The sequence below is a fragment of the Thermoanaerobacterium thermosaccharolyticum DSM 571 genome (assembly GCF_000145615.1).
GTDB lineage: Bacteria > Bacillota > Thermoanaerobacteria > Thermoanaerobacterales > Thermoanaerobacteraceae > Thermoanaerobacterium > Thermoanaerobacterium thermosaccharolyticum.
Window position 1 is genome coordinate 1,652,843 of sequence record NC_014410.1, and the last position, 461,373, is coordinate 2,114,215.

The 461,373-nt window shown below is 33.6% G+C and carries 439 protein-coding genes, 22 tRNA genes, 2 other RNA genes, 17 pseudogenes, 6 riboswitches and 2 other annotated features (1 of these 488 running past the window's edge); of the genes and pseudogenes, 65 read left to right on the plus strand and 415 right to left on the minus strand.

Annotated elements, in window-relative coordinates; genetic code table 11:
• From TTHE_RS08235 to TTHE_RS08305, 16 genes and pseudogenes are all read right to left on the minus strand, one after another.
• Positions 1-30 carry the start of a 3-hydroxybutyryl-CoA dehydrogenase gene (locus TTHE_RS08235; RefSeq protein ID WP_013298133.1) on the minus strand. Its footprint begins 816 nt before the window's first position, so 30 of the gene's 846 nt are visible here — the first part of the coding sequence; it begins with the start codon at positions 28-30; its stop codon lies beyond the left edge, outside the window.
• A 57-nt stretch (positions 31-87) separates the two neighbouring features.
• Positions 88-1,080: an electron transfer flavoprotein subunit alpha/FixB family protein gene (locus tag TTHE_RS08240; protein ID WP_013298134.1), complete on the minus strand. Its 993-nt coding sequence runs from the start codon at positions 1,078-1,080 to the stop codon at positions 88-90.
• 12 nt (positions 1,081-1,092) lie between these two features.
• Complete coding sequence (locus TTHE_RS08245; protein WP_013298135.1) at positions 1,093-1,875, minus strand: electron transfer flavoprotein subunit beta/FixA family protein; 783 nt, start codon at positions 1,873-1,875, stop codon at positions 1,093-1,095.
• Between the two features lie 13 nt (positions 1,876-1,888).
• Positions 1,889-3,031 (minus strand): acyl-CoA dehydrogenase, encoded by a 1,143-nt coding sequence (locus TTHE_RS08250; RefSeq protein ID WP_013298136.1) that lies wholly within the window; start codon positions 3,029-3,031, stop codon positions 1,889-1,891.
• 42 nt (positions 3,032-3,073) lie between these two features.
• Positions 3,074-3,853, minus strand: a complete 780-nt coding sequence (locus TTHE_RS08255; RefSeq protein WP_013298137.1) for a short-chain-enoyl-CoA hydratase — start codon at positions 3,851-3,853, stop codon at positions 3,074-3,076.
• A 379-nt stretch (positions 3,854-4,232) separates the two neighbouring features.
• Positions 4,233-5,513 carry a nickel-dependent lactate racemase gene (gene larA / locus TTHE_RS08260; RefSeq protein WP_013298138.1) on the minus strand — a complete coding sequence of 427 codons (1,281 nt, stop codon included), beginning with the start codon at positions 5,511-5,513 and terminating at the stop codon, positions 4,233-4,235.
• 23 nt (positions 5,514-5,536) lie between these two features.
• Positions 5,537-6,949: an FAD-binding oxidoreductase gene (locus TTHE_RS08265; RefSeq protein ID WP_013298139.1), complete on the minus strand. Its 1,413-nt coding sequence runs from the start codon at positions 6,947-6,949 to the stop codon at positions 5,537-5,539.
• Positions 6,942-7,955 carry an electron transfer flavoprotein subunit alpha/FixB family protein gene (locus TTHE_RS08270; RefSeq protein WP_013298140.1) on the minus strand — a complete coding sequence of 338 codons (1,014 nt, stop codon included), beginning with the start codon at positions 7,953-7,955 and terminating at the stop codon, positions 6,942-6,944. Before TTHE_RS08270 ends, TTHE_RS08265 begins: the two co-directional genes overlap by 8 nt.
• Before the next feature lie 27 nt (positions 7,956-7,982).
• Positions 7,983-8,780 carry an electron transfer flavoprotein subunit beta/FixA family protein gene (locus tag TTHE_RS08275; protein WP_013298141.1) on the minus strand — a complete coding sequence of 266 codons (798 nt, stop codon included), beginning with the start codon at positions 8,778-8,780 and terminating at the stop codon, positions 7,983-7,985.
• 123 nt (positions 8,781-8,903) lie between these two features.
• Positions 8,904-10,496, minus strand: coding sequence for an L-lactate permease (locus tag TTHE_RS08280; protein WP_013298142.1), 1,593 nt, complete (start codon positions 10,494-10,496; stop codon positions 8,904-8,906).
• 196 nt (positions 10,497-10,692) lie between these two features.
• On the minus strand, positions 10,693-11,400 hold the full coding sequence (locus TTHE_RS08285; protein WP_013298143.1) for a FadR/GntR family transcriptional regulator: 708 nt from the start codon (positions 11,398-11,400) through the stop codon (positions 10,693-10,695).
• 717 nt (positions 11,401-12,117) lie between these two features.
• On the minus strand, positions 12,118-12,924 hold the full coding sequence (locus TTHE_RS08290) for a helix-turn-helix domain-containing protein (RefSeq protein WP_013298144.1): 807 nt from the start codon (positions 12,922-12,924) through the stop codon (positions 12,118-12,120).
• Positions 12,925-13,422: 498 nt separating this feature from the next.
• Positions 13,423-13,590: a sunset domain-containing protein gene (locus tag TTHE_RS15150; RefSeq protein ID WP_434579365.1), complete on the minus strand. Its 168-nt coding sequence runs from the start codon at positions 13,588-13,590 to the stop codon at positions 13,423-13,425.
• A gap of 57 nt (positions 13,591-13,647) precedes the next feature.
• A pseudogene (locus TTHE_RS14610) lies at positions 13,648-14,425 on the minus strand (ComEC/Rec2 family competence protein); the annotation flags it as partial.
• A gap of 144 nt (positions 14,426-14,569) precedes the next feature.
• Complete coding sequence (locus TTHE_RS14620) at positions 14,570-14,863, minus strand: hypothetical protein (RefSeq protein ID WP_013298146.1); 294 nt, start codon at positions 14,861-14,863, stop codon at positions 14,570-14,572.
• Positions 14,864-15,232: 369 nt separating this feature from the next.
• Positions 15,233-16,036, minus strand: coding sequence for a Cof-type HAD-IIB family hydrolase (locus tag TTHE_RS08305; protein ID WP_013298147.1), 804 nt, complete (start codon positions 16,034-16,036; stop codon positions 15,233-15,235).
• A gap of 687 nt (positions 16,037-16,723) precedes the next feature.
• On the opposite strand from TTHE_RS08305, the gene TTHE_RS08310 reads away from it, so the two are divergent.
• Positions 16,724-18,097: an IS4 family transposase gene (locus TTHE_RS08310; RefSeq protein WP_013298148.1), complete on the plus strand. Its 1,374-nt coding sequence runs from the start codon at positions 16,724-16,726 to the stop codon at positions 18,095-18,097.
• 454 nt (positions 18,098-18,551) lie between these two features.
• Here TTHE_RS08310 and dagF read toward each other — a convergent pair whose 3' ends face one another.
• The 20 genes and pseudogenes from dagF to yhfZ all read right to left on the minus strand — a co-directional run bounded on the left by dagF (position 18,552) and on the right by yhfZ (position 38,344).
• Entirely contained in the window at positions 18,552-19,307 is a 756-nt protein-coding gene (gene dagF, locus TTHE_RS08315; RefSeq protein ID WP_013298149.1) for a 2-dehydro-3-deoxy-phosphogluconate aldolase, read from the minus strand.
• A gap of 45 nt (positions 19,308-19,352) precedes the next feature.
• Complete coding sequence (locus tag TTHE_RS08320) at positions 19,353-20,465, minus strand: DgaE family pyridoxal phosphate-dependent ammonia lyase (protein ID WP_013298150.1); 1,113 nt, start codon at positions 20,463-20,465, stop codon at positions 19,353-19,355.
• A gap of 75 nt (positions 20,466-20,540) precedes the next feature.
• A complete protein-coding gene (locus TTHE_RS08325; RefSeq protein WP_013298151.1) occupies positions 20,541-21,197 on the minus strand; it encodes a DUF4310 family protein in 657 nt (218 codons plus the stop codon).
• A 3-nt stretch (positions 21,198-21,200) separates the two neighbouring features.
• Positions 21,201-21,983: a DUF4311 domain-containing protein gene (locus TTHE_RS08330; protein ID WP_013298152.1), complete on the minus strand. Its 783-nt coding sequence runs from the start codon at positions 21,981-21,983 to the stop codon at positions 21,201-21,203.
• A 126-nt stretch (positions 21,984-22,109) separates the two neighbouring features.
• Positions 22,110-22,442: a DUF4312 family protein gene (locus tag TTHE_RS08335; protein ID WP_013298153.1), complete on the minus strand. Its 333-nt coding sequence runs from the start codon at positions 22,440-22,442 to the stop codon at positions 22,110-22,112.
• Entirely contained in the window at positions 22,435-22,812 is a 378-nt protein-coding gene (locus TTHE_RS08340) for an SFCGS family glycine-rich protein (protein WP_013298154.1), read from the minus strand. Before TTHE_RS08340 ends, TTHE_RS08335 begins: the two co-directional genes overlap by 8 nt.
• A gap of 14 nt (positions 22,813-22,826) precedes the next feature.
• The gene (locus TTHE_RS08345) at positions 22,827-23,201 is read right to left on the minus strand and encodes a hypothetical protein (protein WP_013298155.1); all 375 of its coding nucleotides are present in this window, start codon (positions 23,199-23,201) and stop codon (positions 22,827-22,829) included.
• The gene (locus TTHE_RS08350) at positions 23,194-24,327 is read right to left on the minus strand and encodes an amidohydrolase/deacetylase family metallohydrolase (RefSeq protein ID WP_013298156.1); all 1,134 of its coding nucleotides are present in this window, start codon (positions 24,325-24,327) and stop codon (positions 23,194-23,196) included. Before TTHE_RS08350 ends, TTHE_RS08345 begins: the two co-directional genes overlap by 8 nt.
• 16 nt (positions 24,328-24,343) lie before the next feature.
• On the minus strand, positions 24,344-26,200 hold the full coding sequence (locus TTHE_RS08355) for a BglG family transcription antiterminator (protein ID WP_013298157.1): 1,857 nt from the start codon (positions 26,198-26,200) through the stop codon (positions 24,344-24,346).
• A 521-nt stretch (positions 26,201-26,721) separates the two neighbouring features.
• Positions 26,722-28,005: an IS110 family RNA-guided transposase gene (locus TTHE_RS08365; RefSeq protein ID WP_013296871.1), complete on the minus strand. Its 1,284-nt coding sequence runs from the start codon at positions 28,003-28,005 to the stop codon at positions 26,722-26,724.
• A gap of 244 nt (positions 28,006-28,249) precedes the next feature.
• Positions 28,250-29,355 (minus strand): annotated as a pseudogene (locus TTHE_RS13980) (IS3 family transposase).
• A 384-nt stretch (positions 29,356-29,739) separates the two neighbouring features.
• Complete coding sequence (locus TTHE_RS08380) at positions 29,740-30,957, minus strand: phosphopentomutase (protein WP_013298159.1); 1,218 nt, start codon at positions 30,955-30,957, stop codon at positions 29,740-29,742.
• Positions 30,958-30,971: 14 nt separating this feature from the next.
• Complete coding sequence (locus tag TTHE_RS08385) at positions 30,972-32,153, minus strand: YhfX family PLP-dependent enzyme (protein ID WP_013298160.1); 1,182 nt, start codon at positions 32,151-32,153, stop codon at positions 30,972-30,974.
• 11 nt (positions 32,154-32,164) lie between these two features.
• The gene (locus tag TTHE_RS08390; RefSeq protein ID WP_013298161.1) at positions 32,165-33,256 is read right to left on the minus strand and encodes an aminotransferase class V-fold PLP-dependent enzyme; all 1,092 of its coding nucleotides are present in this window, start codon (positions 33,254-33,256) and stop codon (positions 32,165-32,167) included.
• 3 nt (positions 33,257-33,259) lie between these two features.
• Positions 33,260-34,159 (minus strand): phosphotriesterase family protein, encoded by a 900-nt coding sequence (locus TTHE_RS08395; RefSeq protein ID WP_013298162.1) that lies wholly within the window; start codon positions 34,157-34,159, stop codon positions 33,260-33,262.
• Positions 34,160-35,248 carry an amidase gene (locus TTHE_RS08400; protein ID WP_231292630.1) on the minus strand — a complete coding sequence of 363 codons (1,089 nt, stop codon included), beginning with the start codon at positions 35,246-35,248 and terminating at the stop codon, positions 34,160-34,162. It abuts the gene before it with no gap.
• A 69-nt stretch (positions 35,249-35,317) separates the two neighbouring features.
• Positions 35,318-36,601 (minus strand): YhfT family protein, encoded by a 1,284-nt coding sequence (locus tag TTHE_RS08405; RefSeq protein WP_013298164.1) that lies wholly within the window; start codon positions 36,599-36,601, stop codon positions 35,318-35,320.
• Between the two features lie 12 nt (positions 36,602-36,613).
• Complete coding sequence (locus TTHE_RS08410) at positions 36,614-36,982, minus strand: DUF2620 domain-containing protein (RefSeq protein WP_013298165.1); 369 nt, start codon at positions 36,980-36,982, stop codon at positions 36,614-36,616.
• Positions 36,979-37,353: a PRD domain-containing protein gene (locus TTHE_RS08415; RefSeq protein WP_013298166.1), complete on the minus strand. Its 375-nt coding sequence runs from the start codon at positions 37,351-37,353 to the stop codon at positions 36,979-36,981. The genes TTHE_RS08410 and TTHE_RS08415 overlap by 4 nt, the downstream gene beginning before the upstream one ends.
• A 61-nt stretch (positions 37,354-37,414) precedes the next feature.
• Positions 37,415-38,344, minus strand: coding sequence for a GntR family transcriptional regulator YhfZ (gene yhfZ / locus TTHE_RS08420; RefSeq protein WP_013298167.1), 930 nt, complete (start codon positions 38,342-38,344; stop codon positions 37,415-37,417).
• Positions 38,345-38,506: 162 nt separating this feature from the next.
• Between yhfZ and TTHE_RS14190 the strand changes: the two genes are divergently transcribed.
• The gene (locus tag TTHE_RS14190) at positions 38,507-38,644 is read left to right on the plus strand and encodes a hypothetical protein (RefSeq protein ID WP_013298168.1); all 138 of its coding nucleotides are present in this window, start codon (positions 38,507-38,509) and stop codon (positions 38,642-38,644) included.
• Between the two features lie 405 nt (positions 38,645-39,049).
• Here the strand turns inward: TTHE_RS14190 and TTHE_RS08425 are convergent, their stop codons facing one another.
• The 6 genes from TTHE_RS08425 to TTHE_RS08450 all read right to left on the minus strand — a co-directional run bounded on the left by TTHE_RS08425 (position 39,050) and on the right by TTHE_RS08450 (position 44,444).
• Positions 39,050-39,964 (minus strand): pseudouridine-5'-phosphate glycosidase, encoded by a 915-nt coding sequence (locus tag TTHE_RS08425; protein ID WP_013298169.1) that lies wholly within the window; start codon positions 39,962-39,964, stop codon positions 39,050-39,052.
• Positions 39,957-41,063 (minus strand): carbohydrate kinase, encoded by a 1,107-nt coding sequence (locus TTHE_RS08430; protein WP_013298170.1) that lies wholly within the window; start codon positions 41,061-41,063, stop codon positions 39,957-39,959. Before TTHE_RS08430 ends, TTHE_RS08425 begins: the two co-directional genes overlap by 8 nt.
• A 230-nt stretch (positions 41,064-41,293) precedes the next feature.
• Positions 41,294-42,103: an energy-coupling factor ABC transporter ATP-binding protein gene (locus TTHE_RS08435; RefSeq protein WP_013298171.1), complete on the minus strand. Its 810-nt coding sequence runs from the start codon at positions 42,101-42,103 to the stop codon at positions 41,294-41,296.
• Positions 42,096-42,938 carry an energy-coupling factor ABC transporter ATP-binding protein gene (locus TTHE_RS08440; RefSeq protein WP_013298172.1) on the minus strand — a complete coding sequence of 281 codons (843 nt, stop codon included), beginning with the start codon at positions 42,936-42,938 and terminating at the stop codon, positions 42,096-42,098. Before TTHE_RS08440 ends, TTHE_RS08435 begins: the two co-directional genes overlap by 8 nt.
• Positions 42,935-43,702 (minus strand): energy-coupling factor transporter transmembrane component T family protein, encoded by a 768-nt coding sequence (locus TTHE_RS08445; protein WP_013298173.1) that lies wholly within the window; start codon positions 43,700-43,702, stop codon positions 42,935-42,937. The genes TTHE_RS08440 and TTHE_RS08445 overlap by 4 nt, the downstream gene beginning before the upstream one ends.
• 139 nt (positions 43,703-43,841) lie before the next feature.
• The gene (locus tag TTHE_RS08450; protein ID WP_013298174.1) at positions 43,842-44,444 is read right to left on the minus strand and encodes an ECF transporter S component; all 603 of its coding nucleotides are present in this window, start codon (positions 44,442-44,444) and stop codon (positions 43,842-43,844) included.
• A gap of 473 nt (positions 44,445-44,917) precedes the next feature.
• Here TTHE_RS08450 and TTHE_RS15020 point away from each other — a divergent pair.
• Positions 44,918-46,209: pseudogene (locus tag TTHE_RS15020) on the plus strand (IS110 family RNA-guided transposase).
• Between the two features lie 187 nt (positions 46,210-46,396).
• On the opposite strand, the gene TTHE_RS08460 reads toward TTHE_RS15020, so the two are convergent.
• The 5 genes from TTHE_RS08460 to TTHE_RS14910 all read right to left on the minus strand — a co-directional run bounded on the left by TTHE_RS08460 (position 46,397) and on the right by TTHE_RS14910 (position 51,622).
• Complete coding sequence (locus TTHE_RS08460) at positions 46,397-47,137, minus strand: nucleoside phosphorylase (RefSeq protein ID WP_013298175.1); 741 nt, start codon at positions 47,135-47,137, stop codon at positions 46,397-46,399.
• Positions 47,138-47,179: 42 nt separating this feature from the next.
• On the minus strand, positions 47,180-47,878 hold the full coding sequence (locus tag TTHE_RS08465; protein WP_013298176.1) for a Crp/Fnr family transcriptional regulator: 699 nt from the start codon (positions 47,876-47,878) through the stop codon (positions 47,180-47,182).
• Positions 47,879-48,167: 289 nt separating this feature from the next.
• On the minus strand, positions 48,168-48,938 hold the full coding sequence (gene istB, locus TTHE_RS08470; RefSeq protein WP_013298177.1) for an IS21-like element helper ATPase IstB: 771 nt from the start codon (positions 48,936-48,938) through the stop codon (positions 48,168-48,170).
• 1 nt (position 48,939) lies between these two features.
• Complete coding sequence (istA, locus tag TTHE_RS08475) at positions 48,940-50,538, minus strand: IS21 family transposase (RefSeq protein WP_013298178.1); 1,599 nt, start codon at positions 50,536-50,538, stop codon at positions 48,940-48,942.
• A gap of 847 nt (positions 50,539-51,385) precedes the next feature.
• Positions 51,386-51,622, minus strand: coding sequence for a hypothetical protein (locus tag TTHE_RS14910; protein WP_340371400.1), 237 nt, complete (start codon positions 51,620-51,622; stop codon positions 51,386-51,388).
• Between the two features lie 501 nt (positions 51,623-52,123).
• On the opposite strand from TTHE_RS14910, the gene TTHE_RS08485 reads away from it, so the two are divergent.
• Complete coding sequence (locus TTHE_RS08485) at positions 52,124-53,317, plus strand: IS110 family RNA-guided transposase (protein ID WP_013298179.1); 1,194 nt, start codon at positions 52,124-52,126, stop codon at positions 53,315-53,317.
• A gap of 361 nt (positions 53,318-53,678) precedes the next feature.
• Here TTHE_RS08485 and TTHE_RS14195 read toward each other — a convergent pair whose 3' ends face one another.
• Positions 53,679-53,831 (minus strand): hypothetical protein, encoded by a 153-nt coding sequence (locus TTHE_RS14195; protein WP_013298180.1) that lies wholly within the window; start codon positions 53,829-53,831, stop codon positions 53,679-53,681.
• Positions 53,832-53,887: 56 nt separating this feature from the next.
• Positions 53,888-54,088: a hypothetical protein gene (locus TTHE_RS08490; protein ID WP_196793613.1), complete on the minus strand. Its 201-nt coding sequence runs from the start codon at positions 54,086-54,088 to the stop codon at positions 53,888-53,890.
• Positions 54,089-54,183: 95 nt separating this feature from the next.
• Here TTHE_RS08490 and TTHE_RS13985 point away from each other — a divergent pair.
• Positions 54,184-54,339, plus strand: a pseudogene (locus tag TTHE_RS13985) (transposase); the annotation flags it as partial.
• A 130-nt stretch (positions 54,340-54,469) separates the two neighbouring features.
• On the opposite strand, the pseudogene TTHE_RS14635 reads toward TTHE_RS13985, so the two are convergent.
• From TTHE_RS14635 to TTHE_RS08815, 67 genes and pseudogenes are all read right to left on the minus strand, one after another.
• Positions 54,470-54,920: pseudogene (locus TTHE_RS14635) on the minus strand (RpnC/YadD family protein); the annotation flags it as partial.
• Positions 54,916-56,256 carry an FAD-dependent oxidoreductase gene (locus TTHE_RS08500; protein WP_013298181.1) on the minus strand — a complete coding sequence of 447 codons (1,341 nt, stop codon included), beginning with the start codon at positions 56,254-56,256 and terminating at the stop codon, positions 54,916-54,918. The pseudogene TTHE_RS14635 and the gene TTHE_RS08500, both read right to left, overlap by 5 nt.
• A 10-nt stretch (positions 56,257-56,266) precedes the next feature.
• Entirely contained in the window at positions 56,267-56,653 is a 387-nt protein-coding gene (locus TTHE_RS08505) for a hypothetical protein (RefSeq protein ID WP_231292633.1), read from the minus strand.
• Positions 56,608-56,817 carry a hypothetical protein gene (locus TTHE_RS14640; RefSeq protein WP_231292634.1) on the minus strand — a complete coding sequence of 70 codons (210 nt, stop codon included), beginning with the start codon at positions 56,815-56,817 and terminating at the stop codon, positions 56,608-56,610. Before TTHE_RS14640 ends, TTHE_RS08505 begins: the two co-directional genes overlap by 46 nt.
• Positions 56,801-58,942 (minus strand): hydantoinase/oxoprolinase family protein, encoded by a 2,142-nt coding sequence (locus tag TTHE_RS08510; RefSeq protein WP_013298182.1) that lies wholly within the window; start codon positions 58,940-58,942, stop codon positions 56,801-56,803. Before TTHE_RS08510 ends, TTHE_RS14640 begins: the two co-directional genes overlap by 17 nt.
• 53 nt (positions 58,943-58,995) lie before the next feature.
• Positions 58,996-60,279: a C4-dicarboxylate ABC transporter gene (locus TTHE_RS08515; RefSeq protein WP_013298183.1), complete on the minus strand. Its 1,284-nt coding sequence runs from the start codon at positions 60,277-60,279 to the stop codon at positions 58,996-58,998.
• Between the two features lie 11 nt (positions 60,280-60,290).
• Positions 60,291-60,968, minus strand: coding sequence for a hypothetical protein (locus tag TTHE_RS08520; protein ID WP_013298184.1), 678 nt, complete (start codon positions 60,966-60,968; stop codon positions 60,291-60,293).
• A 12-nt stretch (positions 60,969-60,980) separates the two neighbouring features.
• Complete coding sequence (locus TTHE_RS08525) at positions 60,981-62,069, minus strand: ROK family transcriptional regulator (protein ID WP_196793614.1); 1,089 nt, start codon at positions 62,067-62,069, stop codon at positions 60,981-60,983.
• A gap of 717 nt (positions 62,070-62,786) precedes the next feature.
• Entirely contained in the window at positions 62,787-63,713 is a 927-nt protein-coding gene (gene rbsB, locus TTHE_RS08530; RefSeq protein ID WP_013298186.1) for a ribose ABC transporter substrate-binding protein RbsB, read from the minus strand.
• Between the two features lie 109 nt (positions 63,714-63,822).
• On the minus strand, positions 63,823-64,770 hold the full coding sequence (locus tag TTHE_RS08535) for an ABC transporter permease (protein WP_013298187.1): 948 nt from the start codon (positions 64,768-64,770) through the stop codon (positions 63,823-63,825).
• 1 nt (position 64,771) lies between these two features.
• A complete protein-coding gene (locus TTHE_RS08540) occupies positions 64,772-66,265 on the minus strand; it encodes a sugar ABC transporter ATP-binding protein (protein WP_013298188.1) in 1,494 nt (497 codons plus the stop codon).
• An 18-nt stretch (positions 66,266-66,283) separates the two neighbouring features.
• Entirely contained in the window at positions 66,284-66,676 is a 393-nt protein-coding gene (rbsD, locus tag TTHE_RS08545; RefSeq protein WP_013298189.1) for a D-ribose pyranase, read from the minus strand.
• The gene (gene rbsK / locus TTHE_RS08550) at positions 66,654-67,601 is read right to left on the minus strand and encodes a ribokinase (protein ID WP_013298190.1); all 948 of its coding nucleotides are present in this window, start codon (positions 67,599-67,601) and stop codon (positions 66,654-66,656) included. Before rbsK ends, rbsD begins: the two co-directional genes overlap by 23 nt.
• Before the next feature lie 9 nt (positions 67,602-67,610).
• Positions 67,611-68,633 carry a LacI family DNA-binding transcriptional regulator gene (locus TTHE_RS08555; protein WP_041587458.1) on the minus strand — a complete coding sequence of 341 codons (1,023 nt, stop codon included), beginning with the start codon at positions 68,631-68,633 and terminating at the stop codon, positions 67,611-67,613.
• A gap of 387 nt (positions 68,634-69,020) precedes the next feature.
• The gene (locus TTHE_RS08560; protein WP_013298192.1) at positions 69,021-69,881 is read right to left on the minus strand and encodes a class II fructose-bisphosphate aldolase; all 861 of its coding nucleotides are present in this window, start codon (positions 69,879-69,881) and stop codon (positions 69,021-69,023) included.
• Positions 69,882-69,917: 36 nt separating this feature from the next.
• On the minus strand, positions 69,918-70,247 hold the full coding sequence (locus TTHE_RS13765; RefSeq protein WP_049774926.1) for an MDR/zinc-dependent alcohol dehydrogenase-like family protein: 330 nt from the start codon (positions 70,245-70,247) through the stop codon (positions 69,918-69,920).
• Between the two features lie 41 nt (positions 70,248-70,288).
• Entirely contained in the window at positions 70,289-70,972 is a 684-nt protein-coding gene (locus tag TTHE_RS13770; RefSeq protein WP_049774927.1) for an alcohol dehydrogenase catalytic domain-containing protein, read from the minus strand.
• Between the two features lie 41 nt (positions 70,973-71,013).
• Positions 71,014-71,574 carry a 6-phospho-3-hexuloisomerase gene (gene hxlB / locus TTHE_RS08570; RefSeq protein WP_013298193.1) on the minus strand — a complete coding sequence of 187 codons (561 nt, stop codon included), beginning with the start codon at positions 71,572-71,574 and terminating at the stop codon, positions 71,014-71,016.
• A gap of 18 nt (positions 71,575-71,592) precedes the next feature.
• Positions 71,593-72,258, minus strand: coding sequence for a D-allulose 6-phosphate 3-epimerase (alsE, locus tag TTHE_RS08575; RefSeq protein WP_013298194.1), 666 nt, complete (start codon positions 72,256-72,258; stop codon positions 71,593-71,595).
• A 32-nt stretch (positions 72,259-72,290) separates the two neighbouring features.
• Entirely contained in the window at positions 72,291-73,328 is a 1,038-nt protein-coding gene (locus TTHE_RS08580; RefSeq protein WP_013298195.1) for a galactitol-1-phosphate 5-dehydrogenase, read from the minus strand.
• 56 nt (positions 73,329-73,384) lie between these two features.
• The gene (locus TTHE_RS08585) at positions 73,385-74,221 is read right to left on the minus strand and encodes a PTS system mannose/fructose/sorbose family transporter subunit IID (RefSeq protein ID WP_013298196.1); all 837 of its coding nucleotides are present in this window, start codon (positions 74,219-74,221) and stop codon (positions 73,385-73,387) included.
• A complete protein-coding gene (locus TTHE_RS08590; protein ID WP_013298197.1) occupies positions 74,221-74,973 on the minus strand; it encodes a PTS mannose/fructose/sorbose/N-acetylgalactosamine transporter subunit IIC in 753 nt (250 codons plus the stop codon). The genes TTHE_RS08585 and TTHE_RS08590 overlap by 1 nt, the downstream gene beginning before the upstream one ends.
• A 52-nt stretch (positions 74,974-75,025) precedes the next feature.
• Positions 75,026-75,502: a PTS sugar transporter subunit IIB gene (locus TTHE_RS08595; protein WP_013298198.1), complete on the minus strand. Its 477-nt coding sequence runs from the start codon at positions 75,500-75,502 to the stop codon at positions 75,026-75,028.
• Positions 75,503-75,525: 23 nt separating this feature from the next.
• On the minus strand, positions 75,526-75,954 hold the full coding sequence (locus TTHE_RS08600) for a PTS sugar transporter subunit IIA (protein ID WP_013298199.1): 429 nt from the start codon (positions 75,952-75,954) through the stop codon (positions 75,526-75,528).
• 184 nt (positions 75,955-76,138) lie between these two features.
• On the minus strand, positions 76,139-78,718 hold the full coding sequence (locus tag TTHE_RS08605) for a sigma-54-dependent transcriptional regulator (protein WP_049774950.1): 2,580 nt from the start codon (positions 78,716-78,718) through the stop codon (positions 76,139-76,141).
• A 424-nt stretch (positions 78,719-79,142) separates the two neighbouring features.
• Complete coding sequence (locus tag TTHE_RS08610) at positions 79,143-80,195, minus strand: IS30 family transposase (protein WP_013298201.1); 1,053 nt, start codon at positions 80,193-80,195, stop codon at positions 79,143-79,145.
• Between the two features lie 591 nt (positions 80,196-80,786).
• A tRNA-Pro gene (locus TTHE_RS08615) sits at positions 80,787-80,862 on the minus strand.
• Between the two features lie 48 nt (positions 80,863-80,910).
• Positions 80,911-82,389, minus strand: a complete 1,479-nt coding sequence (gene spoIVA / locus TTHE_RS08620) for a stage IV sporulation protein A (RefSeq protein ID WP_013298202.1) — start codon at positions 82,387-82,389, stop codon at positions 80,911-80,913.
• Positions 82,390-82,492: 103 nt separating this feature from the next.
• Positions 82,493-83,485: an NAD(P)H-dependent glycerol-3-phosphate dehydrogenase gene (locus tag TTHE_RS08625; RefSeq protein ID WP_013298203.1), complete on the minus strand. Its 993-nt coding sequence runs from the start codon at positions 83,483-83,485 to the stop codon at positions 82,493-82,495.
• Positions 83,486-83,500: 15 nt separating this feature from the next.
• Positions 83,501-84,100 carry a glycerol-3-phosphate 1-O-acyltransferase PlsY gene (gene plsY, locus TTHE_RS08630; RefSeq protein ID WP_013298204.1) on the minus strand — a complete coding sequence of 200 codons (600 nt, stop codon included), beginning with the start codon at positions 84,098-84,100 and terminating at the stop codon, positions 83,501-83,503.
• 13 nt (positions 84,101-84,113) lie between these two features.
• Positions 84,114-85,433 carry a ribosome biogenesis GTPase Der gene (gene der, locus TTHE_RS08635; protein ID WP_013298205.1) on the minus strand — a complete coding sequence of 440 codons (1,320 nt, stop codon included), beginning with the start codon at positions 85,431-85,433 and terminating at the stop codon, positions 84,114-84,116.
• Positions 85,434-85,437: 4 nt separating this feature from the next.
• Complete coding sequence (locus TTHE_RS08640; protein WP_013298206.1) at positions 85,438-86,742, minus strand: DUF512 domain-containing protein; 1,305 nt, start codon at positions 86,740-86,742, stop codon at positions 85,438-85,440.
• A 51-nt stretch (positions 86,743-86,793) separates the two neighbouring features.
• Positions 86,794-87,258 (minus strand): DUF3189 family protein, encoded by a 465-nt coding sequence (locus TTHE_RS08645; RefSeq protein ID WP_013298207.1) that lies wholly within the window; start codon positions 87,256-87,258, stop codon positions 86,794-86,796.
• 8 nt (positions 87,259-87,266) lie between these two features.
• Complete coding sequence (locus TTHE_RS08650) at positions 87,267-87,716, minus strand: DUF3189 family protein (RefSeq protein ID WP_231292756.1); 450 nt, start codon at positions 87,714-87,716, stop codon at positions 87,267-87,269.
• Between the two features lie 47 nt (positions 87,717-87,763).
• The gene (spoIIP, locus tag TTHE_RS08655; protein ID WP_013298209.1) at positions 87,764-88,891 is read right to left on the minus strand and encodes a stage II sporulation protein P; all 1,128 of its coding nucleotides are present in this window, start codon (positions 88,889-88,891) and stop codon (positions 87,764-87,766) included.
• Complete coding sequence (locus TTHE_RS08660) at positions 88,875-89,588, minus strand: DUF1614 domain-containing protein (RefSeq protein WP_013298210.1); 714 nt, start codon at positions 89,586-89,588, stop codon at positions 88,875-88,877. Before TTHE_RS08660 ends, spoIIP begins: the two co-directional genes overlap by 17 nt.
• Positions 89,589-89,682: 94 nt before the next feature.
• A complete protein-coding gene (phoU, locus tag TTHE_RS08665; RefSeq protein WP_013298211.1) occupies positions 89,683-90,339 on the minus strand; it encodes a phosphate signaling complex protein PhoU in 657 nt (218 codons plus the stop codon).
• A 12-nt stretch (positions 90,340-90,351) separates the two neighbouring features.
• Positions 90,352-91,101 carry a phosphate ABC transporter ATP-binding protein PstB gene (gene pstB, locus TTHE_RS08670; RefSeq protein WP_013298212.1) on the minus strand — a complete coding sequence of 250 codons (750 nt, stop codon included), beginning with the start codon at positions 91,099-91,101 and terminating at the stop codon, positions 90,352-90,354.
• Between the two features lie 39 nt (positions 91,102-91,140).
• The gene (pstA, locus tag TTHE_RS08675) at positions 91,141-92,028 is read right to left on the minus strand and encodes a phosphate ABC transporter permease PstA (protein WP_013298213.1); all 888 of its coding nucleotides are present in this window, start codon (positions 92,026-92,028) and stop codon (positions 91,141-91,143) included.
• Positions 92,025-92,930 (minus strand): phosphate ABC transporter permease subunit PstC, encoded by a 906-nt coding sequence (gene pstC / locus TTHE_RS08680; RefSeq protein WP_013298214.1) that lies wholly within the window; start codon positions 92,928-92,930, stop codon positions 92,025-92,027. Before pstC ends, pstA begins: the two co-directional genes overlap by 4 nt.
• A 177-nt stretch (positions 92,931-93,107) precedes the next feature.
• Positions 93,108-94,007: a phosphate ABC transporter substrate-binding protein gene (locus TTHE_RS08685; protein ID WP_013298215.1), complete on the minus strand. Its 900-nt coding sequence runs from the start codon at positions 94,005-94,007 to the stop codon at positions 93,108-93,110.
• Positions 94,008-94,101: 94 nt separating this feature from the next.
• Positions 94,102-95,463, minus strand: a complete 1,362-nt coding sequence (gene pnpS / locus TTHE_RS08690) for a two-component system histidine kinase PnpS (protein WP_013298216.1) — start codon at positions 95,461-95,463, stop codon at positions 94,102-94,104.
• Complete coding sequence (locus tag TTHE_RS08695) at positions 95,456-96,163, minus strand: response regulator transcription factor (protein ID WP_013298217.1); 708 nt, start codon at positions 96,161-96,163, stop codon at positions 95,456-95,458. Before TTHE_RS08695 ends, pnpS begins: the two co-directional genes overlap by 8 nt.
• A 42-nt stretch (positions 96,164-96,205) precedes the next feature.
• Positions 96,206-96,673 carry a transcriptional regulator NrdR gene (nrdR, locus tag TTHE_RS08700; RefSeq protein WP_013298218.1) on the minus strand — a complete coding sequence of 156 codons (468 nt, stop codon included), beginning with the start codon at positions 96,671-96,673 and terminating at the stop codon, positions 96,206-96,208.
• Positions 96,674-96,761: 88 nt separating this feature from the next.
• The gene (locus TTHE_RS08705; RefSeq protein ID WP_013298219.1) at positions 96,762-97,013 is read right to left on the minus strand and encodes a YlmC/YmxH family sporulation protein; all 252 of its coding nucleotides are present in this window, start codon (positions 97,011-97,013) and stop codon (positions 96,762-96,764) included.
• Positions 97,014-97,105: 92 nt separating this feature from the next.
• On the minus strand, positions 97,106-97,876 hold the full coding sequence (sigG, locus tag TTHE_RS08710) for an RNA polymerase sporulation sigma factor SigG (protein WP_013298220.1): 771 nt from the start codon (positions 97,874-97,876) through the stop codon (positions 97,106-97,108).
• 65 nt (positions 97,877-97,941) lie between these two features.
• Complete coding sequence (sigE, locus tag TTHE_RS08715) at positions 97,942-98,667, minus strand: RNA polymerase sporulation sigma factor SigE (RefSeq protein WP_013298221.1); 726 nt, start codon at positions 98,665-98,667, stop codon at positions 97,942-97,944.
• 14 nt (positions 98,668-98,681) lie between these two features.
• Positions 98,682-99,524 (minus strand): sigma-E processing peptidase SpoIIGA, encoded by an 843-nt coding sequence (gene spoIIGA / locus TTHE_RS08720; protein WP_013298222.1) that lies wholly within the window; start codon positions 99,522-99,524, stop codon positions 98,682-98,684.
• 231 nt (positions 99,525-99,755) lie between these two features.
• Positions 99,756-100,844 carry a cell division protein FtsZ gene (gene ftsZ, locus TTHE_RS08725; protein WP_013298223.1) on the minus strand — a complete coding sequence of 363 codons (1,089 nt, stop codon included), beginning with the start codon at positions 100,842-100,844 and terminating at the stop codon, positions 99,756-99,758.
• Between the two features lie 12 nt (positions 100,845-100,856).
• On the minus strand, positions 100,857-102,086 hold the full coding sequence (ftsA, locus tag TTHE_RS08730; protein WP_013298224.1) for a cell division protein FtsA: 1,230 nt from the start codon (positions 102,084-102,086) through the stop codon (positions 100,857-100,859).
• Between the two features lie 22 nt (positions 102,087-102,108).
• Positions 102,109-102,456, minus strand: coding sequence for a small basic family protein (locus tag TTHE_RS08735; protein ID WP_013298225.1), 348 nt, complete (start codon positions 102,454-102,456; stop codon positions 102,109-102,111).
• The gene (locus TTHE_RS08740; protein WP_013298226.1) at positions 102,456-103,175 is read right to left on the minus strand and encodes a DUF881 domain-containing protein; all 720 of its coding nucleotides are present in this window, start codon (positions 103,173-103,175) and stop codon (positions 102,456-102,458) included. The genes TTHE_RS08735 and TTHE_RS08740 overlap by 1 nt, the downstream gene beginning before the upstream one ends.
• Before the next feature lie 17 nt (positions 103,176-103,192).
• Positions 103,193-103,912 (minus strand): cell division protein FtsQ/DivIB, encoded by a 720-nt coding sequence (locus TTHE_RS08745; protein ID WP_013298227.1) that lies wholly within the window; start codon positions 103,910-103,912, stop codon positions 103,193-103,195.
• Positions 103,913-103,976: 64 nt separating this feature from the next.
• Positions 103,977-105,227 (minus strand): UDP-N-acetylglucosamine 1-carboxyvinyltransferase, encoded by a 1,251-nt coding sequence (gene murA, locus TTHE_RS08750; protein WP_013298228.1) that lies wholly within the window; start codon positions 105,225-105,227, stop codon positions 103,977-103,979.
• A 71-nt stretch (positions 105,228-105,298) separates the two neighbouring features.
• A complete protein-coding gene (murG, locus tag TTHE_RS08755) occupies positions 105,299-106,393 on the minus strand; it encodes an undecaprenyldiphospho-muramoylpentapeptide beta-N-acetylglucosaminyltransferase (RefSeq protein ID WP_013298229.1) in 1,095 nt (364 codons plus the stop codon).
• A 4-nt stretch (positions 106,394-106,397) separates the two neighbouring features.
• Positions 106,398-107,504, minus strand: coding sequence for a stage V sporulation protein E (gene spoVE, locus TTHE_RS08760; RefSeq protein WP_013298230.1), 1,107 nt, complete (start codon positions 107,502-107,504; stop codon positions 106,398-106,400).
• 7 nt (positions 107,505-107,511) lie between these two features.
• Complete coding sequence (gene murD, locus TTHE_RS08765; RefSeq protein ID WP_013298231.1) at positions 107,512-108,876, minus strand: UDP-N-acetylmuramoyl-L-alanine--D-glutamate ligase; 1,365 nt, start codon at positions 108,874-108,876, stop codon at positions 107,512-107,514.
• Between the two features lie 53 nt (positions 108,877-108,929).
• Complete coding sequence (gene mraY / locus TTHE_RS08770; protein ID WP_013298232.1) at positions 108,930-109,880, minus strand: phospho-N-acetylmuramoyl-pentapeptide-transferase; 951 nt, start codon at positions 109,878-109,880, stop codon at positions 108,930-108,932.
• The gene (locus TTHE_RS08775) at positions 109,877-111,250 is read right to left on the minus strand and encodes a UDP-N-acetylmuramoyl-tripeptide--D-alanyl-D-alanine ligase (RefSeq protein WP_013298233.1); all 1,374 of its coding nucleotides are present in this window, start codon (positions 111,248-111,250) and stop codon (positions 109,877-109,879) included. Before TTHE_RS08775 ends, mraY begins: the two co-directional genes overlap by 4 nt.
• Complete coding sequence (locus tag TTHE_RS08780; protein WP_013298234.1) at positions 111,247-112,701, minus strand: UDP-N-acetylmuramoyl-L-alanyl-D-glutamate--2,6-diaminopimelate ligase; 1,455 nt, start codon at positions 112,699-112,701, stop codon at positions 111,247-111,249. Before TTHE_RS08780 ends, TTHE_RS08775 begins: the two co-directional genes overlap by 4 nt.
• A gap of 87 nt (positions 112,702-112,788) precedes the next feature.
• On the minus strand, positions 112,789-114,864 hold the full coding sequence (locus TTHE_RS08785) for a stage V sporulation protein D (RefSeq protein WP_434641236.1): 2,076 nt from the start codon (positions 114,862-114,864) through the stop codon (positions 112,789-112,791).
• 11 nt (positions 114,865-114,875) lie between these two features.
• Positions 114,876-115,307 carry a septum formation initiator family protein gene (locus tag TTHE_RS08790; RefSeq protein ID WP_013298236.1) on the minus strand — a complete coding sequence of 144 codons (432 nt, stop codon included), beginning with the start codon at positions 115,305-115,307 and terminating at the stop codon, positions 114,876-114,878.
• 21 nt (positions 115,308-115,328) lie between these two features.
• Positions 115,329-116,261, minus strand: coding sequence for a 16S rRNA (cytosine(1402)-N(4))-methyltransferase RsmH (gene rsmH, locus TTHE_RS08795; RefSeq protein WP_013298237.1), 933 nt, complete (start codon positions 116,259-116,261; stop codon positions 115,329-115,331).
• A 9-nt stretch (positions 116,262-116,270) separates the two neighbouring features.
• Positions 116,271-116,702: a division/cell wall cluster transcriptional repressor MraZ gene (gene mraZ, locus TTHE_RS08800; protein ID WP_041587459.1), complete on the minus strand. Its 432-nt coding sequence runs from the start codon at positions 116,700-116,702 to the stop codon at positions 116,271-116,273.
• Positions 116,703-116,861: 159 nt separating this feature from the next.
• A complete protein-coding gene (gene yfmH / locus TTHE_RS08805) occupies positions 116,862-118,130 on the minus strand; it encodes an EF-P 5-aminopentanol modification-associated protein YfmH (protein ID WP_013298239.1) in 1,269 nt (422 codons plus the stop codon).
• Between the two features lie 13 nt (positions 118,131-118,143).
• Positions 118,144-119,400: an EF-P 5-aminopentanol modification-associated protein YfmF gene (gene yfmF, locus TTHE_RS08810; RefSeq protein ID WP_013298240.1), complete on the minus strand. Its 1,257-nt coding sequence runs from the start codon at positions 119,398-119,400 to the stop codon at positions 118,144-118,146.
• Between the two features lie 100 nt (positions 119,401-119,500).
• Positions 119,501-120,058 (minus strand): YhcN/YlaJ family sporulation lipoprotein, encoded by a 558-nt coding sequence (locus tag TTHE_RS08815; RefSeq protein ID WP_013298241.1) that lies wholly within the window; start codon positions 120,056-120,058, stop codon positions 119,501-119,503.
• Positions 120,059-120,235: 177 nt separating this feature from the next.
• On the opposite strand from TTHE_RS08815, the gene ychF reads away from it, so the two are divergent.
• The gene (gene ychF, locus TTHE_RS08820) at positions 120,236-121,327 is read left to right on the plus strand and encodes a redox-regulated ATPase YchF (RefSeq protein ID WP_013298242.1); all 1,092 of its coding nucleotides are present in this window, start codon (positions 120,236-120,238) and stop codon (positions 121,325-121,327) included.
• Positions 121,328-121,362: 35 nt separating this feature from the next.
• Here the strand turns inward: ychF and thiI are convergent, their stop codons facing one another.
• The 10 genes from thiI to TTHE_RS08870 form a co-directional block, all read right to left on the minus strand.
• Entirely contained in the window at positions 121,363-122,514 is a 1,152-nt protein-coding gene (thiI, locus tag TTHE_RS08825) for a tRNA uracil 4-sulfurtransferase ThiI (RefSeq protein WP_013298243.1), read from the minus strand.
• 2 nt (positions 122,515-122,516) lie between these two features.
• Complete coding sequence (locus TTHE_RS08830) at positions 122,517-123,671, minus strand: cysteine desulfurase family protein (RefSeq protein WP_013298244.1); 1,155 nt, start codon at positions 123,669-123,671, stop codon at positions 122,517-122,519.
• Positions 123,672-123,788: 117 nt separating this feature from the next.
• Positions 123,789-125,303, minus strand: coding sequence for a 4Fe-4S dicluster domain-containing protein (locus TTHE_RS08835; protein WP_013298245.1), 1,515 nt, complete (start codon positions 125,301-125,303; stop codon positions 123,789-123,791).
• 15 nt (positions 125,304-125,318) lie between these two features.
• Entirely contained in the window at positions 125,319-126,479 is a 1,161-nt protein-coding gene (locus TTHE_RS08840; protein ID WP_013298246.1) for a SpoIIE family protein phosphatase, read from the minus strand.
• Entirely contained in the window at positions 126,476-128,194 is a 1,719-nt protein-coding gene (locus tag TTHE_RS08845; RefSeq protein ID WP_013298247.1) for a [Fe-Fe] hydrogenase large subunit C-terminal domain-containing protein, read from the minus strand. The genes TTHE_RS08840 and TTHE_RS08845 overlap by 4 nt, the downstream gene beginning before the upstream one ends.
• Entirely contained in the window at positions 128,191-128,436 is a 246-nt protein-coding gene (locus TTHE_RS08850; RefSeq protein WP_013298248.1) for a (2Fe-2S) ferredoxin domain-containing protein, read from the minus strand. Before TTHE_RS08850 ends, TTHE_RS08845 begins: the two co-directional genes overlap by 4 nt.
• Positions 128,437-128,528: 92 nt before the next feature.
• Positions 128,529-128,744 (minus strand): DUF3006 domain-containing protein, encoded by a 216-nt coding sequence (locus TTHE_RS08855; protein WP_013298249.1) that lies wholly within the window; start codon positions 128,742-128,744, stop codon positions 128,529-128,531.
• A 123-nt stretch (positions 128,745-128,867) separates the two neighbouring features.
• Entirely contained in the window at positions 128,868-129,134 is a 267-nt protein-coding gene (locus TTHE_RS08860) for a metal-sensitive transcriptional regulator (RefSeq protein WP_013298250.1), read from the minus strand.
• A 12-nt stretch (positions 129,135-129,146) separates the two neighbouring features.
• Positions 129,147-130,259, minus strand: coding sequence for a glycosyltransferase (locus TTHE_RS08865; protein ID WP_013298251.1), 1,113 nt, complete (start codon positions 130,257-130,259; stop codon positions 129,147-129,149).
• 57 nt (positions 130,260-130,316) lie between these two features.
• The gene (locus TTHE_RS08870; RefSeq protein ID WP_013298252.1) at positions 130,317-130,985 is read right to left on the minus strand and encodes a hypothetical protein; all 669 of its coding nucleotides are present in this window, start codon (positions 130,983-130,985) and stop codon (positions 130,317-130,319) included.
• Positions 130,986-131,114: 129 nt separating this feature from the next.
• Here TTHE_RS08870 and TTHE_RS08875 point away from each other — a divergent pair, with 129 nt between their 5' ends.
• Positions 131,115-132,485, plus strand: a complete 1,371-nt coding sequence (locus TTHE_RS08875) for a coiled-coil domain-containing protein (RefSeq protein WP_013298253.1) — start codon at positions 131,115-131,117, stop codon at positions 132,483-132,485.
• Here the strand turns inward: TTHE_RS08875 and TTHE_RS08880 are convergent.
• Positions 132,469-132,726: a putative Se/S carrier protein gene (locus TTHE_RS08880; protein WP_013298254.1), complete on the minus strand. Its 258-nt coding sequence runs from the start codon at positions 132,724-132,726 to the stop codon at positions 132,469-132,471. The genes TTHE_RS08875 and TTHE_RS08880 overlap by 17 nt on opposite strands.
• 128 nt (positions 132,727-132,854) lie before the next feature.
• On the opposite strand from TTHE_RS08880, the gene TTHE_RS08885 reads away from it, so the two are divergent.
• Positions 132,855-133,634 carry a CAP domain-containing protein gene (locus TTHE_RS08885; RefSeq protein ID WP_013298255.1) on the plus strand — a complete coding sequence of 260 codons (780 nt, stop codon included), beginning with the start codon at positions 132,855-132,857 and terminating at the stop codon, positions 133,632-133,634.
• Between the two features lie 113 nt (positions 133,635-133,747).
• Here TTHE_RS08885 and TTHE_RS08890 read toward each other — a convergent pair whose 3' ends face one another.
• The 35 genes and pseudogenes from TTHE_RS08890 to TTHE_RS09055 form a co-directional block, all read right to left on the minus strand.
• Complete coding sequence (locus TTHE_RS08890) at positions 133,748-135,151, minus strand: aminopeptidase (protein WP_013298256.1); 1,404 nt, start codon at positions 135,149-135,151, stop codon at positions 133,748-133,750.
• A gap of 68 nt (positions 135,152-135,219) precedes the next feature.
• Positions 135,220-135,852 (minus strand): response regulator, encoded by a 633-nt coding sequence (locus TTHE_RS08895; RefSeq protein ID WP_013298257.1) that lies wholly within the window; start codon positions 135,850-135,852, stop codon positions 135,220-135,222.
• A pseudogene (locus TTHE_RS08900) lies at positions 135,845-136,992 on the minus strand (sensor histidine kinase). Before TTHE_RS08900 ends, TTHE_RS08895 begins: the two are co-directional and overlap by 8 nt.
• A 106-nt stretch (positions 136,993-137,098) precedes the next feature.
• Positions 137,099-137,172: transfer RNA gene (locus TTHE_RS08905), tRNA-Ile, on the minus strand.
• Position 137,173: 1 nt separating this feature from the next.
• A tRNA-Ala gene (locus TTHE_RS08910) sits at positions 137,174-137,249 on the minus strand.
• Between the two features lie 38 nt (positions 137,250-137,287).
• Positions 137,288-137,998 (minus strand): sporulation protein YunB, encoded by a 711-nt coding sequence (gene yunB, locus TTHE_RS08915; RefSeq protein ID WP_013298258.1) that lies wholly within the window; start codon positions 137,996-137,998, stop codon positions 137,288-137,290.
• A gap of 51 nt (positions 137,999-138,049) precedes the next feature.
• A complete protein-coding gene (locus tag TTHE_RS08920; RefSeq protein ID WP_013298259.1) occupies positions 138,050-140,410 on the minus strand; it encodes an endonuclease MutS2 in 2,361 nt (786 codons plus the stop codon).
• Positions 140,410-142,755 carry a U32 family peptidase gene (locus TTHE_RS08925; protein WP_013298260.1) on the minus strand — a complete coding sequence of 782 codons (2,346 nt, stop codon included), beginning with the start codon at positions 142,753-142,755 and terminating at the stop codon, positions 140,410-140,412. Before TTHE_RS08925 ends, TTHE_RS08920 begins: the two co-directional genes overlap by 1 nt.
• 51 nt (positions 142,756-142,806) lie before the next feature.
• Entirely contained in the window at positions 142,807-143,181 is a 375-nt protein-coding gene (locus TTHE_RS08930; protein WP_013298261.1) for a cell division protein ZapA, read from the minus strand.
• Between the two features lie 97 nt (positions 143,182-143,278).
• Complete coding sequence (gene pheT, locus TTHE_RS08935; protein ID WP_013298262.1) at positions 143,279-145,660, minus strand: phenylalanine--tRNA ligase subunit beta; 2,382 nt, start codon at positions 145,658-145,660, stop codon at positions 143,279-143,281.
• Positions 145,661-145,672: 12 nt separating this feature from the next.
• The gene (gene pheS / locus TTHE_RS08940) at positions 145,673-146,692 is read right to left on the minus strand and encodes a phenylalanine--tRNA ligase subunit alpha (protein WP_013298263.1); all 1,020 of its coding nucleotides are present in this window, start codon (positions 146,690-146,692) and stop codon (positions 145,673-145,675) included.
• A gap of 57 nt (positions 146,693-146,749) precedes the next feature.
• Positions 146,750-146,964, minus strand: a binding site (T-box leader).
• 33 nt (positions 146,965-146,997) lie between these two features.
• Positions 146,998-147,768, minus strand: coding sequence for a TrmH family RNA methyltransferase (locus TTHE_RS08945; protein ID WP_013298264.1), 771 nt, complete (start codon positions 147,766-147,768; stop codon positions 146,998-147,000).
• Positions 147,769-147,825: 57 nt separating this feature from the next.
• Positions 147,826-148,185 (minus strand): 50S ribosomal protein L20, encoded by a 360-nt coding sequence (rplT, locus tag TTHE_RS08950; protein ID WP_013298265.1) that lies wholly within the window; start codon positions 148,183-148,185, stop codon positions 147,826-147,828.
• Positions 148,186-148,205: 20 nt separating this feature from the next.
• Positions 148,206-148,403, minus strand: coding sequence for a 50S ribosomal protein L35 (gene rpmI, locus TTHE_RS08955; RefSeq protein WP_013298266.1), 198 nt, complete (start codon positions 148,401-148,403; stop codon positions 148,206-148,208).
• A gap of 17 nt (positions 148,404-148,420) precedes the next feature.
• On the minus strand, positions 148,421-148,933 hold the full coding sequence (infC, locus tag TTHE_RS08960) for a translation initiation factor IF-3 (protein ID WP_013298267.1): 513 nt from the start codon (positions 148,931-148,933) through the stop codon (positions 148,421-148,423).
• A 21-nt stretch (positions 148,934-148,954) separates the two neighbouring features.
• Positions 148,955-149,067 (minus strand) — a sequence feature (ribosomal protein L20 leader region).
• A 53-nt stretch (positions 149,068-149,120) separates the two neighbouring features.
• A complete protein-coding gene (locus TTHE_RS08965; RefSeq protein WP_013298268.1) occupies positions 149,121-150,167 on the minus strand; it encodes a chorismate synthase in 1,047 nt (348 codons plus the stop codon).
• Complete coding sequence (locus TTHE_RS08970) at positions 150,168-151,409, minus strand: MFS transporter (RefSeq protein WP_013298269.1); 1,242 nt, start codon at positions 151,407-151,409, stop codon at positions 150,168-150,170.
• Between the two features lie 100 nt (positions 151,410-151,509).
• Complete coding sequence (gene thrS / locus TTHE_RS08975; protein ID WP_013298270.1) at positions 151,510-153,414, minus strand: threonine--tRNA ligase; 1,905 nt, start codon at positions 153,412-153,414, stop codon at positions 151,510-151,512.
• 281 nt (positions 153,415-153,695) lie between these two features.
• Entirely contained in the window at positions 153,696-154,295 is a 600-nt protein-coding gene (locus TTHE_RS08980) for a DUF445 domain-containing protein (RefSeq protein WP_013298271.1), read from the minus strand.
• Positions 154,296-154,372: 77 nt separating this feature from the next.
• Positions 154,373-155,251: a putative sporulation protein YtxC gene (ytxC, locus tag TTHE_RS08985; RefSeq protein ID WP_013298272.1), complete on the minus strand. Its 879-nt coding sequence runs from the start codon at positions 155,249-155,251 to the stop codon at positions 154,373-154,375.
• A 54-nt stretch (positions 155,252-155,305) separates the two neighbouring features.
• Positions 155,306-156,046 (minus strand): DUF6873 family GME fold protein, encoded by a 741-nt coding sequence (locus TTHE_RS08990; RefSeq protein WP_013298273.1) that lies wholly within the window; start codon positions 156,044-156,046, stop codon positions 155,306-155,308.
• 49 nt (positions 156,047-156,095) lie between these two features.
• On the minus strand, positions 156,096-157,058 hold the full coding sequence (locus tag TTHE_RS08995) for a GGDEF domain-containing response regulator (RefSeq protein WP_013298274.1): 963 nt from the start codon (positions 157,056-157,058) through the stop codon (positions 156,096-156,098).
• A 183-nt stretch (positions 157,059-157,241) separates the two neighbouring features.
• Positions 157,242-158,576, minus strand: coding sequence for a GH1 family beta-glucosidase (locus TTHE_RS09000; RefSeq protein WP_013298275.1), 1,335 nt, complete (start codon positions 158,574-158,576; stop codon positions 157,242-157,244).
• 151 nt (positions 158,577-158,727) lie between these two features.
• Entirely contained in the window at positions 158,728-158,931 is a 204-nt protein-coding gene (locus TTHE_RS09005; RefSeq protein WP_013298276.1) for a 4Fe-4S binding protein, read from the minus strand.
• Positions 158,932-159,088: 157 nt separating this feature from the next.
• Positions 159,089-160,930, minus strand: coding sequence for an asparagine synthase (glutamine-hydrolyzing) (asnB, locus tag TTHE_RS09010; protein ID WP_013298277.1), 1,842 nt, complete (start codon positions 160,928-160,930; stop codon positions 159,089-159,091).
• 151 nt (positions 160,931-161,081) lie between these two features.
• The gene (locus tag TTHE_RS09015) at positions 161,082-161,420 is read right to left on the minus strand and encodes a P-II family nitrogen regulator (RefSeq protein WP_013298278.1); all 339 of its coding nucleotides are present in this window, start codon (positions 161,418-161,420) and stop codon (positions 161,082-161,084) included.
• Complete coding sequence (locus TTHE_RS09020; protein WP_013298279.1) at positions 161,420-163,012, minus strand: ammonium transporter; 1,593 nt, start codon at positions 163,010-163,012, stop codon at positions 161,420-161,422. Before TTHE_RS09020 ends, TTHE_RS09015 begins: the two co-directional genes overlap by 1 nt.
• A gap of 25 nt (positions 163,013-163,037) precedes the next feature.
• The gene (locus TTHE_RS09025) at positions 163,038-163,283 is read right to left on the minus strand and encodes a hypothetical protein (RefSeq protein WP_013298280.1); all 246 of its coding nucleotides are present in this window, start codon (positions 163,281-163,283) and stop codon (positions 163,038-163,040) included.
• Positions 163,284-163,423: 140 nt separating this feature from the next.
• Entirely contained in the window at positions 163,424-164,743 is a 1,320-nt protein-coding gene (locus TTHE_RS09030; protein ID WP_013298281.1) for an ammonium transporter, read from the minus strand.
• A 348-nt stretch (positions 164,744-165,091) separates the two neighbouring features.
• Entirely contained in the window at positions 165,092-165,307 is a 216-nt protein-coding gene (locus TTHE_RS15155) for a zinc ribbon domain-containing protein (RefSeq protein WP_340371411.1), read from the minus strand.
• On the minus strand, positions 165,294-166,190 hold the full coding sequence (locus TTHE_RS09035; RefSeq protein WP_231292638.1) for an RNA-guided endonuclease InsQ/TnpB family protein: 897 nt from the start codon (positions 166,188-166,190) through the stop codon (positions 165,294-165,296). Before TTHE_RS09035 ends, TTHE_RS15155 begins: the two co-directional genes overlap by 14 nt.
• A 178-nt stretch (positions 166,191-166,368) precedes the next feature.
• Positions 166,369-167,475 (minus strand): glycerol dehydrogenase, encoded by a 1,107-nt coding sequence (locus TTHE_RS09040; protein WP_013298282.1) that lies wholly within the window; start codon positions 167,473-167,475, stop codon positions 166,369-166,371.
• Positions 167,476-168,006: 531 nt separating this feature from the next.
• Complete coding sequence (locus tag TTHE_RS09045; RefSeq protein ID WP_013298284.1) at positions 168,007-168,750, minus strand: ABC transporter permease; 744 nt, start codon at positions 168,748-168,750, stop codon at positions 168,007-168,009.
• Positions 168,747-169,475 (minus strand): ABC transporter ATP-binding protein, encoded by a 729-nt coding sequence (locus TTHE_RS09050; RefSeq protein WP_013298285.1) that lies wholly within the window; start codon positions 169,473-169,475, stop codon positions 168,747-168,749. The genes TTHE_RS09045 and TTHE_RS09050 overlap by 4 nt, the downstream gene beginning before the upstream one ends.
• A 163-nt stretch (positions 169,476-169,638) precedes the next feature.
• Positions 169,639-169,953, minus strand: coding sequence for a hypothetical protein (locus TTHE_RS09055; RefSeq protein ID WP_013298286.1), 315 nt, complete (start codon positions 169,951-169,953; stop codon positions 169,639-169,641).
• Positions 169,954-170,172: 219 nt separating this feature from the next.
• On the opposite strand from TTHE_RS09055, the pseudogene TTHE_RS09060 reads away from it, so the two are divergent.
• A pseudogene (locus TTHE_RS09060) lies at positions 170,173-171,137 on the plus strand (carbohydrate kinase family protein).
• A 312-nt stretch (positions 171,138-171,449) separates the two neighbouring features.
• Here the strand turns inward: TTHE_RS09060 and TTHE_RS09065 are convergent.
• The 22 genes from TTHE_RS09065 to TTHE_RS09170 form a co-directional block, all read right to left on the minus strand.
• Entirely contained in the window at positions 171,450-172,574 is a 1,125-nt protein-coding gene (locus tag TTHE_RS09065) for a Gfo/Idh/MocA family protein (RefSeq protein WP_013298287.1), read from the minus strand.
• 141 nt (positions 172,575-172,715) lie between these two features.
• Positions 172,716-173,552, minus strand: coding sequence for a PTS mannose transporter subunit IID (gene manZ, locus TTHE_RS09070; RefSeq protein ID WP_340371401.1), 837 nt, complete (start codon positions 173,550-173,552; stop codon positions 172,716-172,718).
• Positions 173,553-173,569: 17 nt separating this feature from the next.
• Positions 173,570-174,334, minus strand: a complete 765-nt coding sequence (locus TTHE_RS09075; protein ID WP_013298289.1) for a PTS mannose/fructose/sorbose transporter subunit IIC — start codon at positions 174,332-174,334, stop codon at positions 173,570-173,572.
• A 20-nt stretch (positions 174,335-174,354) separates the two neighbouring features.
• The gene (locus TTHE_RS09080; RefSeq protein WP_013298290.1) at positions 174,355-174,828 is read right to left on the minus strand and encodes a mannose/fructose/sorbose PTS transporter subunit IIB; all 474 of its coding nucleotides are present in this window, start codon (positions 174,826-174,828) and stop codon (positions 174,355-174,357) included.
• Entirely contained in the window at positions 174,828-175,244 is a 417-nt protein-coding gene (locus tag TTHE_RS09085; protein ID WP_013298291.1) for a PTS sugar transporter subunit IIA, read from the minus strand. The genes TTHE_RS09080 and TTHE_RS09085 overlap by 1 nt, the downstream gene beginning before the upstream one ends.
• 187 nt (positions 175,245-175,431) lie before the next feature.
• Positions 175,432-178,224: a sigma-54-dependent transcriptional regulator gene (locus TTHE_RS09090; protein ID WP_013298292.1), complete on the minus strand. Its 2,793-nt coding sequence runs from the start codon at positions 178,222-178,224 to the stop codon at positions 175,432-175,434.
• A gap of 398 nt (positions 178,225-178,622) precedes the next feature.
• Positions 178,623-179,453, minus strand: a complete 831-nt coding sequence (locus TTHE_RS09095; RefSeq protein ID WP_013298293.1) for an energy-coupling factor ABC transporter ATP-binding protein — start codon at positions 179,451-179,453, stop codon at positions 178,623-178,625.
• A gap of 3 nt (positions 179,454-179,456) precedes the next feature.
• Positions 179,457-180,224 carry a cobalt ECF transporter T component CbiQ gene (gene cbiQ / locus TTHE_RS09100; protein ID WP_013298294.1) on the minus strand — a complete coding sequence of 256 codons (768 nt, stop codon included), beginning with the start codon at positions 180,222-180,224 and terminating at the stop codon, positions 179,457-179,459.
• The gene (locus TTHE_RS09105) at positions 180,211-180,504 is read right to left on the minus strand and encodes an energy-coupling factor ABC transporter substrate-binding protein (protein ID WP_013298295.1); all 294 of its coding nucleotides are present in this window, start codon (positions 180,502-180,504) and stop codon (positions 180,211-180,213) included. Before TTHE_RS09105 ends, cbiQ begins: the two co-directional genes overlap by 14 nt.
• The gene (locus tag TTHE_RS09110; protein ID WP_013298296.1) at positions 180,501-181,244 is read right to left on the minus strand and encodes an energy-coupling factor ABC transporter permease; all 744 of its coding nucleotides are present in this window, start codon (positions 181,242-181,244) and stop codon (positions 180,501-180,503) included. Before TTHE_RS09110 ends, TTHE_RS09105 begins: the two co-directional genes overlap by 4 nt.
• Positions 181,245-181,368: 124 nt before the next feature.
• A riboswitch (cobalamin riboswitch) is annotated at positions 181,369-181,580 on the minus strand.
• A 121-nt stretch (positions 181,581-181,701) separates the two neighbouring features.
• On the minus strand, positions 181,702-182,460 hold the full coding sequence (cobK, locus tag TTHE_RS09115) for a precorrin-6A reductase (RefSeq protein WP_013298297.1): 759 nt from the start codon (positions 182,458-182,460) through the stop codon (positions 181,702-181,704).
• Positions 182,457-183,188: a precorrin-3B C(17)-methyltransferase gene (cobJ, locus tag TTHE_RS09120; protein WP_013298298.1), complete on the minus strand. Its 732-nt coding sequence runs from the start codon at positions 183,186-183,188 to the stop codon at positions 182,457-182,459. The genes cobK and cobJ overlap by 4 nt, the downstream gene beginning before the upstream one ends.
• On the minus strand, positions 183,175-184,215 hold the full coding sequence (cbiG, locus tag TTHE_RS09125) for a cobalt-precorrin 5A hydrolase (protein WP_013298299.1): 1,041 nt from the start codon (positions 184,213-184,215) through the stop codon (positions 183,175-183,177). Before cbiG ends, cobJ begins: the two co-directional genes overlap by 14 nt.
• Positions 184,212-184,967 carry a precorrin-4 C(11)-methyltransferase gene (gene cobM, locus TTHE_RS09130; protein ID WP_013298300.1) on the minus strand — a complete coding sequence of 252 codons (756 nt, stop codon included), beginning with the start codon at positions 184,965-184,967 and terminating at the stop codon, positions 184,212-184,214. The genes cbiG and cobM overlap by 4 nt, the downstream gene beginning before the upstream one ends.
• 2 nt (positions 184,968-184,969) lie before the next feature.
• Positions 184,970-185,644, minus strand: a complete 675-nt coding sequence (cobI, locus tag TTHE_RS09135; protein WP_013298301.1) for a precorrin-2 C(20)-methyltransferase — start codon at positions 185,642-185,644, stop codon at positions 184,970-184,972.
• 1 nt (position 185,645) lies between these two features.
• Positions 185,646-186,218, minus strand: a complete 573-nt coding sequence (gene cbiT / locus TTHE_RS09140; RefSeq protein ID WP_013298302.1) for a precorrin-6Y C5,15-methyltransferase (decarboxylating) subunit CbiT — start codon at positions 186,216-186,218, stop codon at positions 185,646-185,648.
• A complete protein-coding gene (gene cbiE / locus TTHE_RS09145) occupies positions 186,215-186,826 on the minus strand; it encodes a precorrin-6y C5,15-methyltransferase (decarboxylating) subunit CbiE (RefSeq protein WP_013298303.1) in 612 nt (203 codons plus the stop codon). The genes cbiT and cbiE overlap by 4 nt, the downstream gene beginning before the upstream one ends.
• Positions 186,820-187,920 carry a cobalt-precorrin-5B (C(1))-methyltransferase CbiD gene (cbiD, locus tag TTHE_RS09150; protein ID WP_013298304.1) on the minus strand — a complete coding sequence of 367 codons (1,101 nt, stop codon included), beginning with the start codon at positions 187,918-187,920 and terminating at the stop codon, positions 186,820-186,822. Before cbiD ends, cbiE begins: the two co-directional genes overlap by 7 nt.
• A 10-nt stretch (positions 187,921-187,930) precedes the next feature.
• On the minus strand, positions 187,931-188,554 hold the full coding sequence (locus TTHE_RS09155; RefSeq protein ID WP_013298305.1) for a precorrin-8X methylmutase: 624 nt from the start codon (positions 188,552-188,554) through the stop codon (positions 187,931-187,933).
• Positions 188,555-188,575: 21 nt separating this feature from the next.
• Positions 188,576-188,941 carry a sirohydrochlorin chelatase gene (locus TTHE_RS09160; protein ID WP_013298306.1) on the minus strand — a complete coding sequence of 122 codons (366 nt, stop codon included), beginning with the start codon at positions 188,939-188,941 and terminating at the stop codon, positions 188,576-188,578.
• 72 nt (positions 188,942-189,013) lie between these two features.
• Complete coding sequence (locus TTHE_RS09165) at positions 189,014-189,706, minus strand: arginase (protein ID WP_231292639.1); 693 nt, start codon at positions 189,704-189,706, stop codon at positions 189,014-189,016.
• An 84-nt stretch (positions 189,707-189,790) separates the two neighbouring features.
• Positions 189,791-190,321: a folate family ECF transporter S component gene (locus TTHE_RS09170; protein WP_013298308.1), complete on the minus strand. Its 531-nt coding sequence runs from the start codon at positions 190,319-190,321 to the stop codon at positions 189,791-189,793.
• A gap of 451 nt (positions 190,322-190,772) precedes the next feature.
• Between TTHE_RS09170 and TTHE_RS09175 the strand changes: the two genes are divergently transcribed.
• Together TTHE_RS09175 and TTHE_RS09180 are read left to right on the plus strand one after the other, a co-directional pair.
• Positions 190,773-191,219 (plus strand): MarR family winged helix-turn-helix transcriptional regulator, encoded by a 447-nt coding sequence (locus TTHE_RS09175; RefSeq protein ID WP_013298309.1) that lies wholly within the window; start codon positions 190,773-190,775, stop codon positions 191,217-191,219.
• Positions 191,220-191,274: 55 nt separating this feature from the next.
• Entirely contained in the window at positions 191,275-192,456 is a 1,182-nt protein-coding gene (locus TTHE_RS09180) for an MFS transporter (protein ID WP_013298310.1), read from the plus strand.
• A 225-nt stretch (positions 192,457-192,681) separates the two neighbouring features.
• Here the strand turns inward: TTHE_RS09180 and TTHE_RS14835 are convergent, their stop codons facing one another.
• Both TTHE_RS14835 and TTHE_RS14200 read right to left on the minus strand, forming a co-directional pair.
• On the minus strand, positions 192,682-192,807 hold the full coding sequence (locus TTHE_RS14835; protein WP_263398671.1) for a hypothetical protein: 126 nt from the start codon (positions 192,805-192,807) through the stop codon (positions 192,682-192,684).
• Positions 192,808-192,871: 64 nt separating this feature from the next.
• Positions 192,872-193,005, minus strand: a pseudogene (locus TTHE_RS14200) (ABC transporter permease subunit); the annotation flags it as partial.
• A 258-nt stretch (positions 193,006-193,263) separates the two neighbouring features.
• Between TTHE_RS14200 and TTHE_RS09185 the strand changes: the two are divergent.
• The 4 genes and pseudogenes from TTHE_RS09185 (at position 193,264) to TTHE_RS09200 (ending at position 198,042) form a co-directional block, all read left to right on the plus strand.
• Positions 193,264-193,845: pseudogene (locus TTHE_RS09185) on the plus strand (DUF6431 domain-containing protein).
• A gap of 135 nt (positions 193,846-193,980) precedes the next feature.
• Positions 193,981-195,307: pseudogene (locus TTHE_RS14920) on the plus strand (DDE-type integrase/transposase/recombinase).
• 16 nt (positions 195,308-195,323) lie between these two features.
• Entirely contained in the window at positions 195,324-196,124 is an 801-nt protein-coding gene (locus TTHE_RS09195) for an ExeA family protein (protein WP_013298311.1), read from the plus strand.
• Positions 196,125-196,329: 205 nt separating this feature from the next.
• Positions 196,330-198,042, plus strand: a complete 1,713-nt coding sequence (locus TTHE_RS09200; protein ID WP_013298312.1) for an IS1634 family transposase — start codon at positions 196,330-196,332, stop codon at positions 198,040-198,042.
• Between the two features lie 424 nt (positions 198,043-198,466).
• Here the strand turns inward: TTHE_RS09200 and TTHE_RS09210 are convergent, their stop codons facing one another.
• The 8 genes from TTHE_RS09210 to nifH are packed head-to-tail and all read right to left on the minus strand — an operon-like array spanning position 198,467 to position 206,105.
• On the minus strand, positions 198,467-199,819 hold the full coding sequence (locus TTHE_RS09210; protein ID WP_013298314.1) for a nitrogenase component 1: 1,353 nt from the start codon (positions 199,817-199,819) through the stop codon (positions 198,467-198,469).
• Positions 199,812-201,170 (minus strand): nitrogenase iron-molybdenum cofactor biosynthesis protein NifE, encoded by a 1,359-nt coding sequence (gene nifE, locus TTHE_RS09215; protein ID WP_013298315.1) that lies wholly within the window; start codon positions 201,168-201,170, stop codon positions 199,812-199,814. The genes TTHE_RS09210 and nifE overlap by 8 nt, the downstream gene beginning before the upstream one ends.
• A gap of 54 nt (positions 201,171-201,224) precedes the next feature.
• The gene (locus TTHE_RS09220; RefSeq protein ID WP_013298316.1) at positions 201,225-201,593 is read right to left on the minus strand and encodes a P-II family nitrogen regulator; all 369 of its coding nucleotides are present in this window, start codon (positions 201,591-201,593) and stop codon (positions 201,225-201,227) included.
• A 12-nt stretch (positions 201,594-201,605) separates the two neighbouring features.
• Positions 201,606-201,923, minus strand: a complete 318-nt coding sequence (locus tag TTHE_RS09225; protein WP_013298317.1) for a P-II family nitrogen regulator — start codon at positions 201,921-201,923, stop codon at positions 201,606-201,608.
• 14 nt (positions 201,924-201,937) lie between these two features.
• Positions 201,938-202,276 carry a HesB/IscA family protein gene (locus TTHE_RS09230; protein ID WP_013298318.1) on the minus strand — a complete coding sequence of 113 codons (339 nt, stop codon included), beginning with the start codon at positions 202,274-202,276 and terminating at the stop codon, positions 201,938-201,940.
• Positions 202,277-202,295: 19 nt separating this feature from the next.
• A complete protein-coding gene (gene nifN, locus TTHE_RS09235; protein ID WP_041587574.1) occupies positions 202,296-203,642 on the minus strand; it encodes a nitrogenase iron-molybdenum cofactor biosynthesis protein NifN in 1,347 nt (448 codons plus the stop codon).
• A gap of 17 nt (positions 203,643-203,659) precedes the next feature.
• Entirely contained in the window at positions 203,660-205,267 is a 1,608-nt protein-coding gene (gene nifD, locus TTHE_RS09240) for a nitrogenase molybdenum-iron protein alpha chain (protein ID WP_013298320.1), read from the minus strand.
• A 19-nt stretch (positions 205,268-205,286) separates the two neighbouring features.
• Positions 205,287-206,105, minus strand: a complete 819-nt coding sequence (gene nifH, locus TTHE_RS09245; protein ID WP_013298321.1) for a nitrogenase iron protein — start codon at positions 206,103-206,105, stop codon at positions 205,287-205,289.
• 557 nt (positions 206,106-206,662) lie between these two features.
• Here nifH and TTHE_RS09250 point away from each other — a divergent pair.
• From TTHE_RS09250 to TTHE_RS09265, 4 genes are read left to right on the plus strand one after another with little or no spacing between them, the layout of a single operon-like run.
• On the plus strand, positions 206,663-207,484 hold the full coding sequence (locus TTHE_RS09250; protein ID WP_041587575.1) for a radical SAM protein: 822 nt from the start codon (positions 206,663-206,665) through the stop codon (positions 207,482-207,484).
• Positions 207,481-207,819, plus strand: a complete 339-nt coding sequence (locus tag TTHE_RS09255) for a NifB/NifX family molybdenum-iron cluster-binding protein (protein ID WP_013298323.1) — start codon at positions 207,481-207,483, stop codon at positions 207,817-207,819. Before TTHE_RS09250 ends, TTHE_RS09255 begins: the two co-directional genes overlap by 4 nt.
• Positions 207,820-207,821: 2 nt before the next feature.
• Entirely contained in the window at positions 207,822-208,610 is a 789-nt protein-coding gene (gene modA, locus TTHE_RS09260) for a molybdate ABC transporter substrate-binding protein (RefSeq protein WP_013298324.1), read from the plus strand.
• Positions 208,611-208,630: 20 nt separating this feature from the next.
• Positions 208,631-209,404 carry an ABC transporter permease gene (locus tag TTHE_RS09265; RefSeq protein WP_013298325.1) on the plus strand — a complete coding sequence of 258 codons (774 nt, stop codon included), beginning with the start codon at positions 208,631-208,633 and terminating at the stop codon, positions 209,402-209,404.
• 60 nt (positions 209,405-209,464) lie between these two features.
• Here TTHE_RS09265 and TTHE_RS09270 read toward each other — a convergent pair whose 3' ends face one another.
• From TTHE_RS09270 to thiD, 6 genes are all read right to left on the minus strand, one after another.
• Positions 209,465-209,722 carry a type II toxin-antitoxin system RelE family toxin gene (locus tag TTHE_RS09270; protein ID WP_013298326.1) on the minus strand — a complete coding sequence of 86 codons (258 nt, stop codon included), beginning with the start codon at positions 209,720-209,722 and terminating at the stop codon, positions 209,465-209,467.
• A complete protein-coding gene (locus tag TTHE_RS09275) occupies positions 209,700-209,942 on the minus strand; it encodes a hypothetical protein (RefSeq protein ID WP_013298327.1) in 243 nt (80 codons plus the stop codon). The genes TTHE_RS09270 and TTHE_RS09275 overlap by 23 nt, the downstream gene beginning before the upstream one ends.
• Positions 209,943-210,056: 114 nt before the next feature.
• Positions 210,057-210,686 (minus strand): thiamine phosphate synthase, encoded by a 630-nt coding sequence (gene thiE, locus TTHE_RS09280; RefSeq protein ID WP_013298328.1) that lies wholly within the window; start codon positions 210,684-210,686, stop codon positions 210,057-210,059.
• Positions 210,687-210,688: 2 nt separating this feature from the next.
• Positions 210,689-211,489 (minus strand): hydroxyethylthiazole kinase, encoded by an 801-nt coding sequence (thiM, locus tag TTHE_RS09285; protein WP_013298329.1) that lies wholly within the window; start codon positions 211,487-211,489, stop codon positions 210,689-210,691.
• On the minus strand, positions 211,482-212,663 hold the full coding sequence (cytX, locus tag TTHE_RS09290; RefSeq protein WP_013298330.1) for a putative hydroxymethylpyrimidine transporter CytX: 1,182 nt from the start codon (positions 212,661-212,663) through the stop codon (positions 211,482-211,484). Before cytX ends, thiM begins: the two co-directional genes overlap by 8 nt.
• Positions 212,653-213,462 (minus strand): bifunctional hydroxymethylpyrimidine kinase/phosphomethylpyrimidine kinase, encoded by an 810-nt coding sequence (gene thiD, locus TTHE_RS09295; RefSeq protein ID WP_013298331.1) that lies wholly within the window; start codon positions 213,460-213,462, stop codon positions 212,653-212,655. The genes cytX and thiD overlap by 11 nt, the downstream gene beginning before the upstream one ends.
• A gap of 67 nt (positions 213,463-213,529) precedes the next feature.
• Positions 213,530-213,645: riboswitch (TPP riboswitch) on the minus strand.
• Positions 213,646-213,803: 158 nt separating this feature from the next.
• Here thiD and TTHE_RS09300 point away from each other — a divergent pair.
• Positions 213,804-214,043: a type II toxin-antitoxin system HicA family toxin gene (locus TTHE_RS09300; protein ID WP_013298332.1), complete on the plus strand. Its 240-nt coding sequence runs from the start codon at positions 213,804-213,806 to the stop codon at positions 214,041-214,043.
• 13 nt (positions 214,044-214,056) lie between these two features.
• Positions 214,057-214,440 (plus strand): type II toxin-antitoxin system HicB family antitoxin, encoded by a 384-nt coding sequence (locus TTHE_RS09305; protein ID WP_013298333.1) that lies wholly within the window; start codon positions 214,057-214,059, stop codon positions 214,438-214,440.
• Positions 214,441-214,509: 69 nt separating this feature from the next.
• Here the strand turns inward: TTHE_RS09305 and TTHE_RS09310 are convergent, their stop codons facing one another.
• On the minus strand, positions 214,510-216,243 hold the full coding sequence (locus tag TTHE_RS09310) for an ABC transporter ATP-binding protein (protein ID WP_013298334.1): 1,734 nt from the start codon (positions 216,241-216,243) through the stop codon (positions 214,510-214,512).
• A gap of 315 nt (positions 216,244-216,558) precedes the next feature.
• Between TTHE_RS09310 and TTHE_RS09315 the strand changes: the two genes are divergently transcribed.
• The gene (locus TTHE_RS09315; RefSeq protein ID WP_013298335.1) at positions 216,559-217,455 is read left to right on the plus strand and encodes an acetamidase/formamidase family protein; all 897 of its coding nucleotides are present in this window, start codon (positions 216,559-216,561) and stop codon (positions 217,453-217,455) included.
• 4 nt (positions 217,456-217,459) lie between these two features.
• Here the strand turns inward: TTHE_RS09315 and TTHE_RS09320 are convergent, their stop codons facing one another.
• The 6 genes from TTHE_RS09320 to TTHE_RS09345 all read right to left on the minus strand — a co-directional run bounded on the left by TTHE_RS09320 (position 217,460) and on the right by TTHE_RS09345 (position 222,807).
• Positions 217,460-218,371, minus strand: coding sequence for a DMT family transporter (locus TTHE_RS09320; protein ID WP_231292641.1), 912 nt, complete (start codon positions 218,369-218,371; stop codon positions 217,460-217,462).
• A gap of 77 nt (positions 218,372-218,448) precedes the next feature.
• Complete coding sequence (locus tag TTHE_RS09325; protein ID WP_013298337.1) at positions 218,449-219,900, minus strand: HAMP domain-containing sensor histidine kinase; 1,452 nt, start codon at positions 219,898-219,900, stop codon at positions 218,449-218,451.
• Positions 219,897-220,592, minus strand: a complete 696-nt coding sequence (locus tag TTHE_RS09330; RefSeq protein WP_013298338.1) for a response regulator transcription factor — start codon at positions 220,590-220,592, stop codon at positions 219,897-219,899. Before TTHE_RS09330 ends, TTHE_RS09325 begins: the two co-directional genes overlap by 4 nt.
• A complete protein-coding gene (locus tag TTHE_RS09335) occupies positions 220,585-221,358 on the minus strand; it encodes a lantibiotic immunity ABC transporter MutG family permease subunit (protein WP_013298339.1) in 774 nt (257 codons plus the stop codon). Before TTHE_RS09335 ends, TTHE_RS09330 begins: the two co-directional genes overlap by 8 nt.
• Positions 221,358-222,116, minus strand: coding sequence for a lantibiotic immunity ABC transporter MutE/EpiE family permease subunit (locus TTHE_RS09340; protein ID WP_013298340.1), 759 nt, complete (start codon positions 222,114-222,116; stop codon positions 221,358-221,360). Before TTHE_RS09340 ends, TTHE_RS09335 begins: the two co-directional genes overlap by 1 nt.
• A complete protein-coding gene (locus tag TTHE_RS09345; protein WP_013298341.1) occupies positions 222,109-222,807 on the minus strand; it encodes a lantibiotic protection ABC transporter ATP-binding protein in 699 nt (232 codons plus the stop codon). The genes TTHE_RS09340 and TTHE_RS09345 overlap by 8 nt, the downstream gene beginning before the upstream one ends.
• 166 nt (positions 222,808-222,973) lie before the next feature.
• Here TTHE_RS09345 and TTHE_RS09350 point away from each other — a divergent pair, with 166 nt between their 5' ends.
• Positions 222,974-223,462, plus strand: a complete 489-nt coding sequence (locus TTHE_RS09350; RefSeq protein WP_013298342.1) for a ferritin-like domain-containing protein — start codon at positions 222,974-222,976, stop codon at positions 223,460-223,462.
• A gap of 40 nt (positions 223,463-223,502) precedes the next feature.
• Here the strand turns inward: TTHE_RS09350 and TTHE_RS09355 are convergent, their stop codons facing one another.
• The 10 genes from TTHE_RS09355 to TTHE_RS09400 all read right to left on the minus strand — a co-directional run bounded on the left by TTHE_RS09355 (position 223,503) and on the right by TTHE_RS09400 (position 233,336).
• The gene (locus TTHE_RS09355) at positions 223,503-225,299 is read right to left on the minus strand and encodes a carbon starvation CstA family protein (RefSeq protein WP_013298343.1); all 1,797 of its coding nucleotides are present in this window, start codon (positions 225,297-225,299) and stop codon (positions 223,503-223,505) included.
• A 137-nt stretch (positions 225,300-225,436) separates the two neighbouring features.
• A complete protein-coding gene (locus TTHE_RS09360) occupies positions 225,437-226,204 on the minus strand; it encodes a LytR/AlgR family response regulator transcription factor (protein WP_013298344.1) in 768 nt (255 codons plus the stop codon).
• The gene (locus TTHE_RS09365) at positions 226,176-227,870 is read right to left on the minus strand and encodes a LytS/YhcK type 5TM receptor domain-containing protein (protein WP_013298345.1); all 1,695 of its coding nucleotides are present in this window, start codon (positions 227,868-227,870) and stop codon (positions 226,176-226,178) included. The genes TTHE_RS09360 and TTHE_RS09365 overlap by 29 nt, the downstream gene beginning before the upstream one ends.
• 31 nt (positions 227,871-227,901) lie before the next feature.
• On the minus strand, positions 227,902-228,462 hold the full coding sequence (locus TTHE_RS09370) for a Uma2 family endonuclease (RefSeq protein WP_041587461.1): 561 nt from the start codon (positions 228,460-228,462) through the stop codon (positions 227,902-227,904).
• Between the two features lie 67 nt (positions 228,463-228,529).
• Positions 228,530-229,330 carry a TRM11 family SAM-dependent methyltransferase gene (locus TTHE_RS09375; RefSeq protein WP_013298347.1) on the minus strand — a complete coding sequence of 267 codons (801 nt, stop codon included), beginning with the start codon at positions 229,328-229,330 and terminating at the stop codon, positions 228,530-228,532.
• Positions 229,318-229,635 (minus strand): DpnII family type II restriction endonuclease, encoded by a 318-nt coding sequence (locus TTHE_RS09380; RefSeq protein WP_049774928.1) that lies wholly within the window; start codon positions 229,633-229,635, stop codon positions 229,318-229,320. The genes TTHE_RS09375 and TTHE_RS09380 overlap by 13 nt, the downstream gene beginning before the upstream one ends.
• Positions 229,636-229,841: 206 nt before the next feature.
• The gene (locus tag TTHE_RS09385) at positions 229,842-230,501 is read right to left on the minus strand and encodes a DpnII family type II restriction endonuclease (protein WP_049774929.1); all 660 of its coding nucleotides are present in this window, start codon (positions 230,499-230,501) and stop codon (positions 229,842-229,844) included.
• A 19-nt stretch (positions 230,502-230,520) separates the two neighbouring features.
• Positions 230,521-231,432, minus strand: coding sequence for a DNA adenine methylase (locus tag TTHE_RS09390; protein ID WP_231292642.1), 912 nt, complete (start codon positions 231,430-231,432; stop codon positions 230,521-230,523).
• Positions 231,433-231,638: 206 nt separating this feature from the next.
• On the minus strand, positions 231,639-232,694 hold the full coding sequence (locus tag TTHE_RS09395; protein ID WP_013298349.1) for a hypothetical protein: 1,056 nt from the start codon (positions 232,692-232,694) through the stop codon (positions 231,639-231,641).
• A gap of 75 nt (positions 232,695-232,769) precedes the next feature.
• Positions 232,770-233,336, minus strand: a complete 567-nt coding sequence (locus TTHE_RS09400; RefSeq protein ID WP_013298350.1) for a GNAT family N-acetyltransferase — start codon at positions 233,334-233,336, stop codon at positions 232,770-232,772.
• Positions 233,337-233,604: 268 nt separating this feature from the next.
• Here TTHE_RS09400 and TTHE_RS09405 point away from each other — a divergent pair, with 268 nt between their 5' ends.
• The 4 genes from TTHE_RS09405 to TTHE_RS09420 all read left to right on the plus strand — a co-directional run bounded on the left by TTHE_RS09405 (position 233,605) and on the right by TTHE_RS09420 (position 235,962).
• Positions 233,605-234,585 carry a GerAB/ArcD/ProY family transporter gene (locus TTHE_RS09405; protein ID WP_013298351.1) on the plus strand — a complete coding sequence of 327 codons (981 nt, stop codon included), beginning with the start codon at positions 233,605-233,607 and terminating at the stop codon, positions 234,583-234,585.
• A gap of 114 nt (positions 234,586-234,699) precedes the next feature.
• Complete coding sequence (locus tag TTHE_RS09410) at positions 234,700-234,861, plus strand: aldo/keto reductase (protein ID WP_013298352.1); 162 nt, start codon at positions 234,700-234,702, stop codon at positions 234,859-234,861.
• A 308-nt stretch (positions 234,862-235,169) separates the two neighbouring features.
• The gene (locus TTHE_RS09415; protein WP_013298353.1) at positions 235,170-235,601 is read left to right on the plus strand and encodes a HEPN domain-containing protein; all 432 of its coding nucleotides are present in this window, start codon (positions 235,170-235,172) and stop codon (positions 235,599-235,601) included.
• On the plus strand, positions 235,561-235,962 hold the full coding sequence (locus TTHE_RS09420) for a nucleotidyltransferase domain-containing protein (protein WP_013298354.1): 402 nt from the start codon (positions 235,561-235,563) through the stop codon (positions 235,960-235,962). Before TTHE_RS09415 ends, TTHE_RS09420 begins: the two co-directional genes overlap by 41 nt.
• Before the next feature lie 35 nt (positions 235,963-235,997).
• Here TTHE_RS09420 and TTHE_RS09425 read toward each other — a convergent pair whose 3' ends face one another.
• The 15 genes and pseudogenes from TTHE_RS09425 to TTHE_RS09495 all read right to left on the minus strand — a co-directional run bounded on the left by TTHE_RS09425 (position 235,998) and on the right by TTHE_RS09495 (position 248,721).
• The gene (locus TTHE_RS09425; RefSeq protein ID WP_013298355.1) at positions 235,998-236,279 is read right to left on the minus strand and encodes a hypothetical protein; all 282 of its coding nucleotides are present in this window, start codon (positions 236,277-236,279) and stop codon (positions 235,998-236,000) included.
• Positions 236,280-236,290: 11 nt separating this feature from the next.
• On the minus strand, positions 236,291-236,950 hold the full coding sequence (gene rpe / locus TTHE_RS09430) for a ribulose-phosphate 3-epimerase (RefSeq protein ID WP_013298356.1): 660 nt from the start codon (positions 236,948-236,950) through the stop codon (positions 236,291-236,293).
• A 13-nt stretch (positions 236,951-236,963) separates the two neighbouring features.
• A complete protein-coding gene (locus TTHE_RS09435) occupies positions 236,964-237,629 on the minus strand; it encodes a transaldolase family protein (protein ID WP_013298357.1) in 666 nt (221 codons plus the stop codon).
• Between the two features lie 16 nt (positions 237,630-237,645).
• Entirely contained in the window at positions 237,646-238,095 is a 450-nt protein-coding gene (rpiB, locus tag TTHE_RS09440; protein WP_081441860.1) for a ribose 5-phosphate isomerase B, read from the minus strand.
• 8 nt (positions 238,096-238,103) lie between these two features.
• A complete protein-coding gene (rpe, locus tag TTHE_RS09445) occupies positions 238,104-238,769 on the minus strand; it encodes a ribulose-phosphate 3-epimerase (protein WP_013298359.1) in 666 nt (221 codons plus the stop codon).
• 12 nt (positions 238,770-238,781) lie between these two features.
• Positions 238,782-239,432: a fructose-6-phosphate aldolase gene (gene fsa / locus TTHE_RS09450; protein ID WP_013298360.1), complete on the minus strand. Its 651-nt coding sequence runs from the start codon at positions 239,430-239,432 to the stop codon at positions 238,782-238,784.
• Between the two features lie 17 nt (positions 239,433-239,449).
• Entirely contained in the window at positions 239,450-240,373 is a 924-nt protein-coding gene (locus tag TTHE_RS09455; RefSeq protein ID WP_013298361.1) for a transketolase family protein, read from the minus strand.
• Complete coding sequence (locus TTHE_RS09460; RefSeq protein WP_013298362.1) at positions 240,373-241,194, minus strand: transketolase; 822 nt, start codon at positions 241,192-241,194, stop codon at positions 240,373-240,375. The genes TTHE_RS09455 and TTHE_RS09460 overlap by 1 nt, the downstream gene beginning before the upstream one ends.
• 19 nt (positions 241,195-241,213) lie before the next feature.
• The gene (locus tag TTHE_RS09465; protein ID WP_013298363.1) at positions 241,214-242,245 is read right to left on the minus strand and encodes a zinc-binding dehydrogenase; all 1,032 of its coding nucleotides are present in this window, start codon (positions 242,243-242,245) and stop codon (positions 241,214-241,216) included.
• A 12-nt stretch (positions 242,246-242,257) separates the two neighbouring features.
• The gene (locus TTHE_RS09470; RefSeq protein WP_013298364.1) at positions 242,258-243,295 is read right to left on the minus strand and encodes a galactitol-1-phosphate 5-dehydrogenase; all 1,038 of its coding nucleotides are present in this window, start codon (positions 243,293-243,295) and stop codon (positions 242,258-242,260) included.
• Between the two features lie 106 nt (positions 243,296-243,401).
• On the minus strand, positions 243,402-244,667 hold the full coding sequence (locus TTHE_RS09475; protein WP_013298365.1) for a PTS galactitol transporter subunit IIC: 1,266 nt from the start codon (positions 244,665-244,667) through the stop codon (positions 243,402-243,404).
• A 24-nt stretch (positions 244,668-244,691) separates the two neighbouring features.
• Positions 244,692-244,982, minus strand: coding sequence for a PTS sugar transporter subunit IIB (locus TTHE_RS09480; protein WP_013298366.1), 291 nt, complete (start codon positions 244,980-244,982; stop codon positions 244,692-244,694).
• A gap of 15 nt (positions 244,983-244,997) precedes the next feature.
• On the minus strand, positions 244,998-245,480 hold the full coding sequence (locus TTHE_RS09485; RefSeq protein WP_013298367.1) for a PTS sugar transporter subunit IIA: 483 nt from the start codon (positions 245,478-245,480) through the stop codon (positions 244,998-245,000).
• A gap of 53 nt (positions 245,481-245,533) precedes the next feature.
• Positions 245,534-248,086: pseudogene (locus tag TTHE_RS09490) on the minus strand (sigma 54-interacting transcriptional regulator); the annotation flags it as partial.
• 221 nt (positions 248,087-248,307) lie between these two features.
• A complete protein-coding gene (locus TTHE_RS09495) occupies positions 248,308-248,721 on the minus strand; it encodes an RNA polymerase factor sigma-54 (protein WP_041587463.1) in 414 nt (137 codons plus the stop codon).
• A 194-nt stretch (positions 248,722-248,915) separates the two neighbouring features.
• On the opposite strand from TTHE_RS09495, the gene TTHE_RS09500 reads away from it, so the two are divergent.
• Positions 248,916-249,479 carry a Uma2 family endonuclease gene (locus tag TTHE_RS09500; RefSeq protein ID WP_013298368.1) on the plus strand — a complete coding sequence of 188 codons (564 nt, stop codon included), beginning with the start codon at positions 248,916-248,918 and terminating at the stop codon, positions 249,477-249,479.
• A gap of 82 nt (positions 249,480-249,561) precedes the next feature.
• Here the strand turns inward: TTHE_RS09500 and TTHE_RS09505 are convergent, their stop codons facing one another.
• The 3 genes from TTHE_RS09505 to TTHE_RS09515 all read right to left on the minus strand — a co-directional run bounded on the left by TTHE_RS09505 (position 249,562) and on the right by TTHE_RS09515 (position 251,415).
• On the minus strand, positions 249,562-249,771 hold the full coding sequence (locus TTHE_RS09505) for a hypothetical protein (RefSeq protein WP_041587464.1): 210 nt from the start codon (positions 249,769-249,771) through the stop codon (positions 249,562-249,564).
• Between the two features lie 204 nt (positions 249,772-249,975).
• Positions 249,976-250,389, minus strand: coding sequence for an EamA family transporter (locus TTHE_RS09510; protein ID WP_013298369.1), 414 nt, complete (start codon positions 250,387-250,389; stop codon positions 249,976-249,978).
• 48 nt (positions 250,390-250,437) lie between these two features.
• On the minus strand, positions 250,438-251,415 hold the full coding sequence (locus TTHE_RS09515) for a LacI family DNA-binding transcriptional regulator (protein WP_013298370.1): 978 nt from the start codon (positions 251,413-251,415) through the stop codon (positions 250,438-250,440).
• 132 nt (positions 251,416-251,547) lie between these two features.
• On the opposite strand from TTHE_RS09515, the gene TTHE_RS09520 reads away from it, so the two are divergent.
• Positions 251,548-251,979, plus strand: coding sequence for a nucleotidyltransferase domain-containing protein (locus tag TTHE_RS09520; RefSeq protein WP_013298371.1), 432 nt, complete (start codon positions 251,548-251,550; stop codon positions 251,977-251,979).
• Positions 251,980-251,998: 19 nt separating this feature from the next.
• Positions 251,999-252,418, plus strand: coding sequence for a type VII toxin-antitoxin system HepT family RNase toxin (gene hepT, locus TTHE_RS09525; protein ID WP_013298372.1), 420 nt, complete (start codon positions 251,999-252,001; stop codon positions 252,416-252,418).
• A gap of 111 nt (positions 252,419-252,529) precedes the next feature.
• Here the strand turns inward: hepT and gtfA are convergent, their stop codons facing one another.
• The 29 genes and pseudogenes from gtfA to TTHE_RS09665 all read right to left on the minus strand — a co-directional run bounded on the left by gtfA (position 252,530) and on the right by TTHE_RS09665 (position 287,543).
• On the minus strand, positions 252,530-253,996 hold the full coding sequence (gtfA, locus tag TTHE_RS09530) for a sucrose phosphorylase (RefSeq protein ID WP_013298373.1): 1,467 nt from the start codon (positions 253,994-253,996) through the stop codon (positions 252,530-252,532).
• A 6-nt stretch (positions 253,997-254,002) separates the two neighbouring features.
• Positions 254,003-254,971: a carbohydrate kinase family protein gene (locus TTHE_RS09535; RefSeq protein ID WP_013298374.1), complete on the minus strand. Its 969-nt coding sequence runs from the start codon at positions 254,969-254,971 to the stop codon at positions 254,003-254,005.
• Between the two features lie 66 nt (positions 254,972-255,037).
• The gene (locus TTHE_RS09540) at positions 255,038-256,720 is read right to left on the minus strand and encodes a glycoside hydrolase family 13 protein (RefSeq protein ID WP_013298375.1); all 1,683 of its coding nucleotides are present in this window, start codon (positions 256,718-256,720) and stop codon (positions 255,038-255,040) included.
• A 36-nt stretch (positions 256,721-256,756) separates the two neighbouring features.
• Positions 256,757-258,220: a glycoside hydrolase family 32 protein gene (locus TTHE_RS09545; protein WP_013298376.1), complete on the minus strand. Its 1,464-nt coding sequence runs from the start codon at positions 258,218-258,220 to the stop codon at positions 256,757-256,759.
• Positions 258,221-258,235: 15 nt separating this feature from the next.
• Positions 258,236-258,898 (minus strand): annotated as a pseudogene (locus tag TTHE_RS09550) (carbohydrate ABC transporter permease); the annotation flags it as partial.
• 228 nt (positions 258,899-259,126) lie between these two features.
• Complete coding sequence (locus tag TTHE_RS14205) at positions 259,127-259,267, minus strand: hypothetical protein (RefSeq protein WP_223814531.1); 141 nt, start codon at positions 259,265-259,267, stop codon at positions 259,127-259,129.
• Positions 259,267-260,151, minus strand: a complete 885-nt coding sequence (locus TTHE_RS09555) for a carbohydrate ABC transporter permease (RefSeq protein ID WP_013298377.1) — start codon at positions 260,149-260,151, stop codon at positions 259,267-259,269. The genes TTHE_RS14205 and TTHE_RS09555 overlap by 1 nt, the downstream gene beginning before the upstream one ends.
• A gap of 75 nt (positions 260,152-260,226) precedes the next feature.
• Positions 260,227-261,549 carry an ABC transporter substrate-binding protein gene (locus TTHE_RS09560; RefSeq protein ID WP_013298378.1) on the minus strand — a complete coding sequence of 441 codons (1,323 nt, stop codon included), beginning with the start codon at positions 261,547-261,549 and terminating at the stop codon, positions 260,227-260,229.
• A 200-nt stretch (positions 261,550-261,749) separates the two neighbouring features.
• Positions 261,750-262,643, minus strand: coding sequence for a beta-1,2-mannobiose phosphorylase (locus TTHE_RS09565; protein ID WP_013298379.1), 894 nt, complete (start codon positions 262,641-262,643; stop codon positions 261,750-261,752).
• 12 nt (positions 262,644-262,655) lie between these two features.
• Positions 262,656-263,564 carry a beta-1,2-mannobiose phosphorylase gene (locus TTHE_RS09570; RefSeq protein ID WP_013298380.1) on the minus strand — a complete coding sequence of 303 codons (909 nt, stop codon included), beginning with the start codon at positions 263,562-263,564 and terminating at the stop codon, positions 262,656-262,658.
• Between the two features lie 14 nt (positions 263,565-263,578).
• On the minus strand, positions 263,579-265,447 hold the full coding sequence (locus tag TTHE_RS09575) for a beta-galactosidase trimerization domain-containing protein (RefSeq protein WP_013298381.1): 1,869 nt from the start codon (positions 265,445-265,447) through the stop codon (positions 263,579-263,581).
• A 46-nt stretch (positions 265,448-265,493) separates the two neighbouring features.
• Complete coding sequence (locus TTHE_RS09580; RefSeq protein ID WP_013298382.1) at positions 265,494-266,366, minus strand: carbohydrate ABC transporter permease; 873 nt, start codon at positions 266,364-266,366, stop codon at positions 265,494-265,496.
• 18 nt (positions 266,367-266,384) lie between these two features.
• Entirely contained in the window at positions 266,385-267,374 is a 990-nt protein-coding gene (locus TTHE_RS09585) for a carbohydrate ABC transporter permease (protein ID WP_013298383.1), read from the minus strand.
• A 94-nt stretch (positions 267,375-267,468) separates the two neighbouring features.
• Positions 267,469-268,806 carry an ABC transporter substrate-binding protein gene (locus TTHE_RS09590; RefSeq protein WP_013298384.1) on the minus strand — a complete coding sequence of 446 codons (1,338 nt, stop codon included), beginning with the start codon at positions 268,804-268,806 and terminating at the stop codon, positions 267,469-267,471.
• Positions 268,807-268,873: 67 nt separating this feature from the next.
• Positions 268,874-269,920 carry a LacI family DNA-binding transcriptional regulator gene (locus TTHE_RS09595; RefSeq protein ID WP_013298385.1) on the minus strand — a complete coding sequence of 349 codons (1,047 nt, stop codon included), beginning with the start codon at positions 269,918-269,920 and terminating at the stop codon, positions 268,874-268,876.
• A gap of 256 nt (positions 269,921-270,176) precedes the next feature.
• Complete coding sequence (locus TTHE_RS09600) at positions 270,177-271,169, minus strand: glycoside hydrolase family 5 protein (protein WP_013298386.1); 993 nt, start codon at positions 271,167-271,169, stop codon at positions 270,177-270,179.
• A gap of 36 nt (positions 271,170-271,205) precedes the next feature.
• Positions 271,206-272,381, minus strand: a complete 1,176-nt coding sequence (locus TTHE_RS09605; protein WP_013298387.1) for a glycoside hydrolase family 130 protein — start codon at positions 272,379-272,381, stop codon at positions 271,206-271,208.
• Positions 272,371-273,549: an AGE family epimerase/isomerase gene (locus tag TTHE_RS09610; RefSeq protein WP_013298388.1), complete on the minus strand. Its 1,179-nt coding sequence runs from the start codon at positions 273,547-273,549 to the stop codon at positions 272,371-272,373. The genes TTHE_RS09605 and TTHE_RS09610 overlap by 11 nt, the downstream gene beginning before the upstream one ends.
• An 80-nt stretch (positions 273,550-273,629) precedes the next feature.
• A complete protein-coding gene (locus TTHE_RS09615) occupies positions 273,630-274,646 on the minus strand; it encodes a LacI family DNA-binding transcriptional regulator (protein WP_013298389.1) in 1,017 nt (338 codons plus the stop codon).
• 204 nt (positions 274,647-274,850) lie between these two features.
• Positions 274,851-275,498 carry a ThuA domain-containing protein gene (locus TTHE_RS09620; protein ID WP_013298390.1) on the minus strand — a complete coding sequence of 216 codons (648 nt, stop codon included), beginning with the start codon at positions 275,496-275,498 and terminating at the stop codon, positions 274,851-274,853.
• Positions 275,499-275,513: 15 nt separating this feature from the next.
• The gene (locus TTHE_RS09625) at positions 275,514-276,215 is read right to left on the minus strand and encodes an SDR family oxidoreductase (protein WP_013298391.1); all 702 of its coding nucleotides are present in this window, start codon (positions 276,213-276,215) and stop codon (positions 275,514-275,516) included.
• 25 nt (positions 276,216-276,240) lie between these two features.
• Positions 276,241-276,693: a VOC family protein gene (locus TTHE_RS09630; protein ID WP_013298392.1), complete on the minus strand. Its 453-nt coding sequence runs from the start codon at positions 276,691-276,693 to the stop codon at positions 276,241-276,243.
• A gap of 252 nt (positions 276,694-276,945) precedes the next feature.
• Entirely contained in the window at positions 276,946-277,629 is a 684-nt protein-coding gene (locus tag TTHE_RS09635; protein ID WP_013298393.1) for an anaerobic ribonucleoside-triphosphate reductase activating protein, read from the minus strand.
• Positions 277,626-279,704, minus strand: coding sequence for a ribonucleoside triphosphate reductase (locus TTHE_RS09640; protein ID WP_013298394.1), 2,079 nt, complete (start codon positions 279,702-279,704; stop codon positions 277,626-277,628). Before TTHE_RS09640 ends, TTHE_RS09635 begins: the two co-directional genes overlap by 4 nt.
• Positions 279,705-279,991: 287 nt before the next feature.
• Complete coding sequence (locus tag TTHE_RS09645; RefSeq protein ID WP_013298395.1) at positions 279,992-282,127, minus strand: sodium-translocating pyrophosphatase; 2,136 nt, start codon at positions 282,125-282,127, stop codon at positions 279,992-279,994.
• Positions 282,128-282,322: 195 nt separating this feature from the next.
• Entirely contained in the window at positions 282,323-282,982 is a 660-nt protein-coding gene (locus TTHE_RS09650; RefSeq protein ID WP_013298396.1) for a potassium channel family protein, read from the minus strand.
• A 70-nt stretch (positions 282,983-283,052) separates the two neighbouring features.
• Positions 283,053-283,700: a potassium channel family protein gene (locus TTHE_RS09655; RefSeq protein WP_013298397.1), complete on the minus strand. Its 648-nt coding sequence runs from the start codon at positions 283,698-283,700 to the stop codon at positions 283,053-283,055.
• 9 nt (positions 283,701-283,709) lie between these two features.
• Positions 283,710-286,487, minus strand: a complete 2,778-nt coding sequence (locus TTHE_RS09660) for a cation-translocating P-type ATPase (protein ID WP_013298398.1) — start codon at positions 286,485-286,487, stop codon at positions 283,710-283,712.
• A 357-nt stretch (positions 286,488-286,844) separates the two neighbouring features.
• Positions 286,845-287,543 carry a coenzyme F420-0:L-glutamate ligase gene (locus TTHE_RS09665; protein ID WP_013298399.1) on the minus strand — a complete coding sequence of 233 codons (699 nt, stop codon included), beginning with the start codon at positions 287,541-287,543 and terminating at the stop codon, positions 286,845-286,847.
• Positions 287,544-287,671: 128 nt separating this feature from the next.
• Here TTHE_RS09665 and TTHE_RS09670 point away from each other — a divergent pair, with 128 nt between their 5' ends.
• From TTHE_RS09670 to gcvPB, 5 genes are all read left to right on the plus strand, one after another.
• Positions 287,672-288,529, plus strand: coding sequence for an N-acetylmuramoyl-L-alanine amidase family protein (locus TTHE_RS09670; RefSeq protein ID WP_013298400.1), 858 nt, complete (start codon positions 287,672-287,674; stop codon positions 288,527-288,529).
• Positions 288,530-288,773: 244 nt separating this feature from the next.
• A riboswitch (glycine riboswitch) is annotated at positions 288,774-288,874 on the plus strand.
• Between the two features lie 3 nt (positions 288,875-288,877).
• A riboswitch (glycine riboswitch) is annotated at positions 288,878-288,946 on the plus strand.
• A gap of 64 nt (positions 288,947-289,010) precedes the next feature.
• Positions 289,011-290,123: a glycine cleavage system aminomethyltransferase GcvT gene (gene gcvT / locus TTHE_RS09675; protein WP_196793618.1), complete on the plus strand. Its 1,113-nt coding sequence runs from the start codon at positions 289,011-289,013 to the stop codon at positions 290,121-290,123.
• A gap of 12 nt (positions 290,124-290,135) precedes the next feature.
• Positions 290,136-290,510: a glycine cleavage system protein GcvH gene (gene gcvH / locus TTHE_RS09680; RefSeq protein WP_013298402.1), complete on the plus strand. Its 375-nt coding sequence runs from the start codon at positions 290,136-290,138 to the stop codon at positions 290,508-290,510.
• Between the two features lie 33 nt (positions 290,511-290,543).
• The gene (gcvPA, locus tag TTHE_RS09685; protein ID WP_013298403.1) at positions 290,544-291,899 is read left to right on the plus strand and encodes an aminomethyl-transferring glycine dehydrogenase subunit GcvPA; all 1,356 of its coding nucleotides are present in this window, start codon (positions 290,544-290,546) and stop codon (positions 291,897-291,899) included.
• Positions 291,889-293,340 (plus strand): aminomethyl-transferring glycine dehydrogenase subunit GcvPB, encoded by a 1,452-nt coding sequence (gene gcvPB, locus TTHE_RS09690; RefSeq protein WP_013298404.1) that lies wholly within the window; start codon positions 291,889-291,891, stop codon positions 293,338-293,340. The genes gcvPA and gcvPB overlap by 11 nt, the downstream gene beginning before the upstream one ends.
• Positions 293,341-293,357: 17 nt before the next feature.
• On the opposite strand, the pseudogene TTHE_RS14005 reads toward gcvPB, so the two are convergent.
• The 7 genes and pseudogenes from TTHE_RS14005 to TTHE_RS09720 form a co-directional block, all read right to left on the minus strand.
• Positions 293,358-293,537: pseudogene (locus tag TTHE_RS14005) on the minus strand (OsmC family protein); the annotation flags it as partial.
• Positions 293,538-293,597: 60 nt separating this feature from the next.
• Positions 293,598-295,052, minus strand: a complete 1,455-nt coding sequence (lpdA, locus tag TTHE_RS09695; protein ID WP_013298405.1) for a dihydrolipoyl dehydrogenase — start codon at positions 295,050-295,052, stop codon at positions 293,598-293,600.
• A gap of 33 nt (positions 295,053-295,085) precedes the next feature.
• The gene (locus tag TTHE_RS09700; protein WP_013298406.1) at positions 295,086-296,066 is read right to left on the minus strand and encodes a lipoate--protein ligase; all 981 of its coding nucleotides are present in this window, start codon (positions 296,064-296,066) and stop codon (positions 295,086-295,088) included.
• Between the two features lie 167 nt (positions 296,067-296,233).
• Complete coding sequence (locus TTHE_RS09705; protein WP_013298407.1) at positions 296,234-297,454, minus strand: S1C family serine protease; 1,221 nt, start codon at positions 297,452-297,454, stop codon at positions 296,234-296,236.
• Between the two features lie 177 nt (positions 297,455-297,631).
• The gene (locus TTHE_RS09710) at positions 297,632-298,225 is read right to left on the minus strand and encodes a DUF1847 domain-containing protein (RefSeq protein ID WP_013298408.1); all 594 of its coding nucleotides are present in this window, start codon (positions 298,223-298,225) and stop codon (positions 297,632-297,634) included.
• A 74-nt stretch (positions 298,226-298,299) separates the two neighbouring features.
• Entirely contained in the window at positions 298,300-299,649 is a 1,350-nt protein-coding gene (locus tag TTHE_RS09715; protein ID WP_013298409.1) for a sensor histidine kinase, read from the minus strand.
• A 1-nt stretch (position 299,650) separates the two neighbouring features.
• Positions 299,651-300,319, minus strand: a complete 669-nt coding sequence (locus TTHE_RS09720) for a response regulator transcription factor (RefSeq protein ID WP_013298410.1) — start codon at positions 300,317-300,319, stop codon at positions 299,651-299,653.
• Positions 300,320-300,478: 159 nt separating this feature from the next.
• Here TTHE_RS09720 and TTHE_RS09725 point away from each other — a divergent pair, with 159 nt between their 5' ends.
• Complete coding sequence (locus TTHE_RS09725) at positions 300,479-300,973, plus strand: hypothetical protein (RefSeq protein ID WP_013298411.1); 495 nt, start codon at positions 300,479-300,481, stop codon at positions 300,971-300,973.
• A gap of 128 nt (positions 300,974-301,101) precedes the next feature.
• Here TTHE_RS09725 and TTHE_RS09730 read toward each other — a convergent pair whose 3' ends face one another.
• The 5 genes from TTHE_RS09730 to TTHE_RS09750 all read right to left on the minus strand — a co-directional run bounded on the left by TTHE_RS09730 (position 301,102) and on the right by TTHE_RS09750 (position 306,245).
• Positions 301,102-302,298 carry an MFS transporter gene (locus TTHE_RS09730; RefSeq protein WP_013298412.1) on the minus strand — a complete coding sequence of 399 codons (1,197 nt, stop codon included), beginning with the start codon at positions 302,296-302,298 and terminating at the stop codon, positions 301,102-301,104.
• A gap of 392 nt (positions 302,299-302,690) precedes the next feature.
• Entirely contained in the window at positions 302,691-303,047 is a 357-nt protein-coding gene (locus tag TTHE_RS09735) for a NifB/NifX family molybdenum-iron cluster-binding protein (protein ID WP_013298413.1), read from the minus strand.
• 195 nt (positions 303,048-303,242) lie between these two features.
• Positions 303,243-304,643: a [FeFe] hydrogenase H-cluster radical SAM maturase HydG gene (gene hydG / locus TTHE_RS09740; RefSeq protein ID WP_013298414.1), complete on the minus strand. Its 1,401-nt coding sequence runs from the start codon at positions 304,641-304,643 to the stop codon at positions 303,243-303,245.
• A 104-nt stretch (positions 304,644-304,747) separates the two neighbouring features.
• Positions 304,748-305,620 (minus strand): YitT family protein, encoded by an 873-nt coding sequence (locus TTHE_RS09745; protein ID WP_013298415.1) that lies wholly within the window; start codon positions 305,618-305,620, stop codon positions 304,748-304,750.
• A gap of 322 nt (positions 305,621-305,942) precedes the next feature.
• On the minus strand, positions 305,943-306,245 hold the full coding sequence (locus tag TTHE_RS09750) for a DUF5320 domain-containing protein (RefSeq protein WP_013298416.1): 303 nt from the start codon (positions 306,243-306,245) through the stop codon (positions 305,943-305,945).
• 164 nt (positions 306,246-306,409) lie between these two features.
• On the opposite strand from TTHE_RS09750, the pseudogene TTHE_RS09755 reads away from it, so the two are divergent.
• A pseudogene (locus TTHE_RS09755) lies at positions 306,410-307,168 on the plus strand (MFS transporter); the annotation flags it as partial.
• A 505-nt stretch (positions 307,169-307,673) separates the two neighbouring features.
• On the opposite strand, the gene TTHE_RS09760 reads toward TTHE_RS09755, so the two are convergent.
• Together TTHE_RS09760 and TTHE_RS14210 are read right to left on the minus strand one after the other, a co-directional pair.
• Positions 307,674-308,333 (minus strand): hypothetical protein, encoded by a 660-nt coding sequence (locus TTHE_RS09760; RefSeq protein WP_013298419.1) that lies wholly within the window; start codon positions 308,331-308,333, stop codon positions 307,674-307,676.
• A gap of 89 nt (positions 308,334-308,422) precedes the next feature.
• Positions 308,423-308,702, minus strand: a pseudogene (locus TTHE_RS14210) (response regulator); the annotation flags it as partial.
• Positions 308,703-309,177: 475 nt separating this feature from the next.
• Here TTHE_RS14210 and TTHE_RS09770 point away from each other — a divergent pair.
• The gene (locus TTHE_RS09770) at positions 309,178-309,834 is read left to right on the plus strand and encodes a polysaccharide deacetylase family protein (protein ID WP_231292644.1); all 657 of its coding nucleotides are present in this window, start codon (positions 309,178-309,180) and stop codon (positions 309,832-309,834) included.
• 28 nt (positions 309,835-309,862) lie between these two features.
• Here the strand turns inward: TTHE_RS09770 and TTHE_RS09775 are convergent, their stop codons facing one another.
• A complete protein-coding gene (locus TTHE_RS09775; RefSeq protein ID WP_013298422.1) occupies positions 309,863-310,444 on the minus strand; it encodes a response regulator in 582 nt (193 codons plus the stop codon).
• A 14-nt stretch (positions 310,445-310,458) separates the two neighbouring features.
• Entirely contained in the window at positions 310,459-312,282 is a 1,824-nt protein-coding gene (locus tag TTHE_RS09780; protein ID WP_013298423.1) for a sensor histidine kinase, read from the minus strand.
• A gap of 462 nt (positions 312,283-312,744) precedes the next feature.
• On the opposite strand from TTHE_RS09780, the gene kdpA reads away from it, so the two are divergent.
• The 3 genes from kdpA to kdpC are packed head-to-tail and all read left to right on the plus strand — an operon-like array spanning position 312,745 to position 317,112.
• On the plus strand, positions 312,745-314,451 hold the full coding sequence (gene kdpA, locus TTHE_RS09785) for a potassium-transporting ATPase subunit KdpA (protein WP_013298424.1): 1,707 nt from the start codon (positions 312,745-312,747) through the stop codon (positions 314,449-314,451).
• 16 nt (positions 314,452-314,467) lie between these two features.
• Entirely contained in the window at positions 314,468-316,504 is a 2,037-nt protein-coding gene (kdpB, locus tag TTHE_RS09790; protein ID WP_013298425.1) for a potassium-transporting ATPase subunit KdpB, read from the plus strand.
• A gap of 29 nt (positions 316,505-316,533) precedes the next feature.
• Complete coding sequence (gene kdpC / locus TTHE_RS09795) at positions 316,534-317,112, plus strand: potassium-transporting ATPase subunit KdpC (protein WP_013298426.1); 579 nt, start codon at positions 316,534-316,536, stop codon at positions 317,110-317,112.
• A gap of 27 nt (positions 317,113-317,139) precedes the next feature.
• Here the strand turns inward: kdpC and TTHE_RS09800 are convergent, their stop codons facing one another.
• On the minus strand, positions 317,140-318,279 hold the full coding sequence (locus TTHE_RS09800) for a sensor protein KdpD (protein WP_013298427.1): 1,140 nt from the start codon (positions 318,277-318,279) through the stop codon (positions 317,140-317,142).
• Between the two features lie 343 nt (positions 318,280-318,622).
• On the opposite strand from TTHE_RS09800, the gene TTHE_RS09805 reads away from it, so the two are divergent.
• A complete protein-coding gene (locus tag TTHE_RS09805) occupies positions 318,623-319,819 on the plus strand; it encodes a mannosyltransferase family protein (RefSeq protein WP_013298428.1) in 1,197 nt (398 codons plus the stop codon).
• A gap of 82 nt (positions 319,820-319,901) precedes the next feature.
• On the opposite strand, the gene TTHE_RS09810 is transcribed toward TTHE_RS09805, so the two are convergent.
• Both TTHE_RS09810 and TTHE_RS09815 read right to left on the minus strand, forming a co-directional pair.
• Positions 319,902-321,290 carry a sensor histidine kinase gene (locus TTHE_RS09810; RefSeq protein ID WP_013298429.1) on the minus strand — a complete coding sequence of 463 codons (1,389 nt, stop codon included), beginning with the start codon at positions 321,288-321,290 and terminating at the stop codon, positions 319,902-319,904.
• A gap of 30 nt (positions 321,291-321,320) precedes the next feature.
• Positions 321,321-321,998, minus strand: coding sequence for a response regulator (locus TTHE_RS09815; RefSeq protein WP_013298430.1), 678 nt, complete (start codon positions 321,996-321,998; stop codon positions 321,321-321,323).
• A gap of 194 nt (positions 321,999-322,192) precedes the next feature.
• Here TTHE_RS09815 and TTHE_RS09820 point away from each other — a divergent pair, with 194 nt between their 5' ends.
• The 4 genes from TTHE_RS09820 to TTHE_RS09835 all read left to right on the plus strand — a co-directional run bounded on the left by TTHE_RS09820 (position 322,193) and on the right by TTHE_RS09835 (position 328,298).
• Complete coding sequence (locus tag TTHE_RS09820) at positions 322,193-322,741, plus strand: PepSY domain-containing protein (protein ID WP_013298431.1); 549 nt, start codon at positions 322,193-322,195, stop codon at positions 322,739-322,741.
• A gap of 118 nt (positions 322,742-322,859) precedes the next feature.
• Positions 322,860-324,779 carry an asparagine synthase (glutamine-hydrolyzing) gene (gene asnB, locus TTHE_RS09825; RefSeq protein ID WP_013298432.1) on the plus strand — a complete coding sequence of 640 codons (1,920 nt, stop codon included), beginning with the start codon at positions 322,860-322,862 and terminating at the stop codon, positions 324,777-324,779.
• A gap of 143 nt (positions 324,780-324,922) precedes the next feature.
• Positions 324,923-326,344 carry a PIG-L deacetylase family protein gene (locus TTHE_RS09830; RefSeq protein ID WP_013298433.1) on the plus strand — a complete coding sequence of 474 codons (1,422 nt, stop codon included), beginning with the start codon at positions 324,923-324,925 and terminating at the stop codon, positions 326,342-326,344.
• Between the two features lie 31 nt (positions 326,345-326,375).
• On the plus strand, positions 326,376-328,298 hold the full coding sequence (locus tag TTHE_RS09835) for an FAD-dependent oxidoreductase (protein ID WP_013298434.1): 1,923 nt from the start codon (positions 326,376-326,378) through the stop codon (positions 328,296-328,298).
• 140 nt (positions 328,299-328,438) lie between these two features.
• On the opposite strand, the gene murJ is transcribed toward TTHE_RS09835, so the two are convergent.
• The 3 genes from murJ to TTHE_RS09850 form a co-directional block, all read right to left on the minus strand.
• Positions 328,439-329,992, minus strand: coding sequence for a murein biosynthesis integral membrane protein MurJ (murJ, locus tag TTHE_RS09840; protein WP_013298435.1), 1,554 nt, complete (start codon positions 329,990-329,992; stop codon positions 328,439-328,441).
• Positions 329,993-330,381: 389 nt separating this feature from the next.
• Positions 330,382-330,708 carry a thioredoxin family protein gene (locus tag TTHE_RS09845; protein ID WP_013298436.1) on the minus strand — a complete coding sequence of 109 codons (327 nt, stop codon included), beginning with the start codon at positions 330,706-330,708 and terminating at the stop codon, positions 330,382-330,384.
• Positions 330,709-330,875: 167 nt separating this feature from the next.
• Complete coding sequence (locus TTHE_RS09850) at positions 330,876-331,940, minus strand: gluconokinase (protein WP_013298437.1); 1,065 nt, start codon at positions 331,938-331,940, stop codon at positions 330,876-330,878.
• 459 nt (positions 331,941-332,399) lie between these two features.
• Here TTHE_RS09850 and TTHE_RS09855 point away from each other — a divergent pair, with 459 nt between their 5' ends.
• Together TTHE_RS09855 and TTHE_RS14015 are read left to right on the plus strand one after the other, a co-directional pair.
• On the plus strand, positions 332,400-332,696 hold the full coding sequence (locus tag TTHE_RS09855) for a carboxymuconolactone decarboxylase family protein (RefSeq protein ID WP_013298438.1): 297 nt from the start codon (positions 332,400-332,402) through the stop codon (positions 332,694-332,696).
• 179 nt (positions 332,697-332,875) lie between these two features.
• Positions 332,876-333,040: pseudogene (locus TTHE_RS14015) on the plus strand (DUF1003 domain-containing protein); the annotation flags it as partial.
• Here TTHE_RS14015 and TTHE_RS09860 read toward each other — a convergent pair.
• From TTHE_RS09860 to TTHE_RS09915, 12 genes are all read right to left on the minus strand, one after another.
• Positions 333,037-333,780, minus strand: a complete 744-nt coding sequence (locus TTHE_RS09860; RefSeq protein ID WP_013298439.1) for an ABC transporter permease — start codon at positions 333,778-333,780, stop codon at positions 333,037-333,039. The pseudogene TTHE_RS14015 and the gene TTHE_RS09860 sit on opposite strands and share 4 nt — an antisense overlap.
• Positions 333,777-334,505: an ABC transporter ATP-binding protein gene (locus TTHE_RS09865; protein ID WP_013298440.1), complete on the minus strand. Its 729-nt coding sequence runs from the start codon at positions 334,503-334,505 to the stop codon at positions 333,777-333,779. The genes TTHE_RS09860 and TTHE_RS09865 overlap by 4 nt, the downstream gene beginning before the upstream one ends.
• A 361-nt stretch (positions 334,506-334,866) precedes the next feature.
• Positions 334,867-334,940, minus strand: a tRNA-Cys gene (locus tag TTHE_RS09870).
• A 6-nt stretch (positions 334,941-334,946) separates the two neighbouring features.
• Positions 334,947-335,022, minus strand: a tRNA-Gly gene (locus TTHE_RS09875).
• 9 nt (positions 335,023-335,031) lie between these two features.
• Positions 335,032-335,107 (minus strand) — tRNA-Phe (locus TTHE_RS09880).
• 15 nt (positions 335,108-335,122) lie between these two features.
• Positions 335,123-335,199 (minus strand) — tRNA-Asp (locus tag TTHE_RS09885).
• A 4-nt stretch (positions 335,200-335,203) separates the two neighbouring features.
• Positions 335,204-335,279: transfer RNA gene (locus TTHE_RS09890), tRNA-Val, on the minus strand.
• Between the two features lie 161 nt (positions 335,280-335,440).
• Entirely contained in the window at positions 335,441-335,644 is a 204-nt protein-coding gene (locus TTHE_RS09895) for a cold-shock protein (protein ID WP_013298441.1), read from the minus strand.
• 76 nt (positions 335,645-335,720) lie between these two features.
• Positions 335,721-336,476, minus strand: coding sequence for an SIR2 family NAD-dependent protein deacylase (locus tag TTHE_RS09900; RefSeq protein ID WP_013298442.1), 756 nt, complete (start codon positions 336,474-336,476; stop codon positions 335,721-335,723).
• A 56-nt stretch (positions 336,477-336,532) separates the two neighbouring features.
• Entirely contained in the window at positions 336,533-336,670 is a 138-nt protein-coding gene (locus tag TTHE_RS09905; RefSeq protein WP_041587466.1) for an alpha/beta-type small acid-soluble spore protein, read from the minus strand.
• A 4-nt stretch (positions 336,671-336,674) separates the two neighbouring features.
• On the minus strand, positions 336,675-338,189 hold the full coding sequence (locus TTHE_RS09910) for a hypothetical protein (protein WP_013298444.1): 1,515 nt from the start codon (positions 338,187-338,189) through the stop codon (positions 336,675-336,677).
• 112 nt (positions 338,190-338,301) lie between these two features.
• Positions 338,302-338,523, minus strand: a complete 222-nt coding sequence (locus tag TTHE_RS09915; RefSeq protein ID WP_013298445.1) for a NifU family protein — start codon at positions 338,521-338,523, stop codon at positions 338,302-338,304.
• Positions 338,524-338,689: 166 nt separating this feature from the next.
• Here TTHE_RS09915 and namA point away from each other — a divergent pair, with 166 nt between their 5' ends.
• Positions 338,690-339,712, plus strand: coding sequence for an NADPH dehydrogenase NamA (gene namA / locus TTHE_RS09920; protein WP_013298446.1), 1,023 nt, complete (start codon positions 338,690-338,692; stop codon positions 339,710-339,712).
• On the opposite strand, the gene TTHE_RS09925 is transcribed toward namA, so the two are convergent.
• From TTHE_RS09925 to TTHE_RS09960, 8 genes are all read right to left on the minus strand, one after another.
• Complete coding sequence (locus TTHE_RS09925; protein WP_013298447.1) at positions 339,709-340,518, minus strand: TPM domain-containing protein; 810 nt, start codon at positions 340,516-340,518, stop codon at positions 339,709-339,711. The two genes, namA and TTHE_RS09925, sit on opposite strands and share 4 nt — an antisense overlap.
• A 12-nt stretch (positions 340,519-340,530) precedes the next feature.
• Positions 340,531-341,100, minus strand: a complete 570-nt coding sequence (locus TTHE_RS09930) for a LemA family protein (protein ID WP_013298448.1) — start codon at positions 341,098-341,100, stop codon at positions 340,531-340,533.
• 84 nt (positions 341,101-341,184) lie between these two features.
• Positions 341,185-341,661, minus strand: coding sequence for a GAF domain-containing protein (locus TTHE_RS09935; protein ID WP_416318196.1), 477 nt, complete (start codon positions 341,659-341,661; stop codon positions 341,185-341,187).
• Between the two features lie 49 nt (positions 341,662-341,710).
• Positions 341,711-342,487, minus strand: a complete 777-nt coding sequence (locus TTHE_RS09940; RefSeq protein ID WP_013298450.1) for a prolipoprotein diacylglyceryl transferase — start codon at positions 342,485-342,487, stop codon at positions 341,711-341,713.
• A gap of 115 nt (positions 342,488-342,602) precedes the next feature.
• A complete protein-coding gene (locus TTHE_RS09945) occupies positions 342,603-343,673 on the minus strand; it encodes a glycosyl hydrolase family 18 protein (protein ID WP_013298451.1) in 1,071 nt (356 codons plus the stop codon).
• Positions 343,674-343,752: 79 nt separating this feature from the next.
• On the minus strand, positions 343,753-344,706 hold the full coding sequence (locus tag TTHE_RS09950; protein WP_013298452.1) for a ComEC/Rec2 family competence protein: 954 nt from the start codon (positions 344,704-344,706) through the stop codon (positions 343,753-343,755).
• Positions 344,707-344,718: 12 nt separating this feature from the next.
• Positions 344,719-344,928 (minus strand): DUF3006 domain-containing protein, encoded by a 210-nt coding sequence (locus TTHE_RS09955; RefSeq protein WP_013298453.1) that lies wholly within the window; start codon positions 344,926-344,928, stop codon positions 344,719-344,721.
• A gap of 142 nt (positions 344,929-345,070) precedes the next feature.
• Positions 345,071-345,142: transfer RNA gene (locus TTHE_RS09960), tRNA-Ala, on the minus strand.
• Between the two features lie 133 nt (positions 345,143-345,275).
• On the opposite strand from TTHE_RS09960, the gene TTHE_RS09965 reads away from it, so the two are divergent.
• A complete protein-coding gene (locus TTHE_RS09965) occupies positions 345,276-345,902 on the plus strand; it encodes an SGNH/GDSL hydrolase family protein (protein ID WP_013298454.1) in 627 nt (208 codons plus the stop codon).
• Positions 345,903-345,992: 90 nt separating this feature from the next.
• Here TTHE_RS09965 and TTHE_RS09970 read toward each other — a convergent pair.
• The 24 genes from TTHE_RS09970 to TTHE_RS10080 all read right to left on the minus strand — a co-directional run bounded on the left by TTHE_RS09970 (position 345,993) and on the right by TTHE_RS10080 (position 366,415).
• Positions 345,993-346,069, minus strand: a tRNA-Val gene (locus tag TTHE_RS09970).
• Positions 346,070-346,110: 41 nt separating this feature from the next.
• Positions 346,111-346,184, minus strand: a tRNA-Val gene (locus TTHE_RS09975).
• A 55-nt stretch (positions 346,185-346,239) separates the two neighbouring features.
• Complete coding sequence (gene manA / locus TTHE_RS09980) at positions 346,240-347,196, minus strand: mannose-6-phosphate isomerase, class I (protein ID WP_013298455.1); 957 nt, start codon at positions 347,194-347,196, stop codon at positions 346,240-346,242.
• 20 nt (positions 347,197-347,216) lie between these two features.
• Positions 347,217-347,918: a purine-nucleoside phosphorylase gene (gene deoD, locus TTHE_RS09985; RefSeq protein ID WP_013298456.1), complete on the minus strand. Its 702-nt coding sequence runs from the start codon at positions 347,916-347,918 to the stop codon at positions 347,217-347,219.
• 63 nt (positions 347,919-347,981) lie between these two features.
• Positions 347,982-349,100, minus strand: a complete 1,119-nt coding sequence (mnmA, locus tag TTHE_RS09990; protein WP_013298457.1) for a tRNA 2-thiouridine(34) synthase MnmA — start codon at positions 349,098-349,100, stop codon at positions 347,982-347,984.
• A 76-nt stretch (positions 349,101-349,176) separates the two neighbouring features.
• Positions 349,177-349,568, minus strand: an RNA gene (rnpB, locus tag TTHE_RS13825) — RNase P RNA component class A.
• A gap of 63 nt (positions 349,569-349,631) precedes the next feature.
• Entirely contained in the window at positions 349,632-350,747 is a 1,116-nt protein-coding gene (locus tag TTHE_RS09995) for a Nif3-like dinuclear metal center hexameric protein (protein WP_013298458.1), read from the minus strand.
• The gene (locus TTHE_RS10000) at positions 350,710-351,420 is read right to left on the minus strand and encodes a tRNA (adenine(22)-N(1))-methyltransferase (RefSeq protein ID WP_041587584.1); all 711 of its coding nucleotides are present in this window, start codon (positions 351,418-351,420) and stop codon (positions 350,710-350,712) included. The genes TTHE_RS09995 and TTHE_RS10000 overlap by 38 nt, the downstream gene beginning before the upstream one ends.
• Positions 351,421-351,472: 52 nt before the next feature.
• Positions 351,473-351,548 (minus strand) — tRNA-Ile (locus tag TTHE_RS10005).
• Positions 351,549-351,553: 5 nt separating this feature from the next.
• Positions 351,554-351,628: transfer RNA gene (locus tag TTHE_RS10010), tRNA-Asn, on the minus strand.
• A gap of 51 nt (positions 351,629-351,679) precedes the next feature.
• Positions 351,680-352,753 carry an RNA polymerase sigma factor RpoD gene (gene rpoD, locus TTHE_RS10015; RefSeq protein ID WP_013298460.1) on the minus strand — a complete coding sequence of 358 codons (1,074 nt, stop codon included), beginning with the start codon at positions 352,751-352,753 and terminating at the stop codon, positions 351,680-351,682.
• A 31-nt stretch (positions 352,754-352,784) separates the two neighbouring features.
• Positions 352,785-354,581, minus strand: a complete 1,797-nt coding sequence (gene dnaG / locus TTHE_RS10020; RefSeq protein ID WP_013298461.1) for a DNA primase — start codon at positions 354,579-354,581, stop codon at positions 352,785-352,787.
• Between the two features lie 128 nt (positions 354,582-354,709).
• Positions 354,710-355,720 (minus strand): deoxyguanosinetriphosphate triphosphohydrolase, encoded by a 1,011-nt coding sequence (locus TTHE_RS10025; protein WP_013298462.1) that lies wholly within the window; start codon positions 355,718-355,720, stop codon positions 354,710-354,712.
• 59 nt (positions 355,721-355,779) lie between these two features.
• Complete coding sequence (gene secG / locus TTHE_RS10030; RefSeq protein WP_013298463.1) at positions 355,780-356,019, minus strand: preprotein translocase subunit SecG; 240 nt, start codon at positions 356,017-356,019, stop codon at positions 355,780-355,782.
• 114 nt (positions 356,020-356,133) lie between these two features.
• Positions 356,134-356,490 (minus strand): DUF134 domain-containing protein, encoded by a 357-nt coding sequence (locus TTHE_RS10035; protein WP_013298464.1) that lies wholly within the window; start codon positions 356,488-356,490, stop codon positions 356,134-356,136.
• A gap of 146 nt (positions 356,491-356,636) precedes the next feature.
• Entirely contained in the window at positions 356,637-357,923 is a 1,287-nt protein-coding gene (eno, locus tag TTHE_RS10040; protein WP_013298465.1) for a phosphopyruvate hydratase, read from the minus strand.
• Between the two features lie 20 nt (positions 357,924-357,943).
• Positions 357,944-359,485 (minus strand): 2,3-bisphosphoglycerate-independent phosphoglycerate mutase, encoded by a 1,542-nt coding sequence (gene gpmI / locus TTHE_RS10045; RefSeq protein WP_013298466.1) that lies wholly within the window; start codon positions 359,483-359,485, stop codon positions 357,944-357,946.
• A gap of 12 nt (positions 359,486-359,497) precedes the next feature.
• A complete protein-coding gene (gene tpiA / locus TTHE_RS10050) occupies positions 359,498-360,244 on the minus strand; it encodes a triose-phosphate isomerase (RefSeq protein ID WP_013298467.1) in 747 nt (248 codons plus the stop codon).
• 13 nt (positions 360,245-360,257) lie between these two features.
• Positions 360,258-361,439: a phosphoglycerate kinase gene (locus tag TTHE_RS10055; RefSeq protein WP_013298468.1), complete on the minus strand. Its 1,182-nt coding sequence runs from the start codon at positions 361,437-361,439 to the stop codon at positions 360,258-360,260.
• A 62-nt stretch (positions 361,440-361,501) separates the two neighbouring features.
• Positions 361,502-362,509 (minus strand): type I glyceraldehyde-3-phosphate dehydrogenase, encoded by a 1,008-nt coding sequence (gene gap, locus TTHE_RS10060; protein WP_013298469.1) that lies wholly within the window; start codon positions 362,507-362,509, stop codon positions 361,502-361,504.
• Positions 362,510-362,559: 50 nt separating this feature from the next.
• Entirely contained in the window at positions 362,560-363,582 is a 1,023-nt protein-coding gene (locus TTHE_RS10065) for a sugar-binding transcriptional regulator (protein ID WP_013298470.1), read from the minus strand.
• A gap of 165 nt (positions 363,583-363,747) precedes the next feature.
• The gene (rpoN, locus tag TTHE_RS10070) at positions 363,748-365,097 is read right to left on the minus strand and encodes an RNA polymerase factor sigma-54 (RefSeq protein WP_013298471.1); all 1,350 of its coding nucleotides are present in this window, start codon (positions 365,095-365,097) and stop codon (positions 363,748-363,750) included.
• A gap of 121 nt (positions 365,098-365,218) precedes the next feature.
• Entirely contained in the window at positions 365,219-365,491 is a 273-nt protein-coding gene (locus TTHE_RS10075) for an acylphosphatase (protein ID WP_013298472.1), read from the minus strand.
• A gap of 99 nt (positions 365,492-365,590) precedes the next feature.
• The gene (locus TTHE_RS10080) at positions 365,591-366,415 is read right to left on the minus strand and encodes a Cof-type HAD-IIB family hydrolase (protein WP_013298473.1); all 825 of its coding nucleotides are present in this window, start codon (positions 366,413-366,415) and stop codon (positions 365,591-365,593) included.
• 202 nt (positions 366,416-366,617) lie between these two features.
• Between TTHE_RS10080 and perR the strand changes: the two genes are divergently transcribed.
• Positions 366,618-367,040 (plus strand): transcriptional regulator PerR, encoded by a 423-nt coding sequence (gene perR / locus TTHE_RS10085; RefSeq protein ID WP_013298474.1) that lies wholly within the window; start codon positions 366,618-366,620, stop codon positions 367,038-367,040.
• A gap of 24 nt (positions 367,041-367,064) precedes the next feature.
• Here the strand turns inward: perR and TTHE_RS10090 are convergent, their stop codons facing one another.
• The 13 genes from TTHE_RS10090 to TTHE_RS10140 form a co-directional block, all read right to left on the minus strand.
• Entirely contained in the window at positions 367,065-368,549 is a 1,485-nt protein-coding gene (locus TTHE_RS10090; protein WP_013298475.1) for a VanW family protein, read from the minus strand.
• A gap of 77 nt (positions 368,550-368,626) precedes the next feature.
• Complete coding sequence (gene nth / locus TTHE_RS10095; RefSeq protein WP_013298476.1) at positions 368,627-369,271, minus strand: endonuclease III; 645 nt, start codon at positions 369,269-369,271, stop codon at positions 368,627-368,629.
• The gene (queG, locus tag TTHE_RS10100) at positions 369,252-370,394 is read right to left on the minus strand and encodes a tRNA epoxyqueuosine(34) reductase QueG (RefSeq protein WP_041587585.1); all 1,143 of its coding nucleotides are present in this window, start codon (positions 370,392-370,394) and stop codon (positions 369,252-369,254) included. Before queG ends, nth begins: the two co-directional genes overlap by 20 nt.
• A gap of 1 nt (position 370,395) precedes the next feature.
• Positions 370,396-372,768 carry a Lon protease family protein gene (locus tag TTHE_RS10105; RefSeq protein ID WP_013298478.1) on the minus strand — a complete coding sequence of 791 codons (2,373 nt, stop codon included), beginning with the start codon at positions 372,766-372,768 and terminating at the stop codon, positions 370,396-370,398.
• 182 nt (positions 372,769-372,950) lie between these two features.
• Entirely contained in the window at positions 372,951-373,169 is a 219-nt protein-coding gene (locus TTHE_RS10110; protein WP_041587586.1) for an alpha/beta-type small acid-soluble spore protein, read from the minus strand.
• A gap of 73 nt (positions 373,170-373,242) precedes the next feature.
• Complete coding sequence (locus TTHE_RS10115) at positions 373,243-373,431, minus strand: ferredoxin (RefSeq protein ID WP_013298480.1); 189 nt, start codon at positions 373,429-373,431, stop codon at positions 373,243-373,245.
• A 62-nt stretch (positions 373,432-373,493) separates the two neighbouring features.
• On the minus strand, positions 373,494-373,694 hold the full coding sequence (locus TTHE_RS10120) for a hypothetical protein (protein ID WP_013298481.1): 201 nt from the start codon (positions 373,692-373,694) through the stop codon (positions 373,494-373,496).
• A 67-nt stretch (positions 373,695-373,761) separates the two neighbouring features.
• On the minus strand, positions 373,762-374,049 hold the full coding sequence (locus TTHE_RS14670) for a hypothetical protein (RefSeq protein ID WP_013298482.1): 288 nt from the start codon (positions 374,047-374,049) through the stop codon (positions 373,762-373,764).
• 22 nt (positions 374,050-374,071) lie between these two features.
• A complete protein-coding gene (locus TTHE_RS14675; protein WP_013298483.1) occupies positions 374,072-374,422 on the minus strand; it encodes a helix-turn-helix domain-containing protein in 351 nt (116 codons plus the stop codon).
• A 52-nt stretch (positions 374,423-374,474) separates the two neighbouring features.
• Entirely contained in the window at positions 374,475-375,815 is a 1,341-nt protein-coding gene (locus tag TTHE_RS10130) for a radical SAM/SPASM domain-containing protein (protein WP_013298484.1), read from the minus strand.
• Between the two features lie 113 nt (positions 375,816-375,928).
• On the minus strand, positions 375,929-377,572 hold the full coding sequence (locus TTHE_RS10135) for a nucleoside kinase (RefSeq protein ID WP_013298485.1): 1,644 nt from the start codon (positions 377,570-377,572) through the stop codon (positions 375,929-375,931).
• 98 nt (positions 377,573-377,670) lie between these two features.
• A non-coding RNA gene (gene ssrS / locus TTHE_RS14020) (6S RNA) lies at positions 377,671-377,847 on the minus strand.
• Between the two features lie 61 nt (positions 377,848-377,908).
• Positions 377,909-378,457, minus strand: coding sequence for a rubrerythrin family protein (locus tag TTHE_RS10140; RefSeq protein ID WP_013298486.1), 549 nt, complete (start codon positions 378,455-378,457; stop codon positions 377,909-377,911).
• A gap of 138 nt (positions 378,458-378,595) precedes the next feature.
• On the opposite strand from TTHE_RS10140, the gene TTHE_RS10145 reads away from it, so the two are divergent.
• Entirely contained in the window at positions 378,596-378,901 is a 306-nt protein-coding gene (locus tag TTHE_RS10145) for a hypothetical protein (protein WP_013298487.1), read from the plus strand.
• Here the strand turns inward: TTHE_RS10145 and TTHE_RS10150 are convergent.
• The 3 genes from TTHE_RS10150 to TTHE_RS10160 all read right to left on the minus strand — a co-directional run bounded on the left by TTHE_RS10150 (position 378,888) and on the right by TTHE_RS10160 (position 380,688).
• On the minus strand, positions 378,888-379,253 hold the full coding sequence (locus TTHE_RS10150; protein WP_013298488.1) for an ATP-binding protein: 366 nt from the start codon (positions 379,251-379,253) through the stop codon (positions 378,888-378,890). The genes TTHE_RS10145 and TTHE_RS10150 overlap by 14 nt on opposite strands.
• Before the next feature lie 85 nt (positions 379,254-379,338).
• On the minus strand, positions 379,339-379,917 hold the full coding sequence (locus tag TTHE_RS10155; RefSeq protein WP_013298489.1) for a hypothetical protein: 579 nt from the start codon (positions 379,915-379,917) through the stop codon (positions 379,339-379,341).
• 30 nt (positions 379,918-379,947) lie between these two features.
• Positions 379,948-380,688: a hypothetical protein gene (locus TTHE_RS10160; protein ID WP_013298490.1), complete on the minus strand. Its 741-nt coding sequence runs from the start codon at positions 380,686-380,688 to the stop codon at positions 379,948-379,950.
• A 206-nt stretch (positions 380,689-380,894) separates the two neighbouring features.
• Between TTHE_RS10160 and TTHE_RS10165 the strand changes: the two genes are divergently transcribed.
• Complete coding sequence (locus tag TTHE_RS10165; RefSeq protein WP_013298491.1) at positions 380,895-381,389, plus strand: L,D-transpeptidase family protein; 495 nt, start codon at positions 380,895-380,897, stop codon at positions 381,387-381,389.
• Between the two features lie 25 nt (positions 381,390-381,414).
• Here TTHE_RS10165 and TTHE_RS10170 read toward each other — a convergent pair whose 3' ends face one another.
• On the minus strand, positions 381,415-381,642 hold the full coding sequence (locus TTHE_RS10170; RefSeq protein WP_013298492.1) for a hypothetical protein: 228 nt from the start codon (positions 381,640-381,642) through the stop codon (positions 381,415-381,417).
• A gap of 38 nt (positions 381,643-381,680) precedes the next feature.
• A complete protein-coding gene (locus TTHE_RS10175; protein WP_013298493.1) occupies positions 381,681-382,628 on the minus strand; it encodes a beta propeller repeat protein in 948 nt (315 codons plus the stop codon).
• A gap of 290 nt (positions 382,629-382,918) precedes the next feature.
• On the opposite strand from TTHE_RS10175, the gene TTHE_RS10180 reads away from it, so the two are divergent.
• Positions 382,919-383,812 (plus strand): radical SAM protein, encoded by an 894-nt coding sequence (locus TTHE_RS10180; RefSeq protein ID WP_013298494.1) that lies wholly within the window; start codon positions 382,919-382,921, stop codon positions 383,810-383,812.
• Here the strand turns inward: TTHE_RS10180 and TTHE_RS10185 are convergent.
• Both TTHE_RS10185 and TTHE_RS10190 read right to left on the minus strand, forming a co-directional pair.
• Positions 383,795-384,655 (minus strand): RluA family pseudouridine synthase, encoded by an 861-nt coding sequence (locus tag TTHE_RS10185; protein WP_013298495.1) that lies wholly within the window; start codon positions 384,653-384,655, stop codon positions 383,795-383,797. The genes TTHE_RS10180 and TTHE_RS10185 overlap by 18 nt on opposite strands.
• A 22-nt stretch (positions 384,656-384,677) precedes the next feature.
• On the minus strand, positions 384,678-384,887 hold the full coding sequence (locus TTHE_RS10190) for a YgiT-type zinc finger protein (RefSeq protein ID WP_013298496.1): 210 nt from the start codon (positions 384,885-384,887) through the stop codon (positions 384,678-384,680).
• Positions 384,888-385,104: 217 nt separating this feature from the next.
• On the opposite strand from TTHE_RS10190, the gene TTHE_RS14840 reads away from it, so the two are divergent.
• Positions 385,105-385,236 carry a hypothetical protein gene (locus tag TTHE_RS14840; protein WP_013298497.1) on the plus strand — a complete coding sequence of 44 codons (132 nt, stop codon included), beginning with the start codon at positions 385,105-385,107 and terminating at the stop codon, positions 385,234-385,236.
• A gap of 44 nt (positions 385,237-385,280) precedes the next feature.
• Here the strand turns inward: TTHE_RS14840 and TTHE_RS10195 are convergent, their stop codons facing one another.
• The 5 genes from TTHE_RS10195 to TTHE_RS10215 form a co-directional block, all read right to left on the minus strand.
• Complete coding sequence (locus TTHE_RS10195) at positions 385,281-386,393, minus strand: aminopeptidase (RefSeq protein ID WP_013298498.1); 1,113 nt, start codon at positions 386,391-386,393, stop codon at positions 385,281-385,283.
• 66 nt (positions 386,394-386,459) lie between these two features.
• Positions 386,460-389,726 carry a UvrD-helicase domain-containing protein gene (locus TTHE_RS10200; RefSeq protein ID WP_013298499.1) on the minus strand — a complete coding sequence of 1,089 codons (3,267 nt, stop codon included), beginning with the start codon at positions 389,724-389,726 and terminating at the stop codon, positions 386,460-386,462.
• On the minus strand, positions 389,692-392,853 hold the full coding sequence (locus TTHE_RS10205) for a PD-(D/E)XK nuclease family protein (protein ID WP_013298500.1): 3,162 nt from the start codon (positions 392,851-392,853) through the stop codon (positions 389,692-389,694). The genes TTHE_RS10200 and TTHE_RS10205 overlap by 35 nt, the downstream gene beginning before the upstream one ends.
• A gap of 101 nt (positions 392,854-392,954) precedes the next feature.
• Entirely contained in the window at positions 392,955-394,514 is a 1,560-nt protein-coding gene (cimA, locus tag TTHE_RS10210; protein WP_013298501.1) for a citramalate synthase, read from the minus strand.
• A 160-nt stretch (positions 394,515-394,674) separates the two neighbouring features.
• Positions 394,675-395,691: an alpha-hydroxy-acid oxidizing protein gene (locus TTHE_RS10215; RefSeq protein WP_013298502.1), complete on the minus strand. Its 1,017-nt coding sequence runs from the start codon at positions 395,689-395,691 to the stop codon at positions 394,675-394,677.
• Between the two features lie 159 nt (positions 395,692-395,850).
• Here TTHE_RS10215 and TTHE_RS10220 point away from each other — a divergent pair, with 159 nt between their 5' ends.
• Positions 395,851-396,468, plus strand: a complete 618-nt coding sequence (locus tag TTHE_RS10220) for a nitroreductase family protein (protein WP_013298503.1) — start codon at positions 395,851-395,853, stop codon at positions 396,466-396,468.
• Between the two features lie 30 nt (positions 396,469-396,498).
• Here TTHE_RS10220 and yfcE read toward each other — a convergent pair whose 3' ends face one another.
• The 9 genes from yfcE to TTHE_RS10260 form a co-directional block, all read right to left on the minus strand.
• A complete protein-coding gene (gene yfcE / locus TTHE_RS10225; protein ID WP_013298504.1) occupies positions 396,499-397,050 on the minus strand; it encodes a phosphodiesterase in 552 nt (183 codons plus the stop codon).
• 58 nt (positions 397,051-397,108) lie between these two features.
• Entirely contained in the window at positions 397,109-397,606 is a 498-nt protein-coding gene (gene queF, locus TTHE_RS10230; protein WP_013298505.1) for a preQ(1) synthase, read from the minus strand.
• Positions 397,607-397,625: 19 nt separating this feature from the next.
• Positions 397,626-398,114, minus strand: a complete 489-nt coding sequence (locus tag TTHE_RS10235; protein WP_013298506.1) for a QueT transporter family protein — start codon at positions 398,112-398,114, stop codon at positions 397,626-397,628.
• A gap of 253 nt (positions 398,115-398,367) precedes the next feature.
• The gene (locus TTHE_RS10240) at positions 398,368-399,339 is read right to left on the minus strand and encodes a YveK family protein (RefSeq protein ID WP_013298507.1); all 972 of its coding nucleotides are present in this window, start codon (positions 399,337-399,339) and stop codon (positions 398,368-398,370) included.
• Positions 399,340-399,349: 10 nt separating this feature from the next.
• Positions 399,350-400,270: a UTP--glucose-1-phosphate uridylyltransferase GalU gene (gene galU / locus TTHE_RS10245; protein WP_013298508.1), complete on the minus strand. Its 921-nt coding sequence runs from the start codon at positions 400,268-400,270 to the stop codon at positions 399,350-399,352.
• A gap of 220 nt (positions 400,271-400,490) precedes the next feature.
• Positions 400,491-400,664 (minus strand): hypothetical protein, encoded by a 174-nt coding sequence (locus TTHE_RS14220; RefSeq protein ID WP_190317023.1) that lies wholly within the window; start codon positions 400,662-400,664, stop codon positions 400,491-400,493.
• Between the two features lie 54 nt (positions 400,665-400,718).
• Positions 400,719-401,594 carry a DNRLRE domain-containing protein gene (locus TTHE_RS10250; RefSeq protein ID WP_013298509.1) on the minus strand — a complete coding sequence of 292 codons (876 nt, stop codon included), beginning with the start codon at positions 401,592-401,594 and terminating at the stop codon, positions 400,719-400,721.
• Positions 401,595-401,651: 57 nt separating this feature from the next.
• Positions 401,652-403,430, minus strand: coding sequence for a TPR domain-containing glycosyltransferase (locus tag TTHE_RS10255; protein ID WP_013298510.1), 1,779 nt, complete (start codon positions 403,428-403,430; stop codon positions 401,652-401,654).
• A 45-nt stretch (positions 403,431-403,475) separates the two neighbouring features.
• Positions 403,476-404,129 (minus strand): DUF6385 domain-containing protein, encoded by a 654-nt coding sequence (locus TTHE_RS10260; protein WP_013298511.1) that lies wholly within the window; start codon positions 404,127-404,129, stop codon positions 403,476-403,478.
• A gap of 207 nt (positions 404,130-404,336) precedes the next feature.
• On the opposite strand from TTHE_RS10260, the gene TTHE_RS10265 reads away from it, so the two are divergent.
• From TTHE_RS10265 to istB (TTHE_RS10285), 5 genes are all read left to right on the plus strand, one after another.
• Entirely contained in the window at positions 404,337-404,792 is a 456-nt protein-coding gene (locus TTHE_RS10265) for a YbaK/EbsC family protein (protein WP_013298512.1), read from the plus strand.
• Positions 404,793-404,872: 80 nt separating this feature from the next.
• Positions 404,873-404,956 (plus strand) — tRNA-Leu (locus tag TTHE_RS10270).
• 141 nt (positions 404,957-405,097) lie between these two features.
• Complete coding sequence (locus TTHE_RS10275; protein ID WP_013298513.1) at positions 405,098-406,570, plus strand: methyl-accepting chemotaxis protein; 1,473 nt, start codon at positions 405,098-405,100, stop codon at positions 406,568-406,570.
• A 343-nt stretch (positions 406,571-406,913) separates the two neighbouring features.
• The gene (istA, locus tag TTHE_RS10280; protein WP_013298514.1) at positions 406,914-408,386 is read left to right on the plus strand and encodes an IS21 family transposase; all 1,473 of its coding nucleotides are present in this window, start codon (positions 406,914-406,916) and stop codon (positions 408,384-408,386) included.
• On the plus strand, positions 408,383-409,129 hold the full coding sequence (gene istB, locus TTHE_RS10285; protein WP_013297222.1) for an IS21-like element helper ATPase IstB: 747 nt from the start codon (positions 408,383-408,385) through the stop codon (positions 409,127-409,129). The genes istA (TTHE_RS10280) and istB (TTHE_RS10285) overlap by 4 nt, the downstream gene beginning before the upstream one ends.
• A gap of 361 nt (positions 409,130-409,490) precedes the next feature.
• On the opposite strand, the gene TTHE_RS10290 is transcribed toward istB (TTHE_RS10285), so the two are convergent.
• The 35 genes and pseudogenes from TTHE_RS10290 to TTHE_RS10460 form a co-directional block, all read right to left on the minus strand.
• On the minus strand, positions 409,491-410,306 hold the full coding sequence (locus TTHE_RS10290; protein WP_013298515.1) for an Rpn family recombination-promoting nuclease/putative transposase: 816 nt from the start codon (positions 410,304-410,306) through the stop codon (positions 409,491-409,493).
• Between the two features lie 326 nt (positions 410,307-410,632).
• Positions 410,633-410,947: pseudogene (locus TTHE_RS10295) on the minus strand (SPASM domain-containing protein); the annotation flags it as partial.
• Positions 410,948-411,337: 390 nt separating this feature from the next.
• Positions 411,338-412,249, minus strand: a complete 912-nt coding sequence (locus TTHE_RS10300) for a patatin-like phospholipase family protein (protein WP_013298517.1) — start codon at positions 412,247-412,249, stop codon at positions 411,338-411,340.
• Entirely contained in the window at positions 412,246-412,857 is a 612-nt protein-coding gene (locus tag TTHE_RS10305) for a lysophospholipid acyltransferase family protein (protein ID WP_013298518.1), read from the minus strand. The genes TTHE_RS10300 and TTHE_RS10305 overlap by 4 nt, the downstream gene beginning before the upstream one ends.
• A gap of 20 nt (positions 412,858-412,877) precedes the next feature.
• A complete protein-coding gene (locus TTHE_RS10310; protein WP_013298519.1) occupies positions 412,878-413,450 on the minus strand; it encodes a TetR/AcrR family transcriptional regulator in 573 nt (190 codons plus the stop codon).
• A gap of 383 nt (positions 413,451-413,833) precedes the next feature.
• Positions 413,834-413,909, minus strand: a tRNA-Lys gene (locus tag TTHE_RS10315).
• 8 nt (positions 413,910-413,917) lie between these two features.
• Positions 413,918-413,993, minus strand: a tRNA-Gly gene (locus TTHE_RS10320).
• Between the two features lie 8 nt (positions 413,994-414,001).
• Positions 414,002-414,087: transfer RNA gene (locus TTHE_RS10325), tRNA-Leu, on the minus strand.
• 55 nt (positions 414,088-414,142) lie between these two features.
• Positions 414,143-414,215 (minus strand) — tRNA-Lys (locus TTHE_RS10330).
• Positions 414,216-414,219: 4 nt separating this feature from the next.
• Positions 414,220-414,295 (minus strand) — tRNA-Gln (locus tag TTHE_RS10335).
• Between the two features lie 4 nt (positions 414,296-414,299).
• A tRNA-His gene (locus TTHE_RS10340) sits at positions 414,300-414,376 on the minus strand.
• A 33-nt stretch (positions 414,377-414,409) separates the two neighbouring features.
• A tRNA-Arg gene (locus TTHE_RS10345) sits at positions 414,410-414,486 on the minus strand.
• 4 nt (positions 414,487-414,490) lie between these two features.
• Positions 414,491-414,564 (minus strand) — tRNA-Gly (locus tag TTHE_RS10350).
• A gap of 87 nt (positions 414,565-414,651) precedes the next feature.
• Positions 414,652-415,173: a metallophosphoesterase gene (locus TTHE_RS10355; RefSeq protein ID WP_013298520.1), complete on the minus strand. Its 522-nt coding sequence runs from the start codon at positions 415,171-415,173 to the stop codon at positions 414,652-414,654.
• Complete coding sequence (locus TTHE_RS10360; RefSeq protein ID WP_013298521.1) at positions 415,170-415,766, minus strand: XTP/dITP diphosphatase; 597 nt, start codon at positions 415,764-415,766, stop codon at positions 415,170-415,172. Before TTHE_RS10360 ends, TTHE_RS10355 begins: the two co-directional genes overlap by 4 nt.
• Positions 415,732-416,511, minus strand: a complete 780-nt coding sequence (rph, locus tag TTHE_RS10365) for a ribonuclease PH (RefSeq protein WP_013298522.1) — start codon at positions 416,509-416,511, stop codon at positions 415,732-415,734. The genes TTHE_RS10360 and rph overlap by 35 nt, the downstream gene beginning before the upstream one ends.
• A 146-nt stretch (positions 416,512-416,657) precedes the next feature.
• Complete coding sequence (locus TTHE_RS10370; RefSeq protein WP_041587469.1) at positions 416,658-418,412, minus strand: N-acetylmuramoyl-L-alanine amidase; 1,755 nt, start codon at positions 418,410-418,412, stop codon at positions 416,658-416,660.
• Positions 418,413-418,799: 387 nt separating this feature from the next.
• Positions 418,800-420,377 carry a hypothetical protein gene (locus TTHE_RS10375; RefSeq protein ID WP_013298524.1) on the minus strand — a complete coding sequence of 526 codons (1,578 nt, stop codon included), beginning with the start codon at positions 420,375-420,377 and terminating at the stop codon, positions 418,800-418,802.
• A 62-nt stretch (positions 420,378-420,439) separates the two neighbouring features.
• On the minus strand, positions 420,440-421,399 hold the full coding sequence (locus TTHE_RS10380; protein ID WP_013298525.1) for an ABC transporter ATP-binding protein: 960 nt from the start codon (positions 421,397-421,399) through the stop codon (positions 420,440-420,442).
• Complete coding sequence (locus TTHE_RS10385; protein WP_013298526.1) at positions 421,389-422,423, minus strand: ABC transporter ATP-binding protein; 1,035 nt, start codon at positions 422,421-422,423, stop codon at positions 421,389-421,391. Before TTHE_RS10385 ends, TTHE_RS10380 begins: the two co-directional genes overlap by 11 nt.
• Positions 422,424-422,437: 14 nt before the next feature.
• Positions 422,438-423,355, minus strand: a complete 918-nt coding sequence (locus tag TTHE_RS10390; RefSeq protein WP_013298527.1) for an ABC transporter permease — start codon at positions 423,353-423,355, stop codon at positions 422,438-422,440.
• A 1-nt stretch (position 423,356) separates the two neighbouring features.
• Positions 423,357-424,286, minus strand: a complete 930-nt coding sequence (locus TTHE_RS10395) for an ABC transporter permease (RefSeq protein ID WP_013298528.1) — start codon at positions 424,284-424,286, stop codon at positions 423,357-423,359.
• A gap of 94 nt (positions 424,287-424,380) precedes the next feature.
• Positions 424,381-426,021, minus strand: a complete 1,641-nt coding sequence (locus TTHE_RS10400) for a peptide ABC transporter substrate-binding protein (RefSeq protein ID WP_013298529.1) — start codon at positions 426,019-426,021, stop codon at positions 424,381-424,383.
• Between the two features lie 476 nt (positions 426,022-426,497).
• Entirely contained in the window at positions 426,498-428,171 is a 1,674-nt protein-coding gene (locus TTHE_RS10405) for a peptide ABC transporter substrate-binding protein (protein WP_013298530.1), read from the minus strand.
• Positions 428,172-428,550: 379 nt separating this feature from the next.
• The gene (gatB, locus tag TTHE_RS10410) at positions 428,551-429,981 is read right to left on the minus strand and encodes an Asp-tRNA(Asn)/Glu-tRNA(Gln) amidotransferase subunit GatB (RefSeq protein ID WP_013298531.1); all 1,431 of its coding nucleotides are present in this window, start codon (positions 429,979-429,981) and stop codon (positions 428,551-428,553) included.
• Entirely contained in the window at positions 429,981-431,450 is a 1,470-nt protein-coding gene (gene gatA / locus TTHE_RS10415) for an Asp-tRNA(Asn)/Glu-tRNA(Gln) amidotransferase subunit GatA (protein WP_013298532.1), read from the minus strand. The genes gatB and gatA overlap by 1 nt, the downstream gene beginning before the upstream one ends.
• A 10-nt stretch (positions 431,451-431,460) precedes the next feature.
• Positions 431,461-431,748 (minus strand): Asp-tRNA(Asn)/Glu-tRNA(Gln) amidotransferase subunit GatC, encoded by a 288-nt coding sequence (gene gatC, locus TTHE_RS10420; RefSeq protein WP_013298533.1) that lies wholly within the window; start codon positions 431,746-431,748, stop codon positions 431,461-431,463.
• A 73-nt stretch (positions 431,749-431,821) separates the two neighbouring features.
• Positions 431,822-433,801, minus strand: a complete 1,980-nt coding sequence (ligA, locus tag TTHE_RS10425) for an NAD-dependent DNA ligase LigA (RefSeq protein WP_013298534.1) — start codon at positions 433,799-433,801, stop codon at positions 431,822-431,824.
• 13 nt (positions 433,802-433,814) lie between these two features.
• A complete protein-coding gene (gene pcrA, locus TTHE_RS10430; RefSeq protein ID WP_013298535.1) occupies positions 433,815-435,965 on the minus strand; it encodes a DNA helicase PcrA in 2,151 nt (716 codons plus the stop codon).
• Positions 435,966-436,085: 120 nt separating this feature from the next.
• Positions 436,086-436,385, minus strand: a complete 300-nt coding sequence (locus TTHE_RS10435) for a YerC/YecD family TrpR-related protein (protein ID WP_013298536.1) — start codon at positions 436,383-436,385, stop codon at positions 436,086-436,088.
• 184 nt (positions 436,386-436,569) lie between these two features.
• Entirely contained in the window at positions 436,570-436,887 is a 318-nt protein-coding gene (locus TTHE_RS10440) for a PTS sugar transporter subunit IIA (RefSeq protein WP_013298537.1), read from the minus strand.
• A 20-nt stretch (positions 436,888-436,907) separates the two neighbouring features.
• Positions 436,908-438,230, minus strand: coding sequence for a PTS sugar transporter subunit IIC (locus TTHE_RS10445; RefSeq protein ID WP_013298538.1), 1,323 nt, complete (start codon positions 438,228-438,230; stop codon positions 436,908-436,910).
• 12 nt (positions 438,231-438,242) lie between these two features.
• Positions 438,243-438,569: a PTS sugar transporter subunit IIB gene (locus TTHE_RS10450; RefSeq protein WP_013298539.1), complete on the minus strand. Its 327-nt coding sequence runs from the start codon at positions 438,567-438,569 to the stop codon at positions 438,243-438,245.
• A 5-nt stretch (positions 438,570-438,574) separates the two neighbouring features.
• Positions 438,575-438,835 (minus strand): hypothetical protein, encoded by a 261-nt coding sequence (locus tag TTHE_RS10455; RefSeq protein ID WP_013298540.1) that lies wholly within the window; start codon positions 438,833-438,835, stop codon positions 438,575-438,577.
• A gap of 1 nt (position 438,836) precedes the next feature.
• A complete protein-coding gene (locus tag TTHE_RS10460) occupies positions 438,837-440,921 on the minus strand; it encodes a BglG family transcription antiterminator (protein WP_013298541.1) in 2,085 nt (694 codons plus the stop codon).
• A gap of 216 nt (positions 440,922-441,137) precedes the next feature.
• Positions 441,138-441,240: riboswitch (SAM riboswitch) on the plus strand.
• A gap of 82 nt (positions 441,241-441,322) precedes the next feature.
• Between TTHE_RS10460 and TTHE_RS10465 the strand changes: the two genes are divergently transcribed.
• The 3 genes from TTHE_RS10465 to TTHE_RS10475 are packed head-to-tail and all read left to right on the plus strand — an operon-like array spanning position 441,323 to position 443,862.
• Entirely contained in the window at positions 441,323-442,345 is a 1,023-nt protein-coding gene (locus tag TTHE_RS10465; protein WP_013298542.1) for a methionine ABC transporter ATP-binding protein, read from the plus strand.
• Positions 442,332-443,012, plus strand: coding sequence for a methionine ABC transporter permease (locus TTHE_RS10470; protein ID WP_013298543.1), 681 nt, complete (start codon positions 442,332-442,334; stop codon positions 443,010-443,012). Before TTHE_RS10465 ends, TTHE_RS10470 begins: the two co-directional genes overlap by 14 nt.
• A 13-nt stretch (positions 443,013-443,025) precedes the next feature.
• The gene (locus tag TTHE_RS10475; protein WP_013298544.1) at positions 443,026-443,862 is read left to right on the plus strand and encodes a MetQ/NlpA family ABC transporter substrate-binding protein; all 837 of its coding nucleotides are present in this window, start codon (positions 443,026-443,028) and stop codon (positions 443,860-443,862) included.
• 61 nt (positions 443,863-443,923) lie between these two features.
• Here the strand turns inward: TTHE_RS10475 and spoVB are convergent, their stop codons facing one another.
• Complete coding sequence (gene spoVB, locus TTHE_RS10480; protein ID WP_013298545.1) at positions 443,924-445,483, minus strand: stage V sporulation protein B; 1,560 nt, start codon at positions 445,481-445,483, stop codon at positions 443,924-443,926.
• A gap of 50 nt (positions 445,484-445,533) precedes the next feature.
• On the minus strand, positions 445,534-445,974 hold the full coding sequence (locus tag TTHE_RS10485; protein WP_013298546.1) for an S-ribosylhomocysteine lyase: 441 nt from the start codon (positions 445,972-445,974) through the stop codon (positions 445,534-445,536).
• A 120-nt stretch (positions 445,975-446,094) separates the two neighbouring features.
• On the opposite strand from TTHE_RS10485, the gene TTHE_RS10490 reads away from it, so the two are divergent.
• Positions 446,095-446,379, plus strand: coding sequence for a hypothetical protein (locus TTHE_RS10490; protein ID WP_013298547.1), 285 nt, complete (start codon positions 446,095-446,097; stop codon positions 446,377-446,379).
• Positions 446,380-446,450: 71 nt separating this feature from the next.
• On the opposite strand, the gene TTHE_RS10495 is transcribed toward TTHE_RS10490, so the two are convergent.
• The 14 genes from TTHE_RS10495 to guaB all read right to left on the minus strand — a co-directional run bounded on the left by TTHE_RS10495 (position 446,451) and on the right by guaB (position 461,297).
• Complete coding sequence (locus TTHE_RS10495) at positions 446,451-446,630, minus strand: hypothetical protein (RefSeq protein WP_013298548.1); 180 nt, start codon at positions 446,628-446,630, stop codon at positions 446,451-446,453.
• 245 nt (positions 446,631-446,875) lie between these two features.
• The gene (locus TTHE_RS10500) at positions 446,876-448,111 is read right to left on the minus strand and encodes a M20 metallopeptidase family protein (protein ID WP_013298549.1); all 1,236 of its coding nucleotides are present in this window, start codon (positions 448,109-448,111) and stop codon (positions 446,876-446,878) included.
• 21 nt (positions 448,112-448,132) lie between these two features.
• Entirely contained in the window at positions 448,133-448,927 is a 795-nt protein-coding gene (gene murI, locus TTHE_RS10505; RefSeq protein ID WP_013298550.1) for a glutamate racemase, read from the minus strand.
• A 116-nt stretch (positions 448,928-449,043) separates the two neighbouring features.
• Positions 449,044-450,294, minus strand: a complete 1,251-nt coding sequence (gene purD / locus TTHE_RS10510; protein ID WP_013298551.1) for a phosphoribosylamine--glycine ligase — start codon at positions 450,292-450,294, stop codon at positions 449,044-449,046.
• Between the two features lie 35 nt (positions 450,295-450,329).
• Complete coding sequence (gene purH, locus TTHE_RS10515) at positions 450,330-451,856, minus strand: bifunctional phosphoribosylaminoimidazolecarboxamide formyltransferase/IMP cyclohydrolase (RefSeq protein ID WP_013298552.1); 1,527 nt, start codon at positions 451,854-451,856, stop codon at positions 450,330-450,332.
• A gap of 16 nt (positions 451,857-451,872) precedes the next feature.
• Complete coding sequence (gene purN, locus TTHE_RS10520; protein ID WP_013298553.1) at positions 451,873-452,481, minus strand: phosphoribosylglycinamide formyltransferase; 609 nt, start codon at positions 452,479-452,481, stop codon at positions 451,873-451,875.
• Positions 452,478-453,488 carry a phosphoribosylformylglycinamidine cyclo-ligase gene (gene purM, locus TTHE_RS10525; RefSeq protein ID WP_013298554.1) on the minus strand — a complete coding sequence of 337 codons (1,011 nt, stop codon included), beginning with the start codon at positions 453,486-453,488 and terminating at the stop codon, positions 452,478-452,480. The genes purN and purM overlap by 4 nt, the downstream gene beginning before the upstream one ends.
• A gap of 16 nt (positions 453,489-453,504) precedes the next feature.
• The gene (gene purF, locus TTHE_RS10530) at positions 453,505-454,902 is read right to left on the minus strand and encodes an amidophosphoribosyltransferase (protein WP_013298555.1); all 1,398 of its coding nucleotides are present in this window, start codon (positions 454,900-454,902) and stop codon (positions 453,505-453,507) included.
• 9 nt (positions 454,903-454,911) lie between these two features.
• Positions 454,912-455,619, minus strand: coding sequence for a phosphoribosylaminoimidazolesuccinocarboxamide synthase (gene purC, locus TTHE_RS10535; RefSeq protein WP_013298556.1), 708 nt, complete (start codon positions 455,617-455,619; stop codon positions 454,912-454,914).
• Positions 455,620-456,111, minus strand: a complete 492-nt coding sequence (gene purE, locus TTHE_RS10540; protein ID WP_013298557.1) for a 5-(carboxyamino)imidazole ribonucleotide mutase — start codon at positions 456,109-456,111, stop codon at positions 455,620-455,622.
• Positions 456,112-456,191: 80 nt separating this feature from the next.
• Positions 456,192-457,160, minus strand: a complete 969-nt coding sequence (locus tag TTHE_RS10545) for an NCS2 family permease (RefSeq protein ID WP_231292646.1) — start codon at positions 457,158-457,160, stop codon at positions 456,192-456,194.
• Between the two features lie 272 nt (positions 457,161-457,432).
• Positions 457,433-457,900 (minus strand): NCS2 family permease, encoded by a 468-nt coding sequence (locus TTHE_RS10550; protein WP_041587471.1) that lies wholly within the window; start codon positions 457,898-457,900, stop codon positions 457,433-457,435.
• A gap of 206 nt (positions 457,901-458,106) precedes the next feature.
• A riboswitch (purine riboswitch) is annotated at positions 458,107-458,208 on the minus strand.
• A gap of 82 nt (positions 458,209-458,290) precedes the next feature.
• Positions 458,291-459,829, minus strand: a complete 1,539-nt coding sequence (gene guaA / locus TTHE_RS10555) for a glutamine-hydrolyzing GMP synthase (RefSeq protein WP_013298558.1) — start codon at positions 459,827-459,829, stop codon at positions 458,291-458,293.
• Between the two features lie 13 nt (positions 459,830-459,842).
• A complete protein-coding gene (guaB, locus tag TTHE_RS10560; protein WP_013298559.1) occupies positions 459,843-461,297 on the minus strand; it encodes an IMP dehydrogenase in 1,455 nt (484 codons plus the stop codon).
• Positions 461,298-461,373 lie beyond the last annotated feature (76 nt).

Consider the following 461,373-nt stretch of genomic DNA (forward strand, 5'->3'; position numbering starts at 1 on the left):
TCCAGCACCTATTACACAAATCTTTTGCATAAAAACACACTCCTTTTTATTTTTATTAAGGTCAACTGTCAAACTGATCAGCTGCCTTTATTTTAACTTTTTGATTTCCTCTATTAATACTGGTATTACTTTGAATAAATCCCCGACTATGCCGTAATCAGCAAATTTGAAAATCGGCGCGTCAGGATTTTTATTTATTGCGACAATAGTACCTGAGTTGCTCATACCTGCTAAATGCTGTATTGCACCACTAATTCCGCAAGCAATGTACAGCTTTGGTCTAACTGTCTTACCTGTCTGGCCAACTTGATGGTCTGATGTTATCCACCCAGCATCAACTGTTGCACGAGATGCGCCAACCACGCCTCCCAGTACGTCTGCAAGTTCTTTTATGATGTTAAATCCATCAGGTCCTCCAATTCCACGTCCGCCTGAAACGATAATGTCAGCTTCTTCAAGGTTCACTACATTTTTTGCTTCTTTTGCTATGCTCAATATCTTAGTTCTTATATCACTTTCATTAATATCAGCATCAAATTTAATTACTTTTCCATCTCTTGTATCATCTCTAATAGCTCTTTTCATGACTCCAGGCCTTACTGTCGACATCTGTGGTCTTTTGTCTGGACATTTTATTGTTGCCATTAAGTTTCCTCCAAATGCCGGCCTTGTTTGCAGTAGCAGTCCATTTTCGTCAATATCTAGCCCTGTACAATCTGCAGTAAGCCCTGTCATAAGTCTAGATGCTATCCTCGGTGCAAGATCACGACCTATAAAAGTTGCTCCATAGAGTATGACTTCTGGTTTATACTCTTTTGCAAGCTCAGATATTGCCTTTGCATAGCCCTCGGTTGTGTAATTTGAAAGAAGAGGATTGTCTACAACATAAACTATGTCAGCGCCAAAACTTATAAGATCTTTTGAAAGATTTTCTACATTGTGCCCTATTAAAACAGCTCCAACATTAACGCCTTTCTTGTCTGCAAGCTTTCTTGCCTCACCTAATATCTCGATGGCAACATTCATAAGTTTTCCATTTCTTTGTTCTGCAAAAATCCATATATCTTTATAATCGTTCATCCATCGCGCCTCCTATATCACATGTCTGCTGTTTAATCTTTCAACTAGATTCTGAACAGCTTCTTTTATATTGCCAGTAAATATTTCTCCAGCTCTTTCAGTATTTGGAGTTGACGTTGCTACAACCTTAGTTGGTGAACCTTTTAGTCCAAGTTCATTTTTATCAACTTCTAAATCATCTGCAGTTAAGATTTTAACTTCTTTTTTATTGTAAGCATTGAATATTCCTTTTATTGAAGGATACCTAGGCACATTAAGTTCTTTAATAGCTGTCAATAAGACTGGCGTCTTAACTTCAATGATTTCATATCCATCTTCAAGAGCTCTTTCAACTATGAGTTTGTCTCCTTCTATTTCTACCTTCCTTACATATGTTACCTGAGGTATGTCTAATTGTTCTGCAATTTGTGGTCCAACTTGTGCAGTATCGCCATCTATCGCCTGTCTGCCGCAAAATACAATGTCGTACTGAAACTTTTCAATTGCTTTTGATAGTGCTTTTGCAGTAGCATAAGTGTCTGCGCCTGCAAATGCTCTATCTGTCAAAAGATATGCTTCATCAGCACCCATAGCAAGAGCCTCACGTAATGCTACTTCTGCTTGTGTTGGTCCCATCGATATTACAGTTACTTTTCCGCCGACTTTTTCTCTTATCCTGATAGCTTCTTCTAAGGCATTTTTGTCATCAGGATTAATAATGCTTGGAACACCTTCACGTATAAGTGTCTTTGTTACAGGATCAATTCTAACTTCGTTCGTATCCGGAACCTGCTTAATCAAAACAAGTATATTCATAAGTGTGCCCTCCTTACATTTTCAATAGGTTACCGGAAATAACCATTTTCTGGACTTCCGATGTGCCTTCATAAATTTCTGTTATTTTTGCATCTCTCATAAATCTTTCCACTGGATAATCTTTTGTAAAGCCATAGCCGCCAAATATCTGAACTGTTTTTGTCGTTACAAACATTGCTGTTTCGGAAGCATATAATTTTGCCATAGCTGCTTCCATTGTGTACGGAAGACCTACCTGCTTTCTCCAAGCGGCATTGTATACAAGCCATCTTGAAGCATTTATTCTCGTTGCCATATCAGCTATATACCATTGAATGCCTTGAAATTTTCCAATTGGTCTTCCAAACTGTTGTCTTTCCTTTGCATATTTTATCTCTTCATCTAAAGCAGCCTGAGCTATTCCAAGGGCTTGCGCTGCTATTCCTATTCTTCCACCATCTAGTGTAGCCATCGCAATTTTAAAACCTTCTCCTTCTTTACCAAGTAAATTTTCTTTTGGTACAATACAATCTTCAAACACAAGTTCGGCAGTTGATGAAGCTCTTATACCCATTTTTTCTTCAATTTTGCCAATGCTAAAACCCGGAAAATCTTTCTCAACTATAAATGCACTAATGCCTCTTGTGCCTTTTGATTTGTCTGTCATTGCAAAGATTATATATATGTCAGCTTTTCCTCCGTTTGTAATAAATATTTTTGAGCCGTTTAATACGTAGTGATCACCATCTAATACTGCAGTTGTCTGCTGTCCAGCTGCATCTGTACCTGCGTTAGGTTCTGTAAGGCCAAAAGCGCCCAATTTTTCACCTTTTGCAAGTGGCACTAGATATTTTCTTTTTTGTTCTTCTGTTCCCCATTGATATATTGGAAAACTTCCCAATGAAGTATGAGCAGATAAAATTACTCCAGTCGTAGCACAAGCTCTTGATATCTCTTCAACAGCTATGATATAACTCAAGTAATCTCCACCTGCTCCACCATACTCTTCTGGATAAGGAATACCCATCATATCGTTTTGAGCCATTTTTCTTACTGTATCCCATGGAAACTCTTCTGTGATATCTATTTCTTTTGCTTTAGGAGCAACTTCTTTTTCAGCGAATTCTCTCACAACACGCCTTACCATTTCTTGCTCCTTTGTTAATGAAAAGTCCATAAAATTGCCTCCTTATTGATAATTTTGTAACAAAAATTGATATTATTTGCCAAATTTAGGCGCCCTCTTTTCAGAAAACGCAATCATACCTTCTTTTTGATCATCTGTTGTAAAACATAAGGAAAATTTCTCAGCTTCTATAGTATTGCCTGTATCTAAGTCTGTTTCCATTCCCTTATTTATTGCTTCCTTTGCTAGAGAAATTGCTATTTGACTTTTTGACATCATTTTTTTCGCGAGTTTTTTTGCTTCTTCAATGAGATCAGATAGTTCAACAACTTTAGATATAAGGCCTATTTTATATGCTTCATCAGAATTTATCATGTCACCTGTGAAAATAAGCTCTTTAGCTTTAGAAGTGCCTATAAGACGTGGTAATCTTTGAGTTCCTGAAAAGCCAGGTATTATTCCAAGTCCTACTTCAGGTTGACCAAATTTTGCATTTTTACTTGCAATACGTATGTCACATGCCATAGAAAGCTCGCATCCACCACCAAGTGCAAAACCATTTACCGCTGCTATAACAGGCTTACTTAGCATTTCTATCTTCCTAAATACTTTCTGTCCATAAAGAGAGAACTTCTTCGCTTCAAGTGGTGTCATATTACTCATCTCAGCTATATCAGCACCTGCAACGAAGGCTTTTTCACCGCTGCCAGTTATAATTAAAACTTTTATCTCTTTATCATTTTCAACTATATCAAGCACACTATCTAACTCTTTTAGTGTCTCATAGTTTAATGCATTTAAAGCCTTTGGACGATTTATAATGATGAGAGCTATCCCATCATCCTTATTTAATAAAACATTATTAAAATCCATTGAAATCCTCCTTTACATAATTTTATAGCCATCAGCAAGCAAAAAAGCCAGATAACAAGCTAAAATGAATTGCTTTCAAGTCAGGTATTTGTTATGTTTTTATCAATTTCAAATTTATTATATACCTATTAACCGCAAGATGCAAGTAATTTTTGTTAATTTTTAATCAACTAATACTCAAAATTACACTATTAATGTGTAACTCAATGAAAAATAATATTTATATTAGTAAGCTAAGTGATTTGTAAAAGGCTTAATTTAAACCTCTTACAAACCACCAATGAATATAATAAGGGCAGAATTTTTAAAGAATTTGTGAAATAATGTTAGTACAAAAATTAACCTTAAAATTATCTGTCATTTTAAATTGACAGCGTATTTATTTTTCCCTTACAATAACTGATACTCCATCTGGTATTACATTTATCTTAGAATCATTGTTAACAATGCTTTCTGCAATTTTTAACGCTTCACCTAAATCCTTTGCTGGTGTCATAAACATGTCTTTTACATATTCATAGTTTTTGCTATCTGTCACCATTATGACCTTATGATTTATTAGAATTCTGGCTAATATCTGTGCTTCCCATTGATCCGGAAGCGTCTCGTCACGTCCTCTCGAAAGGATCTTATTCATCACATCTTGTGGGTCTTTGGATTCTTTAAACCATCTGTAAAATCCTTCTCCTCCATGACCATCAGCACATTCGGCGGCAATGATTATCACGCCGCCGTCTTTACAAGCAGCCTCACCTGCCGTCATACCTTTTACAGACTGGTAGATATTTTGATCAAGTGGATAACCGCCATTTGATGTTATTACAATGTCTGCAGGTTTTGCATTCACCGTTGCAATCTCGCTTACAAATTCACACCCCTTTAAGTGTGCCTTTTCACTATGTCCGGCAAAAGCATTTACTATCTTGTGACTTGAATCTATAACGACATTTAAGATAAATGCAAGGTTTGCTTTTTTAGCAGCATAGATCATGTCTCTGTGTATTGGATTATTTTCTAAAACACCTGTTCTGGCATATGGATTTTTGATAAACTCAGAGCAATGATTTGCCAAGATACATTGAACGCTGGCTATTCCTGGCAGGATACTTTTTCTTCCACCGGAGAACCCCGCAAAAAAGTGAGGTTCTATAAAACCTTCGGCAACTAACAAGTCTGCTTCCACTGCCAATTTATTTATTTCTAGTTTGCCGCCTGATGGCAATGTACCTATCAATTCCATATTTTCACTATTTCTCGAGTCATGAACTACAAATTGTTCATTTTCAACGAGATCTTCTCCAAATTTTGCTTTCATTTCCTGCAATGTCGTTCCCCTGTGAAATCCTGTTGCAATTAAAATCTTTACATTAGCACTTTTGTTCTTTTTTCTTATTTCATCGAGAAGCAATGGTAATGTAATCCTGCTCGGTACAGGCCTTGTGTGGTCGCTTGTTATGATTACAATGTTTTTCTTACCTTCCGCAAGGTCTTGAAGCCTTTTTGTTCCTATTGGATTCTCTAATGCCCTCTTAACTATATCTTCTTCTGACATATTTACCTTATAGCTTCCAGCCTTTGACCTTAGTATACCCTGGATTCTCTCATCTGGTAAATCAAAAGCTAATTTGCTTTTGCCATAAGGAATTTCTATATTTGCCATAGAACCATCTCCAAAATAGTATTCTATATAACTTTACCAGGGTTCAATATATAATTTGGATCAAGTGCTCTCTTAATAGCTCTCATAACTTCGATTTGTGCTGGCTCTAATGCCATAGACATAAACTCTCTTCTCTTGTGTCCAATACCGTGCTCACCGCTTATTGTGCCACCTAAGTTAATTACTTCTTTGTAGAGCTCCGGCAATAATTTGTGGTGCAAGATATCAAGCCATTCTTCCATTGTGAATTTAGGATTTTTTACAGGGGTTGCATGAATATTGCCATCACCAGCATGACCGTAACAAGGTATAGGTACATCATATTTTTCAGATATCTTCCTAACCTTTTCCATAAATTTTGGTATTTCTGATATTGGAACGACGACGTCTTCAAGGCTCTGGTCAGGGCTATACTGCTTCCAAGCTTCAGCAATATTTCTTCTAATCTTCCATATCCTCTCAGATGTCGTAGCATTATCTGCGATATATACTTCAATTGCTCCATTTTCCATGCAAAGATTTCCTATTACTTCATACTGTTCTTCCAGCTCTGCTTTGCTGTTCCCGTCAAGCTCAATGAGAAGCATAGCACCTGCTTCTTCAAATGGTATCTTTTCATTAAGGTATTTACAAGAAGTCTTAAATGAAAGGTCGTCCATGAATTCGATTGATGTCGGTATAATCCTTCCAAATGTCATTATTTTAGGTACTATCTTAATTGCCGTATCTATATCTTTAAAAAGAACCAATAAATCTACCTTTGACTGCGGAAGGGGCATTAATTTTATATATATCTTCGTAAATATTCCAAGTGTTCCTTCAGAACCTACCATAAGATGTATAAGGTCATATCCTGTAACATCCTTCATACGTTTTCCACCAAGGTGTAAAATCTCCCCTGTCGGCGTCACAACTTCAAGTCCATAAATATACCTTCCTGTAACGCCGTATTTAACAGCTCTTCCGCCGCCTGCATTTTCTGCAACATTGCCGCCTACATAGCATGTCTCAACACTCATCGGATATCCAGCGTAAAAAAGTCCATCATCTTTAATTACATTATTTATTTCATTAGTAACAACACCGGGTTCTACAACCGCCATTAAATTATCTTTGTCTATCTCAAGAATCTTGTTCATCTTTTCGACTGATAGAACAATGCCGCCTTCAACAGGTACTGCACCACCTGATAGACCACTGCCAGCACCTCTCGGCGTAACTGGAATCTTGTATTTATTCGCAAGTTTCATTATCTTTGAAATTTCTTCTGCCGACGATGGTTTTACGACAACATCCGGCATATGTGCATAGGATTTCTCCGCTACTTCGTCGTGTGAGTATGCCTCCATAGCATCGAAGTTATTGTAAATAACATTTTTATTGCCTACTATCTCAATCAGTTCATCTACGATTTCAGGTGTCACTTTATTATACATTTGCTGAAGCCTCCTTTGCCTTGTATTCCTTTATTCTCTCTATCAAAAGCGGTAATACTTCATTCAAGTCTCCAACTATTCCAAGGTTTGCAAGGTGGAATATCTGTGCATCGGGATCTTTATTTATTGCTATAATATTTTCTGATGTCTGCATGCCTGCAATATGCTGGACTGCTCCAGAAATGCCTGCTGCAATATACAAGGCTGGTGAAACCGTTTTGCCGCTTAAGCCAATCTGATGCGGATATGTCTTCCAACCTCTATCAACAACATCACGTGATGCACCAACAGCACCTCCAAGAAGTTCCGCAAGCTCATCAATTATTGCAAAATTTTCCTCCTTGCCTACACCTTTGCCGCCTGCAACAATTACCTTGGCATCCTGTACTGTTACTTGCTGTGATTCATCTTTAATAAATCTCAAGTATTTCGATTTTGTTTTAAATAGGCTTTCATCGTATTTTTTATAAATAACCTCGCCGTTGCGATTTTTGTCGGGTATTGCCGGCTTCATTGAGTGGGGTCTTACAGTTGCCATTTGCGGCCTCGTATTAGGTGTCTTTATTGTTGCTAAGATATTACCACCAATAGCCGGCCTTGTCTGAAGCAAATTTCCTGTTCCTTCCTCAATATCTAAAACCGTACAATCAGCTGTAAGACCTGTCTTCTTCCTTACTGCAACATATGGCATCAAGGTTCTTCCTGTTGTTGTCGCTGCTGCTATAAAAATGTCCGGCTTATATTCGTCAAGTAGTGCTATCAAAACATTTGCATATGATTCAACAAGAAAATTTTCAAGGTTTTTGTCATCTACCACGTAAACTTTATCTGCACCTCTTGCAATAAGTTCATCAATATCCTCTTTTTTGATGTCATAACCCAAAATAACTGATGCTAATGCCGTATCTAATTTCTGTGAAAGATTTTTGCCTCTATTTAAAAGCTCATATGATACACTGCTAAGTTCCCCGTGCCTAAATTCTGCTAATGTCCAAACTTCACCCATTTATTATTCACCCTTTCATCAAGTTTTCTAAATAAACTCTTTCTTAATAAGGTAGTCCATGATTTTGTCCACTGCTTCGTTTAACGTTTTCTCATCTTTTACAACTATTTTTTCGCCTTCCCTTGTAACCTTAGGTGTAAATATTTTTACAACCCTTGTAGGTGACCCTTTAAGGCCGAGGTTTTCTTCATCTGCATTAATATTTTGTGGCCCCCATACTGGTATCTGCATTTTCTTTGCCTTAAGTTTTCCTCTTAATGTAGGAAGTCTTGGATCGCTTATCTCTTTTACAACTGTAAGTGCTGCTGGAAGTTCTAATTCTATCTCTTCATAGCCACCTTCTACAAGACGTCTAACTTTGATTTTCCCATCATTTAGTGATAATATTTCACTTGTAAATGTTGATAATGGAAGGTCTAAGAAAGATGCAATTCCGGGACCTACCTGTGCAGTATCTCCATCTGTTGCCCTTTCACCGCAAATCACAAGGTCAAAATCGCCTATCTGCTTAATGCCGTTTGCAATAACATATGATGTTGCCCAAGTATCTGATCCTGCGAATTTTCTGTCTGATAGAAGTATACCATCGTCGCATCCCATTGCAATTGCTTCTTTAATTGCCTCAAGTGCTTTATCTGGCCCCATTGATATAACGATTACTTGCCCTCCAAACTTTTCTTTTAACCTTATAGCTGTCTCTATAGCGTACAAGTCAAGCGGATTTATAATGCTCTCAACGCCTTCTCTTACCATTGTCCCTGTCTCGGGATTCATTTTTACATTGCTTGTTTCAGGCACCTGTTTAATTGGTACAACTATTTTCATGTTTACACTCCTCTCCACATTTTAAATCATGCTCAACTGGTCTGACCAGTTTCTTTATTTATATTTTACATCAAGTACTATATTTTTGCAAGTCTTTATTTTATTAATATTGTTAAATTTCTGTTAAAGCATATTACCTACTGCAAATATCAAAACACCTAGCAAAATGGCATATCCCAAACAATACAGCAATGTCGAATTGAGAATACGCCCTTCTTTACCCACTAAACCTGTTGCAGATGCAGCAACAGCTATGCTCTGAGGTGATATCATCTTCCCTGCCGATGCACCAACAGTATTTGCAGCGGCAATCCATGCAGCATTAGCATGTATCTGCAATGCCGTTTGCTTTTGCAATGCGCCAAAAAGGATATTTGAAGATGTATCACTGCCTGTTATAAATGTCCCAAGTGCACCAATCAACGGTGATATGAATGGATATACTTTTCCTGTCGTGTCAGCTAAGGCTACTGCGATAACAGATATCATCCCACTATAGCCCATGACTTTTGCCATCGCAACAATTGATGAAACGACGACTATTGTAGGTAATAACTGTTTTATCGTTTTTCCAAATATCTTTAAAAGTCCCTTTATGCTGCTTCCTTGGACAAATCCGCCGATTATTGCGGATATAAACATAATAGTACCAGGTGTCGTTATCCACTGAAATGATGATGGTTTTCCATTTGGTCCAAAATATATTTGTACTTTTGTTGCTACATCTCCTAAGAATTTAAGATCGGGTATAAGATTTACTGCCATTATAAGGACAAACAAAACAATATATGGTGTCCAGGCGATAAGCTGCTTCTTACCGCTTATTCTTTTATCATGTTCATTTACTGCATTTGTCGAGGCTATTTCGCCACTTGCTTTTTCATCAGGGAAAAGCCAGATTTTTTTCACTGGTTTTATCTTAACATAGATGATAATAGACAAAAGTGATGCCAATGAACCAACAATTGCTGCAACTTCCGGTCCTACGAATACTGCAACGGCTGTTTGAAATAGTGCAAATGATATTCCACTGACTATGCAGGCACCTAAAACCTCTTTCAAATATTTAAAGGATTTCGTCATTATTATAACAAGAACTATGGGTAAAATAATTATAAACGGTATGAGCTGATATGCCGTATACGTTGTAAGCAGGCTCTCTTCAATACCTGTTACCTGTGAAAGCGTTATTATAGGTATTCCAATACCGCCAAAGGCAACGGGTACAGTATTTGCAATAAGACATATGACCGCAGCAAATAACGGATCAAAACCAATACCTGCCAATAAACTTGCTGGTATTGCAACAGCTGTACCAAAACCTGCTGCAGCCTCTAAAAAACCACCAAAGGAAAATGCGAGAATTAATGCCTGTATCCTTCTATCAGGAGATATTTTAGCCAATGTTTCATTGATGATATTCATACACCCTGTCTCAACTGTTACATTGTAAGTGTATATTGCTGCAATAATTACCCACACAATCGGCCATAAGCCCGTTGCAACACCTTCTAAAACCGATTGTGAAGCAAATTTTACAGGCATACCCCATGTAGTTATACTCAGCAAAATCGCCAATGCCAATGATATTAGTGCCGCAATATACGCCTTCATTTTAAACCAACCGAGGCTTATTAAAAGCCACAAAAGCGGTATAAATGCAACAATTGCTGAAAGCAGAACATTTGAAAACGGTCCTTGAATTCCTCCAGACATAACATCCCTCCATTCAATTGTTTGAGAAAAGATTATGGTATGTCATCGTTTACTTAAAGCATATCCTCACATTTCTTTTTCTATCAACCTCCCTTATCATCTGATTGTATGATGGCCTTACCAATATAGTTATTTAATAAAGAAAGCTTTCGCTTTCTAAAATTTTATTCAGTACTCAATAATTAATTATTAACAATCATTTCTCAAGTTTTAGCTTTCTAAGTTCTTCCTGCACAAAATTTATGTGCTCTATAACATATTCTCTTGCATCATCTGCTTTGCCATTTTCTATACTTTCTAATATATTTTTATGCTGTTGATAAAGAAGTTCTAAATTTTTAGGATTACTCATAAGTCTCTTTCGTGAATTTACTATATAATTATCTACTCCAATTGATAATGCTTCGACTATATCATAAAGTAGTTTGTTCTTGGTAGCCCTACATAATGCCCTATGAAAATTTTCATCTGCATATGTATTTTGATCTTCATCAAAATCTTTTCCCATCATTTCAAAATACTTTTTCATTTCTGATATTGATTCTTCATCATGCTTTTGTGCTGCAATATATGCGCTTTCGCTTTCAAGTATTTTTCTTAGCTCGATAAATTCTGTCTCATCATTTTCAAGCGCTAAAGCTAACGACATAGTCTCAATAATAGCATTTGATACATTATTTACAATATATGTACCTCCACCTGGTTTTGTTTCCAAAATTCCTAGTATTTCAAGTGCCGATAGTGCCTCTCTTATTGATGCTCTACTAACATTTAATATATCTGATAAATCTCTTTCGGATGGTAATTTGCTCCCTTTTGATAGATTGCCATTGTATATATTGACTTTTATCTGTTCTATAATATTTTCAAAAACTCTTTCCGATTTAACTGGCTTGAAATCCATTTTTATTCTCCTTTACTTTTATAATATCATGTGAATATGACTTTTACAATATTAGTTATATTTTTAACAAAACTTTCTAATTAATTAAAATTATTTATTTGCCTTTTTCTCTTACGTCGGACTGTAATATGAGCAAAGTTAAAATTTTATAATTTAATGGCATAACATAGATTTTGCTAAAAAAATAATTCATATAGAAAACAATATGCAAAAAGTTGATAAAAGTTGATAATGAACTTCTATTATTACCAGAAAAAAGAATTAAATTAAAGTCCTATAAAAATTCAAATCATCTCGTAAAATTTTGAGATTTATCAAAAGAAACAGTTTGTATTAAAGGATGAATTTAAAGATAAATATATAGATAATGTTTTTATTTAGCTATTTTTTATAAAAACAAAAAAACCGCAACTGCTTGCGGCAACTTACTTTTAAATGGTCTGAGTGACTGGATTTGAACCAGCGACCCCCAGAACCCCATTCTGAGTATATATTTTTTAAGTAATTTTAATTGGTTTTATTAAGCTTTAAAAATGCCTAAAATTAGGCTTTTTTTATTTTTAAAACTGGAAATTGTTAGACTTATTTCATGTCTAATTTTAAGTAGTTTTATTTATTTCGTTAGCAAAATGTTAGCAAAGTTCGTTAGCAGATTCATGTGAAGAAAACATTAGGAAATGTCCAATAAGCTATAAAAAATAAAATTTAGGAATTATATCACCTGCTGTCCCGATACGGTCTTGGTTCTTTTAGTATACCTGTTACAATACCAACAATCCGAAAATCATTAGTAAACGGTATTGGCTTATAATCTGGATTAGCAGGCATTAGAAAATATTGATTATCCTTCTGGATAAAATACTTTATTGTTACTTCACCATTCTCAGAAACGGCTATGATTATATCTCCATAATCCGCTGTTGTATTTATAGTCGCAAACACAATATCACCATCATCTATACCTGCATTAATCATGCTATCTCCAGTTACATTTACTGCAAAGTCAGCAGGTATTTCTGACGGTACTACATACCAGTCACATATATCATCAGTGCCTACTTCATTTGGATACCCTGCAGGTATCTTGTTTGCATAGACAGGTACATAAGTGACTGGTTTACTTGACTGTAATAAACTATGCAGAGCTTCCTTTGCTTTGTCAACTTCGTTAGACGCTTCTTTAAGCTGATTGATGTACTCTTGTACCTTGTTTAAAGGTGCTTCAGCGATACTCTCTTTAAGAGCATTTAGCTGATTTACAGCAGATGTATACTGCTCTAAAGCTATATTGATGATGTCATCATCAGTTCCAGCAAACACTTTCTGGTCGACATGAAAGAATTCCGCAAGTCTTTTAATGACTTGTTTATTTGGTTTTCTTTCTCCAGATAAATATTTTGCAACAGCCCCATCTGTAACGTTCACTGCTTCGGCTATCTGGTGAATTGTAACGTTATTGCGCTCTTTAAGTTGCCTCAACACTGCGCCAATATTAGCTGCAACTTTGTCATGCAATTTGTCCATAATATCCCTCTCCTTTCAATAAATTTTATTATGCCTATTGACATAATAGAGAATATAGATTAGACTATGTACTTATATTTGACAGTTGGAGAAAAGAAAAAAGCTTGAGAAGCATTGAAAATACTATGTTTTTGCAACTTACTGATACCTATAAAAAGTGAGTAATATTTTTGGTTGATACTATTTTATATATTGGCAATTTTACTCTGAAATTTGAGATATCAAAAAAAATTATCTACATTACTCATTTTAAAGTAAAATGAAATTTAACACGAAAATAAACTAATTGCAAGACTTTAGGAACTATTTAGAATTCTACAACTGTCAAAGTCCAGACATTATTATTTATACTATACATATATAACAAAATATAATAAACAATATAACATATACATTATTTGTGTTGGATTATTATATATTTATATATTATTGCTTTTATTATTACTACTATTATGTACAAAAAGATTAATTTTGGTCTTATATTTTTTTGTTCTTTTATCATTTTACTGGTCGATATCCAGCTGCTTGAGCTTCAGCTTCCGTCTTAAACCATGCTTCTGCTTTAGTTCTGTCATACCAGGGATCTCCAGGCAGGTGGTATATCTTCTCTCCTTTGCTGTTTATATTTCCTTTTATAAGTCCATGTCCATTTGCATCAACATACACTTTCCCACTGTTTACTGAAACAGATGTGCTTGAAGAATTATATGTATTGCCACTTGTTTTTCCTGAACTTCCATAATTATAATCTCCAGGTTTTATATTAAAACTTATATTGCTTCCATCACTTGTAGCAACAATTGTACCACATTCATCTGTTCTATACACAATGATACCTGCATTTTTTAGTTTATCCATTGTTTCTTTGTGTGGGTGACCATAGTCGTTATTTTTACCACATGATATCACCGCATACTTTGGATTAACCGCTTGCAGGAATGGCAAAGTTGTTGCTGATGAGCTGCCGTGATGTCCTACTTTTATTACATTTGCTTTTAAGTTGTATCCTTTATTGAGTATTTCTTCTTCAGATTGTGCACTTGCGTCACCTGTAAATAAGAAAGATGTATTTTCGTATGTAAGTTTAATTACTGCGCTATAATTATTTAAGTCATCATATTTTGTACCATTGGGTGCCAGCATTTTTACTTTAACGTCAGAACCAAGATCAAGAGTTATTCCTGCCTTTGTAGTGATAATTGAGAGACCTTTTGATTTAGCAGCTGTTAAAACATCTTCAAAAGTTCTTGTTGTAGTAGTTGCTTTCGGCATATAGAATTTGCCTATGTCAAAATATTACATTATCCATACCGCCTATATGATCCTCATGAGGATGTGCTCCAACAAGAACATCTATTTTATTTATTCCAAGATTTTTTAAATACGATACAACTGTGCTTCCCGCTTCGTTTGTTCCCGCATCTATGAGTAAAGTTTTACCTGAAGGTGTTTGTATGAACTCGCTGTTACCTTGACCTACATTTATAAAATGTACTTTTAAAGTACCTAATATGGATGCATTATTTTGCTTGTCTGACTCAACATTGTTAACTTTGGCATTACTAGCTGTGGTATTTTGAGAATTAGTTGAAACTTCTTTATTATTATTTTCTTCTGATTTATTAACCTGTGTCGTTGTTGCAGTTTAATTGTATTGCTTGATGGTGTTTGTTTGTGGAGTATTTGCAAAGCCTATCACCATTATTACTAAGGACATTGCAAGTGGTAATAGAACTTTAAATAACGGTTTTGTACTTTTCTTATGCATTATAAGGTCTATTATTGAGAATATAAAGAACGGACCTGCATGAAAAACTAACCCGACACTCAAGCTTGAGAAAAGCATCAATAGTGCAATTACGTAATAGATAGAAGCTATAATCTTTTTCCACTTAACATTAGATCTGAAACCCGGTATATACTGAAATAATTTTTCCATTTTATAGCCTCTACTACCACATTTTACATAACTATATTATAGCATATTAATTGGTCTTATTACGTCCTTTAATAAAAAATACCTGTTTTTAACAGGCATATTAATATTCTGATATGTACATTTTCCCGCACCTTTTAAGATGAATACACAGTGTGAACGCTGTCTTATCTTAAAATAATCTTTTGTAACAGGTTCCACACAAGCGCTATAAGTACATTTTCACCGCATCTACAAGACTTTAGAGGCTTTATATAGTAGTGTACTGTTTATAAATTTTAATTGCATACTTTATAAAACATCGTACTGTGTTAAACTTTTCGTGTCCATACCAATAACTAACCCCAATAAATGTTTTACATAACACTCATGCTATATTATTTTATACTCTTTCAATATATAAAATATTGCATCTTCATTATTGGTATGCTTAGATACTAATTTGTACTCTTTCAAAAGCTTTGGATCAGAATTCTTTACAGCAACACCAATTTTAGACCACTTAAGCATTTCTAAATCATTAATACCATTTCCTATTGAAATTACTTCATCGCTATTTATATTAAGTTTTTTACATAGGAATTCTAAAGAATTTCTTTTACTATTACCATAGGGCACTAACTCTAAACTACCAGGTTCGGAGGATGTATTAGTAACAGAATATTTAAATTTACTTTTTACTATTTCACTTATTTTATTTATTTTTTCTGAAGTATCAATAAATACTATCATGTTTGGATCTTCATTTATAAAATCTGATAATTTACCTACACACTTATAAGTTATCCTATTATTTTTTGAAAAATTCCTTGCTTCTTCGTTATCATCTTGAATATATAATATGTCATTAATGTATACCTTCGTATAAACATTAATTTTTTCAGCTTTTATTAATATATCTTTTGCAATATCTTTATCTATTTTTGAACAATATAAAACATTGTTAGAATTAGATTTTTGAATAAAAGCCCCGTTATAACAAATAATATACACATCCAAATTATGAATTTTTGCATAATAATTTGCTGCTTTAAAAGTTCTACCTGTTGCAAAAATTATTTTAATATTTTTATCTAGAAGTTTTTTTAATGCATATAAATTTTTTGCTGATATTTCAAGATTGCTATTTAACAATGTTCCATCCATATCAACAGATAGTAACTTTATTAAGGCCATCTGTGCACCTCACAATTAAAATTATTTTGGATCCGACCTTATCCTAAAAACCTCTATTTAAGCTATTTTAAAGGAATGTTTTTTTATATCATTCTATTTTTAATCGATATATAAAGCTTAATGTCTTTTTTTGCCTATATCATAATTTGCAATCTCTTCTCTTGATAAAACCAATAATTGATTTGATTAGATGTTTAAATTTTATTGTTTACTAATGATACAGTGTCAAAAAAAGTCCATAATTTTATTAGAGATTAGCTCACAAGTTTTGTTTTATTCTTTAAATAAGAGAGTCCTTAAAAATTAAAATTTAACTGATGATGATTATTTATTTTGCGATGAAAGTTTTCAAATCACAAAATGTAGCAAAAATATTTAGATAGTTTATTTAGCAAAAAAATCGTTGTAGTCACTATAAATATAAGATAATTCTTTATGCCCATGTTACTATCTTAAACACTTTAATAATAAAAAGTAGCTAAAATAAATATGCTATTACCTACTGATTATAGGCCCTCAATTAATAGGGCCTATATTTTGAAGTAATAAATAAACTCAAACTTCGCACTTATAAAAGTAGCTCTGTACCTTGATAATTCAATATTATTTGCCTATAAAATAGCATGAGACCTCCATTTTTGGTATAATTGAATTATCTAAAAAATAAACCAATTGGAGGCTCATGCTATGAATAGTATAACACAAAATTACCAAATTGATAATAAGGTTTCTACTTCGATTAAAAGTTTTTTCAAAAAATATAGAATTTCGGCTGCTTTAAGATTATCGAATGCTTACAAAAGCAAGGGTATTCCGGTTATTTCCATTTTTGAGTACTTATTCAGTATGATCTTCACCAATAGATCTATGTATATGAATATGCTAATGGGTACAAATCAGGCTGGTTTTAAGAAGGACACGGTTTACAGACTCTTAAACTCTATCCATATCAATTGGATCCGGTTTACTACTTGGCTTAGCGCGCAGATTATAAATGAAACAATTACTGGGTTAACAAGCGATAAACGTGTAAATGTTCTTATTGTGGATGACTCTTTGTTCGAACGCTCTAGCTCTAAAAAAGTAGAGCTACTAGCAAAAGTATATGACCATGCTAAGAAAACATACAAGTATGGCTTTCGCTTACTTACACTCGGATGGTCAGATGGAAATACTTTTCTCCCAGTTAATGGATGTCTTTTATCTACCGAAAATCAAAAGAATCGTATCAATGAAGCTATAACTATGGACAAGCGATCCGCCGGGTATTTAAGAAGGAATTTAGCCCAAACCAAAGCAACAGCCGTAGTTCTGGAATTAATAAAGGCCGCTAAAAAGGCAATGATTCCAGCATCCTATGTATTGTTTGACACTTGGTTTTGTTCTCCTTCTTCTTTGATTGCTATTAAAGAGATGGGCTATGATATCATTGCAATGGCGAAGAAAACATCAAAGATGCATTACCTATATAATGGAATAATGCAGCCGTTAACGGCAATATACAAGCAAAACAGAAAAAGAAGAGGTAGGTCAAGATATCTGTTATCCGTGGAAGTTTCCCTTGAAAAAGACGGAAAATCTATTCCTGCTCGAATTGTATTTGTCCGAAACAAGAATAAGCGAAAAGACTACCTGGCGCTTATTACCACGGATATGAACCTTAATGAGGATGAAATCATTCGTATATACGGAAAGCGCTGGGATATAGAAGTCTTTTTCAAAGTGTGTAAATCATACTTGAAGCTCAGCAAAGAATGTAATTCATTATCTTACGATGCGATGACAGCACATACAGCAATAGTATTTACCAGATACATGATGCTTGCACTAGAGAACCGCCGATCATCAGATTTGCGAACAATGGGAGAGATATTTTACTACATACAGGATGAAATGTCTGATATTACATTGATTCAGGCTTTTCATCTGCTTATGCAAGTATTCTTAGATACAATAGCAGATAAACTATCGCTGACTTCGGAGCAGCTGGACCAATTACTTAATGCTTTTATGGCTGCGATTCCAAAAGAACTTAAGGAAAGACTCCCAAAATGTGCATAATTGCGTGAATTACTATACTTTTTTCTGGCAAAGTATTAAGTTTTCAAGGAACAGAGTAATTATCTATGTGCGAAGTTTGAGTAAATAAATTAAAGATTGAATCAAAAAATATAATTATCACTTAATAGCGTTTAACCTTAACAGAACATATGTTGAAAATATTAATTATGTAGGTAATTCAAATACTTTTGAGCATATTGCTTGCTAACTCTTGTTATAGACACTGTTAAAGCAAATAATTTTTAATGCAAGATTACTTGGTGGTTGAAATCATACTGCTTTAAATATTTACTAATACTCGTCACTAAACAATCGCAGATTTTTATGTTTCTTCTAACTTTTGGCTACTCTTTATTTAGTTATAAATGTTAAAACATATTTTTAAATCTTTATTATTTCACATTTTACCTATTTTAATTTTTGTTTTCAGGTAATCTTTCAATTACATTTTAACCTATAATAATTTTTTTACCTCACTATAAATATCATAAACGATGTTAATATCCGTAAGGCCTGTTTTTTTATTAATTGCATAGCTATAAATGTGAGGTATTACCTTTTCGCAACCTGCATCTAAACAAGTTTTTATTATATTGATTATATTTTCTTTTGTAATCCCACCTGTTGGTTCAATTATTGGAAACCCATTCCTAGCACATGCCTCTGCTAATTTTTTTACTTCTTCTAAACAACTATCGCCATGTATATTATAGAACTTAATCGAATCTACTCCACTATCTTTTAACATTAATATAGCAGTATCTACGTCTACTATTCCGCTTTTATTTCGACTACTATTTGGTCCCGTACTTATTTTAACTTTTCCAGGCTCTCCGGTCGGACCTATTAATGCATTTACTATGGTATCATCAAATCCCTTTGCTTTTAAATATCCTTTTGTAAAACCGGCTGTTGGAAAAACTTGATTTACATGAGCTGGATTAACTTCCCCAGCAATTTTAGCAGCAACTTTCCATTGGTTTGGATCTCCTCCGCCTAATCCTACTGATATATTTGCAGTTGGTGCTTCCTTTTGATAGTTTTTAATATATTTAATACCTTCTTCAACGGTTTTAAATTGATTTGATAATATGCCTATAAATACATTTCCGTCAAGAATATTTATTATTTCCATAGCATTTTTAGGAGTTTTTGCTAAAAAATTAAATGCTATTTTGTCTTTGTAAAATTTATATTTCTCTAAATTCATTTTTAACCCCTCTTGTTTAGATTTTTATATCCAATAATCTTTTAACTATTTTTTTGAATTAATAATTTCTGCTATTCTCGATATTATTATTTTTTCATCACCATCATTTAATGGTCTTGGGTCAATATCAATATAACCAATATTTGCATAATAATCTCTTGTATATATTGCTATATCCCCTGTTTCTAATCTTTTTATTAATTCGAATGCAGTCATGCCTACTTTCTCTTCATCTATTTTTATTCTTGCTCTATATATATCTCTTCCTGCTTCATCCCGAATTAAAACGGCTTCAATTCCTTTTATTAAATTTAATTCTTTTACCATATCATTCATTTTATTTCTATTTTCTAAAGCTTTTCCCTCTACATCTGCTTTTCCATATAGTTCTATAGCTTTTAAAAGTCCCATAATATTTTCTTTTCCGACTTTCATTGCTCTTCCTATTCCTTTGTATTGTTCCTTACAATATTTTATCCATTCTTCCTTCCCTGTTATAAATCCAGAGGTTGGACCACCAATGGCTTTACCACCACTGTATATTACCATATCTGCTCCCAATTTTACATATTTCTTTAAGTCTTCTTCTGCTGCGGCATCTATTATTAAAGGAAGTTTATGGTTATGTGCAATCTCAATCATTTTTTCTATTGATAACATACCCTTTTGTACGGTATGATGAGACTTAATGTATATTAATGCGGTAGTTTTATCATTTATTGCTTTTTCTACATGTTGATATTCAACTTTATTCGCTTGACCTACTTCTACAGGTATTCCGCCCCCTAGCATAATCATTTGATTTATTGGTGCTCCAAAATTTATTGAATGTCCTTTCTGTATGATTATTTCGTTCTTTAATCCGTCACTTTTGGGCATTTTTTCTATTAAAGATAGGTTATCTTTTGCGATAGTAGCAGCAACTGAAATTGCTATTCCTGCTGAAGCACCTACTGTTACACAGGAATCATCCCCTCCTGTATATTTTGATATTATTTCTCCTGCTTTATCTATCAATGACGATATTTCAACATATTCCATAGATGCTTTCTTTATCATTTCTGCAACTTCTTGAGAAACAGCTGTTGCACCTAATGCAGTCATTTTCCCACTTGCATTTATTACTTTTTTTAAGCCTATTTTTTCGTACACATTCATTTATATTTCTCCTTTTATTTTTAAATTTTATTTTATATTAGCTGACAGATAAGTTTTATCTGTCAGCTTAAAAACTCATTTTATAGGAAAGAAAATACCAAATAACATTGCACCCAGAATAGCTCCTCCAGCAACCGGTTTTTTAAAAGCATAAAATATAGCAGCACCTATTATTGAGCCAATGCCAACCGGTATTGATGCCATAGTAGCAGAAACTACTATTAAAGGTCCTAAATATTGTCCCGATGCATTACCGGCACCCATCATGATGTCTGCACCAAATGTAGAATCTGAAGTATCTATCGTAAATTTCCTAATAGCAATAATTATAACGCCTATTATGGCACCAGCAATTGCTCCAGTAACTAATGCTAATGTGAAATACTTTAAAGGTGCTGTAATACCAGCTCCAAGCAATAAAGCTGCTATCCCAATTCCTACGCCTGTTTGTAGAGAACCACCGATATCCAAAATACCAACAAGTGGTCCTTCTAAAATACGTGCAAAAAGAAATGCTCCACCAAATGCTGCAGCTGCCCCAAAACCGCCACCTTTAATTCCAGCTTCTAACATTGCAACGACAGCCAAATCATTAAAAGCACCAACGTGATAAGTATAATACATATGCGTACCTGAAAATATGCCTGAAGCAAGAGATACTACAAATAAAACAAATGCCCATTCAGAGTACCAAAAGCCTTGTTTTTCATGTTCAATAACTTTACTTTCCATTGTTTACTTCACCACCATACCAAAAATTTTGTGTAAATTAATTAAACTTTGAGGTACAATAATATTAAAGCTCTTAAGCAAAGTTACATCAAAACCACGGAAAAAACCACTCAAGATGAAGAGAATTATAACAGTAACACATAAAGTTTTAGTTATTCGATTCCAACCTGAATCATCTACTCCTTTTCCAATTAAAATACCTAGTACAATGCCGGGTACTGCATTACCCATTATTAATTGTGCTAACCCACCTAAAATCGTTCCCCAAACACCAGTCCGTTTTCCAGCATCAAGTGCTGCTATCCAAAAAACAATCGGCATAACTGGATTAATCAACCAATTAGCAGCAGGAACTAAAACTTTTACTGCCACATTTTGTAATGATTGTGGAATCGCCGCAGAAGTAGAATTTATAATAGGCACAACTATCATCCCAATGAGAGCACCGGCCAATGCCATTTTTTTTGGATCTTTTAAGGTTTCGTTAACGTTTTTATTTTTAGACAGTAGTAATGCTGCGGCCCAATTAGGAATAATTCTATGTTCTACATCTTGTGTTAAAGCACCGGCACCAAGATTTGTTGCCCATGAATTAAACAAAAAACCAAGTCCAAATGAGAAATGTGAAATAGGATCACCTTGACAAGCATTTAATTCTCCTAAAGTACGAAAAGCACCCATTCCTTGAATTGTTGGAGCGAAGAACATCCTAGCAGCGCCTCCTCCGACTCCAAATCCTACTAATGCACCAATTATTACTGATTTTAAAATTATTGTCAATAACATAAAATATAACCCCCTTTTCATTCTAGAAGTTTATTTTAGATTTGTAGTAAAATTTATTTCCCTCCTTAAAATTAAATAATTATCTAATTTTAAGTTTATAAAAAGCACTCCTAAATTCCAATAAACTTATTTCTTTAAGTTACATAAAAATGAAAGTTTATTTTCTGACTCTTCAAATTTTATTTGTGAAATCTCTATAATTCCAACGCGAACAGTTATTTCTGTTTCGATCTCATAAAAAGTACGTTTTCGTGGAAAAAATAATCCAAGAAATCTTTCTGTATATACGATTTTTCTTGCATTTATAATTACCACACTTTTAGGTTCAATTCTAATTAATAATTCTTTTGTTTTTTCCACAAGACGGCTTTTAATTTGTGAAAAAATTTTATTAAATACTTCTTCTATTGTTTCTCCATTGCCTTTAATTTTTAATTTTTTTTCAAATTCCTTATACATCTTTCTTCTCTTTTTCAGCTAATTTTATTAATTCTTCAGTAAGTCTCTTCCCGAGTTCTTCTATATCCATAAATCCAAAACCAATAACTTTTTTACCTTCTCTTAAAGCGGTTAAACCAGCTTCAATAGATCTAAGGCCAAATGCTACTGGATATCCATATTTTGTTTGTGCGGTTAATGCACCTGCTCCTCCACTGCCGCAAAAAGATATACCCAAATCTGCATTTTGTTCATACATTACATCACCTACCTTCATGTCTGCACCGACACCGGGAATTACAATTGCAATACCACCTGCGGATTCGACACCCTTTGCGACATTTTTTCCTTTGCCGAGTCTATCACCAATTACTACTTTTACTTTACGCATTTTCACCCTCCTTATTATTCTAATTTTGAAACATCGAAGTGAACAGCCAATAAAAATATCTCGACACTATCTAATTTTTTATGTTGTTTTTGCACATATTGTTGTAAAATTTCTGTACTTAGTTCTTTTGAGCTAAGTGAAATTTCCTTCCATAAATCAGATTCTATTGGTGGTAATTTGCTATCATTCTGTATTCTTCTAATGAAAGCTAATAAATGATGTCCTATTAAAATTAATCTATTACTAGTAAAAGAAAAACCTTTTTCGCCTCCTTTCAATTCAATAGCTTTTAGTAGCTCCCCTAGCTGATTTTTCTCATATTCCGTTACCACCTCTTTTTTGCAAATTTCTTCTATTACTGTATTTAAAGAAACATTTGTATTATTCATTACATTTAAATACCTCTCCTGATTTAATTGTATATAATGGTACCAAATATTTTCCAACTAAAACTTCTTCTCCCATTGAATCTTTTAATTTTATAGGTGAATGTTTCCATGTTAAAATTGATATATCTGCCACAGTTCCTACTCTTAAATTACCAATTTCATTTTCCATTCGAAGTACTTTTGCAGGCATATTTGTAGTCGCTTTTACCACGTCTTCCAGTGAATAACCCATTGCAATCAATTTTGTCATCGTAATGGCCATATTATAAACTGGTCCATTTAAATTAGAGTTATAAATATCAGTACTAATAGTGCTGGGGTTTAATCCTAATTCTTTAGTACGTTTTATTGTCTTAAAACTAAAACTTGATGTACCATGTCCTACATCAAATAAAACACCACGCTTTAAAGCTTTTTCAGCTTCTGGTATTAAATAACCATTCTCATTCAATATACCTCCTTTCTTTCCATGAAAAGCATGTGTTACCACATCACCAGCATCTAATAGATTAAGAATATCTGCAAGGTAAGGAGGATAATTCCCGATATGAACCATTAATGGAACACCTATTTTTTGGCTTAAATTTTTGGCTATCTCAAGAGGTCTAATTCCATTTCCCTTAACAACAGAAGAACTCATTCTAACTTTTATACCACGAATTAAATTGTTATTTGAAATAGCTTCTATTACTTTATCAGGTTCTAAATATTTAAGATCAGCTAATTCAGAAAGTCCTTCACAAAGCCCTTGACTTGCAATATTAATCCAAAGTAGAATTCGTGTATTATTATTTTCAACTACTTCCTTCATAAAGTAATTTAAATATTTAACTCCCGTACTTCCGGCATCTACTACTGTTGTAACTCCTTGCTTTATGCCAACGTTATCAGCTAGTGTACCTAATAAAGTTCTATTCGGAAATACATGTACATGTAAATCTATCAGGCCTGGAATAACCAGATTTCCAGATACATCTAATTCATTTTTAATATTACTTTGGTTTAAATTACCAGGTTTAAGAATACTTTGAATTTTCCCATTAGATATAGCAACATCATATTTCCCATTTATATTATTGCTTGGATCTAATACATGACCATTTTTTATAAGTAAATCAATATCCATTTATTAATTACCTCTTTTATTTAAAATATTGTATAATAGTGACAATTTCACTCTCTGGAATATCAATCCCATTTCTATCAAAAATGCTTTTAAGCCGTTTTAACACATTTGATGAAGTATTTATTTCATGAATGTTTTCCATTTTATAAGTTGAATTAAATGCTAACCTGTTGATCATAAGTAGAATATGCAGCAACAAACCCTCTATTCGTTCTTTTGTAAGTTCGTCATGAAATTCTTTAATTACATCTAAGCCTAATTTATATCCTTTAAATATTATATTTTCTACAAACTGCTTATTAACACAAGATTCATAGGTTATATGCTTAAATTCATGTCTTTGTTTAAGTTCTACAATATATTGCTTAATGAGTTCTATATCGTTATCATTAAGTAGAGGACTAACAACAACTGTATTAACTTTTTTTGATTCTATCGGTATTGTAGAAATAATTAAATCCACATGTCTGTCTTTCAATGTTTCATTGATTTGATGATATGCTACTGTTCCAACAACATTTACATTAAAGATTGATTTTAATCTCGTTGATAACATTTTTGCTGTTCCTATACCAGTACTACATACAATTAAGATATTAGGTCTTATTATTTCTTGTCCATTTAATCTTTCAATGGCTGCACCAAAGTGCATAACAAAATATGCTATTTCATCTTCGGTTAACTTTTTTTCTGTATAATCTTCTATAGGTTTTAAAGCATGTTTAACTATTTCAAATAATTTGCCATAATTATTCTTTATTTCTGCCACAATAGGATTCTTTAAATCAAGTTCATGTTTTAATCTATATATCGTTGGTATTAGGTGATCTGTAAGCCCATTAATAAGTTGCCTATCTTTTAATAAATCCATTCCCAATAAAGAACTAGCAGTCTTTATAATCCTTTCTGCTAATTTTCGATAATCAATCTGATTCTTATTTTCTCTTCTTTTTGTATTTGTTATATTGCTTCCTAGAAAATGAATAGTTATATAGCCAACTTCGTCAATTGGTAGAATTATATGAAAATGATCTTCTAACATCTTTGCTATATTTAACGCAACTTTAAATTCCCTTGTATTCTTTAGAGATTCAAGTTCATCCCTTGGTATGATTATATCTTTCCCTAGCTGAATTCTCTTTATGGCTATCGCAATATGAATAACAATTCCCGTATATGCTATATCTGAAAAGATCGTATTCAGTTCTCTTTCCGCCATTTTTATACATTCCTCAATATATTCTAAATCTATATCGGCAAAAAGTTTTCTAATTTCATTATCCATACCAACATTAATTTTTTTATAAATTGGTGTCTTTATTATATCTAAAGCTTTATCGATATCCATTGTTTCCATAATAAGTTCAATTGCTGCTTTCCTTAACTTATTCTCATTGCCTAATACTTTAATACCATATTTGGGCATGGATTCTAATTCAAGATCATGATCTTGAAGCCATCTTCTTACATACTTAAGGTCATTAATTATTGTAGGTCTTGATACCATAAGTTTTTCAGCTAAATTATTTATTGTTGTATAATCCCTATATCCTATTAGATCACTTAATATTATATTTATTCGTTCATTTTGCTTTAAAGCGTAATGATAAAAGTTCACATTGCCTAATAACTTTAGAACTTCGTTTTTGTCTTTAATTAAATTAGAAAATTTAACTCCTATATTTGGTTTTCTTATCAATTGTGGCAAATTATTGTGCTTTAAAAATTCATCAATTTTATTAAGATCATATCTTATAGTTCTATTGCTTACTTTAAATAAACTGGCCAATTCATCAACTTTTATTGGTAAATTTGCATTTATAATTTTTATCAATATCTTTGTTCTTCTTTCATTGAGTATGATAATTATCACCTCCCTCTATAATCTTTGATTTTCTTTTAATATCTCACTCATTCTCAAATTTTCATGATCTTCAAAGGAGCCCTCATGTATATTAATGCTATTTATTCATTAATTTTACATATGATAGGTATCCCAAATAAGCTTCTGTTGTTTTTCCATATTTTGGCCTATGAATTCCACTTAAGCTCATGTGGCATACCCTCCCATGTCTCACAGGATCTTTGTCCTTAATTCCTTCGTTCTGCCTTACATGAGGTGGATGTCAGTTATGCTCCCTTGCTGGGTCTTAAGCCCTTATGGTGAAATTACCAACCTGACAATTCCGGCTCTCTTTGTCAATCTTCGAATTTTTAAATTGAGTTTTAAATCTTTATTTGCTTTATTTTTAGCACCGCTTAATTATCCAAACCATCGCAGGAGCGAGGCTGTCAAGGGTCAGCTTTGTGAAGTGAAACGCAGCAAAGCTGAGACGTGGTCCTTGCCCTTGACTGACGAGGGACTGCGGTGTATCATCACCACAGCGGTGCAATTTATGCAGCATTCCTAATCTCTGGTCTTTTTATATCTCTTAACATCTTATTTCCGTTGTATTTTACTCCTTTTTTCAGTATGACAAAAAATACTCTGATTAGCTTGCAGCATAAAACTATCATTGACTGTTTCTTTTTAAGCGGGTTTTCTTTTCTTGTGGTGTAGTATTTGTGTAATTCCTGAAATTCTTTATTGTTTGCAAGTATTGGCATTATCATTTTGTATAGAGCACTTCTTAGCCTCCTTCTTCCTCTTTTGCTTATGGTGGTTTGCCCTTTATGCTGTCCTGAACTATTCTCTACCAGATTGTAACCCGCAAGCTTCTGTATTTGTTTTGGATGCTCATATCTTGTTATATCGCCAACTTCAGCAATAAATATTGCTGCTGTTATTACTCCTACACCTTTTATACTTAGCATTTCATTAGCACCAGGTACTTGCATGAAAAGTTCTTCTATTTTGCTTTCTATTTTTTTTAACTGTTTTACAAGCATTTCGTACTGTTCAAGTATAATTTTTATCTCTATCTCTGCCATCTCAATGCCATCTCTTTTACCAACACTTTGACTGGCAGCTTCTATAAGCTTTAAAGCCCTCTTTGCACCTACAGCACGATTAATTTCCTTTTTCCAAGCTGCAAGTATTTCCTCAGCTCCAATACCTAATATCTTTGCAGGCGTTGGAAATTCTTTTAACGTTATCAGTGCTGCTTTCCCTTCCCAATCTGCAAAAACTTTATTAAACTCAGGAAAGTATATATCAAGCCATCTTGCAACTCGGTTCTTTATCTTGTTTAAATCCTTTGTAAGCATCTCTCTTATGTCCACTGCAATTCTAAGTTCGCTGTATATACCCTCAGGTATATTAGGTTCAACATATCTTCCATCTTTAACTAGCATTGCAATTGTCTTAGGGTCTTTCCTGTCATTTTTAGTTGGCGAGTTATCATCAAATTCCTTACTTCTCTTTACATGGAATGGATTTACCAGTACCACCTTATGGTTCTTATCTCTAAGAAACTGTGCAAAGCAGAGCCAATAATGGCCTGTTGGTTCCATGCCAACCATCAGATGCTCTTTGTTGCTTTTATTCATAATATCTGCAGCCCATTTTAAAAATCTTTTCATTCCATCAATGTCATTGCTAAATTCAATACGCTTACCGTATTCTATTCCTCTGAAATCGAAAGCTCTAGCGTGATGTATCTCTTTAGCAATGTCTACACCTACAATTAATGTCTTTTCTGTTATTTGCATTATTTTTGTATTTTGGTTATACTTCATATTAGGTACCTCCTTGTTATTTGAGAGTCGTGTTCATGAACAATCGACATCTTGTATTTTATCAGGAGGTACTTTTTATTTCAAATCTTATATTTCTTTATTACAGGAATGCTCTCCATATATAAATTATATATACATCTATTTATATTGAAAAGAAAAACTTCTTGCCAATAAGTTACGGCAAAATTTATCCATATTCAATATTAATATTTGGACTTGTGTCAATAGAGTAGACACAAAAAGTTTAATTTTTAGCCATTAGAAGAGCAGTTTCATAAACCTCTTGTGGGGTCTTGTAATTAATAGCACTATGAATCCTTCTTCGGTTCCAAGATTCGATATATTCAAAGACTACTCTTCCAGCATCATTAAAAATTATCTCTTCCTTTTTTAATACAGAATGGTATGATTCTATACAAGCATTGTCATAGGGACTGCCTTTCCTGCTAAAGGAATGAGCTATGCCTTTAGAGGATAGATAGTCCTTAAATTTTAAGCTTGTATACTGCGTCCCAAGATCACTATGTAGAATAATGTCTTTTGTGTCTTTAAACATTAAGGCAGGCATTTTCTATCGCCTTGATTGCTAATTCCGTCGTCATACAAGTACCATATGCATACCCTATAATCCTTTTGCTATAGAGGTCCATAACAGAAGCAAGATAAGTCCATCCGTCTTTAATTTTATAGATGTATGTGATATCGGTGCACCATTTTTCGTTAATATTTGAAGCTTTAGAGTCTCTACTGATAATATTTTCCTTTTCCTCTACATTTGGCTTTGATGAATGGGGACGAAACTTTTTTACCACAATAGAGTAAAGTTCCATATATAACGCTGTACTCTTTTAAGAGAAATATGTTTTCCACGGCCTTCTAAAGCTTTCTGGATTTTAGGAGCACCATAACGACATTTGCTTTCAGTAAAACTTTTTATTTCGGCTTTCAGCTTATCTGCTTTTACTTGACGTTTTGAGGGTACACATCTAATAGCCTTATAGTAAGTACTTCTAGAGAATTTTAAAACTTTGCAAATTAATTTTACGGTATATTGAGCTTTGTATTTTTTAATGAATGCAACAATTTCATCTATCGTTTTCTTGCGAATATGGCGGTAGCTTTTTTTAATATTTCATTCTCCATTTCGAGTTCAGCAATACGTTTCTTCATTGCCTGATAATCCTTTGCTGAAATTTCATCATTTTCAGAGACTTTTACAGGAGAAAGCTGCTTTATCCACTTATAAATAGTTACTGTTGTTACGCCATATTCACGACTCAGGTCTAATACTGACTGACCAGATTGATATAGTTCAGCAATTTGCTGTTTAAATTCTTCTGAATATCGAATACCATTTTTGAACACTGTTTAACACTCACCTTTCCTTAAATTATTCTATCGTATTAAACTTTTCGTGTCCACGCTTATATACTAACACCACCTTAGCTGAACCGCTTTGGTGAAAGTTTTTCTTTTATATTATATAATTACACAATTATCTTTTATATATAGATAAGTTGTTTCCCTGATTCTTAATATTATTACAACTATTGTCTGGGTAATATTACTAATTACTTTGCTAATAATTATTTTAAAATGTCATATACTACCTTTACACCATCTTTTACAAAAAGCACATCCAAGTTTTTATAAGGATGTGCTTAATAACTTATAAGTCATACGTATATATTTTAATCATGAACGCCAGTAAAATGTACATTTATGAAAATCTGTTCATTGACAGTAATCATCTTTTATCAATTTTAAAAAGCTTCTACCATTTTGCGTTTTATCAGTATTAAAATAATTAGAAATTGTGGCACCGATGTCTGATAATGTTTCTCTTTCCCCTAAGTTAACAGTTTTTATGTTTTTTCCATAAACCAGAAGAGCAGCTTTTTCTCTCGTATGATGGCTATGTCCTATAGTTGGGTCATTGCCATGGTCGCCAGTAATAAATAAAATATCATCTTCTTTCATATTTTTTATTACATTCGGTATAAAGTTGTCAACAATTTTTAGCTTTTCAGCATAATTTTTTACGTTCTGCGAATGCCCTGCAAGATCAGTTTCTTGTACATTTGCCATTATGAGTCCATTAGATACATTTTTTAGTTTATTGAGTAATAAATTTAAAACCCCATTTGTATCAACGCATGGATTGTAATCAGCCCCTTCACAGTTTATTACATCTGCGGCTTTGCCAATAAGTGACACCTCATATCCATGCTTTTTTAAGATTGTAGTAATTTGTGTATTAGGGTCTATACCATATCCAAGATGTCTAACCATATAACCTTTATTATAAACGCCCGACTTTGGACAGTTTATTCCAACTATATTCGGCCCCTTCACTTCAACGGCATTTAATATATCATTTACTGTTATTCCCCTACCACCAAGTACGATAACCCTTCCAACCTCTACATTATTTCTAACTATTTTACCAATCTTTAATTCATCTTCGAATGAAATATAATCCAATGGTGCTGTTACGTTATAATTTAACCCTAGATCTGCTTCGATGTTATCCGCAATAGTAACAAGATCATTTACGAGTAAGAATGGATGATTAATATCTGGTACTGTAACTTTATATCCAGCATTTTTAAGTTCATAAATAACTTTGTCAATATAATCCTTAAAGGGCCGTATTAATGCCTTTTTTGGTTTTGTACCTACAATTTCCTGATGCCCTTGAAAAGTATCAGCACCTTCATGTGCTAGATTAGAACATCCATAACTCGCAATGGGATTTGCTACTTTACAGAGTGTTTTACTATCAACTAAATATCCAATTCCCATAGCTTCTAAATTTGGTAATCTGTAATTTTCATTTACCTCCGATACATGCTTTAAAGTATTTGCTCCTCTATCTTGGGTACGAACAATTGGCACATCTATCATTTCACCTACTCCAAGGCTATCAATTACAAGGATTATCGCTCTCATTATTACCCTTCTTCCTAAAATTTATCTAGTAAATTCCCTTTAGAATCATATATATAAGTTAATTTTGGATTATTTTTAGATAATCCTTCAACAATGGCCACTTTTGCACGTGTAATAAAAATTTGAGTCCTAAATGAATATATGACAGTATCACCAACATTAACTTTGCCGCCGTTTAATAATATAGTTCCGTAGTAATCAATAGATTCAGCTGGCAACTCTTCAACATCATATCTTTTTTCTAAAATATCATCTATATTTCCTGATACCAACGCATGTTTCATTTTTGAGCGGGCATAAAATCCACCTCCAAAACAATATGCTTTATTGCCCGAAATATGTGATATTTCTGATACATATACAAGTGCTGGTTTTTCAGGTTGGTTATTATTATATGCGTGTATAGGCGTAGTACCTGTTAAGGCATGACCTGGTTCACCATGTGTTATTCCATACTTTTTTAATATTGGCATTGAAGAACAGCAAGTTACACTTGGACCATTTACCTGCAATACATTAATTCCCATTTCACTTAATATATTCTTAGCTCTTAAAAGTGTTTCTGCATTGTGTGTTGCCTTAATTTTTCTGCTATTATAGTCATATAAAAAGCAAGGAAATGACGTTATTCCAACAATATCTATATTTTTTAACCTTAAAATATTACTTGCTATTTTTCTTAAATCTTTTAATTTTATACCACCATATTGACCAGGATATATATCGTCCTTATCATCTATAACTCTTAATAATATATTCTGTCTTATCCCTAATTTTTCTGCGATATCAGATAATTCAGCTGCTTTATCGTAAGAAAAACAAGTAATAACATCAGGATGCATTTTTAATGATGCCATTATATCATTTTTAGGTATTTGGACTAGATGACCTATATGTCCTATTTTAAGACCATTTTTGTACAAAATTTTCGCTTCGTCTATATCAACAGCTACTGCTTTTTCGATCCCCGCTTCTTCAATTATTTTAGCGACAATCGGATTTCTTCCAAACTGTTTAGTCATATAATAAAGTATTATATTGTTTTTGTTCGCAGCTTCTTTTAACAACTTTGCATTTTCATATATTGAATCTAAATCAAGTACATAGGTATTAGGTCCTATTTTGCCATTTCTATGAAGTTTAGTAGCTTCTATGATTAATTCTGGATTTCTTCTAATAACTGTGTCCAAAAACATTTCATCATCTCCTAAGAAATACTTTTCTTTATAGCCTCTTTCAGAATTCTAATGACTGTGTCCGCCCCAGCTCTCATAGGATTTATCCGTATTACATATTGTTTCATTTCAGGATTATTTTTGATGAAAGTTCCAGATACTCTATAAAACATTGCACCAATTTCATATCTTGATTCAGATCCTACAGGGTATGGAACAGCGCCAATTTCCTCAGAATTTCTTAATACTTTCTCTGCTATAGGTTCATTAAATTCAACGAGGACAACTCTTGATTGTGCATTTGCAATATAAGCTTTCTTTATTCCTCTTATTTCGCCTTTATTAAGCCTTTCTACAATTTCGTCTACTTGCATAGCTTGTATTGCTAACGAAACAGGTGTGTAAACTAAAGATCTTAATGCATCCATAGCTTCAGGGCCTTGTACCTGACTACCGCCGGAATAATTAATTCTACGTATCTTATCGATTATATCCTTTTTACCAACAACGCATCCAATGCCTTCTGGTCCTAATAATTTAAACATTGAAAAAACAGACACATCAGCTCCTATCTGAACTCCTATTTTGGGTACTTTCATAACCGTATAATTTTCATCGGTAATAATAGGGAGATTTGATTTTGATTTAATTAAACTAATTACTTCGGACATATCATAACTATCATCAGGTTTTTGCCTAGAATGTTGTATTAATATAGCATTAATATTATTGTAATTTATTGTTTTCAAATTTGTGTAATCATTAAAGTTTACTTTAGTAATATTTAATCCCATCATATCTATTATATTTTGTGTCGTTGGATATACAGGTGCATCATGCACAAGTAAAGTATCATTTGTTTTTAAAATGCTTGTTAAAGCAAGCCTCATTGCACCTGTTCCCGCCCCTCTAACAAGTGCAGCTTCTTCAACATTGAAAAACTTAGCAAGGACTTTTTCTACTTTTGCTGTAGTTTTTGGACGACCAAACTCTAGGGACACTCCATAGTCACCCGCTTCAAGAAGTTCGTGTCCTTGAAAGACTGATTGTATATCATCAACTAACTTAAACTGAAATTTTATTGCATCATCTAAACTAATTTGTTTAATTGGATTAGTTTTCATTTTTTAGCCTCCAATCAATGTAATTGGATTATCATATAAAATTGTTTTTATATTTTCATCCGATACTCCGTTACTTGTTAAAATAGGAATAAATTTATCACATATATATGAATGACCATATCCACCGTAATATTTTAAATGTGATTTTCTTGTTATATCTAAAGAAAGCAACAATTTTTTAGTATATCCTTTATCAATAAGGGATTTTATAAACTTTGCTCTTATTTCATCAGGCTGATAGTTATTTTTACCTATGGTATCGAAAGCAATGTAACATCCATTATCAAGCAATTTTAAATAATAATCCAAATCGGGATTTAAATCTACATGTCCTATAACAACCTTTTCTAGGTTTACATTCATGTTTTTGAATATTTGTAATTGTTCGAGTCCTAGCTTACCTAAAGTTGTATGTGTTATTATAGGAGCACCAGTCTCATTGTGCGCTATTGATGCTGCAATAAATACTTTTTTCTCTATATCTTTTATATTATCTTTACTGGTACCTATTTCTCCAATTACTGATGCTTTGAATTCCGTTTCATCTATTCCATTTAAAATTTCGTCAACTAATATTCTTGATAATTCATTTACACTTTTTTCAACTACATTATCTGGTAAAAAAGGATCCTTATAAAATCCAGTTGATAATATTACATTAATTCCTGATTTTTCAGAAATGTATTTTATTTTTCTAACATTTCTCCCCATTCCTATATTTGTAACATCTATGATTGTATTAATACCATTATTTTTAAGTTCTTTTAAATCATCAATCATAGCATTTAGATCATCCAAATTGGTGTCATTGTCACCTTTAACCGTTGAGAGGTCAACCGTTAAGTGTTCATGTATAAGTGTATTCCCCATATTTTTAAATTTACTTTTATTATCAAGTATCATTTATTCCACCTCAAACAAAATATCATCATATTTTAAACCATCAAAATATTCTTTATATAAAGAAGGTACCTTTATCTTTTTACTAATTATTTCAGCCAATTTTATAGCTGCCATGCCACATTTCAATCCGCTTTTTGCTATTATAAGGATTCCGACTCCTAAATTCTCTGTAGGTATTGTTATTGCTGTAGAATCTATCATATTTGCAATTTTAAGGAGATATTTTCCAGATTTATTTTGAATATAAGAACCAACTTTACCTAAATTACCTAAAACAGAATCACCTTCTCCAAATAAATCAATTGGCCCCTCTTTTGTTATTATAATATCCACATCATTGAAAGCTTTTATAACTTTTTTTATTGAAATACTTCTATCAGTCACATTGCTAAGATCTTCTTCAATAATGCTTATCTTTTCGTCAGATAGTATCTTTTTCACATCGTTAAGATTTTTATTAACATCTCCTAAAATCGGCAAGTTTATATCTCCTTTTTTTGGGATACCGACTTTAATATTTTCAAATTCATATTCTTCTTTACTAACAAGTTCTCTAATAACATCTATACAAGTAGTTAGCTCATTAGCTATAATCCCAATACCAGGTACAAATTTAATATTATCTGTTGATTTCTTTATTTCTCTTCCTTTAAGTCCTAATCCTTTTGCCATAATCGCCGGCAAATTACACGACATTGCCGGTGCAAGTACTGACCCTCCGCCATCTGTTCCTATGGCAAAATCATTTATACCAATTAAAACATTAATACACCCAGCACTTGTAGAACCTGTCATAATCCTACCAGTCAAAGGATTTACTCTGTCAACATCTATAGCTCTTCCACCATTTGCCATGTCATCAACTGTAAGCCAAATGTAATTCCCGCTATTTGTTAATTTTGTAATATATTTTTTACTAATCTGAGATGTATTTTTTACACCAAAAAAATATAACTTATCGTATTTTTCCAATGACTTCTCAGCATATTCTATAGCTTTATAATTAATATATTTTACACTATACCCTTGATTATCTCTAGCTTTATTAATAGCTTTAGCAAGTCTAGCCATTTCTTTAACTTTTAACATATTATTGATTGTACTCATTTTATCACCTTAGTATTCTTTGTAAATAAAGGGGGAAAACTCCCCCTTTTATTATTTAACAGGTGGAACATACAAACCAAATATAGCGAGCAAATTTACAAGTATTCCAACAATGATGGCTGCCACAGGTCCTACTGCCATTCTAACTACCGGCCTACCTGCTATCTCATTAATTAAGTATATTCCAATGACAATAAATATACCAAGACCAGGCAAAGCCATGTTTGCCGCATTTGCACCACCAATCAATAGCGCAACCTCCAAAAGTTGCCCCATAGCAGTCCTTATGTTGTCAGCAGATTTCTTTATCCCTGGAAACTTATCCATAAATGATGCTATGCCACCTAAAAGATATACTTCTGCTACAATAATTACTAATCCAAGTATCGCTGCTACAATTGGATTATTAGTGAAAAGCGCCGCAGCAAATATAAATGTCATGCCAACTGGTCCATAAACCCCTGTCGCTATAGCAGTTGTTGCAACAAGTGGCACAAAGCCAATTGCCCTTGCTAATGCTGCTAAAGCCGCTGCCGAATAATTACCCTTTGACACTAAAGTAAGTGATATAGGATCACCCGCTAGAATATGTGATGCAGTTGCAGCAGATACAAGTGCACCCATAATTGCAAGAATCCATACATTTTTCTTTATACGTTTCACTCTTTCACTGAAAAGAGTAGCAATATTTGTTGACCCAGCTTCCTTTTTTTCTGTCATCGCATATATTAGTAATACAATCATACCAGCAAGTAAAGCCATGCCCTCAGGATTCAAAGTTATTTTATTTCCACCGACAACAATCGGCGAAAATCTAGCAACTAAAGCGCGAACTAATGCAGAAATCCCTAAAGTTATAAGTCCATTCTTTACGCCATATTGATATGCGATAGCAAGTGCTGGAAAGGCTGCAAATGCATAAAGTACAGGTGTTCCGACTTGACCCATTGGGTCAAAAAAGTTAACAGGTAATTTTTTAAATATATTAATTATCCATTGTAATCCTATAAGAAGTCCTATGCCCCATATTGCTCCTATTACACCAGACACGATATACCCAACTTTTCCTTTTGGCGACCATGTCCCTATAATATCTGTACCAAGTAAAATACTATGAATGAGAAGTATTGTAGCACTTATAGATACAGGTATGCCAAATCCTATAACCAATCCAAAACATAAAGCAAAGCTAGTTGCTGCCAATTCTGCCTTATTCATTCTTCCCTCAAGGTATTCAGGCATAATAGGTCTAAGACCATCGTTGAATACTGCTATACCACCATTAGCAAGTATTGCAGCTAAAGCTCCGATTAAGGCAATTAAAACTATTTTCAATTTGTTCTCCTCCTATTCCTTATTTTTCAAAATTGCGTTTACGATGTAAGTAATAGCCTTCTCAATGTGGTCATTTGTAAAACCAAATGCTACTTTGCCGTCGGCTACAGCCTTTAATACATCTTGTTCTTTTGGCGGCTTACCAGGCATTGAAACTGTTGCGCATTTCTGTGCTGTTAATAATGCCATCGCCATTGCTAATGCACCACCTCCTCCAGTTGAACATGCACCAACGTAATAATCTGCTTTTCCCGTCTTTACTGCCATAGCAGCCTCAATATCTGATTTTATCTCAACGCTTACATTATCACCTCCTAAATCCTTTATTAATTGCGCTACCTTTTGTTTATCAACAGCCCCTCCTACAACAAATCTAATCATTTATTACAACCCCTTTCTAACAGATTACATAAATGTAATATTATAAATCTCCTTTCTGACTCCGGTAAAATAGTATTAGAAATACCCTCTATTTTCTCCAAAATATCGACCGCTTCTTTATAGCTTAAACACTTTTTTATCTCATCATAAATATCATCATCCAAAACTTCGTTTACATAATTATTATTCTTTACTCTTTGTATCATCATGGCTATATGAGTTATAAACATTTCATACTGTTCATTATTTCTGTAAATCGTATCATACGATTTCAATAGATCATCAATTTTTAGTGTCATGCTTAATGTTTCTCTATCTATTGCATTTCCTTTCAATAATATATCTAGCCGCATTGTTATATTGTCATTCAATATTATCCCTCCGAACATTTTACTGTATTTTGTATATTACTTTATTATAAATTTTTTAAATTTAATACTCAGGAAAGATCTCATTTAATAAAACTTTTCTTTGAATATCAATAACCTCTTTCTTATTAACAAATCTCTCTATAATTTTATCAATTCCCCAATTATCTTTTAGTACAACAAGTACAGCTTTTGTATTATCTTCATTTAATTCTTTAGTTTTTTTATTTTTAAGCGGAACATTTTTAATTGAAAGTCCTCTATCTTCTATTTCATCGTAATTCCAAATTGCTGCATCGACACTTTTATTAATTATATTGCTTATTATTTGATTATATGATTGTTCTACAAACTCTACTTCTTTATCTTGGCATTCATAACATGTCAAAATAAAATGATCGATAGATGTCGGATCAAGCGCCACTCTCATTCCATTTTCTATTTCTTCTTTATCATTTTCTGCAAATATTATTTTATGCGCTCCAACATAAGTATTCAATCCAAAATCTGTAACAATCTTTATATTTCTGCCCGCTTCAATGTTCAATTTTGCAGCAAGCATTGATAATATTGCAAAATCATACTTCCCATTTTCTAGTGCGTCTATTCTTCTCTCGCTTCCTCTCATATATGCCATATTAAATGGTATGTTTTCCCTTTCAAAGGCTTTATATATACCGGTAGCAAGTCCCTCATATCTTTTAGAATATGGCAAAGGCATAACACCAGATATTATTGGTAGACCTGCATAATCCCATAGCTTCTTATAATTTATATTTTCTACAAATGTTCCAAGATGTCCTCTTGGATCTAATTTAATAGCATCATTATCTTCTAAATATTTTATTGCCGATTGTATTGTCCCTCTGCCTAGGTCAAACTTTTTTGAATATTCTCCAATTGTTAGAATCCTTTCACCCTTTTTTATAGATAGAAGTTCTCTGGATAATAGAGTTACCGCTATGCCATTCTTTGTTAGTAAATCTTTAATCATTTATTTCACCTTAAACAATATACTATATTTTGTATATTGATATTATAGCATTTATTTTAGATCATTGCAAGAATAATTTTTAATATCTGTAATTATTCTGTGATAATTTCATATTGAATTTATTCTGATAAAATGTCATGTATGAGATAGGAGATATTCAATATGACTCAAAAAGAAATAACTCGTCTTAGAAAAAATAAAGTTATTAAAAAATTTATGCTGAATATAATGATAGCAATTATACCATATTTAATTACGTCATTAAATAAAAAAATACCTGTTTTTGTACAGGCATATTAATATTCTGATACGTACATTTTACCGCATTTTTTACACTGAATTACACAGTGCTGCACGCTGTCGTCCTAAAATTAGTCTGCCTTAACAGGTTCAATTGCAAGTGTTATAAGTACATTTTAGCCACATGTACACGGATTTAAAGGTTCTATATAATCTTACACGATTTATATGATATTTTATCAAATAAAATTCAATATAACATTACATAGAATAATTACATTTTTGACTCTCAGCTTTAGAAATTTACCTCATCTTTATTTAAGTTTCGGACATGTAATTACCTTACAATGATTTTTCTAATTTCAATATAATCATTATAACGAATGATTGATGGTCTAAAAAGGTATTTCCCTGTACCTACATATTTTCACTGTCTGCAAAAACTATTAGCTAAGTTTCTAAATATTAGTTTAACTTATTTAGTTCTACCGCAATTTTTGCACCTACTATGGCATTATTCTTTACCAGTTCAATATTTGCTTTTAAGCTATCACCAGATGTTATATCCTTAATTTTCTCAAGAAGAAATGGTGTTAATTTCTTACCTTTAATATTGTTTGCATCTGCTTCTTCCAAAGCTTTATATATTGCTTTTTCAATATATTCTCTATTCATTGAATACTCTTCAGGTATAGGATTTGCGATGATTAACCCACCCTTCAATCCAATGTCCCATTTAACTTTTATAATTTTAGCTGCTTCGACTTCATCATTTATCATATAATCAACTTTAAGACCACTATTTCTAGTATAAAAAGCCGGCAGTTCATCTGTTTTGAAGCCTAAAACAGGGACACCTTGTGTTTCAAGATATTCAAGTGTTAATGGCAAGTCGAGTATAGCTTTTGCACCGGAACATATCACGGCTACATTTGTTTTCGCAAGCTCTTGCAAATCCGCGGAAATATCAAAAGTATGTTCAGCGCCTCTATGCACCCCGCCAATTCCTCCAGTTACAAATATCTTTATTCCGGCTAAGCTTGCACAGATCATTGTTGCGGAAACAGTCGTAGCAGCGCTTAGACCTTTTGATATTACTGGTGGGATATCCCTCCTACTAGCTTTCAAAATATCTTTTGATGTTGCTAAGAATTCTAATTCTTTTTTATTTATTCCAATTTTTATTTTACCATCGATTATTGCTATCGTTGCTGGAACAGCACCATTATCCCTAACTATATCCTCGAGCATATTGGCTGTTTTTATATTCTCTGGATATGGCATTCCATGTGAAATAATGGTTGATTCAAGAGCAACAACCGGAAGTCCTTTATCAATCGCGTTTTTAACTTCTTCATTTATTTCTAAATATTTATACATACTTATTCTCCTTTACAATTCTATCTAAAATTTTTCTATTAAGAAATGGATTTACAGATTCAGATGATGATAATGTAAATGTTGCAGCGGCTATTCCATATCTCACAGAATCTTCTATAGACATATCATTAATAATACCATAGATAAAACCGGCTGTTAATGCATCACCCGCACCAGTTGCATCAATGACATTGACCTTATATGAATCTACATATCCTTCATACTCATTTGAGCTTAAATAAACACCTCTTTCACCAAGCGTTACAATAACATTTTTTGTACCCAATTTTCTTATTTCTTTTGTTACTTTTATCATATCATTATCATTAATTATCTCGGTTTCTAATAATGATCCCAATTCATCTCGATTTGGTGTGATATAATCTATATTACCCAGTACTTTCTTTAATTTTTTCGATTTATCAATAGAAACTGGTTCCGCAAGTACAGGTATATTCTTTCTTGCACATGCATCCACAACATATTCAATAGATGATTCAGGAATATTTGTATCTATGACTACAATTCTACTGTTATTAATAATATCTATCTTTTTTTCAAGATATTTAACATTTAGTTCTTCTAAAACTTCCATCCCTGATATTGCAATATCCATATTACCTGTATTATCGATAATTGCTAAATATATTCCGGTGTGTTTTGTATCTGAGGTAGCGATGTGTTCACAATTAACGCCAGTTTTTCTTGTCTCTGTTATAATTCTTTTACCTTCATCGTCATTTCCTATTATACTCAAAAAAGTTACAGGGACATCTAGTAACGCAAGGTTGTTAGCTATATTTCTTCCTACTCCGCCAAGAGTAATCTCGACATGGCCAGGATTTGAAGTATACTTTTTTAGAGTATCAAATGTCATACCTTTTATGTCAATGTTAGCTCCACCTATTACAGTCACACCTTTTTTGTCGTTTACTACATATCCTCTTCCGTTTATAAATCCTTTTTTAATCAAATTAGCAATATGACCTGCAACAGCTGAACGGCTGATACCAATCGTATTTGCAAGCTCTTCCTGTGATACCATTGGATTTGATTTAATGTGCTCGTATATTTCCTTTTCTCTTTTAGTTAATGACACTTCCACCACCGCCTAAACATTTGCTTGCTTATTAAACACTTGCAAGTATATTATAACACAATACTTATAACACGTAAATAAAAATATTTTACTTCAATCATTAAATTATTATGAGGTTTGCTGTAAAACTCAACCACCACCTGCTAAAGCTGTTTGATATGTTTCCCTCAAAGTAGACAGTAAAAATAAAGAATGCTGATACAATTTTTATGTGTACCAGCATCTTTTAGTCATTTCTGTCTTAATGATTGTTTACTTTCAATGAATTCTTCTACGGTCAAAAACGTATCCTTATATCCTAATTTATTGCATAATTGAGTTATATGAGGAGGCTCGAGATATGCGCTATAGAGTATATCCGCATGAGAATAAACTTCTTTCGTATTCCCGTCCATTAATACTTTACCGTTTTGAAATACTATCACTCTTTCAAACGATTCTGCTACAAAATCCATATCGTGAATTATAGTAAGCACGAGTTTTCCGTTTTCTGTAAGATTTTTAATTATTGCCTTTATTTTCTCCCTTCCGACATAATCTTGGGCTATTGTAGGTTCATCAAATATGATTATTTCAGGTTTCATAGCGATTATAGATGCTATGCTTATAAGCTTCCTTTCTGATAAGCTAAGGTCATATGGATTTTTATTATAGATGTCTTTACATCCTACCATTTCCAAAGCTTTAATAGAATTTTCTTCAGCTTCTTCATGATCCTGTCCTATATTTAACGGGCCAAACATTACTTCATCTAAAACTTTATTCTTAAAAATCTGGTCATTCGGGTTTTGAAAAACCAATCCTACATATTTTGCAAGTTCTGCAGCAGTTGTCTCTTTAGTATTCTTGCCTAATATCAAAATATCACCTGTGTCAGGTTTTAAAAGACCTTTTAACAGTTTTACAAAAGTAGTCTTCCCAGCACCATTTTGCCCTATTATAGCAGTAGATTCTTTATCAAATGACAGATTTATGCCTTTTAATATTTCTTCGCCTTTATTATATGAAAAATGTAAATCTTTAACTTCTATCCTACCCATTTATTTTCACCACCGCATCGTATGCCTCATCTAAGGTCACAGGATAAAAACCTTCTTCATCCTTTATATCAAATGCTCTACAAATCCTTGTGAATGCAGGAGCTAAAACTCCGTATTCTTTTAAATCCCCTCTTGAAAAAACTTTTTTAGGTGTATCAAAATCGATAATCTTTCCTTGATGCATCAACATAACTCTGTCAGAATATCGAGCAATCTTTTCAATTTTATGCTCAACCATTATAACCGTCATGCCTTCATGGCTTAAAGCCTGAATAGCTTTAAAAACCTCTTCAGATCCTTGAGGGTCAAGTTGGGATGTAGGCTCATCCAATACTATTATTTCTGGTTTCATTGCAATGATGCCGGCAATTGCCATCCTCTGCATCTGACCTCCAGATAGATCAAAAGGATTTCTATCTTTATATTTATATATATCAAGCAGAGATAATGCATAATCTATTCTATCAATCATTTCATTTCTGCTTAATCCCATATTCTCAAGCCCAAATGCTATTTCTTCATAAACCGTAAGCTTTGCTCCTGTAACCTGTGTAAACGGATTTTGAAATACCATGCCTACTTTTAATGCTAACTCACTTATATCGCTTTTAAGTACTTCTTTCCCATCAATCAATACTTTACCGCCGTAAGCTCCACGGTAAAAATGCGGCACCAATCCAACTAAAGACTGGCATAGAGTGGACTTTCCAGCAAGGTTTTGACCTATAATACCTATGAATTCTCCTTCATTTACTTCAAATGAAACACCATCTAATGCAAGCTTATCAGTTAACGGATATTTATATTTCAAATTTTCAACAACTATCTTTTTCATGATAATATCCTCCAAAATATTGTCAAAATAGTAATCAAAATCAGACATATCCTAAATACTCTAGAATAAGGAGACTTAAACTCTTCATTTAAAAATGTCTTTTTATTCTTTGAATTAAAGCCCCTTACCTCAAGAGCCATAGCCCTTTCTCTTGTAGCAATCAAAGAATTCATAACTACAGGTCCAATTAATGGGAAAAAAGCTTTAATCCTCGTAGAAAGCTTACCTTCTGTTTCAAGGCCGCGCGCTCTTTGAGCATCGGTTATAGTGCCCATAGTAGCGGTCATCTCAGGTATAATCTGAAGAACTGAATTTAAAACATAACCTATTTTAGGTGACAATCCTTTCCTTACTAAAGATTCGATGAGATCTGAAGGCTTCGTCGTAAGCACAAGTATTGAAAATGCAAACAAAATATTTAATACACGTGCGCATATTTCAAATGCATAATTTAATCCTTCTTTATAAAAAGTAAGAGGACCTATACTTAATACCGCTGTCTTATTATCGATTTTAAATAATCCCTGAATTATAACGACAGTAACAAGTATTATTGCGCTGAAACTGATAATAGGTAATACTTTTTTGAATATCCCTCCGGATAATATAATCAATAGGCTTATTGCAATAAGCACATAAGCTACAAACTGCATAGGAGCTATTATCGGAATTAATATTACAGTTAAAATATAAAACAATTTTGTTATAGGATCAACCTTATATATGAATGTATCTTTTGGTACATATAGTGTTATAGCCTTCAATATTTATCACCATCCTCTTTTTTGATCAGCTAATAATATCCATTATCATAAGGGCACATCATTCCCCATAAATAAGACTTAAAGAAATAATGTGCCCTATTTTTAGGTATTTATAAATGACTTTGTGAATTCATCTTAATTAAAGCGTTTCTATTTCGTCATCATTGCTATATAGCACTGTAAGTTTTTGTGGAAGCCCTTTAAATATTCCATAGCTAATAATTAAAGTAGCTAGTTTGTCAGGAAGATCGACTACGAACTCATCTAAAAATGATGAAATCCATACTGGGAATTTGTTAGCAGACAAAAATGCAAATAATGTATCTCCCCAAACATTCCCTGTCTGTCCGCCCCAGAAACCTATATTTATCGGAGTTGAAACGATCGCAGATACGAGAGCAACTATCAAACCTGCTACTATAACTTTCCCAAAATTTTTAAACATACCTTTCTTTGCCATAATACCAATTACAAGACCTATTGCTATACTAGTTAGAGCATAAATAAAAGATATTGGATCAGCTGTAAGACCATATATTACATTATTGATAGCTCCGCAAATTGATCCAATTATTGGGCCTGCCAACATACTCGCCAACATTGTGCCTATTGAGTCAAGCCAAAGCGGTAATTTTAAAACTTGTGCAAACATTTTGCCGATGTAATTAATACCTACAGCAGCAGGGATAAGAACTAATGATGCCGTAGAAAATTTAACTGACCAAATGCTTTTTCCCCTCATTATAATTCCTCCTAGTATAATATATTTGTAACAAAGTTACATGATTTATATCAAATCGGGAGTTAATACACCGAACAATAATTTAACATAGCCTTTCTATGTTCGGATTTATTTCAATACTCAACTCCCATATTATGCATATCTTGTCTTAAATGACTTTATATGTCACATCTTAAAAGTCATTTAAGTTGTTTTTAAATAGATAATTTGGGATATCCTTTAAGCCGGTATAGACTTATGCTTTAACTTTGTGTACAATCTTCTTTGAATAGATGATAGATGTGTATCACCTCCTGGGAGACCATCCTTATGGTCTATACCTGTGAAAAAGCTAATTATTCCATTTAGTGAGGATTAATGTTTTGGCTGGTTGGGACCGGCTTTTCGGGATACCCGCGTCACATGCTAGGTTGTTTACTCACTAAATAGAATGGATACTCTTATTCACTTTTACTTAAAGGAGTTGTTGTTTAATGAATTTTTTGCCTAATTATATTAGTGTTGGTATTGATGTTGCTGCTGATTTTAGCTGGTTTTGCATCTTGACACCTGATGGAAAGGAGTTTAAAAAGCCATTTAAGGTTGACCACGATAATGCCGATTCTCTAAAAAACGCTGTTCTGACAATTAAAAAGGCAGAAGAGCAATTCTCCATGAAATCTAAGATATTTCTGGAGTCTACGGGAATCTACCATTTCCCACTCTTCTGCCACCTAAAAAAATTAGGATTTGAGGTTTTTGTTATTAATCCTCTCATCACTAATTCTAACAAAAATATTGGTATAAGAAAAGTGAAAAATGATAGACTTGATGCAAAACGTATTGCTGCCATTGGTTATTCGCCCGACACCAAAGTTTCTGTTATGCCCGCTGAGTTAATTTTAAATCTTAGATGTTTATGCAGAGAGTACTATAGCCTTGCCGATAATCGTACTTCTTATGTGAATAAACTTAAAGCTCAATTGCATATTGTTTTCCCTGGTTTCTGCAAGGTTTTCTCTGATATTACTGGAATTACAGCTATTTCTGTGCTGAAAAGATTCCCAACACCAGAAGATGTTATTAATGCTCAACCTGATGAAATCATTGAACTTATTTCAATATCATCAAGAAAAGGCTTAAATTACGCTAAAGCTAAGTATGATAAGTTGTTTAAAGCTGCTAAAAATGCCTTAAATTTCAGGTATAATTTGTCTTCTGTTTATGATGTACTAAAAATGTATATTATTTCATAGAAGAATTTGATAAAAAGATTAACCTGATATTATCTGAAATCAAGGCATTTGTGGATAAAAATAAGTCTAAGAAATTTGTACAGCAAATTTATTACCTCGATTCTATACCTGGTGTTGGTTTTCTCTCAGCGGTTACTCTTATGTGTGAAATAGGCGATTTTTCAGCATTTAGCAAACCTAAGCAGCTTTTTGCATATTTTGGTGTAGATCCTTCTGTTAATGAATCTGGAAATTTTAAAGGTACTGACAATAAAATGTCAAAAAGAGGTTCTAAAATTGCTAGGCGTGTTCTTTATGCCATTGCTTTAGCTTCTGTAAGAGTAAAAAGAAATGGCATAGCAATAAATCCTGTACTTTACGATTATTACCAGAAAAAGAAGGAATCCAAACCTAAAAAAGTAGCTCTTGGAGCAATTATGCACAAGATTTCAGACATTGTATTTGCTGTTCTAAGGGATAATAAGCCTTTTGTATTAAAGACACCTGATGAACACAAACTACAATATCAAAACATTCATAAAGCTGCTTAAACTTCTGCATTATACTTGGAAATAACTATTAACTCTATTAAGTTTTCAAAGTTCGGCTCTTAATTGAGTTTGTTTGCTATACCCTTTTTTGCAACGTAAAAAAAGTTTAAATTTCTTTCTAAAACCTATTGACTTTTACTAGCTGGTCTTTTTTTTAATATTGGGATTAATATTTTAAATCCCACTATTATCTGTTTAAACGCACAATCGCTTCAAGGGCAGTAAGTATTTCTCTTTCTTCGCCTAAAGCCATCACATCTTTTCCATCTACATATTCGTTGATGCCTTCTTCAAGATTACCCTCATAAGCGACGACAACATTAAGTATCGATGCAGTCTTAATCCCTCTAAGCCTGCCGATTACAAACAATGGTGCGCTTTCCATATCAGCAGCTAAAACACCTTTAGTCGACCAAAACCTATCTATTTCATCCTCCTTATCAGTATAAAAACTGTCATGGCTTCTTATTATCCCACAGTGATAAGTAGCTCCAAGGCTTTTTGCGCTTTCTATAATATTCTCCAGCAAATAATTATCAGGTACAGCAGGATAACTTTTTTCAATATATGTGGCAGAGGTTCCTTCATCTCTTACAGCTCCTAAAGCCATAACTAAATCTCCTAATTTAATATTAGGCTGAAGTGCACCGCAGCTTCCTATACGTATCATAGCTTTTACTCCTAGATTTTTCAACTCTTCAACAGCTATACCAAGCGATGGCCCTCCTATACCTGTGGAAGTTACAAGAATCTTCACACCTTTATAAAAACCCGAAACCGTTTTAAATTCCCTGTTATATGCCACATCCTTAGTATTTTCAAGGAACTCCTTAACCCTTTCTACTCTCTTTGGATCACCTGGAAGTATTGCATAATCTGCGCTTTCATCTATACCAAACCTTATATGTGGTTGAATTTCATATACCATAATTTATCTTCCCCTCCCTCAGTATAATTTGCTACATCTTAATCATTCAAACCTACTTTTCTTTTCTTCTTTTATTAGTTCATCCATATCTTTTATTATTATGCATGTATTATTTACATCTATGATATTCTTTTCTTTGAGAAACTGCAATATGCGATTTATGCTTCTTTGGGTAACTGCAAATTTTTCGCTTAATTGTTTCTTTTCTATATTGACTATGATATTTTTCTTATAATTTGGATTTTTATATCCAACGCTTATTAGATAATTACATACTCTATTCTTTAATGAATATAATGTATCCTCACCAGCTTTTTTTGATAGATTATAAAATTGTTTACACAACGTGTGCATTACATAATTATTGATATTTTTATCTATCTCAATCCATTTCAAAAAATATTCTCGTTTTAAGCGTAGAATTTTTACTGGGCTTAAAGCTTGAACAGAACAGATATAAGGTTTTTTATCAAATATCTCTAACTCTCCTATATAATACCCTCGGGTATAAACTGCCTGCGAATACTTTTTACCATTTTCTGCGACTATATATACATCTACTGAGCCACTTACGATTATATAAAAATAATCATACACTTCACCTTGATTGCATATTACAGTTCCCTTTGCATAATCCTTTATTTCCCACTGTTTTAATATTTCATATGGACAGTCTTTTAAAATTTTAAAAATTTCAGCGTTCTTTTCAATAATATCAATGATATTATGTATTGTCATCATTATCTAACTCCATTAATATAATAGAACATTTTAAATACAAATACAAAGGACATATGTCCTAAATTCAAAATATACATACCCTAACTTTTAATTTTAAATATATTTTTTAAGAAAAATGTCTTAAACGTATAAATTACTCAAGAAACTTATCTATAATACTCATTATTTAACAAATATGAACTTGTGTCAATAGAGTAGCCACAAAAAGTTTAATTTTTTATGCTGCATTTGTCAAGTGAAAAATACTCCAAATTTCAGTCGAATTTTCCTCCACTTAGTGTATAAAAAATCAAGCAATATTCTGATTCTTTATCCATTCCTCCGTTTCTTTAAGTCTATATGAATTTCCATTCATATTCACTAAATAGGCTTTATGCGTTAGTCTATCTACCATCGCTGCTGTCATCACTGGATCTTGAAATATTTCAGCCCACCTTTCAAATGATAAGTTTGTCGTTATTATAGTCGATTTTCTTCCTGCTCTTAATGATAAGTTTGTAAATAAAAGCTCAGATCCCTCTTTGTCAAAAGAGATATAGCCAAGTTCGTCTGCTATTACTAGGTCATATTTTGCAAATTTGTTTTCAAAAGTGTGTAATGTTTTCTCTGACCTACTTTCTTTTAATTGATTTATTAAAGTTGGAATTGTTGTAAATGCTACCCTATATCCTGCTAAACAGGCTTTTATGCCTAGTCCTATTGCTATATGTGTTTTGCCTGTGCCAGGATTACCTGCAAGTATTACATTTTGTCCATTCTTAATAAATTCAAGTGAACTTAGCACCTTTAATTTTCTATTTGCATCATCTGGTAGATGCTCTACTTTTAGGTCTTCTAGGTACTTCTTATATGAAAAATTAGCTAATCTTATACGGTTTTCTTTTGCATGCTCCTGTCTTAGATCATATTCTTTTTGAAGCAATCCGTATAAGTATTCTTCATAGCTTATATCTCTTGTCGCAGCCTCCTTTGCATTTTCCTGAAAGTATTTTTTTATTCCTGGTAGTCTTAAGCTTGTTGCAAATTGTTCTATCTCTTTTGATATTTCTTTTTTGTTCATTTTAAATGACGGCCTCCTCTTTGAAATTTTCGGCCTCTTTAGGCATTAAGCTGCCGAACTTTAAAAGCATTTCTTTCGATTTATCTTCTATTTCATTATTTGTTTTTGTATTTTCTATATATTCATCAACCTTTCTTTCACATATTATTTTTATTTTATCTGTTGTTATGTCAATTGGATCTATTTTTCTTAATTTCTCAATAGCATCAAGTATTTTTTGTATACCTACTATACCTACATATTGCAAGAGATCTATAAATTCTTTCTCTTTAGTGATATAATAGGTATGGTATATTTGTTGCAACCTTGGGTCTGCCTGATTAAGCGCTGCACTTGACGGCAGTGCCCCAGGTTTTTTCTTTAGTGTATTCAAGTAGTGCTCTATTTTTATTGACCATTCGTTAAATCCGTATATTCGCTCATGTTCGGTAATTTTTACATTGTCGTAATAGCATAGTATTTTATGCGAATATATTTTTGTAAATATGATTTTGCCGACATAAGCATCCGGTACAGAATAATGACATGAGTCTATAACTATTGTTGAATATTTATCTACCCGCAAGTCTTCACATCTTGCCGCATCAAATGGTGGCAATTGGGGCAACAAATACGGTCTCTCTTCTTCAAGTATCTCTGCAGGTGATTTGTTGTCTTTTAAATAATTTTTTGTATTATTCAGTTTTTTACATACTTCATAAAGATAGTTATTAGCTTCTTCCATTGAGTCAAAGCAATCTTTATTAGAAAATGCCTTTCTTCTTACAAATTCTACACTTCTTTCAACATGTCCCTTTTCATTACCTCTATATGTATTGCAAAATCTAAATTTAAAGCAGTAATATATTGATAGTTTTAAAAGCCCTTCTGTTGGTTCTTTTTCACTCCTTCCCACAAATTTTTTGACCATAACTTTTGCGTTGTCATATACTACAGTATGATAAACGCCTTTTATGTTTTCAAAAAATGCTGCATGTGCTTCTTGAAAGCATGAAGTATCTTGTTTTGGAAAAAGTTTTGCAAACCTGTAATTACCTTTGGCGCTTGTAAATACAGCCATTTGAAATATTTTAAGCTTGCCTTTAATAAATAACTTAACTTCTCCACAGTCGAATTCACATACATCCCCAAGTTGATATTCTGCCTTTATATATGCTTCTTTTTGGTCATTTAATATTTCATTTATTGTTTGACAAACTGATGTATAACCAATGTCATAGCCTTCTTCCCTTAAGGCATTATATATATCAATTTTCTTTTTTTGTTGTTTAGATTGTCCTAAATATCTTTTTTGCTCATTTTCTCTAAGGTAAAATTTTATGCGGTTTATCACTTCCTCAGTTAATTTTCTTTTATGCCTGTTTTCAATGTTGTACTTAGGCTTTTCAACTATATCATCAATAATCTCTTGAATATCTGTATTTCCATCTATTTTCCCTTCATTTATCAAGTCCCTTCTCTTTTCTTCATATTTTTTAATATATTTTCTGATAACTTTTCTATCGATACCAGTTTCTCTAGATATCTGTCTTTGAGATTTACCATCTCTAATATATGATAAAATTATTTCTTGTTTGTTTAACAATGATATCAACTCCACCGCTCCCTCATGATCTTATTTCATGAGAGAAATTTTATCTTAAAGTGGGGGATTTTTCAACTGAAATACTGGGGTACTTTTAGTGTAACATAAACAACCAAAATGTTAACAAATGTGTTAACAAATTCAGAACTTAGATTTGTGTCAATAGAGTAGACACAAAGTCCATTTTCTCAGACTATTGACAGTTTTCTTACACCAAATATTATATATCATCAATAATTAACGAATTTATAAAACTTGTATAAAATAGAATTAATTTTTTATATTTTCATTGTAACTTGTTTTTCAGCGATAACCATTCTATTACATATTTAATATACTCATCCCAGAAATCTTAATTATGACCTCCTGAGCTCTCTTTATAAGTAAGATCTATACCTATGCTTAACGCATAATCTCTAAATTTTAAATTGTATTTATACAAAAAATCTTCTGTTCCGCAAACTTGATACAGTCGAGGAATTTGTACTCCACTTTTTTTAAGTTGTAAAAGCAAATAAAAAAAGATCATCTTGAGCATTTTTAATGTTGTCAAAATTGTCAAATATATTATCAAATGCACCTGAAATAACATTATCATTAATTATTTTCATGGATTGTATATAATTTGTATTTAAATTGATAAAATCCTCCTAAGTCAACTTTAAAATTTGTTTTCCAAAAGTTGTTCATAACCCATGAATATACTACGCTCTTATTTAGATTATAATTTTTGCCATTGCACAATCCTATTTGATGATTTTTTAGATCTCCCATAGCAATAAGCGGATCATTCTTAATCGCTAAAATTAGGCTTTTATCTTTTCCTTTATAGCATATTCCCTTTTGTAACAGATAAAATTCTTTATTGCTTTCCTAGTAATTGATCTATTCCTGGTCTAATTATACAACCTGTTTTATCAATGTATAGCTCCTCTTGTTCTCCGGTAGTAAAAGGTAAAGAAATATACAAATTTTCTGGCTTCCAACGACTTTCCTTGTGAACTCTTATAATAACAGTTATTTTATGTAAATCATGATAAACTTTCAGATTAACTGTATATTCCCTTGCTCCTTCCAAGGAAAAACTCATTTCTATCATACTATATAGTTTACCACTTTCTATAATTCTAATATCTTTAAGAATAGAAGTATACCTCTTCGTCGATATGCTCTTCCTATTTCTACCCATTCTTCTCCTTTTCTCACATGGGTTACTCTTTATATCAATAATTTCATATATCCCATAAAGTGGATTATATCGCCTATCTCCTCTAATTAGTTCTTTATTGTCAATTTTATCTATAATAGAACTAACTCCTCTTGTATAATATATTTAGGTTAATAAAGGCAACCTATAATCCTTTTTTAGCTGATAAATTATACTTAAAATTGTATAATTAAGTTATTAGATAGAGTATTGTCGTTCACTCCTTGAGATTAAAAGCTCGTACTTGAAAGACTGACACCTCTGTCTGATAAACTGATTACGAATAAGTTGGATGTTGACTAACTCGATTAGTACTTCGAATGTAGAACAAGGCAGTAACATTTATCAGTTTAGAGGAACTATCTAAAATACATTGATTATGGGTGATTAAAAATGTTTTATTTAGGAATTGATATCGGGAAAAATAACCATGTAGCTTCTTTAATTGATGAAAAATGTAAAATCATCTTTAAAGCTTTCTCTTTCTCAAACACTTACGTTGGTGGTGATAGCTTACTTGATAAGCTTGCTTCCTTTAACATCTCTGTTAATGATGTTGAAATTGGTATGGAAGCTACTGGTCATTACTGGTTATCTATTTATTCTTTTCTTGTTGAAAAAGGTTTTGTTATTCATGTTATTAATCCTATTCAAACTGATGGTTGGCGTAAAGGAACTGAAATCAGAAAGCGCAAAACTGATATCATCGATTCTATACTAATTGCGGATCTTATTCGCTATGGTGATTTCTTAGAAACTTCTTTAGCCAACGAAGATACCTTGTCTCTTCGCAATCTTTCTCGTTTTAGAAATTACCTCATCAATTCTATAGGTGACCTTAAACGTAAGACCATTTGTGTTTTAGATCAAGTTTTTCCCGAATATCAATCTATCTTTTCTAATATCTTTGGACAAACGTCTAAGGAAATCTTACTCCACTTTAATACGCCGGATGATTTTGAAAATATTTCTTCTGAACAGTTGCAGAAGGTTTTGTCTGAAATTACTATGAAGAAATTTGCTATGGATAAAATCAATGAAATTTCTTCTGCTACCAAAAAATCTTTTGGTATAAAGTTTTGTTTAGATAGTTTTTCTCTGCAATTAAAATTATTAATTGAGCAAATCAATTTTATTGAAAAACAGGTCATAGATGTAGAGCAGCAGATATCAGCTTTACTTGATAAAATCAATTCTCCCATTACTACAATACCTGGCATTGGTAATATCACAGCCGCGACAATTTTAGGAGAAATAGGAGATATTTCAAGGTTTAAAAATCCGTCAAAGCTTGTAGCTTATGCTGGTATTGATGCTTCTATATCACAATCAGGAGAATATAACAGTACAAATAACAAAATGAGTAAGCGAGGTTCTCCTTATCTTAGAAAAGCTCTTTTTAGTGCTGCATTGGTTGCTTCTAATTGTGATCCTGTTTTCAAGGCTTTTTACCAAAAGAAACGTTCAGAAGGCAAACATCACCTTACAGCTGTTGGAGCTGTAGCGCGTAAGCTTTGCTATACTATTTATGCTATTTTGAAAAATAACTGTAGTTACGAAGTAAAACTTCCTAAAAATGATTGTTAGTGAATTATACTAATTACATATATTTACTCTTAGCTTGTTATTACCAGGTTTATTTGTCATGCATTTTTATTCACCCTTTTTGTAAAAATTTTTTTATTTTTTCTCTATTGACTTTTTATAGTTGGTCTTTCTTCATCTAATTTAATTTTATAGAATTTTATTTCAATACTATATGGATACTAACCATATAATCTTCTTTATGTTTATTCGTAATAATATCCTTTACGCCCTCTGCCCCTATATGTACATGATTTTTTATTGTTATAATTTTAGTATCTTTTTTCTTGTGCATACAAATAATCTTTCTTCTTTAGGTTCTAAATGAACAAAAACTTCTACTTCAATTGCTCGCGCAATTATTTTAGTTTGCAATTTTAAAACATTGCCTGTTTTTTTCATCTGTAACTTCAGTAGAATTATCATCACCATTGAATTGTTCAACATCTATAAATTTCCAATATTCAATATATACTTTTACAATATCATTTATTTCAACATCATGAGGATTGATCATTTTATACCTTTTCTCTCTTTTGGGATATATTATTACTTCACCTTTGTTTGCAAGTATTATATCAAGATTTTTTTTGAAATTGCTGTATGACCGTTCATTTCAAAAGATGATTTTTTTAATTCTAATTCATTTACAAGGTTTTTCAAAGGTTCCACTACTGACGAAGAATATTCCCTTGTATGCTCTGCATAGAGCATACTGTTGTCTTCTGCTTCCTCAATAAGTTTTTTACTTCCCAAATCATTATTAGGATCCAACTTTTTACATAAATCATATTTTCTTTCTGCATCTCCAAAAAAATTTAACAACTGAGGAATAAATTTACATATAAGAGAGAATGTGACGTATATTATTTGGCAATAGGCATTTTTGGGCGGAAGGATATTATGTAAGCACTGTAGGACTAAATGAGGCAACAATAAAAAAATACATCCAGGAACAAGAAAAGCGAGATATTATGTTGGACAAATTGAGTGTAAAAGAATATGAGAACCCCTTTAAGGGGTAGCCCGTAGTACTTAGTCCCTTTAGGGGCGGCAAAAGTGGCAAATGCATGGTGGCTTGAACAAAGTGAAAGCCAGCGCCTTTAGACGCTGGCTAGTAATAGAGGCTTATAGCCTCAGAGCAAACCACCCGTTTTACGGGTGGTCATGATTCACCAATTTTTTTATCTCCTCTTTCGGCAACTCTGTAATTTCTGCTATTCTGTCAATGTCCATAACTTCTTTTATTAATTTTCTGACAATTTTTATAAGCTTTTTCTTTTTCACCTTCTTTAATACCTTGTTTAATACACTTTTCTATTATCATTTTATACGTCTCAGATTCATCAATTCTAAACATTTTTACTACCTTCAAAAAAACTTTCTCAATAACTTCTTTTTTAAAAACTATACCTGACAATATTTCAGCCTTAAATGCTATGTCTTTCTTTTTGTTTATGTCTAAAGGAATATCTTTTATAGCTTCAACACATCTTTCCGGATATCTCTCCCTTTCATCTCTCCTTTTATTTTGATCCATCAGTGAAAGAAGCGGGCACAAATCATAATAGTCTGTTCCTACAACATCAGTATATTTTATGTCACCATATATACGCTTTCTGTTTTAAAAGAATTGACCTAAGTTCTTTAATATCAATATCACATACTTTCTTACCATTCTTAACAGCCACATACGCTGCAGTTCCAGCAGCTTGACCAGTTGCCATAGCAATTGGAGAAACTCTTATTGCTGCATTCGCTTCATGTGTTGATGATATACATCTACCTGATACTAAAAGATTATTTACTTTTTTACTGTAAAGACTTCTAAATGGTATTTCATAAATATTATCTTCTCCTAAATTCATATATGTCGTTTTGTCACCATCAGGCGAATGTATATCAATGGGATATCCTCCAATTGCTATACAATCATCAAAATGTTTGCTAGTTATAAGATCTTCTGCCGTTAATACATATTCACCAATAATTTTTCTCGTTTCTCTAACTCCAATTTGTGGTCCAGTCGAAATAAGATATGCTTTTTGAAATCCAGGTATGTGCTTTTTCATGAAATTATAAACTTCAAAAGCCTGTTCTCGCCCATATATTTCACTTTTTGTAAGATCGTATATATTTGTACCATTTAGTCTTTGCACCCTCGTCATATTAACTATAACCTCACCTGGTATATCAGTTTCAAAAAATAAAACCATATCCCTTTCAAAGTTTATTTCTCCATTAATACGTGCTTCTTTTAATATTGAATAAAATCCGTTCACCATAAGTCTTTTAGATGTTTTTATCTTTTCTATATCTACCATTGTAAATTCTTTTGGATTTTCTTCCATGTATTTTTTGACATCTGTAATATTCACATTACCTATTCTTACATTCATAGTCATAGGTTGTGTTAAATTATCTTCTGGTCTACCAAGTATATAATCTACTCCGCACTTTACTGCAAGATCTGCATCTCCTGTTGCATCAATAAATACATCAGCTTCCACTCTTTCACTACCAGATTTATTTGCAATATGAATTACTTTTATATAAGCTCCATCTAACTCAACATTTATTAAAAAGCTATGATATAAAATTTCAGCACCACTTTCAATGACCATCTTTTGAAGCACATATTTCATTATTTCTGCATTAAATGGTGTCACAGTACTTACAAATCCAGTTGTATCAAGCACATGTCCTGGACTTCCACCATACTTTATAAGATTATCTACAACTTCCTGTGGTATACCATTAATAACTTGTTTTGCACCGGCGTGGAATGTCATCATTGGTCCAACTCCCATATTTGTCAGAGCCCCACCAAGAAAACCATACTGTTCAATTAATAATGTTTTAGCACCATTCCTTGCAGCAGCAATTGCAGCAATTGTTCCAGACACTCCTCCACCTATCACAACAACATCATATCTTCTCATAATATATCACCTACCATATATCGTAAAACTCTTTTACAAAGGCATGTGCCGCAATTTCATTTAATGAATTTAACTGTTTTTTTACATTAATAAACCCGAATTTAAGATTGACTTTATCAATGCTAGATGTAAGCCCTATATAATAGTACTCAAGATAATGGTAATATTCATGGCATAGAAATAAATTGATAAGTCTGTCTCTTGCTTTCCAAAGAAAATATTTCTCTGGAATTGACGGAATAAATTCTTTTTCTATATTTTTCATATATATAGTTATCTTCTTTTCATTGACAATAATCTGGCTAAATATCATATAGCCAGGTGTAAAATTGAAATTATTAATCTCAAAATTTATTCCTTCTTTTTTAATAATGCATTTATATCTTGATTCTTGCACTTTTTAGCTTCATTAGTACCTCGATTCCATGCCATACTAGTTATGTCAGACAAATCAATGTTTTTTATTCTGTCATAATATAAATCATTTTTAAGTTCTTGATTTATTAATTCCTCTTTATTTAAAAATATGGATGGTATCATTTTTTCACCTTTTACAAACAATAATAGCTATCTCTTCATCTTCTCTATGACCGTTTAACTCAATTTTTGCCAATGACATTATCTGATTTTTATCTACCATTCCTGATAGATCAACTAATCTATTTGATAATATTATAAAACAGTCAGGTATTTCTGCTCCTCCATCACCATAAAATATATTTTCATCAAGAACCTTATTTAAATTTTCATCAAATTGTGAAATAGTCGTTTTGAATATTTTACCATTATTTTTGCTAAGTTTTATTACTCCTTCTGAATCTACCACTCTTATTGATTCAATTGTTTTTGTAATAAGACCAAATAAGCTCTTTTGTTTCTTAAAACCCATTATTACATACATTTCTCCTATTTTTAATTTTATCTTTGTATCTTTCTCATTAATATTCATTGAATCTGCAGCTATTTTGATTATTTCTTTTTCGTTTAATTCTTTCTTCATCATGTCTTTTGATCTTAGTTCTGTAGCACCCGTCGCTATCGCTCTTAGTATATTTCTTTGTGAATCTACTTCGATAAATACTTCTACGGTGTTTTCTAATGCACCGGCTTTTATAACCGCTTCTTTTGCTTCACTTCTTATAGATATTATGTCATTTTCGGTTGGATTTTGAACTGTCCTTTCAACTACTTCTCTTACCATTGCAAGTGCCACACCTATTGTTGATATTACTTGCGCATTTTTTGCAATCCTGTATTTCATATTCATCATTTCAGCAAGATATGGTACAATTGCTGCACTTCCTCCACCACCACCAACCAAAACTGTTGTACTCTTATCGAGTTTGTAATCTTCAATAAGTTTTTCAACTACTTCCAAATCTTTTTTACATGCTTTTTTTAAAATTTCATTTGCAACTTCTTCTACTGTAATTCCAAGTTTATGTGCAATTGGCTCGAATGCTTTTCTAGCCGATTTACTATTTCCATATGCATAATCATTTTGATTTACATATCCTAATATATTTGCTGCACATGAGACTGTAACTGCAAACATTTTTCCATTTTTACTTTTAATAGCTACATAGTTGTCTGGATCACCTTCTTTGGGTTGTATATACACTATTTCCGGTTCTATTATTTCATCAGGATCGGCATACACTGAATATGGAAGACCAGCTATATGTGCACTTCTTGGTCCAACATCCTCTATACCTTTTTCTCCTAACCTTACCATACTTCCACCTGCTATTCCAACAGTCCTTACATCAAGTGAATTAAGATATGTCTTATGACCACCTATCTCTGCATAGTTCACCATAACCTTTCCATTCCTAATAACTGATATATCTGTAGATGTCCCCCCTACTTCAAGAAATATACCATCGGAAATTTTTTCATACATCAAAGCACCAGCAACACCTGCTGCTGGACCAGACAGCATTGTCAATATCGGCCTTTTTCTCACTTCAGCTACATCCATAACACCACCATCACAGCGCATAATCATCAAAAGAGCTTTTATTCCAGATTTCTTAACACTTTCTTCAGTCATATTGGCAGTGTCAATCATTTTCGGTAAGATACATCCATTGATTGCTGCTGTTCTTGTCCTGATTTTAAGTCCATATAGCTTTGTAATTTCATGTGTTGCCGTAGCTGGTAAACCTTGGTTTTCCGATATTTCCATTATTTTTCTCTCATTCTCGGGATCGTCAACCGAAAATGCCTCTGCTGCTACAATTGCGCCAACATTTTCATGTTTTAACTCTAATATGGAGTTTTCTACGCTCCTATCAAAATCATCATTTATCTCAATATATTTATTAAATGTCTTTAAAATTTTACCTGGCGCAAGTTCTATATCGCCAATATTCGTATCGCTTTTTGATTTTATTCCTTCTAAACCTTTGCCAATAGTAACTATTCCAACAGGAACAACATCTCCTTCAAGGAGTGCATTTGTAGCTTGTGTTGTTCCATGGGCAATAAAGAGCACATCTTCCGGTTTAATATTATTATTATTCATTAATTTTTTTAACACTTCTATTATACCTTTTGCAACACCTTCTTTAGCTGTATGAGTCGTTGGGAGTTTTACAGTTCCTATGACTTCATAAGTATCATTATTAATTGCAACTGCATCTGTAAATGTTCCTCCAACATCTATTCCGATTCTTACTTTCAAAGATATCTCCTCCTAATTTATTCTATAGGGTTAAGCCAAAGCCTAACCCTACTTTAGAAAAACATGATTGACGCAGTTATAATACCTGCAATTGCTAAAATCCATATATAAGGTAGTAATTTTATAAGTAATTTATTTACATCAACTCCTGCGTAATTGCTTAACCAAACATTTTGCGTATTCGTAGGATCTCCAATTGCTTGTATTCTTTCTGTAGATAACAATGCACCCATCACAGTAACAGGTGGAAGTATTTTTAAGCTTATAATTAGACCAGCTATCCCACTTCCTAAACCCCACAGATTTAGTGGACCCCTGTATAGTGCCAAAGGAGCTAGAATGCCAAAAAACAATATATAAGGCACCGGAGAAGTTGGAATAATATTTTTTAACACCGATGAAAGTGCTTGAGAAACGTAAGGATGCATAACAGAATTTAATAGCATGCCTATTCCTATCATTAATAATACTGCCGGTGCAGAATCTGCAATTCCATCATACGCTGTTTTTGTTATAGTATTTAACGCAGATTTAAATGACCTTTGTGTAGTAATAATGCAATAAATTATGCCTACTATAAATGATGTAATTATAGGCCATTTAAATACAAGTACAAATACTATAGGAATAATTGGTGTTAATAGTGCCAAGAAATTAACTTTCTTCTCGGTATCTACTGTATTTTGCGCCCATGCAAATTTTATTCCTGCACGTTTAAATTCTATTATCGCAAAAGCAACGGCTATAATAGCTGTATATATCATCAATATAACTGCAAAATTTTTAATATTATTAAGTGTAACACCTGTAGCTGTTATATAAAAAGACCAGTTAGCCATATTAAGTTCAAGTCCTATTGCCATACCGAGCAAAAACATTGATATTGCTATTATAGGAGCTACACCTACAGAGAGCAATATTGGTATAGCAATGCTTCCAATCATTATTACAGCACCTAATCCACCTATTGTTGTAAAGAGTAATGCAACCGCAGCTGTTATCAGAAGTGTCATAATTAACGGTCTATCACCGCCTAATTCAGCCGCTGTTTTCACAATAGATTTTGAAATACCAGTCTGATTCATTAACTGTCCTAGCCATGCGCCAAACATGACTGCTACATATGCAGATGCTAACTTAATAGCGCCACCGTCTATAATGTATGCTAAGAGACCAGTATCAATCTTTGTCTTCGGATCAATTAATGACAGTGGAACACCTGCAATTAATGCTATCCCAATCGCAAGTATTGGAAGTGCTATTAATGTCGGCAACTTTCTTGAAACCATAAGTCCCGCTATTATTAGAAATAATAGCAGTATTAAAATTGCCTGCATAATTATTCCCCCTATAATTTATCGATTTCATTTCTAAATTTTTCTGTCACGCTTTTAACGTCATCAATTTCACTACCTGTTACAATTGCACCAATCATTATTCCTTTAACTCCAAGATCGTAAAGATACTTAACTTCATCAGGTTCAATAACTCTTTGAGTTGGCACAACTACAGGCTTTTTAATATTTTCTACAAGTCTACCATATCTCATCAAGTCAGATAAGTGAATTTTTTCTTTTCTATCATCAGGCAATACGTCAGCTTCAATTACATCAATATTAATTTTTTCTAATACTCTCAAATGTGTTATGTCATAAGTTTCATCAACTGCTACCATTTTGTTAAGATTTGTATCTAACATATACAAGGGTAAGTAATGCGCAAACATCGATAAAAAGCTAAATTTTAATTCTTCTGCCAATTTAATTTCTTCTCTGCTAGCACATTTTTCTGCACCTGGAACAAGTCCAACTGGTACATTAAAATTACTTATTATTTCTTCAAACACCTCCTTTTGTTCATAAATGCTACCAAAATCATTGCCACTTGCCTGATGATGCACATTAGCATGAACTTTTAAAGCATTCGCACCCCCTTTCACAGCAGCCTCAGCAAATTCAACAGTATTTTTTGGCAGACTAACTATAAGTGTCATCTTATTTGATTTTAAAATATCATCAAAAGTCATTACACTACCTCCTCAATATATTATTTTATTTAAAGTTAATTTTGCAGCCGCTTTTAATACATCTTCATCATTTACAAAAGATTGCTTAATAATTATGTCATTAAAAGATTTTTGTAAATTGTCCGCAACATTAAGCATTTTTACTATTTTTCCATCAAGTACGAATACCTTCACATTAAGCAAAATTTTTAAATTCAGAACTGCAACCTTTAATGCATCAATAACATCATTTGTAATTTTATTAATAGTATCATTCTTAAAAAATTTATATACGCTATCAAAACTTAAAAACTCAATGTCATTTATATATTTCTTTTCCGATGTTAAAGCCTTTTTTATTATAGCTTTAATTGAAACAAGAGTGTTTAAACAGCCCCTATGTCCTTCCGGGCATTCAGGCCCATTCCTATCAATTATCATATGTCCAATATCAATATCATCGTTTATTTTACCATCTCTTAGTATTACTGATGATTGTATTTCATCGTTTAAATCAATATAAGCAAGATTGTCATTTATACCAAGCGCCAAATATTCAGCCATTGATTTTAAATCAATTTCATTTTCTACTATAACCGGTATATCCAACTCATATGACAAAGCTTGAGGTAATGTCATATAATCTGAAGATATGGATGTAGATAATACTCCCTTTAAATTAAATTCTTTTAAATCATCATTTAAACATATGCCAATGCCATATATTTTTTTGTTATTCAGCTTTAAATCCTTTTCAATATCATTAATAAAATTTTCTATGATACTCTGTAAAAAAGGCAAGTCATAATAATTAAACTCAATCTTTTTTTCATCTCTTTTATTTAAATTAAAGTCAAATAATATACAAGTCAAATTATCTCTAAATATTTTAAACGTAGCAATATATCCATTATCAGAATTCAGTTCTAACATTATTGGTCTTCTTCCCCCGTTTGATGGTCCAATTCCTGATTCCTTTATTATCTTCTCATTTAATAACTCTTCAACCAGATCTGAAATAGCAGTCATACTTAATCCGGTATATTGAGAAAGCTCTGTCCTTGATAAAGGTCCATTATTTATTAAAATATTCAATATTCTTTTTTTATTCTTATCTTTCAACTCTTTTAAATTACTTTTATGTCTCAAAATATCACCTAACTTTCTAAGAAATTCGTAATAATTCCATATACTTTATTCTATTTTCTTATTATCTTAATATTATTAATTCTACATAAAATCAAAAAATCCTTCCTAACTTTTAAAATTTTTTCGTCATATTATAGTTATATAAAATTCATCATTTATCATTAAAACAAGCCTTTTTAGTCATTGAATTCTACGGTAATCAACACCATATCATCTAATTTAACAAAACATAATACACCTAAATTTAGCTACCACCTCTTTTATCAGAGCATTTGAGCTTATTTCTGCTATATTGACACAAGTTCATTTATTTTTGTAACTCTCTGTATTTACTTTACCACAATAGTTCCAACAATTTAAGCAGAAATTTTGTTCTCATTTTACTATAAAATACTATATGGGGAACTAAACTATATAATTATGTATACTGTCATTGCTGAAATTTATACTAGCATAATTATTTTTTAACCTGGTAAGTATCCTTAATTATTGGTGGGCCTAATGCTGTAATATTAAAAATACTATTGCAGCAATAATAAATTTAATCTATAATATATTTAATTATAAAAAAATTCTAGCATATCCCTTAAACTATAAATATGCTAGATATCAACAATTCATAATCTTTTAATTTTTAATATTATCCATTATTTTTAGCCATATTCAAATTCATATTTATTTAAACCAATTTTAATTTTTTTCAATTAATTTTATTTCAGCAGGAATTTTTCTTGCAACCTTTTCTCCTTTTAAATATTTGTCTGCGGTATCAACTCCAAGTGTACCTATTAACTCAGGTTGCTGTGCTATAGTGGCTGTCATTTGACCATTTTTTATAGCATTTAATCCATCAGCAGTACCATCGAAACCTACCACCAGAATTCCTTGTCTATTAGCTCCTTTTATAGCTTTTATCGCTCCTAATGCCATTTCATCATTTTGAGCAAATACTGCATCTATTTTAGGTTGTGCTTGTAATATATTTTCCATTACTGACAAGCCTTGTGATCTGTCAAAATTTGCAGTTTGTTTTGAAATTATTTTTATATTTGGATATTTGGATATTTCATCATCAAATCCTTTTCCTCTTTCTATAGTTGATGATGCACCTGGCGTGCCTACTAGTTCAACTATATTACCTTTATTGTTTAATTTTTTTGCTAAAAAGTCAGCAGCCATTTGTCCACCTTTTACGTTATCTGATGCAATATTTGATACAATATTACCTCCATTAACATCCCTATCAAGCGTTATAACCGGAATATTATTATTATTAGCTTCTTTAACTTCATTAACAGCTGCATCACTATCTACTGGATTCAGTAATAGCACACTCACTTTTTGCTGAATAAGATCTTCAACATTCGATAGTTCTTTTGAAGAATCGTTTTGTGAGTCAAGTACTGTTACGCTATACCCTAATTTTTTAGCCTCTTTTTCAACACCATTTTTTAACGAAACAAAAAATGGATTATTTTGTGTTGATAATACAAGCCCAATTGTTTTTGTATTTGTAGCAGTTTTTGAAGTATTACCCGAATTACTGCTACACCCTGCCATAAGAGCAAATACAAGCAGAACAACTAAAATGATTGAAAGCTTTTTTGACACTTTCATAAATATTTTCCTCCTTTTTTATTTTTGTTTATTTTATATATTGCAAAACCCAAAATTAGAGTCTTGCAACATATATTCAGAGAAAAAATTATTGATGATTAAAACATATTTATTTCTTTTTATCTATTGCTATTGCCAACAATATAACTATACCTTTTGCAATCGACTGATAAAACGGTGAAACATTAAGTAGGTCTAATCCATTATTTAGTACACCAATTATAATTGCACCAATTAAAGTACCTATTAAACTACCTTCACCACCAGCAAGACTTGTTCCACCTAATACAACAGCAGCTATAGCATCTAGTTCATACCCATTTCCAGCAGTAGGTGAAGCAGAATTTAATCTAGAAGCAAGAATCAAACCGCTAATTGAGGCTAATAATCCGCTCAATGAATATACAAATAAGATAATTTTATTAGTATTTATGCCAGCTAATTTTGCAGCTTGCATATTGCCACCTGTTGCATAAACATATCTTCCTATTTTATTATTCTTTAGAAAATAATAAGCAATTATAAAAATTAAAATTGTAATTATAATTGGTACAGGAATTGGACCTATATATCCATTACCTATAAAACTAAATGCTTCGTTTAATCCTGTTATAGGCTGCCCATTTGTATATACTAATGTCAACCCTCTTGCGATTGTCATCATAGCAAATGTAGCTATAAAAGGCGGTATATTCCATTTAATGGTAACAAAACCATTAAACATACCTAATAAAGTACCAACTGCAAGTCCTATTATAATTGATATTGCAAGTGGCATATTACTCTTTAGTAATCCACATGTTATCGCGCTAGAAAATGCTAAAATCGATCCTACTGATAAATCAATACCACCAGTTAAAATAACATATGTCATACCAACAGCTATAACAGCATTTAATGATGTTTGTCTTAAAACATTTGTTAAATTATAATAGTTAAAAAATCTTGGAGATAAAATTGTAAAAACAATTACTAAAGCGACTAAACCTATTACTGACTTTGCACGCAATAATAATTCTTTATAATTAATTTTTTTACTATTAATCGTTCCAATCATTTTATATTCCTCCTACAGCCATTTGCATTACCTTTTCTTCAGACGCATCATCATGAACAATTTCTCCCATTATCTTACCTTCATGCATTACAATTATTCTATCGCTTATATTTAGTACTTCTGGTAAATCTGATGAGATCAATATAACTCCTATACCTTGCTTTTTTAAATCATTTATCAATTTATAAACCTCATTTTTTGCGCCAACATCTATACCTCTCGTTGGTTCATCAAGTATAATTAATTTAGGTTTCGTAAGTAAACATTTAGCTATAGCAATTTTTTGCTGATTGCCACCACTAAGATCCGATATATTCTGATTTATTGATTGAAATTTAATATTTAACTTTTCTGCCATTTGTTTAACCAATAAATTTTCATCTTTTTTGCGAATACTTCCTATATGATTTGATACATAATTTAAAGATGATATAGTCATATTTTCCTTGACATTTAATTTCAATACAAGTCCTTCATTTTTTCTATCTTCTGATAGATATATTATTCCATTTTTTATAGCATCTCCTGGACAATTAACTGAGATTTCTTTATTGTCTACAAATACTTTGCCATCATCTTTTTTATAAAATCCGAAAATTGACTTAGCGACTTCAGTACGCCCGGATCCTATTAAACCTGAAAATCCAACCACTTCACCTTTTCTTACTTCAAAATTGATGTTCTCAAACTTACCCTTTAAAGTTAAATTTTGAACTTTTAATAACACTTCATCCTCTATATTTATCACTTCTCTTGGAAATTGATCTTTAATATCTCTACCAACCATCATTGAAATCAATCCATCCTTAGTCACGTCTTTTATTTTTCCATTTGAAATTAATTTTCCGTCTCTTAAAACTGTATAATCATCGCAAGTTTCAAATATTTCATCCATTCTATGCGAAATATAAATAATTGATTTACCTTTTTCTTTAAGCATATTTATAACTTCAAAAAGTTTTTTTGATTCTACTTCAGTAAGAGCTGCCGTAGGTTCATCCATTATTAATATATTTGAATCCATAAGAAGACATCTGGCAATTTCAACCATTTGTTGCTCTCCAATACTTAGCTCTCTTACAACCTTGTTAACATTAATATTCATACCTAACTCATCAAGTTTATTTTTGCTTTCTAATTTGATTCTTTGCCAATCAATTTTTCTAAACTTTCTTGTATATTCTCTTCCAAGAAACATATTTTCATATACGCTTAATGACGGAATCAGGTTTAATTCCTGATGTATCATAGAAATACCATATTTTTCAGCATCTTTTATATTTTCATTTTCTATTTCATTACCATTTAAATAAATTTTACCTGAATCCCTTTTGTATATACCGCATAAAATTTTCATTAATGTTGATTTACCTGCACCATTTTCTCCTACTAAAGCAAGGACATGCCCTTTATGCAATTCCAAGCTAACATTATCCAAAACTACTGCATTACCAAATTTTTTGCTTATATTAGAAATCTTTAACAAAGGTTCCATAACATTAACGCCCCTTAATTAAAACTCTACTCCTGATTGCAATATGATATTTGCAAAAGATGTAAACTCTCCAGTTCTAATAACAGCCTTTGACATTTTACTCATTTCCTTCAATTTTTCATGATCAATAATAATTATTTTATCTTGTAATAGCTTAGTAACTTCTAAATATAATTCATTATTTTTATCTATCATCTCTTTAGCAATATATGCCTTTTCAACGCCAAGTTCCGAAAGCACAGCCTTTAGCGTTTCTAAAAAACTAGGAATACCTGGTGATAGAGCAATATCTATTCTTTTAGTATTCTCTGGTACTGGCAATCCACTATCTGCTATTACCAAAAGATCTTTATGTCCACATTCTGCAACAATTCTTGATATTTCACTATTAAGCAAAGTTGTTTTTTTCATGAACTTCTCTCCTCTCATTAATAAATTTTTCAACCTCTAACTTATCTGGCAAAGAATCCTGTGTACCTTCTTTTGTTACAGTTAAAGCAGAAACATAAGTTGCAAACTCAATAGCTTCTTTTATGCTTTTACCATTATTTAAAGCAATTGATATAGCACCAGTAAAAGAATCACCTGCTGCCGTAGTATCTATAGCGTCTACCTGTACTGCTGCAAAATGTAAAGAATCATTTTTATTCTTTAAAAAGCATCCTTTTTCTCCTAAAGTCGTTATTATGTTTTGTACTCCTGATTCCAATAAAATCTCAGATGCATTGTTAATATCTTCAATAGTCTTTACATTTTTCTTAGTTAAAATTGACAATTCACTTTCATTCGGCGTTAAAATATATATATTTTTCAATATTTCTTCAGGTATTTTTCTGGCAGGCGCTGGATTCAATATGACTTTTATATTTTTTTTGTTGCAAATCTCAATAGCGTATTTTACTGTTTCAATCGGAATTTCTAATTGTAATACACAAATTTCGGCTGCATCAAACAAGTCTAAATGTCTATTTATTTGTTCAACATCTAATTTTTTATTTGCTCCTTGATTTACAGATATATTGTTCTCACCTTTATCACTAACATATATAAATGCCATACCGGTTTTTTCTGTTTTATCGATTTCAATGCCACTTGGCTTTACTTTTTGTTTATCTAAATTTTCAATCAGTTCTTTGCCAAAGTTATCGTCTCCAACTCTGCCTATCATAGTAACATTTCCACCTAATTTAGCTATTGCGACAGCTTGATTTGCACCTTTCCCTCCAAATGAATAGTTTACTTCTTTTGCAATAACAGTTTCACCAATCTTTGGTATATGCTCAACTTTTATTACAATGTCCATATTAATACTTCCAACTACTAAAATATTTTTCATGTTATCACCTCAAATATTATTATGATACTCTCTAACGCTTTTTCTTTCAATCAAGCTAGGTTCAAATTTAACAACTTTTTTTCTAACTTTTTCTCCTTCAATAAGCTTTATTAATACTCTAGTAGCTGTCAAACCCATATCATAAGAAGGTTGTTTTATTGTAGTTAGTTGCGGTTCTAAAATCTGTGAAAGTTGAATATCATCAAAGCCAACTATTGATATATCATCAGGTATCCTATATCCCTTCTTCTTTAAAGTTTTATAAACACCATAGGCCATTAAGTCATTGCAAGCAAAAATGCCAGTTACATCTTTGTTTTCAATTATCTTTTCTGCTGCAACCATACCACTATTTATTTTAAAATCTCCTTCTATAATCATGCTGTTATTTATTTCAATATTAAAATCTGAAAGTGCTTTTTTGTATCCATTTAATCTCTCTATAGCACTTTTTGTATAAAGTGGTCCAGTAATGCAAGCTATATTTCTATGTCCTAGTTCGATTAGATATTTTGTAGCTAAATAACCACCTTTATAGTTATCCAAAAAAACACCATAAATATTTTTTAATTTTGGTTCAATTGATCTGTCAATCATTACAACAGGAATTCCCGAATCGATTAAATCAATAATATGTTCATATTTTGGTATTGAACTTGATGTAAATATAATTCCATCAACGCATTTTTCTCTTAACACAGCTATATAATTATTTTCTTTTTCTGCGTTATCATCTGTATTACATAAAAATATATTGTAACCATAAATATTAGCACAATCCTCTGCACCTCTCGCTATTTCAGGGAAGAAGGGGTTTGTAATATCTGGTATAATCAATCCAATTGTTTTCGTTTTCTTTGTAACCAAACTCCTTGCTATAGCATTAGGTTGATAATTTGTTTCTTTTATTATTTGCAATATCTTATTTTTAGTCTGCTCACTAATACTGTCATCTTTGTTATTAATTACTTTGGAAACAGTAGTTATTGATACATTTGCTAATCTAGCTATATCTTTTATAGTTATTGCCACTTGCATCACCAAATTATCAAGATTAACGTTTTAGTAAAACGCTTTACTAATAATAGTATAGTATGCTACCAATAAAAAGTCAATATGTTTTTTTAATTTTGTGTAATTATTCTGATAAAATGTCATATATGAGAGAGAAATGTACTGCGTTTGCATGATAATTCTACTTTGATATGGCATAAAAAGTGCCAACACTCATTTAAAAAATATGATAGCCCTTTTAAGTGATAACTCGTAATACATTTTCCCTTTATGGGCAACAAAAGTGATAAATGCATAGCAGATTGAACAAATTGAAAGCCAGCTCTTAAGACGCTGGCTAATAACAGAGGCTTATAACATCAGAACAAACCACCCGTTATATATGTGGTCATTGTTCATATAGCGTTATTTTATATATTCAATTCTGTTATTGGAATTAAGCATTCTGATCTTATCTCTTATAACATTTGAAAGCAATTTTTTCATCGGTGCAAACATTTCATCTGGATATGGATCTATGCGTTTTATTTTTGATGCGGCTTCTTTAAGCCCGTTATTCATTGCAATGCGCAAATCAGCGTATAAATTTACTTTAGTAATCCCATGCTTAACCGCATTTTGAACCTGTTCTACAGGTGTTCCTGAACCGCCGTGTAATACCAATGGTACGGAACACCTTTCCCTTATTTCACTTAACCTTTTAATATTTAAATTAGGCTCTGAAATGTAGACACCATGTGTGGTGCCAATCGATACGGCCAGTGCATCTACATTTGTCTCACTGACAAATTTTACAACTTCATCTGGATCAGTTAATTTAGATTCCTCGCTTTTCCCATCTATAGTAAATCCGCCGACATGTCCCAACTCTGCTTCCACACTAACACCTTTACGATGCGCCATCTCAACAACATCTCGAGTTATCTTTACATTATCATCAAATGGCAGTGATGAGCCATCGTACATAACTGAAGTAAAGCCGTGATCAATGGCAGATTCAATTAAATCAAGATTTGTCGCATGATCAAGATGCAATACCACCGGTATTCTATAAAGCTCTGCTGCAAATTTAATGAATCCAGAAATATAATCCATACTTCTGCCTTTAAGGTTGTGTTCCAACGCCATTAAGATTACAGGTGATTTTTCTTCTTCTGAGGTATCCAAAATGCATCTTATCATAATATCTTCCACACAATCAAAAGCAGGTACGGCATAGCATTTATCCTTAGCATCACGCAATACATCATTTAAATTTTTAAGCATTTTAGCCCTCCATTTCTTTTTGCTTTTACAATCAGATTATGCAGGTTTTATAATCACTTTAAGAGCTTTGGCAGAAGATGCCATTTCAAAAGCTTTTTCGTAATCCCTTATATCAAAAGTTTTTGATATTAAAGACTTCACATTTAATTTTTTCAGTTGTATCAATTCCAATACTTTTTTAAACTGCAAAACCGTAGAATCAGACGTCCCGTGTATAAACAGTTCTTTATAATGAATCAAATTGCTGTCTATATTGATAACTGATTTATCCTTTGGAAGTCCCCCAAAAAAATTTATGCGTCCCCTTTTAGCTGCCACTGAAACAGCCATTTCCTGTGCAGCGGCTGAAGGAGCCGCCACAATCACTACATCTGCACCTTTACCATCCGTTTCATCAATGACTGTTTTTACAAAATCTCTTTAGCGGGATCAATAATCCTATCTATTTCTTTAAAATCCCTTGCTATCTCTATTCTGTCATTGGATATCTCCGACAGAATAACCTTTGAGGCCCCTAATATTTTAGATAGAATTGCATGTACTATACCTATGGGACCACCTCCTATGATTACTACTGCATCATTTAAACCTACTTTGGACAATTCCTGACCATTTAAGGCACATGATATTGGTTCTACAATTGAAGCCTCTTCAAAAGAAATATTATCAGGTATTGGAATCACACCATTTGCTTTAACAAGTTCTCTTGGAACTGCTACATATTCTGCAAAGCAACCATCATATTCACAAGACAAAGATCTTTTATTTATGCATAGATTTGTGTTTCCGCTTAAACAATATTCGCACCACCCACATGGTATGCCACATGATATGATTACCCTTTCTCCGATTTTATATCCTTCTTCATCTATTTCGTCATCAATTTGATAAATGGTTCCCGAAGCTTCATGCCCCATTACTCTCGGCAGTATCATCCCATGAGATGTACCGCCGGCTTTAATATTTCTTATATCGCTGCCGCATATTGCACAAGATTCAACTTTTATTATCATTCCTCCTTTGGGCAATATAGGATCAGGTATACTTTCGCACCTTAGATCATCTTTGCCGTAAAGCCTCAATGCCAACAATTAAAAACACACCTCTTTTTAGATAAAATTATTATTGATGGTTATTCCAGATTAGCATGGTATTTCCATAAGGAATTTAAATCAATATTCTTTTTCTTTAAAATAATATAAGAAACTGCATCACAAAATAGTAAAAGACTTTGCTCAAATAAACTGCTCATAGGCTGCATTGAATGTAATTCATCTTTCAATTTTAATTTTGTGGGGCACGGTATTCTTATTGAAAAATCAGATATTTTCCCTATTGAACTATTTATATTTGATCCAATATACAATATTTTTGCCTTATACTTTTTCGCAATATTTGCAATAGCTAATGGAATAGCACTTTCACCGGAGCCTGAACCTACAATTAAAAGATCCTTATCTGTTATGGCTGGTTCATTAATTTCTCCAACATAGTACGCTTCAATTCCTATATGATTCAACCTTTTTACAAAAGCCTGAAGCATTAAAAGGACTCTTCCTACCCCTACAACAAAAACTTTATTTGAATCTAATATTAATTCAGCCATCTTTTCAACGTCTTTGTCTTCTATAGTTTCAAGAGATCTCATATTTTCTTCTAATATCATCTTCTGAACAAGTTTGTAGTCCTGCAATCAAAGCACCTCCTTAATTTATCCATTAAAATTGCCAATCATTATTTCCCACGCTTTTCCCAAATCATCGCTAAGATTAAAAAGCCCTGATGAACCTAATACGAAAACTTTACATCCGGCATCTTTTAGCACTTGAAACGTATTTTTATTGCAGGAACCATCTGCTTCAATTAAATAATTATAATTATTATCATCTTTCAGTCTCTTTAGATCTCGGATCTTTTCCAATACCTCCGGAATAAATGGTTGACCAGCGAAGCCGGGATCGACAGTCATTATTGTTATCTTATCTATTTTATTAATATAATGTTTAATTTCCGAAATAGGTGTTGCTGGATTCAATGCTATGCCAACCATGAGTCCATGACTTTTAATTCTATCTATTATTCTAAATGCTTCTCTATTAATTGTTTCTGCATGTATAGTTATAAAACTTGCTCCCGATTTTTCGCATATTTCAATATAATCACCTGGATTTTCTACCATAAGGTGTGCATCAATAGGAATATTGACATATGATTTAATCTGCTCTATAAAAAACGGTGATAAAGTAATATTTTTAACAAAATGGCCATCCATGATGTCAACATGCAAAAAATCCGCCTTGCTATTAAGAACAGATATTTGTTCATTTAGCTTGATTAAATTCATACACATTAAAGATGGCGAAAATAAATATTTCATCGTATTCCTCACTTTCTATCAACAATTTACAATCAATCATTTATCATTAAGACTTTGGTGTAAAATATATCTTTGTTGTGCATTTTTTCGATCGTTTCAGGCAAATCCTCTATCTTCACTTTATGTGTTATAAGGTCACTTAATTTGAGGCGCCCTGATTCTAAAGTATTTATAGTTGTCTTCCATTCATTCTTGTTTAAGCTGGTATAAACTGTATTCCATGAGCCTTTTAGTGTTGCCTCTTTTCTTAAGATCTTGCTATACAATTTTAATGGTATATTCATATCACTGTCTGGATTGCCGAGAAGAATAACTTTCCCGAAGTTTTTTATGCTTTCAATACATTGTTGTAGCGCTTTATATGAACCAGATGCTTCTACTGCTATATCTGCTCCATCTTTTGTTATATCCTTTATCCACTTTATAGGATCTTCTTTTCCGGAATTTATAATTAAATCAAAGCCAACTTTTTTTGCAAAATCTATCTTCATTTCATCCACATCAACCATCATTACATTTGTTGCACCACTTATCTTGGCCCATTTTGCAACTAAAAGTCCTATCGGACCTGCTCCATAAATAACAACATTGCTACCTATATCTATCCTCGCGTTTCTTAAAGCATGTTGCGCAACCGTAGCTGGTTCGATCATCGCGCCCTCTTCAAAACTTACTCTATCGTCAAATGGGCACAAATTCCATATGGGAGCAACAACATATTCTGCCATACCACCATCTGTCCTTGACCCTAAATAGTTATAATTGGAACATTGTGCATAGTTCCCTGTTTCACAGCTTGCACATTTCCTGCATGGAATAAGTGGAAAAATGGCGACACGCTTGCCAATGATGCTTTTATCAACATCTTCTCCGACTTCTTCAACAATTCCAGACATTTCATGCCCGGCAACAAGAGGATAATGATACGTTTCTCTGTATATCCTCGGCAAATCCGAACCACAAACGCCACACGCTTTAATTTTTATCAAAGCTTCACCTTGTTTTGGTTTTGGTTTTTCTATATTTTCAAAAATTATAACACCTTTTGATTTTATAACCGCTGCTTTCATCTCAAATTCCTCCTGATTTATTAAATTTTTATGGGGCCTTAGGCCCCATAATTTTCTTACGCTTTAGGTACGCCTAAGATATTCAGATATGACGCAACTATACCTAAAACAAATAATAACAATATTACATAGATCGGTTTTACTTTTTTGCGTATTAATTGCCATACGATGAGGGTTATTGCCAACGGTACCAAACCCGGCAGCAATGAATCTAATATTTTTTGAATATTCAAAGAAACCTGACCAACTTTAAATGATAATGGAACGACAACATTTACCCTCTGAGATGTCATAGCTCCTACAACCATCAATCCAATTATGCTGAAAGCATCTGTCAGCTTTGACAATGTGCCCGATTTTAATATCTCCAAGATTACACTTTTACCTCTTCTATACCCAAGCATATACATGTTATAGCCCATTGTTAGCATAATTACCTTGTACGCAATCTCAAAAAATATTGGTCCCATCACATTACCTTGAAGTGCCAAACTGCAGGCTATACCAGCCAAAATTGGATAAACCAAACCCTGACTTACTGTATCTCCAATGCCTGCCATCGGCCCCATCAAACCAGTCCTCAACGCATTTGTATCTTCATCAGTAATATTTGCTCCATTTGCTCTTTGTTCTTCCATCGATGCACAAATACCATGGATGATGGTTCCTATAAAGGAAGGCTCAGTGTTGAAAAAGACGAGATACCTTTTAAGTGCCTTTGAAATATCCTCTTTGCTTTTGTAAAGCCTTTTAATTATTGGATACATTGCCGCTGTAGTACCAAGGGCTTGAAGTCTTTCATAGTTATAGCATGTCTCATTGGAATAACCTAAAAGCCAATGGAATATCAAGTCTCTCTTTCTTAGTTTTATCTGATTTGGCTTATTATCCATTATGCTTCTCCCCCTTTTGTGCTAAATAAATTCTCTTTTGAGTACATTATTATTGCTATCAAGGCTCCAAAAACCGTGACTGCCATTATATCAAGTTTCAAATAAGTTGCAGCAAAGAAACCTATCAGATAATATGGTATAAGATTCTTTTTGCCTATATAGTCCAATAACATCGCAATTCCTAATGCAGGCATCAAAGCACCCACAACATTAAATCCATTTACAAGAGATTGTGGAATCGATGCTAATAACCTTTTCATGAATCCACCGCCGTAATACACCATCAAAAATGCTGGTATACCATTTAATATGAAACTTAAAATGCCGGATGGTATCCAATTCATCAAAAGAATGCCTTTAAGGTTTCCTTCTTCTGCATATCTATCAGCTCTGTGAACCCACAAGCTGTTTATTGTCATATAAGCCTGCCACGTCAATATACCAAGCATACTGAATGGTACAGCAAATGTTATCGCCATTTTTGGATCTGCTCCTGACAGAAGTGTAAGAGCTGTGCCGAAAACTCCGGCAACCATCAAGTTGCCTGGCATTGTACCACCAGCGGTAATCCAGCCAAGATATGCAAGGTTGATATAAGCTGCAGCCATCATGCCTTTTATTGGCTCACCCATTGCTAAAGCGACCAAAAAGCCTGACCAAAGCGGGTACAACCAGGTTCTTGTAATTGTATGAGTAACCCACCAACTGCTCATAGTTGCTATCAAAGCGACTAATAAAGCTTGTATTAACATAAAGAACACTCCTTTTCATTTATTTGATTATTAAATTTAAATTAATAATCAATCATAATATTTTTCTCAAATCGACCTCCTTCTCATCGGGTATTATTTGTACAAATACATGCGTCCCAAGTTCCAATATTCTTTTGAAAATCCCCCTTTCTTCTTCTGATGCCGATATATTTTTGTAAAATGGCTTTCTTCCTATCCCTGCTCCCATGCCACCGATATTCAAGCTTTTAATTGCAACTCCACCTTCTATAATAGATAAGACTGTTTTAGGAAACTTTGCCAGAACAATTACCCTTTCCTCTGCGTTTCCACTATCATTCAGAACGCTTATAGCAGTTTTAATATCATAGACGTCAACTTTTACACCTGTCGGTGCAGCCATCTTCAGCACCTGCTCCATAAAAGGATCTTTATATACATCATCATCTACAACTATGATTCGATTTGCTTTTGTATTTTTGACCCAAGCCGTCATCACCTGCCCATGTATCAATCTATCGTCGATTCTTGTTAAAACTATATTAAGCATATAAAATCCCCTCTCTTTTTAAATTAAATATCATTTTCCTTTTTTACATTAAGTTCATTGTAAAGGTCTTTTATACCTCCTAATCCAACATTGAGGCTGTGTTCTTTCAAATCTTTCAGTTTACATGATTTTCTCATCGTCAGTGCCTCCAGAATCATTGGCATATTTACACCTGTTATACATTCAAAATTTACTTTTTTCTCAACCGGCTTCATACTTAATGCTACTGCATTTGAAGGGCTTGCTCCAAAAAGATCTGTAAACACCAAGACTCCATCGCCATCATCTAAAGAATATATTGTATTTGATACTTCCCTTTTGAATTTCTCTATATCATCACCATGAAATAGACCAATACATTTTATATTGTCCTGTTTTCCTACGATAAGTTCTGCGCTTTTTATTAATTCTCTGCCGAAATCTCCGTGGGTTACGACCAATATTCCTATCATTATACCATCCTCTCTTGCAGATTCTTTAAAATTGTTATTTTCACCGATAAATTAATGCAAATAACATGCCAAACAGTGTGCCATAAAAAAATAAGTGCTATTGCTTATCTTTTTAAGCAATAACACTTAAGCGTGCCAAAAAATCTAATGATTGAGTAATCGTATACAAATATTTTTTTGCGTGTCATATGCTCAACCTTAGTGTGCCAAAATTCGTGTCAATCATTTCAATAATATAGGCCAATTCTGTGTCAGGTATTGTTATCCCAAATACCTCTTCCACAATTTCAAAATGTTTTTTTATCATATTAAACATTTTATTTTGACTACTTTTTATCTGGTTTAAATTGATATACGGTAAGCTTTCGCCCTTTATAACTCTTTCTATCATGCAGGAGCAGTGGAATAAAAATTTTATCAATATTTCATCATCAACATCGGCATTAACTTCAGATAGTATATCTTTTAGTACATTTTCCAATATCTCATAGGCTTTGCTTGGATTTAAAAATGTCAATGTCTTTTCAAGTATGCCTATCAAATTTCTTCTAAATATCGATTTGCTGTCCTCAATTTTTGCAGCATTTACATTAGGTGTTTTTACATTCACCTGCAAGGACGTTATGCCTATTAGCTCATCCACCAATCTATCAAGGTCCATATCAGGCATCAATGCTTTTCTTGTCGCTTCAATCACAATCGGAGTGCTTACCATATCTATTGTCTTTGTTGGTATGCCGGTTTTCTCCGTAATTATCTCTGAAAATGTTGTTAATGACCCCATATCTACTAATATCAATACTCCTTTCCCTCTGTCGATTTGTTTTACAATATCCATAGCTTTATCTAAGGTAGAATCCACTTTCTCTTCAAGGGGCATGTCTATTGCTTTCGCATGATCAACACCAAGTAATGTATTTGCAACGCTGGCCATCGTACTTGCCGCATAATTTCCGTGCGCTATTATAAGTATTCCTATACTTTCATACATTTTCCCCAATTTCAAAGCGTGCAAAAACATTGCTAAAAATGCGATTTCATCCTCCGGTATCTCTATAGATAGCTTTTCCTCCAATTTTAATTTAAATTCCTTTGCCGCTTCATACTCCAGTTTATATTCTTTTGCTATACTTTCTCTATCGGGATGTGATATGACCGTACCCATTTTTATTCTTTCTAATAAAGCTTTTACGTGAAGTGTTACAATATATATCACCTTTTGGCTTATCAGCCCTTTAAATTTATCTTTAATACAGTCTAATGAATACTCAACCGCTTTTAGAATATTCGGACTCACAAATTTCAAGAGCACATCTTGATTTACTGCATTAATTTCTGGCTCTGCCGGATACACATATTTATCAAAGTATTCTTTGATTTGATTACCTATTTTCTCTCTAATTTCATTTGGAGACAATTTTTCATCGTTATATTTCTTCCAGTTATTTATAATAATCTCGTAAAAATCATGTCCTTTTTCGAAATTGGCTGTTGAAAACTCCATATTCAATTTATCTAAATAATCTATACTGCTCTCATCAAATATTATTTCTCTGCAATTGTCAATCTCTGAAATTATCAGATCATCTCTCTTATCACGTATTTTAAATAAACCTTCTTGAATATTTTGTGAAAGCAATGATAACTTTACATCTATAATATTATTATTGCTGATCATGCGTTCAAGAAAGGCCCTTGCGCAAATTAGCTGAATATCACTTTTTAGCTGGCCGATATTTCCCCGACATTCATAAAGCATTAAAGCTTTTATAACTTCTTTCGTTACTCTAATAGGCATCTTTACTCTTTTGGATTCTTCATAAAAAAATTGGTAAATGAATAACAGCCTCTCTTTAGATGTGCGATTTTCTAAATTTGGAAGTTGTATCATTACCGGAATTCTTCTCAAAAACGTATGAAGTAACGCTGATTGAGGATTTTCTGTCGTTGCAGCAATAATCAAGACTTTCGATTTTTTCGTACTTTCCGATTCACCCATCCGCCTGTAAATTCCTTTATCCATCAACGTAAAAAGCATCTCTTGTCCTTCGGGCGGCAAGCGATGGACTTCATCTAAAAACATAATACCCCCATTCGCTTCATCAATAAGCCCTCTTTTCTCCTTATCAGCACCTGTAAAAGCACCTCTTACATGGCCAAATAATTGTGACATCAATAATTGAGGATTTTCCGCATAATCTGCACAGTTAAATATTACAAATGGTGAATCTTCTTTCAAAGCTCCTACTTGTATGGCATATCTATACATCGCTTCCGCAAAAGTACTCTTCCCTACACCTGTTGAACCAATAATCAGTGTATGAAGTCCATTTGGAGGATACAGTATTGCAGCTTTTGCTTTAGAAATCTGGTCTTTTAAGCTATCGTTAGCACCAATTATATTATCAAGGACACTGTCTAAAAAAATTGAATTTATTTGCGACGTGTCATCCTTTTCTATATTATTATTTACATTATTCTTTGATACAGCATCTTTTTTATTTAGATCGTTTTCTTTTATAATAGCAATAAATTCATCTTTGCTTTCAAATGTAGATTTAGGCAAATTAAGGTAAAATCTCTCTTTCAAATAAATTCTATCAAGGTAAAGCACAGGTCTACCTTTTATCTTTATTGTTTTTCCCTCATTTAGTAATTTATTTAGCTCTCTGCTTGTATTAATGCGATCAAGATTTAATAGACTTCCTATATATTCCGCACTGAATCCAATATCGTCAATATCATCAAATTTTAACGATTCCATAAGCTCTTTAAGCTTTTTATATACCTTTTCCTTCCTTTTTAACTTTATATTATTAATTTTATATTCATCATTTTTATTCAAATTATATCCCCCCTATGGCATAGAAATTTACTTAAAGTTTATGATTAGAGAAAATTATGAGAAATTAGAACAATTCTTTTGACACTATTATTATATATCATATTAATAATAAGTCAAATATATAGCTTCTCTTGTGTAATTATTCTGTGATAATGTAAAAGTCAATATATCCTTGTACAAAAAGTGGAATATAATTTTGCTGTAAATTGCAATATTAAATGCAACACCTATTTAATTGATAAAACCATAATTTTTTAACCATGTATGATATATCTGTTTCCCCTATAAGGGAAACAGAGGCCTTAATTTTGCATTTTGCCATGGTTGAACTATTTCATCGTAATCATTGCGCATAATTGATAACTTTGCTAACCTCATTTAAAAAACATTCTTCAGGTGTCTTGTATCTTAAGATCCTCCTTGGAAGTTGATTGCACCAATTTTGCACTCGTCTTATAGCCCACTCTGACAAGTCAGCTATCGTTTTGCCTTTAGGTATAAACCTCCTTATTAACCCATTATGACGCTCGTTTGTCCCTCTCTCAAATGCAGAATATGGGTGACTAAAATATGCCTTGCTTTCACATTTCTTTAATATCTCACTCAATTCGGCAAATTCCGAGCCATTGTCTGCTGTTATGCTCTTAAATATCTTTGAAAAATTCTCCTTATATTCCACTTTGAGTTCATCAAATACCTTCTTGATTGATGAGCTGTCTTTTTCATCTATCACAAAGATATATTCATATCTTGTTAAACGTTCTGTCAGTGTTAATAATGCTTTATCATTTGATCTCTTGCCTATAACAGTATCTATTTCCCAATGCCCAAAACTCTCTCTTTTGTTTATCTCCTCAGGTCTTTGCGATATGCTCTCTCCCATAATCTTCTTGTTCTTTCTTATTATCTTTTTCTTTGGTTTTAAGCGCACTTTTAAGCACAAATCAATATTGCGAACTCTCAACAAGCCTTTATCTATGTAATTATAAAGGGTTTTGGTGCATACCATTTCTTCTTTCCAGTAGACATTATTTCTGCAGTAACCTACAACTGCATCGGGTGACCATTTCTCTTCCAATATTTTTCCATCTGCGAATCTCAAGAATTTCTCTGCTTTTACAACTCTTAGCTTTGCTCCGCAGTTTTTTCGATTCTTTTTATATATCTCGTAGCCCACTTCAGGAAAATACTTCTCATATGTAGTTAAATCTGATCTCATTTGGGTTACAGTTCCTCTTCTTATCTCTCTTGAAACAGTACTTGGAGCCCTTCTCAGTATCTTTGCTATTTGATGCATTGATTTACCTTGTTCTCTTGATGTATAAATCATTCCCCTTTCATATTGTGACAGGTGTTTAAAACTTCTCTTTTTTGTGGTATTATTATTCTCAGCCATAGTTTCAAACCTCCTGTATGGTGATTTGATTTTCACTTAATATCATACATGGTTTGAAACTATGGTTTCAATTTTTTCAATTAAATTTTTGCCTGTTGCATTTAATTATACAACTAACCAACAGGTTTAGTAAAATATAATGCAAAATTTAATTTCATTAACTACTGTATTATTGATGAGTTTTCTGTTATTCTATTATTATGAGACATTTGCTCCACTCCTATGGTTAATATTGTTTTGGTACAACAATATATTAATACCACAAAAGTGAGCATTTGTCTCTATTTTTTATTAAATTTTTTTCATATAAGTTTATTATGGTAGTTTATGTCAGCGAATTTTCTCACCTATGGGAAAGTAAATAGTCTTCTGATATAATTGCTGGTTAATGCAAATTTTTATTTTTATAATTTTACCAGACATACAGTAAGAAGCAATTACAGCATTGCGAAATAGATAAAATGTTTTTTGAAAAGCGGAATAACTTTTTTATATAATGGATGTTTGCAAAATGGTTAGCAAATTGCAAAATTATTAATTTCTCATCAAATAAATAAAAACCGCAAATGCTTGCGGCAACTTACTTTTAAATGGTCTGAGTGACTGGATTTGAACCAGCGACCTCCAGAACCCCATTCTGGCGCGCTACCAACTGCGCCACACCCAGACATCTTACAATAGATATTATAAATCGTTAAGTTCAAAAAATCAAGTATTACAGTATAATACAGATTATGCCACCACCTCCGTCATTAACTATACGCTCTAATGTGTCTCTCAATCTTATGCTTACATTCTCAGGTATCTTACCAAGTTTATTTTGCATACCTTCTTTTACAAGGTCACTCAAAGATTTCCCGAATATATTTGACTCCCATATCTTGTCTGGATCATTTTCAAATTGCTCTGTAATGTATTTTACAAAATCTTCGCTTTGCTTTTCCGTACCTACGATTGGAGATACTTCTGTTGTCACATCTGTCCTAAATATGTGTAAAGATGGTGCAGACGCTCTTAGCCTTACCGCAAAGCTTCCACCTTGTCGCACTATCTCCGGTTTTTCAAACTCCATATTGTCAATACTTGCAGGAACTACTCCTACACCTTTCTTTTTTGCATCTTCTATAGCATCTTTTAATTTATCGTACTCTGATTTTGCATATGATAATTCTTTCATCATTTTCATGAGATCTCTGTCTCCGCGAATCTCAAGGCCACATTCATCACTTAATATTTTAAAGAAGAGGCCTTCTTTTGTCTTTGCTTCTATATCAGCAATTCCTTCGCCTGGATCGATCTTTCTGACTATTACTTCTGACATGTTTTCATTTGATTTTATAATATCAGCAGTCTTCTTTATATCCCTCAGCCTAAATAAATCATTGATGCTTTGTTTTATAGAATTCATAATGCTTTGTTTCAGCCAGTGGTCATTTTCAAGTACATCGACCCACCTAGGAAAATCAATGTTAAGCTCGGTTATAGGGAATTCATACAACACTTTTTCAAGTATTTCTTTAATGTCGTCAGTTCCCATTTTAAGTACATTTACTGCTACAACAGGTACGTCGTACTTTGTTTCCAACTCTTTCCCTAATTTTATTGTGTCAGCATCTTCAGGATGTGTCGTATTTAACAGTATAATAAATGGCTTTTGTATGTCTTTTAATTCTTTCACAACTCTTTCTTCCGGTTCAACATAATTATCTCTTGGTATATCAGTAATGCTCCCATCTGTAGTCACAACAAGGCCAATTGTAGAGTGATCGTTTATAACTTTTTTAGTACCAATTTCTGCAGCTTCTTCAAAAGGTATTTCATAATCATACCAAGGAGTAGTAATCATTCTAGGCTTATCACCTTCTAAGTATCCCATTGCACCTTTAACCATATATCCCACACAGTCAACTAATCTCACACTAAATCTGGTATTTTCATTCAAAGATATTTCGACGGCCTTTTCTGGTACAAACTTAGGCTCTGTAGTCATAATAGTTTTACCAGCTGCACTTTGAGGCAACTCGTCTTGAACTCTTTCTTTAAGGTTCGCATTATCAATATTGGGCAATACTAAAATATCCATGAATCTTTTTATAAACGTTGATTTTCCCGTACGGACAGGCCCTACTACACCGATATAAATGTCACCCTCAGTTCTTTCAGCTATATCCTTATAAATATCGTAATTGTCCACATCATTTCCCTCCTTTTTGTGCAATAAAATATTGTTTTTTATACTTTAACACTACATATATATGAGGGAAATGAACAAATATGAATAAAAAAGAGGACATAAATTATATGTCCTCCATCTCATGTTTTTTATTTCTCGTCATTAGCGAATAAACTGCTTCTCGCGGATCTTTTCCTTCAAACAGTATTGAGTATATTTCACATGTTATAGGCATCTCTATATTATGAATTTTCGAAAGCTTGTATGCTGACTTAGTAGTGTTGACTCCTTCCACAACCATTCCAATTTCATTTAACGCCTCATTCAACGATTTACCTTGCCCAATTTTTATGCCGGCTCTCCTGTTGCGTGAATACATACTTGTACATGTTACAATAAGATCCCCCATACCAGTTAAACCCAAAAATGTCAATGGATCTGAACCAAGGGCTACGCCAAGACGTGTAATTTCAGCAAGTCCTCTTGTCATAAGTGCAGCTTTTGTATTGTCACCAAATCCAAGGCCATCTGAAATACCTGCGCCAAGGGCAATTATATTTTTAAGAGAACCTCCCAATTCAACACCAATCAAATCTTTATTTATATACAGCCTGAAATTCTCATCCATCATCACATCCTGTACATATTCACATGCGTTTATGTCATCTGATGATATAACACATGCCGTAGGTATGTGCTTGCATACTTCTTCTGCGTGGCTAGGTCCAGAAAGTACAACAACTGGATTATCTATCATCTCTTTTATAACTTGAGACATTCTTTTTAAGCTTGAAGTCTCTAAGCCTTTTGCCAAATTTACAATTATCGAGTCATTATCTATTACCCCTCTTATTCTTTCTACAACACTTCTTACTGCATGTGACGGTACTGCCATCACTACTATCTTCTTATTTTTCAGCGCATACTCTATATCAGTTGTTATGCCAATGCTTTCAGGCAACTTTACATCAAGATATTTTTTGTTGTAGTGAGTCTTTTGAATTTCTTCTAACTGTTCTTGATCTTTTGTCCAAATACATACATTATGTCTCATCGAATTCAAATGAATTGCCATTGTCGTTCCCCAACTGCCGGCACCTAATACTGCTATGTCCATTTCAGATATCCCTCTTTACTTAATATTAGTTTTTTGGCCAAGCTTCGATTCAGTTCCATTAAGTAATCGTTTTATATTAGCTCTATGCTGAAATACAGCCAGTGATGTAATTATTATCGCAAATACTAGCATATTAGGTGATCTATAATAAATAATATTTAATAAAAGGAAAGATATAGCTCCCAAGATTGAACCCAATGAAACATATTTACTTATGGAAATAATTGCGATTCCAATTACAAAGGAAAGAATGGCAACAATTGGGCTAATACTTATTATTGCACCAAAGCTTGTTGCAATTCCCTTTCCACCTTTGAATCCCAAAAAAACAGGCCAATTATGTCCACAGACAACAGCAACACCTGCTACAAGTCCACCTAAATCACCAGCTATCAGTCTACCTATCAATACCGCTAAAACTCCCTTTAAAGCATCAGACAAAAATACTAAAAAGGCAACTTTAAATCCCAAAACCCTCATAACGTTTGTAGCTCCAGCATTGCCACTACCATATTTTCTTATGTCCGTCTTTTTTATGTAATTAGTAAAAAAATAAGCGCTGTTAAAAGATCCAATTAAATACGACAGTATAGCTACAATAATTATTTTTATCATGGATTCACCTCTTTTACATTTCACTTTTTTTTCTTACTTCAATTTTTAATGGCACGCCCTGAAATCCAAAATTATCTCTTATAGTGTTTTCTAAAAACCTCACATAAGAAAAATGCATTATTTCCGGATCATTAACAAATACCGCAAATGATGGCGGTTTGATACCAAACTGTGTTACATAATAAATCTTTAATAAACGGCCTTTTTCGGCAGGTGGTGGATTTATAAGTAATGCTTCACTTATAACATTATTTAAAAGCCCTGTTGAAATCCTTTTATTATATTCTTCCCAAACGCTATTTATTTCTTCAAACAGTTTATTAAGCCTTTGTCCTGTTTTGGCTGATATAAATATTGTAGATGCAAAGCTCATAAATGAAAATTTCTCTTTTATGAGTTTTAAATACTCGTTAACAGTATTATTGTCTTTTTCAATCAAATCCCATTTATTAACTGCAATAATAATTGCTTTGTTCTGCTCAAATGCATAGCCTGCTATCTTCGTGTCCTGCTCTGTTGGACCTTCAGTAGCATCTATTACTAAGATACATATATCAGATCTGTCTATAGCCGATAAGGCTCTTAATACACTGTACCTCTCAATTTTATCTTCTATCCTGCCTTTTTTCCTCATGCCTGCAGTATCAATTATAACGTACTTTTTATTATCTTTTTCAAAATACGTATCAAGTGCATCTCTTGTGGTACCTGGTATATCGCTAACAATTGCCCTTTCTTCTCCTAATATCTTATTCACAAGAGATGACTTGCCTACATTCGGTTTCCCAATAAAGCAAATCTTTATAGTTTCTTCGTCATAGTCATCTATATGCTCAGGAATATTCTTGATAACTTCATCAAGTAATTCTCCTATACCAAGCCCATTTGACGCAGATATTGCTATAGGCTCACCAAAGCCAAGTCGCATTGAATCATAATATGAAATAGGCATCTCTTTAAAACTATCTACTTTATTTAAAACAAGTATCACTTTCTTATGAGATTTTCTAAGCATATTGGCTATATCTTCATCCACCGGGCTTAAGCCATCCTTAGCATCTATAACAAACAATATCAAGTCAACAGTTTTTAAAGCTGCTTCTACCTGCATCCTTATTTTTGAAAAAAACTCGTCTTCTGAATCTGGCTCCAATCCACCTGTATCAACAAGTATAAATTTTCTTCCCAGCCACTCTGTCTCATAATAAATTCTATCACGAGTAACACCAGGTTTGTCTTCTACTATAGAAATTCTCTGACCTGTTATTTTATTAAATAAAGTTGATTTGCCTACATTTGGTCTGCCAACTATGCCAACCATTGGATACGCCACAATATCACCTTCCAGTTATCTTTTGTATAAAATTTTTACCGTTAACTTCAGATACTAAAACTTTCGTGTTTAATTCTTTTTCTACATCATTAATAGTTACATCATCCAAAAAAGAATCTGTACCTTCTTTTAACATACAATCCGGTATTACTAATATTTCACCGTTTAATTTTCCCTTTAATTGAGTGATTATATCCCCACCTGTAACAAGACCTGCCACAGTTATCTTATGTCCAAAAAAATTATTTATAATTGGAACAACTTTTATGTTTATGCCTTTCCTCTCTAACATATCAACATGGTCCTTAATAAATTTATACGCAGACACACCTGTTATAACACAATAAGTTTTCTTCGATGGCTTTATATTGCCGATTTTTTTATAATAATCTTCAAACTGCTTCTTAAACATTGCCATAAGTCCAACACCATTTTCAATTTGCGGAAAACCTTCATAGCTATTGTAGTCAGGTATATCCTTATTTGCCAACACATAAAACTCATCAGCAGCAAATATAAAGGATGTTCCTTTCTCTTTTTTTAGTTTTTTCTGCCACATTGATATTTGAGATAGTACTTTTTTTGCCATCTCTTTATCGTACGAATCGAGTTTAAAAAGTCCTTCCCTGTGATCTGTAAGCCCAACGGGAACTGCTGCTGCCGATTTTACTCCAGGATACAGTTTTGATAAATCCTCGATTGTTTTATCGAGAATACTTCCATCATTAAGCCCTGGGCATAAAACTATCTGGCAGTGTACTTCTATTCTGTTTTCAGTTAATTCTTTTATTTTATTTAAAATCCCATCAGCATGGGGATTTCGCATTAATTCTTTTCGGACATTGTCATCTGTTGCATGGACAGATAAATATATTGGAGACATTCTATATTTAATTATTCTAGAAAATTCAGAATCACTTACATTTGTAAGTGTTACAAAGTTACCTTGTAAAAAAGATAATCGATAATCATCGTCTTTAAAAGCCAAAGTTTTTCTAACATTTTTAGGCAACTGATCGACAAAACAAAAAACGCATTTATTCCTACAGTGCTTTAGCTTATCTATAATTCCTGTCTCAAATACTAATCCTAAATCCTCGTCATAACCTTTCTCTATGTCATAAATATATTCCTCACCATCTTCTTTTTTTATCAAAAGATCTATATGCTCATTTGCTATTTGAAATTTATAATCAATTAAGTCAATTATTTCGCTTCCATTTATCGATACTAATGTATCACCACTTTTTATGCCCAATTCATCCGCAATGCTATCTTTAACTACATCTTTTATTTTATGATATGCCATTTACTTTCCTCCTATAAAATATCCAATAATATTATGAATTAATAGGAGAACTTAGTCAAGCTCTTTTAAGCTCGATTTTACTTTATTTACTATGTCCAAAAAGTTATTGTACTTTTTAATTATTCCATAAACAGTAAACGGCCGTCCCACAGATATGATTTTAAATCTTCTAGATGTCATGCCGCCCACTTTTGTCAACAATCCAATGGCAGGTAGTGTATCTATCAGCATTATTTCATTTTCACCAATTCCAGATTCTTTTAAAAAACTTCTTACAGCTTTCATCATTATTTTTCTTCCGCTTTTAGCACCTATTGCATAGACGTCATTATCGTACTCGTCGATTCCCATGTAAAATGGAATTCCTATTTGATTGCCATCTGTTAAATCATAATGAGGCATAGATAAAATTTCATCAAACGTGGGAATCCTATCACTTGGAAGCAAACCAACATGGATAGACGCAGCAACAATAGATGAATGGGCACTTCCATAACAAATATACGCTACAATCATATTTACCCTCACATATAATTAAGTTTTAAATCTAAGACAAAGTTCTTTATTCCATCTAATTTTTTAATAAATAAATAGTACAAAATACACTCTGCAAGATTTCTGAAAATTGATATTTTTCTGAGATATAAAAATAGTTTCATACATTTGGGTTCAAATTTATTTGTATCCACAAATATCAGCTTATCATATTCCATATTAAATATTTTCCTAAGCCCTTCAAGGGTTTTCTTTATATTATCGCTAAAATTTTTCATTCCAATTGTATATATTTCATGGTAGCTTTCATCAATTCCGATATATTTTAATTCCCCATAGTCTGTTTTTAAAATCTCTGGAATACTAAAAAATACATCCTTATCAACTTTATCTCTTATAACTTTTGTATGAATGTATGCTGCAATAACTGACGAATAGCATCCATAATAGCTGTAATATATTACTTTCAACTTAACCACCACATGATCTTAAATATTTAAAATTGGTGCACATGCACCAATTGATATCACTTTTTATCTTTATTAAACTTTCCAAAAAAACTGCTAAACTCCTTCTTTGTTGCATCTTTAAACTTTGACATCATTTCCCGTCCTCCTGTACTTAAAAACATGAATCCGACGATTGAAAAAACAGCAACCCCAATTAGAATCCATATTCCCCATCCCGCAGAATTGTTCTGTGATGGTGTACCTTTTTGTGTATTGGTAAGAGCTCCAACCTGCTTTTTTTCGTCAGTGCCATATACTGCTTTTGTCAATACATCTGCCATAAATTTTGCTGACTCTTCTGCTCTTTGCCTCGTATGTGTATCTGTTCCAAATTCCAAAAGCAATGAATTAGGAGTTAAGTCCTGATTGTAATCACCGCTTCCATAAAAAATATCTTTCACTAGATTTGGATATTCTTTATCAGCGATCGCTTTTATTCTAAATGCTAAATCTTGATTGGCTTTCAAATTTGCATTTGTCCTGCCGAGGACTAGCCTCACGCCTGTAGCATTTGTACTACCTATTTTTCTTATATAATCTTGATATGGCGCAGCATCTCGGTGTATATCAAGCAGCAAATCTGGTTTATCATTTTTTAAAATTTTTAACGCTCCAACTCTTGACCTTCTGTATGCCATTGCATCGTGAGGTAAATACAGTGTCTGATCAACAAATGTCTTGATGCCTTTATCTGACAATGCATTGCTTAATGAAGCATCAACTTTGTATATACCTCCATGTCCATAAATACTAGATGCACCATCAGTTGGTATATATGATTCATCGCTGTGTGTGGAATACATGGCTATTCTTCTTTCACCTGTTTTTTGAGCCATCACTTGCGACACTTTTTCTATATATACATTAGGCAACTTTACTGTTTCAATATATTTTGCATATGCTTTATCATTTTTCTTATCAACTTTAATTATTTTGTACATCTTATTATCGTGTGACAAGTATTGATCATTTACATTTAAGTCCCATGAAATCCTAAAAAGCACTTTGTTTGAATTGTCTAGATAAACTGTATAATAACCACCTTCTTTGCCACTCCAATCATCTGCATTTATTTTTGTAAATGGTAAAGACATTAAAACAAACATTATTAACAAAGCGATTGCTTTTTTATTTCTCATCATCATCACTGTCCTTTTTGCGATATTTTTCTTTTATCGCCTTAATTTCATCTTCACTTAATAGGCTACTTGTCAAATGCGGCTCTGTGTTCTTTTTTGCGGTTCCTCCTTGTATCTTCTCCCTCGTTTCGCCTAATATCTCTGAGAAGAAAACAGCAACTATCATGGATATGACAACTGTATCAAAAGCACCTGCACCTCCAACAGAAATAGTTCCCGGTCTTGCCAAAACAATATTTATCAAGCCTTGCGTAATATCGCTTAAAATAACTCCCATAACGCCAGCAATAAAAGCACATCTTCTTGACCTGCCAAATAAGTATGCAATCAGGCCACTGACAATACCATAAACATAATTTGGCTCTATGAACATAGCTTCAGGCTCGCTAGGCAACAATCTTCCTGCTAAAAACACCGCTGTTCCCGCCAATATTGACGATACTAAAGCATTTGTTCTCTCCGCTCCTCTTTCTGCTTTTATAAATAGATAAACTGCTACAGCTGCAGGTATGATAGCACCGCCAATATTTATAGACATCTTTTTGCCAAGGGGTATCGCTGGTAAAAAAGTACCAATGATCATACCAATTATTATGATTAATGCCCATGTATCAGTCATCTTCATTCTGTCAAGAACTCTGTGTGCAAAGCCAAACAATACAAATAAACCCGTAATTGATAATATTATATAAGCAAGTGGCATTTAAATCACCTCTTTTTATAATATCTTTTGCAGTTTAAAAAAAAGTATACAAAAAAAACACCTAAAAAGGTGTTATAAAAGTGCTTTATATTTTTTATTCATTTAAATCTATATGCTGACCGCTTTCTAGATAGATTACCCATTCGCATATATTTGTAGCATGATCCGCTATCCTCTCTAAGTAGCGGGCTACGAACAAAAATTGAGCCGCTTGATCTATGTTTTTATGGTCTTCTATCATATACGTCAGAAGCTCTCTAAAGATTTGCTTATATAAGCCATCGACAATATCATCTTTTTGATTGATAGTCCTAGCCATCTCTGTATCTTGATTGACATATGAATCAAGCGATAGTTTAACCATTTCTCTAACAATATCACTCATTCTCGGAATATCAATAAGAGGCTTTATATATGTCTGATCTGCTATTCTAATTGTTGTTTTAGCAATATCTACTGCGTGATCTGCCATTCTTTCCAAATCAGTATTTATTTTTAACCCTGTTAAAACAATTCTTAAATCCTTTGCTAGTGGCTGCTGTGTCAAAATAATCCTCGAACATCTGTCATCAATTTCAACCTCTTTTTCATCTATTCTATCATCTTGTTCAATAACTTTCCTTGCTAATTCAACATCATGGTTTATCAATGATAAAATAGAATTACCAATAGCTTCTTCTACAAGAGCACCCATTTTAAGAATATCGTAATGTAGATCCTCTAACTCTTTTTCAAAATGCGTTCTGTTCACAGTAACACCTCCTTAACCAAATCTTCCTGTTATATAGTCCTCTGTTCTCTTATCACGTGGATTATAGAAAATATCTTCTGTTTTACCTGTTTCTATTATTTCACCGTTTAAGAAAAATGATGTTGAATCAGATATTCTTCCCGCCTGTTGCATGTTGTGTGTTACAATAACTATAGTATATTTATTTTTTAATTGGTCAATTAATTCCTCAATTTTCATAGTTGAAATAGGATCAAGTGCTGACGTCGGCTCATCCATCAATATAACCTCAGGCTCAATTGCTAACGTTCTGGCTATACACAATCTCTGCTGCTGTCCGCCTGATAAGCCTAATGCAGAATCATTTAATCTGTCTTTTACTTCATCCCAAAGTGCTGCATCTTTTAAACTTTTTTCAACTATTTCGTTTAATATTTTTTTATTTTTTTGACCGTGTATTCGTGGACCATATGCAATATTGTCATATATCGTCATAGGAAATGGATTAGGCTTCTGAAATACCATTCCTACACGCTTCCTAAGCTCTATAGCATCTACATCCTTGTATATATTTTGATTGTCAATCATAACAGTTCCTCTTATTGTGACGCCATCTATAAGGTCATTCATTCTGTTTAAAGTCCTCAAAAACGTAGATTTTCCACAGCCTGATGGACCAATAAGCGCCATTACGCTGTTTTCTTCAACATCTAAATTTATTTTCTTAAGAGCCTGCATTTGGCCATAATATAAATCAAGATCCCTTACTTCGATCTTTTTCATGAATAAGGTTTCCCCTTTCTTTTTCAGAATTATATCACATTATTTCCCACCTGTCATTCTTTTATATAGATTATTTCCTAACCAACGTGCTAAAATATTAAAAACAAGTACAATTATTAAAAGAACTGCTGCAGAACCATCGGCAATCTGCCTAGCATCAGGTGCAAGTCCTTCACTGTTAACCTTCCATATATACACAGCCAATGTTTCTGCTGATCTAAAAGGATAAAATGGCGATGCAGGACTTGCAGGGTTTAAAACATTAAAATTAAGCGACGGTGTGCTCATGCCTGCCGTGTATAAAAGGGCAGCAGCTTCGCCAAAAATCCTGCCGGAAGTTAAAATTATACCTGTTACAAGTCCCGGCAAAGCAGATGGGATTAATACTCTCACTATCGTCTGCCATTTAGTAGAACCTAATGCAAAGCTGGCTTCTTTCAATGATGATGAAACACTCCTCAATGAATCTTCACTTACACGGGCCATTACAGGTAAATTCAATACTGTCAATGCTAATGCTCCTGACATCAATGAATAACCCCAATGAAGCATATTTACAAAAATTAGAAGTCCAAAAAGACCTACCACAATCGATGGCAGTGACGACAGAGTCTCTGTTGACAATCTTATTAACTCTGTTATTTTACCAGGCCTGGCATACTCTGCCATATACAGTCCAGCCCCAATACCTATTGGAACTGAAATAATCAATGTAATTACCAAAAGTAACAGTGAATTGAATATTTGCGGTGCTATGCCTCCACCTTTTTCCATGAATTTCGGTGGCGTCAATATAAAATGTAAGTTTAATTCACTTCTGCCTTGATACAAGATATAGCCTATTAGAGCTACCAAAAACAATACAATTAATCCGGCAACTAAATAAAAATAAATCGTCGCTAATTTATCATAAAATTTTGATTTCATTTATACATACTCCTCCTACCAACAAGCCTTATTATTAAAATAAATCCAAAAGATATAAGGAGTAACAGCAAAGCTAATGACCACATTGCATTGTTCCACGTTGAACCAGTGACTGTGTTAGCCATATCCATTGTAATAATAGATGTAATCGTCGACATTGGTTTCAGGAATGAAAAAGGAAGTGATGGGCTATTTCCAATAACCATCTGAACTGCTAAAGCTTCACCGAAAGCACGAGCTAGTCCTAATACTACTGCTGTTAGTATTCCTGGCTTGGCAGCAGGTAATACAACTTTTCTTATTGTCTGCCACCTAGTTGCACCAAGTGCATATGAAGCTTCTCTAATTTCCCATGGCAATGATTTTATGGCATCAGTGCTGACACTTGTTATTGTTGGCAGTACCATTATCGTAAGCACTAATATGCCGGCTAACATGCTGAAACCTAAACCGCCAAAGTATTTGCTTATAAAAGGAACTAAAACAATAAGTCCTATCCACCCGTAGACGACGGATGGAATGCCTACAAATATCTCCATCGCTGGCTGTAATAAATTTCTCCCAAATTTTTTCGCTATTTCTACCATAAAAATCGCAGTAGATATGCTGAGAGGTGTACTTATCAATATTGCAAAAACAGAGACAAAAACAGATCCCAGTATAAATTGCAAAGAACCTATAGCTGGACCTCCTTGATCATTTGGTCTATCAGGCTTCCAAAGTGTACCAAACAAAAATTCTTTAATCGAACGCTTATCTATTATAAACGTAGACAAGCCTTTCGTAGCAACAAAGTAAAAAATCGATACAGTTATAACTATCAATAAAAAAGCACAAATAAAAGCATACGTTCTGCCAATCATGTCAAATACTTTTCGTCTTTTGTCATAGTTTTCAGACATTTTTTACCTCCTACTATAAATTTTCGACAATACTCTAATTATAGTAGCAAAATAAAAAAAAATATTCATTAAGGTAATGTAAAATTTATGTTAATTTTATGTTAAATTTTTTAACTTTAAATTAATATAAGAGCTAGTATAAATACCAGCTCTTATCAACTATTCTTCTTTTGTGTTTTATTTTAACGTTACTTTCATGTCATTTATGTTTATAAATCCAAGTTTCTCTGCAGGTCCTTTTTGGACTTCGTCAGACATCATAAAGTCTAAGAATGCTTTAACAACGCCAGTCGGCTCACCTTTCGTGTACATGTGCTCATATGATGCTATTGGATATTTGCCATTTATGACATTTTCCTTTGTTGGCTCAACTCCGTTATATTTTAATGCTTTTACAGAATCATCGACATATGAGAATGCAAGATAACTTATTGCACCTTTCTTTTCAGCAACCGTCTTTCTAACAGTACCTGATGCATCCTCTGTCAACGCTAAGCCCTGGACTTCATCCTGTCCCCCTAATACGATTTTCTTGAAAGTCGCTCTGGTGCCAGAACTTGTAGGTCTATTAATTACTACTATTGGTTCATCTTGTCCGCCTACATCTTTCCAGTTTTTTATTTTGCCTGTGAATATATCAACTAATTGCTGCTGAGTCAGATTATCTACAGTTACATCTTTATTTACTACAACAGCAAAACCAACAACTGCCACCTTGTGATCAACTAATGACTTAGCATCGATGCCTGATTTTTCTTCTGCATATATATCTGAATCACCTATATCTGCTGCACCTTGTGATACCTGAGTTAAACCTGTACCACTTCCACCGCCTTGAACATTAATAGTCGCATTAGGATATTTTTGATTAAATAATGTTGCCGCTTGCTCCACCAAAGGCTGTAATGCTGTTGACCCAACCGCTGTTGCAGTACCAGAAATATCCTGACTACCATTTGATTGATTTGTTGTATTATTTCCTGCATTATTGGAATTTGAACCGCACGCAGAAAAAACAAACACACTGACAATCATTAATACAGCTAACAAAACTTTGACCGCTTTACTTTTTAACATAGAAGCACCTCCAAAATTTTTCTTTCAAGTATATTGTAACAACCCTTTGTAAAGCTATTATTAAATCTGTGTTAAAATCATGTTAAATTATAGATTATTTTTGGTCTTTAGGCAGAACAATAGTAAATTTTGTACCTTTTCCTACTTCGCTTTCTACTGAAATAGATCCTTTCATAGATTCCACTATATGCTTTACTATCGCAAGTCCAAGACCGGTTCCTCCCAATTTTCTTGACCTGCCTTTATCCACCCTGTAAAACCTCTCGAAAAGTCTAGGAATATTTTCCTTTGAGATGCCTATTCCGCTATCTTTAACTTCTATTACTACATCTCCTTTTCTATCAATTGTCGTAACTTTTACGTATCCTCCTTCTGGAGTATATTTTATACCATTATCAACGAGATTAATTATCATCTGCCTTAGCCTATCCTTACTCGTTTTTATGACAACGCCGCTGCAGTTTAAATCTTTTATAAGCTTTATGCTTTTATCATTTGCAGTTTTTTCCATAATATAAAAAATTTCATTCACTTCGTCATCAATGGCAATGTCTTCTTTTACAAATCCCTCTTTTAAATTTTCTATTTCTGACAATGTCAATATATCATTTATAAGTCTCGTCAGCCTCTCAGCTTCAAACTCAATAATTTCAAGGAACTTATCCCTCTCCTCTACGTTGTCAATGGCTCCTTCTCTTAAAGTTTCTATAAATCCTCTTATAGATGTAAGAGGTGTCCTAAGCTCGTGTGATACATTTGCGACAAAGTCACTTCTGATTTTTTCAAGTTTTCTAACCTCTGTTATGTCATTGATTATTACAACAAATCCTAACTTTTTATGTGTGACTTGGTGAACAATAGGACTAGAATATATTTTGAGATATTTATTAAATGTGTTAATTTCTAAATTATCGATGTTGTATCCTTTGTTTTTTATGATTTTCTCCAAAATATCATGAAATTTTGTATTTCTTACAACGTCTAATATGTGTTTTCCAACAACAGAACTTTCCTTTATATCCAATATTGCTCTTGCTGAATCATTTATTAATAAAATTTTTTCATTTTCATCAAAGGCTATAACACCATTTATAAGGCCTTTCAAAATAGCTTCAAGTTTTGCATTCCTATCGTACAGCTCATCGATGGTCTCTTGAAGCTTGTCCGACATAATATTTATTGCTGAAGATAACTGACCAATCTCATCAATTGATTTGATTTCTATCCTGTGCTCATAGTTACCCTTTGTTATCTCTTTAGCAACATCCGTTATCTCATTTATAGGCTGTACAATGCCTTTTATAAACCTGTATCCAAAAAAATTGCTGACAATTACTCCTAAAAGTATTCCAAACCAAAACCTTAAGGTTGTTATTTTTTCAATAAAAAAAAACGATGTAACCAAAATACCAACAAAACTTATTATAAAATAACTGTAGTAAAGCTTTTTAAGCATTGCCTTCACCTATGTCTTTTAATTTGTAGCCGATACCTCTAACAGTTTCAATGTACACAGGCAACTTATCATCATCTTCAATCTTCTTTCTCAAATGTCTTATATGGACATCCACCGTTCTTGTCTCACCGGCGTATTCATATCCCCAAACCTTGTCCAATAAATAATCACGCGTGAGAACTTTACCTCTGTTTTTCGATAAAAGTTTAAGCAGTTCAAACTCCTTCAAAGTAAGGTCAAGAATTTCATTGCCTTTATACACTATGTGCTTTTCGGTATCTATAGTAATGTCTCCAAATTTAATTATCTCATTTTCTTCGGTTTCATTTTTTGATCTTCTTAAAACAACTTTTATCCTAGCCAGCAATTCTCTTATGCTAAATGGTTTTGTAATGTAATCATCTGCTCCCAGCTCTAAACCCAGTATTTTATCAAATTCTTCACTTTTTGCGGTTAACATTATAATCGGAATGTTTTTAAGGTGTTCATCAGATTTTATCTTTTTACAGACATCGATGCCATCTATATCAGGAAGCATTAAATCTAAAAGAACTAGATCAGGGCTTAATTCTCTGCATTTTTCAAGTCCTTCTTTGCCGTTATCAGTAAGTATGACATTATATCCTTGTGCCTCAAGATTATACCTTAAAAGTTCTAGAATATGTGCTTCATCTTCGATTACAAGAATTGTATGTGTCAAAATTGCACCTCCTAAGTACAAAACATGTACAATAATAAAAGGCTATTTCCTCTCTTCGGTATCATTTAGCAATTTTTTCAGCTCATCCATGAATGTATTGATATCCTTAAATTGCCTGTAAACTGATGCAAACCTGACATATGCTACTTCATCAACATTCTTTAGCTTTTCCATTACCATCTCCCCAATTTGAGCCGAAGTGATTTCCTTTTCATAAGAATTATAAATATCTCTTTCAATTTCATCTGCCAGATCTTCTAATTTTTTGATTGGAACAGGTCTTTTTTCACATGCTTTTATCATGCCTTTTAAAATTTTATCTCTATCATAAGCTTCTCTGCTCAAATCTTTTTTTATAACTAGAATCGGTACCTGCTCAACTTTCTCATACGTCGTAAATCTTTTACCGCACTTTATACATTCTCTTCTTCTCCTTATAGATGTAGAATCATCTGTAGGGCGAGAATCAATAACTTTTGAATCCAAATAACCGCAAAAAGGACATTTCAAATATAATCATTCCTTTCGTCACAACCGCTCAAAAAACTTTTTATATCGACATTTGCTAATAAAATTATAATAAAATTGATGTAAATAGTCAAACTTGTGTTACATTTTCATCAATATTAACTAATATCACATCTTCTCCTATTTTTTTTACAGATTTCCATGGTATGTAGATGTCTAGGTCTTTTACAAACAATCTAAATCCTTTGCTTTCGCCAGGCAGTATAAATCCTTCTACTTTGCCCTCCTCCAAGTTAACCTCTACGTCAATGATATTACCAAGTCTTTTACCAGTATTAATATCAATTACATCCTTATCTCTTAAGTCTGATGTCTTAAACATATAGATCCCCCTCAATCTTTTTTACATTATTATAATATATATGTGCTTATTTTTATTAAATTACAATGGAAAAAAACTTGCCATAAGGCAAGTCATATATATTTTCTCATATGTGTCAATGCTGATTTTTCAAGTCTTGATACTTGTGCTTGCGAAATTCCGATTTCTCTTGCAACTTCCATCTGAGTTTTTCCTTCAAAGAATCGCATTGTTAAAATCATTTTTTCACGGTCATTTAATTTCTTTATAGCCTCTTTCAGTGCTATTTGTTCTAGCCACACTTCGTCCACATTTTTGTCATCACCAATTTGGTCCATTACGTATATTGCGTCACCACCATCGTGATATATCGGCTCAAATAGTGAAACAGGATCCTGTATTGCATCAAGTGCAAATACAACCTCTTCTCTAGGTATATTAAGTTCTTTCGCTATGTCGCCTACTGTTGGTTCTTTAGAATTTTCGTTAACCAGCTTATCTCTGATCTGTAATGCTTTATATGCTACATCCCTTAAGGATCTGCTTACCCTTATAGAATTATTGTCTCTTAAATATCGCCTTATTTCCCCAATAATCATTGGTACTGCATATGTTGAGAATTTTACATTTTGATTAAGATCAAAATTATCAATAGCCTTAATCAAACCTATACAGCCCACTTGAAATAAGTCATCTACATATTCTCCACGGTTGTTAAATCTTTGAATAACGCTCAATACAAGCCTTAAATTCCCATTTATGAATTCTTCTCTAGCATTTTTATCGCCATTTTTCATTCTTATTAATAGCTCTTTTTGCTTTGCGCCTTTTAATACAGGCAATTTCGAAGTATTTACTCCGCAGATTTCTACTTTATTGTTCATATGCCCATCCTCCAAATGTATTGGTTAATTTTAAGTATTACCTGCAGAGCAAATTTTATTCAATTTTAAACAAGTCTGTTGATTTCTTTTTTTAACCTTTTTAAAATCCTTTTTTCAAGACGTGAGATATATGATTGAGATATCCCAAGCATATCAGCGACTTCTTTCTGTGTCATCTCTGCCCCACCGCCAAGGCCAAATCTTAAACCTATTATCCTTTTTTCCCTTTCTGAAAGCTTTTTTAGTGCTGTCTTCAATAATTGTTTATCCACTTCATCTTCTATCATTTTATATACTATTTCATTATCTGTTCCTAATATGTCTGAAAGAAGAAGTTCATTACCATCCCAATCGATATTTAATGGTTCATCAAATGAAACTTCCATTCTCGTCTTGCTATTTCTCCTAAGATACATTAGTATTTCATTTTCGATACACCTAGATGCATAAGTAGCAAGTTTTATCTTTTTATGAGGATTAAAAGTATTTATTGCTTTAATGAGTCCAATTGTTCCAATTGATATCAAATCTTCTATGCCTACACCGGTATTTTCAAACTTTTTAGCAATATACACAACCAATCTCAAATTTCTTTCAATAAGCATTGACTTTGCAGCATTATCTCCCGATTCCATTTTGGCTATAAGGAATATTTCTTCTTCTGTCGAAAGCGGTGGAGGCAGCGCCTCACTGCCACCAACATAAAAAATTGATTCTCTTATTTTTAGTTTTGTCAATATTTTTATTACTGCTAACTGTACAGTTATTTTTATCCTAGTTCTAAGTTTCACTCAATATCCCTCCACTAAATTAGTAATTCTGAACCAATAAGTGCTTCATAATCACCTGTCGCATTTAGCCTTTTTAAATAAATCCCTATAATCACATTTTTAAAAGATTTTTTGTTACCATCAATTATTAGATTATCAGGTATAAATCCTACCATCATGCCACTATCAGTTCCAATTGAATTGTATGGCACTAATCTAAATCTCTTAAGCCATCTGTCGTCATCTACAACTTTTGGTATTTCAAAAATATCGTTTATATTCCCTCTATCAAATAAGCTTTTTACTCCTTCGGGTAGTAAATTTTTCAATGCGTTGTACTCAACTATCACAACTGGATAATTTGACAGAGGATCGTGCAAAGTATTGCCAGTATCTAAAATTGCTTTTATATCCTTTTTCATATTATTCATGTCAATTTGAATAACATGAATAATATCGCTTTCTAAATTCTTTTTTGAGATATACCCCCATCCAATGTAAATTAATAGAATGGATATAAATAGTGCTCCAATTATGATTTGCTTCAAATCAAAATTGGCAAGATATATTAATGCAAATGCTGCCCCTCCAACAATAAATGAAATCAGATAAAAAATACTCATAATCTTTATAAACTCGTACAACTTTTTATAACCAAATGTGATTATAATCATTAAAATTGATATTATTATTTTAAAAGGAAGTGAATAAATTATATTAGGTAAAGAAAAAAATATCAAAATAACGTATGATGCACCTAGCAAAGATGAAAAAAACAAATTAATATTTCTGGCTTTCGATTTTGAAAATCTCTTTGTAAGGTATAAAATAATGTAATTTATAATTAAGTTTTCAAGAAAAATAACATCAACGTACATATTGACCAGCTCCAAATGACATTATAAACCATCTAAATTATATATATTCAAATGATAAACCTTTATTCTTATTATAATAAAAAATTATCAATAAAAATGTTATAATTTGGCATCTATTATCTACGTTAATGAATATTTTTTTATTGAATTTTAACATTTAATGTTATATATTGTAATTGTCTATACATAAAAAAACACCTTAATCTATAGTCAATTAAGGTGTATAGCCTCTCATTTTTTCCCTCTTCTTAAAAATGTAGGTATATCAAGGTCATCATTGTCAAACTTTATAACCTCATTTATCTCTTTTATCTCATTTTGCTGTTTAATTTCTTTTTCGATTTTGGGCTTCTTTTCTGCTTCAAATTTCTTTTCAAATCCTGTTGCAATCACAGTAATTCTAATCTGATCTTCTAAACTCTCATCGATTACTGCGCCAAATATTATGTTTGCATCAGGATCAGCAGTTTCGTATATGTAGTTTGCAGCCTCATTTACTTCAAATATGCTAAGATTAGATCCACCTGCAATATTTAATAATATGCCCCTTGCTCCTTCAATAGATGTCTCTAAGAGAGGGCTTTGAACCGCTTGCTTTGCAGCTTCAGTAGCTTTATTTTCACCAGACGCTATGCCAATTCCCATATGGGCAAGACCCGTCTCCATCATTATTGTTTTAACATCTGCAAAATCCACATTTACAAGTCCAGGTACAGCAATCAAGTCTGAAATACCTTGGACACCTTGTCTTAGCACATCGTCCGCTATTTTAAATGCATCTAACATAGAGGTCTTTTTCTCGGCTACTTGCAAAAGCCTGTCATTTGGTATAGTGACAAGCGCATCCACATGCTTTTTAAGGTCACTAATACCCATTTCAGCATGGGCCATTCTTTTTCTACCTTCAAATGTAAATGGCTTTGTAACAACACCAACAGTCAGTATCCCCAATTCTTTCGTTATTTCAGCAACTACAGGGGCAGCACCCGTTCCAGTTCCACCTCCCATGCCAGCAGTTATAAAAACCATATCTGCACCATTTATAATCTTTTCAATCTCATCTTTTGTCTCTTCTGCTGCTTTTTTACCGATTTCAGGGTTTGCACCTGCACCAAGTCCTTTAGTCAGCTTATCCCCTATCTGAATCTTTGTCTCTGCTTTTGACATGTAAAGTGCTTGTTTGTCTGTATTAATTGCTATGAATTCAACACCTTTAAGCCCTGCCTCAATCATTCTGTTTACAGCATTTCCACCACCGCCACCAACGCCAATTACTTTGATATTTGCAAATTGCTCCATATCTGTTTCAATACCTATCATATAAGACCCTCCTCATATCCAAAAATCATTAAACCATTCTTTTATTCTTAGCAATACTCCATTTTTCTTTTTGTCTTTCTCTTTTGGGATCTCACCTTGTTTTTTATATAAATACTTCCGATTTGCATAAACATATTTTACAATTCCAACTGATGCAGAATAAACTGGTGTAGATACTCCAATTGCATCTGGCAAACCTAATCTTACATTTTTTCCTAAAATACTCTCCGCTAAATCTAAGCTTCCTTTTATAAAAGCTATTCCTCCTCCTGTTATTACAATATTTGTCGACACAAGGTCAATGACGTTAGAACTTTTCATTTCCTCATATACCATAGTCAATATTTCGCTTACCCTTGCTTCTATAATATCTATTATATCATTTAATTTAGTATCTTGAGAACTGTGATTTGCAATATTTGCTATTTTTACTGTTTCATCATTGTTTTCTAATTTCACGACAGAGCCGTATTTCTTCTTTATAATTTCGGCTTCTTCAAAAGAAATCTTTAACCCAATGGACAAGTCATTCGTTATATGATTTCCTCCAACAGGTATCATACCCGTATAAATCAAATTTCCTGATTTAAATACAGCTATATCAGTTATTCCTGCACCTATATCAATCAATGCAGCGCCAAGTTCTTTTTCGTCTTTCGTCATTATAGCCTCTGCAGTTGCCAGTGGCTCTACAATTATGCCAGACATGTTGTATCCTGCTTTTTTAACACACTTTTCCATATTCTGAACAGCGGTTAAGCTCCCTGTTACAATGGCTGCATCGACTTCCAGTCTAATTCCTGCCATACCTACAGGATCTTTTATTTCACCATAACCATCTACTATATACTCAATAGGAATAAGCTCTATTATCTGCTTATCAGATGGTATAGCCATTATCTTAGCTGCTTGTAAAACTCTTTCCACATCCTGATTTGTTATCTCTTTATCGTCTCTAGTTACGGCAACAAGACCTTTGTTTCTGTATATTTCAGTAAGTCCACCGGGTATTTTTATATACACAGATGTAACTTTTTGATTAGCCATTCTTTCTGCCTGTTCGATCGATTTTTTGATGGAAAATGCAGTTGTCTCAATATCAACAACAACTCCTTTTTTCATCCCATTACATGGATACATGCCAATGCCGATTATCCTAAGCTCACCATTCTTATCACATTGTCCAATGATAGTACATACCTTTGATGTCCCGATATCAATCCCTGTTATGATTTCGTTCAATTAATTCTCCTCCCCTCGGAGCTTATTGTTTTTTCGAAATGTTATTCAAAATGTATCTCCTTATGTACGCAAAATTGGTAAACAACCTGCTACCAAAAGCAAATATAGCAGCCAAATAAATTGGTACGCCTAATACATCGCCTATATATGCCAAAACTGCTGCTAATATCGCATTTCCAAAAAATCCTGATATAAAAATAGCGTTATTAAATTTATTTTCAAGACTGGCTCGAATTCCTCCAAAAACAGAATCCAGCGCAGCTAATATAGCAACAGAAAGATACGATGTATAAGCAGGAGGTAAGTTGATGGGCAGGAAAAATCCAATAGCAAGTCCTAAAGCTAAACTTAAAACTATAATCAGTGCCATTAATCATTCCCTCCTTCGTAAGGTTTCGCATATTTATACGTCAAAACCCCATCATACTTTTTTACTAATAATTTATCAGACCTTTTTATGCTAACTTGAATTCCCCAGTTCAACAATGTATCAACAATACCACCTTTTAGCTTCAATGCAGCCTCAAGTGTATCTGGGTTTCCAATAGCCTTTACAACATATGGAGCATTAAATCTAACTGAATTTATATCCATGGTAGTTCCAATCATCCTAATTTCTGACGTAGCGACAAGTCTCTGATCATTTATAGATATAGCTTCAGCTCCTGCAGCTCTCAGTTCATTTACTATATTCAGCAAATCTTCATCATGAACTAGAAAAGCATTTTGATCATCGCCTGGCTGCAGCTGTTTATCGCTATTATTTATAGTGACTATAACGCCAGGACCTTCAACATCAGATAATCCAGCTAGTTCTTTATATTTGTCAAGGTCATCCTTAAGTGATTTTGTAACTGCACTAGTTTTTGCTGCAGAATTTTCATAACTTGATATCTTAGATTCTAAATCATTTATCTGTTTTTTTAATTCATCCCTTTCCTTTTGGACCTGGTTTAATTTACTCGTAAGCTCCTCTGCTCTCTGCACTGTAATATTATCACTATTTTTCACATTTCTAAATTGTGTTGATATCATTATTCCAAGAACAATACATACAAAAGCAATAGAAATAAAAAAGTTCCTTTTCACAGCATTACCTCCATTTCCTATGGCATATAAATCGGGTTTCCATCGCTAACTATAAGGACATTTCCGCTGTAATAGCCTTTTTTTTGTAAGTCATCTAGTATTCTTTCAGAAAACTTTAAATAATAACTGAGATCGTCGACATTTTCTAATACTATATTTATTCCTGATTTCGTCTCTAATGTTATCTTTGAGCCATTGACAATGATAGCCTTGTATATATTTTTATTATATATTAACGGCAGCAGTTTTGCTATATCCTTATTATTACTTATCTTGCTAACATTACTACCTATATCAAATTTTGTTATACTTATACCTTCTATTACAGGTAATTTATCATTATAATCTCCTAGCTCTACTGCCACACAATCTGTATCAATATACAAATACTTGTTTTTATAGCCTAACTGTGCAGCTACCTTTCGTTCGTCAACTTTAATTTCCACTTTTGATGGATACAATATTTTAACGAATGCATCTTTTATATAAGGATGTTTCTCAATAGAATTAAGAACTTTTGATTTATTAATTTTGAAAATATTGCTGCCTATCTCAATACCTGACATTTTAATTATGTCATTTTTTTCTACGGTTTTCGCTCCATAAACGTATATTTCTTTTACATTAAACACAGATGACCTAAAAACCACAATATATAATATAAGTGCGATTATAAATAAAACAAATATTAAGATTCCATATCTTCTTTTTAATCTAAATTGTCTTCTTTCCACCATATATATTCGCCTCTATCCTATGCTTGTACAAATTTTAGGGTGATGTAAAACAGCCATTGCTGTTTTACATAGTTCTCTCTATGCTGGCACCAAGATTTTTTAAGTTCTCACTAAAATCCTCATATCCTCTATCAATATGTTCTATGTCTTCTACAATCGTAGTTCCAACTGCACCTAATCCTGCTAAGACTAATGCTGCTCCACCTCTTAAATCCTTTGCTAAAACATTTGTCCCCGTCAACTTTTCGACACCTTTTACTACTGCAATACGACCATCTACTTTTATATCTGCTCCCATTCTTACCAGTTCCTCTGTATACTTAAACCTATTGTCAAATATCGTCTCTGTAATTATTGATGTTCCGTCTGCCGTCGACAAAAGAGAAACCATTTGTGCCTGTAAATCAGTTGGAAATCCTGGAAATGGAAGAGTAATTATCATGTCAACGGCTTTTGCTCTTGCACACGGTTCTAACTTTATAAAGTCATTACCAGATACTATCTTAAATCCACACTCATTAAGCTTAGACAAAAGAGAGTCTATATGTCTTTTTACAACATTTGTGAGAACTACTTCTCCTTTTGTGATAGCAGATGCAATAAGATACGTTCCAGCTACTATCCTATCAGGTATTATCGTATATTCTGTATCATGTAATTCTTTAACACCACGTATAACAATTGTATTGGTACCTGCACCGGAAATCTTAGCACCCATAGAATTCAAAAAGTTTTGAAGATCCTCTATTTCTGGTTCTTTTGCTGCATTTCCTATCACAGTCGTTCCATCTGCCATAGACGCCGCCAGCATAATGTTTTCTGTAGCACCAACGCTGGGCAAATCCAAATGTATCTCACCGCCACCTATTGAAGAGCATTTACAGTTAATATAACCATATGATTCATATATAGATATACCTAGCTTTCTTAAGCTTTTTAAATGCAAATCAATCGGCCTATGTCCGATATCGCATCCACCTGGAAAACTTATCTGTGCAATATTATTTCTTGCTACCAAAGCTCCCATCAAAAAAATTGATGACCTCATAGCTCTCATAAGCTTATCAGGGATGTGATAATCTATAACGCCGCTGGAATCAACAATAATATCCGAATCATTAAATTCCACAGTACAGCCCAAATGCCTCAATATTTCTATCATAGAATACACATCTTTCAATTTTGGACATGAATGTAAAATACTTACACCTTTGTTCAATAATGTTGCAGCAAGTATCGGCAATACAGAATTCTTTGCACCGTTTATCCGTACTTCACCTTTTAATCTATTTCCTCCTTCAATTACATACTTCATCCCATTCTATCACCTCCTGTTAAGCTGTACACTTCATAATATGCATCCTAGCTACAGGAGGTTACAATAGCTCATTTCAAGTCGTTAATTAGCTTGTATATTTCCTTTGTAGCATCAATTTTTGAAAGTTTTTTTGCATTTGATTTCATTCTTTCTAGTACAACAGGATCTTTTAAGATGGATGATACTTTATCATATAAAATATCTCCATTTAATTCTCTCTCAAGAATTGCTATTGCAGCACCATTCTTTTCAAGCACTCTTGCATTGTATTCTTGATGGTTATGTGTAACATTTGGAGAAGGTATCAAAATTGATGCTGTTGATGTTGCCAATAGCTCAGCAAGTGTTATAGCGCCAGCTCTGCACACCATTATATCCGCAACTGCATACACATCACCCATATCATAACAATATGGAATTATCTTAATATTCTTTCCTATTTTTATATCGTAATCTTTAATCATTTTTATTACAGTATCGTATTGATTTTTTCCTGTTATCATGAGTATTTGAAAATCATCATCGACACGTTTTATCAATTCAATCATGTACTCATTTATCTTAGCAGCACCTCTACTACCTCCAACAGAAACTACAACTTTCTTACCGGGCTCTAATCCAAGTTTCTTAAAAGCTTGCACCTTATTAGCACCTAATATCTCCATCCTTACAGGATTTCCTGTTACGTAGACATTGTCTTTATTTCGAAAATATTTTTTTGAATCATCAAAAGCAGTTGCAATAATATCCACAAACCTTGAAAGTATCCTGTTTGTAAGCCCAGGGAAGGCATTTTGCTCGTGTATCAATGTTGGTATATGCTTAAGGGCTGCAATCATTACTACAGGTCCACAAACATATCCTCCTGTTCCAATTACAATATCTGGCTTGTATTCATCGATTATTTTCTTTGCATCTATTAAACCATCAAAAGCAATTTTAATCGTCCTTAAAGTGTCAAGTGATAATTTCCGTTTAAAGCCTTTCACTCTTATAGTTTTAAGCTCAAATCCTGATTTCGGTACCAGCTCTTTTTCAAGTCCTTTCTCTGTGCCAACAAATAATATTTCTGCGTCCTTTTCATTTCTTTTAATTTCATTTGCAATTGCTACTGCTGGATAAATATGTCCACCGGTGCCTCCGCCTGTTAGCAAATATCTCATTTTATCAGCTCCTATCCATGTTTGCATAGCGTGAAATATTAAGCAATATGCCCATTGCTGCCATCATAAATACTGTCGATGTTCCACCGTAGCTTATAAACGGCAGGGACACACCTGTAGCAGGCATTGATGAAGTGACAACTGCAACATTTATTAAAGTTTGAACACCAATTATCCCTATTATTCCAGTAGCAGTTAAACACCCAAAGACATCTGGCGCTTTTGCTGCAACCCTGAAACCCCTTATTATGAGATACAAAAACAAAAGCAATATCGAAGCAGTTCCTATAAGTCCAAGCTCTTCACCGATTATTGAGAAAATAAAATCATTTTGCGGCATCGGCAAATACATAAATTTCTGACGGCTGCGACCAAGTCCAACACCAAAAAGTCCTCCTGATCCTAAAGCATACAATGATTGTACAATCTGATACCCATGCCCTTTTATATCTTGCCAAGGATTTAAAAATGTAAATACCCTCTGCCTAATGTATTTTACAGTAGTCACCACAATCAATGCAGCAGAGCCTCCAAGGCCAAACAGTGTCGCCATAAAAGATAATTTTGCACCAGCTACAAATAAAATAATTATCGATATAATAAATATCGTTCCTGCTGTACTAAAATTAGGTTCTTTCATTATAAGCAAAAAGAAAATTCCAGCGATGAAAAGTACCGGTAGCACTCCCTTTTTAAAACTTTTTGCATAATTTGGATTTTTATCAAAATATTTTGCGAAAAATAATATTATCGCATATTTAGCGATTTCTGATGGTTGAAGTGTAAATCCACCTATTTCAATCCATCTTGTTGAGTTGTACCTTGTGCTTCCTATACCAGGGAGTAACACAACTATCAACAAAATTATCGACAATATTAATAAAATGCTGGATAATTTCTTCAAATTATGATAATCAAAATTCATCATAAAAGTCATGGCAAAAAAACCTATTATGGCCCATAGAAGCTGTCTTTTTAAAAAATAGAAAGAATCATGGTACTGATAATAAGCGTTGGCAGAGCTTGCGCTAAACACCATTACAACTCCTATAGAAACAAGGACTAAAACAGATATCAATATGTTGTAATCAACGGGATACTTCCTATTCACTATAGTACTACCCCCTCAAAGAATTTACCGTATCCTTAAAGAGTTTACCTCTCTCCTCAAAGTTTTTGAACATATCCCAGCTGGCACATGCAGGCGACAAGAGCACATTATCACCAGGCATAGACATCTTATAAGCAGCATAAACGGCGTCATCTAAACTATTGACTACAGTTATATCTTCTCTAGAAAAACCATTTTTGACAGCAGACTTGTATATTAAATCTCTCGTTTCACCAAGCAATATTAATTTGCGCACACGTCCATTAAAAGAACTAGTAAACTCATCAAAGCTTACACCCTTGTCATATCCACCAGCTATAAGAATGATAGGTCCTTTCATGGCTTCTATAGCCTTTATTGCTGCATCTGGATTAGTACCTTTGGAATCATTGTAGTATTTGACACCATTTATGCTTCTTACAAATTCTATTCTGTGCTCAACACCTTTGAATGTTTTTAATGTTGTGTTTATGATATTCACATCAATGCCTGCTAAAAATGCCATCGTTGATGCAACCATTGCATTCTCCACATTGTGATTCCCAGGAATATATATATCATTAATATCTATGATGGTATTCTTTTCTCCATTTGAAGATATAACAATCTTTCCATTCTCAACGTACGTCCCTCGGTATAAGATTTTTTCCATGCTGAATGGAAATACCTTGCACTTTGCCCTGTCAAATAATGAAGATATATTTTTATCATCATAATTTAAAACAGTATATTCATTAAAACTTTGATTTTCAAAAATACGTCCTTTTATGTTTATATAATTTTCAAGTGTTTTATGTCTATTCAGATGATCTGGCGTAATATTTATAATAGCACTGATTACAGGCCTAAACTCTTTTATAGTCTCCAATTGGAAACTACTTATCTCGGCAACAATCACATCATCATTACCTGCTTTTACTGCAGCCTCAACAAGTGGATAACCTATATTGCCGGCAACATATGTCCTTACACCAGAATTCTTAAAAATTTCCCCTAGCAGTGATGTGGTAGTTGTTTTACCATTTGTTCCTGTAATAGCATATATAGGAGCTTTCGATAATCTATATGCAAACTCAACTTCACCTATTACTTCAATGCCTTTAACTTTTGCTTTCGTGACAATCTCCGAATCAATTGGAATACCCGGACTTACAATGACCATCTGAGCTCCTTCTAAAAACTCATCAGTAACATCTTTAAAACAAAATGTTATATCACTATCTTTAAATTCGCTTATATCATCTTTAAGCTCTTCTTTTGATTTCGAATCATATACAAATATTATTGCCCCAAACATAGTTAAAACTTTACACAATGATTTTCCACTTAGTCCAAATCCTGCCACAATTACCTTTTTACCTTTTAGATCCATTTTTTCCTCCTAAATTATTTATATTTTCTCTAAAATTTGTTTAATTGTAAAAATCAACTGATGCCATAAAATGCTAGAAAAACAGCTATTAAAGTCACAATCCAAAATACAAATACAACCTTTGTCTCTGGCCATCCTGAAAGTTCAAAATGATGATGAATCGGACTCATCTTGAATACTCTTTTACCCGTAAGCCTAAAGTAAACAACTTGAATTATCACAGATAATGCCTCAATAACGTATATGATACCAACCAGCGGCAGTATCACAGGCAATTTTGTCATTGTTGCAAGTACAGCTACAGCTCCGCCTATGGCAAGTGAACCTGTATCCCCCATGAATACTTCTGCAGGATATCTATTAAATTTCAAAAAGCCTAAAAGTGCACCTGTTATGGCAGCTCCAAACACAGTCAATGATGTATTATTCATAAAAAATCCTATTAATGCAAAAAAAGCAGTAACCATAAAAGAAACACCTGTAGCAAGGCCATCCAATCCATCAGTCAAATTTACACTGTTGACAGTCCCTACAGCTACAAACATGATAAACGGAATGTAATAATATCCCAAATTAATTTCTTTCTTTAGAAATGGAACTATTACCTCTGTACCTACTAAATTTTTTGAAAAGTAGGCAAGTATTATCGCCAGAGCAAATTGACCTAAAAGTTTCTGCCGGGCAGTAAGGCCCAATGATCTTTTATAACGAACTTTAATATAGTCATCCAAAAACCCTATTACACCATATCCGAGAGTAATTAGAATTGTCAGCGCCATATACTTATCCCATTTTGAAAATATCAAATCCGCGATCAATAGGGAAATGATTATAATTATTCCGCCCATTGTAGGTGTCCCGGCTTTTTTAAGATGTGTCTTAGGTCCATCACTTCTTACACTCTGTCCAAATTTAAGCTTTGAAAGCCAAGGTATTACTATAGGTCCTATCAAAACACAAATTAAAAAAGATGTTACTGTTGCAAATATCATCTTTTGAATCATTTATTAGCACTCTCCTGTAAGAACTTCACGATTTCCTCCATTTTCATTCCTCTAGATCCCTTTATTAAAAAAACATCATTATTTCTCATAATTTTTTTTATCTTCTCGTAAGCTTCAACATTATTTTTGCATATCATTACATTTTCTACATCCATTCCGCTTTTTATTGCTCCCTCAGCTATTTTAGATGCAAATTCTCCAACCGTTATAAGTACATCTATGTTTTCATCTTTTACATATTTCCCCACTTCTTCATGTGCTAAATCAGAGTACTCTCCAAGCTCTAACATATTGCCCAGAACAGCCACTTTCCTTCTATCTTTGTACTCTTTCAAAACTGATAAAGCAGCCTTCATAGATCCCGGATTCGCGTTGTATGCATCATTTATTACTTTTATTCCTGATACATCTAGTATATTAAGCCTCATGGCACTTGGTTGAAACTCAGCTAGTGCTTTTCTCATATCTTCTTTATTGACACCAAATTTAATTCCTATACAAATTGCTGCTAAAGAATTGTATACATTGTGCTTTCCGGGCACATTCAATTCTACATCCATCATATATCCGTCAATTATGACTTTATACTTCACAGATTCTTCTTTGTATTCTATGTCAAAAGCTTTTACATCTCCATTATCTATACCATATGTAATGTATTGAGGACCTTTTTTATTAGTTAATTTTACAAGCATATCGTCATCTGCATTAAGTATAACTGTATAGCCCTCTTTAAAATTTTCCACCAACTCAGATTTTGCTTTTAATATATTTTCACGAGAACCCAATTTTTCAATATGGGCAACACCGATATTTGTGTACACCGCGACATTAGGGTCAGCTATGTTTTTAAGTCTCCTAATTTCTCCAAAACCGCTCATTCCCATTTCAACAATAGCCATGTCGTGCTTTTTATTCAACCTGAATATGGTAAGAGGCAATCCTATCTCATTATTAAAGTTTCCCTGAGTCTTTAAAACATTGTATTTCATAGACAAAACATCGTATATCATGTCTTTTGTAGTAGTTTTTCCGTTGCTTCCTGTAACAGCTATAAAAGGTATTTGAAATTTTTCACGATAATATTTTGCTATCTTGTGTAAAGCCTCTTTTGTATTATCAACAAATATTACTGGCTTATTGTACCTACCAACATTATTTACTGATTCTGTAAGTGAAGCAGAACCTATTTTAAGGGCATCTTCAACAAACATTTCACCATTAAAATTTTCACCTTTAAGCGGTATAAAAAGCTCACCTTCTTTTATTGTCCTAGAATCTGTACTTATACCACTTATAGTCGAATTTATGTCTCCTGATAGTAATTTTCCACTTGTAGCATCAATTATTTCTTTTACGCTTAAAATCAATTTTTTTCATCTCCATTTAATATCTCTTTTACTATCTCTCTTTCATCAAAATCTATAACTCTATCTTTTAAAACTTGATACGTTTCATGCCCTTTACCTGCCAGAATAACAATGTCATTATCTTTTGCTATAGACAGAGCATATTTTATTGCTTCTTTTCTATTTTCAATAATCTTGTAAGGGCATTTTGTATTTTTTATCCCCATTTCAATTTCACTTATTATCTGCATAGGATCCTCTGATCTTGGATTATCTGATGTTATAATTACAAAATCTGCATATTTCCCTGCGACTTCCCCCATTTTTGGTCTTTTACCTTTATCTCTATCGCCACCGCAACCAAAGAGCAATATCTTTCTTCCTGTATCGTACTCACCAAATGCTTTCATTAAATTTTCCAAACCATCAGGTGTATGAGCATAATCAATCACTACATTGTATGGCGCATCTATGTCAAGAATCTCAAATCTACCTTTTATTTTAACATCTTTCAACGCGATTTTTACAGACTGAAGCGGTATGCCAAGAATAAATGCCACAGAAATGGCCGCCAGCGAATTGTACACGCTAAATAAACCGGGAATTTTTAAAGCTATATCGCTTTTTATATCTTCTATTTGAACAGTATATTTAGCACCTTTAATGTCATTTTTTATGTCTTTTGCCATTATGTAAGCATAATCTTTTATACCATATGTTACAACTTTAGCATTAGAGTTTTCTATTATTAATGAAGAATAATCATCATCAATATTGATTACACACGCTGTTTTTGCCATTCTAAAAAGTTTTGCTTTTGCATTGGCATAGTCGTCCATTGTCTTATGAAAGTCTAAATGGTCTTGTGTCAAGTTTGTAAAAACAGCAATGTCAAAATCGCACTCATCCACCCTGTTTAATGCCAATGAATGTGATGAAACTTCCATCACTACATACTTAACACCTTCATCTACCATCAGTCTAAGATACCTTTGCAAATCTAAAGATTCGGGGGTTGTTCGCTCTGTTGGATAAACTTTATCGCCTATCATATTTTGTATTGTACCTATTAAGCCTACCTTGTTGTTTTGGCTTTCTAGTATAGATTTTATCATGTATGTAACAGAAGTCTTACCATTTGTACCTGTTACACCTATCAAAAAAAGCTGCTTTGATGGATCACCATAATAATTGGAGGCAATCTTCGCTAATGACTTCCTAGTATTTTGAACTTTTATCAGCGTAATATCTTTATCAATGCTGATTTCGCCATCTACCAGGACAGCTACTGCCCCTCTTTCAATAGCATCACCTATGTAATCTGCGCCATCAGATTTAAATCCTTTGATTGCTACAAACATTGAACCATCTTTTGAATTTCTTGAATCGTAACATATACCCCTTATATCCACATCGACGTTACCTTTTACAATTGTATATTCAATATCTTTTAATACATCTGCAAGTCTCATAATAGGCCTCCTATTTCATTATATACATTAATAGTATAGCACAATTATGCAGTTTGCATATATTAAAAACTGCATATTGTGCTTGAATTAATTTTCCAGTGGCCTAAAGTCGACTTCAACTGTTGTTCCCTTATCAACTTTCTCGCCCTTTTCTGGCTTTTGATTTACAACAATGCCGGTACCATTAATTTTTATCTTAAGACCTAGGGAGCTTAAAATTGTGCTGGCTTCTGTGATAGTCTTCCCCTTTAAATCAGGCACTTCTACTTTTCCAGTATTATTGTATTCATTTAGAAGCAGGACAACTGTGGAATCTTCTTCTACCATCGCACCAGGCTTTGGCATCTGATCGATCACAGTGTTGCCTGTTCCGTCAATGGAAAACTGCAGTTTTTCTTTTAATAATGCATTTTGCGCCTCATACAAGCTTAAATTTCTTACATCTGGCACTTTAACAAGAGGTTTTACTTCAATCCCCTTTGGTTTTACATTTAAATACGTCAAAGTATCGTACAATATACTTTTTACTACAGGTCCTGCCAATGCACTTCCAAAGTGAGTTTCGGCATTAGGCTCGTCAATTACGACTAATGCTATAACCTTGGGATCTTCGGCGGGAGCAAATCCTATGTATGATGCTACATATTTACCTGGTGTGTATTTTTCTGTTGTACCTGTTTTTCCTCCTACATCATACCCTTCTATATACCCTGCTTTCCCTGTCCCTTCAGATACTACGCTTTTAAGTATTTCCCTCATTGTGGCTGAAGTCTTTTCAGATATTACTTGCCTTATTACTGTAGGCTTAAATTCTTTTATAGTTTTGCCATCAGAATCCACTATTGCTTTAACAATATGTGGCTCCATTAGCTTTCCACCATTTACTATTGCAGAAACAGCTCTTATCATCTGAAGAGGCGTAACTGCAATTCCCTGTCCAAATGAGTTTGTAGCAAGCTCCACAGGACCCACATCTTTTTCTTTCATAACAAGCCCTGGTGCTTCACCAGGCAATGTTAAACCTGTACTTTCGCCAAATCCAAATGCATGAATGTATTTGTATAATTTATCAACTCCAAGCCTTTGAGCTATTGTAGCAAAGACTACGTTACAGGAGTTTTGAACACCCTGTACAAATGTTTCACTGTAATGAGTCGCCCAGCAATTAATCCTTTGTCCCGCTACCATGATATATCCGGGATCGTAAAATTGCTCGTTTAATCCAACAACTCCTTCTTCCAATGCTGCTGACGCTGTAACTGTCTTAAAAACAGATCCAGGTTCGTATGCATCAGATATTGCTTTATTCCTCCAATTTTTAAACCATTCATCTTGAGGTCCCGCAAAAGGATTATTCGGATCGTAATCAGGTCTTGACACCATAGCTAATATCTCACCAGTCTTTGGATTCATGACAACTGCCACAGCACCTTTTGTCGGTTTTGTATGTGCGTACGCTTCATCAAGTGCTTTTTCTGCAAAATGTTGTATATTTGAATCAATCGTTAAAACTACATTGTAGCCATCTATCGGTGGTATATATTCTTCTTCTCCATTCCCCATTTTCCGCCCTAGTGCATCCACTGGGGACGAAATCCTGCCGGGTATCCCTCTTAAATAACTATCATATACGGACTCGATTCCATCAAGCCCTTGATTATCTACACCTGTAAACCCAAGTATATGGGAAGCTAAATTTTTTTCTGGATAATATCTCTTTGTATCACCAGATATTATCACACACGATAAATTCAATTTTCTGATTTCATTTGCCGTATCATCGTTAATTCTTCTTGCAATCAATACCTCTTGTACATTTTTATTATTTATCTTCTTTAATATATCTTCTTTTTTAATGTTTAGAATAGCTGCCAGTTCTTTAACAACTTCATCTTTTTGACTATCTTTTAATTCTTTTGGTATAATACTAACTTTATTTGAGCTAGCGCTCTCAGCAAGTGCTTTACCATTTCTGTCTAATATTAAACCTCGTTTAGGCGAGACAGCAACGTCCAACGTCCACTGTGGCACAGCTAATTTTTGAAATTCTTCACTCTTAACTATTTGTATCCAAAATAGCCTGATAATAAGAACAATGATAATAAAGATAGAAAAAAACAGCAAAAATAAAATTCTCTTTTTGGTCGAAATGCTTGGTGATATGTGAATCCCTCCTATCTCACCAGCAGTCCTAAAATCCTCCCAAAGAAAGTTTTATTTTTATTATTATCATCTGTTTTTTTCTGAGCCACTTCATTTGTTTTACCGATACTCATGTAGACTATTTGCCCCTTTTCAGGTTCTACCATTCCCAGCTGATTTTTTGCAATATCTTCTATCCTCTGTAAATCTGTCATTGATGCAATTTTGACTTCTAACTGCTGGTTTAATTTTTCTATTTCGCTGACCTTCGCCTCCATATTGCTAAGAGCGACAGATTTTTGATAAATTAAAGCATATCTAAACAATACAGTAAAGCTTAAAAAACCTACAAAAACTATTAACATGAGGTTTTTTAATTTCTTATTTTTTCTTGGTTTCTTTGATTTATTCTCTTCATAATACGGCTTTAGGTCATAATCATAATTGCGCTTTTCTAATACCAATTTATTCTTCCCCCTTATACTTTAGAACAGCAGTTTTTCGGCAACTCTTAACTTTGCACTTCGAGATCTGGGATTAGTCTTAAGTTCTTCTTTATTTGGCGTTACAGGTTTTTTTGTAATAATCTTTATAACTGGTTTCTTACCACAGGTACATGGCAAGTTTTTTGGACACGTACAAGGATTTTCTAACTTTTTGTACATATTTTTTACAATTCTATCTTCCAATGAATGAAATGTTATAATAGCAATTCTACCATTGGGATTCATAACATCTATGAAATCATCTATTGCACTATCAAGCCCCTTTAACTCATCATTTACTTCTATTCTTATAGCCTGAAAAGTTCTTTTTGCAGGATGAGGTCCTGTCCTCCTTTTCGATGCTGGAACAGCCTTTTTTATTATATCTACCAGTTGAAATGTTGTCTTAATAGACCTTTTCTTTCTTTCTTCAACAATAAACTTTGCAATTCTTTTAGCCCATTTTTCCTCACCGTAGTCAAACAATATTCTTGCAATATCATCTTCAGAATAGTTGTTGACAACATGCTCAGCAGTAAGAGCACTTCCTTTATCCATTCTCATGTCAAGTGGGGCATCATGCATATAAGAAAAGCCCCTTTTTACCTCATCTAATTGATACGATGATACACCAAGGTCTAAAATAGCACCATCAATGCGTTCTATGTCAATATTTTTTAAAATATTTTTTATATTTTTATAATTGTCATGAACATAGGTAACATTGTTGAAGTCCTTAAGCCTCACAGAAGCAGCATATAATGCATCCATATCTCTATCTATAGCAATTAACCTTCCTCTTGGAAGGCGTCTTAATATTTCGTAAGAATGACCTCCACCACCCAAAGTCCCATCAACATAAACTCCATCAGGTTTTACTTTCAAATATTCAATTGTTTCATTTAATAGTACGCTTTCATGTTTAAATTCCATAAAATCACCCTAAATGTTTAAGTCGTCCAGATGTTCCGCAACATCCTCAAATGATACGTCAACATTATTTGAATACTCTAACCAAACTTCCTTGCTCCAGATTTCTACTCTAGATGAAACACCTATTATTATAACTTCTTTGTCGATTTTGGCGTGTTCTCGTAAAATGTTTGGTATTAATACTCTTCCCTGTTTGTCTATTTCACATTCAGTGGCGCCTGCTAGAAAAAATCTTGTAAAAGCCCTAGCATCCTTTCTATTAAGTGGTAGTGTTTTTAATTTAGTTTCGATATTTGACCACTCTGCCAATGAGTATACAAAAAGGCAATTGTCAAGCCCTCTTGTCAGCACAAACTTATCACCAAGTTCATCTCTGAACTTGGCTGGTATGATAACTCTTCCCTTCTGGTCTATCGTATGTTCATACTGTCCCATAAGCATACCGAACACCCATTTCCATTACACTTCTAACCACTTTGCACCACTTTAAACCACTTATTATGTTTATTCTATGCAAAATTCAAAAATCCTTCAACAAATAAAAAATTTTTTTCACAAAAAAAATAACGAGTTAAACTCGTTATAAACAAATTTAAATTTCTATGGTTTTATTACTGATAGAACACAATTTTTTTCATTAAAAAATGTCTTAAATCTATTTAACACATCCTCATGAGTTATTTCTTCAATTGTTGTAGTATAATCAAGTATATTTATGCCTCTCATGTAATAAGTTATAAAATTGTGAGATATACCTTCTACAGAATTAAATGATTTTAAAAAACGTCCAGTTATTTTTCTTTTTATTCTATTTAAGTCACTGTCATCTATAGAATTAACTTTTGATATCTTATCTAAAACGGCTTGTTTTACAGCTTCAGGGTCAATTGATTGACCACCTATAATAGAATATCCGTGATCTATTTCGCCAACGTATTCTGTATCAAATGTTGAATCAATAAGCCCATCATTATAAAGCTCTTCATATAGATCAGAACTTCTTCCTGCTAAAATCTCTAAGCAAATCTGTGTCACAATGTCTTTTTTAAGCAGCTTTTTCCCACCATATCCAACATCATAATCTTTAAAACCTATATTAAAAAGTGGCATTGAAACTGCCATTTTCTGTTCTACATAGTTTTTGTTAATACTTGCAGGTTCATTCGGATATATCCTTTTTATTTCTCCTTGTCTTTTATCAGCTTTTACGGAATTATTTACGATATCTACAACCTTGTTGATATCTACATCTCCAGCTATAAACAGCACCATGTTAGATGGATGATAAAATGTTCTGTAGCATTTATACAATATATCTTTATCAATTTTGGATATAGATTCAATCGTACCCGCTATATCTACTTTAACAGGGTGCAGATGGTACAATCCATCTAACATATTAAAAAAAAGCCTCCAAGATGGATCATCATCATACATTCGTATCTCCTGTGCTATAATGCCCTTTTCCTTTTCTACATTTTCGTCTGTAAAATAAGGCCTTTGCACGAAATCAAGAAGAAGTTTTAAATTGTCGTAAAAATTATCTGTGCTGGAAAATAAATATGCTGTAGTTGTAAAATTCGTATAAGCATTAGCAGAAGCACCATTTTTAGAGAACTCTTCAAAGATGCTGCCATCTTCTTCTTCAAACATCTTGTGCTCCAAAAAGTGCGCTATTCCATCAGGTACATGTGTTATTTCCGTCTCGCCGGGAACAATAAACTCGCTGTCATTAGATCCATAATGTGTTGCAAACATAGCATATTGTTTGATAAAGCCTTTCTTTGGCATGACATAGACATTTAATCCGCTTTCATGCTCATAATGGTACATCTTTTCTTTTATCATCTCATTAAAAATCTCTCTCATATTTTATCCCTCCTCATTTTTTAGTCATAAAATAAACAGTATCTAATTGTATATTTTTCGAAACAGCAACAATGTCTTTTTTTGTTACTTCATTTATTTTATTTATAAAATCGTCTATGCTGTAATCGGTATGTGAAAGATTTTGTGAGAAATAAAAGTCCGAGATTTGCGTTGCACTGTCTTTCACTGAATTCATAGACGTATTTAAAGCTTTGATCGTTGAATCAAATTCATAGTCAGAAATGTTTCCGTTCTTTATTTCCTCAACTTGTTTAAGTATTATATCCAATGCTTTTTGATAATTTTCAATCTCTATACCCGACATTATAAGCATTAATCCTTTAAATCTTTCAAGCCTTGTTTGTGCGTAATATGCAAGACTTGCTTTTTCCCTCACATTTATGAATAATTTTGAAAAAGGACCTCCACCCAGCACACCGCTCAACACTAAAAGCGGAAAATACTCATCGTCGCCCGGTTTTACATTTGTCCTAAATCCCAAAGTAAGTTTCCCTTGAGTGACATCTAGTTGATCTTGAACGTATTTAACTTGATCCACCTTTTTATATATTGGTGTATCAGGTATATAAACAACATCAGTTCTGTCTATTTTAAAATACTTATCAAATAAACTTTTTATTTTATCTACACTCACATTGCCAACAACATATATATCCATCGGCAATGTTTTTATAACCTTCTTATAGTATTCGTAAAGATTGGCTTCATCTATCTTATCAACATCATCTATACTGCCAAGTTCATATATTGAAAAATCTTCATCTTTACACATCTCTTCAATGCATCTGTCAACAGCATATTTTGTCTTTTCATTTATTCGGGAATTAATCAAATTCTTCTGTTTTTCTTTTTCCTGCTGAACATACTTTGAATCAAAGCCATTGTTTACTACTAATGGATTTAAAAGTATATCTGAAATAAACTTTACGCCATCTTCCGTTATGTCGTCTTTTATATAGCTGCTGTCTGTAATTTCTAATCTAAATTGTGCAATTTGCCTTTCGCCTTTTTTATAAACAGAAAAAGAAAATGTAGCTCCATAAAGCTCTTCGAGATGTCTCGTTATTTCTTTATAGGTTTTATAGTTAAGATTTCCTCGCTTTAGTACTGACGGCAACAATGCAAATTTTGCTGTTTCATTGCTTAATCTGTTATTTATGTAAATATTAATCGTAAGCGTCTTAAATTTATCCATCTGACTAACATACAGATTAATGCCTTTTCCAATATTCGTTTTCAAAATGGACATATTTTATCACTCCTTATATAATAATCCAATTGACCTTAATTATATTTCAAATGTTTTGTCATGTCAACAAAACATAAACCCGGGTTTCCCCAGGTTTATTTTATGCACTTGGTGTAATTCTCTTTAGTATTTCAGTAATCTGCTTAGTAAATTCTGATAATGGTCTTCCAGCCGCAATTCCTTTTGCTATATTGTTTATTCTCGTATATAAATCAGGATCTGATGTCACCGATACATTTTTTATACCCTTATCTGTATCCCTAACAGTTTTTTCAACCTTTTTCTTAACTTGAGTTTCGTGAGTGCCTTGTACATTTGCTTTCATATCAATACCTACTATAGCAGTATTTCCAGAAATTACGACTGTAGCTTTATTCACCTCAGGTAATTTTGCCACATTACTTGCTATCTTTGCTGCTCTTGTACTTTGCGGTACCGGTCTTTTTACAGGAGTTGGTGTAGTAGGTGTAGGTGTTGTCGGTGTCCTTGACGGTGCCGGTGTCGTCATTCCTGGTGAAGGAGCCGGTGTCGTTCTAGGTGTTGTCGGAGTATATCTAGTAGGAGACGGCTTCTTAGTAGTCTTACATCCTGTCAAAGATATAGACAAAGCCATTATCAAAGTCAAAAGTATTAACAAAATGTTTCTTGTCTTTTTCAATTTAAACACCTCCAATCAATATTTTGCTCACATAAAAACAATTTATTATAATGTAATATGTTAATAATTGTCAGTCACAATTAGATTTGAACTTTTAACGCTTTTCATATATAATTCTATTTGATGCAAAATAGAAAAATTTTTTCATAAAATTAAAAACAATTCGGAGGAATATAAATGGAAATAGGCATAGTTGGTTTACCTAATGTTGGTAAAAGTACAATATTTAATGCAATAACACAAGCAGGTGCTGAATGCGCAAATTATCCTTTCTGCACAATAGAACCTAATGTTGGTATTGTTTCTGTGCCAGACAATAGGCTTTATGAACTTGCAAAAATAGTCAATCCTCAAAAGATAATACCAGCTACAATTAAATTTGTAGACATAGCTGGACTTGTCAAAGGCGCCAGCAAAGGCGAAGGTTTAGGAAATAAATTTTTATCGCATATTAGGGAAGTTGATGCAATTTTAAATGTCGTAAGGTGTTTCGAAGATAGCAATATTACTCATGTTGAAGGCAATATTGACCCAATTAGAGACATTGAAATCATAACATTAGAATTGGTGCTTGCTGATCTAGAAGTTATAGAAAAGCGAATTGCAAAGACTTCTAAATACGCAAAAAATGATAAATCTGCAGCATTTGAATTAAATATACTAGAAAAAATCAAAAACACTTTAGATGATGGAAAACCTGTACGCACGATGAATTTCGATGAAGATGAGCTTCCATTTGTAAATCAGCTTATGCTATTAACGTCAAAGCCAGTTATGTACGCTGCAAATATTTCTGAGGACGACCTTATATCTGGCAAAGAAAATGAGTATGTTAAAAAACTTAAAGAGTATGCTGAAAAAGAAAAATCAGAAGTAATTGTCATATCAGCAAAAATTGAAGAAGAACTTTCATCACTCCCCGATGAGGAAAAATACGAATTACTGTCTGAATACGGATTAAAAGAGCCGGGACTTAATAATATAATACGCCATGGATACTCACTTTTAGGACTTATTACATTTTTTACAGCTGGCCCAAAAGAAGTAAGAGCATGGACTATAAAAAAAGGAACAAAAGCACCTCAAGCTGCCGGAAAAATACACACAGATTTTGAAAAAGGTTTTATACGAGCTGAAGTAATATCTTACAAAGATTATATAGAATCTGGCGGAGAGGTTGCTGCAAAAGAAAAAGGGTTAATGCGACTTGAGGGAAAAGATTACGTCGTAGAAGACGGCGACATAGTAGTATTTAGATTCAACGTATGATAAAACCCCATAGATGGTAATCTATGGGGTTTATTTTAACTATCTTGTTTTATCTTAATTTGGTCTATTACTAAACTATCTATAAATTTTTCATAGTCAATATTTTTTTCACCATCAATGACTTCCTCTAAATCTGGCTTTATTATAGGATGCTTCGGAACAAAAATTGTACAGCAGTCTTCATAAGGTCTTATTGATATGTCGTAAGTCCCAATTTTTTTGGATATTTCCACTATCTCACTTTTATCCATTCCAATTAATGGTCTAAACACAGGCATATGTGTTACCTCATTTGTACAGTACAAGCTTTCTATGGTTTGGCTTGCTACCTGTCCTAGGCTTTCACCTGTTATAAGCGCTTTTGCTCCGTACTTATTGGCAATATTTTCAGCAACCCTCATCATCATCCTTCTCATTATTATAGTCGTCATCTTTGGAGGGCATTTATCATATATGGCAAGCTGAAAATCCGTAAAATTAACTACATGCAAGTATATATCTTGCCCATATTCTGAAAGTTTCTTACACAAATCTATAACCTTGTCTTTTGCTCTCTCTTGTGTATAAGGCGGGCTATGAAAATACACAGCTTCTATTTCTACTCCTCTTTTCATCATCATCCAAGCAGCAACAGGGCTGTCTATTCCACCTGACAAAAGAACAACTGCCCTACCATTTGTCCCAAGTGGCATACCACCTATTCCATCTGTTATACCAGAATACAAATAAGCCTTCTCCCGTATTTCTATATTTAAGACGATGTCGGGATTATGCACATCAACATGAACATCTTCTACGTTCTGTAAGATTTTACCTCCAACCATCCTGCTTATTTCCATACTCTCATAAGGAAATGATTTATTGGGTCTCCTAGTCTCTACTTTAAAACTCTTACCTGAATAGCTTCTCATAAGCTCAATCGCTGCATTGTATATTGCATCAAGATCCAAATCAACCTTTTTCGCTACAGTTATACCAACTATGCCAAAAACTTTTTTAAGCTTATCTATAACCTCATTTACATTTCCGTCACATTCTACGTATATTCTACCATGGGTCTTCTCTACTTTTATTCCATCATAACCTTTTAATGCTTCTTTGATATTTTTAACAAGTTTATTCTCAAAAAATGCTCTATTATCGCCTTTTAGTGCTAATTCTCCATACTTTATAAGAATTATATCCATTTTTACCTCCTTTTGTATTTTCTTAAGAAATTCACTTTATCTTTCAAAGCATCTATTGTGTAATCTATCTCTTCATCTGTATTAAAAATGCTAAATGAAAATCTAATCGCTCCTTCAATATATTCATGACTTAATCCTATAGCCTTTAATACATGGCTTTCTGTATTTTTGTGAGACGAGCAAGCAGAACCTGTAGATACATATATACCCTTTTCTTCTAGTGCGTGAAGCAGTACTTCTCCTCTTACACCCAAAAATGAAACATTTAATATCTGTGGTGCACCTTTATCTATATCAGGACCATTTAAGTGAATATCAGATATTTCACTTTTGATTCCGTCGTACAGCCTCTTTTTCAAATGTATAAGCTTCGACTCGTATTCATGAATATTTTCCTTTATCAGCCGACAAGCTTCTCCAAGGCCTACAATACCAGGCAGATTTTCAGTACCTGACCTTAAATTTCCTTCCTGACCACCGCCATATAATATAGGCTTTATTTTAACACCTCTTTTTATATAGATAGCACCTATACCTTTTGGGCCATGCATTTTATGGCCACTTAAAGATAAAAGATCTATCTTTTGACTCTTCACGTCCAACTCAATCTTGCCCACTGCCTGTATCCCATCTACATGAAAATATGCATTCTTGGCCTTTTCTTTTAATTTCGCAATGTCTTCAATAGGTTCAATGGTCCCTATTTCATTGTTCACCGCCATAATAGATATCAGGATCGTTTTGTCATTTATAGCATCTCTTAGCTCATTTAAATCTACTTTTCCGCAATTGTCTACATCAAGATATGTAATATCATACCCATCTTCCTCAAGCTGTTTCATCACATTTAAAACAGATGGATGTTCAATCTTTGAAGTAATTATATGGTTTCCCAATCTCTTCATTCCGTATGCTATTCCGCGTATAGCAAAATTATTAGATTCTGTGCCACCAGAAGTAAAAATTATCTCATCTGTTTCACACCCTAATAATTTTGCAACATTTCTTCTCGATTCTAATAATATCTTCTCGGCTTTGTATCCTTTAAGATGGACTGATGAAGGATTGCCATACTCATTTTCCATAACATCAACCATCTTGTCAATTACTTCTTTGCGGACTTTTGTTGTTGCACTGTTATCAAGATATACCTCCATTTTTACCAATCCTCACATGTCTTTGTACTAATAAATATATTATATGTTAATATCATCAGATATTTCAAGTAAATAATAATAGGGTCCTAAAAGTGGACCCCCTCTTTAAAATTAATATTATGCTTCTTTGCATGAAGACTTATTCGACTCATCCGAACTATGACCAATGTGAAAATCAACTTCATCTGTATCAAACTGGTTGACTCTCTCTTTTATGTTCTTATGCAAAGATGCATCACCAAATTTATTTACAGCTAATTTTGCTTGATTTACGTTGTTATTGATAACACCAGCACCACCGATGCAACCGCCAACACAGGCCATTCCTTCTACAAAATTATTTGGCAATTTACCTGCCTTCATTATCTTCAATGTCTTATTGCACTCTTCAAGCCCATTACAAACTATCGGATTAATTTCAACATCTGCATCTATTTCTTTTATCGCTTCAATTACCGCCTCTAAAACACCGCCAGATCTTGCAAATTTTCTCCCAAATAGTGTAGCATCATCCACTTCAACATCTTGTTGTTCTTTTATGTCTATCTTTGCTGCATCCAGAATAGCAGCCATCTCCTCAAATGTCATAGCAAAATCTGTTATACCCTTTATATCTTCTCTCATCACTTCAGATTTCTTTGCAGTACACGGTCCTATAAATACTGTCATTGCCATAGGATCATGCTTTTTAATGTATTTTGATATTGCTGTCATTGGAGACACTGTTGTAGATATATTATGAGCCAGTTCCGGATAGCTCTTTTTTATATGCACTACAAATGCTGGACAACATGAACTTGTCATTACTTTTAAGTCTTTTATCCTTTCTTCAAACTCCTTGGCTTCTTCTACTGCAACGAAGTCTGCTCCAAGTGCGACTTCTATTACATCCGCAAAGCCAAATTTTCTTAAAGCAGATTTTATTTGTCCGACTGTTACATCCTTAAATTGGGATGCTATTGCAGGTGCTATTAAAGCATAAACTTTTTTACCGCTCTTTATCGCTCTTATAATGTCGACAATATATGATTTATCTGTTATTGCACCAAATGGGCACGCCAAAGTACAAGCGCCACAAGAAGTACATTTTTCGTAATTTATCGATGCTTTTAATTCTTCATCCATTGTTATGGCTTTTGCTGCACATGAGCGTATGCATGGTCTTAAATTATCAGATATAGCATTGTATGGACACGCCTCTTTGCATCTGCCACATTCTATGCATTTATCATAGTCTATATGGCTCTTTCTGTCTATTATAGATATAGCTCCTTTGGGACATACTTCAGTGCATCTATGCGTGATACATCCGCGGCATGCCTCTGTAACGCGATACCTCTTGATAGGACATTCTTCACATGCAATGTCCAAAACCTGAATTACAGGTTCTTCGCCTTCTATTGCATACTTCATAGTTCGTTTTAAATTTTTTCCCATTGCAACTTTTGTCCTCTGCTCTATTATTGCTCTCTCTTTGTATACACAACATCTAAATCTAGGCTTAGTCCCTGGTATTATTTCATATGGTATTTCATCATAATGATCTTCTAATCTGTCTTCCAATGTCAATTTTGCAACATTGTAAAGCACCTCATATTTTAACATTTGAATATCAGTATTAAACTTAAACAAGACAATCTACCCTTTCTAAAAATAATTTACTTCAACATTTTTACCCAACTTGCGCAATAGATTTATAAGTTCTTCAACAATTTTAATCTTTATTCTAAGATCCGCAGGAAAATCAGGATTTTGATGCGCACTGTTTACAGCTTGACCAACTAAAAAATTTACATCAGTAGCATAATTTAAAATTTTAAATAGGCGAGTTGCAGCATCCTTCTTTGAATACCTTAATATGTTTGAATTGCTATTTTCGATGTATTCTTTAAAAATCTCAACCGTCTTTCTTAATGTCAAAACTCCTTCTGTCACCAAATCTATTCCATCTATAAAAGCAGGTGGTGGTATATCAGGATCGATATAATCAGTCGTTGTAATAACCTTTTTATTTAAAACTCTTCCTACAATTTTCGCAGCCGTACCACCACATACAACCTTTAATCCTTCATTTTTCATGAGTTTTCTTACAACCCATTCATCCATATTCTTTAAAATAGGTGGCCCCACCATTACAGTCACTTTCTTTGATTCGTTCACCTTTATAACTATTGCAGTCGTATCATCACCAGGCTTATTCTTATATAAATTGTTGCAAGTGGTTATAAGCTGGTAGCAAATATCATATGCATCGTTATAAACTTCTAATGTCTTTTCAAGATATTGCTGCACATTCTCCCACTGCCATCCAAGATTCAATATACCGCCTACACCTGCATGTATAACTCCATCAGATACAATTATAAGCGCATCGTTAAGATCTAATTTGAAACTACTTTCATAAATTTTTTTATCACCTATTTCTACACATTTTCTATCTATTTTTTTATAAACTCCATTTTTAAAATAAAATATAGATGGGTTATCATACTCTACTACATGCACATTGTCAGCATTTATCGAAACAACCGTAAATGTAGAATATGCGATATTTCTTTCTTTACATATAGGCAGCGTATGCGCTACCGTATCTACAACATCGGATAATTCAGAACCCATATCAAGCATTTTTGAGACAATTCGCGTTGTCAAAGTTGATAAAATATTTGCTTTTACACCACTGCCTAATCCATCTGCCATTACTGCCATTAAATAATCTTTTTTTCTTATTATCTGAACACTATCACCGCACAGTTCTTCACCGTATTTGTTTAATGATGCATGTGCAATATCAATGTAATGGCTCATTCATCATCACCTTGATTTAATAGCATATCCTTCATTCTAGTCAATATAACTTTTGTCTCCGCAGTTGTCTCTCCTAAAAGACTTGCAATCTCCTGCGCCACTTTCATCTGCCTGTCTATTACTTGCTGTGCCAACTGGTAGTTTTCCCTTTTAACCTTTGAAAAAGCCTCTTTCTGCTTTTCCATCTTTGTAATATCTGTAAAAATACCGATTGCAATCTTATATTCTTCTAAATAATAAATACTCTCTAACGCAATAATTCCATAATTTTTAAATGATACCTTTTTATTAAAAATACTTTTTTTGTTTTCAATCACATCTTTAAAATCCGATATATCAAAAATCAAAGATAGATTTTCGTTTTTAACCATTGTTGAATTTACTAAAAACATCTTCTCAAAAGCTCTATTCATGTCTTGTATCTCATACTCGTTATTAACAGCAATTATAGCGTTAGGTGTAGAACTGATTATAATATTAGATAGAGTTTCAGCTCTTCCTCTCATATATGGCAAGCACATATATGGTTCCGCCATTCCATTAAAAACAGCTATAGCCTTTTCTCTACATGTATCATAGCCACATGCGCCACAATTTAATTCATCTTCTTTAGTAAATTTGCCTATTTTTGATAAAATATTTTTTATCTCATTCTCACTAGGCATCTTCCATTTGTCGCTTAAATTTATAAACTTCCTGGTAAAATCTACTGAACAATCAATCATATTACTAATATCATTAATAAAGTTCGCCTTTGTATTTGAATAATTAATCACTTCTTCTTTTCTTTTAACAACACCACTATTGGACCTTCCAAAGGCTGGTCCGTTAATACACCCTCCATCACAAGCATTTGCTTCTATCCAGTATCCGTGTAAATTGCCTGATCTTATATCGTTCAAAAGATCCTTAACATTGTCAATCGAAGACACAGATACGACTTTCCTCAAATTTAAATCAACATCCATACAGTCAATAGTTTTACCTTCAATAGGATATAATTTAAATGGCATCATTGTATCAACACAATCAGTAAATTCTTCTCTGGAATCAATATTGATTCCATCTCCATCTAACCATTCTATAATCTCCTCGAATGTCAAAACCGCATCTATTGCATCTTCACAGCTAAAATCGTTCATTTCCACTTTCTTTGCCAGACAAGGTCCTATAAACACTACCTTTATTTCATTGCCATAAACTTTTTTAACAACCCTACCAACAGCAATCATAGGTGATACAACTGGTACAAGACAATTTATTAGATCAGGATAGTATTTTTCAATCAAATAATTTATAGACGGGCATGAAGTAGTAATAAGATTATCATATTTTAAATCATTATAATACCTTTCATACTCTTTAGATATAAACATAGCTCCTACTGAAGTTTCTATTATCATTTCAGCACCCAAACTTTTTAAAGCATTAAGAAATTTAAAGGCTCTCCCACTTCCTACAAGTGCTGGATAAGATGGTGCTATTGTAAAAACAACTTTATCACCTTTTTTTATAAAAGCTTTTACTTTTTCTATATCTGACCTTACGGTTTTTGCGTTCTGTGGACACACATTTAAACATCTTCCACAAGCAATGCACATGTAATCAACAATTTCTGCTTGTTCATTATTAACTTTTATAGCTTTTACAGGGCAATATCTAATACACTTATAGCAGTTTCTGCAATTTGCTTCTTTAAAATTTATGACACTCATTGTAAATTACCTAGCACATATTCTCTAAAAAATTTTTCGACGTTATTAGGTTTAATTGACAAACACTTTCCGTCGTCAATTTTTACAGAAACTGCTCTTAGACAATTGCCCATACAAAAATCCGCTTTTAATTCTACCCTGTCCTCAAGATTATAATCTTTAATAAATTTTTTTAATTCATTTATAACATCGTAGGAACCCTTAAGATGGCATGAACTACCTACACAAACAGTAATAACCATAAAATCACCCGTATACTGTATACAATTATTTTATTACATAAAAGAGTTTAAGTAAATAATAGTTAATTTATTAACAAATCAAACTGAAATATTTAATCCTCTTCTCTAGATTCTTCCATCATCTTTTTTAACTTACGCGCACTCTCTATAGTCTTTTCTTTATCTATGTCTAAACTGATATCAATAACATCTTCTTCGGCTATATTACTAGGAAGATATTTTATCGGAATATTTATCTTTCTGTCATCATCAAGAATGACTAATGCCACATCATCTTCGATTTTATCAACGATACCATGTATTCTCATTTATTACACCTTCTTTTTAATTATTATACATCTTTTAATTTTCTTTATCAATACTAAGACATATTTTATAAAAGGGTCTGTTTACCAAACCCTTTTATAATGTTCTTTATATTAATATGATTTTTATTTCAAAAATTTTACTAATAAATCAACTACGCTTTGCAGCTCTTCATACGTTATCTTGCCGTCTTCATTTGAAAGAAAACACTGTTCTGCATGTTCATTTATTATAGATAATCCAACTTTTTCTAAGGAAGCTCTTACTGCTGCTATTTGTAGCAAGATGTTTGAACATCCTTTATCCTCTTCAACCATTTTCTCAATTCCAGCTATATGCCCTTTTATAGTTTTTAACCTTAAAAGTACATCATCTTTAATACTTTTGCTCATAATGCTCACCTTTCAATTATATTTTATCCTTTTATCCAGTTTTTCAAAGATTATGCTCATCTCTTTTTTAAACAGTTCTTTCCAGTCAAATGATTTTGCAAAATTCCTTCCATTTTGTCCGTATATACTCATTTTATCACGATTTTCTATTAAATCTATAGTTTTTTCAACAAAGTCTATAACACTGTACTTTATTGTTATACCACACTCATTCTCTTTAATCAATTTACCTAAATCACCAATATCTGTTGCTATTACTGGAAGGCCAGCAGCCATATATTCTATTGCTTTTAATGGAAAAGAATATTTAATAAGCTCAGTAGGAAAAAGCGTACAAAGGCCTATATCAGATTTTTTAAAATGTAAAGGTAAGTCCCTATATTTAACCTTTCCAAGAAAATGAACAAAATCATTTACTTTGTAATCTCTTGATAATTTTTTTAAAACGGGCTCATATTTCCCCCTCCCAAGTATCATCATTGAAACATCTAATTCCCGTCTTAATATTGGAAGCGCTTTAATAGGCATTTCAATTCCTGCCCAATGTTCTAGAGATCCGCTAAATACAAGGATAGTTCCATTGTGCTTTACCTTATCGCCTTTAAATAACTCATAATTAACACCATTTGGTATGTAATATGGTGTAATGCCTGTCATATTTTTTCTAAGTTCTATCAATTGCTCGTTAACAGAAAATGTAATGTCTGAACTTTCTATACAATACTTTTCCATATTTCTTGTTCTATTATAAATATCTTCATATTCAAAAAATGCAGGAAAATAATCTATATCCTCATATGCTAAAAAATTTACTCTCCCAGCCTTCAAAAGTTCTACAGCCGTAACACCTGCCCATGGCCCCTGAGCAATGCAAATATCATACTTTTCAGAATCAATTTCCAAATATCTCTTATACAATGTCATGGGACTAAAAAGGCTTGCAAACTTAACAGGTATTCCTATATATTTAGTAGTGCCTTCTTGTTTTTTCATTACGCCCAAATCATCGTATCTGCAAAATACTACTGTCAAATCATATCTCTCTTTTAAATAATCTATCAAATGATGGCTTCTCTGAGGAAGTGAATTTATAATATCAATGAACGTGATAAATAATATTTTCATATGAATCCTCCTAACATCATTATGTGAAAAGCCAGCTTATGCTGGCTTTTCATTCTATTAATATGGTGAATATGGAGCCTTCTGTGGAGGGAATATAGGTGGGAACGGTCTTTGCATGAATTCGTCACATACGTTTGCTGGGAACTCTTCGCACTCAGGTGGTACTGGGCAGAATCCATACGAAGGAATCAAGAGCTGTACATCCATAGCAGATTTTATAATAATCCATACACCTATAATTACCTCTAATGTTGTCGGTGTTCCAACATTAACCCTTCCAAACAAGCACTCAGCTACTGCTTCGTATTTTATGATAGCAGTTGTCGGTTCTGGTACGTATAAAACTATATCTTTTGTAAATGTCGTTGTCAATCCTGTCAATGTTTGAATATCACCTGATGTATTTGTTATTACAACATCATATGTTACTTGGAATGTTGCCTGTACTCTTACAAAACCTGGTCTTTCAGGAATAGGTGTCAGTGTAAATCCTGGAGGCGATACAAGCGTTACAGTTACATTCTCGCAACGACCAAATGTAGGATTTGTGATAGTCGGTACGATTATGGCAGGTGGTATGCTGTCAAGACATAATCTTTGTGAGCAAGAATCGTAAATTTTTGTGACTTCTATACAGGTTATCTCAGTTGGTTCAGGAAGTTGACCCGGTTCTACAGGACCTGGTCCTACTTCTTGTTCTCCAATTAGCTTTTTAGCAAATGCCATTTTATTTCCCCCTTACGATTAATTTTTTAAAATTAATTTGATTTTGCATATTTCTAGTAACAATATACGTAAGACCTATAATATTTGTTACAAACTATGAATATAATTTTAATTGAAAGGAGGTATTTTATGGACAAGGTGTTATTTGAATCAGAGGGTAAGAAATATTATTTAGTATCAGCGCAAAACAATATCGTGCTATATAAATCAGGTGAAGATTCTAGCAAGATGAATTTGATTGATAACGCCATAAGCGATTTTGACGCATCTTTCGCAGATAAAAATATTGTGATCATATACTTCAGCAAAGAGCGAAATATTGTATTAGCAACATTAAACAATGATAATAAAATCGTCAAAAAGATTTTATATCATTATAATGATAAAACCATATATATAGACAATTTTAGGCTTATCATATGCAATGATGATGTACATGTATTTTTTATGGAACACAATTTGTCAAATCCAAAAAAAATACTTTTAAAGCACTATATCTCCAACGGAACGCTAAAGGTTAATGAAATAGCAGTGATAAACAATATACAAATAAAGCCTTTTTATAGCGTCGCATTTGACAAATTTGGTATGCTTCATTTAGTCTACGTAACAACTGAAAACACACAAAAAATATACTATACGACATTTATAAACAATATATGGACACTGAAAACTACAGTATCAGAGGCAGTCTCTATAGAATACCCAAATATAAAAATTGATGACAAAAGAAACATCCATATATGTTGGGTGGAAGAAAACATAATAAAAGAGTTAAAGTACAGAAAAAAAATCGATGGAGGATGGCCAAAAGGATCGTGGGACAAAAAAATTACATTATCATTCTCTGACACCATTCTCGAGCCTTGTATAAGTATAATCGACAGCAGCATTTGGTGCACATGGATTAAGCAAAATACTTTTTATAGTGCCATATCTTCAGACGGAGGAAATAGCTTCAGTAGACCATTTAAATTAGCTGAAAAGCCTTCTTCATATGAATTAGTAAAAAAAATAGAACCTTCTTCTGAAAGAATTACATATGCAAATTCAGATGGTTGTGAATTACCTTTTGAAACAGACAAAAATGATATATTGTACGACAAAGAAAGTTATTTTACTTTTTATATAAAGGAAGTTCAGGAATACTTAAGCACACTTTCAAAGAAAATAGAAAATCTCCAAAAAGAAAAAATACACTTAGAGAGGAACTTAAATCAAAAAAGCTATGAGATCGCATTAAAAAATAGGAGTATCGAGGAGCTTAAAGAAAATCTTAAAAAATTTTATGAAGACAGAACAAAATATACAACAAAAATCGATAACCTGAATTCTGTCTGCAACAATATTTTATCAGAGAATGAGAAATTAAAAAAGCAGATAAAAGATCTGCAAAATAAAATTATAATATTAAATTCAAAACTAAATGAAAAAGCAGAAAACGGCACAATAGACAAAATAAAATCAATATTCTTCGGAAAATCTAACGAACACCTATGACAGTATATCCATTGTATGTTTTTTCAACCTCATATATCCCTTTATAAGGGATATTTATTCTTTGTACTATTAGCTTTACAACATCTGCGTATTCCAGTCCGAATTTTAATGAATGGCTGCAGCTATTCATTATTGATCGCGGAGTAGGAATAAACTCAACAAATATATTATTTTGCCTTAATACCTTTTCGCATAAAACTGCATGCTGATATGAATAAAACACTAATATAGCATATCTCATTTGGGCACCCCCTCACCTTTAATATATTCAAAAAATCCATTAATGATAAATCTTCCTACAAGTCCATTAATTACTTAAAGGTTTTTTCTTGTGTTTGTCGAATTTGTTATTAATGGAGGGTGATTTTTATGAAAAAAAATTTAAAGTACTATGCGACAATTTCAATCATTTCACTATTTGTATTAAATCCTTTTGCAACAGCAAAGGCATCTTATTCATTTGGAACGTATACAAACAACAATGTCGTGTATAACACATACGTTGTTAATAATTCCAACACAAAGACAACAAGCTATTCTGGATTTACTACCGCACCAGTGAAAGTAAATTATGTAAACAACGCTAATTATTGGTTTAATAATAATTACTGGTGGATTAATCAATCCAACAGTACATCTCAAAGCAATGGGACTACTGGAAGCGCGCCGGCAAAAGACAATCAGACAACATCATCCAATAACAAACAGTCTGAAAACGGACAAGCCACAAATAATAATTCTTCAGTACAGAATTATCAGGGTTTATCAGCTGAAGAAAAGCAGTTAGTAGATCTTATAAATAAAGAAAGGTCGTCAAGAGGGCTCGTTACACTTGCTATAGATGAAAACTTATCAAAAGTAGCCCGTATTAAGGCAGAAGACATGAAAGGCAACAATTATTTTTCCCATACATCGCCAACATATGGTTCGCCATTCGATATGATGAAACAGTTTGGCATAAGTTATAATGCTGCTGCGGAAAATATAGCTGAAAATAGCGATGTTGTAAGTGCTCATTATGCCTTAATGAATTCAAGCGGTCACAGAGACAACATTTTAAATCCTTATTTCAATAAAGTTGGGGTAGGTATTATCTCAAATAGCACTGATAACGGAGTAATAGTAGTTGAAATGTATATAAAACAATAAAAATAAAACCGAGGTTTATCCCGGTTTTATTTTTTATATGAATACTTCTGGTTAAATCATGGCTTCGGTACGAGTCTTGAAATAATTAATCTACCGGCTATGCCGGTGGATACTTATTTGCTTAAAAGGAATGATTTATATGCTTTATATCCCATATAGAGGTCAAGCTTCGATGATAATTCATATGGCGAATGCATGCTTAAAAGTGCCACGCCGCAGTCTACAACTTCCATTCCATAATTTGCAGCGTAAAGTGCAACAGTTCCGCCGCCACCAATATCAACTTTTCCAAGTTCTCCTGTCTGCCATACTACATTGTTCTCATTGAAAATCTTCCTTACTTTTGCGACAAATTCGGCATTTGCATCATTTGAACCGCTTTTCCCGCGAGAACCTGTGTATTTCGTTACACATATGCCATTTCCTATGTAAGAAGTATTAAGCTTCTCACTTACATCCGGATACAATGGATCAAATCCTGAATTGACATCTGCTGAAAGCAGTTCTGCATTCCTCATAGCCGTCCTAAGCTTCATGTCTGTGCTTCCCTCTTGCTTCTCCAAGATTTCGGCTATCGCATTTTCAAAGAATCTCGACTGCAATCCAGTATTGCCCATACTTCCAATCTCTTCTTTGTCGGCAAAGATAGCTACAGCAGTCTTCTCAGGATTATTTACGTCTAAAATTGCTCTTAACACATCGTATGCACATATCCTGTCGTCCTGCCCATACGCACCTATCATACTTCTGTCAAAACCTATATCCCTCGGTTTATACGCAGGCACCAGTTCCAGCTCTGCACTTATAAAATCTTCTTCAACTATTCCGTATTTTTCATTTAAAATCTTTAATAAATATGGTTTTACAGAAACGTCTTCGGATAACGGCATATTGCCAACAACTGGATTTAATGCTTCCCCAGATACTACATCGGAAGCTTTTTTCTCCATTTGATCTTTCCCGAGATGTGGCAGCAAATCTGTTATGTACAATATTGGATCATTATCATTTTCCCCCAGCTGGAAAGTAACCTTTTCACCATTTTCCTTTATTACAACGCCATGAAGTGCTAAAGGTATCGTTACCCATTGATATTTTTTGATTCCTCCATAATAATGTGTTTTAAATAAAGCCAAACCACTGTCTTCATACAATGGATTCGGTTTTAAGTCAATCCGAGGTGAATCTATATGAGCAGCTGTAGCTTTAAAACCATTACGTACAGAATCCTTACCGATAACAGCCATAACAACTGATTTGCCCTTGTTGTTATAGTAAATCCTACTGCCAGGTTTTAAATTAGTTGCCGTTTCAATATTTATAAAACCATTTTCTTCAGCAACCTTTATTATTCTGTCAGCAACTTCTCTTTCTGTCTTGCATTCTCCTATAAATGTTTTATAATCTTCTGCAAATTCAAATATCTTTTCCCTTTCTTCATCGCTTACCTTAAGCCATCCATTTTTGCTTTTGTATCCCAATTTCTTCTCAATCTCTTTTAACTCGCCACTCTCCATTTCTCACGCCTCCTAAATATTTTAAATTACATATTAACTATAAAATATTTTTAGATTAAAAGCAAATTTTATGTATGCATATTATACATGTTGTTATTTTTTAATAAATATATAGCAGCCTGTGTTCTATCTTTAACATCCAGCTTCCTAAATATATTGTATACATGATTTTTAACTGTTTTTTCGCTTAAGAATAATTTATCTGCTATCTCTTTATTGCTATACCCTTCCGCAATCAAACTCAATATCTGCATTTCCCTATCAGTAAGCTCTTTTTTGCATTCATCTGTATCTAAATTTTCAATCTCACTTACCAATGAAGGGTGTATGTAAACACCTCCATTTGATATTGTTCTAATTGCTTTAATTAGCTCATCTGAATCAGCGTCTTTTAAGATGTAGCCTTCAACTCCAATTTTTAATGCTTCCATCAAATATTCCTTGTCATTGTAAATTGTTAGAAACATTATTTTGTTCTTTGGGTTGTCGTTTTTAAGCATCTTTGCAGCTTTAATGCCATTAATATTGGGCATGTTTATATCCATCAATATTATGTCTGGAGAAATTTTTTTAGCAATTTCATATGCTTCTTCACCATCAGATGCCTGATATATGACTTTCATATCTTCTTCTAATTCTATGATTTGCTTCAATCCCTGGCGCAAAAGCACATGATCGTCAGCAATCAAAATATTAATCACTGTTTTTATCACCACCTAGCGGAATAGAAATATAAATTTGAGTTCCTTCGTTTGGCGAGCTGTTTATCTCAAATTGCCCGTTTAATATTTGAACCCTCTCCCTCATCCCTAAAAGTCCAAATTTATTGTCTGCTGATGCTTTTTCAAAACCTATGCCATCATCTTTAATGATTATGCTTACAAACCGATCCCCAAACTCCAATTTTATAATAGCATTTTTGCCTTTGAATGCTTTTTTATGTTTGTCAAGGCTTCCTGTATAACTCTGAAACAAGTTATTTCAATTTCAGGTTTTAATCTTTTATGTTCTGACAGAGCGACAAAATCAACATTTATCCCTGTCTCACTTATAAAATTGTTTATGTACTTTGAAACGGCAGGTATTAATCCCAGGTCATCAAGAATAGATGGTCTTAAATCGTATATGATCTTTCTGACTTCTCTCAATGAATAGTGTGCAATGTCTTTTAGGTTTTTAAGCTCTCCCTTTGCTTTTTCTGCATCTTTACTGATAAGTTTTTCACATAATTCGGCCTTTAAGATTACATTTGCCATAGATTGTGCCGGACCATCATGTATCTCCCTGGCTATCCTTTTCCTCTCCTCCTCCTGCGCTTCAATTATGCGGATATTCAAAAGCTGCCTGTCTTTTAGCTCTTCATATTGGTTGTGAAGCTTTGTCAAATCTCCAGTTAAATAATCCAGTGCGACGCCAATCTGAGTAGAAAGCTTCTCTGCCTTTTCAACTATTCCTCTGTATTCTATAAGCTTTCTCTCCAATTCATTTCTTCTCGTTATTAAATCTTTCTCCTCTCGCCTTTTTAAAATAAGCTCAACTTGAATTTCCTTCGCTTCTTCATATGCTTCTTTGATGGCGTCTTCACTTATGTTTCCAAATCTTTGACTTACATAAGCCAACTTTAACTTAGAGCTTTTTTCTTTCCTTTCCAAAAGCTCCACTTCCTTTATGACTGATCTTACTTTTACTTTTAATTCGTTTATTTGCTCTTCCAATTCATGATACTCGTTTCTGGTCTTCTCCAATATTTCCGAAATCTGTTCTTTGCTGCTACCTATAACTTCTATGGTTTTCTCCACTATGTTATCGAGCTTTTTATCATATTCAAACTTGGAAGCCATGTTTACACCTCAAAGACAAATTTTATTTATCTTATTCGACAAAAAATTTCTAATTCCTTCATTTTTGTATTAAGACATAAAAAAAAGACCCGCTAGGGTTCATAAATGGGCTTAGATGGACTTGAACCATCGACCTCACGCTTATCAGGCGTGCGCTCTTACCGCCTGAGCTACAAGCCCATGGTGGAGATGAGGAGATTCGAACTCCTGACCCCCTGCTTGCAAGGCAGGTGCTCTCCCAACTGAGCTACACCCCCGTCAAACAATTATTATTATACCATATATTATAATGTTGTCAATTACTTTCTATGTTAATTTTTGAATCACCATTTGGAACAGGCACAGTATATTTATTGCCATTTACATCTACATAACTTGCAGGTACATCGCCTACAATAATGCTATCAGCGATAGGCATGTGGGTTGAAACCTGTATTTGCTTCGATGCAAGAGGTGCGATGATTTGAATATTTGTCTTTATGTAAAGATATATTATGTGCCTTGTCTGATTTATTCCAGCAGGTTCAAAACTTGATTGAAAATCTAAGTATACAGATCCTATAGGAAGCAGTCCAACCTTTATTCTAGGCCCTGTATTGGCAAATATATCTTTTGATATTAGACTGCCAAGAGGCAGCTTCACATATACTGATCCTATACTGTTTAGGTTATCTTGAACAGCCTGAGTAATCTTTGTAGACAATATGTTCATCTCTATTGTATTTGCTTGAAGCATAGAGACTTTACCGTTTTTGTCGGTTCTCACATTGATAAGGTCATTATACTGAATTCCTTTCAAGACTTTTTCGTTGATGGATTTATTAATTGATTTTACTGCAACTTCCTGTGCTACAGTCTCGCTAGCTTTAAGAAGCGCAGGTCTTAGCCTGTACGCCACAAATGAATATATAATAGATATTAAAAAAAATATCAGAAAAATGTATATGTAATTTTTATTTATTTCATATAATTTAAGTCTTCTTCTTCCCCATCTTTTTCTCCTCATATAGAAAAACACCTCCTCTATATTTTATGATAGATGAGGTGTTTTGGTTACTCATTTTTCTTTTAATTCTACTATTGTTACACCATCTTCTCCTTCGCCGTATCTTCCCAGTCTAAAAGATTTGACATGCTTATTCATTTTAAGAAGTCTAGCGATACCGCTTCGTAATATACCCGTCCCCTTGCCATGTATTACTGTAACCTGCTTAAGACCAGCGAGATAAGCATCGTCCAGGTATTTTTCCACTTCTATCTCAGCTTCTTCCAGCGTTTTGCCACGGAGATCTATTGATGTTGATATGTTGGAAGATTTTTCATTAATATATGTAGCAAAGCCTTTCTCTAATTTTTTTTCTTCATCTGATTCAGCTTCTCTTAAATTGCTTATATGAACATTCATCTTTAGTATTCCTGCCTGGATTTTTACATTTCCATCTTTATCCGGCTCAGACAATGCTGTCCCAGTTTGATCAAGCGGTACAATATAAAACGTCTGTCCAGGCATAACTTTTTTGGGTATTTTTTTATATACAGGAACTTCTGACTTTTTAAGGCTTTCTTCCATTTCACTTATATTTTCTTTAAGCTTCTTTCTCGCTTCTTCTATAAGTTTATTTTTCTTATCAGATTTTTCAGCCTCTCTTAGCTTTGCAATAATTTCGTCTGCGGTAGATTTCGTATTCTCTAATATCTTTCTTGCTTTTTCCCTTGCTTTTTCTATGATCCTGTCTCTTTCTGCTTCAGTCTGTCTTCTCTTTCTTTCGTACTCCTCTTTTACGCTGTTTACCTGCCTCTTTAAATCCTCAATCTCTTCTTTTGCCTTTTCTGCTTCAATCCTCTTATCTTCAAGATCTTTTATTATATCTTCGAATTTCAGCTCTTCGTTAGTTATATAATTTCTAGCATTATCTATGATTTCTTCATTAAGTCCAAGGCGCCTGCTTATTTCAAAGGCATTGCTTTTACCGGGTATTCCTATCGTAAGCCTGTATGTAGGTCTTAAAGTCTCTACATCAAATTCAACAGAGGCGTTTTCCACACCATCATTTTTCAATGCATATTGTTTTAGCTCACTGTAGTGGGTTGTAGCAATGGTACGGCAATTTATCCTGTGAAGAAAGTCAAGAATGCTCATTGCAAGGGCAGCGCCTTCTGTAGGATCTGTACCAGCCCCCAGTTCATCCAGCAAAACCAAGCTATTGCTTGTAACACTATTCAGTATTGTCACAATATTTGTCATGTGAGCCGAAAATGTACTTAAACTCTGCTCAATACTCTGCTCATCGCCTATGTCAACAAATATGTTATCAAAGAAAGCTACACTTGAACCTTCGTCAGTAGGAATATTTAATCCTGACATAGCCATCAAAGTAAGAAGTCCAACTGTCTTAAGGGTAACGGTCTTGCCTCCGGTATTTGGTCCTGTTATAACAAGTGTATCAAATGAGTCACCTAAATATACGCTTATTGGCACAACTGCATCTTTTGGAAGCAAAGGGTGTCTGGCATTCTTTAAATTTATATATCCATGTGTATTAAATACAGGCTTAGACGAATTTGTGTTTATAGAATACTTCGCCTTTGCAAAGATAACGTCAAGCTCAGTCAACGCTATCATATTTTCGTGTATCTCAGATATATGCTGACTTATATCATCAGTAAGTTCTGACAAAATCTTTTCAATTTCTTGCTGTTCTTTTATTTCAAGCTGTCTTAAGTCATTGTTTAACTCAACAACAGTCATAGGCTCTATAAAAAGCGTTGCACCGCTGGAAGACTGGTCGTGAATAAGCCCTTTAAACATGCCTCTGTACTCCTGTTTTACCGGTACAACATATCTTCCATTTCTTATTGTTATTATAGGGTCTTGAAGTTCTTTTGAGGAAGAAGCAATTATAGAATTTAAGGTATCTTTTATCTTGTTATTTATATGAGCTTTTTGTCTTCGTATATCTTTAAGCGCAGGCGATGCATCATCTGACAGCTCATCTTCTGATATAACAATTCTGTCTATTCTCTCATACAAATCTCTAAGATTTGTGAGCCTAATATTGTATTCTCTTAAAAGCGGATAATTGCTTTCTTCTTTTTCACTCCTCAAATATGATTTTACTCTTCCTGCCAATGACAAAAACCTTGATATTGTCATCAGCTGTCCGATATTAAGCGTTGACTTTATCTTAGCTTTATTTAAAATATCATCTATTTTTTTAAATGCGAATGACATATTGCCGTATGAACTTATAAATGATACGGCTTCATTTACTTTGTCAATCTCTTTTGCGGCTTTATCAAGATTATCATATGGTTTAATATCTAAAGCCATTTCCTTGCCTGGCTCTGAATCGCATAAATTCACAATATGATTAACGATTTTGTCAAATTCCAAATTTCTAAAATATCTCTCTTCCATTATAATACTCCCCTGTAAAAATGTCCTCTTGTGTAATTTTCAATATGAAAATCATAAGTACCAAAATCCAATGAATTTTTGTACGCCTTTAGCACATTTTCTATTTCATCATCGCTTTCTATTGTATCATTTACCCTGATATAAGAAAGACCAGCTTTCTTTAAATCATCTATCTTATCTCCCATCATAAGTATAGATGAATTTAATAATTTAACTCTGCAAAATCCATCACTGACGATTTTTATGAAATTGCCCTTTCTGTCCCTTAATGAATATTTTCCACTTTCACATGCATTTCTATCGCAACTTATGAGGTTTTTTATCGGACAGTATTCCATTATCATAAGAGGTAACCTGCCATAAGCTATAGATTCAAATTTCGTGTTTTTTCTCTTTGTTATATCTTCTATCTGAGCAAGATTAAGCTCTGTTGACAGCGTTATTGTATCAGCTCCTTTAAAAAAGTCTACAGATAAGCTGTTTACAACATTTAAATTAAAATCAATGCATACGTCAAGTCCAAGCTTCAATGACAAATTATAAAGCCCTAAATTAGTAACAAGAACTTTTTTAAACCCTATGTCTTTTATTTTTTTAAGTTCATCCTCTGCATTTTTTATTTCATCCCTCACAACCTGAGGAAATGCAGGTATTATCTCACATCCTTCGCAATACTGCCTCACTTTTTTCAACTCTTCATCTTTTAATCTGTAATCGAAATAAATCCTATCAACTCCAACCTGCGAAGCAATCTTAACATGCTCTAAATTCTCCGTATAAAATGATATCTTTAAATCTTTACTTTTGGCTTGAACATCATCAGTCAGTTTGATATGTATATTTTTAGGTTCATTGTAGTGTAATTTTGTCTTTATAAGATTTTCTACTGCTGTCCTTCTGGTTTCCTTTATTTCGCTTAAAGGCAAAAAAAGTCCTTCATCCATATCTATTTCAATGGTTCTCACGGCAAATGGCGTATCATTTATTGAAGACACCTTCTCAATCAATGTGTCTCTATCAATAGCCTTCTTAACTGCCTTTACAGCATCGACTTTACCGCTATTTACAACTTCTATGCCGCTATTTTTAAGTTTTATATATAATGGCATATTCTCTTTCATCTTCACAAACACATCAATAGGTGATTTATACTCTTTTATATTTGAAAATTGCCTGTTTAACTTTGCATCGTATGTTTTAAAAATAATGTCACCTACTTTTACTGGCATATCTTTAAGCTCTACCGTCTGTCCTTCATCGGCATCATCTACTTTAATACCGTCTGCTACAATTTTGTCAACTTTAAATCCATGCTCACCAGTCTCAGTAGAAATACCGTCGCCTACAAAAAGTGAACTATATAGCTTTAATTTTAATCTTCCATTCCCTTTTGACAAAACTTTACCTAAAGGAATCCCTCTATTTTTAGGATTTATATAGCTCATCATAGAAGGCTTTCTTTCATAAAGGTATCCATTTGAAAAACCTCTGTTGAAAATTTTAGACATCATTTCAATACTTTTTGATACATCAAATTCTTCTGAATCGTAGTATGCATCAATCGCCTTTCTATACGATAACACAACTGATGCCACATATTCTTTCTCCTTCATGCGGCCCTCAATCTTAAAAGAATCTACACCAGATTGTATCATATCTCCAACATAATCAATTGTACATAAATCAGCCATGCTAAGCAAATGCTTATTGCCCTCGATTATATTTCCTTTCTCATCTACAAAATCATATTTTAAACGGCACGGACCTGCACATCTGCCTCTATTGCCGCTCCTTCCACCAATTATACTGCTAAATAAACATTGTCCAGAGTAAGAAACGCATAAAGCACCATGTACAAATGTTTCTACCTCAATACCTGTATTTGCCTTAATATTTTTTATCTCCTTTAGTGTCAATTCCCGTGGCAGCACTACTCTTTTTACTCCCGCCTCTTTTGCAGCCTTAATGCTTTCTAAATTGCTTAAAGTCATTTGGGTGCTGGCATGTATATTTATCTCTGGATAGTATTCTCTCAATAATTTAACAATTCCAAAATCCTGTACGATAATCGCATCCACATTTAGCTTGTACAGATAATCAATGTAATCAGTAAGTAGATCGATCTCTTTGTTAAAAATAAGAGTATTCACTGTAATGTATATCTTTTTATCCCTGAGATGGCAGTACTCCACTGCTTCTTTTAACTCTTCTTCTCCAAAATTTACTGCATATGCTCTGGCTCCAAATAACTTTCCTCCAATATACACAGCATCTGCTCCGCAATTTACAGCAACTTTAAGTGTCTCCAGGCTACCTGCTGGGGCCAATAATTCTACTTTTTTCATCAAACCACCTTATCACTGTTTTTATATATAGTCTTATTCTTTTAATAGATTTTAACCAACATCGTCAAATGTATTAATATACTCTTCTAGTTCTTCTCTAGACGCCTTAAGTTCTTCTTTAAGCCTCTCAAGTTCTTCCGTTAATTCCATTATCTTTTCATCACTGGTATTAAGCTTTGATTTTAACGATACAATCTCTTTTTTTAAAGCACTATTTTCTTCTTTTGAAATAAAAAGTTCATCTGCTATGTTAAGAGCTGACAAGACCAAAATCATTTGAGTTGACAATTTACTATAGTTTTCAGAAATCCCTGATATTACACTATTTAAGTGATCTGTCAACTTCAATATATAATCTTCAGGATAATCTGTTTTCAAAATATATTCATTTCCGTTTATATTTACCGTAATCTTTTTTATCTCCATTAGAACATCCCCTCAAAACCAAACATTACTTTATTTATTTCTACAAATCTTTGCGATTTCCTCCTTTATTAAGAAAAAAAGACCTTTCCGGTCTTTTTTATCTAAGTTGTGCTCCAAGTTTCTCATTTAACTTCCTGATTATTTTGTCGTGCACTTCTTTGACTTCTTCATCTGTCAAAGTTCTCTCGTATGATCTGTACCATATTGAATATGCAACGCTCTTTTTATCTTCAGGAATGTTTTCGCCAGTATACACATCAAACAGTTTTACATCATCTACAAGTTTTCCGCCTGTTTCTCTTATTATGCTTTCTATATCAGATACAAATATATCCTTATCTACTAATACAGCAATATCTCTTTCTACAGCAGGATATTTTGGAAGGGGCTTGTACTTTCTATCATCATCTGCATGTTTAAAAAGAAGCTCAAGATTTAATTCTGCAACGTACACTTCTCTATTGATATCGTAATTTTCCTCTATGTCAGGATTGATTTCTCCAAAAACACCTATGCATTTACCATCAACAATAATATCTGCAGACCTGCCTGGATGATAAAGCGTATTTTCACTTCTTACATATTTAACGTTGCTTACATTAAGCACATCCAAAAGCACTTCAATTACACCTTTTAAAGTTAGAAAATCAATATCATGGCCATACATGCCAATTACCGCCGTCTTCACCTCTACAGGAAGTTCTTCTAAAGGCAGTGATTTTGGAATAAATACTCTAGATATTTCAAAAGCTTTAAAGTCAGAAACCTTACGGCTGTAGTTGGTATACACTACATTTAACATGGACGGTAAGAGAGTCGTCCTCATATACCCCTGATCTTCTCCAAGAGGATTCATAATCTTCACTGCTTTTCTTAGAGGGCTATCATCAGGCAAGTTTATCTTATCAAGGTCTTTCATACCCATAAAAGAAGTAGTTATAACTTCATTTAAGCCGCATGATAGAAATACTTCTTTTACTAGATCTTCTAGTTTTTGCTCTCTTGTCTTTACTCCTGCAGTAATCTGTGTGCCTTTTAAGAGTGTATCTTCTATGTTGTTGTATCCATACATTCTACCAATTTCTTCTGCAATATCAGCTTCACCTTCAATATCGCTTCTAAAAGCTGGAACCTTCACGACTAAGTTTTCACCGTCGCAAATAACCCCAAAGTCTAAAAATGTAAGTATATTTTTCATCTCTTCAATAGTTAGATTTGTACCTAGAAGTTTATTTATCTTTTTATGCCTTACGCTTAAAACTTTTTCTTCTATAGGTTTAGGATATACATCAACAATGCCGTTTAATATCTCACCGCCGCTTAATTCAGCCATAAGCTGTGCTGCTCTATTGCATGCAAGCACTGTAATCTCAGGATCAAGCCCTTTCTCAAATCTTGATGACGCTTCACTCCTTAGACCAAGTTTTTTAGATGTATACCTTATGTTGCTGCCTTTGAAATTGGCACTTTCTATCAATATATTTACAGTATCATCTGTTATTTCAGTATTTTGACCACCCATCACGCCAGCCAAACCTATTGCCTTTTCTTCGTCTGCTATTACCAGCATCTCACTATCAAGTGTCCTCTCTTTATCATCAAGAGTTACAAGCTTTTCACCGTCTTTAGCCCTTCTTACGATTATATGTCTATTTTTGACTTTGTCCAAATCAAAAGCATGCAGCGGCTGACCAAGCTCCATCATTACGTAGTTAGTAACATCTACTATATTGTTTATTGGTCTTATTCCTGCTTTTAATAATCTCATCTGCATCCAAATAGGTGATGGCCCTATCTTTGCATTTCTTATTACTCTTGCAACGTATCTAAAGCACAAATCATCAGCTTTAATCGTAACATTTGCAGGATTCTTGTCAGCAACTTCGCTTAGCTTTATTTCAGGCATTCTATAGCTTTTTCTGTATGTTGCCGCAGTCTCCCTGGCGATTCCAACTACAGATAGACAATCAGGCCTATTTGGAGTTATCTCAAACTCTATAACATCATCAAGTTCAAGGGCTTTTTTCACATCCTCGCCAATAGGAAGTTCTGGAAGTATAAATATGCCGTTTCTCTGATAATCAGGAAGCAAACTTTCATCTAATCCCAATTCCTTTGCAGAGCACATCATGCCATTTGATTCAAGGCCTCTCAGCTTTCCTCTTTTTATTTTCACACCACCTGGCAGCGTAGAACCATGAAGTGCAACAGGTATATAATCGCCAACTTTTATGTTTTGAGCACCAGTTATTATCTGCAGTTTCTCTTCTCCTACATCCACGATTCCTACCTGAAGTTTATCAGCATCCGGGTGTTTCTCAATAGAAATTATCTTTCCTATTACAACATTGTTTATTTCGTTGCCGTAGCTTTTAATTGTTTCAACTTTTGAACCTGACATAGTAAGATCATCAGCCAATTTTTTTGCATCCACCGATACGTCTACATAGTCCTTTAGCCATGAATACGATACTAACATTTGCCTTCCTCCTTAAAACTGTTTAATAAAGCGCAGATCATTTTCATATAAAAGCCTTAAATCATCAATTCCATAGCTTAGCATAGTTATCCTGTCAAGTCCCATTCCAAAAGCAAATCCAGAATACTTCTCTGGATCTATCCCAGACATCCTAAGAACATTTGGATGCACCATGCCTGAACCAAGTATTTCAATCCAGCCTGAATGACCACAGACTCTGCAGCCTTTGCCGCCACATGCAAAACATGATACGTCCATTTCTGCACTGGGTTCCGTAAACGGAAAATAATGGGGCCTAAATTTCGTCTTAGTATTTGAACCGAAAAGTCTTTTTGCAAATAAGTTTAAAACACCCTTCAAATCACCCATAGTTATGCCTTCATCAACTGCAAGTCCTTCTATCTGATTAAATACAGGTGAATGAGTTGCATCTATTTCATCTGATCTGTAAACTCTACCAGGTGAGATAACTTTTATAGGTGGTTTATTTTTTTCCATAGTCCTTACTTGTACCGGTGACGTCTGCGTTCTTAGCAAAATATTCTGCGTTATATAGAAAGTATCCTGTAGATCTCTTGCAGGATGATCAGGTGGAGTATTTAACGCTTCAAAATTGTAATAATCAAGCTCTATCTCAGGGCCTTCAGCAATAGAAAACCCAAGCCCTAAAAATATATCCTTTATTTCGTCTAAAACTTTCGTCATAGGATGTTTATGTCCTATTTCATGAGCTTTCCCGGGCAATGTAATGTCTACATATTCACTTCTTATCTTTTTTTCCTTCTCTACTTTTAATACTTCATCTCTTTTTGCTGCCAAAAAGCTTTCAATCTCAGCTCTTACTTCATTTAATATCTTCCCAACTACCGGTCTTTCCTCAGGGGACAAATTGCCCATGCCCCTTAATATCTTTGTAAGCTCACCTTTTTTGCCTAAGTACTTTACCCTAAGCTCTTCCAATGATTTTATGCTATCGACGGTTTCTAGTTCTCTCTTGGCTTCTTCTAATAAATTTCTTAATGTCTCTTCCAAAGAAATACTCTCCTTTCTTTATTTCCTAAGATGTTAATAATAAAAAAACTCCATCTTTAAAAGGACGGAGATATAACCGTGGTACCACCTAATTTGGCCAAAAAGCCCACTCATTTTGATATAACGGATAAAACCGGTAATGCCTACTATCAGTTCAGCACACTGCTCCAGAGGGAACTTTCCATTACGCAATACTAGCAGTGCTCTCAATCTATGGCACCGCCTCCCTGTCGTATTGGATGTAATGTACTTTACTCTTTCATAGCATTTTCAATATATTTTTGAGATATTATATCATTTTTATTCTATTTAATCAATCTTTGCCTTTGGGACTCATACAGGCATATTGACGCTGCTACTGATACATTTAAAGATTCTGCCATGCCATCCATTGGTATTTTAAATGAACCATCTACATATATATCTAGTGATTTGTTAACACCTCTTGATTCATTTCCAAAAATCAAAGCAATATTTTTTGAAATATCACAATCATAAATGTACTTTTCAGCTTTTAAATTTGTTGACAAAACCCTTACACCGTTTCTTTTTAACGCTTCAAAAAGTTTATCAACTGGCACATCATTTACAACAGGTAGATGGAAAATAGATCCCATAGTAGACCGTAAAGCCTTTGGATTGTAGACATCAACTGTATTGTTTATGGTAAAGACAGCATCTACATTAAATGCATCTGCAGATCTTATTATTGTACCTAAATTTCCAGGATCTTGCACTTCGTCTAATATTATGTACAAACCATCTTCTTTTATCAAATCATTCACATTATAATCAGGCATTTTTACAACAGCCATTATCATCTGTGGCGTGACAGTATCAGATATCTTTTTAAATATGCCTTTATCGACAAATATAAGTCGGTCCTTTTCAACATCCAAGTCAATGTCACAATCTTCTGAAACCAATACGTACTTAATTTCAAAACTGCTTTTTAAAGCTTCAAAGACGCTGTTTTTGCCTTCTACAAAAAAGAGCTTCTTTTCATATCTATATTTCTTCTCTGATAACTTTTTAATGTCTTTTATAAGATCATTTTTTTCACTCGTTATTAACATATAAACTCCACTATCCCGTATATAGGTTAAAACCCGGCAAATAACCGGGTATAAAAATTAAGCATTTAATTGTTGCTTAGCAATGTTTACTAAATCTGCGAAAGCTTTGTTGTCGTGTATAGCCATCTCAGACAGCATCTTTCTGTTTATCTCAATGTTAGCCTTCTTAAGGCCATTTATAAATCTGCTGTATGATATACCATTTGCTCTTGCTGCAGCGTTAATTCTGGCAATCCATAATTTCCTAAAATCTCTTTTCCTTAATTTTCTACCAATGTATGCATAATTAAGTGACTTCATTACAGCTTGGTTAGCTACTCTAAAAAGTTTGCTTTTTGCACCATAGTAACCTTTTGCAAGTTTTAATATCTTTTTATGTCTTCTTCTCGTGACTTTTCCTGACTTTACTCTCGACATTTTTATAACCTCCTAATTATTTACGCATAAGGAATCAAACGCTTTATATTCTTTGCATCAGTTTTGTAGAGATATGCAATCTTTCTTAGATTTCTCTTAGTCTTTCTAGACTTCTTTGTAAGTATATGTCTTTTAAAAGCTTTAGATCTCTTTACTTTACCACTTTTAGTAAGAGCAAACCTTTTTGCTGCTCCTCTATGTGTTTTCATTTTAGGCATGTTCGTATCCTCCTCAATTAAACGTTTTTAGGTGATAATATCATCATCAAATTTCTACCCTCCATATTGGGGGCTTTTTCAACATTACCATATTCTTCTACACTTTTTGCAAATCTATTTAATAATTCTTCGGCGAGATTTGTATGTGCAGCTTCTCTGCCTCTGAATCTAATAGTCACTTTAACTTTGTCTCCATCTTTTAAGAATTTAATAGCATTTTTAACTTTGACACCAAAGTCATGCTCTTCTATAGCTGGAGTCATCCTGATTTCCTTGATATTTATGACTTTTTGCTTCTTTTTTGATTCTTTTTCCTTCTTGCTTTGCTCATACCTGTACTTTCCGAAGTCCATTAATTTGCATACTGGTGGATTTGCCTGTGGTGCAATCTTAACCAGATCGATATGCCTTTCCAAAGCTATCTTGTATGCCTCTTTTGCTGACATTATGCCTAATTGATTACCATCTTGATCAATGAGGCGCACTTCCTTATCCCTAATTTCCTCATTAACCTGCAGCTCCTTGTTAATAAATACGCACCTCCTAAAATTTTACAAAAAATAAAGCGGGTATAAACCCGCTTCTGCACAATCTTAATTAACATTCACTTAGAAACCTGACACCTGTGGTGAAAGGTGAGAAGCGGGTGCTTCTACTTTAAATACATGTTAAATTATAGCACAACTTATCGTACTCGTCAATACCATTTTATAAAGATCAGTATTCTTCGACTCTTTTCTTGTACATATTAAAATTGTCCATCATTTCAGACAGAGAATCGCCGCCAAATTTTTTTGTCATTTCATCGGCTATAGTCCATGCACAAACAGCTTCAAGAACAACAGAAGCTGCTTCCACCGCTGTCACGTCTGAGCGCTCATATACCGCTTTTATCTCTTCCTTTGTGTTTATGTCAACCGAATTAAGTGGCTTTCTCAAAGTAGGTATAGGCTTCATAGCAGCTCTTATTATGATAGGCATTCCATTGGAAATACCTCCTTCTATACCGCCTGCATTGTTTGTCTTTCTTAAAAATTTTCCATCATAATATATTTCATCGTGGACAGAAGAGCCTTTGCTCCTTGCAGCCATGAACCCCATGCCGAATTCAACACCTTTTATTGCCTGAACGCTCATTACGCTATAAGCCAACAGTGCATCTAGTTTTCGATCCCACTGTGTATGACTACCAAGCCCTATTGGAACCCCTTCTATTGTAACTTCAATTATTCCTCCTAAGGTATCGCCATCTTTTTTTGCCTCATCGATGCATCTTTTCCATTCATCCTTGTTTTTCTCTCCACCTATTTCCAAGACATTGCTTTTAACTTCGATTCCAAAGTTCTTCAAAAGAAGCTTCGCCACAGCGCCAACAGACACCCTTGCTGCAGTCTCTCGCGCACTAGCCCTTTCTAATACATTTCTCATGTCTCTCTGGTCATATTTAATAGCACCAGACAAATCAGCATGCCCCGGTCTAGGTCTTGTTATTACCGGTATATCTTTATCCTTCCAGTTTTCATAATCGCGATTTTTTATGATAATGCAAAGTGGTGCACCCGTTGTTAAATTATTCCTTACGCCGCCTAATATGTGAACAGTATCTCTCTCTATCTCCATCCTTCCACCTCTGCCATATCCAGACTGCCTTCTTCTAAGTTCGCTGTTGATAAAATCTACGTCGATGTAAAGATTTGACGGCAATCCGTCGATAATAGCTGTAAGTGCTTCCCCATGGGTCTCTCCTGATGTTAGATATCTCAACTAGACTCCTCCTTTACTTAATAAAACCTTCTCACCTTTGTATATGGCAACAGAAAAAAACAGCACACTAGATAAAACCCTTAAAACCGTTGTTACATACATAAAGACTTCATATCCAATCACTTCATAAAGCCATGTTCCAAAGATTGGCGACAAAAATGCTGCAAACTGCGTTATGATGGTGTAAATTGCGATGTAATTCATCTTTTCCTTATGATCAGGCAACAGTTCCAAAAGCCAGTTTAATGACAACATAGTGTATCCTGCTGTTGCCATGCCACCATAGAAATCAATAACAGCACCTACAAATAGACTTGTAACTTTTGCCCAAAGAGCTGGAATTGTTGCTATAAGTAACGTACTTATGCTTAAAGCTATGCCATTTCCCTTTCTGTCAGCAAGTCTCGCCCACCATTTATATGTAATTATGGACCCAACAGAACCTACAATAGTGGAAATGCTCATCCACATATTATTAGCATGAAGGCTGTCAACCTTATATATTGTAAATATTGGCCATGCCATCATCCACGTAAAAGTAAATATAAATGAGGCAAGGCTAAAATAAATAAACTTCTTCGATTGCTTTATAGCTTTTAAAGAATCTATAAATAATATAGACTTTTCCTTTTTATCCGCTACATAGTGAAACCTTGAATAATAGTACGAATCAAGTATTCCAAATATGAAAGCTATGAAGAACATTATTTGATATCCATATGGAAACTTGATTCTGTCCAGCAGCAAACCTGTTATAAAAACAGATGCAGTACCTAATAAACCTGTCCAAATATTCCTGTCTGCAAACACTTTTCCGCGAAACTCTTCAGGAATCAAGTCACTCATAAATGACTGCCAACACATACCCGTAACAATGGCAGGTAAATTAAGTAACCCTACAAACAACACAACTGCTTCCGGTCTAAATTTGCTCATAAATGGAACCAATGCTACTAAAAGGTAAAACGCTCTTGTTATGTATTCCAAAATATACGCAAATTTAAAAACGTTTTTAGACTTGTTGATAAAAATTGTCGCAGGCAGTATCCCAATAAGAGCCATGAGAGCCGGCAAGGAATTTATAAGGGAGACTTCATAATTGTTAGCACCTAATTTAATCGCAAATATTCCTACGAACGGCATTATCATGTTGTACCCTATTGAAAAAGTTATGCCATTCAATAAATTCATCTTTATGTTGTAGTTAAGATATTTGTAGACCTCCCTATTTTTAGCTGTCATGATAACCCCCCATTAATATCATTACATAACTAGATTATCATGTTTTTATGTGGCAATCAAGAAGTAAAATATCCACCAGCCTAGCCGGTGGATATTCTTTTTAAAGAGATTTATTCTTAATTTCTTCTAATATAGATGATAAAAATTCTTGCATTGATTTAGACCCGATGTCCCCATCCTTTCTAGACCTTACAGAAACATTGCCTGATTCGACTTCTTTATCACCCAGTATAAGCATATAAGGTATTTTCTGCATTTGTGCTTCTCTTATCTTATAGCCTATCTTTTCGTTTCTATCATCTAATTCAACTCTAATATCATTTTCTAAAAGTCTCTGCTGTATATTCTGGGCATATGCTAAGTGTTTATCAGAAATAGGAAGAATCCTTACTTGTACAGGTGCAAGCCATGTAGGAAATGCTCCTGCAAAATTCTCTGTAAGAATAGCTATAAATCTTTCTATGCTGCCAAAAACAACTCTATGAAGCATGACAGGTCTGTGTTTCTCTCCATCTTGACCTACGTATTCGCAGTTAAATCTTTCTGGCATCTGAAAATCTAGCTGTATTGTTCCGCACTGCCATGTACGCCCTATGCTATCTTTTAAATGAAAATCTATTTTAGGACCGTAAAATGCTCCATCTCCCTCATTTACTTTGTAGTCAAGGCCTATGTGCTCCATCGCCTTAATCAACGCGTTAGTTGCAAGTTCCCAGTCTTCATCGGAGCCTATGGAATTTTCTGGCCTTGTAGAAAGCTCTACAAAATAATCAAATCCGAATATCTTGTAGAAATAGTCAATAAGTTTTATTACGCCTAAAATCTCTGACTCTACTTGATCAGGCGTCATGAATAAATGGGCGTCATCTTGTGTAAAGCTTCTTACCCTCATAAGGCCGTGGAGCGCACCGGAAAGTTCATGTCTATGGACCAATCCAAGCTCGCAAAGCCTAAGTGGGAGATCCCTGTAGCTGTGCATAGTTGAATTGTACACAAGCAAAGCTCCGGGGCAATTCATTGGCTTTATAGCGTAATCCTCACCATCGATTTTTGTAAAATACATGTTTTCTTTGTAGTGATCCCAATGTCCTGATCTGTGCCATAGTTCTTCATTTAATATGATAGGTGTCTTTATTTCAAGATAACCTCTTTTTGCATGTTCTTTTCTCCAGAAATCTTCTAATATATTTCTTATAACCATTCCTTTTGGATGGAAAAATGGAAAACCAGGCCCTTCATTGTGAATACTAAAAAGGTCTAGTTCTTTTCCTAATTTCCTGTGATCTCTCTTTTTTGCTTCTTCCAGCATATTTAAGTATTCATCCAGCATGCTTTTTTTAGGGAAGCTTATGCCGTATATCCTCTGAAGCATTTTATTGTGCTCATCGCCTCTCCAGTAAGCACCTGCTACAGAAAGAAGCTTTATTGATTTTACCATCCCTGTGCTGGGAAGGTGTGGTCCTGCACAAAGATCTGTAAATTCCCCTTGCCTGTAAAAAGATATGACTGCATCTTCAGGCAAATCTTTTATAAGCTCTACCTTGTATGGTTCACCTTTTTCATCCATGAATTTTATAGCTTCTTCTCTAGGCAGAACAAACCTCTCCAGTTTTAAATCTTCTTTTATGATTTTATTCATCTCTTCTTCTATTTTAGAAAAATCGTCAACTGTAAATGGCTCATCAACATCAAAATCATAGTAAAATCCGTTGTCAATGGCAGGACCTATTGTAAGCTTCACATCTTTATAAAGTCTCTTAATTGCCTGCGCCATTATGTGTGATGAAGTATGCCAATATATCTTCTTTCCATCTTCATCATCAAACGTCAATATCTCCAATTTGCCGTCTTCATTTATAGGCGTAAAAAGCTCCACAATCTTCCCATTAAACTTGCCTCCAACAGCTTCCTTTGCAAACCTTTGGCTCAAACTCTTGGCTATTTCGTACACATTCTTACCATTTTCAAATTCTTTCTCTGTTCCATCTTTTAAAATTATCTTCATATCTTGTCCTCCTTTATAATTTTTTAAACTAAAAAAACCTCACGCCAAAAGAGGCAGAGGTTCTGCGGTTCCACTCTTATTTATACTCGAAATTATAACGGTATTACCGATCGGATTCATCACCCGCAGCTCAAAGGTGGTCTTCGATATCAAAAATATTTGAATGATTTCAGCCTTAGTCATTCAATCTCTTTGATATTTTTAGATATCTACTTTCCTTCTCATTGCCGAAATATTGATTTTTTATTATTATATAATTGATAATAAAACTTGTCAATAATCTACAACAATCTTACTACAAATGCCTGTAGAATACCTATTATAAAGCCTAAAACCCCTCCTAGCACTACAATCATCTTTAATTCTTTATTGGAAACGTTCAGAATGATCTTTTCAAGTTTTTTAAGCTCAAAAAGCTTTATCTTTTCCTCAACTATTCCTGCTATATCAACTTTTTCAGACATATCGTTTAGCATGGTTGCAGCAGATTCATCTATAAATTTCTCGGCTTCTTTATTTACAATACCACCTACGTAATTGACAATCATTGCTTTTAATGACTTCGGTATAAATGATGGCATATTGTTTTCTACAGCATTGCCTATACCACTTAGTAATCTATCTAAAATATACTGCCGATTCTCATCGTTTAAAAGCTTATCCCAGATATCGTCTATTGATACAAGCTCATTTTCCACAACTTTGCCTATAGACGCTGCAATCTCATCTCTCCTTCTTGGTATAAGCCCTTGAATAGAAATCCCAAATATTTTTACTGGCTCAATAGGCCTAAAAAGCATGACGACAGCTATATAATTCGTTATCCATCCAATAGCTGCCCCAACAAGCCCTAAAAACATCATTTGTATAAAAAAATGCATTTAATCACCTCAACAAAATAGCCTAAATATATAATAGCAGATTTTATACAATAATAAAACCCAGCAACCGCTGGGCATTATTCCCTTGCTTCATGTGCAGCACATAAGCTGCAGCCATTACATATAAATACCCTGTCTGAAAAAATTTTTTCTACAGTATCAAGGACTTCTTTGTTTTTTATATTATTTGCAAAATGGATATAGATTTTAGCTGGTGCCATAGCTATTAAAGTGCTTATAAGCATATCATCATCGCTTAATTCGCCACCGCTAAACTCAATAGTTATATCGCTTAAAAATTTCCCTGTTATTGGGTTATTATCCTTATCGAAAAACCTAAACTTACCGCCTTTATCAACAAGAATATTCAAAACATCTATTTTAGAATCCTGCAGTTCAACAAAATACTTTAAAAGTCCTATAAATTCATCGTACTCCTTCTGCATCAAGTACTCATCAACTGCTCTATCCACAACTTCACTTAGCTCTCCAATAAAGTCCCGAAGCCTAAAATTAACAAATCCCTCTATGTCTATGGTTTCATTATCCTTTAAAAAATCCTCTATTTCTATAAATATTTTTTCTTTCTTCACTAATTTAAATGTTTCTCTATTTACATCGTTATCTAAAATACTGTTTGCTATGTTGGCAATCTTTTGCTTTTCATCAGAATTAAAATAATAATAATATTTATCTATAATCTTTTTTATCAGTTTCTTGTCAATTTGATTTACTATTATATCTGAAATAATATCTGATATATGCTGTCTTATTTTGCTTATATTTTTATATGATGCTTTATCTTCTACATCAATATTGAAAAACGTTATATTGCCACGATTATCTAAATTCACATTAACGTCTATACCTTCTGTTTTCATGTCTTTCAAGCCATGCTTTAAAAAGTCACTGCCATTTTTTAACGCATTTGGGATACCGATAGACAAAAGCTGCATTTTTCTCACTCCCTTCGTTAGTAGTATGTGCCTTAATATTTTTTCTTTGCATCATTAGTAGAGTGGAATAATGGAACCAATGTCTTTTACTTCACCAGATGTTAAAAAAAGTACTTCCTTGTTTTTATATTTCAAAAAATCAATTATTTTCATATAGTTCCTGTGAAATCTTAAATCGCCAGCAACACAAAAAACATCTTTATCAATCAAACCAGATGCTCCTCCAATAAAGCCGTATTCAAATCCATATAATTTTATATCACCTTGTTCTATCAAAAGGCAATCAAATCCTTTCTTAACCGCCGTTTTAAAAATTCCTGCATCCGATGTAATAAAGCTGTATTCATCAACAATGGCAATATTGCATTTAGTATATCCTTGATTTACGTGGATAAACTTTACACCTTTTTCTTCCAGCATTTTTCTTAATATTGGATCAGTGTATTTTAAGTTGTGGAATGCATAATCACCTAATCTTGCTACATTATATGCTATATTGCCGGGATAGTTTCTACTTAACATAGTTTGTCCAAATTTAACGTCTAAATTTAAATCTCTCAATTTATCTACAAAATGTTTATTTACATCAGGAGCGATGATTATATGGCCATCACCTGCATTATGCAATATTATATCAGGATGGAAAGATATAGCTTCATAAAGTGAATTGTGTTTTTCTGTCATTATAGCCTTTATACCTAAACTATTTAATGTATATGCTATTTCCATTTGCCTTCCATCTACCACCACAGCTTTTACTTTCCTATCAGGCACATAAGGGTATTTCAAAAACAATTTATGACCTCCTACCTAAGCATAAAAAATTAGCATACTAACCGTATGCTTAACTTTTCCTTCTATCTTTCAAATATTTGCTTCCCTCCATAGACTTCAATTTTCTTTTTATCTCTGCAGCTACAGCACTTATCTGAAGCTCATTTTCAAATTTCCTATTTTCATTAGTAACAACCGCTATTGATATAGAAACAAATGGAAATCTCTGTATCTCACCGCGCCTATTTATAACTTCTATATAGCCATTCGCCACATCTTCATCGTCATAATACCTTTTTATGTCTTCATCAAAATTATTTATTATATAATTGCATATACATTCGACTCTATCAGGTGTAGTGATAATGATGAAGTCGTCACCGCCAATGTGTCCCAAAAAATCATTTGTATTTCCAAATTTAAAAAGCGCATCTTTTAATATCCTTGATGTCTGTTTTATTATCTTATCTCCACGTGAAAAACCATAATAATCATTGTAAGCCTTAAAATTATCCAAATCAATGTAGAGAACTGCATATAGAGATCCGCTTTTTATACGCCTTCTAATTTCATATTTGATATCTATATTCCCTCTTAAACCTGTTAAAGGATTGGCCATTCTATTATGCTCGATTCTTTGAAAGAGGTTCTTGACTTGTGCGAGAAGTTCTTTCTCATTGAAAGGCTTTGTTATATAGGCATCAGCACCAAGCTCCAACCCATGTATCTTTTCTTCAAAATCATCACTTGAAGTCAAAAGAATCACTGGTACCAATTGATTTTCCTCTTCATCCCTCAAAATCCTCAATAAGTCAAACCCACTTAACCCTGGCATGACAACATCTAATATAATCATATCCGGTAATATCAGCCTATATAGCTTTAAAGCCTCGTCACCGTCTTGCGACTCGTAAATTTTATATCCGGCACCGCTGAGAATGTTTTTTAGAATGGTTCTGCTAAACTTATCATCATCTACGATCAGTATACTTTTTTCATTCACATTACTTCCCCCAAAAATTTTTTCACCCATATATTATATTTCCGTTTGATAAGAATGATTCGCACCAAATGTAAATTAAAAAAATAATAACCAATATATTACATCACTAATAAATTATAATATTGAAAGCAGCAATAGTCAATAAAATATAAATAAAATGGCAGATTCTGTGCTCTGCCATTTTAACACATACATAATATTAATTTTCCGCGGTTAAATGGTCCTAGTGGAAATAAGATTCTTGTACCACAATGCGCTATCTTTCAATATCCTTTTCTCTGTTTCATAATCTACATATACTATTCCAAACCTCTTTGAATAACCATGAGCCCATTCAAAATTGTCCATCAATGACCACACAAAATATCCCCTCAAATTTCCTCCATCGTCTATGAAACGCTTAGCCTGTTTAAAATGTTTCTTCAAAAACTCGACCCTTTTTTCATCATGGACGTGTCCATCATCTGATACCACATCTTTATAGGCAGCACCATTTTCTGTAATATATAATGGCAAATCAAAAGTATATTCATTTTTCAATCTCATCAATATATTGTAAAGTGATTCAGGATAAACCTCCCATCCCATCTCAGTTTTTTCATTATCAACATCTATTTGCTCAGCATTTAAAATACCGTCATTGCCTTTCTTAACAACAGCTCTAGTATAATAATTGACGCCAAGAAAATCTAATTTCTGTGAAATCCGTTTTAAATCGCCATCTGTTATAAAATCAGTCTTTGCATATTTACCAAATAACTCCAGCATATCCTTTGGATATTCACCTTTAAATATCGGATCTAAAAACCATCTGTTTTGGAATCCATCAGCTATTCGAGCGGCAGCTTTATCCTCAGGACTATCTGTAGCTGGAAATACTTCATTTAAATTTAGTGTTATACCTATTTTAGAATCACTTGAATTTATGTCTCTGAATATTTCTACAGCCTTGCCATGTGCAAGCAAAAGGTTGTGTGAAACTAAAACTGCTTCTCCCAAGTCTTTGTGTCCAGGAGCGTGCTCACCTATAAAGTATGATAAGAATGATGAACACCAAGGCTCATTTAAAGTTATCCAATTTCTTATGTACCCGCCAAGCTCGTTAAAAAGCTTTGATACATATTCGCCAAACCAATCTACAACTTCTCTATTAAGCCATCCACCTAAATCATCAGCCCATTGAGGCAAATCCCAATGATAGATTGTGACAAATGGTTTTATATCATTTTTAAGGAGCTCATCTGTCAGCCTCTTATAAAAATCAATGCCTTTTGGATTGTAATGACCTTTCTCTGGAAAAATTCTAGGCCATGCAATAGAGAATCTATAAGCTTCAATGCCTAAGTCTTTCATCATCTTTACATCATCTTTGTAAAGATGATAGTGATCACAAGCCACATCGCCATTGTGGCCTTTGTATACCTTTCCATCCTGCCTGCAAAACGTATCCCAGATTGACATACTCCTGCCATCCTCATTGTAAGCACCTTCAACTTGATATGAAGCTGTTGCTACTCCAAATAAAAAGTCCTTGTTAAAGTCCGACATTTCAAACCCTCCAAAAAAATATTATCTAAGGTGATTATACCATATATTTACTTCTCATTAAAGAAATATCGTGAAAAAAATTTGGGTATATACCATTACGTACATACCCTTCTTATTTCTTAATTCTATTTTAATCTAACTAGATACTTATCTATGCATTAACAAGTTTTATTGCACCATGTGGGCAGTATCTGGTACATACCCCACACCCAGTACATTTATCTTTATCAACATTTATTTCTACCTGAAATAAGCCTTTTCTTTCTAATTTAAAAGCGCCAAACTTGCAGCTGCGACTTGCCGGGCAAAATGGTGATCTATCACAAATATTCTGATCTACATATGCATACCTCATATCATTTCCTCCTTTTAACTTTTTATCTGCGTCTGCGGTATATATTTATACCCCCCTATGGTAATAGGACTGTCTACATTATACATTTATCCAAGTTCATTTGTCAAGAATTTTTTATCTTAACATAGGAAACCATCGTGATGTGAAAATAATTATTTCATACTATTTTTATATTGTATTTTAAAAGCCATTCATTTATCTGTATGAGGTATGCAAATAGCTGCGGTCCTCCCATAAGTTGAGAAAACCATGCTGGGTCATAATCTCTTGCATCAGTATCTATCAAGTTTTGAACCTCAGTTCTATTTATTAACTGCAAAATCGGTGAGGTTGGATTGTCTATTATCTCTTGAAGCCAGCCTTTTACTTTTCTTCTGAAGACTGGGTTATGTGTCTTAGGATATGGACTCTTCTTTCTCTCTACAACAACACTAGGTATATATCCTTTTAACGATTCCCTTAATAATCCCTTCTCCCTGTTATGAAGGTTTTTCATCTCCCATGGGATATTCCATACATATTCTACAAGCCTGTGATCAAGAAATGGAACTCGAACTTCCAAACCTGATGCCATGCTCATTCGGTCCATTCTATCAAGAAGCATTGCAAGGAATCTGGTTTGGTTTAAATAAAATATCTCTCTCATGCGGGCAGATTCTTTGTCTTCACCAGGAAGTTTTGGCACTTCATTTAAAGCTTCTCTGTATCGATCATTTAGGTACTCCAATGGACGAATTAGCTTTACTACTTGTGGTGATAACAGCTTCATTCTCTCTTCTACCATCCTGATCCACGGAAAAGTATTCGCTTCAATTGCAGATTTATTTCTAAACCATGGATATCCTCCAAATACTTCATCAGCACCTTCACCTGATAATGCGACTTTTACGTCTTTTTTGACTTCTCTTAAAAATAAGTACAGGGAAGAGTCCACATCAGCCATACCAGGCAAATCTCTCGCATATAGGGCCGGTATAAGTGCATCTGCCAATTCTTCATTGTCTACATATACATAGTTATGATTTGTATTTATTTCTTTTGATACGATCTCTACCAAATCCGAATCACTATTTGGCTGAAATTGATTGGGTTTAAAATATTTATCATTTCCGATATAATCAACTGAGTATGTTTTAAGCTTGCTGCCTAATCTTTTTAATTTTTCATTGGCAAAAACAGAAACCGCCGTAGAATCTAATCCACCAGAAAGCAACGAGCACAGCGGCACATCTGACACTAGTTGGCGTTTTGAGGCATCATCTAAAAGAAACCGAATCTTTTCCATCGTAGTATCAAGATCATCCTCATGTTCTCTACTTATTAGTGACCAATATTTTTCAATTTTAACCCCGCTTTTGCTAAATGTAAGAAAATGTCCAGGCTTTAACTCATATATGTTGCGAAAAACTCCAACTCCTGGCGTCCTGGTAGGTCCCATAACAAAAATCTCTGCAAGTCCTTCTTCATCAACTTCAGCTTGAACGTATGGATGTGCCAAAATTGCTTTAATTTCAGAGCCGAATATGAGAGAACCATTTTTATAAGTATAAAAAAGAGGTTTAACACCTAAGCGATCTCTCGAAAGAAAAAGCCTGTTTTCATGCTCATCCCACACAGCGAAAGCATATATGCCATTTAATTTATATACACATTCAGTGCCCCATTCGATATATGATGTCAAAAGAACTTCTGTATCTGAATGACCTTTAAATGTATATCCTAATAATGCAAGTTCATGCCTTATTTCCTCTGTATTGTATAATTCCCCATTATATATGATGACGTATTTTTTATCTCCATATTCTTTAATCATCGGTTGCACTCCACCTTCTGGGTCAATTACAATAAGTCTCGTCTGTGCAAATGCACAATGTGGTGAAAGCCATATTCCCCAACTGTCAGGGCCTCGATTCTTAAGCTTTTCACCCATTGATGCAATTATACTGCTTCTATGTGTCAAATCTTCTTCAAAGCTTACCCATCCTGCTATTCCACACATCTTACCAGCCCCTTCCGATATAAATAATAAGGGTAGCTTATTTGATATTGAATTTCATCTGTTTGTAGTATATGTGGAATCATGTAAAATGTGAAAAAGGCTTCTACACATCAAATAATTTTTCTTGTGTAGAAGCCCAGTAAAAAACTAACTATATCGCTTTTTCTCCACGCTCACCGGTTCTTATCCTTATAGCGTCTTGTATGTCATATATAAATATCTTTCCATCACCTACGTTGCCTGTCCTTGCCACTTTTGTCACAGCATCTACGATGCTTTCAACGTTTGAATCATCTGTCACTATCTCTATCTTAACTTTTGGAAGGAGGCTTATTTCTATTTCTTCTCCTCTGTAGATCTCTTTTTTCCCTTTCTGCAGACCACATCCAAAAACCTGTGACACTGTCATACCATGTATTTTTATTTTATTCAATTCTGCCTTAACTTCTTCTAAAACATCTGGTCTTACAATACAATCGACTTTTTTCATTATTTTACCCCCTTGCTTATCCCGGTATCATCAATAACTTCCGGACTTTTCATATTCTTTTCAAGAACTCCATCTGAGTTCACAACAGGTGTCAATTGGAAATCAGGATATGCTAAAACACCCATTTCCGGCAAATCAAGCCCTGCGATTTCATCTTCCGGTTTGACTCTTATACCCATTATAGCATCAAGGGCTTTATAGAACAAGTAGCTTAATCCAAATCCATATACGACTATAACCGCCATGTCTATAAGCTGTGCCCAAAGCTGACCTGTACTGCCGTAAAGTATTCCTGTTACGGCACTTTGTACTCCGTTGAGCCCTGCACCATATGTGCCATCTGCAAATATGCCGACGCTTAAAATACCCCATAAACCGTTCACACCATGTACAGAAAATGCTCCTACCGGATCATCTATCTTAAGTTTATTTTCGACAAAAGCAACAGATATGCATACCAAAATGCCAGCTACCGCACCGATTATAAAAGCTGATATTCCATTTACAAATGCACATGGAGCCGTTATCGCCACAAGTCCGGCAAGAGCGCCGTTGCACATCATAGACGGATCCGGTTTTCCATACTTAACCCACATATAAAGCATTGCAACAAGTCCTCCTACAGCCCCGGCGATCATGGTATTTGTTGCAACAACTGCCAATCTTAGATCCGTTCCATTAAGTGTGGAACCTGCATTAAACGCAAACCATCCGAAGAAAAGTATGATGGTACCGAGAATAGCCATTGGTATATCATGTCCTGGTATCGCCACAGGTGTACCATCCTTTTTGAATTTACCTATCCTCGGTCCTATGACCATCGCTCCTGCAAGTGCCATCATGCCCCCCATTGCATGAACGACACCAGATCCTGCAAAATCAATTACACCATTCCCCAGGCCGAGTTTGGCTCCAAGCTGTGAAAGCCATCCTCCTCCCCAGACCCATCCACCATAGATAGGATAATAAACCATTGAAACGAAAAACGATCCAATTACAACCGCTAAAAATTTGACTCTCTCTGCCATCGCACCAGTAGGTATTGTAACCGTCGTATCCATAAATACCATCTCAAAGAAGAACAACGCATACACACCTACATCATACGTTCCACCACTTGACAGAAAAAATCCATTAAGCCCCAGTAAATTCCATCCTCCTATGCTTAATGCGTGGTTTAAAGGTGCTGTACCACCAAGGCTTGAAAATGAGCCGGAGCCCCCCATCATAAATGCAAAACCTGTCAAGAAAAATCCAACAGTACCTACTAAAAATACCATAAGATTCATAGCCATAGTGTGCATTGCATTTTTAGCCTGTGTAAAGCCTGTTTCAACAAGTGCAAATCCAGCTTGAAAGAAGAATATCAAAAATGCAGTTAACATTACCCATACAAAATTAATGCCAAGCTTATTCTTTGCAACCTGTGTAGCTACTTCTTCTAATGTAGGCTTGCCTGCAACTGCGCTTGTAATGTCCTTTACAGTGCCAAGATTTGCTCCCGTTGGATCGCCACCAGCAGCATATACCACCCCTACTGTCATTGCCAAAAGTAATGCCAATGCAATACCTATTATCACTTTCTTTTTCATAAAAAGCACCTCTATTATTTATTTTTCATATTCTTTTAAAATTGCTGATTGAAAATTTTTTGTCTTTTATATTTTTTGAAAGCCTATGAATTTTCCCAAAATAGATTATTACAAGGTAGATTACAGGTAATGCCATTATGAATGCTGGTACGTGATTTGAAAAAATTAATATTGTATTATGCACAGTACTGCTGTATAATATAAACGCCAAACTTAAAATTAAAATTATTGTATTTATGGTATATAAGATGATGATAGATATTTTTTTCACTTATATTATCACCTCCTTCTAAAAAATGAAGGTGCTTATACCTTAAAAGATAAAGATTAAGCACCTTTGCTTTTAATTTACCAAATAAATTGATTATATTTATCTGGCAAAATTTATATTAATATATTGAAGCTTTTGACTTATTGGTTAAAGTCAATCGCTTTAAACCCAAGATTATACGCTTCCTCGCCATGTTCTACTATATCAAGTCCTAATTCCTCTTCTTCTTTAGTCACTCTAAGCTCCATAAATATGCTTATTACTTTAAGTATGATGAATGACATCAATCCTGCAAAGATATACGTTGCAGCAACGCTTAAAAATTGAATCAACAATTGATTTGGATTGCCGTAAAATAAGCCATTTGCACCTGCAGGATTTATAGCCTTAGTTGCAAATAGTCCTGTCGCCAGTGCACCCCATGTACCTCCAACACCGTGTATTCCAAATGCGTCAAGCGAATCATCATATCCAAACTTATGCTTAATGTAATTGACAGATATAAAGCATATTATACCTGATATAACACCTATTACAATTGCTGAAACGGCTGTAACATATCCTGACGCTGGTGTAATTGCAACAAGTCCTGCTACAGCGCCACTTACAGCACCTAGTAGTGTCGGCTTACCGCTTACTTTCCATTCAGTTAATACCCATCCTATTGCTGCAGCAGCGGCAGCCGTATTTGTCACAACAAATGCATTAACTGCAATGCCATTTACAGATAAAGCACTTCCTGCATTAAATCCAAACCAACCAAACCACAAGAATGCTGCCCCCATCAAAACCATCGGCATGTGATGCGGTACCATCTTTGCATTCTTTCTCTTACCAAGAATTAAAGCTGCTACAAGACCTGATACGCCAGAACTTATGTGAACAACTGTACCGCCTGCAAAGTCCAATGCACCTAAGTTTTTAAGCCATCCGCCATTTCCCCATACCCAATGTGCAAGTGGATCATATACTAACGTTGTCCAAAGGAGTGTAAATACTATAAATGCTGAAAATTTCATTCTTTCAGCAAACGCACCAGTTATTAAAGCAGGTGTTATTATAGCAAACATCAATTGATATACCATAAACGCTAGAAGTGGTATCGTAGATGAATAAGTACTGTCGGGTTCAAGACCGATGTTATTAAGTCCAGCCCAATGTAAATTGCCTATCAAGTGGTATGTATCACCACTGAAAGATAATGAAAATCCAAATAATACCCATTGTACAGAAATAAGTGCAATAATAGTAAAACTTTGCATCATTATGCTTATCACGTTTTTCCCATTAACCATGCCACCGTAGAAAAGTGCAAGTCCCGGCGTCATAATCATGACTAAAGCTGCTGAAAATAATATAAACGCCGTATCTCCTGTATCAATCTTTCCTGTAGCAGCAAAAGCTATGTTTGGTACTGCCGTTATTAAAAAAATTGCTGGGACAAATATCTTTTTTTTCATATAGATTCCTCCTTTAAATAATAATAAAAGAAGACGCCCTAATACATAGGTAGCCCTATGAATTAGAGCGTCTTTGCTCTGCCGTTTTAAAGTAACAATATTTATTTAAATTATATTATACTATGATTTTTAGATATGTCAATATAAAATTTTTGTATTTAATCGGGCCTTATAAAAAGCAAATTCCAAAATATATCTTAAATGAATGGCATCGTGAACCTACTCCATCCTATAGAGGATGGAGCTTCCTACTTCATAGACCATTGCCTGCTGTTATTCGTATCAGGTCTTACACAATCTCCATAGGCGTAACTTCGGGAGGAACCTTCCCTACCAAAAATATTACTCTTAGGCTGTTATGCCAAATTGTCCTAATCCTTCATACAACACATTTATCGCTGCATTTACATCTCTGTCTATCTCTAATCCACACTCACATTTGTGTACTCTTACTGATAAGTCTTTTTCTACTATTCTTCCACATCCTGAGCATCTTTGCGATGTATATGCTGGATTTACTTTTATGAATATTTTTCCTTCTCTCTCCGCTTTATACTGTAGAATATTTGTCTAACATTCCCCATCCTGCATTTGCTATTGATTTTGCAAGTTTATGATTTTTCATCATATTTTTTACTTGCAAATCTTCAACGCATATAATGTCATTATGTTTTACTATGTTATAGCTTATTTTGTGGAGATAGTCTCTTCTCTGATTTGCTACTTTTTCATGAAGCTTCGCTAATCTTTTCTTTTGCTTTTCTCTGTTTTTGCTTCCTTTCTTTTTTCTTGATAATTGTCTCTGTGCTTTTTTTAGTTTCTTCTCTGATTTTTGTAGCCATCTAGGATTTGAGTATAATTCTCCATCTGATGTTGCAGCTATTGAGTTTATTCCTTTGTCTATTCCTATTGCTTTTTCTCTTATGACTGTTTTTTCTTTTTCTTCTTCTACTTCAATTGACAGGTTAATATACCACTTTCCTGCATGGTATTTTATGTTTATTGTTTTTACTTTTGTCGGATCAAAATTTCTGTGTGCTTTTATTTTTATATGCCCTATATTTTTTATGTACACATATCCTTCTTTTCCAAAGTTTCTTTTCGCTTCGCATTGTGGAAGTGTTATAGATGTGTAGTGGTATTTGTCTTTGAATTTAGGATATTTTGCTCTTTTGTCAAAGAAGTTTTTATATGCCCTATCTAATCTTCTCAACACATCCTGTAATATCTGCGATTGTACTAATTTGTATTCTGGATGTTCTTTTTTGTATTTTGGAAGCATGTTTTGCTGTTCTTCGTATGTAAGTCCTTTGCCATATTCTTTGTAATGTTTTATTCTTTGATCTAGTGAGTAATTGTATAATTTGCGGCACAAATATAATGTATAAAAGAGTTTTTCTTCTTGCTCTTTTGTTGGTTCTATGAGAAAATGCTGACATAACATCATTTTTTCTCGCCTTGGCTTTCTACGATAAAATTTTCTGCATCTATTATGACATATTATTCTATGGCAGACAATAGAAATTCATCTCCCACCTATAGAGGATGGGAGACTTCTTTCAAGCCTTCGTTAAAAAATCATAATGTGATTAATAACTGATCCAATTATTAGCACATATAGATCTTTATCTAGATCTCTTATTTTTGTACATTTTTCCTATTGCATCAGCGGAAAGTATAGCAGCATAAACATCTGCAGCAACAACTTTAAAGGGCATATTGTGAATAGTTTCATCAGGCGCACAGGAAGCTTCTGCAACTTTTTTAATCTTTTCATAATTTATTTCTTTAATTCCAATATCTTCTAACGTAACAGGGAGTCCAACACTCATGCAAAACTCTACTACTTCCTCAATCTCCTCTAAAGGACTATTTTCAAGCACCAACTGTACCAATGTTCCAAAAGCTACTTTTTCACCGTGATATAATTGGTGACACTCTTCAATAACAGTAAATCCATTGTGTATGGCATGAGCAGCAGCAAGTCCACCACTTTCAAAACCTATTCCACTTAAATATGTATTAGCTTCTACTATGTTTTCAACAGCTTTTGTGACAGTTTTATTTTCAACAGCAAGTTTTGCTTTTAATCCATCTTCAAGTAAAGTATCATAGCAAAGTTTGGCCAGTGCCATTGCAGCTTTTGTAGATTTTGCTCCAGCCATCGTAGATGCATTAGAACGTAGACATGCTCTTGCTTCAAAATAAGTAGCTAGAGCGTCACCCATTCCAGCAACAAGAAGTCTTGCAGGGGCACTAGCTATAATTTCAGTATCTACAAGCACTAAATCAGGATTTTTAGGAAGCAAAAGATACTTACTAAAGATTCCCTCACTTGTGTAAATTACAGATAATGCACTACAAGGGGCATCTGTTGAAGCTATAGTAGGAACTATAACTACCGGAATATTTTCGTAATAAGCAACTGCTTTTACAGTATCAAATATTTTTCCACCGCCAATGCCAACTATGACATCAGAGTTTGTTTTCTTAACAAAATTTCTAAGTCTTTCGATTTCTTCTTCAGAACATTCTCCGCCAAATGATTCAAAACAAAGCGAAATCTCTGTGTTGGAGAAGCTTTCTTCAATTATAGATTTTGTTCTGATAATACCATTACTACTAGCAATAACAAGAAAATTTTTCCCTAAAGATTTTGTATGTTCGCTAATTCTTCTAAGTTCTCCATTGCCTTGTACATATTTCGAAGGGCCTATTATAGCTTTTGTCATCGTTAACAACTCCTTCAATTTAAATATATTATATAAAATTTGTTAAATATATAACATATTATATACATAAAATTTGCATGAGTCAATATAATTAGGAAATTTAGTCTAATAAATTTAGGAAAAATTACAGTGCAGAATTTTTATTTTAGTCTTGCTTGCTTAAAAACTTTGTTATGATATGAAACCTAAATTTTACATGTCCAAAGAAGGCTTTGCACATACACATATCTTTCGCAATTTTAACTACACATCTAACATGCTTAACTTTAAAATAAATATGATAAATCTTAAGTTAGTCTTGATTTTATCAATAAAAAATTTAGGCATGCACCAAAACAATTCTAACACACTTATGTTGTCACAACACGTAAGATTTACCATTGCCATATATATTAAGAAATAATGTTTCATCATTTCTAAACTCTCTATCCTATTGGTAGAATAGATCATATTTTATCAATAAACATTTTCAGCTACTGAATTATATAAAACTGATACTCTTTCATTTAACTTGTCAAAATATAATAAACTTTAAATCAATTGATGGTTTCTTGTGAAGAAGCGGGTATATGACAAAAGCGCAACTGTAAAACATGCTATTGCTGTAGTAGATGTCATCATAAATGTAACCATCATCTGATATTTAACCGCATTTACAGGATCAACACCGCCAAGAATTAAACCTGTCATCATTCCTGGCAACTGCACAATTCCAAGTGTTTTCATACTATCTATCGTAGGCATCATTCCTGTTTTGATAGCTGTTTTTAGTATTTTCTGCGATGCTTGTCTTGAATTAGCACCTAGCGAAAGATATGTTTCGATCTCATGCCTTCTATTTTTCATCTCATCTTTAAGCCTTGACACTGTTAATCCAGATGAAACCATTGCATTTCCGATTATCATACCCGAGACTGGAATCACTTCCTGTGGTTTAAAGTGTATACTGCCAAATAATATGAGTGCAGTAAGTGTAATAGCAGCACCAAATGCAATAGATATTGTTATAAAATAAAACACATATGGTATTCCCTTTCCTCTTTTTGCCGCATTATTTCCTGCTACAATAATCATTACAATAACCATCGCAAGTGTAAATAATATATTATTGGCGCTAAAAATATAATGAAGAATATATCCAACAATCGTAAGCTGTACAACCGCTCTTACAGAGCCAATAATTACTTCTTTTTCAACGCCAAGTTTTTGATAATATGAAATAAAAATCGATACCAATACGAGACTTGATGACAATATAAGTGACAATACGCTCATTCAGTTTCCTCCTTTGTCAATTTCCCATCGATAAAAAGCTTTGTTACATCGTTTTTAGGATTCAAGAAAAAAGTTCTTGTTTCTCCGTATTCAACTAGTCGACCTTTGTTTATAAAAACAGTATAATCTCCAACACGTTTTGCCTGTTCCATATTATGCGTAATCCAAATAAATGTAAGATTTAATTTGTTTTTTAAATCCATTACAAGCTCCTCAATCACTTGTGTAGATGCTGGATCTAGTGCAGACGTCGGTTCATCTAGCAGTAAAACTTCAGGTTCATTTGCAAGTGTCCTTGCTATGGAAATTCTCTGTGCTTCACCACCAGATAAATCATCGACTTTTCTTGTTCTATAATTTTTATCAAGCCCAACTATACTTAAATAATATTCCACGTCAATACCTTTCTTTCCTTTAAGCATAGGTCCGTATTTAATATTGTCTTCAACCGTACCATCAAAAAGATATGGCTGCTGAAAAACCATTCCAATCTTTCGCCTAAGTTCGATTATGTCATAATCTTTTATATCCTTTCCGTCTATCAATATTTTGCCTTCAGTTGGGTCAATAAGTCTATTTATTAATTTTATCAAAGTAGACTTACCAGCACCTGACGGCCCTATGATGGTGTATATATAACCCGTAGGAATTTCAATTGTTATGTCTTTCAATATTACCTCGTCAGAATCACTATAGCCTACATCTATAAACTTTATCTCTCTCATTTTGTGCACCTCACAAAAAATCATAACACATCATTTATTTTACATGTTCCCTATCTTTTATGTATACTAAATACTGTAAAAAAAATCTGCATCTCAATCTAGTTAATCATGAATATAGACCAAAATCGGCACAAACAAAGTATATAAATCAAATCAAGTTTTCTCATCTATAGTTAATTAATCTTATGATGGCACTGTAAACGAGAATAAATCCAATTATAATTGGTATTGCAAATGAAATAATATTTAATACATTAGCACTATCAATTATCGCAATTATTGAAGATATTAATATTATCAATCCAATAGACAATTGTATAACCGGATTTTTACCAATTCCTTTTATTGGCTTTGAAACGCGTCCTGTTCCTATATAATAGCCTGGATTATATTGATTCTCTTCCCACTCATCTAAGTCTTTTAATTTCTCATTCAACATATTTTTCTTACTTTTATTTAATTTATTACTTTTTTTCATAAATAGCGCTCCATCCAACAAATATATTTTTTATTTTTAAAAATACCTTTGATTTATAATATCACAATAAAAAGATAAATTTCAACCATATTTTGCCGTCAAATAATCATTTCTTCTAAATAATATGCTTAAATAAAGGAATAAACAAAGAGATGTCGAATTAATATATTTAGATATAAGACACTATAATTTTTTAAAACTATTTACGGAGGTATTCATATGTACGATGTTGTAGCTTTGGGCGAATTGTTAATAGATTTTACGCCTGCTGGTAAATCAGAAAATGGAAATACACTCTTTGAAATGAATCCTGGCGGAGCACCTTCAAATGTACTAACTGCTGTAACGAAGTTAGGCGGTAAATGTGCTTTTATAGGAAAAGTTGGAGACGACCAATTTGGACATTTTTTAAAGCAAGTTCTTGAAAATAATAATATCGCTACTACAGGCTTAAAAAACACTTGTCTGGCAAATACAACACTGGCTTTTGTCCATTTAGACAAATCTGGTGACAGAAGTTTTACATTCTATCGAAATCCAGGTGCCGATATGATGCTGAATAATGATGACATTAACCTAGATTTAATAGACAGTAGCAAAATATTTCATTTTGGATCTCTATCTCTTACAGATGAACCTTCAAGAAGTGCGACCATAACTGCTTTAAAATATGCCAAGCAAAACAAAAAAATAATATCTTACGATCCAATTGGAGGCCACCACTGTGGAAAGATGAAACAATAGCCAAAAAAGAAATCTTTTTCCCATTAAAGTATGTAGATATAGCAAAGCTGTCTTTAGAAGAATTGCATTTCTTAACTGGTGAATCGAATATTCAAATAGCTAGCGATATATTATACAATATGGGAATCAAGCTTGTATTGGTGACATTAGGTCAAGACGGTTGCTATTACAAACATTCATCAGGTTCTGGGCACATACCTGCATATCGTGTCGATGTGGTAGACACAACAGGAGCAGGCGATGCATTTTTAGGTGCTGTTTTATACAACATATCAAAAATTGATTTTCCGATAGAAAAAATATCATCTAAAAAAATTGCACAAATCGTCAAATTTGCGAATGTTGTAGGTGGCCTATGCACAACAAAAAGGGGTGCAATCCCATCAATACCGACATATGATGAAGTAGAAAATTTTTTAAGGAAAATGAGTGAAATGTAATTAGCAATCAAAGCGGTAGAAAATGCCTGCTTAAATGTTAAACAAAAGATATTATTCTACATAGTAATTGGGAGTGCAGTACATAAGCACTAAATTCGAGGATTATGTGGCTTCTAAGGGTATTGTTCATTCCTTTTGCAGGAAAGACAATCCCTATGACAATGCTTGTATCGAATCCTTTCATTCTGTATTAAAAAAGGAATCTATACTAATTTTAAAATATAGACCTTTATATAATTCAAGTCAATAACTGCAGAAATTTATAAGCAGTTATTGACCTTCTATACAAATAAATTTACTCACTAAATGATATTAAAATTCTATCATCATGCTGTCGTTTTTGGCTGATTCTATTATTTTGTCTATTATCAACTGACTTTTATAGGCCTCTTCAAAAGTAGGCGTTTCTTTATGTACTATTTTCCCCTCTACAATGTTCAAAAAGAAATTCATAAGGCTAGCCATATGCATATCTACCATAAATCCTAATGAATATTTCGGATCTGGATATATTGTATCAACATATTTTGAGAATGTGCTCTTCTCTTTATAATTGCCGACAATATACTGATTATCCTGTTTTTTGTAAACAAAAGCATATCTAGGTTGCTTTGTAGATATGGTTATAGAACCTTTTGTACCGTATATCTCAAATCGCGTCTCTTCTTCTATATCCGCTGATATCCTAGATGTCTCCACTGTCCCCCATGCACCATTCTGCATCTTAAAATATGCTTCTGTCCAGTCATCTACATCTACTTCTTCGTATGAATCAAATCCATTTGATGTGGGTCTTTTCTTAAAATATGTCTCTGATCTTGCTTGCAATATCTTTACTTCTCCAAGCATAAACCTTATTGCATCCACAAGGTGTATTCCCAAGTCAATTACTGCTCCTCCACCAGATGTATCAAATCGCATTTTCCACGACATAGGTCTTTTAGGATCTAGATATCCCGAATGTAGCATTAAAGCTTTAAAATTTAGCACATCCCCTATCTCGCCATTGTTTATTATGTCCCTCGCCTGATTTATTGCTGGCATAAATCTATACATGAGGGCCGCTTGGTTTATGACATTTTTTTCTCTTGCCATGCTCATCAATTCAAAAGCTTCATCACCATTTAATCCGATAGGCTTTTCAAGATAAATGTTTAAACCTTTTTTCATAACCTCAACTGCCTGTTTCTTATGCAGATAGTTTGGAGTACATATATCGACAGCAGTAAGATCATTATCTTGCAAAAGTTCGTCTATTGTTTTTACACCACCTTCAAAAAAATACGGCAGGTCATCTATGTTATTCTTGCAAACTTGTCCAAATTTTACTGTAAATGGTAATCTTTTAAAGATTAGAGGGATTGCAAAACAAGCTGTAGCATGAATCGTCCCTATGTATCCAAGCCCTATGAAACCTAATTTTATTTCTTTTGCCATATTAATACCATCCTTAACTTTTATAATTTCAACCAACTTATTTTTAATACAATTCTTAATTAACTTGTACTTGCTTAATTTTAGCTAATATACAATCATAACCACACATCTAGCGTGTAGTTATGATTGTATAATTTATAACTATTTAAGTATCCCTAAAGCATAGCCTAAAATTCCTATTGCAAAAAATCCAAATATAATCCATATGGCATTGACTTTCTTTTTTAATAGTGACATTGTCGCAAACGTTAGCAACAATGGTAAAAGTCCTGGTAATAATTGATCTAATATGTCTTGTACAGTTGTTGTAACAGTCTTTCCGTTAGTAACTACTTTTGAAACCACCACAGGTACATTTATCGTGGTCCATTTTGAAACTAATGCACCCATTACAAATAATCCAAGTATTGCTGCGCCTTCTGTTAATTTCTGTAATCTATTGCCACGCATATCTGCTATTATATTAGCCCCTTGCTTATATCCATACATTATACCATACCATCTTACTGCAAGTCTAACAGCATTAAATAAGACAAAGAAAAGTATAGGTCCAAGTATATTACCTGTCATAGCTATAGTAGCACCTAGTGCTGCAAATACAGGTCTTATTGTTCCCCAAAATATAGGATCACCTACACCAGCTAATGGACCCATAAGACCAACTTTTAAACCATTTATCGTAGAATCTTCTATTGGTGCACCATTAGCTTTTTCTTCTTCCATTGCGGCTGTTACACCTAATATAGGTGCAGTAACATATGGATGTGTATTAAAAAATTCAAGATGCCTTTTAATTGCTTGTTTTCTTTCTTCCCCACTATAAAGTCTTCTTATGATAGGTACCATCTCAAAACAAAATCCTAATGCTTGCATTCTCTCAAAGTTCCAGGAGCCTTGATGAAAATTAGAACGTATAAACATACTTATTAGGTCTTTTTTAGTTAATTTTTTTTTGGCTTCTTCCATAATGACAATCATTCCTTTCTAATTTCTTTTTATAGTTCATCTAAATCATCACTTGCAATTTGTTGATATTTTGGATTTAATTGTACATATACAATTGCTGCTACTAGACCAATTATTCCCAATGCTACCAAGTTAAAGCTTGTAAATGCTGCTATAACAAAACCTAAGAAAAAGAATGGCATCAGATATCTAGCTTCCATCATATTTATAACCATTGCATAACCTACTACAACGATAAATCCTCCTGCAATCTGTAATCCCCTCGTTACTACTTCTGGTATAGAATTTAACATTGCATTAACTCCACTGGTACCAGCAACCGAAGCTACTAATGCTACAGGTATTGCCACGCGAGCCGCCTGTATCAATAAACTAATAAGATGGTTTCTGTCTATTCCACTTAGATCTCCTTTTTCTGCATATATGTCAGCCCTATGTTGAAAAAATACAGTTATTGTTCTTGCTAATATTGTTAAAACTTGTCCAGCCGCCGCAATTGGAACTGCTATCGCAATACCAGCTCCAATTGATTGATGTCCTGCAATTACTAAGATAGTTGAGATAGCACTTGCAAGCGCTGCATCAGGAGCCATTGCAGCACCTATATTCATCCATCCAAGCGCAATCATTTCAAGTGTACCTCCAAGAATGATTCCCGTTTTAACATCACCCAAGATAATACCTATAAGTGTTGATGCAACAAGTGGGCGATGAGTCTGAAATTCATCAAGTACACTACCAATTCCAGCAATTGCAGCAACCAAAATCACCAGTATTAATTGTATCGTACTCATCTATTTTCCTCCTCCAATATTTATATTTTTGACATTAAGTCAATTTTGGGATCTGATGAAACTTTTCTTATTTCAAGTTCTATCCCCATTTCATGTAACTTTTTAAAAGCCTCAATATCTTTTTCATCAACAGATACCGCATTAGTAATCATTTTCTTGCCATCCTTAAATGACATACCTCCTATGTTTACAGATTTTATATCTACACCCCCTTCTACCATTTTTAATACATCTGTCGGATTTGTAAACAAAAGGAGAGCTTTAAAGCTATTGTATTTAGGATTTTTATATACTTCAATAGCTTTCTCAATCGTTAAAACATTTGCTTTAACTCCAGGTGGTGCAACTTGAATTAATAGTGTTTTCCTTAACTGGTCATTTGCAACTTCATCATTACAAACTATAATTCTATTACATTTTGTTTCCTTAGCCCATAATGTTGCTACTTGCCCATGTATTAATCTATCATCTATTCTTGCTAGAACTATTTCCATCATAATTCCTCCTCACAATAATTTTTACTTTCTTTAAAATTTCTAATTCCAAGCTTTGAAGCTTCTTTCAGGTGTTCCACCAAGTCATCTAAAGTCTCTGACGATCTCCTAGCATATGCCTCAATCAACATAGGTAAATTAACTCCTGTAATTACATCCATCTTTTCGTTTTCATTTGCTAAAACAATAGCAGCATTATATGGACTTCCTCCAAACAAGTCAACTAAAAACAATGCACCATCTGTTGTATTCAATTCTTTTAATACTTTTTTATATTTAGATATCAAATTTTCAATACTTTCACCTGCCTCAAAAGTTATGCTTGCAACATTCGTTTGTTTGCCATAAATAAGCTCTGATGATTTAATTAATTCTTCTGAAAATTTCCCATGTGTTCCGATTATTAGTGCTATCAATATATATACCCTCCTGTATTTATATTTTCGTATATTTTTAATTGCAAAAATCATGCCAAAAAAGTGTATTAAAAAAGTTCCACCTTATAAGCCGTGATTTATAAGGTAGAACTTTTACTTTAAATAAAATCATCAAATATATCGATACACTGTTTGATTTTTTGATACACTTTTTTGATACATTATATTAATACTGTTGCTCACACAACATTTCAGCAATTAAATAAATTTCATCATCTATTAAATTTATATTCAGTGCGTCTGAGAATATTTTACTGCAATTTCTAACTTTTTCTATTATATCCTTATTTAAATTTAATACACTATCTTTATATTTAATACTATCATTTATAATTGTTCGTTCTAAAGCACAGCCAGTATGAATAATTAGTTTTATCTTCATCGTATTGCTAAATTGTTTATTTAACTCTATTTCCAATCTATTACAAAATCTTATTAACAAATTTATAATCTTGTCTGGATTTAAAAATGTTAAAAATTGATTTAAACTATCCCTGCAAAGATTTCTAACTGCTATGTCTTGATCTTTCTTTACAATTTTGATGCTATGATTAGATACAATTTTTCTTAATAATTCTTCACCATCATCTTCAATTAGTCTTTCTAAAGATATAAATGGTACTGGCAGATTTGGATCTTTCATTCCTATGGAAGCAATTATATTATATTTATCTTTAATCTCTGATAAATCATTTTTCATATTTTTAATACCAACAGGAATAATATTAATTTTTTCGTCGGTTATATTAGTAACTATATCATTTACAAGTTCTTTTAATTTAATAGCTGTTCCTTGACCACTAGAACAAATCGTTATTATAGCTTTTTCCTTATTGCTATTGTTTTTAACTTCTGTTGCATATCCTCTAAAATCTTTTAGAGATTCGTAAATACTATCTAAATCTAAATCGTATGCGTATGACTTTCTTATTGCCTCAATTAATGTAGGTGTTGATACCATATCTAAAATTTTTACTTTTATGCCTGTTTGTTCAGTTATAACTGTATCAAAATTGCAAAGAGAACCCATATCAACAAGCAACAAAACTCCCTTGCCAGAATTTATTTTTTTTACTTTTTCAATAATAGTTTTTAATATTTCATTCGGACTAATATTAAGTGGCATATCAACTGCTTCTACCTTTTTTTCTCCCATTAGATCCCCCAACAAACTTGTTGCAACATTTACCATACTGCTAGCTGTACTATCCCCATGAGCAGCAACTATTATTCCAACATGTGCATCTTTCTCTTCTTCGATATTAACCAATAAAATGGTAATATACCCAACTTCTGCATCAGGAACAATTATATTGTACTTTTTCTCGATTAAACTTTTTATCTCAAAGGCAGTCTCAATTTCTTCCTGTTTATACTTAAGAAAATCTTTTACATCAAATGACTGTATAACCATATTATTTTTTATTCTTTTAAACAAAGCACTTAAATGAAGACCTAATGCGTATATAAATCTATCACTGTATTTTCTCTTTAATTTATTTTCAGCAAATTTTTTTATTTCACTAGCAAAATCCAAAATATTTTCATCAACCACCGATAACAATTTTTCTTTTTTATTTTTAGTATCCTCAAATTTTTTATAAAATCCCTTTAAATGAATTTTTATGTCAGTAGCAATAAATTCTTTTATGCTTTGTTCATCCATACCTTCACTTTTTAAAATACTTATCTTATCTTCAATAATTTTATATAAATTAAATGGTGGTTCTGATAAATCCTGATTTAAACTAATTAATATACGGTCATCATTTGGTGTGACAATCAATTTTCCGTTTACCAAATCACTTATTTCTTCTATATCTTTTCTTTTATTTCTAAAGTTTAGAAGACCTTCTTTAATACTAGACGGAAGCATTTTAAAGTCAATGTCTATGCTCTCTTTATTCATAAAATTTAAAAATCCTCTTGCACATATAAGCTGTATATTTGATTTAAGCTGTCCTATATTACCATAAGTTACACTGCCGATAAGTGCTTTTACAACATCTTCAGTAATACTTATTTTTTTATTCACCCTGCGGGCTTCTTTAGAAAGAAGATATCTAACCATTTCAACTTTATCACTACATGGCCTATCTTCAAAAGATGGTATATTAATTATAATTGGAATTCTCCTCATAAATGTTTTAAGTAAATGTGAATTTATATCTTCATTTGTAGCACCTATTATTAATACATTTGCCTTTCTTTTTCTTTCCGTCTCTCCCAACTTATTATATGTTCCTGTATCCATAAAATAAAATATCATTTCTTGCCCTTCTGGTGGCAATCTATGTATTTCATCAAGAAATAAAATTCCTCCATTTGCTTTTTCTACAAGCCCATCTTTGTCAGTATCTGCTCCAGTAAAGGCTCCTTTGACATGTCCAAATATCTGAGATATAAGTAGCTGTGAATTATTATAATAATCAGCACAATTAAATGCTACAAATGGTGCATTATCATCAAATCTCTTAATTTTTTTACCGTATTCAAACATAATATTTGCAAATAATGTTTTTCCTACGCCTGTCTGACCTATAATTAAAGAATGAAGTCCATTAGGTGGGTATAAAATAGCAGCCTTTGCTTGTTCTATTTGGTTTTTTAAACTGGTTTCACTGCCAATTAGACAATCAAATGGCGACATCTCAATCTTTTGTTCTTTTTCTTCTTTTATAAGCTGCTTAATGTCATCTACTTCAATTATTTCTTCGGATATCTTATCTTTTAATATTTTCTCTATCATGTCTCTATGGATATAAAGAACAGGTCTTTTTTTTATTTTTATAACCTTGTTCCTTCTAACAAGTTCATTTAATTCTTTACTAACATTTGTTCGAACTAAATGTAAATTTCGGGCTATTTCATCTGTACTCAAACCCTGTCGGTCTCTTAATTCATCAATTGTCCATTTCATTTCTTTTAAATATTTTTCTATTTTATCAATTCTTTTCATGATATCACCTTAATAGAAATTATAAATTCTAATAAAGCTAAACATATAGCACATCACATCATTTATTTTATATTTTTAATAGCAAACTTACAATAACTAATTTTTAGTTAATTTTATGCAATATCTAGATTTATAACTTGCATATTTTGATGATTAAGTTGTTTAAATTATATTAATTATTGGTATCATGAAATATCAAAAATGTTTTACCTCATAAAAATAAGGGAAAAAGAATTTTTGTATTTGTTAAAATTTTTCACTACAAATCAAGTGAAAGACACTAGCTAACCGCCGTATTCTCGCACCACCTTATGTACCTTACAATATACAACAGTTCAGCAATTAAATAAGCGAAGTTTCCTTTTTGCACTTGGCAAAAGTTATCAAAACTTCAGCAGCTATTTTATATATTTCTTTAATTCTTCTATATTTTTCGGTATATTATTTCCATCTATGATTCCCTTTTCTTTTAAAATTTCATATATTTCCAGAAGCATAGGCTTTCTCAAATCACTCCAACCAAGTTCTTTTACATTAGTAAAAATAACTTCAGGTTCGCCTTTTGCAACAACTTTTCCATTCTTCATGACATATATATAGTCAGCCCATGAATAAGCAAAATCCACATCATGAGTTGATAAAATGATCGTCTTCCCCTCTTCAATCAATCTATCAAACACACTCATAATCTCCTGTACATGATTAGGGTCTAAATAAACCGTTGGCTCATCCAGTATTATAACTTCAGGTTCCATAACTAAGATATCAGCTATTGAGACACTTTTTTTCTGCCCATAGCTTAAAAAATGGGTAGGCTTGTCTTTCACATCAATAATTTTCATTTGTTTCATGACTTTTTCCACTTTTTCTTTTACTACATTTTCTGGAACATCTAAATTCATGGGACCGAAAGAAATCTCTTGGTACACACTGGCAGAAAAAAGCTGTATATCAGGATTTTGAAAAACAATACCCACATTCTTCCTGAGTTTTGTAAGTTCAGAACGATTGTATTTTATTTCTTCCTTGTTATACAATATTTTCCCTGATTTAGGTTTTAAAATTCCATTGAAGTGCAAAAACAATGTCGTTTTACCTGCACCGTTTGGTCCCAAAACTGCTATCTTTTTACCCTTCTCTATCAACATATTTACACCATCTAGAGCTTTTGTACCATCGCTGTATTCAAAAGTAACTTCTATCGCTTCTAATATAAATTGTTTTTTCATAGTTCACCTTCTTAAAAGTATTGATGTGCTTATTAAAACTAATTCTATCAAAACAATAAATATTAAATTTCTATAACAAAATCTGTAATCTTTACTGATAACTTTTAATCCCCCATTATAACACCTTGCTTCTAAAGCCACATATAAATCCTGAGAATCTTTGTAAGACTTAATAAAAAGAGAAGATATTAAAAGTCCTAAAGACCTGTAACTATTTTCTAATGTAGCATATCCTAATCTTGAATTCTGAGATGTATAAATTTCCCCAGCGGTATCAAATAAAACAAATATCAGTCTGTAGGTTAGCTGTAGTAACTCCAAAAATAATGAAGGAATTTTCAATTTCTTTAAGATATCTATAATGTCAACTACAGGAGTAGTGAGTACGAGAAAATACAAACAAGATACTACTGCCAAAGTTCTAAAAAACAAAGTAACAGCAGTACTAATGCCTTTCGGAGTAATTCCTAAAGTTACCCCAAAAATATTAAGACTTATTAATGCAGCACTTTTATCGCCTATAACATTGATGATAATTGCTAGTACACTTATCATTAAAAAAGAAAATGGAATTAACATAAGTTTTATGTATACTTTTCCTGGAATTTTTGCTTTTAACACAGTTATCATAAACATCAAAATAATTACTGCAATGTTTGTATATATATCAAATACAAAGCACAAAATCATTGTTAAAAAGGCCAATAAAAGTTTTTCAACAGGATGTACGTTGTACATCCTGTTCGTATAAGAATAATTATCTATTGGCATTTTTTCTCCCCTTTGCAAGACCTATATAATATCCTAAAAATCCTGCGCCTATTGCCGCTTGACACGCAAACAGAAGGCTCTCAATTTCTCCACTTGGTGGCTCCCAAACTGGTTTCAACCATGGTTTGTAATTTTTGTCTACCTGAGTGATAGCCTCTGTCGCCCTGTCATCTGCACCAATAAACTCAGCATTTTTAATTGTAACAAGAGGAAACACTATTAGCGAAATAACCAACAACCCTAATATTAAATTTATCATTAAAAACTTTTTATCCCTCATACTAGCTTACCTTCTTTCTCTAAAACATTAAGCTCAATGAGTTCTTCTTTACTGTAGGCAATTAGCAAATTGATTACGAGTACAGTTAAAAGCCCCTCGCTTATCGCCAAAGGTACCTGAGTCACTGCAAAGATCCCCATAAATTTTAAGAAAGAAGCTGTAAATCCTCCTACTTCAGCCGGAAAAGCAATAGCAAGTTGGAAGGAAGTCGTCACATATGTAAACAAATCCCCAATTGAGGCAGCTAAAAATACTGCAAGCCAATTTGGACCGCCTGCCTTTTTTACTCCTTTAAATATATAATAGGAGACAATTGGTCCTACTATTGCCATAGAAAATGTATTGGCACCCAAAGTTGTTATGCCACCATGAGCCAAAAGTAACGCCTGAAACAAAAGCACTATAAGTCCTAAAACGCTCATAGCAAAAGGTCCAAAGAGTATAGCTCCAAGTCCTACACCAGTTGGATGCGAACAACTTCCTGTAACAGAAGGAATTTTAAGTGCTGAAAGCACAAAAGCAAAAGCACCTGCAAAACCCAAAAGCATTTTAAGTTTTGGATTTTTCTTTACACTTTTGTTTATCGTCATAAATCCTACAATTACAAAAGGCAAAGAAGCTATATCCCATATTATGCACCATTTAAGAGGAAGAAAACCTTCCATTATGTGCATTGAATATGCAATTTGCGGTGCCATCAAAAGCAATGCAAATACCGTTAACAACATCCATTTTTTCACATTAAACACCTCTTTTTATAAAATTTAAGCAAAAATTAAACCTCTTAACTTACCAATGGCGTTAAGAGGTTAAAAAACACAATAAATATCCTGTTATAACACCTCCTCTATCGACCGTAGAGTAAGTTTGACACAAATACAGGCAGGTCTCCTGACTTAGGTTCATCGCTCTTTACGCCTTCCCACCCGGCACTCATCAACTTCCGCTGAGAGACTAAGCAGTGGCACAATGTAAAGAGCTCACTATCACAGTGGCGGGACCGTGCAGGATTTTCACCTGCTTCCCTTTTAACCCAATTTGATTACAAATTGGGCACCTGTATTCGCCTGTTATCAAATTTTATTCTTAAATAAAGTATATCATTTTATAAATATGTTATCAATAAAAATTGAAAATGCTTTCAGTTCCAAAATTTTATGAGTTCATTCAGTTGACATTGTATAGACTGATACGCTTTTATCCTAATTGCTGGCTTGTAATTTTCATCACATCTTTCATAAGACTGTCAACATCTGTTATCACAGCAGGATAATTTACATCAGGCCTTTTTATTAAAATTACAGGAATACCTAGCATTTCAGCAGCTTCAAATTTTTCTAATATCCCTCCCACAACGCCACTTTCTTTTGTCACGATCACTTCTGCCTTTCTTTCTTTCAACATTTGATAATTTAGTTCGCTGCTGAAAGGACCTTCCATTGCTATTATATCTTTTGGTGTTAGCCCTAAATCTTCACATTTTCTTAGGACATTACTTAAAGGAAGTACTCTTGCCGTTACCTTTTTCCCCATTGCCCAGAGGAACTTAAATTTTTCGAGGTTTTTACTGCCTACAGTCAAAAAAATATTGTGATATTCTTTACATTTCTCAGCTGCTTCCTCAAAACTTTCAACTACGACGGCATTGTCATAATAAATGCTTTTCCTTTCATACCTTATATACTTTATACCAGTTTTGTTACAGGCATTTATAGCATTTACGCTTACATCTTTTGCAAACGGGTGAGTCGCATCAATTATAATATCTATATTATTTTTATAAATAAATTCAATGAGATTCAATTCATCCAGTGCGCCTTTGTGGACTTTTATTCCCTCACTAAAAAGGCTTGCACCATAATCTGTCACTGTACTTGCAATAACCTCAATACCTTTAAATTTTAATTGCTCCGTAATCTCCCTTCCGTCTTTAGTACCTGACAAGACCAGTATCATAAAATATATCCCCTCGGTGTTATCATTTTGCCTTTTTTTACAAAAGTGCTTTCGTTACCTATTATTACAATTGTCCTCATATCAATTTCATAATTTGCCATTTCTTTTAAAGTGGTAATTATCACTTGTTGTCCCTCTCTTGAAGCATTTTTTACTATTCCAACAGGAATATCCTCTCTTTTGTATTTCATAATAATTTTCTGAGCTTTTATAAGATTTTCCGGTCTTTCTTTGCTTTTAGGGTTGTATATGACAATTACAAAGTCAGCCTGTGATGAAAGTTCCAGCCTTTTTTCTATCACCTGCCAAGATATCAAATGGTCTGAAAGACTTATAACTGCAAAATCCTGCATTACAGGTGCCCCTAGTATAGCAGCTGCAGCATTTAGAGCAGTTACTCCTGGTATTACTTCTATTTTTAAATCTAGGTTTTCTTTGTGGACAACCTCATACATAAGCCCTGCCATACCATATATCCCTGCATCACCACTTGACACAATGCACACATTTTTGCCTTGCAAAGCTAATTCAACAGCTTTTTTAGCCCTGTCAATTTCTTTTCTCATTCCTAATGAAATTACCTCTTTGCCCTCAATTAAAGGTTTGATAAGGTTTATATATGTAGTATATCCTACGACTACATCACATTCTTTTAAGGAAGTGTATGCTTTAAAAGTCATGTCATTTATATCCCCAGGACCTACTCCTACGACTTTAATCCATCCCATGCCAATCCTTCTTTCTAAATTTATACACAGCTAGCGTTATCCCATTCTTTTTAAGATATGCTATCTCTTCTCCAGCGTTACTAGCCAAATAAGCAGAGGGTCTTGCAACACTTCCAACCCCTACTGTATGAAATACAAAATCAGAAATAGGAAATTTGTTTTCTATTTTTCTCAGCTCTTCTTTTGTATAAAAAACAAGAGGAATTTTTAAAAATTCCGCCAACTGAAGTATTCCTTTCTCTTCTTTTTTTATATCTATAGTAGCAATTGACTCTATGCTTTTTAATCTCAAATTTAGATTTTCAAAAGTTTCCCTTATAAAAGTAAGCAAATCCTCAAAAGCTATTCCTCTTTTGCATCCTAAGCCAATAACTACATTTTTAGGTCTTAATATGACATAAGGTTTTTCTGTCGGTTTTTTTATTTCCTTGTCAGTTATGTAAACAAAGGCATCAACTTTACTGTGAACATCGTTATTTATGTAATCTTTTAATAACGGTATTTTTTCTACACCTTCATCAAGAATAAAACGTACATTTTCCCCATTTACAAAGGCTGCACTGACCTTTTTTAAATCCTCTATATTTTCAAGATAGTAACCATAATCTTTCGCAATCACATCTAAAGATATGACGCCCTCTACATCTGTTGCAGTTGTTATAACAGGCTGTGCTCCAATTGCAGAAGCCACCTTTAAAGTAAGTTCATTTGCACCACCTACATGACCTGATAAAAGGCTTATGGCAAATTTCCCTTTTTCGTCTACTACTACAACAGCAGGGTCAGTAAATTTATCCTTCATCACTCCTGCAATTGTTCTTACCACAATCCCTGTAGCCATTACGAAGACCAATCCTTGGTATTTGGTAAATATTTTATGGACAAAGTCTTTAAAAATTCCTTTTATTACGTAATCTTCAGTGGTTGCGAATTTTTCTTTTACATATACATCTCCTTTTAACTTTTGGCCAATATCATTTGCCAACCTCGATGCATTTTTTGTGAGAGCAATTATCGCTATTCTCATAAATCTTCCTTCTTCCTGAAGCTATGAGAAAATTCTTTATCATAAAGTTTTGAATAGGCTTTTATATTTTTTAAAAAATCTCCTACAAGTATCATAGCAGTTTTATTTATTCCCTTTGATTTGACCTTTTGCGAAATGTCGCTAAGGGTACCTCTAACAATCACTTGATCTTCCCAAGTAGCTTTATAAACAATTGCAACAGGTGTATTCTCTTGGTAACCCTTTTTCAATTCTGAGACAACTCTGTCAATTTCCTGAACACTTAGAAATATCGCCATAGTAGCTCCATGACGTGATAAATCTTTTAGTTCCTGCTCTTTAGGTACTACTGTCCTTCCACCTATTCGTGTTATAATCACTGTCTGTGTTATTTCAGGAATTGTCAATTCTTTTTTCAAGACTGATGCTGCTGCCAAAAAAGAACTAACACCGGGAATTATTTCATAATCTATATTTTCTTTTTTTAGCCTTACAATTTGTTCATGTATGGCACCGTAAATAGCAGGATCTCCTGTATGTATTCTTGCTACATCTTTTCCATCCTTATGAGATTTTACAATAAGCCCAATTATTTCATCAAGATTCATTGTAGCACTATCGTAAACTTCGGCCTTTGGCTTTGCGTATTTCAATATCTCTTTATTGACAAGTGACCCTGCGTATATGACAACATCACAAGCCTGTATTATTTTTATGCCTTTTAATGTTATAAGTTCAGGATCTCCTGGTCCTGCACCAATAAAATAAACCACAGCTACTTCACCTTCTTTGCAATAATCAAAGACAAATAGTCTATCTTTTTTCCTATGTATTTATCAAGATCGTAACATATTTCTTCATCTTGATGACCGCACTTTATTACAAGATATCCTTTGAAGTTTTTTTCTTTTAAAAGATTTACTATTTCCTCGTATCTTCTCGAAATTTTCATCAATACCACGTTATCAAACATATCAAGTGCTTTTGAAATTTCTAATATATCTCCTGATGGAACAACTGCAAAAGTTTCATTCCCCTCTGCAATTGGAATATTTAATCTTGAAGCAGCTGCGCTATATGAGCTAATTCCAGGGATGGTCTCTGTCTCATAACCTTCAATTCCCTTTAGAATGTATATGTAAGTACTATAAATCATGGGGTCTCCTATTGTTATAAAAGCTACATCTTTCCCATCATCAAGAAATTTTTTGATTTTTTTAATATTTTCTTCCCATTTTGCTTTAAGATCTTCTTTTGAGTATGTCATTGGGAATTCTATAAATACTACATCACATTTTATATAAGGCTTTGCAATTTCATAAGCAATACTTCCTTCTCCTTTACTTGAAGGAGCTATCACCACATCTACTTTTTGAAGTATTTTTACAGCTTTTAAAGTAATTAAGCTTTCTTCCCCCGGTCCCACTCCTATACCGTATAATTTTGCCATTCTATCCCTCTCTCTTAGCCGATATAATGTATACAGGATTTTGCGATACCATCATCGTCTTATTTCCCGCTTCTTTTGACACCGAAATATTGACGCATATTGTTTGGACCGTAAACAATCTTTGTTTAAAACAATGATGAGCAGAATACACAGTATCAAGTGTAATCCCGTTTACTACAACTACCCCATCTTCCTTTAATTTAGTTGTGACAATGTCAAATATTTGATACATTTTATCCCCTGTCCCCCCAATGAATACCCTGTCAGGTGAAGGCAAATCTAAAAGGGCATCAGGAGCTAAACCATACACCACAACAATATTTTCTACGTTAAATTTCTTAATGTTTTCGTTTATAAGTCTTACACCTTCTTCCTCTTTTTCAATAGAATAAACAACACCTTTTTTCGATATTAATGCAGCCTCAACGGACACAGAGCCTGTACCAGCGCCAATGTCCCATACTACACTGTCTTCTTTAAGCCTCAGTTTAGATATTGACAAAACTCGTATTTCTTCCTTTGTCATTGGGACATTGCCTCTTACAAAATATTCATCAGGAATTCCAGGTGTCATATATTGCCACATGTTATCACCACTACATTTAAATCAAATTTTTTATTGCAGTTTAAAAGTTCTTCTACTGTAAAAGAGTAAATCCTCTCCGTATCATAAGACAGATTTTCACCAACGTGTATTTTCCTGTCTTGCAAATTTTTTTCTTTCAACATAGCTGCAACAAATTGCGGCGTATGCGTATCATCAGTAAAAATAGCGACTTTTTTATTCTCTTTTACTTTTTTTACCAAATCTTCAGTACGACCATGTAAGCTTACAACCGCCAAGTCATTCATTGTTATTTTAAGTTTTGCACACATATACTGTATTGAGCTTATGCCTGGAATTATTTCTAATTGCTTTTTGTCCACATATTTTAAAATCACTTCCGCTATGCCATACAAAGAAGGTTCTCCTGATGCTAAAATAACAATATTGCCTTCTTTGTTGAGTATACCATGATAATCTGTTGAAGCGTTTATCATAATCTTTTCGCAATCAATATCTTTAAATTCTTCAAGATGGCGCCGGCCTCCCACCAGTACATCTGCCTCTTTTATTCTTTCAAGTGCATAAGTGGTAATGAATTTTTTGTTTCCCGGCCCTATCCCTACAATTGTCACCATTCTACTTTATCACCTGCTTTTGCAATAATGCCTCTTTTCAATGAAATGAGATGTATTTCGATATTTAATTTATCGTAAACATACTGCTTACATTTCATGTAGACCCTGTCTGCTATAAACTGACTAAAGTCTTTTATATTGATTCCCGCCTTTTCAATTATATCAAGGGCTTCTTCTGTCGTATTTGAATCCAGAACTTTGTCAACAGTCTCTTTATCTGCACCAAAATGGGCTACATAGGCCGCCATTATTTCTGCTCTCGCATCTGCAACATGGCTGTGGGTATTAAATATCCCTGCCGCTACTTTTACGAGTTTCCCTATATGCCCTGCCAATACCACATGTGTAAAACCGTACTCTACTGCCTTTTCTAGCATAAATCCCAAAAAATTACCATAAGATATGATGAGTCTTTCTCCCACACCTTCTTTTAAAGCATATTCTTTGCCATAATTTCCTGGAGCAAAAACTACCCTTTTGTATCCTTCAGCAGAAAGGATAGAAAGTTCTAACTCAAGAGAAGATTTTAAAGCTTCCTCCGACATAGGCTCTACAATCCCTGTAGTACCAAGTATTGATATACCGCCTACAATTCCAAGCCTTGGGTTGAAGGTCTTTAAAGCCACCTTTTCACCGCCTGGTACACTTATGGTAATTTTTACACCTTTCCCTTCCGGCAGTACTTTTTTGACTTCATTTAAAATCATTGACATTGGAACAGGATTAATAGCGGATTTCCCAGGGCTTACGGGAAGTCCCGGTTTTGTGACTACTCCAACTCCTTCGCCTCCATAGACTTCTACCCCTTCTCCTTCTTTTACCTCAGCCTTCGAATAAATTATAAGGCCGTGAGTAGCATCCGGGTCATCCCCTCCGTCTTTTCTTATACCGCACTTTACCCAGCCTTCTCCTGAAGTTATATCCAAAACCTCCAGCTTAAGCCGCCATCCCTTTGGAGTATCTATCTCTACAGTATCTAGTCTCCTACCTGTAAAAAGCATGTAAGTAGAAGCCTTCGATGCAGCGGCTGCACAAGATCCTGTAGTATAACCATACCTTAATTTTTTTCCTCTCTTTACAGCGTAGTTCTCCATAAACACCACTCTATCTTTCTATCATGTAAAGAAGGGCATTAACTATCGCTGCTGCTACTGTGCTTCCTCCTTTTTTCCCTTCTGTTATGATGTAAGGAATATCAAGCTTTTTTACCTCTTCCTTCGCCTCTTCAGCTCCAACAAAGCCAACAGGAACACCTATTATAAGGGAAGGCTTTGCTTTTCCTTCTCTCGCAAGCTCTATGAGTCTAAATAAAGCTGTGGGGGCATTTCCAATAGCAAAGATTTTATTGCTTTCGTCTTTTGCCGCTATTTCCATAGCTGCCATTGATCTTGTAATGCCACACTTCTTTGAAATATCTTTAGCTTCAGGAAGATTAATGTAACTTTTTACTTTTGAACCTATCTTCTCTAATACCTTTTTATTTATTCCTGCTTCCGCCATCTTTGTATCACTAACAATATTAAATCCTTCCTTTAGTACCTTTAAACCGTCTTCTATCGCTCCTTTTGAGATTTTAAGTATATTGGCAAATTCAAAATCTGCTGTTGCGTGAATCACCCTTTTTACTATTAAAAGCTCTTTTTTATCGAATTTAGACTCATCTATGTTTTTGCCTATTATTTCAAAACTCTTTTTTTCAATTTCCCACGGATCTTTTATGTAATTCATAAATTATCTCTCCAATAAACTTTATTTTACTTCCTCTGTCCTTTCCAAAATTATATCCACGATTCTGTCGTCATAGCCAATTGGCCTTCCAAATTTTATAGAAAGACCGGGATACTTCTTTCTCTCCTCTTCAAAAACCATCGGTATATCCTCTTTTATATGTATTCCTTCGAATAAAAATAGTGGCACAGCAACGATATCATAAATACCTTCTTTTACAAACTCTTTAATAGAAGTAGGGATGTCAGGAGTGTCAAATTCCATAAATCCTGCCTTCACATTTTTGTATTTATTTAAGCTCTTTATTCTATCTACCACCTTGATTACAACTTTTTTTGTCTCCTTAATGCGGCTCCCATGAGCTATGACTAACAACCCTTTCTCCATTTTATCTCTCCTCTTTCTACTACAAGCGTTAAAGCTCAAGCTTTTTTTCTAGGTATTCACTTGGCTACTTTTTTATGCAAAATTAAGATAAAAAATTTGGTCTGAAAGTGAAAGTTTCTTAATATCCCAGTCTCTCCTATAAAGTTTAATCACTCTGTAAGACAGATTGAGATTTTTTATGAATTTCTCAAACTTGTTGTCAAGCCACGGTGGTGTCCATGCCCCCGATCTACAAATATGTACAGCTACCGTGTATATACCTTCAGGTAATACATCTATATCCCTGTAATATCGAATTGAAAAAAGTTTATTAAAATCTTTAAAGTCCTCAGGCTTTTCAAAAGTATGAGGACTATATATTATGTGAGCCCTTTTTATTTTGCCCTCATTTAAGAGCTTCCCCAGCCAGTTGGCACAGTTTAGCTCAAAATTAACCGAGCTCATTCCTGCATAGCCTAAATCAGCGTGTGTGTCGAAAGAATACACTTCTTCACATTTATTAGCTTTGGCGATATAATAGGATAGCATATGAGATTCAGATACAAACACTTTGATATTTCTTATAAAATCAAAATGTTCTTTTATTTTGACCCAAAAATCTTTTAATACAGAAGTTGTATCTACTGACTTTTCAAGATCCTCACCTTTTAAAACACTTTTTATATACCTCTTATACCAGATTGCCTCTATGTTTTTTTGGTTTTCAACATAAGAACCCAGCCACTCTCTTTTCAAAGGGATAAAGTAATCCCAATCTATGCTCAAAAGGCTGTGAACCATATTCACCACCTATTAATCTCTAAAATACCACCTTTATTTAAAATAATCTAAAAATTGAATTTGATTTTATTAGTGGGCTTTAAAATAAACCATATTTATTCTTTTTAGCAGTATTTGCGTAAATAAAGCATATATTGGCACATTGATAACTTCTCCTACAACTTTTGGAGGTAAAGTAGTTACTATTGGTATTTTAAATAACAATTGAAGAAAATAAGGCACGAGTATTACTGATGAAATGAACTGACCTACTCCAATTGCTATTAATAATTGCCATAGAGAAGGAATTGGAGCTTTTACCGGCTTCAAAATCAAAGGAGGAATAATACCTGTGAGAGCTGCTGTCATTGTAAAATGTGGCATATATGGTCCTAAAGGATTAATGTAATATCCAATTATATCACCTACAGCACCTACTATTCCTCCTGCTGTTGGTCCAAACATTATTCCTGCAAGAATTACCGGTAATGCGCCAAAGCCAATTCTTATACTTTCAATGCCGCCAATAGCTATTTTAATACTAGCTATTCTACTTAAAACTATGTTTAGGCTAATCAACAATGCTAGAAAAACCAGTTCTCGCGCATGTATTTTTTTCATTAAACAAGCCTCCCTACCATATTTTATTGGGATATAGTGAAACTACTACACAATTAGAAAAAGACTACTACAATGGTACCATAAAGTCTATATATCCTCAATACTCTCAAATCAAGTTTCTGTTGCAAAATACACAATTTGATTATTTTTATTCTCATCTCCTTGTATTGTCCATTTATAATCATATGTGTTTTGAATTTTTTACGTTTTTTATTTACCAATTATTAAAAACTTTTTTCTTTAATATTTTTAATATTATTATAGCAAATTAGTTGCCTTTTTATATAAAGTACAAAAAGGCACGATAGTTTTTCACCATCATGCCTAATTTTTATCATATACATTTGTTTTGCAATATTACTTGTTTTTTGATAATTTTTTCTAAAAACAAAAAACTGAAGGAATTTTTTCTATACTTGACATTACTGTATACATACTATACAATAAAGTCATGGAAAAAAAGATTGAAAAAATAAGTGAATTATTTTTAAACTTAATATGCGAATTTTACGAATATGATAGCAAGGCTCGTACTTTTGGTACAGATACAGAGCTTTATCATTCCGAAATACATATGCTTCAGTGTATTCAAGATAATCCAGGTTTGCATATTTCTGCTATTGCACGTAAATTAGGTATCACAAGGGGTGCGGCATCACAAACTGCTAAAAGACTTGAAAGAAAGCAAATGATTGTAAAGGAGATGAACCATACCAGAGGATCTAAAGTCGTCATGTACCTCACTCCCAAAGGTGAGATAGCTTGTTTCAACCACAAGTGTGCACACGAAAAGTACAACACAATCATATCCGAAATTCTAACTGGATCGGATGAAGAACAATTAAAGTTTCTTTCAGATTTTCTTTTGCAGTTTGAAAAAGCGTTAAAGGAAAATTGATTTTTATATAAAATGTGTATAGTATCTATACAATATTCATAGGAGGTTTCTAAAATTGAACAATCAATTCAATGAAAAACTATTTGTTATGACAAGATCGTTTATAATTTTAATGGCAATTGTTTGCGGCGTTTCCGTTGCAAATCTTTATTATATTCAGCCATTGGAAGCACAAATTGCAGCTACATTTCATGTTTCACAAGGAGCAGCGGGAATTGCAGCCATGATGACGCAAATTGGTTATGCATGCGGCCTTTTACTTTTTGTTCCGCTAGGCGATATATGCGAAAGCCGTTCACTTATTCTACGTATGCTTCTTTTTGTTGATATATCACTACTTGCAGCTGCACTATCGCCTTGTTATTTGTTACTGCTCTTTGCCATGTTTACCATGGGGATTACGACAATTGTGCCACAGATTATCGTGCCATATGCAGCACATCTTTCACCTCCGGAAGAGCAAGGTAAAGTCATTGGAGACGTTATGAGCGGTCTATTGATTGGAATCTTGATATCAAGAATATTTAGCGGGCTTATTGGTGCAGTTTTGACCTGGCGGGCTGTTTATTTATTTGCAACAGGATTAATTATGATCCTTATGATTTTGATTAGATATTATTTCCCAAAAGATCAACCTTCCTCCCAAATATCGTGGGGAGAGTTGCTTAAATCCATACCATATCTTATAAAAAGTGAACGCACATTGCGTGAATCAGCGATTAACGGCTTTTTCATGTTTGGTTCTTTCAGTACGTTCTGGACTTCTCTCATTTTTTTACTTGAAACACCGGTTTATCATATGGGAACAAAAGAAGCTGGCTTATTTGGACTAGCAGGAATAGCAGGTGCTCTCGCGGCACCTTTGATTGGAAAAGGATCTGACATAAAAAGTCCGCGCTTCACAGTAGGAATCGGTGTCATACTATCGACGCTTGCCTATCTATGCTTTAGCCTATTCGGATATTATATTTGGGGCCTTATTGCAGGTGTTATCATACTTGATCTTGGAAATCAATGTGGGCAAGTCTCCAATCAAGCAAGGGTACAAGCGCTTGGCGATTCAGCACGCAGTCGCAATAATACTATATTCATGTTTTCGTATTTTATCGGCGGTGCAATAGGTTCCTTTCTTGGCACCCTTTGTTGGCAGCATTACGGATGGTACGGCGTTTGCATGGTAGGACTTACATTTCAACTTGCTGCGATAATTACTCATTTTTTGATTTATAGGAGATAAAAATTTGATGTATAGTAGATCCTTATATACTCAACTGTTTAAAGTTTAAGAAGCTTAGCCGGTGCTTTTTTAATAGGCAAAGATTTCAAAATTTTACTTTCATACTAACCTCCTAAGTATGACTTTTTAACCCTCTCATGGTTTTTTAAGACGGCTGTCGCACCTTCAAGTGAGATATTTCCTGTTTCAAGGACGTATGCTCTATCTTCAATAGATAGGGCCCTTTTAGCATTTTGCTCTACTAAAAGTATAGTTGTGCCGTCTTCGTTTATGCTTTTTTATTGTCTTAAAAATGCCTTTTAAAGCATTAACCATTCCATATGATACATTGAGATTTTCTATCTCTAACATATTTTAAGCACCTCCTTCAATTGATAAAATTTCAGATTCATCAGGATTTTTCTCTACTAGGTATGGCACCTACCATGTATATATCTCCTGGGCGAAATTGATGAGCTTCCTTATTCCGTAGATCATAGTATATCCAAGAGCTATTATTGCGTATATACTTCCTAAAGATAGGCCATTTATTAACTGCTCAAAAAATATTTACATAAATATCACCTCAAGTTAAAATATATTAATCGAGTAGGAGCTGAATAATTATTTTATTCAGCGTCCTCTCACACCACCGTACGTACCGTTCGGTATACGGCGGTTCATTAAGTGTTATTTCTCAAATTAATTTAGTCCAAAATCGAAAAAAATTATCAGATTAAATAATCTTGTGATCAAATTAATGCTAGAGGAATTTAAGAAAATTTTATCATATTCCTTTAGCATTAACCTTAACTGGAGAGATTATTTATGCAAATAATTTTCCATGTTGATAACATTGAAGAATATTTGCAAAACGGCAAAAATTACAATTTCCCTAGTTCTCCAGATAGATGTCCTCATTCTGATTGCAAATGCAGAGTAAAATTAAAAAAGCACGGATTTTACCATCGTTACTATTTAGATGGGGCCGTCTGCATAAAGATAACCATAAGAAGATATATATGCCCTGTATGCAAAAAGACTATTTCCTACCTTCCTGACTTTTGCCTTCCTCATTTTCAGTATTCTTTCAACATGATTGTAAGCTCTTTAAAAAAGACGCTAATCAGAACAAAAACTCTAAGTTCTATCATAAGTGACTTTAAAAGAAACTTTCCTCACATACTATTTTCAAGACAACATGTATATTTTTACACTAAAAGAATAATCAATAATTTAAGCTTTATCATATACGGTTTAAGGTAAATAGACCCTTACATAAAGATACCTACAACTGGCACTGAAAGAGAGAGAGCCAGAGAGATTTTGGACGTAATAAACATTGTACCACTTTTCTCTCAACGGTTTTATGATTATTGCCAAAAATCATTTCTGGCCTCTCTCACATAATTTTAGCATCAAACCTGATAAATTTAAATCAAAATGTTGATTTTTTTTTTAGCAACATAACTTTTTCCTTTATTAGCCCCCATGTATGAGTTAAAATTACGATTAGAAATCAAAAGGTTAAGGGGGAAAATACAAATGCTTGATGAAAAAGCAAGAGAAGCTGTGGCATTAAAAAGATTTTCACTGATAAGTCCTGTATTAAATGGACAAATAAAAAATCAAAAAGAATATTTTGATTCTCTTTCCGATAAACCAATTGAAATGCCTTATCTTGGAGTAAGAAAATACACTCCCAAAACACTTAGAGGGTGGCTATATCAGTATTTAAGGGGTGGCATAGAAGCATTAAAGCCAGGTTATCGAAGTGATAGAGGTAAATGCAGAAAGATAAATCTTGAACTTTCAGAAAAGATAAAGCAAAAGAAGCTTGAACATCCTGAAATGCCAAATAAACTTCTTTATGAAACATTAATTGGAGATGGGATAATATCACCAAATAAAGTATCACTTTCAACATTCTATAGGTTTTTGAAAAACACTCCGGTAAAATCTTTAGACAAAGAAAAAGATGGTAAAACAAAGAGGTTTTCATATGAATAAATCAATGAACTCTGGCAAACTGATGTAATGTATGGACCATATATTAAAGAGGGTAAAACAAAAAGGCAAACATACCTTATTGCATATATAGATGATGCTTCAAGTCTTTGTACTTATGCTCGCTTTTACTACACTCAGAACTTTTTAGCTTTAAGAGACTCATTTAAAGAGGCTGTGCTAAGAAGAGGAATACCCAAAATGCTTTACACTGACAATGGAAAGATATATAGAAGCACTCAATTAGAATATATCTGTGCTTCACTAGGTACAACTCTTATTCATGCGGAACCTTTTTTCGCCACATAAAAAGGGGAAAATAGAAAGATTCTTTCATACGGTAAGAATGAGATTTTTAAGCACAATAGATCCTACATCTATAAAGAGCATAGATGAACTTAATATAAAATTCTTTAAATGGCTAGATGAAGATTACAACAGAAAAGAACACAGTGGTATTGGCATGAGTCCTTTAGATTTTTTCATGTCACAAGTGTCAAGGATAAACATGTTCGGTGACATAGATATGTTGAATGAATGTTTTCTCATAAAAGTAAATCGTAAGGTAAACAAAGACGCTACACTTAAAGTGGAAAATATACTTTATGAAACGGAAGAAAAGTTTAAAAACATGCACTTAGAAGTAAGATATGACACAAAGTGGCTTATGACTAATACACCACTTCTGCTTTATCATGAAGGCAAAAAAGTAGGAGAAGCATACAAAGTGGACTTTCATGAAAATGCCAAAATTCCTGTGGAATATATTGAAAACAAAAAAGTGGCAAGCAAAAATGAAGATACTGTAGATTTTGATGCAAAACCTAACCCAACAGTAATATCTTTTAATGATATTGTTGATTAAAAAAGAGGTGTTTTAAATGTTCACTCAATATTTTGGAATGAAATTTAATCCATTCTCAAAAGAGATACATGCAAATGACCTTTATATAAGTGAAGACATTACTGAATTAAATGCAAGGCTAAAATATTTGCAAGAGACAAGAGGCATAGGACTTATTATTGGAGAAGCTGGTTCAGGTAAATCTACTGCATTAAGAAGATATACTGAAAGCCTCAACCGCTCAACATTTAAAGTATGCTACTTTGCTCTGTCTACACTAACTGTTAGGGAATTCTATCAAGCATTAGCCATGATTTTAGGGGAAACACCTGCATACAAAAAAGTAACACTATTTAGTCAAATACAAAGAGCAATAACAGAACTTTACTATAGCCAGAAGATAACTCCTGTCATAATATTAGACGAAATACAACTAGTTTCTAATGACGTTCTTGAAGATTTAAGAATAATATTTAACTTTAATATGGATTCTCAAAACCCATATATATTGATACTTTCAGGACAACCCCACATAAGGAACAAACTAGCCTTGAATGTAAATAGTGCATTAAGGCAAAGAATTGCCATAAAGTATGTAATGCAAGGGCTAAAAAAAGAAGAAATTCAAGACTACATAAAAACAAGAATGAAAATAGCCGGTGTGATAGATGATATATTTACACCACCGGCATATGAAGCAATATATTCTATAACAAAAGGACTACCAAGATTGATAAATAACCTGGTAACAGCTTCTTTGCTCTATGCATATTCTAAAAGACTAAGAGAAATAGATGAAGAAGTAATATACCAGGCACAAAATGAAATAAGTTTGTGAGAGTAGTAACTTTTGCTACTCTCATTTTTTATTATATATCAAATGCCCTAATTTTGCGGGTCTTTGACAGTTTAATAAACATTGGAATCAGTAAAAGCCTTGAAAACAAGGCTTTTTTTATTAAAAAATAGTCAAATTTAGTTATGGAAATATTGCGTAATTTTGCGTAATGTGTTATTATAAAAGGGATAGGAGGAATTTCATTATGAGGTTATGTATATCACGCTCAAAAAATGCCGCATCCCTATACGTAACAAAATCTATATATGAAAATGGAAGACGCTCTACAAAAGTTGTTGAAAAACTTGGTACATATACTGAACTTAAAGAAAAACTTGAGGGACAGGATCCTATTGAATGGGCAAAAAAATATATAGAAAAACTTAACAAAAAAGAAAAAGAAGAAAATCGCGATATTATCGTGAAATACTCCCAATCAAAGATTATTACAAAAGACGAGCAAAATTCTTTTAATGGTGGTTACCTTTTCCTTCAAAAAATATATCATGAACTTAAACTCAATAAACTTTGCAAGAAAATTTCTTTGAAATATAAATTTACTTTTGACTTAGATTCAGTGCTTTCAAGGCTTATTTATGCAAGAATTATCTATCCATCTTCAAAACTTGCAACCTTTCAACTTTCTACTAAATTTATTGAACAGCCTAATTTTGAACTTCAACATATATACAGGGCTCTTGAAGTAATTGCCAAGGAAGCTGATTTAATACAGTCTTACCTGTACAAAAACAGTCTTAAAATTTCCAAAAGAAATACAGGTGTACTGTATTATGATTGTACAAATTATTTCTTTGAAATAGAGCAAGAAGATGGATTAAAACAATATGGTGTTTCAAAAGAGCATAGACCAAATCCTATCGTACAAATGGGGCTTTTTATGGACGGAGATGGTGTTCCACTTGCTTTTGCTATTAACAAAGGTAATACCAATGAGCAGTTGACTTTAAAACCTTTGGAAGAAAAAATCCTTTCTGACTTTAATCTTTCTAAATTTATTGTATGTACTGATGCAGGACTATCATCAGACAATAACAGGAAATTCAACATTAAAGGCGATCGGGCGTTTATTACAACACAATCTATTAAAAAGCTGAAAACACACCTTAAGGAATGGGCTCTTGACCCAAATGGTTGGTCTTTAGTTGGTGGCAGAAAAACATATAACATTGCTAAACTAGATGAGGACAAATATAAGGATAAGGTGTTCTATAAAGAACGCTGGATAAAAGAAAACGGATTAGAACAGAAACTTATCGTTACATACTCAATTAAATATCGAGATTATCAGAGAAATATACGAAATTATCAGATAGAGCGAGCACAAAAAGTAATTGATTCAAACCCCGGGAAAATAGAAAAATGCAATCCCAATGATTATAAAAGATTTATAGAAAAAAAGCGCTGCACAGATAATGGAGAAATTGCTGAACATCAAATATACTGTATCAACGCCGAACTCATTGCAAAAGAAGCGCAATTTGATGGTTTTTATGCAGTGTGTACAAATCTTGAAGACGATGTTTCTTCAATTATCAATGTAAATAGAAGGCGATGGGAAATTGAAGAATGTTTTCGGATTATGAAAAGCGAGTTTAAAGCCAGGCCAGTATATTTAAGCCGTGATGACAGAATAATAGCTCATTTTACAACTTGTTTCATTTCCTTAGTTATATATAGACTCCTTGAAAAGAAATTGAACGGAAAATATACATGTCATGAAATCATTAATGGATTAAGAGATATGAATTTCTTAAAAGTAAAAGGTGATGGTTATATACCTATTTATACAAGAACAGACTTTACAGATGATTTACACGAAGCATTTGGCTTCCGCACAGATTATCAAATTGTAAGTAAAAGCAAGATGAAAAAAATTTTAAAAAGCACAAAATTATAAATACATTACTCACTTTTTAATAATAATACAAAAGCTTGGGCCTCTTTATTTTCAACGGTTCCCAAGCTTTTTCTTTTCTTCAACTGTCAAAGATGGGATTATATACCTATTTATAGATTAAGTCAATATATAGGTATACACTTTTTTAAGTAATATTGAATATTTTAAAAGATACAAAAAGCAGTATTGCTAAAATGATACAATGAAAGAATATGTATTTGAAATTTTCTTTATTATATACTTCTGTTAAATTTTTGCGGAACATCAATTTAAATATAAAATCTGCGATAGAGTATGCACCCATACCAATTATAAAGATTTTAATATATTCAACCATGTTAAACACACTCTTTAATACTTTTATTAATTTTTATTATAAATATCAATTAAAATCCAGTCAATAAAAAGGAGCAAATACTGCTCCTTACATTGCCTTATAATATTTTTCATACATATCCTTCCTGTACGTCTTATATTTATTTTCCAACAATGTGTTTGTAATCATATCGAGAAAATTTAATGTTCCAGTGTAACCTACAGATAATATTCTCTGTCCTCCGACTCTATCTAGTATAGGGAATCCTATGCGTACAAGCGGTATACCACCCTTTTCGGTTAGATATTTTCCGTCAGATGGTCCTATGGCGATATTTACTTCCTTTTCTTCTGATAATTTCAATATGTGGCTAAAATCAGTTTCATCGATAATTGTAATGTCAACATTTAATGGATTATCTTCACTGATAACTAATTCTTTTAATCTTTGAGCCTTACTTCCGGTTGCAATTAAAAGAGGATGTATCCCATTTTCCATACATGTAGTAAATACAGAATACACCATTTCAGGATCTCCAAAGATAGTGCATCTTCCTTCAAAATTGTATTTATGCGAATCTATCATTCCGTCAAGAAGTCTGCCTCTTTCCATTTCTATAGATTTTGGTATTGGATTACCTGTAATTTCATTTAACAATTTCAAAAACCTATCTGTGTTTCTTAATCCTATTGGTATCGGCACTTTATAAAGTGGCACATTAAATCTATCCTGAAGATATTTACCCGGCGTTTCTTCATAATTTACACCTATTTCAATTGTTGCAATAGATCCTCCCATAGACATTACATCAGATATTTTTGTGCCACCATCAGGAATTTTTTTGTAAGGGAAATTAAAAGGACTATCTAAAGTATCAGAATAATCAGGAAATAGAATGTACGGTATTTTCATAAGTTCAAGAAGTCTCTTTATTTCTCTTAAATCTGCTGTGCTTATATTTGGTACAATTACGTTTATTCTGTCATGTCTTTCTTTGTTTGTCGAAAGCTCCTCAACTATCCTGTATGATGTTTTTACAAATCCTTCACTGTGTGTACCACCATATCCAGGCGTTGGTACCGTTATTATTGGTATACTTATATTCCTGGATGCTTTATACTCTGACTTTATTCTGTCTATATCTTCACCTATTGTTTCTGCAAGACATGTGGTAAGTATCCCTATGCAATTAGGATTGTACACTTTAATCACATTATCGAGAGCTTTAATAAGGTTTTTTTCGCCACCGTACACCGTTCCTTTCTCGTTCAGCGATGATGATGCAACGTCAATTGGCTCATGGTAGTGCTCGGCGATGTGTCTTCTCATGTATGTTGCACAGCCCTGAGAGCCGTGCAGCAATACCATAGATTTTTCGATTCCCCTAAATGCAATTATACCGCCTAAAGGCATACACATATTACATGGATTTTCATTTACGTTTTTATACGTTTCATACATATTTGTCCACCCCATCTTTCACATATTTCCATACCGGCGAGCATGCTGTTGTATAAACTTCTTCAGCAAAATTGATTGCGCCTTCATAGCCGCTTAAGGGGTGTTTTCTGTCGTGATTGTGGTCGATAAATGCGATACCCATCTTGTATGATAGAAATCTCTCTTTAACACCGCCGGCTAAAATATCTGCTCCCTTTTCAACCATAAATTTTTCAAGTTCTGATGGGTTTGCATCATCTAGTATGACAGTGCCATAATCTGCTATCTCTTCAATCTTTTCATATTCGTCCTTCTGTCCATTTTGCGTACCAATTACAACTACATCTATACCCAGTTCTCTAAACTGCTTAATAAGCGATATTGCCTTGAACCCTCCTCCAACAAAAATTGCAGCCTTCTTGCCCTTTAAATAACTTTTATATTTTTCTATTATAGATTTTGCCATTTTAGTTTTCTCTTCTATTAGTTTTTCTGTTTTTAACATAACATCCTTATCATTAAAAAATGCTGCAATTTTCCTAAGAGAATTTGAAGTATCTTCAATACCTAAAAATGATACTTTCATATATGGTATGCCAAAAGTTTCTTCAAACTTCTTGGCAAGATACGTCATAGAGCCTGCGCATTGAACGATATTTAAACTGGAAGCTGTTGATTTTTTCAATGATTCAAAATTTGAATCACCGGTAAATATTGTATTCACTTTTAGACCCATTTGATTAAGGTATCCTTTTATTATCCAAGCCTCACCTGCAAGATTAAAATCACCCATGTAGTTTATACTTAAAGGTTCTTTTTTTAATACAGGAAATTCTTTAATTAGGTCTAAAAGTGAATTGCAGGCAGCTTTATAACCTGCAGCTTTATTTCCGATGAAACCGCTGGATTCTACAGGCACAACATAAATATTGTACTTCTTTGATAATTCTTTACACACAGCTTTTATATCATCGCCAATTACGCCGGCAATACATGTTGAATATACGAAAATAAGTTTCGGCTTATATTTTTCGTATATTTCATCTATGCACTTAGATAGCTTTTCTTCTCCTCCAAAAATTACATCGCTTTCTTTCAAATCAGATGAAAAGCTATTTCTGAAAAGTTCTGAGCCGCTTGACAGACTTCCCCTTATGTCCCACGTATAACTGGCACAGCCGATAGGACCATGGACCAGATGTACAGCATCTTCTATAGGATTTAATACGACTCTTGCACCACTGTATACACATGCTCTCTGACTTACACTACCTGCAACGCTATCAGTATTACATATAAATTCTTTCTTATGATGTTTTCCCTTCATCTTAATAAATTTCTCTCTTTCAGGTATGTCAAGTCTGAGTTCCATAATACCACCACCTTTTTAAAATAGAGAAGCCTTTCAAAAGGCTTCTCATAAATTTTACTTTATTGCACTTAAGCCAATTTCCGACGTCCTTATGCGAATTGCGTCAGTTATTGGTAAAACGAAAATTTTTCCATCACCTGGATAGCCCGTATTATTTGTCTTTATTATAGTTTCAACAATTTCAGGAACATCTGCATCATCTGCAACAATCGAAATCAATCTTTTTGGAATAAACCTTACATCTACGTCTGCCTCATCCAGCATAAATTCATCCATCACTGGATCAACTTCACCAATGAATCCTTTCTGCTTGCCTCTGCCACTTACACTCAGTATTGACATAGGTGAAAAGCCAAGTCCATCCAGAGCCGTTTTTGTTTCATGAAGTTTCTGTCTCCTGATGATTGCTACAATCTCCTTCATAAGTAATCCTCCTCATAACTCTTTATTGCCAGTTCTAATCGTGTACACTTCATCTACTTCACTTATAAATATCTTGCCATCACCTATATTTCCTGTTCGAGCATTGCTTTCTATTAGATTAACTATCTTTGATATATCCTCATCTTTTGCTACAATCATAAGCAAAATTTTTGGTAATTCGTCATATACAATAGGACCTACTTGTATTCCCTTTTGCTTGCCACGTCCAAATATGTGCATTTTAGTCATAGAGCTGTATCCATTTTTATCAAGAGCCTCAACAACTTGCTTCTCTTTTTCTGGCCTTATTATGGCACGTACCATTTTCATATGATTATCCCCTTTCAATTAATATAATCACAATCGCTATATCTAGAACAAGTTGAACATAGCGCATTGAAACTATGTGGCATATTTATGAAAAATCTATTGTACTTGTCGTCATACTCAATTACGCTGTATTTTAGGTAATTAAGATCTGATTTATCAATATAGATATACAAATCATCATACTCTAAAATTTCATCATTTTCATTAAAATTATCAGCAACCGCAAAACCGGCTAGAAATCCTTCTTCTGTTGGAACTGTATATATTCTCAAACCTGTAGCTTCATTTTTATTAGGTAAATTATTTAAAATTTTTCTTAACTGTGATAATGCCTCATCTGACAGCTTAACCATGATATTCACCTCTTTAAATCTACATTATAAGCTCCAGAAGATGTTCTGGCGATTTAGCATCCTTGTAGTCAAGAAGAGTGTTTCCTGTTCTTTCAACAAGCCATGCTGTCCCTCTATATCCTACAATTGGGAAATGTTGAAGATTTGCTCTGTCTAGAATTGGGAAGCCAACTCTTAAAAGCGGCAGATCGTACTCCTTTGCAAGATATTTTCCATGGCTATTGCCAAATAGCATATCAACAGGTTTTTTATCAAGTTGCTCTTTTAGATACCATAAATCGCTATCTGATGAAACATATGCATCTGGAACCATAGATTTTACTGTTTTTTCCCATTCACTGCTGTAACTCCCTGTCAAAGCATACAAAACATTTATCCCTAAATCATTTGCAAATCCCACTATAGCTTCAACGATATCGGGATCTCCAAATACTGCAGCTTTTTTATTGAACCAGTGTACATGTGCATCCAGCATCATATCAACAAGCCTTCCTCGTTCTTCTTCAAGTTCGGAAGGTATAGGCTTACCTGTTATTTCACTTAACTTCATAATAAATTTGTCTACATTACTTATGCCGATAGGCAGTGGAAGTACCTCATACGGTACATCGTACATTTCTTTTAAAGATTCTGCAGGTTCGATTCCTGCTTCCCTTCCTAGAACTACAGTAGCTATCGAATTTCCCATGTCTTCTATTTCAGATATGGTGGTGCCTCCCTTCTGATACAGGTGTATCTCGCCTGTCATAGGTGCATCTAACACATCAGAGATATCTGGTAGAATGATTGCATCAATCCCCATTATTTTCAATATTCTTTTGATTTCCCGCAAATCACCTGGGCTTAATAATCCAGGAATAATGTTTATTTTTCCATTTGGTGAGCTTTTTTGGGCAAAAGTCTCTACGGCTGATTTAACCATATTAGAAAAACCTGTCACATGTGAACCTACGTAGCTTGGTGTACTTGCTGTAAATACTTTGACATCTTCTGGTATCTCACCGCTTGAGCGCATCTCATTTATTGTACCAGGAACATCATCGCCGATAGTTTCTGCTGAACATGTTGTAGATATTCCGATTACTTTTGGTTTGTAAATGCTTAATATGTTTCGTATCGCCTGCTTTAGATTTCCAATGCCACCGAAGACAACTTGTGCTTCTGAAAAAGAGCTTGTAGTTGTCGGTATAAATTCTCTAAAATGGCGGGTAAGCTGCATCCTTAAATACGATGTGCAACCCTGTGAACCGTGGCTGTGTGGCATGCATTGGTGTATACCAAGGCACGCCCAAACTGCTCCAAGCGGCTGACACGTTTTTAGAGGATTTACCGTAAGGTATTTACGTTCAGTATTATTGCATTCCATTTTTGATTCTCCTTTCGCTATTTTTTCCAAGGTGGAGTCACCTCTTTCCAAATAGGATTGTTTATAGCCATATCCATATCCCTTGCAAAATTTACAGCACCTTCAAATGAACTGTAAGGCCCACTGTAGTCATATGAATGGATCTGCCTTGAAGGAACCCCCATCTTTTGAAATACATATCTGTCTTTAATACCTGATAAAAATATGTCAGGCTTCAAAGCTTTTATAAGCTCTTCAGTCTCGTGATGGTTGAAATCATCAATGACGATGGAGCCTTCATCCATGTGAACCATCATTCCTTCATAATTCATAAAATGATCCGGCATCTTACTCTTCATTTCTTCTATTTTTTCTTTAGGATATGCTGGTTCTGTCACCCTCTCAAAATGATACGTGTCAAGTATCTTGTGATGGGGTGCTTCTTTTATCTCAGGTATTATCTTGCGTCCTTCGTAATCATCCCGATGGGCAAATTCATATCCGGCAACAATTGTCTCCATACCGATGTCTTTCAGCAAGTCTTGATAATGGTGTGCACGAGAACCTCCAACAAAAAGTATTGCTTTTTTGCCTTTAAGCCTTTCCCTATAATAGTCAAGTCTAGGTTTTATCTTCTTAAGCTCTTCTTCAATAACTTTTTCAGTGTTTTCGTATATCATTGGATCGTCAAAGAATTTAGCCATTTCCCTTAATGATTCTATTGTGGAAGTTATGCCTATATAATTTACTTTAAGCCAGGGAACTCCAAATTTTTCTTCCATCATGCGGTTTGTGTAGTTTATAGATCTGTGGCACATCAATATTGAAAGTTTTGCCTTGTGAGCCTTTGCAAGGTCATCGTATTTTGAATCTCCTGTAAATACACTTACAACGCGATATCCTATCTTTTGAAGCAGATCTTTCACTACCCATACATCGCCGCCAATATTGTATTCACCGAATATATTGATATCATACGGTGTCGGGTCTTCTAGTTCCTCTGTCCCAACTATATCCATAATAAGAGTATTGCTGGCAAGATGATGCCCGGCAGATTGGCTGACACCTTTATAACCTTCGCAGCTTACAGTAATTACTTTTATGCCAAGTTCTTCTTCGGCCCTTTTGGCAACGGCTTTTATGTCATCGCCAATAAGTCCCACAGGACATGTAGCGTATATGCCTACAACTTTTGGTTTAAAGATTTCATACGCTTCTTTTATGGCGCCATAAAGCTTTTTCTCACCGCCGAAAACTACATCTTTTTCCTGCATATTAGTAGAAAAGCAATTTTTTATGAAATAGTTATAACCTTCTTCTGGCTCTGCAAGATTTCTCCTCGTGTTCCATGTATAGTATCCACATCCAATTGGTCCATGTGTCAAATGAAGAATGTCCTTTACAGGTCCAAAAACGACACCTTTTGCACCTGCATAGCTGCATCCCCTGTTTGTCATAATCCCCGGAATCGTGGCAACGTCTGCCATTATATGCTGTTCCTCGTTTGGATCTATTACTACAAGGTGCGTTTTTCTCTCTTTGCTAACCTTCTTAGGATAAGAATCTGTAATATTTTCAATCAATTTCTTGTTTTTTTCAACTAGACTTCCCATCATATCATCTTGCGTAGGATTTCTTTCGATCATTTATAGCCCCCCTTTCAAACTAATCCATAAGTCCATATTCTATGAGGAGTTTTTCAAGTTCATCTGTTGGCATTGGATTTGGTACGACAAACATGTCATTTTCATCAATTCTTCTAGCAAGCTGTCTATACACATCTGCCTGTGGTGCTTGTGGATCATAATCAATGACAGTCTTTTTATTTATCTCAGCACGCTGGACGATATTGTCCCTTGGGACAAAGTATACAAGCTGTGTTCCTAGTTTTTTACAAAATGCCTTTAGTAGTTCTTCTTCGTTGTCAACTTTTCTTGAATTGCAAATAATACCGCCTAACCTTACGCCTCCTTGATTTGCATACTTTCTAATTCCTTTGCAGATGTTGTTTGCAGCATACATCGCCATCATTTCACCACTAGCCACTATATATATTTCTTTTGCTTTGCCTTCACGAATAGGCATTGCAAAACCACCACAAACGACATCACCAAGGACGTCATAAAAGACATAATCAAGATCATCATCATAAGCCCCTAAGTTTTCCAGCATATTTATCGATGTAATGATTCCACGCCCTGCACATCCAACACCTGGCTCAGGGCCACCTGATTCGACGCATTTTGTATTGCCATAGCCAGAACGCATAATATCGTCAAGTTCTATATCTTCACCTTCATCCCTTATAGTGTCAAGAACTGTTTTCTGATTTAATCCATGTAGCAAAAGCCTTGTTGAATCTGCTTTTGGGTCGCATCCAACTACCATGACTTTTTTACCCATTTCTGACAATGCTGCAACAGTATTTTGTGTCGTTGTTGATTTTCCAATACCACCTTTACCATAAATAGCTACTTGTCTCATCGTTAGAAACCTCCTTAAATTTTTCAATATCTTTACATTTTTATTAGTATCTAGATCAAGATTACAATAACGCCAAAATCATCACCCCCTAACAAAATAACGCCATGCATATATACAGTGAAAATATATATACATGGCTCCATTGCCAAAACAAAAAGCGCTTTTCATTTTAGAAAAGCGCCTTTGCTTATTACAATATTATAAATTTAATATTCATTTTTATTTAAGTTCTGAACTAATATATAGCTGTCTTTTGGAATAAAGCAAAATAGATATGTCAAATAAAATTATGTATTAAGAAAGTCTAGCAAAAATTTATTGTTGTTAAAATGATATCAGTATTTTTATTAAATGTCAAGCAAAATATTTTAATACTTTACAAAAATAAAGTATTGACATTAAAAATATACTATGCTATTATATTTTCAATAATTTTCATAAATAAAAAAATAAGGACGAAGAAGTCTTTAGCCATTCGGTTAAAGACTTTTTTAGGCACTGGAGCCTTTAATCAGTCGATTAAAGGCTCCAAAATTTTTTATAAGGAGAGGATGAAAATGAATAAAGAATTTAATACGGTAGGTTTTGGACACCCATGTTTTAACCCTGATGCGGCTTTATATCACGGCAGGATACATCTGCCCGTAGCACCAAAGTGCAATATTAAGTGCAAATACTGCGACAGAAAAACAGGATGCGTAAATGAAAACAGGCCCGGCGTAACAACTAAAGTCATGGATCCGTATGAAGCAATATTATATGCTAAAAAGATGTTTAAAAGAGAGCCTCGCATTTCTGTCATAGGAATAGCAGGCCCCGGCGACCCACTTTACAACGATGAGACATTCTTAACTTTTAAATTGATTTCTTTAGAATTTAAAGATATGATCAAATGCTTAAGCACAAATGGACTACTTTTAAGCGATAAGCTACTTCTTCTAATAAACTGCGGCGTAAGTACAATAACAGTAACAATAAATGCTATAGATCCCAGCATAGGTAAAGAAATATACGATTATGCAATCTATAAAGATAATACGTATAGAGGAATAGATGCAGCAAAATTGCTTATAGAAAAACAGCTAGAAGGCATAGAAGCTGCTTGTGACAACGGCTTACTTGTAAAGGTCAATACTGTCTTGATACCTGGCATAAACGATAAGCACATAGATGATATAGCAAAAAAAATAAAGGAACTTGGTGTTGCCATCATGAACATAATGCCCCTTATTCCACAAGCTGAATTTTCACATTTAAAAGCTCCCAAGTGCAATGAACTTGAAAAAGTGAGGCTTAAAAATTCAAAAATTATAAGCCAGATGTACCACTGCAGGCAGTGTAGAGCTGATGCGGCAGGACTTTTAGGTGATGATATATGATTCATAGAATTGCTATCGCATCAAGAGATGGCAAAATGGTTAACGAACATTTTGGACACGCAAGAAGATTTATCATCGTTGATTTATATGACGATGGAAATTATTTTGTCCGTGAAGTTAGAGAATGTATAAATGCTTGTGGAGGCGATGACTTTTACGACAGAATGAATATTGTAATAGACAAAATCAAAGATTGCGAGGCAGTCTTCGTATGCATGATAGGAAATGCAGCCACAATGAGGCTTAAAGAAAGAGGAATCAAAGCATACGTAAACCCCGGCTTTATAGAAGATGTGCTTAAAGATTATTTGATAAATTCCGTTGGTGGTGATTAACAATGAAAGACCAAAAGATAATTTGGCTCCTGATGTCTATCTTTCTAATCATTTTAATGGTAACAGGATGCGATATAAATGCCATTGAAAGCAGCAATAAATCCTTGACAGTTTTTGTTGCTGCAAGCTTAAAAGATTCTATGGATACAGTTGTCAGGCAGTTTGAAAAATTAAATCCAGGTGTAAAAATAATCTTAAATTCTGCTGGAAGCCAGACATTGAGGACGCAAATAGAACAAGGAGCATACGCTGACATATTTATTTCTGCTGATGAAAGAAACATGACGCCACTTTACAGCGAAAACTTTGTTGAGGCACCTAAAACATTATTATATAACAAGCTTATTGTAATCGCATATAAAGACAGCAGTATAAATAGCTTTATGGATATAAAAAACTCCGGAGTGAAATTAGCTCTTGCAGATGAATCTGTCCCTGCCGGTAAATATGCACTTGATATGCTGTCAAAAATTGATGCTGACTATAAAGGGTTCAAGGAAGCAACACTTAAAAATGTCGTCACAAAAGAAATAACTGTTACAGATGTTGCACAAAAGGTTGCAATGGGTGAAGCAGACGCTGGCATTGTTTATGTAACTGATGCAAAGCCATTTTCTGAAAAAATAAAAGTTATTAACATACCTGATAAATACAATGTCATTGCAACATATCCTGCTGCTATCGTTAAAAATACTAAATACAAGACTTTATCTTCGAAATTTCTTGATTTTTTATTAAATGGAGATGGTAAAAAGATATTAAAAGATTATGGATTTATAATGAAAGAATAATCATTAAAGAGGTGTTTCAAATGGCGTATATTTATTTGCCTATATCAATTTTAATTTTTTTCTTATTAATACCTTTTATTTCGCTAATAATTAAAACTCCTTTAAATATAATAGTAGCTGAAATCACATCTAGTCCTGCAATCAATGCACTACTGCTTAGTATCATATCATCCGGTGTAACTGTCGTCATCACATTTTTATTTGGAACACCTCTTGCATACTATATTGCATTTAAAAAAGGAAAGATATCTACGTTTGCCGAATACCTTGTTGACATACCTGCAGTTTTACCACCTGCAGTTGCAGGAATTGCCCTTTTGATGGCATTTGGTAGAGAAGGCATCATAGGAAAATTTTTGAGTTCAATAGGCATACAAATATCATTTACAGTGATAGCCGTAATATTAGCGCAGATTTTCATATCATCCACATACTACATCAAAGTAGCTTATTCTTCATTTATGTCTGTCGATAGAACAATATGGGAAGAATCACAATTAATTGGTGTCAACGATTTTAAACTGATGACAGCCATATACATACCGATAACAAAGAGATTTCTCATAACTGGACTTATAAGCACATGGGCAAGAGCTATTGGCGAATTCGGAGCAACTATAATCTTTGCCGGTAATCTAGAGGGAAAAACGAGAACAATGCCGCTAGCCATATACACTGCAATGCAAAGTGACTTAAATTACGCTTTAAGCCTTTCTGTTATAATGGTCATGTGCTCTTTTATCATAATCTACCTTTGCAGGTTTATGATAAAAAAAGATGTTGACAGATCTTAAAAAATATCCACCAGTATAACCGGTGGTTTTCTTTCCACATATTCCTTACATTTTTAGTTATTATATTTTCTTATATATATCACCACGATTACCAATTACAAGTACACGAATTAGTGATTGGTTTTCGTCAATTTCAAATATAATTCTATAATCTCCAACTCTTATTCTTTGCATGGGTTCGTATCCCTTAAGTGGTGATATCTCACCCTCAGGTAATTTATATATTGCTTTTAATAATCTTTCCTTTTGATTCTTTGGTTGACTTAATATGAATTTTGATGCCTTTTTAGATACTTCAATCTTGTAAGTCTTTTTCACTCAATCCAGCCTCCTTCAAAATTTCTTCAAAGGAGGCATATTCACCTTTTTTTCGTTCTTGTTCAGCTTCTTTAATTAATTGCATATCGTAATCGTCTATTTCTTCTTCAGAATTTTCTAAAATTTCTTTTATGTTAATCAGTATATTTATTACTTTTGCCATTTTATTATCGGGTAACTGATCAATTATTTTATGAGCTTTTTCCTTTAATACACTCATTTTTACCACCACCATTTTAGTATTCTTTCTTTTAATTATTATAACACTTTTCTGGTTCAAAAAAAGGTATATGCAAAAAAGCACATCCTATTTGCAAGAATGTGCTTTTTATAACTACTTTGATATAGCATCTTTTAATCGCCTTGTGGCAAAACCTATATCATCTGATGCCATGATCTCTGATACAACTGATATTCCATCAACGCCTGTCTTCATCACATCTTGTGCATTGCTGTATTTTATACCTCCGATGGCGACAACAGGTATATTCACTGCCTTTTTAATTTTCTCTAAATTCAAAAGCCCTATTGCTTCGCCTATGTCTTTCTTTGTGCCTGTATAAAATACTGCTCCTGCCCCTATGTAGTCAGCACCATCTCTTTCTGCCTTTACCGCTTCATCTACGCTTCCGGCAGAAATCCCGATTATCTTTTTATCCCCCATGATCTTTCTTGCAATGCTGCATGGCAAATCTTCTTGACCTAGATGAACTCCATCTGCATCAACAGACAGTGCTATATCGATCCTGTCATTTATTATAAAAGGAATGCTGTATTTTGCTGCAATATCTTTTAATCTTACAGCAATCTCATAAAATTCCTTCGATGAAATATCCTTTTCCCTAAGCTGCAGCATAGTAACGCCGTTTTTTAGTGCCTCTTCTACAGCATCGTAAAAATCTATACCAGCCTTCAAAAGGTTTCTGTCAGTAACCAAATAAATAGATACATCAAAATCTTTCATGTTTACGCCTCCAATACCTCAATATCAGCGTATTTCCTTATCATGTCAGAGTCTAGAATGTATAGATAATCTATAAATTTTGTCCTAAATGATCCGGGAGCATTGCACTCTTTCTCAGCCAACTCACCAGATATATTCATAACAAGAAGAGCTGCCAATGACGATATCACTTTGTCATCGCTGCAAGCTGATGTAGCCGCCATTATTGCACCTAACGTACACCCTGCACCTGTTATTTTTGTAAATAAGTTGGTACCGTTATTTACTTTTACCACTCTCCTGCCATCGCTTATATAATCTTCTTTTCCTGTCGATACAACAACTGTATTTGTTAACTTTGCAAGTTTTACACAAGAGTCAACATTTCCGCTGTCATCAAGGGAGTCTACACCTTTCACATTTGCACTTTCACCTGATAGAGCCTTTATTTCTCCGCCGTTTCCCTTTATAATGCTTATTTCTCCTATTTTCAAAAGCATATTTACAAAGTCAACTCTGCTTTTTATGGCAGCACAGCCTACAGGATCTAGGACGACTGGTTTTTTGTGGTCTTTTGCTGATATTACAGAATTGATTATTGTCTCTTTAGTCTCATTATTTATAGTGCCTATATTTACATACAAAGCATTTGAAATAGCTGTAAAGTCGTACGCTTCGCCAGGCGACATAACCATTGCAGGAGATGCCCCGATACTAAGTAGCGCATTGGCATTGTCATTTATTACGACGAAGTTTGTTATTGCGTGAACAAGCGGTACTTCTCTCTTTAATTTTTCTAAAACCTTTATTGCTTCTTCAACCATAAATTTTCTCCTCTCTCTTATTTAAAGATTTAATTACTGGATATATTATCGCAGTCAAAATAATCGTTCCTATAGTTGGCGTCATAAACCACTTTGAAAGATATCCGCCGAAATATGTAAGGTAATTATACGTTAAAGCTCCCACGATAAATGAAATAGCTGCAGGTACATTAAGAAGTTTATCGCTTTTACTTTTCATCAAGAAGTAATCTTCAAATACCACCGTATATGCCGGGATAAATACGCTTCCTATGGCGTACAAAAAGTTTTGGTAATTATCCATTGGGAACAAATATGCTGAAATAAGCCCCACAATGGAATATATAATAAGCAGACTTTTTCTGCTTAATTTAGCTTTTACAATAGAAAGTGTTGAAACGGCGGCGGAATAAACATCCATAAAAGTCGTTGTAACCGTAGATAGGAGTATTATGAGAAGCGGCACAACCCCTGTTTTTATTGATGCAAAATATGAAATTATATCCTTTCCACCTGTTTTCAAAGCCACATAAAGTCCTATAAAATACATAAAGCAGCTTGCTATGAAATATCCTGCAAATGTATAAATAAAGCTGGACTTTCCATCCTTAGCATTTATAGTGTAATCCCCCACCAGTGGAAGCCATGATATAGGCATAGCAACAGCAAGCTCTACAGCAGCACTGAAACTGATGTCTCCCGTTACTGACGCTATTTTCCCACCTTTTAAATATGCAACTACAAAAATAGTCAGGATAAACAGAAGTACAACAGCAATATTGTTTATCCAGTAAGCTTCGCTGTCAAAGAATAAAGTCCATACCAAAACAGATACACCTACAATAAAAATCCCTAAAGAAGTAGACATGCCAATAGCACCATTAAAGGCCTTTGCAGATTGTATTATCATAACAGCCGTCCAGCCAATCAATTGAAGCACATTTAAAAATCCTATAAAGATCATGCCTCTGTCGCCTAAAACGCCTTTCGTGGATTCTATTGCAGGCTCTTTAAGCTTATAGGACATAAGTCCTCCCAGCGCAAAAAACAACGTACCGATTATGTGACCTAGAAAGATAGTTAAAAGCCCTTTTGTAAAGCCTAATGGTGCAAACAATGAACCTGTATAAACCTCAGCAATGGATATTGCCGCACCTGCCCATATCAAAAATAACGTCGAGTTTTTAATCTTCATAGTCTATGCCTGCTTTCCTGTAAAGATCTACTAAATGTCCAACAGGTCCTACGCCTTTACCTATCTCTAAAGAATTTTTTATAGCCTCTGTTATATAACTTTTAGCGTTTATTACTGCATCTTTCAAGCTTAATCCTCTACCAAGGTATGAAGCAATAGCAGAAGAATACGTACATCCTGTCCCATGTGTATTTTTAGTATCGATCCTCTCCTGTGGCAGGCTTAAAAATTCATTTCCATCGTAAAATACGTCAGTAGCATTTTCTACAGAATGACCACCTTTTACGACGACAGCTTTTACACCCATGTCGACGATTTTCTTAGCAGCCTCTTTCATGTCTTCAATTCCCTCAATATTCATTCCGGTAAGTTCACATGCCTCTGGTATATTTGGCGTTATTATGTCTGCCATTGGCAAAAGCTTTGTCTTTAAAGCGTCTATGGCGTCTTTTTTAAGAAGGTAATATCCGCTTTTCGATATCATTACAGGGTCTAATACGACATTTTTTGGATTCCATCTTTTAAGAGATGATGCAATGGCGTCAATGATCTCTTGGCTTGATACCATGCCGATCTTTACGGCATCCACCTCTGTATCATCAAATACGCAATCAATCTGCTTCTTTATGATATCTGCATCCATCTCCCTGACGTCAAAAACTCCAACAGTATTTTGTGCTGTCACTGCCGTAATGACGCACATGCCGTATACTCCAAGGGCACAAAACGTCTTTAAATCTGCCTCTATGCCAGCACCGCCAATGCTGTCAGAGCCTGCAATTGTAAGTAACTTTCTCATATCGATTCCTCCTTTTTGTCTGCCTTAAGGAAATACAAAATGAAAAAAAGTGTGCTGGATAAGCACACTTAAAGTCCAATGTACTCCCTACGCCGGCATTATCCAGATCAGGTTTATGGGTCATAGCAGAAATAGCTGCTAACTCTCAGCCGGGCTATCACCCCAGCTCCCCAGACGAAATATTAACTTTTCTCTTATTTTACCACAAATATTTTAACTTGTACAGGATATTTCACTCTATTGCCAAATTTTCCTGCTGGTAGTTATACAATAACTTTGTTCTATTGACATTATATATAATGTCATATATAATATTGTTAGAAGTTTGGAGATGATAGCTTATGTCCAAAAAAGAAAAGTTAATCGAGAAAATTAAAAACAATCCTAAAACAGTGCGTTTTGAAGAAATTGATAAAATTTTATTAGATGTTGGCTTTGTTCGAACCCAACCTTCAAAAGGCTCTAGCCATTATACATATCATTTTGAAAACTTAACTATAACTATACCATATAAAAGACCTTATATTAAGGTTGTATATGTAAAACAAATAATTAAATTACTGGATATTTTAGGCTATTGAAAGGAGGAGTATTATGGAACGTAAGTCTTTAGATTATTATTTATCATTAAAATATCCGTTTAAAATTGAAGTATTATCTGAAAATGATGGAGGAGGCTTTTTTATAACTTATCCTGATTTGCCTGGATGCATGAGTGATGGCAAAACATTAGAAGAAGCAATTGCTATGGGCGAAGATGCAAAGAAAGCATGGATCAAAGCGAGATATGAAAATAACATGGAAATACCCGAACCTTTTTCTTCGGAAGAAAGATTCAACGGGAGAATTACTTTAAGAACACCTAAAAGTCTGCATAAAGAATTAGTGAAAGCTGCAGACGAAGAGGGCACCAGCTTAAATCAATATATAATTTATTTATTAAGCAAGGGACTTAAAGAAAATCGAAAATATATATAGATATGCGTTATTAAGCGCATACCTATATATGACAAAATGAAATCATATAATGATGATTTGATAACTTCCTTAAACTATTGTCAAATTTTCCTGCTGGTAGTTATACAGATTATAATATACACCTTTTCTATTCATAAGCTCTTCATGCGTACCCTCTTCTTCTATTCCATTTTCAGTAAGTACAATTATCCGCTTGGCATTTCTTATAGTGCCTAACCTATGGGCGATTATAAGGGTAGTCCTGTTTTTCGATAGATTTTCAATAGACTTCTGGATAATCGATTCACTTTTATTATCAAGTGACGATGTTGCCTCATCAAGTATAAGTATCGGAGGATTTTTTAAAAACATCCTTGCAATAGATATCCTCTGCTTTTGCCCACCAGAAAGCTTTACACCTCTTTCACCAATATACGTATCATAGCCATCTTTAAGCTCCATTATGAAGTCGTGAGCATTTGCTGCTTTTGCCGCATTGATTATGTCTTCATCACTGGCATTTAAGTTTCCATATGCAATATTTTCTTTTATTGTGCCCGAAAATAAAAATACATCCTGCTGGACAATGCCAATATTTTCCCTCAATGATGATAGCTTCACATCCCTTATATCTATACCGTCAATTTTTATAGAACCAGCATCTATCTCGTAAAATCTCGGTATAAGGCTTAGAAGTGTGGTCTTACCTGCACCTGACGGTCCTACTATCGCAACCGTCTCCCCATGTTTTATCTTAAGGTTTATTCCAGATAATACTTCTTTTTTGTTGTCGTAGCTAAATGTGACATTGTCAAACTCAATATCGCCTTTCACATTTTTTAACTCTATCGCACCTTTTTTATCAGCTATCTCCGGCTCCGTATCCATAAGCTCTACAAAGCGCCTAAATCCTGCCATTCCTTGCTGGTACTGCTCTATAAACCGCAAAAGGACAGTCAAAGGCTGTAAAAACTGACTAATGTATATTATATATGCCACCAAGTCGCCTGTATTTATAAGCCCTTTCGATATGAAGTATCCACCTGCTGCAAGAGTTATCACAACTGATATATTAGAAAGAAAATTTACACTGGAATCGAATATTCCAATATGCTTTACTGCTTTTGACCTGGCGCTTTTGTACATGGAGCTTTTATTATCAAACTTTAATTTTTCAAATTTTTCCCTTACAAATGATTTGACGACTCTTATTCCTGTAATGCTTTCTTCCAATGTAGCATTCATCTGTGCCTGCGTCTCACGGACATTCTTCCATATAACTTCAAACTTATTGTTGTAAATATACATGTATATAAACATAAAAGGTATTATAGTAAATACAACCAGTGTCAGCCTTACATCAATTGTTAGCAAAAGTATGAATGTGCCTATTATCCTTATAATGGACAAAAAAAGATCCTCTGGACCATGATGTGCTACTTCTGCTATTTCATTTAAGTCATTAACAACCCTTGACATTATATAGCCTGTCTTTGTATTGTCATAGTAGTTCATAGACAGTTTCTGAAGATGTGCAAAAGCATCTTTTCTCATATCGTACTCTATGCTTACTCCCAACACGTGCCCGTAGTATCCAACTATGTATTCAAGTATCATCCTTCCAAAGTACATAATAGCCAATAGTATTGCAAACCTGTATATAAGGCTAAAATCTTTATTTGGTATGACATTATTTATCACATTTCTAGTAACCATAGGAAAAACCAAATCTGAAGCAGATATAAAAAATGCACATGCCATGTCAAGAATAAAAAGCCATATATGCGGCTTGTAATACGACGCAAATCTCTTTATTAGTTTCAAGGAATCCCCCCCAATTGAAAAACCACAGGCAAAAACCTGTGAAAGTTTACATAATACCACTATAAATAAATTTTACTATAATAGATAGTTTATAATATCGATTAATAATTGTCAACTTTATCAAAAGTCAAACAGTTCACGTCTAACAATGAAAAATAGTATTAAAAACATTTGAAGACGAATAAAAATTTATAAGCATTGGAATTTTCACATTCTTTTATTAAAATATTTTAACTTCTAAAATACATTTGCCTTGAATAATCAATTCTCAGGTAATATAATGGTTTTGATTTAACTTAAAAGGAGGTCATTATAATGTATAAACTATCTAAAGAAAACCACATCTTCAGCTTTGCAAAAAACAATAAACCTAATATTTTTGTAAATGACGGCGATGATGTGGAAATCGAAACTCTAGATTGCTTTTCTGAACAGATCAAAACAAATGATGACAAATTGGAAACAATGGATTGGGACAAAGTAAACCCTGCAACAGGTCCAATCTATGTGAATGGCGCAAAAGAAAATGACGCACTTGAAGTGACAATTAAAAAGATCGACATAAAAGATAAAGGTGTCGTTGCAACCGGAAAGGATTTGGGAGTTTTAGGCGACATGATGAATGATTTATATTCAAAAGTAGTTGAAATAAATGATGGCAAAGTCATTTTCAATGAAAAGCTCTCATTTCCTGTAAAGCCAATGATAGGTGTAATTGGAGTTGCACCAAAGGAAGGCGAGATAAACTGCGGCACACCGGGTCCTCATGGAGGAAATATGGACACTACACTTATCGGTGAAGGCACTAAGCTTTATTTGCCTGTCTTTGTTGATGGTGCACTTTTCGCATTAGGAGACTTACATGCTGTAATGGGCGATGGAGAAATAGGCGTATCAGGTGTAGAAGTAAGCGGCGCCGTTACAGTCGGGCTTAGAGTTTTAAAAAACTTAAAGCTCAATAATCCACTTGTAAAGACAAATGAAGTAACTGCCACGATCGCATCAAATGAATCAATAGAAAAAGCCATAGAAACGTCAGTCAAAGACATGGCAGAACTTTTCCAAAAGTATACTGACCTCTCGATAGAAGAAATATCAACCCTTTTCAGTATATCTGGCAATGTCCAAATATCGCAAGTTGTTGACCCACTTAAAACAGCTCGTTTTTCAATGCCAAATTGGATACTTGAGACGTATGGAATAGTATTTTAAATTTTTACGTCTCTTCATCTGCATTTTTTCTGCTAAATATAGCTATATTATCTTTCTGTACAATAAAAATTCCTATAAGTATTACGATTGTGCCGATTACAAGCTGGATAGTAATTTTTTCTGACAAAAATATTGATGCGATTATACTTGCTAATACCGGCTTAGCAAAGAAAACCATAGAACCTACACCAGTATTTACACTTGAAAGCCCTAAGAAGTAAGTATAGTACGCAATGCCTGTCACAAATACAGTCAAGTACAGCATCTGTGGGATAGCCTTAGCAGGCAAATTAAATACAGGATACTTGTTATAAAGAAGGATTGGCAGCAGCATTAGACTACCTATTATAAATGAAAATGAGTTCATAACGACACTATCATATTTTACGGTAAACTTCTTTCCTATAACAGTATAGATTCCATACGTAATTGATGATAAAACCAACAGTATAATACCTACTAGATGATTACCTCCTACATTTAGCTGTTTATAAAAAACTATAACTAAACCTATTATTCCCAGTATAAGACCGTAAATTTTTGTAGAATTTAATTTTTCACCCAATACGAATGATGCCACAATCATTACAAAAAGCGGATTTGAACTAAATATGACAGCAGATAAGCTGGCAGAAGTCATATTAATTCCCAGCTGCAAAAAAGACATGCTAAAGACAACATTTGTAAGACCTATTAATACTAACAGCAGAAAATCCTGCCATGTCATACGAATATTCTTACTTTTAATATTTTTCAAAGCAATAGGTAGTAAGATAAGTCCTCCTATGAAAAACCTTACGAAATTAAGCTGATAAGGGTTAACAAGATTAGTGAGCGTCCTACCGACAACCTCATATGTGCTAAAAAAGAACACTGTTAAAAAAAGATAGAAATACCCCTTATTCAATTTCAACACCTTCTTATGTAAATTTTACTGTAAATTTTACAATACACTTTTATTATATACCCTGTGTCAAGATTGTCGTAAGGATTTTACACACTCTTCTCATACTTTAAATCAAACTTAATACAAGCACCCCCGCCCTCTCTATTATAAGCTTCTATTTCCCCGCCATGAATCTCTACCAACTTCTTTGCAATGTAAAGTCCCAGACCAACATGTCCATCTTCTGATGACCTAGATACATCTCCCCTGTAAAACCTTTCAAAGACATGTGTTAAGTCTTTCTGATTGAATCCACTTCCTGAATCACAAACTGTTATATAAATTTTATCTTCATCGATATTACATCTTATCTTTATCATTCCTAATTCAGGCGTATATCTTATACTGTTAATGACGATGTTATCCATTACCCTCTCAAACTTTTGAACATCAATATATACCATTGCTTTATCATGCCTTTTGTCTAAAATATCCAAATCGAAATTTAAACTTTTGTCTTTTGAAATTTGTTTATACTCATCTATTTTACGTGTTAAAAAATCTTTTATATTTATTTGACTAAAATTCAGATTGACTGGTGAATCATCTAATTCAGACATAAAAAGCATCATCTTCACAATCTTTATACATTTATCAGTATTCTCAAGAATCACATCTAAATACTTTTTAAATTTTAACTTGTCGTCTATACAATCATCAAGCAATGATTCAGCATATCCTTTGATTATTGAAATAGGTGTCTTCAAATCATGGGCGAGGGATTCTACCATTTCGTGCCTTTCCTGTTCGATTTTCCACTGAGCAGTAAGAGAATTTTTTAATTCATCTTTCATATCATTAAATGCTACGCAGAGACTACCAAGTTCATTATCCGCTTTATAATCAATGTCAAAATTGAGATCTCTTTCTTTTATTTTTCTTGATGCCTCAATAATCAAATTTAAAGGCTTTCTTATATTTTTAGTAAATTCTAGAGAAAAAAGTATTGTAAATAAAGCAATATAAATAAACGGCGAAATTACTATTATTATAAATAATGGCTCGTATAAATATTTGTCTACCTTATTAATAAAATAAGGCGTTAATGTATAAGACAGTGAAACAGCACCTTCTATCATACCTTGCTTATTTATTATCGGTATGATTTTATAATAGCTACCTTTTAAACCAGATGTCGTATTTATAATTTTATACAGCTCATCTCTATTCCTAATCAGCTTCTGACTGTCAGTGCCATATATCTTGTCGCCATTTTGATTCATCACCTGATACTTAATACCTTCTTTTGGTATGATTTTGTCAATTTTACTTTTATTGTAAATATTTAATATATCCGGCCCATACCCTCGAATCTTGCTTTCGATTGAAGGAATCATCTTCTCATAGTAATTCGCCGGATAAACCTTTTTATACTGAATATTTATAAATGCCAGATATCCTATATAATACGTCACTATAGTTGCCAGTATGCTTAATATCAATATAGAAACAAAATATATAATAAACTGTGTCTTTAGCGATTTATTTTTAAATATCATAAAACCTTCTCCCATTTATAACCTATTCCCCACACTGTCTTAATATATTCTGTATCAGGATCAAGGTTCTCAATTTTTGCTCTTATATTTTTAATATGCTCTGTAACTGTAGTAGTGTCACCTTCTGCATCAAAACCCCATACTTTTTCATATATCTGTTCTTTTGAAAATACTTGACCGGGATGAAGCGACAAAAGCTCTAAAACATCAAATTCTTTTTTTGTAAGCCCAATAGGATTCCCCTTCACCATCACTTCTCGCGACTTTAAATCTATTGTAATGTTTTTAAAATTTAATAAAGCCCTTTTTCCTTCTTCATTTAATAAAATTGCTCGCTTTTCTCTTCGCAAATGTGCATCTATCCTTGCTAACAATTCCTTTAAGCTAAATGGTTTTACAACATAATCATCACCACCTAAGGCAAATCCCTTTATCCTGTCCATTTCGCTTTGTTTTGCACTTAAAAATACGATGGGACAAATTACAGTATCCCTTATCTTGCGGCAAACTTCATACCCATCAATATCAGGCATCATTATATCAAGCACTATAAGATCCGGCATTTCTTTAGCTTTTTCAATTCCTTCCTTGCCGTTATAAGCAGTCAGAACAGTGTTGCCCTTTCTTTCAAGCGAATCTTTTAACAAATCAGCTATCTCTTTCTCATCATCAATAATTAATATTTTACTCATACATTTTCCTGCCTTCCCATCTCTTAAACCATATTATACCACCAACAATCATAAATATAAAAAACAATGAAGCGAAGATGAACCCACTGGCGATTTGATTAATCAATTCTCCCGACGATATTATTTTAGGCGGATATGCCATGCTTGATGTAAAAAGAAGATATGCACCAGGAAGTATAGAAAGCCTTACAGGCCATGCCCATGGGATATAAGTCCATATACTATTGCCTAAGTTCGTAGACATAAGCGCAGCAACTAACATGCCAAAGCCCCCAAATCCAATTGATGCCCCCAATCCCCATGCAAAACTAATCCACATATACATAGACAATAATGATAATGCGCCGATTGATTCTAAAATAAAAGACGCTATATAGATGACCCACGGAAAATTCCCACGTAATATTTCATACCCAATTCCAAAAATAAATATTGAAATTATCATACTTATCTGCATTGATAATGCTATAATTATGAATTTGCCAATATATAAATTGCTCCTTTCAAAATTATTGCCATACAAGTTTATGAAACCTCCAGCATTCTCCTCCTGATTTGCAGCCAAACCAAATAATAAGCCAGCCGTAATCGGAACAACCACTGCCGTCCAGATTTCAAAAAAGGCTTGATGTATATAAAAATCAGATAAAGATCTTACTGATGAGTACCATAGAAGTGCAGATGAAAACAATACTGGAAGCAAAAATGTAATATATCTTAAAGGCGTGCGCCTAGTCTTTATTATTTCAGAATACAATATCTTCATCAATTTAAATCTCTCCTTTGAAACCAAATCATAGTAAGAATTGAGAATATCAAAAACGCTAAAACTGAAGCAATAACGCCAATCGGGATTACCGATGGATCTTTTAAAGAGTCATTAATCTGTAATAATGTACCGTTAGGATGAACACCTATTATTGGGCACATAAGCCTTGTTGGCCAGCTCCATGGTATATAGATCCAATATGATTTCGAAGCTCCAATCACACCGATAATAAGTCCTACAAACCCTAATGCAATGCTATAAAATGTTCCTTTCAAAGTCGCCAGCCATAATTCCAAGGGTATCAAGGCAAGCGATGTAACCCATGTAAAAAATCCTCCTGCAATTATTTTACTCCAAGGAATATCTCCACCTGCCGTTATTGATCCTGTTATAATAATAGCAATAATCAAAACCAATGTTGACAAAAATGTATAGAAGGCCATTATCAATATTTTACCTATCCATATTTTGTGTAGAGGAACATTTCGGCTTTTTATACTTCGATATCCGCCAGATTTTTTCTCATGCAAAGCTACCAGTGATGCATAAAGTGCCAAGCCAATCGGTATAAAAATTACCGGCCACCAATTGTACACCAAATCAATAAGAAGCTGCCATGGCATAAGATAATTTGCAGGCATAAATATCTTCTGCGGCAGTGCATACAGCACAAAAAACAACGGCGCAAATATAATAAGTTTTCTCATAAAAGTCCTTCTGTACTTTAAATTTTCCGATTTCAAAATATTAATCATTTTTTTCACCCCTCACTACATTAAAAAATAACTGTTCAATGTCTTGCTTTTCATCTATTGTTCCTTGGTATTTAAGTTTGCCGTTACTTATAATGCCTATCGTATCAACAAGCTTTGAAACTTCCGTTAAAATATGGCTTGATAATATCACTGTAATCCCCATTTCGTGAAAAGACTTTATTAATTCTCGAAGATTCTGTATACCTATAGGATCTAAACCATTTGATGGCTCATCAAGTATTAACAAATCAGGATTTCCTAATAAAGCAATGGCAATACCTAATCTCTGTTTCATGCCTGTAGAAAATTGCGATACTAGTTTTTTACCTGTATCATTTAAATCTACAATTTCTAGAACTTCTTTAATCCTCTCATCAGCAATTCCAATTAATCTTGCGTGAACCAAAAGATTCTCATACGCCGTCAAATTCCCATATAGAGCAGGTGACTCAATAAGTGCACCAATTTTATCAAGATGTTCTCTTCGCCACCTCTCTCCAAATACAAATATTTCACCTGATGTTGGATGCAGTAAACCAGTTACCATCTTTAATGTAGTAGATTTACCAGCTCCATTAGGTCCAAGAAGCCCGTATATAGACCCTTTAGGAACTTTTAATGAAATGTCATCTACAACTAAGTGTTTTCCATAAGACTTTTTTAAATTTCTCGTTTCAAGTATATATTCCATAATATACCACCTTTCTTCCATCTTTTTGCTTGATGTTTGTATTATAAAATCAAATTATAAAGAATTTATAAAGAAATATTTCCATTTACCTATTTAATTAATTTGCAAATAATGTTATAATATTATTAAGGGAAAATTATTATTTATTGATAATGGAGATGATTATATGAATCCTTTAGAGTATGCAATCAAAATGGAACTTGATGGTGTAGATTACTACAATAATCAAGCTGAATTAAATAAAGACAACGAACTTTACAACGTATTTAAAGAGATGGCAAAAGATGAAATGACACATGCAGAAATACTAAAAAATAAAATGAATGAAATTACATTTGAATTAAAAGATGACGGGAATTTAGAAAGGGCTAAAAACATATTTTTCAGCGCAGAAGATTTTAAAACAAATATTAAAGACATACCGGGACAAATTGAAGGATACAGGCTAATTTTAGATAAAGAAAAGGAAAGCATAGATCTCTATAAAAAGCTCTTAAATGACAGCAATGATGAAGAAGAAAGGGAAATCTTCAAATACCTCATAAAGCAGGAAGAAGAGCATTATGGAATAATCGAAGACATAATAGCACTATTAAACCACTCTTATGAATGGGTTGAATCCGCCGAATTTGGAGTAAGAAAAGAAGAATATTAATACATAAGGACAGGCTTTCACCTGTCCTTTCTAATAATTTTTAATTGGATGTTTCTAAATTTGCAGCTACATTTTGCGAATGCAATTCTCTGTATATCTTAATCCACTTCGTCACACAATCGATGCTTATAGCTACAGCTAACAATAGAATTATTATTGAGAAAACTATTAAAACTGTATTGCCTGATGGCAGATAGTTTGTGACTATATTTAGATATGCCGCTGTCACTGTCGTAACGATCATGAATGCGAAGGGTACTGCTGTTATGGCAATGTACTTTGCCTTTCCTCTTTTTAAAAGCATTGTCGTTCCGATTGCTAATGCAATTGATGCCAAAAGCTGATTTGATGTACCAAATAAAGGCCATATTGTAGATATGCTGCCATTGTACACTAGATAACCCCACGCAGATGTAAATACAATACTTGTGATTATGATACCTGGCCACCAATTCTTATTTTTTAATGGCTTGTAGATATATCCGCCAGCTTCTTGCAAAACATATCTTCCAATTCTTGTGCCTGCATCGACTGTCGTCAGTATAAACAAGGCTTCAAAAAGTATTGAGAAATGATACAAATATGACATCAATTCTTTAAAACCTGGTATAGATGAAAAAATGTAAGACATACCTACGCCTAAAGTAACCGCACCACCAGTCCTTCCTGCCAAAGTCTCTCCTACTGCTTTTGAAAGCGCTGAAAGATCAACAGTATTCATTCCAAGATGTGCAAATATCTGGGACGGTACATTTATGGCAAAATAGTCACCAGGATGCAAGCTAGTAGCAGCAATCAATGCCATTATAGATACAAAACCTTCTACTAACATTGCACCGTAACCAATAGGTAAAATATCCTTTTCATTTTTGATCATCTTTGGTGTCGTACCAGTCGAAATCAATGAATGAAATCCAGATAATGCACCACACGCAATCGTTATAAATACAAACGGCCAAACTTTACCTGGAATAATAGGTCCACCGCCATGTATAAACTTTGTCATAGCCGGCATTTTTATTATAGGATTTACAAATATTACGCCTATTGCTAATAAAGATATAACGCCTATTTTCATATAAGTGCTTAAATAATCCCTCGGTGTTAAAAGCAGCCAAACCGGAAGGACAGCAGCAATTAACCCATAAAGAGCCAATAACACTGTCATTTGATGTTGATTAAAAGTTAAATAAGGTGCTAAGACAGAATGTTGAACCATTGGTCCTACAACGACTGAAACTATCATTAAGACAACACCTATAATAGTTGTTTCTGCGACTTTATTTGGCCTTATCCATTTCATATAGACAGCCATAAAAAGAGCAATTGGTATTGTAGCTCCTACAGTAAATGTCCCCCATGGACTATTAAAGAGTGAGTTTACGACAACGATTGCAAGACCTGCAACAGTAATAAGCAAAATAAATATTACAGCAATCGTAGCTGCAAAGCCTGAAAATTTGCCTACTTCTGCTCTGGCAATCTCAGCCAGCGACTTCCCTTCATGCCTTACAGATGCAAATAAAATAACTATATCGTGTACTGCACCTGCCAAAACAGCACCTATCAAGATCCACAATGCACCAGGCAAATAGCCAAACTGTGCAGCAAGAACTGGACCTACCAAAGGACCTGCTCCTGCAATAGCCGCAAAATGATGTCCAAAAAGTACCCACTTATTTGTCGGCACGTAGTCGTAACCATTTTCTAATGCGTATGCAGGTGTTTTTCTTGTTTCATCCAGCATTAAGACTTTTGATGCAATGAAAACACCATAAAAGCGATAAGCCAATACAAATATACACGCTGCAGCAATTACCAAAACAATTGCACTCATCATAGAAACCTCCTTATATTCCAAATTCTATAAGGAGTATATAGCATAACCGTGATAAATTCATTAAATTTTCCATAAGAGTTAAAAATACTGGACTAAAAAGAAATATACTGTATTAAAAAGAAATATTTACACTGCTAATTTTTCTCAAGTCCAAATATCTTTTTTAGCTCTCTAATCTTGTTTTTACTGACTGATATCTTTGTCTTTTTGTCGTCATCCATAACAAGCCAGTAAGTACCCTTAAACCAAGGCAGTATCTCCAAAATATTATTTAGATTTACAATAAAACTCTTTTGAACTCTAAAGAAAATAGATTCACTAAGCCTATTTTCTAAATTCTTCATTGTATCATTGTAGTCAAAAATGTCATTCTTAGTTTTTACAAGTACCTTCCCATCCATCGCTTCTGCATATACAATTTCGTTAAAATCTACAAGCTTGATCCTGCCAAACTTTTCTACTGGTAATTTATGAAATTGGCCTTCAAAAAATCTAGTTTCATTATCTAAGTAAAGTTGCCACATATCTGGTTTATCGTACATATTTACAATTTTGTTTATCGTCTTATTCAATCTACATGGGTTTATAGGCTTAAGTAAATAGTCTATAGCGCCTATTTCAAAAGCTTCTATTGCATAGCTGTCGTATGCTGTAACAAACACAACAAGCGGAACCTTATCTAAAGAAGTTATATTATTTGCAACATTAATCCCATTTAACTTAGGAATGTTAATATCTAAAAAAACGACATCAGGCTTCAAACTAAGTATCTTATCAAAAGCTTCTGTACCATTCTTAGCTGTTCCTATAACTTCAATAGTATTTTTATAATCACTTAAAAGATATTTCAGACCTTCTATAGCCGGAAGCTCATCATCTACTACTAGCGATCTCAATATCATTAGTAATTTCCTCCTTATCCTTCTCTTGGCATTTAGGAAAGTCAAATATCACTTTTGTGCCATATCCCTTTTTACTCTCGATCTTAAATAAAGCACCTCTGTGTATACTTTGAATCCTTTCATACACATTATGAAGTCCAATACCCATATTAGTGCCATAATCTTCTTTTACTATCTTCTTAAGCATTTCATACTCGATTCCTTCGCCGTCATCTTCCACAGAGAATCTAATAAAGTCATTGTTATCTTTGATCTTTATTACAACCGTACCGCCATTATCCTTTGGCAAGATGCCGTGCTTTACAGCATTTTCCACAATAGGTTGAATCAATAAAGCCGGTATATACATATTTAGTAGATTCTCATCAATATCCTTTACCACATTGATCTTATCTCCAAAGCGTGCTTTCTCAATGAACAAATACGCATCTATATTTTCAAGTTCCTTACAAATCTTTATCCACTTTCCTGCGTACCTAAGGTTATTTCTTAGATATTCGCTTAAAGTAATAAGCAGTTTGCTGGCACCATCAGGATTGTATTGTATAAAGGAAATCACCGTATTTAATGCATTAAACAAAAAGTGAGGATTTATCTGTGCTTGCAGCGCATTAAACTTCATTTCATTAGCAATCCTTTTTTGATTTTCCGCATCTGCAATCTCAAGCTGATTTGATATTAAATTGCTTAATCCTTTTGCTACTTCTATATCTGTGCTGTTTACAAACTTATTCTTTCGAAAAATTTTAAGTGTGCCAACTAATTCATCGTAGCAGTAAAGCGGTGCTGTCACAGATGATAATAGACCTAAACCTCTTTTATTGTTGTCCACATAAACCTTTTTAAATCTAAATGCATTCACTTCAGACTTTTTAAATAGATGACATTTTTTATTTGCCTCATCTAATCCTACGGATGCCAAAATCGTCTTCATGTCAGTTATCGCAACAGCATCTACATCAATCGCCTCGTATATGATCTCGGAAACAATTTTTGCCGTATCACTATTAAGCCCATTTCTAATATACGGTATTGCTTTAGACGTAATATCAAGGATTATCTTGGCTTGTCTTGACTGTATCGTGTCAATCTCGTCAAATACTGATTTGATGATAAGCATAAACACGGCAATCCCAGTTGAATTAACTAGTATCATAGGTATGCCAATCACTTTTACAAGTGATAATGCACTGGAAAAAGGTCTCGATATAGCAAGGATCAATACCATCTGCAGCGTCTCGCCTATGATGCCTGCTAAAAATGCTACTTTCCAGTCAACCGTATTTTTATAGTATTTCTTTATGATGCCGCCTATAAGTCCTTCCAGAGTAGTCGATATTCCACACGCTAAAGCCGTAAATCCTCCTATTAGAAATCTGTGAAATCCAGCTATAAATCCCACAATAAGCCCGATAAAAGGACCACCTAAGAGACCTGCTATCATAGGACCTACAACTCTTGAATTGGCAATAGCACCATTTATAGGAATCCCTACATACGTTCCTATGATGCCAATCAAGCTGAATATGGCTATGAGTATCGAAAGATCCTTATAACTTACATTATTGCTTATAACCTTCTTAAAAAAATTTGCCTTTGACAAGATAAAAGCCAAAAGTCCTATCATGCTGAACCTTTCGGCCAACAAAATAAGCAAGTTTAACATAATTTCATCTCCAATTACGTCTAATTGATTTTTACATCGATATGTTTTTAAAATCTATCTTTAAATCCTCGAATATGCCAACTTTAATAGTATCGTCAAAGCTGTATTGATCTACCTCATTATATTCATCATTTTGGTTCATTCTAAAAACTATAATGCTTTTTTTATGTGGATTGACTATCCAGTATTCTTTTACACCTGAATTTTGATACAAATTCACTTTTACAACATAATCTCTTGACAAAGAAGATGGTGAAGCTATCTCTATTATCATATCAGGCGCACCATCACACCCTTTATCATTTAGCTTTTTCTCATCACATACAATAGATATATCAGGTTGTACTCTGCTTATTTTATCGTTTTTATCTTTTAATCGAACGTCAAACGGTGCAGAATAAACTTTGCATCTTCCACCCTTTGAAGCAATATAATTATATATTAAAACTGACAATTGCATTGAAACTTCTTGATGTACCCTTGACGGCGGAGCCATTATATAAATCTGTCCATCAATTAATTCTACTCTTTCATCTTCTGGCCAGTTTTCATAATCCACTTCCGTATAATTATTTTTTATTATTTTACTCATATCTACATCACCCATTTTGATTATATCATAATCATAAATGACGTAACACAAATTTATACTGCTATTACTACCATATATTTCCTTGCCACGTGCTGTATCTTACCTTACTTACATCTTCGTCTATGTCAGGCTTTCTAAATACAAATAAATGCTCATGCATTATTAAATAAAAATTATATTTTTCCACCTGACTTTCCCAATATGGTGTTGATTTGCAATTATGTTGTACTTTTATAATATCTTCCTTCAATATAAAGCCATTTTTAAGAAAAAGTTGCATTACATAAAAAGCCAATGGAACATAATGTCCGCTTTTTCTAGTATCACCTATTAATATTGCACAATACCTATTATTCTTTAAAACCCTGAAAAGCTCTGAAACACCTTTTTCCAACTCATTTAAAAACTTCTTTACTCCTGAAATATTTGATAAATCGCCCTCTATATTACCATTTGAATATTTTATAATATTTAGATATGGAGGATGCGTTATAATTAAATCAATACTGTTGTCATCGATTTCTTTAAGGTTTCTAATGTCACCTATTTTTGCATCAGGTTCAAATTTACACTTACCACTAAAATTAGCACCGAAATTCAAATTTCGTTTTGTAATATCGATTGCATCAGGATTAATATCAAAACCAATTCCTCTTCTATTCAATAATTTTGCCTCTACCAAAGTAGTACCGCTTCCAACCATAGGATCTAATACAATATCATTTTCTTTTGAATAACGCAATATAATATTTCTTGGAACTTGCGGTGCAAAATTTCCTCTGTATTTTCCATTATGTGTTGCCCAATCTCCTCTTTCTGGAAATGACCAAACAGTTGTTATTTCTTTTTTGAAATTTATATTCTCCATAAAATTTCCTCCAATAACCCTTTCCGTACAAAATATAGATTTAATAGGTAATTAACTCTTTCAAAGCCTTTATGCAATTGATTTTTTTGACCTTTCCAGCCAATCCCATCGGTTATCCAGATGAATTCAAAGCCATTTTCTTTTAATTCATTTTGCCTTTCTATATATGAATCAACTATTTCCTGAGGTTTTGAACCAGTACCCGAATAAAAATTGACTTCTATATTTACAACTTTATTGCCATTTTTTATTATAATAAAATCAGCTTTTCTATTTTTAACGAAGGCTTGAAAGAAGTCTCCCATCCTCTATAGGTGGGAGATGAATTTCTATTGTTTTCCATAACATTATATGCTATAATATTATCAGGAGTAAAAAGTAAAGACAATTAGGCATAACAGCCTAAGAGTAATATTTTTGTAGGGAAGGTTCCTCCCGAAATTACGCCTATGGAGATTGTGTAAGACCTGCTGTGAATAACAGTAGGCAACGGTCTATGAAGTAGGAAGCTTCATCCTCTATAGGATGGAGTAGGTTCACTTGAAGAATTTACATGTATGTTATAATTATCATCTAAGTACTGAAACTTTTTTTGAAACAATATATTAAAAGAATTTTTTCCATTAGATGCTATTTTTTCAATCATCGGTTTTAGCATCAATTCCATAGCATCTCCACTTCTGTTTTTACGTGCATTGGTATCCATGCCAACTTCGATACCCAGCACGTAATCTTGTACACTTTTTGAAGATAATTCAAGAAAAAATCTCTTTAAACCGGTTTTTTCAAAGAACTCAACAATATCGTCAATATCTGTGTTTGTCAAAGTCTTTTTATTAAAATCATAATGAACTATGCTAAAATTCTTATCATTAAAATCATCAATAACTGTCAGCTTTTGTTCTCGTATTGCTAATAAAATTGGAATAGTAGAAAGAACTTGAGGATAATTTGACAAAATTTTTTTTAAATCGTCATCAAATTGTTTATTCCCAATCAATGTGTTTAAAATATTAAACTCAATCTTATACTTATCAACGTGTCTTTTTACTTTGTCCCAATCCACAAAAAATTTGTAGCTCCTATTTGTATCAACTAATGTATTGTGAAATTTTTCTATAACATCTTCTAAATTTTTCATTCCTAAAAAATTAAAATAGATTGAATCCATATAAATCCCCCTAATAATATTAAAAATTCCTAATTATAAGCTCATTAATTGGCCCCCGCCCATTACCTTTGCTATTAATGTATCTTTTTGCACTAACTCTTTCGATGATAAACCCAGAATATAACTTATCAAAAAAATCATCATCTTTATCAATGTTTTTAGGATCTGAATTGCTTAATATTAGATAAGCTCCTTTTTTATCCATTTCTTTAAAAAACTCAGATAATCTTACTTGATCACAATCACCAAATCCAGATTCATTGTATGATGTGAAGTTTGAAGTCGAACTTAAAGGCCGATACGGTGGATCAAGATATAAAAGGCTACCCTTTTTTACATATTTTTTTGACTCTTCGAAATCTGCACATATTATTTCTGTGTCTATTAATGCTTTACTAACCTCATATAAATTTTCTTTATCACAAATTTTAGGCTTATTATATTTGCCAAAAGGCACATTAAAACTTCCATTTCTATTTAGCCTAAATAAACCATTAAAGCAAGTTTTATTTAAAAAAATCAAGTAAGAAGCTCTTCTTATCCAATCGGAATTATACATAAAATAATTAAATGTATCTTTTTGAGTGTTATACTCTTCTCTAATATTATAATAAAATTCTTTTCTATCTTCATCTGATAATTGTAAATATCTACTTTCAATATCTTTCAATTCGAATATTAAATCTTCTACATTATTTTGTATAGCTCTATATCCCACAATTAACTCTTTGTTTGAATCTATCAAAAAAGATTCTTTTACGTTATAATTATTTTTTAAAAAAAAGAAAAAGGCTCCTCCACCTACAAAAGGTTCAATATAACTTTCTATCTCACGTTTCTGTATTATTAGTAATGGTAATCTGCTATTTAGCTCGTTTAAAAGCTGAGTTTTGCCTCCAGCCCATTTTAAAAATGGTTTTGCATTTGTCATTACGCATTTTTTATTATCAATGCCATTTATTACAAGTTGCTCATTCATTATTAAATCCCATCCATTCACTAAGTCACAATTTTTCTTTTTTAATTATACCATCAAATAAATTTTATTCAAAAAATATCAATTAACTTGTGAGTCAACTTTAAAGTTAATAACTCATAAGTTAGCAAATTGCACTCGCTCATAAACTAAATAGTCTCCTACGTAAATGACGGAAATACGTGATCATCGCTAGCTCTACCTGTCAAAAGGTACCTCTCAAGCTCTTCTATGTTGTACTTTCTCTGGGGATATGAGTTGAAATAGTTTCGCGGTACTTCATAATTAGTTTTTTTATTCTGCGTGTTTTCTATTTGTGAAAACAATTCTTTTTCTTTTACATAATTTTCTGCAACTTTATTTAGAAATTTTGCAGGGTACTTAATCTCTTTTCCCTTCATCCTTGATAAGCAGACTTTTATATCGTCGTCATTCAATTTGTACTTGCTTTTTATAGCATCAATTAGGGCGCTTGATATTGTGATTTCGTTTTTTGATTTAGTAAAATTTGATACTTCATTTTTTGATTGCTCTATTTTATTGTGTTTTTCTGCCTCTTCCTTGAGTTTCACATACGATGGTACACTTTCTAACGTATTATTAAAGTCTCTATGATGGATAGAATGATTATCTAAATCAGATCTATCTCTAGAATCATTGATAGATTGATCTATCACATTATTATTATCTTTCAATCTATCTGATTGATATGATACATATATATTATTATACATAGTATATATGTCGTCATTTTTTGAAACTGGTGAATTTTCAATGGTTTCAGATTTTGACGAACTATTATTTAATAACGTGGTTTCATTTTTTGTAGTTGCATCAAGATTAAGTGATTCAAACCATTTTTCATAGCTTATAAATTCACCAGTCTCCTTATCAAAAGCATACGTTATGCTTCTGACATCTTTATTATCTGAAAGCATGTAATACTTTTTTATTCTGCCCATGTCTACATTGTCAATAAAGCATATCAGAAGCTTTTTGTCGATCAGCTTTTTTATTGATTCAGAAATTGCACCGGCTGACAGTCCTGTTCCAGTGTCCAATCTTTTCTTGGTATCATCTAGTTTGCCATTTTGAAATTCGTCCGTTGTAATGTGCACCGGATTTTTATCAGCATGCTTTAATAGAAACAATAGAAGTTTTACTTCACTCCCTGAAAAGCTGTTTAAATTATCGTATATGTAATTTATTCCTAACATCTGTATCCTCTCCCTATATTTTATTTTTGGTTTCACTTATAATATAGGGAAAGCTTAAAAATCTTATATACGCTTTTAAAAATTTTTTTCGCTTACGATTTTTTTGATATAGACTGATTCATATTCGTCTTCCAATATATCCATGATTATCTCGTCATACCTTTCACCTGCTATTCTTTTTGCTTCTCTTATCCTCCCTGCTTCTTTGAAGCCAACTTTTTTGTAGCAAGATATAGCCGGTTTGTTGTAAGAATAAACTCTTAAATAAATATTGTGCATATTAAGAATGCTGAATCCAAAATCAAGTGCTAAATTAAGTGCCTCTTGACCATAGCCCTTGCCCCAATATTCTTTATTGCCTATAAATAATCCTACTTCAGCAACTCTATTTATGTAATCTAGTTTAGGAAAACCGAGATTGCCTATAAGCTGGTCTGTCTTAATGTCTACTATCGCAAAATTGTATTCTCTCGATAATGTTTCTAAAATTTCTTTTTCTTTCTCTTTTGTAACAATCTGTGATGCAAAAAGCATTCCAGCCGCAACTTCCATGTCATTTACCCATTCTGAGTATTTTTCGTAATCATCCACATTCATAGGCGATAAGTAACACTTTTCTCCTATTAATTTCTTGTAATACATGTAATCTCCCCCCAGTTAAATGTAATATTAATACAATTTTATTTTTTCAAATTTCATATGTCAAGAAATTTCTATCACGCAAATATCTTTACAAATCTTCGAATAATTTGTAATTAACATTTAAAACTAATAATGTCAGTATAGAAATGTGAGGATGTAAGTATATGAAAAGCGTCACGCAAAAAGAACTATTATTCTCGATTTTTTTATTTGAATAGGAAATACTATTTTATTTGCTCATGGAATATCAGCAAAGCAGGATTCATGGATGGCAATATTATTAGCAATGGCATCAGCACTGCCACTTTTATACTTGTACATTTTTTTGTACCAACAATATAGGTTAAATTTAACAGAAATATTGAAATTAAGTTTTGTAAAACCAATAGGGAAAGTATTATCGGCAGTCTATATGCTTTATTTTTTTTATATGGCGGCAAGAGTCACAAGGGATTATTTAGAACTCAGCACAGGCAGCATCTTTCCTATGTCGCCTATTAAGGTTATAGCAATATTTTTGATGATTGTGGTAACATATTTTCTACTTTTTGACATAAGTGTCACTTTAAAAGTTGCTAGTATTTTATTGCCAGGATTTATTTCATTAATTTTAGTTGTATTTCTTTTTGCTTTTACTATTCCTGGTTATAGTTTAAATAAGATTACTCCAATACTTGGAGACGGAATAATGCCAATTATAAAAGCGGCATATCCACAAATTTTGACTTTTCCCTTTGGAGAAATCATTGTTTTTATGATGATATTTCCAGAAGTGCCAAACAAAAAAGAGCTATTCAAACATTCTTTTGTTGTATTTATACTGACAGGGTTGTTTCTTGCATTCAATAATATAAACATTATATCTGCTATTGGCGTCTATGAAGCTTCTAGGATCAACTTCCCATTTTATTCGATGACGCGGCTTATTTCACTAGGCTTTTTTAGAAATCTCGATTCTTTGTATATTGCTCTTATGATAATAGGCAATTTAATCAAAATCATTATTTTCGCTTACGCTGGTTTGAAAGCATCTCAGTCAGTTTTTGATATAAAGGAATATAAATTTTTGCTTATTCCAACTGCTGCAATCATTTATGCTCTGTCAATTATCACAGCAGAATCATATTTTATACAAATACCAGTTGAGCTTCCACTGGTGTCCCTTTATATCCATGTGCCGCTGCAAATTATAGTACCTTTACTTTTGTTAATAGCTTATTTTGTTAAAAAACGCAACTTAAAATCGTAAATTAATTTATTCATTTTAGTAAGACACTATCTTAAAATTAACTAGAATATATTACATATTTCTCTTGATTTTGCTATTTTTGTGTTATATTATAGCCTTAAAGGAGTGATATAAATGATTAAAAGAACTCTAGGAAAAACTGGCGAGGTGCTTTCGATTATTGGTTTTGGCGGAATACTAGTTATGAATATGGAGCAAAGTAAAGCTAACAATTTGGTATCTGATGCAATTGATCGAGGAATTAAGAAGCGATTAGCTTTTTCTTTAAGTTTATAAATTTACTCTAATTCATAGTTTTGTATGGCATCCACTTGATAATAAAATGCGAGAATCCATTCCGTTACATCCCATGCATTTGTTTTTGCATTATAATTCAGTTTATAGTATTTCTTTTAAAACCTTACAAACATGATATTGGAAATAGAAGAACTAATCTAATTTTACTGTAGTCATATACAATGCCAAATAATTCATGTCAATGTTTGTCCAAAGAACTTTATAATAATTACTTGTGGTTGTGTATTCAAAAATGCTAATGTATAATATATTAAAATAGTAAATTGTGTTTATTGGTGGTGAATAGAATGGATATAGATGAATATAATAGATGGTTTAACCAAGCAATTCACACTTTTAAATCAGCTTATAGAGATTATAAAGATGGAGATTATTCATGGTCATGTTTTAAAGCGCAACAAGCCGCTGAATATGCTGTTAAAGCACTTTTAAGAGCGTTTGGCATTTCTATAGTAGGCCATTCACTAGTTAAATTAGCAAATGACCTTGATAATGCTGGAATTAATAAACCTGATGAATATAATAAATGGGCTAGAAAACTTGACAGAGATTACATTCAACCACGATACCCGGATGCTTACCCATCAGGAAGTCCTTACGAATATTATGATGAAAATGATGCTAAAATATCATTGGAATATGCTCAAAATATTCTAAATTATGTGGAGGAATACATAAATGAATGCAGCAATGATAATAAGGGAAAAGAAAAGAAATAATCTTATAGATATAGGTAAGAAATACTCAGAAATTATTAGTAATGTTTTACATCCTATGTGTGCAATTATAATCGGTTCAGTTGCCAGAGGGGATTTTAACGATAGTAGTGATATTGATGTAATATTAATATCTGATAAAATACCTATTAATTATAAAGAAAGAATGAAATTACTTTATGATTACGTTTTTGATGCAATCGAACCAAAAGGCTATAACACCGAGGAATTTAAAAAACTATATTTTAAAAATAACCCCATTTCTATTGAAGCAATTGAAAAGGGTATTGTAATTTATGATGACGGAATATGGGATAAACTAAAAAAAGATATTCTTTCAGGTTATGTTGGAGAAATACAGTAAAAAAACGGCTATCATAGCCGCAATCAATACTTATTTTAATTTTTTTTATTTATAAAATCACTTGGCGATTTTAGAATTTTAATAGGTATTGAAAATAAAAATTTATTTAATTCGCTTATCAAGTCTTCTGTTATCTTAAAAGACTTTTCTAATAACCCATTATTTTTTGCAATAAAATCATCTTTTAATTCTATTTCAGTTTTACATTGTTGGCATTTGATTCTAATGATTTTTCCGTCATCATTATAAAAAATAACGTGATTTGTGTTTTTGTTGCAATGTAAGCAAAATAACTCTGCCTCCATATATTTGAACATGTAAACACCTCTTATAAACTATTCTTAATATTTCTAATATAATAAGAATAATCTACAGTTTTTGTATTAAATATTGATGAAGTCCCCAATACTAAAACATTTGCACCTGCTTCAATGACTTTGGGAATTGTTTTTTCATTTATACTGCCGTCAACTTCAATCAGAGGATTTATACCTTCATTAGAACAAATTTCTTTTACCCTTTTGATTTTTTCAATAACATATGATCTAAAACTTTGACCGCTAAAACCCGGATTAACTGTCATTATAAGCACCATATCTAGATCTTTTAATACACTTTTTATAACGTCGATTGATGTGTCAGGACTTATTGCTATAGATGCTTTTATACCTTCATCTTTGATTAATCTTACTATTTTATAATAATCCTTTGTAGTTTCCGCATGAAAAGAAATAAATTCAGGTTTAATGTGTAAAAACATCTTGATAAATTTTTCAGGCTCAACAGTCGCAAAGTGTATATCAAGCGGAATTTTTGTAAATTCTTTTATTCTTTCTATAACATAGGGTCCCATAGCTAAATTATTTACAAAAACCCCGTCCATAACATCACAATGAAGCATATCAATATGCGCATCTTCTAATCTTTTTAATTCATTTTTTAGTTCAAGCTGATTTGCGCACATTATCGACGCAGCAAATCTTATCATCAATATCCATCCTTTATTGTTTTATTTTAATCTTTTCATTGAGAGCTACCCAATCTTCAGCAAATTTTTTTATACTTTTATCAGTTAAGTAATTATTGAACATATCACAAAAAAGTTCGTACGAAATTGTAACAGAATGTGCACCTGCTTTAATTGTGCGAATTACTTGTTCTACATTTCTAAAACTTGCAGCTAATATCTTTGTCTCAAAGCAATTCATTTCATATATATTTCTTATTTCTTTTATTACCTCAATCGCATCTATTCCATTTTGCTCCATTCTATTTATATACGGAGCAATATAATCAGCTCCTGCAATAGCAGAGATAATTGCTTGACTTGTACTAAACACTGCTGTTGCAAGAGTCTTTACAGAACTCTTCTTTAGTTCTTGAATCGCTTTAATGCCATCAGGAGTCACAGGTATTTTTATTCCAATTCTTTTGCTGTCAAAGCTTAATAGTTCATTTGCTTCAATCATAATATCTCTATATTTATCTGATACGGTTTGCACAAATAATAGCCCATTACTGTTTTCTAATATAGCTTTTATAGTGTCGCTTCTCGATTTTCCAGCTTTTAAAAGTATAGATGGATTTGTCGTTACACCTTTTAATATCCCGATGTTAAAGCCCTGTTTTATTTGCTCAATGTCCGCCGTATCTAAAAATAGATCCAATTATAATTCCTCCAAACTATTTTATACTATACTTCTTTTCAATTTCAGTTATTTTATCTATTCTTTTTTGATGCCTTCCGCCACTAAATTCAGCATTAAGCCATTCGTCTACTATCATTAAAGCAAGTCCTGAACCTGTTACCCTTCCTCCAAGGCATATTATGTTTGCATTGTTGTGTTCTTTGCAAGCCCTTGCAGAAAATACATCTCCTACAACAGCAGCCCTTATTCCAGGAACTTTATTCGCAGCAATTGATATCCCTATGCCTGTGCCACAACATAATATACCTAAGTCACTTTCTCCATTTCTTATGCTTTCTGCTACCTTTAGTGCATATTCAGGATAATCTACAGATTCTTTCGAATGTGTGCCAAAATCTTTATATTCTATATTTTTATCTTCTAAATGTTTCTTTATTATCTCTTTTAGCTCATATCCACCATGATCGCATCCTAATGATATTATCATATATATCATCCTTCCATTTTTAATGCACTATATATTTCCTTTAGATTTTTTTCTATTTCATTATTCTTGAATATGGATGAACCTATAACCACATCTGTAACACCTAATTTTACTATCTCTTCTACGTTGTCTTTGCTTATTCCACCGTCCACCTGAATCGAGAAATTATAGTTATATTTTTCTTTAATTGTCACAAGGTCTTTTAGCTTGTTTTTCATTTCTTCTATAAAGTTTTGCCCGCCAAATCCAGGTTCGACTGTCATAATCAGTACCTTATCTATTAATTTATATAGATAACGTAATGATTCTATGGATGTCGCAGGATTTAAAGCTATGCCGACACTAACACCGTATTTCTTTATAAGTTCTATTGTTCTATAAAGATGAGGACATGCCTCCGCATGTACTGTTATATTATCAGCTCCTGCGTCTACAAATCTTTCAATAAATTTATCCGGATCATTTATCATTAAATGTATGTCAAATTTCATTTCTGTTATTTCTCTTATTGCTCTTATTTGATCAATTCCAAATGCTATATTAGGCACAAAGTTACCATCCATAACATCGATATGTATCGATGTTATGGAGTTCTTTTCAAGGATTTTAATATCTTTTTCTATATTACAGAAATTCGCAGATAATATTGATGGGTTTATTGTTGGATTCATTTTTACCACCTATCATATTTTTAATTTTGCGTTTTTCCAATCATTTATAAATTTCTCTATTCCTATGTCTGTCAACGGATGTTTCACCATTTGCATAAGCACTTTGTACGGTACTGTTGCAATATCTGCTCCTAATTTTGCAGCTTCCAATACATGCATTGGTGTTCTTACGCTTGCAACTATAATTTCTGTTTTAATTCCATAATTCCTAAATATCTGAACAATTTGAGATATCAATGACATTCCATCTGTACTCATATCATCTAATCTTCCTACAAATGGGCTCACATAAGTTGCACCTGCACGTGCAGCAAGAAGTGCTTGTGTGGCTGAAAATACCAGTGTAACGTTGGTCTTTATCCCTTCTTTTGATAGTGCATTTACTGCTTTTAACCCTTCCGCTGTCATAGGTATTTTTATTACAATATTTTTATGGATTTTTGCAAGCTCTCTTGCTTCTTTTACCATTCCTTCTGAGTCAGTGCTTATTACTTCTGCACTTATTGGACCATCTACTATTGTTGTTATTTCTTTAACAACTTCAATAAAATCTCTTCCTTCTTTTGCAATTAATGAAGGGTTTGTTGTAACACCAGATATGACACCTAATTTATTGGCTTCTCTTATTTCATCAACATTAGCTGTGTCAATGAAAAATTTCATAGATGATTCCTCCTATATTAAATTAATGATTTTGCAGTTTTTATTATATTTGCAGTTGATATTCCATAATGCTCAAGTAGTTCCTTCGGTTTGCCAGATTGTCCGAATACATCATTTATTCCTATCATTTTTACTTTTGTTGGGTACTCTTGCGAAAGAACTTCGCATACAGCAGATCCTAATCCTCCTATTATACTGTGCTCCTCTACTGTTACTATTCTGCCTGTTTTTTGTGCAGTTTTAATTATCAATTCTTTATCTATTGGTTTTATTGTATGAATGTTTATTACCTCAGCATCTATTCCATCTTTTTTTAATTCTTCTGCAGCCTCGATTGCCATGGATACTGTAATACCTGTAGCTATTATCGTTACATCTTTTCCATTTTTTATTACTTCGCCTTTCCCTAACTGAAATTTGTAACTGTCGTCATGAATTGTAGGAACTGCCATTCTGCCAAGTCTTATATATACAGGCCCTTTGTATTCAGCTGCAGCTAAGATAGCGCTTTTAGTTTCTATGTCATCCGAAGGGTTTATTACCACCATGTTTGGTATTGATCTCATCAATGAAATATCTTCTATTGACTGGTGTGTTGCACCGTCTTCGCCTACAGTTATTCCAGCATGTGTAGCTGCTATTTTTACATTAAGCTTTGGATATGCTACCGAATTTCTAATTTGCTCATATGCTCTACCTGTTGCAAAAATTGCAAATGTGCTTGCGAATGGTATTTTACCGCATGTGGCAAGTCCTGCTGCTGTTCCTATCATATCAGCTTCCGCTATGCCGATGTTGAAAAATCTTTCCGGTGATACTTTTTGAAATTCGGCAGTTTTAGTCGATTTGGACAAATCCGCATCTAAAACTACAACATCCTTATTTATTTTACTTAATTCGACTAATGCTTCGCCATATGCTTCTCTAGTTGCTTTATTCATCAAGCTTCACCTCTTTCTAGTTCTTCGATGGCTTTCTCTGCTTCTTCTTTCTTTGGTGCAACGCCGTGCCAACCAACTTGATTCTCCATAAATGATACTCCTTTGCCTTTTATGGTTTTGGCAATTATTATTGTAGGTTTTCCTTTCGTTGCTTTTGCTTCTTCCAATGCTTTATCCAGTTCTTCAAAGTTATGCCCGTCTGCTTCAATTGCATTCCATCCAAACGCTCTAAACTTTTCATCAATAGGTTGTATATTCATTACTTCTTCGTTTCTACCATCAATCTGCAGCCCATTATTATCTAATATTGCTGTTAAATTATCCAGTTTATAATGAGCAGCTGTCATTGCGGCTTCCCATATTTGACCTTCTTGTATTTCACCATCGCCTAATATTACATATACTCTATAGTCTTTCTTATCAAGTTTAGCTGCAAGTGCCATTCCATTCGCTGCAGAAAGACCCTGACCCAATGAACCTGTTGTCATGTCCAGTCCAGGTGTTGATTTCATGTCAGGATGTCCCTGTAACATCGAATTTATTTTTCTTAATTTTTTTAGCTCTTCTTTAGGAAAATATCCTCTTTCACTTAAAACTGCATATAGTGCTGGGGCTGCATGACCTTTTGATAACACTAATCTATCTCTATCTTCATACTTTGGATTATTAGGATCAATATTCATTTTTTCAAAATATAATATTGTAAGAATATCGGTACAGGATAAAGATCCTCCTGGATGTCCTGAACCAGATTCTGCCAGCATTTCAATTATGTCTTTTCTTATTTCTTTTGCTTTTTCTTTTAGTAATGCTGTATTCACTCTTATCACCTCTCAAAAATTATGGTTTCAAAACAATTTTTATACCTTCCCCATTCATAACTTTATTAAACCCTTTTTCCCAATCTTTTAGATCGTATATGTCAGTTATTATTGCTTTTGTATTTACTTTGCCTGTTTGTAATAGATACAACGCTTTATCCCATGAACTTGGTTTCTGACTCCTTGAACCGACATATATAATTTCTTTTTGTATTATTTTATCTTCATCAAGTTCATTAACTGATTTTGCAAATATACCAACCTGAACCATCGTTCCTTTTTTCTTTAATAACGAAAGTCCAGAATTTGCAGCCTTTACAGACCCTGAACATTCAAATACTTTATCTACACCATAACCGTTTGTTAAATCCTTAATTATTTTTTCTAAATTTTCATTTTGAATATCAACTGTTTTATCTATCCCTAAAGACTCAGCCAATTTTAGCCTATCTTTATCCTTTGCCATACCCGCTAAAATTACATATGCTCCTCTAGCTTTTACAATCTGAGCTGTTAATAGTCCAATTGAGCCAGGGCCAAATATAAGAACTATATCACTAAGTTCAACATTCGTTTTTTCTAACACTGCATGGACACAGCACGCAAGAGGTTCTGTTATAGAGGCTGAAAGTAAATCTACGTTTTCTGGCAACACATGAATGCTTTCTGCTCTATTTACAACATATTCGGCAAAACTCCCATTAACCTGCGTTCCTATTCCCTTTCTGTCAGGGCATAAATTATAATCTATACTTTTACAATAATCGCATTTGCCACATATATAATAAGTCGTTTCGCTTGTTACCTTGTCACCAATCTTTATTCCTTTTACATTGCTTCCCACATCAACAACTATTCCTGAAAATTCATGTCCCAAAACGACCGGAGGTCTTAAATTTTTATACTCTCCTTTATATGAATGAATATCAGAACCACAAATGCCTGAATAAGCAACCTTTATTTTAACCTGGTCACTATTAATAGTAGGTTCATCAATATCTATTAATTCCATATTTCCAAATCCATTATCTTTTTTTAATAGTGCTTTCATAATATATCACCTCTATGGAATTATCATTATTTTGTTATATTCTTCTTTTCTTTCTGCGATCATATTAAATGCATCACTAATCTGTGATAACTTAAATCGATGAGATATCATTGGAGCAAGGTTGATACTCCCATTCTCGACATACTTTATACTTTTTAACCATTCTTGACCTGGAAATGGAGCAGAATATGAATTCCAAAATCCCTTTAAAGTTAACTCTTTTCTAAAAATGCTTTCAAAAGAATTTTCTTGTAAATGAATATCGGAATATGCTATACCTAAATATGCGATTTTCCCACTCTTTTTAGTAACTAAAAGGCATTGTTCCTGTGTGACTTTTGAACCTGCACATTCGAAAGCAATATCAACACCATATCCAGATGTGAGTTTCATTATTTCTTTTACAGGATCATTTTCTTTTGCATTTATACATATTGATGCACCTAATTCTTTAGCTTCTTTTAACTTTGTAGATGATATATCTACAGCGATAATATCCTTTATCCCAATTACCTTTAACCACTGTATTACTAATTGCCCTAATGTTCCAGCACCCATAATCGCAATGTTGTCACCAACAACTGGTTGGATACCTAGAACTCCATGAATTGCCACTGCCAAAGGCTCTATCATGGCAGCACTTTCAAAGTCTATATCATTTATTTTTAATATGTTTGTAGATGGTACTTTTGCATATTCTGCAAAACCGCCGTACGACTTAGAGCCAAGCATATCATTATTATTGCACAGCGAGTACTTACCTTTTAAGCAATTTTCACATTTGCCACATGGTATAAAAGGAATAACAACAACTTTATCGCCTATTTCAAAATCACTGACTTCTTTCCCTTTCTCGACAATAACTCCTGAAAATTCATGTCCAGGTATGGCAGGTAAACTATATCTCCAGTTTCTTAATATTCGAGGAGGATCCGAACCGCAAATTCCGCATGCTTTTACATTAACTATTACATCATTTTCTCCACATATAGGATCTGGAAAATCTGTATATCTAATATCATTTACGTTAAACAAAACTCCCGCTTTCATTAATTAATCATCTCCTAGTGAAATATTGACAATCAATATTAATATCTATATTATAGAAATGGATTTTATTAATTTATCTAGGGTGCTTTTTTGAAAGCACCCATTTTTAAAATATCTGGAATATCTTTACTACTATCCAGTTGAGGAAGTTTCCTCCAAAGTCCAAGCTTGATACTAAAGACGTTCCTTTAGGAATTGCAAAGTGCGCTTGTTGTGCCATCATTGTGTGGAATGGTGCCATGTCTGTTGCCATGTACAATCCTAGAGCCATCACTATTGTACCAGTTATAACTGAATGAATTATATTGCCTTTATTGCTACCAACTATAAAAGCTACATAGAATGGAATTGTCGCCAGATCGCCAAAAGGCAAAACGTGATTTCCTGGGAGTATTACCGCTAAAAATATTGTTATAGGTACAAGTATTAAGGCTGTAGCAATTACTGATGGATGTCCTACAGATATTGCAGCATCTAATCCTATATTGATATCATTACCGTTTTTAAATCTTTTTTGCAAAAATTCTTTAGCTGACTCTGATATCGGTATTAAGCCTTCCATTAATATTTTTACCATTCTAGGCATCAATAGCATTACAGCAGCCATAGAAACACCTATTTGCAATATTTTAGCAACATCATATCCAGCCAATATGCCTAAGATAATACCTAAGATGAGACCCATCATCATCGGTTCGCCGAAAATACCAAATCTTTTTTGAATCGAGTCTGGATCAGCTTTAAGATTTTTTATTCCTGGAATCTTCCCAATTAAAGTGCTTATTGGTATTCCTATAAGACCATAAGCTGCTGTGGAACCGGTTGGTAACGAAATCCCCTCATATCCGTAAAATTCGTGAACCATAGGAGCTGTCCAATCTGCTACTTTTATAACAGCAATCTCATATATTATTGCACCTAAAGCAGCCAAAACAAAATTTCCTCCAGTCAAGACATAAACACTGGCAGCCGCAGCTGTAAAATGCCAATAGTTCCAGATATCAACATCCATTGTTTTAGTCGTTTTTGTCACTAGCATTATAAGGTTTACAAGTATTCCTAGTGGAATGATAAAAGCTGCAACTGGTGAAGCCCAACTTATTGCTGCCGCCGCAGGCCATCCAACATCGATTATTGTCAAATGTAGACCAAATCTATGAACCATTGCCTGCGCTGCCGGACCGAGATTTCCTGTCAAAACACCGATAACAAGATTTATTCCTACAAATCCTATACCTATAGTAACTCCTGACCTAAATGCCTTTCTGAAACCTTGGCCAAAAGCTACACCTATTATTGTCAAAACTATAGGAAGCATAACAGTTGGACCTAAATTAATTATATACTGTACAACTGCCAATAAGGTTTTCATATAAAAATCCTCCCCTTATTATTTTTACTTTTTAAGAAATTCAATTATTTCGTTATCGACTTTTTCAGTATTAACACCTGTCAAATATGCCATGGCTTTTATAACTGGAATCGAAAATGATTTTGGAAGAATTGTGGTAGTAACGAGCAAATCTGCTTCTTTTTCCTTTGATGCCACTTCTGCTATCTTGCATTGAACAACTTGTGCATTTAATTTATTCTCTTTTATAAGTTGTTCAACTCTTTCCGCAACAACTGTCGACGTAGCAATTCCTGTTCCACACGCAACTAATACTGTCTTTTTCTTTGTATCCATTTTAATCCCACCTTTCTATATATCTACATATTCTTCATTAAAATATTTCTTTATACAATCTATTATTTCATCACCTCCATTTACGCTTATGATCTTTTCCAGTAGAGAATCATTTTGTATTAATTGAATCAACTGCTGCAGCATTTCAACTTGGCTGTGAGATTCGTTTAATGCAATCATAAAAATTATATTGACTTCAACATCCTCCAACGGATTTGCCATGTTTTTAAATATAACCGGGTTTTTCAGCGTTGCAACAGCTATTGCAGGTTTTACTACATGCTCTGGGTCTGTATGTGGTATTGCAACATTGTATCTATTTAGCTGCAAACCAGTTGGAAAATTTTTTTCGCGTTTTTTTATTGCTTCTAAATAGCTCTCTTTAACAAATCCATTTTCGTACAATTTTTTGTACAGTACATCAAAAACATCTTCTTTGCATTTGGCATCAAAATTTGTAACAACTAATTCATTGTTGAAAAACTCCGATATCTTCATAGAATCTACCTCCTCATTGTTTACACCTTTATATAATGCAAATACCGTGCCAATTAATTGGACGGTATTGTATTTCTAAGTATTATTTCTTTTATTTCCCTTGAACTTTTGGCTTTCTCTAAGTCCTTCAATATTGCTTCATTCGACAGAACCTTGTACAAATCAAGCATGTAATCTTTAGCGTCTTCTTTCAAAGCCAGCATAAAAATTAAGTCGGTTTTAAAATCTCCTTCCCAGTAGATGGGTTCTTTCAATTTTGCTATGGCAATGGCAGGTTTTGTGACATATTTTGTATCACCGTGTGGTATCGCAACGCCCCCTTTCATCCATGTGGCTCCCATTGATTCTCTCTTGTACACACTTAAAATAAACTTTTCATCCACATAGCCTTTCTCTTCAAGAAGTTCTACCATTTTGTCTATAGCATCGCTTTTCATGGATACATCCACATCAAATAGTATTAGATCATCATCTAATACTTCTTTTAGGCGGCTCTCTTCCACAACATCCATGTTTACTAATTTTTTTAACCTTTTTAGCCCTTCCCCATTCATTATTTCCTCAACAGAGATATATGGGATATCACTTATTTTAGGATCGATGGTTCCTACAAAAGCTTGAATATTGTTTTTGCTTCTTATTCTATTTATTTCTGCATCAAGTTCTCTTTCGCTGAAAAGTCCTAAAGGTATTATTTTTAATCCATTTTTTATCTCCGGTATCTTATCTTCTATATATTTCTTTATCTTAAGTGCAGTCCCTTCACCAGTTATGCAGATGGTTACTATGGCTTTTGGAAGTTTGTTTGAATCTTTTACGCCTTCTACATGCCCAACATAAGACTTATTTTCATCTAGAGCATTTGCAATGTCATCTATTGTAGTATCTGGTATAACAGCTCTTCTCACAGCTTCCAGCACCATGACAGTGTCTACCCTTCCTATCGTCCTTGTTGGTATGCCTGTTCTTTTTGTTATGATTTCTCCAAAAGTAATAAGTGAGCCCATATCAACAAGTATAATGCAACCTTTGCCCTCGTCCACTTTTTTTACAACTTCAATTGTACGCAAAAGTGCATCTTCAGGGCTTTCATCAAGTGCCATCTCTATGCCGTGTGCTATATTTACGCCTAAAAGCTTATTTGCAACATCTGCCATGCCACATGCCACATGACCGTGTGTTAATACTATAACAGCCACATTCCCTTTGTTTCCGCTTTCATTGGCTGAAAATGTTCTCAAATACATCGCCACAAAACCAACCTCATCGTCTGTCAACTCTATATTTAAAATTTTATTAATCCTTTCTACCATTTTTTTCGCCACAACGTATTCTCTGACATACTCTCTTTTGACGCTCTCCAGCTGAGGATTAAATATTGATTTGCCGCTTTTAATTCTTTCATACGCCGCACTTAGATGTATGGCAAGTGCGTAAAATAGATTATCTTTTATATTTTTGTAGTTTTCTTTAGCTATGTCTATTGCCTCTTCCACAGCATACAGTATCTTTTCCCCCACAATCTCTTTTAATTCCCTCTTTGAAACGAGGTTCCTTGACCTTATGTCATTGGCAAATTTTTTCAATTCCGATTCAACTTGGCTGCCCACTATTTTATATATTTCTTCTCTTTTTAGTCCATCATTTTTAAGTTCAGTAAATCTGTCTTCTATAAACTGGTATATTTCATCAGGTAGCATATACCTATCTTCTTTTGGCAGCAGCTTACTTATTTTATTGGGATATATGATTACATCCTTGTCTGCGTATTCCTCTATATAAGGCTCCCTTTTGCTGACCTTTAATAATCCCATTCTTACATGATTTGGCAAGTCAGACAAGTTTATGGTGATTGTATCCGCTTTGCTATCTAAAGTTTTTAAAAACCCTCTTGCACATGCTACTTGTATATCGCTTCTCATTTGGCCTATATTGCCTGGGCAATCATAAAGCATTAAAGCTCTAAGGGCGTCCGGCTTCAATTTTATAGGCTTGTTTATCCTAAATGCCTCTTTTTTGAAAAAGAACTTTATGATTTCAAATCTCTCTTTGTGAGGCCTTTCACTTATAGGAGGAAGTTCAATAACCATAGGTATTCTGCGCCTGAATGTAAGAAGAAGTGATGACTCCGGATTTTCTGTCGTTGCTGCAATAAGCATTATATTAGCTTCCCTTTCATTGTCTGTCTCACCAAGCCTTCTAAACCTACCCTTGTCAAGTAAAAAAAATAGGATTTCCTGTCCTTCACTGGGAAGCCTGTGGACTTCATCCAGAAACAATATGCCACCGTCTGCCTTTTCCACAAGTCCAGCTTTTGACGATTCTGCACCTGTAAAAGCGCCTTTGACATATCCAAAAAGTTGAGACATAAGAAGCTGAGGGTTATCCGCATAATCTGCGCAGTTAAAGATAATAAAAGGGCTATCGCTTTTGAGCATGCCGGATTCTATCGCAAAATTATACATAGCTTCAGCCAGTTGGCTTTTCCCAACACCAGACGGTCCTAATAAGAGAGTGTGAAGGCCATGTGGTGGATATAGTATTGCAGCTTTTGCTTGACTTATCTGTGTTTTTAAACTTCCATCGTATCCTATTATCTCCGTGAACCTACTCCATCCTATAGAGGATGAAGCTTCCTACTTCATAGACCGTTGCCTACTGTTATTCACAGCAGGTCTTACACAATCTCCATAGGCGTAATTTCGGGAGGAACCTTCCCTACAAAAATATTACTCTTAGGCTGTTATGCCTAATTGTCTTTACTTTTTACTCCTGATAATATTATAGCATATAATGTTATGGAAAACAATAGAAATTCATCTCCCACCTATAGAGGATGGGAGACTTCTTTCAAGCCTTCGTTAAAAGACATAAGATCACTTTCTCGTCTTATTTCATCATCTTTGCCATCATCATTGTCTTTTACATTATCAGCCACTATAACTTCTGAACTTAAGATTTCTTTTTTTACCTGTGATGCCGCAAATCTCGATATGTCATATCCTAAATCGTTTAATTTTTTCGTAAACTTCCTATCAGAGATCTCTCTATCTTCACTTAGAATCTTTTTAGCATCTTCGTATAGATATGGTTTTCTGCGCTCTCTAGAATCGGGTATACCATTTTCAAGCCTGTATTGAGTTACTTCTTCTCTATTGATTTTTAATATAGAAGCTATTTTTTCATCAGTGAGAGGGTTTTTCTTATCTTCATTTTCTATTATCTTCACGATTTCATCCACTATTACCATCCCCCGTATACAAATAATGCAAAAAATATGCCATAAATAGTGGCATGTTTTGTACGTGGTATATATTATATCATATATTGCATGTATAATATACGCATGATACAATGAAATTAATGAGGGAAAATTTCCATGAATACATAGATGATTTTTAGATAGACAAAAGATATAAGAAAGAGGTGTTAATTATGGGATTGCCTGATAAAAAAGAAATATACACTTATGAAGATTACTTAAATTGGCCAGATAATCAAAGAATTGAGTTAATCAACGGCCAGGTTTATTTAATGACTCCTCCATTGAGAATACACCAAAAGATTTCAGGAGCAATATATACTCAATTCTCTAATTATCTAAAAGACAGGGAATGTGAAGTTTATTATGCACCTTTTGGAGTAAAATTTACTGAAAAAAACGAGAAAGATATTAAAACTGTTGTAGAGCCTGATATTGCAGTTGTATGTGATAAATCGAAACTTGACAATGAAGGATGCAAAGGTGCTCCTGATTTGATTGTTGAAATAACATCTCCTTCAACTGCAAGAAGGGATAGAGTAGAAAAGTTTAATTTGTATGAAAAAAATGGAGTAAAGGAGTATTGGATAATAGAGCCCGATCTTAAAATAGTTAATGTATTTATATTGCAGGAAAATAATAGATATGGCAGGCCTGAAATTTATACTGAAGAGGATAAGATTAAAGTTTATATCTTTGATGATCTAGTTATAGATTTGAAAGATGTTTTTAGTTGAGATTTCATTTTGAATTTCCAATGCAATAAAAGCCATGGTTTAAACCTTATAATTTTAGGTTTAAGACCATGGCTAAATCAGTTTATTTTATCTCGCCAGTTTTAAGTTCTTTGTACTTCTTTACTATCTTGTCTATAAGGATAGTTTCGTCTTTAAGTCCTGTCACTTTCTTCACTGTCTCTTGAAGTCCTAATGTACTTATGCTTTCTTGTATTTCCATAGCTTTTGGATCATCTGCGTAGTCAAAAGCAAATCCTGCCGCTATGCCGTAAAGTATGTTTTCAGGTATCAAGCCTGTTTCAAAGCTTAGTTTTGCAGGCGATACTTTTTTACCCTCCTCATAATTTATTATTTTTTCTAATTTTATTGTAAACCCACTACTTATGCCTTTTCAATTCAAACTATATCACTTTTGACATTCGTTTTCTGTGACAAATTTAAAGAAAGGCTAAAGATAACATCAGACAAATTGGAGGGCATCTTAAAGGAGTATATTCTACATTATCATTACGAAAGTACCCGCAGTAATCAAAATTCCTGCGATTAAAGTTTTTAAATCAAAATGTTCACCCAAGATTATGTAAGATAAAATAAGCGTCATAACGATACTTGACTTGTCTATAGGAGCCACCTTTGATACATCGCCTAATGCTATTGCTTTGTAATAAAAAAGCCAAGAGAGTCCCGTAGCAAGTCCAGATAAAATCAAAAACAGCCAATTCTCCTTTGTCAAATTCTTCATGCCAGATTGAGTACCTGCTGCAAAGACTATACCCCATGATAAAAATATAATGACGGTTGTGCGTATCGCTGTTGCAAGGTTAGAGTCCACGCCTTTTATGCCAATTTTCGCAAGAATTGATGTCAGTGCTGCAAAGAGAGCAGACAATATTGTGCATACAATTTCCACATGATTTTTATGCCTCCTGTAGTTTAATATTATATTTCAAAACTTTTATCAAACAGACTCTCTTTCAACTAAAGTAATAGGCAAAACATTTTCTATACTTACTTCCTTGCCATCAATTTGGTCCAAAATTATCTCAATAGTTTTTTTCGCCATTTCTTCTATAGGCTGTCTTATGGTAGTCAACGGTGGGACAATCGTCTTTGCAATGCTGATATCATCATAACCAACAATCTTTAAGTCCTTTGGGACTTCTTTACCTATTTCTCTAGCTGCATTTATAATCGTGGCTGCAATCAAGTCGCTGCTAGCAAATACACCATCAATATCAGGATGGTCTGTAAAAAGCTTAATAATCAATTTTTTATACTCGTCGGTATCAAATACGTTTAATTTTGTCTCAACTACGACATTTTCAATGTTATGCTCTTTTACGACATCCATAAAAGCTTTATAACGATTATTAGCAGGTGTATTTAAAATCAACGGACCACTGATATGTGCAATTTTTCTACAACCATTTTGTATCAATAGTTTTGTGGCTAATACACCTCCATTGTAATTGTCTGACGCAACATATGGTATTTTCTCAGAGAAGTACCTATCAATAGCAACAATAGGCAAGTTTACATTAAGGTATTGTTCAGTTTTCAATGTATGGCTTCCTATTATAATACCATCAACTTGATGCCTTTTAAGCATATTTATATAATCTTTCTCTTTTTCTACATCTTGTAAGGAATTGCAAAGCAGTATCTTATAATCATTTTGATATGCGTAATATTCTATATAACTCGTAAGTTCTGCAAAAAAAGGATGTGAAACGCTGGGAATCAAAAGTCCTATTAAGTAAGACTTCCTTCTGTAAAGTGAGCGAGCTAATTCATTCGGCTGATAATTTAGCTCTTTCATTGCTTCATATACTTTTTTTCTCGTTTTTTCGCTTATATATCCCCTATTATTCAAGACTCTAGATACCGTTGTAACAGTCACACCAGCTTTTTCTGCAACATCTCTTATTGTAGCCATCGCATCCACCTTCTACTTATAAAACCATCTTTTGTTTAATATAAATCTACTATATTATATTACTTTTAAAAAAATTTGTCTATAAATGGCATAGCAATAGACTTTGTGATATAATATAATTGGTGATTTGTCATGTACAATTTATCAAAAACTTTGATTGATATTTGTAAAAAATACAATATAGCGCTTCTATATATTTTTGGCTCGCAGAAAGAGAATGCATTAAAATTATTAAATAATGAGAAAATAACTGTCATCGATCCATTGTCTGATATCGATGTTGGAATTGTCTTTTTACAAGATATCGAGTTTATTAACGATAGGTATAAGCTTTATGCAAAGATTTATAATGATATGGAAGATATTTTTATGCCGTATAGATTGGATTTAATTTTTTTACAGGAAAAAAATTCAGTTTTTCAGTGTGAAGCTTTGAAGGGTGTGTGTATATATTATTATTCAGAGACGTACAAAGATATGTATGAAATGAAAATTTTGCAGAAAGCGGCAGATTTTAAGTATGTTCTTGATAAATACAATGAAGAAGTTTTAGAAAATTATTAATGTTGGCATGGTGAAGTTTATGATAAACAAGCAATTAATAATTGATAGATTAGTTCTTATTGATGGCTATTTAAAAGAATTATGGATTCTTGCTTCTCTAGATAAAGATTCTTTTTTAAATGATAAAAAAAACGCTGCAGCAGCAGAAAGTTTTTTAAGACGATCTTTGGAAGCAATATTCGACATAGGAAGACACATATTAGCTAAGACAGGAAACATTGATTTGTCTACCGAATATAAGGCAATCGCCAAAGGACTTGGTGAAAAGGGTTTTGTAAGCTCAGAAACGAGCAAAAAGTTAGTCGAAATGGCAGGATACAGAAATCGCATGGTTCATTTATATAATATGGTTAGTGAAGAGGAATTATACAGTATAATAACGTCTGAGCTTAAAGATATTGAAAAATTCATAACTGAAATAAAAAAGAATATTTTATAACAAAACGTAAAGCAAGCCCATAATAATCGCTTTGGACTTGCTTTAGTCTTTCGCTGCACTTGTTTGTTTTTAACACACATATTGTTCTAATAAAAAAATGAAAGTGGCAATTTATACTAAATACTTTACTTCTTCACCGTTCTCGTTTATATAGTCAATAGTTGTCTTATATGTCTTTAAATCTATAAACAAACTACAACGTTTATCATCTTTTTTCCAAGTAAGCCTAATTTCATCTTTTCGGCAATCTTCAATAAAAAATTCACCATTAAATGCCTCGTATTCATTTCTAAATCTGATTAATTTTAACAATCTCTGAACTACATTTTTTTGAACTGATTCCTCTATTTCTTTTAAACCATAGTTGTGTCTATTTATCTCTCGCCCTTCTTTAGTCTTTTTTACTGCTTCAAAGTCATTTACTCCAGCTAAAAGGCCTACGTAATAGACTTGTGGTATACCTGGTGTAAAGAATTGAATGGCTCTGGCTGCCAAATATGCGTCATCATCACAATTTAATGCTGAATAATACGTACAATTAATTTGATGCACATCAAAGCCATCTTCTGATTTATATTTATCTCCGTATATTAGACTTAGATTAGCACCTCTTTGCACACATATATCGACTACTTCCTTAGCCTTCTTCGTATCAATAAGTCCATCCAAATCAGGCTTTACAGGAATTCCGTCGTGGCAATCCAACATTGTAAATTGATTAATGGGACGGTTTTTTAGATAATGATACAACATTTCGTTTGATTTATTTATTAAAGTATAAAGAACAGTAAATGGCAAAATAAAATCATAAATCAAAAAGCCACGTTCTGCTAATTTGTATTGTACTTCAAATTGCGAATGTACCTCCAAAAGCAGTTCTATTCCGTAAGAAGCTGCTTGTCCTTTTGCCCAGTCTAAAAATTCATATATCTCCGGTTCGACAAAAAAGCAGCTAGTTCCAATTTTTTTTATTACATACCCTACTGCATCAAGTCTCACTATTTTAACTCCAAAATTGCTAAATGTCTTAAAAACTTCTAATAAAAATTCTCTCACTAAATGTGAGTTGACATCCAAATCAATTTGCTCAGATGGATCCGTTTTACCAAAGGTGGTCCAGACTTTTTCTTCTTCTCCTGTTTCTTCTATTTTAAATGTGGAATATGGCAAAGTCCTTCTCAAAAACATTTTTTCTATGTCGCCTTTGACAGGTTTTCCATCCTTCCAAAGTTTATCTAATGTAATAAACATATCAGCGTATTCTGATTTTCTACCTTTTTTTAAGAAATCCTGAAAATAAATAGATCTTCTGGATACATGATTAACCATTAAATCCAAAAGAATGTCAAAATTTTCAGCCATTTTCTTAATGTCGTACCATGTTCCAAATTTAGGTTCTATCTCACTGTATGTTATAGGTGCAAACCCTCTATCACCGGATGATGGAAAAGGCGGCAAAATGTGGACACCACCAAATACATCAGAAAAATATTTTTCCAAGACATCATTTAAAGTTTTTAAATTTCCTCCCAAAGAGTCAGGATATGTTATGAGTTGTACCTTATTTTTAAGTGCCAATTAATATCACCTCAGTTTTTTTAAATCGTACATAGACTTTATCGTATCAATGTCTGGCAAATCAACTATTGCTCCTACATACCTTAGTTTATATGCACTGACTGCAAATCCTAATTCCAATGATTTTTTTAAAGTATATCCTTTTATCAAACCACTATAGAAACCTGACCAAAATGCATCACCTGCACCAGTAGTATCCACAACTTCATCTGCTAATGTATTAAATCTAATTGTTTCTTCTCCATTAGAAACTATTGCCCCATCTTTCCCTAATGTAAGAATCACTAATTTAGCACCAAGATCCAAAAATTTTTTAAGCTGATTTTCTGGTGTGTCTTTACCAAAAATCCTTTCCGCATCATCTTCAGATGGCTTTATTATATCAACTTTTGCTATTAAAGATTTTATATATTCTCTTCCATCGTGACCTCTTTCCCAGATCATAGAATGATAATTAGGATCATAACATACTAAAACATCATATTTTTTGCACTCATCAATCAAAATCTCCACTGTACTCCTTGACGGATTTCTCGATATAGGCCAGCTAGAAAAATGAACTATTTTTGTATTCTCAATTAAGTATTTTAGTTCATCTGAATATTCAATATGATAATCTGCGTCTCTGTAAAATATTGGTGTAGGACTGCTTTTGCTTTTTGTAACCAGAACCATGCTTGTGGAATAGTCAACTTGTCTTACATATTTAATTTCAATATGGTGTTCTTGTAATTTTTTTAATAAAAACTTTCCAAGTCCGTCATTGCCAACCGATGAAACAATAATTGAATTTATACCTAACATTTTAGAATTTATAGCAATATTTGCAGGTGATCCTCCAAAATATTTTTTATAAGTATCACACTCAAAATCATCACCATAATCTGTAGAAATCATATCAACCAACATTTCTCCAACTGTCAATACATCATACTTTTTATCGTCAAACACAATCTTGTCATTAAAATTAAACATGATTATCCTCCATTTATATAATATTTATAAAGCCAAAATCTTATTAAAGATAGTATTTTTGCTCTCTTACACCTTTAAAAGATAAACTCTTGATTCATATGCCCTAAGTTCAAAATTTTCTATATTATCGTCATTCGCCACATCGTAATTTGAAATCAAAAGATTTTTATTAACATAATTAATATTATCAGGCAAACTAAATTCCGCGTTATTTGAAGTAAAATTACAGATGACTAAAAGCATCTCATCATTTAGTTTCCTTGTATATGAAAAAATATTTTTGTCATCTGGCAAAATTAATTCAAAGTCGCCGTAAATGATAATTTCATTTTCTTTTCTTAACTTAATTAGCCTTCTATAATAATTCAAAATAGAGTCTTTATCACCAATCTGCTTAGCTACATTTATTTTAGTATAATTAGGATTTACCTTTATCCACGGCTTTCCCGTTGTAAATCCGCCATTATCGCTATCGTCCCATTGCATCGGTGTTCTCGCATTGTCTCGAGAAAAATCGTATATATACTGCATATACTGCTCATGGCTTCTTCCTTTTATAATCACTTCTTCATTGTAGCCATTTATTACAGCTATATCTCTATAATCTTCTATATCTTGAAACCTCACATTGGTCATTCCAATCTCTTCGCCCTGATAGATGTAAGGAGTTCCTTGCTGCATGTGAAGACACGTTGCCAGCATTTTTGCTGACTTATCCCAATATTCAGTGTCATTTCCAAATCTTGATACAACTCTAGGTTGATCATGATTGTTCCAGTAAAGACTATTCCACCCTCTATCTGACATACCTTTTTGCCATTTGCTCATTATTTTCTTAAGCTCTACCAAATCCAGTGGTTTCTTTGTCAGATTTATAACATCCTTATCTATATCCATGTGCTCAAAGCTAAAAACCATATTTAGCTCATTTCTATCTTCTCCTACGTAATCTATTGCAATTTCTGGCGTTACACATGGCGTTTCACCCACAGTCATTATGTCGTATTTACTTAGGACTTTCTCGTTTAGTTCCTTTAAATATTCATGAACTCTTGGACCGTTCATTACATATGGAGACATATCTCCATATAAGCCGCCTTCCGGCACAATTCCATCTGGAAACCTTTGATCCTTAGAAATCATATTTATTACATCCATCCTAAAGCCATCTATGCCTTTGTCTAGCCACCATTTTACAATATCCTGAACCTCTTTTCTCACTTTTTCGTTTTCCCAGTTCAAATCAGGCTGTTTTTTAGCAAAACAGTGCAAATAGTACATGTCTGTAGCTTCATCGTATTCCCATGCAGAGCCACTAAAACTACTCCCCCAATTATTTGGCTCTTTCCCATCCTTGCCTTTTCTCCAAATGTAGTAATCCCTATATTCATTGTCTTTTGACTTTCTGCTGTTTATAAACCATATATGCTCATCAGAAGTGTGATTTACAACTAGGTCCATCAATATTTTTAATCCTCTTTTGTGGGCTTCAAAAAGCAGCTCATCGAAATCTTCCATAGTCCCAAATTCATCCATTATGTCTTTGTAGTCGCTTATATCATATCCATTATCACAGTTTGGTGACTTATAAATAGGACATAGCCACAATACATCAACACCTAAAAACTTCAAATAGTCCAACTTCTCAATAATCCCACGCAAATCACCTATTCCATCACCATTAGAATCTTTAAAACTTCTAGGATATATCTGATAAACTACGCTTTCCTTCCACCATGCTTTTTTCATGTTTTTTCTCCTCCTTTTTGTTTTTTAGTCGTAAGATTAATCTACGTCGATATCCCATTTCTTTAGATATAAGACTCTGCATTCGCCCACAGAAAATATTGAAATATTAATCGATTCACTGTCTGGATATATCCTTCCAGTCATTACCTCTTCACCTTCATTTATAAAAACCTCCACGGATGACACATCCACAAAGACCCTAAGCCTCAATCTTCCTTCATTTAAGTTAACCAGTGTCTTCCTTTCTCCTTTTGGCCCAACGCCCGATCTGTCGCGATTAAATATGAATAAACTCTCTTGACAGTTATATGACAAAACAGTCTCTTCCTTCTTACCTTTTCTCACTTTTAATCCAAATTCTTTTGCATCTAGCGATTCAAATTCAACATCAATCTCATAGCTTGTTCCAATTGTTTCAAGACACATTTCACCATCTAATTTTAAATCTTGTAGACTGTATTCTTTTTTTCTGTATTTAGTTATCTCAGATATTGGCCTAAAATGTATCTTTTCATCAACTGCTAAGACTTCTCTAGGAAGCGTCATAGCACCAGCCCAATTATGACCAAGACGATTTGTAACCAAATCTGTCTCCCACATGTTCATCCATGCTATCATTATGATTCTACCATTTTTATCCACGGAAATCTGTGGTGCATAAAAGTCGAATCCGTAATCTACCAACCAATAATCCTCATATGTGAATTTTCCTTCCTCTGAATTTAGTTCTCCCATAAAATAGATAGAAGAATGGGTATTTTTAAAATAAATACCATTAGGTCTCATGTACTGTGCTGATACAAACAAAATATCTCTGTCATCAAATCTGACTATATCAGGACATTCCCAGTTAATGCCTGTATCTTCATTACCCTTTAAAAGAATATTTACAAATTCCCATTTTATTAAATCGATTGACTTATACATGAGAATCTGTCCAATTCCGTGTTCATCATTAGAGCCAATTAAAAGATAATAGGTATCACCTATTTTAAAAATTCTTGGATCTCTAAAATCTTTCTTGCTAGCTTTATCTGGAATCTGTGTTACATCTATTATCGGATTTTTTTCATACTTTTCAAATGCAATTCCATCTGCTGATATGGCCATATTCTGAACCTGTTTGTAATCATCGTTTTTTTCTTTTTTAGTGTATATATGTCCTGTGTAAAAAAGGTATAATTTCCCGTTTTTTTCGATAGCACTTCCAGAAAAGCACCCATCTCTATCATAATCTTCTTCAGGTGCTAAAGCCAAAGGCAAGTAAAACCACTTAACCAAGTCTTTGCTTATGGCATGCCCCCAATGCATTGGTCCCCATACAGCATCATATGGATAATGTTGATAGAATAAATGGTAATTTCCTTTATACTGTATGAACCCATTTGGGTCGTTTATCCACCCATATTCTCCCATCAAATGATACTTTAGCCTGTACTTAGGATTTACCTTTGCTTTATTTTGTTTTATAAATTCATTTGCTTCATCAATTTTGTTCATGCAATTCATTCCTTATTATTTAATCGAGCCTTGCAAAACACCATTTATTATTTGCTTTTGCATTGCCAAATAGATAATTATGACCGGAATCGTAGCAATCATGAGTGCTGCCATAGCCGGACCAAATTCTATTGTATAAGTGCCGTAAAAATAAAAGACCGATAGCGGCAATGTCCTCTGCTCAGGCGTCATTAGAACTAGATAAGGCAACAAGAAATCATTCCATATCCATAAAATATCTAATATTGCAATAGTTATTGTTGTAGGTTTTAAAAGAGGAAAAACGATCTTAAAAAATGTCTGCAATTGACTGCATCCATCAATCGTCGCTGCTTCTTCAAGTTCTACTGGTATACTCTTGATAAACCCATGGTACATAAACACAGCTAATGAAGCACCAAAACCTAAATACATATATATAAGAGCCCATTTATTGTTCATCATCCCTATAGAACCATATATCTTTACAAGTGGTATCATGATACCTTGAAATGGTATAATCATTGATGCAACCATGAAGAAGAACATAAATTGATTGAATTTCCACTTTCTTCTTACAAAAATATATGCAGTCATTGATGAAAGCACAGTAATCAATATTACACTAAATACTGTGATAATTAACGAATTAACAAATGCATGAAAATAGTCCATCTTCGTATACGCTTCAATATAGTTGCGTGAACCTACTCCATCCTATAGAGGATGAAGCTTCCTACTTCATAGACCGTTGCCTACTGTTATTCACAGCAGGTCTTACACAATCTCCATAGGCGTAATTTCGGGAGGAACCTTCCCTACAAAAATATTACTCTTAGGCTGTTATGCCTAATTGTCTTTACTTTTTACTCCTGATAATATTATAGCATATAATGTTATGGAAAACAATAGAAATTCATCTCCCACCTATAGAGGATGGGAGACTTCTTTCAAGCCTTCGTTAAATGAATTAATTAATACAATAAAAAATGGAAATATATACAATACAAATACTATACTTAAAAATATCAGTTTTATTCCATTTAATATATACTCTTTTCTTTTCATCAGCTTTCCACCTCCATTTTCTTACTGAAATATACTTGCAATAATGTGACAGTCGCAACTACAGCAAATAGGAAAAATGCTTCCGCCTGGCCAATACCATACTGCTGACTTAAAAAGGCAGTATTATAAACATGCATTGAAATCAACTCTGTACTCTTATACGGCCCCCCATTTGTTAAAGACAAATTTATATCATAAACCATGAACCCTCTCTGCAAAGTCAGAAAAACACTTATTGTAAATGATGGTACCATCAATGGAAGAATTATATTTTTAAGTCTGTGGTATGAGTTTGCACCATCGATACTTGCAGCTTCTAAAAGATCTTTGGGAATGTTCATAAATCCTGAAATATATATGACCATCATGTATCCAGAATATTGCCATACAGTTACAATAACCAACGCCCAAAAGGCTTTATTGGGATCAGAAAGCCAAGACGCACTGAATATAGGCAAATTAAAGTGTTGACCAATGTAGACAAGGATATTTGAAAAAACAAACTGCCAAATAAAGCCAAGCAATATCCCACCAATCAAGTTAGGAGTAAAAAATCCAGCTCTAAAAAAGTTCTGTCCTTTAATACCGCTAGTCAGTAGATAAGCCAAAAAGAACGCTATAATGTTAATCAGTATTACTGAAAAAAATACGTATTTCAAAGTCAATAAAAACGAAGTCCAAAATACTTTGTCTTTAAATACTTGCAAATAATTGCCGATGCCTACAAATGAATGTGTAGCGGATATACCATTCCAATCAGTAAAAGTAAGATATATTCCGTATATAAATGGCAATATTATTACAGTAAAAAAAGCAATAGTAACAGGTCCTGCAAATATCAAATAAGTCTTTAATTTACTTAAAAAGCCTTTTTCCTCACTCATAAAAACATCCTCCATAACATCGTATAATGCTGAATAACGGATAGACTCTTCCACCCGTTATTCAGGCCATACTAATTATTGTACACTTTTCCAGTAGCTTTCAATATCATTAATTAAGCCTTTTCTATCAATTACTCCAGATAAATATTTTTGCATTGATGCGCCCAATTTTGACCAATGATCAGAAGGTAACGTAGTCATAAATTCTAGTGTATTTCCATCGCTCATGTATTGCTCAATTGATTTAGCTAGTGGATCTCGTGGTTCAAGCTTTATATTTTTGAAAGCCGGTATTACACTGCATTGATTTACCAGCACATCCTGACCTGCCTGGCTATATACTAGCCAATTTAAGAATTTCTTTGCTGCATCTTGCTGAGCTGCACTGTTTTGTGTTTTATCTATACCTATAAATTTAGTTACTCCAACAGGTATCCCTGAATTACCATAATCATTTGGATCGTTGCTTATTGGCACAGGTACAAATCCATATTGCCCATTAGCTGTATCAAATGTCTTTATCTGCGGCCATGCCCAGTTTCCCATAACCCAAAAACCTACTTCTCCTTTTCCAATCACCTCAGGTCCTTTATCATACGTTGGAGCCATTGGATTGCTTTTATCCAAATTGTACTTTTTCATCATGTCAAATGTATCTATCAAACCATTAAATACCTTATTATTTGCTAAGTCAACATTTCCAGATTTTAAATCTGATATGAACTTATCTACTTGAGCTGGATCCTTCGACTGATCTGCATATACAATTGGCAAAAAATGTCCTGCTAACGACCAATCCATAGGTGAAATCTCTAGTGCTTTTGCACCTGTAGCTTCAACCTTTTTAAATGCATTCTCTAAATCATTTCTTGTCTTTATCGATTTAGGATCAAAGTTACCACCAAATGCTTTATCCAAAACTATCTTAGTGTATATGAAACCATATCCTTCTACTGAGAATGGAAATGCTATGATCTTTCCATCTACTTTTGCTACATTTAAAGCTCCATCTGTTGTATCAGCAACCCATTTTTCATTGCTTAAATCCAAAAATTTATCTTTAAATTTTGCAACATCGCCTGGATCAAGCATCGCCAAAGTAGGTGCATTTCCAGCTGCATACATCGAAGAAATTTTTTCGAATGGAGATTGGCCTGCTGAAGCAGGTATTACATTAATTGTTATATTGGGATTCTCTTTTGTAAATGCCTTTGCTGCATCTTCTAATTGTGACTGAATCTCACCTTTTGAGTTCAGCATCGTAATTTTAACGGTTTCAGAGTTCTTAGATGATGACGTATTGTTTTTAGCTGTATTATTATTTGTGCCACAACCTGCTGTAAGAGAAAGTATCAAAACTGACGATACGACCATTGATAATAGTTTTTTTCTCTTCATGATAATCTCCTCTCCATATTTATCTTAGAGCTTTTTGTAAAGCTTTTTATTATGGCTTTATTATATCACGCATTTATAAATATGTCAACCGTTTGATATATTCAAAATAATTCTGTATTTTGTCAATTGCAATAATTATTATAATAAATCATGAAAAACCCCTCACATCATATATACTCTCTTGATGTGAGGGGTTATGATTAGTCAAATTTTATGTCATTCATATTTAGATATGCAACACCTATTACAGTATCTGCACCACCGTAATAGACGTATATGTCATCACCTTTTACTGCATTGCCGCAGCTAAATACGACGTTAGAGATGAAGCCATTCTTTTCCCATTCAAGTTCAGGCTCTAATATAGATTCTTCTTGCCTTGCCAAAACTATTGATGGGTCATTTATGTCGAGAAGCGCTGCACCTAGCCTATAGACATTGTCGTCATCAGCAGCGTGATATATTAAAAACCATCCATCTTTTATCCTAATAGGTGGTCCAGCAACACCGACTCTTGAGCTTTCCCATGTGCCTTTGATTGGCTTTATAATCGATTTATGATTAAACCAATTCTTTAAATCATTTGAATATGCTAACCATATATCAGGATATCTTCTGTGAAACATTACATAGTTACCATTTATTTTTTCAGGAAATAGTGCAGCATCTTTGTTGGGCTCATCTAATACAACGCCTTTTCTCTCCCAATTTATTAAATTTTTCGATGTAGCTAAACATATCCTGTAATCATCATCAGTCCTATTGCCAAATCCTGTGTACATCATATAATATGTATCATCTATTTTCACTATCCTAGGATCTTCACATCCCCTTAATTCTTGCTCAACATCATTGCTTAATACAGGCTTATCAAGTCTCATAAAATTAATCCCATCTTTACTTACAGCATACCCAAGCCTCGATATATATTTCCCATATTTCACGTGTGGACCTATGTCAGTTGCCCTGTATATAAGGTGGAACAGCCCATTGTCATATATGGCAGAACAGTTAAATACTGCTTTTCTTTCCCATTCGTGCTCTTTTACTGGTTCTAAAATCGGTCTGTCGCTTAACCTTTTTAACTTTATCAAAATATCCACTCCTTAAAATGATATTTTATCTTTGTCTATTGCAGCGACGCCAATATGTGTATCAGCACCACCGTAATATACATAGTATTTTTCATTTACTTCTACTGCACCACAGCTAAACACTACATTTGGTACAAGACCTTCTTTTTCCCAATCCAGTTCTGGTTCTAAAATAGGCTCTTCTTGCCTTGCTATGACTTTTGAAGGATCATCTAAATCAACAAGTGCTGCTCCAAGCCTATACACGTTATTTTCATCCACACCATGGTAGATGAGAAGCCATCCGTCTTCTCTTTTTATAGGAGGCCCTGCTATCCCAATCTTCTTTGACTCCCACGTGCCAGAAATAGGTGCCATTATTATTTTATGATCAGTCCAATTTATTAAATCATCTGAATATGCTATCCAAATATCTGGTTCTCTCCTATGAAACATGACATACTTCCCATTTATTTTTTCCGGCAAAAGCGCTGCATCCTTATTAGGCTCATCAAGGACCACCCTATGACCTTCCCATCTTTTCAAATCATATGATGTAGCTATACATATTCTAAAATTATTCCAGTCTTTGCCTCCAAAGCCTGTATAAAGCATGTAATATTTATCATCAATTTTTGTTACTCTGGGATCTTCAACACCCCATTCTTCCTGCTCTGTTTCACCAACCATAATGGGCTTATCAAACCTTTCAAAGTTAATCCCATCATTGCTTACCGCATAGCCTATTGATGATACAAATTTGTATTTTTCTTCTGGCATTTCTGTGTTTAACACAAATCCATTGTTAGAAGCCCTGTAAAAAAGGTGAAACTTGTGATCTTCGTATATTACTGCGGCATTAAACACAGCTTTTCTTTCCCATTCATGTTCTTCAACTGGCGACAATATTGGTTTATCTGTAAGCCTCCTTAGCCTAAACATTATAATACCCCTCTCTACATCAAAAATGCAACTACATCATCAGCTTTTATCGTAAAGTTATCCAAATTAATTTCTTTATTGCTTATTAAATCTTTTATTTTCCCTGAAATATTTGCATCAATCTTTATATCAATATCTTCATGATTAATAAATATTACAAGCTTTTTGCCCTTATATTCAAATTCTTTGACCTCTATAAACGGCGATTCTACTTCTATTTTTGGCTTTATACGAGATAAATCTTCTGTGAATTTGTATATTTCATAAGTTTTGTCGTCTTTATATACGTCCGGCATGTAGCTTAAATAAAGTTCGACAGGGTACGTCACAAGGACTGCATTGCCTTTCCCAAATTTATTCATTACCACTGCGGGATTCCCTTCATTGTCGTATCCAATCACACTGCATGTCGTAGGTTTTGCGATAAGACGCTTATTAAATTTAAGCGTGTCGTATTTTAGCTTTAAGCCCCTCTCTTCTAAATAAATTGAAACAGAATCGCCTTTAGGTACAATTGAATATTGTGTTTCAATGCCAAAAAGTTCATCAAAACCATCAACAGAAATTCCATCATAAGATGCATACAATGTACCACCGCTTTTTACATAATCCATTATTCTCATCCACTGATCGTGATTCAGATGTCCCTTCCTATATGCAGATGGAAGTATCAGCATTTTGTATTTGCTAAAATCCTTCTCAGAAGCTTTTACCATCTCTACGTCTATGCCAGCTTGTTTAGCAAGTATGAAGCTATTTAAAAGTATTCTAAAATTTCTCTCTGGTGTATAATCATCACCTACAAATAAGGCACTATAATACTTATCTGGAACAATTATAGCTGCATCGCATTCTTTTGGAATTAACTCTTTGTATTCAAGCTTATTTATAAATTCTGAAAAAGCTTTTATTTCAAGGCCTGCTAGCTTTGGTTCCCCATCAGATGATGTTATCCCAAAATGCGTTTCAAAGGGCGTCGTATTGTACGGCAGGTTATTACCAACTGTAAAATCTCCAAAGCACCATGCCAATGCACCTAATGATTCATTTGCAAATAAGCTGTATAAAACTGTTTTATAATACTTTCCTTCTATTTCTTCAGACATCATAAGGGTCGTTGCACCGAATTCTTCAAACAGTACATCTTTGCCTCCAAGGGCCTTTGTAAGCTTTGATGCAAAAGGTGCAATGTAAGTGCTCCTTATAGAATTTACAGGGTCAATGCATGTATCAGTGTAAATAGGATACGCATGCATACATAAGAAGTCATTGCCTTCTTTCAAGTCTTCAGGATAAAACTTATTGTCTGAAAGAAGGGACGCCTGATGTATGCCTAACGTCACAGGATGATTTTTGTCGTGCTTTTTTATCTCGCTTGACAAAACGTAATTCCAAAGCCATGCATCATGATTCGACTCTGCTTTAACGTAGTTATCTGGCTCATTAGAAAGATCCCAGAATAAAATGGCACTTTCATCTTTATACCTTTCAGCAAAAAATCTCACCAATTTAACCTCATGTCTTAGCATAAATGGATCATTGTATATGTTTTTACCATTTCTCCACGGAATGTCGAAATTTTCTCCGCTCATATGACCTACGAAAAACGTAGGGACAATTTTTATGTCAACATCGTGGCATATTCCAATAAGTTCATCAAATTTCTTAATCGCATCTTCCGATATCATGTCAGGATGTGGCTGAAAATCCTCCCACAAGAGATTTATTCTCAATACATCTAATCCTAATGACTTTGCCTCTTTAAACTCCTTTTTGATCTCATCTTTGTCCCACTGCTTCCACATATCAACGCCGTAATTTCTTGGCCAGTAATTAGCACCAATTACAAATTTGTCGAATATAGAATTTGTTGTTGTATCCATTCTCTCATCCTCTCCTTCAATTCTTGCTATAATTCATTAAACATAATTATTCTTTCAAGCCAGTAAATGTGATACCTTCTATGAAATAGCGCTGTGCAATAAAGAATAATATTAACATTGGCAGAGCTATTACAATTGACATAGCCATCAAATAGTTCCAACTTGGCTGTTCATTTACACCGCCCATGAAGAAGTACATTCCAAGCGTCATCGTGTATTTATTCATATCATTGAGGTAAAGAACAGGACCTAAAAAGTCGTTCCAATATCCTCTAAAAGCAAATATGCAGATTGCAAGAAGAGCCGGTTTAATCTGAGGCAAAATTACATGAACGAAAGTTTGCAATGGCGTCGCTCCGTCAATTTCAGCTGCCTCATCCAATTCTACTGGTATACCCATCAAAAACTGTCTCAATAAAAATATATAAAATGGTCCCCACGCTGTCCACGCCCTTATTACCAAAGGATCAAATTGGCCAACTAGCCCCAACTTTTGCCATATCAAATAAGTTGGTATCAATGTAACGTGAAACGGCAGCATCATCGTGCTTAAAAGTATAAAAAATATCAAATCTCTACCGGGAAATTTAAATCTTGCGAATCCATACGCAACCAAAGTTTCGCTGGTTATTTCAGCTACCATTCCCAAAACCACTATAAAAATACTATTTATAAGGTAAATATTAAATGGCATCGCATGCCATGCTTTTGCAAAATTTCCCCATAATGCAGGCTTTGGAAAGAAATCTGGCGGCCAAGCAAATATATCTGCATTAGATTTCAATGCTGTTGATAACATCCAAAAGAAGGGCATCAAAATCACTATGGCTATTGCTGAAAGAATAACATACAAAATGATTTTCCTGGTGACATTGCGAATTCTATTTGATTGTCTATATCCATGTAATATATCCACCATAGTTTAACATCTCCTTAATTACCTCTTAATTTCCCCTTCATAATGTACCCAAGCGGGTGTAGATTTAAAGACTAAAAGCGTAAATGCTAAAATGATTAAAAACAATACCCATGCAATTGCTGATGCTTGCCCCATGTGTAACTGTGTAAAACCTCTATTGTAGATCAATTGATTCATAAATATTCCCGCACCTGTTGTAGGCCTTACAAACATAGCCACAGTAAATATCTGCAATGCACTAATAATTCCCATTACTACCTGCAAAAGTATTACCGGTGATATCTGAGGAATTGTTATATTCCAAAATTTTATCCACGGACTTGCACCGTCTAAATCAGCAACTTCATAAAGGCTTCTAGGAACTCCCTGAAGTCCAGCTAGAAAAACAACTGTGTTTGTTCCAAATATGCCCCATACGCTCATTATTATAAACGCCCATAAAACGTATTTTGGATCGCCAAACCAGTCTATTTTCCCAATGTGAAATAACTTAAGAAATGGTGAAAGAGCGTAATTAATAAGACCTGATTGACTATTGAAAAGCCATCTCCATATTAATGCAACAGCAACATCAGGCATAACGGCAGGTAAATAATAAATAGTCCTAAAAACGCCTATTCCTTTTATGCGGTTGTTTAACAACATAGCAATCAATAATGAACCTATAACGCCGATTGGCACTGTAAATACTGCATACAGCAGAGTAAGTCTTACTGACGGCCAAAATTCATAATCGCTGGTAAATATGTATATATAGTTTTTAAGTCCAATCCATTTAGGTGTTCCAAATAAACTATAATTTGTAAAACTCAAATATAAAGAATAAATAAGTGGAAATGCTGTAAAAATAATAAAACCTATAAGCCATGGAGATATCAAAGCAAAACCAGTTGCCGCTCTTTCCCTCCACCCAATCTTTCTAAGCAAAAAATAAATTATCACTGCGAGAAACATAAGAACTACAGGTGTCAAAAGCCATCGTTCTGTAGTCCCGATATATCGTTCCATTAAAATTCCCCCTTTTAAAAGGAATGTAGAGATTTTTTCAACCTAAAAATAAACGTGCTTATCTATATGAAAGGAGGACAAGCCTCCTTTCACTTTATTTGCTGCTATACTGTTTTAAAACATTGTCTAACTGTGGTTTTACTTTAGGTATGAGACTATCAGGATTTGCCTTGTTATTTATAATAGGATCCATAAGTTGATTCCAGAATATATTATCCCAATCTGGATAATTTGCAAAGTATCTGAAGCCTTCTGCATAAGACATTGATTTTACAATATTATCCAATGTCTCTGTGCTTCTATCTGGATGCAATTTTTTAAGTGCATCAACATTTACTTCTGATTTTAGCGGAGGTACTACCTTCCACTCTTGAATAGCATTTGTTAAATCAATAAATGCTTTAAATGCTGCTTCAGGATTATGAGTTTTAGCATTTATTGCCATGCCGTATAAGTCTCCAAAAGTAACTTTTTTGCCAGTAGGACCAGAAGGAACTTCATAAACACCACAGTTGAAGTTAACTTGTGTTTCTAAACTGTCAGCAGCTCCTCCCATAAACATAGCAACTTGCTGGTTTTTAAACATTGTATCAAAGCCTTGATCCTTAATCGTCTGCTGTGACGGAACTGCTGGACTGTTTATCAATTCAGAATAAAATTCAAATGCTTTTTTTGCTTCAGGAGTATCTATTGGCGAACTTTTGAAATCTGGCGTTATTACTTCACCATTGTTTTGCCATACAAACATCTGAACTGGCGGCCAGCCATTTAATGTAAAGCCCCACTGTTTAATATTGTTTTTATCAAAACCAGCTTCTCCCGGATGTTTTCCATTTGCATCTACCGTCAATTGCTGAGCAACACTTAAGAACTTGTCCCAATTCCAAGTGCCATCTGGATACGGAATTTTAGCTTTGTCAAATAGATCTTTATTAATATATAATACTACTGGATTTTCTGCCCACGGCAGGCCATATATTTTGTCTTGATATTTAAATGGTGCTAATGAATTTTCGTAATAATCGGATACTTTTGCAGCCTTATTATCTGATTTCGACATGTAATCTGTTATATCAAGCAGTGCACCCTGTGCTGCAAGCTGTGTTGCTCTTTGAGCAGATACCCAAAACAAATCAGGTCCACCATCACCTGCTGAAAGCTGAGTTGTAATCCTCGTATCATAGTCAGCAGGGTTTGAATTTTGTTCTATAACGTAATCTTTTGAGTTAGCATTTAATTTGTCTATAATCGATTGAAGTTGTTTAGATTCATCTGCACCTGCCCACGTAGATAATTTAATGGTTACCTTTTTGGTTGTATTAGTTGTATTCTTTGAAGAAGAATTTTGCTTGTTTGAGCTGCTGGAGCAACCACTTACAAGTATTGATAAAATCATCAAAGCCGATATCAAAATCGAAATTCTCTTTTTCATTGTAATTGCTACCTCCTATATTTATTTTTTACGAGATAAGCACGTTTACATAAATTTGCTCATTTACCTATCTCAAGTCCTTTACAGATCCTCTCTCGATTAATTTAACTTCCATTCTTATATGGTCATACGGTTCTTTAATATTATTCATCCTCCACAAAAGTTTTTGAACTGCCTTGACGCCCATTAGCTCCTTGTTTACACGAACCGTAGTCAATGGAGGATTGACAATCTTACATATATCGATGTCATCAAAACCCACAACTGAGATGTCATCAGGCACTTTCAATCCTAAAATGTTCAATGCATTATACAATGTTATAGCTGCACTGTCGTTTGAGCATACCCATGCAGTCGGTAGCTTATCCATCTTTGATATAATATTTGCCACTTCTTTGTAGTTTTTGCTTAAAACGTACTTTTCAACGCTGCCGATTACACAGTATCCTGGATTTACATTTAATATAGGGTCAACATTTAGTTCTGATGTTCTCATAGCTTCATTGAAGCCAAGCCATCTCTCTTTAAAACTCAGAGAAAAGTCTATCTCTCCAAAAAATCCTATCTGCGTATGCCCCTTATCAATAAGATATTTTGTCGCCATATAAGAGCCAGGTATATTCTGAGTCAAAACTGCATCAGTATTTATTAAAAATGATGAGTGATCAACTTGCACTATCGGTATGCCATAATCTAAAAGCATTTTTAAGTGTTCGTCTTTTATCGTGCCAACAACTAGTATACCTGACACCTTTCTGCTTTCAACGCTTTTAGGAATCTGAAAATCGTCTTTATTCATAAAATTGACTAAAATATCGAAATTATTCTTTCTAGCCTCATTTTCTATTCCAAGTATTACCTTTGTGTAAAAATGAGTATCGCGAAAATTTCGCTCCTCTATCAAGAGACAAATATTTTTAAAGTGATTTTTAATGATAAATGATGGATTCTCGTCAAAATACCCCATTTCATCAGCAGTCTTTAAAACCAAGTTTCTAGTTTCTTCACTAACTCCCACTTTATCATTTAACGCTATCGATACCGCATTGACAGATATATTTAATTTCTCTGCTATATCTTTCATTGTAACCTTTTTCTTCTTTATTGCCGGCAATCTAAACACCTCGGTGTAATTATTTCTTGTAATTTAATTATACGTTGCATATATACAATTTTCAAGCAATTTTTACTTGAATTTAACATCATTTTACTTGAATTTCGTATTAATATCATGTAAATAACGATTACTTATGTCCTTTTTGGAAGTATATACTTTTTATAGAGTTTATAATTCAAGTAATTCAAGTAGATATTCTATAAGATTTAAAAGTGTACGAAAAAAGCCGGTTTTTACTTAAACCGGCTTAAATCTAAACTCTATTCTCTATAAGAAGATCTAAAAGCTCTCTATCAACTTTGTATCCATGGTAATCTTCATATTTGGCACCATCACGGCCATGTTCAATGATTCCAAATGGTCCTTTAAAATTCCAGAGAGAATAGCCCCATTCAAATTCTTTGTACAAACTTAAGAGATCCTTAAACCATCTTAAAGCAACATCATTTGGTGTTTTGTTGAAACATCCAAATTCGCCTATATGCACCTCAACGCCTTTTTCTTCCACATCTCGCCATGGCTTGTAGTATTCTCTTATGGTGTCTTTATTCCACACCTTCCCGTCCCAAATGAGATCTGGATATGTAGGCACTGGCAATCCCTTGTAGCCATTCCACCAGGTTGCTTCATAATGTGTAAGAGCCATTGGTTGATATCCTCTCCCGCTGTGTATCACGCCAATATCAGCTAATTCCGGCATCGCTATATTTCCACCGCCTAAACCGTCTATGACTATTTCTCTTTCAGGATCAATTTCGCGTATTGCCTCAACAGTGCGTCTAATTAATGATGAGTGTATCTCGCGGGTCATGCCGTACTGCCCTATATCCGGCGGTTCATTTAAAAGGTCAAAGCTTAGGTATTTGTTTGACACTCCTTTGTACCTTTTAGCAAATACCTGCCATTGATATACAAATCCATCTTGAGCAACCCTGTCAAGCCACAAATTGTCCCTCTCTATGTCATTGCGGTTAATGCAGTATCCAGGTCCCCTGTGTATATTTAAACACATATGTATATTTCTCTTTTTACACTCTTCCAAGTACAAATCTATATATTCAAAAACGCTTTCATCCGGATTTAAATAATCAAAATTTTTTATCCAAAATCTATAATCTGTCGGTATCCTTGTGAAATTAAAGCCCATCTCCACTAAAAAATCCAAAGCTTTCAAGTCAGGTTTTAAAGGTGATTTGCCTTCATCCCATACATATATCCACTGAAAATTAAATCCATATTTTTTCATCAAATTCAACTCCTATTATTTATTGAATAAAGCTTTCTATCTTATATTTAACTCGAGATTTTTCTTAATAAGCTCTTTTCTCTGCTTTACGCAATCTAGAGATCTTAGAGCATCTGGTGGTGTGTTAAAAGCATAATCGAGAAGTCTGTCCACAGTCGTAGTTGCAACATGGATTCTGGTATCTGATGATGCATAGTAGATGTAAACATCACCATTATCTCTTGCGATTACACCATTAGTAAATACTACATTTGATACATCACCAACTCTCTCTTCGCCTCTCGGAGCAATCAAATACCCTCCTGGAGCTGCTATGACTTTACTTGGGTCATTTAGATCTGTTACAAATAAGTATATAACATATCTCAATCCTGCTGCAGTATTTCTAACACCGTGTGCTATGTGTATCCAACCTTTTTCTGTTTTTATCGGAACACATCCAGCTCCATTTTTCACTTCTGTAATAGTATGATAAACTCTTGGACTTACAAGTTTTTCTTCATCTATCACCGGACTTTCTATATTGTCACAAAGCCCAAAACAAATCCCACTGCCGCTTCCTGCTTCTATGAAATCATCTTGAGGTCTTGTGTAAAATGCATACTTTCCATTTACAAGCTCAGGATGCAGTACTACATTCCTCTGCTGTGGTGATCTCGTCTTAAGATTAGGAAGCCTCTCCCATTTTTTGAGATCTTTTGTGCGAACTATACCTGCACTGGCAATAGCAGACGACAAGTCACCTGGAGGAGCATTTGGATCCTTGCTTTCAGAGCAGAATACGCCATAAATCCATCCATCTTCATGCTTTGTAAGCCTCATATCGTATACATTCGTTTCTTCAGGGTATAAATCATCAAATTCTACAGGGTAATCCCAGAATTTAAACCCGTCTATGCCGCTGTCGCTTTCTGCAACAGCAAAAAACGATTTCCTGTCGTATCCTTCAACACGAGCAACAAGATAAAACTTTCCATCTAATTCTATCGCACCAGGATTAAATACAGCATTCACACCAAGCCTTTCCATAAAGTATGGATTAGTCTTCTCATCAAGGTCGTATCTCCAAAATAGCGGTGTATGCTCCCTCGTCAATACAGGATATTTGTACCTGTCAAATATGCCGTTGTAATTTTCAGTTTTTTCGTTCTTTCTGCTTATTAGATCTTCATATTTACGTAATTCTATCTCATATCTGTCTTTAAACCTCATTGCCTTTCACCCTTTCTATTATTTCTATGCACATCCTACCATTGTGATAAGGACATTTCCAAGGCTCAACAATAGGCATGTTAAATGGTTTTCCGTTTTCATCTACTTTCCAGTACCATTCTCCTCCATCTCTTTTGTCGATCACATATCTTTTTATATATTCCCAGATATTCTTTGAAGCTTCTATGAATCTAACATCATTGGTCTTCTGATATGCATTAAAAAACCCCACTACAGATTCTGCTTGAACCCACCATACTCTTGATAAATCAGTTTTACCTTCAACAGCCTCATTTACTATGCCATCCGGTGAATATATATTATTTAATATGTTTTCAGCAATTTCCATAGTGTATTTTTTTGTTGTATTTTTTATTCCTTCGTCACATAATACATCCACAGCCCTATCTAAAAGCCAGCTTGCTTCTATGTCGTGTCCATATGATTTTATATCAATGGTAGTGTCCCAATTGTCATTAAAAAATACTTTTAGATATTTTCCATCTTCACTGTATATTTTATCTTTGAAGAGATTGAGAAGATAGATTATGCTTTTTTTAAGATTACTATTCTTCCAAATATCATAAAGCAATGTGTAGGCTTCCAATATGTGAAGATGCGTATTCATTGTACGGCTGGATATTACTCCATGTTCACTAAGTTCGTAATTCTCTTTAAGATTCCAATTGCGATCAAATTCCTCCAAATATCCATTTTCATCTCTGCAATTTCTTTCAATAATGTTAAATAAATCGATTGCAATATTTAAAGCTTCCTCATTGCCTGTCGCTTTGTAGTATTGAGCCAATCCGTATATGCCAAAAGCCTGACTGTATGTATGTTTTCTAGTATCCGCAGGCTCTCCTATATAATCTACCATCCAATAGAGACCTTTATTTTCTTTATCCAAGATATTATCTCTTAAAAATTTATAAGCATGATGCGCCAGTTCAAGTGCTTTTTCATCTTTATCTAAACAGTAAAATGCTGAAAAAAACCACAATATTCTGGAATTCAATATTGAACCTTTCAAGGCTTTATTGTCAATATTTAAGTCATAGTCAACATATCCGTAAAAACCGCCATTTTTTTCGTCTTTCAATTTGCTCCAAAAAGGAAAAATTCTATCCTTCAACTCTTTATACATTTCCTGTGCTATTTTCTCCATTTGACACGTCCCCTCACCTAAAATTTAATGCCAAAATAAATTTTAAGCCTCGTTTACCACCTCCCGCGAATTATAAATCTCTAAATTATCTCTTTAACTGAACTGCGAATAACAAGCTGCGTATATAGTTTTATATCTTCGTAGGGTTTTTCAGGATTATTCATCCTGTACAAAAGCTGATTGACAGCTTTTTCTCCTAGTGAGCTTTTAGGTATATCTATTGTCGTAAGACTGGGATGAGAATAGGCACTCATTTCAATGTTGTCAAATCCTACAACCGAAACTTCCTCAGGTACTTTTACACCCATATCTTCCAAGCTTCTCATAAATGCTAATGCAATTTTATCATTGGCACAAATCCATCCTGTAGGGAAATCTTCAGTTATAGAAATTTTTCTTTTAAAATATTCTGGATCTCTAAAGAATTCAGCACCCTTTAAGTTTATGTCAAGCCACACATAGTCGCTGTCAACATACATTCCCAGCTCTTCCATACTTCTTACATATGAGTAATACCTCTGTCTGAAACTGAAGGCCCACTCATTATTGCCTATGAATCCTATCTTTCTGTGTCCATTGTCGTAAAGATATTTTACTGCTTTATATACTCCGTTTTCATTTGCCGTATTTATATAATCACAATCAATTGCATTGCTGTAATGGTCTACAACAACAAATGGTATTTTTGTTGCTTTTATCTTTTTTATAAACTCATCGTTTAAAGTACCTACTATTATGATTCCATTTGTAGTCTCTTTCGTTATCGTCTGGGGAATACTTAAATTTTCTTCACCTTCTACATCAATGCCTGTAATGCTTAATTTTAAATTATTGTTTCTGGCGGCACTTTCAATGCCATACAGGACATTGGACCAAAAAGTAGATTCTACGAGAAAATCTTCTCTGCAAAGTATAGTTACATTTATGATTTTAGTAGGAAGGTTTTTTATCTTTTTGTATCCCATCTTCATTGCTGTCTCCAATATCCTGCTTCTCATTTCTGCACTTACACCTTCAGCACCTCTCAGTGCTTTGGATACAGTATTTTTTGATACACCTATAACTTCAGCAATATCTTGTAAGGTTACTTTTTTCATATTTATCACCTATATTCGTTTATTTGTACTTTATTTTTTTGCTTAATTTAAGTATAATGTAACTTTTATTTAGTGTCAATACGATTTTAAAATTTGATTTGTAGAAATCGTATTGTATTTATCGTACAAAATACAAAAAAATTAAAAGATAGACTGGCTATTATCTAGCACAGCCTATCTTGCCTTTTCATTTAAAAGTATTTACTATTTTATACACCAATTTACGCATTCATGTAACGTCTTCAAAAACGACTCGTTTAACAGTCCATCTTCCCTGTGGGCAGGAGTCAAGCAGCATACTTTGCCTTTCCCAAAGTGATGATACCATCCTGCTATGGATTGTCCGTCTTTAGAGAAGGAACGCAAAAATACATTTGTATCATTTTCTTCGCATTTGACAAAATAATGTTCATCAACAAACTCAAATGGCTCGATGGCACTTTCAAATTCCCCTAGCATATCTTTTTGCGGTGCGTACTGTACAACATCGTTTTTTTCAGGATGATGTAAAAAATATCCCTTTAGCATTTTATTATATTCTCCATCTTCTGGATATGATGATAGACCAGAATGCCATGCAAATAAGCTTCCGCCGTCTTTTACGTAGTTTACTATTTTCTTCTCTATCTCTTCTGTCATCCAGAGGTCAACACTCTCCGATTGCGGATTTAATCTATTTTCTTTAAATAATACTATACAATCAGGTTTTGATTCTAATTCCTTTTGTAACTCATCAATGTCTATAAATCTAAGATTTACACTGCCAAGATTATTTATAGCTCTATGTAGAGATCTTTTTATAATTTCCTCATTGTGGTAGAAATCACCTAAAATCGCAACTATCTCTTTCACAATATCATCCCTTTTTTATAATTTCATCGGTTGTCCTTTAAAATCTATAAAAAACTGGTTGTCATCAACTTTAATGTCTCCTTCTATAATCTTCATGATTCCTTCTGCAGAAATTTCAGGACTTAACGGAGCTGATGTTCCGCCCATGTCTGTCTTCATCCATCCAGGATGTACGGCGTAAACTCTCCCTTTGTAGTCCTTCATGGCATCTTTTAGCTGTGCCGTAAAGAAATTTAGTGCTGCCTTTGATACAGCATACGGATAATCACCACCATAAGCATTTGCAAAACTTCCAGCTTCCGAGGATATATTAATTATCACCTTATCTCTGCCCTTTTTTAATAACGGCAGAAAATATTTTACAACCATCATTGGACCCATCAAGTTGATTTTAAGTGTATCTTCTAAATCAGTATAATCTAAATCTTCTATTTCTTTTCCTCTTCCCTTTAATATACCTGCATTGTTTACTATAACATCTAAAGAATCCTCTTCTTTGCTTACATGTATAGCTGCTCTTTTTATAGATTCTTCATCACTTACATCCAATCCTATTAAGTTAATCTTTTTTTCATATCTATCCTTTAAAGCTTTTAATTCGGATGAAACATCATTGATTTTTCGAATTCCTGCATATACTTTATGATTATTTAAAAGTGCTTTTTCGACTAAGTGTCTTCCAAGTCCTCTATTAGCACCTGTTATCAATATGTTCATATTGAAGCCTCCTTAGCAACGTCATTTAAAAATTCTCTAAAAGCTCTATAATTACCTTTAACTTCGAAAAAGTATCTATGTAAGCATATCTTCCACCTTCGTAATCGCCTTTTTGGACTAAAGGCATTCCATTTTTCTCTAAAGCTTCTATCTTTTCATCCATGTCCTTTACTTGAAACGCTATGTGATGTACACCTTCCCCGTGTTTATCCAAAAACTCCCTCCAAGTGCTTATGTTTTCATCTGGCTCAATAAGCTCTATTTGAACTTGTCCCATATCAAAAAAGGCAAGCTTTGCACGGGCATCAGATGGTTTCCCATTAAATTCTGCGTGTGACTTATCATAACCATCTGTCCAATTCCACTTAGGCTTTTCCACTCCAAAAAAGTCTGCAAAAGCCTGTGATGCTTTCTCAATGTCTTTTACTATTATGCCTATCTGTGTGACGATATTAGTGCCTAATAAATTCTTATCCATAATTTCATCCCCTTATGAAAATTATTTTAAATGTATTCAAAGGATTTTCTCTCAATATTTTAAGAGAAAATTCCCTATGAATCGAAGTTTAATAACGATTTCTTCACCATTTCAAAAAATATCATTAAAAAATATAGAATTAAATCACGTTTTTGTAACCTTATTTTTAAACTTAACCATCTACTTAAATTATACACCATTTATGATTTTTTTCTAAAACAAAAAAAGGAGATAATCTCCTTTTAAACAATACTATCTTATCAGTATTTCTTCGATTTTATCATTTATCATCTCTTTTATCATCAACAAATATTCAATGTCGCACTGCTCTTCACCGCACAAATCCTTATTTAATACGCCTTCTGAGTATTTGTATCTTTGTAGTACATATCTTTTGCAAACAGATATCATATTTGCTATAGATAAAAAATCATCTGTAGAAAGCAATTTTTTATTTACAGTCGTCCTGAATTCATAATCTATTCCACAGTTTTTAATTAAATCAATGCTTTTTACAATTCTCCCTATATCTTCATTGTTTTTTACGAATAAACCGTATTTATTTTTAGGTGCTTTTACATCCATAGCAATGTAGTCCAAAAGATTATCATTCAGCAAATCTTCTATTACATTAGGCCTGGAGCCATTTGTGTCTAGCTTGACGCTGAATCCTAAATCTCTTATTGTTTTAATGAAGTTTTTCAAGTCTTTCCAAAGTGTAGGCTCTCCGCCTGTTATGCAAACGCCATCTATGAGATTTTTTCTTTTCTTTAGATAATCTATAAATTCTTCTTCACTTTTTATAGGTTTCTGCAAATCAATCAATTGGCTGTTGTGGCAGTAAGGACATGTAAAGTTGCATCCACTTGTAAAAACAGTAGATGCAACCTTTCCAGGATAATCTGCCAACGACACCATCATGTAATCATATATCATATTGCGAATTCCTTCCTATCAGAAAACTCTTCTCTTTTGCCTTCATTCCAGTTTTGAAGCGGTCTGTAATATCCCACAACCCTGCTGTATACTTCGCATTCATTGCCACATTGCGGACAGTTAAAATGTTCTCCTGATATATAGCCATGGTTGTCGCATATGGAGAATGTAGGCGTAATGGTATAATAAGGAAGCCTATAGTTGTATGCTATCTTTTTCACCAATGCTTTGCATGTATCGGGATCGCTTATGCTTTCACCTAAAAAACCATGAAACACAGTTCCACCTGTGTATTTTGTCTGAAGCTCATCCTGCAAATCAAGAGCCGTAAATATGTCATCTGTAAAGTCGACAGGAAGCTGTGTAGAATTTGTGTAATACGGCACATCTCCTCCTGCAGTGATGATGTCTTTATAAAACTCTTTGTCTTTTTTCGCCAGTCTGTACGACGCACCTTCAGCAGGTGATGCTTCAAGGTTATAAAGGTAATTTGACTCTATCTGATAGTCTTCTAATCTATTTCTCATAAAATCCAAAACTTCTATAGCAAAATTTCTGCCTTTTTCACTTGTAATACCACATCCCATGAAATTTAAAAGTGCTTCATTCATGCCAATTAATCCTATTGTATTAAAATGGTTTTGCCAGTATGAGCCAAACCTCTTTTTTATATCCCTCAAGTAAAACTTTGAGTATGGATATAATCCCATTTCAGTCATATTCTCCAGCACTTTTCTTTTTATCTCAAGGCTCTTTCTCGCTATATCCATCTGTTTTCCTAATCTTTCAAAGAACTCTTCTTTTGAATTTGATAAATACCCAATTCTTGGCATGTTTATCGTTACGACGCCAATTGATCCTGTAAGTGGATTTGCTCCAAAAAGACCGCCTCCACGCTTTCTAAGCTCTCTATTATCAAGCCTTAAACGACAACACATTGATCTTGCATCTTCTGGGTTTAGATCACTGTTGACAAAATTGCTGAAATATGGAAGGCCGTATTTTGCAGTCATCTCCATAATTTTATCTATAACAGGGCTCTCCCAATCAAAATCTTTCGTTATATTGTAAGTTGGTATAGGGAAAGTAAATATCCTTCCATTTGCGTCCCCTTCCATCATGACCTCAGCAAATGCCATATTAAGCATATCCATTTCCTTCTGAAATTCTTTATACGATCTATTCATGGCTTTGCCGCCTATTATGACAGGTTCATCAGCCAATATATCAGGAACAACCAAATCCATCGTTATATTTGTAAATGGTGTTTGAAACCCTACTCTTGTTGGAACATTTATGTTAAAAATAAATTCCTGTAATGACTGCTTTACTTCTTTATACGACAGCTTGTCATAATATATAAACGGTGCCAAATAAGTGTCAAAATTAGAAAATGCCTGTGCACCTGCAGCTTCACCTTGAAGTGTATAGAAGAAGTTCACTATCTGTCCTAAAGCCGACCTAAAATGCTTTGGAGGTCTACTTTGCACTTTTCCCTCTACGCCGGTAAATCCCGAAATAAGCAAATCTTTTAAATCCCATCCGCAGCAGTACACTGATAAAAGGCTTAAATCGTGGATATGCAAATCACCATTTACATGGGCATCTCTTACTTCTTTTGGATATATCTTATTCAACCAGTAATTTGCTGTAATCGTGCTTGCTATATGGTTATTTAACCCTTGAAGCGAGTAACTCATGTTGCTGTTTTCATTTACTCTCCAGTCCAATTTCCCTATGTATTCATCAACCATCTTTTCAATATCCATAAACATGTTTTTAAATTCTCTCATATCTTGATGCTGTTTTCTGTATAAGATATATGCTTTTGCAGCTTTTGCAAAGCCACCTCTTATCAAAAACTGCTCAACTATGTCCTGAATCTGTTCTACATTTGCATATCCATCAAAATTTTCTTCTATGTATTTTGTGACTTCATCCGCTATCTTTAAGGCATCATTGTATTCTCCTTCATCGACTGCTTCAAACGCCTTGTATATAGCATTTGCAATCTTTTCCTTGTTGAATTCTTCTTCCATACCATTTCTTTTAATAACCTTCATTGCGTTTTCCAATTTAAACCCTCCATTAAATTATCTTCCGTAAAAATAATCCCACCTAAAAGCTGCACCAATTTAATGAGTTAATTAAATAAGCACACATATCTGAAATTTTCCAATATTAACTCTATATATTGTGTATATAAATATCACAACACCAATATATAGTATATCATTGTTGTACAGTTACGTCAATAAAAATATAATAAACTTTCACATCCATATACAGTTCATTTGATTAGTACAACATAAAAAGGCAGAGCATTAAACTCCACCTTTTTAGTGCAACATATTTACAATTTTTATCTAAACAAAGATGCAAATACCAACGTGATAGTGCTTATAAGTTTTATCAAAACGTGCAAGGAAGGACCTGCTGTATCTTTAAATGGATCACCTACTGTATCACCTACAACGCCAGCTTTATGGGCTTCAGACTTTTTGCCACCGTAATTACCTAATTCAATATATTTTTTAGCATTATCCCAAGCACCGCCGCCGTTATTCAAGAACAACGCCATTATTACGCCTGAAATAGTGCCAACCATCAAAAAAGCTGCTGCAGATTCTTTGCCAAGTATAATTCCAACTAGTATCGGCGCAACAACGACTATAAGTCCTGGAATGACCATCTCTTTCAATGCGCCTTTTGTAACAATGTCTACTGTTTTTGCATAGTCTGGCTTTGATGTGCCTTCCATTATGCCTGGATTCTCTTTAAATTGCCTTCTTACCTCCAGTATGACATACTGGGCTGCTTTGCCAACAGCTCTTATAGCTGTAGAGCTGAAGAGAAATACTATCATAGCTCCTATAAATGCTCCTATGAAAACCTCAGGTTTACCTATATCTACAGCAAACCAAGAATCGATAGGTTTGCCTAATATTTTCTTTACTTCATCAAGGTATGCAGAGAAAAGCAAGAAAGTAGCTAAAGCTGCAGATCCTACTGCATATCCTTTTGTCAAAGCTTTTGTCGTATTTCCACATGCATCAAGTCTATCTGTCACAAGCCTAACTGACTCAGGAGCTTCGGACATTTCAGTGATTCCGCCAGCATTGTCAGTGATAGGTCCAAATGTATCCATTGCTAATATATAAGCAGTTGTAGACAGCATTCCCATTGTAGCTATAGCAGTACCGTAGAAGCCTGCCGTGGCTATATTAGGAAGTGCAAGCTGACCAAGCCTATATGCAATAATTATTGCTGCTGAAATAAACAGTACAGGAAGTGCCGGAGACTCCATACCTACAGAAATACCTGTGATTATATTTGTAGCAGCTCCGGTTGTTGAAGCCTTTGCAATTTCTTGAACTGGTCTTTTACTCATAGAAGTGTAGTAATTTGTCAAAAATACAAACACATAGCTTAATAATATACCTGCAACTGCTGCACCATAGAGAAGTAAATAGTTAACTTCAGAGCCATTTGACAAATGTCCGGAAAGCATAACCTTCACTGCAAAGAAGAGAACAATTAGATTTACTATTGTCGTAATAAAATATCCTTTGTTTAAAGCTATCATAGGATCTTTTGATTCATCTTTTGTGTTTACGAATACAATTCCAATAATTGAAGCAATAATACCAATAGCACGAGCCACTAGTGGAAACAGTATTCCCTTTAATCCAAAGACAGGATACAAGCCTACACCCAATATCATTGCACCTATATTTTCAGCGGCTGTTGACTCGAAAAGGTCAGCTCCTCTTCCGGCACAGTCTCCAACGTTATCGCCAACCAAATCAGCGATTACTGCAGGATTTCTTGGGTCGTCCTCTGGAATGCCTGCTTCTACCTTGCCGACAAGGTCTGCACCTACATCAGCAGCTTTTGTATAAATACCACCGCCTAGCTGTGCAAACAATGCTACAAATGAAGCACCAAATCCAAATCCCACTATTAAAGATGGAGCATTTTTTACCAATTCTTGCTGACCTGATGCTCCACCGTATGCAAAGAACAATGTAGCAACACCAAACAGAGACAACGCAGTCACTGCAAGGCCTGTCACTGCTCCTCCTCTTAAAGCAATCTGTAATGCTTTATTAAGACCTTTTCTTGCACCACTTGCTGCCCTAACATTTGAATTAACTGCCATGTACATGCCTATGTAGCCTGATATAGCTGAGCACAAAGCTCCCGATATAAAGGCCAATCCTACATGCCATGCATAGCTAATAGCAGCACCTGCTCCTTCTGATTGATGGCCGTAATAATTTGCTATTATGATTAAAACAGCCACAATCAAAGCCAGCACTGTTATCGTTTTATACTGCCTGTTTAGAAAAGCCATTGCGCCTTCCTTTATGGAGTCTGAAATCTGCTGCATCTTCTCGTCACCTTTATCTTGTGTAAAAATAAACCTAATAAAACCAATGATGGCAAGAGCTGCAATGATAACAACTCCATAGATTAGAAAAAGATAGGAATTCAATTAGACCATCTCCTTATATTAAATAATATTTTTATTATTATATTATTTCTACACACATATGAAAATTCCTCCAATTGTTTATAAAATATTTTAAATAATCTATTTAACAATAAAATTATTCATAAGCAGCCTACATATAAAGAAATAAAAAAGGCTAATAGCAAATAAATGCCATCAGCCTTCATTTAAACTTTATTACACATCAAACAAATCTTTCAGTTTTTCTTTGCTCTCATCGCTAACAACGCTTAAAACCTCATCGCCAGGCAAAATATACGTGCTGCCATTTGGCAACAAAACTTTATTACTTCTAACTATCGACATTATCACACAGTTACCGGGAAGCATCAAATCTTTAATCATCTTATTTGCAGCCTTTGAATCTTTCTCCACCATGCTTCTGACAATCGATATTTTCCCCTCTGCAAGATTCATTACAGTCGTAAGCCCGCTGATTTCTGTCTCCTCTTCAATTAATTTTGCAATAATTCTGGCACTGCTGACGGCTGCATCAATGCCCATATCCCTTGTAAAAAGCCACTCATTTTTTGGATTGTTTATCCTGGATACCACCCTTGATACACCAAATTCATACTTGGCAAGCTGGCATATTATAAGATTATCTTCATCATGGCCAGTTGCCGCAACAACTATCTCAGTACCGATAATCCCTGCCTTTTTTAATGTATCTGAATTACAGCCATCTCCAACTACAATATTGCACTTTAATTCTCTTTTAAGTTTTTCAATTCTAGACTCATCTTTTTCAACAACAACGACTTTCTCATTTCTTTCCTCCATCAATTGAGCTAGGTATGAACCTAATCGTCCAGCACCAACAATCATTATCGACATATCGTAACCTGCTATTTGGAAACTTTATTGCATTGTTCCCGTCAGGTTCTTTCACCTCCTATTAAAATCTCTACGACATAAGCATTTGTTTTATCTTTGTCTTCCCGAAAGCTGTTAAAGCTATAAATATTTTATCGCCTTTTTTAAAAGTCGTACTATGCGTTGGTATAAGTGCTATGCCGTCTCTGACTATACTGACAACATTTATTTCAGATGGTATAGCTATATCTCTTACATGACGGCCATCCAAGAATGCTGTCGCTTCCGTTTCAATTATTTCTACTTCACCACTGCCAAACGACGATACTCTAAAAAGATCAGGATGACATATCAAATCTTTTATCTTATTTGCGCCCCACAAAGTAGGTGAAACCGTATTTATACCCATTTTTCTGTATATTTCCGCTCGAATAGGATCGTATATCCTGGCTACTATCGTTGGTATTTTAAATTTCTTTTTTGCAATCAAAGCTGTAACAATATTTGTATTATCGCCATTAGTAGTAGAAGCAACAGCATCAGCATGTTCAATGCCAGCTTTTATTAAAGTAGCTTTGTCAAATGCAATCCCCTCTATGAATTCACCTTTAAAAGACGACTTCAATCTTTTAAAAGCATCTTTGTCTCTATCTATAACAGCAACATGATTACCGTCAGAATCTAATATCTGAGCTAACTCAGCACCAAGCCTGCCGCATCCTGCAACAATTATATTCATAAATCAGGCTCATATAGAGCCTTTCACCTCCTTTTCATTTAATGCAATTTTTTTGCGCAAGAAATATTTTCTGATCTCCTCTGCCCCAATAAGTATCGGCATAAATGCTACGTAAAACAGCCAGTGCTTTAATGAAACAGGATAGGTGTCAAATATTTTCTGCAAAAACGGAATATATATAAGCAATGCAGTAAGTACTATTTCAAATATTACGCCAATATTTAATAATCTATTCTTAAAAAGACTGACGCTAAACATAGAAGCAACTTCAGTGCGGCAGGCAAACACATTAGCCACCTGCATAATAACTATCCCTAAGAAGCTCATTGTAGCAGCTTTTCTTGCCAGTGGATCTGTCAGTGGAAGCGTCTCGCCCCAGTGCCAACCTCCGCTTAATAAAACCCAAAAATAACCTGATAGAACTGCTATCGAGCTAATTATTCCTAGTAAAACATACCCTCTTAGGAATAGGGACAAGTTTAATAATTTTTCTTTAGGTGATCTAGGTGGCCTATCCATAACACCCGGTTCAGGCGGCTCAACTCCAAGTGCAAGAGCCGGCAGCGTCTCCGTTCCTAAATCTATTGCTAATATCTGCATTACCGTTATTGGGACAGGAATATTAAATAGAGAAAACAGTATATAAGGTATAGCCTCTGGTGTCAAATGCGCAAAAATGTATGTTATAAATTTCCTTACGTTGTCGTAAACCGCTCTGCCTTCTTCAATAGCATTAACTATGCTAGCAAAATTGTCATCTGTCAAGACCATTGTTGCAACTTCCCTTGCAACATCAGTACCTGATTTACCCATTGCAATACCTATGTCAGCCCTTTTTAATGCAGGTGAGTCATTAACACCGTCGCCAGTAACAGCAACGACTTCACCCATTTCTTTTAATGCAGCGACAACTTTCATTTTGTGCTCTGGAGCAACTCTGGCAAATATGATTTCTTTATTCTTCAATTCTTTCTTCAAATCTTCATCTGACATTTTATCAAGTTCATTGCCAGTTATTATCCTTGGTCTAGGCCCTTTTACTATGCCAATTCTCCTAGCAATAGATTCTGCTGTTAATCCGTAGTCACCCGTTATCATGATAATCTTTATGCCAGCTTTATGGGCCTGTTTAACAGCCAATTCAACTTCAGGCCTCGGTGGATCCATCATAGCTACTAATCCGACAAAGATTAAGTCAGTTTCTGTATCTTCTACTGTATATTCTTTATTCTCATTATCCATTATTTTATATGCCATTGCAAGTACTCTAAGCCCGGATTCAGCAAATTTGTCATTCTGCTTTATTATATTATCGATATCCGATTGTTCTAATTTCTTTACCCCTTCGCTGCCCTTAAAAATGTAGCTGCAAACTGAAAGTGTTTCTTTTGGCGCACCTTTAGTAAATACGTAGATTTCTTTTCCATACTTATGAATAGAAGTCATCCTTTTCCGCCTGGAATCAAAAGGAAGTTGAGATATCCTTGGATATTCCCTCAACATTTCTTCTAATGTAAATCCTGCTTTCTCCGCCAGTACCACTAATGAACCTTCGGTTGGGTCACCAATTATACTCCAAGACGGGTTCTCATCCGTAGGCCTAACTAACCGGCTGTTGTTGCACAGCAAACCTATTTTCAAAAGCAATGACAGCTCATCAGGAAGATTTTTGCTGTCTATCTTTTTGTCATCCACATAAAAGTCGCCTTTCGGCTCGTATCCAACACCGCTTACATTGTAAAATGCAACTGGGGTCCAGATTTCTCTGACTGTCATTTCATTTTGCGTCAGCGTACCTGTCTTATCTGTACAGATGACAGTCGCTCCCCCCAACGTTTCAACGCTGGAAAGTTTCTTTACAAGCGCATGTCTTTTAGCCATTCGCTGTACACCCATGGCAAGCGCTAATGTCACTGTCGGCAGCAATCCTTCAGGCACATTAGCAGTAATAATGCCTATTGCAAACATAAACGTATCGACTAAGGACCTTCCCATAAACAAGCCCAGGAGGAAAAAGAATACCCCCATCACAAGAGATAAAAGTGCAATAACCTTTGCAACTCTCGTCAACTGTTTTTGAAGCGGGCTCTGTTCTACACTTATTGTCTGCGTTAAAGAGGCAATTTTGCCAAATTGCGTATTCATGCCCGTTGCATAAACTACTGCCGTTCCAGAACCTGATGCTACATTTGTTCCCATAAACACTATATTTGGTGACTGCAACAGTGAGACATCTTCATCTAAAACTACATCAGATGTTCTTCTAACAGGCTCAGATTCTCCAGTCAATGCAGCATTAATAGTCCGCATTTCAAAAGCCTCTATAAGCCTAGCATCAGCCGGCACGTGATCGCCTTCTTCAAGGTATATAAGATCTCCAGGTACTAACTCCCGTGCTAAAATTTGCTCCTGACGACCATTTCTTATCACTTTCACGTACGATGGCAACATCTTTTTAAGGCTTTCTGTAGCCTGCTCTGCTTTAAATTCCTGCCAAAAGCTGAATAAAGCATTTACGATTATGACAAGTATTATTGCCCATCCTAGCTGCGGCATTCCTCCAATAAAAGAAAGTATGCTGGCTATCCAAAGGAGTATTGCCAATAAATGAGTAAAATTTGCTATAAACCTAGACAGCATTGATGATTTTTTGACTTCTTTTATTTCATTGTATCCATATTTCTGAAGTCGCTCATTTACTTCATCTGTAGAAAGACCCTTTATAGATGTATTCAGTTCACTAAATAGTTCATCTTCTGTCAATCTAAATATATCATCAATCTTCAAAGCAGCAAACCTGTATTAAACAGGTTTCACACCTCCTTATAGTTAATAATTCTCTCTATAATAAATTTCGCATTAAACTTCATAACGGCATAAAAATCACCTCATACATTTTTCTCCAGTATAACATTATTAATTGACAGATTAAAGCTTTAATTTAGCCATATAAAGCTCAATTAAAGCTATACATTTTCATTCCATCGATATCTATTATATATTTTGTTTATTAATCTCGATTTATTGCATGAATGCTTAATTGCACAAAATAAAAAAAATCAACTATAGAAAAATGCATCTATACTTGCTCACAAAAAGATTTACTATAGTTGATATATTATTAATCTTTATTACATATCTTAATTAATTTTGCAAAATCTCATGCAATTCTTTTTCGCTTCTTACATCGTTTAAGCTTTCAAGTTTCTGCTCTTTATACGATTTAATTACAACAATCGGCGTCTGCTGCTCAGAATTTCCTGATGGATTGTCTAAAAACAGCTTTTCAACATACGATTTTGAGACGCCTTTCGATGCACCAATGCAATCAGCACAGTGCAAGTCATTAGCATCAATTATGACAGCATCGACACCTGTCTTTTCTTTTATCTCATTGCACACTAAATCAGGATCGGCAGGTCCTAACACTATGTATCTGTGGTATGGGGCCATTGTTCCGGCAACATCATCAATAAGAGCTACTTTTCTTCCTGCTATTTTGAAAAAAAGCCCTTTCTTTTTAAATATCTTTCCTATTGCACTTATCAATGAAGCCACAAGAATTCTAAGCCATCCTACTTCATTAATCGCACATTGCATCGCCTGCGGCGAAGTCAAACTGCCATTTCTACCTGTAAATCTACACAAAATCCTAGCTAATAATCCTACCTTTATCTCTTCCGGAAGGTATGCTCTTCCCTGTGTTATAACTACAACACTTTCTGCGATAGCTATGAGATCTCCTTCTTCAGCAATATTTCTCGTATACTTTGAGACGACATCTACTATATTGTCATCTTTCGTTATAATATGGGTTCTTATTGGAATCTTGCCGTACGTCAATTAATATAACCCCCATAAAATTTACTTCCATTTTTTTGATTTTGTGATATATTAAGATTGTACACAATAATTATATCACATTTATATCAAATTTATGTCAATAATATAAGAGAAAGGAGATTTTTTATTTGATTAATGTATTAACTAATGTAAGACTTGATACAAAAGCTGGCAATCCTTGTATTAAAGACAACAAAAGCTTAATAGGTTTTGATTTTTCTTCTGTCATTCCGGAATATGAAATAAAAAAAGAAGGCAAAAATTATAAAATAAGATTTCACGATGTTTTACTTAATATGCCAAGTGGTTCTTATGCAATTGACGATGGGATAATCAATAAAATCTTCATAAGCTCCAATGACAATAATGTAGAAGTTAAAATTGATTTATCAACGGAAACAAGTTATGAAATAGAATCTATAGACGGAATTCCAGCAAAATTAAACTTTTTTGTTGATAGAACACCTTTAAAAAATATTCTTAAAGGAAAAAAGATAATCTTAAATCCCGTATATAAAAAGACAACAAAAAGTCCAACGAATCTATCATCGCATATACCAATGATGGATATTTCAAAAAAAACAAAAGAATTACTTACTCTATTAGAAGCAGATGTATTAATTTCAATGATTAATTATAGCGAAAATATATCGAATGGTGATTTTAAAGGTGATGTGATTATTAACCTAACGACAGAAATATCGACAAAAAACGAAAGTGGTTTTAAAGTCTACTATGACAAAGACAATGAAAAGTCTAAAAAACTTGCAGAATTGCTGAATAAATCCATAGAAAGAAAATCTCCCTTGGATAACCTAGGCATGCATCCGACAAAATATAATGGCACAAGGAAAGACGCCGCTACAGTTACAGTCATACCCGGTATCGAAAACAGCCGATTAGATGACGCACATCTGAGGGATATTGATTATAAAAGCAAAATTGCATTAGCCATATTTAACGGAATATTGACATATCTCCAATAAGTTTGGATAAAGCAAATAAGAGATTAAATAAATACGCATATTATATTTTGTTTTTTTTCATTCTCCTTCAAAACATTGTATTCTTTATTAGAACGTTATATCACTAACTTCAGTTCTTGTAAACTGAATTTTATTTGTTTTTAAAATATAAAAACCTTTAATTTGCAAAACGTATTAAAATATATTGAATTAATAATTTCACTACACTATAATATACTAGTAGTACGAATTTAATAAAATCCAAATGAAAATAGCGAGAGACACCTTTTATGGTGGCCGAAGGAGCAATATGAGGTGTGTCATGGCCTCATAAAATCTCTCAGGCAAATTAATCGCTATTTGATGGGACTCTGGAAAGCCATTTGGCACCGATGGGGCAATACCTTTGTGTAGAAACTCTCAGGTCTAGATACAGAGGAATATGATGATGACACTTATCTTCATATTCCTTTTTTTGTTTTCTACTTTTAAATAGAAAGGAATGAGCTATTTGGACAATAATCTTAAAAAAACACCTCTTTACGAAACACACCTGAAATACGGGGCAAAAATGATAGATTTTGCAGGTTTTGCAATGCCTGTACAGTATGAAAGCATACTAAAAGAGCATGAAGCAGTCAGAAAAAGTGCAGGACTTTTTGATGTGTCACATATGGGAGAATTAATAATAGAAGGCAAAGACTCTGAAAAATTCATAAACTACATTATCTCAAATAACATAGCAAAGATAAGTGATAATCAGGCAATGTATTCTCCTATGTGCTATGCTAACGGCACCACAGTTGATGACTTACTTGTTTACAAATTTTCCAATGAAAAATACATGTTGGTAGTCAATGCTAGCAACATAGATAAGGATTACAACTGGATATTTGAAAACAAAAGCGGCTACAATATTGCAGTAAAAAACATATCAAATGAGGTTTCTGAACTAGCGCTGCAGGGGCCTAAAGCGCAGGAAATACTTCAAAAAACGACAGAGTACAACTTAGATGACATGAAATATTACCACTTTGACAAAATCAATTTGGCTGGAGTAAATTGCCTAATCTCAAGAACAGGTTATACTGGCGAAGATGGTTTTGAAATATTCTTGAGAAATGATTATGCTCAATCAATGTGGGAAAAAATCTTGGCTGTTGGAGAAGAATTTGGAATTAAACCAGCTGGTTTAGGTGCAAGAGATACATTAAGGTTTGAAGCAGGTCTTCCCCTTTACGGTAACGAGCTTTCTGATGAGATAACCCCATTGGAAGCTGGATTAGGTTCTTTTGTAAAATTTGAGAAAGCTTTTATAGGTAGAGATGCTCTTTTTAAGCAAAAGCAAGATGGACTAAAAAGAAAGATAGTAGGTTTTGAAATGATAGAAAACGGAATACCACGCCATGGCTATGATGTATGCGCACAAGGTGAAAAAATCGGATATGTAACAACTGGATATTTATCGCCTACTTTGAAGAAAAATATTGGAATGGCCTTAATAAGCAGCAAATTTGCCAACATTGGCAATGAAATAAGTATAATAATAAGAAATAAACCTTTAAAAGCTATCGTAACAAGCAAAAACTTTTATAAGAAAAATTACAAAAAATAGGAGGTTGTTATTATGAGAATTCAAGAGGGTCTTTATTATTCAAAGAATCATGAATGGGTAAAAGTTGAAGGTGACAAAGCATATGTAGGAATAACAGATTATGCTCAACACTCCTTAGGTGACATAGTTTATGCAGAGCTTCCTGATGTTGACACAATTCTAAATGCAGGAGATACACTTGGCACCGTAGAATCTGTAAAAGCCGCATCTGATGTCTATTGTCCCATAAGTGGCAAGGTTATCGAGGTTAACCAATCTGTTGCAGACGATCCATCACTTTTAAACAGCGACCCATACGAAAATTGGATGATATGCGTAGAGATGAATGATCCCAGTGAGCTAGATGAACTGATGTCACCTGAAGAATACAGCGATTTTTGCAAATAGTCAAATTAAATCATCCTCAAAAGGAGTGATATCATGAATCAATACATTCCATCATCAAACGATGAGCAGATGGAAATGCTTAAATCTGTGAATGCTAAATCGATAGAAGATCTATTTGTAGATATACCAGAAAGCATTCGCTTAAATAAAAATCTAAACTTAAAAGGTCCTTTATCCGAACCAGAACTGTTAAATCACATGAATGAAATATCAAAAGAGATAAAAACCACAGATGAACTTACATGCTTTTTAGGAGCAGGTGTTTATGACCACTTTATACCATCTGTCGTTAAACATGTAGTATCAAAGCCAGAGTTTTATACGGCGTACACTCCATATCAGCCTGAAATAAGCCAAGGGACACTGCAAGCGATATTTGAATATCAGACAATGATTTGTAATCTTACTGGAATGGATGTATCAAATGCATCTATGTACGATGGTGCTACAGCTTTAAGCGAAGCTGCAAAAATGGCCTCCAGCGCTACAAACAGAAAAAAAGTGCTTGTATCATCATCAGTTAATCCCGAAGCAAAAAAAGTGCTTCATACATACATGAGATTCAGCAATATGGAAATTGTCGAGATAGACGATAAAGAAGGCACGATAGATGTAGAGCTTTTAAAATCCTCTATTGACAGCAATACTGCAGCATTTATAGCACAAAATCCGAATTTCTTCGGCATAATAGAAAACCTTGATGAGGTAGAAAAGCTTGTGCATAAAAATGGTTCACTTCTCATTATGTACGTTGAACCAATATCTCTGTCAATCTTAAAGACTCCAAGAGAAATCGGCGCTGATATAGCAGTCGGCGATGGTCAGCCTCTTGGAAATAGTCTCAATTTTGGCGGACCTCATCTTGGTTTTATGGCGACAACAAAAAAACTTATACGCAAATTGCCTGGAAGGATCATCGGTGAAACAAATGATGTTGACGGCAAAAGAGGATATGTATTGACGCTTCAAGCAAGGGAACAACACATAAGAAGAGAAAAAGCGACTTCAAATATATGTACAAACCACTCACTAAATGCATTGACTGCCGCTATATACATGACAGCTCTTGGAAAAAAAGGCATAAAAGAAGTTGCACTGCAGTGCTTTAAAAAATCTCATTATGCATATAACCAATTGATAAAAACAAATAAATACAAGATGCTATTTGATAAGCCATTTTTCATGGAATTTGCAATTGCATGCAGTGATAACAGCGTCGATGCTATAAATAATGTGCTTCTAAGTAACGGCATCATTGGCGGTTACAACCTAGAAAAAGAATACAAAAAGTACAAAAATGCAATGCTTCTTTGCGTAACAGAAAAAAGGACAAAAGATGAAATTGATAAACTCGTCAATATAATGGGAGGTGTAGTTAATGAACTATGATAAGCTTATTTTTGAGGTATCTAAGCCAGGTCATACATCATACAGCCTTCCTCCATTAGATGTCGAAGACATCCAATTAGAAGAAGCAATTCCGGATAAACTTCTTCGCCATACAGAATTAAATCTTCCCGAAGTCAGCGAGGTAGAACTGATAAGGCACTACACAAATCTTTCATACAAAAATTACAGCGTTGATAAGGGATTCTATCCATTAGGATCATGTACAATGAAGTACAACCCAAAAGTAAATGAAGATATTGCAAACTTCAAAGAATTTACAAACATACATCCACTGCAAAGCGAAAATACTGTCCAAGGTGCTTTAAAGCTTATGTACGATCTTCAAGAAATGCTAAAAGAGATAACTGGAATGGACGGAATTTCGCTTCAACCCGCTGCTGGTGCCCATGGAGAACTTACTGGAATGATGATAATTAAAGCATACTTTGAAGACATCGGTGAATACAATAGGAAAAAGATGATCGTACCTGACTCTGCACATGGCACAAACCCAGCAAGTGCTGCAACAGCCGGATTTGATGTAGTAGAGATAAAATCTGGAAATGATGGGCTTATAGATATTGACGCATTAAAATCGGTTCTTGACGATGACGTAGCTGGATTAATGCTTACAAATCCAAATACGCTAGGGTTGTTTGAAAAAAACATACTGGAAATATCAAAGTTAATCCACGATGCTGGTGGCCTTCTTTACTATGATGGTGCCAATATGAATGCCAATATGGGAATAACAAGACCAGGTGATATGGGATTTGATGTGGTCCATATAAACTTGCACAAGACATTTGCAACACCACATGGAGGTGGCGGACCTGGAAGCGGTCCAGTTGGCGTCAAAGGCAAACTTGCAGATTTTCTGCCTGTACCAATAGTTGAAAAAAATGACGATATGTACTATTTAAAGCATGATTTGCCACATACAATAGGAAAAGTGAGAAGTTTTTATGGAAATTTCAATGTCATGGTAAAGGCATATGCATACATTCTATCTATGGGAGCAGACGGACTTAAAGCTGCTAGCAGTTTGGCAGTTTTAAATGCAAACTATGTTAAAGAAAAGCTTAAAGAATATTATGAGCTTCCATTTGATACAATATGCAAACACGAATTTGTATTTAGCGGTCTTAAAAGCAAAGCAAATGATATCACAACGCTGGACGTTGCAAAGCGATTGATAGACTATGGATTTCATCCCCCTACCATCTACTTTCCTCTCATCATTGACAGTGCACTTATGATAGAGCCAACTGAAACTGAAAGCAAGGAAACGCTGGATGAATTCATTGAAGCCATGAAGGCAATTGCAAAAGAAGCAGATGAAAATCCTGAAATTCTAAAAACCGCTCCTCATAATACACCTGTAAGAAGGCTTGACGAAGTAAAAGCAGCAAGAAATCCAATAGTAAAAGCCAATGTATGAAAACATTGGCTTTCTTCTACGATAGTTTGACATGACCCCAAAGCGCAAAGTAAAGCTTCAACAGGATTCATTCCTTTATTCGTACCGCCCATCTCCTTAGGCTCATCTAAAAGCATTTTAAATCCTCTTACTTCACTTTCAACAGCTAAGCCTTCTGGCAACTTCCTAGAAACCGCCTTAAAAGTTTCTATTGCCATTTTCAAACTCCTCCTTTTATTTTTTATTCAAAAAGCTCCACAAGAGCTTTAAAAGCTAAATTACACTTTGTGAATCGATTCTTTAAAAATGTCTTTTACTGCCTCCATTATAGTTTCACTTCTTGTAGGATGTGTATAAATTGCTTTTTTCAATTCTTCTGCGTTTGCACCACTTTGACGTGAAGTAGATATTATCTGAGCAATTTCAGATGCATCGCTTCCGACAACCCACGCTCCTAAAACATCTCCATCTTCAGAAGATATGATCTTGGCAAAACCTTTTGTTTCACCGTACGTCTTTGCTCTGCCATTAGCTGCAAAGTAAAATTTACCCACTTTTACATTTTCAAATTTGCTCTTAGCCTCTTCCTCCGTATAGCCGAAATAACCTATCTCAGGCTCTGTAAATACAGCAGCAGGTATTTTCATATAATCAAGAGCAACATTGTCTCCAAAAATATTGTCAACTGCTGCTTCCCCTTGTGCCGATGCCACATGTGCCAGCATCATTTTATTCGTCACATCGCCAATGGCATAGACATTATCCACATTTGTCCTTAAGTATTCATCAACTTTGATAGCTTTTCCGTCGAATTCTAAAAGCTCTGAAATGGGACCAACATCCGTATTTAGCTTTCTTCCAATGGAAATAAATACTTTGTCAGCATATATGCACTTCGTTTCGTTATTTTTAGAAATTGTTACTATGCTTCCACCATTTTCTTCGTCAAAGATTTTCTCAACTTTTGAAGATGTGTAAACTTTTATTCCCTTTTTTCGTGCTTCAGATTTTATGACATTGCTAACCTCTCTATCTAAAGATGGCAGGATGTTTGGCATCATTTCTACCACAGATACTTCTACACCAAACTGATTCATTATAAAGGCGAATTCCATGCCTATTACACCACCGCCTATTACGCACATACTTTCAGGTAATGCTGTAATCTCTAAAATATCATTGCTATTTATGACATTCTCTGACTTCACACCCTCAATTGGCAATTCTGCAGGTTCTGAACCTGTCGCAATTATTATATTTTTCGCTTTTATCTTATTTTCTCCGAACAATATATTTTTATCTTTGTCAATTTTTGCTTCCTCAGAATACAAATCAACACCATTAGCTTTAAGCAATGTATTTATCCCAGATACAAGCTCGTTAACTATATTATCTTTTCTTTCCACTACTTTTTTATAGTCAAATAACTTCACATCTACATCAAATCCAAATTCATCTGCTCTCTTTATAATGTCATAAACTTCCGCAACTCTTGCATAGGCTTTTGTGGGTATACAACCTCTGTTTAAACATGTACCGCCCAATCTGTCTTTTTCAAAAAGTGCAACTTTTGCACCCTTTTTTGCAGCCTTTATAGCTGCTACATATCCTCCAGGGCCACCACCTATAACAGCTAAATCGTATTCTTTTGCTTCGTTATTATATACACCAGTGTTATTTAAAGTTGATTCTTGAGAGACTTCCTCAGTCGGTACTTTTACTTCTATATTCATCGATATACCTCCAATTTTTAATTATTACGTATATTAAAACAATACATCTATCAAGTTTTCTAAGCTAATATTGGCAAAATATTCATTAATATCAACAGAAGACAATGCATCTCTCACACCGCTTTCTGAATGTTTTACTCCTTTTAAAATCTCTTCAATATCTTTTACATCTTTTTTGCCAAAGAAATCACCGTATATCTTCATATCTTTTATTATCCCATTTTCTACATTTAGAACTACTTCCAACGTGCCACCTAAAAATTTTTTCTCGTTTTTTAAGCTATAATCTGGTGACATGCCAAAATTCCATTCCCATGTGCTATACTTTTCATTTTTAAGTTTTTCTATATTTTTTATATCTTCGCCTGTAAATTCATACAGCCCACTTCCACCTGTACGCTCCCGTATGTCATTCATAATAAGATTTATAAATTCCTCAATACCAATAGGCTCTTTTAAATGTTCATTTATGTTTGTCACTCTTTTAGATACAGACTTCACGCCTTTGTCTTCAAATTTTATAGGTCTCACCTTTAATGCCGCTGATAGATCTGCCATATTTGACGACACCAGCAGTGTTCCGTGATGAAGTATCCTGTTTTTATAATAGTACTGCGCATTGCCTGATATTTTTTTACCATCAATCGTTATATCATTTCTGCCAGAAAATTCAGCATTTAATGATAGCTTTCTTAGAACATCAATAATAGGTTGTGTAAATCTTCTAAAATCATTAAATCTATTCAAATCATCGTTTACAATAAAAGTAAAATTCACATTGCCTAAATCGTGAAATACCGCTCCACCTCCTGATAACCTTCTTACAACAGGTATATTGTGCTCTTTAACGTAGTCAAGGTTAATCTCAGCCAAAGCATTCTGGTTTTTGCCAACTATTATGCTTGGCTCATTCCTCCAAAGCATAAAACAATCATCTTTGAATTCCTTTAATATGTATTCTTCAGAAGCTAAATTAAAATACGGATCCGTAATTCTATTATAAATATATATCATAAAGCACACTCCTTGCAAAAAAAATTAACTTATTTAATTAAAGTATATCATTTTAAAACGATTAATACCAAAAAATCTCATCTAAACTTGTTATGTTTAGATGAGATTTCACGTATTCAATATTGCCTTTTATCAAAAAGCCAAAAAATAAATGATAATAAAATCATTCACTGTACGCTAGAGCTGCTCATCAACTTTACATTAACTGTAATTGTTTTGCTATTTCTCCATATTGTGACACTTATTATGTCGCCTACATTGTGCTTATTTAATATATTTTCAAGCTGATTAAACGTAGTTACATTTGTTCCATCAACAGCAGTTATTATGTCTCCAGCTTGAAGGCCTGCAGCATCAGCACCACTTCCTTGCTGGACTTGTGCAATGTAAAGGCCAACAGGTATATTATACTGACGTGCTAGTTGCTTAGTTATTTGTTGCACACTTACTCCCATTACAGGTCTTTCTACGTAACCATTTTTTATAAGATCATCGATAATTGGTTTAGCTTCATTGATAGGAATAGCAAATCCCATTCCTTCCAAAGTTACGCTTTGACTTTGAAATAAGCCAAATGGATCTTGCGTACTTGAACTACCTGTTGATGTAAGCTTTATGCTTGTTATGCCAATTACTTCACCGATGCTATTTACAAGTGGTCCTCCGCTATTTCCAGGGTTTATAGCAGCATCTGTTTGTATAAGATTAACTGGGCCATAATCACTTTGCAGGTTTCGATTTAATCCACTTATTATACCTGCTGTAGCAGTTCCAGCAAAGCTATCACCTAGAGGATTCCCTATGGCTACAGCCAGTTCTCCTACTTCTAGCTTTGATGAATCACCTAATTTTGCAGGCGTCAAATTAGTAGCATTTATCTTTAAGACTGCAAGATCCGTTTTTGCATCTTTGCCAACCAATTGTGCAGGAAACTTTCTGCCATCAGACAAGTTTACAGTTATTTTAGATGCACCGTCTACAACATGATTATTAGTAACTATATGGCCTTGTGAATCGATTATTATACCAGAGCCGCTGCCTTCCTGTACATAAGAGTTTCCATAAGCTCCGTATCCATTCGTATATGTATCGATACCGACCACAGATGGGCTTACAGCCTTTACTATATTTGTAATCAGATCGAAATTATTGTTGTCAGATGACAATGGCAAATATCTATTTACTACTTGTGTTTGTCCTGTACTTACGTATCTCATAATTCCAGCCCCGGCAGCACCACCTATTAAAGCTGCCACAAGCGCAACAACCACAAAAGATAAAAACATCTTTCTTCTATATCTTTTTACCATCTTGCCCAAACTCTTTCTATTGTTTTTTAATCCATCTTCAGGCATACTATAATTTTCAAAATCATGATTGAACTCCATATCGCTCAACCTCCTTGGATTATTCTTTCCACGATTATATTATAAATTACATTTTTTAAGAATTTGTGAATACTTTGTTAATAAATTTTTACATAGTTAAAAAAATCATAAGCTATCCCTATATTAGAGATAGCTTATTACAATTTTAATACGTAATTTTTATTAAATGCAGTAACATTATTCTTCAAAAGCTTTCGCAGGACAATGGGCATATTTTCTGTCTTTAGCAATAAGGGTTGTCACATAAGTTTCCGAATTTTTGTTAAAAATCATATCGTGCCCTACGCATAATCCTACCACAACATTTAATTCTGTGTTTTCTTTATTCATTATTTCAGCTTGTGTAAGTGGATTACATGTGGCAATGAATTTGTCTCTTTTTTTCTCAATTCCTATTTCTTTTACGTCAACAGAACCTACTTTGCAACATACAGGCACTACCGTAATGTCATAATTCTCTAGCATCTTTACAAATTTTTTTGCTTCTTTCTCTAGGGAATAGCAAAAAGCGACACCTATCTTTTTTATATTCATTTGCTTTACTAAATCAATTATTTCTTCTGCTCTGCTTCTTAACTCTCCATCTTCAGTTACAGGCAATTTATTGGCGATTTTCATAATTTTATTTATATTCTCATCAACATTATATCTCTCTATCGACTTTTCAATGATTTCTTTTTCCATAACTGTAGGGCAATTCTTAGGAAAATTATCATCACCTTTTGCACAAGGCTTATTAGGACATACTGCACAAGAAAATATTGAATTCATAAAATCACTCCTTGTATACTGTATTCAATATTATTATATCACATACCTATCCCATTGTATAGGGGATACTATAATTAAATATCTGCTTTATTTAGTGTAAAATAAAACAAAGTACCTTTATTTATCTCGCTCTCTATATAATATTCACTGCCATGCAAATCCAATATTTCTTTTACTATTGCAAGCCCTAACCCTATACCTGATTTATCACCTTTATAAAACTTCTTAAAAACATTCGGAAGTTCCTCTCTTTTTATACCTTTACCCGTATCTGATACGATGACTTTTACATGATTGTTTTCTAATATCGCAGAAATAGTAATTAAACCTGATTTACTAATGCTTTTTATAGAATTACTTAAAAGATTCATTATAACCCTTCTAATCAATTCAGCGTCTCCGTTTACAATAACATCAAGATTCTCCATGACAATATTTATATTTTTGCCATGCAGCAATGGTTCAAAGCTTAAAACCACATCGTCAACTAGACTCTTTAAATTAAAAGACGATATCTTTAGTTTCACTAAGCCTGATTGAAATTTTGATAATGACAAAACATCATCTATCATTTTTGACATTCGATCGACTTCATTTAATGCAGCATTTAAATATTTATTTCTTTTTTCTTTATCTTCACCATAAAAGTCTAATAGCATTTCACAGTATCCTTTTATAAGCCCAAGAGGCGTCTTAAGATCATGAGTGATATTTGCGATTAAATCTCTTTTAAATTTTTCTGCTTTACTAAGATTTTCTGCCATGCTATTCATCGACATTGCAAGATCTTCTAATTCATCATTTGTATTTACATCTAATTTCACATCAAGGTTTCCCGACGCTATATTTTGCGCCGCATATTTTAAATCATCAATGGGCTTTGTTAACTTTTTTGACATGACAATTGACATAATGATTATTACAACAATACATATTAGTAGCATCAAAAGAAATTCACTTTTAAATATCACGGTAGTATCAGTAATAGTCGATAAAGGAATAGTCAATACCAGTTTTGCGTTTTGTTTATTGTATAAAAATGCTCTTATGACTGCAAGAGATTTTACACCAATTGATGGATGCGTAAATTCTACGACACTTAATTTTTCATCAGTATTTAGGTAAGTTTTTGGCAACCCTATTCCATAGCCTTGTCCGTTTCCATGTGTTCCAAAAATCAAGTTGCCTGTATCAGTTACTACAATTACTTTTGAATTGGATTCTTCCATAAGCTCATTAGCAGTTTTATCATCGTTTTTGGCTAGCGCATTGGCAATTTTTAAGCTATAGTTTTTTAGCTGATTTATTTTATAATAAGTGTATATTTTACCTATAAAAACAACTTGAGACAAGTAAAACAATAAAAAAATTATTCCTGTTATAATCAAATACGTAATAAAAAGCTTTTTTCTGATGCCTCTCATTTCAATCACCACCTAATTTGTATCCATAACCCCATACTGTTTTTATAATATCTCTTTTATCACCAAGTTTTTCTCTCAACTGTTTTATATGTGTATCAACTGTCCTTAAATCACCGAAAAATTCATATCCCCAAACAACATTAAGGCATTTTTCACGGCTTAATGCCTTACCCATGTTTTGTGCAAGCAAACTTAAAAGATCAAATTCTTTTGGAGTAAGGTCTATTTTCTTTCCATCAACTTTAACAACTCTTGAATCAGTGTCAATAGTAATACCTGAAAAAGATATTAAATTATCCGATTCAGCCCATTTAGATCTCGACAAAATAGCTTTTATCCTTGCAACAACTTCTCTAGGGCTAAATGGTTTAACTACATAATCGTCAGCACCAAGTTCAAAACCTAGAAGCCTGTCATACTCTTCACTGCGGGCGGTTATCATCATTACAGGTATTTTAGATGATTCTCTTATTGTCTTTAAAACATTCCATCCACTCATATCTGGCAACATTACATCCAACAAAACTATATCAAATGAGTTATTTTTAAACATATCTATTCCTGTATTGCCATCTTCAGCAAAGAACGCATCAAAATTATTTTTCTCTAAGTAAGTTTTTAAAATATCTCTCATTCCCTCCTCATCTTCAATGACTAACACCTTTGCCATCAATGAAACACCTCCAACTTTAGTTTACATATTTTAAAAACCATTTACAATATTATTAAAAAATCTTCACAAAAACATCACAATTTCATTAAAGATGTATCAAATATAATGGGTAAAATAAAAATGTAAGATAAATAAATTTTGAAAGGAGATGTTTTTATGAACATCAAAAAATTAGTAGCATCAGTCATGGTAGGAGGTTTACTTTTAACAGGCATTGCTGCATATGCGGAAACAGCAAATAACAATTCGCCTCAAGCAAACACATCATATACTGCACCAAGGTACGGCAGAACACAAATGGTAGATTTTATGGCAAATCTTTTAGGAAAATCTACAGATGAAACATTGAAACTTCTAAATTCTGGTAAGACACTGCAACAAATAGCAGTTGAAAATGGCGTAAAATTAGAAGACTTCAAAAATGCCTTGTTAAAACAAAAAACAGACTATATAGACCAAATGGTTAAAAATGGTGTAATAACAGAAGAAAGGGCAGCAGAGCTAAAATCACTACTTAAAGAAAGAATAAATGCATGTGATGGTACCGGTAATGGTGGTGCAGGACTTGGAATAGGTTTTGGAAGAAATGGAATGTCAGGTAATGGATATGGCAAAGGACATGGACTAGGTATAGGAAGGAATATGCAGTGAAAAAGGTGGTGGAAGTCACCTTTTTCACTTTGTATGACATTTTATATTACTTATAAGCCTAGATTCGACAATTTGGGCTTAAATAGCAGTGCAGCTACGCAAATTATTGGAATCAGCGGTGATAGTCTCTATAGCGTTTCTCTTTTTATGTCTTTTAAGGAGCGGTCGGAATTTAAAATAACTGAAATCAAAGCTGCAGAAGCAATCCCAAGAATTCCACCAAATATAAACGGTGCTTCAGAACTTATATGATCCCACATTGCTCCAGCGATAATAGATGCCAGCAGTAACCCAATGCCTTGAATCATTCCATAAATGCCTAAGACTGTACCTTTATATCCATGCGGAGAAACTTCTGCTACAAATGCCCGTTCAGCACCACTTATAAATGCGGTATAAGCGCCATAGGCAATAAACAAAATCAAAATCAAAATTTTTGAATTAAAAAATGCAAATCCCAAATATACAAGACCATAAATGATGTATCCCGGAACCAAAATCAAGCTTCGCCCGAATTTGTCTGACAACTTTCCGGATGGAATAGCAAGTAGCGAAGCTGAAACATTAAAAATAAGGTAAAGCATCATGACATGTGATGAAGAAAAGCCGGAATCTTGAGCTTTCAGAAGAAGAAATGTATTTGATGAATTCCCAAGGTTGAAAATAAACATAACGGCAAGGTACAGTTTTAATTTCCAATTTAACTTTAATCCTCTGAATGTCATCTTTTCACTTTTTTGTTCTTTGCTTCTGTCCTCTTTAATAAATGGAATAATCATAATACCAAGGACAGCGGGAATAATCGACCACATAAATGCCGCACTATACTTTAGCCCAACTGTTACCATGATAAAAGCAAGGAAGGCGCCTATAGAGGATCCTGCCATATCAAGCATTTTGTGTAGTCCAAAAGAACCACCCAGCTTGCCTTTGTCGCTGGACTGCGCAACAAGTGCATCCCGCGGTGCAGTGCGAATCCCTTTTCCTGTGCGATCGATTATTCTCGCTATTAAGACGCCTACCCATGAACTTGCCAAAAGAAGAAGTATCTTGTAGACTACCGAAGCCAAATATCCAATAAATGTCAATACCTTCTTATTGCGATATTTATCACCAATATAGCCGCTAAACACTTTTAATAATGATGCTATGCTTTCAGCAATACCCTCGATAATTCCGACGATTGCTGGTGAAGCCCCAAGCGTAGCAGTGAGAAAGAGAGGAATAATCGGGTAAACCATTTCTGTGCTCATATCAATAAACAAGCTTACCATACCAATAAGGACAATATTGGAAATCACAATTTCCCTTTTAGATTTCTGCATTATCAATAAATTCCTCCTTACACGAATCCTTTATGTAGACACTTAAGGCATATCTATGTTCCATTTCCGCCATAACTGAGGTCCCTATATTCACCCCGTATAGGCCAGTAAAATTTGAACTCCAGCTATTGAGATCCCTTTGTTGTTTGTAGCTTACCCGCAGTAGTTAACTATAAAGTAGTATAGCTAAATTTAATATATTTTAGCATATCGACCAAATCTTAATCAGTGATTATTAATATTTTATATTGCTCTTTTACAAAACATATTTATAAGCATAATTATATCCTTTAATAAAAATATTACCAAGTTTTATAAAACATATCAATAATTTCCTATTGTCTTAAAAAATTAGAACTATCTACAAACAAAGTAGATAGTTCTTTTTACTTTTAATCCTCACAGTGACCTTCATGTTCATGTTTTTCACATGCACTACCTGTAGATATCAAAGTTCCATCAATATATCTCTTTACAACATCTTCAGCATCGCCAGACGCGCCTGTAATAACATCAATGCCGTAAGAATTGAACAAATCTATTGCGCTTGAGCCCATTCCACCAGAAATGATACATTCAACACCTTTATCTCTTAAAAATTCAGGCAAATATCCTGGTCTATGTCCTGGATTTTCAACAAAATTAGCACTTATTATTTTATCTCCTTCCACATCAAAAATTGTAAATCCTTCACAGTGACCAAAGTGCATTGAAACATTCCTTCCATCTGAAGCAACTGCTATCTTCATTTAACCATCCATCCCTTCATCTAAATATTTTTTTATTTTTATCCACTGTCTTTCATTTCATTTTTAACATATGTCACTTATAATACTAATATATAATTATTTTTGTCATATGTCAATAAATTATTTAAAAATTTAACATGTTGAAAGTTATAATGCTAAATATAGAAAAAAAATCCGGTTAAGTCCGGATTTTTTTTAAAAGTACAAATCTCTTTCACCATTTTCTAGGCGTTTCAATCTTTTTTTAGTCTCTTCTCTTACTTTTTCAGAAGGAATATTTTCAATATTGGCTGCAATTGTTTCCTCACCTATAGCTTTAGTCGCTTCATCACCGTAATCTAAAAGAAACTCTTTAAATGTAAGTATCGCATTTGGCAAACAGAAATTGTGGATTTGCCCTGATTTAGCAAAGCTCATAAATCTATCGCCAGTGCGTCCCATCCTGTAACATGCTGTACAATAACTTGGTAAATAATGCTGCTCACAAAGAGTCCTTAATATCTCATTTGGAGTTCTATGGTCTCCAACTTCAAACTGCGGTTTCGTCTCTTCCTTTTTCGATATTTCTTCGTAGTAGCCACCTACTCCTGTGCAAGAACCTGCACTTATCTGAGATATACCTACGCTTATTACTTCTTCCCTAAATTCAGGAAGCTCTCTCGTAGATAAAATCATACCTGTATATGGTACGGCTAAGCGTATTACAGCAACTAGCTTTTTGAAATCTCTATCTGATACAAGATATGGATAATCATCCAATGTTATATTTAGAGCAGGTCTAAGCCTTGGAACAGATATTGTATGTGGTCCAACTCCAAATTTCTCATCAAGGTGATTAGCATGATACAGAAGAGCTATTGTTTCATACTTATAGTCATAAAGGCCGTACAAAACACCCAAACCTACATCATCAATGCCTGCTTCCATTGCTCTGTCCATCGCAGTAGTGTGATAATCATAGTCGTGTTTCGGACCAGTTGGATGCATAAATTCATATGTAGGTCTGTGATATGTTTCCTGGAATAGTACATAGGTGCCGATGCCAACATCTTTCAGCTTTTTATAGTTTTCAACAGTGGTAGCAGCTATGTTTACATTTACCCTTCTAATACTTCCATTCTTTAATTTTGTATCATAAATAGTCTTAATAACATCAAGCACATAATCAATAGGACAATTTACTGGATCTTCGCCTGCTTCAACTGCAAGCCTTTTGTGCCCCATCTCTTCCAATATCTCTATTTCACGTCTTACCTCATCCATCGTAAGTTTCTTACGTTCTTGCTCATTAGAGTGTTTATAACCGCAATACCTGCAATTGTTAACGCAATAATTGCTAATGTAAAGTGGTGCAAATATGACTATTCTGTTGCCGTAAATCTGTTCTTTAATATATCTTGCTACTTTGTACATTTCCTCCAGTATTTCATCATCGTCTAAATTCAATAGCACTGCAGCCTCTTCAGTTGTAATACCTTTTAAATTTTTAGCTTTTTCAATAATCTTCAATGCTTCATCTTTCGAGGCATTTTCACCATACTTCAAAGCTGCTTTTATCTTTTCGTCATCGATAAAATCTGCAATTTGTCTTTCCATTTTTTATTCTCCTTCCCTTGCCCTCAGTAAATCCCTCAGGCTTAGTATTTATAATAAGATTATATAACTAAATTGTTAATTATTCAACAATAAAATTTTACAATTTAAAATAAGTCATCCATAAATCCTTTCCCTCTAACTTCCGAAACATCTAAAATTGAGATAAATGCATTGCTGTCAATGCTGTAAACTAAATGTTTAAGATAAGGAATCTGGGACAGTGAAACAACACAATACAGTATTCTTCGATTTGTCTTTGTATAAGCACCTTCAGCTTGAATAAATGTAACACCTCTTTTTAAATCATTCATAATTGCATTGCTTATTTTTTCCTCTTCATTTGTGATTATAAAGAGCATTTTTCGCCTGTTAAAGCCATTAATTGTTTTATCTAATACAAATGAATTTATAGACATTGAAACAAGTGTATATAAAGCACTTTGCAATCCTATAAATATAGCCCCAGCTAAGACTATAAAAAAATTAATATATAAGTTCGTCTTACCTATTTCAAAATTTTCATGTTTTTTCTTCATCAATACAGATATTATATCAAGTCCGCCAGTAGAGCCATGATTAGCAAAAACTATTCCCATGCCAGCACCTGTAAGTACACCACCATAAAGACATAGTAAAATTGGGTCATCAAAGTTAATTATTTTATCAAGAAATTGAGTTAAAATTAGAAATAAAGAAAGTGATAGCGTACCTAAAATAGTATAGAAAGTAAATCTGGAACCAATTTTTTTATAGCTTATAATAAGTAATGGTATATTGAGCATGAAAATTGTATAACCTGCCGGAAGTCCTGTCAGATATTGAACAATCAAAGAGATGCCGGATACACCTCCGCTTAAGAGTTTAGCATGTACAATAAAAGTATTAATCCCAATTGAATAAATAAAAGTACCGAGAAGTATTTCAATTATATTTTTTATACTTAAACTGCTTCTTAGTCTTTTATTGCTAGCAAACATTATTAAAATTGCCTCCTAGTACAAACATAAATCATTCAAAAATACAGTCCTTTGTTAAAATAAATTACTACAATTCATCAACAAAGAAGGGCCCTCCACGTCTAGTTTAATCTATACTAATTTATAATGCAATAAAAAATGCAAAATAAATTTTTAATGAATTAATAATTCATTTGATTTCTTTCTAGTAAATATATATTCTCTAAAAATAACATCATTATATTATATGTTAAAAATGCTTATGAATAAACTTTTTCATCTTCTTTCAAAAAAAATTAAGGCTGTAGCAAATTGATTGCTAACAGCCTTAAAGGTGAAGAATTTATTCCTTCTTTTTGTCATCATCATTGGTGTCTTCTGAATCATTAAGTCTGTCCTTTATATATTTTAGTTGATCCTCAAGGTATTGAGCCTGTGCCTTTAAATATGACTTTTCATCTTTAGCGTAACCAAATCTAGCCCAACCTGGCACTCCTGTTGCATAATACATATGTCTATATCCCCTGTGCATGCCAAAACCACATCCATTCATGTAACCAGGTACGTTATAACATGCACAGCAACCCATGCCTCTACCTGTCATTGGTCCAAATCCCATCGGACCTGTTCCATTTCCTCTTGGCATATTTACCACTCCTTTTAATTTATTTTGGTCTTATGACCATTTCCTTGATTATATAGTAACACTATTATTGACATATGTCAATAATATTTTAAAAAAATTTTGTTTGAATTATGTATTTATAGTTTTCATTTTTATATGCGTAATAAAAAACTGCTGCTTTCCATCCACAAGCTTCTGCTATGGCTACTGAACTAAGCGACTTAGAAAAGCAAAACACAAATCAAGCATTTTTTGTTACTTTTGGCAATACAGGATGGGCACTTACTCCATTAATTGCTGTTCCGTTTATGGAAAAATATGGTCTGTCAATAACACCTATTTTTGTAATTCCAAGCTTAATTTCTTTCATTCTCATGTTTTTATCTCTAAGCAAGTATAGTACAACCACAAAAAAAGAAAAGGAATATTCCCCTTTGCTTACTGCTCTTCATACATCATGGAAAAAACTCGCTAAAATCATGATTGTCGTTGCATTACGTTCATTAACATATTATGGTATGTTATCTTATCTAGCAATTTATCTAAAACATAAAAATGTCTCCGTACTTCTTTCTAGTAAATTGCTTTTCTTAATGCTATTTGCAGGTGCACTTGGTGGTCTTATTGGAGGCATGCTTGCTGATAAATATGGCAAAAAGTTAATTTTAGCTATATCATTAATCTTTTCTAGCATTTTCTTCTGGGTTTTTATTTCAACATCAAGTGTGCTAAATTATACAATGCTTATTCTTGCAGGTACAATGCTTTTAGCATCATTCTCAATTACTACAGTACTCGCTCAAAGTCTGCTAAGCAAAAATGCAGCAATGGCTTCAGGCTTAGCACTTGGATTTGGAACAGGAATAGGTGGGCTTGGTGTAGGATTGTTTGGAATGCTTATTGGTCTTAAAGGAGCTAGTTGTAAAATTAAATGCAATAGATAAAAAATAGAAACCATAGTTGTTATACATTAATATACTGCACTCTTTTTATACGTCCTTCATGATCGTATAGCTTAATTACAAATTTATTACCTTTTACTTTGATTTCGCAAAAACAATCTCTACAGTAAAATAAATTACCTCCAATTTTACCTACATTTTTACTTCCACAGTTAGGACATTTCATTTAAAATTACCTCTTTATTCTCTTTACTTATAAATTTAAACATACTTTTTAATAAAGTAGTTTTGCATATATGCTAAAAATGCAGTCTAACATGATGTTAGACTGCTAGACTATAAGAAGGTTGTTTTAAGGCGACTTACGCCCTCTGCTATCATTGCAATTCTATTATAATTTTTACTTATGAAAAAATCGTGAATAAATTGTAAAAATTTTATTATACATTTCGATAATTTTAAAGGTTTTTATAATACATTTTACAAATAAAACAGGCCCGCTATCAAGCCTGTTTTATTTGTAAAAAATTTTAGAATTTTATTTGTTTTATAAGTTATTGGAAACCTCGGAATTAACCGTTGTAGCACTCGTAGATGTATTTGTTTTATTGCCTTTTAAGTAATTTAAAATATCCTGCTCTTGCTGAGCAGTTATTTGATTATTATTTACTGCCTCATCAAGCGCTTTTTTAAATCTATTCATTGGATTTATATTTTCATGCAAAACTCCCATGTATCTTTTTAAGTATTTCATTACTACTGGAGGATAACCAGTACCATCCCATTTATTTACTTTATCTGTAAAATTCTTTATTAAGGTATTAGCTTTATCCTGAGTTATTTTACCATTTTTTACTTCATTATTAACAATCGTTGTAAAATAGTCTATCAGCGTTTGCTTTTTTTGATCTAATGTCATATTATTAAAATTTTCTATTTTTTGTTCTGCACTATTTATTTTTGTTATAATATTGTTTTCTTGATTTTGGCTTATTTTACCTTGACTATACTTTTCCTCAATTTTTGCTTTTAAATTTTCCAATAGCTGTATTGGATCCGCTTTTTTACTAGTTTTAGCACTTTGACTTGTTGAAACATTTGAACTGCTCTGAGATGGTACTATTGTTGTATCTGCAAAAGCAATTGATGACAATAGTACCGTACTAATCACTGCTGTCGCAATAATTTTTTTGCTTTTTCCTGTCATAGGAAAAACCTCCTTATATTTTATTTTACATTTATTTTACCTTATAATTTTTAATAAATTGTTAAATAAATGTATAAATTTTGTTAATACTTATTAATTATTTCTTTATTGGCATTAACAGTTAAAAATAAAATTGGAGTATCTTTATGTTGCTGAATTATTTTAGCTGTATCTATGCCATCAATTGTTCCATTAAGTTCTATGTCCATAAGAATTAAATCTGGATTTTTGGTACTATGTAATGGCCTTTTCCCCTGTTAATACTATCTCTGTTTTTTATCCGTATTTATTTAAAGTGTCTGCTGTTATTTGAGCATTCAGTTTACTGTCCTCTACTATTAGGACCTCATTTGTATGAATAGTATCCATAATAAATTGCCCCCAACTAACTAGATTCCAATAAAAATGTTAAATGAAATTAATATGTTAACTTTTCGAGATATTATTATACACTATTTGCCCAAAAACACAATAAAATGCTAATTTCCATCTTTTAAAATTGATTTTAAATACTACTTTGTCTTATACTAAACTTAAGAATCTATTTATCTACTGGAGTGATAAATTATGGTATTAGTCAATCAAAAGAAATTAGCAATTTGGTTTTTTTCTCTAATAATTTTAACACTAATAGTATTGTCACTTTTTTATGGTAAAAATTTTTTTATTAAACATGGTTCGGCAAATCGTAAATCAATTAAAATTTCATCAAAGATAAATACTAAAAATTTTGACAAAACTAGTGATAAGACGTTAGTTAAAAACAACTATTCCTAATTCAAAAAATCTAGTTAAAAATAATATAAGTAGAGATACATCTATAATATCTAATAATAATATATTATTGCTACTCAATAGAAGCAACAGAAATGAACTCTTTAATAGTCCAATCCCTATTAATAGCAATATATTCAGTATTAATAAAAAAGCAGGAAAAATAGTTGCGCTTACATTCGATGATGGACCATCAAAAGAATTTACTAAAAAATACGTAGACGTATTAAAAAGTTTAAATGTAAAAGCGACTTTTTTCGTAGTAGGGAAAATGGCTGAAAAGAATCCTGCTTTGCTAAAATATATAGCTGACAATGGTAATGAAATAGGTCTTCATTCATACAGTCATCAATACATGCCTAAAATGTCACCACAACAGATTATTGACGAACTCTATAAAACACAAGCAATCATTGTTAATGCAACAGGAATAAAGCCTGATTTATTCAGACCACCTTATGGAGCATTTAATAATACTCTTTTAAAAATTGCAAATGCATTAGGTCTTCATGTTGTATTATGGACTGTTGATCCAGATGATTGGAAGAATCCTGGAATATCAAATATAATAAATACAACTGTATCAAAAACATCTCATGGCTCGGTTATTCTTATGCATGAGGGCAAAGCAGAAACATTAGCAGCATTGCCACAAATAGTTGAAAGGCTTAAATCTAAAGGATATTCTTTTGCAACAATACCAGAACTTATGAATGCTGGCAATTAATGAAAATTGATAAGTAAAAATTTACTTATCAATTTTCATTAAAAATTTTATAAGCTCGTAAGAATTTATCTGACATTTCTTTATTACCTAATCCATTATATATCTTATGATATAAAAGATAAAGTCTTGGATCATTTGGATTTATATTAAACTTTTTAAGCCTATCCAGTGCATCGTTAAAATTATTATTATCAATTAAGTTTTCTACTTCATCTATTAAAGTATTTATATTATTTTCATCTAATTTTTTTTGTTCATTAAGCATTTTTTCTAAAACGGCTTTAACTCTCTTGACAGTAAATGGCTTTTGTATATACTCTACAGCACCTAATTTTGTACATTCGATTGCATTTTTAATTGTAGCAAATGCAGTTATTATGATAACTGGTGTTGTAATACCATTGGACCTTATTTCACGAAGTACCTCAGTGCCACTTAAAAGTGGCATTTTAATATCTATAAATGCAAGGTCTACATCTCCTTTTTTTAATATATCAAGTGCTTCTTCGCCATTTTTTGCTGTTATGACAATATAACCATCTGATTCAAGGCATGTAGTTAAAAGAATCCTAATATTTTTTGTATCATCAGCCACCAAAACTTTTTTCATACAATTACCTTCTTTCAATGACATATAGGAAGCGTAAACATAAAATTGCTTCCAACATCAAGATCACTTTCACACCATACTTTGCCACCATGTGCTTCCACTATCTCTTTTACAACTGCAAGTCCTAATCCTGTGCCTTTAATTTCAAAATCATCACCATTTTTAGTATGGAAAAATTTATCAAAAATTTTATCCTTATATTCTTTTGGTATTCCCACTCCTGTATCTTTAACAGAAATTTGCATCATATTGTTATCAATCGATGCGCTTATACTAATATCATCACCAGCATCTGTATATTTTAAAGCATTCGTAATAAGGTTATTTAAAACCCATGATATTTTCTCTGGATCGGCATATACACATGGCAAATCTTCATCAACGCTATGTGACAAATTAACACCTTTGTCACTGGCAATATTGTATAAGGGTTTGATGGTATTTTCTACTATTCCGAACATTGAACAACACTTAAAATTATACACTTCTTTGCCAGACTCAATTTTTGTAAGCTCTATAAGTTCGTTAACTAATTCTGTAAGCTTTTCCCCTTCTTCTTCAATTGCTAAAAGTGTACTTTTTTGCTTTTCGTTAATTGTTCCTATTTTTTCTTCAAGAATTATGCTTGTACCCATCATTATAGATGTAAGAGGAGTCTTAAATTCATGTGAAATTATTGATATAAAATCATCTTTCACTTGATCTAGCTCCTTAAACTCAGTTATATTATGAAAAACTAATAAAATATCTGAAATCTCAGATTTGTAATTTTCTATTGGGGAAATCGTAACATCATAATATTTATTACTATATTTAATCTGTTCTATCTTATTATTGACAAAATTAGAATCAACAATTGAATTTATTTCTTCAAAGAGCTTCTCATCTTTGACAGACAAAAGAAAATGCTTATTAACAGCGTTTTTTTCTTCTATTCCAAATAATTCTTCTGCAGCACTATTTAATAATATTATTTTGTAATCTGAATTAAGCACTAACAATGGATCACTTATACTTTTAACTATTGATAATGTCTTATTACGCTCATCCATTATTTTCCCTAATTGGCTTTCTTCATACTGCTTAAGTCTCTTTATCATATTATTAAATTCAGTTGCTAATTTTCCAAGTTCATCATCTGTCGTAATTGATATTATTTGATCAAGGTCACCCTCTTTGACTTTACGAATCGAACTTATTAGGTACTCCATAGGTTTTAAAAACCTATTTGTAAATACCATAGATATTATAAACCCAAAAATAGCTGCTATAAACGTGATAATCAAAATAGCATACATAGAATTCTTTGCATCCATTGTAGCATTCGTCTTTTTTTCGAACATGGCAGTTTCATTTAATTGAGCAAGACCATTTAAAAGATCCTTAATATGATCAAAGTTAGGCTTTATTTTAGTTTTATAATAATATAACATGCTACTATTATCGCTTACTGGTATCTCTTGAAGACTTGAAAAACTTGTTGTAAAATCAACGTATGCATTTTTTATTTCTTCTACATACTTTCCCTCGTTTTTCTCGGTTATATTATTTGCCTCAACGTTGTACCAATCATAGAATGCTGAACTATCTTGGTTGAATTGTTTAATTCCGGCTTGCCTGTCTTGATATATATATGTTAATATCGCATTGTTCTGATTATCTATCTCCTCATTCATTAAGTTCACTGCTTTAATGCTTTTATAATTATCAATCATTAAACCATCTATCGTTTTACTTAAATAATATAGGTTTATGCCAGATATTGTTCCAATTATAACAACCAGTAATACAAGCCCAAGATATACTACTGATATTTTGCCTTTCAAAGTTTTAAGCATTAAATACACCTGCCTACCTGTCTTTATTCATATATACATAAAGTATAATTTTCGACAAATCCAAAGTCAATAAAACATTCCTATGAAAAAATAAGAAAAAAAGAGATAAACCTATGAATTAGTGAGATAATTTAATATAAAAAGATTTAATATTATGGATAATTTTTTAATGTAAATTTAATGAAACTTTAGTTTTAATTACCCATGTATTATAATTTACACATGTCTAAATCCGTTATTTAATGCTTCATATATATAAATAAATTATATTTTTTTTAGCAATATTAATATTCAAGGAGGAGTTTTAATGAATATTGAATTAATTGTTGGTGGTATAATATCACTTATGATACTTGTATATCTAATTTATATGTTGTTCAAAGCAGATGAACTATGACAAAAAATACAATAACCCGATTTCTAGTGTTTTTAATATTACACGTATTACAGGGAGGATTTTTAATGAGTTATGATATTTTACAAATGATAATATTTATCTGCCTATTGACAGCAATTACAGTACCGCTTGGTTCTTATATTGCAAAAGTGTTTACAAATCAGCATACATTTCTAGATTTTATCGCAAAGCCAGTTGAAAAATTAATATATAAAATTACAGGTATCAATGATAAACTTGAAATGAATTGGAGGGAATATGCTCTATCGTTGATAGCATTTAATATTTTAGGTATAATTGTTCTTTTAGCTATTCAAATGTTACAAGGATCATTGCCATTAAATCCACAAAAACTAAAAGGGATTACTTCTTGGCACCTTGCATTAAATACGGCAGTAAGCTTTGTAACAAACACAAACTGGCAAGCATACAAAGGCGAAACAACAATGAGCTACTTAACACAGATGCTAGGTTTAACATCTCAAAATTTCTTATCCGCTGCTACAGGTATATCAGTCGCTATTGCACTTATTAGAGGTATTTCAAGACATTCCACAAAAAATATAGGAAATTTTTGGGTTGATATGACAAGGTCAATAATATGGCTATTTTTGCCTATGTCTTTTCTGCTTTCACTAATACTAACTCAGCAAGGAGTTATACAAAATCTAAGTAGCTATGTAGAAGTACATACTATTGATGGGCTTAAGCAAATTATTGCAATGGGTCCCGTTGCATCTCAAGAAGCAATCAAAATGCTTGGAACAAATGGTGGTGGCTTCTTCAACACAAATTCTGCACATCCATTTGAAAATCCTACACCTTTAACAAATATGTTAGAAATGCTTGCTATCCTTGCTATACCAGCTTCACTTCCATATGCATTTGGCAAAATGGTTAAAAATACAAAGCAAGGATGGGCTATCTTTGGCGCCATGCTCATTTTATTTATAATTATGCTAGGTACAACATATTATTCAGAAAAAACTGGCAATCCGATAATTAGTCAAATTAAAATAACTGGTCCTTCTGCAATGGAAGGAAAAGAAGTTAGATTCGGAATAGCGGATTCTGCTTTGTTTTCAACAGTTACAACAGCAGCATCTTGCGGTGCAGTAAATTCTACTCTCGATAGCATGACACCACTTGGTGGACTAGTGCCAATGCTCCAAATAATGCTTGGAGAAGTTATATTTGGAGGCGTTGGTTCAGGTCTTTACTCAATGCTTATTAACGCATTCTTAGCCGTATTTATTGTCGGTCTTATGGTTGGCCGTACACCTGAATACATCGGCAAAAAAATTGAATCATATGAGGTGAAAATGTCAATATTAGCTATTTTGGTACCTGCGTCAACTATACTTATTGGAAGTGCTATTGCATCAGTGACAAAAGTAGGAACAGCTTCATTGTTAAATCATGGTCCACATGGTCTAAGTGAAATATTGTATGCTTTCGCATCTAGTGCAGGCAATAATGGCAGTGCATTTGCAGGATTAAATTCAAATACATTATTTTACAATATAGCAACTTCAATAGCAATGTTTATTGGACGATTTGGCGTAATTATACCTGCACTTGCTATAGCAGGCAACCTGGCAAATAAAAAGATTGTTCCAGCAAATGTAGGAACATTTCCTACTGACAATGCTTTATTTTCAGTACTTTTAGTCGTAATCGTACTAATAATCGGTGCATTAACTTTTTTCCCGGCACTTTCTTTAGGACCAATAATTGAGCAGTTGCTAATGAATGCCGGAAAATTGTTTTAAGCAGGGAGGTATTAATGTGAGCAAAAAAGAATCCAACAGAATTAATATCAATAATAAAGAACTAATTAAAAATGCATTTAAAAAATTAAACCCAATAACACTGTTTAGAAATCCAGTAATGTTTATCGTTGAAATAGGTTCAATTTTAACAACAATAATCACAATTATGGATATCATAAATAAAAGTGCCGAGACAAATTTTGACTTACAAATATCAATTTGGCTATGGTTTACTATCTTGTTTGCAAATTTTGCAGAGTCACTAGCAGAAGGACGCGGTAAGGCTCAAGCTGATGCATTGCGTAAAACAAGAAAAGATATAAAAGCCAAAAAATTGGTCGGAAATAAGACTGAAATAGTGTTGGGATCTACTTTAAAAAAAGGTGATGTTGTCCTCGTTGAAGCTGGTGACATAATACCAGGAGATGGAGAAGTCATTGAAGGTGTGGCATCTGTGGACGAAAGCGCAATTACTGGAGAATCTGCACCAGTCATAAGAGAATCTGGTGGTGACAGAAGCTCTGTAACTGCTGGTACAAAAGTCTTATCAGATTGGATAAAAGTAAAAATCTCTTCAGATCCTGGAGAATCTTTCCTTGATAAAATGATCGGTCTTGTTGAAGGTGCAAAAAGACAAAAAACACCTAACGAAATTGCATTGACGATAATGCTTATAGGACTTACAATAATATTACTTTTAGCCACTGTTACAATTGAGCCATATGCAATTTATTCTGGAACCAAAATATCAATCCCTACTCTTATTGCTTTACTTGTATGCCTCATACCAACAACAATAGGAGGTTTATTGAGCGCAATAGGTATAGCAGGTATGGATCGCCTCATTAAAAAGAATATATTAGCAATGTCTGGTCGTGCAGTTGAAGCAGCAGGCGATGTGGATGTCCTCCTATTAGATAAAACAGGTACTATTACATTTGGCAATAGGATGGCGACAGAATTTATTCCTGCACCTGGTATAACAGAGAAAGAGTTAGCAACAGCCGCACAGATGTCTTCCCTTTCTGATGAAACGCCGGAAGGCAGAAGCATTGTAGTTCTTGCAAAAGATAAATACGGAATTAGAGAACATAACTTAAAAGAATTAAATGTAGAATTTATACCATTTACAGCCAAAACTCGAATGAGTGGAATAAATATAAATGGCAATAGAGAAATAAGGAAAGGTGCTATTGATGCAATAGAAAATTATGTAAAGGAAAAGGGTGGCAAAATACCTGAAGAAGTTTTAAATGCTGTTAAGATGATCGCACAAAATGGTGGCACTCCATTGGTTGTTGCAGAAAATGACAGAGTACTAGGAGTAATTCATCTAAAAGATATCGTCAAAGGAGGTATTAAAGAACGTTTTGCAGACCTACGTAGAATGGGAATAAAAACTGTAATGATAACAGGTGATAATCCCATGACAGCAAAAGCTATAGCAGATGAAGCAGGTGTAGATGAGTTTGTAGCAGAGGCAAAACCCGAAACAAAGCTAAACCTTATTAAAGAATATCAAGCAAGTGGACATTTAGTAGCGATGACAGGTGATGGAACAAATGATGCCCCTGCACTTGCACAAGCAGACGTTGGTGTTGCTATGAATTCAGGGACACAAGCTGCTAAAGAAGCAGGGAATATGGTAGATTTGGATTCAAGTCCTACAAAACTTATAGCAGTTGTGGAAATCGGCAAACAGTTGCTGATGACACGTGGTGCACTAACGACATTTAGCATTGCAAATGACGTAGCTAAATATTTTGCAATAATACCAGCTATGTTTTCAGCTACATATCCACAATTAGGTGTTTTAAACATCATGCATCTAAAAACGCCAGAGAGCGCAGTTTTATCAGCGATAATATTCAATGCACTTATTATAATTGCATTAATTCCATTAGCATTAAAAGGCGTTAAATACAGACCACTAGGAGCAGCAGCCATCTTTAAGAGAAACATGCTTATATATGGATTAGGAGGACTTATCGTACCATTTATAGGGATAAAAATAATTGACATAATAATTACATCATTGGGACTAATTCATTAATGTATCAACCGCTAGAAAGGAGTCTAAACATGTTTAAAAGTATAATTTTAAAAAGCACAATGCTTCTTATTGTGCTTACTCTAATAACTGGTTTAATATATCCACTTGCAACTACAGGCATTGCGCAATTGATTTTCCCGTATCAAGCAAATGGAAGCTTACTTTACAAAAATGGAAAGGCAGTAGGCTCTAAACTGATAGGTCAACAATTTAGTGATCCTAAATATTTCCATGGGCGACCTTCTGCAGCTGGTAAAAATGGATACGATGCAACGTCATCATCAGGTTCTAATCTCGGTCCGACAAATAAGCTATTAAAGGAAACCGCTGAAAAATTAGCCATTCAGTTGAGAAATGAAAATAATCTACCAGCATATGCCGCTGTTCCTTCTGACCTAATTACATCATCGGCTAGCGGTCTTGACCCTGATATTAGTATTGAAGCCGCACTTATCCAAATACCGAGAATAGCTAAAGCCCGCGGCATATCTGAGGCAAAATTAAAAAAACTCGTAAATGACCATATTATAAGAAGACAATTAGGAATACTAGGAGAACCAAGAGTAAATGTCTTAGATCTAAATATTGCTCTTGACAATCTCAAATAGTGACAGTATAATTTGCCTCTTATAATATTAGTTGTAAGGGATAACATGTATTTCAATATTTTTTGCTGAATTTATTAGCTTTAATACAGTTGACCCCCTTAAAAGCGTCTCCAGCTTTCTCCTGTTTGAATGCCCCATTATTATCTGTGTAATATGTCTTTCTTTTGCAAATTTCAATAACTCTTCAGATACGCTTTTTCCCCTCAAGACCACCACTTCTGCCCCTAACTGCTTAGCAAGCTTAAAATGGCTTTCAAGTACCTCCATATCCTTTTTAGTTGGTTTTTTTGCAAAAATATTTGTGCATTCCACATATACAACTATCCATTCACATTTAAACCTATGAGCCCTTCTAGCACCCCGTCTTATCAATTTCTTTACAAGCGGATTAAAGCTGATACATACCATAATCTTTTCATTTGTTTCCCAATTTTCTTGTATGCCGTGCTCTTTCATATATTGTTCTAAGTCTTCATCAACTTCATCTGCAGACTGTCTCAGTGCGAGTTCTCTCAAAGCATTTAAATTGCCTTTTCGAAAAAAATTCTTTAGTGCCTGGTCAACTTTATCAAGATTATAGACTTCTCCTCTTTTTAGTCTATTTTGAAGAGCATCAGGTGTTACATCTATAACTTCTATTTCATCAGCATTGTTAACTATAGTATCCGGTATTGTTTCACGTACAGTAATGCCTGTAATCTGTTTTATGGTATCATTTAAGCTTTCAAGATGCTGTATATTTAAAGTCGATAAAACGCTTATGCCGTTTTGAAGTATTTCCTCTACGTCTTCATACCTTTTATTGTGCTTACTGCCAGGGACATTCGTATGTGCCAACTCATCCACCAATACAACTTGAGGTTTTCTTTTTAATATAGCATCAAGATCCATTTCGTACTGTACTGTACCTCTATATAAAACTTCTTTTTTAGGTATTATTTCTAAATCACCTATCATTGCTTCTGTTTCTTTTCTGCCATACGTCTCAACAACACCAATAACGACATCTTGACCTCTTTTTAATCTTCTGTTTGCTTCATCTAGCATAGCATACGTCTTTCCTACACCTGGAGCATATCCTAAAAATATTTTTAACTTACCTCTTTCATTTTTGTTTGCTATTTTCAGCGCTTCCTCAGGACTAAGCCTCTTAAAACTATCGTTCATCGCATCACTTCCCAAAAAATTATATTTCTATTAAATATTATAATTTAAATCACTTACACTATTGAAATCAATCAACCATTTTCCATTTCATTTTGTGTCCAATTAACGTTAATTATTAACTACTTAAAATATAAACAACCCTATAATCACCATTGCTTTTACAATATTTTATCATATTTTTTCGCTCAAAACTACATAAAGCGCGCCAGTTAAGTTTTATAAATATTCACATATCCATTACTGTTTAAGTAATTCATAATCCATTTGCAAAATTTTAATTTTATTTTAAGGAAATTGAATTAAACTATAAATAGTAAAAATAAAGGGTAATGGAGGTACAATTATGAGATATATTAATAAATTAAAAAAATTATCTTGGATAGCAATTGTATGGTTTATATCCCGTATTGCTCTTATATTTATAGGTTGGGTAGCAAACCTACGTATACCTGGTGGTAACCCTTCTCAACCATGGCCTATGTCTAAGGCACCTCTAATTTTTACAATGTGGGATAGATATGATTCACAATGGTATTTAGTTATCGCAAAATATGGATACAATATACCTTATAAATCCCATTATTCACCGCAAGCCTTTTTCCCTCTTTATCCAATGTGTATAGCATTAGTACATAAACTAGCAAAAATACCATACGTGGTTGCAGGTGTAATAATTTCAAATATTTTTTTCCTTGTTGCTTTATTTTTTCTATATGAATTAGTAGAAAATCGTTTTGATGAGGAAATAGCACGATTGACAATTATTTTTACATTTTTATTTCCTACATCATTTTTCTTTTCTGCTATCTATACTGAATCGCTATTTCTTCTGGGAACCGTATTAGCATTTTGGGCAGCTGACCAAGACAAATGGTGGATTGCTGGTATAGGTGGTGCCATAGCTGTCTTAACACGTAATCTCGGAATAACTTTACTTTTGCCTTTAGCATGGATAGCAGTGGAGAAACATGGACATAAAGCTTGGAAAAATTTATTTCCTCTGCTCTTAATACCTATGGCATTTTCTTTATGGGCAATCTATCTATGGCATTCTACTGGTGATCCACTGCGTTTTATTCACTCTGAAAGCGGATGGGGGAGATTTTTATCACCACCATGGGTAGGTATTCTAACTGCAATCAAGAAAATTTTAACTCCAATACCATCAGTAAAATTTCCTTCCGGAACATATATAAGTGCTTGGAGTATTCAATTTTCACATGTTTATAGTACAATTGATGTTACCGCAGCAATTTTAGGTATAATTCTTCCTTTAGTAGGTAAAAAATACGGTCAACCATGGCCATGGGTTATTTTTGCCTTAATTGGTGTTTTGATACCAATGTCAGCACCAACTTTGTACTCTATGACACCATTAGCAAGTATGACACGTTATATTTTGGTGCTTTTCCCTCTAATGGTAGCATTAGCACAAATATCAAAAAAACATCCAAGTTTAGAAATAGCACTATTCGTCTCTTTACCCTTAATTCAAGGATTATTTTTCATATTGTTTACAACATGGAATTGGATAGCGTAAAATTCATACTGTAAAGCATTATTTAGTAAAGCTTGGACAATTGAAAGTATCTTACATGCGATTGGTACTCAAATAAAGATTTTTATCTATCTTTTTCTGATTTGGCAGGAAGCCATACGATAAATGTAGAGCCATGTCCCTCTTTGCTTATTACATCAATCTTGCCGCCATGTACTGTTGCAATCCACTGACAAATAGATAGTCCAAGTCCATTTCCACCACTTTGTCTACTGCGTGCCTTATCAACACGATAAAATCTTTCAAATATATGATTGATATGTTCTTCTGGTATGCCTATCCCTGTATCCTGAATAGATGTTTTTATATAATATCCATTATTTTCAACAACTACATTTATATGCCCTCCAGGAAGATTGTATATTATAGCATTATCAATAATATTATAGAAAAGCTGTGTTAACCTCGTTTGATCACCATAGATATATGATAATTCATTTTTTGTTAAACAAAGATCAACATTGTTACTTTTTGCAACAGGCTTTAACTCCTCAACAATTCCTTCTAAAAGTTCGCTGAAATTCAAACTTTCCATATTTAATTTGTCGGTATTTGAATCACTTCTTGCCAATAGTAATAAATTTGATACAAGTTTGCCCATATGTCTAGCTTCATCAAAAATAATTGAAAGCGTCCTTTTATATTCTTCAATGTCATGGTTATTTTCAAGCATTGATTCCGCTTGTCCTTGAATTACCGCTATTGGTGTCCTCAACTCATGTGAAGCATCGTTCGTAAACTGCTTTTGTTTCTTAATAGATTCATCAATTTTATCTATCATCATATCAAAAGTCTGTGCAAGGTGCCCAACTTCATCATTTGTATACGGAAGATTTAACCTTTTTGAAAGATCTCCCATACTAATTTCACGAGCAATTTTTGTCATATAGCTTATTGGCCTTAATGCACGATTTGCAAGTAGAAATCCACCTAAAATAGAAATAACTATTAAAAAAGGTATCAAAATTATAAACAGCTGAAATAAATTATTCATGGCTATCTCTGCTAAATTTAGAGGTTGTGCCAATACTATAATGCCTATTATTTTCTGATCCGCATATACAGGTTCTGAATATATTCTCCAAGTATCATCTCCGATCTGAATAGTTTTAAATTTACCCAAAAAGTCATTTTTTAAATCTATATATCGATTTAAAACATCTTTTGATAAATTCGATTCCAACAATTTCATGTCTGGATATGAATATAAAGCTCCATAAAAGTTAGTATTTGTATAAAATGGTTCGCTGTCCGTCGTTAATTTTCCGTTCTCAACATCAATTGAAGATGTAATCTGTGCCGTTTGTGATTTTAAAAATGCATCTTCATTTACAAGAGTCATTTTTTGAACACTAAAATATATAGTTATACCAAAAGTAGCTATTATTATGATCAAAAATAATGTATACCAAAGTGTCAATTTTAATTTAATAGGAAAGAATATGTGTCTCATAAATTCACCCACTAATTTCTTCTTATAAATTTACAATTGTGTTTCTTTTAAACAATACCCACTACCTCTAATCGTCTGAATTAGCTTTATATCAAAATTATCATCAATTTTTTTCCTTAAATATCTGATATATACATCAATTATATTTGACAAACCATCAAATTCATACCCCCACACATGATCCACTATTTGTGAACGGGTTAGTACACGACCTGAATTTCTCATCATATATTCAAGCAAAGAATATTCTTTACTTGTCAAAGTAATTATTTTGCCACCGCGTCTTACATCATGTGTAAGTGTATTTACTTCAAGATCTGCAATTTTTAATATAGGAGATTTTGATGGTTGTTCTCTTCTTAATAATGCTCTGATTCGAGCCGTTAGTTCAGATAGCTCAAAAGGTTTTGTCATATAATCATCAGCACCTGTATCAAGTCCTTTTACCTTATCATCTAGAGCATCTTTTGCTGTTAGCATAAGTATAGGCGTATTAATATTCATATTCCTCAAATTTTTTAAAATTTGAATACCATCAATCTCTGGTAACATTATATCAAGTATAATAACATCATAAACATTCATTTTAGCACATTCCATACCGTCAATACCATTTTGGGCAATATCGACGCTGTATCCTTCTTCTTTTAATGCCTTATTTAATAAGTCTGTCAAATATGGTTCATCATCAACAACTAATATCCTCATGATATAAACACACCTCATTCCTATAACTTTTTTACTTATTGTAGCAGAATATTATTAAATTCGTATTAAAAAATCTTTAAGATTTTAATTTTATATTAATAATCGATTAATATCTCTTTAATTCTTGAACTTTATAATAAGCATGTAAGTTGACGATAAGTCAACTAAAAAAAATAGATGAAAGGGTGTATCAAATGAACAAAAAATTACTAGCTTATTTTTTAACAGGAGCAATATCACTTGGAGTGATAGGAGGTGTAAGCATATTAAGCGTAGCCAATGCAGCAACTAATAAAAATGCTGTGATTCAATCAACAGTGAAAAATAATCAAGATACAAACGGGTACATTTCATCAATAAAGTCGCCTAATCAGAACAATACTCAAGAAGAATTAAAAAATTCAAAAGAGAATGAAGCGAATGAAAGTGCTAAGCTTAAATCACTTGCTAAAATAAGTGAAACTCAGGCTAAAGATGCTGCACTGAAAGTTGTATCTGGCACTGTAAGTAAAGTTGAACTTGATAATGAAGACGGCAACATTGTCTACAGTGTTAGCATAAATACAAATACAGGCGTTGTAGATGTAAAAGTTGACGCAGGAAATGGAAAAGTTCTAAAACAAGATAGAGAAAATGACAATGAAAATAAAGTAGAAAAAGCAAAAGAAGCTGAAAAAGCTGGTACTTACGAAAATGACAATGTTAATGTTCAAGTCCAACAACAAGGTGAAAATCAGAATTAAAACTTAATATATTCTAAAATATTAACGGTGATACAATACAGTATCACCATTTTTAATATTATTTTAATTATACAAGGATATAATACAAATAGTGCTAAAAAACTGGAGGTTAGAAGATATGTGTGGAATATGTGGATTTTCTGGAGATATGGCAAATTATCTGGGCGAAAATAATTTAAGAGAAATGTTAGACATCATTATTCATAGAGGACCTGATGATGAAGGTACTTATTTTAAAAATTATACAGCTTTAGGCATGAGGAGATTAAGTATAATTGACTTAAAAAGCGGACATCAACCAATCCACAATGAAGAAAAAGATATATATGTTGTATTTAATGGTGAAATATATAATTTTCAAAGTTTGAGAACAGACATGATAATAAAAGGGCATAAATTTTATACATCGTCAGATACAGAAGTTATTGTACATCTATACGAAGAATATGGTGATGAATTTGTATCATACCTTAATGGAATGTTTGCTATTTGTATATGGGATGAAAAAAACAGGAAATTGCTTCTTGCAAGAGATAGACTTGGCATAAAGCCACTTTATTATACTTTTAAGAATAATACGATTATATTTGGATCTGAAATAAAATCACTACTAAAATGTAAAATTGTCGATGCAGAATTAAATTACAGCAAAATCGGAGCATTACTTTCATATAGGTATGTACCTGGTACTGAAACAATGTTTAAGGATATATTTGAAGTTATGCCAGGAAATATATTAATATATAGCAATAAAAAATTTAAAATAAAAAAATACTGGGATATTGAATTTAAAGATAACCCAGATATAGGCGAAGAATTTTATTATGCAAATAAAACATTAACTTTAATTGATTCATCCATTAGTAAAAGAATAGTAAGCGACGTACCTATAGGAATATTTTTAAGCGGAGGGCTCGATTCCACCATAATATTATCAGAAGTGTCAAAATTTTATGATAAAACTATAAAGACATTTTCTGTTGGGTTTGAAAAGCCAAAATCAAAAACTGATATAAACGATTATTCTGAATTGGCTCTTTCAAAAAGAACTGCAAATTATTATGGTACAGAACATTATGAATTTATCATAAAACCAGATGATGTAATAAACGATATTAAAAATATTATTTGGTATATGGATGAACCATTAAGTGATCCAACAGCAATACCATTGTATTATTTATCAAAGCTTGCAAAAAATTATGTCAAAGTCGTATTATCTGGCGAAGGGGCTGACGAAATATTTGCTGGATATACCGTATATAAAGAACCTTATGCTGTAAATAAGTATAATCAAATGCCAAAATTCTTAAAAGATTTAATAGAATCACTAAGTTCTAGAATGCCGACTAATTTTGGAAAGGACTTTTTAAGGCGAGCAAAACTTCCTATCTCAAAGAGATATAGAGGGGTCGGTATGACCTTTAAAGATGATGAAATATCTACATTATTAAGTGGAGATCTATATGCATTATGGTTAAAGGACATGAAAAATGATAAATATTTGAATTCATTTTATCATATGCCACAATGGAAGGATGAAGTTAGCCAAATGTTGTACTTTGATCAAAAGGTATGGCTGCCAAAAGATGTTCTTATAAAGTCAGATAAGATGACAATGGCAAATTCAATAGAATTGCGTGTTCCTTTTCTTGATTATAGAATAGTTGAATTTGCTTCATCAATACCATCAAGTCTAAAGTATAGAGGTAATAATGAAAAATATATATTAAAGAAGGCATTTAAAGATACTTTGCCAAGTTTTGTATTGAATAGAAAGAAAAATGGATTCCCCGTTCCATTAAGCTCATTATTAAATTTAGAGTTTAAAAATTTTGCAAAGGATATTTTGCTTTCTCAGAAATCCCTCTCTAGAGGTTATTTCAATAAGCAATATATCGAAAATCTTTTTAAAAAGTATAATAGCACAAGCTATAAAGGAAGACAAATTTGGCTTCTTTTGACTTTTGAATTGTGGAATAGAATATTTATCGACAGCAGTAATGCTTCATTAGATGAAGAAATGTCTGTAATATAAATTATAAGGTTTTAATCTTAAAATTCCATTTGGATATCAAATATATCCAATTTTATATTTTTTTAATGTTCTGTTAACAAATTATTCATATATTTATGATATTATTCTATTACAATTATGACACAAATAGGGGGAAATCTAAATTGAACGAGAAAAAGTTTAAATGGAAATATATTTTTATAGTATTCGCTCTTTCTGCTATAATTATAATTTCTTCTATAATGAATTTAAAGACGACATTTGCTAATCTTACGGAAAGAAAACCTGTTCCAGATAACAGCGATCCAGGTCAAAGAATACTTGTAGTAGTGCCACATCCTGATGATGAATCATTGGGAATGGCAGGTGTTATAGAAAGGGCTGTTGAACTAAAAAGGCCAATAAAAGTAGTTATAGTAACTGACGGTGAAAGCTATAGAAGTGCTGCTATCGCATTGACAGGTCATAAAAATCCCACTTCACGAGACTTCTATAAATTAGGATTAACGCGCCATGGTGAAAGTATAGCTGCAATGTCTGTACTTGGACTGCCTAAAAGCGATGTAATATTTTTAGGATTTGCTGATGGAAGTACCAGATTTTTGTGGAGCGACTTTTGGGATAATGGAAAACCTAGAATAAGCGGAGGAACAAATGTAGCATCTTCTCCATACAAGGATGTGTATAAACCCGGCATAGCATATACAGGTCAAAACTTAGAAAATGAACTGCAGAATATTATGAAGTCATATAAACCAACAGATATTTATTATCCCATGGCAGATGACATACATCCTGATCACTGGGCTGTAAGCAATTTTACAAGATATGCTATTACTGCACTTAATTTAAATGTAAGAGAGCATATGTTTTTAGTTCACCATCCGCAGTGGCCTGTTCCATGGTTATTAGTTCCAAACGAAGCACTTCTGCCTCCTACTGACATGAAAGACAGCAATACAGTGTGGCAAAGCTTTGCTTTAACTAAATCAGAAGAATCTAAAAAAGAACTTGCAATAAAGCAGTATAAGACTCAAATAAAAGTAATGGAACCATTTTTGTTGGCTTTTGTAAGGAAAAATGAGTTGTTTGGAACAAAACCTGTTATAACAATACCAACGATAGATTATAAACCAAATTTATACAGTCAAAATATACCATATCCTCTTCTAAATATATCTACAGGCGGAGTACTTGACCAAGAAATTTATAGAAGTGCTGATTTGATAAAACTTGCTTCATTTTATTATGACAATCATTTATATCTTGGCATCAAAACACTGTCACCTATATCGAAAAATGTAAGATATAATATCGAAATGAGGCTGTTCTACAAAAACAATATAAAGCGAATCGATTTAGGATTAGTAAATGACAAGCTCTATCAGTACAAAAAAGCTAATAATTCTTTATTGAATTCTATAGCTTCAAAGCCAATAATAAATAAAAATATACTGTGGGTTAAATTGAATATACCTCAAAAGCAAGATTTGCGTTATATATTCATAGGATCTGACTCAATATATAAGGGAAAACTGATAGACAAAATTCCGTGGAACATGTATAAGTTATCTAAACAAGCATAACTTATATTGCTGTAAAATTGAGGTGATGATTTTGCAAAAAAAATATTTAAAAACTACAATACTCATTTTCATAGTATCAGTATTAATAATTACAGTAATTGGCGGCTACTTTTACGTAGAAAAGCACAAAAAAACACCGCAAAATACCACAGCTAAAGTAATTGAAAAAAAGCAAAACCTTCCTAAGCCAATTAAGCTTAATCTGCCTGATGATGGCAATCAATATGATGTTATAGTCGTAGGAGCAGAACCGGAAGGTGTAGCTGCTGCAAGGTCTGCAGCTAAAAATGATGCAAAAGTTTTAATAATTAATAAACACAATGGTCCCGGTGGCCTTATGACATACGGCATGTTAAACACAATTGATATGAGCAAGGGCCCCAATGGAATATTGCTTACTCAAGGTACATTTAAAGAATTTTTTAAAGGCATAGGCTCAAAAAACTCTTTTGATGTAAACAAGGCAAAAGAAGTATTTTTAAAGCTTTTAAGTTTGCCAAATATAACACAGTCTTACAATACAGTATTTGAGAAGCCCATAATGGATGGAAATAAGATAATAGGCATAACTGCATTAAAAGACGGAAAACAAGTAAATTTCTATGGAAAAAGGATAATCGACGCAACACAGGATGCTGACGTTGCAGCCTCAGCAGGTGTTCCATACACAGTTGGAGCAGAAGACATGGGTGTAAAAGGCAAAGTACAGGCATCAACACTAGTATTCAGATTAAAAGGATTAGATTGGGACAACCTTATAAAAATAATAAAGTATGAGAAGAAGATACCAGCAACGTATATAAACGACACATCAGCAAATGGATTTTTATCAATTACGAAAAAGTACAAGCCATCTACACAGATGTTGAGACTAAGAGGATTAAACCTTGGCAAGCAAGACGACGGTACAGTATTAGTAAATGCACTTTTGATATATGGCGTAGACGGACTCAATAAAGAGTCAATCGACAATGGAATTAAACTAGCAAAGAAAGAACTTCCACGAATAGTCGAATTTTTTAGAAAAAATATCCCGGGCTTTGAAAAAGCAGAACTTGATGGCACAGCAGATGAACTTTATATAAGGGAAACGAGGCACATAAAGGGATACTACACACTGGACATAAATGACGTCGTATTTAATAGAGATTTCTATGACAGAATTGCAATAGGCTCATATCCTGTGGACGTACAAGCCACATCGCCAGAGGACACAGGCTTTGTATATGGAAAACCAGTAGAATATGCAGTGCCTTTTAGGTGCATAGTACCACAGAATGTAGACAACCTCTTGGTAGTTGGACGGTCAGCATCCTACAGCCATCTAGCAGCAGGATCAGCCAGGACAATACCGATAGGGATGGCAGAAGGAGATGCAGCAGGTGTAGCATCTGCATATTCAATAGCCAAGAATAAATCATTTGCTGACATAATAGGAAACGAAAAAGATATAAAGAATATACAATCGATTTTAGTAAGCCAGGGAGCATATCTTACGCCGTTTAAAGTTGAAAATAGTGTAGAGAAGAGTTGGGCCAACACAGGGCTTAAATTTGTCCTTCACTGGGGGCTTATAGTACCTGGATACAACAATGATTTCAAGCTTGATGAAAATATAAAGAGCATATCATTTTACTACATGACAACAAATATGATTAAAAGATCACTGCCAAATAAATCACAAATTGTTGATGATAATTATCAGTATTTAAAAAAATACATTGCTGACAGGCCTATGAATAAAGAAGAGGCAGCACAAATACTTTTAACATATAGCGGATATGCGAACGAAATTAACAAATACAAAGGAAAATTATTTGAATTGGCACATGAAAAAGGGTTAATATCTGATATCGCATATAACAATATGAAAAGCAGAGAAAATGTAAAATGGGCAGATGCTTATGATATGGTACTTTCACTTTATAATTATTTAAAAAATTTCACAAAATAATAATAGAAAAAAGCTCGGATAGCATCCGAGCTTTTTAAAATACAACAATTTTCCTGCCTTTTTAATTATAGCTCTCTCTAGATATAACATAAAATACATGATAGACCTCAGAGCCTGTAGCATAAAAAACAAGAACATTTTTAATTCTGAAGACTTGCCAATCTGTTTACGACAGTATTATATACATATTTAAATTCTTTCACTTTCAATAAGTACATCATTAATGCATATATAGCCGCTCCAACAATAACTATCAGCATTGTAAACAACAACTCTAACTTAAATCCAACCATATATTTTGATAAGTAATTATTCATTATAAATACCGCCACACTCATGACCAGTGATGAAAGTATTAATTTTGCACCAGTAGATATCATGTCATGGCCACCAAAAGATCCCATCTTTTTTCTAAAATCTTTCATTAACAGTACAGCACATATTGCTGCAGATGCAGATGAACCTATTGCAAGTCCTGCAATACCTATATATTTAACTAATATTATGCTGATCAATATATTTACTGCAATACCCAATATACTATTTACCATCGGTGTTTTAGTGTCATTAGTGGAGTAAAAAGACACGTTAAACACATCTCTTATTCCGTAAAAGATCATTCCTATAGAAAGATATAATAATGCAATTGCTGTTATCTCTACACTGTAAGTATTAAATTTGCCGTGTTTAAATAATATATCAATTATATGGTATCTTAAAATCATGATACCTAAAGTTACAGGAATCATTATCATATTTATATTATTTATAGCCTTTACCATGTGTGATTTCATGCCTTCATAATCTCCAGTGCTTCCTTCCCTTGACAAGGTAGGAAATATAACTGTAACGACAGATGTAGCAAACGTCCCATAAAATGCGCCTGTAAGCAAGCTGGCATAGCTAAAAGCAGTGATATTTCCATTTGGTAATCCTGATGCCAATCTTGTGTTTATTATAATATTTATCTGATTGACAGACAAGCCTACTATGACAGGGCTTATAAGCTTCAACATCCTTAATATGCGTGGATCTTTAAAATCTATTTTAAAGCTGTATCTGTACTTATTTTTAATAAGCCATGGTATCTGATTTACTACTTGCAGTCCAAATGCTACAGTCGTATAAATAGTAAGTCCTACTATACCACCGTATTTTGCGAAAAATAGCATAAATACTATAGGTGGAATATCTATCAAAATACCATTTAAAGCAGGTGCAGTAAAATCGTTAAGCGTCTGAAGAATAGCTGTAAAACCCGCTGACATGCTTAGAAATAGCATATTTACAATGCTTATTTTCGTCAAACTAACAGCCAACTTAAACTTCTCACCTGTAAAATTTGATGCCATTAATTTTACCAACATTGGCGAAAATATCCAAGCTATAATAAATATGGCAAAAGAGAACAAAAATAAAATATTCATTATATTATTGGCAAAATCAAACATTTCATCTTTGCCACGCTTCGCGTACGTCTCATTTAAAAGTGGTATAAAAGCAGTAGAAACTGCAACACCTATTATAGAGTAAAGTACTGTAGGAATATTGAGTGAAACTGTGTATGCGTCTGTAGCCCATGTGGTTCCAAATACTTTACCTTGTACAGTATTTTTTAAAAGCCCTGCGAATTTCCCCAAAATCGTTATAAATGCCACAATACTTGCTGATTTAAATAATTTCTTATTGCTCATATAATCTCCATTCCATCTTTTGATTTTCTATGATTTATTCTTCAAACTCACCATGACAATTTTATATTTTACATCCTAATCAATTTTTAAGCAATATATTAAATTCTAGAAAAAACAATATACATTCATCTCAATACTTCCTTTTTATAGGAATCGTAAAATTTTTTAGTTATTAAACCCTTTTTTAATAAACATGGCGTATCAAGACCGTTTGGACAATGTTACCATCAAATTAGTTTTCCTAATCTTATCTTATCCACAATATCACTCCCGTAGATTATTTAAATAATAAAAAAATCAAAGTATTAATCATATTTTACACTCTCATAGTATTTTAAACAACAAAGATATAACCGCTCTTTTTCAATTAAGAACGGTTATAAATATATTTAAGAAAATATAAGATTGTAATACTTTTGGATTTTATCTTCTAAAATATCCATACTGATAAACCTCGCTTCTCTTATAACTTCTTTCCCTTCTATAAAAGCAAGCACCGTTGGAACGGTAAAAATGGAAAATTCTGAAGACACAGCAGGCAGTTCGTCAATTGAAACATGTGCACTAGATATTTCAGGATAATCTAAAAGCATCTTCTCAATCTTCGGCAACAATGTTGTACAAATACCGCAATCATTTGTCGAAAAATACAATAATACTATTTTTTCATCACTAATTAATTTCTTTATATCATCAATATTGTTTAATTTCTGCAATCTTTTATACCTCCATTTAAAAATATTGTTTTATGCTTTCATATAAACATTGAAATACTTTAAACATATCTTCATAAACTTTATGATTCGTATCACTAGGTTTGTATTCTTTCGTCAACAACACCATTTTTAGTTTATGCCAAAGAAAGCCCCTTTTGCATTTGCATTCAATATGGAGCTCTTTCTCCGAGAATATAAGGCAGGAATAATAATTCCAAAGAACCTGCAGGTACTTCAGAAACTTTTTCAATTACATAATCGTAAATGTCTATTGAGAGCTTCTTAGCCATTTCCACTTCATCAGATGCAAAATTATCTATAAACCATCTAAAAGCAACACCTCCATTATTGACTGCCCCTCCAACTACATAGTGGTTCTCCGTCAATACGTAGCTAAATACCCTCTCTTTTTCATCGCACTTAAGCTTGTCAGACATTATTCTAATAGCTCCGCTTGTGCCAATCGTAACTGCTGCATTTCCTGGTTTTATAGCATTTACGCCTAAATTTGAAAGACAGCCATCGCTGGCGCCTATTACAAATGGCGTCTTACTATCTATATTCATATAATAAGCATACTCTGATTTTAGATTTTTTACAATATATGTAGCTGGAACAGGACTAGATAGCCTTTCTTCATTAATACCAACTACATCAAGAGATTGTTTGTTCCATTTCATATTGTATATATTAAAAAGTCCTGTCGCAGAAGCTATCGAATAATATATGTAATATTTACCAAACAATTTGTAAAAAACATATTCTTTTATTGATATAAATTTATATGCGTTATCAAATACAGAACTCAGATTTTCCTTCAGCCATAAAAGCTTTATAAAAGGGGACATTGGATGTATTGGCGTACCAGTGGACATATAGATTTCATGCCCCACAGTATTCTTAATCATATCTGCATATTCCCAGCTCCTGGTGTCAGCCCATATAATACATTTTGTTAGTGGTATACCATTTTTATCAACCGCTATCAAGCTGTGCATTGCAGCACTAAAACTTACACCTAAAAGACTATTGCCTTCATTTTTCTTAACTACATCTTTAATCGTATTTAATACCGCTCTAAATATTTCCTCAGGATCCTGCTCACTCCAAGATGGTTTTGGATTCAATATCGGATACCCTATACTGCTTTTTGCTATTAATCTACCATTTAAATCAAATGCTACAGCTTTTGTACTGGTAGTACCAATATCAACACCTATAATATAATCCATCTTACCATATCCTTTAACATAGTTATCAAATCATTTTGTTTTTTAATACTTATCATATAAAGTATTTTATCATAATTGTGTTGTTTTTTTGTTATAAAATTGTAATAGAAGTGTTTTTATGAATTAAAGCATAACTTTGTTAAAAATAATCGTTATAGCAATTATAGCAATCTTAATAAGTATATATTGTGTTTAAGGGATTAGTTTCTGGAATAGCATTTATTATTTTTTTACTTATATTTTCGAAAACCACTAAAAAGAAATTTATGCAAGAAGGAATAAAATATTTGCTATATTTATTTTCCATTTATCTCATTGTATATATAATCTCATATGTTGTAGTAGATAAAATTATGAATTTCTTCTGAACTCTTTTATATACAAAATCTTAAAATATTAAAATTTAATCAAAAATGGTGATATAATATTACATGTAAAATTATACTAGGAGGGATTCAAATGCCACTACCACCATTCTTATCATCACTTGATAAGAACGATCCTGAATTTGCAAAAGCAATAGAAAAAGTATATTCTTCTGCAATGGGTCCAGGTGCGTTAGATCAAAAAACAAAATTATTAATAGCATTAGCTATTGATGCAACACATGGTGCAAATCTAGGAGTTGAAAACATATCAAATCAACTGATAAATATGGGGGTTACTGATGAAGAAATAGCAGAAGCTATTCGTATAGCTTATTTTGCATCCGGAAATACTATATTATCCTCATATTTTTCAGCTTTCAAAAAATAACAGCTAAAAATAAAACAGGAGCTGAATGATTTTATTCAGCTTCCTTCCTCATTATTAGTTTATGTTACTTCATTAAGGCTTGACTTGATTTTTTAGGCAAATCAAAATTATTTATCTTAATTGTGAGGTGCTCATTCTATGGATAACAATAAGGAAAAGTTAATACACTCTTACATCAAAATAGACAAGAAGCAAAAGACAGACTAAGAGCTCAAAATGACTACGAAGTCAATTTAAAGGCAGAATTAATCATAGAAGACCCTCACACAAAAGCCGATAAGATTATAGAAAATCAAGAAAAAATATTAAAGCTTTTAGAAGATAAAAATAAATCATTATCCTAAATCAATTGATGATTAGGCGTAAAGAAGCGGGTGTATGATAAAAGGGCTACTGAGAAACATGCTATTGCTGTTGTTGATGTCATCATGAATGTAACCATCATCTGATATTTAACAGCATCTATAGGATCAACACCACCTAAGATTAGACCAGTCATCATCCCTGGCAGCTGCACAATACCAAGAGTTTTCATACTGTCTATCGTGGGCATCATTCCTGTTTTGATAGCTGTTTTTATTATTTTCTGGGATGCTTGTCTTGAATTAGCCCCCAGTGAAAGATACGTCTCAATTTCATGTCTTCTATTTTTCATCTCATCTTTAAGCCTTGACACTGTTAGTCCAGACGAAACCATTGCATTCCCTATTATCATACCTGAGACTGGTATCACTTCTTGTGGTCTAAAATGTATGCTGCCAAATAATATTAGTGCAGTAAGTGTAATAGCAGCGCCAAATGCAATAGATATTGTTATATAATAAAATACGTATGGTATTCCTCTTCCTCTTTTTGCTGCATTATTTCCTGCCACAATAATCATTACAATTACCATCGCAAGTGTAAAAAATATATTATTGGCGCTAAAAATATAATGAAGAATGTATCCAACAATTGTAAGCTGTAAAACCGCTCTTACAGTGCCAATGACTACTTCTTTTTCAACACCAAGTTTTTGATAATATGAAATGAAAATCGATACCAATACAAGACTTGATGACAATATAAGCGACAATACACTCATTCAGCTTCCTCCTTTGTCAATTTTCCATCAATGAAGAGTTTCGTTACATCAAATTTAGGATTTAAGAAAAAATTTCTTGTCTCTCCGTATTCAACTAATCGTCCTTTATTTATAAAGATAGTATAATCGCCAACGCGTTTTGCTTGTTCCATATTATGTGTAATCCAAATAAATGTAAGATTTAATTTGTTTTTTAAATCAATTACAAGCTCCTCAATCACTTGTGTAGATGCCGGATCAAGCGCAGACGTCGGTTCATCTAGCAGCAACACTTCTGGTTCATTTGCAAGTGTCCTTGCTATAGAAATTCTCTGTGCTTCACCACCAGATAAGTCATCGACTTTTTTCTTACTATAACTTTTATCAAGCCCAACTATTTTTAAATAGTATTCCACATCAACGTCTCTCTTTCCTTTAAGCATAGGTCCATATTTAATGTTGTCTTCAACAGTCCCCTCAAAAAGATATGGCTGCTGAAAAACCATCCCAATCTTTCGCCTAAGCTGTATTATGTCATAATTCATTATATCGTTTCCATCTATCAATATTTTGCCTTCAGTCGGGTCTATAAGCCTATTTATTAATTTTATCAAAGTAGACTTGCCAGCACCTGACGGTCCTATAATTGTGTATATATGACCCATATATATTTCCAGTGTTATATCCTTCAAAATTACATCATCAGAATCGCTAAAACTTACATCTATAAACTTTATCTCCTTCATTTTCGCACCTCACAAAAATCGTACACATCATTTATTTCATAATAAACGATGCAGACTTTAAAATCATCCTTCTTTATAAATCTTCATCATATTGTATATTGTAATACATACCGGAAATACTTTCCATAAGGTAATTTGCGATTCTTTCTCTCTCAATTTTATATGATCTATTAGGATCATATACTTTCTTTTTACCTATGAATATCCTGTTCTGATTTTTCAGGGAAAATAAGTATGTTATTCCCTTCTTTTAATCTATCCAAAGTCAATAAGATCGTATCAATGCAAAAAATCTGACGTGATTTGACACAAATATAAAAAAATAAAAGCCATGAAAGGCTTGATATCGCTTGATTAAATATGGAGGCGGCATCCAGATTCGAACTGGAGATAAAGGTTTTGCAGACCTCTGCCTTACCACTTGGCTATGCCGCCAAATTATGGAGCGGACAACGAGACTCGAACTCGCGACCCTCACCTTGGCAAGGTGATGCTCTACCAACTGAGCTATGTCCGCATATCTTTATGGTGCCTCGAAGTGGAATCGAACCACTGACACAGGGATTTTCAGTCCCTTGCTCTACCGACTGAGCTATCGAGGCTAATTTTAAATTATATGGCGACCCAAAAGGGGCTCGAACCCTCGACCTCCAGCGTGACAGGCTGGCGCTCTAACCAACTGAGCTATTGGGCCATAATGGTGGTCGCAATAGGGCTCGAACCTATGACCCCCTGCTTGTAAGGCAGGTGCTCTCCCAGCTGAGCTATACGACCAATTTCCGTGACAAGTATTAGTATACATAAAAAACTCTAATTCGTCAATATCCTTTTTTAAAATTTTTTCAGCAGTCTAGATAAAAAGCAACTACATCATTATTTACAATCTACTAATATAATTAAAAACCCTAACATCTCTGTTAGGGTTAAATTTCTCTTTAAGAAACCTTTTTAACATTTGCAGCCTGTGGCCCTTTTTCTGCCTCAACGATATCAAACTCAACTTCCTGTCCTTCCTCTAATGTCTTAAAACCATCTTGTTCAATCGCTGAGTAGTGTACGAATACATCTGAACCTCCTTCTCTTTCTATGAAGCCATAACCTTTCTCAGCATTGAACCATTTAACTTTACCTCTTACCATTATATCTTCCTCCAAACATGATAAATAATTTACCTATTAATAATAGCACTCAAGCATATACATTGTCAAATGTATTTTAATTTTTTGCTATTTTTAGATATGCTAAAATAGTGCTTAATGCTTCACTAGCGGATTCCCTTATCACTACATCAGCTCTTCTGTCTTCTGGCGTTTCTGATTTATTGATAATTATAAGGTGCTTTACTAATCCAGGAAGAAAATTTACCGGCGATACCGTCAGTGAAGAACCTATTACAACCATTAAGTCGCTGCTTTCCGCCTCACGCCAAGCCCTCTCAAAATCCTCCGGCATTGGGTCTCCAAACATCACTACATCAGGCCTTAAAATACCATTGCATTTGTCGCATTTAGGCGGTATCTCATTTTTCTCAACTTTTGAATTTAGTAAATCAATCGAAACTACCTCACCACAGTTTATGCAGCTTCCAGTCCTTGTCTGCCCATGAACTTCAAATACCTTGTGAGATCCAGCCTTTTGATGCAAGTTGTCTATGTTTTGGGTTATTACTCCAGATATCAAACCTTCTTGTTCTAATTGAGCTAAAATATAGTGGGCTTTATTTGGTTTCGCATCTTTCATAGATAAAAGAATTTTAAAGCCGTTATTGTAGAATTTAATAGGATCATTGTACAATACTCTTGTAGACAAAGCCTCCATGGGGTCCATCTTTTCCCACAGCCCAGTTCCCGGACTTCTAAAATCAGGGATCCCGCTTTCAGTTGATATACCTGCACCTGTTAACACAATCGTCTTTTTAGATTTTTCAATTAATTCTGCAGCTTTCTCATAAATATTTTCTTTTGCATTCATTGTCATCACCTCTCAAATACAAGTATATCACTTAAGTGCGGTTTTGCATCACAAAGTTATATTTTTTTTCTCTTTTTGACAATTGCACCAATCTTGCCAGTTTCTTGAGCAGTTAAATTTGACCAGCCTACTTTATATACTTTTTCCAACAATCCTAATTCTTTTGCGGCTTCGAGTTTAAGTTTATCATTCATTCTATCAACTCCTATCAACTTTTCCGAATTCATCGATAGATACTCTTTTTACTGTCGATGCATCAATGATATAATTCATGTTGCCAAATATATAAATTGGCTCGATTTTTCCTTCATTGCTGTAAATATAGTACAGAATCGGCTTTTTATCTAAAAATATATTTTTTACCACATTTTTATCTACAATTTTTTTACAAGGCTTTTCTGCATCATCCCAAATTATAGAGACATTTATTATTTTACCATCTTTGTCTGTTTTAATTCTTAAATAATTATCCATCACTATTGCATTATTGTAAATTCGGTAAAATAAATACGTCTTTTCATTGCCATATATTGCAGGATTTTTTATTAGTGCAAGACTATATGTCTTTTCACTAAAAATTCCTTTAACATAATCAATAACTCTATCTATATCACCTTCAGTATCAAACAATCCATCATTGTTGGAAATGTCTATATTTTCGCTAATTACTTTTCCACTTTCTTCATCAACAGCTACGCTTGCATTGGCGATTAAATTTCCTTCTGTTCGATTCATATTGAATGCATATGCGGTTTTCCCCGTTAAAAAATATTTGTCTATTTTTTTGCTATTTAAAATGTTTAAATCATTAATTTTTAGATTCGAAATTTCCTTTTTTGCAATTTCCAACGCTTCCTCATAGGACACTATTTTATCGAAACTTTTTAATTCTGTTGAATTGCCTTTTATATAAATAATGTCATTATAAAGTTCGTCTCCATTATAGTCTATAGCCTCACCATTTATGGCATCTATTCCTAAAAAGTTATAATCGACGTTAAATATATAGTACAATCCGTATTTTGGAAAATCACTATCATTATTTTTTAAGTATACGAGAACGGGATCAAACTTCTCTTTAAAAATTTTTGCCGCTTCATTTGCATCCAACATTTCCCTTTCTTTATTATATAAAGATTCATCTAACCATTTTGCTTTTAACTTCAATATATCTCCGCTTTTAGAGTCGATATATACATACGCATTAGAATTGTAAACTAGCACATTAGATATTGTATTTTTAAACAATAATTTATAAATTGTGGGCTTTTTTAAAGCGTCATCAAGATATGTTTCATCTTTAATAGTTGATATGTATGCAAATTTCTCATTAAACAAATTTTCAAGCAATCTCCTGCCCGTAGTTATTGCATCATCCGCACTTATATTTGATTCTAAACTTTCTCCTAAAGAATAGCTTAACGGATCAACATAATAATCAACACTTGTTATAATGCCATTATTTATTAATACATTAAGAGTTTTGTATATTTCATTATCGGCTTTCATATTAATGCTTAACGAACCATCATTATTTTTTTTGATGCTCTCTAATGACATATCTTTTACAAAAGGCATTTTCTCTTTTATAAGATTTAAATATCTATCGGCATAATACTCTGAAGTATACTCAGATAAACTAAATGCAAAGGAATTTGAGCTAAATGTAATGATTAACGCCAATAACAAAGATATCATATTTTTCTTAAGCATACATAGAATACCTCCCTATTAGAAATTATTTCCATATATAGTATTCTATGTATTTTTTTAAAATCCTTTTTTCTAATTAAAAAATCCGGAAATAATCCGGACTTTTTTATTTTTAAAGAGCAACAACTTCCTTTACTTCAGGTAGCTCCTCTTTTATTGCTCTTTCTATTCCTTCTTTTAACGTCATAACTGCAAACGGACATCCGCCGCAAGCTCCAGTCAATTTAACTTGAACAACACCATCATCAGTAACGTCAATGAGTTCAACATCTCCGCCGTCTGCTTGAAGAGAAGGTCTTAAAAGATTTAAAACTTCTTCTACTCTTTCTTTCACAATATACCCTCCTTTATCTAAATCTAAATCTATTATACCACGAAACTTTAAAAAAAGAAATAAATCATGTTTATGAATACGTTTTTGTAATTGATATATTTTTTCTTATAATAATTTTTATTTTAACTGTTTAAGTGGTATCATATATTTGAAAGGAGATGTTATTATGTTATTTACACCATTAAAAATTAAAAGCGTAACAATAAAAAACAGGATTATGATGTCGCCAATGTGCCAATATTCTGCAGATACAGATGGATTGGCAAATAATTGGCATTTTGTCCATTATGTGACTAGAGCTATAGGCGGTGTAGGTTTGATTATGATGGAAGCCACAGCAGTTGAAAGCAGAGGAAGGATTACTGATAATGACTTGGGGCTGTGGAATGATGAACAAATAGAGCCACTTAAAAAAATTGTAGATGAATGTAAAAAGCACGGTGCTACAGTTGGAATACAACTGGCACATGCAGGCAGGAAGTCAGAAGTAACTGATGAAACGCCGGTAGCACCTTCAGCGATGAATTGGAGCGACGAATATAAACTCCCACATGAACTTACAAAAGATGAAATCAAAGATATAACTATTAAATTCAAAGATGCAGCAAAGAGAGCTCTTAAAGCTGGATTTGATATAATTGAAATACATGCCGCCCATGGATATCTCATACATGAATTTTTGTCTCCTCTTTCCAACAAAAGAAATGACGAATATGGCGGTTCTGTTGATAATAGAGTGCGAATACTTAAAGAAGTCATAAAATCTGTAAAAGAAGTATGGCCAGATAATAAGCCGATATTTGTAAGGGTGTCTGCTGATGATTATATTAGCGGCGGAATAAATATTGATGAGATGATAAATATTCTATCACACATAAAAGACCAAGATGTAGATTTGATAGACGTCAGCACCGGCGGACTTTTAAATGCAAAAATCGACTTGTATCCTGGTTATCAAGTAAAATACTCAGAAAGAATAAAAGAAGAATTGGGGTTTAAAACAGCCGCAGTTGGTCTTATAACAAAAGCAGAAATGGCAGAACAACTCCTTAAAGATGAAAAGGCTGATTTAATAGCTCTTGGAAGGGAGCTTCTTAGGAATCCGTATTGGCCTCTATACGCAGCTCACGACCTAAAAGAAGATATTAAATGGCCAAAGCAATATGAAAGAGGCAAATTCAGAGTTTAGCGACCAGCTCCACCTCCGCCAGTAGAACCACCACCAAAACTTCCTCCACTGCCGCCGAAACCGCCTCCTCCAAAGCCACTTCCTCCAGAGCCACCAAAACCTCCAAAGCCGCCGCCAAATCCTCCACCAAATCCTCCGGGGCCGCCGCCCCACCACCAATTGCGACGGAAAGAAGAAAAAATAAGTATTAAAATTATAAAAATTACAACTGAAATTATACCTTTAACTTTATCATTATTATCCGTATTTGGCTGAGGATATTCGTTTGTATCGACATTTTTTAAATCTATATTATACTCTTTGGCAACTAATGATGCAATTGCCTTGTATCCATCCACAATACCGCCAGAATAATCTTTGTTATCCCACTTTGGCAGCACATAATCATCCAGCACTCTCCCTGCTACAGAGTCAGGTATGGCACCTTCTAGTCCATAACCTACAGATATGAATACTTTTCCGCTTAATCCTTTTAGAAGTCTTTTTTTATCCACTAAAAGCAGTACACCGTTGTTTTTGTCTTTCTGACCAATCCCCCAGCTTCTAAATAAATTTAGTGCATAGTCAGAAATTTGATAATTTCCGATGTCGTTAACAGTTACAACGATAATTTGAGCACCGCTTAAATCTTCTATTTCCTTTCCTATGCTTCTAATTGTCTCAATATCACTTTGATTCATGAGCTTTGCATAATCGTAGACATAGTCGTATTGTGAAGGCTTCGGAGGTATTGATGCTGCAAAAATCTCAGTAAATATCAATAGAAATAAAATTGACAGCAAAAAGACTTTTCCATATTTTATCACTATTTAACCTCCCTATTTTGAAAAGTCCACTTTTGGAACTTCTGATGCTGAGGCTTGCGCCTTGAAGTACTGCTTTTCTGTAAAGCCAAACATCCTGGCGATAATCACATTTGGAAACTGCCTAATACTTGTATTGTACTGCTGTACAGCGTTGTTGTAGTCCATTCTTGCAACAGCAATCCTGTTTTCTGTACCAGCTAGCTCATCACTTAGCTGCCTAAAATTCTGATCCGCTTTTAATGTAGGATAATTTTCTGATATGGCAAGCAATCTTCCAAGTGCAGTACCAAGTTCATCATTAGCATTTGCCTTTTCCTGCACCGTATTTGCAGACAAGAGCTTTTCTCTTGCCTTATTTACACTGTCAAATACAGCTTGTTCATGTGCTGCATATCCTTTAACTGTTTCAACAAGATTTGGTATTAAATCTGCTCTCCTTTGTAGTTGGTTGTCAATCTGGCTCCATTTGCTATTGACATTTTCTTGCTGACTGACAAGAGAATTGTAGCTTGCAAAAAAATATGCCACAAATATCACGACAACAGCTAATATTGCAAGTAAAATAACTGATGATCTCTTCATATTTGCTCTCCTTTCAATGATTTATATTTAACATTATATATTATTTATATGTTTTTATCTACAAAAATGATGAGGCAATATACCTCATTTATTCGCTATTTTTTTGCTAACTATGTCTGCAACAGCTTCTAAAAAATTCCTATCATCGTCGTCGAATGCGCTTTTTTCATCACTGTCTATGTCAATTTCGCCTATTATTTCATCACCTACACGAATAGGTACGACTATTTCAGACTTTGTTTCTATACTGCAGGCAAGGTAATTTTCCTCCTTTGTAACATCATCAACCACGATAGTAGAATTTTCTGCAACTGCTCTGCCGCATATTCCCTGACCAACTTTTATTTTTACGTGTTCCGTTGGCCTTCCTATATATGGTCCAAGCTGAAGAAGCCCATCTTGCATAAAGTAAAAGCCTGTCCAGTTGTAGTACGGTACATTACTATCTAGTATTTTCACTACCTCATGATAAAAATAGTCTAAGTCATCTATTTCTCTTGATGCTTTTTCTACCATTGGTAGCAATCTTTCGAAAATGACTTTTTTATCCACTAAAATCATCCTTCCTTAATTTCTTTGTCTGTTATATAAAAAACCCGCATAAAGCAGGTTAGAAACTCAACTTTTTATTTTCTGGATCGTTTATGACACGTCTCATCATCCAATATGCCAATATTAGTATGAATGGTGTAGCTATCTGAGTCAAAGTGAAAAAGCCAATTCCAAGATGTTTGTTTAAATAAACAGGTAAAAACAAAGGATTGTCCCTTACCGTTTCTTCGATTAATCCTCTCATAAGCTGATAATAAAATATAAATGACCAAAACTGGTACCCATAAGGCATGTGCTTTCTCTCAATGTAAAAATACCGTATTAAAAGTATAAGTCCCATGGCTACGCCAACTAACTGTGCAGGCCATCTTCCAAAGGCAAAATCCGTCTGTCTTCCCAATACTTCCTGATTGAATATATTTCCTATCCTGACCAACATATTTCCTATAGCCAGTCCAATAACGGCATAGTCTTCCAATGGATTTATCCTGACATTTTTCTTGCGACAATAATAAAGGCCTGCAAGAAACCCGCCTAATACTGCTCCATGCCATGAAAGACCGCCTTCATAGATCTTTAAAATTTGTATAGGGTCCTTGTAGAACCAGTCTATGTCGTTTGCCAATACAAACATCAATCTTGCGCCGACGATTCCCGATATAACTACAATCATCAGTAGATTCAACAAAAAATCTTCATCGTAATTCAGCTCTTTCGATTTTACGTACAAATAATAGGCACCTGCAGCTATCGATATGGCCATAAATATTCCATACCAATGTACAGCAATAGGTCCTATTTTAAAAGCATACGGGTTAATAGATGGTATATACATAACTAACCTCCAAATATGTTTATTTGCTGTAATTCGATTATATTATTCTTTTTATATTAAGTCAACGTTTTATTGCCTTTTTACAAAAACAAGGTGGCTTTATACCACCCTGCCTTTATTTTGCTCCTATCTTTTTTGATATGGTATCCCAGAATGACGGTGTCTCAAAACCTATTCTCCATATACATATTCCATGTATTCCGTATTTTTTTGCAACATCGATTTTTTCTCCCATAGTAGTAGAGTTTTCAAACCACACTTGCCTCGTTACACCATAAGTACTATCGTAGTATGTGTAGTATGGTTCTTGGTAAGTGTCGCTCCACTGTATATTTACACCCTTTTGTTGAGCATTTTGAAGTATTGCTTTAGTTGGCACAGAAAAGCCTCCTGACTTATTAGCAGGCCAGTCATAGCCATACGTTGCAACACCGAGGCATATCTGACTTGGTTTAAACCCCTCATTCAAAGCATCCTTAACATTGGTTTCAACCCACTGTTCAGGCGACACCGGCCCCGGTGGTGACGACGCATTATGCCTATCATAAGTCATCAATGTCACATGATCCACTAGTGGAGCTAACTTATGGTAATCATATATTCCTGATATCTCAGGTGAAACCTGATAGTGCGGTATTACAGACATATCCAGAATTTTCCCTTCTTTTTTCATCATCATTCTAAAAGTGCCCATAAATGCTGTAAGATAATCTTTATCCTGAACATAGTTTTTTGTTCCATGAGGTATGAATTCAAAATCTATATTATATCCGTCGAAACCATGCTTTCTCAATAGGCTTATAAGCTCATTCATTGTCTCAGTCTTAACTTTCGAATCAGTCAACACGGAGTCTTTGCTGTCAGCCACGTTTACAAGTGGTATCACTTTTAGCCCATTTTTCTTAGCAAAGCTTAGCGCCTTTGGATTAGTGGAATCTTTCACTGTACCATCGCCTTGAACAGTTAGCCATAATGGTGACAAAGTGTCCATGTATTTCGCATATTTAACAAGTGAATTGTATGAATTATCGTAACCTGGCGAATCCATATAAAATCCTACAACATTTAAACTTTTCTTTGCAGTAAGCGGCTTTTTTACAGAGCTTTTACATCCTGCCATTGAAATGGATGTAATCACAATGACAAGCATCAAACAGAATGAAAAAATCTTCTTGGTACTTTTCATAAGATATAACCTCCTTATAAAACTTCCTGGTTATATCTTTTCTTGAAAACTAAATATTTATGTAATAAAACGCTATTTTTTAGTTTCTTTGCCCTGGCACATAATCTCCCGGTTTGACATTAAATGATATCTTATGTCCATCGCTTGTTGCAACAATTGTTCCACATTCATCTGTCCTATATACAGGTATATTCCTTACTTTAAGCTTTTTTAATGTCACACTATGTGGATGACCGTAGTCATTTCCTTTGCCGCTTGAAATGACAGCATACTCTGGATCAACAGCATTTAAAAAGGCAGTTGTGGTCGACGTATAGCTTCCATGATGGCCAATTTTAAGGACATCAGACTTTAAGTCGTATCCTTGATTAATCATTTCTTTTTCTGATTCAGCTCCAGCATCCCCTGTAAACAAAAAGGATGTATCGCCGTAGGTTAATTTGATTACAGCACTGTATTCATTGAGATCATCATATTTTGTGCCGTTCGGTGCAATCATCACTGCAGTCAAAGAAGTACCTAAGTCAAGTGAAACTCCCGCTTTTGCCACGTCTATCTTTAATCCTTTATTTTTTGCCGCATTCAATACATACTCAAATGTCTTTGTATTTGTCGTCACTTTCGGCATGTAAAATTTGCCAATATCAAAATCATTTATTACGTAATCCATACCACCAATATGGTCCTCATGCGGATGTGTTCCTACTAGAATATCAATTTTTTTTACTCCTAAATTTTTCAAATAATTGACGACTTTATTGCCCATCTGGGGTACTCCAGCATCTATTAACATAGTTTCTCCAGTAGGTGATTGTATAAAAATACTATCACCTTGTCCTACGTCTATAAAGTGAACTTTTAACAGCCCGGCCTTATTTGCACTTGCAGTATTTTGCGATTCACTTAGATTTGAATCCGCCGCACTGCCTGCCGGTGCAGTAATATTGGTGCCTTGATTATTTGTCGAAGAGCATCCAGCAATAGAAAAAAGTAAAGTAAAAATCAAAAATACTATGAAAAACTTTTTTAGCATAATTGCACCTCTTTATTCTCTGAATAATTCATCAGCAAGTTTTTTTATGTATTGGCTCCTCATTTTCGTCTCTTCTTTATCTATATGAATATCAAACGTAAGTATGTCTCCTTCTTTTGCTTCCCTTGGCAAAAGCGAGCGTGGAAGATTAAACGTAGTACGGCCATACTCTATAACCGCATAGTCACCTTCAAATCGATCTATAATACATTTCTCATCCATAGACATCCCTCCGCTTTTATTATAACACGCAGCCACTGCATCACATGTCATTCAGCTTTATTTTATGTATCATCATAAAATTTAAGCAAAAAAAATTACTAACTTACGTTAGCAATTTTTAATGTAAGTTTATAATTGTAAGTGGAGATGAAGGGATTTGAACCCTCGACTCCCACAATGCGAATGTGGTACTCTCCCGCTGAGTTACATCCCCATCGTAGATAATTATACTATAAAATCACTATAATTTCTACAAATTTTTTTGTTTTCACATTGCAATAACGTCTATTAAATGATAACATAATTTACGATATAATATGTTTCCAATATAATAAGGAGATGGTAGTATGCTTTTAAAAGACAATGATATTGTTCTTTTTCAAGGAGATAGCGTCACAGATGCTGGTCGCAATAGGGAAAACCCTGACGATCTAGGATATGGATATCCAAATATCATTGCTTCTTTGTTTGCAGCACTTCATCCGGAATTAAACGTTAAATTTTTAAATAGAGGAGTCAGTGGCAACAGAGTAAGAGACCTTAAAAATCGATGGACTACCGATTGTTTGGATCTAAAGCCTACAGTAGTAAGTATATTGATAGGTATAAATGACACTTGGAGAAATTACGACAGCCATGACTACACATCTCCAGAAAAATTTGAAGAAGACTATAGGTACATACTAACAAGAACAAAAGAAGAGCTAAACGCAAAAATAATAATGATGGAACCTTTCGTCCTACCAGAGCCAGAAGACCGCAAAGACTGGAGAGTGGATTTGGACCCAAAAATACATGTAGTAAGGAAGCTTGCTTACGAATTTGGAGCATATTTTATTCCACTTGACGGTATCATGGCTCAATTTTCAATCATAAAAGATCCTCTTTTCTGGACAGTAGACGGCGTACATCCAACAAATGCGGGACATGCACTTATTGCAAAAGAATGGCTTAAATTAGTTAAAGCTTTATAAATAATTTTATTTCATACTGCCTCTGTATTCAAAAATGAGGCAGTTTTTTTGAAATAAAAATCCGACTTTGATAGCCGGACATTTCTCATTTGGTGGGGTTAACAGGGCTCGAACCTGTGGCCTCTACGATGTGAGCGTAGCGCTCTAACCAGCTGGGCTATAACCCCACTTTTTAAATATTAAGAATTTATGTATATAATTATCATGATGGGGTTAACAGGGCTCGAACCTGTGACCTCTACGATGTCAACGTAGCACTCTAACCAGCTGAGCTATAACCCCAATCTGTAAGTTTAGTATATTATATTTTTTTATTTATGTCAATATTCCGTTTTCTTTAAATATACGACCTTACTACTTTGCACTTCCCATCAATTATGTATCTATCAATAGACGCAGGAATTAATACTGATTCACCTCTTTTTAAGTGCATCATATCGTCCCCACAAACTAATTCACATTCACCTTCTACAACTACCAATGTATTGAATATTCCTTTCGTATCAATAATTACAGATGTATCTATATTTATTACGTCCGTATTAAAATATTTTGACCTCACTACTTCTGCAATACTACCGCCTTCTATTTTTTTGTATTCAGGTACAATCTTATCACTCTTTAAATTAAAATCAATTACATCTAAAGCCTTATCTATATGAAGCTCCCTTTTATTGCCATTATCGTCAACTCTATTGTAATCATAAACTCTGTAAGTAAGGTCAGAATTTTGCTGTATTTCACATATGAGTATACCATCACCAATAGCATGTACCAAACCTGAAGGAATATAAACTACATCGCCAGGATTTATTTCAATCTCATTTAGGCAATCTTCCAATCTGCCTTCGTCCAGCAGTGTCTTAAACTGTTCCTTTGTAGTACCTTCTTTTAAACCGCAAACAAGTTTAGCACCTGGCTTCGCATCGATTATGTACCACATTTCTGTTTTACCGAGATCGCCATTCTCATGTTTGTACGCATAATCATCGTCTGGATGCACCTGCACCGATAGCTTGTCGTTTGCATCTATTATCTTTATCAGCAAAGGAAATCTATCATATGATTTACCTTCACCGTATATATCATTTTTATGCTGTTTTGCCAATTCATTTAATTTGACGCCGTCAAAACTGCCGCCTTCAACTTCGCTCACTGCTGTCCTATTATCCGATATGCACCACAACTCACCGATTTTTTTACCGTAGGGAATATTAAAGCCATATTTTGTCTTTAACGCATCGCCTCCCCATATTCTCTCCATGAATATAGGTTTGAATTTTAATGGTTGCATTTAATCACCACCTTAAAAAATTATTCTGCGACTTCAAAAGCAATTTTAATCATATCATTGAATGTCTTTTGCCTTTCTTCTGCTGATGTTGCGTGACCAGTTACAAGGCTGTCGCTAACCGTCAATATAGTAAGCGCATTTACACCGTATTTAGCAGCTAAAGTGTAAAGACCTGCAGTCTCCATTTCAACTGCCAAAACTCCAAATTTTGCCCACAGTTTCCAGCTATCTTTATCATCGTTGTAAAATGTATCCGAAGAAAGGACGTTTCCTACTTTCACATTTATACCCATACTTGTAGCAGCATCATAAGCTTTTTTTAGAAGCTTAAAGCTAGCAGTTGGAGCATAATCCATGCCATTAAATCTAATCCTATTTATAGCGGAATCTGTTGAAGAAGACATTGCCAATATTACATCCCTAATATTTATATCGGGCTGCATTGAACCACATGTGCCAATTCTTATCAGATTTTTTACATTATAGCTTTCTATAAGCTCGTTCACATATATCGATATAGACGGTATGCCCATGCCTGTCCCTTGTACAGATACCCTTTTCCCTTTATAATTTCCTGTATACCCGTACATTCCGCGGACTTCATTATAGCACTTTACATCGCTTAAAAAATTCTCGGCAATATATTTAGCTCTTAAAGGATCTCCTGGAAGCAGCACTGTATTTGCTATTTCTCCTTCTTTTGCGCCAATGTGAATACTCATAAATGCATCTCCTCTTCATATTTTATCCAATATTATATTAACAAAAAAAGTTTAAATCTTCAATTATATATAATCCTTAACAATATTTTCGTCTTTTATGATACTGTCTATTACACCACCACCGAGGCAATATTCACCATCATAAAATACAACAAATTGTCCTGGTGTAACAGCTCTTTGTGGCTTATCAAAGACTACAAAGTACCCATCATCTTTAGCATAAACAGTTACATCTTGGTCAGGCTGTCTATACCTAAATTTTGCCTTACATCTAAATGTATCAGCTTCTATGCTGTTGTCAATCCAATTAACATCTTTAGTGAACAGTGCATACGAATATAAAGCTGGATTTTTTTCACCTTGTGCCACATAAAGTATATTGTTTTCAACATCTTTATCAACTACAAACCAAGGTTCTCCAGTTCCAATACCACCTATTCCTAGCCCTCTTCTCTGTCCTAATGTATAAAACATCAATCCGTCGTGTTTTCCTAACACGCGTCCTGATAAATCTCTTATTTCTCCCGGCTTAGCAGGCAGAAATTGATTTAAAAATTCTTTGAACTTCCTTTCTCCGATAAAGCATATGCCTGTGCTGTCTTTTTTATCTGCAGTTTTAAGACCGGCCTTTCTAGCTATTTCTCTGACTTCGAATTTATTTAGGTGACCTATGGGAAATATCGTCTTAGAAAGCTGCTTCTGGCCTAACTCACACAAGAAGTATGTTTGATCTTTATTTTTATCGACGCCTTTTAACATCCTGTATTTACCGTTGCTGTATTCTATTCTTGCATAGTGACCTGTTGCAATATAGTCTGCTCCAATTTTTAATGAAAAATCTAAAAAAGCTTTAAATTTTATCTCCTTGTTGCACATAACATCTGGATTTGGTGTTCTTCCACTTCTGTATTCGTCCAAAAAATATTTGAATACCCTATCCCAATATTCCTGAGTAAAATTTATTGAATAATACGGTATGCCAATTTTATCGCAAACTCTGACAACATCCTCATAATCCTCTGCTGCTGTACAGTATCCAGAATCATCCTCTTCATCCCAGTTTTTCATAAATATCCCGACTACATCGTATCCCTGCTCTTTAAGAAGCAGTGCTGACACAGATGAATCAACTCCACCAGACATTCCTACTACGACTTTTATATTCTTATTACTTTCAATCATTTAGATTTACAACCTCTCTTAAAAATTAATTATTGAAAAAAACCCAATGCCATATGACATTGAGTTCTTTGCTTTAATTACGAGCAAGTCTATAAGCCGAGTTCTGTTTTAGATGGTCATCTATCTACGATATCAGTTGCCTGATACCTCTAGCGGTTTTACCCGAGGGTTAAGCGGGCCACTTATTATTCCCTCCTATTTTACCTTGCTCCAGGTGGGGTTTACAGAGCATTCCAGTCGCCTGGATGCTGGTGAGCTCTTACCTCGCCTTTCCACCCTTACCCGCTACTTATTTCGATATGTATAACGTACTTAATAAAATTACAATTCATATCAAAATAAATAGCAGGCGGTATATCTCTGTTGCACTTTCCTTGGAGTCACCTCCACCGGGTATTACCCGGCACCTTGCCCTATGGAGCTCGGACTTTCCTCGTACATATTGTACGCGACCATCTGGCTTACTCGTACATTTTACTCTCTAGAGTTAACATGATATCACTATTGCTGTTAATTGTCAAATGGTAATTATTACATGAATATAAATGGATCAGATTGTATTTCGCTTGTAATTACATTCAAATCTATATTCATTTTCTGTACTTCATCTCTTATATATTCTGCAATAAAATTTACTGAAATCTTCTCAGTGCCAAAGTGGCCTGCATCGATTATCGATAGTCCCAAATGTTTAGCATCTATTGCGTCATGGTATCCAACATCTCCTGTAATCAAAACATCGGCACCTTTAAAAGCTGATATTGATACAAGATTACCACCGCTACCACCGCAAATAGCCACTTTATTTATGGTCTTTCGCAAATCGCCTACAACTCTAAGATTCTTTAGTCCTAACTTCGCTTTTACATCATTGGCAAGGTCTCCTAATGTAGTACCTTTTATGTATCCTATTCTTCCTATTCCATATTCATTATATAGCGTCTCTACTGGATATATATCATACGCTACTTCTTCATATGGATGAACTTTCAGCATAGCGCTTATTATTCTATTAACCAATTTTTCTGGAGCAATCGTCTCAATCCTTATTTCTTGTGTATTTTCCACTTTACCTATTTCGCCTATGAAAGGATTTGTTCCCTCTAATGGTCTAAAACTCCCTGTACCCAATATTTGAAAAGTACAATCACTGTAATTTCCTATAAATCCGGCACCTGCATTGCACATAGCGGTTTTTACTATCTCCTCATATCCAATAGGCACATACACGACGATTTTCTTATATCCTTCTTTGTATGTAACCTGCAATATTTCCTCATTGTATATACCAAGTATATTGCAAAGAATATCGTTCATTCCACCCTTTGCAGCGTCAAAGTTAGTATGCGCCGAATAAACTGGGATATCTTCTTTTACTAATAGGCTTATTATTTCACCCGCTGGATTATCTGTACGTACGTTCTTTAAAGGTCTAAATATAATTGGATGATGTGTGATAATCATGTCTACATCTTTTGATATAGCCTCTTTTACAACTTCTTTCGTTGCATCAAGGGCTACCATCACAGTAGAGACATCTTTTTGAGGATTTCCAACTAGTAGGCCTATGTTATCCCAATCTTCTGCACACTTATGTGGTGCAAGTTTGTCAATCATTCCGGCTATTGTCTGGCATTTCAGACTCATATAATAACACCTCATATTTTTTAATTTTATGCAAAATATCCTCTTTTAAAGAGACACTATTATTGCTTTTAGAAACTTCGTCAACTATTTTATTCAACTTTCCTATCTTATATCTTATATAATCTTTAAGCAAAGGGTGACTCTTTTCAAAGAGTTTTTTGCCTATTTCAAAAAAAATCTCATCGTCAACCGTTTCAATTCCATGCTCAACAGTTATTATTTCGAAAAATTTACCTTTTTCGAAAACAAGGTCTTCATCAATAATTGAATAACCATTTTCATAAATATATCTCCGAAGATGGTCTGATGATGTCATAGGCTGCAAAATAAACCTCTTTATCGTTGATGCAATATTTTTATCTTTTTCCAAAATATCTGCTATTAGTATTCCACCCATTCCTGCTATTATTGCAGTATCGACTTCGTAAGGTTTTACAACGCTTAATCCATCACCAAGTCGTACAATAATATTTTCTGACAACTTGTGCCTTTCGATCTCATCAATAGCTTTATTAATGGAAGCTAATTTTACATCAGATGCAATAATGTAGTCTGAAATGCCATTTGAATAGAGATAGACAGGTATATAACCATGATCTGTCCCAATATCTGCAACTTTTGAATGAACTTGTACCATTTCAACAATAGACTTTAATCTCTTTGACAGCTTCATTTTATAAAATAAAAAGCATTTGTTAATCAAATGCCTGTCCTTTCATCTTATATGGTGGGCCTTCAGGGACTCGAACCCCGGACCAATCGGTTATGAGCCGACCGCTCTACCAACTGAGCTAAAGGCCCTAATATGGCTCCTCAGGTAGGGCTCGAACCTACAACCTACCGGTTAACAGCCGGTTGCTCCACCATTGAGCTACTGAGGAATACAATAATTATTATACTACATTTTTGTCTTGTGTCAAGCCTGTATTAAACTAATCTAAAAAGTCTTTCAACTTTTTGCTGCGGCTTGGGTGTCTCAACTTTCTTAAAGCTTTTGCTTCTATCTGTCTTATTCTCTCCCTCGTAACATTAAACTCTTTACCAACTTCCTCCAGTGTCCTTGCTCTGCCGTCATCTAACCCAAACCTCAACCTCAATACTTTTTCTTCTCTAGGAGTCAATGTGTCAAGAACATCTATAAGCTGCTCCTTTAGCATTGTAAACGCCGCTGCCTCTGCTGGAGCTGGAGCATCTTCATCAGGTATAAAATCACCAAGATGGCTATCTTCTTCTTCACCAATAGGAGTCTCCAATGATACTGGTTCCTGAGCTATTTTCATTATTTCTCTGACTTTATCTACCGACATATCCATTTCTTTAGCAATCTCTTCCGGCAGTGGATCACGTCCTAATTCTTGCAAAAGCTGTCTTGAAACTCTTATAAGCTTATTAATAGTTTCTACCATATGAACAGGGATTCTTATTGTTCTAGCCTGATCAGCTATTGCCCTTGTTATTGCCTGCCTTATCCACCATGTAGCATATGTGCTGAATTTGAAGCCTTTTCTGTAATTAAACTTTTCAACAGCTTTCAAAAGCCCCAAGTTTCCTTCTTGTATTAAATCGAGAAACTGCATACCTCTTCCTACATATCTTTTTGCGATACTAACTACAAGCCTTAAATTTGCCTCAGTCAGCCTCTTTTTGGCTTCTTCATCTCCTTTTTCTATCCTTTTTGCAAGCTCTATCTCTTCATCAGGAGATAAAAGAGGAATCTTGCCAATCTCCTTTAAGTACATTCTTACCGGATCATCGATGTTAATGCCTTCAGGAATGGATAAATCCAAGTCTAAATCCTCTTCAGGTATCAATTCTTCCTGCTGAGGCTCTTCTCCTACAATTTCTATCCCCAACTTTTCAAATGTGTCATAGACTTTCTCGATTTGTTCAGCATCCATGTCGATATCTTCAAGAGAATTCATTATCTCATTGTAAGTCAGCATTCCATTTTTTTTGCCTTTATCAATAAGTTCTTTTATAGAATTCTTTACTTTTTCTTTGTTCACGGGTGTCCCCTCCTTATGGGTAACCTTTTTATCAGCCATTTTTTAACTTCAGCATCTCCTTTTCATAATTCTGTAATTGTACTAAAAGTTCTCTCTCTTTTTCAATGTCACCAGCAATATAAGAATCATCGATTTCCTTTTTAATGCGAACTATCTTCCTGCTTAAATCGTCTTTTATTATCTCTCTGATGCAATCATCAACTATTTTTTCATTAATTTCTTTCTCGCTATACAGTATATCGAATATATCGTTAAATTCGTCTCTTAATTTAGCATTGTCCAACATAAAGCTTAAGTCTTTTATATCTACATGTCCTCCATCTTCAAGCCTTTCAAAAATAAATGTTATAACAGACTTTAAAAGTTCATCGTCAATGTCATTTATGTCCAGCTTTTCTTTTACCTTATCATAAAGTTTATTATCAATTAGCAGCAATGCAATCAAATACTTAAGGGATGGTATCTTTTTTATCCCACTGTATTTAATATTATGCCTATTATTGCCAACTGTATACCTAATTTTTTTATTATTTTGTACAAAACCCTTGACAAATTGATCTATTTCTGCTCTAATAGTGTTTTCAGGTATTTGAGCATCTTTTGCTACTATTGATACATATACATCTCTTTTTACTTTATCTTTAATTGTAGAAAGATCCTTACATACCTTTTTGATATATTTGATTCTGTCTGCAGGATTATTCAAATCTAAATCCTGCTTATACTTTTTAATTTTATACTCTATCAATGTGTCTGTTTTTTCAAGAAGCTTTTTAAACGCATCAAAACCTTCTTTTCTTACGTATTCATCAGGATCCTTTCCATTTGGCACTGTTAAGATATTCACATTTAAGTTTAACTCATCTAATAAATTAAGTCCCCTGATTGTTGCCTCTACACCAGCTTCATCTGCATCGTAAGATATGACAACTATATTTTTATATTTTTTAATGAGTTTACCTTGCTCTAGAGTCAGAGCCGTACCTAATGACGCAACAACATTGTCAATTCCACTTTGATACAAAGCAATAGCATCCATATATCCTTCAACGATGATAAATTTATCTTCCCTCGTCTTTTTAGCATAATTAATTCCATATAGCGTCTTGCCTTTTTTAAAAACAATAGTTTCAGGAGTGTTTAAATATTTTGGTTTCATATTATCAAGCACTCTACCGCCAAATCCTATTACATTGTTTTTTTCATCAATTATTGGGAACATTACTCGATTTCTAAACCTGTCATAGAATCTACCATTATTGCTTTTTGATATTAAGCCTGCATTAACCATCGTATCTATACTATATTTATGCTCTTTTAAATATTTCAATAATTCGAGTCCACTCGATGGTGAATATCCAAGGCCAAATCTTTTTATCGTAACGTCATCTATACCTCTATCGTAAAGATATTTTAAAGCGGCTTGTCCAGATCTAGAATAAAGGCATTTGTAATAAAATATAGCAGCTAATCTATTTATCTCATATATTTCTTCTTTCAGCTTTTTCTTTTGATACTCTATGCCTGATAAATTTTCTTCCTCGATTTTTATACCAGCTTTATCTGCCAAGAATTCAACGGCTTCCTTAAAACCTATATTTTCTATATTCATTACAAAGGTAATGACATTTCCGCTTGCATGGCAACCAAAACAATGATAAAGCTGTTTTTCTTGACTTACATTGAAGGATGGTGTTTTTTCATGATGGAATGGGCATAATCCTTTAAAGTCTTTTCCAGATCTCTTTAATGAAACATAATTTGAAACTATATCAACTATATCATTTTCTTCTATAACTCTATCAATTACGTCTTTCGAATAAGACATAAACACCACCTTTATATTTAGTTCGACAAAAAACAGTAAAATCCTCTTTTTTATAAACAATTATAAAATTTTCACGGAAATAATATATTCGACATAAATTCCTAAAATCCTGCTTGTCTTTTTATATTTTAAAAATTTTTATCTTCCCACGGTGAAGGCAAAAAAAGCTCTTTATATTTGATTATAGCGTACTTATCAGTCATTCCAGCTATATAATCTGCTACTGCTCTCTCTTTTCCGTATTTATATGTCAACTCAACAAATTCTTTCGGCATACCATCTACATTCTCGTAAAAATAATTAAAAAGTTGCTCGACAACCTTTTTGGCTTTAATTTCTTCGCTTTTTGCTTTAGATCCTATATATACTTTTTTAAATAAAAAATCTCTGAGACTGTAAGTCGCCTCATAGATATCATCACTCATAGATATATCATTTTTACCCATGCTATTCTCGATTATGTCTCTTACCATTGTATTTATTCTCTTGCTGTGGGTATCTCCCAATATTTGCCTTAAATCTCTAGGTATATCATCATTTGTCAATATTTTACCTCTTATAGCATCATCTATATCATGGTTTACATACGCTATTTTATCAGACAGTTGAACTATCTTTCCCTCAAGAGTTCCTGGACTGCCTGAAGTAGAATGATTTAGTATTCCATCTCTTACTTCCCAAGTCAAATTGAGTCCTGAACCATTGTTTTCTAATACGTCAACAACTCTCAAGCTCTGTACATTATGCCTAAAGCCGTCCTTTAAAAGTTTGTTCAATACTTGCTCTCCGGAATGTCCAAAAGGAGTATGACCCAAGTCATGCCCCAATGCAATCGCTTCAGTCAAATCCTCATTAAGCCTTAAAGCTCTTGCAATCGTCTTTGAGATCTGAGCAACTTCTAAAGTATGAGTCAATCTCGTCCTATAGTGATCTCCTTCAGGCGAAATAAAAACTTGCGTTTTATGGCTTAATCTTCGAAATGCCTTACAATGTATGATTCTATCCCTGTCCCTTTGAAAATCTGTACGTATATCGCACTTTTCTTCTTCGCTAACTCTTCCTTTTGTTTCCATACTGTGTGCTGCATACGGTGATAGTATTTTATATTCCATATCTTCAGATATTTCTCTTATATTCATCTTATCACCTTCTCAAAAAAGAAAACCCAAAAAGGGTTTTATTCCACAACCAAACGATATTATTTTCCCATCAGCAATGTTAATATCAATGAAGTAATGATAAATACGACTGCACTGATTGTCGTAAGTCTCTCCAAAGTGCCTTCCATCGTCCTTGCCTTATTTTTGCCAAAGAAAGTTTCAGCACCACCTGCTATAGCTCCAGATATACCTGCACTTTTGCCCTGTTGCAACAAAATAACTGCCATCATAAATAAACTGACAATAATATGAATTATAAGTACTATTATTTTTAGCATATGTTTAACCTCCGAAAATCAGATTTACGTGCATACTACACTATTTTTATTATATAACAATAACTTATTCATATCAAGCATAAATTTAAAATCGTGAAAGGGATTAAAATATAATTACTCATCTTCATTTATATCCATACCGTGCCTGTGGCAATGACCATGATGTACTGTATCGTCTCCATAAACTTTGTAATTTCCGCCCTCCACTTTAATTGCCTTTCCATTAACAAGAGCATCAGCAACTTTCTCACGAGCGGAAATAATAATTCTAAAAAATGTTGGCCTTGAAACTTTCATCTTTTCTGCACACTCTTCTTGCTCTAAACCTTCCAAATCCTTTAGCCTAATAGCTTCAAATTCTTCGACTGTAAGCACTACTTCATTTAAAGAATGCATAGGTATCCCTACCGGCTTGAAATAATTAACGTTTGGTTCACATTTTACCCATCTGCATTTTTGAGGTCTTGGCATATTATCACATCCCATATTCTTTTATACATGTTATAGTACTATTTTAACACTTATCTGATATTTACATCAAGATATTAATAAAAGACATGTTATTCTGAACACAAAAAGAAACCCAATAAATTTATTGGGTTTCTTTATAATGCTTCTTATTTTACGTTGTAAAAAGCGGCCTTACCAAGATACTGTGCTATTCCACCTAATCCTTCTTCTATTCTCATCAACTGATTATATTTTACAACTCTATCAGTTCTTGAAGGTGCACCAGTCTTGATCTGTCCAGCATTAACAGCAACAACAAGATCTGCAATAGTTGAGTCTTCTGTTTCACCTGAACGGTGTGATACAACAGCAGTATATCCTGCTTTCTTAGCCATCTCTATTGCATCGAGTGTTTCTGTAAGTGTACCTATCTGATTAAGTTTAATGAGTATTGAATTTGCAACACCCATCTTTATACCCTTTGAGAGTCTTTCTGTATTTGTAACAAAAAGATCGTCACCTACAAGCTGTATCCTCTTGCCTAATCTCTCAGTTAAGAGTTTCCATCCATCCCAGTCTTCTTCTGCTAAACCATCTTCTATAGAAACGATAGGATATTTATTTACAAGTTGTTCCCAGTAGTCTACCATTTCTTCTGAAGTCCTGACTACTCCTTCACCATCGAAATGATATTTCCCATCTTCTTTGTACATCTCTGATGATGCAGGATCAAGTGCTATTGCTACATCTTCACCTGGTACATAACCTGCTTTTTGTATAGCTTCTAATATTACCTGGATTGCTTCTTCATTTGATGTAAGATTTGGCGCGAAACCACCTTCATCACCAACTGTTGTGCTTAAGCCTTTTGATTTAAGTACAGACCTTAAATTGTGGAAAACTTCAGCACATGTCCTTAAAGCCTCATGGAAGCTTTGCGCACCAACAGGCATAATCATAAATTCTTGTATGTCAACATTGTTATCTGCATGTTTTCCACCGTTTAATATGTTCATCATCGGAACAGGGAGAATCTTTGCATTTACACCGCCGAGGTATTGATAAAGTGGCAATCCAACTTCTTCAGCAGCAGCTTTAGCAACCGCCAGTGATACACCAAGAATTGCATTAGCACCAAGATTAGATTTATTTGGTGTTCCATCCAAGTCAATCATGGCTTTGTCTATAGCTACCTGGTCAATTGCATCCATTCCAATAATTTCTGGAGCGATTTTTTCATTTACATTTTCTACAGCTTTTAATACACCTTTGCCTAAATATCTGTTATTGTCTCCATCTCTTAACTCAACAGCTTCAAACTGGCCTGTTGAAGCACCAGATGGAACTGCAGCACGTCCTACTGCACCGCTATCTAATTCAACTTCAACTTCTACTGTTGGATTTCCCCTTGAATCAAGGATTTCCCTAGCATAAACATCTACAATTATAGACATAAATATTCTCCTTTCGTTTTTTATCTTCCTATTATAAGGGACTTACCTGTCATCTCTTGTGGTTTTGGAAGTCCCATTATATCAAGCACTGTTGGTGCTATATCAGCAAGTATTCCATCATTTCTAAGTGTAACATCACCCTCGCCAATTACTATAAATGGCACAGGATTTGTCGTATGAGCCGTTTGTGGCTCTTTAGTAACTGGATCTATCATCTGCTCTGAATTTCCATGATCAGCAGTTATAAGTATAGTACCGCCAACTTCCTGACAAGCTCTAACAATCCTTCCCACGCACTCATCAATTGCCTCAATCGCCTTTACAGCCGCATTAAATACGCCTGTATGACCAACCATGTCAGGATTTGCAAAATTAAGCAGTATAAAACCATATTGATTTGACTTAATTTTTTCTACTACTGTATCAGTAACCTCATATGCACTCATTTCAGGTTTTAAATCGTAAGTTGCCACTTTTGGTGAAGGTATCAATATCCTGTCTTCACCTTTATTTGGCTCTTCTACACCACCGTTAAAGAAAAATGTAACATGAGCGTATTTTTCAGTTTCAGCTATTCTAAGCTGCTTTATGCCTTTATCGCTTAAATATTCGCCCAATGTATTTTTTAAATTCTCGAGCTTGTATGCAACATGTATGTTCTCGAATGTTATATCATACTGAGTCATAGAGACAAAGTAAACAGGTATATAGCCCTTTTCTCTTTCAAAATAGTTAAACACTTCGTCTATAAAAGCTCTTGTAATCTGCCTTGCTCTATCTGGCCTGAAATTAAAGAATATTATAGAGTCATTTGCATCTACAGTAGCGGTTGGCTTTCCATTTTCTAAAATAACAGTAGGTTCTACAAACTCATCTGTCTGATCTTTACTATATGCTATATCTATTGCTTCTTCAGGTGAATTAGCAAATACACCTTTGCCTAACGCTATGGCATCATAAGCTTTTTTCGTCCTATCCCATCTTTTATCGCGATCCATTGCATAGTATCTTCCTGCGATGGTAGCTATTTTTCCTATTCCAAGCCTATTAGACTCATCTTCAAAAGCTTTTACGTATTCCTTAGCACAGGCTGGCGGAACATCCCTTCCGTCTAAAAATGCATGAACATACACTTCATTTAATCCTTGCTCTTTTGCAAGTTTCATAAGTGCAAAAAGGTGCGTAATATGACTGTGAACACCACCGTCGGACAAAAGTCCAAAAAGATGAAGCTTAGAGCCATTTTTCTTGACATTTTCAATAGCATCGAGAAATTCTTGCTTTTTAAAGAACTCCCCTTCTTTAATTTCCTTGCTTATTCTTGTTAGCTCCTGATATACAATTCTTCCAGCGCCTATGTTTAGATGTCCAACCTCTGAATTTCCCATCTGTCCTTCTGGAAGCCCAACAGCAAGTCCACTTGGTATTAGCTTTGTATTGGGATAATTTTTAAAGTAATAATCAAGATTCGGTGTATTAGCTGTGTAAATAGCATTTCCCTCTTTACTTTCTGAAATGCCAAATCCATCTAAAACAACAAGCATTACAAAATTTTTGGGCATGCAATCCTCTCCTTAATAATTTACAATTTTAGCGAAATCCTGCGCTTTAAGGCTAGCTCCGCCCACCAATGCCCCATCAATATCGCTCTCTGACATTAACTCTTTAGCATTATCAGGTTTAACACTTCCCCCATATTGTATTCTTACCTCATTAGCAGTATTTATATCATAAATACTAGCTATTGTCTCCCTGATAACTTTTATAACATCATTTGCATCCTTTGATGTAGCTGTTTTTCCAGTACCAATAGCCCATATAGGCTCATAAGCTATAACGACATTTGTTACATCATTCTTTAAAACATCATCTAATGCTTTTTTTGTCTGCTCTCTTACAACATCAAATGCTTTGCCATCTTCTCTTTGACTTAAAGTTTCACCAACACAAACAATTGGTTTTAAGCCATGGCTCAATGCAGATTTTACTTTTCTGTTTACCGTTTCATCAGTCTCAGCAAAATATTGTCTTCTTTCTGAATGACCAATTACAACATATTCTACACCAATTTCCTTAAGCATAAGCGGTGAAACTTCGCCAGTAAATGCTCCTTTTTCTTCCCAATGCATGTTCTGTGCACCTAATCTTATGTTTGATCCGTCCAATGCTTTTTTAACATCTACCAAATCCACAAAAGGTGGAATAACAACCACTTCCACATCAGTATCTGCCACTAGAGGCTTTAGTTCATTTACAAGATTTACAGCATCAGACGGTGTCATGTGCATTTTCCAGTTGCCTGCAATTATAGGTATTCTCAATTAAAACACCTCTTTATTTATCATTTAATGCGGCAATTCCAGGTAAAACTTTGCCTTCTAAAAATTCTAATGATGCTCCACCACCGGTAGAGATGTGTGATACCTTGTCTGCATAGCCAAGTTGTTCAACTGCTGCAGCCGAATCTCCGCCTCCTATTATCGTCGTACCACTGCATTCACTCATTGCCTTTGCAATAGCTTCTGTACCTTTTGCAAACTCTTTTATTTCAAAAACACCCATTGGTCCATTCCAGACTACTGTCTTGGCATCCTTTATAACATTAGAAAATGCTTCTACAGTCTTAGGCCCAATGTCTACACCTATTTTGTCTTGCGGCATCTTATCTATGTCAACCACTTCATATGGAACTCCAGGCTTTAATTCTTCGCAAACTACTGTGTCTACAGGCAATAAGAGCTTAACACCCTTTTGTCTAGCTTTTTCAATCAAGTCCTTTGCAAGCTCTAATTTGTCTTCTTCTAACAGCGATTTTCCTATTTCGTGTCCTTCAGCTTTTATGAAAGTATAAGCCATGCCACCGCCTATAAGCAAGCTATCAACTTTATCTAAAAGATTTGTTATTACGCCAATCTTATCAGAGACTTTTGCACCACCAAGTATAGCTACAAATGGTCTCTTTGGATTTTCCAAAGCTCCACCCATAAAGTTGAGTTCTTTTTCAATTAAAAATCCTGATACAGCAGGCAGGTAACTTGCAACACCTGTTGTTGAAGCATGTGCCCTATGAGCTGTGCCAAAAGCATCATTAACGTATATGTCAGCAAGTGATGCTAATTCTTTTGAAAAATTAGTATCATTTTTTTCTTCTTCAGCATGGAATCTTACATTCTCTAGCAATAAAACTTCCCCATCTTTTAATGAATTGGCTTTTGATTTCGCATCTTCTCCTATTACATCATCAGCCATTATAACAGGTTTGTTTAATAATTCTGAAAGTCTTTTTGCAACAGGTTTCATGGAATACTCCGGATTGAATTTTCCCTTTGGCCTTCCAAGATGTGATACTAAAATTACTTTTGCATTGTTATCGATGAGATATTTGATAGTAGGTAATGCTGCTTTTATCCTTGTATCATCGGTAATATTTTTTTCACTGTCCATAGGAACATTAAAATCAACTCTTACCAATACTTTTTTCCCGCTTACATCCACATCTCTGACAGTTTTTTTCACGTATATACCTCCTAACATGATATATTATGGGACAAGGTTATAAACCTTGTCCCACTTACATATTAAAGCCTATCTGCTACATACTTAGCAAGGTCAACAACCCTGTTTGAATAACCCCATTCATTGTCATACCATGAAACAACTTTTACAAGATTGCCTTCCATTACCATAGTTGATAATCCATCAACTATTGATGATCTTGAATCACCTTTGAAGTCCATCGATACTAATGGCTCATCTGTGTATCCAAGTATTCCCTTGAGCTCATTTTCTGCGGCTTCTTTCAATACTGCATTTACTTCTTCTACTGTCACGTTCTTTTCTAACTCTGCAACAAGGTCAACGACAGACACATCAGGTGTAGGAACCCTCATAGCAAAGCCATTGAGTTTTCCTTTCAATTCAGGTAAAACTAATGCAACTGCTTTTGCTGCACCTGTTGTTGTTGGAATTATTGACATTGCTGCTGATCTTGCTCTTCTTAAATCCTTGTGTGGAAGATCAAGAATTCTCTGATCGTTTGTATAAGAGTGAACAGTGGTCATTAATCCTCTCTTTATGCCGAATTTGTTATGTAATACCTTCGCAAAAGGTGCTAAGCAGTTTGTAGTACATGATGCATTTGAAATTACATGGTGTGCATTTGGATCGTACTTGTCCTCGTTAACACCCATAACTATTGTTATATCTTCATTTTTAGCAGGCGCTGAAATTATTACCTTCTTTGCTCCAGCTTGTATATGCTTTACTGCATCTTCTTTGTTTGTGAACCTACCTGTTGACTCAATTACGATGTCAACACCCAAATCTTTCCATGGCAACTTTGCGGGATCTGTTTCTTTTAATATTTTTATTTCCTTGCCATTTACAACAAGTGAGTCTTCTTTTGCTACAACTTCACCTTCAAATTGGCCAAATGTTGAATCATATTTTAATAGATGTGCTAATGTTTTAGCATCAGTTAGATCATTGAATGCAACAATATCAAGATCTACATTTTTCTTTAATGCTGCTCTGAAAAAGTTTCTGCCTATTCTACCAAAGCCATTAATACCTACTTTTACTGCCATAATATTTCCTCCTTTAAAATTATATTTTATATTAAACACCTTTCGGTGTATTAACAACTTTTTAATATTTCAAACGCTGCGCCTTCATCTGTTATAAGGACATCAACCATACCACTGCTACAAGTTGACAGGATTGCATCAGTCTTACTTCTACCTCCAGAAACAGCTATTAAATTTTTGACATTTTTTAAATCATCTTTTGTAAGAAATATGCTAGGTGTCTCATACACCGTTTCACCATTTATATTTAAGTAAAACCCTAATGCCTCCGATGTTGCACCTACTTTCTCTAAATAGTCCCTTGTAGATGGAGGTAAGTTTCTTCTGTCCGCCATTACATCAGCACGACCAATCCCAAAAAGTACTATATCAGCTTTTTTGAGTATGTCGATGACGTTTTTTATGTCAGGTTCATTTATAAGAGTTGCTATCGCTTCTTTCCCTATGTTGTCAGGTATATGAAGCATTTTATATGAGCCCCCTAATTTTTTTGCAAGAACAGATGCTATCGTATTAGCCTGCTTTTCAACATCACGACCTAAGCCACCTCTTGCAGGTACCACCATTATATCAGACTTTGTATAACACTGGGGCATTTCATTTGCAACTTCCATTACTGTTGAACCACCAGTCAATGCTATAATGCTGTCATTTTTGATAATACTTTTGAGATAATTTGCAGCAGACTTTCCCATATCCTTTTTTATTAGCTGGTCATTATCAACATCGCCAGGTATAACCATAACTTTTTTCAATTTTAAGCGATTTGCCAGAGTCTTTTCCATGTTGTTTAATCCCTTTAGCTCATGGATAAACTCCTTGAGTTCTTCTAAAAGCTTCTCGCCATCTTTAGTCACTGTCATGCCTAAAGGATTTATGTCGATAAGGCCTTGGCTTTTTAAAAAAGATACCTCAGTCCTTATTATTCTCTCGCCAATGTTTAATTGATATGATAAAGCTCTTCTGCCAATTGGCTGGCTGAAATATATATTACGCATTATAGTATACCTTTTTTGCAGCAGTTCTATTAACTCAGGCACAATTTTCTGTTGTAGTGAAATTATGTCACTCATGTATCTAAACCTTCTTCAGGACTTTTATTGACCCGTTGTCTTATAACTGTCCCGCCAAATTAATAAATAATATTTACTTCCAATACTATTTTATATTAAGAATCTCATTTTTTCAATAGATTAAATGATAAAAGAGAGCAATTTCTAAAATTAGGCTCTCTTTTATCAATATCTCTTTCTCTTGCCTGATGATGGAATATTCATCTCTTCTCTGTATTTTGCGACAGTTCTTCTTGATATCGTGATTCCTTGGCTAACAAGAATTTCGGCAATCTTTTGATCGCTTAATGTTTTTTTAGGGTCCTCATCGCTTATCAACTGCTTTATCATCTCTTTTATCATTTCCTGCGAAAATTTTTCACCATCGCCATTTTCAATACCGTTTTGGAAAAAGTATTTTATTTCAAATACACCTAAAGGCGTATCTACATACTTCCCATTTATTGCTCTGCTTACGGTTGATTCATGAACACCAACGATTTCTGCTATTTTTTTTAAGTTCATTGGCTTAATATATTTTTGAATCCTATCAAAAAATTCTCTCTGCTCTTTTACTATTGCACTTAACACTTTGTACAAAGTATCACGGCGACTTTCTATGCTTTTAATGAGCCACATTGCTGACTGAATTTTATTTGACAGATATTTTTTTATATTGTCATCATCTGTTGCAGTCAAAATACTTTCATATGACTTATTTATTCTCAATCCGGGATACAGTGACTCATTTATCAGCACAACATAATCGCCATTTACCTTTTTAATATATTCATCTGGAATAACATATTTTGTATCGTTATAACTTGAAAAACTGGCTCCCGGTCTTGGATTTAATTTCTTTATTTCATCAACTGCATTCTGTACTTCCTTGATATCAACGTTTAATTTTTTTGCGATATATGCTAATTTGTTGTCAGCAATCTCATACAGATAATTATCAATAATTTCTTTTATAATGCCGTTGTACAGGTTTTTTGATTTAAGCTGTAGTTTAAGACATTCATTTAAATTCCTTGCTCCAACTCCTGGCGGATCAAAGGACTGTACGATATTTAAGGCTTTCAAAACATCAGCTTCATTAAATTTGTATTCTTCACTTAGCTTTTTAACATCGTCATTTAAATAACCATTGCTGTCGAGATCGTAAATTATAACTTTGCATATTTCTTTTAATTTCTTCTGAAGAGGTGTTATATGAAGTTGAAACATCAAGTGATCTGTCAGTGATGTCTCATTATAAACTATATTTTCAAAGCTATAGTCATCCTTTTCTTCATCATCGCTGCTGTAATTATATTTATCTAAATCGCTATTTTTGTTCATCTCAATGTAAGCATCAATGATGTCTTCCCTCTCCTCGGAAGCTTCCAGCATTGGATTTGTCTCTAATTCGTTCGTAATCAGTTCATTTAACTCATATGAATTCAATTGAAGAATCTCAATAGCTTGTTTTAGCTGCGGAGTCATCATTAACTTCTGCACTTGTTTTAAATTAAGTCCTATATCCAGCTTCATACTCTACACCCTCATTAATTTTATATATCTCTTTATATATTATATCATAAATGTAACCGTTTAGAAACATATCAAAAATATCCAGAAAGGATAAAAAGTCTATGTTTTAGAAAGTTGGATTTCACATAATCTCAAAGGTATGGTATAGCCCTTTATAATCTTCCCACTTTTCTACGACATTTTCGACTCTAGCCCATCTTAACCCATTTTTTATGTAAGAAATAAGCTCTCGAATATTTTCTTCATCACCTTCAGCGACTATTTCAACACTTCCATCATATAAATTTTTCGCATATCCTGTTATATTAAGTCGCATAGCCATATTGTAAACAGAGTACCTAAGACCTACTCCCTGGACATAACCTGTCAAATTTAAGTAAACCATCTTTTTCATAAACTTTTCTCCTTTCACTCATTGCATATAAATAAAATTATCGATCCTTTATATGAACTTTTTATTATGCCGATCCGCAGCTAAAGCAAATGCAATAGGCTATAAAATAAATTTATTTATAACGTAAGCAACACCATTTTCCATGTTTGATTTCGTAATAAAATCTGCAGTTTTTTTAAGTTTTTCAATAGCATTCTCCATTGCTACTCCAAGCCCTGCAAATTCCACCATTTCTGTATCATTTTCACTATCACCTATTGCCACCATTTCTGACCTATCAACTCCAAGGTATTCTCCCAAAATTCTAAGTCCATTGCCTTTATTTATTCCTTTATTTAATATTTCTATGTTATTATAAAATGAGCTTGTAGTTTCTAGTTTATCGCCTTTATTGTTGTCTATTATATCTCTTACACGTTTTATTTTTTCTGAATCTTCATCAAACATTACAAACTTCACAATATTATCTTTTAATTTATCAGTAAAATCGATATCCTTAGGTATATCTTCGACTTTTACTCTTAAAGTTTCAGCATATAGCCTATTCCATTCACCGTACTTTTGATATTTACTGGTGCTTTCAGGTGAGTAGACAATTTTATCACTGTAAAAATGGTAATATAGGTCATTTTCATTTGCCAGATTTATTAAATAGGATATTAAATCAACGTCAAGAACACTTTTATATATTTCATTATCTTTATCATCTCTTATCATTGCTCCATTGCTTGCAATTATATATGGTTTAAATCCTAGAAATTCCGAATATGCATACGCAGATGCATAAATCCTTCCTGTTGATATAACTACATAAATTCCACTGTCATGAGCTTTTTGCAGTGCTTCTAAGTTTTCTCTTGAGATTTGCTTGTCATATGTCAAAAGCGTATCGTCCATATCTATCGCGACTAATTTGTATGCCATCATAGTCCCCCATTCATCAGAATATTTTTTCAATACTACTATATCATTACTTATCATGAACTTCAAGTTTGCATAATTTTCACTGGAAAAAGATATCTTAAAAAAATGATTGACAGTATAAAATAGAAATAGTATAATGTAACTATCAATATTACATGATAAATTTTATTAATTAATATTGTATCTAGAAAGAAGGGATATGATGGACGATATCTCGTCAATTCTCAAAGAAAAAGGGCTCAAAGTTACACCGCAAAGATTGGCAATTATAAATATGCTTAGAAATACTAAGGAACATCCCAGTGCTGAAACAATATACAAAACATTGTCGTCCGATTTCCCAACAATGAGTCTAGCAACTGTATATAAAACGCTTGAAATGCTTAAAAATATAGGACTTGTACAAGAGCTTAATGTTGGCGAAGGTAGCTTTAGATATGACGCAAATGTCAATTCGCATCCTCATTTAATATGTTATGGATGTAACAGAGTAGATGACCTTGATGATTCAGCACTAGATGATCTTCTTGGTGAAGTTAGTAAATATACTGATTATCTTTTAAAGGATCAAAAGCTATATTTTTATGGCTATTGTCCTGAATGCAAGAATAAAAAAGTAAACTAAAAAACGAGCGTATGCTCGTTTTTTTTAATCTGTAGGATTTATATTCTGAGATTTGCCGTTTAAATCATCTGTGGAAATATCGCTATTCGCTTTTTGATTTGATTCTTTAGTTGTACTTTCGTCAACTGCCTTTTTGGGTCCACGCTTTATTACACCATCAACCGGTTTATAGATGTCGGTATACAAAAATTCTTTTTTCTTAAGTATATTATTTTCATAGATCAGCCTGTAAGTATTTACCTTGTATCCTGTATGCTTTTCTACATCAACTTTCTCGACTCCCGCCGGCAATGTGGGATCGTCCACATATGTCACTTTTGGCTCGTATTTTTCGACAATTTCAGAATATATATCTATTCTTTTTCCTGGATCTTCATTATACCCATAAAGATTGACAACAAAATTATTGCCGCTTAAATATGACTCAATATATATAGGATATTTGGTAGGATTCTCGAATTTTAAATCAAGTACATCGCCAGAAATTGTAGCGTCTTGTCCCGGAGACACATATCCAACTGGAAATGTATGGTGATATCTTTCATCTATCTTTAAATCAGCCCGCAGTGCAGCATTGTATAATGTTGTTGCAACCTGACATACACCGCCTCCTATATCTGGAACGAGTTTATTTCCAATTATTACAGGGGCTTCTTTATAACCATTTTGTATAATTCTAGGCCCTAAAGTTTTATTCAGTGAAAAAATCTGTCCTGGCATCAATAGCTTGCCATTTATAGCTTTTGCAGCTACAGCTAAATTTTCTGACCTGTTAACATCCCCTGTATTAAATTGAGTAGAATACGTTACGATTTTGCTTTTTATCATGCTGAGATCTGAAGCTTTTAAATTTGCTTCAACTTTTGCAACAGATATAGGAATTTTAACTGTACTGTCTCCACCTTGATTTATAATATTATCGACCGTACTTTTTATATCATTTACGGTTTTAACTGTATCGACCTGAAAACCAGATATATCATTCGTAATATTAATCTTTCCATTCGATATATTTATTTTAGCGTCAACAAGATTTTTATCTATTTTTTTCGATATATCGGCAACAAAAATATCTAAATTTTTATAATTGGCTTCAGGACTATATTCAAGGTATCTGCCATGCTTCCCAACCTCGTATATCGTCTTTATCCGATTAAGGATATTTCCATTCTTACCTATCGAGTAAGCTTTATTTACAATATTAGCGTAGTCATAGCTTATTTTAATGTCATCGTATGGAACGATAAACTGCATATCATTATACTTTAAAACCACTTTCAAATTATCGATTGTTTTAAGCTCGCTTTGCAATTTTGAATATGCTTCAGTTTTAGTAAGTCCGCTTAGATTTATGCCATTTACAAAAACTCCTTTCGCGATAGTATTTTGATTGATAATAGTGTAAAACATAGCAATCGAACCTACAAATAAAACAAGTACTAATATAAGAAGAATAATGTAAAAATAATTGCTTTTACTTCTTAACCTTTTTGTGTCCCTTGTCTCCATTTTGATCTCCCCAATTATTAGTTTTTAAAATCAATATAATTATATAATAAATGTTTTTCAAATTAATTACATACTAATTAATTTTTTATAAAATTTTTATAAAACTGGCATATATGGTTAACTAGGCAAATGTCACATTTAGGTTTTCTCGCTGTGCAAATATTCCTTCCATGATATATTAAAAGATGATGAGACAAAGACCACAAATTTCTAGGTAATATATCCATAAGTTGTTCTTCTGTTTTTGTAACATCATTGGTATCTGCAAGACCTATTCTGTTAGAAACTCTGAATACATGAGTGTCAACCGCAATTGCGTCCTTTTTGAATGCATTACTTATAACTACATTTGCCGTTTTCCTTCCTACGCCAGGCAATTCCATAAGTTTTTCCATCTCATCCGGCACATTACCACCATACTTTTCACACAAAATCTTACATGTGTTTATTATATTTTTCGACTTATTTCTGTAAAGCCCACAATCTTTTATCTCTTCCTCAAAATCACGTGGATCTACATCCTTTAAATCAGCTGGAGATTTATATTTCTTAAAAAGTTTTTCTGTAACTATATTTACCCTTTTATCAGTACACTGAGCCGACAAGATTGTAGCTATCAACAGTTCAAAAGCATTATTAAAATGAAGCCCAGGTTTTGCATCAGGGTATGTTTTTTTAAGAATCTCTATAATTTCTAATGCCTCATCTTTCGTTATCCTCAAAAACCTCACCTCTAATCTTCTTTATAGCTTTTTTCATAAACATCTTAGCAGACACATCTGTTTCTTTAAAATACGCTTTTTCAATATATGGTAGAGAATTTTCTCCATCTAAAATACTTAAAGCATATGCACTATAACCTCTTAAATACGCGCTTTCTCCATTTATAAGCGATTTTAGCGGTTCAACAGCCCTTGTATCATTTGAGTTTATAGCAGCAATGATGGCATTTCTTATTATAGTATTTTTGCCCCTCCAAGATGCAGATGTTGGGCCAAATACTTCCTGAAACTTTTCCTTATTAAGAGATAAAATTTCTTTCAAATCGTGCTTAGGCTTAAGTCCTCTTGGAATAAATTCATCTTTTATTACTCGTTTAGCTGTTTTATTGAAAGGACAAACATCCTGACATGTATCGCATCCATATATTCTTGTTCCTATTTTTTTAATTGTGTCATCGCTTAAATATCCTTTTTTGATAGTAGCATATGACAAACATTTATTTGCATCTATCTTATACTCTCCAACCAATGCCTTCCCAGGACAAGCTTTAAGGCACCGCGTACAGCTTCCACATTTGGATACAATTTTCTTATCTGGTTCAAAAAAGATGTTTAAAAGCATTTCACCTAAAAATAAATACGAACCATACTTCTCATTTATTATCATATTATTTTTGCCGTAAAATCCTATTCCAGCATTGTAAGCAATGGCTCTCTCCAAAAGAGGATTGTTATCAACAAGCAACACCGTTTTGGCATCATTACATTTAGACAAAATAAAAATTCTTAGCTTTTCAAGTAAGTTTATTAAAACTTTATGATAATCTACACCCCAAGCCGTCCTAGAAATAGTGCCATATGCTGACTTTGGAGAGTCAGCTTCGTAAACAACATTATAAGAAACAGCAACAGATATAATGCTTTTAACATCTTCAAGTAAAATGTAGGGATTAATTCTCTTTTCTATGTCATTTACTTCTATATTACAGCTTAATCCGTTTTCATATCTATTTGTCAATAAATCCCTGTATTTAAACAGACAATCGGGGCTTGCAAACCCCACAATATCAATGCCCGATTTGTAAGCAAATTCTCTTATCTCATCCTTTGTGACACAAGTCACATTAAACATTCCTTTCCTTATTTGCCGATTCTTTATCTCTGGTCAAAATATCATAAAAAGACTTAAGCTTACTTTTTACCCTTTCGTTTATAACACTCATTTTTTCGCCTGTCAATATCTCCATTCCCTCATCGATTGTCTTTACAGTGTATATATGAAATTTTCTTTTTTTGCAAGCATCGATGACTTCATCATCAAGCACAAGATTATTTGAATTCTGTTCAGGGATTATTACACCTTGGTCTCCAGTGAGACCTTTTACTTTGCATAATTTATAAAATCCTTCTATCTTATGTGTAACACCGCCAACAGGCTGTATGACTCCAAACTGATTGACAGAGCCAGTCACTGCTATTCCCTGTTTTATTGGCACATCTGCAAGGCTAGATAGGAGTCCATAAAGTTCAGTACTGGATGCACTATCACCTTCAACACCTTCGTACAACTGTTCAAAGCATATTCTCGCTGAAAGTGTCAATGGGAAATCTAATGCATATCTGTTTCCTATAAAACCCGTTATAATCATTACACCTTTGTCATGGATGTGCCCGCTCATCTTAGTTTCTCTCTCGATATTTACGACCCCTTCCTCACCTGGATAAGTTGTAACTGTTATTCTTGAAGGTTTTCCAAACCGGTAATCACCTAAATTTATAACAGAAAGCCCATTTACAACTCCAACTTTTTCACCATCAACATCTATTAAAAAGGTACCGTCTTTAAAATAATCTATATATTTTTCTTCTATCATATTGACTCGTTTAATTTTTTCTTTTATGGCTTTTTCCACATGCTTTGCCATCACAACTTCGCTTTCATCTATTTCCGCCCAAATGTTTGATTCATAAAGAATCTCTACAATGTCGTTAAACTGCGTCGTCAATTTATTCTGGTCTTCAGATATCCTTGTTGAGTATTCAATTACTTTTGCTACACCTGTATTGTGAAATTGTCTTAATTTATCTTCAATACAGTGCTTCTTTATAAATGAGGCCATTTTTGAAATATTTTCATCATTTAATTCCATTACATCATTAAAATCAACTTTAACTTTAAAAAGCTTTTTAAAATCATCATCATAATTATAAAGAATATAGTATAAATAAGGTGTCCCTATCAATATGACCTTAACATTCAATTCAATAGGTTCTGGTTTCAATGACGATATTGATAAAAGACCGTATGAAGATGTCACATTTTCTATCGCTATTTTATCTGTTTTTAATGTTCTCTTTAAAGCATCCCATACATATGGATATGTCAAGATATCCTTAGCCTGCAAAATAATATACCCACCATTGGCTTTGTGAAGTGCGCCTGCTTTGATCTTAGTAAAATCAGTTATAGCAACACCAAAATCGCTTTCGTACTCAATACTACCTAAAACATTGTTGTAATTAGGATTATACTCCACTACTACAGGTGCACCATTTGTATGGCTGTTATCAACAAAAAGATTGACGCTATATTTTTTTAGAAAATCCTTTTTATTTCTTTTTATTATAAAAGGAAACTGATTATCTTCTTCATCATCGCTTCTAAAATTATCGAGGTTTTCTAATATATCCTTCTGTACGCTATCAAGGTATTTCATTACACTGTTATAATTGCCGTATTTTTCCCTTAAATCATCAATAAGATGTCCAACAGCAAATAAGCCTACATTGTTATCAAGTTCATGTATGGCATCTCTCGTCTCTTTGTCTATATTTTGTATATCTTTCCATATCTGAAGTGCCTTTTCTTCAAAATTTACGGCCTTTGTTTCTATTTCCTTCCTCTTCTCATCCTCTAATTGCTCATATTCTTCATTGCTTATCTGTTTTCCATCTATTACAGGAATGCTTACTATACCGGTTTTTGTCTCTTTTAATACAAATCCAAAATTTTTTGCAAGCTCATTTAATTCTTGGATCAATTCATTCTTTCTATCTTGAAATTTCTTTACAATCTCATTTTTCTGCAGATCATATGATTTTGAATTAAAAGCCTTTGGAACCTCTCTTTGAAGCTGCTCCACAAAATCCCTCATATCATTTTGAAATTGTCTCCCATCACCCGGTTTTAAATTAATTGCTATAGGTTGTGAGGGTTTATCAAAGTTAAAGACATATACCCAGTCATCAGGTACTTTTTCTAAAGGTGCAATTTTATTCACACTGTTTAAAGCAAAGCTTGATTTGCCTGTACCAGTAAGACCGGTTATAAATATGTTGTATCCCTTTTGTTTTATTTTTAATCCAAATTCCATAGATTCCTTTGCTCTTTCTTGACCGATAAGGCCTTCAAGTGGCTTTATCGTCTCTGTCGTTTCAAAATTAAATAAATTTGGATCAATGCATTTTTTTAATTCATTAGCTGATAATTCCCTCATATAAAGCCCTCCTTTATTAATAAGATTTCGCCATTAATACTATTTTTCCTTCTTAGATTTAAAACAAAACTATAATAATTATTTATTCTTACAATGCGTGAAATTTCCTAAAACTTACATAAAAATTACGTGTACAACAAATATAAACAATTAGCTGAAGGAAATCCTTCAGCCTTTTTATATTAATCGATCTTTCCGCCTTTTACATCCATCTCTTTTTCAGCATATTTAATCATCTTCTTGACCATATTGCCGCCTATTTTGCCTACTTCTCTAGTGGTCATGTTTTCGAATCCTCGTTCTTTTATATCATCGTCAAGGTGCAACTCTTCCGCAACTTCCTCTTTTAACGAGTCAAGATCATCTTCTGCTTTTGGGTACAATTTCCTTCTTTTAGACATAGAAAAAACACCTCCGCTCATTATTTTATCCTCTAGCGAAGGCATATATCCTCATTACTATTTCATTGAAACACTATACTTCTTTTATTGCCTCAGTAGGACAGCCATCTATTGAATCACGACATGCTTGTTCTTCACCTTCAGGCACTTCATCAACTATAACGTGTGATTTACCTTCATCATTCCAATCAAAAACTGCTGGACATGTATCTATGCAAAGTCCACAAGCTATGCACAAATCTTGATCTACATAAACTTTCATGATTTTACCTCCTATGCTAATTTATACATTTAATATATCATATTTTTACAAAAAACAAAAGATTATTTTATTATATAGTAACACGCTTCCAGTTCATCATCGGCTGCATTTACAATGCGGTTTTTCAGCTCATCAATTGTTTCATTATTGACTTTCACACCTTTATCGCCTAATATTCGCGACACCACCATTTGACTTGCCATTGATTCTTTATACCTTTCGACAAAGTCCATTATCTCACTTATTTCCTTTTCTCTGTCCATAAAAACACCTCCTCAATTTATTTTCTTTAAAATATTTTTTATTATACAAAAAAAGACCCAAAAGGCCTTAAATGTACAAAAGTGATTCTTTAAAGAAATTATTTAACAATGTCTTATCATTAGAACTCAATTCTCTTATATATTTATGGAAAATATTAACTTTGTCAAATACCTTCCTGCTTTCACTGACTAAATGATAGTCGATATAAAATCCTATTACAATGCCTATAAATAACATTACAGGTGCTTCAGATCCAGTAATATTAATAGAGTTCTTTATGTTTTCCACTGTAGCAACATCAAGTGTCTTTATCTGTAAAAGTAAAGTAGTAAGGACATAAGCACAAAACTTCAATGGTTTTAATGTAGTTTTTTTCTCATTTTATAAAATCATCCACTAATATTGTATTGTCATTTTTTTTAATCACGTTTAGCAAAGTTTCTTTTACAGTATTCCATTCATGTGTACTGCTTTTGTTTACAACATCATAAGCGCTTTCTTTAGGTGTGTAAACTAAAATCGATCTGCCAAGCGATTTATCCTCATCTAGATAATATTCACTCTGTACATATCCTAATTCTTCTAGTTCTGTCAGCATATCATAAGCAGTCCATTTGCTTATGCCCATAGAATTTGCAACATCAACATAATGAACAGGAACTTTATTTTTGTCGTAAAGCTCAATAAGAGTTTCTAAAAAGTCAATCTTCCTTCTCGTTAAAGGCACACAAACACCCCATTTCTTCCTTAAAATATAATAGGGTATTTTGCATACCTAGTCAAGCTTCTTTTTTTGAAGCGTTCTTATTTTCCCAGATGTCATCTGCGACTTCTCCCCAATTTTCAGCTACTTGTGTTAAATCATTATACAAGTTTTCAATATGAGATGCCTCACTGTTTTCAGTATGCTTAGCTTTTGATTCTCTGACTATATCTAACAATTCTTTAGGATTATCAATTAATGGACACGGCCTCAAGTGATTTTGATTAAAAGGCATTCTTTTCCTGTATGATTTCATTATCGGCGACATAAGTGCTTCTTTTAAACTCACATCATTTATATTAACATTGGCATAGTGAATAAAAGCACATGGTTCCACATCACCTGCTGCATTTATATGCAAATATCTCTTACCACCAGCAATACATCCTCCGCTAAATTCGCCATCATTCCAAAAGTCAATTGCAAAAAGCTCTTTTGTGGCTCTTATATAATTTATCTTTTCATACGCATATTTCCTCTGCTCAGGTGTAACCATGAATTTGACATCTGGATCTTTTCCAACAGGTATATATGTAAAATACCAAGCAAAGTAAGCACCTTTTTCTATCATTTTATCGACGAATTCATCACTGAATATTTCCTCAATATTAGTTCTCGTATATGTTGCAGAATACCCAAATAAAACACCATTTTCTCTTAATAAATCCATTGCTTTCATTACTTTGTCAAAAGTTCCTTGACCTCTTATTGCATCATTGTTCTCCTTCAAACCGTTTATACTGATTGCAAATGTGATATTCCCTACCCTTTTAACTTCTTTTACCATATCCTCATCTATAAGTGTTCCATTTGTAAACAAATGAAATACTTGACTCTTATGGTTTTCAGCAAGTTTTATTATGTCTTTCATTCTAACGGTGGGTTCGCCACCAGATAAGACTATAAAATAGACACCAAGTTCTTCTGCTTCACTACAAACTTTATCCATTGTCTCATAAGAAAGATTATGTGGATTGTACTTTCCAGCCCAACAACCTACACAATTTAAATTACATGCTTCTGTCGGATCCATTAATATTGCCCATGGCACATTGGCATCTAACTTTTTTTCCCACTCTTGCTGTTTTGGAATGCCTTTAAGGCTGGCATTTACCAAAAAATTAATCATTAATGTCTTTAAAATATTTTTGTCAATATTTTTAATTCCTTTAATCGTGAATTTGTACCAATTGCTGTCTTTATCTTCTAAAAATGCCTTTACACTTTCTATTTGCTGTCTGTGCCTCGGTAATACAGCTATTTTTGACATGAGATTGGCCATGGTTTGTAGATTTTTTTCAGGATCTTTATCAATGTAATTGATAATCGCTCCTACAGCAGGGTCAATAATGTTCATAAAAATCGTCCTCCTTTTTCCAATAAAATTAAAATTACCAAAAAGCCCAAAATTCTTCTTAAAAAAATATTAGCACTAATATCATATTAATTCAATACAATTTTAGAACTTTTTTATACATCAAGACAACTTCCCCCAATAAATTCTTTAATTAAAGAATTTGGAGGAATTGCAGATTCATCTTCCAGATTTACAAAATAGCTTAATATCTCCAAAAGCTCCTGTGCAACTGAAAAAGCCTTGCTGTCTTTATTTATTTCTCTTAAAAGAGGCTCAGCGTATTTCTTTATGGCTGGCAATTCATAAGGCAACGATGAATTAAACATAATATCTGCATCTTCCTGATACGGGAAAATATAATTTTCCTCACCTTTTCTTACAGACGGCCACATAAGAATTGTCTCTTCAGCATCACTGGAGCGAAATTGGTTGTCTCGGACAATCCTTCTTAGAAGTCTTGTCTCTGTCGTTGATATTCTATTGTGTTCATCAAGGTTTAACTGTGTCAGTGCGCTTATGTAAACCCTGTACTTGCTATCCTTCGGAATATCCCTAGTAAGCCTTTCGTTTAATCCGTGAATTCCTTCAACCAGTATTATTTGGTTCTTCTCCAATTGAACTATTTGCCCTTTTTCTTCTCTTACTCCTCTTTTGAAGTTAAAGATCGGCAGCTCTACTTCCTCGCCCTGCATAAGCTTTATTATCTGATCATTAAAAAGTTCCAAATCTAGAGCATCAATCGTCTCAAAATTATAATTACCAAATTCATCTTTAGGAGTCTTATCCCTCGGCAGAAAATAATTGTCAAGAGATATTGGTAGTGGCTTTAAACCATTTACTCTAAGTTGCACACTTAATCTATGCACAAAAGACGTCTTTCCAGATGATGAAGGCCCTGCAATCAGTACTAACTTTATCATCTTATTTTGATATATATGATCTGCTATGCTGGCTATTTTTTTCTCGTGAAGTGCCTCAGATATTAAAACAAGTTCCCTCCCATGGCCATTTTTAATCATATCATTTAAAGATGAAACATAACCTATGTTCAGTATATTTGCCCATTCTTCAGCTTCCTTAAATATTGATGCCAGTTTTGGGACATCGACGAATGTAGGCAGTACGTCTGGTTTTGCAGGCTCTGGAAATAATAATATCACACCTGGAAAGTAAAGAAGCAAATCAAAAAGTTTTAGATATCCAGTTGACGGAACGCAGGGACTGTAAAAAAAGTCTACTACATCGTCGCAGTAATAAACAGGAATTTCATCCCTATCGCTGTATTTAAAAAGACATACCTTTTCTTTAAGACCCTCTTTCATAAATAAATCTAATGCCTCTTTCTTATCCATATATTTTTTAACTATAGGATAATTGGCATCAATTATTTCTTTCATTCTATTTTTAATAGTTTGAACTATTTTATTATTCACTGTAGAGCCATGTATTTCGCAGTATAATCCTTTTCCTAAAGAGTGTTCAATAGTGACTTTAGAACCTGGTAAAATATCTTTCACTGCTTTAATCAAGACAAATGTAAGGCTTCTTCTGTATACCATCATACCTTCTTCTGTCGACATGTCAACAAATTGTATCTCACAATCCCTGTCTACTTTTGTAGACAAATCAACCATGAGATTATCCACTTTTGCCGCAACTATTGTAGATTTATGATTATCCTTAAAATGCTGCGATATTTCTAGAAGGGTAACATTGTATGGAAAAAAACGAGTTGTACCTTCTATATTTAAATTCATAAAATCACCTCTTACTAGATTATATTACAAAATGGTTATTTTTAAAATCTATATGGAGGTATAAAAAAACCGGCAATTGCCGGTTTTTTTTAAATCCAACCTATCCCGCGAAGCCGTTCGGCTATGTTTTCAAGCCCGATTTTAAAGTGGGTATCCTGCCAATTATTTCTGAAGTCCCATCAAAGTGGGCTTTTCATACGTAATTGAACCCAAATTCCCGATGTCATGGTGTTGGTTGAAAACAAATTCACCGTAACTAAACTCCTCAGGACCTTCATGATGATTTTAGTATATATCTAAATATCATTTATTGCAATAGTAGACTGCTGGAAAAGTTTAAAATGACACAAATTTAGTCTTCTCTGCACCACAAACCGGACATTTTTCAGGTATGGGACCTACAGTCGTATACCCACATATGCTGCAAATATGTACTTCATTAAAGCCTACGTCTTTCCCCATGTCAACTGATAACTTGGCTTCTTTAAACAGATCAGCATGAATTTTTTCAGCTTCCCTAGCCCATGTAAATGACTTTTTTGCTCCTTCCTCTTGTTGAAATTCTGCTGTGACAATATAGGTTGCATACATCTCATTTACTTCAAACAGTTCTCCGCTTATTGCTTTTCCTAAGTTAAGAGATGTGTTTCCTATACCAAACCCGCCCATTGCAGGAACCAAAAAGTCTCCTTCTATATCTTTGTGCGCTTTAAAGTGGTTCCCAGCATGAACTTCTTCTGCGTACGCTATGGCATTAAATAGTCTTGATACATTTCTAAAACCCTCCTGCATAGCTATTTTCCCCCATACTTTGTACCTTTGATATGCCATGCTTTCTCCACCATATGCAGATCGCAAATTTGCTGCAGTCATATTGTTTTTCATAAAAACACCCTTTCTTATTGAGTTTGTCTATATTTTTTATCAAATTCTCTATTTTATGCAATCATATGCTTTACTATATATCATTAACTATATGAACTTATATGTGTCTTTTTCATAAATTATAATGGGGGTATTTATATGATTAATATAAATAATTTATTAAGCTCAATAAAGAAGATATTTAAAAAAAATAAAGGATATGACAAAATAACTCTAAGACTTTATGGTCTTGATATTGAAATAGAAAGGAAAACAAACATAGATATACCTCATGAAGTCACTGTCGTCGTACCAAGAGTAGAATTGCGTAAAAAAGTAAAAGGCGATGAAGAAGATATAGAAATAATAATGAATAGCATCACTATAGTCCATTCGCCACGTCATAAAGAACTTGGCATATCTTCTCCACCGCCTAATATTCCGAAAAGAATTAACCATGAATAAGATGTGGAAGGCATCTTACACAGACTTGCTTTATTTCTCCTTTGTATTTATATGTCAAGATCGGTGCATCGTCATCGCTGTTGCCGCAATATGAACATCTGTCATTTTTAATTTCACTTTTATGCTTCATAGCAGCTTCTTCGTTAAAAGGTGCTGCTTCCCTTTCTTCAATAGACAAAGCACCTGTTGGACACACATTCAAACATACACCTGCGCCATCGCAAAGCTCTTCACTTATGACTTTGGCTTTTCCATTCACTAAAACTATTGCGCTTTCAACACATGGTGAAATACAAAGGCCGCATCCATTGCACTTTTCTTCGTCAATCTTTACTATCTTTCTTTTAACCATCTGATAACCTCCATTCATTTCTGTCCAATATATACTATACAACAAAAACAACATAATGTTTGTGATAAATATCACAGATTTTGAATTAATCCTCTATAGAATCCAATACAGAATCTAAAAAATGCGAATTTATTTTGCCGTTAACTATCTTGTAAGATTTATAGCTGTTTATGTTGTTATACCAATTAAAAAAGAATAAATGATAAGTCTTAGTGGTTGTTACAGCGACATCGATATAATTCTCATTTGTTACACTTATTCCGATTTTTTCATCTTTTTTATCAGTATAAAAGACAATATCATAAGAATGATTATTTGAACTACTATATTTGCCATTATACTGTAGAAGTTTAAATTGCTTTAAATATGCTATCAAATCATTTATTGTCTTTGCATCACTGGTGCTTTTTATGATGCTGTCCTTAGTGTTGTCAGTATTTTTAACCAACATAACTGAAACAACTTTTGAATTATCGAAATTATTTAAAATTAGCGAGTTGAACGACCCTATTCTAAAGTAGTCTAAGTAAAAATGAATTGCAAGAAGCATACAGAGAAAAAGTGTTACGGTATACCTTATCTTTTTCATTTTAAATTGTGGATGTTTTGAAGAAACAATCAAATATGTTATCGCTATTACAAAAATTAATATAATGAGCAACATAAATCGACTCCCCTTACTTCTGTATAATGATTAATATGTAAAAGTGAATACTTTGCTTCTATCCAGTGAAATGACATTTATTGTGTTCTTATCCCATTGTATCAGTGAATTTTGCATCGTTATATCTTTCTCTGAGATTTCGCCTACCGTATTTATTTTATGAGTTTTTATTTCATAAAGTTTTAAAAAATGACTGCCATTAGGACCATTTACTTCTACTGACGGCAAAAAGGCGAACTCATCTTCATTATTGGGGTTAAACGAAATTCTCATCATGCTTTCTTTTTTTGATTCATCATACCACAGTATGTTGCTTTTATTTGTGTCAGTATCAACAATGACACTAATTGGAACGTCTTGAGAAAACTCTAAAACAATATATTTTCCTGACGAAGAAGCAGTTATATAGTCAATGCCATTAATCAAATCGTACTTTAATGCGTATGAAGTTAAATCAATAGTCTTTATGGCATTATCCTTTGCATAACTAAGCTTTATATAACTTTTATCACCATCATAACTTTCTTTTAAATCACCATTTTCAACAAACAAGAATTGATTCACCCAAGCAGATACATGGTTCCCATTATATGTAATAAGCTGTGGAATATGTTGGTTAATATGTGGTGCATCTATATTCTCGCTATTATTTTTTGCAGTATCTGAAATTTGAGTTGTTTGTATTTTGCTGCGGCTATCTTCACTCGTTTCGCTTCCACACCCACTTAAGAACAATGTCAAAATCAATAAAGCGATAAAAAGTTTTTTCATATTCTCACATCCCTCTAAAACTTTTTAACATTATTATACATCTAATTGAACTGTAAAATATTACATAAATATTAAAAATGATTAAGAAAAAATTAAATTTTAAATGGCAAAGGTTGTATTTTAAAAATAAAATACTCTTTTCTAAATAGAAGGGTAAATCGGCCGATAAAATCCTTCTGAAAAAATAAAAAAGGAAGGAGATATTTATGTCAATTCCAAGAGATTATACAATATATGCTAATTTTTATACAAGCAGAGACTATAAAGGCAATTTGACTTTGAGAGATTCTAATGGGTTTATAGTTTTTGGCCCTGTAGAATGTTTAGGTAGAGGCACAAGTGATGCAAACAATAATTATGATCATACAAATTGGATGCTAATTGATGCAGATACACCTACAGGGACATACTATACATCAATTGGATCAATACTTTCCCCATTAAGCTCTTATGGACCTAATCCTGTAATAGAATTAGATCCAGTTGGTGGTAATGCTCTGTTAGCTGCTAATAATGGTAGAAGTGGTTTTCTTATTCATGGTGGAGATCCAGATGCAAATGCAAATGATATATGGTATCCTTTGAGGCCAACATATGGATGTATAAGACTATCAAATAATAATCAACAAGCATTAATTGCAAAAATAAAAAGCATATCTATAGAAGGATTAGGTGTTTTATACGTAAATAATAGTCTATAATTGCAACAAGCAGGGCAACCTGCCTTTACTTCCATATAATAGATTTCTCATTAAATGATTTTATAGCTTCGGGATTTAATTTATTAACAACTGAATATTTGCCATTTTTTAAATCAATAGTACATAGTTCAAAATCACTATTCTTTTCGCCTATAAAAGCAATGCGATCACCATCGCTATTCCAAAAAATTTTCGCAACATTAATATAAGGAACATGAAAATTTTTATAAACATTATTTTCAGCATCGTACAAATATACTCCACCTTTACCTATTGTGCCGGATGTAAAAGCTAATTTAATTTTACAAATATATGTTTATTTTCATCATACGCGTATACATTTGTTGACCAAGTGTTTCCTCCGTCATTTGTTACATAAGTCACAGTGTGATTTTCAGGTTTACCATTGTTTGTTCTATAAAAATCGACATTTAATGTTCCATTTTTATCGTCTTTAAATACAGGTACTGAAGCCGACACGATACAATACTTTTCGTAGCCTTGTGGTGTAGGAACTGAAACTTTACTCCACGTATTGCCTCCATCCATCGTTTTGTACAAGATTACATCCGCTGATATCGGATTTGATACACCTACCCATCCATTATCTACGCCATAAAATATCATATCAGTTGATGTTCCTACAAGTGGTAAACCTGAATAAGAATCTGATGAAGTAACATTAATTTTTTCCCATGTCTTTCCGCCGTCATTTGTTCTAAATAAATATTTTATTTGCTGTTCCGCTGCGCCATCAGATACAGCCAAAAGCCAACCTGTATTTGGTGTTACAAATTGGATTTTCGAAATGCTTTGTGATAACTGCGGGAGTTTATAACTTAGTTTGTTCCACGTTTTGCCTCCATCTGTTGTTTTAAGAATATACAATGACTCATCATTATTATTTATCCATGAAATCCAAACATTGTCAGAGTCTAAAAAATATGGGACAACATTTTCTACATAAACGTTACTATATACATCTTTTGATAAAATGTCTATAGGTAAATTTATTTGAGTCCATGAATTACCTCCATCCAATGATTTGAAAATCTGCAAATTCTCTAATGTATTTTGGTCATTTTTAAAAGACCATTTCCACCTGATATCAGATACATTTGTTTTTAAAGAACTATTAGATATTGTATTTTGACTAATTGTATTGCTTTGTTTTGCAGCAATTCCACATCCAGTTAAAAATAAAGCTAAAATTAATAGACCAGCCAAAAATCTTTTCATGTGATCATTCCCCCTTGTAATTTCTAGCACTATTATACATCTAATCAATTTGTCAAATATTACATAAACATTAAAAATGATTAAGTAAAATTAAATTTTAAAAATACTTTAGCAAAGGTTGTATTTTAAAAATAAAATACTCTTTTCTATATAGAAGGGTAGTAAATCGGCCGATAAATTCCTTCTAAAAATCTAATGAAAGTGAGGTAAAGTACAAATATAGATAATTCAATAAATAAATATTACTTATATGCTGATTAGTATGATAAAATACTTATGAGGTGTTTTAAATGGTATCACAAATATGCAATATATGTCCAAGAAATTGCAATGTTGATCGCAGTACAAAAATAGGCTTCTGCGGTATGTTAAGTGAAATAAAAGTAGCAAAAGCATATCTTCATGAGTGGGAAGAGCCTTGCATAAGCGGCACTAGAGGGTCTGGAACAGTATTTTTCACAGGTTGCAATTTAAAATGCGTTTTCTGCCAAAATTACAAAATCAGCCAAGGAAATTTTGGAGTAAGTGTTTCATCAGAAAAGCTTGCAGATATTTTTATGAATTTAGAAAAATCAGGTGCTCACAATATCAATCTTGTATCACCTACAATATTTATTCCAAAAATAAAAGAAGCTATAATCATAGCTAGAAATAATGGGCTTAGCATACCTATTGTTTACAACTCAAATGCATACGAAAATGTAGAATCTTTAAAGACTTTAGATGGCCTCATAGATATATACTTGCCTGATCTAAAATATTACAGTGATGAGACAGCCATAAAATACTCTAAAGCACCACATTATTTTGAGTACGCTACAAAGGCGATTTTAGAAATGTATCGTCAGGTAGGTAACCCTGTCTTTGATAATGACGGCATAATGAAAAAGGGAATGATTATACGTCATCTAATATTGCCGGGGAAATTAGATGAGACAAAAGAAATTTTAAAATGGATACGTGATAATCTCCCTAAAGAAATATATGTAAGCCTTATGGGACAATATACACCATTTTACAACGCAAATAAATACCAAGAGTTAAATAGAAGAATAAGCAATAAAGAATATAAAGAAGCGATAGAATACTTCTTTGAAATAGGTCTGGAAAACGGATTTGTTCAGGATGATGAAAGTGCATCAGAAAGCTTCATTCCCGATTTTGATTTAGAAGGCATCTTTTAATACCATCTTCATATCATCCGGAATAGGTGAATAAATTGAGATGCACTTTCCAATAAAAGGCTGTCTAAATGTGATTCTATAAGCATGAAGTGCCTGCCTCTTTATATAAGAAGTATCCGAGCCATATAGCGTATCACCAATTATAGGATGTCCTATATGGCTTAAGTGAACCCTTATTTGATGTGTTCTGCCTGTTTTTAATTCTAACTTTACAAGGCTTAACTTTTCGCCTCTCTTAAGCACATAAAAATCTGTCACTGCCTTATCTCCATCATCATCTACCATTCGTTCAATGGTGCTGCCTGGTTTTCTTTTTATAGGCAAATCTATCGTTCCTCTGTCTTCTAAATCCCCTCGAACTATAGCAATGTAAAATTTTTTCATAGGGCAAACAATCTGAAGATAATTTTGCATAAAGGGATTTTTGGCAAAAATGATTAAACCGGATGTATCTCTGTCAAGCCTATTGACAGGCCTTATTGGTGCATTAATGTTGTTTTTTTCGTAATACCAAGCAACGCCATTTGCCAATGTACCATCAGGATGCCCGGCTGTAGGGTGGACAACGACACCGGCATCTTTATTGACAACCAAAATGTCATCATCCTCATAGCATATATGTAAATCCATTTTTTCCGGCTTAACTGACACATTATCATCATCTAAATAAAGCTCGATGATATCTCCTTTTTTAATTATTCTGTTTACTATTGATATTTCATTGTTTACTAAAATTCTACCACTATGTTTATATTTTCTTATGAGAGTCGACGAAAAGCCTCTATTTATTAATATCTCTTTAAGAGGCAAATTTTCGTCTTCTTTACTTGCGATAATCTTCATCTGCCCACACCAATAACAATTTTTACCATACTCTACTTAATTTATATGTTCCCTTATTTTTTTCATCTTTTAATATCTTATCCAATACTTCTGTGTCATAATATTTGGCACCACATTTCTGGCAAACATATGTTGGAACATCTTTGTAAACTATAACCTTTTTCCCCTTTATTAACTCATAATCTGCAAGTTCTATCTCTACATCTCCCCCACAGAAGCATCGTTTTAGCATTATTGACCTCCTTCGCATTAGTTAATGAAACAGCTATTCTTTATATCGTAAATTCGACAAAAAAACTTAATATATAACAGAAATATTATACCACTGATTACAGAAACATGGAATATTTTCTTCCTTTCATCAATATCGCCCGTAACAAAAATACTTTTTTATCATACTATATTACTGTAGCTGTTCCCATCAATTATAAAAAAGGAGGGGGAGTATAATGGCTGGAACTGACTGCAAGAAAAGGCCAAGAGATGACGATTTTTGGGTTTGGATAATATTAATAATTATCATAATATTACTTTTAGTACCCGGTGTATTTGTCCTTGATAAGCAAGAGCCTACAATATAAAATCAAAAAAGCGTTGGTTCATTTGCCAACGCCTTTTTTTGAATTTATAAAACACTTTTAATAAATTGACCATCTTTATAGAAAAGCTCACCATCTGCGTATATTTCTCCACCTTGCCTCATATCGCAAAGCATATCCCAATGAATAGCAGAGCGATTTTTCCCTCCTGCTTCCGGCATCGAATCTCCCAATGCCATATGGACTGTACCACCTATTTTCTCATCGAAAAGCATGTTTCTAGTAAATTTCTGTATTCCATAATTTGTGCCTATGGCTACTTCTCCAAAATACTTAGCACCATCATCTGTATCCATCAATGCGTGTAATAAATCCTCACCTTTTTCTGCAGTAGCTTTCACAACAAGGCCATTTTCTACTTCAAGGTAAATTCCCTCTATGCTCTTTCCCATGTATATTCCTGGAAAACTAAACGTGATGTGTCCATTTATTTTATTTTCCACAGGCGATGTAAAAATCTCACCATCAGGAAAATTTTCAGTACCGCTGCAGTTTATCCACTTTCTACCTGAAATATTAACGTAGATGTCGGTTCCCTCCGATACGATGTGCAATTCTGTTTTTTTATTTAAGTAACTTATCCATACATCCTGCTCATCGTGTATTTTCTGCCACATATAAATTGGGTCATAGCTATCAAGTAGACCCGCCCCATAAACAAAATCTTCGTATTCGCTCAAACTCATTTCGGCTTCCTGAGCATCTGCCTGAGTGGGATACTGTGTTCCACACCACCTTAAAGAACCATTACCCATCCTTTCTGAGTAAACCTTTCTCCATGACGATGCACCTTTGGCTGCTAGCTGCAGCTTTAATGGATCTACATTTGAATTTGCTTTTGTGTTTTTGTTAGCCCAAGCAGTAAGCCATACATCTGCTTTTTCAAGAGCTACCCTTTGTATATACTTTTCCATGAGAAGTTGCTCTTCTGTAGAATTTTTTAAAATAATCTCTGAAACATCAGGAATGTCAACTAGCGTCTCAACGTGTGCGCCTGCCTTCACTGCCTCCCTAACAACTTCATTTATCCACGGTATTGCTATGTCACCAGCCTGAACTAAAACAAAATCGCCTTTTTTTACTTTAGTTGAATAATTTACTAATAAATTTGCAAGTTTTTTTAACCTTGGGTCTGTCATGTACCCACCCCCTAAAATTAATACTTAACCATATTATTACACATTGTAAATAAAAAGCCAATACTATTAGCAAATTTTATTGTATTTACATAAACTACAGTACATATTTTTCGTTCCGCTGTAAACCGTAAAATTCTTGATTCCCAGTAAATATGGTGCATCATTAATAATTTTTTTCATAGTATCAGATACATAAAAGTCAGAAATATCTACTTCAATATATTTGCCCACATCCAAAAGGTACAAAAAAGCTCCTTTTAAGCTTGGAGTGTAACCGCTTATTGATTTTAACTTGTTTAATGCATATGAATAAGCATGTATTTGCGGCTTATAATGATTTACAACTTCTTCTATTTCATCATCATTATTTATCTTATTCGTTTTATAGTCAAATATATATGCTTCGATTTCTCCATCATTCTCATATATATCAATTCTATCGATTACGCCATTTAAATTCAAATTTTCATCTAACAGAACTCTAAATCGATACTCATTTAAACTTTTCAATAATTTCCCCTTTAACACTTTTCTATGTTCCTTTATGATTTTAAAGTAATTGTCAATGTACTTCTTGATGCCATTATCCACATCGATACCATCAATACCATTCTTTGGACTAGATGCATTACTATCAAGTATGCTGATATTTTCAAGTATTCTATGAACAATCGTCCCTCGTTCTAAAGCATCTATATCTAAAGCATCATACTCGTAAAAATCATCATTTTTCAGTTGTTCTTCAATATATTCATCATTTAATGCTGCTATATATTTATAATAGTACAACTTAGGACAGCTTAAATAATCAATATACGCCGTTATACTTATGTTTCCCTGTGGTTTTAACGGTATTTCAGCAATTAGATTATCATTTTTAAGTTTGCCTATTTCCGACTTGTCATATGATTTACATATTTTAATATTCCTGTCATACATTAATAAATCATTTCCATTAAGCACTGCAATGTCAATATCATCAATGTCCATCGCATAAAACAGCTGTTTCATAAATGAATTCAACGCTGTTTCATTTTGTAACTCACTTGTTTTATTTTTTTCTTGACCAATAAAAGCAAGAAACCTTTTTGCTCTTGTAGACGCAACATAGAAAAGCCTTCTGCTCTCTTGATTTTCTCTTTCTAAATATTCATCATATGCAGATTTATACCTACTATTTGCCTCTTTATCAAGTTCACCTTCTTCGTTAACACCTATGCCATACATGTACCCGTCTTCACTTAGCATAAATAAATGATTGTGCCTTATAGAAACACCATCCGTAGCTTTATCCATATCTGGGATAATTACAGCTTCAAATTCAAGCCCTTTTGATGCATGTATTGTTAAGATTTTGACTGCATCACTTTCTTCTGTGTCCAAAAATGCTTCAGAATCCAATCCTGAAAACTCTTTAAATGAGCTTAAATATTCTACCAAATCTCTTGCATTGAATATATCTTTATCCGTAAAATCTTTTATTATTTTCTCCAGCTTTTCTATGTTCCTATATTTTTGATACCCATTTGGCAATGATATTAAAAGTTTTTTATAGTCAACTAAGTCTAAAATCTTTTCAAATATCTCGTATGCTCCATAAATTCCATTTAAATTAGATATCTCCTTTAATATGTTGTAAGCCCTTACTATGATCCATTCATTGCTTCTATTGATACAAGTAAGCTTTTCTAATGCCTCTAATATGTTGCTTAAGCCCTCATCATTATATATACTCATAAGATTGTATACATCATCATCGCTAAAACCGAAAATAGGCGACCTTAAAACTACCAGCAGTGCAATTTTATCTGACATGTCAAATACAAGCTTGTAAAGGGAAATTATATCGATAATCTCGCTTTTGTCCCAAAATCCAATTCCACCTATTACACAGTATGGTATGCCATACTTTAGCAATGCATTTTCTACACTTTCAAGTCCAGTTCTACTCCTTAAGAGAATTGCTATATCTTCGTACTTATAGCCTTCATCCAAAAGCTTCAAAATTCTTGACGCAATTATACTTCCTTGAAAGTCTCTCTTTGATTCTGATTTTTTAATATCTTTCATTAGAGATTCGTGTAACTCTTCACTTTTGCTGTCATCCTTCAAAAGCTTCTTAATACTTTGAAATCTTTCATTTCTTGGATCTGCTATATTTTGCTTGTTGTACGTTATAAGTTCAACTTTCGGCCCTTCTTCCGTATCATTTAGATATTTCAACTCTTCGTATGGTTCAAGCAGATTCTTAAATACAGAGTTTACCGTACAGATGATGTTTTTTGTGCTTCTATAACAATTGCTTAAGTTTAACACATCACCTTCTTTTTTTATCTTCTCACAAAACTCTTCAAATATCCTGTAGTCTGTCCCTCTAAATCCGTATATTGACTGCTTATAGTCTCCAACAATAAACAGCCTTCCTTCTGGAATTACTCCATTTTTTTCTGCAAGCTTCAAAATAATCCTCTTTTGAATTTGATTTATATCCTGAAATTCATCAACAAGTATATATTTATACCTTTCAAAATAGCTATCTCTTTTGCTATCATCAGAAAGCAGCTTCAAAGCGGCAATTTCCAAGTCATTAAAATCAAGCAAATTTCTCTCCTTCTTAAATCTATCATACTCCTCGTCAATCTTTTTTATAATTCTTACTGTCAGCAATTCCATAGCTTTTGTTGATTCATCATATTCTTCTCCTTCGTATAATTTTACATCGTCAATTCTCAGTCCAGTTTCTTTTATGCGGTTCATCAAACTAATAAGTTCAGCTTCAAATTTTCCATTCACAACGATTTTCGAAGGATATTTTTTAAACATAATTTTTAATAAGTCCTTGTTTACAGGGTCATTTAACGCCTCATCGACTATCCATCTTACTATATTATGAACTGCTGTATTAGACTCCGCTTCATCTATAATCGTAAACAGCGGGTCAACTCCTGCATCTGCAAAATTATCCCTTATGATCTTTTCGCAGAACCCGTGGATTGTATCTATATTTGCAAATGATAGTGAGTTTCTAAACTCCATCCACTTCTCTTTTTCCGAATCAACTTTACACATAACTTCAATTTCTTTTCTAATCCTGTCTTTCATTTCTGACGCTGCTTTGCGAGTAAAAGTTATCGCTACAATATTATCAATTTTAATTTCGGGAATATCATTGAGAAGTTTTATATATCTTTTCGTTAAAACTCTCGTCTTACCCGAGCCTGCACCAGCTTTTAATGCTATATTTTTACTTATATCGAGTGCTTTTAATTGTTCTTCGCTTAAATCGTCTGTCGGTAATTTATACAACGCTATTCTCGCCTCTTTCCATTGCATACTTGTCATACCTGCATATTGACTTATATGCACAATTAAACGATGAATTTTCAAAAGGACATTCATCTGGCAAGTTAAAAATACCAGTCTTAATTTTATCTATATTTTCTATTCCCTTTTTCTCAATCCAGTCTATGATTACATTGAAATTATTTTCCCCAACTACATCTCTCGGTCCAGAATTTCCTTTAAAAAGATCTTTCTTGTACAAAGCTAATACTATTCCATTTCTTTTAACCTTTTCTATGCTATAGTACAAAAGCCCCAAACATTTTGGATATTCTATGTTAAATTCCTCTTTGAGAATATTTTCAACTGCCATATAGTATGTAGGCAATTGAAAATCCAATCCTTCGATGCACTGCCTTATTCCATCTATGCCACCTGATTTATAGTCATAAATCACATACTTACCTGTAAATTTTCCATCTATATTTCGCTCTAAATCAATTCTATCTATCTTGCCATGAAAAATATTTCCACCGTAGTGATCCTTCATTTCAAATTTCTTTTCAAATATTGATGGTATAAGCTCCGCACCCGTCTTATTGTAATAATATAATCTGTTTGATATATCATCTTTGACTAGCTGAAAAACAACGTTATAGAACTCCTGCTTTATCTTATCAAAGATAATATCATTTTCGATGCCAGTTATTTTCTCAAAAGATTCATCAATTATTTCTCCAAGCCTATCTTCATTGACATCATAAAGATCCAAATTATCCTTGTAGTATTTCATCAATACCTCATGGTAAAGTGAACCAATGCTTTTCTTTGACTCGATGAATTCATCTGACACGTGCAAATTCAACAATGTTTCAATAAAAAACTTAAATGGGCACACAACATAGCTGTTTAAACTAGAAGCACTTAAATGAATATCGCTAAGTTCTTTTAAATTAGCATCTTTCGATATAATGCCCATGTGATTGTCAACTTCGCAATTTGCCCTTCTTTTCTTTTCGATCGACGCAGAAAAATTTATGTAGGAATAAGATTTCGTTAAATATAAGTCATTCTCCAAGATATTGGAATATATTGTGTTAGCATCGCCTTGCCTTTTATTCCATTTAGAATCAATCATAAACAATAATGCTTCATCTTTACTTGCTGCATCGCATTCAAAAGCAAATCTGTCCTTCATGTATACGATAGGAGCAATTAACCTCTCCTTTGATTTTTCATCAAAAAGATTTTGTAAATCATCTATAAACGGCGACTTTATCATATTGCATCCATCTTCATCAGTAGTGCGATATGAAACATACACTTCTTTCAATGCCGAAGCTATGCATGCATTGAAACGTACCTTTTCTCGCTCGAACTCCCATTTGCGGCTTAACATGTAGATTCCATGCTTTTCTAAATATTCTTCATCTGAAAGGTCGAATATGGGATTAATTGATTTCGTGCTTGGAAGTACACCTTCATTTACACCTAGGATGAATACCACATCGTACATCTGGCCTCTGGCTAAATCAGGGCTTATTATCCTGACTCCCTCAAAATCTAAATTTCTGATGCTTACATCAAAATTTGACAACATATCCAATATATCATTTTGAAAATTCTCTATGTCATCGATTGACGGTTCTCCATATTGCTTTTTTATTTCCAATTCCTTATTTAAAATCTGCTTAATTGTTTCCAATGCCTTTACATTACTTATAAAATCGCTGCTTCTAATTATTCCCATATCAAATAATGCTTTTATATTAAAATCAATTTCTAATAAATCGATGACTTTCAACACGCTTTCAACAAATTCTTTTGTGTCCTTATATGGCACTTCTCTAAAATTTATAAATACATCTACATACCTCTTCAAGAATTCAAATGTGGCATTTAAACTTTTATCATCTTTCATAGCGGTCACAAATTCATCTTCAAAATTATCTTTATCTCTATCAATTCCACTTAATAGATCAATAATTTCACGGCTTCTCTTGCTTATTTCATAAGGAACTAAAAACTTTGACGTCATTATATTAACAAAACTTTCATAATCGTGGTTTAATTTATATGAAATTAAATTATAAATATCATTTGTTATGGGCATAGTAGACAGTTTTATTCCTCTATTTATTTTAACAGGTATATTCATTTCATCAAATATATCTATAATTTGCGTCCTGTAATCATCTATATTTTTTATAAATACGGCAATTCTATCGGGATTTATTTTATCAAAGACTATCTTTCTCTTTATGAGCCTTGCGGTTTCTCTTACTTCATGCTCAATTGAGGGACTGTTCATTATCTTTATTGATAAGTCTTCTCCATTTAAAACTGTTTCACCGGAATAAATGTATGTTGCGACTTTTTTTACATCGTGATTAACCTCTATCATCTCATAAATATCATTATTTACATTAAACCCTAATTCGCAGAGATCTTTTATAATGCCATTCCTGATAAAGCTTTCGTTGAATTCATTTTTAAACGGAATGTTTATGTAAATATCATATCTATTGCTCTTAGCCATTTCACCTATCAATTTCATATTTACATAGTCTATATTTATAAATCCATCTACAATAATAAGCCCAACATTATTAAAGTAATTGGTATTTTGAAACAATTCAACAGCTTTAATTGATATATCATCTACATCTATCAATTTTCTCTTAATCTTATATTCTTCATAGGATTCATAAAAATAAGCTAAATTCTTTAACTTATCCTTAAACGTAGGTCTATCAATAGAATCTGCAATACTTTTAAGCTCATTAGGATTTATCATTTTCCTTTTAATCACTTTTATGAAGCTTAAAACAGACTTTACAAATCCAGCCTTACCTTTTACTTTCTCATAATATGAATTGTCACAAATCTTATGCAAAATGTTTCTTAAAATCTCCCGTATTTCATAAGATGAGATTAAAGTATAATCTTTTATAAAGTCGCCGCATATCTGCTTTTCCAAGTCTTCAAATCCAAATATATCCGTATCAGTTATGCCACCATTGTATGTAATAAATTTATCTCTTACATCAAACATAGCCTCACGGGAAGGTAGCACATACACAACTCTTTTTCCACTTTTGATTACATCTATTGACTTCATAATAAGCATATCCCGGGTCTTACTGTAAAACGGTACATAAAATATCTCCTTCAACATATCAGCCCCTAACAAATCAGATTACATATCTATTTTAATACAACGTTTATCAACTTCTCAAGTTAAAAACTCCACCTAAAAAACTTAGGTAGAGTCTTACGTTATATTTTATTTAGTTTGTACTCTATTGAATCCACAAGCGCTATCCAACTGGCATCGATTATATCTGTAGATACGCCAATTGTGCTCCACACTTCATTTCCATCTGATGATTCTATTATTACTCTTACTTTTGCTGCTGTAGCTGAGTTGGAGTCTAACACCCTTACTTTATAGTCAGTAAGCTTCATCTCTTTTACTTCAGGATAAAATCTCTCCAACGCCTTTCTAACTGCGTTGTCAAGAGCATTTACAGGTCCATCACCTTCTGCGGCAGTAATTTCCTCCTGTCCATCCACTTCTATTTTTATAAGAGCTGATGAATTTACATCATCAACAGACGGTTCATTTACAATGACTTTAAATTCTATAAGCTTAAATGATGGTTTGTACATACCAAGCACTTTCTGTATCAGAAGTTTCAAAGACCCCTCAGCACCTTCGTATTTATATCCTTTAAATTCCATTTCTTTAAGCTTCTCTAGTATTCGTTTTGTTTTTTCAGATTCGCGGTTTATAGTAGGATCAACTTCATTTATTATCCCTATTATAGCACTTCTGCCGGCAACTTCTGATAGTAAAAGTACTCTTTCATTGCCTACCATTTCAGGATCGATTATCTCATACGATCTAGTATTTTTGCATACAGCATCGGAATGCATACCTGCTTTGTGGGCAAATGCGCTTCTACCAACGTATGGAGCCCTTTCATCCGGTGCGGCATTTGCTATTTCGCTTACTCTTCTGGAAAGTATCGTTATTTCTTTCATTTTTTCATCTTCAACACACTTTATCCCTTTTTTAAACTGCAAGTTTGGTATTATTGTACAGAGATTTGCATTTCCGCATCTTTCACCATATCCGTTTATTGTACCTTGAATTTGTGTTGCACCTGCTTCAACTGCCATTATAGCATTTGCAACAGCCATGCCATTGTCATTATGTGTGTGTATACCAATTTCACAATTAAATTTTTCAACTACCTTTTTCGTTATATTAAAAATGTCCAGCGGAAACATCCCGCCTTTTGTATCACACAAGCAAATACTATCCGCACCTGCATCGTATGCAACTTCAAGGGTTTTCAATGCATATTCTGGATTCTCTAAAAAACCATCAAAAAAATGTTCGGCATCGAACACAACTTCTTTTCCATGATTTTTTAAATATTTTATTGTATCAAATATCATATTGAGATTTTCATCAAGCGTCGTCCTTAATATTTCACTTACATGAAAATCCCACGACTTGCCGAATACTGCAACATGATCTGTTCCGGCGTGTAAAAGCGAATTTACATTGTTGTCAATTTCAACAGGTATGTTAGCCCTTCTAGTACTGCCAAATGCGATCACTTTTGCATTTTTTAACTTTTTACTCTTTATAATTTCAAAAAACTCCATGTCCTTTGGATTTGAACCGGGATTTCCAGCTTCGATATAGTCTATTCCAAACTCGTCTAAAAGCTCCACTATCTTTATCTTGTCTGCCACTGTAAATGAAATCCCCTGTGATTGCGCACCATCTCTTAATGTTGAATCATAAATAACAACATTTTTCACTTCAATGTCCCCCTTTGAACATATTCAATATATTTATATATATAAAGATATTTTATCAAATTGAATCATCAAAGTGAATAACAATCGGAAAATTTGTTTTATAAGAATTGAAACTTTTTACACAAAAAAGCGGCTACTGCGCCGCCAACTTTCAATAAATTCAACTAGCTTTGTAAAGCTCGGGTACATTTTTCAAATCTTTACATCCTGTAAGAATCATTGCTTGGTACAATTCATCAGAAACTTTTTTAAAGTAAAATTCAATTGCTTCTCTTCCGCCGCCATGTGCAGCAATCATAATTGGTCTGCCTATTAAGACAGCTTTTGCCCCTAATGATAACATCTTTAGGACATCTATTCCAGTCCTTACACCGCCATCTACCAGTATTTCGATTTTGCCACCAACAGCTTTTGCTATATCTGGAAGTACATCAGCAGTACCTTCCGTAAAATCCAGCACACGTCCACCATGGTTTGATACAACTATTGCTTTAGCGCCTGATTCCGCAGCAATCTCGGCCTCTTCCGGCGTCATGATTCCCTTTAAAATCAAAGGAAGCTCAATATTTTTGACTATTTCCTCTATCTCTTTTCTTGATTTTGGCCCTACAAATTGCCCGCTTCTTATCATCATAATAAGCCCTGCACCATCTACATCGACGCCAAATGCTATTGCCCCCGCCTCTTTTGCAATCCTTGCCTTTTCAATTATTTCATCAACTGTCCTTGGTTTAGAAAATGGTATTCCTAAGACGCTTGTTGTTTTTATAGCATCAATGCCTGCAGGGTACATATCTTTATCATTTGCATCTCCTGACATAAATATCGTTCCTACATTCTTGCAGGCCTCAGCCGCCATCGTATCATAATCCCTCTCTGACAAGTATCCACCGGCATTTCCCTTGAGTCCCGTCATTGGAGCTGCGAAAATAGGCATTTTAACTTTATATCCTAAAAAAGACGTGCTTATATCAGGTTTTAAAACGTCATGAAGTGTTTTTAATTTTACTTTCCATCTGTCGAGAGCCTTGATATTCTCGATAAAGCTGTTTCCTGTGCCTGTACCGCCCATACCGGGGACCTCACCAGCACATGCGACACCATCGCACCTTTTGCACCCTCTGCAGTAACCCTTCATGTTTTGCCTTGCTTTTTCCCTTATCTCATTCCAATCCATTTAAAAGACCTCCAAAATAAATGTTTTGTCCACCTCTATTATACAACTTTTTTGAAATTAATCTAAATTCACATAGTATGCCTATCGAATTTCTTTGTTTTAAGATGTACCAATGTTATAATTTATATGAGCCAATCACGAAATTAGGAGGAAACATATATGAAAGATTTAAAAGAAATATTTGAAGAAAGGCGTTCTGTCAACTTTTTTGACAAAAATAAGGATCTTGATGAGGAAACATTGGAAAAAATAATCGACTTAGCAGTGCTAACACCATCAGCATTTAACCTTCAACCGTGGGAAATAATCGCTGTGAAGTCAAAAGAAGCAAAGGAGAAGCTTTATGATGTCGCTTTAAAGCAGCCGAAAATTCTCGATGCACCTGTCACTCTAATTATGGTAGGAGATAAAAACGGTTATAAAGAAGATAATCCTGCGTGGTGGTATATGAAAGATGTAGGAATGCCTGATGACAAAATACAAGGAAGCATCGATTTTGCAAAAAATGTTCTGTACAATACAGATTTAAAAGCAAATAATTTTGCAGTAAGAAATACATCATTTCTATGTATGTCGATAATGTACGCTGCAAAATACTACGGCGTTGATTCACATGCAATGATCGGCTTCGAAGAGGATAAACTAAAAGAAGCTTTTGGCATACCAGAAGATAAAGTTGTGGTGCTACTGATTTCTCTCGGATACTTTGATGAAAGCAAGACATTGTACCCAAGATTAAAGCGCAACGGATACGAAAAAATCGTAAAAGTCGTATAGTAATTGATAAAACCACCCAAAATGGTGGTTTTATTTTTTAATCTCAAATATTTTGTCACCTGTTTCTAAATCTATGATGTAGACATCATTATCTTCAATTATACCTATCGAGTTTATTTTATCATCTCTTTTGCTTAAAGATGTTGAACCTGGATTTATAATTATACAATTATCTAATTTCCTCAATACAGGTACATGAGTATGTCCAGTTATTAAATAATCTAATTTGTATCTGGAAATTAAATCTTGTATTCCGCTTTCAGTAATCTGATCTCCATGCTGAACTAAAAACCTTTTGTTTTCTACTACTGCAAACACATATGGCGATTGAATAGGAATATTTAATACCATTTGATCAACGAAAGCATCGCAGTTGCCTCTGGATATTAAAATAGGTATGCTACAATCATTTAAAGCTACAATAAGTTTTTTAGGATTATATCCTGACGGAATTTCATTCCTAGGTCCGTGATATAGTACATCACCTGCGTGCAATATTAAATCAGCATCGTTTAAATAATTAAACGCTCTTTCCCATGATGCATAATCACCGTGGGTATCGCTAATAACTCCGATTTTCATCTGCAGCTCATCCCTTTCGAATGTCTACTAATACTTTAATTATATCATAAAAATGAAATTACCTATTATCCACCTTTTCCGGGTACATGTCATGATAAAAAAGCCTTTTCTCCGCTACGTCAGCCCACTTCGTACCTGGTCTTCCGTAATTGCAGTACGGATCAATAGATATTCCACCTCTAGGCGTAAACTTTCCCCAAACTTCAATATATTTTGGATCTAAAAGCTTAATCAAATCCTTCATTATTATGTTGACACAATCCTCGTGAAAATCGCCATGATTTCTAAAGCTAAATAAATATAGCTTTAAAGATTTGCTTTCAACCATTAATTTATCAGGTACATATGAAATATATATAGTTGCAAAATCCGGCTGCCCCGTTTTAGGGCAAAGGCTTGTAAATTCCGGACAATTAAACTTAACGAAATAATCATTTTCTTGATGCTTATTTGGAAATGTCTCAAGCAGAGACGGATCGTAATCGAAAATATACTTAGTATCTTTTTTACCTAGCAGCGACAATTCATCCAACTCTTTTTTATCTCTCTCAGACATAATAATCCACACTCCATCTTCAAATTCTATTTCTTAGCTGTTTTACTAAGACGACGCCAACTATTCCGGGAATGATCTGCCCTACTGTAACACTTATAGCCAGCAAATAATACGGAATTTTGAGCAAAAACGAAAGCCAAATCGGTACGATTAAACCGGGAAATAATATTATAGGAATTGAAATAAGCCAGTCATTTAAATTATTTTTCTTGATCATATAAACCGCATACGATGTCAAAATACCTACAAAAAACCCTCCAATCATATCAGGAAGGCCTAAGCTTCCCATCAAAATATTGCTTAGCATGTTGCTTAAACCCATTGGAAGTATTAAAAATGGGAAAATAGCTGTCAATGCATAAATTGACGTTGCTATTCTTACCTGATACTGCCCAAATGCAAAATTCTGTGTTAAGTACATTATAACTATGTACATTGCAATTACAACACCGGAAATGGTTAATTTTTGTGTTAATGTATACTGCTTTTTCAAAATCTCGTCTTTCATTGAAAAGCCTCCTTAAACTTTATACATTCTCACATCCATCCATAAACAAAACAAAATATAAAAGCAGAAATTTACAAAAAAAAGAGCACAACCTGTGCTCCTCTATGCAAATACTACTTTGCGATTTCCATAGTTTTGTTTATAGACAGGATGGTTTCGAACTGTCTTATTCAATTACTATCTATTTTAACATTATTATTTAATTTATACAAGAGGTTTTACCAAATCGGCGTCACAGCATAGACTCTTTATCTTAACTGATAATCATATTATCATTTTTTAGATCTTTAACACTTCTTGCTTCAGGACTTGTATTTTTCCAGTATTCCATAAAAAATACGATAAATACGCTTAACATTAGGCCAAGTATAAAGGCAATTACTATATTTAATAGTTTTTTTGGTGATACCGGCTTATCTGGAACGATAGCCTTTGATGTTACTAGTATGCCTTGTTCTCCTAAATTTGATGCTTTTACAAGTTGAAGCATATTGTATTTCTCCATCATTATATCTCTTGTATTCTTCAATAAATTTAGTTTTGTTTGATTTTGTTCATATTTTATTTTGTCTGCTGGGTCTGTCCCATTTAATTCATTTGTCGCTGACTCTATCTTTGTGTTATGCAAATTTATGAGATTTTCTATTGTACTTATAAGCTTATCTGTTTGTCTATTGTTTTTTGATATGATATAAGATTTAAAATTGGATGCTATGGTATCCGCTATCTTAGCAGCCAATTCAGGATCGCTTTCTTTAACTTTGATTGTTATTAAATTGGTATTGTCTATGGCCTGTACATCAATTTCGTTTTTAAAGTTGTCAAGTGTGTATTTTTTCGTATCTAACTTTAATTGTTTTATTGTATCCAGTAATACTTGAGGATTCGTTACTTCTTCTTTATATGTATTTACAGTCATGTCTTGATACTTCAATATAGATGACAATAAGTACGACAGATCTTTATCGGCAGTGTCGCTTTCTATCATAGACCCATCATTGGTATTTTGATTAGGTAAAACTACAGTTGTATTAGAACCAAAAAACCCTGTCTGTGGTGTAACGTCTGAAACGCTTAATGTTGTTGATGCTTCATATGTTGGTTTAATTACAAAAAAACTCAATATACCGGCTATTAATACAGATATAATGGTAATTGACACAATCAGCTTTCGTCCTTTCCATATGATTTCCAATAACTCTCTTAATGATATTTCTTCTTCCATTTTGTTCCTCCTATTTCTGTTTATTATTTTCACTGTATGCTGCAACTTCTATATCGTTTTTATCGGCAGCTTTTACAATTTCATTTAGATATTTAAGAAGATCATCTTTTAGATTATCTCTTTTTAAAGCATATTCAATAGTTGCTTTTAAAAACCCCATTCTATCGCCCACATCATACCTCTTTCCTTCAAAATTATATGCGTATATTGCTTCATAGTCCAATAGCGCTTTAAGTGCATCAGTAAGCTGTATTTCTCCACCTGCTCCGGGCCTTAAGTCTTTTAGTATATCAAATATCTTTGGCGATATTATATACCTTCCAAGTATGGCCATGTTTGATGGTGCTTCTTCTTTTTTTGGCTTTTCCACTAGGTTGTTTACTCTGTACAGCCTGTCATCAATCATGTTGGCATCTACTATGCCGTATTTGTCTACTTCACTCTTTGGTACTTCTTGTACGCCGATTATGGAACAGTTGTATCTTTCATACTGTTCTATCATCTGCTTCAATACAGGTACTTCTGCATCAACTATATCGTCCCCTAAAAGAACTGCAAATGGCTCGTTCCCTACAAATGTATGTGCACAATAAATGGCATGACCAAGTCCTTTTGGCTCTTTTTGCCTTATATAATGTATATCCACCATATTTGTTATATCTTCAACGAGGTTTAAAAGATTTTCTTTGCCTTTTTTCTTTAATTCTAGTTCTAATTCTACAGATTTATCGAAATGGTCCTCTATCGCTCTTTTATTTCTTCCTGTTATAATGAGTATATCTTCTATGCCAGAGTTTACGGCTTCTTCTACTATATATTGTATAGTCGGCTTATCAACTATTGGAAGCATTTCTTTTGGCTGTGCTTTTGTTGCAGGCAAAAACCTAGTTCCAAGTCCTGCTGCTGGAATTATCGCTTTTCTTATTTTCATTTGTATTCCTCCATTATTTTAAAGTAAAATATGGCTTTTTACAATACTCCCTAAGGATTTCTTCTGTATAAAATAAGAAGCATGACGAGCCACTTTTAAAGTAATCTCGTAATGCTCCCTTTTAATATTATAATTAGTAATTGTTTCAAAATTATTAAATATTTGTGTGAATTTTGTGTGAAATCTATAAAAATTTTAATTTAGATGTGATTATTAGATGTTATAGGCTTAATTTCTCATCGATCTTGTTTGTATCGCCTACTTTTTCTGATAATAAAATTGATAAAAGCATAAATAGAATTCCAAAACCTGCTAAAATAAGTAAGTCATTTATTATTAAAGTGTAGTTTGAGCCTGATATGGCTTCTCTTAGCGCCTGTGTCCCATACGTCATTGGAAGCAAATAAATTATTATAATGCATTTTTTTAATTTTTGCTGTTTTTTTTATCAAACTTGTGCCTCAAACCAAACCGTTATATTCGCCGCTTTCCCTATTTCTTTATTTTTAAAAGACAATTTAGTATATTGAGAAAAAAAATAGGGAACTAATGTTGCAGTTTTCCCAGGAGCTAAAACAATTTCTCCACTGTCTTCAATCCAAACATCATCACCAGGACTTATCAAGAGCTTTATTATAACGGGATTTTCACTTGTATTATAGACAAAATACGTAAATTTACTGTACGATGAACAATCATTTATATCTGTATAACTTTCTTCATCTTGTGATACATAAAACGATTTTGTTTTTACAAATCTTCTATCATTTAATGTAAACGGCGTTCCCGTTATATAAGTCAGTTGTAGTATTGGTCTTAAAGAAACATTAATGCTTTCATCTTTAGAATAAAAGCTTTTTGTCTCTAAATTCTGTATTTCCGGTGTTTTAAGCATTACTCCATTGTTCGCATAAAGTCCATTAATCCATCCTTTCGCTATATTCGTAATATTCCATCCATACCACCCCTCACTGGTTATAGCTTTGGTCGATCCAAATACTGTTTCATCAATATTTGGCGCATTATTCCATGTGGCGGTATTTTCATCCCATTCATCAATAATTAAAAATGGTGTCACATACGCTGGTATACTATCATTTGTCGTATAATTAATATAAAGCTTCATAATTGCTTCAACAATAAGTGAATCTGGCGGTAATATACCAAGGTCAAATTGTATCAGAGCTCTGTACACAGATTTACCAGAAGAACCAATATAATACCTTCCAATCCAAAGTTTTGGATCACTCCCTCTGTTACTTATTGGATATCCTGATTCTAAAGCCGTATCCTTTGACCATGGCTGTATAATAATAGTCGGCATTGCACCACCCCTTAGACAAAGCGAAAATTTTGATTTTAGTTCGCTGGAATTTATAGATCACGCATCAATCTTCTCAGTATTTTGGCTGCACAAAATTTTTAATATCATAAATCCTTCATCGTCGATTTCATCAAAAAGTTTCATTGAACGCGTTAATTCCTCTTCCGCAAGTTTATATGCGCCATGCCGAAAATAAAGTTTGCCAAGTTTCAATAATACATCTTTTTCATTAACCATATTAAGCATGTTCAATGATTTCTCAAACAAATCAAATTCTTGAATATCAAATAGCTTTTCAAATATTAAAAAGATTATATCTGTATAAATACGAGTATCTTTTTCATCTAATGGAGATAGTACACCTTCTTTAACCAATAAATCAAATTTAAAACATACTCTATACGCCTCTATAAAATCCTTTTTCAATATTGTCATTGGCTTTTTGATGTTTTTACCAGTTAATAATCGGCAAATGATATTGTCAATAGCACTATCACATGAATATTCTCCACTGTCAATCATATCAAAATACTCAACTGCTTCATTATATCTGTGCAAATACATCAATGTTCTTCCTTTTATATAATATGTTATATTATTTTTCAATGAATTTAGTGCCATGTCAATACATTTTAGAGATTTCTGATATCTGCCGTTTAAAAATAATATATCACTTAGAATTACAAATGCTTCAGGTGAACCGTCAAAGTGTGACATAATCTTTTCTACCGCGGTATTTTCATCATGTTTCTTAAAATAAGCATTTGATAGTTTGTACAGTATGACTTTATTTAAAGGATTCAATTTTAACGAATTTATATAGCTTATAATGGCATTGTCATATTCTTTCATATCCATATAAACTTCTCCCATCGCATAGTAAGCTTTAAATCCACCTACACCTGTTATAAACCTATCTATAAGCGGTGGATCCCCCATGTCTATACATTTTCTAAAACATCCTATAGCTTCTTGAAGCTGATTAAGCCTATGATGCAGCATACCTTTTAAAAATACAATATCAGTTACGTTAGGATACTCCTCTATTGACTTATTGCACAAACTTAAAGCTTCGTCAATTTTGTTTAATTGATTTAAGCACATTATCATCCTCACAATGAGTTTAGTCGTGTATCCCGTCTTAACATTTTTTAAAGCACTGTAGGATTTTTTAAAATAATTATATGCACATTCATAATTACCTAGTGCCATGTATTCTGTTCCCATATTAAAGTTGTGAAAAGGATTATCCGGATTTTTTCTAAGCTCTTTCTTTAGTATTGTCATATTTCTATTTCTCTTGTCTTTATCTTTAATATTTTTGTTGAGATAACCGTAATGATAAACCTTTATGGGTACTTCTGCTACATTGCCACCGTGCTTAAGTATCGGCATCAGAATTTGTTCGTGAATTGCTCCAACAAATCTGTACTCAGGTTTATTTTTTATAATTCTTACGTTTAGATTTGAAAGGGCATCTGTTCCCGGCTTATCACCTACATAGCTTATTGTTTCAAATAAATATGCATCTATTTTTTCATCTTCTAAAAGCTTCTTTATTTTCTTTCTATCTTCTCGATCTATCTCATCATCAGCATCCATCAATAAAATCCAATCGCCTTTAGCTTTATCTAGTGAAAAATTTCTAGCCGCACTAAAATCATTTTTCCATTTATAATAAAAAACATCAGCCCCAAAGCTTTTGGCAATATCCACTGTATTGTCATTGCTTCCTGTATCAACAATGATAATCTCATCGACTATATCTTTAACACTTTCTAAACAGCGTCCAAGGTTATTTTCTTCATTTTTTACGATCATACACAGACTCAACATATAAATCCCTCCATTCGACAATATATGGGGCATAAAGCCCCATTTTTAAACCTGTGCATTGTAGTAAAATTCTGCCGTAGCTGCCGCACCACCTGTATCATAATATAACCTTGTATATTGCAGAAATTTAACTGCTGTTAAAACTGTAATAGATCCACCTGCCAAATTAATGCTTGTTGTGTCATCCACAAAATAAGTGTCAGTCGTTGTGGGACTTATCTGAAGTTTAATTGTAATAGTATTAGTCCCTGTATTCGTAATATAATATGAATACATCGATTTATCTCCCGTATTCTCCATTAAAACAACACCTGTACCAGTCACTCCTGCAATGTTAGTAGAATCTTCTAAGAATGTTCTACTTCCAAGTGTAAACGAATCAGTTGAAGCAGTAAGAGGTCTTATATCTAATGCTGATGCCGTCACAGTAACTGTACCTGCAACTGTCACAGACCCACTGCTTATGGTTACAGAATCTGTTGCACCCGTAAGAGGCCTTATATCAAAATTTGATGCATTCACCGTCAGCGTTCCTTGGGCTGTTACTGTGCCCGCCACTGTCACAGAACCATCAACAGTAGACAAAAGCTTTCCTGTTGTCGAATCCAGCAACAAAGGTGTTGGTGTCGTACCCTGCATACCGTGAATCAGTGTCTTAAGCTGTTCAGCAACCGGATTAAATACTATATTATTAGGCATATAAATCCCCCCTTCCTTTATATATTATTAATACATACAAATTTTGTTGCTTGTCTATATATCTTTTTAGCAATATTATTTTGGAGTTTATATGTAAAATACTCTGAATTTTATTTTATATTATTGACATGCTGCTGCTTTTTAAAGTATTATTAAATTTAGTAATGTAAATTGCTAAATCATATAGCAAAATGGGAGTGTAATAAAATGTCCGTAGAAGCAGTCAAAAAATTTTTTAAAAAAAATAACATAGATATTGATATAAAAATACTTAAAGACACAAGCACTGTCGAAAAAGCTGCAAATGCGATTGGTGTCTCAGAAGGAGAAATTGCAAAATCCATGCTTTTTAAACTAAAAGACAAGTACATAATGGTTATACTGTCAGGTGAGAAGAAAATAGACAACAGGAAATTTAAAAATACTTTTCATTGCAAAGCAAGAATGGTACCACCTGAGGAAGTCCTTGAAATAACAGGGCATCCTGTTGGAGGTGTATGTCCATATGGATTAAAAACAGATATCGATATTTATTATGATATATCATTAAAAAATTATAAAATTGTATATCCAGCAGCCGGTGATATAAACGCCGCAGTAGCTATAAAAGTAGATGATATGGATAAAATAGTCAAAGGAGAATGGGTTGATGTATCCCAATAACGCTCCCTAAACACACTCTTGACATTTCAATAAATATTAATTATACTACTATTGTTGAGGTTAATAATTAAATTTAATATGCGGATGTGGCGGAACTGGCAGACGCGCTAGACTTAGGATCTAGTGTCTTTGACGTGGGGGTTCAAATCCCTTCATCCGCACCAATTAAAAAAGTAGTGGAGAGATTCTCCATTTTTTATTAACTATTTAACTTAAGCGAAAATATCTGCATGTCAACAAAGGCGTTGATCAGTTTTATCTGATTGACGCTTTATTTTTATACAAATGAAAAAGAGGTGTGATATATGATATTCAAAAACAGAAAGTTATTGAAGTTGTTAAACATTATAGATACGAATAATCTGCTTAATGAGGATGAAAACTACTTTAATTTCAAAGGAATAATGAACGACATACTTGTATCAATAACAAAGCTTAAAAAGAAACTAGTTAAATATATCTTTGAGACACAAGTTGCTTCAAGCCGTATATTCTCAGTTTCAGAAGAATTGTCTATTACCATGGAAGAAAATAATGCTTTCGCACAACAGTTATATGCTGAATCGCAAGAGATATTTTCAAATAATTCATATTGTTATGAAAATATAAAAAATACAATTGCCGAAATAAAGAAATTGCTTGAAATGCTTGAAAATATTAAAAGCACTAGTGGAGAAATGTACAATACTGGCATTCAGTCTAGAAAGCTTGTGGATGAAAGTTTCAATGAGATTAGATTAGTTTTAGATAAAATAAATAATATTTCTATAACCACAGAAGAAACATTAAATCGAATTAATGAACTTGCAAAAATATCAGTACAAATTTCCCAAATATTAAAGTCAATTGAAAAAATAGCAAAAGAAACTCATTTACTTTCATTAAACGCATCTATAGAGTCTGCAAAAGCCGACAAATACGGCAATGGCTTTGGAGTTATAGCAGATGGTATTAGAAAATTAACTTTGGATACCAATAAAGCTGTATCAGATATCGTCACACTAATTGAAAAAATAAATAATGAGATAGAAACTGTTAAAATATCAGCAAATGATAATTATACAAATGTTCAGGATAGCGTAAATAGCACAATGAATATAGAAAAAAGCTTGAACATGATAGAAGAATATAACAATACGATTATGAATATGATTAGTAAAATTGTAAATGTTTCTGAAGATGAATATAAATACGTTCACAATATTGATAAAAGGATTCAAGATGTTGAAGATTTATTAAAAGAAGTGTCAGCTAATTTTGATAGCATGAACAATTCCATATATCACCAAAAAGAAAATGCAGAAAAAATATTAAATCTAAGTGATAAATTAAAAGAAGCATCAAATGATTTGAAATTATTGTCTGAGAGCGATGAGATAAAAAATGTAATACAAACAAATTCAGATAATATAAAAAATGCAGCAGCTTCTGTGATAAAATCTATAAAGGAAGAAATAATTTCAGATAAATTCCTTTCAATGAATAAGGATTTTCACAAAAAAGTACTTGACAATTTTTTAAATAATCACAAAGAAATTGAAGCTCTATGGACAAATGATATTAAAGGAAGGTTTATTTACTCAAATCCACCTGCTGGTATCGCAAATGCAAATGTAAGGGATTGGTTTAAGGAGTGTATCACAGGCAAAGAATATATATCTGAAATTTATATATCTGCAATAACAAAGGTTCCATGTTTAACTGTATCTATTCCATTAATCGATAAAAATGGATCATGTATAGGTGTCATTGGTGCTGATTTAAATATAAATATGTAAAAAAACTTTCTCTTCAATGATAGAATTTCATATCCTTACAGCCAAATTAATACAACTGTCTATTTTTCATCCCTAAAATTGAAAGTTATCAAATTTATCAATTTACTTACACTATTTTTTATAATTGTTGCATTATTTCCTTTAGCGATTAAAAACAATTTTATTGTAAAATATTCACCCCTATATTGGTACATAAACAAGGTATCGTTAATATCCTGCATGTATATGCTAATATAAAAGTGAGCCAAAAAGTGGCTCTGTGCTAACGAAAAAGTGATCCACTTTTCATAAAAAACCTGTAAAATTTATTATACAAGATAAATTTTACAGGAGGTTGGAAGGTGTGATTATCGACGTGAATTTATACCAAAAGATTAGAGAAATGTATACAGTACATCAAATGTCTCAAAGGGCTATAGCAAGGGAATTAAAAATTTCAAGGAATACTGTAAGAAAATACTGCAAAGGTGACAATGTTCCTTGGGAGAGAAAAGAATATTCCCGTGAGCCTGATGTCTTAACTCCTGATGTTATGGACTTTATCAGACAGTGCATTAAAGAAGATGAAGCAGAAGGAATAAAAAAACAACGACATACAGCCAGAAGAATATATCATCGTCTAGTAGAAGAAAAAGGGTTTAAAGGTGGAGAATCCACAGTAAGATTGGCTGTACAACAACTTAAAGATGAGATGCCAAAAGCATTCATCCTACTTCAATTCGACCCTGGAGAAGCAGCACAAGTAGATTGGGGTGAAGCTACTGTGTACCTTGACAACAAAAAAGTTTCTATAAATCTTTTCTGTATGCGACTCTGCTATAGTTGTGATATTTTTGTAATGGCATTTTATCGCCAAAATGAAGAATCATTTTTAGAAGGTAATATAAAAGCATTTGAACATTTTGGTGGTGTACCCCACAAACTAATTTTTGATAATGCAAGAGTTGCAGTAAAGGAAGGTTTCGGGACTCATGCCAGGCCTCAAGCCCGTTATCAAGCATTGAGTGCACATTACGCATTTAAAATGGAATTCTGTAATCCAAGTAAAGGAAATGAGAAAGGACTGGTTGAAAATCTGGTAGGCTGGGTAAGACGCAATATTTTAGTTCCTGTCCCAAGAGTAAATGATATTGATGAGTTAAACCAAATTCTTATGACAAACTGCTTGAAATACCGTTCCCATCAGATACGCGGCCATGAACAGACAGTCGGCCAAATGTATGAAATAGACAAATCATTATTATACTCACTTCCTAAATATGTATTTGATTCGAGCAAAAGCATATCAGTCAGTGTAGACGAGTATTCAACAGTGCGCTTTGATAGAAACAATTATTCAGTACCAGTAAAATATGTAGGCAAAAATGTCAGTATCAAAGCATATGGGAATATATTAACCATCTTTTATCGTGGACAGGAAATTGCTAAACATAACAGAAGCTATGGTTCCAACAAAACAACTTACAAACTAGAACATTACATAGATCTATTAGAACGAAAACCCAGAGCTGTATTCAATGCGAAGCCCGTAAAGGACCATGTAAAACAAGAATTATTAGAGTGGGGACAAACACTTCCGGGTGGAGCAAAAGACATGGTAAAAGTTCTGAGACTTTGTGTAGACTACGGTTCAGACAAGCTTCTAGAGATAAAAAAGCAAATTCCAGCAGGTGTTACACCTACTGTTGATTTAATCCGCAGTTATCTAATAAAGCACAGCATACCAGAAAAAAGTACACAAAAAATTATAGACACAGTAAATGTAGAAGAAGTTGATTTAAGTATATACGATAGACAATACGGGGTGGCACAATGAGTGAAATAAATGTAGCTAAAGAAACAATAAAACTTTATGCCAAACAGCTGAAACTGCCTACTTTTGCACAATACACAAGTATTATTAAACGCATGGATAGCAATATGGGATATGAGGAATTTCTCATAGAATTAATGAAAAAAGAAGTAGCTTCCAGGCAAGAAAATCAGCAAAAGCGTCGCATACACAAAGCGGGATTTCCTTACCTGAAAACCCTTGACGAATTTGATTATACCAGACTCAAATACGTCGAACAAGCCTTTATATGGGAACTTGCCACATGTGAATTTATATCCAAGCGTCAAAATGTCATTATGATAGGAAACACTGGCACAGGCAAAACTCATATTTCAATAGGCTTAGGGCTAAAGGCTTGTAAAGAGGGGCATAACGTAAAATTCTATACCGTTGCAAATCTTGTAACAGAACTTACAGAAGCACAAGAGTACAAAAAGCTTCTAAAACTTGAAAAACAGCTAGAAAAAGTGGACCTGTTAATTCTAGATGAACTATCATATCTATGTTTTAATAGGAACCAAGCTGATTTATTATTCAGGATAATTTCGGATCGTAGTGAAAAAGGAAGTGTAATAGTATCTACGAACCTTGAATTTTCAAGATGGACAGAAATGTTTGAGAATACTACTATGGTTGCAGCATTAGTAGATCGTCTAACCTTCCGTTCACATGTATTAAATATGAATGGAGAATCTTTCAGGCGTGATAATTCGCAAATAGAGTAGATTATTATCCGCTCAGATGGTCACTTTGCAAATACCGATTTTAGTAATTATTTTTAAAAGAACACGTATCAACCATGGGAAAAGTCCTTTAGTAATGGCTCAAAAATTCATTAGCACATGGATCACTTTTTCAATAGCAAAAGTGGTTCAAAAATTCATTAGCATGTGGCTCAAATTTCTATTGACATTCACAATCCTGCATATCATCATCCATATTAGTTTTCGTTAGAGAATTTTATATTTGGTCTAAAAATAAAAAAAAATAGATACTCATAACTTTATTTTTCACTCTCGATGATCAAATAAAAAATGAGCATAACATCTTGATTTTTTGCAAATTATTATGCTCATTACTTATTTTTTAATTTATCAATTTTTTTATTTCTTCAACAGATAACTTTGTTATCTTAGAAATTTTTTCAATGCTTATACCTTCACTCAACATTTCTTTTGCTATTGCAATTTTTTCTTGTTGTGCCCCTTTTTCAATACCCTTTTCAATTATCATCTTGTATGTTTCAGATTCTTCAATTCTAAACATTCTTACCACCTCCATAAAAGCTTTTTCAATAACTTCTCTTTTATATACAATACCCGATAATATCTCTGCCTTAAATGCTATGTCCTTCTTTTTGTTTATATCTAGAGGAATACCTTTTATCGCTTCAACACATCTTTCTAGATATTTTTCCCCCTCTTCTTTCCTTCTATTTTTGTCCATCAGTGGAAGAAGTGAATATAAATCATAATAATCTGTTTTTATAACTTCAGTAAATTTTATTTCACCAACGTTTATGATCCTATATCTATAGTCTAATGTGTTTTGTTCTCCAAAGTCGTAACTTAAGCTATTTACCATGTTTACATTGTCTTTGCCTATATATACGACTATCTGATATGGTATAAGATTGTGCTTTTCCATTATCTCAAGGGAATATCTAAGCATCCTGTAGGGCATTTTTCCGTCATTTTCTGATTGAAATTCAATGTGCACAGCAACATTTCCCTTGTCTATAGTGCACTTGAATATCATATCGCTGTCTCTCCGTTCAACTCTTGCAAATTCTATATTAAGTTCATCAATTTTTGTGTATTGTAATCCGAGAAAATAACTCATTATGTCATCGGCCATATCTGAAAAAATATTTTTCATCGTTATATCGTATTTCTGCGCCATTTTTATTCCTTACATTTCCCTTCATCTTATAAGTATTATACCACACAGTCTCACAAAAAGATATGGTTAATGTTATAAATAGTAAGTTATACTTATACAAGTTAATTAAATTAAATACCTTTTTAAAACTTAACTAACTTTTGAAAATTAAGCATCTCTGCAAAGAATGAGCAGAGGTACATCATAAATTCGGATTTTTATCTGTTCATCTATATCATTTAATTTTATTTTGCCATCCAACAATGATTTGCCTATCTTTTTGACAGCATTGACTATTTCATTTCTTCTGCCATAGTTTAAACAACTAGAAATTTTAAACCTTTTGCTTATTTCATTTCCTGCGATTCATCAGAATGATGGATGGACAGATTCACTTTTTTCTCCCAAATTTCATCCGCTACTTTACCCCAATTATCTGCTACTACTCTTAATTCATTATAAAGATTCTTAATGTGGGAGGCCTCACTAGCTTCTGTATGTTTAGCACCTGACTCCTCAACGATCTCTAAAAGCTTTTCTGGATTATCAATTAGAGGACATGGCCTTAACATGGTTTGATTAAAAGGTTGTCTCTTTCTATATGCCTTTATAATAGGAGACTGCAATGCTTCTTTTAAGCTTATTTCATTTATATTTACATTGTCCTTACAATAATAGTTAAAAAAATGATAGCTAATCCATAATTTTTAAATGCTAAAACTTCATATATAAATTTCAAAAGATAGCCTATTGGAACTGCAATAAAATCTAACATTATTTTCTCCTTTCTTAAATATCATAATGGCATATTTTGATCTTAAATGGATTATAACTGACTTAATATATTTTTAATTAACTCTCAATTATTTACTTCTTTATTGGATTACACAATAGCACAATATCTGTCTACAAAAGATAACATAGAGTTAAATTTAAATCGTACGTTCGTCTTAAACAATATTAATATAAAGTTCTTATACTGTCAATGATTAATCATCACAAATGCCATTTTTACCGCATATACAGGTCTTATTATCTACTTTAGTTCTTTACTACTTCTCTCTATAAAACATTTCCGACTTGCGTAAATCTTCGTATACTTCCTGGATAACATATTCTGCAGCTTTTAAGCCCAAGTTTATGCATTTTTCCGCATGATCAAATCTGTACCATCGGATATCATTTACCTTTGGTTTTATTACATAAACTTTCTTCTCAAAATTTTTTTCTTTGTTATCTCCATATAAATCGTCGTTTAATAATTTCATAGTTGTTGCTGTAATAGTTATAATTTCCGGTAGTATCTTTTTTGAATTAAAGTATCTTTCAAAATATATTGTTCTATTATTGCTTTGTAGAATTCTTTTAATGTTATTAACGAAATTATAAAATGACCTGTTAAATATTCTAATATCTATATTTGAGCTTACGTCTGAAATTATAATTATATCTGCTCCTAATTTGAGAGCCAAATCTATTGCATCAAAATTGATAATTGAACCATCAACTAATTTAGTATTTTGAAATTCTACAGGTTCAAATACAACAAGAATAGATATGCTCGCTCTTACTGCCTTTATTACTGAACCTTTTGAAAATATTATTTCTCTACCTTGTTTAATGTCTGTTGCTATCGCATAAAGAGGTATTTTGAGTTCATCAAAATCTTTTTTCATATAACTGGATAAAAATTTTTCTATTTTGTCACCTTTTATAAATCCTCTTTGCGGAATATTTAAATCTAACATTTTAATAAGTTTTAAAAAATTAATATCTCTCACATCTTTAATTATCTTTTCCAAATCATTTCCTGAAGCATATATTGCACCAATCAGAGCTCCAATACTTGTGCCTATAATAAAATCAATTGGAATATTTTTTTCTTCAAGTTTTTTCAACACGCCAAGATGTGCATATCCTCTTGCAGCCCCTCCACCTAATATTAACCCGACTTTTGGTCTCATTTCACATCACCAATCATCAATTTATTTAAACTATTTACAACCAAACATGACATACTTTCAATATCATCTGCAGGATTAATAATACATCCAACATTTATTATAATTTTCCCCGTACGTGGAATAATACTTCCTTTAGGTAAAATATTTTTAGTTCCAATTATAGCAACAGGTAATACCGGTACTTTTGCTTTTACAGAGAAAAATGATGCTCCAGACTTTATATTTACAATTTCATCTGTTTTGTACAAACCACCTTCAGGAAAAATCATTAGGATACCGTTATTCTTTAACACATCCAATGCGTCCTTTACAGTTCTTCTTGAGCTAACTGTCTTTCTATATGTGCTTACAGGAATAGCTTTTATTTTTTTCAACACAAATCCTACCCCTAAAACGTCAAATAAATATGCTGCTGAAAAAAATGTCAGTCTAAAATTAAAAGCTGCAACCATGACCAGTCCATCCAACAGACTGGAATGATTGGCAACAATGATAAGCGGTCCATTAGCTGGAATATTTTCAATCCCTATTATTTGCAGCTTCCATACATATCTAAATAATACACGCAATGTGCTTCTTGCTAAATTGTAAAAATTAAAGCCTTTCATATTTCCTCCAGTATATTTTTCTACTCAAAAATAATCTGAACAGCATTAAGCGCATCTGATATATCTCCTTCATCGGAGTCCAAAATTACTTGTATTGCCGTACCGAACATTGCTCCAAGTATCATCCGTGCTACTGATTTTGACGAATAATTTGTTACATTATCATTCAAATTGCTTTTATTTAAAATCTTTTCTTCTATCATATTTGATATTTCATTAAACAAATTTCTTAATAAAGAACTAAAAGAAGATGACCATATAGCCAGTCCAGTTAAGTCATATAATAGTCTGAATAATTCAGGATTATTATTTAGCATTTCTTTAAAAAATTTAATAAGAGATGACATTTTGTCACGAGCTGTTTCTCCTATATCCAAAGCTTCATTTATTTCATGTAAATACTTATTTATCATCATTTTTATCACTTCAGCAAAAAGACCTTCTTTATTTCCAAAATAATAATTTAATTGGCTTAATACAACACCTGCTTCATTTGCAATATCCCTTAATGATACATTAGCATATCCTTTTGTTGAAATACATTTATATGCAGCATTTAATATTTTTTGTGATTGATTTGTTTTTCCCTCCATATAAATTCTCCTTACTATTTATAGTTAATATTTAAGGCACCATGAACGAAATATAGTAATTATTAAAAATAAAAACATTCTTTAAATTAATTCAGACAACCGTCCTATTACATATTATATTATTAAAAGATTCTAAAGTCAATATAATATAAATGCTGTTAAATATTTTCCCATTGCAATACTAGGAAATTATCTTTAAATGATTAAACAGAAACTTTTCAACGCCTTAAAATATTTCGCAACATTAACTAACTACATTACCCCATTTATTCATTTTCATACATATCAGAAACAGACAGATAACATTAATAAAATCCTATTTAAATTCGCAATTAAAAAAGGTATGTATCTTACGACACATACCCTCAGATATGCTATTTTATTGGTGCGCCATCAGGGACTCGAACCCAGGGCCCGCTGATTAAGAGTCAGCTGCTCTACCAACTGAGCTAATGGCGCACGTTTTATGGAGCGGACAACGAGACTCGAACTCGCGACCCTCACCTTGGCAAGGTGATGCTCTACCAACTGAGCTATGTCCGCATGATATATGGTGCGGGAGAAGGGACTTGAACCCATATGCCTTTTGGGCACTAGAACCTGAATCTAGCGCGTCTGCCAATTCCGCCACTCCCGCATTAACGCCAGATTGTTCTCTTTCTAAAAAATTACTATTTTAAATTTTTGCTTAATGACCCATCCGCGATTCGAACGCGGGACACCCTGCTTAAAAGGCAGGTGCTCTGCCGACTGAGCTAATGGGTCATGGTGGCTGGGATGGCAGGATTCGAACCTACGAACTGCCAGAGTCAAAGTCTGGTGCCTTACCACTTGGCTACATCCCATCAATGGGGTGGGTAGTGGGACTCGAACCCACGACCTCCAGAGCCACAATCTGGCGCTCTAGCCAACTGAACTATACCCACCATATTATAAATTTCAGTATGTTTCGCAAAAAATGGTGCGCCTGAAGAGATTCGAACTCCCGACACACGGATTAGAAGTCCGTTGCTCTATCCAACTGAGCTACAGGCGCATATTGGAGCGGGTGATGGGAATCGAACCCACGTAACCAGCTTGGAAGGCTGGGGCTCTACCATTGAGCTACACCCGCATATACAGTTGTCATTGCTTTGTGCCTCATCGCTCTGACAGTTTTAAATTATATCAGGAATATTTATCTTTGTCAACACCTAAAAAACTAATTTTTTGTACCACTTCTTTTATTCCCAATATACTGCTCCATATCGTCTATATTTAGAAGCTGTGGCACAATAATGCCATTTTCAATGTTTACAATAGACACAGTCCTAGATGAGCCTTCTCGAGGCATTGATGGGCTACCAGGGTTTAATACAATCATATCACCATCATTGTATACCAATGGCACGTGGGTATGACCATAGAAGACAGCATCAACACCATATTCCCTTGCTTTTTCTATTATAATACTCTTTTCAAACTTTACATAATACTTATGCCCGTGTGTCAATAATATTCTTTTACCGTCAATATCGATTATCTTCTCATATTTTTCTTTATCACCAAAATCACAATTGCCATAGACGTATAGCGTAGGAATTCCAAATTCTCTATTTAATTCTATCGCATCTCTGTAATAATCACCTAAATGTATTATATAATCAATGTTTTTAAGATTTTTAAGAATATTTCTAACAGATTGTATCATACCGTGCGTATCACTTGTAACAAATAATCTCATTTAAAATCCTCCAAATTATTTTTTAAATATTCTTTTAATTTTTTCAAAGCATTTGCCCTGTGGCTTACCTCATTTTTTTCTTCAAGTGTAAGTTCAGCTAAAGTCTTGCCTACTTTATCTACAAAGAAAACTGGATCATAGCCAAAGCCAAATTGACCTCTTGGACTATCAAGAATCGTACCTTCTACTTTTCCTTCTATTATAGTTTCTTTACCTTTATAAATCAATGCTACAACAGTCCTAAAAGTAGCTTTTCTCTTTTCAATTGGTACGCCTTCTAAAAGTCTTAAAAGTTTCCTATTGTTATCTTCATATGTTGCATTTGAACCAGCAAATCTCGCGGAATATACACCTGGTTTTCCATCTAAGTAATCTACAAACAAGCCTGTATCATCTGCAATTACTATATAATCAGTCAAATTTGCCAAAGATCTAGCCTTTAAAAGTGCATTTTCCTCAATTGTATCTCCAGTTTCTTCTATTTCATCATATGACCCAATATCATCCGCTGACAAAACTTCAAAGTCGTCTTTAAAAAATTCTCTTATTTCATCTACCTTATGCTTGTTGTGAGTTGCTACAACTATTTTCATCCTCTTCAACTCCAATTTTTAATGATATATCTCCCAATGCTTCTTTCTGTATTTCAATAATTTTATTAAGACCATCTTCAGCAAGTCCTAAAAGCTCTGTAAAATCATCTTTGGAAAAAGGCCCACCTTCTCCAGTCCCCTGTATCTCTATAAACTCACCTTTATCAGTCATTACTATATTCATATCCACATGTGCGTTACAGTCTTCTAAATAGCATAAATCAAGTAGCTTGTTATCCCCAACTATGCCTACACTAACTGCAGCCACAAAACTTTTAATTGGCATTTTACTTATAACACCTTTTTGCAATAATTTATTCATTGCATCAACAAGAGCAACAAATGAACCTGTAATTGAAGCTGTCCTTGTTCCTCCATCTGCCTGTATTACATCACAATCAATCCAAATGGTCTTTTCACCCAATGCATCTAAGTCCACAACAGCTCTTAAAGCTCTCCCTATAAGCCTTTGAATTTCCATCGTCCGGCCGGATTGTTTGCCTTTTGTAGACTCTCTTTGTGTTCTAGTTTCTGTAGCTCTCGGAATCATAGAATATTCGCTGGTTATCCACCCCTTTCCAGTACCTTTCTGGAAAGGCGGTACCTTATCTTCAATCGATGCTGTACATATAACCTTTGTATTCCCTACTTCTATCAAAACAGATCCTTCGGCGTATCTGTTAAAATTTCTAGTAATCTTTATCGGTCTTAAGGATTTTGGATCCCTGCCATCTACTCTTTTCATTTCTTCAGCCCCTTTATATTTTATACTATAATTTTTGCCCTGTTTAAATTTTGTTATCCATTGCGTAAGCCATAATATTATTTTAAAACCTTTTAAGGCAATTTACAAGAAAGCTCATTAAAAAAACAGGCATATTTTTGCCTGTTTTAATTGCTTTTATATACTGAATCAGAAACTGTCGTGCTTATAATGCCGTTTGACAGCTTGTCAAAATAATCCACGATACCATTATATATACCTTGAGCGACTTTCCATTGAAAATTATCATCTGTTAAAAGTTGAGCATCTGTGGGACTAGTCACAAACCCCGTTTCTATCAAAACTGCAGGCATCTTAGTCTGATTAAGCACTACAAGCTTTGGCCTTTCAGATAGCCCTCTGTCGCTTGTGCTTATTTGCTTCATCAAATTATCGTGTATTATTTGAGCAAATGTTTTTTCATCTCTGGTATCTCCATTGTACCCATTTGGATAGTACAAAACCGTCGTACCATTTGCAGATGGTGAACCAAAAGAATCTGAATGAATACTGACGAAAACATCAGCACCTTCATTATTAGCCTGATATGGTCTATCATATAGTCCAACATCAGTATCAGTTGTCCTTGAAATCATAGTTCGGTATCCACCATTATCGAGAAGCGTTTTTAATTTCAGAGCTATGGCAAGATTAATGTCAGCCTCATGGATCCCATCAATACCTATAGCGCCTGGATCAGATCCACCATGCCCAGGATCAATATACACCAGTTGTTTTTTATTAGGATCCGGCTTTGTAACAGTCAGCATTATACCCTGCCCTGTATATTTAACACTGAAATCTGCTTTTATGTTTGTATATGCTACAACTCTAACTGTATTTGAATCAAATTGGGAATACTTTATTTCTGTCACAACATTACCATCAAAAGGAATATTTCCAGCTAGCTTCCCATCGGGCATACTTAAAGTTGCCCCCGAAATATCAATAATAATTTTATTATCGCCATATCTTGATGGATTAAAATGATCTGCATCTGTATTAATTGTTATTTGATCATTATTATTAATTTTCGCTGCTGTTATATTTGACACTTTATTTTGTCCAATTTTAAATGATATATCAAATTCCTTTTTATCCTGAGATTGTGTAATTGTATACGGCATAGAATAGTCCATATTAACGACAAGCCTTGTTATCGCAGGCTGCAATTTATTCTGTCCAATATAAGCTAGATTAAGTCCGCTTTTGTCAATCGTTATCTGCTTATTTGTAACAGTATTTATAGCATTATTAAAATCAAAGTAAATTCTTATACTAGTATCATCATTAATAGAACCCTGTGTATACGTTAAAGGACCATCACCTTTTACTGAAATAGTATATGTACCATTTAAATAATTTGATGTAAAACTAGTAATATTTACATTGTTTACAGAGGGAGGATCAACTTTTTTTGTAGCTTGTATAATGTATTTATCTCCAATCCACTTTACGTCATAGCCTAAGTTTTCAAATAAAAATCTCATAGGTACATAGGTAGTATCCCTATTTATAAGTCTTGCTGGTGCCAACAGTGAAACTTTATTACTATTGATTATTGCATAATCCTTACCTATAAACAATTTGATCACTTTGTCTTTTGTAGTAACAGTCACCGTTTGTGTTGGACCATCCCAATTCACTTTTTCCCCTAATCCTTCACTTATGGATCTAAGAGGAACAATTGTATTATTATCTATAATTAGTGGAGGATTCTTTCCTGTATCAAATTTATTGCCATTAACAGTAATGGATACATCTGGTACATTGTAATTGACAACTTTGTTATCCACGACAATGTTAGCTTTATAGGCATAGGCAGATATGCAAAGTGTAGACAACAATATCAAAAGTGCAAAAAATACTATGACTTTTTTCAACATTTTCCCCCCTTTTTGCATATAAAAATCGGTAAAATTTTCATCATGATTATATATTATTATACATATATTACAGACAAGTTACAAACATATTAAAATTTTATTAAGTCATTTATCTATAAAGCAAAAGCAAAATTTATTATTTATAAATTCAATAATTACAACAAATAATACTAGTAAGCACTTAAAAAACGAATAATAAGGTGATAACATGCAAAATACTTATTGTAAATTAGATTGCATCTACCGTTCAAAAGGAAAATGTTCTCTTTATAAATTATCGGATAACATTCAGCATTACATTAACAGTGTCCAATGTACAACATTCAAAGACAGTAGCTTAAATCTTTTTGATTGTCCAAATTATAGAAAAAAATAAAAATAAGGTTATGTAAAAAATGGCGCATAAAACAGATTTGTCAAGATGGCATCAATGATTATCATAAAAGAAAATGCTCCGAAATTAGAATTAAATTTTTTCCTGCCGTAGTAAACCCTCGTTAAGCCATATGATATTAAAGTAAATATAGCAGGCATTGCAAGAAAATTATACGGCTTAAGTACAGAGTTTAAAATTGTCCTTATGGAATGAGGAGGATACAAGAAGTATTTCATAATGATATATATTGCAGCACCGATGTAGAATGAAACAACACTCTCACCTTTTAATCTTCTTGGTTCAAAAAGCATTATTACCACAAACCATACATATGCAGGCAATGCGCCAACTAATATAAATATTAAACCTATTAGCAATGATGCTGCACTTTTTTGAATTAATGTACTAAGTGCATATTGCTTATCTACTGGCCTCACCCTGTTTAATACATTTTTATATACATAAGTTGTTGATGATGCATAAACATAATATTTCCCGAAGCCGTCGGCTTCAATCCATGTGAGGAAATTGCCATTTTTAGTATTTAAAATCTTTGGCATACCTTTCCAAGTACCTGTTTTTGTAGCAAGTTTTGATAATACAACCTTACCACCTTTCCATTTTGAATATATGATTTCCGTTGATTTGGACGGTACATTGCCAAAATTGCTTAATTCTACACTTCCAGATGAAACTGTGTATACATAAGTACCATCTTCTAAAACATCAAAATCACCAATATTATCTGCATTGCCAATTCCATCGACATTAATCATAGCATCTTTTAGGAAAACATTCTGCAATTTAGCATCTTTGAAATAAATGTATTTCAAATTTAAATTGTTTTTTGAAACCGAATTGTAAAATAAGTATATACCACCATCGTACGCAATTCTTAAATTATCGATATCAGAAAAAGATGACACAGATATATTGTAAACCGGCTTTAGATTTCCCCATTGCCTTCCATCATACGTCAACAAATATATACTCCTGTCGTAATTAATTCCTGTTAGTAGTGCAATGTATAACCTTTTATTAATTTTTTCTGCATCAATCTCTCTAGTATTTTTTATTTGTGAAATACTTCCTTCTAACATTAATTTATCATTAGATATCTTATATATGTTTATTTCACTATTGTTGAAGGTAATTAATTTGTCATCAACTATTTTAAAACCATCAGCGTTAATTCCATAATTAACGAGGTTGCTACCATCAATGCCTACAGACATAAGCGTATTATTTTTTACAATATATAATCTACCATTACAATAATTAATTTCTTTTACATTTGATTCATCAATTCCGTTTATATCCATATCTTTAATTAAAATTTTATTTGGGGTGCTTATATCTATTAATTCGATTTTGTTCATTTTTGGTAAAATTGCATAAATTTTATTGTTGTTTGAAAATATGGATGTACTTCTGTTAAAATCTCTTGAGCCAATTTTTATATCTCTACTCCATTCTTTAGATGGAGATTGGGAAAAAGATTTTAAATATCTTTCATAATTGTACGATGTAAGTAAAACTACAGTTACAATTATCAATATTATAGATATTAATTTGTGAATATTCATATCATCACAACCTTATTAAATAAATTTTATGATTACAAAAAAAAGCACTCTTTTGAGTGCTCTTATTTATCAAACAAATGGCAAGCTACAAAGTGGCCACTTCCCACTTCTTTTAGTGATGGTGTAACTTCACTGCAAATATCCATTGCATATTTGCATCTGGTTCTAAATCTGCACCCTGATGGCGGATTTATTGGGCTCGGAACATCACCTTCTAATATAATCCTTTCTCTCTTTCTTTCAACTTCTGGATCAGGGATTGGAACCGCAGAAAGAAGCGCTTGTGTGTATGGATGCAAAGGATTTGTATACAGTTCACCGCTTTGCGTCAATTCTGCGATTGAACCCAAATACATGACAGCAACTCTATCGCTTATATGCCTTACCATGCTTAAGTCATGAGCAATAAAAAGATATGTCAATCCTTTTTCCTCTTGTAAATTCATAAGCAAATTCACAATCTGCGCCTGTATAGAAACATCAAGAGCAGATATTGGCTCATCGCACACAATGAATTCTGGCTCAATTGCCATTGCTCGTGCTATGCCTATCCTTTGCCTCTGTCCACCTGAGAACTCATGTGGAAACCTATTTGCATGCTCCCGGTTTAATCCAACTAGTTCAAGGAGATTGTATATTCTCTCTCTCCTCTCTTTACCAGTGTATAAACCATGTATATCAATTCCTTCACCTACTATATCGCCGACAGTCATACGAGGATTTAACGATGCATACGGATCCTGAAAAATCATCTGTGCCTTTCTAGCAAATTTTCTTCGCGTTTCGTCGTTCATCTTATGAACAGGGATATCATCAAATATAACTGAGCCACCTGTTGCTTCATAAAGGCCTATAACTGTTCTTCCAGTAGTTGACTTGCCACAGCCAGACTCACCAACAAGACCTAAAGTCTCGCCCCTTTTTATAGTAAAACTTACATCATCAACAGCCTTTAATATACCGCCGTTGACGTGAAAGTATTTTTTCAAATTTTTAACTTCCAAAATCACATTATCCTTCACTTGTATACGCCTCCTTTTCAAAAGGATTCTTCACCTTTGGCGCATATGGATGCTTCAACCAACAGGCAACCTTATGTGAATCAGTTTCATTTGTATACTCTGGTTGAGCTTCGTAACAAATCTTCATTGCATAATTGCATCTAGCAGCAAATGGACACCCTACTGGAGGTGCAAATAAATCAGGAGGCGTACCAACAATAGGAACAAGTTTTTCTTTGTTCTGGGCATCAAGCCTTGGAACAGATTTTAAAAGCCCCCATGTGTAAGGATGCTGTGGATGCTTAAATATCTCATCAGATGTACCTGTCTCTATAATTTTGCCAGCATACATGACTATAATTCTCTCAGCTATATCAGCAACAACGCCTAAATCGTGAGTTATCATGATAATAGATGTATTAAACTCTCTCTGCAAATCTTTCATCAAATCAAGTATTTGTGCTTGTATTGTAACATCAAGTGCAGTTGTTGGCTCATCAGCAATGAGAAGTTTTGGCCTACATGCCAAAGCAATAGCAATCATTGCCCTCTGCCTCATGCCACCAGAAAATTCATGTGGATATTGATTTATTCTTCTATCAGCATTAGGAATGCCAACAACATCAAGCATTTCTTTCGCTTTTTTCATTGCCTCTGCCTTAGAAACCTTTTGATGCTTCAATATTACTTCCGCAATTTGTCTACCTATTGTCATCGTAGGATTCAATGACGTCATAGGATCCTGGAATATCATACCAATCTCTGAGCCTCTTATTGACTGCATCTGCCTTTCATTAAATTTAGATATCTCTTTACCATCAAATATGATTTTGCCAGCTTTAAATCTGCCAGGTGGCTCTGGGTTTAATCTCATCACAGCTTGCATCGTAACAGATTTTCCACATCCAGACTCACCAACGATTGCCAGTGATTCACCCTTCATTACTTGGAAACTAACATTTCTGACTGCTTTTACTTCGCCTGCATAAGTGTCAAATGAATATTCTAAATTTTGTATATCTAGCAATACTTCTCTATTTTCCAAATTCATTACCTCCTTTAGCGGCGAAGTCTCGGGTCGAGAGCATCTCTCAAACCATCACCAAGCATATTAAATGCAAGCATTGTTATACTTATGAAAAATCCAGGTATAAAGAGCTGCATTGGGTACATAAGCAAAACCTGTGTTGCATCATTTGCCAGTGTGCCCCAGCTTGCAAGTGGTGCTCTTATGCCAAGACCTATATAACTTAAAAATGCCTCCGAAAAAATAGCATTTGGAACATCAAATGTCATTGAAACAATTATTGGTCCCAATGCATTTGGTATCAAATGTCTTAATATTATCCTACCGGGACTTGCTCCAAGCGTCTTAGCCGCCAAGACAAACTCCTGCTCTTTAAGTTGCAGTACTTGGCCTCTAACAATCCTGGCCATACCTACCCAGCCTGTCATGACCATCGCAGTTATTATGGTCCACAAACCTTGACCCATGACGACCATCAAAAGTATTACAAGTATCAAGTACGGTATGCCATAAAGTATATCAACAATACGCATCATTATATTATCTACTTGTCCACCAAAATACCCTGCTATGCCACCGTAGGTAACTCCGATAATAGCATCAAGAAGAGCTATTACAACACCGATAAATAGTGATACTCTAGCACCCATCCAAACTCTTACAAACAAATCCCTTCCAAGATAGTCTGTACCAAACCAATGAACTTTAGAAAAAGGTTTATTTGTGTTAAGCAAGTCTTGATGTGCATAATCAAATGGCCTCATGTATGGCCCAAATATTGCCATCAGAACAAGAAGAATTAAAAAAACTAAAGAAGCCATAGCAACCTTATTCATTTTAAGCCTTCGCCATGCATCCTGCCAGTAGCTAATACTTGGTCTTACGATAGACTGGCTTTCAGAAGCATTAGCACCAATTATCTCAAACTTATCTTTGCTTATATCCACCATTTTACTTTCCTCCTTTTGCCAGCCTTACTCTAGGATCAATAAGTCCATACGCAATGTCAACTAAGAACATCATCACTACCAAAATTACACTGTAAAAAATTGTGGTGCCTAAGATCATAGAATAGTCTTCATCATATATGCTCTGAACAAAGAACTTTCCAAGCCCTGGTATGCTGAAAATTTGCTCAATTACAAACGTTCCAGTAACGATACCAGCAATCAATGGACCTAATACTGTCACAACCGGCATAATTGCATTTCTAACCATATGCTTCCATATAATCTGAAACTGAGAAAGCCCTTTTGCCTTCGCTGTTTTTATATAATCTTGCCCAATTACGTCCAGCATACTTGTTCTCATCATACGGGATATGATTGATAATGTAGAAAACGACAACGCGATAGACGGCAATATTGTATATTTAAATGAACCCCATCCAGATACTGGTAGCCATTTTAGTTTTGACGCTAATAAAAGCTGCAAAAGTGTCGCTATAATGAAGTTTGGAACAGAGATACCTATTATAGCAAGAAACATAGAAAAATAATCCCAGCCGCCTCCGCGCTTCAATGCTGCTATAATGCCAAAAAGCAATCCGAAAACAACACCTAAGATTATTGATTGTATGCCAAGTTGAAATGATGCTGGTGCAGATTGTTTGATTATATCATCAACTGTCCTGTTTAAGTATTTCAGCGATATTCCTAAATCACCATGTACTAGATTATTAAGATAATACCCATACTGTACAATTAAAGGCTTATCAAGGTGATATTTTGCCAGCATGTTTTGTCTGATTTGCTCTGGTACTTTTTTCTCGCTTGTAAATGGATCACCTGGTATCATGTGCATTAAGAAAAACGTCAATGTTACAATTACCCAGAGGGTAATCAACATGTAAACAAATCTTTTTAATGAATAATTAACCAACCAAAACACCCCCTATTAATATTTATTTATGGTATATATGGGTTACCCATATATACCATAAGTTCATTAAGATATACAAAACATTCTTAAATTATTAATTGTTTTGGATATATGCCCACTTAAACTCCCAGTCAGAACCAAAAGTCGGGAAATACAGATCTTTCACATATGGTTTAACGACAAATGGTCTTGCTTGGAAATACACAGGCCCTATTGGCATATCATTCATCAAAATCTTCTCAGCCTGAATAAGCTGATCATTTCTTGATTTTAAATCGCCATTGACTTTTGCTTCATCAATTAGCTTGTCATATTCAGGATTGCTATAAAATGCTGAATTATTTCCATTGTTTGTTTCCCACATATCCAAGAATGTCAATGGATCGTTGTAGTCAGCAGCCCAGCCTGCAAAAACCATGTCATAATTTCCTTTGTCCATCATATCTAACCTTACTTTAAATGCAACATTTTGAATCTGTACATTTACTCCAAGATTTTGTTTCCACATCTGCTGAAGCGCTTGATCGTACTTTTTCGCGTTATCTGTATCATCGCCAAGTAAAGTAATCGTAGGAAGTTTGCTTATGCCAAGCTCAGACATCCCTTTTTTCAATAATTCTTTTGCCTGTGCAACATCATTGTCCTTAAAATAAGTCTCACCTGCTTCTTTTCTAAAGTCTCCATTATACCCCGGAACACCTGGTGGAACCACCGCTTCTGCAGGTATAGAACCATCTTTCGTTACCTGCTCAACAAATGTTTTCCTGTCAATAGCAAGGGTAAATGCCTTTCTAATATCTGCATTTTTGAACACAGGACTCTTCGTATTAAACTGCACGTACCAGTTAGTTGCTAATGCCTTGTCGCTGTACTCGCTGGAATTTTTGTATTTATCAATGTAATCACCTGGCACAAATATGGAATCAAGCGTATTGTTGTCATAGTTTTGAACTAAAGTATTATTGTCTTTTATCATTGAAAAATTAACAGTCTGCAATTTTACACTACTGCTATCCCAATAATCTTTGTTCTTCTTTAAAGTTATGCTCTGCTCATGATTCCATTGGCTAATGACGAACGGACCGCTGTACACTAATTTATCTGGATCTGTACCGACTTTATCACCATATTTTTCATATATCGATTTTTCTAATGGTAGATATGTTACAAATGAAGTAAGGCCTAGAAATTGTGGTGTAGGAGCTTTTAATGTGACCTGCAGAGTCTTGTCGTCAAGTGCTTTCACAGCTACCTGATCGGCACTACCTTTTCCTGAATTATATTCTTCTGCGCCTTTTATATAGAATAGTTGATATGCATATTGTGAAGCTGTATTAGGATCCAACGCCCTTTTCCAAGCGTATTCAAAATCTTGCGCTGTTATTGGATTCCCATCACTCCATTTTGCATCTCTCAAATGGAATGTATACGTAAGCCCATCTTTTGAAATATCCCAGCTCTTTGCAAGACCAGAACCAGGTTTTATCTTTCCATCCTTGTCATACCTTGTTAAACCATCTAATACTTCTGTTAATATATCAATAGAAACCACATCCGTCGCCTTTTGCGGATCGAGGGTAGGTGGTTCTTGAATTAAATTAAGATTCAATACTTGTTTATCGTTTCCGCTATTTGATGCACTGTTTGAAGCACTCCCCCCACAACCTGCTAGTACTGCACTCAGTGCCATTAATAAAACTAAACCAATTATGACTATCTTCTTATGTCCTTTCATTATTTCTCCTCCTAATATAAAATAAAAATTAAAATAAATTTAGCTAACTAACGCCCCCCGGCTATGCTAATAGATTACACCTCCTGTAATTAATATTTTTTGATTTATATGATAATTGAATTTTTAAGATATATAAATTTTATAACATTTAAAAACAATAATCAATAACAAAATTTTACGCTATTAATATGCTAACTAAGACTGCTGTAATTTTAAAAATAATCAAATTAAATATTTTAAAAATATAAAACTTTTTCTAAACAAAACAAAATTAACACAACTAATTTCACATAAAATATTGTTATTTATAAAATAAATACTTTATTAGTATAACACCATTAAAAATCAATCTCAAGATTTCAACTTATTTCGGCAATTTTTTAGAATAGATTAAAATCTAATTGTAATTTCAAGAATATTTTTAAACATGCTAAGACCGGGGAATTAAGCCCCGGTGCTTTTCATCCTAATTGTTTTTATTTGTTTTTGCCTTGTATATATGCCCACTTAAGTTCCCAATCATGTCCAAACGTAGGAACTAAATAATTTTTAACATACGGTCTTAAAACATATGCTCTTGCCTGGAAGAATATAGGACCTATCGGCATGTCATTCATCAATATCTTTTCTGCTTGAATCAATTGGTCATTTCTTTGCTTTAAATCACCATTTACCTTTGCTTGATCAATAAGCTTATCATATTCAGGATTGCTGTAGAATGCAGTGTTATTACCATTGCCTGTCTGCCACATATCCAAGAATGTCATTGGATCGTTATAATCAGCACCCCATCCAGCAAATACTATATCATAGTTGCCCTTATCCATCATATCAAGTCTTACCTTAAAGGCAACATTATCCAACTCAACATTTACACCTAAATTAGTCTTCCACATTTCTTGTATTGCCTGATCCTGCTGCTTAGCTCTAGCTGAATCATCTCCTAAAAATTTAATTGTAGGTAGTTTAGTTAAGCCAAGCTCTTGTAAGCCTTTTTGCAGATAATCTTTTGCTGCTTGAACATCATTATCCTTAAAATATCCTTCACCAGCTTGTTTTCTGAAATCTTCTCCATTGTAACCTGGTATTCCTGGTGGCACAGCTGATTCAGCAGGAATAGAACCATTCTTTAAAACATTGTCAACAAATGCCTGTCTATTTAATGCCAATGTAAATGCCTTTCTTATATTTGCATTTTTGAATATAGGACTCTTTGTATTAAACTGCAAATACCAACTTGTTGCAACTGCTTTTGTATGAAATTCTGGAGTATTTTTATATTTATCCATGTAAGATGAAGGAACACCCATTACATCTATTGCTCCAGTTTCATAGCTTTGTACGATTGTATTATCATCTTTCATAATTTGTAAATTGATAGTCTGCAGCTTTACATTATCTTTATCCCAGTAATTTGGATTCTTTTCAAGCACTATGTTCTGCTGATGATTCCATGTTTTAATGATGAATGGGCCACTATAAACCATCTTATCTGGATCAGATCCTACTTTGTCACCATATTTTTCATATACTGATTTCTCCAATGGTAAATATGTTCCAAAAGATGTAAGACCCAAAAATTGTGGCGTAGGTGCTTTTAATGTTACTTGTAATGTCTTGTCATCAAGTGCTTTTACAGCCACGTCATCAGCAGATCCTTTGCCAGAATTGTACTCTTCTGCACCTTTAATGTAGTAAAGCTGATATGCATACTGTGATCCTAATTTAGGGTCAAGCGCCCTCTTCCAAGCATACTCAAAATCCTGCGCTGTTATTGGATTTCCATCACTCCACTTTGCATCTCTTAAGTGGAATGTATATGTCAAACCATCGCTGGAAACATCCCAACTCTTCGCAAGACCAGAACCAGGTTTAATTTGATTATTCTGATCATATCTAGTCAATCCGTCAAGAACTTCATTGAGTATATCGAAAGATAATACATCTTTTGCTAATTGTGGATCTAAATTTGGCGGTTCATCTCCAAATGGAAGATTCAATACTTGTTCATCAGCTTTTGCTGTTTGTTTGCTTGTATCACTATTGCTTTTGCTTTGTGTACCATTATTATTTGCTGAGCATCCTGCCAACAATGCTGACAGAGCTAATACTAATGTCAACAATAATGCTAACCAATTTCTTCTTTTCATCAAAATTTCCTCCCTTTAAAAAATGTGGTTTACAAACTCTACTTCCCCCCAACGAGTTCTCATCTCTCACCCCCAGCTATATATATAAATATGTTTTAAAAACAACTTTTTGCCTGCAATTAAAACTGTACCAAACTTTGTAGTACAATTCTGAAATTGAAATTTTAAGAAATGTAATGGCTTAAAACAGTTTACAATGATTTTTACTTATTATATCACCATGTGTTTTGCTAAACAAGTATATATCAGAAATTCAGTGAAAATTGTTTATATACTACTACTATCTTGTATTTTTTAGTATATTCTGAAATTATATTAAATTTAAAAGGCATACAACACCATTGATATTGTATGCCTGTTTTTTTAAAAATAGTAATATTTATTTTGAAAGTTCTTCCTTCAAAAGTTTATTTGCCAGTTGCGGATTTGCTTTGCCTTTAGTAGCTTTCATCATTTGCCCTACAAGGAAACCTATCGCTTTGTCTTTACCATTTTTATAATCTTCAACAGACTTAGGATTGTCTTTTATGACTTTTATAGCAATTTCTCTCAACTCATCCTCGTTGCTTAACTGTTTTAAGCCTTTCTCCTCTACGATCTCTTCTGGATTCTTACCTGTCATAAACATATCTTCAAATACAGTCTTAGCTATCGATCCGGTTATGGTACCATTATCTATAAGATTTAGAAGAGAAGCCATCTGATGGGGCTTAATTGGCACTTCATCAATTTCTTTTCCAGTCTCCTTTAAAAGCCTCATCATTTCCCCCATTATCCAATTGCTTATTATCTTTGCCGATGAGTACTCCAAAGCGCACTTTTCAAAGAAATCAGCCAATGGCTTCGACGATGTTATTACAGATGCATCGTACTCTGGAATTCCATATTGTGAAACAAACCTTTCTTTCTTATACTCAGGCATTTCTGGAAGCGATTTTCTTATCTCTTCTTTCCATTCATCAGATACTATTATAGGTACGAGATCAGGTTCTGGGAAATACCTATAGTCATGTGCTTCTTCTTTTGAGCGCATAGACTCTGTAACGCCTTTCTGCTCATTCCAACGGCGAGTTTCCTGCACAATTTTCTCTCGATTCTCAATTAGCTTTATCTGCCTTTTAATTTCGTATTCTAATGCCCTTTGAACAGCTTTAAATGAATTAAGGTTTTTAAGCTCGATTTTCGTTCCAAATTCATTGCTGCCTACAGGTCGCACCGATACATTTGTATCGACTCTGAGAGAACCTTCCTGCATTTTGCAGTCTGATACTTCAGAATACTCAAGAACGCTTTTAAGCTTCGTCAAATAAAGATAAGCTTCTTCTGGCGTCCTCATATCAGGCTCTGATACTATCTCTATAAGTGGTACTCCTGCCCTATTGTAATCAACTAATGAGCCATCAATGTTTTCATGCATTAATTTACCTGCATCTTCTTCAATATGTATTCTTGTCAAGCCGATTTTCTTTTTAACACCATCTGATGTCTCAATCTCCACATATCCGTTTTTGCACAAAGGAAGGTCATACTGTGAAATCTGATATGCTTTCGGTAAATCTGGATAAAAATAATTTTTTCTATCCATTTTACTAAATTTGGATATTTCGCAATTTAAGGCAAGCCCTGCCTTTACGGCATACTCTACTACTTTTTTATTTAAAACAGGCAAAGTACCTGGTAGTCCTAGGCACACAGGACAAACATGTGTATTAGGTTCACCGCCAAATTCCGTAGTACAATTGCAAAAAATCTTCGTCTTTGTAAGAAGCTCAGCATGTACTTCAAGACCTATAACCGCTTCATAATTCATTATCTAGCACCACCTTTAAAACTTGGTTTTGCGTTAAAATTGCAAGCTTTTTCGAATGCGTACGCTGCATTCAATACGACTCCTTCATCAAAATGTTTTCCAACAATCTGAAGACCCACTGGCAAATCATTTGATAGACCACACGGAAGCGATAAACCAGGGAGACCAGCAATATTTACCGGAACTGTATATACATCTGCAAGATACATTGCCAATGGATCTTCAACCCTCTCTCCTATCTTAAATGCAGTTGTAGGAGATGTAGGTCCAACAATGACATCCACATCCTCAAAAGCTTTCTCGTAATCCTTTTTTATGAGAGTTCTCACTTTTAATGCTTTATTGTAGTAAGCATCATAGTATCCAGAACTTAAAGCATAGGTACCCAGCATGATTCTTCTCTTTACTTCCTTGCCAAATCCTTCACTTCTGGATACCATATACATGTCGATTAAATCTTCATAATTTGTCGCTACATGTCCATACCTTATGCCATCATACCTAGCCAAATTTGAACTTGCTTCTGCAGATGAAACTATGTAATACGCAGCCAGCGCATAATCAAGGTAGGGAAGGCTTATCTCTCTTACTTCAGCACCTAAATCTTCAAATATCTTTAAGGCCAACTCAATTGACTCTCTGACACCGTCATCTAGTCCTTGTCTAAAAAACTCTTTTGCGTAACCTATCTTCATGCCTTTGATATCTTCTTTTAAAAATTCTTTATAGTCTTTCTTTCTCATCTTATCAACAGATGTAGAATCCTTTGGATCGTGCCCAGCAATGGCATTTAGCACTATTGCGCAGTCTGTTACATCCTTTGTAAGCGGTCCAATTTGATCTAGAGAAGACGCAAATGCAACAAGACCATACCTTGATACAAGGCCATATGTAGGCTTCATTCCAACAACACCACAAAGAGATGCAGGTTGCCTGATAGATCCACCTGTATCAGACCCAAGTGAAAACGCACATTCATCTGCAGCGACAGATGCAGCAGAACCTCCTGATGAACCGCCAGGTACTCTAGACAAATCCCAAGGATTCTTCGTAGTCTTAAAAGCAGAATTTTCAGTAGATGAGCCCATTGCAAATTCATCTAGATTAGCTTTTCCTACCATGACAGCACCAAGATTGTTAAGCTTCTCGACTACTGTTGCATTATAAGGCGGAACAAAATCCTCCAGCATTTTCGATGCACACGTAGTTCTTATGTTTTCTGTACACATATTGTCTTTTATAATCACAGGTATTCCAGTTAGATCGTTTATGTTTCCATCCTGGATCATTTTGTCTGCTTCTTCTGCTTTTTTCAATGCATATTCTTCCGTAATACAGATAAGCGCGTCAACTTGTGGCTCAACTTCCTTAATCCTTTCTAAATACGCTTCAGTTACATCTACAGCACTTACTTCTTTATTTTTAAGAAGATCATGCAGCTCATGTATTTTTAATTTGTGTAATTCCATTCAAAACACCTCACTCAATTATCTTCGGCACTTTAAAGCAGCCATCTTCTTTTTCTTTTGCATTCATCAAGACTTTTTCTCTATCCATCGAAGGCACAACTTCATCTTCTCGGAAAACATTGCTGATTGGCACAATGTGCGCCGTAGGTTCTGCATCGTCTGTATTTAATTCATTTAGCTTGTCTACATATTTTATGATGTTATCAAGCTGATGTGAATACTTCTCCAATTCCTCATCAGTAAACTTAAGCCTAGCCAGCTTTGCGACGTGGATAACCTCGTCTTTTGTTATAGACATACATACACACCCTTTCAAATCTTTAATTTACTTTACATATTTAATTCAAAAAAGCATCATTTAGTTAATTTTATCACTGTTTCAGCATGTTTTCAAACTCTTCTTCATCTATAACTTTTACTCCTAGCTGCTGTGCTTTTGAAAGTTTTGAACCGGGATCTGTACCAGCTACCACATAATTCGTCTTTTTGCTGACAGAGCCGGTTACTTTTCCACCTCTTTCTTCTATCAGTTTTTTTGCTTCATCTCTTGTATAATTTGAAAGCGTACCTGTTAAAACGAATGTCAACCCATCAAAAATATTGCTGGTATTTTCGCTTTTCTTTTTAACCATATTTACGCCAGCTTCTTTTAATTTATCTAGTATCTCTTTATTTTGTTTCTCTTTAAAAAACGCTATAATGCTGTCTGCCATCTTAGGACCTACTTCTTCAATATTCGTAAGTTCATCAAAAGAGGCTTCTTCCAATGAATCCATTGTCTTAAAATGATTGGCCAGTATTGATGCAGCTTTGCTGCCAATCAGATCTATCCCAAGTCCAAAAATTACTCTGTCTAAATCCCTACCCTTGCTTTCTTCTATTGCATTGAGAAGATTCTTTACTGATTTATCACCCATCCTGTCAAGTTTTATTAAATCATCGTATTTTAAATAATACAAGTCAGCTATATTGTGTATAAGGTGATTATCCAGAAGCTGTCCTATTACCGCAGGCCCCAATCCATCTATGTCCATAGCGTCTTTAGATGCAAAATGTATGATGCCGCGCTTAAGCTTTGCAGGACAATTTAACCCTGTACATCTAGTAACTGCTTCACCAGGAAGCCTTACAGTCGTTGCTCCACACTCAGGACAAGTATCAGGCATAAAAAAATTCTTCTCATGGCCTTTTCTATCTTCTACGACAACACTTACAACTTCAGGTATTATTTCACCTGCTTTTTGAATGATAACTGTATCACCAATCCTTATATCCTTCTCCTTTATATAATCCTCATTGTGAAGGGTAGCCCTTGATACAATCGAACCCGCTATTTTTACAGGCTCTAATATAGCAGTAGGAGTCAGTGCTCCAGTTCTACCGACTTGAACTATTATGTCTTTAACTTTTGTCTTTTGCCTTTCAGCTGGATATTTAAATGCTATTGCCCACCTGGGGTCTTTTACAGTTGAACCTAAAATCTCTCTTTTTTCAAGATCATTTACTTTCACAACAGCACCATCTGTATCATAAGGTAGGCTATCTCTTATAGTCCTTATGTAATTTATGTCTTCAATCACTTCATCAATATTTTTGCATTTTTTAAGATGTGGGCTTACTTTAAACCCCTGCTCTTTCAAAAATTCCAATGCTTCTACATGTGTTTTTAATTCTACCCCTTCTATCCTCTGTAAATTAAATACAAATATATCTAAATCTCTTTTGGCAGTTATTTTAGGGTTTAATTGCCTTAAAGAGCCGGCAGCAGCATTCCTGGGATTTGCAAAAAGGCTTTCGCCATTTAGCTCCCTTTCTTCATTTAACTTCTCAAAGGAAGCTCTGGGCATAAAAACCTCCCCTCTTACAATGAGGTTTAAATTATCTTTGAGACGAAGTGGTATAGATTTAATTGTCTTCAAGTTATTTGTAACATTTTCCCCAACAAATCCATCACCTCTTGTAGAACCTATTGTAAATATTCCATTTTCATATATCAATTCAACTGACAGCCCATCAATTTTAAGTTCTACAACATATTCCACATCACCAACAGATGACCTTACTCTTCTGTCAAAATCTCTAAGCTCTCCTTCAGAAAATGCATTCGCCAAACTCTGCATTACGACAACATGTGTAAATGGCTCAAACTCCTTTACAGGCTCTCCACCTACTCTTTGAGTTGGGGAATCAGGTGTCTTAAACTCTGGATGCTCTTCCTCCAGTTTGATGAGTTCTCTCATCATCATATCGTACTCGTAGTCAGATATCTCCGGTCTGTCTAGAACATAGTACATGTAATTATGGTGATTAAGTTTATCTTTTAATTCCTTTATTCTTTCTTCTATTGTCATAAAATTCACCGCCTTATGAAATAGCTCTAATTGGTGCGTATTTTAAAGACAATCTCTTAATGCCTACATTTGGAAATGCAACAGTCAACTCTCGCTCTTCTCCAATACCTTCTACATTTACCACTGTGCCAATTCCCCACAACTTATGCTCTACCTTATCACCTGGATTGTAGTTGGCTTTATCATTAGCTTTTCTAGCAAACGTATTTATATATGATGAAACTGACTCATAATCGTTTCTTTTAATCGCACCTTTGTCATACTCTACAATTAAATCCTGAGGTATTTCATTTATAAACCTTGAAGCTGTATTGTATTGAGGTTTTCCGTATAAATTTCTAGTTCTGGCATATGTCATGAAAAGCCTCTCCTTCGCCCTAGTTATGCCAACATAGCACAGCCTTCTCTCTTCTTCCAGCTCATGTTCATCAATAAACGACATAGAGCTGGGAAAAATCCCTTCTTCCATGCCAGCCATAAATACTACAGGAAATTCAAGCCCTTTTGCAGAATGAAGCGTCATCAAAACAACGCTTTCTCCAATATCTCCAGCTGTATCAATATCAGAAACTAATGTTATCCCAGACAAAAACGATTCTAAAGATTTGTCCTCAGACGTCTCCATAAATTCTCTTGCTGCTCCTATAAACTCATTTATGTTTTCTATGCGGCTTTCAGATTCCTTAGTATCATCTGCTTTTAATTCATCCATATAACCGGTTTTTTCTAATATATAATCGATAACTTCGATAATGTTCATAAAATCAAGTTGGTTAATTAAATCATCAATGAAATTTTTAAAGTTATCCAATACTTTTCTTGCCCTGCCTTTAAGCTCTACATCTGGAATAGCAAAATACATGCTTGTATCGTGTTCTCGTGCATATTGCTCTAATGCACTTACTGTAGATTCACCGATGCCTCTTTTAGGTACATTTATAATCCTCTTTAGTGACACGTCATCATATGGATTAACAAGTATTCTCAAATATGCGATGATGTCTTTTATCTCTTTGCGATCATAAAATCTCAAAGCTCCGACTAACTTGTACGGTATATCATTCATCATACAAGCCTCTTCAAATATACGTGACTGAGCATTAGTCCTATATAAAATTGCAAAATCAGAATATTTTCTTCCATTTGCAATTAAGTCTTTTATTCTATCTATGATGAAATTGGCTTCTTCTCTCTCATTTTGAACTTCACAGACGATTATCTTTTCCCCATCTTTATTATCTGTCCAAAGCTGCTTCTTTTTTCTCTTTATGTTGTTGTCAATGACATTGTTGGCAGCATCTAGAATGATCTGTGTTGAACGATAATTTTGCTCAAGTTTTATAACTTTAGCCTCAGGATAGTCTTTTTCAAAATCTAAAATATTTTTTATATCTGCCCCACGCCATCCGTATATACTTTGGTCATCATCTCCTACAACGCAGAGATTTCTGTACCTTTTCGCCAAAAGATTTACAAACTCATACTGAGGTCTGTTTGTATCTTGATATTCATCAACCATTATATACCTAAACTTATCTTGATAATATCTTAATATACCCTCATCTTTTTTAAATAATTCTATAGTCTTTATTATGATGTCATCAAAATCAAGTGCATTATCTTTCTTTAACTTCTTCTGGTATAGTTTATAAACATCGGCTACTTTCTTGTTTCTATAGTCGTTCCCAAATTCCAGCAAATATTCATCAGGAGATATCATCTTGTCTTTTGCCTTTGATATGGCGCTAAGCATGCTTTTAGGCGTATACTGCTTTTCATTTAAATCCAGTTCTTTTATGCAATCAGAGACCAAAGATTTTTGATCCTGCGTATCATATATGACAAAATTTTTATCATACCCTATTTTTTCAATATCTCTTCTCAAAATGCGCACACATGCTGAATGAAATGTTGATACCCATATGTCTCCAACGTATCCAAGCAGCGATTCAACTCTATCTTTCATTTCCTGTGCTGCCTTATTTGTAAAAGTAATAGCTAATATATTTGCAGGCGAAACTCTTTTTTCTTTTATCAGATATGCTATTCTATGTGTCAGGACCCTCGTTTTCCCGCTTCCTGCTCCTGCTAATATCAAAAGAGGACCTTCTGTAGTTACTACAGCTTCTTTCTGCCTATCATTAAGTTTATCAAGAATATTCATCTATTTCACTCCAAATATATAAATTTTACCTATAACTTACGATTATATTGTATATATAACTTCTAAATTTATCAACCATTTTATTGTTTAGTAGTCCTTAAATCAAATAAAATCTCGGATTTACCGAGATTTTTCCTTTAATCTATCGAGAATTAAATTATATCCATTCGCTCCATAATTTAATGCTCTGTTTACCCTGCTTATTGTAGCTGTGCTTGCACCTGTTTTTTCCGCTATTTCTATATATGTTTTTCTATCTCTTAACATCTTAGCAACTTGAAGCCTCTGGGCTAATGATTTGACTTCATTTATAGTAGCTATATCCTCAAAAAAACGATAACATTCTTCCATGTCTTTAAGCATTAAAACAGCTTCAAAAAGCTCGTCCACATGTTCGTCTCTGATTTTGGAATTGTACATTGATTATCCCTCTTTCCAAATTTTTAATTATATGTCCATCTACATTGTACAAAATTCACATCAATTATTCAATACTTTAAAGTAAAAAAGATAAAACACATGATCGTCCAAAAAACAGTATTTAAATCACACTCATTGGAATAAATAAAAGGTGAGTATAACTCACCTTTTATTTATTAGTTGTTTATTTTACCTTTTTTTCAAGAGCATCCAACCTCTTATACAAGTCAACAAGCCTTTTTATGAGGTTCTTCTCAGCAAGTGCCGTCATAAGTTGGTCTTGCGCATGTATTACAAGGAAGTTTGGAGCTTCACTTTGTTCTCCTTGTACCAATGCATTTTGGTAATCGTGGCCTGCATAAAATTCCTCATCAGCCTTTTCTAGATGCTTCTCAGCAGATTCAAAATCCCCTTTTTCTGCTGCATCTAATGCTTCATAAGCTTCACCTCTAGCGTTTCCGCCATGCAAGACTAAATTGTATATAATTTGCTCTAATTCCATCAAAGGGTTCCTCCTTATGCTTATTTATTTTCTTCAGCTTCCCTTTCATTCTTCAAAAGTTGTGCTTCATACATTTTGAAGAACGGATAATATATAATACCTGCTACAATCAAGTTTACAAGCTGCAGAATAGGTCCTCTCCAGTCGAGGCCACTTGATATAAAACCACCAATAAACACAGGAACTGTAAATGGAAGCTGATACAATGGTCCTGTTACAAGATGAAAATGGAATGCAATGTAGTTTATAGTAACAACTGCTGCAGGTGCGATTATGAACGGTATCATCAATATAGGATTCAACACTATTGGCGCACCAAATATAAGCGGTTCATTTATATTGAATATAGCAGGGATAAGCTCGGCTGTACCTATTGTCTTAAGCTGTTTTGATGCTGAGAATAAGAACATAATAACCAGTGGCCATGTAGTACCTGAACCGCCAAGGTGTGTAAACATGTGGAAGAATGGTTCTGTAACAATACCTGTCATTGTCTGATGTGCATTTAACGCCTTAACATTTGCAGCAAGCTGGCTCATCCAGAAAGGATATGCTATAGACGATACAACGTTCATGCCATGAATTCCCAGTGACCACAAAAGCATCATCAGTATGATTTCAGCTAGTGCTGCCCAATAACTATTTGACGCTGCAACAAGTGGCTTAAACACTTCAATTACCAATTGTGGCAGTGTTACTTTGAAGTTGGCCCATACAATCCATTCAACAATCCAAGCAGAAACAACCATTACAAACATTGGTACTAATGCCATAAAGCTTCTAACAACATACGGTGGTACTGCTTCAGGCATCCTTATTACAAGGCCCTGCTTATTAAAGAACCTTACAACAACTGCTGTCAAAACGCCTATTATTATAGCAACAAATAGACCTTGTCCACCTAGATAGTTAAGAACATCCCCAAAACTTACTTTCGTGACATCTGAAGCCGGGAAAGTAGTAACCAAAAATGCCAACATTGAGATAATACCTGTCATAGCCTCATCTAAATCCCAGCGAGTCGCTAAGCTATAAGCTGTTCCAAATGCTACCATCAAAGCCATAATACCAAATGATAGGTTGAAAGGAATCAATAACTGTCCTGCAATAGGTTTTATTGCGTTAGCCCATGCAACGATCGGTCCCCAATTTGCACCTTCTGCAAGAGGTGGATTTGCTATTATCAAAAACAACGAACCTGTCAATATAACTGGCAATGCAAAACTAGAAAAAGCATCCCTTATTGATTGAAGAATGACATTCTGTGCTATTCTAGCCAGCACAGGCATCAACGATGATTCCATCCACTTCATAAACCAGTTATTTGTAAGTCTGTCGTTCATCTATATTACCTCCTATGCTTCCTTGCCGGATTTTTTGGCAAGTTCTATTATCTGATTTAATATCTTCTTGGCATCCATAAGCGCAAAAGCCTGCATATCAACAATGTCTACAGGAATGTTATACTTTTCTGCGATTGTCTCTACTTCCTTTTTTAAATGTCTTACCTGCGGCTCTAAAAGAGCAACATCGTATCCTTCAGCTTTTTTCTTAAATTCACCTGTTCCACCTGCATCAACTGTTACGTCCAAGCCTTGCTTTTTTGCTTCATCTGTGACTTTTTTTGCTAATGCGCTTGATGTAGCCCCCCAACTGCATAATATAACACCATGTATAGCCATATTCATTACCTCCTTTTATGATTATTTTTATGGCTTTTTTTGTTGTTATTTATCCCTTTTTTTAAATTTTTATCATACATTTTAAGCATTCTTATCATATACCCTTGAACAAGTGCAATTCCTCCAATGAAAAATGCACCAAATACAAGAATTTCAAAGCCATGCAAAAAAGTGTCATTTACCATAGAATAAACTGCCGTCCCAAGCCATACCAATGACAGCATTACATAAAATATCTTACGCTGTTTTAATGAAATACTAAACATTTTAATCACCTACAAGGTTTCTTTTAATCTCATCATAATATTTTTCCATCAATGCCCTTTGCACCATTTCCCTAGCTTCATCCAGATTGCTTGTACTATTCAGCGTTTCAACAAGATCTTTGCTTTCTATAAATGAAACGCTTAAATCGCCAAGTATCTCTATCCACATCTTGTCGCTATCAGGTGCAACCATCAAAAACGCTGTCTTAATGATTTCATAATTGTTCATTAAATTTTTCATTCTAACTTCGCTTTTTACTTTTCCGAAGATGAGGATTGGTTTATTTAAACTAGATGCTGTACAGTGGTAGATTACAAATCCTTTGCCAGGCAGAATAATCTTGCCAAGGCTCTCTCTTCCCAAAAGCTTCTCTTTTATTGAATCAATTTTTTCTTTGTCAATACTGTCAATATTCACAAAATCCTCCAAAAGAGAATCAATAATCTCTTTTGAATTTTTGCCGAAGACATCTTTAAATTTGAGAGAGCTGCACAATTCAATAATTCTTTTACCGTATTCTGCTATGTGCAGAAGCTCTTTATATTTATCGCCTTCTGCCTTTCTGCTGGAAAAATCCATTATGAAGTCTGTATTTAATGCATCTTTTAACTTTTTGACGTCATCGTCTAAAAGTAATGGATTGACAATTACCGTTTTTTTGTCCTTTATATCAAGAGGTATAGTAGATACAATTAAGTCAATATCATATCTATCTTTAAAATCTTTTACTCTAAGGCTTGAAACGGTATCTACAATGTTTAACTGCGGAAACATCTGAAGCTTTGACAAAAGCATTCTGGATGTGCCGATTCCACTTGCACATACTACTAGAATATTATGCCTTTTCGTTTTGTCATTTTTCCTTGCTATAGCTGCTCCAAAATGCATCGCAATATAGCCAATCTCATCATCTGGAACATCAACATCAAGCTTATTCTTCAATACATTTGCAATTAATATACACCTTTCAAACAGTGCACTATACCTGTCTTTTATATCGTTTATAAGTGGATTCCTTATTGCAAGGCCCATCCTTAGTCTAAAAATCGTAGGTCTTAGATGAGTCTTTAAACCACTTAAAAGCATTGAATCATCTCTAAAACTTGTGCCAAATACTCTTTCAGCAACGTCTATCATATCGTATAAAACTTCATTTACAAATTCGTCATTTACATCTTCCGTGTTTGCTCTATATCTGGCACCTTGAAGATGAATTGTTATATAACCGATTTCATCTTCAGGAATAAAGACATCAAATTCTTCTTCCAAATATTTAGCAAGCATTTCTGCAAATCTGTACTCATCTGATTTTTTAAGTTCAAGAAGGCTTTCATTACCTATTTTGATCTTTTCGCCTTCTTTTATTCTCTTTAACGCCAATGCCAGGTGAACTGTAAGCCCCATATAAGAGCTTTCAGCCAGCTCGTAGTCCAGTGATTTCTCTAATCTTTGTATAGCTTTCTCTATCTTCAAAACTGTGTCATAATCAATAAGTCGCAATAGCCTGTCATTGATGTCCTCACTTAATCTGTTTATATTATTGTACCCTCTATTTAAAAATTCCATTAAGTCTTTCGTCGCAACATTGTCATAGAGAAAATTTATTATAGCCTTTCTTATATTGCTTTCATCACCTTTTACATATATGCCAACACCTGGCTTAGTCACAATTGTGACTTTTTGCCTACTTAGCCATTTATCTATTTCTTTTATGTCATAGCTAATTGTAGCAGTTGTGACATTGTACTCTCTTGCAAAATACTCCAGCTTAACAGGCTCTTTCATTTGTAGTAGCTCTGAGAGAATTAACTTTCGCCTTTTCTCAGCATCTACACTAGGACGATAACCTATAACATCAAAATTAAATTTCTCTATATCGCTGTCAGCACCTTCTACTGCCAAAACACCTTCATTGTTTTTCAACTTTAAGTTGTAATCTTTAATGTATTCATTTATGGCATTTATCTCTCTATAAATTGTTCTTTTGCTTAATTTATAATTAGCGACGATATCGTCTAAGCTGGACATCTCTTTTGACATAACTTTTTTTAAAATCTCTAGTTGGCGCCCACTTAATTCTTTCATAAGATTTTGTCCTTTCGTCTATGACAAATTATTAATAAGTTAACTTATCTTACATTTATATTATAAGCGATTATTCTCATAATTCAACATAAACTTGTAAGCACTGTGTCAATATGAGAATGACATAAATTTAATATCTACGAGTATGAAAATTTCGCTTGACTTTTCATTTTTAATCCTATATAATCATTTTAACAATTTAAAAATGAAATTATTCTCTTATCCAGAGAGGTGGAGGGACTGGCCCGATGAAACCCGGCAACCGGCACGAAAGTGCAATGGTGCCAATTCCTGCGGCTTTAATGCTGAGAGATGAGAGAGGATCTAACCTCTTTCATTGGGAGGTTTTTTTTATTGCATTTTTTAACTCTCCAAACTTTTCATAAAGAAGGTGAAATACATTGATAACAATTAAGAATTTAAGCAAAGTATACAGCACAAATGGAAAAGATGTAGTTGCACTCAAAGACATAAATTTAACAATAAATGATGGTGAAATATACGGCATAATGGGCTTAAGCGGCGCTGGCAAATCATCATTAATAAGGTGCATAAACATGCTTGAAAAGCCCACAACGGGAAGTGTCTCCATAAATGGTACTGACATGACAAAGTTAAGCCCAAAAGAACTTCGTGAAATGAGAAAAAAGATTGGCATGATATTTCAGCATTTCAATCTTTTGATGAACTCTACAGTGTATGAAAACATAGCTTTTCCTTTAAAAATCTCAAAAGCTAAAGATTCTGTTATAAAAAAGCGAGTAAACGAGCTTCTTAAAGTCGTTGAACTTGAAGACAAGAAATACGCATATCCTTCGCAACTATCTGGTGGTCAGAAGCAAAGAGTCGGCATAGCAAGGGCGCTTGCCAATAATCCCAATATAATTTTATCAGATGAAGCGACATCTGCATTAGACCCGACGACGACAGAATCAATATTAAACTTGCTGAGAAATATCAACAAACAATACGGTATCACAATAGTCGTCATAACACATGAAATGTCAGTCATAAGAAACTTATGTGATAGAGTCGCTGTTTTGGAAAATGGCGTTATCATCGAAGAAGGAAATGTAATAGACATTTTTTCCAATCCTTCTACGGAGACGTCGAAAAGATTTTTAAAAGATATGATAGCAGAGCTTCCACCAGACATCCTCATAGACGACGAGAATCCAAATGAAGAAATATTGCGTCTGTCATTCTTTGGAAACAGCAGCAACGAGCCTGTAATATCGCATATGATAAAAAAATTCGACGTTGACGTCAATATAATCTCTGGAAATATAGAAAGAGTCCAGAACTCCCAAATAGGAAATCTCCTTATAAAGATTAATGGAGATCCAAGTTCTATAAAAGATGCAATAAAATTTTTAGAAAAAAACAGCCTTAGAATAGAGGTGCTTAAAAATGGTATCATCTAGTAACACAATACAATACTTAATAAACTTATGGCAGCTTTTGGAGCAGCCTTTGTGGGAATCACTGTATATGGTATTTTTCTCTACCCTTTTTTCTGTAATAATAGGTCTACCGCTAGGAATAATACTGGTAATAACAGATAAAGGCCATTTATCCGAAAATATAAAACTAAACCACATATTGGGTACCATCATTAACATTATGAGATCAATACCATTTATAATTCTTATAATTGCAATTTTCCCACTTTCAAGGCTCATAGTAGGTACTACAATTGGACCAACAGCAGCAATAGTACCTCTGTCAGTTGCGGCTGCCCCTTTTGTAGCCAGAGTAATTGAGTCATCGCTGAAAGAAGTTGATTGGGGTGTCATAGAAGCATCAATATCTGTTGGTGCAACAATCCCACAGATAATATTTAAAGTCATGATACCAGAGTCACTGCCCTCACTGATATTGGGTATAACACTTACAATCATAAATATTCTCGGCTATTCTGCTATGGCAGGTGCTATTGGAGGGGGTGGTCTTGGAGATTTAGCTATAAGGTATGGATATCAAAGATTTGAAACAGATGTACTCATTGCAACAATAATCGTTTTAATCGTCTTTGTAGAAATCGTACAAAGATTAGGAAACTACCTGGCAAAAAAAGTTGATAAAAGATGAAAGGATGGTATAGATGAAAAAAATAATATTATTGATTACATTAATATTAACATTATCATTCGCCCTTGTAGGATGCACTAAGGCAAATACTAATGAGACCAACTCAAATGCAGGTACTAATTCAAATAAAATGACAAAAATAGTTGTAGGGGCATCCCCAAATCCTCACGCAGAAATACTTAATGTAGTAAAGCCAATTTTAGCAAAAGAAGGAGTAGATCTCGAAATAAAAGAATTTACTGACTATGTGACTCCTAATACTGCATTAAACGACAAACAAATAGATGCCAATTTCTTTCAGCACGTTCCATATCTAGAAGACTTCGAAAAGAAAAATAATATGAAACTGGTGCCACTAGTCAAAGTACACGTAGAACCAATGGGAGCATATTCAAAAAAGATAAAATCGAAAGATGAAATAAAAGACGGTGCAACCGTGGCAGTGCCAAATGATGCTACAAACGAAGGAAGAGCATTACTACTTTTGCAAAAACAAGGTTTAATAAAGTTAAAAGATCCAAATGGACTCACACAGACACCTAGAGATATAGTCTACAATCCAAAGCATCTAAAATTTGTAGAGCTTGAAGCACCTCAATTACCAAGGACACTTCAAGACGTAGACTTAGCAATAATAAATACAAACTTTGCATTAGAGGCAAATTTGAATCCATTGAAAGATGCAATTTTCATGGAAGATAAAGATTCGCCGTATGCTAATGTATTGGTTGTAAGACCAGATAATCAGAATGACCCTGCTATACAAAAATTAGCAAAAGCTTTAAATTCCGAGGAAGTCAAAAAATTTATAGAAGACAAATACAAAGGCGCTATAGTACCAGCATTTTAAAATCTTAGGAAAATAAAAGCCCGTGTTTCACGGGTTTATTTTTTACTAAAAATTAAATCTTTCATTTACTCCTTGAAAATATTAATTTGTTCAAATCACTCAAATATGGCAGTTTTATAATATAACTTATCAATAGATACAAGGCTAATCCAGATGATACGGTAATAAACATTACGATCCATTTATTAGCTATTACCGATATCAAGTTAAAATACATAATTGTATCAGCTATGCTCATTATAAGCGCAGATGTAAGTGGTTTAAAAAACCAATTGTTATAGTCAACTGTAAGGCCTGTTACCTTAACTAATTCTCTAAAATTTAATATGAACACAAGAATATCCGCAAATATAAAACCGTATATATATCCAAATAGTCTTAAACTAGGTATCGGTATTAGGACATACATAGCTATTACCGAAATAACGGTCCAGATAACAGAATTTTTCAGGACCATATTTTGCATTCCAAGTCCATTTAATATGCTGGTAACAATAGATTCCAGATATGCAAAGATGCTACCCGCAGCAATTATTTTTACAAGTGCTCCGACACCAGGACTGTTTGGATAAAGCAAAGTGGCTATCTCATCATGTAACGTAAGAAACAATATAATAGCCGGTATTGCTATCATTGTAGTGTACCCTATTGCTTGATTTATGCGCAGTCTCACCGTATCCCATTTTTTGAGCGAAGCAGCTTCAGAGACAGCAGGCAATACAGTAACAGATAAACTCATGGTTATTACTGCAGGCATATATGCAAGTGGATAAGCCATTCCTGAAAGTTTACCAAACTCTGATATTGCCTCTTTGTGGGTCAAACCAGACTTTATCAATCTAGAAGGTATGATAAGAGATTCAAAAAGGTCAAGTATATTTACTATCATTCTAGAAATTGTAATAGGAAAAGATGTCTTTATTATCGTTTTGGCGATGTCTAATTTGTCCCATGTCTCACCTTCATCTGGTATTTCTTCTTTTATATAGCACAATTCACGTCTATAATAGAATATATACATAAAAAAACTTGTTACCTCACCAGCAGCAATACCCAATACAGCTATTACAGCAGCATACTCTAATTTTATGTCAGTTAATATACTGAATAAATACAATGTCAAAGACACTCTTACAATCTGCTCCACTATTTCGGATACAGAAGCTGGAATCATATTTATTAACCCTTGAAAAAAACCTTTAAATATCGAAGATGAAGACACGATTATTAATACAGGTGTGAAAACTAATATAGATAGATATGCTCTCGGTTCGTGGAGCAAGTTATCAGATATGTACTTAGCATTAAAAAATATGACAGATGAAATTACAATGCCCATCAAAATAACGATAAAAAATGAAACTTCCATTATGCTAAATATATTTTTTCTATTTCTTTTCGCTCTTTCTTCAGATACAAACCGGGACGTAACTGCGGTAATACCTGATGTTATGAATGTGATAGATACGAAGTAGATCGGAAGAGCTATTTGGTATATTCCTGTGCCTTCTGAGCCAAGCAAATTTGAAAGAATAATCCTAAAGACAAATCCAATAGCCCTATCAATAACATTGGCTATTGTCAATATAAAAGCACCGCGAACAAAAGATCTATTGTGCATATAAGACACCTCACAATAGTTTATTCGCGGTTTTATTTATATATTACTGCTTACAGTTTCTCTAAAACAGACTTTGCGTATTCTTTTGCTGTAAACAGCGAATGATCTCTGTAGTTTCCGCACTGTACCTCATTTGTCGCAGGAACATCTTCTTCTTTTGTTTCCAAGACTCTTTTTAAAACCTTCTTTAATACATCCTTTATTTCATCAACAGGTGTATCTCCAAATTTTACAAGATAGAAGCCAGTCCTGCAGCCCATAGGCGAAATGTCTATTATATCGTCCATATAATCTCTAAAATACGTCGCAAACAAGTGCTCTAAAGTATGCATGCCACCTGTAGGTATTGAATCAACATTTGGCTGAGTCAATCTCACATCGTATTTTGTAACGACATCTCCATTAGGACCTACTAAAACTCCTGCTTTTCTCACATACGGTGCCCTTACAGTTCTATGATCTAATTTAAAGCTTTCAACCTTAATATCCATCGTATCACCTCTTTGCAAATTGATATATATATTTTAACATTTTTCTTCGTAAATTGCCAGTTGCACTATCGCATATACTTTAATATATTGTAATAGGTTTATTTTAGGAGTTGATATGAAATGGAAAAATTAGAAGAGTTTTTGTCACAAATTCTTTTGGCACTGATATTATCTTATATAGAAGAAAATTCAAAAAAAGGCAAATACAAATATGACTGGTGCCTTGAAGATGAGTTCAATAAACTTAAAAATCAATGCATCAAAATATATACGCAATCAAACGTAATAGAAGGTACAGTTTCTGAAGTCGGCAGCGATTTTATCAGAATAGATTGCAAAAAAGCAAATGTATCATATATTGTCCCAAAGAATTGCATCTATGCGATAGAAAAAGGCATTAATTAATGAAGTTTCATAGAACAAAAATATCCGGCACAGCCGGAGGTTTTAAATGGGAGGAATTTTTCTGAATTCATCTATCTTAACTTATAGCTATAAGCTAATTCACTAAAATCTTCGTTTTTAATTATCATATCGTCAAAATCTTTATAGCCAAATTCGTTTCTCATAAATTCTGAATATTCCGTGTTGTCTTTTTCCATCACTGCGGGTACAATTATTAAAATCAATACCATTAATGTTATTATTAATAACATTTTCTTCACCCACCCTTCAATACATATTATGCACCATTTATCTATTTTTGTCAAGATTTACTTCATATAAATTATTTTTGCAAGATTTCCTGTATTTTTGCAAATTTATTAGTTTGTCAACACAGTTTATGCATAATAATTGGCAACTGCATGAAATATTTTGCATAAATATGTATGAAGGCATTTTTAAATTTCCAATTTATTTTGATTGACTACAAAAATTTTTTAATTAAACTTATAAAATTTTATAAAGTATCACTGTAATTGAGTAAATCCTTTAATATTCTTTTTTGTCTATTGCCTTTGCTTATTCCATCTTTCAAAAAATTAAGAACCGTACTTACATGTACTGCTATACCATATGCTATACAGTTTTCATCAACATCAAACATGTTATTGTGAATAGGCTTATCTATCCCCAATTCTTTATTCCCACAGCCCAGTTTATAAAAACATCCAGGAACCTTTTTTAAATAATAAGCAAAGTCCTCTACTCCAAGAGTCGGCAATACATTCTTTATATTTTCTTCACCAACTATACCCAATGCACTTAATCTTAATATATTTACCATTCTGCTGTCGTTAATAAGGCATGGATATCCTTCAATCCTTGTAAACTCGGCTTTTCCCCCCATTAACTCCGCAGTTTTTTTTGCTATGTTTTCTACTTTTGCAACTATCATATCTCGATTTTCTTCATTTAACATCCTTATTATGCCTGACATATGTACTTTGCCAGCAACTATATTTCTGGCATATCCACCTTCGATACTTCCAATAGTTATAACAAGAGGTTCCAAAGGATTCGATTCCCTGCTTACAACCGTCTGAATCATATTGATTATGTTTGCAGAAATGACAATGGGATCTACCGATTTATGTGGTTCAGCTCCATGACTTGACCTACCTATTACATTAATGTCAAACATATCCGATGACGCATATGCTTTTCCATAAGTATAGCCGATTTGCCCAACTTGAAGATCTGGATCCACATGCAAGCCTATAATCGCATCAACTTTCGGATTTTCAAATGCACCTGCTTCCAGCATCGGCTTTGCACCACCTGTCGTTTCCTCCGCAGGCTGAAAAATAAACTTGACATTTCCCATAAGTTTATCTTTTTTTTGTGACAGCAGCTTGGCTGCTCCAAGAGTAATAGCCGTATGCACATCATGACCACATGCATGCATTTTTCCAGGCACCAATGAACTATATGGCACATCATTTTCCTCTTGAATTGGGAGAGCATCTATATCAGCCCTTATTGCAATTGTCTTTTCTCCATTACCTTTAAGCGTACCTACAATACCTGTCTTTGCCATAACCTTTGTCTCAATATCTAGTTTTTCTAAATATTTTTTTATAAGTTCAGATGTCTTTGTCTCTTCAAATCCCAATTCAGGTTCTCTATGAATCCTTCTTCTGATCTCTATAATCTCATCTTGGATAAGTCTTGCTTCTTTTAATATCTCATTCATGTTTCTCCCCTCTTTATTTTTCTAGTATCTCTCTATATCAACAATGCTTATCTTTTCAATATCTTCATTTAATATAAGTTTAGCAGTGTTTACAAAATTTTCTTTATTGCCGCTAACAAAATACTCGGTTTTACCTGTAAGTCTTGAATTAAGCATAGCATTTTCCTCTAAATAACTTTTGACTTTCTCAGATAATTTTATAGCCGGGTCAACAATGATTACATCTTTATGAACAGCATTTTTAATAGCGTTTATCAATATTGGATAGTGTGTGCAGCCAAGAACTAATGTATCGATTTCTTCATTATTCAAAACACTTAAATACTCTTTAGCACATTTGAACGCCTCATCGCTATTTGCCAGTCCTTCCTCCACAAGTGGAACAAATCTAGGACAAGCCTTGCCAAAAACATCTATACCACTATCTATCAATTTTATATTTTTTTCATAGCTTCTACTTTCTATCGTCCTTGTGGTAGCAATAACGCCAACTTTTTTATTCTTAGTTAAATAAGCAGCACTTTCGGCTCCAGCTTCTAACACATTGAAAAGAATCTCACTGTATTCATTTTTATCAATTGATGCACATGTAGTATTACAGGCTATAACAATAATTTTTGTGTTTTTCTCATTCATAAAATGTACTATCTGTCTGGCGTACTTTTCAATTTCCTTTTTAGACTTCTCACCGTATGGTACCCTCTTCGTATCGCCAAAGTATATGTAATCCTCGTTTGGCAATAGTTCTTTTAACCTCTTTAATACGGTTAAACCGCCTACACCTGAATCAAATACTCCAATCGGTCTTATGTCCATCTCACCACATCCTATTTTGTTGATATCTATTATATAATATCACAAAAATTGTGGATTGATAACAAAAACAATAAAATCCCCGCATGTTTTTAATATACAGGGATTTAGTAATATAATCATACGATACCTATGTCATTTCTAAAATATATTCCATCAAAATGGATCTTTTTAAGCTCATTATATGCCTTTCTTCTCGCTTCATCATAAGTGTCTCCAAGTGCCGTCACCTCTAAAACTCTCCCACCTGATGTTTTGTACTTGCCATTGGATTTCGTAGTACCTGCATGATAGACAAACACACCATCTACATCTTCAAGTCCTGTTATATCGAAACCAGTCTTATATTCACCTGGATATCCTTCTGATGATGCTACAACACATACAGCCTTTTTATCTTCCCATTCTATCTTTACGGTATTAAGTTTTTCCTCAATTATAGCTTCTATTATATCCACAAGATCTGTTTTTAAAAGCGGAAGAACTACTTGCGTTTCAGGGTCTCCAAATCTCGCATTAAATTCAAGGACTTTAGGACCTTCTTTTGTCAGTATGAGACCGGCATAAAGGACACCTTTATACACTATCCCTTCTTTTTTTAGTGAGTCTATTACAGGCTTTAAAATGGTTTTTACTACAACATCCAACATCTTATCGTCAAAATATGGATTTGGGGCAATATTGCCCATACCTCCTGTATTTGGTCCTTTATCTCCATCGTATATTCTCTTATAATCCATCGCAGATACCATTGGAACAATAGTATTTCCATCAGTAAATGCAAGGACAGAAACTTCTTTTCCAAAAAGCATCTCTTCGATTATGACGGTATCGCCTGAAGACCCAAACCGTTTCTCCTTCATCAATATGTCTAAGGACTCTTTCGCATCTTTAAAATTATCTGCTAGAAATACTCCCTTACCCTGTGCCAATCCATCTGCCTTTATCACAACAGGATACCAAATATCTTTTAAAAAATTTAAAGCCGCATCATACCTATCAAATGCCTTAAAACGTGCTGTTGGAATGTTGTACTTGTGAAGCAGCAGCTTCGTAAAGTATTTACTTCCTTCTATTGCAGCAGCATCCCTTTTAGGTCCAAATATTCTTAAACCGCTATTTTCAAATTCATCTACTATTCCCTTCATCAAAGGGACTTCAGGCCCAACCACCGTCAAATCTATATTGTTATCTAATGCAAATCTTTTAAGCTTATCTACATCCGAAACGTTTATATCTACGCATTCTGCTATATCTGAGATCCCACCATTTCCAGGTACACAGTAAATTTTTTTTACTTTTTTGCTTTCATTAATCTTTTTAACTATGGCATGCTCTCGGCCACCGCCACCAATAACAAGAACATTCATATTCTCTCCTCCAAACAATTGTGGCTATTGTTATTTTAATGTTTAAAGTGCCTTATGCCTGTAAATACCATTGAAATCCCTGCTTTATCTGCCGCATCTATAGATGCTTCATCATTTTTTGAGCCGCCGGGCTGTATAATCGATGCGACTCCAGCTTTTGCTGCAGCTTCTACAACGTCAGAAAATGGAAAAAATGCATCAGATGCCAGCACACTTCCTTTTGCCTTCTCACCTGCCTGCTTTATAGACTGCTGTGTGGGCCATATGCGATTTACCTGCCCTGCACCTATACCTACCGTTGCACCATCTTTCGCAAGCACAATAGCATTTGATTTAACATGTTTTACAACTTTCCATGCAAATCTTAAATCTTTAAATTCTTTTTCGTCAGGCGCATTTTTCGTGACAACTTTTAATTTATCCTCGTATAAATCAACTTCATCTTTTTCCTGTACTAATATGCCACCTTCTACTTTTTTAACATCATACTCTTTTACATATCCATCCTTAAGCTTTAGTATTCTAACATTTTTCTTCTTTTCTAATATGTTTAATGCATCTTCCTCAAAATCAGGTGCTATTATTATCTCTAAAAATATCTTTGAAAGCTCTTCGGCTGTCCTTTTGTCAAGCGTTCGGTTAAATGCAACAATGCCACCAAATATTGATACAGGATCACATTCATAAGCTTTCTTAAATGCATCGTATATATTGTCTGCAACTGCAACACCGCATGGATTAGTATGTTTTATGGCTACAGCAGCAGGCACATCAAATTCTTTCAGAAGCTCTATAGCTGCATTTGCATCATTTATATTATTGAAAGAAAGCTCTTTTCCATGCAGTTTAATACATTCGGATATACCAAATGACTTTAACGAATTTTTATAAAATGCAGCTTTTTGATGAGGATTTTCGCCGTATCGCATGTCTTGCGATTTTTCATATGAAAGTGTAATAGTATCCGGAAATTCTACGCCATTTTTGTCTAACAGGTAATTGTATATCAATGAATCATACGAAGCAGTATGACCAAAAGCCTTCATAGCAAGGTAAAATCTCGTTTCTTCCTTGGTATTGCCATATTCTTTTATTTCTTCAATAACTTTAGTGTAATCACTTGGGTCAACTAAGACAGTGACGTATTTATAGTTTTTGGCTGCGGCCCTAATCATGGACGGTCCACCTATGTCTATGTTTTCTATTGCGTCTTCAAGCATTACATCATCCTTCAATATCGTCTCTTTAAAAGGATAGAGATTTACAGCAACGATATCAATAGGTTCTATTCCATTTTCATTTAATTGTTTCATGTGGTTTTCGTCATCTCTAATGGCCAGAAGTCCACCATGTATTTTAGGATGAAGCGTCTTTACTCTTCCATCTAAAATCTCAGGAAATCCTGTTATATCTGATACTTTAATAGCTTTTATGCTGTTATCGCATAGAAGTTTATATGTTCCTCCAGTTGAAAGTATCTCTACTCCAAGCTCATCTAAAGATTTTGCAAGATCTAGTATCCCATCTTTTTTAGATACACTTATTAATGCTCTCTTTGACATCATTTTACCTCCTAAATCAAATTATAATGACCTTTCTTCCTTCAACTTTAAGCCTGCCTTCAGCAAATAGCTTAACAGCGTATGGCAGCAGCCTATGTTCCAATTTTAAAACTTTATCAGCTACTGTTTCAGGTGTGTCATTATCCTCCACCTTAACTACTTCTTGCAAAATAATAGGTCCTGTATCTGCGCCTGCATCAACAAAATGTACTGTACAGCCTGTATATTTGACACCATATTCTATAACAGCCTTGTGAACATTTATGCCATAAAATCCTTTGCCGCAAAAAGATGGTATTAAGGATGGATGTATATTTATTATTTTATTTTGATACTTATTTACAATTTCTTCATTCAGTATTGTTATAAAGCCGGCAAGTATTATTCCATCTGGATTGATCTTATCCACGACTTTCATAAGTTCTTCGTAGAACCTACCCTTTAGCTTTTTCTTTGGTACACAAATTGAAGGTATATTATTGTCAGCAGCTCTTTTTAAAGCATACGCACCTTCTTTGTCGCTTATAAGTGCAGCAATTTCTGCATTTATATATCCACTTTTAATACCGTCTATTATCGATTGAAAATCTGTACCATTTCCTGACGCCATAACCAAAAGTCTCATATCAATACCTCTTTTTTACCATTTACAATTTCACCTATTATATATGGTTTTTCTCCTATGGCTTTTAGCCGTTTTACTGCATCATCGCATTGTTCTCTTGATACGATTATAATCATCCCTATCCCCATGTTAAATGTCCTGTACATTTCATTTTCATCTATATTGCCCATTTCTTTTAATACCGTAAAAATATAAGGCACGTCCCATGTTCCTTTATTTATCTTTGCAGAAACTCCATCTTTCAAAGTCCTCGGTATATTGTCGATAAATCCACCACCTGTTATATGTGCAATCCCTTTAATAGTCAAGCCTTTTAGACTATCTAAAGCCTTAACGTATATCTTTGTAGGTTTTAAAATTACTTCACCTAATGATAATCCATACTCATCTAAATAGTCGTCAATATTCATGTTACCTTCTTCAAATAAGACTTTTCTCACCAAAGAATATCCATTGGAATGTATTCCAGATGAAGCAAGTCCTATTATAACATCGCCAGGTTTAATATTGCTACCATCAATTATTTCGTCTTTTTCAACGACGCCAACAGCAAAACCTGCAAGGTCAAATTCGCCCTTATTGTACATTCCTGGAAGCTCTGCCGTTTCTCCGCCAATCAATGCGCACTGCGCCTCGCGGCAGCCCTCTGCTATTCCTTTAATTACTTCTAATCCTACGCTGCCATCTAATTTGCCTGTAGCGAAATAATCAAGAAAAAAAAGCGGCTTTGCTCCACTGACAATTATGTCATTTACGCACATTGCAACTAAATCTATACCTATAGTATCATATTTTTCCATCATAAATGCAACCTTAAGCTTCGTTCCTACTCCATCAGTACCAGAAACTAAAACTGGATTTTTATTATTTTTGATCTCGTACAAGGCGCCAAAACCGCCTATCCCATTTAAAACACCATCAATCATTGTAGTCTTCGCTATAGGCTTTATCATTTCAACAAATTTATTGCCTTCATCAATATTAACGCCGGCATCTTTGTAATTCATGGTATCCTCCTCAATTTTACTTTTTTTCAAACAGATACTTGCTGCCTTCCTTTGGCACTTCCATAGGATACTTTCCATCAAAACACGCTGCACAGATGCTACTCATACCTACACTTTCTTTCAAACCTTCTATGCTTAAAAAGCTTAAGCTATCAGCACCAATATAGTCGCATATCTCTTTGACTTCCATTGTAGCACCTACCAACTCTTTTTTTGTAGGAGTGTCTATTCCAAAATAGCATGAATACTTGACAGGCGGTGAGCTAATCCTGACATGAACTTCTTTCGCTCCACCTTTTTTTAAAAGTGAAACCAATCTCTTCATAGTTGTACCTCGTACAATAGAATCGTCTATCAAAACTATTCTCTTATCCCTTACCAGTTCTTTCAAAACATTTAATTTGACCCTTACTCCAATTTCTCTGTCTGTCTGCTTTGGACATATAAATGTCCTTCCTATATATTTATTTTTTATTAGGCCTTCACCAATCGGTATACCAGATTGGAATGAATATCCGCGGGAAGCCGGTACACCAGAATCAGGAACAGGTACAACCAAGTCAGCATCTACATGGCTTTCTATTGCTAGTCTCTTTCCCATCTCGTATCTGGCCTTGTACACACTAATTCCTTCTAAAACGCTGTCAGGCCTTGAAAAGTATATATACTCAAATACACATGGCATCTTGGCTGCATCACTATCAACTTTTACTGTATTTAAGCCATTTTTATCAATTATCACTATTTCTCCCGGCTCCACATCCCTTACGAGTTCGGCTCCAATCACATCAAGTGCACATGATTCAGAGGATAGATAGTAATCATCACCTTTTTTGCCTATGCAAAGTGGTCTTATACCGTTTTTATCCCTTATGCCTATTAATTTATCTTCCATTATTATAACTAATGCATAAGATCCCTTTATCTTGTTCATCGTCTTTTTTAACGATTCAACAAGACCATACCTGTAATATTTGGCTATTAAGTGAAGTATGATTTCACTGTCAGATGTGGTCTGAAGAATCCTCCCTTCATCCTCCAGCTCTCTGCGAAGCTCAAGAGCATTTATTAAATTTCCGTTATGAGCCAGTGCCATGTATCCATTGCTGAAATTTGCAACAAATGGCTGTGCATTGCAGACATCGCTGTTTCCTGTTGTAGAATACCTGACATGGCCGATTGCAACGTTTCCTTCAAGCTCATCTAGTTCTTCTTTTGAAAACACTTCAAGAAGGAGTCCCATGCCTTTTATGCAGTTGACATATGATCCTTTTAATACAGCAATCCCTGCACTTTCCTGTCCACGGTGTTGCAGTGCCTGAAGCCCATAATAAATATGATGATGTACCACATTGTTTAAGCTAAATGCGCCAAATACTCCACATTCTTCTTTCAATTTTATAGTCTTATTCATAATTTTACCTCACTGTTTTTCAAGTCGATTCAATACTTCTACATAAGCTCCTTCTACATTTCCAAGATCTCTTCTAAACCTATCTTTATCAAGTTTTTCCATAGTTACACTGTCCCAAAATCTGCATGTATCAGGCGATATCTCATCTGCTAAGACAATTCCATCTTTTGACTTCCCAAATTCTAATTTGAAATCTACCAATATGATATTTTTAGATATGAAATATTTAGAAAGTATGTCATTGATTTTGAAAGAATAATTTTTTATTGTTTCAACTTCATCTTTTGTGGCTAATTCCATAGCTTCGATGTGATATTCATTAATGAAAGGATCTCCAAGTTCATCGTTCTTATAGCAAAATTCCAATACAGTCCTTTTAAGTTTTGCCCCTTCTTCAATGCCTAATCTCTTTGAAATGCTTCCTGCAGCATAATTTCTTATCAAAACTTCAATAGGATAGATTTCTACTTTTTTCACAAGCATTTCTCTATCATTTAACCTCTTTACAAAATGCGTAGGAACGCCTTCTTTTTCAAGTAATTCAAATAGTATTGTAGATATTTCATTATTTAATATCCCTTTATTTTGAATAGTGCCTTTTTTTATGCCGTTAAATGCTGTAGCATCATCTTTATATTCAATAATGTAAAAATCTTCATCACTTGTCCTAAAGACCTTTTTTGCTTTTCCTTCATACAACATGCTTAACTTTTCCATTTAAACAATCTCCCCCTGTAATTTTTTATCTTTTTCAATAACTTCTTCTGCTAATTTCTTTTTGTACGCAATAACTTTTTTCATCAGCTCTGGATACTTTATGCCCAGTATCTCTATTGCCAACAACGCTGCATTGTAAGAACCATCTATAGCAACTGTCGCGACAGGTATGCCCTGAGGCATTTGAACAGTAGACAATAAAGAGTCTAAACCATCCAGAGTCGATGATTTTATAGGAATCCCAATCACTGGAAGTGGCGTCATTGATGCTATAACACCTGCTAAATGAGCTGCCTTTCCAGCTGCAGCTATGATTACTTCATATCCATTTTCTACTGCTTTTTTTGCAAAATCATGTGCTATATCTGGTGTCCTGTGAGCTGAAATAACTCTGGCATCATACTCAATATTAAATCCCTTAAAAAGCTCTAAAGCCTTTTTAACCAATGGAAAATCCGAATCACTTCCCATTACAACCGCAACCTTCGGCATAATAACTTCCCCCTATTTTTATTTATTTTTATTTACAAAATGCAGAAAGGAAATCTTTCCTTTCTGCATTTTATCCGCTATTACCCCATAAAGAATGCAAATCTCAATAGGAACAATAGTCCTATAATATACATCAATGGATGAACTTCTTTAGCTTTCCCTACGACAATTTTCGTTATCGGGTAGAAAATAAAGCCAGCAGCTATACCATTTGATATGCTGTAAGTGAAAGGCATAAAAGCTATTGTCATAAACGCAGGAAATGCCTCACTAAAGTCTTCAAAATTCACCTTTGTAACTGAACCTATCATCAATGCTCCAACGATTATAAGGGCTGGTGCTGTAGCTTGTGAAGGTACTATGCCAATTATTGGAGCAAAGAATAGAGATATCAAGAAAAGTATTGCAACAACGGTAGATGTCAAACCTGTCTTTCCACCTTCACTTATGCCTGATGCACTTTCAACGTATGTGGTAATTGTACTTGTCCCCAAAAAAGACCCTATCGTAGTACCAATGGCGTCTGCAAACAGAGCCCTTTCAAATCTAGTCTTAAAACCGCCATTTGATTTTTCGAAGTCATCTTCTTTAAAAATACCTGTCTTTGTTCCTGTACCAATTAATGTTCCAATGGCATCAAACATATCCGCCAAACTAAAGGCCAAAATAACCGTTATGAGCCCTGTAAGGATTGAAATGATATTGCCATCTGTCCCTGGTTTCAAAAGACCAGCAAAATCCAACTTCATAAATGTAGGTGCCAAACTCGGTGGCATCTGCACAATAGTTTTCAGATTTGAAACATTAGTTATTCCCATAGGTATACCTATTAAAGTAGAAGCAATGATTCCTATAAGTATTGCACCTTTAACACCTCTGCTCATAAGTACAGCTATTATAGCAATGCCGATTACAGTAAGTATTACACCAGGATCTTTGAAATTGCCAAGTGTAACTAAAGTGTCACTGCTTTTCGTTATTATACCACCGTTTTCCATGCCTATTATGGCGATAAAAAGTCCAATTCCGGCTCCTATTGCGCTTCTCAACGATTGTGGTATCGCCTTAATTAGTGAACCTACTCCATCCTATAGAGGATGAAGCTTCCTACTTCATAGACCGTTGCCTACTGTTATTCACAGCAGGTCTTACACAATCTCCATAGGCGTAATTTCGGGAGGAACCTTCCCTACAAAAATATTACTCTTAGGCTGTTATGCCTAATTGTCTTTACTTTTTACTCCTGATAATATTATAGCATATAATGTTATGGAAAACAATAGAAATTCATCTCCCACCTATAGAGGATGGGAGACTTCTTTCAAGCCTTCGTTAAAATTCTCAATTTCGTTGCCGTAATGATTATATTTATAATACCGCTTATCAGCGCAAGTGACAATGCTGCCTGCCATGAATAGTGCAGTGTCAATACGACATAAAAAGTAAAGAATGCATTCATACCCATTCCAGCAGATAGGGCAAACGGAACATTTGCAAACAATCCCATGACCAATGTCGCAACAACAGATGACAAAATTGTCGCAACAAATACCGCTCCGATTACAGGATCATTGGCAATTGACAAACCAGAATTTACTGCTTGAGTTCCTAAAAGTCCTTTTGAATTCATTCCGGCTTGCATGAGTATTGATGGGTTTACAAAAATGATATAAGCCATCGTTATAAAAGTTGTTATGCCAGCTATTACTTCTGTCTTTACTGTTGTGCCATTTTCTTTAAGTTTAAAGAAACTGTCTAAAAAGCCTCTCTTGTCATTGTTTTTTACCATTATAATCCTCCTTATAATTGTAATAAAAGCACTATTAAAATAAAATATGCCCGAGATGATAGATTCCAACACAAAGAGTGAAACCTATCCTCCCGGGCTTTTATCCCACAGGTGTGGCAACAGCATGCCTGTACCGCTCGGTCCGAACACCTTTAAAAAAACTATCCATGCTTTTAAAAATGCTAAAAGCATACAAGGCTGGAACCCTCAGGTACACTTTCACTCATAGTCAGACAATTTACGGTTGTCTGGTAGAAACTTCTGAGCCATATTCTCAGAATTATATGAGTAGTATTTACTTGTCCTGACACAATTATAATATCAACTTTTTTAATCCAAGTCAATGATTTTACGAATATTTTTTTGATATTTATAATTAATGTTCGTAATTTATTCCCATTCAATGGTGGCAGGCGGTTTTGACGTGATATCATACAGCACTCTATTTACGCCATACACTTCATTTATGATACTTGTGGAGATGTCCTCAAGAATATCATACGGAATCTTAACCCAATCTGCTGTCATTCCGTCATTACTTTCAACTATCCTTAAGATAATAGGATATGCATATGTCCTGTCATCCCCCATTATTCCTACACTTTTTATGTCAGGCAGTACAGCAAATGATTGCCATACGTTGTTATACCAGCCATTTTTCTTCATCTCTCTTAAAACTATACTGTCAGCTTCTCTTAATATATTTAATTTTTCTTCAGTGACTTCCCCAAGTATCCTTACTGCAAGCCCCGGTCCCGGGAACGGCTGCCTATTTAGAATTTCATCAGGCATGCCAAGTTCTCGCCCAACCTGTCTTACTTCGTCTTTAAAAAGCATCCTTAAAGGCTCTATAAGCTCAAAACCAACATTTTCAGGAAGACCGCCAACATTGTGATGGCTCTTTATTGTTGAAGCAACGGGGCTTCCGCTTTCGATAACATCTGGATAAAGTGTCCCTTGCACAAGATATTTTACATCGCCAATTTTCTTAGCTTCTTCTTTAAAGACTTCAATAAATTCATTTCCTATTATTTTCCTCTTTTGCTCAGGATCTTTTACTCCTTTCAACTTTTCCAGAAATCTATCTTTTGCATCAACTTTTATTATCTCCATATCAAAATTATTCTTGAAGGTTTCAACTACTTTTTCTCCTTCATTTTTCCTTAAAAGACCATTATCAACAAAAATACATACTAGCTGATCGTGTATTGCCCTGTTAACTAAAACTGCAGCAACAGATGAATCAACACCACCGCTTAATGCACAAACTACATTGTCCTTTCCTACCTTTTGCCTTATTTCTTTGACAGTCTGCTCTATCAGTGAATCCATCGTCCAATCTGCAGAGCAGTCACAAATCTCAAACAAGAAATTTCTGATGATTTCAGTACCCCTTGGAGTATGAATGACTTCAGGATGGAATTGTACGGCATATTGCCTTCCTTCTACATTTGCAATTGCCGCAATCGGACAGTTTGCAGTTGATGCAACGACTTTAAAATTTTTGGGAGGCAGTTCTATTTGATCTGTATGGCTCATCCAACAGCTTGTCTCTTTTTCAATTCCTTTAAACAAAGGTATATTGTTATTTATGACAACATCCGTCTTTCCATACTCTCTTACAGGAGCCTCCGCAACTTTACCGCCTTGCATCATAGTCATAAGTTGTGCGCCATAACATATACCAAGAATTGGATAATTTAATTTAAAAATTCCCTCATCGCATATTGGCGCATTCTCTGCGTATACGCTAGCAGGTCCGCCTGACAAGACCAATCCTTTTGGCTGTTTCTTTATAATTTCTTCTGGTTTTATGTTGTATGGAACAATTTCACAAAAAACATTTGCTTCCCTTATTCTCCTTGCAATCAATTGTGTATATTGTCCGCCGAAGTCAAGAATTAATATAACTTCTCTATTAATCCCCATTAAAATCCTCCTCTTATTTAATACTATAATTTGGAGCTTCCTTTGTAATTATTATATCATGTGGATGGCTTTCAGTTAATCCCGCATTAGTTATTTTTATAAATTTTGTCTTTGTCCTAAGTTCTTCAATATTGTGAACACCACAATATCCCATTCCTGCTCTTAATCCACCTATCATTTGGTATACAGTATCTTTCAAAGGTCCTTTATACGGAACTCTGCCTTCTACACCTTCTGGAACAAGCTTTTTCATGCCCTCTTGAAAATAACGATCAGAGCTTCCACTCTTCATTGCTGAAATTGAACCCATTCCCCTGTAAACTTTGTAACTTCTTCCCTGATATATCTCAACTTCTCCTGGGCTTTCTTCTGTCCCTGCAAAAAGACTTCCAATCATTACTGTGGATGCACCAGCAGCAATTGCCTTTACAATATCTCCACTGTATTTTATACCGCCATCAGCAATTACAGGTATACCATATTTATCAGCTTCTTCTGCACAATCGAAAATTGCCGTTATCTGAGGTACTCCAATACCTGCTACAACTCTCGTCGTACATATAGACCCTGGTCCTATGCCTACCTTAACGCAATCAGCACCTCTTTCAATTAAATCTCTTGTAGCCTCTGCAGTTGCGACATTTCCAGCTATTATCTGTACATCTGGAAATCTATTCTTTATCTTTTCCACGGTATTTAAAACACCTACAGAATGCCCATGAGCCGTATCTATTACAATAACATCCACATTGGCATTGACAAGAGCTTCAACCCTTTCCATTACATCTGATGAAACGCCTACTGCAGCACCTACAAGAAGCCTTCCTCTAGAATCTTTCGCAGAATTAGGATACTCCACTGCCTTTTCTATATCTTTTATTGTTATTAATCCCTTTAAATTATTATCTTCATCAACGAGAGGCAATTTCTCGATTTTATGTCTTTTAAGTATTTCTCTTGCTTCATCCATAGTCGTTCCAACAGGCGCCGTCACCAAGTTTTCTTTAGTCATAACTTCCTTTATTGGCCTTTCTAAATTGCTTTCAAATCTAATATCTCTATTTGTAATTATTCCCACCAGCTTATTGTTAACTGTTATAGGTACACCTGAAATTCTATATCTTTCCATAAGTTCAACAGCATCCTGAATTTTATGATCCGGAGTTAAATAAAAAGGATTAGTTATGACTCCGTGTTCCGATCTTTTCACTCTATCTACTTCTAAAGCCTGTTTTTCAATAGACATATTTTTATGTATTATGCCTATTCCACCTTCTCGCGCTATAGCTATAGCAAGCCTTGATTCAGTAACTGTATCCATTCCAGCGCTGATCAAAGGTATGTTTAGCTTTATTTTATTTGTAAGGCGTGTCCTGGTGTCCACCTCCTTTGGAAGCACATCAGATTTTGCTGGTATAAGCAACACATCATCAAATGTTAGTCCCTCTTTTACAAGCTTATTTGCCATTTTTATCCCCTTTCTTTTATTAATAATTATCTCCCTCAGCTTTATAATAAATAATGCCCGAACATAAATTTTTGTT

Coding starts and splice junctions, on each gene's coding strand:
- TTHE_RS08240 (WP_013298134.1), bottom strand. CDS start 1,080: ATGAACGATTATAAAGATATATGGATTTTTGCAGAACAAAGAAATGGA.
- TTHE_RS08245 (WP_013298135.1), bottom strand. CDS start 1,875: ATGAATATACTTGTTTTGATTAAGCAGGTTCCGGATACGAACGAAGTT.
- TTHE_RS08250 (WP_013298136.1), bottom strand. CDS start 3,031: ATGGACTTTTCATTAACAAAGGAGCAAGAAATGGTAAGGCGTGTTGTG.
- TTHE_RS08255 (WP_013298137.1), bottom strand. CDS start 3,853: ATGGATTTTAATAATGTTTTATTAAATAAGGATGATGGGATAGCTCTC.
- larA (WP_013298138.1), bottom strand. CDS start 5,513: ATGGCAAATATAGAAATTCCTTATGGCAAAAGCAAATTAGCTTTTGAT.
- TTHE_RS08265 (WP_013298139.1), bottom strand. CDS start 6,949: ATGTATAATAAAGTGACACCTGAAATCGTAGATGAACTGATTGAGATA.
- TTHE_RS08270 (WP_013298140.1), bottom strand. CDS start 7,955: ATGGGTGAAGTTTGGACATTAGCAGAATTTAGGCACGGGGAACTTAGC.
- TTHE_RS08275 (WP_013298141.1), bottom strand. CDS start 8,780: ATGAAAATAGTTGTACCAATTAAACAGGTGCCTGAAACAAGCAATGTA.
- TTHE_RS08280 (WP_013298142.1), bottom strand. CDS start 10,496: ATGTCTGGAGGAATTCAAGGACCGTTTTCAAATGTTCTGCTTTCAGCA.
- TTHE_RS08285 (WP_013298143.1), bottom strand. CDS start 11,400: ATGGATTTCAAGCCAGTTAAATCGGAAAGAGTTTTTGAAAATATTATA.
- TTHE_RS08290 (WP_013298144.1), bottom strand. CDS start 12,924: ATGGACAAATTGCATGACAAAGTTGCAGCTAATATTGGCGCAGTGTTG.
- TTHE_RS14620 (WP_013298146.1), bottom strand. CDS start 14,863: ATGGAAAAATTATTTCAGTATATACCGGGTTTCAGATCTAATGTTAAG.
- TTHE_RS08305 (WP_013298147.1), bottom strand. CDS start 16,036: ATGGCCTTAATAAAGTTACTATCTGTTGATATGGATGGAACATTGTTA.
- TTHE_RS08310 (WP_013298148.1), top strand. CDS start 16,724: ATGAATAGTATAACACAAAATTACCAAATTGATAATAAGGTTTCTACT.
- dagF (WP_013298149.1), bottom strand. CDS start 19,307: ATGAATTTAGAGAAATATAAATTTTACAAAGACAAAATAGCATTTAAT.
- TTHE_RS08320 (WP_013298150.1), bottom strand. CDS start 20,465: ATGAATGTGTACGAAAAAATAGGCTTAAAAAAAGTAATAAATGCAAGT.
- TTHE_RS08325 (WP_013298151.1), bottom strand. CDS start 21,197: ATGGAAAGTAAAGTTATTGAACATGAAAAACAAGGCTTTTGGTACTCT.
- TTHE_RS08330 (WP_013298152.1), bottom strand. CDS start 21,983: ATGTTATTGACAATAATTTTAAAATCAGTAATAATTGGTGCATTAGTA.
- TTHE_RS08335 (WP_013298153.1), bottom strand. CDS start 22,442: ATGTATAAGGAATTTGAAAAAAAATTAAAAATTAAAGGCAATGGAGAA.
- TTHE_RS08340 (WP_013298154.1), bottom strand. CDS start 22,812: ATGCGTAAAGTAAAAGTAGTAATTGGTGATAGACTCGGCAAAGGAAAA.
- TTHE_RS08345 (WP_013298155.1), bottom strand. CDS start 23,201: ATGAATAATACAAATGTTTCTTTAAATACAGTAATAGAAGAAATTTGC.
- TTHE_RS08350 (WP_013298156.1), bottom strand. CDS start 24,327: ATGGATATTGATTTACTTATAAAAAATGGTCATGTATTAGATCCAAGC.
- TTHE_RS08365 (WP_013296871.1), bottom strand. CDS start 28,005: ATGAAGTATAACCAAAATACAAAAATAATGCAAATAACAGAAAAGACA.
- TTHE_RS08380 (WP_013298159.1), bottom strand. CDS start 30,957: ATGAGAGCGATAATCCTTGTAATTGATAGCCTTGGAGTAGGTGAAATG.
- TTHE_RS08385 (WP_013298160.1), bottom strand. CDS start 32,153: ATGTTTTTGGACACAGTTATTAGAAGAAATCCAGAATTAATCATAGAA.
- TTHE_RS08390 (WP_013298161.1), bottom strand. CDS start 33,256: ATGAAAACTAATCCAATTAAACAAATTAGTTTAGATGATGCAATAAAA.
- TTHE_RS08395 (WP_013298162.1), bottom strand. CDS start 34,159: ATGATACTTGATAATAAAAGTAAATTTAAAAATATGGGGAATACACTT.
- TTHE_RS08400 (WP_231292630.1), bottom strand. CDS start 35,248: ATGTTAAAAGTTAAAGAAATGGCTAGACTTGCTAAAGCTATTAATAAA.
- TTHE_RS08410 (WP_013298165.1), bottom strand. CDS start 36,982: ATGATTAGATTTGTTGTAGGAGGGGCTGTTGATAAACAAAAGGTAGCG.
- yhfZ (WP_013298167.1), bottom strand. CDS start 38,344: ATGATTAAAGATTTACTAACAAAGAATGGCATAGCGGTAACTCTATTA.
- TTHE_RS14190 (WP_013298168.1), top strand. CDS start 38,507: ATGACTCAAAAAGAAATAACTCGTCTTAGAAAAAATAAAGTTATTAAA.
- TTHE_RS08425 (WP_013298169.1), bottom strand. CDS start 39,964: ATGTATAAATATTTAGAAATAAATGAAGAAGTTAAAAACGCGATTGAT.
- TTHE_RS08435 (WP_013298171.1), bottom strand. CDS start 42,103: ATGGGTAGGATAGAAGTTAAAGATTTACATTTTTCATATAATAAAGGC.
- TTHE_RS08440 (WP_013298172.1), bottom strand. CDS start 42,938: ATGAAAAAGATAGTTGTTGAAAATTTGAAATATAAATATCCGTTAACT.
- TTHE_RS08450 (WP_013298174.1), bottom strand. CDS start 44,444: ATGAGGGGAAAAAGCATTTGGTCAGTTAAATTTTCTACGGCATCATTA.
- TTHE_RS08460 (WP_013298175.1), bottom strand. CDS start 47,137: ATGGTATATGAAATTCAACCACATATAAGGTTTGGTATAGATGAAAGC.
- TTHE_RS08465 (WP_013298176.1), bottom strand. CDS start 47,878: ATGATGACAATACATAATATCATTGATATTATTGAAAAGAACGCTGAA.
- istB (WP_013298177.1), bottom strand. CDS start 48,938: ATGAACAAAAAAGAAATATCAAAAGAGATAGAACAATTTGCAACAAGC.
- TTHE_RS14910 (WP_340371400.1), bottom strand. CDS start 51,622: ATGATAGAAATGAGTTTTTCCTTGGAAGGAGCAAGGGAATATACAGTT.
- TTHE_RS08485 (WP_013298179.1), top strand. CDS start 52,124: ATGTTTTATTTAGGAATTGATATCGGGAAAAATAACCATGTAGCTTCT.
- TTHE_RS14195 (WP_013298180.1), bottom strand. CDS start 53,831: ATGATCAATCCTCATGATGTTGAAATAAATGATATTGTAAAAGTATAT.
- TTHE_RS08500 (WP_013298181.1), bottom strand. CDS start 56,256: ATGAGAAGATATGATGTTGTTGTGATAGGTGGAGGAGTGTCTGGAACA.
- TTHE_RS08515 (WP_013298183.1), bottom strand. CDS start 60,279: ATGCAGGCAATTTTAATACTGCTATTATTTCTAATAATAGCGGGACTT.
- TTHE_RS08520 (WP_013298184.1), bottom strand. CDS start 60,968: ATGACTTTTGATGATATTTTAAAATCAAATAAGATGACACTTATAGTT.
- rbsB (WP_013298186.1), bottom strand. CDS start 63,713: ATGAAAGTGTCAAAAAAGCTTTCAATCATTTTAGTTGTTCTGCTTGTA.
- TTHE_RS08535 (WP_013298187.1), bottom strand. CDS start 64,770: ATGATTGGAACGATTAATAGTAAAAAAATTAATTATAAAGAATTATTA.
- TTHE_RS08540 (WP_013298188.1), bottom strand. CDS start 66,265: ATGGAACCTTTGTTAAAGATTTCTAATATAAGCAAAAAATTTGGTAAT.
- rbsD (WP_013298189.1), bottom strand. CDS start 66,676: ATGAAAAAAACAACTTTGCTTAATAGTGAAATATCAAGAATTGTTGCA.
- rbsK (WP_013298190.1), bottom strand. CDS start 67,601: ATGAAAAATATTTTAGTAGTTGGAAGTATTAATATGGACATTGTAATA.
- TTHE_RS08560 (WP_013298192.1), bottom strand. CDS start 69,881: ATGCTTAAAAATTTAAATGATGTATTGCGTGATGCTAAGGATAAATGC.
- alsE (WP_013298194.1), bottom strand. CDS start 72,258: ATGAAATATTTATTTTCGCCATCTTTAATGTGTATGAATTTAATCAAG.
- TTHE_RS08580 (WP_013298195.1), bottom strand. CDS start 73,328: ATGAAAGCAGCGGTTATAAAATCAAAAGGTGTTATAATTTTTGAAAAT.
- TTHE_RS08585 (WP_013298196.1), bottom strand. CDS start 74,221: ATGGATAATAAGCCAAATCAGATAAAACTAAGAAAGAGAGACTTGATA.
- TTHE_RS08590 (WP_013298197.1), bottom strand. CDS start 74,973: ATGTTAATACAAGCTTTATTAGTCGCTTTGATAGCAACTATGAGCAGT.
- TTHE_RS08595 (WP_013298198.1), bottom strand. CDS start 75,502: ATGCTTAATATAGTTTTAACAAGAATCGACGATAGATTGATACATGGG.
- TTHE_RS08600 (WP_013298199.1), bottom strand. CDS start 75,954: ATGATAGGAATATTGGTCGTAACCCACGGAGATTTCGGCAGAGAATTA.
- TTHE_RS08605 (WP_049774950.1), bottom strand. CDS start 78,718: ATGGAATCGTTAAAATTTGATGATATTGACGATATTGGATTCAGTGCG.
- TTHE_RS08610 (WP_013298201.1), bottom strand. CDS start 80,195: ATGGCTGAGAATAATAATACCACAAAAAAGAGAAGTTTTAAACACCTG.
- TTHE_RS08625 (WP_013298203.1), bottom strand. CDS start 83,485: ATGGACATAGCAGTATTAGGTGCCGGCAGTTGGGGAACGACAATGGCA.
- plsY (WP_013298204.1), bottom strand. CDS start 84,100: ATGATAAAAATAATTATTGTAGCTATACTGTCGTATTTAATTGGATCT.
- TTHE_RS08640 (WP_013298206.1), bottom strand. CDS start 86,742: ATGGCATATCATAAAATAAAAGATGTAGTTAAAGATAGCATTGCGGAT.
- TTHE_RS08645 (WP_013298207.1), bottom strand. CDS start 87,258: ATGATTGTAGCGTATATTTGTTATGGAAGTGCCCATTCATCTATTGTT.
- spoIIP (WP_013298209.1), bottom strand. CDS start 88,891: ATGATGATGAGAAATAAAAAAGCAATCGCTTTGTTAATAATGTTTGTT.
- TTHE_RS08660 (WP_013298210.1), bottom strand. CDS start 89,588: ATGCCACTTGCTTATATAATATTATCAATTACGGGTTTATTTGTATTG.
- pstB (WP_013298212.1), bottom strand. CDS start 91,101: ATGAAAAAGATCGAAGTAAGGGATCTTGATTTATATTATGGCCAAATG.
- pstA (WP_013298213.1), bottom strand. CDS start 92,028: ATGAAATCAAAATTTTATGATAAATTAGCGACGATTTATTTTTATTTA.
- pstC (WP_013298214.1), bottom strand. CDS start 92,930: ATGTCTGAAAACTATGACAAAAGACGAAAAGTATTTGACATGATTGGC.
- TTHE_RS08685 (WP_013298215.1), bottom strand. CDS start 94,007: ATGTTAAAAAGTAAAGCGGTCAAAGTTTTGTTAGCTGTATTAATGATT.
- pnpS (WP_013298216.1), bottom strand. CDS start 95,463: ATGCTTAAAAAGCTTTACTACAGTTATTTTATAATAAGTTTTGTTGGT.
- TTHE_RS08705 (WP_013298219.1), bottom strand. CDS start 97,013: ATGTTTAAGACATCAGACTTAAGAGATAAGGATGTAATTGATATTAAT.
- sigG (WP_013298220.1), bottom strand. CDS start 97,876: ATGAACAATAAAGTAGAAATCTGCGGAGTAAATACTTCGAAATTGCCT.
- spoIIGA (WP_013298222.1), bottom strand. CDS start 99,524: ATGTACGTTGATGTTATTTTTCTTGAAAACTTAATTATAAATTACATT.
- ftsZ (WP_013298223.1), bottom strand. CDS start 100,844: ATGATAGGTATTGAAACAGATATGGAGCAATTTGCAAATATCAAAGTA.
- TTHE_RS08735 (WP_013298225.1), bottom strand. CDS start 102,456: ATGGCACTGATTATAGTTTTAAGTTTAGCTTTAGGACTTGCTATTGGA.
- TTHE_RS08745 (WP_013298227.1), bottom strand. CDS start 103,912: ATGGTGGAAAGAAGACAATTTAGATTAAAAAGAAGATATGGAATCTTA.
- murA (WP_013298228.1), bottom strand. CDS start 105,227: ATGAAGTATGTAATTGAAGGAGGAAATAGATTAAAAGGTGAAGTACGG.
- murG (WP_013298229.1), bottom strand. CDS start 106,393: ATGAGATATTTGCTAACAGGCGGAGGCACCGGTGGACATATTTATCCA.
- murD (WP_013298231.1), bottom strand. CDS start 108,876: ATGGATCTAAAAGGTAAAAAGGTAATTGTGGCAGGATTTGGACTAAGT.
- mraY (WP_013298232.1), bottom strand. CDS start 109,880: ATGATTCAAAAGATGATATTTGCAACAGTAACATCTTTTTTAATTTGT.
- TTHE_RS08780 (WP_013298234.1), bottom strand. CDS start 112,701: ATGAGACTTGCAGATGTATTAAAAGATATTGAATATACAATTGTAAAA.
- rsmH (WP_013298237.1), bottom strand. CDS start 116,261: ATGGAATTTAAACATGAAAGCGTACTATTAAATGAAACAATTGAATAT.
- mraZ (WP_041587459.1), bottom strand. CDS start 116,702: ATGCTTATGGGACAGTATGAACATACGATAGACCAGAAGGGAAGAGTT.
- yfmH (WP_013298239.1), bottom strand. CDS start 118,130: ATGAGAGAGATTTTTAATGAGATGATAAAAGAAAAGATGTACCATTAT.
- yfmF (WP_013298240.1), bottom strand. CDS start 119,400: ATGTCCATTTTGAAAACGAATATTGGAAAAGGCATTAATCTGTATGTT.
- ychF (WP_013298242.1), top strand. CDS start 120,236: ATGGAAATAGGCATAGTTGGTTTACCTAATGTTGGTAAAAGTACAATA.
- thiI (WP_013298243.1), bottom strand. CDS start 122,514: ATGGATATAATTCTTATAAAGTATGGAGAATTAGCACTAAAAGGCGAT.
- TTHE_RS08830 (WP_013298244.1), bottom strand. CDS start 123,671: ATGGAGGTATATCTTGATAACAGTGCAACAACAAAAGTCCGCAAAGAA.
- TTHE_RS08840 (WP_013298246.1), bottom strand. CDS start 126,479: ATGAGCCATTACATTGATATTGCACATGCATCATTAAACAAATACGGT.
- TTHE_RS08845 (WP_013298247.1), bottom strand. CDS start 128,194: ATGAGTGTCATAAATTTTAAAGAAGCAAATTGCAGAAACTGCTATAAG.
- TTHE_RS08850 (WP_013298248.1), bottom strand. CDS start 128,436: ATGGTTATTACTGTTTGTGTAGGTAGTTCATGCCATCTTAAGGGTTCC.
- TTHE_RS08855 (WP_013298249.1), bottom strand. CDS start 128,744: ATGAGAATACATGGTATCGTTGATAAAATCGAAGATGATGTGGCATTA.
- TTHE_RS08860 (WP_013298250.1), bottom strand. CDS start 129,134: ATGAGCAAAAGTATTAAAGATGATGTACTTTTAAGGTTAAAAACTATA.
- TTHE_RS08865 (WP_013298251.1), bottom strand. CDS start 130,259: ATGAAAATATTATTTATCACGTTCATTGATATTATAAATTCACTTCCT.
- TTHE_RS08870 (WP_013298252.1), bottom strand. CDS start 130,985: ATGGCATTTGCTAAAAAGCTAATTGGAGAACAAGAAGTAGGACCAGGT.
- TTHE_RS08875 (WP_013298253.1), top strand. CDS start 131,115: ATGGACAAGGTGTTATTTGAATCAGAGGGTAAGAAATATTATTTAGTA.
- TTHE_RS08880 (WP_013298254.1), bottom strand. CDS start 132,726: ATGAGATATGCTATATTAGTGTTTTATTCATATCAGCATGCAGTTTTA.
- TTHE_RS08885 (WP_013298255.1), top strand. CDS start 132,855: ATGAAAAAAAATTTAAAGTACTATGCGACAATTTCAATCATTTCACTA.
- TTHE_RS08890 (WP_013298256.1), bottom strand. CDS start 135,151: ATGGAGAGTGGCGAGTTAAAAGAGATTGAGAAGAAATTGGGATACAAA.
- yunB (WP_013298258.1), bottom strand. CDS start 137,998: ATGAGGAGAAAAAGATGGGGAAGAAGAAGACTTAAATTATATGAAATA.
- TTHE_RS08920 (WP_013298259.1), bottom strand. CDS start 140,410: ATGGAAGAGAGATATTTTAGAAATTTGGAATTTGACAAAATCGTTAAT.
- TTHE_RS08925 (WP_013298260.1), bottom strand. CDS start 142,755: ATGAAAAAAGTAGAATTATTGGCCCCAGCAGGTAGCCTGGAGACACTT.
- TTHE_RS08930 (WP_013298261.1), bottom strand. CDS start 143,181: ATGGAGATAAAAAAGATTACGGTAAATATAAACGGAAATGAATATATT.
- pheT (WP_013298262.1), bottom strand. CDS start 145,660: ATGTTAGTATCGTATTCATGGCTAAAGGACTATGTAGACGTATCGGTG.
- TTHE_RS08945 (WP_013298264.1), bottom strand. CDS start 147,768: ATGTTAATAACGAGTGAAAAAAATGATCTTATAAAAGACATTAAAAAG.
- rplT (WP_013298265.1), bottom strand. CDS start 148,185: ATGTCGAGAGTAAAGTCAGGAAAAGTCACGAGAAGAAGACATAAAAAG.
- rpmI (WP_013298266.1), bottom strand. CDS start 148,403: ATGCCTAAAATGAAAACACATAGAGGAGCAGCAAAAAGGTTTGCTCTT.
- TTHE_RS08970 (WP_013298269.1), bottom strand. CDS start 151,409: ATGACAGCTAAAAATAGGGAGGTCTACAAATATCTTAACTACAACATA.
- thrS (WP_013298270.1), bottom strand. CDS start 153,414: ATGAAGATAATTTTAAAAGATGGAACAGAGAAAGAATTTGAAAATGGT.
- TTHE_RS08980 (WP_013298271.1), bottom strand. CDS start 154,295: ATGCATTTTTTTATACAAATGATGTTTTTAGGGCTTGTTGGGGCAGCT.
- ytxC (WP_013298272.1), bottom strand. CDS start 155,251: ATGCAGCTTTTGTCTATCGGTATCCCAAATGCGTTAAAAAATGGCAGT.
- TTHE_RS08995 (WP_013298274.1), bottom strand. CDS start 157,058: ATGGGTGAAAAAATTTTTGGGGGAAGTAATGTGAATGAAAAAAGTATA.
- TTHE_RS09000 (WP_013298275.1), bottom strand. CDS start 158,576: ATGTCGGACTTTAACAAGGACTTTTTATTTGGAGTAGCAACAGCTTCA.
- TTHE_RS09005 (WP_013298276.1), bottom strand. CDS start 158,931: ATGAGGTATGCATATGTAGATCAGAATATTTGTGATAGATCACCATTT.
- asnB (WP_013298277.1), bottom strand. CDS start 160,930: ATGTGTGGAATAGCAGGATGGGTAAGCTTTGAAGAAGATTTGACACAT.
- TTHE_RS09015 (WP_013298278.1), bottom strand. CDS start 161,420: ATGAAAAAAGTCGATTGTATTGTAAGACCAGATGTTTTAGAAGAAGTT.
- TTHE_RS09020 (WP_013298279.1), bottom strand. CDS start 163,012: ATGAAAAAGAAAGTGATAATAGGTATTGCATTGGCATTACTTTTGGCA.
- TTHE_RS09030 (WP_013298281.1), bottom strand. CDS start 164,743: ATGAAAAAAAAGATATTTGTCCCAGCAATTTTTTTAATAACGGCAGTA.
- TTHE_RS09035 (WP_231292638.1), bottom strand. CDS start 166,190: ATGATGTTATGTCAGCATTTTCTCATAGAACCAACAAAAGAGCAAGAA.
- TTHE_RS09040 (WP_013298282.1), bottom strand. CDS start 167,475: ATGACAAAAGCTATAATAGGCCCTTCGAAATATGTACAAGGCAATGGA.
- TTHE_RS09045 (WP_013298284.1), bottom strand. CDS start 168,750: ATGAGCGTATTGTCACTTATATTGTCATCAAGTCTCGTATTGGTATCG.
- TTHE_RS09050 (WP_013298285.1), bottom strand. CDS start 169,475: ATGAGAGAGATAAAGTTTATAGATGTAGGCTATAGTGATTCTGACGAG.
- TTHE_RS09055 (WP_013298286.1), bottom strand. CDS start 169,953: ATGAAAAAAAGTAATAAATTAAATAAAAGTAAGAAAAATATGTTGAAT.
- TTHE_RS09065 (WP_013298287.1), bottom strand. CDS start 172,574: ATGGCAAAAGAAATAAAATTAGGTTTCATAGGGCTTGGATACATAGGG.
- manZ (WP_340371401.1), bottom strand. CDS start 173,552: ATGATTGTCATTATGGAAGAAGCCAAAAAAAAATTAACTAAAAAAGAC.
- TTHE_RS09075 (WP_013298289.1), bottom strand. CDS start 174,334: ATGAGTACGATACAATTAATACTGGTGATTTTGGTTGCTGCAATTGCT.
- TTHE_RS09080 (WP_013298290.1), bottom strand. CDS start 174,828: ATGGAAATAGTTCTAGCAAGAATAGATGATAGATTAATACATGGGCAA.
- TTHE_RS09090 (WP_013298292.1), bottom strand. CDS start 178,224: ATGAAAAGAATTGATAAAATAGAAAAATATTTAAAAGAAATGAAATGG.
- TTHE_RS09095 (WP_013298293.1), bottom strand. CDS start 179,453: ATGAAAAAACAATTTATATTAGAAGCGATAGAAGTTACTTTTGAATAC.
- cbiQ (WP_013298294.1), bottom strand. CDS start 180,224: ATGCCAATAGATAATTATTCTTATACGAACAGGATGTACAACGTACAT.
- TTHE_RS09105 (WP_013298295.1), bottom strand. CDS start 180,504: ATGAGGGATAAAAAGTTTTTAATGATAAATTTAATATTAGGGTTGTTG.
- cobK (WP_013298297.1), bottom strand. CDS start 182,460: ATGATACTGGTCTTGTCAGGTACTAAAGACGGAAGGGAGATTACGGAG.
- cobJ (WP_013298298.1), bottom strand. CDS start 183,188: ATGGGATGGATTAAAGTCGTAGGAGTAGGTCCTGGGGATATAAATGAC.
- cbiG (WP_013298299.1), bottom strand. CDS start 184,215: ATGAGAATAGCGATAATTGCTCTCACAAAAAATGCATCGAGGTTGGCA.
- cobI (WP_013298301.1), bottom strand. CDS start 185,644: ATGGCAAAATTATACGGTATAGGAGTGGGACCGGGGGAAGAAAGCTTA.
- cbiT (WP_013298302.1), bottom strand. CDS start 186,218: ATGACACCTGGAATTCCTGATGAATATTTTGTAAGAGGCAATGTCCCA.
- cbiE (WP_013298303.1), bottom strand. CDS start 186,826: ATGGTGACAATTGTAGGGATAGGGCCGGGAAACAAAAAATTCATTACC.
- cbiD (WP_013298304.1), bottom strand. CDS start 187,920: ATGGAGAACTACGCTGTAAAGAGAGGAAAAAAATTAAGGTATGGTTAT.
- TTHE_RS09155 (WP_013298305.1), bottom strand. CDS start 188,554: ATGAATTACATAAAAGATCCGTGGGAAATTGAAAAAAAGAGTTTTGAA.
- TTHE_RS09160 (WP_013298306.1), bottom strand. CDS start 188,941: ATGGAGAAAGGGTTGTTAGTCATAGCTCATGGGAGCCGCATTAAGGAG.
- TTHE_RS09170 (WP_013298308.1), bottom strand. CDS start 190,321: ATGAAAAAAATACATGCGCGAGAACTGGTTTTTCTAGCATTGTTGATT.
- TTHE_RS09175 (WP_013298309.1), top strand. CDS start 190,773: ATGGAAAAAAAGATTGAAAAAATAAGTGAATTATTTTTAAACTTAATA.
- TTHE_RS14835 (WP_263398671.1), bottom strand. CDS start 192,807: ATGTTAGAGATAGAAAATCTCAATGTATCATATGGAATGGTTAATGCT.
- TTHE_RS09195 (WP_013298311.1), top strand. CDS start 195,324: ATGTTCACTCAATATTTTGGAATGAAATTTAATCCATTCTCAAAAGAG.
- TTHE_RS09200 (WP_013298312.1), top strand. CDS start 196,330: ATGAGGTTATGTATATCACGCTCAAAAAATGCCGCATCCCTATACGTA.
- TTHE_RS09210 (WP_013298314.1), bottom strand. CDS start 199,819: ATGTATGAAACGTATAAAAACGTAAATGAAAATCCATGTAATATGTGT.
- nifE (WP_013298315.1), bottom strand. CDS start 201,170: ATGGAACTCAGACTTGACATACCTGAAAGAGAGAAATTTATTAAGATG.
- TTHE_RS09220 (WP_013298316.1), bottom strand. CDS start 201,593: ATGAAGGAGATTGTAGCAATCATCAGGAGACAGAAACTTCATGAAACA.
- TTHE_RS09225 (WP_013298317.1), bottom strand. CDS start 201,923: ATGAAAATGGTACGTGCCATAATAAGGCCAGAAAAAGAGAAGCAAGTT.
- TTHE_RS09230 (WP_013298318.1), bottom strand. CDS start 202,276: ATGGTTAAGCTGTCAGATGAGGCATTATCACAGTTAAGAAAAATTTTA.
- nifN (WP_041587574.1), bottom strand. CDS start 203,642: ATGGAATGCAATAATACTGAACGTAAATACCTTACGGTAAATCCTCTA.
- nifD (WP_013298320.1), bottom strand. CDS start 205,267: ATGATCGAAAGAAATCCTACGCAAGATGATATGATGGGAAGTCTAGTT.
- nifH (WP_013298321.1), bottom strand. CDS start 206,105: ATGAGACAAGTAGCTATTTATGGTAAAGGTGGTATTGGAAAATCAACA.
- TTHE_RS09250 (WP_041587575.1), top strand. CDS start 206,663: ATGAATAAAGAATTTAATACGGTAGGTTTTGGACACCCATGTTTTAAC.
- TTHE_RS09255 (WP_013298323.1), top strand. CDS start 207,481: ATGATTCATAGAATTGCTATCGCATCAAGAGATGGCAAAATGGTTAAC.
- modA (WP_013298324.1), top strand. CDS start 207,822: ATGAAAGACCAAAAGATAATTTGGCTCCTGATGTCTATCTTTCTAATC.
- TTHE_RS09265 (WP_013298325.1), top strand. CDS start 208,631: ATGGCGTATATTTATTTGCCTATATCAATTTTAATTTTTTTCTTATTA.
- TTHE_RS09275 (WP_013298327.1), bottom strand. CDS start 209,942: ATGAGTGTATTAAAGGAAAAAGCTCATAAAATAATTGATCAGTTACCC.
- thiE (WP_013298328.1), bottom strand. CDS start 210,686: ATGAAAGATTTTGATGTATCTATTTATTTGGTTACTGACAGAAACCTT.
- thiM (WP_013298329.1), bottom strand. CDS start 211,489: ATGGTTGAAGAAGCAATAAAGGTTTTAGAAAAATTAAAGAGAGAAGTA.
- cytX (WP_013298330.1), bottom strand. CDS start 212,663: ATGAAGATTAAAAACTCGACGTTATTTTTGATATGGGCAGGTGCGGCA.
- thiD (WP_013298331.1), bottom strand. CDS start 213,462: ATGAGAAAGTTACTTACAATTGCAGGCTCTGACAGCATTGGCGGTGCT.
- TTHE_RS09300 (WP_013298332.1), top strand. CDS start 213,804: ATGTCCAAAAAAGAAAAGTTAATCGAGAAAATTAAAAACAATCCTAAA.
- TTHE_RS09305 (WP_013298333.1), top strand. CDS start 214,057: ATGGAACGTAAGTCTTTAGATTATTATTTATCATTAAAATATCCGTTT.
- TTHE_RS09315 (WP_013298335.1), top strand. CDS start 216,559: ATGTATAAACTATCTAAAGAAAACCACATCTTCAGCTTTGCAAAAAAC.
- TTHE_RS09325 (WP_013298337.1), bottom strand. CDS start 219,900: ATGATATTTAAAAATAAATCGCTAAAGACACAGTTTATTATATATTTT.
- TTHE_RS09330 (WP_013298338.1), bottom strand. CDS start 220,592: ATGAGTAAAATATTAATTATTGATGATGAGAAAGAGATAGCTGATTTG.
- TTHE_RS09335 (WP_013298339.1), bottom strand. CDS start 221,358: ATGAAGATATTGTATTCTGAAATAATAAAGACTAGGCGCACGCCTTTA.
- TTHE_RS09340 (WP_013298340.1), bottom strand. CDS start 222,116: ATGATTAATATTTTGAAATCGGAAAATTTAAAGTACAGAAGGACTTTT.
- TTHE_RS09345 (WP_013298341.1), bottom strand. CDS start 222,807: ATGGAATATATACTTGAAACGAGAAATTTAAAAAAGTCTTATGGAAAA.
- TTHE_RS09350 (WP_013298342.1), top strand. CDS start 222,974: ATGAATCCTTTAGAGTATGCAATCAAAATGGAACTTGATGGTGTAGAT.
- TTHE_RS09355 (WP_013298343.1), bottom strand. CDS start 225,299: ATGAGTGCAATTGTTTTGGTAATTGCTGCAGCGTGTATATTTGTATTG.
- TTHE_RS09360 (WP_013298344.1), bottom strand. CDS start 226,204: ATGATATTGAGATCGCTAGTAGTAGATGATGAGCTTCCGGCTATAGAA.
- TTHE_RS09365 (WP_013298345.1), bottom strand. CDS start 227,870: ATGTTAAACTTGCTTATTTTGTTGGCCGAAAGGTTCAGCATGATAGGA.
- TTHE_RS09370 (WP_041587461.1), bottom strand. CDS start 228,462: ATGAGTAAAATAATAAAAAATAATTATACGGAAGTGGATTATGAAAAC.
- TTHE_RS09375 (WP_013298347.1), bottom strand. CDS start 229,330: ATGGAGAATATAAATTTCAAAAAAGAAATAACAACTGTTTGGTCATTT.
- TTHE_RS09380 (WP_049774928.1), bottom strand. CDS start 229,635: ATGGGAGACTTCTTTCAAGCCTTCGTTAAAAATAGAAAAGCTGATTTT.
- TTHE_RS09385 (WP_049774929.1), bottom strand. CDS start 230,501: ATGGATTCAATCTATTTTAATTTTTTAGGAATGAAAAATTTAGAAGAT.
- TTHE_RS09390 (WP_231292642.1), bottom strand. CDS start 231,432: ATGACAAATGCAAAACCATTTTTAAAATGGGCTGGAGGCAAAACTCAG.
- TTHE_RS09395 (WP_013298349.1), bottom strand. CDS start 232,694: ATGTTAGGAATAAATTACATATACGATAATTTAAACAGCTTTTCAGGG.
- TTHE_RS09400 (WP_013298350.1), bottom strand. CDS start 233,336: ATGTATTACAAGAAATTAATAGGAGAAAAGTGTTACTTATCGCCTATG.
- TTHE_RS09405 (WP_013298351.1), top strand. CDS start 233,605: ATGGCAATATTATTAGCAATGGCATCAGCACTGCCACTTTTATACTTG.
- TTHE_RS09410 (WP_013298352.1), top strand. CDS start 234,700: ATGATTAAAAGAACTCTAGGAAAAACTGGCGAGGTGCTTTCGATTATT.
- TTHE_RS09415 (WP_013298353.1), top strand. CDS start 235,170: ATGGATATAGATGAATATAATAGATGGTTTAACCAAGCAATTCACACT.
- TTHE_RS09420 (WP_013298354.1), top strand. CDS start 235,561: ATGAATGCAGCAATGATAATAAGGGAAAAGAAAAGAAATAATCTTATA.
- TTHE_RS09425 (WP_013298355.1), bottom strand. CDS start 236,279: ATGTTCAAATATATGGAGGCAGAGTTATTTTGCTTACATTGCAACAAA.
- rpe (WP_013298356.1), bottom strand. CDS start 236,950: ATGATAAGATTTGCTGCGTCGATAATGTGCGCAAATCAGCTTGAACTA.
- rpe (WP_013298359.1), bottom strand. CDS start 238,769: ATGAATCCAACAATAAACCCATCAATATTATCTGCGAATTTCTGTAAT.
- fsa (WP_013298360.1), bottom strand. CDS start 239,432: ATGAAATTTTTCATTGACACAGCTAATGTTGATGAAATAAGAGAAGCC.
- TTHE_RS09455 (WP_013298361.1), bottom strand. CDS start 240,373: ATGAATAAAGCAACTAGAGAAGCATATGGCGAAGCATTAGTCGAATTA.
- TTHE_RS09465 (WP_013298363.1), bottom strand. CDS start 242,245: ATGAAAGCACTATTAAAAAAAGATAATGGATTTGGAAATATGGAATTA.
- TTHE_RS09470 (WP_013298364.1), bottom strand. CDS start 243,295: ATGAAAGCGGGAGTTTTGTTTAACGTAAATGATATTAGATATACAGAT.
- TTHE_RS09475 (WP_013298365.1), bottom strand. CDS start 244,667: ATGAAAACCTTATTGGCAGTTGTACAGTATATAATTAATTTAGGTCCA.
- TTHE_RS09480 (WP_013298366.1), bottom strand. CDS start 244,982: ATGGATACAAAGAAAAAGACAGTATTAGTTGCGTGTGGAACAGGAATT.
- TTHE_RS09485 (WP_013298367.1), bottom strand. CDS start 245,480: ATGAAGATATCGGAGTTTTTCAACAATGAATTAGTTGTTACAAATTTT.
- TTHE_RS09500 (WP_013298368.1), top strand. CDS start 248,916: ATGGGATTGCCTGATAAAAAAGAAATATACACTTATGAAGATTACTTA.
- TTHE_RS09515 (WP_013298370.1), bottom strand. CDS start 251,415: ATGGCTACAATAAGAGATGTTGCAGAAAAAGCTGGTGTGACTGTTACA.
- TTHE_RS09520 (WP_013298371.1), top strand. CDS start 251,548: ATGTACAATTTATCAAAAACTTTGATTGATATTTGTAAAAAATACAAT.
- hepT (WP_013298372.1), top strand. CDS start 251,999: ATGATAAACAAGCAATTAATAATTGATAGATTAGTTCTTATTGATGGC.
- TTHE_RS09535 (WP_013298374.1), bottom strand. CDS start 254,971: ATGTTTAATTTTAATGACAAGATTGTGTTTGACGATAAAAAGTATGAT.
- TTHE_RS09540 (WP_013298375.1), bottom strand. CDS start 256,720: ATGAAAAAAGCATGGTGGAAGGAAAGCGTAGTTTATCAGATATATCCT.
- TTHE_RS09545 (WP_013298376.1), bottom strand. CDS start 258,220: ATGAACAAAATTGATGAAGCAAATGAATTTATAAAACAAAATAAAGCA.
- TTHE_RS14205 (WP_223814531.1), bottom strand. CDS start 259,267: ATGAAAAGAAAAGAGTATATATTAAATGGAATAAAACTGATATTTTTA.
- TTHE_RS09555 (WP_013298377.1), bottom strand. CDS start 260,151: ATGAGTGAGGAAAAAGGCTTTTTAAGTAAATTAAAGACTTATTTGATA.
- TTHE_RS09560 (WP_013298378.1), bottom strand. CDS start 261,549: ATGAAGAGAAAAAAACTATTATCAATGGTCGTATCGTCAGTTTTGATA.
- TTHE_RS09570 (WP_013298380.1), bottom strand. CDS start 263,564: ATGTTTAGGCTAAGGAGGCTTACAGATAAACCAATATTGTCGCCAGTT.
- TTHE_RS09575 (WP_013298381.1), bottom strand. CDS start 265,447: ATGGATACAACAACAAATTCTATATTCGACAAATTTGTAATTGGTGCT.
- TTHE_RS09580 (WP_013298382.1), bottom strand. CDS start 266,366: ATGGTGGATATATTACATGGATATAGACAATCAAATAGAATTCGCAAT.
- TTHE_RS09585 (WP_013298383.1), bottom strand. CDS start 267,374: ATGGAACGATATATCGGGACTACAGAACGATGGCTTTTGACACCTGTA.
- TTHE_RS09590 (WP_013298384.1), bottom strand. CDS start 268,806: ATGAAAAAGAGAATTTCGATTTTGATATCGGCTTTGATGATTTTATCA.
- TTHE_RS09600 (WP_013298386.1), bottom strand. CDS start 271,169: ATGAAAAAATATGGATTTAATTTTCAGTGGATATATGTATGGGATGAA.
- TTHE_RS09605 (WP_013298387.1), bottom strand. CDS start 272,381: ATGAGGTTTAAAGACAGATATGAGATAGAATTACGTAAATATGAAGAT.
- TTHE_RS09610 (WP_013298388.1), bottom strand. CDS start 273,549: ATGGAGAAAATAGCACAGGAAATGTATAAAGAGTTGAAGGATAGAATT.
- TTHE_RS09615 (WP_013298389.1), bottom strand. CDS start 274,646: ATGAAAAAAGTAACCTTACAAGATATTGCTGAAGTTATAGGTGTATCA.
- TTHE_RS09625 (WP_013298391.1), bottom strand. CDS start 276,215: ATGAACATATTGATAACAGGTGCTAATAGAGGACTTGGAAGACACTTA.
- TTHE_RS09630 (WP_013298392.1), bottom strand. CDS start 276,693: ATGGATAAGAATTTATTAGGCACTAATATCGTCACACAGATAGGCATA.
- TTHE_RS09635 (WP_013298393.1), bottom strand. CDS start 277,629: ATGATATATGATTACATGATGGTGTCGTTGGCAGATTATCCTGGAAAG.
- TTHE_RS09650 (WP_013298396.1), bottom strand. CDS start 282,982: ATGTCGATAATGATTGTTGGTGCTGGACGATTAGGTTCATACCTAGCT.
- TTHE_RS09655 (WP_013298397.1), bottom strand. CDS start 283,700: ATGAATATAATTGTTGCAGGATGCGGCAGGCTTGGTGCTGAGTTAGCT.
- gcvT (WP_196793618.1), top strand. CDS start 289,011: ATGAGCTATTTGGACAATAATCTTAAAAAAACACCTCTTTACGAAACA.
- gcvH (WP_013298402.1), top strand. CDS start 290,136: ATGAGAATTCAAGAGGGTCTTTATTATTCAAAGAATCATGAATGGGTA.
- gcvPA (WP_013298403.1), top strand. CDS start 290,544: ATGAATCAATACATTCCATCATCAAACGATGAGCAGATGGAAATGCTT.
- gcvPB (WP_013298404.1), top strand. CDS start 291,889: ATGAACTATGATAAGCTTATTTTTGAGGTATCTAAGCCAGGTCATACA.
- lpdA (WP_013298405.1), bottom strand. CDS start 295,052: ATGAATATAGAAGTAAAAGTACCGACTGAGGAAGTCTCTCAAGAATCA.
- TTHE_RS09700 (WP_013298406.1), bottom strand. CDS start 296,066: ATGATATATATTTATAATAGAATTACGGATCCGTATTTTAATTTAGCT.
- TTHE_RS09705 (WP_013298407.1), bottom strand. CDS start 297,454: ATGGAGTTCAATCATGATTTTGAAAATTATAGTATGCCTGAAGATGGA.
- TTHE_RS09710 (WP_013298408.1), bottom strand. CDS start 298,225: ATGAATTCAATATTTTCTTGTGCAGTATGTCCTAATAAGCCTTGTGCA.
- TTHE_RS09715 (WP_013298409.1), bottom strand. CDS start 299,649: ATGAGAGGCATCAGAAAAAAGCTTTTTATTACGTATTTGATTATAACA.
- TTHE_RS09720 (WP_013298410.1), bottom strand. CDS start 300,319: ATGGCAAAGGTGTTAGTCATTGAAGATGAGGAGGGAATGAGAGATATT.
- TTHE_RS09725 (WP_013298411.1), top strand. CDS start 300,479: ATGAACATCAAAAAATTAGTAGCATCAGTCATGGTAGGAGGTTTACTT.
- TTHE_RS09730 (WP_013298412.1), bottom strand. CDS start 302,298: ATGCAGAAATCTAAAAGGGAAATTGTGATTTCCAATATTGTCCTTATT.
- TTHE_RS09735 (WP_013298413.1), bottom strand. CDS start 303,047: ATGAAGATAGCAGTTGCTTCAGATGGAAGGAATGTTTCAATGCACTTT.
- hydG (WP_013298414.1), bottom strand. CDS start 304,643: ATGGAAAGACAAATTGCAGATTTTATCGATGACGAAAAGATAAAAGCA.
- TTHE_RS09745 (WP_013298415.1), bottom strand. CDS start 305,620: ATGTTTGCTAGCAATAAAAGACTAAGAAGCAGTTTAAGTATAAAAAAT.
- TTHE_RS09750 (WP_013298416.1), bottom strand. CDS start 306,245: ATGCCAAGAGGAAATGGAACAGGTCCGATGGGATTTGGACCAATGACA.
- TTHE_RS09760 (WP_013298419.1), bottom strand. CDS start 308,333: ATGACAGGAAAAAGCAAAAAAATTATTGCGACAGCAGTGATTAGTACG.
- TTHE_RS09775 (WP_013298422.1), bottom strand. CDS start 310,444: ATGAAAAAAGTTTTGGTGGCTGATGATACAAAAAATATTAGGATTCTT.
- TTHE_RS09780 (WP_013298423.1), bottom strand. CDS start 312,282: ATGCTTAAAACTTTGAAAGGCAAAATATCAGTAGTATATCTTGGGCTT.
- kdpA (WP_013298424.1), top strand. CDS start 312,745: ATGAGTTATGATATTTTACAAATGATAATATTTATCTGCCTATTGACA.
- kdpC (WP_013298426.1), top strand. CDS start 316,534: ATGTTTAAAAGTATAATTTTAAAAAGCACAATGCTTCTTATTGTGCTT.
- TTHE_RS09800 (WP_013298427.1), bottom strand. CDS start 318,279: ATGAACGATAGTTTTAAGAGGCTTAGTCCTGAGGAAGCGCTGAAAATA.
- TTHE_RS09805 (WP_013298428.1), top strand. CDS start 318,623: ATGAGATATATTAATAAATTAAAAAAATTATCTTGGATAGCAATTGTA.
- TTHE_RS09810 (WP_013298429.1), bottom strand. CDS start 321,290: ATGAGACACATATTCTTTCCTATTAAATTAAAATTGACACTTTGGTAT.
- TTHE_RS09815 (WP_013298430.1), bottom strand. CDS start 321,998: ATGAGGATATTAGTTGTTGATGATGAACCATATTTGACAGACTTATTA.
- TTHE_RS09820 (WP_013298431.1), top strand. CDS start 322,193: ATGAACAAAAAATTACTAGCTTATTTTTTAACAGGAGCAATATCACTT.
- asnB (WP_013298432.1), top strand. CDS start 322,860: ATGTGTGGAATATGTGGATTTTCTGGAGATATGGCAAATTATCTGGGC.
- murJ (WP_013298435.1), bottom strand. CDS start 329,992: ATGAGCAATAAGAAATTATTTAAATCAGCAAGTATTGTGGCATTTATA.
- TTHE_RS09850 (WP_013298437.1), bottom strand. CDS start 331,940: ATGGATTATATTATAGGTGTTGATATTGGTACTACCAGTACAAAAGCT.
- TTHE_RS09855 (WP_013298438.1), top strand. CDS start 332,400: ATGCCACTACCACCATTCTTATCATCACTTGATAAGAACGATCCTGAA.
- TTHE_RS09860 (WP_013298439.1), bottom strand. CDS start 333,780: ATGAGTGTATTGTCGCTTATATTGTCATCAAGTCTTGTATTGGTATCG.
- TTHE_RS09865 (WP_013298440.1), bottom strand. CDS start 334,505: ATGAAGGAGATAAAGTTTATAGATGTAAGTTTTAGCGATTCTGATGAT.
- TTHE_RS09895 (WP_013298441.1), bottom strand. CDS start 335,644: ATGGTAAGAGGTAAAGTTAAATGGTTCAATGCTGAGAAAGGTTATGGC.
- TTHE_RS09900 (WP_013298442.1), bottom strand. CDS start 336,476: ATGAATGCAAAAGAAAATATTTATGAGAAAGCTGCAGAATTAATTGAA.
- TTHE_RS09905 (WP_041587466.1), bottom strand. CDS start 336,670: ATGAATGATAAACTTAAACTCGAAGCCGCAAAAGAATTAGGATTGTTG.
- TTHE_RS09910 (WP_013298444.1), bottom strand. CDS start 338,189: ATGCTTAAGAAAAATATGATATCTTTGTTATTGGCGTTAATCATTACA.
- namA (WP_013298446.1), top strand. CDS start 338,690: ATGTTATTTACACCATTAAAAATTAAAAGCGTAACAATAAAAAACAGG.
- TTHE_RS09930 (WP_013298448.1), bottom strand. CDS start 341,100: ATGAAGAGATCATCAGTTATTTTACTTGCAATATTAGCTGTTGTCGTG.
- TTHE_RS09935 (WP_416318196.1), bottom strand. CDS start 341,661: ATGATTTTAGTGGATAAAAAAGTCATTTTCGAAAGATTGCTACCAATG.
- TTHE_RS09940 (WP_013298450.1), bottom strand. CDS start 342,487: ATGTATATACCATCTATTAACCCGTATGCTTTTAAAATAGGACCTATT.
- TTHE_RS09945 (WP_013298451.1), bottom strand. CDS start 343,673: ATGAAAAGTACCAAGAAGATTTTTTCATTCTGTTTGATGCTTGTCATT.
- TTHE_RS09950 (WP_013298452.1), bottom strand. CDS start 344,706: ATGCTAAAAAAGTTTTTCATAGTATTTTTGATTTTTACTTTACTTTTT.
- TTHE_RS09955 (WP_013298453.1), bottom strand. CDS start 344,928: ATGGATGAGAAATGTATTATAGATCGATTTGAAGGTGACTATGCGGTT.
- TTHE_RS09965 (WP_013298454.1), top strand. CDS start 345,276: ATGCTTTTAAAAGACAATGATATTGTTCTTTTTCAAGGAGATAGCGTC.
- manA (WP_013298455.1), bottom strand. CDS start 347,196: ATGCAACCATTAAAATTCAAACCTATATTCATGGAGAGAATATGGGGA.
- deoD (WP_013298456.1), bottom strand. CDS start 347,918: ATGAGTATTCACATTGGCGCAAAAGAAGGAGAAATAGCAAATACAGTG.
- mnmA (WP_013298457.1), bottom strand. CDS start 349,100: ATGATTGAAAGTAATAAGAATATAAAAGTCGTAGTAGGAATGTCTGGT.
- TTHE_RS09995 (WP_013298458.1), bottom strand. CDS start 350,747: ATGAGTCTGAAATGCCAGACAATAGCCGGAATGATTGACAAACTTGCA.
- TTHE_RS10000 (WP_041587584.1), bottom strand. CDS start 351,420: ATGAAGCTGTCAAAGAGATTAAAGTCTATTGTTGAAATGGTACAAGTT.
- dnaG (WP_013298461.1), bottom strand. CDS start 354,581: ATGTCTTATTCGAAAGACGTAATTGATAGAGTTATAGAAGAAAATGAT.
- TTHE_RS10025 (WP_013298462.1), bottom strand. CDS start 355,720: ATGAATATAAGAGAAATATCTGAAGATATGGAATATAAAATACTATCA.
- secG (WP_013298463.1), bottom strand. CDS start 356,019: ATGCTAAAAATAATAGTACTTATAATTCATATTATTGTCAGTTTATTT.
- TTHE_RS10035 (WP_013298464.1), bottom strand. CDS start 356,490: ATGCCAAGACCTCAAAAATGCAGATGGGTAAAATGTGAACCAAACGTT.
- eno (WP_013298465.1), bottom strand. CDS start 357,923: ATGTCTATAATTGTAGATGTTTATGCTAGGGAAATCCTTGATTCAAGG.
- gpmI (WP_013298466.1), bottom strand. CDS start 359,485: ATGCCCAAAAATTTTGTAATGCTTGTTGTTTTAGATGGATTTGGCATT.
- gap (WP_013298469.1), bottom strand. CDS start 362,509: ATGGCAGTAAAAGTAGGTATTAATGGCTTTGGTAGAATAGGCAGAAAC.
- TTHE_RS10065 (WP_013298470.1), bottom strand. CDS start 363,582: ATGAGTGACATAATTTCACTACAACAGAAAATTGTGCCTGAGTTAATA.
- rpoN (WP_013298471.1), bottom strand. CDS start 365,097: ATGAAGCTGGATATAGGACTTAATTTAAAACAAGTGCAGAAGTTAATG.
- TTHE_RS10075 (WP_013298472.1), bottom strand. CDS start 365,491: ATGAAAAAGATGGTTTACTTAAATTTGACAGGTTATGTCCAGGGAGTA.
- TTHE_RS10080 (WP_013298473.1), bottom strand. CDS start 366,415: ATGGCATACAAATTAGTCGCGATAGATATGGACGATACGCTTTTGACA.
- perR (WP_013298474.1), top strand. CDS start 366,618: ATGGACGATATCTCGTCAATTCTCAAAGAAAAAGGGCTCAAAGTTACA.
- TTHE_RS10090 (WP_013298475.1), bottom strand. CDS start 368,549: ATGGAGACAAGGGACACAAAAAGGTTAAGAAGTAAAAGCAATTATTTT.
- TTHE_RS10105 (WP_013298478.1), bottom strand. CDS start 372,768: ATGAGGGAATTATCAGCTAATGAATTAAAAAAATGCATTGATCCAAAT.
- TTHE_RS10110 (WP_041587586.1), bottom strand. CDS start 373,169: ATGTCTAAAAGAAGGAAATTGTACCCAAAAGCAGAAGATGATCTTGAC.
- TTHE_RS10115 (WP_013298480.1), bottom strand. CDS start 373,431: ATGAAAGTTTATGTAGATCAAGATTTGTGCATAGCTTGTGGACTTTGC.
- TTHE_RS10120 (WP_013298481.1), bottom strand. CDS start 373,694: ATGGACAGAGAAAAGGAAATAAGTGAGATAATGGACTTTGTCGAAAGG.
- TTHE_RS10130 (WP_013298484.1), bottom strand. CDS start 375,815: ATGAACATTATTGACCCTGCTGTAGGAGCGATTATCAATTACATTGAT.
- TTHE_RS10135 (WP_013298485.1), bottom strand. CDS start 377,572: ATGAATTTAAATATAGAAGGTACAACTCGTTTTTTTCCATACAATGTT.
- TTHE_RS10140 (WP_013298486.1), bottom strand. CDS start 378,457: ATGAAAAACAATATGACTGCAGCAAATTTGCGATCTGCATATGGTGGA.
- TTHE_RS10145 (WP_013298487.1), top strand. CDS start 378,596: ATGATTAATATAAATAATTTATTAAGCTCAATAAAGAAGATATTTAAA.
- TTHE_RS10150 (WP_013298488.1), bottom strand. CDS start 379,253: ATGGTTAAAAGAAAGATAGTAAAGATTGACGAAGAAAAGTGCAATGGA.
- TTHE_RS10155 (WP_013298489.1), bottom strand. CDS start 379,917: ATGTTGCTCATTATATTAATTTTTGTAATAGCGATAACATATTTGATT.
- TTHE_RS10160 (WP_013298490.1), bottom strand. CDS start 380,688: ATGAAAAAACTTTTTATCGCTTTATTGATTTTGACATTGTTCTTAAGT.
- TTHE_RS10165 (WP_013298491.1), top strand. CDS start 380,895: ATGTCAATTCCAAGAGATTATACAATATATGCTAATTTTTATACAAGC.
- TTHE_RS10175 (WP_013298493.1), bottom strand. CDS start 382,628: ATGAAAAGATTTTTGGCTGGTCTATTAATTTTAGCTTTATTTTTAACT.
- TTHE_RS10180 (WP_013298494.1), top strand. CDS start 382,919: ATGGTATCACAAATATGCAATATATGTCCAAGAAATTGCAATGTTGAT.
- TTHE_RS10185 (WP_013298495.1), bottom strand. CDS start 384,655: ATGAAGATTATCGCAAGTAAAGAAGACGAAAATTTGCCTCTTAAAGAG.
- TTHE_RS10190 (WP_013298496.1), bottom strand. CDS start 384,887: ATGCTAAAACGATGCTTCTGTGGGGGAGATGTAGAGATAGAACTTGCA.
- TTHE_RS14840 (WP_013298497.1), top strand. CDS start 385,105: ATGGCTGGAACTGACTGCAAGAAAAGGCCAAGAGATGACGATTTTTGG.
- TTHE_RS10195 (WP_013298498.1), bottom strand. CDS start 386,393: ATGACAGACCCAAGGTTAAAAAAACTTGCAAATTTATTAGTAAATTAT.
- TTHE_RS10200 (WP_013298499.1), bottom strand. CDS start 389,726: ATGCAATGGAAAGAGGCGAGAATAGCGTTGTATAAATTACCGACAGAC.
- TTHE_RS10205 (WP_013298500.1), bottom strand. CDS start 392,853: ATGTTGAAGGAGATATTTTATGTACCGTTTTACAGTAAGACCCGGGAT.
- TTHE_RS10215 (WP_013298502.1), bottom strand. CDS start 395,691: ATGGATTGGAATGAGATAAGGGAAAAAGCAAGGCAAAACATGAAGGGT.
- TTHE_RS10220 (WP_013298503.1), top strand. CDS start 395,851: ATGAAAGATTTAAAAGAAATATTTGAAGAAAGGCGTTCTGTCAACTTT.
- yfcE (WP_013298504.1), bottom strand. CDS start 397,050: ATGAAAATCGGAGTTATTAGCGATACCCACGGTGATTATGCATCATGG.
- queF (WP_013298505.1), bottom strand. CDS start 397,606: ATGTCTGAGAGAGATAAAAAAGAGTTGGATGAATTGTCGCTGCTAGGT.
- TTHE_RS10235 (WP_013298506.1), bottom strand. CDS start 398,114: ATGAAAGACGAGATTTTGAAAAAGCAGTATACATTAACACAAAAATTA.
- TTHE_RS10240 (WP_013298507.1), bottom strand. CDS start 399,339: ATGGAAGAAGAAATATCATTAAGAGAGTTATTGGAAATCATATGGAAA.
- galU (WP_013298508.1), bottom strand. CDS start 400,270: ATGAAAATAAGAAAAGCGATAATTCCAGCAGCAGGACTTGGAACTAGG.
- TTHE_RS14220 (WP_190317023.1), bottom strand. CDS start 400,664: ATGACGTATGGGACACAGGCGCTAAGAGAAGCCATATCAGGCTCAAAC.
- TTHE_RS10250 (WP_013298509.1), bottom strand. CDS start 401,594: ATGCCGACTATTATTATACAGCCATGGTCAAAGGATACGGCTTTAGAA.
- TTHE_RS10255 (WP_013298510.1), bottom strand. CDS start 403,430: ATGTTGAGTCTGTGTATGATCGTAAAAAATGAAGAAAATAACCTTGGA.
- TTHE_RS10260 (WP_013298511.1), bottom strand. CDS start 404,129: ATGCCTAATAATATAGTATTTAATCCGGTTGCTGAACAGCTTAAGACA.
- TTHE_RS10265 (WP_013298512.1), top strand. CDS start 404,337: ATGTCCGTAGAAGCAGTCAAAAAATTTTTTAAAAAAAATAACATAGAT.
- TTHE_RS10275 (WP_013298513.1), top strand. CDS start 405,098: ATGATATTCAAAAACAGAAAGTTATTGAAGTTGTTAAACATTATAGAT.
- istB (WP_013297222.1), top strand. CDS start 408,383: ATGAGTGAAATAAATGTAGCTAAAGAAACAATAAAACTTTATGCCAAA.
- TTHE_RS10290 (WP_013298515.1), bottom strand. CDS start 410,306: ATGGCGCAGAAATACGATATAACGATGAAAAATATTTTTTCAGATATG.
- TTHE_RS10300 (WP_013298517.1), bottom strand. CDS start 412,249: ATGAGACCAAAAGTCGGGTTAATATTAGGTGGAGGGGCTGCAAGAGGA.
- TTHE_RS10305 (WP_013298518.1), bottom strand. CDS start 412,857: ATGAAAGGCTTTAATTTTTACAATTTAGCAAGAAGCACATTGCGTGTA.
- TTHE_RS10310 (WP_013298519.1), bottom strand. CDS start 413,450: ATGGAGGGAAAAACAAATCAATCACAAAAAATATTAAATGCTGCATAT.
- TTHE_RS10355 (WP_013298520.1), bottom strand. CDS start 415,173: ATGAGATTATTTGTTACAAGTGATACGCACGGTATGATACAATCTGTT.
- TTHE_RS10360 (WP_013298521.1), bottom strand. CDS start 415,766: ATGAAAATAGTTGTAGCAACTCACAACAAGCATAAGGTAGATGAAATA.
- rph (WP_013298522.1), bottom strand. CDS start 416,511: ATGAAAAGAGTAGATGGCAGGGATCCAAAATCCTTAAGACCGATAAAG.
- TTHE_RS10375 (WP_013298524.1), bottom strand. CDS start 420,377: ATGAATATTCACAAATTAATATCTATAATATTGATAATTGTAACTGTA.
- TTHE_RS10390 (WP_013298527.1), bottom strand. CDS start 423,355: ATGGTGGATATAAGCAAAGATAAGTTTGAGATAATTGGTGCTAATGCT.
- TTHE_RS10400 (WP_013298529.1), bottom strand. CDS start 426,021: ATGAAAGGACATAAGAAGATAGTCATAATTGGTTTAGTTTTATTAATG.
- TTHE_RS10405 (WP_013298530.1), bottom strand. CDS start 428,171: ATGAAAAGAAGAAATTGGTTAGCATTATTGTTGACATTAGTATTAGCT.
- gatB (WP_013298531.1), bottom strand. CDS start 429,981: ATGAATTATGAAGCGGTTATAGGTCTTGAAGTACATGCTGAGCTTCTT.
- gatA (WP_013298532.1), bottom strand. CDS start 431,450: ATGGAATTACACAAATTAAAAATACATGAGCTGCATGATCTTCTTAAA.
- gatC (WP_013298533.1), bottom strand. CDS start 431,748: ATGTCTATAACAAAAGACGAGGTTATCCACGTCGCAAAGCTGGCTAGG.
- ligA (WP_013298534.1), bottom strand. CDS start 433,801: ATGACAATAGAAGAAAGAATAAAGGAATTAAAAGATAAACTTAATCAC.
- pcrA (WP_013298535.1), bottom strand. CDS start 435,965: ATGAATATTCTTGATAAACTTAATGATAGGCAGAAAGAAGCTGTAGTA.
- TTHE_RS10435 (WP_013298536.1), bottom strand. CDS start 436,385: ATGTACAATTCCAAAATCAGAGACGAACATGTGGACGAGCTTTTTGAA.
- TTHE_RS10440 (WP_013298537.1), bottom strand. CDS start 436,887: ATGGAATTAGAGCAAATTATATACAATTTAGTCTTGCATGGCGGAAAC.
- TTHE_RS10445 (WP_013298538.1), bottom strand. CDS start 438,230: ATGAACGACAGACTTACAAATAACTGGTTTATGAAGTGGATGGAATCA.
- TTHE_RS10450 (WP_013298539.1), bottom strand. CDS start 438,569: ATGGCTATACATGGTGTTATATTATGCAGTTGGGGGGCTACATCAAGC.
- TTHE_RS10455 (WP_013298540.1), bottom strand. CDS start 438,835: ATGTTTAGTATTTCATTAAAACAGCGTAAGATATTTTATGTAATGCTG.
- TTHE_RS10460 (WP_013298541.1), bottom strand. CDS start 440,921: ATGAAAGAATTAAGTGGGCGCCAACTAGAGATTTTAAAAAAAGTTATG.
- TTHE_RS10470 (WP_013298543.1), top strand. CDS start 442,332: ATGGTATCATCTAGTAACACAATACAATACTTAATAAACTTATGGCAG.
- TTHE_RS10475 (WP_013298544.1), top strand. CDS start 443,026: ATGAAAAAAATAATATTATTGATTACATTAATATTAACATTATCATTC.
- spoVB (WP_013298545.1), bottom strand. CDS start 445,483: ATGCACAATAGATCTTTTGTTCGCGGTGCTTTTATATTGACAATAGCC.
- TTHE_RS10485 (WP_013298546.1), bottom strand. CDS start 445,974: ATGGATATTAAGGTTGAAAGCTTTAAATTAGATCATAGAACTGTAAGG.
- TTHE_RS10490 (WP_013298547.1), top strand. CDS start 446,095: ATGGAAAAATTAGAAGAGTTTTTGTCACAAATTCTTTTGGCACTGATA.
- TTHE_RS10495 (WP_013298548.1), bottom strand. CDS start 446,630: ATGTTATTAATAATAACATTAATGGTATTGATTTTAATAATTGTACCC.
- TTHE_RS10500 (WP_013298549.1), bottom strand. CDS start 448,111: ATGAATGAGATATTAAAAGAAGCAAGACTTATCCAAGATGAGATTATA.
- murI (WP_013298550.1), bottom strand. CDS start 448,927: ATGGACATAAGACCGATTGGAGTATTTGATTCAGGTGTAGGCGGTTTA.
- purD (WP_013298551.1), bottom strand. CDS start 450,294: ATGAATGTTCTTGTTATTGGTGGCGGTGGCCGAGAGCATGCCATAGTT.
- purH (WP_013298552.1), bottom strand. CDS start 451,856: ATGTCAAAGAGAGCATTAATAAGTGTATCTAAAAAAGATGGGATACTA.
- purN (WP_013298553.1), bottom strand. CDS start 452,481: ATGAGACTTTTGGTTATGGCGTCAGGAAATGGTACAGATTTTCAATCG.
- purM (WP_013298554.1), bottom strand. CDS start 453,488: ATGAATTACAAAGATGCCGGCGTTAATATTGATGAAGGCAATAAATTT.
- purF (WP_013298555.1), bottom strand. CDS start 454,902: ATGAATAAGACTATAAAATTGAAAGAAGAATGTGGAGTATTTGGCGCA.
- purC (WP_013298556.1), bottom strand. CDS start 455,619: ATGGAAAAGTTAAGCATGTTGTATGAAGGAAAAGCAAAAAAGGTCTTT.
- purE (WP_013298557.1), bottom strand. CDS start 456,111: ATGCCGAAGGTTGCGGTTGTAATGGGAAGTGATTCGGATTTTCCATTG.
- TTHE_RS10550 (WP_041587471.1), bottom strand. CDS start 457,900: ATGGTAAAAAACAATGACAAGAGAGGCTTTTTAGACAGTTTCTTTAAA.
- guaA (WP_013298558.1), bottom strand. CDS start 459,829: ATGGGGATTAATAGAGAAGTTATATTAATTCTTGACTTCGGCGGACAA.
- guaB (WP_013298559.1), bottom strand. CDS start 461,297: ATGGCAAATAAGCTTGTAAAAGAGGGACTAACATTTGATGATGTGTTG.